Raw genomic sequence first — 461,373 nt, forward strand, 5'->3', positions numbered from 1 at the left:
GACAGTCTGTAGCAAATAAAATAAGATCACGGATTCCATAATTAGGGACAGATACGCCGTTCAGATTCTGATCTCCGTTCCATACACTTGCAAGGTAGTAGGTGTTGTTATTGTTATCTACAACAATATCCCTTATAGATTCATCAAATTGATAATTAAACCCCGGATCGGCAGAACCAGATTGTCCACCAGCCTGTTTTGCCCATTGCCACTGGTAAGTCTGGCTAAAAGATAATACCGGCAGCACAAGAAGCAATCCCCACAGTTTGTTTTTTAATTGTATCATATAAATTCATTTAATTTTCACATACTATAAAAAAACAGTGCTCTCCGAAGAGAACACTGATTTATGAGTTACTAATTTTTAATTAGTTTTCCTTGTAATGATGTGTCTCCCGTCTGTACGATAACGATATAAACACCTTGCAGCCAGCTGGAAACTTCTACGTCTACCTCACCGGAAGCCGCTTTCACTTCTTTACGGAATTTGACATTGCCCATGGCATCAAAAACTGTAATCTGTTTTGCAAGTAATTTTTCATTACCCGTATTATACGAGATTTTCACTTTTTCCTTCGCAGGATTTGGTGTCATTTTCAGAGAAGAAACTGCTGTAGCGGTAACGCTTCTTGATGCACTTCTCATACCCATCCAGTCCGGATCTACCGCTTTGGTACTAAACTTACAAGTTTCATTATAGAATAAAACCTCGTCCGTACCCTGGAAGTTTGGATTCGGATAGAACGCCAATGGATTAGCATTCATATCATATACTCCTCCAGCCGGAATGGTAATAATAGAAGGAATATAAACTCCGTATCCATTAACACTTGTAACATTAAGACTTATAGGCTGCCCTCCTGTGTTGTAAATAGCACCATAAACGGCGTAGTGATCTCCAACCCACTTCATTCCTTTAATCTCTCCTTTAATCTTACAATCTGTTTCGTATCCGCATTCTTTACCAGGATAGTAATTCATAGTTCCGGATGTATACTGACATCCTAAATGATCAACCTGCAGTTGGTAGGTACCTGCATTTCCAATAGCTAATGGGAAGATGAAATCATTATTCCCACTCTGAATACTGTTTCCGAACAGCATCCAATCATGATGATCAAATACTCCTTTTGGTCCTATGATATAATTCTTTTCTCTAAGACATTCGTCATAGCATCCTGTAGGGAATACCCACATCAGGCTTTCAAGACTTAATGGTACTTCTACATAATTAGATACTTTACAACCGCTTGGAGCAGTATAAGTAACCTGGAATACTCCTCCTTCATTTACCGTAATAGTCTGACCAGACATTCCGTTACTCCAGTTATAATCTCCTGCAGACGGTCCTGATGCAGTTAACTGAATTCTATAAGGCTGGCAGCTCACCAAGCTATATGTAGCAGTAACACCTGATGGTGGGTTGCTTACTGTAAGGGTAAAGTTTTTAGAGCTTGTACATCCTGATGTACCCGGAGTTCTTACTTCCAGCGTATACACATAAGTACCTGCCGTTAATGATCCTGTACTTAAAGTAATCGGATAAGGAGCAGAGGCCCATGGTGTCACTACCGAACCTGCCTTTTTCCATTGGTACTCTAATGTATTATCTGTTACAAGACCAGTCAATACTGTAGAAGATCCTGCACAGATATTCGCTTTACCAGAAATATTTACATACGGAGCATTTTTAACTGTCACCGTTGCAGCTTTAGTACTCATGATGCTTGTTTTACAACCATCTGGCGATACCAATACCGGCCAGTAAGTTCCTGACTGAGTAGGTGTAAACGTCATTGAATTCGGTGCTCCCGGAACTTGCTGAGAACCATTCATCCAGATATACTGGCTGGCAGTTCCTACCGTACCATTAAATACAAGTGTAGGAACAGATCCTGCACAAGCAGTCACATTAATAGGTGAAATATTACCATTAATGAAGGCTTCTTTAACATTAACATTAATAATTGCCGAAGCATAAACACATTCATTAGGAGTGGTAATTTTCAATTGTATTGTTTTTGCACCACTCGTATTATAAGTAATAGTAGCAGCTGATGATCCTGAAGTTACATAAGATGTACCATCAAAATACCAGGTATATTTATAATTAGGGTTGTATCCCATTGCAGAGAATGTAATCGGCTCCCCTACACATAACCACGCAGGAACCAGGAAGCTGGTGTTCGGAACCGGATCCAATGTAATAGTCTTTGTAGTTGTACACGTTGGCTTACCTGGCGCAGACATTGTCATTGTGAAGGTATAAGTACCTGGCGCAAGGTTGTTATAAGTAGCCGTCTGCCCTGTTTGGGTTGGTAATCCCGGGCTGGTAAATGTATAGGTAATAGTAGATGGATTGATATCAAATATTGTAGAGTTGTTATATAGAGTCACATTATATCCATTACCACTACATACTGTACCAACGCTGAATTTAGGCTCGTAGTTCTTTCTTACTTCTACTGCTTTGCTGTACCAGCATGAACCATATCTTAAACGTACAAAAACAATATGTGCTCCTGCAAGAGTTGTCTGATATGTTGCTGTAGGCTGCCCCTGAGGGGAAGTTAAAGCAAGTACACTGTCTGATGACCATTCGATCTGATCAGGAGTTCCGCTATACGTTAAACCAGATGTAGAAATTGTATTACAGCCAGACCATGTAGCCGTAAAGTTGATCTGAGGATTTGCATTGCAACTTCCGCTGCTTGGGCAAAGCTGGCTCACATTAATGTTTTGTGAATAAACCACACAACCGTTAATATCTATAGCTCTTACTTTATAGGTTCCAAAAGCACCTGCACCCCCTATGGTATAAGAGTTGGTGGTAGCACCTGGTATCTGCGCATTGTTTTTGAACCACTGCCATGAAGTAATATTGGTAAGACCTGTAGAGCTATTAGCCGTAAGGGTATAAGGTGTCATTGTTGTAGGATCACATACCAGGATATTATATACCGGAGAAACCGTAATAATAGTTTCAGGATATATCGTAAAGACAGCACTTGCTGTAGGCTCATAATTACATCCGTTCGTTCCTTTATATTTCACAATAACAGTTTGGGAAACATTACTTCCTGAGTTATTTGTAATGTAATTGTTATTTGTGAAAGTGTAAATTCCTGATGCGTTGAAACCTCCAGGACCTGTAGAATAAACACTTCCGTTAGCAAATGTGAATGTTACTTCTGAAGCTGAAGTAATAGAACCTTGATTTACAGAGAATGTAAGATCAGAACCTAAACAGATTCCTCCAACATTTGTGAAGTTCACCACAGGAAGCGGCAATAATGATACCGGAATACTGATGACTTTTGTTACTCCACATTTTACAACTCTTAAGTTCAGCATGGTGCTGCTTGTTGAAGAAATTTCGTTGAAGTTTACCGTGATATTATTAGTACCCTGTCCTCCTACAACACTTCCAAAGTTTGCACTTCCGAATGTCCATTCCATAAAGTCAGGAACAATACCGTTCAGATTGGCTGTAAACGCCTGAGTACTGCTCGGGCAGAAAGGACCCGGATTAGGATTAATCGTAATTGTATTAAGATCCAGCGGCGCTACATTGAACGAAATTGGAGCCGAAAGACATCCTGCATTACTCATAGATTTATTCTGTGCAGACACCGCATACGATGAAGCACCTGTATTAAATATAACCGTTACAGAAGATCCTGCATTACTTCCCTGGATTGTTCCGTTCGTAACACTCCAAACTGGTACCATGCCTGCATCTACAGAGCTGATGGTATACACATAAGGTTTTCCAGGACATACTTTAGTCTCTCCTGAAATAGTTCCCGTAGGCGGCTGTGGAATTGGTAATACCTTAATAATTCTCGGATTACTTTCACAACCTCCTCCTTGCTTCACAGCAACAATAGTATAAGTACCTGCTGTTGTAAAAGGATAAGTAAATGGTCCGGATACCACTCCCGAAGTGACAGTAGATCCTCCTGTAGTTACTTTCCATATAACAGGTACATTAGGAGTAGCTGTAAATGTCTGGCTTGTTCCTGCGCAGATCTCATCTACACCACCACTTATGGTTACCGGCTGCTCTACTTCGATATCAATAGTAGCAATTCCTTCGCATGATAATAAAGTATTGAAGTAAGTAGCCTCAAGGTGATAAATTCCAGGCTGAGTTGCTGAGAAAACAATTTCATTTCTCTGTTGGGTATTGACCAACTGACCCGATCCAGGGCCTGATACATTCCAGTTAACTTTGGTTGTAGGCCATTGAGGAATAGAATAGGTATACTGCTTACCGGCACATACTTTCTCCTGTCCTTTCACTTTTGCATTCTTTAAAATCACAGGGATTTTAATAGTAGTCCATTCAGGACAAGCGCATTCAGACATATACATTACATATCCGAAACCATCCATAGGATCTACCTGATCCCAGACTACTTCAATTTCGTTACCGTTATTGTTTATAATGTTTCCACCAATAACTTTCCATTGTCCTTTGTTACATCCATCCTCTGCATTGTATTTCTCTGTACTTCCTTCGCATACTACAGAAGCACAGTTAATCTGTACAGGATAAGATTTCACTACCTTGATCTCTTTTTTATACCTGCTCTGGCATCCGCACTTATTGGTTACAGTAAGCTGGATGGTATAAGTACCAGGATTAGTATAGACGTGAGAAGGCTCAAAAGCGGTGGAAGTGGAAGTACTTCCATCCCCGAATTGCCAGAAATAATTGACAATATCTGATCCTCCGTTTTGTTCGGAAAGGTTATCAAAATACACTGTTGTATTGTTACATACGGTATAATCCAGATTCAGCAATTCAAATTTAGCAATAGGTCTGTTGATTTTTTCAATACAGATGGTCTGTGTTTCCACAGTTCCGTCGTTGTAAGTGATAACAGCCTGTAAAGAACCGTTACCGGCGGCACCCCACGTAACATACGCTAAGGTATTTCCGGCTCCGGAAATTGTAGCAGTTCCTCCGGAAACTGACCATTGTACGTTAGAAACGTTGGATCCCTGAACCAGATATTTTACAGGGTCTAGTGATTTCTCGCAGACGCGGAGACACTGGGCGGAATTGATGTAGGAACTTGCGATTCCGTTGTCAGGAACCTGACCTTCTTTTTCGCCGCGGAATTCCTGGCATCCGACCTCTTCGGTCCATGTAATTCGAGCTTGCGCTTGTAGTACCCAGGGTACCAAAAGCCAACATAGCAGGAGCCATCTGAAGACGTGCTGCCTACCAAAATAGGTGTTGTTTTTCATAGTTATTAAAAAAGTGTTATTAATTTTTTGTCAAATTAACAAAAAAATTAATACAAAAATCATTTAATAGTGAAAAAATAACATAATTTCACAACTGAAGACCAGTAATATAGATAAATACCTGCTTATATGTTATTTCACCCATATATTAGTTATCTAAAAAACTTCACTTTTCCCAGTAATTTAAAGCTTTAGACCCATTTTAAATAAATAAAATACCGCATATTAAACGTTGTTGAAAACCAAAAAAGCCATTATAAACACAAATTATGAATTTTATTAATAAAAAATGAATAATAAATTAAAAATAATAACAAGAAAAATTCATTAAAAAAAGAAAAAAAAATTAAGCGAAATCATCTTCTTTTTAAAACTTTTTTTATCTCCTGAATCTCTTTCCTTATCTGTTTTATGTAAATTGTTTCATTTCATGTAGAAATACCCTATAAACACTCATGAACGCCAGAAAAAGAGAATTACAGACAATACCAAAAATATTTTATCTTTGTTTCCTCAGGCATATCATAACTATTTTATTTGAAGACCTTCCCTATGAAAAACAACAGCTTTTTATCTTCTGCAAAAGGAATTTGCACCGTAGCTTTTTTAGCCTTAAATACATCTGTTTATGCTCAGAAAACAGTAGAGATTTCAACCATTTCAGAAAAAACACTCAATACCATTCTGGAAAAAAACAGAGCCTATTACACCCAGGGTAAAGTAGCAGATTACATACCTGAACTGGGAAAAATGGATGCTAAAGCCATTGCTTTTTCTTTGGTAGACAAAAACGGTAAAGTATTCAATACAGGCGATGTAAGTAAGAAATTTACCATGCAGAGCATTTCCAAAATCATATCATTAATGGTGGCTGTAAATGAAAAAGGAGAGGCCAATATTTTTGACAAAATGGGATATTTTGGTTCAGATAAGCCTTTCAACCATTTCTCAAACCTTGAAACTACAGGAAAACCGCTCAATCCAATGATGAATGCAGGAGCAATTCTTACCACTTCATTAATTTCCGGAGAAGGCGAAAAACCATTCCTTAAAATACTGGACATGGTAAGATATATCACCAAAAACCAGACAATAGATTATAACAAATCTGTTTACGAATCTGAAAAATCCACAGGACACCGCAATCGCGGAATGTTTTATATCATGAAAAACAGCGGGCTGATTTCAGGAAACGAAGACCAGCTGGACAACTATTTCAAACAATGCTCTATTGAACTTACTGCTGAAGACCTTGCCAAAATAGGATACTTCTTCGCTAACCAATGTGTAAGGTTCGATGGAGATTCTACTTACAAAAATGCTGACATAGCAAAACTGATAGAATCCCAAATGCTGACAGCCGGAATGTATGAGTTCAGTGGAGAATATTCCAGAATGGTAGGATTACCAAGCAAATCTGGTGTAGGAGGCGGAATTACCGTAAGCGTTCCGGGAAAAATGGGAATTGGGGTATTCAGCCCGTCTTTAGATCAGCATGGAAATTCATTGGCTGGATATCACATGATTTTAGACCTTGCCAAACAATATGGGTTAAGTATATTTTAAATTTTGTACATCATTAATTTATACATTATACCACCTTTTAACTGATATAACGCTTCCTTTTAAGGTTATTCATCAGAAAAAAAAACTTTAACGGTTAGCCTATTCAAAAACAGTAAGTAGATCAGATACTTACTGTTTTTTTTATGAATTTCGAAAAGATAATTTAATTATTTGTTAAAATCTATATCTGTTTATTTATCAAAAAGATAGACAAAGTTCATAAATAATTCAAATTAAATCACAGTATATTGATTAATTTTACATAAATTCGCTTATCCGTTTTATCAGATTGATAAAGACAATTTTCACATTTTCGAACCTTATTCGTGGTATATTATCTTTTTGTAATATACCCAAAAACAAATCTCCATTTTTTGAAATATTTTATTTTTTATTCCTATATTTGCTTAACATTTTTTTAACTATAACTATTTATAGTTAAAATTACTAAGATTGTATCGTCACGTTTCTAAGAATAAGAAAATAATAAATATACTTTAATAGCATTTGAACAATTGATATTTTATTATTAATAAATCATTATAAAATTTCAATTATGATTGAATATATATTATAATTTTATTATTTTTATTTCCTCATAACACAAAATCATTGGCAAAACCAGTGATATTGATGTTTTGTTATGAGATATCATTAACTATTCCTATACCGTAAATGCTATGAAAAACTTGACTAAAATCAGGCTAATGCCTTTTGAAAAGCCGGACATCACCCTTATACCAACCCATCTATTGACAAATAATAGATTGTTGAATAATTACCACAAAACGATTCAAATTGTTAACGATTTAACAAAAACCAATTTTATTATATCATAATAAAAAGCAACTGCCTTATAACCGAAAGGCAAAGCATTTTGCTATGAATCTCTTGCTATCATTCAATAATTATCACGCCATGAAAAACTTACCCATTATTGGATTGACGCCCTTTGAAAAACCAGACGTAACCCTTATTTCCAAACTGCATCAGGCGGGTGCATTTCCCGTTTTGAGTTTAGGAAATGAAATTACAACGGCACAGGAAGCGTTACATCAACTTGACCAGATAGACCTACCATCATATGGTATTTATTTTTCTAATGACAATTTCGCCTCTCTTCAAATCTCTGAAAAAGTAAGATTTGCGATCCTTCCGTTTGGAATGTCTAACCCCTCCACTCTGCCTGCAGTGTATCAGGTAAGCAGTTTGGAAGAAGCCAGACAAGCTGAACAGCTGGGAGCAGAAGGAATCATTATCAAAGGAAATGAAGCCGGCGGATTAGTAGGTTATGAATCCACGTTTGTGTTATTCCAGCGTGTGATCAAAGAAATACAGAGTATTCCGGTGTGGGTACAGGGAGGAATAGGTCTCCATACCGCAGCGGCATCAAAAGCATTGGGAGCAACAGGAATTGTACTGGACAGCCAATTGGCATTGTTCCCGGAAAGTTCAGTTCCTCAGGATCTGAAAGATGTATGCTCAAAACTGAATGGTACAGAAACTAAGGTAATCGCTAACCATCGTGTATTGGTAAGACCCAATTCCCCTGCCTTGCCTGAAAATACAACTGCGGAAGACCTTAAACAACATTTTACGGGGCTTGACCTTAGCACATGCTATATCCCTATGGGACAGGATATTTCATTAGCAACAGATCTGTATGAAGACTTCAGAACACTGAAAAAACTGATTTTCGGGTTCAAAGAAGCGATGCATGGCCATCTGAAACAGGCTAAAGCGCTAAAAGTAATTGATAAAAACAATTCTTTAGCACAAGAATTAGGTTTGAGCTATCCTATCGCTCAGGGTCCAATGACCCGTGTAAGTGATGTTCCTTCATTTGCCAATGCAGTAGCTGATGCCGGAGCTTTGCCCTTTGTTGCTTTATCTTTATTAAAAGGGGAACCTGCAAAATCTTTGGTAATGGAAACCAAGAAACTGGCTGGTGAAAAAACATGGGGTGTTGGTATTCTTGGATTTGCTCCGCAGGAATTAAGAGAAGAACAGACTTCATATATATTAGAAGCGAAACCTCCAGTAGTTTTGATTGCCGGAGGAAGACCCGCTCAGGCCAAAGTATTTGAAAAAGCCGGAATAAAATCATTCTTACACGTTCCTTCTCCCGCCCTACTGGATATTTTCCTGAAAGAAGGAGCTAAAAACTTCATTTTTGAAGGACGTGAGTGCGGAGGACACGTAGGCCCTCTTTCGAGTACTGTTCTTTGGGAAAAACAAATTGAACGTATCTTAAAAGAAGACCACCCAGAAAATATAAGTGTCTTTTTTGCAGGAGGAATTCACAATGCTTTTTCAACTGCATTTGTTTCCATCATGGCTGCGCCATTGGCTGCAAGAGGAGTGAAAATTGGAGTATTGATGGGTACTGCCTATCTGTATACGTATGAAGCTGTAGAAACCGGGGCTATTCAGGAAGAATTCCAAGCTCAGGCAATGCAGGCAAAAGATACCGTTTTATTGGAAACAGCTCCGGGCCATGAAACCCGTTGCTTAAATACAGCTTTTGCTCACCACTTCAATACCGAAAAAGCAAAACTCCTGGCTGCCGGAATGGATAAAAAACAAGTATGGGAACAGCTTGAAAAATTAAATGTTGGCCGTTTACGTATTGCGGCTAAAGGCATAGAACGCCAAGGTGATAAATTAGTCAACATTCCTAAAGATGATCAATTAGACTTAGGAATGTACATGATCGGACAGGTTGCTACGATGCATAACCGTGTGGTCTCATTAGCCGCTCTACATCAAAGTGTGGTAGACAATTATGAATATATTCAGAGCGCTGCATTATCAGAAGAACCTGTTTCTACAGAAAAGCCTTTGGATATTGCTATCGTAGGAATGGAATGTATCTTCCCGGGTGCTAAAAACCTAGATGAATACTGGAGAAATATCATTTTAGGAAAAGACAGTGTTACCGAAGTACCGGATGAAAGATGGAATAAAGACCTTTATTACAAACCGAATTCCAACGAATCGGATGTATCTCATTCCAAATGGGGAGGATTTATTCCAAAAATTGATTTCGATCCATTGGCATTTGGTATTCCGCCACAATCTCTTGCTGCTATTGAACCTACGCAATTGTTAACATTATTGGTTGCAAAACGTGCAATGGAAGATGCAGGATATGGCGAAAAACACATTAACAGAGAAAACATTTCTGTGATTATAGGCGCTGAAGGAGGTAACGACCTTGCTAACAGCTATAGTTTCAGAGGATATTATAAACAGGTTTTCGGAGAACTTCATGAGGAAGTCAAAGAAGCTTTCCCATATACTACTGAAGATTCTTTCCCAGGTATTCTTGCCAATGTAATCGCAGGTAGGATTACGAACAGATTAGATCTTGGTGGCAGAAACTTTACCGTAGATGCAGCTTGTGCTTCTTCTCTGGCAGCTATCGATCTTGCTTGCCAGGAACTTGTATTAGGAAAATCTGATATGGTTCTTGCTGGAGGAGCAGATTTACACAACGGAATTAATGATTACCTGATGTTCTCCAGCACGCATGCTCTATCCAGAAAAGGAAGATGCGCCACATTTGACGGTGATGCAGACGGTATTGCTCTTGGAGAAGGTATTGCGATCCTTGTTTTAAAAAGATATGAAGATGCAGTACGCGATGGTGACCGTATTTATTCAGTCATCAAAGGAGTTGGAGGATCCAGTGATGGAAAAGCGCTGGGATTAACCGCTCCTAGAAAAATAGGCCAGGTAAGAGCATTAGAACGCGCTTATTCCCAAGCTGGGATCAGTCCTGCTTCCGTAGGCCTTGTAGAAGCGCACGGTACGGGAACAGTAGTAGGTGACAAAACCGAACTTAGTGCACTTACTAACTTATTCAGCCGTTCGGGAGCTTTACCGGGTCAAACTCATTTAGGTTCTGTGAAAACACAGATTGGGCATACTAAATGTGCGGCAGGATTAGCAGGATTAATCAAAGCTTCGCTTGCAGTATATCACGGAGTAAAACCACCTACCCTTCATCTTCAGCAACCTAATGCGTATTATAATGCAGCAACCAGTCCATTTGCATTTCATGCAGAAAGTGGATTATGGGGTGAAAAGAACCGTTATGCAGGAATCAGTGCTTTCGGATTTGGAGGAACCAATTTCCATACCGTTATTGCGAACCATCCTAAGCAGGATAATTCAATTGCAATGCAGTCGTGGCCTTCAGAATTGTTTGTATTCCGTGGAGATACTTATGAAGAAGCTAAAGGACAATCAAGCCAGATTAAGGCATTATTAGAAATTAACGATGGTATTCCATTAAAAGATATTGCTTACAGTTTAAGCATCAGTTCAGAAAAGCCAATCCAGTTCAGTATTGTTGCCGACACCGCTGAAGACCTGATGATGAAGCTCGAACTGGTATTGCTAGGGATTGAGACAAAAGATACTTTTACGGTGAATAAAAAAGAAGGTAAAGTAGTCTTTACATTCCCGGGACAGGGCAGCCAGAGAATCAATATGGCTCGTGACTTATTCGTAGTTTTCCCTGCAATGCGTAAGATTATTGATGAGTATCCTGAACTTGAAAAAGTGGTTTTCCCATCTAAAACCTTTAATGAAGCTGATTTAAAGCAACAAAAAGAAACTATTAAAGATACCCGTTTAGCGCAACCTCTTTTAGGAATTGTTGATCTTGCATTGGCTAAATTCTTAGAATCATTAGGTATTATTCCTGATATGCTGGCTGGCCACAGCTATGGTGAAATACCGGCTTTATGCTTTGCAGGGGTATTTGGAGAAGATAAATTGGTTGACTTAAGTGTTAAGAGAGCTCAATCTATTTTAGATTCAGTAGAAGGCGGAGATCCCGGTTCAATGCTGGCAGCAAGTGCTACTCCGGAACGTTTACAGCCTATTATTGCTAAAGTGGAAGGATGTTATCCCGTGAACTTTAATACTCCTACTCAATGTGTGATTGCAGGAAGTACGGAAGCCATCAATAAGTTACTGGAAGTACTTAAACAAGAAGGTATTTCTGCTAAAAAACTGGAAGTAGCATGTGCATTCCACAGCCCATTATTGGCAAAATCCAAAGGTTTGTATGCTGAAGTATTGAAAGACGTTCCTTTCCAGGAAATGCAGATTCCTGTATGGTCTAATACTACAGCAGAAGTATATCCTTCAAATCCATCAGAAATAAAAGAAAGACTTACTGACCATCTGGTACAGCCTGTAAGATTTGTAGAACAGCTTCAGGCCATGTACAATGATGGTGCAAGAATCTTCATCGAAGTAGGACCAGGAAAAGTACTTACCGGATTGACCAAATCATGCCTGGAAAAAGACCAGCTGACCTTATATGTTGAAGACAACAGCCGTAATAAATTCAGTCACCTGCTTTGCATGCTGGCACAATATTTAGGTACAGGCAGAAGCTTTAAAATTGATAAACTTTTTGACGGCAGAAGTGTTATGATCATTGATCTTAACCAGCCTGAGCTTTACAAGAAAAGCCCTGCTATCTGGCGTGTTAACGGGCAAACAGCCCACCCAACAACTGGTAATCTGCCATCTAATGGTGCATTGCCACTTATAAACCCAATTCCCATGAACAACTTTACGAATAACCCACAGGCACCCGCAACGGAAGCTCAGTCTACTGCTGAACGCATGTTGCAGGAATATTTGAACAGCATGAAATTAATGATACAGGCACAGCGTGATGTGATGCTTTCCTTTATGGGACAGAATCCTCAGGCATTCCCTGCTCCTGTATACCATTCACCAGCACCAGCTGCTCTCCAACCTATATCTACGATTCCGGTTCAACCTGTTCATCAGGAACCCGTAGCTGTGGCTCCTGTAAAGCAAGCTCCTTCAAAAGATATCAGGTCTTTATTACTACAGGTGGTAAGCGATAAAACAGGATATCCTCAGGAAATGCTGGGCATGGAAATGGATCTTGAAGCTGATTTAAGTATTGATTCCATTAAAAGAGTAGAAATCATCGGAACACTTCGTAACGAATTGGGAACTCTGGGCAATGGAAACACCAGTGAAGATACCGTTATGGAACAATTAGCAGGAATCAAAACCTTAAGTGGTCTTGTTTCATGGCTTACTGAATTTTCAGGAGCTGAAACAATTGCTGCTTCAGAAAAAAACGGATCAGCCGTTGAATCTTCAGCTTCAAAACCACAAATTCAACCAGCATTCTCACTTGAAGATCTTCAGAATGCTATTTTGAATATTGTAAGTGAGAAAACAGGATATCCAAAAGAAATGTTAGGTCTTGATCTTGATCTGGAAGCGGATTTGAGTATAGATTCTATCAAACGTATGGAAATCATCAGCGACCTTAAAACCAAAATAGTTTTTGGGCAAAACCTTGAGCAGGCTGATGATGTCATGGAAAAACTGGCTGCTATTAAAACACTTCGCGGTCTGGCAAGCTGGATCAATGAAATGAATGGTGAAACCAATGAGACTGCTCATGAAGCAAAAGAAGCAAACACTTCAGAACCAGCTCAAAATGTACTTTCACGTCTTCGTTTTGACATTACTCCAACCGATGCTTCTTTAGTACAAAACACAGAAGTATTACAGGGAAAACGTTTTGCCATTACCCAAGATGACAACAAACAAACCTCGGCGATCAAAGAAGCTTTAGAAAAACATGGAGCCATTGTAGAACTGGTAGATACAGACAAAGATCTTTCAAATATTGATGGATTAATTATGCTGGACCTATTCTCATCAACCGATAAACCAAGCATTATTGATCATGTAGATCTAATCAAGAAACTGGATTTTGACAAAGCGAAATGGGTATATCTTATCTCTGACATTACGGCTCATCTTCAGGAAATCTCTGATGTAAGCGTATTACGCCACCACCAGGGATATCCGGGACTTTTCAAAAGTTTAGCCAGAGAATTTGATAATACAACTTGTAGATTAATCAGCCTGAGTACTCCTCAGGAAGTAGACCAGATTGCTGAAATTACTTTAAAAGAGATTCTTACCAACGATAAACCTGCTGAAGTTATTTATAAAAATGATCAGAGACACAAAGTAGACATCATTCCTTCTCCACTATCAACGAGCTTACATGAAGCGCACATCCAGCTAGATCAAAAATCTGTGGTACTGGTACTTGGAGGTGCACAGGGAATCACTGCTGAATTGGTAAAACATATGTCTCAGGCTTATCCTTGTACTTATATTCTGGTAGGAAGATCAGCGGATCCAAGAAATGATATTTCTGCAAAAGACTTTGAAGGAATGAAAACCAAAGAAGAAATCAGAGGCTTCCTGATTAAGTCCGGTCAATTCACTTCTCCTTCAGAAATAGAAAAAGAAACAACGAAGATTTTCAAAAACAATCAGATCCTGCGCACCATTCGCGATATGGAAAACCTTAGAAATACCATCGTCTATCAATCACTGGATCTTTGTGACGAAGAAGGATTAAGTAATCTGATCAGCAGTATCTATGAAAAATACAACCGTCTGGATGGAGTGATTCATGGAGCAGGTCTTTTAGAAGATAAATTATTCAAACAAAAGACAACAAGCTCTTTCGGACGTGTATTTGATACCAAAGTGAAACCACTTCGTGTATTAGCAGAACAGCTTCGTTCAGACTGCCAGTTTGTAGTATTATTCTCAAGCATCGCTTCCGTATACGGTAACAAAGGGCAGACAGATTATGCTGCGGCCAACAGCGTACTGGATGATTATGCAAATGCTTTAAACAAAAGATTAAAAGGAAAAGTAATCTCGATCAACTGGGGACCATGGAAAGGTGCCGGAATGGTCTCTTCCACTCTTGAATCGGAATACGAACGCAGAGGTATTTCTATGATCCCATTGGATGAAGGAAAAGAAATCTTCCTTAACGAGATCAAATACGGAACGGAAAGCCAGGTGCTGATCATGTCAGGAAATAATTGGTAAAACGCTGCATAAACTCAATATGAAACAAACAGATGTTGCTGTAATTGGTTTATCCTGTGTCTTTCCCGGGGCACAGGATGCCAACACTTTTTGGCAGAATATTGTCAATAAAGTCGATTCTACCGAGCCGGCTCCGGCTGATCGGATAGATCCGGTTCATTTCAGTGATGCGACAAGTCCCGTTGACCGTTTCTACTGTCAGCGCGGAGGGTTTATCCCTGATTATACTTTCGATCCTACTGCATTTGGTATTCTGCCATTGGCTGTTGAAGGAACGGAACCTGACCATTTGCTTACCCTTGATCTGGTACAGAAAGCGCTTGAAGATGCCGGAGTATTCCAAAAGAATATCTCTCTTGAAAAAGCGGGAATTATTATTGGTAAAGGAAATTATACTGGCCCGGGTGCTACCCGTGCTATTGAAATCGTGAGAACCGGAGAACAGATTTCTTCATTGTTACAGGAATTGCTGCCTCAGGTTTCTTCTGCAGATATTGAAAAAGTAAAACATGCTTTTCAACAGCGCAAAGGACGTTTTGCAGCCGATACTGCGATGGGATTAATTCCCAATCTTGTTGCCTCTCTTGTTGCCAACCGCTTCAATTTAGGAGGCGCTGCGTTCACTGTAGATGCCGCTTGTGCCTCTGCATTGATTGCTGTAGATCATGCCGTACAGGAACTTCAGAGAGGTCGTTCCGATATTATGATCGCAGGAGGTGTGCACACAGGACAGAATGCTGCTTTCTGGAGTATTTTTGCTCAGCTGGGAGCCATGTCACGCCAACAACAAATCAAACCGTTCAGTAGTGATGCTGATGGTCTGTTGATCGGTGAAGGTTGTGGTTTTGTAGTCTTAAAAAGACTGGAAGATGCCGTTCGTGATCAGGATAAAATCTATGCAGTGATCAAAGGTGTGGGCGTAAGCAGCGATGGTACCGGTACCAGCGTAATGAGTCCGTCCGTAAAAGGGCAGTTAAAAGCTTTAGAACAAGCCTGGATCAATGCTGATTTAGATAAAAATAAAGTGGGATATCTTGAAGCTCATGGCACAGGAACACCCCTTGGAGATAAAACAGAACTTCAGACCTTAGCCCAGTTCTTCGGAAAAGAAGAAACGGCTCCGGCTGCGGGTATCGGATCTGTAAAGTCCAATATCGGGCATGCTATGCCAGCAGCCGGAATTGCAGGATTAATTAAAACCTGTCTTGCCTTACATCATGATACTTTACCACCAACATTGTACTGTGAAAATCCAACAGCGGATATGCAGAACACAAGGTTTGAGCCTGTACAGGAAGCCAAAAACTGGTCAAAAACCGGACTGCCAAAAGTAGCTGCAGTGAATGCTTTCGGATTCGGAGGGATCAATGCTCACGTTGTTTTGGAAGGCTATAATATGCCGAAAAAAGACCATGTATTGATATTGGCAAGACCTACCCATGAAGACCTGCTTTCAGCATTACAAAATAATGAAACGACCATTGGTGAAGGAGACTTCAGAGTGGCGATCTTCGATCCTACTCCTGCAAGAGTAGAAAAAGCCATTAAAATTGTTTCCAAAAACCTTACCTGGAAAAACAAACAGGATATCTGGTATACCTCTACCCCATTATTAAAAGATGGCGGTAAAGTAGCCTTTGTGTTCCCTGGACTGGATGGTTTGGCAAAAGGTGAAGTGGAAACGGTAAGCCGTTATTTTGGACTTACAGCTCCTATTGAAACGGAAGGTGAAGGACTTTTAACCGATGCTTTAAACATTTTCAATAACTGTAGTATCCTCGATAATTCACTGAAAAAACTAGGAATTATACCGGATATGAATGCCGGACACAGTTTAGGAGAATGGCTGGCCGGTTACTCTTCAGAATTAGCAGAAGCCAACTCTGTAAAAGCCTTAATTGATGTACTGAATCCTGAAACTTTTGAATTAAAAGATTCCAAATTCATCGCTATAGGAGCCGGAATTGATGTGATAAAACCTTTTATTGCAGAAATTTCAAATCTCTATGTTTCCAATGACAACTGCCCTAATCAGGTGATTCTTTGCGGAAGCAACGCAGCTTTGGATGAATTGGTTCCTTTGTTAAAAGCAAAACAGATTTTCCATCAGGTGCTACCGTTCCAATCAGGATTCCACTCTCCTTTTATCGCTGATAAACTGGATGTGATCCTTGCGGGAATGGAAAAAGCACAGTTCCAGCAGACGAAAATACCATTGTGGTCTGCTACTACACTAGAACCTTATCCTTCAGATCAGGCAGCGATCAGAAAACTGAGTGCTGAGCATTTGGTAGAACCCGTTCGTTTCCGTGAGCTGACCGATAAATTATACGAAGAAGGTGCAAGAGTATTCATTCAGGTGGGTACCGGAGGATTGATCGGATTTATTGATGATACTTTAAAAGGAAAAGCATTCAGTACGATTGCTTCCAGCGTTCCAACCCGTTCTGCATTAGCGCAGTTACAACGTGTAGTCGCTTCACTATTCGTAGAAGGTAAAACAATTGCCCTTGACTTTTTAGAGATTCAGAATCATTCGAAAAGACCGTCAGGAAAAGGCATTAAACTGGAATTAGGTTCTCCTATTATCCGTAATTTTAAAGAAGTGAAAGCTTTGGCTCAGTCTTTTGACACGCCAAAACAATATACAGCAACAGCTTCGGCTATTGCCACAAAAAGCGGCCACCCGCTGGTACAGGCATTCCAGGATAACGTTGCCGATATGATCCGTATGCAGGAAGAAGTATTGACTTTATTCCAAAACCGTCCGGAAATCACAATCCAACGCTCTGCAGCTCCAATAACACATGTTGCTTCAAAAGCACCAAGAAGTACAACCTTCTCAAAAGACCTGTATGTAACTCTGGAAAGCCATCCTTATCTGATCGACCACAGTTTATTGAGACAGCCTAAAGGATGGGCTCATGTTGCAGATATGGAACCGGTGATTCCGATGACGATGATCTTCGAACAGCTTGCTGAAATTGCGGAAGCTGAAGTTCCGGAAACATTGGTGCATAAAATCATGAATGTAAGCGTATTCCAATGGATGAACGTTGCCAAACCTTTCGAAAAAACCGTAAAAGGAGAATGGCGCTCTCAAAACCACGCCTATCTTGATATTGAAAATTTTGCCAATGCAGAAGTAATTTTAAAATCAGCTTCTGTTCCAACCCCTGATTTCAATCTTTCCATCGGTAATCTTTTACCTATCGAAAGAACCCCTGAAGAAATCTATGACATGCACATGTTCCATGGAGATAAATACCAGGGAATTACTGAAGTTTCAGCCGTTGGAGACAAAGGAATTATCGGAAAAATAAAAGGAAATGGTGGTAAAGGTTCATTACTGGACAATGCAGGACAGTTATTCGGGCTTTGGCTGCAGCTTACTTTGGTGAAAGACCGTATTGCATTCCCTGTAAAAATCAGAGATATTGAATTCTTCGGAGATATGCATGATCAGGAAGGTATTTTTGAATGCACCTGTATGCTAACGGAGCTTAATGATGAATTTGCCATCGCCGATATCATCCTGAAAAGAGACGGAAAAGTTTGGTGCGCCATTACCGGCTGGCAGAACAGAAGACTGGAAATTGATGCCGCTTTATGGAATGTTTCCATGTCACCGCTGCACAACCGTCTTTCGGAAGAGATTGCTTCTGAAGTTTTCTTCTTCCACCAAGCCTACACCAGAGTTGCTTCATGGGATTTTATCCTGAAAAGATATTTCAACCAAACGGAAAAACAGCATCACCAGCAGTTATTACCCAACAAAAAGAAAAACTGGATGGTAAGCCGTGTAGCAGTGAAAGATGCCGTAAGAAATCTCCTTCGTCAGGAAAAAAACCATGCCTGCTTCCCGATCACGTTTGAAATCCGTTCCGATGAAGTAGGAAAGCCTTACCTCATCAGTGATTTTACAGAAGACATTCATATTTCTTTAGCTCACAAAGGAAAAGAAGCCGTAGGAATTGCGAGATATGGAAAATCTGTAGGAATTGATATGGAACTGATGGAAGAGCGCAGCTCAGGATTCTACGACATGGTATTTACCGACAAAGAATTAGCCTTATTAAAAGACAGAAACCAGGCAGAATGGACCACCCGTTTCTGGGTAGCCAAAGAAGCTTACGGAAAGTTCCTCGGAACAGGACTGAAAGGAAATCCTAAAGCCTTCGAAGTCGAACTTATAAAAGATGATCACCTGTGGATCAACAACATTGAAATCAAAACTATTAAACATAAAAATTATATTATCGGATGGACACTGTAAACGCAACATTAAAAATGAACCACGAAGAACTTTTTATTTTATTAAAAGGTTTTATTACTGAAGTGATAGGGGCTGAATTTGTAGAAGAGATGGATATTACTCCTGAAAGTTCATTCACCAAAGATCTTGAAATGGACAGCATTGAAATTGTCTCTTTCTCTGAAAAGATCAAGGCGCATTTTGGCGATCAGATCGACTTTACGGGTTGGTTATCATCTATGGATCTTGACCAGCTGATTAATCTTGACCTTAGTATGATCATCAATTATATCTACGAATGCCAATAATCACTGTCAATAACAGACAAGTTCATATACAGGAACTCAACAAAGGAGCCGAACAAACCGTGGTACTCATCCACGGTATGTTCAGTAACCTGTCCATTTATTATTTTAATATTGCCCCTGTGCTGGCAAAGCATTTCCATGTGGTGATGTACGATCTGAAGAGTCACGGTATGAGTGAACGCTTTTTGGACGGGTACGATCTTGACAACATGTCATCCGATTTAATAGGTTTAATAGATCACCTTCAACTGGAAAAAGTACACCTTGTCGGCTATAGTTTCGGAGGTCTTATTGCGTTGAAAACAGCTTTAGAATATCCTAACCGCGTCAATCAGCTCGTGGTGATGGAAGCTCCGGATCCTCAGGATGAAAAAGCCCGTACCATCATTGATGAATACAGCAAAGAATTTCTTGAGCACTACGTCGCCAACTTTACAGATACCACCAAAGTACAGATGGGTAAAAGACAAATGGAAAAGAATCATCGTATGTATGAATTTCTGTTTAATCAAACCACCATTAAAGCAGATATGATCAGGGAAAAACATTTTCTTGGTGAAGCTGACTTCAAAGGATTGGAAACTTCCACTTTATTGCTTTATGGCGCTGATTCCAACTGCAGACCTACCGGTGAGTGGCTTCAGTCTCAAATCAGCGGATCTGAACTTGAATTAATCCAGGGCGATCATAATATTCCTATCCAGGAACCTCAGCTCATCGCTGAAACAATCGCTCAATTTTTATCTAAAATTTTAACACAAAACCATGGCTAAATTTGCATTTATAGTTCCACCATTGACAGGACATGTCAACCCTACCTTAAGCATAGGTGCTACTCTACTGGAAAGAGGACATGAAGTAGCCTGGATCAGCCTTGACCCTGCGTTAGAGGCTAAACTTCCCGAGGGAGGAAAATTATTACTGATCCAGTACGATCAGACCGACGAAGAAAAAAAAGAAAGTGAACAATATCTCGATATTATTTCCAAAAAAGTAGTGTATGGCATAGACAGCGTTAAGTTCCTGTACGAAGAGGTTCTTATTCCGCTGAACAGACATTGCTATAACGGTATTGTTTCATTATTAAAAATAGAGCAGCCTGATTTGATTATCGGGGATCATCAGTTATTTGCAGCCCCTGTTGCCGCAAAGACTCTTGGAATACCTTATGCCACATCCGTTACCGCTCCGGCCGCCATTAAAATTATGAATGAGCTACCAAAAGTACACGAGTGGGAAGTAAATCAGATCCTAGATTTACAGAAAGAACTCGGTTTCCAGGAAGAACGCTCTCTGGCAACCTCTGACCTATTAACGCTTGTTCTTACTTCCAATTATTTCTTTGGGGAAATGGAAGATCTGCCTTCTCAATATAAGTTCACAGGTCCCGTTCTTACCGAAAGACGCGTTTCATGTGAGTTTGACTGGGAAAAGTTGAAAAGCAAAAATAACAAAAAGATCCTGGTAAGCATTGGTACGACCTTCGATCACGATCATAAAAAAGCCTTTTTCCAAAAGGTCGTTGATGCCTTTAAAGATGAAGACCTAACCGTTGTAGTGGTTTCCGATCCTCAGCTTTTCGAGCAGTGGCCGGATAACTTTATGGTGTATCAGCAGGTTCCTCAGCTGGATCTGTTACCTCATCTGGATGGTGTGGTTTGCCATGGCGGTCACAATACCGTATCCGAAACGCTATCCCACGGTATTCCTTTGGTAGTGATCCCGATTGCCTATGACCAGTCTCATGTTGCCGGACGTGTTGTACGTACAGAAGCAGGTGAACGTCTTAATTTTAACAGATTTAAAGGAAACCACCTGAGAGAAGCTGTACAGCAGATTCTGAATAATCCAGGCTACAAAGAAGCGGCTCAGAAAGTAGGACAATCTTTTGTGGAAGCTGGAGGTTCTGCTACAGCAGCCAACTTATTGGAGCAAGCGATATTGAAGGCTTCAAAACCTGAAAAACCATCAAAATTTTTATTCGTAGTTCCTCCGTTTTTCGGACACGTGAGTCCTACTTTAAGTGTGGGAGCAAGTTTAATTGCCCGTGGCCACGAAGTAAAATGGTTCGGAATTACCCCTTTAGACAACAAACATATTCCGGAAGGAGGTTCTTATTTCTATCCTGAAGAAGATCTTGTTCCTTACCAGGAGGAAATTGCCCGTATTTTAAAAAGACAGGATGACGGACCCGCATGCTCCGGACCTGAAGTGATGAAACTGGCTCTGGAAGAAACGTATGTTCCTTTTGCTAAAATGATGATGCCGGGATTAACCAGACTGACAGAAAGCTGGATGCCGGATGTTATTGTAAACGACTGTATCACTTTCGGAGGGGCTCTTTTCGCTCACAAACATAATATTCCTTGTGTAACAACAACACCTGTTCCACCGGATGTGATGGGAGATACGGAAAAAAGTGCTCCTAAAATCTGGGAATGGCAACAGAACTTAATCAAAGATCTTCAAAAAGAAGTAGGCATTCATGAAGAAGGAATTTACATCCATTCTCATAAACTGAATATGGTGTTTACTTCACAGGCTTTCGCTGGTTTTGAAACCGTTCCTTCCCATATGAAATTCGTAGGTCCGGTAAAAGGCCGCCCGAACGATGCTCCATTTGACTGGGATAAACTGAATGCATCTACCACTCCGAAGATATTTGTATCATTAGGAACACTGTTGGTAGACATCAGAAAAGCGTTCTTTGAAAAAATCATCGCTGCCTTTAAAGACCAGCCGATTACCGTAATTGCCGCTACTCCACCGGAAATCTTTGAAGAATGGCCGGATAACTTCATCGTGAACAGCTTCGTACCTCAATCTGCAGTGATGCAGCGAATGGATATGGTAATTTGCCACGGTGGTTTCAATACCGTTAATGACACTTTCCGCAACGGATTACCGATGTTGATCACTCCTATCGCCTATGATCATTTCCATATTGCAAAACTGATTGAGCAGGCAGGCTGTGGAATCAGTATCCGATACAAAAGACTTCGTGTAGATACTCTTCGTGAAACCGTTTTTGAACTGTTGGAAAATCCGAAATACAGAACTGCTGCCCAGGAAGTAAGAAACACATTTACCCTTGCCGGAGGTAATGATAAAGCGGTAGAACTGTTAGAAAACTTTGTACAGGAACATTCAACATTAGCTTCCGTATAGCCTATGAATCAACATATGAAAAGAAGATTGCTATTTGGTGAACGTATGTTATTAGGAGACGGTACAGAACCTTTTAACGCGGTCATTGCGTTCAGGCTGAGAGGCTCTTTTACCTTAAAAGAGATCCAGCAGGCTCTTGCTCAGATTCAAAATAAACATCCATGGCTGAGAGCACTGATCAGCCATGATGAAAAAAATATTCCATGGTATAATGTTCCTGAACAACCTATATCTATTCCCGTAAGAATATTGACCCGACAAGGGGAAGATCAGTGGCAGGAAGAATCCAGGAGAGAGTGGAACACCACCTTTAATTTTGAAAAATTACCCCTGATCCGGTTTGTCTGGATCAAAGGGGAAAACGTTTCGGACATGCTGTTTGCGTTCCATCATTGTCTTTGTGATGGTGGTTCTGCAATGGCTTTTTTAACAGAGTTTTTAGCAGTACTGGACAATCCAACTGCTGATATCGGAATTGAAACTCCCATCTTAGGAATTCAGGATGTAGTTCCTTCCAAAATTCTGAACAGCCGCAGACAGAAACTGAAAGCCAAGTTTATCGGAAGGCTTGCTGCTACAGCAATCAAATTGATCCCGGTAGGTAAAAAAGTCGTTGAAAGACAGAACGACTACTTCATCCACTGGAAACTGGATGAAACCGTGAGCAAACAGTTAATTGCTTACTGCAAATCTCAGGAAGTAACCGTAAACACATTTTTGAGTGCATCAGTATTACAGGCATTTAAAAAAGTAAGAGGTGAGAAATCCTTCAATAAAGTTTCCTGTCCGGTAGATATCAGACGTTTCGCTAAGCAGATCAAAGAAGACCATATCTTCGCTTTCGGGCTGATGATTGTGGTTTCTTCTGATGAAAAGCTAAGTTTTGAGGACAATCTAAGAGTAATGCAGAAATCTGTAGAACAAAAGACCTCCAAACTGAATCCTTACATCACTATGATGGTCATGGAGTCCGGGCATGATGCCTTGAAGAATTTTACCAAGCTTTTAAAGAACGGGAAATCTTCCAACGACTGTATGTTTTCCAATCTGGGACGTATTCAGATTCCTCATCAGTATAAAGAATTTAGTGTAGATACTATTTTCAGTCCGTCAGTAATCGGACCTTTAGGAAATACCACCACAATGGTAACCTCAACGTACCGTGGTGAAATGGATTTTTCATTCATGGGAAGCGAAGGATATTTACCTTACACAGATGCTCTGGCAGTCCGTGACGAAGTGATACAAATTATACATTCACAACTTAAACAAATGGCAGTATCATGATCAGAAGACCCTTAATGATGGTGGAAAGGATCATGTATGTAGATCCTGAAACGCCTTTAAACTGTGTTTATACCGCAAAAATCAAAGGAGAGATTCCGGAAGAGAATTTTAAAACAGCTTTAATCAAAATCCAGCAGAAACATCCGATGCTGAGAGCAGTCATTGATCGCAACAGCGGACGATATCCCCTTTTTGTGGGACAAAAGGATATTGAGCCTATTCCCCTTCGTATTGTAGAACGAAAAACAGACGAAGATTGGTTCAAAGAATCTGAAAAAGGATGGTTCCAGCTCTTTGAACATCCGAAAAAACCATTGGCTGAAGTGGTTTGGGTGAAAGGACAGGATACTTCCGAAATCCTTTGGGTCATGCCCCACTGTATTTCAGACGGAACAACCGGAGTGACTTTAATGCGCGAACTTTTGAGTTTGCTGGACAATCCCCATGCCCCGCTCATTCCTTATGTTGCTTTTGAATCTGTGGATGATTTTCTCCCTTCGGATTTTAATACAGGAATTAAAAAATACAAGGCCAGCCTTTATCTGCTTTTCGCCAGGATATTCTTTTCTATCCAGCGAAAAAGTAAAAAGAGAAACCTTGGAAAAAACTACGCCATTCACTGGAAAATGACTCCAGAAGATACCAGGTTTATTACTGAAAAATGTAAAGCCAACGGAATTTCTGTACATGCTTTGCTCTGTTCATCTGTGATGCAGGCCTTCCGTGATATTCAGGGGAATCGTGCTAAAGGAAAGGTGATCAGTCCGGTAGATGTGCGTCATTTTATTCCGGAAATTAAAGAAGATCATCTGTTTGCTTTTGCTCCAACGGTAGAACTTTCTGTGAAAAAAGGCAGCAAGGATGTGATGGGCAATGCCAAGCAGATCAAAAAAGACCTTACAGAGAAAATAAACAAAATGGAAGCCCGTGAACTCCTGTGGATGGGAGAACATATGCACCCTATTGTGGAACGTATGATCAGTATGCTGAAATCCAGCGAAGGCGGGCATGATATCACTCTATCCAATATGGGAAAAGTGAATATCCCGAATGATTATAAAAACTTCAAACTGGAAACCGTGATCAGTCCTACTGTGGCTTTTCCATGGTTGAACTCGAACACCTTAGTGACCAGTACGTACAACCAGCAAATGGACTTCACCTTCATGTCTAATGAAAACTTTCTTCCGAAAGAGGAAGCCAATCTGATAAAAGATAAAGCCATCGAGCTATTGACCACCTCTCTATGAAATTGAAAATAAAGCCGCCAAAGCCAAAACCCATCAAAAAAACTACCCTGAAACGCTTTCTCATCAAGCGTACGATTTACTATGTCCTCCCGAATGTATTTTTTAATTTCATTATTGCGTATGCCAGCTTCAAGGAGCTAGGCTACACCCATTTTTTCTCAGGAACCCAAAACCTGGCCCGCCTAACCCTCCCGATGGCTATTTTCCTTCCGGCAGTCCTTACCATTGATATCATCAAAAGAGTAACCGATGCCGCCAGCCAGGAAGCCATAGAGTTTACCGTAGACGAACAGCTGAATATTAAAAAATTAATGACCAAACTAAGCATCTTACACGGCGTGATCACCGGATCATTAGTACTCTCACTGCTCTTTATAGGCCAGTACAATTTCTCAAAAGATTATAAGCTGGATGCTACCGCAATGGCTATTGTTGTGGGTGTTTTAGCCGGGATTTTGTCTGTGATTTTTGTGTATCTGCCGGTGTGGAGATTGAGGAGGTGGATGTGTAGGAGAGTGAATACGGTTATTATGGAGTAGAAAATTTCTAAAAAATGATTTATAAATTTTTATATTGAAGAATAAAATTCTTTTTATTATCTTTAAAATTAGTTTATAATACTGATGGATTCGAAATTTTATTTCCTTCAGGATATTTATCCTGAACTTTTTAATTGTGCAAGATTAGCCGAAATTTTATATCATATAGATGCCAGTTCATCGATATCAAAATCTAGATTATTTTGTGAAAAACTAAGTAGCTTAATTGCTGGTTTTGAATCGGAAGACATCTCACTTTTAAACCAACATGAGGCAATACAATTTCTAAATCAACATGAGATTTTACCCGATACAATAGCTGATATTTTCCATACAGTTAGAAAATCTGGAAATAAAGCTTCTCATAGTGGCTCCAATACATCTGCTGAAGCACTATTTATTCTGAAGAAAATATTTACTTTGGGGAAATGGTTTTTTGAAACATATGACAATGATACCATTGAAGGCTTATATTATGAATTGCCTCCTAATAAATCAGAGTTAGAAATATCTTCTTTAACAGACAAAGTAGATGAATTGACAATTCAGTTAAAAAACTATGAATTGAAAATCCAGGCATTGAATTCTTCTGAAAGTGATAGAAAGAAAAGAAGGGAGAAAGCTCAATTTTATGCAGATAAAATTAATCTAAGCGAATATGATACAAGAATCCAACTTATAGACATTCAGTTGAGAGCTGCCGGCTGGGATTGTGACACAGAAAATATTAATTACAAGAATAAAAAAACGTTACCTGAAAAAGGAAAAAATAAAGCAATTGCGGAGTGGCCTTGTGGAACAAAATATGCAGACTATGCTTTATTTATTGGTACTGAACTATATGGTTTAGTTGAGGCTAAGAAATATAATACTGATATTTCTACCAATCTTCGACAGTCTAAGATATACTCAGAAAATATCCATCTACAAAATGAAATTGTTTTACTAGGTCAATGGGACACCTACAAAGTTCCGTTCTTATATTCTACAAACGGAAAAAAATATTTGGAACAACTGAAAACCAAAAGTGGAATTTGGTTTCAGGATATAAGAAAGTCCACCAATCGTCCATATGCATTAAAAGGTTGGTATTCACCAGAAGGTTTAAAAGAATTATACAATAGAGATTCTGAAGAAGCAAACGAAAAACTTTTAGAAAGCGACTATGAATATCTAACCTCCCCAAGTGGTCTAAATCTTCGTGATTATCAGATAGAAGCCATTCGATCTGTTGAAAATAAACTGATTGAATCTCCTTTTGATAAAAGGGCTTTACTTGTTATGGCTACAGGAACAGGGAAAACCAGAACTATTAATGGTTTAATTTATAGATTAATAAAAGCGAACAAATTTAAAAGAATTCTATTCTTAACAGATAGAAAGCTTCTTGCAACTCAGGCACGTGACAGTATTAAAGAAAATAAAGTTGAAGCTCAACAGTCTTTTGGAGGAATTTATCAATTTGATGACCTTGGAACAACTATTCCGGATTCTGAATCCCGTCTTCACTTTGCTACAGTTCAAAGTATGGTAAAAAGGCTATTTTATAATGAAGGAGAACCTTTAACAATAGACACTTATGACTGTATCATTGTTGATGAAGCACACCGTGGTTACCAATTGGATAAAGAAATGAATGAGGATGATTTTGGAATACGAAATGAAGATGACTATGTAGCACAATACCGCAAAGTTCTGGATTATTTTGATGCCTTTAAAATTGGAATGACTGCAACACCAGCCCTTCATACAACAGAAATTTTCGGAGAATCTGTTTATAATTATTCCTATCGTAACGCTGTAATAGATGGTAATCTGGTAGATCATGAACCTCCATTTAATATTAAAACTTATCTTAATACCGAAGGAATTACATGGGAAAAGGGAGAAAAACCTCAGGTATATGATGGTGAAACTGGAGAAATAACAGATTTAGATGAACTGGAAGATGAATTGAAGTTTGATGTAGAACATTTTAATAAACAGGTTCTTAATGATAATTTCAACAGAGCTGTAGTTCAGGAACTTGTTAAAAACTTAGATCCTGAAGGCAATGAAAAAACAATCATCTTCGCAGCAAGAGATAGTCATGCAGATACCATAATCAATATGCTGGGCGAAGAGTTTGAAAAAATTGGCGTTGATGTTCATGAAAAAGCTATTCAGAAAATTACGGGTAGTGTTTATGACAATGCACAACTAACCAGAGATTTTAAGAACGAAAGATATCCCAATATTGTTGTTACGGTAGACCTATTAACTACCGGAATTGATGTTCCTTCGATATGTAATGTTGTATTTATGCGTCGTGTACGTTCTCGTATATTGTACGAGCAAATGCTGGGAAGAGCAACACGTCTTTGTCGTGAAATAGGAAAAGAATCTTTTAAAATATTTGACGCAGTTCGATTATACGAGGCACTTAAAGACTATACTCAGATACAGACAGTAGGAAATCCTTCTTATAGTTTCCAACAGTTGGTAGAGGAAACTGAGAGAATTTCTGATGAGCAGCGTTTATATAAACAGGTTGAACAAATCATTGCAAAGCTGCAACGAAAGTCCAGAAACCTAACAGCTGAACAAAAAGAGCATATTTCTTATCATACAGATGGCAATACTATTGAAGGATTAATACAGTCTTTGAAGAATACAACCAGCTCTGAAATAAAAAATACAGTAGAGCAATTAAGCTCACTTTGGAATTATCTTGACACCAAAGTATACAAGAAATATTCTCAATTTGTTTCTACACACGAAGATTCTGTAATGGAAGTTACCCGTGGATATGGAAATGCAGATAAACCTGAAGATTATATAGAAGGATTCAAAAAATTCCTTCAGGAAAATAGCAATACTATTGCAGCAATCAATATCATTTGCAATAAACCTCAGGAGCTAGACCGTAAGTCATTAAAAGAATTAAAGTTACTTTTCGATGAAAAAGGTTTTAATGAAACTTCTCTGAATACCGCTTGGAAATCCACAAAAAATGTGGATATTGCGGCCGATATTATAGCTTATATCAGAACACTTTCTATGGGAATTGACTTAATAGCCCCTCAAGAACGTGTTCAGAAAGCAATTAGCAAGTTAAAATCAAAACATCAATGGACTGCTGTGCAATTAAGATGGATAGACCGTTTTGAAAAACAATTGATGGCAGAAACTATTCTTACAAAACAGGACTTAGACTTAAGACCTTTTGTAGATGAAGGAGGTTTTACAAGGTTAAATAAGATATTTAATAACGAATTAGAAGAATTGATAACAGAGCTGAATAATGAACTGTATTCAGCATAGAGATGTAAAATGAGCGCACAGGAAATAGCCAATAAACTTTGGAATTTATGTAATGTGTTGCGCGATGACGGCGTAACGTACCACCAATATCTTAATGAACTTACTTTTATCCTTTTCCTTAAATTATCTGAGGTAAAAGGATTTTCTGATCAGATCCCTGAAGAGTACAGATGGAGTAAATTTGTAGAGGAAACAGATAATGTAGAAGCTTTTAGATTATACCGTGATTTTTTAGCTAACGTAAGTAGTAAAACAGACAGTCCATCTATCAAAGATATCTATACTAATGCTTCTACTACGCTTACTAAGCCTGTAAACTTTAATACTTTGGTTCAGGCTATTGATAAGCTTGATTGGTATGAAGAATCTGACCGTGACGTGATGGGAGACATCTACGAAAGTCTATTGGAAAAAAATGCAGGAGAAAAGAAAAGTGGTGCAGGACAATATTTTACTCCACGTCCATTAATTAATGTAATGGTAAAACTAATGGCTCCGAAATTAGGCGAAAGATGGAATGATCCTGCCTGTGGAACCTTCGGTTTTATGATTTCTGCAGATCATTATTTGAAAGAAAAATACGATTACCGTTACGTTCTGTCTTCTGAAAAGATAAAATTTCAGGAAGAAGAAGCCTTTTCAGGAGTAGAACTTGTTGCTGATGCCCATCGTTTGGCTCTAATGAACGCTAGGTTGCACCAAATGGAGAGTAACATTCTTTTAGGTGATACATTAACCTATTTAGGTGAAAACCTAAAAGGTTTTAATGGCGTATTGGCAAACCCTCCGTTTGGCACAAAGAAAGGAGGTGAAAAACCTACCAGAACAGACTTAAAATATATATCCAGCAACAAACAGCTTAATTTCTTACAGCATATTTACAGAAGCCTTATTACTGATGGGACTGGACGTGCTGCGGTAGTATTACCAGATAATGTTCTGTTTGAAGATGGTGACGGACAACGCATCCGAAAAGATTTGATGGAAAAATGCAATCTGCATACTATTTTACGCTTACCAACAGGTATTTTCTATGCAGTAGGGGTAAAAACCAATGTACTTTTCTTTACAAGGGGTAAAAAAGAAGAAGGAAATACCCAAAATGTATGGTTCTATGATATGAGAACCAATATGCCGAACTTTGGAAAAAGAACACCTTTTACAGAAAAAGCATTTGAAGATTTTATCACAGCTTATACAGGAGGATTAACTGCTGAAAACGTAGTTAAAGAATATGAAGGAGCAATAGATGAAGAAAAAAGAAAACAGATAAAAGACGAACGTTGGCAATGCATTTCCCGTGAAGAAATTGCAAAGAAAAATGATTCTTTAGATTTAGGATTGATTGCTGATGAAAGCTTGACTAAATCATCTAATATAGGTGAGCCATTAGATATAGCCAATAATGCTTTAAAAGAACTTAATACAATTCAAAAAGAATTGGAAAACTTAATTAAAGAATTAGGTAATGAAAAATAACTTACCAAATAATTGGGTTGAAACAAAATTAAAAGATTTAGGAACTTATATAAACGGAAGAACTTTTAAAGCTGCTGAATGGAAAAATGAAGGTTTACCAATTATAAGAATTCAAAACTTAAATAATAATAAGGCAAGCTTTAATTATTCTAGTGGAAAATTTGATGAAAAATTTAAAGTTAAGAACGGAGATTTATTAATGGCGTGGTCTGCCTCTTTAGGAGTTTATTTCTGGAAAGGGGGAGATGCATGGTTAAATCAACATATTTTTAAAGTTGTTAATAATGATAAAATAATACTTAAGAACTTTTTATATTATTGTTTACTAATTTCGATCGAAGATTTTTATAGTAAAACTCATGGATCAGGTATAGTACATATTACAAAACCCACTTTTGAAAATCATCAAGTTCCTCTTCCTCCATTACCAGAACAAGAACGTATTGTAGCAAAATTAGATGCTTTATTTGCACAACATGAAGCAATGAAAAAAGCATTGGAGCGTATTCCTCAATTGCTTAAGGATTTTCGCCAGCAAGTTTTAACACAAGCTATAATGGGAAAATTAACATCTGATTGGAGGGAGGATAAAAATTTAGATGGTAAAATTTTGTTAAAAACAGTTCTAGATAAAAAACAAGAATTATCAGTAAAAATTAAGATAAGTAATTTAGAAGAATTTAATGTTTCTGAAAAATTATTCCCAGATACTTGGGCATTTGGAAATCCTGGAGAAATTGCTGATCCTGCTAAATATGCCCTTTCAATTGGACCATTTGGAAGTAATTTAAAAGTAGATGATTATCAAGATAATGGAGTTCCATTAGTTTTCGTTAGACATATTAAATCTGGAAATTTCAATGAATTATCTCCCAAATTTATTTCTTCAGAAAAAGCACTTGAATTAGATGCTCATTCTGTTGAAAGTTTAGATCTGCTGATTACTAAAATGGGAGAACCACCTGGTGATTGTGAAATTTATCCCGAAAATTTCCCCAAAGCAATAATTACTTCAGACTGTCTGAAATTTAGAGTTTGGAGTGAGTATTTTAATAGAATTTTTTATAAACATGTTATTAATTCAAGCTTTGTAAAAGAGCAATTAGGATTGATAACATTTGGTGTAGCCCAACAAAAAATAAGTTTAGAAAGATTTAGATCAATCAAACTACCAATTCCACCATTGGAAGAACAACAAGAAATCGTATCTATTATAGAATCTTTATTTAACAAAGTAGATATTATAGAAAAACGCTATAAGGCTTTAAAAGAAAAAATAGATAGTCTTCCACAAGCCATTCTACACAAAGCTTTCAAAGGAGAATTAGTTCCCCAGCTTCCAACGGATGGAGATGCAAAAGACTTGTTAAAAGAAATTCTAAAACTGAAAAAAGAAGTAAAGAAGAAATAAAAATATAAACAGGTTCAGCACGTGCTGAACCTTTTTGTATCTTAAATTATCCCTTCTCAATCAACCTCTCCAGTCTCCCCATCATCTCATCCTTCTCCTTCAGCATCCTTTCATAAAGAGCAATCTTTTCATCATACAACTCTACAATTTTATCTATTGGATTAAATGTACAATTATAGTTCATTGCAGAAGCTACAGAGTTATCTTTAAAATCGTGGAAAGTATTTGAAATTATATTGATAGCTTGTTCATCGTTAAAATTCTGAAACGCTTCCACCGGAATTTTCAATACTTCAGAAATTCTTTTCAGCAAAGGGTCTTCAATAATTTCTTTCTGTTCCAGCAGAGAAACTTTCTTCTGATTCCAGTCGTCCCCAAGGTCAAAAGCCAACGCTTCCTGCTTGACACCCAGCATTTCTCTGAATCGTTTTACATTGCGGCCCTGATGTATTTTGTGTTCCATACTCATCAACTTTTATGAAGTTTAAATATAGAAAAATTTTTATAAAAACTTCCTTTATCTCCCTAAAATTGATGAGCGGGTATCTCTTTCTCCATTTCCTTCATTATACCCTCTTTTTTTCTTCAAAAAATGATAAACCCGAAACCCTATTATCCAGTTTTCACAATGTGATGAACGCTTGCTGAAAAATTCACACTCTGTTGATTTTTGATCCATTATACTCATTATATTTGAGAGGTTCATCCATCCTCTTCCACCGACAATCAGTAAGGATTAATGTTGAAAGCAAATATACTTTTTCTTATAGCACGTGAAAACGTGCTTTTTTGTGGTTGGAGGTTTTGTATGCTTATGGTTGGAAATCGCAAAGGCGCAAGTTATTATCATAAGAATCTTCTTTAAGGCGCTAGGATTTTATCTCCGATAAAACAGTACACTGTTGATCATCTATGTATTAATCCTTGCTGAAAATCTCTGATTTTCTTGCGTCTTAAAAACATATTGAGATGAAAAATCTTTGCGTCATTGCGTTCAAAACAAGTACTGCAAATAATTTCTCCTGTAGATTCACATGAGATATAAAAAACACAAATCTTTTATACATCAGTATGCATAATCAGAGGGAGCAAAGAATGGAGGCTTCGCCTCTGATGAAGCAATGTGATGGTGAGAATATTTCTTACAATAGCATTTAAGTGCTTCTACCCACTTCACTAACCCTCTCGAGGGACTTGGTGAAGGGGTTAGAGAGGCTTTAGAACGGGGTAATGTCAGTAGAGAGCAGATCAGTATTGATTGTTTTTTGAAAATTACGGGTTCCCGTAGGCATCAGTAAAATAATTTTGGTATACTTGCTCTGTAAAATAATAAACCATGCCAGTACCGGATTTTCAAAGTATAATGTATCCATTTTTATCTTTATTACAGGATGATAAAGTATATTCTCTGGATAATATGGTGCAGCTTCTGACGCAGCATTTTAATTTAACAAAGGAAGAGCTTGCTCTTAAAGTTCCCAGCGGTCAACAAACATTATTCAGAAACCGTGTAGGATGGAGCAGAAGCTATTTACAAAAGGCAGGCTTAATTTCTTACCCTTCAAGAGCACATTATCAGATTACTTCTTTGGGAAAAGAAGCTTTAAAAATGGCAACAGCTCAGTATATCAATATTAATTTTTTAAAAAAATTTGATCCATTTAAAGAATGGGAAGCAAGCTATAAGAGTACTGGATCTTCATCAATAGAGACAACTCAAGTTTCAACAGTGGATGAAGATAGTGAAACTCCTGAGGTTATTATTGGTAAATCCATAAGCCAGATCAATTCCAGCCTGGAATATGAGTTATTAAATATCCTGCGAAACAAACCTGCAGACTATTTCGAACTTTTTGTTGTGAAGCTATTAGATAAGTTGGGTTACGGTGGAGAAGGAAAAGGGAATTTCGAAGTAGTCGGCCGTTCAGGAGATGGTGGAATTGACGGTATTCTTTATCAGGATCAGCTGGGATTTGAAAAAATATATGTTCAGGCCAAAAGATGGGGAACAAAAGTAGGTTCTCCTGAAATCCGAAATTTTATCGGAGCCATTGCAAACAAAGGATCCAATAAGGGAGTAATATTAACTGTTGGAGATTTTACTGCTGATGCAAAAAAAACAGCAAACGAGAACCCAAACTATAAAATTGTTTTAATTGATGGGAAAAGATTAGCTGAACTGGCCATTCAGAACAATATTGGAGTACAAATAAAAGATAAAATTGAAATTAAAGAAATAGATATTGATTTTTTTGAAGAAGATTAATCACTGAATTTTATTCTCGACAAAGCGACTGTCTCCAACAAGAGATAGTCCTTTTAATTTATCATATAAAAACTAAAAACAACTTATGAATGAACTGAATGTTTCGACAAAAAACCCTCATGCATTAATCAGTGAGATTATTGATAAGATCAACAATAATGATATCCGCTCATGGCTGTATAATGATACGGATGAAATTTTTTACCATAAAGGCCCCCAGTATATAGATCATATTTATTTTAAAGTAAAGGTAGATGACGCCAGAGGTATACTGAAGTTCATTTTGTATTCTGACGGAAATGAGTTTGCTGAATCAAGAGCCTTTCAACTTTTGGAAGGAATGCTGGGAAGACATTTTAGCGGAAAAATTCAAATTATGTAATGGATATGGATCATTTAAAAGTCTATTCCATTACTATAGATCAATTATTTAATGGTACTATTAAGGGATTTGAGGGATCTCAAAAAATTTTAATTCCTGAATACCAGAGACCTTACGTATGGAAACAAAAACAGATTATACAATTACTTTCTGATTTAAAAGCATTAGAAAAAGATCGTACTACAGATAAGCCACTATACTATCTGGGAAGTATAATCATTCATCAGACTGATGACGGACTGCAGATTATTGACGGACAGCAGAGAATAACAACCATGCTATTGCTACAGCAGTTTTTGAAAACCAATATTACAACAGTACATTATTCTAATCCTCTTAGCATCAATCAGATAAAATCAAATTATGAATTTCTGAAAGCTTTATTTGATGGAGATTACTTTGATTATCTTGACCTGATCGATGTTAAGGAAATCCTGCAATTTCAAAATATTAATGTAACACTTGTCATTACTAAAAGTGAAGATTTGGCTTATACGTTTTTTGAAACTCAAAATACGGGAGGAGTACGCCTTTCCGGTAGTGACATCATAAAAGCTCATCATCTGAGGGCTGTAGACAATCGCAAAATAGTTGCCTATCAGGCAAAGCGTTGGGAGGAAAATCAGAAACATGTTGAAGATATTATTGGTTATCTGGGTAAGCTAAGATATTGGGACAATAGATATTGGAGACAGTATCCCGGATACAGGATGTACACTGAAAAGAAGAATACAGTAATCAATGAGTTTTGCATTGATACAGAAAAGACGGATAAAGATATTTCATACCATTATCAAATAAGTGAAAACAGAAATGGAAATATTTATACTTCTACCCTAAGCAGATTTAAGCAGATCAGACAACCCTTAAATGATGGCAATAATACACTGGATTATATAAATGACTATTTAAAACTTTATACAGAACTGTTTATAGATCAAAATAATCATAGTATTCAGGAAAACTTTTATACCTTTTATAAAAATGTAGTTCATGGTGAAAATGGCACTATATTTTTAAAGGATCTCTTTGAAGCCTGTGTCATTGCGTATGTAAGTAAGTTTGGGTATGATCGGCTGTATGAAATTTCCCTGTGGGTGTACAGATCAATATTTTCGCTCAGGATTACACTTGACAGGAATGTAAGAGAGGATAGCGTATTTAAACTGGTAAGAGATACCCACCTTATTGATACAATTTTAGATATCTACACTCCTGAGGATTTGATTAAAAAATTTAAAAAAGATCGTTTTAAATTCAATAAGAATTATACGGAAAGTACTCATTCCAAATCCAAACATATAGAAACACTCAGAAGTTATTTTGGCGACTTCAAACAAGCTTCCGACTATCAGGAGAATTATGATTTTGATAAACAATTTGTATCACTAATTAAAGAAAAATTAAAATGAGTAAGAATAAATTTGGGACTGCAATTATAACTTTGAAGGATATCTTATCATATGAATTCTTAATTCCTACCTATCAGAGACCCTATGTTTGGGATGATGAGCAAATTAAAAGTCTGCTGGATGATTTTCATCTTTCATTTACAAATAATGCTCATGAAAACTACTATATAGGAACAATTATAACCAAGGAGGAAAATACCTCAAACAAGATTGAGCTCGTTGATGGACAGCAAAGATTTACTACCCTATGGCTAATTGCCTATTGTTTTAAAAGATTAAATGTTTCTACAAGATTAATTGATTTTTTAAAAGTGGAAGGTCAAATGAAACTTTCATTCGAAATTAGAAATGAAGTAGAAAAATATCTTAGTTATTTATTGGAAAATTCGTCTGAAAACATTGAAAATGTCTATCCTGAGGTAAACCGTCAGGAATTTGTAAAGCATATTGCAAAAGCTGTCTCAACCATTGAAAGCTATTTAAGGGTCATAAGCGATCAAGCTGGTTTTGGAGATTTTATTTTTGAAAACGTACATCTGGTAAAGAATAGTACCCCTGATCACGTAGACCTTAACAAAATTTTTACAACCATTAATAGTTCCGGAATACAATTAGAACAGACAGATATCATAAAATCAAAATTATTAAATCATTTAGGCAATGAAAAAGTAATCTACAGTAAATTGTGGGAGGTTTGCGAAAATATGTTTTCTTATTTTGAAAAAAACGTACGTGATTCTTTTGGTGGAGAAATTTCTAAATATTTGGATCTTACAAAGTGGGGTGAATTTCGCATGGAGACTTTTCATATACATGCAGAAAATAAAGAAGAACAGACCTCATCAAAAGGCTTTTCAATATCTGACATTATCAATAATAGAACTATTGGGTCAACCGTAGGTGAGGAAGCTGATGATACGGATAACCTGAAATCAGATGAAATTTACTGCAGGTCGGTAATTTCTTTTCCCCAACTGCTGATACATACTTACAGGATTCACCTGGCAAAAGAGCATAAAGCTGATTTTGAAGGAACCTTTCATGCCAATAGGATTATAGAAATTTTCGCCCCATTAATTAATGGTGAAAAAGAGGAAATTAAGCGCTTTCTGGAACTACTTTGGGATGTAAGACAGGTTTTTGATCTCCATATTATAAAATGGGTTACTGATTTGAGTACAAAACAGGAATCTCTGGAGCTCGTAAATTTTAATAAAAATTCAAATGATTATTATTCCAAAACCAATTATGCAGTTGATGAATTACATCAACTACAAAGTATGCTTTATTTTACAGGTGATTATCTAAGACAATATTGGTTAACTCCCTATCTGAATTATCTTCTGGAACATAAAACACAGTATGAAAAGGCTAAAGCTTTGTTACGGCTTGAAGAAATAGATAATCAATTATCCCTTACCAGGTACAAAAATAAAGATGCAAGCTTTGCACTACTTACTCAAGATATAGATTCTCAAATAGAGTACGAATTGTATTTATATGAATCAAATGGGGTGAGATTTCAGCATTATTGGTTTCAGAAATTAGAGTATATACTTTGGAAAAACTGGAAAAATCGCGAGGATGAAAAATTCAAAAGATATAGAATTTCATCAAAAAACTCTGTAGAACATTTAAATCCTCAAACTCCTAAACCGGGAGCATCAAAATTAAATGAAGAGTTATTAAACGCTTTTGGAAATCTGGTTCTTTTAAGTGTTACACAAAACTCGGAATACAGTAACAAGTATATACATGTTAAACAAGCTGAATTCAAATCTAAAAATAACTATGATACATTAAAATCTAAATTATTTTTTGATGAGCTCAATGATGATACTGACTCTGGAGCTCATATTACCTCTCACGGCGAACAAATGATTGAAGAAATTAAGAAGCATTATGATAAAACAGGTAAAATATAATCATATCTGATATACCTCTCATTTTAACTTTATGGTAATACATAAAAAAGAATTCAGTTTTTTGCTGAATTTTTTTCTATAGATTGTATTCTGATCTAGGGCATGTAAATCGCTTCATTTTGCACTCTATGCACATTAGTTCGGAAAAATCCCGATACAAATCTGTAGTACTATACTTTCTTATTAAAGTTAAAAGAGGCGGTCTCCTATGTTTGCAAATTCAAATGTAGGAGACGGTCTCTTTCTATTGAATTCTTTCACCATACCAAAAAAACAGCTTTGCAGGTCTGAACTCCTACGCCCTTCATAATACTTTAACACCCATTATGCCCATTCCCCAGATAAATTTTCGTTCTTTTGCAAAAAGTTTTAATTTTAAATAATCGCATGTCGAAGTTTGATGAAATCCGGTATTTCTATGATCATGAAGTAAATGAAAGATTAGCGGATGTTGCCCGTGATCCTATGATGAAAGCATTCATGAGCTTTACTTTTCCTGATACGGATGAGCAGGTATGGCTGGAACAGTTTAAAGAGGTTCATTCCATCAGTGATTTTCAGCATCAGTTTGTGGCTTACGCCGTTCGTCAGATCCTTGCGAAAAGTTCTGAGGGATTAACGACTTCAGGCTTTGATAAGTTGGATAAAAATACCTCTTATCTTTTCATTTCGAACCACAGAGATATTGTTTTAGACACTTCCCTGCTTAATCTTGTTTTGCTGGAAAGTGGTCTTATTATGACTGCTTCAGCGATTGGCGACAACCTTGTGCGTAAAAATTTCTTAAATGTTTTAGCTAAACTGAACCGTAATTTTTTAGTGCAGAGAGGTTTGTCTCTGCGTGATCAGCTTACCAGTTCACAAACGATGTCCGAATACATCAAAGAACAATTATTACAGGAAAACCGTTCTGTCTGGATAGCCCAGCGTGAAGGCCGTACCAAAAACGGAAATGATGCCACCCAGCAGGGTGTTTTGAAAATGCTTGCTATGGCAGCGGGAGATCAGGCTCTGACAGATTATTTTAAAACATTAAAAATTGTTCCTATTTCTATTTCCTACGAATACGATCCTACTGATTCTTTAAAAATGCCTCAGTTGCTGGCTCAGCATAGAGATGAGGAATATATTAAAGGTAAAAATGAAGATTTTACCACGATGCTTAGCGGAATATTAGGACAAAAGAAACGTATTCATCTGCATGCCGGTGACGTTATTGATACAGAACTGGATGAGATTGCAGCCTCTATTGATAACAAAAATAAACAGCTGCAGGCAATAGCTCAGGTGATTGATCGTTCCATCATCAGTAACTATAAGCTTTGGCCTACCAAATATATTGCTTACGATCTTCTTCACAATACTGACACCTACGCTTCCCAATATACAGAACAGGAAAAACAGTTATTCATTCGCAGACTTGAAATGCGTATTGATCCGTCTGATCCGGTTTCCAAAGAGTATTTCTTAGCCATGTATGCCAATCCTCTGGTGAATAAGCTGAAGTTCGAGAAAGAACTTGAAGGCTAATTCAGGATAAAATAAAAGAGACTCTCTTATAAATTAAATCATTTGGCTATGTCATTCTGACGAAGGAAGAATCTTATTAATGGGATTCTTCCTTCGTCAGAATGACTTTTGAGAAAGCTTCTAATGTTGTTATGCTATAAATCCGAAAGGTTTTTATTTAGACTGTGACATAGAATCTACCTCTATAATTGCATCTGCAAATGCTTTGGGAGCCTCCTGCGGCAAATTATGTCCAATACCGCCCTTTAGGGTGTGATGTGCATATTTGCCCGTATATTTAGACGCATAATTTTCCGGTGCAGGAAACGCAGCACCGTTGGCGTCACCTTCCAAAGTAACTGTTGGAACTGTAATAGACGGAGATTTTGCCAATTTGGCTTCAAGCACATCGTATTGTTTTTCTCCTTTAGCTAATCCTAAACGCCAGCGGTAATTGTGAATGACAATATCAACGTGATCAGGATTATTGAATGCTGCGGCTGAGCGTTCGTAGGTTTGGTCATCAAAAGCCCACTTTGGAGAAGCTGTTTTCCAGATTAATTTATTAAATGCTAAAGTATTGGCTTTATACCCCTTATACCCTCTTTCGGTGGAAAAATAATACTGGTACCACCATAAAAGTTCAGCATTGGGCGGCAGAGGCTTTTCGTTGGCCTTTGGACTTCCAATTAAGTATCCGCTTACTGCTACCAATCCGGTGCAACGCCTTGGCCACAGTGCTGCCATGATATCTGCCGTTCTGGCTCCCCAGTCAAAACCGCCAATGATGGCTTTATCTATTTTAAGCGCATCCATAAAAGCAATGATATCCAATGCCACAGCGCTCTGTTGACCGTTACGTTTTGTATTAGGTGATACGAAAGTAGTGGTTCCGTACCCTCTCAGATAAGGTACTAAAACGCGGTAGCCTTTTTCTGCAAGCATCCCTGAAGACTGCTCGAAACTATGAATATCATACGGCCAGCCATGAAGAAGGATTACCGGCTTCCCATTTTCGGGTCCTATTTCTGCATAACCTATATCCAATAACCCGGCTCTGATTTTTTTCGTATGCTGAAAAGCTGACCGGACCGCTGCATTTTCAAAGTCTTTTTCTCCAATGGTATTATTCTGTGCTTTTAGAGAAGATAATCCCATTCCCATAAAAATAACGAAGGAAATAACGGATAATAATTTTTTACAGAAGTTCAATGTAGTATTCATAATGGTGATGTTTTGTTTGGGTAAAATTATTTCAGAACAGAGACAGAAGTAAGAAGAAATGATTTGAACAGGCCATATTAAAAGGCGAATACTGATTTTCCGGCGCTAAACCGGACAGCATAATACAATGCATTAATCCATTTCTTTTTGAGAATTAAAATTGATCATCAATAGATACGAAAAGTAATTCATCATCCATCAGTTTTTCCAAAAGCATTATCTTCGTACCTGAAAAAATTTGACAAAATGAAAAAAATAATATTGCTGGCTTCTGTTGTTCTCGTTCTCAATTCCTGTGTGGTAAGAACGGCTACAAAAGTAGTATCGGGTGCAGTAAACCTGGGATATAAAGCCGTAAAAGGAACTGTAAATGGAATCAGCTGGGCAGTAAGCAAAGCCAAAGGAAAAATAGACGAAGACCGTCTGGATGGTACCTGGAAAGTAGTAGGGGTATACCGTGGTTCTTTTGAGGATTTTTCTAAAGATCAGAATCCGGACGGGTCATTTACTTCAGAGTGTACGGAAGGCTTTGATCAGATTGTTTTCAAGGCTAAAAAATCTAAATTCAAGCCGGTACACTGCAGTACACAGGATGAAGACTGGGTAAAATATTCTATGGAGTTTGGAAAAAATCCTTCCACGAAAGAAAAGGAAAATTATATAGAATACAATTCCAACAATTATATTTCTGTAATTGATGTGAATAATAAGACCATGGTACTGGAAGGAAATCTGATGCCTAAGCTGGCATTTTCCGGAGCTAAATTATATCTTCTTGAAAAGGTAAAATAAAAATATAACGGGAGAAGGTTATTTTAAAAACTGGTTGGCAATAAAATAACCTCCTCCTATTACCAATAATGGCAAAGCTATAGAAACCAGTATCAGAGGCCATGCAAAGATCCTGAAATAAGTATACAACGTTACGGAAGACGGATCAGCAGGATCATAAATAACGGTTTCTGTTTCTCCTACTGACCACGCTGAAGGATTGGTACCTTCCGGCAGTTCATATGTATATTCTATATTATTCCGGGTACGAAAGGTAAAAAGCGGACTGAATACTTCTCCGTCTGATTCAAACACCCGTAGTGAAGTGACGGTAGCTGTTGCTTTCTCAGCATTTTTTAAGAAAAAAAGAGTATTTTTGAGACTCAGCAATGCTGCCACAAACAGAATTACTCCTGCCCCCAGGATGATATAATATTGCCACATGGTTTTGTTTTTATTTCCGTTCATAATCTTTTACTCTGAAAACCGATATTTCAACTATCTTGCTTATTTTCAGATTAATACTTTAAATATACAAAGATTTACCACATCATTATTACAACCAGAAAAACCAATCTTTTATCTGCTTTCTATATCAACAATTTTCTTTCCTTCTTCGCCCAGATAATGAAGTACCAGTTTTTCATATACTTTGTAACCGTTGTCAATATTGGTAAAAATAACAATTCCTTTTCCGGATTCCGGTACTATTAAAGCAATACATCTGGTTCCCTGATCTGCTCCGCCATGAGATAGCGCATATTTCCCCTTTCCAAGATCATAGATTTCAAAACCTAGCCCGAAGTACTTATTTTCTTTAACTTTCACCTGCTTTTTAATCATTTCCTGAAAAACTTCCGGTTTAAGATTCTTTCCTTTCATCACACTCACCATAAAGTTTCCGTAATCTTCTACCGTAGTATGCAGATCATCGGCAGCATTGGCTGTTTTAATTTTTTCTATGGGATAAGCCTCTCCTTTTTCATTATATCCTGTTACAAATCTTGATTCATCCAGGTTCTCATTCCAGATATAATTGGTATTATTCATTTTGAGTGGTTTAAAAATCAATTCTGCAGCAAGTTCATCAAGCGTTTTTCCGAACTTTTTTTCCAGTGCTTTTCTTAAGTATTCAAAACCTTCCCCCGAGTATTGGTATTTGGTGCCGGGTTCAAACTGAAAGTTCAGTTTTTTGTCAGTATTCATCCATCTCCAGTTGGGAAAACCAGTTTGATGACTCAGAATAATTCTCGTAGTCAGTTTTTGATGTCTTGGGTCGCTGATGATGTCAGGATCTGTCCAGTAAGCATCTAAAGGTTCATCCAATTTCCATTTTCCCAAACTTACCAAACGCAGAGCAACCATTGCTGTAACGGGTTTGGTGAGTGATGCTACATTAAAGTAAGCATTAATTGGAGCTGAAACTCCTTTCTTAACATCTCCAAAAACTTTTACCTGCTGAAGTTTTCCTCCTTTAATAATTCCTAATCCCAGGGTTGGAATATTATTTTCTTTCAACCAGCTTAGCATCGACTGATCATTATCAAACATGGCTTCACTATCGGTGGTTTGCTTTGGATGATGATTAAAGCTTAATGAATTCTTAAGTTTCCACTCTGTATTTTCCAGCATCCAAAGGTGGGTAAACTTTGCTTCTCCAACTAATTTCTCTGCCTGATCTCCTGCTTTTTCATAAAAAAGATGATCTCCATTCTGAATGGCAGCGTATATCTTTCCATCCTTGTACATGGGATAAATCTCAGTACTTTTCTTCACCAGAACTCTTTTCAGCTGATAGGTTTCAGGAGATTTGCACAATCCATTTTTAAAATCGATGATGAATTTTTCTCTATCCTCAAAACCGCCTTTATCGTGATAAAATTCAAATTTGTCGCTTAGCATGCTTTCCATTTGTCTGATGTTGCAGGTATTATACCCTTTGGAAAAAAACAGACTGTCTTGTGAAATAATGGTTTTGTAAAGCGGATCTGTATTTTGCACTTGAGCTTGTATTATGCTAAAGAATAAAGTACAGAGAGGGAGAAAAATCTGAGTCAGCTTTGTCATTGTTTTTTTTGACAAAGATTATCTTTTCAATCGTTTTTTGATTAAAAATGAACCCGACAAAAACCCGACAAAGTGATGACAGGCTTTATATCATACTGAATTTCAGATAGAAATGCAATTTCTTATTTCTGTCTATTTCGGCAGCATTGCGAATAATAATAAACACATTGGAGAGAACAATCAGGAGCATAAGAATGAGCGTAAACGGCCTCCCAAGCTTTAAAAAGATACCAATAATAAAGATAATGGGTGCCATAACTGTCCAGATCATCTGAACGGAAATAATCTGTCTTACGAGATTATTCTTCTGTTTCATGGTAAACATCAACAGTAATGGAACGAGAATATTCAGCGGAGGTAAAAGGATAAATAATAAAGATGAAAGGTTAATGATTTTAATGTAAGCATAATTAACGGGAACTGAAACAGGCTCTTCTTCTAAGCTTTCTTCGACCTGATCTGTTTCTGGAATGAACTGAGGAATATCTTCCAGCAATGCACCCTCCTCTATTTCCAATGTCTGTGCCAGTGCTCTGCGCGTATGTCCTTTGGGCTCCGTTCCAGCTTCTATACGTTGAATAGTCCTTACAGAAATCTTTGATTTTTCTGATAGTTCTTCCTGCGTAAGATTTTTTTGTTCTCTTATGGCTTTTAGCTTGGACATAATAGTCGGTAAAATATTTTCTATTGATTCCTGATGACAAATGTATAGATCTTTTTCAACATGATAAAGAGCTTTCATCGGTTTTGAACCGGAAATAAAAATGAATTTTGAGGAAACAATTTCATGTTTCTTATATAAACAAAAGAAATGGATTAATCAATGATCAATCCATTATTAACAATTTGAATGATGTATTATAAAAACAAAGTATCCTAAACCTGAGGATCAACATACAGAATCAGATCCCCCGGAAGTGTAACACTTGTTAAAGGAGCAATAGTAGCTGCCGGCCAATTGAAAGAAGTGGACGCACTTCCGATATTGGCTCCTACCTGAGACATGCTAATATTAAATTTAAGCTGAGTAACAACTATTGGCACAACAATAGCAACAACAGCTGCCACACACGCACCTAAAGTACCAAAAGTTGCAATAATGAGTGCTCCTACAATCGCCCAACCTCCGGCACTCAATGCTGCAGAGCCACTTCCGGATGGAGCATCAACACCAAACGAGATAGTTTGCCCAGATAAGGTAGGCGTAAGGTAAATATGCCCGCTGACATTAATCCATATCAGACTGGAAAAAGCAGAAATTGGATAGCCCACCGCTCCGTAATCAGACTGTATTTGCCCACTGTTATTTACATAATTGTTCATACTCGTTAATTTAGGATCATATTCACCATCCAGATTTACGGAGGTATTGAGGCTTACGTTATAAGGTGTACTTGAGTTTCCCGTCACCGTAAATGAACTTGCAGCTGTATTCAGCTGTGTAGCCAGAACAGGCAGCAACATATTATTAAGGATACAACGATTAGAGATATAAAGTGCAGCGTTCTGATCAGAGGGTAATAAAGCCGGCCCTCCAGAAAAGTTAAGTGTACCTGGAGATCCTGTACTTGTATTGGCTACCATAGCCAGGATATTAGAGGAAGCATCCGAGGTGTTAGGCTGGGTAGCAAAATACACACTGCCTGTAGGCAATACAGCAGCCGGAACTCCCTCCATATTTACTGTTCCCAAATAATAAGAGCCTCCAGTATATAAATCTTGCAGGTAATATTGAATAACTCCATTGAGCAGAGCTACCCAACCTTGTGGAGGCTGTATACTTACCGTATAGGTAGCTAGCTGGCTGGCAAGATCCAAATACAGTCTTACAGCACTGGTACCATCCAGAGTAATGCTCACATATGACAGATTGGAAACAATAAGGAGAGTACTATCTGGCGGAATTGTATGCGATACACCGGATGAAGTAAGAGTCCCGCTTATAGGAACTTCTATTGAAGCCATAGAATTTGTTCCCGAACTTTGTGATGGATTAAGATTCGTAGTGGGTACCCCAAAAGATCCGTCAAACGTTATCCCAGATATTGTTGTATTTACATTACTGGGAAAAAGATTATCATTATAAGCGACTTCAATGAGTTCATTGAGCAATGTTTGTGTTGCTACCGCTACAAGATCCCATCCCTGGGTCATTACTGTTGCCATATCTTTATTTTTTTAATGTGGTTACTAATAATTCAGAAGCATTTCTAATCATTTGAATGATATCCTGTGGAATTCCCATATTGGCATTTTCCATAGCCTGAACGGGATTTTCTATATATTTCCGTCCATTATCTGGCGATTGCGAAATCCATTCGATAATTTTATTCTCGTATGGCATAAGGGCCATGTAAGCCTGCCGAACTTTTTCGTTAACCGCCGGATCCTGAGTGAATTCTGATCCAGCGAATGAAGAAAAGCCTTTATTGGCATGAAAGGTCACATCATAATATTTTCCATTTTCGGTAAATTGAAATGATGTTTCATTTAAAGTGTGTGTGTCCATGTGATTTGATTTTGAATGTTGCCTACTCTGAAAGGTTTTCGGCACTCCCTATTTATCTCAGTTATTTGATAGGAAACAGTTTAAAGAGTCTTTCGTACAGCACTCAGCAAAGTTCTTTTTCTGATTTCCTAAGTCAAAGTAACGAACAAAAACATCAGAATTTTACAGTATAAACAACCAAAAAAAACATTCCGTACAAATACTCCCTATATAGTGATTACACAATAAAATTTTATTCCGACAGAATAGAAAGCTAAAAAAAACTTGAAGATAATCGATAGAATACATCAGGCTGCAAATTTCCTATATTTGCGCAGAACAATAATAATACTCATAAATGATTCCATTTCACCAACTTATTTTTTTCATTCTGGCCGCACTTATTTTGGTCATCAGTCCCGGCCCTAATATGATTTATCTGATCTCAAAGTCTATAACACAGGGAAAAAAGTCTGGTTTTATCTCGTTAGCCGGAGTCGTGTGCGGATTTTTATTTCATATCATTATGGTTTCTTTTGGTCTTACGGCTGTTTTACTGGCGGTTCCAATTGCTTATACTGTTCTTAAAACACTGGGAACTGTTTATCTTCTCTATCTGGCTTACCAGGCTATAAAACCAAAGAGCAGAAATATTTTTGATGTTGATAAAAATGTTGCCCACGACAGCCCCAAAAAGCTTTTCACTATTGGTTTTCTAACAAACGTATTAAATCCGAAAGTGGCCGTTTTTTACCTGTCATTCTTTCCTCAGTTCATTAAGCCAGAGTATGGTTCTGTATTCGTGCAAAGCCTTGAACTCGGAGTTATTCAGGTACTGATCAGCTTCAGCATCAACTTTGTCATTGTGTTAACCGCTTCAAGAGTTGCCTTGTTCTTTTCCAATAATCCGGTCTGGATAAAAGTTCAGAAATGGTTTATGGCCAGTGTATTAACTTATTTAGCCATAAAAATGGCATTTTCAAAAGCAAAATAAATCCGGAACAGGTTTCTTTCTGTACCGGATTCTAATGTATATTCATATAAAACGTAATCTAAGGGGACCGTTATGATATGTTTCGTAAATTTGAGATTAATCTTTGGGCTGCGAAACCGTGAAAATACCTAATTTTACCATTGCGTATTTTCTCCTACCTTTCTTTTAATACAAACCGGATGCTGAAAGATGAAACAGACCATTCCAACCTATGATTTAAACGGTATTACCCATCACCAATTTCATGTAAAAAGGATGGATAAAAGAACTCAGGATGCTGAGGATATCCTTCTGGACAAAGGTATACACCGGGACAGTCATTATATTTTCACCTGTATGGAAAGTGGGCATGTGAGAATGATGGTCGATTTTAAAACCGTTGAAGCCAAAGATTCCGCTATTTTCTGTGTATTGCCCGGTCAGGTACATCAGGGACTTTTAATGAAAAACGTTTGCGGATGGTTTGTAGCGGTAAAAGCTGAACTTGTTCCGGATACTGTACGTTCTTTTTTTGATGAATCTCTGGGTGAAATACAGCCTTTGCCTATGGATAAAAAACTGGTCAAAAAGATGAGCACAACTGCCGGGATGCTTCATGACGCCTATACGAACGAAATGCTTTCCACTAAAGAAGGATTTCTGGTTGTTCTGTCATTGCTTAATGCCTTTTTGGGAATGTTTACTGTGATGTATTCTCAGAAAAGCATTTTACACGTTTCAGGAGAAAGCCGTGCTTTACAACTTTCAAGAGCATTCAGGATTTTGGTTCGAAAAGATTTTAAAACCATGAAAAGTCCATCCGAATATGCCGAAGCTTTAAACATTACAAGAGGCTATTTAACGGAAACTGTTCGGGAAGTAACAGGAAAACCCGCACAACACTGGATTCATCAGGAAATTTTAATAGAAGCCAAAAGATTACTGGTTTTTACCAATCTGAGTGTAAAAGAGGTGGCTTACGAACTTGGATACGGTGATCACACCTATTTCAGCCGTTTATTCTCCAAACTGGAAGACCAATCTCCTTCTGAATTCAGGAATCAACACCAATAGACATTCAACCACGAATAGTCCAATTAATTCCCCGAAACCGCTATCGGTATTTCCTGATTTTGCAACGTCCTTTGCAATAAAAATAATTTATGCCAAGCCTGCCAAAATGGATCAATGACACCGTAGAAAATGTTTGGTCCTCAAAATTTAAAGAATGTACCGTTAACCATATAGAAAAAATTACGGAAGAACTTTGCTGTATACGTTTTGAAACCGATTTACAGGATGTTTCCTATGAACCCGCCTATGCCATCGGAATAAGAATCAATGACAGGGATTTCAGGAATTATTCTCCTTTCAACTTCAACAGGGAAGCCGGAACTTTTGATGTTTTATTTCACCTTCATGATTTGTCTGCAGCCGGAAGTCAGTTTGTAACTCAATTAGCAAAGGGAGATTCCATTAAACTATTAATGCCGAGAGGAAAACAGTTCTTTGCTCCCGATGCCAGAATTCATTTTTCTGTGGGGGATGAAACATCGTTGGGAAGCTCACTTTCCATTAAAGAAGCGGTAGAGGAATCCGGCTCCACTTTCATTTGCCTTCATGAGTTAGAGGAATGTTCTGCACTGGAAAAACTTAATTTATACGGCTATCACAGTCCCAAAAACAATACCATGAGAATGATTGAAGCTTTAAATGATTTTTTGAGGGAAGAAAAAGAGACAATTTCAGATGATGAAGTTGTTTTTTATCTCACCGGAAACGGAGAAAGGATGTCATTAATCAGGAAATTCCTTAAAGCAAGAGGAGTTTCTCCCAAATGTATAAAATCGCAGGCCTATTGGATTGAAGGAAAAAAAGGGCTGTAAAGTAGCAAGACAACAGTATTTTTAATTGGTAATTATATACAATTTACATTAATCCTGCTATCTTATTATTATGACCCTGTCATTCTGAATGTAACGCAGTGAAATGAATAATCCAGGCTTTACATGAGATTCTTCCTTCGTCAGAATGACAATGGTGTAAAATTTTATGTATTCGCCTTTTACTTTAATAATGAAACTTTATCCGGTAATAAAAAACGTTATTACCGGATAAAATTATCATTATTCTTTACACTAATTTATTTCAGTTTCTTTCCTAATTCCTTTACTTTCCTCAGCCATTGAGCCCGCTGTTCATCTTTAGAATTCCGGATTACCCCGATATAAGTCAGCCTAACGGGTTTCACGCCACAATATTCCAGAATAGATTTTCTGAGCTGATTAACGCTGGGTCTTCCAAAAAACAAACGATAATACCAACCCGGCTGATCTAATGTGGTGATCATATGGGCTGTTTTTCCTTTCAAAAGTTTGTCCCACCAGACAGAATTTTCCCGGTATTTATAGGCCATTCCCGGTAAAAAAAGACGGTCTATGAATCCTTTCATTAATGCTGGAAATCCGCCCCACCAGACTGGATATACCCAAACAAGATGATCAGCCCACTGAATAATTGCCCAGGCTTTCGTCAAATCCGGTTCAAGCTCCATTCTTTTCTGATAGCCAAACTGTAAATTGGGATTGAAGTTTAAATCTCTTATCACGATTTCTTTTACCTCAGCTCCTGTTTCCATTGCTCCCAGCCTGTACGCCTCTGCAACACCAAAGTTGAAGGAATCTTTATTGGGATGCCCGTTGATAATAGCTATTTTTTTCATGATGTGACATTGATATTGATAGATTCATAGGCGTTAAGCTGCGCCATTAATGATAGGGGCTCATGCAGCTGATGGCTAAAATAGACCTGATTTTCATGAGGATTTCTCAAGAGTTCTTCGGTGTGCAATACGGCGGATAAAGCGGTGAGCTCTGCCTGCCCTTTCAAACTTTGAAGACTCAGCTTTTTTTGTCCGGAATGATCATCAATTACGATTTCAAAAACAGCCTGATCTCCGTTTCCACTTGATCCAAAAATCATTTTTCGTTCTTTTAAAGACAGAATATTGTAGATTCTGAGGTATTGAAATGATCCCAGCAGCCAGGTAATAAATTTTGAATTATAGGTCATCTTCACGCTCACATCGGAAATTCTTTCCACTTTGTTGAGAATGTACAAATCCGGGACATCAAAATTATAGGCACTCCTGTTTCCTATTCCATAAGAAAAATTAAAATCTTCAGCATCCAGGAAATGCCGGATAGAAACCGGTTTATCATTCTCATAATGTACAAAAGGAACGGCTACATTTTCTGCCATAAAGTGAGCAGAACTCTCCCCTGCCAGATCTTTCACAGAATAGTAGACAAAGAGTTTTACTTCATTAATATCTCCTGAATCCGAAAGGGTATTAACCAATCCGGGAACAATGCCGCCCATCCAGCCTGAACTGAAGACAATTCTGCTGTTTACATCTGATTTTCCGGCAATATCATAAGCTTTTACCAAAGCCGGAGTAGGTTTTGTAATATCCAGATAATCTATCTGATGATTAATTGCAAAGCGAAGTACGTAGTCTTCTCTGTCATTCACAGAAAGAATGATGAGATGTATTTTTTTCTCAAGAATGGCTTTAAAAGTGGAGGGATCTGTAACATCAATTTTTAAATCTTTATCTGATTTCCCTCCTTTTCTTCCTCCAATAAAAACAGTAAGATGAGGATTTCTTGATTTCAGGATACGGGAAATTGTTTTTCCTACCAATCCGTTTCCTCCGATAATTAAAATATTTTGCTCCATAATTTTTTTTGACAAAATTATAGTGCCTCCATTCCAATCTACAGGACAAATGTCTAAAAAGAAATTTCCTTTCTAATCCGGCTTAAATGCCTTTGGGTAATCCCCAGATAAGATGACAAATATTGCAGCGGAATTCTCTGAATATAATCCGGATAATTTTCAATAAGCGCAGCATATCTTTGAGTGGCAGTATCCCTTTGAAGCTGAAAAAACCTGTTTTCAAGTTCAAGATATTCCTGCTCAGCAATAATTTTTAAAAACTGAGTCCAGTTCAGAGCATCCTGAACGAGAACATCCATTTTTTCCTTTTTCAGAATCAGCAGTTCCACATCGGTGATTGCCTGGATACTTTCTTTACTGAGACATCCTGAAATAAATGATGAGTAAGCAGCAATCATGGTATTGGGAAACTTGAAACAATAGGTCATATCTTTCCCATCATCAGAAGTATAAAAAGATCTGAAAATTCCAGAATTGATAAATGCAACTTCTCTGCACCGCTCGCCTTCCTGTACGAAATAATCATTTTTATTCAGTTTTCTGATTTCGAAAAGCTGTAGAAACTCTTCAATTTCTTTTTCTGAAAACAGATTAAAGCTTCGAAAATAGTCTTGTATCATCATTTTTAAAAGTAAGGATATTCTAACGAGTTACGAAAATAGATAAAAAGATGGAAGCAATCTTTTTTATAAACGCAAAGTTTTCATTTTTGTGAGATTTTTATTTAAAGAAAGCAAAGACGGAATCAATTTCATTGATTCTTTTTAAGCAGTCGAATAAACATATAGCTTCATCAGTGACTTTGTCGATGCCTTAGCTCACTTAAAATAAGATGTTCTAATAGGTTCTTTGCGTTTTCAAATAAATCAATTTGGACATTTATTATCATAGCCTATCTGATGAATTTCAATTAACAACAAAAAAAATCATCTCAGGACGAGATGATCTACCGTTTTGAATTTACTTGAGTTATTTATGAAGATATGAATGATGTTTTGTTGTAACAAAGATAGATCAGCCCTGCTTTTTATGCATCAGTGGAATCCCTAGAATTTTATCCGTAAAAATACGGTTGTATAAAAAGAAAAGCCCTGAAGGAAATACCTTACAGGACTTTTGGTTTATCTAACAATATTCGGTTTACTATTTAAAGTTCAAGGTTTAAAGTTATGATTGTCATTCACTTTCACCTCTGAATCTTTATTAAAGCGGACTTACCAATTGGAGGAACCATTCTTTCACTTCTCCTTCCAAATGAGGAGCAAGCTTTTCTTCACAGGTTTTGTGGTAACCGTTCAGCCATGCGATTTCGCTTTCCGAAAGAATTTCTTTTACCACTGTATCTTTGAAGAATGGGCAGAACGTCAAGGTTTCAAATTCATAGAATGTTCCGTGGATTGTTTTTTCTGCTTCTTTTACGGCAATGAGGTTTTCATGACGAATTCCATAATGTCCTTCAAGATAGTATCCTGGTTCATTTGAACAAACCATTCCCGGAAGAAGTTCCTGAGGGTTCAGGTCTTTTCTGATGTTTTGTGGTCCTTCATGTACATTCATGAAACTTCCTACACCGTGTCCGGTTCCGTGGTTGAAATCTTTCCCTTCCATCCAAAGCGGAAGTCTTGCAATGGCATCAAGGTGTACTCCTTTTGTTCCTTTCGGGAACTTCACCATTGATAAACGGATTAATCCCTGTAATACCAGTGTTGAATTTCTTTTAAACTCATCAGAAGGAGTTCCTAAGGCAAAAGTTCTTGTAATATCTGTAGTTCCTTCAAGGTACTGACCTCCTGAATCTACCAGGATTGTTTCCTCGTTGGTTACTTCTTTGCTTCCCTCTTTTTTGGCAGAATAGTGCATGATAGCACCGTTATCTTTATATCCTACAATAGATCCGAAACTTTCTCCTACGAAGTTTTCACCTTCTGCACGGAAGCCTCTTAGTTTTTGTCCGATAGAATATTCGTTCATGGCTTCTTTTCCTGCATTATGCGTTAGCCAATAAAGAAATTTTACCATTGCTACTCCGTCTCTTACCATTACGGTTCTGAAGCCTTCCAGCTCAGCTTCATTTTTCTGTGCTTTCATCAGATTACCGGGAACAGGAGCTTTGATAAACTGGTTGTCTGCTTTTAATGTTTCAAAAATCTGCTGGTTGCTGTTTGGAGAAACAAGCACTTTTTCATTTTTGAAGGTCTTCAGGTAATTGTAGAATTCTTCGTAAGGCATCATTTTCACAAAGGAATCATCCATTTGCTTTCTTGCCGCTACTTCCATTTTCTCTAATCCTGTGAATACAACAGCATCATTTTTAGTAATGACAATGTATCCTAAGAATACAGGGTTACTTTCTACATCGCTTCCTCTCAGGTTCAGGGTCCATGCAACATCATCCAGACTTGATATGATGTGTACGGTAGCTTCCTGCTTTTCCATTTTCTGACGGATTGCAGCAATTTTATCAGATACAGATTTACCTGCTCTTTCTACCGGATGTACAAAAATAGGATTGGAAGACGGTGTACCTCTGTCTTTCCAGACTTCTTTTAAAAGCGGAAGGTCTACCAGAGAAATATTTTTAGCATTGAATCTTTGAGAAAGCAGTTCCCAGTTGGCATTAGAAGCTGCAACAGCACTTACTGCCACTTTACCGCCTGAAGGGATTTCAGAAATAATCCAGTCGATATAATGAGGAGTTCCTTCCATTCCATCCTTGAAAAGATCAATTCCGGAACCATCCAGCTCAATAGCGGCTTGGGTAAAGTATCTTCCGTCCGTCCAAAGTCCGGCTTTGTCTTTGGTAACTACCACAAAACCAGCAGAACCCAGAAAACCTGACAGCCATGCTCTCTCCTGCCATTCTTCAGGTAGGTATTCGCTCATATGAGGATCTGCAGAATATACTATAAATGCATCAACATTATTTTTCTGCATTTCTTCACGAAGCGCAGCTACTTTTTCCTTTGAAGTCATTCTTTTTATTTTTAACCACCGAAAGTTACAAAAAAATTGGTGTCTGAAGGCAAATATAACGGCTATTTTGCTTCATAATTTGCTATTTTCAAAGGGTCTTAAAAAAACGAAAGCATTAAACATATTTAACAAAACAAGCCATTTTATAGTAAAAAAAGCTACCACATTATCAAAATAATAATTTTTTGGAAGGATTATTGCTTCATTCTACTTCATGAAACAGCAAAACTACAATAACCACAGGAAATTTTATCCGCCCCATCATTTTATCTATCTTCCATTGCTCATTATATTGGAGATTTTAGGAATCTATAAAATCTGGGACGACCCCGGAAATCAACTGGTCTGGATCCTGTTTTCTGTTGTGATTTTTTTGCTTTTCTATCTGGCAATCATGACAAGACAGCATTATGCTCTGGGACTTCAGAACCGAATGGTTATTCTGGAATTCAAACAGCGCTATTTCGAGATTTTCAATAAAAGATCTGATGAAACTGCTGAGAAATTGGGGTTTGATCAGATAGCTGCTTTAAGATTTGCCTATGATGATGAATTCAAAGAGCTTCTCTACAAAGCACTTCATGAAAATATCTCAGGAGATGAAATTAAAAGGTCTATTAAAAAATGGAGAGCTGACCGCCTCAGAATATAAAACACCAATAAAAATACCTAACTATGAAAAAGTGGAGCCTTTACAGTATAACGATATTGAGTTTGCTTACATTAACAAGTTGTGAAGCAGTAGAAACAATTTTTAAAGCCGGGATGTGGTGGGGAATTATTGTAGTCTGTGTGATTGTAGGAATTCTTTTACTGATTTTTTCGAAGGGTAAAAACTCTTAACCATGCTTTATGGAGAAGAATACAGACCTGGAGATGATTTCTCACCTTAAGCCTTCAAAAATTGTTAAAATAATGAAGGATCCGGAAGCTTCTGCAAAGGCGGTACATCTTGTGTATACCACCGATGCAGAACCCACCGGAATTACCCGTAAAAAAACGGGAAAGAAGTATTCTTACTATAAAGACGGCGAAAAGGTAAAGAATAAGGAAGAAATTACAAGAATTAACAAACTGGTGATTCCGCCAGCATGGGAAAATGTATGGATTTGCGCTCTCGAAAATGGACATTTGCAGGCAACAGGTTTTGATGTAAAACAAAGAAAACAATACCGCTACCATCCACTCTGGACGGCTTTAAGAAATCATACAAAATTTTACAGAATGCTTCAGTTCGGGTACGCGTTACCGGAAATGCGGCTGCATATAGAACAGGATCTTGCATTAAGAAATTTCGAGAAGCGGAAAATTCTGGCCTTAATTGTAAGTCTTATGCAAAGAACCAACATCCGTATTGGTAATTCTATTTACGAAAAACTGTACGGTTCTTTTGGCTTAACGACTTTGAAGGATAAACATGTAAAAGTAAAAGGACAAAAAATAACATTCTCTTTTAAGGGTAAAAAGGGGGTTATGCATCATGTTGATCTTAGAAGCCAAAGGCTGGCCAGGCTGGTTCAGAAATGTAAGGATATTCCGGGGAAAGAGCTTTTCCAATATTTAGATGATGAAGGAAACAGACATTCTATAGATTCCGGAATGGTGAATGATTATATTAAAGAAATAAGCGGCGAAGATTTTACGGCCAAAGATTTCAGAACATGGTCCGGAACAGTAGGCGCTCTGATTGCTTTTAAAGAAATAGGGTATGCAGAAAATGATACCCAGAGTAAAAAGAAAATAAAAGAGGCTTTGGATATGGTGGCAGAGAATCTGGGAAATACCTCAGCTGTATGCAGAAAGTATTACGTTCATCCTCTGGTTATTAATCTTTACGAAAACAACACCATCAAAAAATACCTTGACGAGCTTGAAATCATTGAAGAAAATGACGGAAAAGCTGATCTTACAAAAGAAGAAAAGCTGGTTTTGAAAATGCTGGAAAACGAGAAGATGTAGGACGTTTGCATGTCAATGGTGAATATGCTTCGCAGTAAATTTTTATTCTGTACTTCATCAACTCATTGACGATTACTTGCGCAGCAAAAATTGACTATTGACATTACACAAATTCGATTCTTTATCTCATACTGAAATCCTGCTTTTGTTCAAAAACTGAGTTCTGTATTCCTTCGGGGTAATTCCTGCAATTTTTTTGAAAAGCTGGGTAAAATGCGACGCAGTATGAAAATTCAGTTCGTAGGCAATCTCTGCAATATCTTTACTGGAATGAAGTAATGCTTTGCTGTAATTGATATCTATCTCATTGATCCATTGTTTCGGTGATTTTTGGGTAACTCCTTTTACGCATTTATTCAGATAGCTTTCTGTTACGGACAGTTTATCGGCATAAAAAGCGACTCTTTTTTCCACCACATGGTATTTGAACAAAAGATCCCGGAACTGAAGAGACAGCTCCATAGGACGTGTCGCAGATTTGTGATGGGTATCAGAATCCGTACTCAGCATTTTGATTAAAATAAGATGAAGCATGGTTACCACCACATCATTGATATTCAGATTATTCAACCATAATTCCTGTTCCATGATCGGGAGAAGCTGGATAATGGTTCCATAGGTCAGACTATCAAGATTCAGGAAAGGAGTCATAAAAAAGATACTGCTTTTATGTTTCGGAAGTTCCTGTTCAGACAGAATGTTATTTTCATAGGCAAGAAAGAATCCTTCAATATCGTCTGATAATTCTACGGTTGCGGTAATTGTTCCTTGTTTGATAAAGATTACTCCTCCTTTTTCGGCATTATATTCTTTATTTTCAAGATACTGTCTGATATGCCCGTTGGTAACGAAAATAATAAAATTGAACGTGGTACGGTACGGAATCACCGGCATCAGAATACCTTTAAGATAGTTTTCTATCCGATACAGCTGTATATCAGCATTATTGGCTAATGTCTTATCCGTAATATTCGGAAGAAAAAGCTTTTTATATTGAAAATTGGATAGTACTTCCATATCCTTGTTATGATTATTTAAAGTTATACAAAATATTTTTAAAGCAGAGAAGGCAAAAGAGTGAAAGAATAGCCACGAAACCCGAATCCCGTACTTTATTCTCCAACCCTTATACTCCCAAACGCTCTCACCCTCTCACTCTCCCACTCTCTTACCCTCTTACTTAGAACTTATAATACACTCCTACTCTCACTCCAAAAGGGCTTCCTGGTGTATATGTAAGATCTGTAACAGGTTCTGCTTCTCCTTTCAGCTGAGTTTCCGTTGCAAACTGGGCTTCATTCCATTTTACATTGAAAAGGTTATTCAGCTGAACATTAGCTCCCCATTTCTGACGGTTATAGGAAAGCATAAGATCATTCACAAAATAGGCTTTCGTTCTGATGCTGTTATCTTCCACAGCTGGTCTTGCTCCCAGATATCTATATTGAAGTCCCAAAGAAAAACCATTCAGGAAATCCCAGTTTACAGATCCTGTGCTGGTCACAACCGGAGCCAAAGGAACATAATCCTGTCCTTTTTCTTCTTCGGTAAATCTTGCGTGGGAATAATTAATATCCGCATTCAGATAAAAGTTTTCCAGCGGCTGGAAACGAACTCCAAGATCCGCCCCAAAACGTCTTGATTTCCCGGAAGGCTCTACCACTGCATCATCTCCTACATACACAAATTCCTGCTGAAGATCCATATACCATAATGCCGGAGTAATGATCAAGGATTTGAACGGGTGTAATCTTACCCCGAGATCTGCACCTATAGAGTACGGAAGCGTATTTTCGTTTTTATTCGGAACGACTACTCTCAGGTCATTGGAATGGAAGCCCATCCCTGTTTTCAGGAACCACATTACATTGTCATTCTGAGCATAGGAGAAATTCAATTTTGGACTCAGTCTTGTTGCTTCTTTTGACTGTCCGGATGGCAGTTGTTCCACATCCAGCAGATTGTGCATATTAAAAATAAAATGATCCACTCTCAAAGCCGGATTGATTGTCCATTTTCCTGTTTTCCATATCAGACCTGAATAGGCATGAAGATTTGTTTCCGTTCCCGTTACATCAGACAGCCTGTCCAGCAGAAGATCTCTGTGATAAACGTGGTTAAGCTGTAGAGTATTGATATCATCGTTTCTTAAACCGATTCCTGAAGTCCAGTTTAAAGAGCTGTTGGCAAAGGAAAAAGTCTTTGTATATTTTACTTCGGCTCCATAAATATTCCGTCCGTCCGTCTGCTGAATTTCATCGCCATTCTCTTTATCTTTCAAATTAAAAGTAAAATCAGAATACAGATTGAAGTTGTACTTTGAATAAAAAGCCATGGCATCTATCTGCTCGGAAGGGGAAATAATATGTTTAAAATTCATCTGAAGATTGGTTCTGGATGTCTTCCCGCCTTCTGTAGGATCTATACTTCCCCATCTGCCAATGATTCCTTCATCTACGGCACGCTCCGGAATCTGTCCGGAAGCATTCCAGGAAGAATTGAATGTTGAAAACTGGATGTTGAAATAGTCTTTATCCGTCAACCATTGATTGTATTTCCCGAAGATATTGACTCTGTTAAAATTCTGCTTTACATCGAAAGGGCCGTCTGTATAGTTGTATTCTGCTGCTATATATGCATTTTTTCGTCCCAGATCATCATGCAGAATATTGAACATTCCTAAGACTCTTTTTGAATTGAACGAGCCACCTTCCAGCTTAATCATACTGTTTTTCAAACCATTGTAGGTCTGAAAATCCACATATCCTGCGGTGTCAAAGTCTCCACGATCCATATAATAAGCTCCTTTTCCGAAATCAATATTATTAACGGTTTCAGGAATTACAAAGTGTAGATCAGAATATCCCTGACCATGGGCGTGAGAAACGATGTTCACTGGCATTCCGTCTACATTTACGCTTACATCTGTGCCATGATCGGCATCAAATCCTCTTAAAAAAAGCTGCTCTGCCTTTCCGCCTCCGGCATGCTGTGCAATAAACAGCCCGGGAACTTTTCTCAATAAATCCTGCGCTGAATTTACCGGGAATTTGTTCAGATCAACCTTGGTAATGGCCGATAAAAAAGTGCTGTGATTGATAGCTACTTCAGAAATCTGAAAAGGCTTATGCTGTAAAAAAATAACTTTACTTTTATCTTCATCATTGATTACGACCCATTTTACCTCATCATATCCCTGACGGCTGATCACAAGGGTATCAGGAAGGGATTTTACAGGAACGGCAAATGTACCGTCTGTTCCTGTATGGGTATGGCTGTTTCCGTGGTCGTATTTCACCAAAACATCCGCAATGGGGAATTTGTCATCTGCATCTTTGATTAACAACTGTTTTTCTGTTTCCTGCGCCATCATTTTTCCACTGAATGCCATGACCAGAAATACAGCTGCTATTTTTGTTATTCTCATTTTTTGATTTAATTGTTTTTGATTTAATATGTATTTTGAATTTAGAAATTAGAGAGATGTCGATAGTGAATTTTACTTCGCAAGTGAATAGTCAATTATTGAGAAAGAGCTTTAAACAGTCTTGCACTCTCAAACTCTCCAACCCTCAGACTCTCCAACTCTCCAACTCTCCAACTCTCTAACCTCTTAGCTTTTCGCTTTAAGAAATGCCTTCTGAATTAAAAGCGTAATCCACGTTCCGGCTACAAATGGGAATGTAAATACTCCGCCTACCATATCCAGACAGTGATTGTCTATTAAAAGATCATCAATAGCAATGGTGATAAGAACCGCGATCAGCACCCACAATCCATCTGTTTTTTTGACTCCTGAAAAAACTATGGCTGAAAGCACGGCATTAAACCCAAATAATCCCATGTGGATTTCTTTGATAGGTTCTCCATTCAACTGTGATAATCCTGCACCCAGAATTGACGCAGCCAATCCATATAAAGCAGCTACCGGAGAACTGATGAAAACAGCCAGAAAGAAAATAACTCCTGAAAGAATTCCTCCCTGAAATATTACTTCCCCAAAACCATTGGTACAGGTAAGAAAGTCATCGTATTCTGAAGGAACCACTTCACTGCTCAACATCTCTGAAGGCGGAATGTGGGTAAAATGATGCAGTGCAAATACCAACACCCATGTAATCATGATAAAAGGAAAAGTAAACACCGGAATTTTTTTCCGGATAAAGAAATGCTGAATAACAGCTGCCAATGCTCCACCCAATACTATTAAAATCCAGATCAATATTGTAGTTTCGAAAAGGAACGACAACGCAACTCCTACAAGAGCTGCACTGAAACCATAAAGTCCGGCATTGATTTCAGATTTGTCATAATTAAGCTTCATTGCAGTAAAAGTTCCGGCTGCTGTTGAAAGCAATACTGCAACCCCGCACTGCCAGCTTCCCATAAAGATTCCTATAAGAAACAAAAAGCCTGTCCACCTGTTTTCCTGAAGCATGATCTGCCCGATTCCTTTTAAAACATTGTCTAAAAAAGGGAGTTTTTTGAAAAATTCTTCCATAGTTTTTTTAATTTATTAATAATGTAGAGTGATTTTAGAGGGTTATTGGTTCTTTTTTGTTGCTAGATGCTGGATGCGAGGTACGAGGATTAGGATACGAGATTGAAAATTCAGCATTTTTCAACTTCGATTCTTTCTTCAACGTTCCAATTCTCTTACCCTCAAACTCTCCCACTCTATCACTCGAATCCTGAATCCTGGAACTCGTTTACCATCCAAGAAAGACCATTCCAACTCCGCAAACGGTTACTACCGCTCCGCTTACCACTCCCATATATCTTTCCAGTTTTTCTGTATTGAATAGTGTTGAATACCCGTAACGCCCTAAGAGAACCATCCCGAGCATTGTTAAAACGGTTGTTATGGTGAATGAAGTTACCAGTACAGCGATTTCAGACATGGAATGTTTGACTCCTGAATAAAATAATAAAGGAATCAGAGGTTCACTTGGTCCCATTACGAAAATCATGAAAAGTACAAGCGGAGTTACTTTTATTCTTTTTTGAGGCATTACCACTTCACTGTGATTATGTTCATATACATACACATCATCACCCATTACATCAAAATGTTTATGCGGTTTGTTTCTGATAGCCTGAATGACACCGTATACCAAGTAAACTCCTCCAAAGATCAGCAATGCCCATCCTGAGAAATTTCCTCTGATATCCTGAAACCAGGAGATTTTATTCAGCTGCCATCCAAGGAAAACTCCGATAAAACCTAAGATCAGGGAACTGAACACATGTCCGAATCCGCAGACAACGGTTAAGATGGCTGTTTTCATTCCGCTCCATTTCTTAGATTTTGAAATAACAATGAAAGGCAGATAATGATCCGGCCCTGAGGCTGTATGTATAAAACTTATTGAAATGGCACTTAACAGAAGCGCCCAAACTGTACTATCCATTTTTTAATTTAATTTTTTTATGAGGCAGTCTCAAAAGTGTCATTCTGAAAGAAATGAAATGTAGTGAAGAATCTCATATATTTGGTTATCAATGAGATTATCCCTTCGTCAGAATGACAAAAGCCAGATTGTTTGACTTTGAGACAGCCTCTCTTTTACTCTAAAGACCAAAGGATTTCCTGAATATACAGGAAGAAGTTGTACATCTGTTCTCCTCCATGCCCTAAAGCCCTTACTACAAAACCATTATCTTCCATTGCGGAAACTCCTACTTCCATTTCTTCATGATGCTGCACAGCGGCCTCAACGATTTCTTCTATCAATCTGTTTTTATCTACATTTTCCTTTGTACTGTAGAAAATCAGGGTTCCCTGATGGGTATACTGCTCCAGGTTTCCAATGCTGCTGATCGGGATCATATCAGGCTGAATCAGAACGTTATCTTTCACTACAAGTTTATTATTGTGATAGATTTCCATGACATTCTGAAAGCGTTTCAGCTTAAAAACCTCTCCATAATGTTTTCTTCCACAGGTAATGATCTCACTGATGATAATCTGACTGTTTTTCCCGATATGAATATTCGCTTTGCTCTTAAAGTTGGAATCTTCGTGGGGAACTATAGGGTGAGGAACATAGGCGAAAGAAGTTTCATCTTCCATAGAAACGTTCAGCTCCTGAAGTGCCTGGTCCTGCATGTTAAAAAGTCTCTGGTAGGATTGCGACTGCAGTTGAAGGGCAGCTCCTTTTTCAAGGGTAACATCCAAATGATAATGGTCTCCGTCCAGAATTCCCGGAGAGGAGCTCATCACCATCTGATAGAGCTTTTTGTCACTTTTCCGCTGTCCTACAGAAACTACCCTGAAAGGAAGCGAGACATAAAGATCTTTCACATAGGATTCTCCTCCCTTGAATCCTGCAATTATATTTAAACGACTATCCATTTATCTTACTAAGTTCGGTTCTTCAATTTCCTCTAAAAGAGCATATTTTTTGATCCAACCAATTACTTTATCCAGCCCTTCATCTGTTTTCAGGTTTGTGAATACGAAAGGGTTTCCTTTTCTCATTCTTCTGGCATCATTTTCCATCACTTCAAGGCTGGCTCCAACGTAAGGAGCAAGGTCAATTTTATTGATGATCAGTAAGTCTGATCTTGTAATACCGGGACCTCCTTTTCTAGGAATTTTTTCTCCTTCTGCCACATCGATAATGAAAATGGTAACGTCTGCAAGGTCGGGACTGAATGTCGCGGAAAGATTATCCCCTCCACTTTCGATAAGAACCAATTCAATTTCAGGGAAACGTGCTGCCAGCTCATCCACTGCTTCTAGGTTCATACTTGCATCTTCACGGATTGCTGTGTGAGGGCATCCTCCTGTTTCTACTCCGATAATTCTGTCGTGGGGAAGAAGGCTGTTTTTTGCCATAAATTCAGCGTCTTCTTTAGTATAAATATCATTCGTGATTACTCCAAGATCATAAGTCCCGAATAATTTTCTGCTTAAACGTTCCAATAATGCAGTTTTCCCTGAACCTACAGGTCCTGCTACTCCTACTTTTATATACTTTCTATTTTCCATTTTTTTTAATTTTTAATTGATTTTTTAAACGCGATGGGCCTTGTTTTTTATTAACTGAGAATAATGTAAGGGATGCAAAGGCATTTCATTCGGCTAATAAGCATTCATATTCATTGAGTCTTACGCTTCTTTACTTCCTTAGCTTTTCCAATCTTCTTTTATCATTTTGCCTTTCCTCCCTTTTGTCTTTTATTTTTATTTTTTATGACATATAAAGTCTTGAATACAGTCTTTCATGCTGCATACATCTGATATCAAAGGCAGTATTACAAAGTCCCACCATATCCCTATCCAACTCCATGGTTTCCCAAACTGTTTTTTCCATTACGGGATAGAGTGAAAATAGAATATCCTGCCCGTCCAGCTGTCCAAGGGGAACCAGTTTTACTGCATTCGTTATCATTCCGGCAACGGAAGTATAATAGAATCCTAAAAGTGCTTCGTACAAAGGAATTTTCATTAAATAAGCATACACTCCGAATACGATACAATAGTGGGAATTGGCTTCTTTATTCTGAACTGCTTTTTCAAAAGCTTCCATAAAAGGAAAATGGTCTCTTCTCTTGAAAATCTTAATCAGTCTGAGTCCCAGTTTCTGGCTGGCCTGCCGGATTTCTTTCGGGCATTTTATAGCATTACACTCATTATCAAGAAATATCAATGCCTCTAAATCTCCTTTTTCTGCTGCTTTATAAGCCAGTTTTACAAAAGCTCCGTCATTGAATTTAAGGTTGTACTGAAGCATATTCTGTACAAATTCCTTTGCGGTTGCCAGATTATGTACAATTCTTTCCTGAACGTAAGTTTCAAGTCCGTTGGAATGGGTATATCCCCCGATGGGAAGTGTAGGATCTGCAAGATGAAGCAGTCCTGACAGAAAGTTTATATTCATATTATTCATCTTTCGGGGCAGCCATTTTTAAGATTTTCGTAAAGATTGTTGATCCCAGACTTCCATGTCCATGAGGTTCAACATTAGATTTAAGAAGATTCAGCAGTTTTACAGATTGTTTTTCCGGTTTGAAACCGCTTGCTTCCAGCCATCTGAACATAGGCATTTCAAAAGGAAGCAATACTTTATCATTCTGAATAAAAAGCGGAATATGCTTGTTTCCAATCTCATAACACACAGTACCCATTTCCAACAGTGAAGAAGGTGACATTACGATAGCTTCTGTTTCCAGAACATTTACCGCAATTATTTTTTCTGCATCTTCAAAAAGAATGTCTCCTTCACGCAAACGCTGCCCTTCTCTGAGAAATTTGATGGCAACATCGGTTCCCTGTCTGGTTTTTTTGCGCTGGATTCTTTTGGTGGTTTCAAACCATTCCAGATCAAGATAGTCTATGGTTTTCTCCGAAGGATTTTCAGCGAGGTTGCCTATGATTTGATTAATTATCATTTTTAGATTTTTTTCTGAAGTCTAAGTTTTTGGAGATACCTACCCCGAAAGTGGAACCACTGATTCCTGCTACATAGCTTTTTGTCCAGCCTTCTTCTTTTGTTTTCGTCTGAAGCATGGATAGTTCTGCAAATTTGAATTTCAGTGCCCAGCCACCTCCTAACAATATCCCGATCAAAGGATAGGCACGGAGACGAAATCCGTTAAAATTCTGCATAGCGTCTGCTGCTGTTGAAAGCTGTTGCCCCCAAACATAATGAGCATCCACCTGGCCGATCAATACAAAGTATTTCCCAAGCATTACTGAAGGGCTATACCAAACTCCCGCTTCATTTTGTTTGTAGACTACATTATGATCAACCGTATTCTGAGAGTAGGCATAGTTGACTCCGACAAGATCATTATTATTGATAAAGTAGCCCACTCCAAGCGGTGCGCTGGAAACGGTACTGCTGCTGCTTGAAGGGGTTGTGATTTTAGAATAGTCTAATGAACCGTAGACCATAAACTGTCCTTTTGGCCCGTCTTCATCGCTTTTAATTCTGTGCCCGCCCAGAAATTGAGCATTCAGATTCCCTGAAAGTATGGACACACCGGCTATGATAAGAGAAAAAGCTGTTTTATTTAAATATTTCATTGTAAGCTTGATTCTATAATTGTGGTAAATTGTACTAGATAAACTTTGATTAAACCTTATAGGTTTTTGAAACCTATAAGGTTGGTATCCATTATTGTTTAAGTTTATCTTAGAACAAGTAATAAAGCTGTGTTAAAGGCAGTGTTTCCGCTGGTTCACAAGTGATGTATTCACCATCTACTGTTACTTTGTAATTTTCAGGATTCACTTCAATTAAAGGAGTCTTATCATTGTGGATAAGGTCTTTTTTGGAAATATTTCTACAGTTTTTCACCGGAAGAATCATTTTTTCCAGTTTGTAGGAAGCAATTGTTCCATTGTCAATAGAAATCTGAGAAACAAAATTGGCGCAAGTACCAAACTTTGCTTTTCCGTGAGCTCCGAACATATTTCTGTAAATAACCGGCTGAGGCGTTGGAATAGATGCGTTAGGATCTCCCATTTTAGCTGCAATTACGAATCCTCCTTTTACAATCATTTCTGGTTTTACACCAAATAATGCAGGTTTCCAGATCACTAAGTCGGCTAATTTTCCTTCTTCAATAGATCCTACATATTCTGAAATACCGTGTGCAATAGCTGGGTTAATGGTATATTTCGCTACATATCTTTTCGCACGGTAGTTATCGTTACCATGGCCTTTATCTTCAACAAGATCACCTCTCTGTTCTTTCATTTTACTTGCCGTCTGCCATGTTCTGGTGATTACTTCACCTGGTCTTCCCATCGCCTGAGAGTCTGAACTCATGATGCTGAAAACTCCCATATCATGAAGAATATCTTCTGCTGCAATGGTTTCAGGACGGATACGGGAATCTGCGAACGCTACATCCTCAGGAATGTTTTTGCTCAAGTGGTGGCAAACCATCAGCATATCTAAGTGCTCATCAATTGTATTGACCGTGTAAGGACGCGTAGGATTGGTAGAAGCCGGCAATACGTTTGGATACATTGCTGCTTTAATAATATCCGGTGCGTGACCTCCACCTGCTCCTTCTGTGTGGAAAGTGTGGATTACTCTTCCGTTGATGGCTCTCATGGTATCTTCAAGGAATCCTCCTTCATTCAAGGTATCGGTGTGGATCGCTACCTGAACGTCATATTTATCCGCAACCTTTAGTGCAGCATCAATGGTTGCCGGAGCTGCTCCCCAATCTTCGTGAATCTTTACTCCCAAAGCACCTGCTTCTACCTGCTCTTCAATAGGTTCTTCTGCCGAACAGTTTCCTTTCCCGAAGAAGCCAAGGTTCATTGGATATTCTTCTGCTGCTTCAAGCATTTTCTGCATATTGAAGCTTCCCGGAGTAACCGTTGTAGCATTGGTTCCGTCATTAGGGCCTGTCCCCCCACCGATCATTGTTGTAATTCCGCTGTAAAGCGATGTTTCGATTTGTTGAGGGCAGATATAATGGATATGGGTATCAATACCTCCGGCTGTTACGATATATCCTTTTCCTCCGTGAACTTCGGTTGAAGCCCCGATGATCATATTAGGACTTACACCGTCCATTGTATCTGGATTCCCTGCTTTTCCGATTCCTACAATCTTCCCGTCTTTGATTCCGATGTCTCCTTTTACAATTCCCCAGTGATCAATGATTACGGCTCCGGTAATGCAAAGATCTAAAACACCTTCATCCCTTTTAGCAGTAACATTTTGTCCCATACCATCACGTACTGTTTTTCCTCCTCCGAAAACAGCTTCGTCTCCGTAATGAGTGAAATCTTTTTCGATTTCAATAATAATTTCGGTATCTCCCAGTCTGATTTTGTCTCCAGCTGTAGGACCTAATATATTGGCGTATTGTTTTCTGTCTACGTGTAAGCTCATCTTAGTGATTTTTAAAGTTTAACTCTTCAACTTTTGCAAGGCTTGCTTTTTTTTGATCTTCAGAATCTACCTGTCCATCAACAAGATTATTAAAGCCCATTGCTTTTTTGGCTCCTCCTATTTCTACCAATTCCACTTCTTTTTCTTCCCCCGGTTCGAAACGCACTGCAGTACTTGCTACAATATTCAGTCTCTTTCCGAAAGCTTTCTCACGATCAAAGCTCATGGCTTTATTCACTTCGAAAAAATGAAAGTGCGAACCTACCTGAATAGGACGGTCTCCTGTGTTTGTTACTCTTATTTTTACAGTTTCTCTGCCTTCATTGCAGACAATTGTACCTTCTTTTACAAAAATTTCTCCTGGTATCATGATCAGTAGGTATTAACGGATTGGATTGTGTACGGTTACCAACTTCGTCCCATCCGGAAAAGTTGCTTCTATTTGAACATCGTGGATCATGTCTGCCACGCCAGGCATCACATCCTCTTTAGTAAGAAGATTAGCACCTTCCTGCATCAGTTCGGCTACTTTCTTCCCGTCCCTTGCGCCTTCAAGCAAGAAATGGCTGATGAGTGCTATTGATTCAGGGTAGTTTAATTTAAGGCCTCTTGCCTTTCTTTTCAGCGCGAGTTCGCCTGCCAGAAATAGCATAAGCTTTTCCGTTTCTCTCGGTGTTAAATGCATAATATTTTTATTTAAAATTGGACAAACAGTATCCGGTTCGCCTCTCCATAAAGGCAAAATAGATATGTTCAAAAATGTAAAATGGGAAATGATGCTTACAGATCTGTATTAACGTTAATACAAACCATGAGGGATCATTAAAATTAAAAAAAGAATTAGCAGCCAGCTATCTGCAGGCAATGATACAAAATATATCTTGGCGCTGTAATATAAGTACGGTTTTGAATGGCCGCAACCTGTGTATTGTAAGTATAGCCTGCAAAGAAATACTGTAACCACTGCTGTGCAAGAATGGAGTAATCAAATTTCACTTTCTCCCAGTCGTTGGAATCCTGTACGTCCTGTACATCTGAAAAACTGTACATTTCAGGCTGAGTCTGCTGATCAGATTTCTGCTGAAGAAGATGAATTTTTGAAAGGATATCAGAATATGGTTGAGCTTTCCCTTTATGTGCAAAAAGACATGCACACAATGCTGAGAAAAATATCACAAAAGAGAAAAATAGGACTCTTTTTTTCATACCTGTTAATAATGATGTAAAAGTAGAACAATCTTATCCCTTCCGCTATCAAAAAAATTATTTAAAATGTTCAAAATCGCAACAAATGTGAATTTATACAATTTTAACATTCCACTACAAATACCTTATTTACAGCGGTTAATAGCTATTTTTAAACTATGACAATTCTTTTATTGTCCTAATTCCTATAATGACAGTAAATGGTAGTATTTTTTTCTCAACCCTAAAAAACAGAACAAATAGATTAATATTTCGTAAAATTTATAGTCAAAAAAAACTTATATCCTATTATTTCATTTGTTTTAAGGTTTATTTTACAAAAACATCGTGTATTTTTTCTTTCTTTATAATTATTGTAAATTTGTATACACATCTTATTAAATTTAATAAAATAATAAAACGTAATATGTCAAAAGCAATTTCGCAAGTACCATTAGCGGTAAACGAGCCGGTAAATTCATACGAACCGGGATCTCCGGAAGTAAAAAGCCTTATCGATACATATAAAAAAATGTGGGCTGAAAAGGTGGAAATTCCAATGATCATCAACGGAAAAGAAGTAAAAACGGATACAAAAGTTCAGCTTCAGTCTCCACAGGATCATGCTCATGATTTCGGATTCTATTACCAGGGTGGTATGCAGCATGTGGATGACGCTATCAACGCGGCATTGGCAGCTAAAAAAGAATGGAATGAACTAGGCTGGGAACAACGCGCAGCAATTTTCTTAAAGGCAGCTGATCTTTTAGCAGGTCCTTACAGAGATGTGATCAACGCTGCAACCATGATCGGACAGTCTAAGAATGTACACCAGGCTGAGATTGATGCAGCTTGTGAGTTCATCGACTTCTTAAGATTCAATGTAGAGTTCATGACAGAAATGTATTCTGAGCAGCCAGTTTCTGACAACGGAATCTGGAACCGTGTTGAGTACAGACCATTAGAAGGATTCTGCTTTGCAGTAACTCCATTCAACTTTACGGCTATTTCCGGTAACCTTCCAACTTGTATGGCAATGCTAGGTAACGTAGTGGTTTGGAAACCGTCTGACAAGCAGGTATATTCTGCAAAAGTAATCATGGATGTATTAACAGAAGCGGGTCTTCCTGCCGGGGTTATCAACATGATCTTTACAGATGGTAAAGAAACTGCGGAAAAAGTATTGGCTCACCGTGATTTCGCTGGTCTTCACTTTACAGGTTCTACAAAAGTATTCCAGGGAATGTGGAAAATGATCGGTGATAATATTCACAATTACAGAACATACCCAAGAATTGTTGGAGAAACAGGTGGTAAAGACTTTGTTATTGCTCACCCGTCTGCTAACGTAGAAGCTGTAGCGACTGCATTGGTAAGAGGCGCTTTCGAATATCAGGGACAAAAATGTTCTGCTGCTTCAAGAGCTTATGTACCAAAATCTCTTTGGGCTGATGTAAAAAAAGTAATGGAAGCTCAGATGAGTACAATCAAAGTGGGTTCTCCCGAAGATACTTCTAACTTCGTAAACGCTGTAATCGACAAAAATTCTTTTGAAAAATGTAAAGGATACATTGACAGAGCTAACGCTTCAGGTGAAGCTACTGTAGCAATCGGTGGAAAAGTGGATGATTCTAAAGGATGGTTCGTACACCCAACAGTAATTGAAACTACAAATCCTCAATACGAAAGCATGGTAGAAGAGATCTTCGGTCCAATCCTTTCTGTATTTGTGTATGAAGACCAAGACTGGAAAGAGACTCTTAAATTAGTAGATTCTTCTTCTCCTTATTCATTGACTGGTTCTGTATTCTCACAAGACCGTTACGCCATCAACGAAGCTTATAAAGCTTTAGAAAATGCATCCGGTAACTTCTATATCAATGATAAACCAACTGGTGCCGTAGTAGGTCAGCAGCCTTTCGGTGGTGGTAGAGCTTCAGGAACCAACGATAAAGCAGGTTCTAAAATGAATCTTCTAAGATGGACGTCTGTAAGAAGCGTAAAAGAAACGTTTGTTTCTCCAAAGAACTACAAATATCCATACCTAGGGTAATTAATAAGTAATAGGCAATGAGTAATTGTTGTCTGTTCTATGAATACAGCCTCGGAATTTCGGTTTCGGGGCTTTTTTAGGGTAATGAGTTCGGGGTACGAGATGCAGCATGCCGGGGTTGGGTTCAAGATTCAAAGTTTAAGGTTACTTGTAGCCAGAAATTACACTTTTACTCCAATACTCCAATACTCTAATACTCTAATACTCTCTAACATTTATCCCCCTACATACTAATCCCTAAAACCTGCTACCTAACATCTTTTAACAAACTTTACCGATATTTTACAACTCTGTCTACCTTATTAGGAATAATTGTTGATTTTTTTATTGATATAACACCCCCAAAATAGAATAGTATGAAAAAGTTATTGCTAGCAACCGTTGGAATAGGAATATTTGCGGTGAGCTGTGGAACCAAAGAATCGACAATGTCTACAAGTAGCCGGGACTCAGCAACGGTAGAGAACACACAGAAAAGTGCATTACCTGCCACTACTGATACAATGACTACTAAAATGACGAATCCTGACAGTATCAAGATGAAAAAGGATTCTATGGTAACAACTCCTGTCAAATAGTAATTTATAAACATTCAATCTAAAAAAGGAAATCTGCAGATGAAAGCTCTGCAGATTTTTTTGAATAATGTGGAATATATTTCGATTGATGGCCGAAACAAGGCCAGTAGATGATATTTTATATTTAAAGTAGCCCAAACCCACTCCACTCCTATTGAATTCAGATATTTAAGGAATATCTTTTATCTTTTATCTTATAAATCCTTATATTTGATTAAAACCAAACATTAAAATTGACTATTATGAAAAAATTATGGATAGGAGCCGTTCTTGGACTTCTTTTTCTTGGAAGCTGTGCTCAAAACAAAGAAAAAAGAGAAGAGTATAAAGATGCTCACGACAAAGATTCATTAAGAAACAGAATGGGAGATTCTGCTGTAGCCAACTCCATCCCTTCTCCCGCAGCCACTGATACTTCAAAAGTAAAAACAGACAGTACGAAAGTTAAATAAAATCACAAATCCACAGACTTCTGTGGATTTGCACTTAAAAAAACTTGACTGAAAAAAAACCGGGCAATCAACCCCGATTATGGGATGTTATACATATTCTGACAGAATATTCTTTTAAAGATAAAAATGGGAACAACAGTTATTTCAATAATGAAATAGATCTGCGTTTTATATGCTAATTTTCATGGCTTGTTTTTTCAGCTTAGGAATTGGATATTCTTACGGTGTAGCTTATTTTGAAGAAAGAATAATCCTTCAAAAAAATAAAAGAGATAAGCTGTAGTACGATGGTGTTTCTTTCCCTAAAACTGGCGCAAATATAGGACAGCAAAGACTTTCTTTAAAATAATAGGATGTTCATTTTCGTGAAAATGGCAAGATAGAATTCAAAATATCCTCTCTTTTTAATCATTTTCGGGAAAATGAACATTTTTATCTGATTGGTTTTCAGCATCAAGATATTTAATATAGGCTGACGGAGAATAGTCGGTAACCGCCTTAAAGACTGCAGCAAACTTGCTGTGAGAAGAAAAGCCGCACTCATCGGCAAGAATACTTATTTTATACTGCCTGTACTTTTCATCATTAATCAGTTTATCTACAATATAATTGATTCTTAAACGGTTAATGTATGTTTTAAAATCTGCACTTTTATGCTGATTAATTACATAAGACAGATATTTTGTATTGGTATTCAGCTCTCCTGCAAGAAAAGACAGGGACATTCCTTTATTGTTATAAAGATTACCTTTTTCAAAATCTTCAAGCAGTTCAAGTAATTTTAGTTCCGTTTCCGAGGTCATCAGAGAATCATTTCTCCGGCGGTCTGCTTCAGAGTCTTTTTCGTCAATTTCTTCCACAGATATATTGGAGAATTCAGCATTGTCAAATCCTTTCACAGGATAAGGTGTCCTGCTTCTGATCATATTTAACTGAGCTCTTATGATATTTCTAAATCTGGAACGTTGCTTTTTTTGTTTGAATCTAAAGAAAACCAACAATCCAACTAATGAAGTAAACAAAATAATAATTGTGGTATTCTTTATCAGGTTCATATGACTGTCTTTTTTACCGGACTTCCCTTTTGAACCATCTAAACCCTTTCCTGCAAAACTTTGGTTACGGGCCGCAATGCTGTCGTAAGTGCGAACATATTTCACAGCATATAAAGAGGCTTTATAGTTATCTCCGGTTCCCTCGTAATAATCATTGATATTGGAATATACGGCTTTCTTCAGCCTAAGACTTCGGGATGTATCGGCTATTTTTTCTGCTTTTTTGAGGTATAATTCGGCATCTTTCCAGTTTTTCTGTTTCAGGCGGATTCCTCCCAGCCCGTTGTAGATCAGTCCCAATGTACAGCTTGTGCCATTAAGCAATCTTTCTGCTTTTTTATAATAATTTTCAGAAGCATTATAATCATTAAGTTTAAAATAAACATCTCCCAAAACCTGATAAGAAGCAGCAGACGTTTTATTTTCACCGCTGGTATTTATTTTTTCAAAATATTTCAGGGAAGATTCAATGTATCGTATTGCATTGGAATAATTCCCCAGCTCCATTTCATAGAAAGCCATTTCCTGGTTCAAAAGCCCTGCCGCTTCATTACTTTTTTGAAAATCGGAAATCCTGCCGGAAGCTTCCAGCCCTTTTACAATGTATTTTTTGGATCTTTCATATAACCCTACCTGTCTATATTGTCTCGCAAGTAATCTTGTTACCACAGCCATCCATTCCGGATCATTAATCTGGTTGATCACCGAGTGGGCATTTTCGCTGTAACAAATTGCTTTTTTCAGTTCACCGGCATGATGATAAAGCTCAGAGGAAAGGACAAGACATTTTATCTTTTCGGAAGGCTGCTGTGCATTCATATAAAGAGAATCTGCTGTTTTGATTGCTTTGGGCAAATCTTTATAAGCAGTAACGGAAGAAGTCTTTTCACAGATCAGATCAAAGCTGTTTTTTTTCTGTGCAGATATGGGGACTGCTGTTATCAGCAAAAACAAAAGTTTCAGTAGATTATTAGACATGGAAAAATAAATTATTATTTTTATTCTATAATAATTCATCATTATTTTCACTGGGTGTCTTTTTGTTTTTTACAAAACTAGTGATATTTTATTTTTTATTAAAATATTATATTGAAATTTAACTATTTAACTAAAAATAGTCATTTACGTTAATTTTAATAATTACACCAAAACAATACATGATTATCTTTCACATCACCCTATTTCTGTTTTAAAACTAATGTTACGGTATAATTATTTTCAATATGAACGGCTCATGTGCCATCATATTTATTACATTTGCAGGGAATAAAAAGTTTTTATGAAAAAAATAGCCATACTTTCCACAATCTTTATAGGGGCCCTTGCCTGGGCACAGGGAATTAAGTTTGAAGACGGCAACTTTGCCTCTATCCTTGCTAAAGCAAAAAAAGAAAAAAAACTTGTCTTTATAGATGCATATGCTTCATGGTGCGGACCTTGTAAACTGATGGTAAAAAATATTTTCCCGCTTCAGTCAGTAGGAGATTATTATAATTCTCACTTCATCAACGCTAAAATTGACATGGAAAAAGGAGAAGGAATAGAGCTTGCTAAAAAATATAATGTAAAAGCATTCCCAACTTACCTTTTCATTGATGGGAATGGTGAAGCAGTACACAGAACACTGGGATATGTGGAAGAAAAAGACTTCATCCAGTTTGCAAAAGATGCTGAAGATCCTAACAAAAGAGTGACTTCTTTGAAAGAGCAGTTTGAAAAAGGAGAAAAAGATCCTGAGTTTTTAAAGAATCTTGCCGGGCTTACCATGTACAATGATGCTGATTTTGCTGGTAAGGTGATGAACCGTTATTTTCAGCAAAAGCCTACTTTAGATCAGGAAGATGTTCAGATGCTTCTTTCAGGAGTACAAACTACAGACAGCCCTTTGTATAAGATTTTTCAGGATAAAAAAGCTGATATCGTTAAATTCTTTCCTGAGGATAAGTACGAAAAATTCGACAAGAATATAAAGCTGAACACTGTTTCTAAAAAGGCATATAATCCGGATACTAAAAAATGGGATGATGCTTATTTCATGGCCGAAGCTCAGAAGTTTCTGACTAAGGAAGAAGCTGACAAGGTCTTAAAAAGAATGAAAGCCAACAGAGCTTTAAAGAATAAAGATATTCCTGAGTATGAAAAACTAGCTCTTGATCTTTACAAAGATTATTCTGCTGCAGGTTCTGAAGAACTGAATTCTCTTGCGTGGAATTTCTTTGAAAATGTAAGCAATAAAACTTCTCTGGAAAAAGCAATTGCATGGGCACAGGAATCTGTAAAAAAAGATCAGAATTTTGCCAATACAGATACTTTAGCCAATCTTTATAATAAAGTAGGCGATAAGAAAAATGCAAAAATGTGGGCGGAAAAGTCTATTGAACTGGCAAAAAGCACAGGACAGGATTCTTCTGACACAGAAAAATTATTGAAGAGTCTTTAATAGATACTATAAAAAAATTAGATCCCGCAGAACAGAAGTTCTGCGGGATTTTTAATTGTATGATTGAATTAACCCCTTAAAATTTTTTTGAATTTTCGCTACCTTCTCCATTGGAGGGGAACTCTCACGTATTCAATGTATTTCAATAAGCTATTAACCTTATTGTCTTTTCACTCATTAATATTCAAAAAGAACGCTTCCCCATGTAAATCCGCTTCCGAAAGCTGAAAGAAGTACAAGGTCTCCTCTCTTTATCTTACCTTGCTCAATTGCTTCACTTAAAGCAATTGGAATAGACGCAGCTGTGGTATTTCCGTATTTCTGAATATTATTGAAGACTTTTTCGTTCGGTAATCCGAATTTTTCCTGTACAAACTGAGCAATTCTAAGGTTCGCCTGATGTGGAATGAACATATCAAGGTCTTCAATTGTTTTTCCAGCTTTGTTCAGAGCTTCCATCATGGTTTCCGGGAATCTTGTTACCGCGTGTTTGAATACGAAGTTTCCATTCATGATAGGATAAACTTCTTTATTGGTAACATTCTCCGGTTCTTTTCTCATTCTGTCACTCCATCCGAATTTTGAACCCGGAAACTGAGTACAAAGCTCATCTGCATATTTTCCTTCAGAATGCATATTCATCGCTAAAATATCACCTGCATTTTCATCTTCTGTTGCAGAAAGGACTACAGCTCCTGCTCCATCCCCAAAGATTACAGAAACCCCTCTTCCTTCATCAGAAAAATCCAATCCAAAAGAATGAACCTCCGCTCCTACAACAAGAATATTTTTATAAGTACCTGATTTAATAAATGCATTTGCCACACTCATAGAATATACAAATCCTGAACACTGATTTCTCACGTCCAATGCTCCAATTGTATCACACCCCAACATATCCTGAAGCAAAACACCACAACCAGGAAAATAATAATCCGGCGATAAAGTTGCGAAAACAATATAATCGATATCTTTTGAGGTAAGACCAGCATTCTGAATCGCTTTTTCTGCAGCTTTAAAACCTAAATAAGCACTGGTTTCCTGAGAGTCATTTCTATTTTTTCTGTGTCTTCTTTCCTTGATACCTGTCCTTTCTGTGATCCATTCGTCATTGGTCGTCATTAGTTTTGATAAATCGTCATTTGTAACGACGTTATCTGGAACATAAAATCCTACCCCTTTTATGGTACTTTTAATCATATAGTTTTTTAATTTTGGCAAAGATAAAACTTATTTAGTCACTCCTTAAAATACATTTAAAACATTGGATATTAGTATTCTAAATATTGATTCATTTGTTTTTTCTTGCAGGTTTTTGTATTTTAGAGCTTTAAAACCTTGCAAATATGTTGGGAAAAAATCCAGAAAAACTGCCAGAATTATTTCGCCCGATGTTGGTGGATTTTATTGATGAGAAGCACGAACTTGTATTGCTTTCAGAAAAAATTGATTGGAATTATTTCGAGAAAGAATTTTCTCCATTGTATTCTAAAGTAGGCAATCCAAGTCATCCGATTCGGTTTATGGTGGGCTGCCTTCTTTTGAAGCACCTGTACAATTTGGGCGATGAAACCCTTGCCTCAGCGTGGATTATGAATCCTTACATGCAGTATTTTTGCGGAAGAGTTTTCTTTGAACATGAATTCCCGTGTGACCCAAGTAATTTTGTGCATTTCCGAAAAAGAATTGGCGAAAACGGTATTGAAAAAATCTTTGCCTACAGTGTAAGGATGCATGATGCAAAGGTCAATACTTCACATTTTGTTTTGTCAGATACCACGGTTCAAGAGAATAACACTACTTTTCCTACGGATGCGAAATTGTGTAAAAAAGTAATTGATTATTGCAACAAAATAGCCGAAAAAGAAGGCCTAAAGCAGAGACAGCGCTACACGAAAGTCAGCAAACGACTGGTTCGCAACACCTACAACGGCAAACATCCTAAGCGAGCTAAAATGGCAAGAAAGTCACAAAGACAATTAAAAACCATCGCCATGAGGCTGATACGAGAACTGGAACGCAATTTTACGGCAGAACAGAAAGAGTTTTACAAAAATACACTGACACTTTACGCCAAAGCGGTTACTCAAAAAAGAAACGATACCGATAAAATTTACAGCATTCACAAACCATTTACCCGATGTATTGCGAAAGGAAAAGCTCATAAACAGTATGAATTTGGAAATAAGGTGGGCTTGATAACGACCTCGGGCAAAGGCAAAAAAATCATTCTTGGGATTAAGGCATTTTTACAAACACCATACGATGGTCACACCATTGAGCCGCTTCTGGAGCAAATGGAAAACAGTGGTCAGCAACTTCCAAAAGAACTCGTTTACGATCGAGGTGGCAGAGGAAAATCGGAGATCAAAGGCGTAAAAATCTCTATTCCAAGCACTCCAAGAAAAACAGACACCGCTTATCAAAAACAAATAAAACGCAAGAAATTCAGAACTAGAGCAGCGATCGAACCTATCATCGGACACTTAAAGACGGATTTTAGGCTGGCTCAAAATTATTTCATGGGAGAAATGGGGCCACAAATCAATGCATTATTATCAGCAACCGCCTGGAATATGAAGAAAATGATGGAAATACTGAAAAAAGAATTGAGTTTATTTTTTTATCAAATACAAATTATCCTATTTTCTAATTCTATGTTTAAAAATAAATTAGAAAATAGCATTTCTTAAGGAATGACTATTTAATACATACTTTTTCAAAATATTAGTATTTTTACTTTATGCCAATTGATACGATATACAGAACCTCCCAGTGCGAATGGGTAGATGTAGAGGCTCCTACTGCGGAAGACCTGAAATTTCTTCATGAAAGATATGAAATCAATAATCTTCTTCTGGAAGATACCATGGATCCCAATCACCTTCCCAAATATGAAGAGGACGGAAATGTAAAGTTTTTTCTCCTTCGTGAAAGTACAGAACTGGAGAGAAAAAATCTCAATACCATTAGTGATATCAGTACCAAAATCGGAATTTTTCTGGTAGAGAATACCATTATTACCATCCACAGGATGAAAACAAGAAGTATTTCTGAAACTAAAAAGCAAATTTCATTGATTCAGGAGGATCTTATGCCGCAACAAATCATGCTGAAAATTGCAATATTGATCATGAAAAGTTTCGATGATGAATCTTTAAGCCTGTTCGAAACAATGGATAATATTGAAAACGAGATCTTTCTTAAAAACACGAATCACACGAACCAGATCCGACGTCTTTACAAGCTGAAAAGAAAATCAGGGCTGAACTCAAGGGTATTGGTAATTTCTACGGATGCCATTGATAAGTTTAAATTACTCAATCTTCAGGATTCAGAAATTGTGGATTTAAAAGATAAGCATAAAGATGTTGTTGCCGATTTTGATCATTTAAATATCCAGATCACCAACCTTATTTCCATGTTCCTGGCTCTTTCTGATCAAAAAGCCAATCAGGTAATGAAAGTTTTGGCAATTTATTCCATTTACTTCTTACCCATCACATTTATTGCCGGAGTTTACGGAATGAATTTCGATAATATGCCGGAGCTTCATCATAAGTATGGATATTTTATAACGCTTGGAGCTATGGCTACTGTTATGCTCAGTACGTTTATTTATGTGAGGCGCAAACAGTGGTAATTTTTTCCTTGAACGGAAAGTCGCAAAAATATAAATCGGTTTATTAATTTAGATTATTAGATTGCTTCACCGCGGTTCGCAATGACAAGACACCATTAAAACAAAATACCATGACTGCTGATAACCTTAACACAATTCTGGAAGATCCTTCTCTCTCACAGACATCCAGGGATAAGCTGCTTGCCTTGCACGAGAATATTTCGGCCAAAGAATTTTCTGATCTTCTGGATCAGAACGGGAATCAGTATATAGAGTTTGTACAGGAAGGTGGCGGCGTCTGGGGAAGTGCACTGGTGGGTTATCTTTACGGGCTTGAAATTTTTGGAATCCGTTTTCTGAAAGTAGCCGGAACAAGCGCCGGAGCAATTAATACAATGCTTATAGCAGCGTGTAAAACTAAAGAAGAAGCTAAAAGTGAATTGATTAAGGATATTCTTTTCAGCTGGGATTTTGCAGATTTCATGGATGGAAAAACGTATGTAAAAACGACGCTGCATGCGATGCTTAATAATAAAGATTTCTTCAAAATCAATACCATTATTGCTGGAATCCTGTTTATTATTCTGATCAGTATTCCGTTTTTGGTTAATCCCTCTACAATACTGAATGCCAAACTGATGTTTTTGATTCCTCTGATTCCGGCTGTTATTCTCTTTTTCTGTGTTCAAAAGTTATATGATAATTTCAGAAAGGAAAATAGCGGGCTTAATCCGGGAAATGCCTTTCAGAATACCATGCAAAATGCATTAGTGCGTTTTGGAATACAAACAGTTGCTAACCTCAACGAAAAATTTATTCAGAAGGAATATGGCCTCAACCTTAATTACCGCTACGGAAACGGACAGGAATATTATAATATGGCTTTGCAAAGCATTGAAAAAATCAAAACCAAAAACCAGGAACATATTGATTTAACCCGGTACAGAATTTTCTATGAAAGTGCCGTTAATAATGATTATTATAAAAACAATCCTTTCTACCTTTTAAAATCTGAATATGTGGTTATTACCACTGACATCAATGCTAAAATTAAGGTAGAACTTCCTACAATGGCCAACCTTTATTGGTCTGAGGAAGAACTGAAGCACATCAGCCCGGCCGAATTTGTAAGAGCATCTATGGCAGTTCCATTTTTCTTTGAGCCTTTTCAAAAGCAAATCAATAAGAATGATGATTCTGTAGAGTATGCCTGGAGATACTGGATGAATACAAAGCCTGAAGATATTAATCCTGCCGGTGTTTTCATTGATGGTGGCAGTATTTCCAATTTTCCGATTGATTTGTTTCATGCGGATGAAGTTTTTTATCCCAGAATGCCTCTTTTCGGAGTGCAGCTGACCAGTGATTCTGCCATTCTTTCGGAAAAAGGAAAAACCAGTCAGGAAATTCTTAAAAGCCCGTTCAGCTATGCCGGAAATATCATCAGTACTTTAAAAGGATTTAATGATAAAACATTTCTTACCAAACATACTTTTTACAAATTGTATAGTATACAGACCGTAAACTGCGGTACCAGCAGCTGGCTGAATTTCTTTATGAAAAAAGAAGAAAAGGAAGAACTTTTTAACAGAGGTTTTCAGGCGGCTCTTGATTTTCTCAACACCTTCAACTGGGAAAAGTACAAATACGAAAGAATGCTGCTTACCATGAAGGAGAAAAAAATACTGAAAGAAGAGGATACACCTACGGTGGGGTAAGGGTTTTATCTTTTAAATTAACCAATATTATATATTATAAATAAAACAATAGTATGAAATATATCTGCCAATGCTGTGGAGAAGAGAAAGAAGACTGGCCTGCGATAGCTTATAACGCTCCTTATTTTTATTACTGTCTATCAGAAGAGGAATTAAAGACTACTGAACTCACTTCAGACTTATGTATTGTAAAAGATACTGAAGATACCCATAGATTTATCCGCACCGTTCTTGTACAGGAGGTTACTGATGACTGCAGAGATCTGGAATATGGAATCTGGGTATCATTGAGTGAAAAAAACTTCAATGAATATGTTGAAAACTATGACAATAAAGAATTCGAAGCAGAATATTTCGGATGGCTTGCTACTTATCTTCCGGATTATGAGTTTGAGGAAAGTATTCCTACAACTGTAGTAGTAAATAATTCTATCGGACGGCCTTTTGTTTATCATCATGAAAGCTATGAGCATCCGTTTGTATATGACTTTCATAATGGAATAATAATGGAGGAAGCAGAGAAAAGAATTAACAGGGTTTTAAATAAAGAATAGATGAACTGGATTATCAGAAGTACAAAAAAGGTAAAATTCCATACCAATCTTCATGAGGTTTTGAAACCTGTTTGGAATGACCTTGCTTTTTATAAATGGATTCTGACAGATTTAGATTTTATATCTGATCAGCCGCTTCCTATCAATTTTGATGAAGATTATTTTGTTTTGGATCATCAGGAATTTGAACAGCTCTATAAAAGCAATACTCAGATCATTTGGGGAATCATTTCAGCTGTTCCAAATAATAGTGAACCAGATACTTCATCAGTCTCCAGATTATCTGCTGAAGATACAAGTGTTTGGGAACCTGATCATTTTTTAATTCAGGAAAGTATGTTAGAAATTATTTCTTTTGACAGCGGATATACTATTGTTAAATTTAAAGATCAAAGCCTTTCACATAAATTTAAAGAATATTTTCAGGAACAAGTAGTAGATCTGCAAAAGTTTAATGAAAAGTATATTGATCGGACATGAAGAAATTGATCTCAGAAAAATTTCATATCATTATTTTGATACTTACTTTAGGACTGATTATATTTTGGTTAATTAGTGCTAATTTAGGAATCAATGATATTCTCAAAAATCCTAAATATACAATTGGAGGAGCCATATCAGATTGGCATTATAAAAACAATAATGGTGTAGGAATAGATTACAAATATCATGTTAATGGCCATACCTACTCTAAAACAGCTAATGTCTCTTATCAGAAAGGAGATCAATTTCTTATTATTTTTGACTCTATAAAACCTGATAATTCAGCGATACTTGATATCTACTCTATTGAAAACTATCTTATTGACTTAAAAATTCCAGAAAAAGGTTGGAAATATCAGGATGTTCCCTTTAATATTGACAGTAATACAATAAAGAAATATGTACAGGACTGGAATGCAGAGCCTTTTGAATATATTCAAAAGTAAGTTGAACTCCTTATTAAATCAAGAGCTCAACTTACTCTTCATATTTCTATAAGTTATCCAAAAATTCCAGATACATTGGAACACTTCTGTTAATCCATTCATCAGAAGAATCTCTTTCAATTCCGTAATAAACGAAAGGTTCTTTGTAATCTGCTTTTATATAATCGAAAGTCAGTTCATAAGGTCTGAAAAGTTCGTTCATAGTGTATTTATATACTCCGGATGCTGTATAGGCTTCTTCATCTATACCTGCTGTAACGGCCAGTGACATTTTCTTTCCTGCCAGCTTGAAACCACTGTTGCTTCCATACGCCCAGCCATACAAAACCACCTCATCCAGCCATTGTTTTAAAAGTGGCGGACTGCTGAACCAGTAAAAAGGAAACTGGAATACAATTCTGTCATAAGATTCCATTAACTTTTGCTCTTGAGCCACATTGATTTTTCCATCAGGATAAGCTTCATACAATTGATGAACAGTATATTTTTCAGGGTGTTTTTTTAATTCGTCAATCCATTTTTTATTGATCACAGATTTTTCAATATCTGGGTGTGTTACAATTACTAAGGTCTTCATTATGTTTAAATTTCTATTACAAAATTACAACACGTAACTTACATTTCGTACATTAGCAACCTATTGTATGGTACTATAAAAAATGTAAGTAATGACTAAAATAAAGGAAACCTCAACCAATTTCGCCAATAAAAAAGCGCTTGCTGATGAATGTCCGGAAATTTATGCTTCTAACACCATCGGGGGACAATGGGCATTGGCAATATGCTGTTATCTGATCAACGGGAAAATGAGATTCGGGGAACTTAGAAAGAAGCTTCAGAACATTACAGAACGTATGCTTACCCTTCAGCTTCGCAGACTGGAAGAAGATAAAATCATTACCAGAACTGTATATGCAGAAGTTCCGCCAAGGGTAGAATATGAGCTTACAGAAATTGGTTACAAACTGAAACCTATTATTCTTGAGTTTGAAAAATGGGGAAATGAGCATAAAGAGCTGATGAAAAATAACAATATATATAATATTTAAAATTTAAAAAATTCTACATTGTATTATTTTGTGTAAAAATAATTATCTTTAAATACACAAACCAATACTATGAAAAACCTAACCTCTTTACTATTGTTCCCTGTATTTATCTTCTTAGGAATAAGCATACATGCACAAAAAATTTCTGATGGCCAGACTGTTGATGTAAACGGGATGGCTGTTACTTTTAATATTCTCAATAAAGAAAGTATAGAATCCGGCGGAAAATCCTATGACCGCTATAAAGTGTCTGCATCCGTAAAAAATAATTCAGATAAAGCATACAACATCAGATTGGCTGCTTTTCCTCAAATTGTAAGCAATATAGGCCTTGTAGAACTGGACTGCATTAATGCAACCGGAGCCAGACTGACTTCTAAAAAGATAGAATTAAAAATGAAGGCACAAATGGTGAATGTTACCTATTCTGCTTACGATAAATCCGGGAAATTCATTACCAGTACCATTCCTGTAACCGGTAGTTATTATTTTGATCCGGGGGATACAATTACTGATAATGCTATTTTCATTGTTCCACAAGGTGAAAAACCGGATGTTTCGATAAGAAGCATGAAATAAAATAGCATCACTTTATACAATTTCTTTGTTCTGAGGCTTTCTGACAGAGTAATGAGTATAAAAAGCTGAGATTCCTATCTTTAGATTTATTTCAGATAAAAATCTAAAGGTAGGAATCAAGACTTATTAATTGAAGAATAATCCTTATTCTATTTCCCCTCAACCTTTTGCCACAAAGGTTTTTGAGCCAATACCTTGGAGTGAATCGGGCAGGTTTCATGATGAGCGCCTTTCAGATATCCTGTACTCATAAGAAATTCATTGACAATTTCTCCACCTGTGAATTTGAATGTTTTTTTGAATAGCTTCATCCATTCCTGCAAAGTCATTGGGTGATGATATTCCAGCCACTGTTCAAAGGATCCAAATTCCTTTTGGAGTTCAATGATTGTTTTTGCATTTTCTATTGCAGCATTCACCTTTAATTTATTCCTGATAATTCCCGGATCACTCAATAATCTCTCGCGGTCTTCTTCCGTATAAGCTGCTATTTTCTGAATATCAAAATGATCATATGCCTTTCTGAAGCTGTCTTCCTTTTTCAGAACTGTTTCCCAGCTCAGTCCTGCTTGGTTGATTTCAAGAATAAGTCTCCCAAACAATTCATTATCATCATGAATGGGAAATCCATAATAATTGTCATGATAATTTTTGTGCAGTTCTTTTCTGCTTTCAGGCTGCATTCCTTCTATTGCTAAACAATAACTCATTTCAATATTTTTCTGTTTTTATGTAAGACTTTCGATGGGTAAAGATAAATCAGAACTGTGACAACTGTCCGTCAGTAGTGATTTTTAATTTTTTAAATTTAATCATAATGTTCAGAAGTGAATACCAGTCAGGTAAATTTCATAAATAATAGTAGAAATATTGGCTCACCTTTTAACTTCTATCAGGAAATAAAGTGTAGTTTTGTAGTAATGCCTAATTCAAGAGCCCATATGAAAACCTATAAAGCCATCATTACGATGCTTATATTGGTATTTTCGTTGTCTCCGTGTTCTGTAAAAAGAAATGTTCTTGATATTTTTGACATTCAGTACATCAGTGGTCTGAATAAGGTGAAAATAACCTCTTCCCTATCCTTCAGTTGTGATGCTGCATCAGCTTCTTCAGGAATTTCGGTATCAAAAAATAAAGTTCAGAGCCTATACAAAGATTCTTTTTACAATTTTTATTCAACTATCGAAAACCCTTTTGAAGAGAAGATTTTCCTCAACAAGTATTCAGGGCATTCTACAGGGAACAGCCCTCCGAAATATATTTTATTTAAAAGGCTGAAGCTTAATCTGGTTTAAAAATTTTTAAGCCTCATTAAAAATCAGTTTTTTACAATATAATATTAATTTCAATGAAAAATATCAAAAACAGCCCGTCTTCGGATATGGCTGGATTATATACTTTATCCCTCCGGATGGTTATCGGATGGACTTACTTTTCAGCATTCTGGCGCCGGCTTATCCTCGAAAACAAGCTTATTCCCGATGAACAGGGTTATATCGGAGAAAAATTCAATCATTTTTTACCCAATGCCCTTGGTATAAAGCCTATTATTGAATATCTGGTTACCCATCCTGATGCATTACAACAATCCATGATGGCTTTCACCATTATTGAAGCCTTTGTTGGGGTATTCATTATTTTCGGATTATTTACCCGTTTGATGAGTATCGGAATTTTAAGTCTTGCTCTCGGAATTTTATTGGGTTCCGGCTGGCTGGGAACAACCTGTCTGGATGAATGGCAGATAGGGGTTTTAGGGGTTTCAGGCGGATTTGTGCTTTTTCTTACGGGAAGCAGCTTTTATTCAATAGATTATTATTTCATGAAAAATAATAAAAGTTTCACGCAAAAAAGATGGTTTCAGTGGTTGGGTTCCGGAAGTTTTCCTATTTCAAAACCAAAGATTTTTGTACTGGCAGGTTCATTGATCATATTTGGATTAACGCTTTTTACCAATCAATATTTTCATGGAGGAGTATGGGGAACGCTGCATAATAAATCCGTAAAACCAAAACTGGAGATTTCAATAATTTCTCATGATAATTCGGATCTAAAATTTCAAGTGTACAGAACAGAAGGTGCTGATGTGTACGGATCTTTCCTAATAGGAATCCATATTCTGGACAAAAACGGAAAGATTTTGAAGGAATTTGATTATAAAGAACTCGCCGGAATTCCAAAAGAAAATATACACAATCATTATGTTGCTAAAGTAAAACCTGGGAAACACAGTTTAATAATTCCGCTGGGAGCAAAAGCTGATGTCACTCTTGACATTGATAATATGTTTCAAATAAGTGAAATTTATACACTAAAACTGATTGATGTAAGTGGTATTGAATGGATAGAGAGAATTGAATAAAATATTTTGCTGATGTACGCAAAAGTGCGGAAAGTTTTGTATGAATGTATTATAAGGCACAAAGATTTTATCTCCGATAAAATTGAATAGCGCTGATATTTTTGATAAGGTTTTCGTTAACGTGTGTGAGATTTTATGTTTTGGCTGAAGCCGGTGGGAAGATATTGCTCTTTTGTGAATGGGCTAAAGCCCATTTTATTTATACAAATACAAAAAAGCGGACTAAAGTCTAGTCATGGTCGGAAGAAATTTCCGACCATTTTTTATGTTTTAAGTTTTGAAGACTTTTGCAGGATCCCCCCCCGCAAATATTATTAAAATTGCGGTAATCATATCCCGAAGTTCCATAGCGATGCGTCTTTTAGCTGTTTTATATCCTAAATTGTTTACTTTTTTGTAAATCAAGAGCAGCATAGAAGCAATCATTGTCATGTAGAGCATTACTTCAATTCCGTTTTTATTGAGCGAAACAAGATGGCTTAAATTCAACTCTTGTTTCATAAATCTGAAGAATACCTCAATATCCCATCTTTTACGGTAATAATCCGATATTTCTTTGGCAGAAAGTTCAAATTCGTTGGTTATGAACCAAAATTCTTTAGCTGTTTTTTCATTTTTGATAACGATCAACCGAAAATATGTTTCTACTTTTTCTTCACGATGATGAATATTTCCCCGTTTGTTTTGGATGGGTTTTCCGGTGTAAAGCTTCACTTTGCTGTCTTTAATAACTCCCCAATCATCCCATTTTATTGGGGGTTCTGTTTTAATAAAAGATTCAATCTCTTCATATTTCCTGTTTTCTTTGGAACGGATAATAAATTTCAGAAGCTTTTCTTCAAAATCTTTCATCGTTCTTGTAGACTGGATCCCTCTGTCTATGATATAAATATTATCATGATGATCTTCTTTTTTCACCTGGTTCAGAACAGCCTGGGCAAGAGCATTATCTTCTGTTGAGTATTTTTGCCCCGTAAAAACATCTACCGCTGATGGCAAAATTCCGTCAAATGAAAAACTGAATTTCACTAATTTTTTTCCACTTTTCTGATCAATTCCTTCTTTAAGCTTGTTACATGTATCAGCTACAATGGTACTGTCAACTCTGATTAAGTTGTATTTTTCGATTTCTGTCTTGGAATAAAGTTCCGAAAATCTTTCGTACATCTGTTCGTAGATTTCTAGGAAATAATTGGAATCAATTTTTGAAAGCCTCTCAGAAATTGAACTCCTTCGAATCTTTTCCTCTTCCCCTAAGCCAAATAACGCTTTGAATCCACTGCTATTAAAAGTATCTTCGAGTGTTCTTTGACTTAATTTTTCATTATCAAATATGCAATACAAAAGCAGGTAGAATATTTTTCTTCCATGCAAAACTTTACTATAATAATCCACTTTTGTACTTGCGGAAAGGTGACTTAAAAGTGCTTCGGGAATAAATTCTAAAACATCTTTAAGTGATATTTTGTGATCTTTAAAAACTGACATAAACAATTGATTATCAGCAATAAAGATACAAAAAATGAAAAAATGAAACAATAAAACAAATTAAATAGTTGATAATCAATTAATTACAATAATAATATTGAATATCTAAAAACAAAAAGTCGGAAGAAAAAATCTTCCGACCATGACTAGACTAAAGTCCGCTTTTACTGATATTTAAAATTTAGTGCATGGCTTCACTCAAATCTATTTTTTCTTTGCTCTTTCTTTCTTTTACGAGTAAGATAAACGGAATACATATCAGGAATATGATCCCAAGGTAAAGAAATACATCCATATAAGATAAAACAGTGGCCTGTTTCGTTACAGATAGGTCAAGCATTTTATAAGCGGCATTCATTGCGGCGTCAGGTGTCATTCCTTTTGCTACAAAACTGGCTTTAAGAGCTGCGAGCCTTTGTTGTACATCAAAGCTGTTTTCGTCCAGATGGGATATAAGATTATTCCTGTATTTCTGACCAGCGTTAGCAATAAAGGTTGTGATGGCTGCAATCCCGAAAGATCCTCCCAGCTGTCTCATCATCCCTGTAAAGGCTGCTCCCTGACCAATCTCCTGTCCCTTCAAAGTACTTAAAGATAAAGAAGTAATTGGAATAAACAGTAATCCTAAACCTGCTCCTCTCACGATAAGCATCCAGAAAAAGGCTTCTTTGCTGGTGTCTGGTGTCAGAATTTTATATCCCCAGAAGCTATACACAAAGAAGATGAAAAGTCCTAATGAAACCAGAATTTGCTGTTTTGCTCCTTTTGCCAATAGTCTTCCGATAATAGGCATCATGAAAGCTGTCGTTAACGCTGCCGGAATCATCAGTGCTCCGGATTGAAGCGCCGTCCATCCCAAGATACTCTGGGTATACAACGGAACGATGAATGTAGAGCCATAAAGTCCAAATCCAAGTACGAAAGACATCATGGTTCCAATTCTCAGGTTACTGTTTTTAAGCACCCTGAGCTCAACTATCGGGTATTTAAAGGTAAGTTCCCTCCAAAGGAATAATATAAATCCTAAAACAGCAGCTACTGTAAACGCTACAATCATTCCGCTGGCAAACCAGTCTTCTTCATGACCTCTTTCAAGAATGAACTGTAATGAACCTACTGTTACTGCCAGTAAACCAATTCCAACCCAGTCCACATCCGAGACTTTACGTTTTTCAGCATATTTCGGACTTCTTACAAACTGCAGTGTCATCAAGGTTGCTGCAATTCCAATCGGAATATTAATATAGAAAATATATGGCCAGCTGAAATTGTCAACGATATATCCTCCAAGAGGCGGACCTAATGTTGGACCAATAATTACTCCCAGACCATAAATAGCCTGAGCCATGCTTCTTTTTTCAATCGGATAAGATTCCGTAATGATCGTTTGTGAAGTTACCAATAAGGCTCCTCCACCGATTCCCTGCATCAATCTGAAGAATACGAGTTCCCAGATATTGGTCGCATTTCCACATAAAAATGAAAATATGGTAAATATAATGATGGATGCCGCAAAGTAATTTCTACGCCCAAACTGCTGGGAAAGCCAGCTCGTCATTGGTACTATAATTACGTTACCAATGGCATAAGCCGTAATTACCCAACCCACTTCTGAAAGTGTAGATCCAAGATTCCCCTTCATTTCATTCAAGGCAACATTTACAATCGTGGAGTCTACAATTTCAAGAAGGGCACAAAGGATAGCAGTAATCGTAATGATCACTCTACGCGCTCCATATTCTACTAATGAATCTTGCATAAGTTTTTTTCTATGTTAAAAGTCAATGGTGAATTTTGTTTCACAAGTGAATGATGAATTTTAAAGCTTCTCATTTTAATTGATAGCAAAGCTGATTCACTATTGACAACGAAGTTCATTGACTTTTAACAGTTTTAAATGTTATTTCAATGCAACTTCTGCCTTCACGTTCATTCCTGTTCTTAATCTTTTTGCAATATTTTTATCAAGATTTACAAAATCGATTTTTATAGGAAGTCTCTGAACTACTTTTACGAAGTTACCGCTGGCATTATCCGGAGGAAGAATAGAGAAAGTAGCTCCTGTAGCTGGAGAGAATGAACTTACTACTCCTTCAAATTCCTGATCAGGGAACGCATCAATCTCAATTTTCACTTTTTGTCCTTCTACCATTTTGTCTACCTGAGTTTCCTTAAAGTTAGCCACAACCCATTTCTGATCGTTTTTAACCAAAGCAAATAACTGTGCTCCTGCCTGTAGGTACTGACCTGCCTGTGTAGGTACTTTTCCTACGTAACCGTCTTCTGGCGCAAGGATTACGGTATATGATAAGTTCAATTTTGCATTTTCTACATCTACTTCTCTTTGTTTAGCTACAGATCCTGCAACACTGATTTGTTGTGAACTTGCAGCTGTTTGAGAAGATGCAATATGAGTTTGCTGAGCAATTTGGTTTCTCTGGTCAACTAAAACCTGTAGCTGTCTGTCTGCAGATTGTTTTGCAGCTAAAGCCTGCTCGTACTGCTGTTCTGTAATAGAATGGTCTTTTACAAGATTAGCATATCTTTTCAAATCCTGAGAAGTTTTCCAAACATTTACTTTTGCTGCTTCTATCTGAGCATTAGCCGTAACTACTGCTGCTTCTGAAGAACCGATATTTTTTGAAGTAGCCGTTGTAGTAGCTTCTGCATTAGAGATATTACTTTTAGCGGTAGATAATGCTGCCTGAGCCTGGTCAAGAGCCATTTTCTGATCTCTGTTATCCAAAATCACCAAAGTATCTCCTTTCTTTACAAACTGGTTGTCTTTTACTTTTACCTGAGCTACATATCCAGAGATTTTAGAAATTACAGGTGCCATATTGGAAGCAATCTGAGCATCGTCTGTCTCTTCATGATATTGTCCGTAAGTAAAGGCTCTGTAACCGTAGATACCTCCTCCGATTACTACTGCCGCTAAAATGATAGGAAAAACTAAACTTTTTTTCTTTTTAGGTTCAGCTGCCTGTGTATTATTATTTTCCATTTTGGTTTCGATCTGATTATTTAATTGTTAAAGTTCCTGTTGTCTGTAATAGTTTTCTGTATGCCAGTGCAGCATCTGCCTTAGCATTGATCACGCCTACGTTTGCAGCAATCTGAGCTGCATCTGCATCCAATAATTCTGTCATGGTTGCAAGACCGTTATCGTATTTATTTTTTGTAATTCTGTAATTTTCATTTGCCTGCTCAGCAGATTTTTCGAAAACAGCAATTCTCTTTTTTGAATAGTCTGTGTTCTGGTATTCTCTGTTTACATCAAGCTTAATATTGTCATTCAATAACTCATCGGTTGCTGCAAGCTGTTTTTCTCTTGCCTGAGATTGTCTCAATGAAGAATTTTCTTTCCACAGGTTAGATAAATTATAAGAAACTCCGATTCCTACATTAATAGCATTGTATACTGTAAGAAATTTAGGAATATCTGCCGCTACATACCCTCCTGTAAATGCAATGGAAGGAAGATTTTCTGCTTTCGCAGCTTTTGATCCCAGTTCCGCTGCTTTTCTCTGCTGAGCCAAAGCCTGTAAATCCTTACGGTTTTCTCTGGCTTCAGAAACATAAAAGTCAACAGGCTTTACATCTGATCCTTCTTCAATATAGTTTTCATCTACTGTAAGTTCTGTAGTTTCAGGAAGTCCTAGTAATAAATCCATATTGATGTTCGCAATATTGTAGTTATTCTTAGCTTCCAACAATTGAAGTTCAATATTTGAAGTCTGAAGGTTTGCTTTTAATCTGTCATTTCTTGCAATCAAACCATTGTTTTCCATTTTAAGGAAAGTTTCATCTCTTTTTTGAGATGCAGTAAGATTTTCTTCAAAAACCTTAATAGACTGATTTGCTTTGAATAAGTTATTATAAGCCTGAGCCACATTATAAGCAATGGCAATTTTGTCATTTTCAGTGCTCAGCTTAGAAGCTTCTACCAGATATTTAGCCGATTGAATTCCGTATTTTATTCTTCCGCCGCTATAGATGGGAACACTAAGATTGGCTGAACCATACACCACCTGATGTACTTCCGGAGCTCCTCCGCCGCCTGAAAGACCTGGAAGTTTGATATCAACATTCGGTTTTATCGGAAGGTACATATAGCTTCCGGATACTTTTAATTCCGGTAACTGTCTGTTTTTCGCTTCCAAAAGATCAGCTGTAGCCTCTTCGATCTTGGCTGCATCGATCTTGAGATTCTTGCTGTTCTGGATTCCCAGCTGCACAGCTTCGTCAAGAGAAAGTGTTTTTTTCTCCTGAGCATTTGCATTTGCTATTCCTACGAATAGTGATAATGCAATCACTGAGTTATTTATTCTCTTCATAACCTAAAAGGTCTTTTAGTAAATATTTAATGTGTTTATTAAGTTCTGTATAATATCTTTCATCAAAAGCTTCCTCATCCTCTGTTTCTTTCAGGAATTCTTTATACATTTCTTTCGCATTGAATGCATAAAATAGAGTTCCGCTTACCGTGGAATGAAGCAGATAAATAGGTGGATTTTTGGTGAAAATTCCATTTTTAAGACCGCTTTCCAGTATTTGAGAATACATAGAAAGAAATCCCATTTTTATTTGCTTCAAAAATTCTACAATCTGAGGATTTTGGGTATGCAGCTGCTCTCTCTGCATAATCCTGTAAAAGCATTTTTGAGTTCTGATCTTGTTAGAAAACTGATCAATTACTTTTTCAATTTTCTCCCATTCATTGAGGTCGGTTCTTCCCAAAAGGTCTTTTGAAAAAAACTGACCTTCATTCATTCTGTATTCCACTAATTTCTCATAAAGTTTTTCCTTAGAGCCAAAGTAATATGAGATCATAGAGATATTTACATTCGCTTCTTTTGCAATTTCACGGGTGGAAGTTCCTTCGAATCCCTTTTCCGCAAAAAGCTGCTCGGCTGCGAACAATATATTTTCTTCTTTTGAAATCATGTTAGTGTTCATTTTTCAGGGCGCAAATGTACATAAGTTTTGATTCAAATCAAACGATTGATTGATTTTTTAATATAGATTTAATTTATCGTAAAGAAAAGACGTTTTCTATAATAGATGCTGAAACCGCAGGAAAGGCCATTTTTACTATAATAAACCTTAACAAAGGTTCATATTCATTTAATATTTGGGGAAAACTTCTAAACCAAAATATTGGTTTTATATCAATTTAAAATTAAGGCATACGTAAAAAAAGAGTAAAAGTGAACACAATATGATAACCTTCTGACGATAAAAAAGAAAAACTCCGGTTGTAACCGGAGCTTTATTTTATGTGCTTTTGTGAATATATCTTGATAGTTTTATTCCCAAATCTGTCCAGACAATTTTAGGATTTCCGTTTCGGGTAAGGTGAAGATCTGCTGTATTGATTTCTTCTAAAATACTTTCAATATTAGCTCCACTGATAAATCTGGAAAATCCAGTCCAATTGAATCCGTTGGCATCTATTTTTTTATATACCAGATTCTCGGACTGATAATTCTGAAGAAGTGCCAGCCTGAAAATTTCAGAACAGTAGTTCAGGAAGTTTTTCTGCTTTTCCCTGTTCCAGCCTGCAATTTCTCTTGCCCATACAATAATACTTCTGAGGTATTCCGGTTTCTTTTTTACCATAAATGCATCCCTCACCCACTGTACAAAAAGCTTTTCGAATTCATTGCTTTTGTCTCCGGAATTCAACAGTTTTATAGCATCGTTAAGATCTCCCTGCGCTTCATGAACGATTTCTTTCACTTTCTCTTCTGAAACGGAAAAGTGCTTTTTGAGATGATTCTCAATATCTTCATCATTAATTCTCGGGATCTCCACAATCTGCGCTCTGGAAAGAATGGTAGGAAGAATATCATTGGTACTTTCTGCCGTAAGAAGAATAATGGTCTTGGCAGGTGGCTCTTCTAAAAATTTCAAAAATTTGTTGGAGGCCGCAATATTCATTTTGTCTGCTCTCCAGACAATCAGAATTTTGGTTCCACCTTCATAACTTTTTAAAGAAAATTTCTGGTTTTGATCGTCAATTTCATCAGCAGAAATAAACAATTGTTTATTTTCTGACTCTAAAAAAGCAGTCCAGTCATCATAGCTCGCATAAGGAGAAGCCATTATCATTTCTCTAAACTCATCAAATTTATTCTTGCTTAAAGAGTTTTTATTATCTGTAAAAACGGGGAAGCTGAAATGCAGATCCAGGTGATTGAGATGTTCTACTTTCGCTGCAGCATGTTCGTTTTCCCGTCTGAGAATCTCTTTGGCATATGCCAAAACCATAGGAAGTGTTCCGTATCCCTCTTTTCCTACAAAAAGTTGGGCATGGCTCACTCTGTTTTCGGCAATGCTTTCTCTAAGAAGTTTTTTCAGATTTGTCTGTCCGGCGATGTTCTCCCAATTCATGTTTCAAAGATAAAAAATCTTATTTCATTTCATAAAATTAAGTAGGCTTAAAATGGATAAAAATATAGATCTTACATTTTGAATGTTGTTTAAACTTATATAAATAGAATATATATTAAACCCTTAAGAGGGAGTTAAGAAATAAAGTGTAGTTAAGATAAATCATTCTGATTTTTAAGCTTAAAGCAAAGCTTATCTTAAAACCTTCATACAATCTTAATGGTTCAAAATAAAAGTTTAAAAACAAATCCATACCTGCCATATTATAGGAAACATCAATAATAGAATTAGAATAAAATCTAAAATTAAATTGCGCAAAATTTAATTTTATACAATAAATTTACCCCGTGAAAATTTTCGTAAATTCATTACCGTTTCACACCAATTTCAAATATTAAATCGTAAACCAATGGATAAAGACCTGGAACAAAAAATCAAGGGCATCTTTCAACAGCAGAAAGCCTTTTTCAAAACCAATCAGACAAAAGATATTGAATTCCGAAAAGCGCAGTTAAGAAAATTCCGTGAAGTTTTTTTACAGCATACGGATGCACTTTGTGAAGCATTAGCTACTGATTTGGGCAAAAGCAGAAAAGAGGCGGAATATGTAGAAATTCAAATTGTGATCAGCGAGCTTGATGATATGCTGGAAAATATTGATGAATGGGCAAAACCAACGCCCGTTCCTTCGAAACCCCATCCGTCAGGAGCTGAAGTTGAAAGTAAAATAACGTATCAGCCTTACGGGGTTACTTATATTATAGGCCCTTTCAACTATCCTGTGCAGCTGACATTCAGTCCGCTTATCGGAGCTTTGATCTCTGGAAATACAGCTATTATCAAACCTTCTGAAAATACTCCACACGTTGCTCAGGTTCTTGAAGATATTGTAAAAGAATCTTTTGATGAATCTTATGTATCCGTTATTCAGGGAGCAATTGAAGAGAATACCCTATTATTAAGCCTGCCTTTTGATTATATTTTCTTCACGGGAAGCCCGAATGTTGGGAAAATTGTGATGAAAGCAGCCGCAGAACAGTTAATTCCTGTTACACTGGAACTTGGAGGAAAATCTCCAACCATTGTTCACAAAGATGCTGACCTGGATAAAGCGGTGGCAAGAATTTCTTACGGAAAATGGATCAACTGCGGACAAACCTGTGTGGCTCCGGACTATATTTATATTCACGAATCTGTAAAAGATGCGTTTATTGAAAAGTTCAAAGCTAATCTGGATACTGCTTACGAAGGAAACTCCCTGGGAAAAATCGGAAAAATTGTAAGTCAGAATCAGATCAAACATCTTGCAGGTTACCTGGAAGCAGCACCGGACAAAGTGATCTACGGTGGTAATTATGATCTTGAAACGCGTCATTTTGAAGCTACTGTAATGGATCATATTACCTGGGATGATCAGGTGATGCAGCAGGAGATCTTCGGGCCTATCCTTCCCATTATGACCTATAATGATATTGAAGAAGCTTTGGAAGAGATCAACAGCCGCCCAAAACCTTTGGCACTCTATGTATTTTCAGAAGATCAGAAGTTTGCAGATTATGTTTTAGACCATACTACAAGCGGAGATGCTGAGATCAATAGTGCTATTATTCACGTAGGCTCACATTATTTACCTTTTGGAGGTGTAGGAACTTCCGGAATGGGAAAATATCATGGGAAATTCAGCTTTGAATGTTTCAGTCACAGCCGTTCTGTTCTTCAGGTAAAATAATTTTAACAATATACTTGATATCAATTAAGACTGTTCATCATAGAACAGTCTTTTTTCGTAAAATAGAATTGATATTTTTATGGGTAAAAATTTGCATTTTTCTTGGAAAGAAAAGCCCTTAACAAACTTTAACCACATATAATTTTTACAATTCATTAATATTTAAGATATTTGCGCATTATTTTAAAAATAAAGAATGAAAAAAATCTTTGTAGTATCATTCATATCAGTTGGATATTTTCTTAATGCACAGAGTTTAAGTAACTCTCCATATGCAGCTTATGGAATTGGGGATGTGAAATATGATAATACGATCGAGACTACTTCTATGGGAGGTATATCCACCGCTTTTATTAGTGATTTTACCAGTAGTTTCAATTTTGCCAACCCAGCAAATAACGCCAATTTTGAACTTACGAGTATCAGGCTGGAAGCTACCAATGAAAACAATTATTTCAAATCGAATTATAACGATATGAAATCTACAAAGCATTCTACGTATCTTTCCAGTATTTCATTAGCTTTTCCGTTATCTTCCAAAGTAAAAATGGGAATCTCTTATCAGCCATACAGCTCTAAAAGCTACGATATCGTAACAGAACAGCTTGCTGATGATAAAACTCCTCTTTATAGAAATAACTTTAAGGGAAGTGGAACGTTGAACACTGCTCAGGTAGCACTTTCTTATAAAATTAACCAGGAACTTTCTGTGGGGGCAAGAGCTAACCTTTATTTTGGAGATCTTAGTGACCTTAACGAATTCCGTGCTTATAATGCTGCCACCGGTACTTACAATAATGAGTATGTAAACGGTTATCAGACTAAGAACAGAGTAAGAAACTTTAATTTTACGCTTGGTACAAGCTACCAGACTTTAAATACACGTACTGATAAGAAATTCACAGTAGGAGCTACAGCTACTTTTGGTAACACAAGTAACATGACTACTGAGTACATCAACAGTACATACAGATATTCTGACGCTCAGGAAACCACTAAGGTGGACGGATCAGAAACCATCATAGATCAGCAGCAGACAAAATCTAAAAATCTTCTTCCGTTCCAGGCATCCGTAGGGGTTGGATATGGAAGTGAAAACCACTGGTTCTTCTCAGGACAGGTGGATTATAAAAAAGGAGAAGACATCTCTTATTTTGGTAAAACTTTCGATTTCCAGGATACTTACAGAATTTCTGCAGGTGGATGGTACCTTCCTAACTATAACAACTTCAGAAATTATTTCTCAAGGGTAATCTACAGATACGGAGCTTTCTATGAAAGAGGAAACCTTAAGCTGGAAGGAACAAGCATCAATAAGTTCGGTATTTCTGCCGGTGTAATGCTTCCGTTCAAAAACAGCAGTATCACCAGAATGAGCGGTCTTGAAATAGGACTGGAAGTTGGAAAAAGAGGAACGCTTCAAAACAACCTGATCAACCAGAACTTTGTTAATCTGAAAATCGGCTTTAATTTTGCTGATAAGTGGTTCAGAAAGACTCTTTATAACTAGAATGAATTTTTCAGAAAAAATATCATATAAAAATATAGCATGCCTTTTTAGTTGTGCTATATTTTTTATATTGACATCCTGTGAAGAGGATCTTACCAAAAGAAATGGCAGCCAAAGCAAGAATTTCCCTTCACAAATCATCAACAACGCTAATATTATACAGCGCGACTCCGGCTTTGTTACTTTAAAAGCCAAAGCCCCCATTATTGAAAAGTACGAGCTTATTGACAGCCCATATGTGGTAGCCAGAAAAGGAATTGACATTGAGTTTTTTGATAAAAAGAAACCCAAAGTTCCCGGAAGCATTACCGCTAAATATGCCCGCATTTTTGAATATAAAAAATTCTATGAAGCCAAAGGTGATGTAAGAATTAAAACCAATGAAGGGCAGAGATTTGCTATGCAGAGTATTTACTGGGATCAAAAAAAGAACAGAATTTATACTAAAGATACGGTATATGTCACCATGGAAGATGGCTCTACATTGGTAGGTGCTAATGGAATGACAGCAAAAGACGATTTTTCAGAATATACCTTTTATAACAACTCAGGAGATTTCAGTTCGAAAAGAATTTCTGAGAATAAAAAATAATTCCTAGAATAATGAAAGCTCTGGCGATTGGATTGATGTCCGGAACAAGTCTGGACGGTTTAGATATTTGTCTTGCTGAATTTGAAAAGCAGGATAAATGGGTCTTTCAAATCCTGAAAGCAGAAACCCTACCCTATTCAAAAGACTGGGAAAACAAACTTAGAAACTCTATTCATCTTTCTGCTGAAGATTTACTGGCATTACATTCTGAATATGGTTTTTATCTGGGTCAGCAGATTAGAAAATTCGTTGATCAGCATCAGCTTGAAAATATCAGCCTGGTTGCATCTCATGGCCATACGGTTTTTCATCAGCCAAATAAAAAATTCACCCTTCAGATTGGTGATGGCAGAGCGATTAAACTGGAAACAGGATTACCTATTATCTATGATTTCAGAAGTCAGGACGTCCTGATGAACGGAAATGGAGCTCCACTGGTTCCGATAGGTGATGAATTGCTTTTCTCGAACTACAGTGCTTGTTTGAATCTTGGTGGATTTTCCAATATTTCCTTACAGTCAGGCGGAAAAAGAATTGCTTTTGATATTGCTCCGGTGAATATTGTTTTAAATTATTTAGCCCAAAAACTCGATAAAAACTTCGATGAAAATGGAGAACTGGCTGAAAAAGGAAAAATCAATGAAACGTTGCTGAGCAAACTCAATGCACTGGATTTCTATCATCAGCCACATCCAAAATCCTTAGGAATAGAATGGTGTAATGAATATATTTTTCCAGCCCTTGAAAATATACAAACACTGGATGCTCTTGCTACTTTTACAGAACATACAGCCCAACAGATTGCCAATGTGATCAATCAGTATACTATAAAGGATATTCTTGTTACCGGAGGAGGTGCTTACAACTCTTTTTTAATTGAAAAAATAAGATCAAAGACAACAGCCGAGGTCATTATCCCTGAAAAAAAGATTATTGATTATAAGGAAGCGCTAATCTTCGCTTTTATGGGTGTTCTCAGAATGAATAATGAGATGAATGTACTGTCTTCTGCAACGGGAAGTACCAATGATCATTCTTCCGGAGTCATAGCATAAAAACAACTCATAAAAATAAAAGACCTTCAAAATTGAAGGTCTTCTTTGTTATTTATAAGCTTCGATTTTATCGGTAAGCGTATTGATAAAATTCTGTAACGGCTTTTCTACCATCATTTTGATGAACGGATTGAATTTCCCTTCAAATAACATCTGAACTTCAGTCTGGTTATCATTAATTGGGTTTAAAGTTGCCGTTAATGAGAAATCTAAACTAGAGCTTGCAGATTTTAAAACCGCTTTCTGGTCATCCACTTCGTCTATTTTTAATGCGATTTCCGGCATTCCCTGTAACCCGAATTTAAATCCGTTATCTCTGGTTTCAAATTTCTGAAGACCATCTGGCATAAAATCCTTATAATTCTCAGGAGATTTTAGCAGCTCGCTAAGTTCTTTAGATGATTTATTGACAATAATCTTTCGTCCTTCTAAATTCATTTCTTATTTTTTATAATTAAATTCTTAACTCTTACAAATGTATAAAGTTTTTGTACATAAATACTTCAAACGGATACCCAATATTTTATTTACTACATAATTTTCTGATCATACAATATCAAACATAGAAAACGCTGAAGTAATTTTCCATCCGGAAAAGAAGATGAAAAGCAGCACATATCCGTTTATCACTATAACAAAATTATAAAAAAAATCTACAAGGTCCCCCACCAATAAAGAATGCTTTTAGAATAATATCTTAAAGTCTGAATTCTTTTAACAAAAGTTTATAAAATATTTCATGATAGTCCTATTTAAAATATAATAAAGAGATCTCCCATCAGTAAATTGACCTTCCGGTTACGGGAGTAATACATAAAATAAGCCTCCGTTTAATGGTAGGTTTTACGACAATTTTATATATTTGTGGGTGATTGTAATCAAAAATAGTAGAAAAGTCATTTTTTTATTGTTTCAAAAAGCAACAAATCACTGATAATCAATGCTAAAACCTCAATATAAGATGTATAAAGTTTTTGTGAACGAAAAAAAGCTGTTAGTCTCTAAACATCCTGAAAATCTTGAAAAAGAGCTTAGGTATGAAAGCTTCACGACTTTAGAAATAGCATTGGATCTTCTGGAAAATACTTCTGTGCAGGAACTTAATGTATATGGAGACAATCTGGATGAAATCTGGCAGGAATTTCAAAAACTTTTCAGAATTATAGAAGCGGCAGGAGGACTGGTGAATAATCCTGAAGGTAAAATTCTTTTTATCAAAAGACTCGGCAAATGGGATCTCCCGAAAGGCAAGATGGAAAAAGGAGAATCCAGAGAAGAATCTGCTGTAAGAGAAATAGAAGAAGAAACGGGTCTTAGTGATGTTGAGCTCGTAAAATTCATCAATACCACTTATCATATCTATATTGAAAGAAACGGTGAGAAAATTTTAAAATGCACCCATTGGTTTGAAATGAATTTTGACGGTGAAGATACCTCTAAACCGCAAATAGAAGAAGGCATTACGGAAGTAGCCTGGAAAACAACCTTAGAAATTGAAAATGAAGTTTTTCCGAGTACTTTCAAAAATATAAAACTGATCGTAAAAGAATTCTGGGAAATAAAAAAACTGGGATCCTAAAAGTTGGAAGAATAAAGAAAGGAGGCTGGAAGTTAACATTGAAGAACTTCCAGCCTTTTTTTTATTACACAAAGTCGATCAGCTTCTCCAGAGCTATTCCTCTGGATCCTTTCAACAATATGTTTTCAGATTGAATTTTATTCTGTTTTAAATATTCTGTTAATTCTGCTGTATTTTCAAAAGCAAGGTCTGAAGAATTAACTGCTTTAAAATGTTTCCCAACCGTAATAACCTCATTGAAATGAAGATCCTGAGCCAATTTTAAGATATTCTGATGCTCTTTTTCACTTTCATCACCCAATTCCAGCATATCCCCGATAATAATGGTTTTACTGCCTTCAAAACTGATAAAATTGTTTAACGATGCTGTCATAGAACTTGGGTTGGCATTATACGTATCCAAAACCAGAGTTCTACCCTCTTTTTTCACAACCTGAGATCTCATATTGGTAGGCGTATACTGCTCCAGAGCATGTTTTATTTTTTCAAAACTGATCCCAAAATGAAGTCCTAAGCTGGCTGCAGCACATAGATTCGTGAAGTTATATTCTCCTGTGAGTTTTGTAACTGCTTTTACTCCCTGATACGTCAATCCTACAAAATGTTCTTCTGAAAAAGGTTCAAAATTATAATCTGATGTATCTTTTCCAAAAGTAATCTTCGGTGTATAATTTTCAGTTTTTTCAATCTGAATAGGATCATTTTCGTTAACAATAATAGTTCTATTATTATTTTTAAGGTAAGCATATAGCTCAGATTTCCCTTTAATCACCCCTTCAAAACCTCCGAAGCCTTCTAAATGAGCTTTCCCAAAATTGGTAATATATCCAAAATCCGGCTGAGAAATGGTACACAGAAATTCGATTTCTTTCTGATGGTTAGCTCCCATTTCAATCACAGCTATTTCGTGTTCCGGTTTGATGGAAAGGATTGTTAAAGGAACTCCGATATGATTATTCAGGTTCCCGAATGTGTACTGTACATTAAATTTTTCTGAAAGAACAGCATGAATCAGCTCTTTTGTAGTGGTCTTCCCATTACTTCCTGTAAGCCCTATAAAGGGAATCGTAAGCTTGCTTCTGTGATAGAGAGACAGCTTCTGCAGAAACTCAAGGGTAGACGGAACATAGAAGATATTTTTATCTCTGTTTTCAAATTCCGGAAGTTCAACAATTACGGCTAAAGCTCCATCATCAATGGCTTTTTCCGCTAAAGTAGCTGCATTGAAATTTTCACCGGAAAAGGCAAAGAAAATATCATTCTCTGCAATTTTTCTGCTGTCGATGGTCACTTTTGCGGCCTGCAGAAATAAAGGATAAAACTGTTCTATATTCATGTGGAAATATATATATTTTTTTAAGAAGTCCCATGCAATCGCCAAATCCATACAAGTGTTTTAGACTTTTTAGCCAAAGCAATTTCATGAGTCAAAAATAAAAAACCTTCCGAAAGTCCGGAAGGTTTTTTATAAGTATTTTTTGATAAATATTATCTTCTAGTTCTACTCTTATCGCTGGTTCTGGCATCCTGTGCAACACGGAATCCTACCCATCCATAAGCTCTGTTTTGATTTTTATATCTTCTTTGTCCCGGATCCAGCCAATATGCTGTATCCTGCCAAGAACCTCCTTTCACTACTCTAACCTCGTTAGAAATTCCTGAAGTTCTGTCTTTGGTATCTTTCTGTAATTTTACTCTACCGGTTCCATCTACAACAAAACTCGTTCTAGGAGCGTTATACATATCGAACCCTGAAGCAGAATCAGAAGCTCTGTAATATTCTAAAGAAGACTGTCTGTCACCATCTCTGTAGTTTCTGTAGTCTGCAATAGTTTGTCTTTCAAATTGTCCAGGAAGACCTTTATACACTAATCTTCCGTCAGCCAAAGTATCATATTTGATAGTACCTTCATCAATCATTTTGTAAGTACCGTCTCCGTTTCTTACGATTGCCTGAGGCATATTTCCTCTGTAGTAGTTGAAATCGTTGTAATCTTCGTCAATGATTGGTCTGTAAACGTCAGCCGTCCATTCAGAAACGTTTCCGTACATACCATAGATTCCTAAATCATTAGATGGGTATTGTCTTACATCAGAAGTCTGAGCAGATCCGTCATTCTTCCATCCTGCAATACCGGAATAGTCACCTTTACCCATTTTGAAGTTTTCAAGGAACATTCCTCTATCTCTTCCTTTAGTACCTCTTAATCTTTCGATTTCTGGTTTTTTACCTAAGTATTGGTTGTATTCTCTATTTTTAGCCATACCAAGAGCTGCATATTCCCATTCTACTTCTGTAGGAAGTCTGAACTTCTGTACCATTGCAGAATTCGGAGCTCTGTTAGCGGCAAGCAATCTCTGGTTTGTGGTTTTCATACCAGTTTTTTGCTGCATTCTTTTTTCATTAATATATCCTTGCATTTCCGGATCATTCGATTTGAATTTATCCATATTGAATGCTGTTCCACCCTGGTTGTTGGATTCGTTGATATATAAATCTTTAGCAATAATACCAGCCTGCATTAAAGCTTTTTCATTCGCTCTATCTGAAAGCCATTCGCAGTATCTGTTTGCCTGAGTCCAGGAAACACCTACAACTGGGTAGTAATCGAATTCCGGAGAACGCAGATACGTTTCGTTATAATCGTTTCTTGCTAATTTGTTGTCCCATAATAAGGTATCCGGTAAAGCACCGTTATAGATCTCCTTAAAACTAGGATCACTTGGAGGAAATACATACTTCAACCATGTAAGGTATTCACGGTATTCGTAGTTAGTAATTTCTGTTTCCCCGATAAAGAATGAACTTACCTGCATTCTGCGAGGTGTGTTATTCCAATCGTGCATAACATCATCTTTCACTAATCCCATTGTAAAAGTTCCACCTTCTACATATACCATTCCAGGCCACCCCTTCTGCTTTTGTTGCTTTCCTGCAAAAAACCAACCTTGTTTTTCGTTTGGTTTCCAACCCGTTTTACTGACAAATTTTTTGGTACCGCCACCTTTGCTGGTTCCTGATCCGCCACAGCTGGTTAATGCAAGTGTAGAACTTAATGCTATTAATGAAAACAACTTTAGTTTTTTCATAGTCGATATAAATATTTTCAAAGTACAAAGAAAAAATAAATTATTCAATAAATCAAGTAAACATTTGATTTTTTTGAAAAACGTTAACAAATTAATTTTATTGTATCACAATTTAATTCTAAAATTTTCATTTATTTTGTAATTTAGCAATTTCAATAGTAAACATGAGACGAAAAATTACGCTTTTATCTTTAATCGCTTTTGCATCAACACTTTACGCCCAAAGAAACACCATAGAATGGAATGGTTCTAAAATACAGGATTTTGGTGACACAAAATTAAATCTTCCCAATTTTAAAAATGAGGGTTTTTCTTTCAGCCAAAATAATGTTTTTATAACAACCAAGCAAAAAATCGGAGAAAAGCAGCTGAAAATTACAGACCTTGTCTGGGAAAACGTTTCCAATCAGGATTTATTTGAACTGGATAAAGGCAGACTTCCAGATTATGACGTGGCAGATGTTTCCTATTATAATTTGGATGGAGAGACCTACGCCGGAATTAATATTGCTTTATTTAAAAATGTAAAAGGCCGTGTTCAGAGATTATCTTCGTTTAATGTTACAGAAGCAGCTGCATTTGTAAATACTACAGGAGCTGTTAATAAAATAGGAACTACCGTAAACCCGCTATCAAGTGGAAACTTCTACAAAATAAAAGTAGATAAATCCGGAGTATTCAAAATTACCTCACAGTTTTTAAAAGATAATGGAATTAATCCAGCTTCTGTAAACCCTAAAAATTTCAGGATTTATGGAAACGGAGGACTTATGCTTCCTGAGTTCAATCAGGATGCGAGATATGGCGCTTTGCAGGAAAACTCTATCCAGGTAGTAGGTGAAGACGATGGTGTTTGGAATGACAATGACTATGCTCTTTTCTATGCCCAGGGGCCGGATGGATACAATCTTTATGATACTTCCAACGGAAATGGTTTCAAGAGAAAGGATACCCGGTTCAGCGAAAGAAGCAATAATGTCAAAAATATATATGAAGATTTTTCTTACTATTATATTAACTTTGATAAAGGTGCAGGAAAAAGAATTCCCACCGTTGACGCAACTCTTCCCGCCCAGCTGATTACAAGATATGATAATTACCAGGTTATCAACAAAGATCAGAAAAACCTGCTAAAGGTAGGAAGAACATGGGTAGAGGAAACCCCTTTCATTAATGAAAAAACAATAACATTTACTACCAATTCACCTATACAGGCTAATGATGTTATACGATACAGAACCCAGGTGGTGGGTTATAATGCCCAACAGAATACGATTGGTTTTAAAATCAATAATTTAACTCCGAATCCATTACAGACCATCCCTACAGATACTTCAGGCTATCAATATATTTATTATCCTGTAACCTTTGCCGGAAGCCTTACCAATCTTACCGGGAATCAGTTTACAATAGTTTTGAATCCTGATATTTCTACGAACCCTAACGGAACTTTCTATTTTGATTATCTGGAAATTCAGTATAAAGAGAATCTTGCTTTCAATGGTTCACAGATGAACTTCAGGGATTATTCTATCGTGAGCGGAAGTAATACAGACTACGGTTTCAGTATTAGTAATGCTGGTAATATAGAACAGGTATGGGATGTAACAGATATTACCAATGTAAACAGGAGAGTGAATAAGGCCGGAGCAGGCTCATTCAACTTTGCTTATACCGCTGCTGATCTTAATTTCAACAATGAATTTGTGGCTTTCCGTGCGGATGCAGCCTATAGTCCACAGTATGTGGGAAGAATTTCTAATCAGAATCTTTCTGCTATTCAGGCTGTAGATTACCTAATCCTTACTGTACCGGAAATGATGGGTCAGGCACAGAGAATTGCCAATTACCATCAGACCAATCATAATTATAAGGTAGAGATTGTAGACATTAACAAGATCTATGAAGAATATGGAAGCGGAAGTAAAGACCTTACTGCCATAAGAGATTTTGTAAGCAAGCTGAATACTCCTCTGGGGAGACTTCAGTATGTTTTTATTCTGGGAGACGCTTCATATGATTATAAAAACAGGGTTCCGAACAATACAAACGTTGTTGCCAGCTACCAGAGTGAGCAGTCTTCAGATTATGTATCATCATTTGTAACGGATGATTATATTGTAATGACAAAGCCTCAAACCACATTATTAATTGAAAACAATCTTCCTGATCTTCCGGTGGGGAGAATCCCGGCGGCAAATGTAAGCGAAGCCGGAGATATGATCAATAAAACATTGGCTTATTATAATTCTCTTCAGGGACAATCGACCCCGTTTGGAGACTGGCGTATGCGACTTGACTTTGTGGTGGATGATAATAATGAAGGAGGAAGCCCTTTCCACAATGTAATAAACGCTTCTCTTGCCAGTATCTTTGAACAGTCCGGTTCGACTGATCTTAAAGAATATAATGTTAAAAAATTATACATGGATGCCTTCCCTTCTCAGAGTACATCGGGAGGACGAAGATACCCACAGGTAAACCAGGCTATTTCTAATGCAATAGGAAACAGCTTGTACCTGTTTTATTTCGGGCATGGAGGAATCAACGGTTGGGCACAGGAAAGAGTATTAACGAGTACTGAGGTTCAGAATGCCAATAACTTCTCTAATGTGTACAGCAGATTCCCATTCGTATCTACTATTACATGTGAATTCACGCTGTGGGATGAACCGTCAACCAACTCTGTAGGAGAACAGTTTTTAAAAATGAAACAAGGAGGTGCGTCCACAATGATTACCTCCAGCCGTGCCATTGGAGTAGATTACGGACGTGACTTTAGCAATACATTTACTCAAAATATATTTAAGCTAACTAATGATGATTTTAATTCTTTAGGAAATGCTCATTTAATTGCGAAAAAACAAAAGGGTCCCAATAATAATCACTTAAAGGTAAACTTTCTGGGTGACCCAGCTATGAAACTGAGCAGACCTCAAAGACTTTTGATCATTGATGGTATTGAAACTCCGGTTCCAGGTCTGATAAGAGGATTGGATTTTGTTAAAGTAAAAGGACATATCAATAATCCGAACGGAACGCTGAACAATACCTTCAACGGAAAAGTAAGCATTAATATTTTTGACAAGAGATTAAATAAAAAAACATTAAATAACAATGGTACTCTGGCTCCTGTATTAGATTATACAGAAGAAGGAAGTGCTATTGTAAAAGCTGCAGGAACTGCCGTAAACGGAGTATTTACTGCTGAATTCTATGTTCCTAAAGACATCAACTATGCTGTGGGCCAAGGGAGAATTTTAACCTATGCAGACAACAAAGCCTCAGATGTTTTTAATAATCAGACGGTACAGGTAGGTGACATCAATCCAAACGGAATTAATGATAACCAGCCTCCAAAAGTAAAGCTATACATGAATAATACCAACTTTGCAGATGGTGGAATCACCAACCAGAATCCTATGCTTCTTGCCTGTCTTACCGATGACACAGGAATCAACTCTACCGGATCTGGAGTAGGTCATGATATTACAGTATATCTGGACGGGCAGATTATCAACACTGTTGTGTTGAATGATTTCTATGCTCCGGGAGAAGGAAACGGATGTTTAAACCCTAGTCTTGCCGACTATCAAAAAGGGAATGTAACCTATCCTTTCAGAAATCTGGCAGTGGGTCAGCACCAATTATCATTTAAAGTTTGGGACATAAACAATAATTCTACATCTGCTACGTTAAACTTTGAAGTTAAAGATGAATCTGACCAACATTTGACAATTAACCGTCCGCTGAACTGGCCAAATCCATTTACAAACAAAACTTATATTCAGTTTGAACACAATTGTGATGATATTCTGGATGTGAACGTACAAATTTACACCATAACCGGAAGATTGGTAAGAACTTTATCTCAGCCGGTGGTAGCAGAACCTTTCCTACAGGGCTTTAGAACCCCTCGCCAGGCAATAGAATGGGACGGAAGAGATGATTTTGGTGCTACAGTAGCAAAAGGTACGTATATTTTTAAGATATTTGCAAAAAGTCAAAATCAAGAAAAATGCAAAGGAAGTGCTACAGCTGTAGAAAAAATGGTACTTTTGAAATAATTAAATAATACATAGACAATAATATTAATAAAAAACTGATAATATATAAAAGACAACATATGAATTTAACTACTAAACTGCTTTTAGGATTTGGTTTGAGTGCTGGTTTTTTAGGCTATTCGCAAGATTTAGGTAAAGTAAACCCAGTTCTTACCGGAGCTCCTTTCCTAAGAATTGCACCTGATGCAAGATCGGGAGGTATGGGAGACCAAGGGGTGGTAACCTCTCCGGATGCATTTTCACAGTTCTGGAATGCGGCTAAATATCCTTTCAGCAGGACAAGTTCTTCCGTAGGTCTTAACTATACGCCTTACATGGGAAAACTTACCAATGATGTATTCTTATTATATGCTTCGTTTCATAAGTTTTTGGGGCAGGAAGAAAGATCTACAATCTCTGCAAGTATCTATTATTTCAATATGGGACAGGTAGACCTGACTCAGCTGGTAGGTACAGAAATTGCATCAATGGGTACATCAAAACCAAACGAATTCTCTATTGACGTTGCTTACGCATTGAAGCTATCTGATTCATTCTCTGGTGCTGTTACCGGTAGATTCATCCGTTCAGACTTAGCCGGAGGATTCAACACAGATACTACACTTAAAGCTGCAAACAGCTTCGCAGTAGACGTTTCAGGATACTATACCTCTCCAAGATTCTCCAGTATTGGTGGATATGACGGTAAAATTAACGCAGGTTTGGCTATTCAGAACCTAGGTCCGAAACTGGATTATACAGGAAATGAAGAATCAAGATCTTATCTTCCGACTATGGCAAGATTAGGGGTTGGATATGACATGTACCTGGATGATATGAACAGAGTAGGAATTTCTGTAGAAGGTTCAAAACTTTTGGTTCCGGGATCTGAATATGCAGGAATAGACCCCAATACAAGACAGCCTATTTATCAGATTCCTAATGTAGGACCTATGGCTGGTATCGGGAAATCTTTCAAAAACAAAAACAGTATCATGTACAGTGGTGCTTTAGAATATTCATATGATAATGCTTTTTCTGTAAGAGGAGGTTACTTCCATGAAAGTGAAGAGCAGGGTGCAAGACAGTTTGCAACTGCCGGTGTAGGATTAAAATACCGTTCTTTCGGACTGGATCTTTCTTACCTGATCAATATGTCTAAAATCAACAGCGCATTGGATAACACTCTTCGTTTCGGTCTTACCTGGAACATTGGAGAAGAAACATCCAACAACGATCGTTAATAAAAGCAACAGTTATATAAAAAAGCCTCATCATTGTATGAGGCTTTTTTTTGTGAATCGTCAATCGTCAATCCGCTGCGCTCGTCAATTTTTGAAACCTCGTAGAATTCACTTTTCACTTTGTGAAGCAAAAATTCACTATTGACTTTTGAATTGTCAATGATCAATCGTCAATCCGCTACGATTTTCAATTTTGAAACCTCATAGAATTCACTTTTCACTTTGTGAAGCAAAAATTCACTATTGACTTTTGAAGCGTCAATGGTCAATTCGCTGCGATTGTCAATTTGATTTGCTTGATAATATATTTAGGGGACTAAAAAATATAATATTAAGTTTACAAAAGTCTCTTTTTTATGTCGATTTTCTTAAATTCAATAGCTATTTTTGTAATATGAACTATTCGGCGGAACTAAAAAAATTTGTAACCAGTCAGTATGTATATTCTGCCATCAGAATTACATTAGCTACTGTTCTGCCTTGTTTAGCCCTCGCCCACTTTGGAATTCTGAAAGAATATTTCCTTTTTCCATTGGGAACCAGCTTTGTAGCCCTTACAGATCAGCCTGGTCCTTTTATCAGAAGAAGAAATGCCCTTACTTTTGCCATCTGCTGTTTTGTTTTTGTAGCGCTCATTGCAAGCCTTGTCATGAATTTCAAAGTATTGGTTCTGGCAGAGATTATTGTCTTTGGAATGTTTTTCTCCCTCATTGGTGTTTATGGTCAGAGATTAGCAGCAGTAGGCTCATTATCGCTTGTTGTGCTCGCCATCTTTATTGACGGTCACCTTACGGGAAGCAATATATTTAAAAGTTTACTGATTTTTGCTTGTGGCTGTATATGGTTTCTGCTGATATTTCTTATTGTAACCACCATTCGTCCTTATAAACTGGCAAGTCAGATGATTGGAGAAAATTATCTTCAGTTGGCTGAATTTCTAAAGATCAAAGCCAGTTATTATCAAAAAAATCCGGACTTTAATAAGCTGACCACTCAGGTTATTGCGAAACAGATTGAAATAAAAAACCTTCAGGAAGATACCAGAGAAACGGTTTTTAAGACAAGAACCATCGTTAATGAATCTACAACAACCAGCCGCTTATTGATGCTGATGTTTTTGAATTCCATGGACCTTCATGAAAAGCTGATGACCTCCGAAAGTGATTATCAAAAATTGCAGCAAAGCTTTGAAGACAGCATGATCCTGGTGAATATTCATGATTATCTGAACCTTTTGGCGGAAGAGATCACCAATATCGGAATTGCCCTTCAAAGCGGAACCAGAGCAAAACCTATGGCCAATCTGGATGTGGAATTAAAGAACTTAAATTACAATTATTTCGAGCTCAGAAATAAACAGCTTTCTTCTGATAACCTGGAAAATTTCATGATTTTACGTCAGATTCTGATGCGTATCTATGAAATTACCAAAGAAATCAACGAAATCTATAAAGTATTTTCCCAAAATATAAAACTGGCGAAGAGTTTATCCACAGGATTAGACCTTAGAAAGTTTATGCCGAATGAACCTAAACTGAATGCCAAGGTTCTGAGAAATAATATTTCATTAACCTCCTCTCATTTTCGCCATGCCATAAGAATTACAACCGCTTTGCTTTTGGGGTACGTTTTTTCTATGTTTGATTTTCTGGGACTGGGACACACGTATTGGATATTAATTACCATTACAGCCATTTTAAAACCTGCCTACTCTATCACAAAACAGAGAAACCTTCTTCGTCTCTACGGAACTATTGCAGGGGCAAGTATTGCTTATGGTATTCTGTATTTTATACACATTAACGGGATTTTATTCGCTATTTTGCTGGTCAGTATGATTATGTGTTTCAGTTTTCTGAAAGGACGGTATTTCTGGGCAGTATTATTTATGACGATCTATGTTTTCCTGAGTTTTAATTTTTTAAATCCAGGGAAAGTCAATATCATTTTTAAAGACAGAATCTTTGACACCGCTATTGCAGGAATTATTGCTTTTGCCGTATCTTATATTGTACTGCCTGTTTGGGAACACACTCAAAATCTGGATCTGATGAAAAAGTCTGCTGCAGACAACCTCATCTACTTTCAGAGTGTAATTTCTAAATTTCTTCAGGGAAATTTTGACCTTGAAGATTATAAAGTAAAACGAAAAAATGCAATCATTTCTTTAGCCAACCTTTCGGATAATTTCCAGAGAATGATTTCTGATCCTAAAAACCAACAGAAAAAACTGGAAGTTGTACACCAGTTTGTGGCAACCTCACATCTTATTACGGCATATACCGCATCTTTATCTCAATATTCAAAAAGTAATGAGCAGTATCCTGAGATAGATGCTGAAAGCTGGAGCAGAAAAATTGAGGCAGAAATGCAGCAGACCTCTACCCTTCTCAACGGAAATGGCATCAATGAAACCTTGAAAATGGAAAGCCGTCTTGAGCCGGAAGATTCTTCCATTGAAGATATGCTTCTGAAAAGAAAAACCGAAATTGAGGAAAACGACATCGTAGACAGGAGAGATCCTGATAAAATATCCCACTTAACGGAGCTTAAAAACATCCATGATATTCTGGAACTTATCTATGATGTAGCTAAAGAACAACGAAAAGTGATCGAAAAATACAAAAACGAAACAGATCCTACTCCTCCACAATCGTAAAGCAGTAATCATCGAAAAATTCCACTCTGGCTTTGAATTCATCAGAGAATTCATCGTCATATACACGACAGCTTATTTTATGAAGGTGCTTAAGCTCAAAAGGCTTTACTTCATAATTCTTCTTTAAAGACCAGTATTTAGAGTGATGAATTTTGTACATACTTTCCTTTACGCTCCATATAATTGTATAGAAAGTATCTGCTCTGTCTTCAGGAATAAATCCACGCTCATTTTCATAAGTAAATTTGTCAATTACCCTTAAAATCTTAGGATTGAACTTTTCTACGTCAATCCCTATTTTATTTTTAGAAATGGCAATAGCAGCAAAGGGAAAAGAATGCGTAATAGAAATTTCCGCATCATTGGGAGAAAGAAAAGGTTCTCTTTCTTTGTATAAAATTTTAGAATCCGGCTTCAATCCCTTCAGGAGCTTACGAACCATCAGGACTTCCAATAATTTTTTAGGATGATAATCTTTTACCTTTTCAGCATTTTCTGGTTCCAGAAGTTGGTTGATATCAAGTTCTTCACTTTCATCGTACTTCCAAACCAGAATTGTGGCATTATCATCTGAAAAATCTCTGTAGAGGGGCATTCTTTTTTTATTGGACAAAAGTACTAAAAAGAAACCATTTCCAAAAAGCAGGAAGATGGGAGCTGGAGGATGGAAGTTACGATTCGTTATAAGAATAAATTACAGATTAATGTAAAAAAATTGTTCCTAAAAAACTAATTTTTGTTTTCTTAATCTTTACAAACTTCCAGCATCCTTCTTCCAGCTCCCAGCCTATCTATTTAGACTGATGGTTCACATCGTTTCTGTGCTCTACAATTTCCAGATTGGCATCTACAAAATAAGCGCTCCCGAATCCGTTCACATAAGATCCTTTTACAGGCTGCAATGCAATTAAAATAAAGTCTCCCATCCCGGAAATTACATCCACAACTTTTCCGTGAACTTCTTTAAGCTGTGCAACAACATTATTCCATGTCTCAGAATCTCTTTCGATTTGAGAAGGTGCAGCTTCTAACGTTAAACGTTCACGGGCATAGATCTGTTTGGTTGCTGATTCATCTTCAATGAACATGATGGATGTTTTTCTTCCGTCTGCAAGGTTTTTAGTATGTTTTGCCATAAAAGACACCAGAATATAAAACGTATGGTCTACCTGCACGAAAGGTGCATAGCTTGGATTAGGAAATCCATCTGCATCCACAGTAGCCAGAATTACACTTTTTGAAGCGTTAATCAATTCCTGTACTTTAGGAGCAATGGGTTTAGCAGTCTTTTCTGTATAAGTATGATTCATAATATATTTTTTTACGAGTTAAAATTAATTATTTATATTAAGACTAAATAACATCAATTCATGTTTAATCTCATAAAACCGAACTTGATCTGCCGTTTTTATATCTTAATTATTAATCGTAATTTTGCGTTTCGTTATCAATTGAATTTAAAAACTATTCATTACATATGAGTACTACAACACAATACGTTCCTTATAAAGTTAAGGATATCTCCCTTGCAGAATGGGGTAGAAAAGAAATTACTCTTGCAGAGGCAGAAATGCCAGGTTTGATGTCTATCCGTGAAGAGTACGGACCGTCTCAGCCACTGAAAGGAGCAAGAATCGCCGGATGTCTTCACATGACGATCCAAACGGCTGTGCTTATCGAGACATTGGTAGCTTTAGGAGCTGAAGTTACCTGGTCATCTTGTAATATTTTCTCTACACAAGACCACGCTGCTGCGGCTATTGCTGCTGCGGGAATTCCGGTTTATGCTTGGAAAGGTTTAAATGAAGAGGAATTTGACTGGTGTATTGAGCAGACTTTATTTTTTGGTGAAGACAGAAAGCCACTAAACATGATTTTGGATGATGGTGGAGATTTGACAAACATGGTTTTTGACAAATACCCTGAATTCACAAAAGATATCAAAGGGCTTTCTGAAGAAACTACTACAGGAGTACACAGACTGTACGAAAGAATGAAGAACGGAACTTTAGTAATGCCGGCAATCAACGTAAATGATTCAGTAACTAAGTCTAAGTTCGATAACAAATACGGATGTAAAGAATCTGCTGTAGATGCAGTAAGAAGAGCTACAGACGTAATGTTAGCCGGAAAAAGAGTGGTAGTTTGCGGATACGGAGACGTAGGTAAAGGGACTGCTGCTTCATTCAGAGGAGCTGGTTCTATCGTTACGGTTACGGAAATTGACCCAATCTGTGCACTTCAGGCTGCTATGGACGGTTATGAAGTAAAAAGATTAGATACTGTGGTAGATAATGCTGATATCATCATTACTACAACAGGTAACTTCAATATCGTTAGAGGTGAGCATTTCCTTAAAATGAAAGATAAAGCTATCGTTTGTAACATTGGTCACTTCGATAATGAAATCGATATGGCTTGGTTAAATAAAAACTATGGCCAGACTAAATCTGAAGTGAAGCCTCAGGTTGATATCTATACTATTGAAGGGAAAGAAGTCATCATCCTTGCAGAAGGAAGATTGGTAAACCTTGGATGTGCTACAGGTCACCCAAGTTTTGTAATGTCTAATTCTTTCTCTAACCAGACTTTGGCTCAGATCGAGTTATGGAACAACTCTGCTGCTTACAAAAACGAAGTATATATGCTTCCTAAGCACTTAGATGAGAAAGTAGCTGCTTTACACCTTAAGAAATTAAGCGTAGAGCTTGAAACGCTTTCTCATGAGCAGGCAGAATATATCGGAGTAGATGTAAAAGGGCCATTCAAGCCTGAATACTACAGATACTAAGAGGTAAATAAAATATGATAAAATCCTACTATTTCTAAGATAGTGGGATTTTTTATGCAGCGCTATAAAGCAATTTCTTATTTTTGCCAGCTAAAATAATAACATGAAACAATTCTTATTAGTAGGACTGATGAGCAGTGTAGTATTCTTCAACAGCTGCAGCAGCAATGATGATAATGAGGGAACTAATAATCCTTCTGAACAACCTCAGCTCTTACTGAGTAAAGTCACAACGGTTTATTACGATGACCCGGCTAATCCTCAAACGACTGTTTCCAGTTTAAGTTATAATGCTCAGAGACAATTAATCAAAACGATTTCAGAAGGCAGAACCTCAACTTTCGAATATGATAATGCCGGAAAACCTGTAAAAACCATTTACTATAAGCCGGACGGTACATTAGATTATTATTCTTCCTATACTTATAACGGAGATCAGTTAGCCAATGTTAAAGCAATCTACACTAACTCAAATTACAACAGAACGGTTACCTTTAACTATAATACAAACGGGCAGGTGATTTCTTCTACTCTTTGCCAGACTCCAGACTGTTCAAGCCCAGGTATTGATACTTATACCTATAATGGTAATAATATTTCATCTGAAACGTCAACATTTGGAGGAGCTATAACTTACAGCAATAAAAGTGATTTTTCTTATGATGATAAACTCAATCCTTATACCAACATCAATAAGTATCTGAAAATTATGATGGGAAGAGCATATACATTAAGTAAAAATAATTATCTCGTAGAAAAGATAAGCTTTAAAAATAACGGCGTATGGCAGCAAAGCCAGACTGTAAGCTACACTATACAATACAACAGTTCCGGATTACCGGTTCAGGTTGTAGGAAAAGAAGCTGATGGAAGTCTCTCTGTTCAATATAATTACGAATATATTACCCAATAAAAATAAGCTCTCCTGTTTTGGGGAGTTTTTTATGGGAAGTGAGATACGGGGTGCGGGATGTGAGTTATAATGTTTTAGAGGTTCATATTGTAATTATTCAATAGGAATGGGTATTATCCTGAGCATAGTCGAACAAAGCTCGTTTTACAATACAACAAAATCAAATGGCATCAGCCAAAACTTAATTCTCATCCATACACTTATTCAGTATTTTTCCCATATTTTCCCTGTACTGGGGCTGTATTTACAAAAAATGAATATCTTAGCTCCCTTAAATAAAACATTAATCTATGAAAAAACAAAAAGTATCGAATGCATTCATAGCTGCATCATGGGTAGCATTGGGAGCTGGAATGATCGGTTTCATCGTGGGTCTTGCAAGAGCAGAAATGCTGCTGAATGAAAAAGGATATTATTTCACTATTCTTCTTTACGGTTTATTTGCCGTTGTTTCTCTACAGAAAGCAGTACGAGACAGGTTAGAGAACATTCAGGTAACAGATATTTATTACGGGATCTGCTGGTTTGCTACATTATCATCTATTGTATTACTGGCTATCGGACTTTGGAATGCAACTATTCTTCCAAGTGAAAAAGGTTTTTATGCTTTTGCATTTTTACTCGCTCTCTTTGGAGCCATTGCTGTTCAGAAAAATACCCGGGACAATATGATTCAGGAATAATACTAAACTCTCCAAAACGGAGAGTTTTTTTTGATCAAAATAAACAATACTCAAAACAACAACGAATAATATTAATTATATTTTAAAATTTGATTATATTTATATAATAAAATAGAGATTTAATTAAAAATATAAATAAACTCCTATTTTAACTTAAAAACTAATACCACACACTATAATCATGATTTTAAAAAAGGTCCAAATTCTTATTTTTTTTCTGACAGTAATCATTGTGAATGCTCAGGATGAGTTTATCACTATCTGGAAGCCCGCATCTACTGTAATTCCCACATTAACCATAGATGCTCCGTATCAGGCTACCCCTCAGCAAATATGGTTTCCCGGAATTGGTGATAATTATGACATATATTGGGAAGAAATAGGCTATCCACAGCACAATGGCTCCCTTACCAATGTTACTTCCACGAAGCAGGTTCTCATAGATTTTGGAACATCCCTTTCAGATGGAACTGATGCCAGATACAGAGTAAAAGTTACTAACGGAAGCGGTGCTTTCAGACAGATAAAATTTGGAAATCCTCAGCTATTCGCAGCGCCTGAACAGATTATTCCTATCTGGCAGGTCAACGGAAGTGCAGATAAATTATTAGAAATAGAGCAATGGGGCAATATTTCATGGGCTTCAATGAACAGTGCCTTCAGCCTATGCAGATTGATGGGGCTTACGGCAACAGATACTCCGAAACTTAATAATGTGGAGGATGCTTCTTTCATGTTCTACGGTACAACCACCTTTACGGGTGCCAGCTCTATGCAAAACTGGGATACTTCGAAAATCAGGAATTTCAGTTTTATGTTTTCGCTTTTATTTGATGTTACACCAGCTACACTGACGGATCAGTTTAATCCACCTTATTTCGATACCTGGAATATGTCATCAGCTACGAACCTCAGCTATATGTTTGGAAACAGAACTCATTTTAACCAGACTCTCAACAGCTGGGATGTTTCAAAGGTAACAGATATGAGCTGGATGTTTGGCCAGTGCGCAAGCTTTAATCAGCGTCTGGACAACTGGGATACTTCGAACCTTGAAGACATGCACTTTATGTTTCATATGATCCCTGTTTTCAATCAGCAGCTCAACTGGAATACGTCTAAGGTTATAAATATGGCTCATATTTTTCATGGCTGTTCTGCCTTTAACCAACCTTTAAACTGGGATATGACTAAAGCAAAGAAAATAGATCAAATCCTTAATGGTGCTTCAAGTTTTAATCAACCTTTAGGAAATTGGAACTTAGCTTCTGTTGTTGATGGTAATGGTGCAATAACTTTATCAGGTCTTAATTGCGAAAATTATAGCAAAACACTTCAGGGATGGGCAGACAACCCCAATACAGCCAACAACATTTCATTAGGTTCTGTAACAGGATTAAAATATGCTTCAAACGCATCAGATAAAAGAGATATTCTGATCAATAAAGGCTGGTTCATCAATGGGGATACAGTAGGAAACTGCTTGTTGTCTTCATCAGATTTAAAGCTGAATAAAAAACTTTCGCTCTACCCAAATCCAGCTGTGGATAATATTCACATTGAAGGATTAAATGATATTAAAAGTTATAAAATTTATGATGCAGCGGGAAGACTTGTAAAGGAAGGAAATCCTAATAACGATGTGATTAACGTAAGCTCTTTACCCAAAGGAAATTACATTTTACAACTGATTTTGAAAGATACTATCTTATCTTCAAAATTCATTAAGAAATAAAACAAAGAAGCCTCGCTGAAAAGTGAGGCTTTTATTTTGAGTGTTAAATTAAACTATTGATCGAAATGATTAGGGTGATGCGCTTTGATGTCATCTACAGTTCCCAACACTTTATCCTTTAAGGAATCCTGATATTTCTGAAGTTTTGCAGCTATTTCTTCATTCCCGCTTCCTAAAATTTTTGCGGCTAAAATCCCTGCATTCAAGGCTCCGTTCAAAGCTACGGTAGCCACAGGAATTCCACCAGGCATCTGAAGAATAGATAAAACAGAATCCCATCCATCTATAGAATTACTGGACAAAATAGGAACTCCAATTACCGGAAGCGTTGTACAGCTTGCCACCATTCCCGGAAGATGGGCTGCTCCACCTGCTCCTGCTACAATTACCTTCAATCCTCTTTCCTGAGCTGTTTTTGCATAATCGAACATTCTTTCCGGTGTTCTATGCGCTGAAACTACAGTTAATTCGTAAGGGATATCAAGGCTTTTAAGAAAATTTGCAGCCTGTTCCATGATCGGCAGATCACTCTGACTGCCCATAATAATTCCTACCATCTTCAATTTTTATTAGATGTTCAAAGATAAAAAATAAAATGCAAAGCTGGAAGTTAGAGAAAGGAAGCTGGAAGTTCTTTTAAATACATTAAATATCTAAATCAACCATATAACTAGCAACTATACAACCTGTAACTAGCAACTATACAACCTGTAACTATACAACCTGTAACTATACAGCCACCACCCTTTCCTCCCTCAATCTGTATCATCAAAAATTAGAACAACTGTACCCATCAGAATTATTTTAAAACTTCTACATTTGTTTGTTACACTACTTATTTACGTTGAAAGATTATAAACTTATTTTTGCTGTTCTCACTGTTGCCATGGTCTGGGGAACTACTTTTTTGGCCATTCGTGTTGCTGTAGAAACTATTCCTGCATGGTTTGTAGCCGGAATCCGGCAGTTTCTGGCTTCTGTTATTATGCTTGCTGTTCTTCTATCGAGAAATGAATTCAAATGGATTGGCTGGAAAAGTTTAGGATACCAGGTCATTTTTGCTTCCCTAATGTTGGTAGTGGCTAATGGTATGACGACTGTAGCTGAAGAAACAGTTTCCAGCAGTCTGGCTTCACTCATCAGTGCATGCTCCCCTATTCTTGTGTTTCTGGGAAGTGTGGCTATAGGGCTGCAAAAATTTAGTTTGCGGGCACTCACCGGTGTTTTGCTTTGTTTCGGCGGAATTCTTTTTATTTTCTGGGACGGACTTAAAGATCTTGCCAACCCAGACTATAGAATGGGTATGATTTTCCTGTTCTGCGCCATCTCAGGCTGGGCTTCCGGAACTATTTTCACCAAGAAATTAAATATCCAGAGCGGAAATATCACTTTGAATCTGTTCTATCAGTTCCTTTTTGCAGGGGTTGTTCAGGTTATTCTTGCATTCCTGTTCTCGGAAAATTATAACTTCGGAAACTGGACTGTTAAAAGTATTTCAGCGATGATATATCTGGCTGTATTTGGCTCTGTAGCTGCTTTTTTCGCTTTCCATTATGCCCTAACGAAAATTTCTCCGGTTCAGGTTTCTATCCTTGCGTACATCAATACCATTATTGCCATATTTCTAGGCTGGCTAATAATGGATGAGAAAGTGACATCTAAATTCATCCTTGCTGCTGTAATGATTATTTGTGGGGTTTTTATTATCAATTACAAACCGGAGATGTTCAAAAGACAAAAGGTTGAATAATGACCTTTAATTTTATTTTTTGAAACATTAAGATTGTATTAAGGTGTTGAGAGTATTAAGATAAGCTTCGCCTTAAGCTTAAAAATCAGAATGATTTATCTTAACTATACTTTATTTCTTAACCCCTCCTTAATGGTTATATGTATTAATTTTTTTGATAAATTTAAATAGTATGATTATCCTTTAAACTATAAAATCTGTGCTCATCTGTGATATCTGTGGGCAAAAAAAACATTAATAATTTTTAAAAAAATTACTGATCGCTATTATAAATTCCATTCACTTTTAACCATTTTAAAAACAGATCTGTCCACTCTCCGGTATTAGTTCCTTTTTTACCCATTCCCCAACCATGACCACCTGATTGAAACAAATGCAGCTCGGCAGGAATTTTATGATCTTTCAATGCCTGATACATCAGAATACTATTTTCTACAGGAGAAATAGGGTCGTCTTCAGACTGAGCCAGAAAAGTAACCGGAGTCTGGGCATTCACCTGCTTTTCAACAGATAACTTAGCCTGATCCTTCTCATCAGAATCCTTTCCTAATAAAGATTTAAATGAATGAGTCGTATTATTGGGAGGCAGCATAGACACTACCGGATAGATCATTGCTGTAAAATTAGGTTGGGCAGAAATCAAATCAATATCATCCTGAGGTTTATAATAAGCTGTATTAAAAGTTGATGAAATATATCCCGCAAGATGTCCGCCAGCAGAAAATCCGAGTACCCCTATTTTATTAGGATCTATTTTGTATTTTCCGGCAGCCTTCCTGATAATCCGTAGAGCACGCTGAGCATCCTGAAAAGGAACTGATCTTGTTGCCCAGCCTTCTTCCGGCAGTCTGTATTGAAGTTCAAAAGCTGTAATTCCCAAAGATTTCAGCCATTCGCTGGCAGGATATCCTTCTGACCCGGATTCAATATGAGCATACCCTCCGCCGCTAATGACTAAAACAGCAATTCCGTTGGGATTTTCCGGCTGATGAATAATAAGTTTGGGTATACTGACATGGGTGACTGAACCTTTGGCAGAAACAATGTTTTCACCTCCAGGTCCGGGACCATCTGGAATTTTCGTCCAAAGATTAATGGAAGGTAATTGAGCTTGAAAGGAAAGACTGTTTTGAGCTGAAATCAAGCTTCCAAAAAATAAAAAAGAGAAAAAAATAGTTTTCATTCCGTTCAATTTTACTATAAAAATAATATCAATAATCTTACCTAATCTATCCGGCTGTTTTTTAACTTATTAAATATAATCAAAATCAGATTCGCTTCTGTAGGGTTTTGTATTTGCTTCATTTTCCTTATATTGTATACTCCAACCGATACAATATGCTGAAAAACACATTTTTTTTATTTCTGACCGCTTCTTTCCTTCTTGTAAGCTGTGATTACAAAGAGAAAGAAAAGAACCTGACAGACAGGGAAAAACAATTACTGGAGAAAGAGAAGGTATTCGCGAAGAAAGAATCCGAATATCAGTCGCTTCTGAAAATGAGGGACAGTATTTTTGCCAAAAAAGATTCTGTGATAATTGCCGCTGCGTGGCCAACAGAAATTTCTGGTCCATGGAATGGTAAAGTAATCTGTACAGAATCCAACTGCAGTGAATATGCGGTAGGCGACCAACGTACTGATGTCTGGGAATTCGACAACGATTCTACCCAGCCCATTACCAAAATTATCAACAACAATAATCTGGTACGGCTGTATACGGGCAAGTTTGAAAATAATGAAATCAGACTCTCTTTCAAAACCGATTCTACTGCCAAAAAGAATGTAGAAATGAGCGTTCTTCTTAATGATATTTCGGACAACAAGATCAAAGGAACAAGAACCATCACTTCTGATGGCTGTACCGCCAAGTTCTCTGTTGAATTAGTACGTTCCACAAAATAAACACTTATGATTTTACTGAGTATACACAACCTGAGTCTTCCTATAGAAGATCCGGTACTGAAGTTCCTGTTGGTACTGGTCATCATCCTTGCAGCACCATTGCTTCTTAATAAAATTAAAGTTCCACACCTTTTGGGACTTATCATCGCCGGAGCCATTATTGGTCCTAACGGATTCAATGTTTTATCCAGAGACAGCAGTATTGTTGTGACGGGAACCACCGGACTACTTTACATCATGTTTCTGGCCGGACTGGAGATTGATATGGGAGATTTTAAAAAGAACAAATGGAAAAGTCTCACCTTTGGTATTTATACCTTTACCGTCCCTTTTGTACTGGGATATCTGGGAGGATATTATCTTCTCCATTTCTCAATGCTGACTTCCATTCTGTTTGCCAGTCTTTTTTCATCCCACACCCTTATTGCCTATCCGTTGGTGAGTAAGTTGGGAATCGCAAAAAACAAAGCTGTTAATATCACCGTTGGAGGTACCATGATCACAGATATACTTGCGTTATTGGTACTTGCCGTGATTGTGGGGATGTCTCAGGGAGACGTTGGGACAGAATTTTGGGTTAAATTATCGGTCTCTTTTGTGGTTTTTGCTTTGATTGTACTCATTGTATTCCCTATTATAGGCCGTTGGTTTTTCAAAAGAGTGGATGATAAAATATCACAGTATATTTTTGTACTGGTTATGATTTATCTGGCGGCTATGCTGGCTGAACTGGCAGGTGTAGAAGCAATTATCGGGGCATTCTTTGCCGGATTGGCTTTAAACAGACTTATTCCTCACACCTCTTCTTTAATGAACAGAGTTGAGTTTGTAGGAAATGCCATATTTATTCCCTTTTTCCTGATCAGTGTGGGAATGCTAATTGATTTTAAAGTATTTTTCAAAAGCTGGGAAACCTTAGAAGTCGCCGGAATTATGTTGGTAGCGTCTATCGGGGGGAAATATCTTTCTGCGGTGGCTACTCAAAAAACCTTCAGGCTGACCAAAGAAGAAGGAAAACTGATTTTTGGATTAAGCTCTGCTTCAGCAGCGGCAACACTGGCTTCAGTAATGGTAGGATATAACATCATTCTTTCTGAAACTGAAACCGGAGAACCGGTAAGATTATTGAATGAACATGTTCTGAACGGAAGTATTTTACTGATCCTTATTTCGTGTACCATCTCCTCTTTCATTTCTATGGCAAGTGCTCAGAAAATTGCTGAAAGTGACAATGAAGATACCGTTTCAGGAAATACCCATGAGGAAGAAAATATTCTACTGGCCATCAACCATGAGGCCACTGTGGAGAGAATGGTGAATTTGGGAATTCTGATTAAAGCCCATTCCAATACGGAAGATCTTTTTGCCCTGAATGTCATCAATGAAGATAAAAATGAATCTTCGGTGAAGAATGCTGAGAAACTTCTTCATCAGGCAACAGATGCGGCGGCGGCGGCGGATGTTAAATTACAGTCCTTAAAAAGATATGACAATGATGTCATCAACGGGGTAAATAATGTGATTAAAGAACAGAAAATTACAGACCTTATCATAGGATTGGAAGGTGAAAAAGGATTCTCCCCTTCTTTTGTCTATAATCTTTACAACGGCTATCTTCAGAATGATGATGTGAATGTACTGGTTTATCACGCAGCTCAACCTCTTTCCACGATTAAAAAATATGCAGTGATGATTCCCGAAAATGCCCATCAGGAAGCCGGATTCTTCCATGCATTGCTGAGAGTCTGGAATATTGCCAGAAATTCCGGTGCTACAGTTGTTTTTTATGCTCCGGAAAACATTCTTGACATTCTTCAGAAAATCATTAAAAAAGCCAATATAGAAGCCGAATTCATTATTATGAACACCTGGCAGGACGGCGAAAGAACCGCTGCCCAGCTGAAAGATGATGAAGCCTTGATTATTCTGATGGCAAAACGCGGTATGAAATCTTATATTCCAAGAATGAGACTGATTCCTGAGCTTCTGAACAGAAACCTGAACGACAACAACTATCTTCTCATTTTCCCTTTCTCAGAATACGATAAAAACAGTCCGGAAATACGTTCTGTAGGAAATCACGGAGATTTTGTGGAGATTGGAAATGTGATACAGAAGATTTTTAAGTAAAAGGCTGGGAGCTTGAAGAGGGATGATAGTGGTTATACAAATAATTCCTTTTGGTTTGCAGGACGACATAAAAAAGGAGCTGTTTTAATATTAAACAGCTCCTTTTTATTTTAAATCGAATATTACTCAGCAATCACTCTTATCATTCCTTTCACCTGTACAAGTTTTTCCATAAGCTCTTCTCTGGAGTCTGCAAGGACATTGATATGTCCCATTTTCCTTCCAGGTTTGGTTTCTGTTTTTCCGTATAAGTGGATGTAAGTTTTTGTAAGCTGAAGAACGTCTTCCATTCCTTCATAGACTACTTTACCGGTATATCCTTCTGCTCCTACCAGATTCAGCATTCCGCTGTAAGTAATAGCATCGGTATCTGCTAAAGGTAAGTTTTTTACCACACGGTACATCTGCTCAAACTGCGAATTGGTGTTTCCTTCCTGGCTCTGGTGTCCTGAATTGTGAAGTCTTGGAGCTGTTTCATTTACCCATATTTTTCCTTCTTTATCAAGGAACAATTCAATGGCAAATAATCCCGGTGAGTTTACTGCAGCTAAGAATTTTTCCGTGATAGAATCAATCTGGTTCTGAACATCTTCCGTCAGAAGAACCGGACATACATTGAAATCTAAAAGATTCAGCTTTGGATCAGCCACCATTTCCGTTACCGGGAAAATATTGGTTTCGCCTTTTTCGTTTCTTGCTACAATAACGGAAAGTTCTTTTTCAATATCTACCATACTTTCAATAACAGAGGGTTCTGTCCATAAGTGTTGATAGTCTTCTTCCGTTTTGATTACCTGCACTCCTTTTCCGTCATATCCTCCGGTATTCATTTTCTGAACAAATGGTAATGGCATAATGATCTTTTCATCACTGTTCCATACCACCTGAAATTCAGGACTTGGAATATCGTGAGCTTTATAAAATTCTTTCTGAAGGATTTTTTGCTGGATTGTTTTGATGATATTGGCATTAGGGACCACTTTTATTCCCTGTTTTTCAAGCTCTGCCAGTGCATCAGCATTTACGTGTTCTATTTCAATGGTTACTACATCTTTGTCTTTTCCGAAGTTCAAAACCGTTTCGTAGTCATTAAAATTTCCCTGTGTAAAATACGAGATATTATGACACGGTGCATCAGAAGCCGGATCCAGAGTATAAAACTCATCATCATACTTCAGTGCACTTTGTATCAGCATTCTTCCCAGCTGTCCGCCTCCCAGAATTCCTATTTTCATTTTTTATTTTTATTAGATTTATTCTTATTGAATTTTATCAATTTTTAAATAACCAAGTCCCATTGGGTTCTCCTGATTTTTTTCATCAGATTTATGAAGAATGATAGAATATTTTTCTTTCATATAAGTTGGAAGAATATCACTTACATTGAAAATATCATCAATATCTACTCCATGCTTATCATCAATATGGCTTACAGCACCTTCAAAGCCCATAGTTTGGTAAAATTCGGTAGCCTTTGCTCTTTTTACAATCTCTCCCATAGACTCTCCTACCATCAGATGCTGCTCATGAAATTCTTCGAAGAAACCAGGCTTGTAACCTCCTAAATTGAGGAAAAACAATTGGTTTTCTGGAGATTTTTCTCCTTTTTCTACAATCTCCACCTTATATCCGTCTGCAAATCTCACTTCCTGATGACAATCTAAGTGAATTTTTCCTTCTGCTTCTTTCCAAAACTCTTTCATATCCGGAATCAGATCTTTCAGATTCTCCGCAATTCCGAAAAAAACATCGTGCTGTTCAATATTTCTTCCTTTGGGAGTTGCCCCCAGGATGACATAAAATAATTTCAATTCATTTTTCATGCATGCAAAAATACGTTAAATTTATCTTTTTCAAATGTTTGGCAGACTACTACAATAATTTTATATTTGTAGTATTATTTGTAGTATGTCAGAAATCATCATACTCTTCCTTGGCGCAATTTCCGCTGGTCTTTTAGGTTCATTGACGGGTTTAGGAGGGGGAGTTATCATCATTCCTTTATTAACGCTAGGTTTTGGCGTTCCAATGCATTATGCTATCGGTGCTTCACTTATTTCTGTGATCGGGACCTCTTCCGGTGCGGCTGTAGCTTTCGTAAAAGAAGGTTTTACCAATATGAGAATCGGGATGTTTCTCGAAATAGCCACCACGGCAGGAGCTATTGTAGGAGCCTTAGTGTCTGGCATGCTTAACCCCAATACGATCGGAATTATTTTCGCCAGTATTCTTCTTTTAACGGTTATTTTAAATCTTAAAGGAAAACCGGATCATCAGGAGCCTTTGGTGAAAGGAAGTCTGGAAGAGAAACTGAAATTGTACGGAACTTTCCCGGATAAAGGGATTTTAAAAAGCTATTCAGCAAGAAATACAGTTCCGGGATTTTTGATGATGATGTTTGCAGGAGCCATGTCTGGTCTTTTAGGGATTGGTTCCGGAGCATTGAAGGTATTGGCAATGGACAATATGATGAAACTGCCTTTCAAAGTATCTACAACTACCAGTAACTTTATGATTGGAGTAACGGCTGTTGCCAGTGCCCTGATCTATTTCCAGAGAGGAGAAATTATTCCGGTCATTGTAGCTCCGGTATTAATAGGAGTAGTAATCGGAAGTTTTATCGGTTCAAAAACGCTGATGGTATCAAAGACCAAAAAATTAAAAGTATTTTTTGCCATTGTGATTACCATTCTTTCCATTTATATGATGTATAACGGTATCAACAAAAGCTTCAGATAATGAAAAAGAATTTTACAGATGTAGATCTGAACCGTTCCGTAGGAAATCTTCTGAGACTGGGTGTTATTCTTTCTGTAGCAACATCTCTGATCGGTTTTGTGAAGCTATTTTTTGAAGGTTTTAAAATGCCGGAAAAATATACCAGCCTTGTGGTAGGTACTTCTTCTGAAAAGGTTTGGGGACATTTCTGGACTTCTCTGTGCAAAGGAGAAGGGACAGCTATTATTCAGATGGGTATCCTTTTGCTAATCTTCACGCCCTTGATGAGGATTGTTTTTGCTTTAATAGGCTATTTAAAAGAAAAAGACTACGTGTATGTAGTCATTTCTTCTATTGTTTTAGCAATTATGGCAGTGAGTTTCTTTGCAGGCTATGCCCACTAATTTATTTTTACATTTCATAAAACTCTAACGGCAGGTGATCGGGATCCTGGGTAAAGAAAAATTCTTTTCCAGTGAATTCGTCTATCCGGATTTCTTCACAGATAAGCCCCTTTCCTACCAGTTCATTTCGTTTTTCTTTAACGTTCTCTACCGAGAAAGCTAAATGTCTTAAACCACATGCTTCGGGACGTGACGGACGCTGTGGAGGATCTGGGAAAGAGAACAGTTCTATTATATAATGCTCCCCGATTGCCAGATCAAGCTTGTAAGATTGTCTTTCTTCGCGGTATACTTCACGAATGATATTCAGATTTAGAATTTCTGTATAAAATTTCTTTGAAACAGCATAATCTGAACAGATGATTGCAATATGATGGATTTTCATTTTTTATTTTAAACTACTTTTAAATTTGACTTTGTTATTGTATTTCTTTACAATTATCTTTTCTTCTTGTATCAATAATATATTGGATTTTCCATTCGTTATTTTGCTTTACCAGTTGAAAACTATTTGCCCCACAATGGGATAGCTTCCCCTTCAAATAAAAAGAATAAGGGGTAAACACGCTTGCAAGGTTTCCATCTGTATGAACGGCTTCTACTATAATCCTTTCATCCAAATCCCCTTTTGGAAATTTTGAAACCGAAGCTACGAATTCCTGTATACTGTCGCTTTTTACAGTACCGTCTTTAGTGATGGTCTGAAGAACAGCATTTTCGGTAAAGGCTGATTTTACCAGCTCAGAATCTGCATTTTTCATGCCAAGGAACAGGTTACGGATAGGTTTTTCAATATCTTTATTCTGCTGACCGAAAGCTGAAATACTGATCAGAACAAGAAATACAATTATTTTATTCATAGTATAGATTTAGATAATTAAAAATAGATAAAATAAAATTTAAATTGATTAACAAATTTTAAAATTCATTTTCCTTAAATTGTGGTCAAAATTATTTCAGAGCTTTTTATATGTGGATTATTTACCTGACTTTGGCCATACTTCTTCTGGTCATGACAATACTACCAAAAATACAGCATTCACACTGGATATTCCGGGTTCCGGAATTTGCTAAAATACAGGTTACTTATCTTATCTTTTTCACCTTCTTGTTAGGTTTTTTTACTGATTCTAAAGAATATTTATGGTACTACCAGAGTGTTCTGCTGGTCTTGTTTGTTCATCATAGTCATACTCTTATCAAGTACACCCGCTTATACCCCGTAAAGAAGCACAGACAACGTCATAAATCTTCTGATAAACTGCATTTTATTTCAGCTAACGTCTATCAGTTCAATAAAGAACACGAAAAATTCATTGGACTTGTTAAAAAGTATAATCCTGATTTTTTCATGACTATGGAAAGCAATGGCGACTGGGAAAAAGCAATGAGACCTTTAGAAAAAGAATATGGTTATCAGCATAAGGTAACTCTTGAAAACACCTACGGCATGCATTTCTATTCCAGAATTGAAATCAAAGAAGCAAAGACTCATTATTTCGTAGCTGATGATATTCCAAGTATTGAGGTACATATGAAAACAGCTGATGGTTTTTCTTTTGTTTTCTTTGGAGTTCACCCGCCGCCGCCAAGTCCTACAGAAGAAGAAACATCAAAGGAAAGGGATGGTGATCTTCTAAGCACAGCCAAATGTGTAAAAGACATCAAAAAACCTGTTATTGTAGTGGGAGATTTCAATAATGTTGCATGGTCAAGATCATCTGTGCTTTTCAGAAAAACAAGCCATCTGATAGATCCGAGAATCGGACATTCTTTTGTTTCCACCTTTCATGCGAAATACCGTCTTTTAAGGTTTCCTATCGATCTGATGTTTCACAGTGAAGATATTTTTATTAAACAGTTGAAGACATTGGAAAATTTTGGTTCAGACCACCTCCCGGTATATTGTGAGTTTTTCATAGATCATCACAATGATGAACAGGAAGAGCTTATAGAAACAGCAACTGCTGAAGAAAAAGCAGAGGCTGAAATCATGATAGAGGAAGGAAAGAAAGAAGATGGCGAACGGGAAACTGTTGTTACTGAGGATTAAAAAAGTGGGCTAAAGCCCACTCCTATTGAATATTTATTCTTATTTAAAATCTCATTATATCCTTCACTACTCCATTCTTTTGAGTGTGCTGTAATAATTCAGCTTCAATAAAGGCTTTGATCTGTTCTTCCGACCCATTATTTGGAAACAGAAGGTGAACATTGGCTCCGGCATCCAGCGTAAAGAATAAAGGAAGACCGGTTTCTCTTCTGAAATCCCATATTTTATTGATGACTTCCAAAGTACCTGTTTTCATCAGGATAAAAGCAGGATCACTCATCATCATCATTGCATGTAATGTAAGGGCTTCATGCTCTACAAGCTTAATAAAACGTTCCATATCTCCGTTTTTCAGGATTTCTTTCATCGGAACAAAGTTTTCCCTTGCTTCCTGAAACCTTCTTTCTGCATAAGGATTGGTATTCATCAAGCCATGTCCTACGGTTGAAGAAACACTTTTCTGGCCTTCATGAATTAACAGAACCCAGTCATTAAAGTTTTTGAAAACTTCATGAATTTCAGCATCCGGATATTGTACCCCGAATAGATCTGAACTCTCTTCTACCTCATCCGTTTTTCCCCACACTACAAGTCCATTGTATAAACTTCGGCATGCACTTCCGCTTCCTAATCTTGCTAAAAATGAAGCTTTTCTCAAAGATTCTTCTTCAGATGTCTTTTCAGTAAATGAAGCATCCAATGCCATCAGACATTTTGCAATGGCTCCAAATCCTGAAGCTGAGCTTGCTATCCCGGAACTGTGTGGAAATGTATTTTCTGTTCTGATGATATATTTTCCTTTTAAAATCCAGGGAAGGTATTTTTCTATATTTTTGAAATATTTTTCAATTTTTTCGGCAAATTTCACTTCTTCGTTTCCAGACAGGAAAGTTTGTACTGAAAAAGTATCATTTGCTGTAAATTCCATTGAAGTATTGGTTTTACAATGGTTTAAAGTATAGCTGATGCTAGGGTTGGCAGGAATCTGATTATCATATTTTCCCCAATATTTAATCAGGGCAATATTAGACGGGCAGCTTTCTGAAACCGTTTGTGTATGAATATTGAAATTTTCTTTTCCTATAAAATCTTGTGTCGTCATAGTTTAATTTAAGTGTACCGCTTAGTACATTTTTTCTATAATATCTGCATATTTTTTAATCACTACATTTCTTTTGACTTTCAATGTAGGAGTAATTTCTCCGGTATTGATATCAAATTCTGCCGGCATTAGGGTGAATTTCTTCACTTTTTCATAGTCTGAAAGGTGATCCTGCAATTCTTTAATTTTCTCTTTATAAAAGTTGATTACCTTTTCATTTTTTACAGCATCTTCCAAATTGGTAAAAGGAATATTATTTTTCCTGATATAATCCTGTAAAAATTCAAAATTGGGAACAATCAATGCTGAAACAAACTGTCTTGCTTCAGCAATCAGCATAATCTGCTGGATAAAGTTATTATTCGTCAGGAGGTTTTCGATTTGTTGAGGAGCGATGTATTTTCCGTTGGAAGTTTTCATCAGATCTTTGATCCTGTCTGTAATGATCAGGTTTCCTTTATCGTCAAACTTTCCTGCATCACCGGTTTTGAACCATCCGTCTTCTGTAAATACGTTCTGGGTTTCTTCAGGTTTATTGTAATATCCTTTCATGATACCGTTTCCTCTCGCCTGGATCTCATCATTTTCTCCGATACGCATTTCTACTCCCGGAAGCGGTTTTCCGCTGGTTCCATGTTCAAAATGAGTCAAAGGAAAAAGAGTCAATGTGGCTGTAGTTTCTGTTAATCCATAACCAACGGTTACGTGAATTCCTACTGATTCAAAAAAGCGAGTAACTTCCGGAGACAATGACGCTCCACCACAAGGTAAAAACCAAAGTCTGCCACCCATTTTATCTTTAATTTTACTGAAAACCAGCATATCTGCAACAGTTTCCTTGAATTTTAATCCAAAAGGAATCGGCTTTTCATTTCTTCTTAATTCTGAAGTTTCCCATCCGGTTTTAAGTGCCCAGTCAAAGATTTTTTTCTTTAATGATGAACCTTCTTCCGCTTTCTCCAAAACTCCGGCATAGACCTTCTGGAAAAATCTTGGTACAGCACACATGGCTGTAGGCTTTACTTCTTCCAGTGCTTTGGCTACGTTTTTCGGATCTTCCAGGAAATAAACACGGGCACCTCCATAAAGACTCAATAAACTCCAGCTTCTTTCAAAGACATGGCTTAATGGTAAGAATGCCAATGAAAGTTCTTCTTCAAAATTTTTAAACTTAAAAAATTCAAAATGAGAGTCGAATGCTTTGATGAAATTTCCATGAGTAAGCATTACTCCTTTTGGGGTTCCGGTGGTTCCGGAAGTATAAATTAATGTTGCGGTATCATCATTTTCTTTCTTACAGATCTCCAGCTTCGGTGAAGCTTTTGCAATAAAATCTTCAAGATAAAAACTGTTGAATTCTTTTTTGATCCACACTGCTTTTTTGGAAACAATAATCGTTTTCAGGTTGTTTTCTTCTTTATGTAAAAACTCAAGACAGGCGTCATACTGCATCTGATTTCCTACCAAAACAACTTTAGCTCCAGAATCGTTAATGATATGTTCTGCCTGCTCAGCATTATTGGTTGAATAAATAGGTACCGTAATAGCACCAATAGCCATTGAAGCCAGATCCATGATCATCCATTCTGATGAATTGTCTGAATAAATAGCGACTTTGTCATTCTCCTGAACTCCGGATTCTTTTAAAGCATTGGCTGTTTTAAAAATAATTTCACTGAATTTTTTCCAGCTCAGCTCTTTCCAACCTGCATCTTTCTTTTTAAACCCGATTGCCCCTTTTATAGGATGCTTTTCTACATTTTTAAGGATAATTGCCTCTGCAAGATTCATTTCTTCAGCTTTTTGTCGTTAATATAATTATTCAGATGAAAGTCTATACTTTCTTTTACGGGAATAAACTGATAATTCAGCTTTTCTTTGACTTTGTGATTGGAAATGGTGTTGAAGGAAGAAATGGCCTCAATATTTGATTTAGTGACCATTTTCAGTTTAGGGATCAGCCATCCGAAAAGGGTGTTGGCTATTCTTCCGATATTTAATACAGATTGTGAAAGAATTCTGGCATCTTTAAGCCCGAGGCGGATTCTGACCTGTTTTGCAAGATCAGCATATCTGTTATTTTCAGCGACAATGATAAAACGTTCTCCGAAAAGATTATTATCCATTAATCCTATGGCAGTATTGGCAACATCTCTTACATCAACATAAGCGGAACCTCCCGAAAAGGTAAAACTATTGTCTTCAAAGGTAGAGAAAAGTTCACCGCTGCTTTGAGTCCAGTTTCCGCTTCCCACAATCATTCCAGGATTGATAATAATAGTATTGAGACCTTCTGCTGAGGCTCTCCATACTTCCATTTCGGATAAATGTTTGGAAATAGCATAGGCAGAATGTTCCAGTTTCGGATTAAAATCAGATTCTTCATCCAGCTCTCCTTTTTCATTATAACTATCAAGAACAGCAACAGAGCTTACATGGAGAAACTTTTTAACGTCTGATCCTTCACAGGCAAATAAAAGATTCTCTGTACCTTTGATGTTGGTACGGTACATTTCTTTTTCATCTTTCGGATGAAAGCTTACTTTTGCAGCACAATGATATACCTCATCTACACCTATCAGTGCAGTTTGCAAAGAATCGAGGTCATCAAAATCTACGTTTACCCATTCAATTTTATTAAAAAAATCGTCAGGATTCTCCGTATAAAAGCTGTATGAATGCTTTACTTCGCTTATATTGCTGCCCGGTCTTTTGGAAGCACGTACATGTTTACCCCTTTTAAGAAGTTCCAGTACAATTATTCTTCCCAGAATTCCGGTAGCACCCGTTACAAAAATCATTAATTATTTTCTTGATTGCTGACTAAAATATAACAATATTTTCTATCCGGCAATTTTCAGGTTCCTGTAAAAATTTCCCTGAAAAACCGCTTTTGCAAATTTGCGATTTTTAAAGCATAATTCAGCTTAATTTAACCAATATTATCATTCTGAAAACAATAAACCTGGAAATTTTAACCACAATAGATGTTCAAAATTAAAAGTCCTGAAAGGATTTACAACTTTCAGGACTTTTATGCTTAAAAAGCATATTATTTTTAAGCCATTACCTCATTATTTCTTCTTGGTGCTTTGTCGCAGAGAACGTCTGCAATGCTTTTGGAAATAAGGTTTCCTTCTGTAAGATTATCCAGCCAGAAAAACTCTCCTGCGGCATTGATCTCGATGAAATAATATTCGTCTTCGGGAGAAACAATCATGTCTATCGCTCCGTAATCTACGTTGTAAACATCCAGAAGTTCAAGCAGTTTTGCTTCTACATCTGCCGGAAGTTCTGTTCTGTTCCATTTATCTAAGAGATTAACTCCGTCTTTTCTCCAGTCTATTTTAGCGTCTTCAGACTGTTGAGAGTCTATTTCGAATGCATAAACATCTCTTCCCACAATAGTAATACGAAGTTCTTTTTTCTTTTGAATCATTTGCTGAAACTGCATCGGGCAGTACAATAATGAATCCAGCTCTTCCAGCTTATCTTCACTCACTACGTTGGTATACACTACATTTTCCACACCGTCTTCATAGATGGCAAAACCGGTTTGCATTTTGGCTACTACATTTTGGTGTTTCAGGATAAATTTTCTGGCTTCATCCGGATTGTTTGTAAGACAGGTTGCCGGAATGGTCAATCCTAATTTATCTGCAATTTTCAGTTGTTCTTCCTTACTGTCCAGTCTTCTGTAAACACTCGGTTTTCCCAAAGAATAGGCATCTACAGACTCAAAAAAGCCGAAAAGGGTATTGCGAATTTCACCCATTGCAGCTCCGTAAAATTTGGAATCCATTTCTTCCCTGAGTCCGCTTCCTATATTGTAAGCTCTTCTGTACCAGATGGCAGAAATATCATCCAAACGGTGTTTTGCGTCTGGAGTTTCAAGGTAACTTATCCATTCCCCATCCTGGAAAATAGTGGACAGCTTGTTTTGTAAAGGATAAATATCAACATCAAAACGAATGACTTCGCATCCATTTTGTCCAATGTATTCTGTTACTTTTTCAATAGAAAAATTATCTGCGGTATGGGTAATAATTAAAATTTTATTCATGGAAATTAATTCTTTTGATAAGATTATCGGCAATTCTTTCTGCGATGGGGAAACCAAGTTCTTTCTGCAGCATTCCCCATTCCCCTTGTGGATTTACTTCAAGGAAATAATAGTGTCCATCTTTTCCTTTGATCACATCAATGGCTCCTGTATACAATCCCATTTCTTTCATCATAGAAGTGAGATTGGTTTTAATAGAATCCGGAAGTTCATAGGCAGACCAGAAATACCCTTCACGGGCTATTCTCCAATCTGCATTTTCACTGTTATTGATCTTTCCTGTAAAGAATTCGCCGTCTACATAAACAATTCTCAGTTCATATTCTTTGTCAATATAAGGCTGGAAGATCATCGGACAATACGCAATATCAGACAGGTGTTCCAAGGATTCTTCTTCAATAATGGTAGAGGAAATCATGTTTTCACCTGACATTGTTTTTGCCGTTACTCCGTGCAGCTTTGCAATAGCTTTTCCCTGGCAGTATTGATAGAAAAATGTTTTTATTTTCTCTTCATCGTTGGAAAAAATGGTTTTTGGGATGATTAAGTTATTTCTTTGTGCAATTTTCAGCTGAAATATCTTGTTTCCGTCAACTTTTTTTTCATTTTCATAGGGGTTGATCCAAGGAATATCTTCCAAAGCTGTCAGCAGGTTGTATCGGAGACTTCCATATTCTTTCATAAAGATTTTTTCATAGTCCTGATCCAGCTCTTCGGGAGCACTAATTCTCCAGGCTTTCCGATGCCATACTCCATTGATGTTCTCAGAATGTATGGTATTTCCGTATTCATCTGTCAATTCAAATGAATCTTCATAAATGCTGATTTTCTGAAAATGATTCAGGCGGTCAGAATTCAGTCTGAAATAAGGAATATTTTGGGAAGCCAGGTATTCGAAAAAGAGATCAATATTATAAAAATCCTGTGAATGGGTGATGCAGAGAATCATTTGCCGGTTGTATTAAAAAGGGAAACTTAAACTTTAAGTTTCCCCTATTATTTTTAAAATATTCTACTGTTTTTTATAGTGGAACAAAGATTGTATCATCATCACCGTCAGATGGATATTTCATGGTATGCATTAAATCATCTTTTGGAGAAGTTACCGTGTCTACGGCTGGCTTTGTTATCATGTCTCTTTCTGGAATTGAAATGATATCTGTTCCTCCTTTTACTGTTTCAGGATCCTTCACCTGTTTTTCTAAGAATGACGCGAAAAACGGCTTCTTCTTTGAGTTATTACTTTTCATAATGTTTTAGTTTTGGTTTGATATAATTAAGCCTAAGCTTTATTTTCTTATACATCTAAAACATCCTCATCACCGTCTGAAGGATATTTCATGGTTACATTGTCATTATTAGGCTTTGTAACACTATCTTCAAGCGCTGTAGTAGTGATATGATCCTTTACTACTGAAGTAATCTGATCTGCAAGTACAGAAGTAATACCTCCTCCTTTTACTGTTTCAGGGTCTTTAACCTGTTTTTCCAGGAATGACGCAAAAAATGGCTTCTTTTTTGAATTTTTGTTTTCCATAAGTTAATATTTTTATTGTTTTGACAATTCCAAAGTACAAAAATTTCAACTCATGGAGAAATAATATTAAGTTTTAATAAAAATTTAACATAATATCAAAAATAAAAGGATAAAATTAACCCAATCCAAGAAAGCCCTTAACAACATTTGCAAAATCAACCGGATTTTCAGCCTGCACCCAATGACCTGCATTTTTTACCGTTATCACCTTAGCTTTGGGAAACTGCTGTTTGATTCCAAATTCATCCTGTGGCAGGATATAATTAGATCTGTCTCCTGCTATAAACAGGGTTTCTCCATCAAAAACACCGAATTTTATTGCATTGGAAACAAATTCAGTATACTTTTCAGATAATGTTTTAAGATTGAATCTCCAGCCCAGCTTTTTATTATCATCCCAATACAGGTTCTTCGTTAAAAACTGTATCGTGGATTTTTCAGGAATGTATTGGTTCAAAACAGCTTCCACCTCATTTCTTGAAGATACCGTATTGAAATCTACTGTTTCCAACGCTTTGATAATCCCTTGGTGATGCGGCGGATAAGCTTTTGGAGAAATATCCACAACAATCAGTTTTTCAACACGTTCAGGGTATTTTACAGCAAACTGCATCACTGCTTTTCCTCCCAATGAATGCCCCAGTACGTGGGCTTTCTGAATGCCATAGTGATCCATATAGCGTGCAATATCATCTGCCAGATCATCGTGTGACATGCTGTCAGAATGAAAGCTTCGTCCGTGATTTCTAAGGTCAATCAGATGTACCGGAAGATATTCTCCCAGATCCTTTCCGAAACTTCCCCAGTTGTCAAGCATTCCGAATAATCCGTGAAATACAAGTAGCGGCGTATTCGTTAAGTTTTCGCCAAATATTTTTGAATTTAAAATTTCCATTTTTCTTAGAAGTTTAGATATGAGAAACCAGAAGTTAAAAACTAAAAACGAAGCTTTACTAACTTCTAATCTTTAGCTTCTGGTTTCTTATTATTACCATTTCGCCAGTCTCTTCAAATAAGCCTGAACTGTATTTTCCAATCCCATATAAAGCGCTTCAGAAACCAAAGCGTGCCCAATAGACACTTCCAACAGATTTGGAATGATATCTGAAAAGTATTTCAGGTTTTCTAAACTTAAGTCGTGCCCAGCATTGATGCCCAATCCAAAATTGGTGGCCTCAACAGCAGTGTCGTAATAAGGTTTTATAGCCTGTTCTTTATTTGTAAGATAATTTTTCGCGTAAGCTTCCGTATAAAGCTCAATTCTGTCGGCTCCTGTTTTAGCAGCATATTCTACAAGCTCCGGCAAAGGATCAAGAAAAATGGAAGTACGGATGCCTTCTTTTTTGAATTCCGCAATGATCTCTGTAAGGAAATCCAAGTGTTTTTTTGTATCCCAGCCAGCATTGGAAGTAATAGCATCATCAGCGTCCGGTACCAGAGTCACCTGCTCGGGCTTTACTTCTAAAACCATATCGATAAAGCTTTGGTGAGGGTTTCCTTCAATGTTAAACTCAGTCGTAACCAACGGCTTCAGATCATAGACATCTTTCCTTGTGATATGCCTTTCATCAGGTCTTGGATGGATGGTAATCCCCTGTCCTCCGAATTCCTGAATTTTTACAGCAGCTTCTGTAACACTTGGGGTTTCACCTCCTCTTGCATTTCTTAACGTCGCAATTTTATTAATGTTTACGCTTAGTTTTGTCATTGTTATTTTAGATGTTAGATATGAAATGTAAGAAGCTGGAAGCTCAAGGCTGGGAGTAAATCCAGATTTTGTACTTCTATTGGTCTTCCACATTTATGATCATTTAAAAGTTTAATTTAAAATTTGTTTAAAGATGCTGAAACTTCCAGCTTTTCTACACTTTAATACTTACCTGCATTACCTGAAGCTCAAATTCTTTTGAAGCCACCAGCAAATGGTCAAAAATATCTGCCTGAATCTGTTCAAAACGTTCCCATTTGGAGTCATTGGCAAAACAGTACACTTCCAAAGGCAGCCCTTGTGGAGTGATATCCAGCTGACGAACCATTCTTGTTCCGTTTTTATCGATGTCCGGATCATTTTCAATATACTTTTGAGCATAATATCTGAATACACCAATATTGGTAAGCTGTCTGCCATTCACAATTTTATCATTATGTTCCAGGCTTTCTTTTTCCTTTTTGATCTCTGATGTTCTTTCTTCAAGATAATCTGAAATCAGATTGATTTCCTTCAAACGTTCAACGTCTTCATCCGTCAGAAATTTAAAAGAATTGATATTGAAATAAATTGATTTTTTAATTCTTCTGGTATTCGATTCAGACATCACTTGCATGTTCTTGATCTCCGTTGTCATGAGGTCATAAGTAGGAATAGTAGAAACCGTTTTGTCAAAATTGGTGATTTTTGTCGTTAAAAGGTTAATTTCCGTAATATTTCCTTCGATGCTGTATTTAGGAATGCTTACCCAGTCTCCTACTTTTAAATTCTTAGAGGTTGCAACGTGAAGCCCTGTTACAAATCCTAAAATCGTATCTCTGAAAACAAGTACCAGAACCGCTGTAATAGCTCCTAAACTTCCTACAATTGTGGTTCCTTTGATCCCGAAAATCACACAAAGTCCTACTACAGTAAAGATAAAGAGTCCCAAAATCTTTACCGTTTCTGAAATGGCATTCAGTGCCATAATTTTGTAGAAATCCTGCTTGATGCTGAAATAGTTTCTGAAAGCCGTCAGTGACCTGTACAACATACCAGCCAACATCAATACCAATCCCAAATTGATACATCGTATAATAAATATAGTGGTTTTCGGCAGTGCATTTTCCGGAAATATAGACCCCTGGATCCCTGCTACAGCAATTAAAGCTGCAAAATGAGCTACAGAATTGGTGATTTTGGCCTGATAAATAGATTTTAAGATGGGAAACTTCTGTTCGTTATGAAATAGTCTGAAAACTGAATTGATAATGAATTTAAAAATAAAATCAGTAATAAAAAACAGAACAAGAAGTAGGGTTAGTTTTACAATAATATGGAAAACCCAATCCAGCCCGGAAGGTGAAATCTGGGTAATATAAATGTAAAGCTGCTCGCTCAGCTCCTGTATAAAGTTTTTAGTTTCTTGTAACTGGTCATTCATTACAGCAAATTTATGAAATTAAGAATCATCATTTCATTATTCACAATCAATTTTCATCCCAAAAAGTATTCATAGGAAGATATTTTATAAAAATACATTATGAATCATACAATGGGGTCATGTATAGGAAATTCCAGCAGCGGAAATATCGGTAAAGCAGGACTTATTCTGAAATACGTAATTCTAAATTGGTAATAAAATTTTATAACTCAGTTCTCAAAGTGGCTTATTATAAGGTCACTTTTTTTATATTGCAGGTATATTTTTAAAAAGAATGGATACAACGGTTATTAATATTTTCTGTCTTATTCTCCTGTTTGTCGGAATACTGGGAACCTTTCTTCCTGTTTTACCGGGACTTTTGCTGAGTATATGCGGACTTCTGCTCTATAAATTCGGGACGGATGCGGATCTTCCTATGATCTATATCTGGGCTTTCGGGATTCTTACAGCAGCTTCTATAGTGTTAAGCTATGTTATCCCTGCAAAAACCAACAGAAAATATGGTGGAACACGCTGGGGAAGTATTGGTTCTGTAATAGGAACTATTGTGGGAATATTTATACCGATTCCCTTAGGCTTTCTTGTGGGGATGTTTGCAGGAGTATTTATCGGTGAGTTGCTTCATGACAGTAAAGACATGAACAAAGCTTTACAATCTACCAAAGGAGCTTTAATTGGGTTTATTTATGGAACCGGATTTAGCTTTGTGGTAGGAGTGGCAATGTTTTTGGTAGTACTTCTTAATATGTTCAATGTCATTTAATTAAATATAAGAAACTATGTTCCATAAAGCTATCATACTCAGTCTGGGAATACTTACCTTAACAGGATGCGAGGCCCAAAAGAAATCTAAGGCAGCTACAAAAGCTGCTCAAGTACAAACCAATCCGAAAGCTATGAATTCTAATAATCAGAAAGACAGCATTCTGTACCTTAGTGAAGGTGAGAATAAGTTTTTGAAAGAATATCAGATGAATATAACTTTCAAAGGGGTTTCTGAAGACAGCCGTTGTCCGGAAGGGGTTAACTGTATCTGGGCCGGAGCTGCTCTTGCTCAGGTAGAAGTAATGGGTACTGCTACCCGACCTGCTATTTTGAATCTTGCCAGCATAGATTATCCGGGAAGAAATTACCGACAGTCGGCAGAGTTCAACGGATATATTATTACCTTACAGGATGTAGCTCCCTATCCTAAACAACAGGAAGGAACAAAAGCGTTAGCAGGAAAATATAAAATCGGAATTACGATAAAAAGAGCAGATTCTACCACGAAATAGGCTTCTTCCCTTTGGAAATAAGATACTCGTTAATTTTTGAAAAAGGCTTACTTCCAAAAAAACCTCTGTAAACAGAAAATGGTGAAGGGTGTGCCGATTTCAGAATAAAATGCTTAGCCGGATCTATGAGTTCGGCTTTTTTTTGTGCAAAAGCGCCCCACAATACAAAAACTACATTCTCTTTTTTGTCTGAAATTTCCTTAATGATAAAGTTGGTGAACTGTTCCCAGCCCAGATCTTTATGAGAATTTGGAGAATGGGCACGAACCGTTAGAGTTGCATTCAGTAGCAGAACCCCCTGTCTTCCCCAGTCATCAAGCTCTTTGGAAGTTCTTTCAACTCCAAGATCATCTTTTAGTTCAATAAAAATATTTTTAAGGGATGGCGGCGCGGTAACCTGTTCGGAAACTGAAAAACACAAACCGTTGGCCTGATAATCATTATGATAAGGATCCTGCCCAATAATAACCACTTCCACATCATCAAAAGCAGTAAGCTCCAATGCTCTGAAAATCTGATTTTTCGGAGGAAAAACTTTTGTTGTGGCATATTCATTTTTCACTTTCTCCCAAAGGGTTGTAAAGTATTCTGTGCTCTTTATAGGTGCTAAAACTTCTGTCCAGGTCATACTGCAAAAATAGTAATATTAAAATAAGCAAGGTTATTTTTAAAAATAGAAAATCAGGAAAAACTTTTTATCATTTTCAGGAAAATCTTTTCAGGCTAAAAATAATATTATCCGGAAATCCTTCATCCTTTTCTCCTTCCAACAAAATAAAATCATGTTTCAGGAGAATTCCTTTTGAATTTTCATTGAATTTATTGGTGATGGCTATAATTTCATCCAAATGCATTTCATTAAAACCAAAATCTAAAACGGCTTTCAATGCTTCAGACATAATTCCCTGTCTGTGGTATTCCGGTAATAATTCATAACCGACTTCTGCAGTTTTTCTGTCATTAGAAAAATTCCAGAGACAAATTGTTCCGATAAGATTCGGCTGATCTTTTAAAGAAATCCCCAAATAAATGGTTTGGTTGTTTTTAGTTCTTTCTTTAATGGTCAAGATAAACTGGAGCGCGTCATAATTATTTTTCGGTGAGTTCCTTATAACAAACTGATTGATTACTTCATTGCTTCGAATGCGTAAAATATCCTCAACGTGGCTTTCGTTGATGTCTCTCAGTAATAATCTTTTGGTTTCCAGTTTCATATCTCAAATGTAATAAAAGAATATCATAATTTATATCAACGCAAAGGTTATTATATTCTGTTACTCATTTTGAGTAACTTTAATAATCATCAATTTCAAAGGTAATTTATTCTGTAAATCTCTCAGATATACGTAATAATCAAAATTCTCACTAAATTTGCACTGTGTATATAGATAAAGAAGATTTAGACGAATTAGAGTTTCCGCAATTGCTCGCGGAAATCTCCCCATTTGCGTATTCTCCCAAAACAAGAGAAAAAATTCTTCAACTTCGTCCCATGGAAATTGACGAGGCGGAACTTTCATTAAAAAAAACGTCAGAATATCTGTCCAGTTTTGAAAGTTCAAATGCGATTCCGTTTGATGAATATGAAGATATTGAAAGTGAGCTGAAATTGATGCTGATTGAGAATTACCGTCTGGAAAATGCAGCTTTCATCAGAATAAAAACCATCACGGAACAGATCGGAAAACTTCAGAAGTTCTTCCCTACCATGCCGGAAACATTTCCTACTTTATTAGAAGAGGTTTCTGTGCTGGAATTCAGAAAAGAGATCATTGATAAGGTAGAGAAGGTTTTTAACCGTTTTGGTGAAGTAAAAAGTGAAGCTTCCCCTGCTTTGAAAGGCATAAGAACTGAAATTCAGCATGCTAAAAAAGCGATTCAGGAAAATTTCAACCGTGCGCTTACCACGTATGGACAAAGTGACTTTTTGGATGACATCCGGGAAACCATTATTGATGACCAAAGAGTTCTGGCAGTAAAGTCAGGATTTAAAAAGAGGGTCGCAGGAAGAACATTAGGAATTTCTAAAACAGGTTCTATCACTTATATTCAGCCGGACAGCGTTGTAAAGCATTATTTCAAGCTTCGTGAAAATGAAGAGGAAGAGAAGAAAGAAATTGATAAAGTTCTCCGTAAACTTACTGCAGAACTGGCGGAATTTCAACCACAGCTATGGAGATACCAGGTTTATATTTTTGACCTTGATCTTACGAGAGCTAAAGCAAAATTTGGTGAACTGACCAACGGAATTCTTCCGAAAATCAACCATCATAAAACATTAAGATTAAAAGATGCTTATCATCCTCTGTTATGGTTAAGAAATAAGATTGAAAACAAAATCATCCATCCACAGACGCTAACTCTAACGGATCATAACAGAATTATCTGTATTTCCGGTCCGAATGCCGGTGGAAAATCAATTACCCTGAAAACAGTAGGATTATTACAGCTGATGATTCAGAGTGGTATTCTTGTTCCGGTTCATCCGAAATCTGAAATGTTTTTCTTCGAGAAAATCATGACTGATATTGGTGATAACCAATCTATTGAAAACCATTTGTCCACTTATTCATCGAGGTTAAAGAAAATGTCAGGAATCATCCGTGAGGCTGATGCCAATACGCTTTTATTAATTGATGAATTTGGTACAGGTTCTGATCCTGAGCTTGGAGGTGCCCTGGCAGAAAGTTTCATGGAGTTTTTCTATGATAAAAAGAGTTTTGCCATTATCACAACTCACTATACCAACATTAAACTGGTGATAGAACAGCTTCCAAACGCACAGAATGCAGCCATGCTCTTCAATGAAGAAACATTGGAACCGATGTATAAACTGGAAGTAGGACAGGCAGGAAGCTCATTCACTTTTGAGGTTGCGGAAAAGAATAAAATCCCAAGATTCATCATTCATTCTGCCAAGAAAAAGGTGGAACACGATATCGTTAATCTTGATAAAACGATTGTAAAACTGCAACAGGAAAAGTTTGAAGTAGAAAAACTAAAATCTGATCTTGCTGAAAGAAAGGAATCTGTAGAAGACAAACGTGATAACCTTCAGAAACTGAATGACCAGCTTCAGCAGAAATTATTCAATTTCCAGAAACTGTATGAGGAAGAACACCGTAAACTTCAGTTCGGAAACAAGATTGAAGCATTTATAGACAGCTATACCAAAGGGAAATCCAGAAAGGATGTTGTAAAAGACTTTGTAAAGCTTCTTGAACAGGAGAAATTCAGAAAATTAGGAAGTGATAAAGATGAAACGAAACGTCTGCAGGTTGTGAAGAGAAAAATTACTCAACAGCTGAAAAAGGAAGAAGTAATTGAAAAAATTGCTGAAACCAATGAAAGACTGGAAGAACAACGTAAAACCGACCGTGCCGTCTGGATGAAAATCGGGCAGCGTGTTCGTATTACCGGAAGTACCAGTGTGGGAACCATTGAAAAAATTTCACGCAACAAAGTGATCGTCAATTACGGAACTTTCAAAACCACAATTGATGCAGATGAACTAGAAAGAATTTAATTCATCAGCAATTACATTAACGCAAATAGTAAGAGAGAGCACTTTTGGTGCTCTCTCTTTTTTATTTTAATTTCTTCATGGAATCTGTATTTTTTTCTTTCATATAAACGTTTTTAATATATTTGAAGGTAGATATAATATTGTACAGGCATATTAATTCTTAATATTTTGAACATGGCGAGAAACTTTACTATTCTTTGGATTTTTTATAAAAAGATACTGATTCCCGCCTTGCTGTTCTCATTGCTTATTTCTTTTCTGCTTCCCTTCAGCCTTGAAACATTTGGTTTAAGTTTTCTTTTAATTGCACCTGTCCTTCATTACTTTATTTATGAATTAAGATTTAAAAGTGAATATTATTTTTATGCTCATTCAGGTTTTTCAAGAACTTTTCTTTGGACAGGAACCCTATTATTAAGTCTCGCTGTAAAAATTATAACATTATTCTTATTATGAGTAAACTGCATGTTGATAGTGTAACAAAATCTTTTAATGAAAGAAAAATCCTGCAGGATATTTATATAGGATGTGAAACAGGACAAATCATGGGATTACTTGGCAGAAATGGAAGCGGAAAATCAACGCTGCTAAAAATTATCTTTGGAGTGGAACATGGCGATACTCAGTTTATAAAATATGACAATAAAATTCTGAAAAGCATATCCGATAGAAAAAACAGAATTTCCTATTTGCCACAGGATCTTTTTTTACCAAAATATATAAAAATCAAAAATCTGATTCCTCTTTTTTGTAATCAGAAAAATACTGAGCTGCTCTTTACTTCAGAATTCATACAGCCTTTCCTTGATCAAAAACCTAAAACCCTCTCCAAAGGTGAACAGAGAATTATTGAAACGCTTATGGTCATTTATTCTGAAGCAGACTTTATTTTATTGGACGAGCCATTTCACAGTCTTTCTCCAAAAGTTACTGAAGAATTAAAGAAAAATATCCGCCAGCAATCTTCTTATAAAGGATTTATTATTTCTGATCATAACTTTAAGGATGTTTTGGATATTTCTGATTATATCTATCTGCTTTCTGGCGGTCATCTGAAACAAATACAAGATTTAAGTGAACTGCAGCGCTATAATTATCTTCCGAAAAGCATTTAATTTATATATTTGAAGGATTAAAAAATTTTCATGATGACTTTCATAAACAAAGCATTCTATTTATCTGCTTTCAGTATTTTATCTATCGCTTTTGTAAAAGGGCAGAATAAAGTTCCTTTCGGAGTTGTAAAGGCTGAAGAAGGATATGCCAATGTACGCGTTCATAAGGACAATTACAGAAAAATTGTAGATAAGATCCGTATGCGTAAAGGTGATGTTTTTGTTTATGTAAAGCCTGCTCCCGGAGAAACGGAATGGATCTGGATTAAATATCCGGAAAAGCAGGATGATGACAAACCTTTTGTACGTTATGAAACGCTGGACAAAGAAGGAATGGTGAATAAAGAGCGTATTGCTTATATTGACCAGCTTCCGGCTTATACGCCTTCCAAGTCCAAAAATGGAAAATCACTTATTTTCACAGATAATTCTGATCCCAAAGTTCCTACTGCCCAAAGAAGCAAAGTAGTGATTGACATCTATCCTTCCAACGCCGGATACCGTAAAAAGGAAAAAGATGCAGAGGGAAAACTTCTTACCATTGATAAAGTAAAACCGTGGGGAATTGGAAATGACCTTCCCGAAGGAATGACTGAGATTAAATCTATCAGGGTACAGCAGCCAGGAAGAGGATCTGTTTTCGTAAGAGAAGCCATCAAAAATATGTTCCAGCCTACCATGGATTTTGAGAATGTAGGTGTAACCTCCCTGGACAACGATAATATCTTTCTTTATATGATCAACGGTTCAGGAGAAAACAGATATACTACCCTTTGGACTATCAAGAAAGGAAGAGTAATCAGCCAGATTATTTACCATAATCCGGAATAAATTCATTATTTTTGCCACCGAAAAGTTTTAACGCTTATTCATCATAGAAATTGGTTCTGCATCACTGCAGATTAAAAGGGAACCGTGTGAAAATCACGGACTGTCGCGCAACTGTAAGTAACTGTAATCTTTATCAAAGATCCACTGTGCGAGGCATGGGAAGGAGATAAAAGATGTTACAAGTCAGGAGACCTGCCTATTTCTTAAACAAGTAACTTTCGCGATCTGAAGTTGTATTGATCTGATGAATTATCTCAGGAATTCTCTTGATTCCTGTTATTGTTCTGTTGCTCCAATATCTATTTTCATTTCGCTTTAATTAATAATGATATATGACTACAGAAGAAAGAATTGAAGCATCCGAAACCAGAATCTTTAAAGCGGTTTTCCCTAACACAACCAATCATTATGATACCCTTTTCGGTGGTACGGCTATGCAGCTGATGGACGAAGTAGCTTTCATTACTGCTACCCGATTTGCAAGAAAAAGAGTGGTAACGGTAAGCAGTGACAAAATAGATTTCAAAAAACCTATTCCTGCCGGAACAATTGTTGAGCTGATCGGGAAAGTTTCCTACGTGGGAAAGACCAGTATGAAGGTAAACGTTGAGATCTACACAGAACAGATGTATTCCTATGAAAGAGAAAAAGCCATTGTAGGTGATTTTACTTTTGTGGCGATTGACGAATTCAAGAAACCAATCCAAATACTATAAATAATGTTTCGGGCGGCCTTTGGCCGCCCGAAACATATTATATATTCATTAAAGTGATTTGATCACTTTTTCTGTTTCCAGACTTCTGTTCAGTAACACATCAAAAGCCTCTCCCATTTCATCTGATGCTCTGCCTATGGCATTTTCAAGCATATTTCGAATTTGTTTTTCTGTTACTCCGGCTTCCGTCCAGCTTTTCCCTGAAGTATGGGAGTTTAAGATAAACGGCATGATTCTGTCAATCCCACAGGCGAAAACAGCATCCGGTGTTTTCTCATCTTCAAATTCAAGCCATAGATTAAAAAATTCTGTACGCAAAGGTTCATCCAATATTCCAAAAATCTTTTGGGCAGATGCTTTTTCCCTTTCAAACTTTCCTACCATGGCCTGTTCATCAAAAATAAAAGTATCTCCGGCTTCAATCTCTACAAGATCATGAATGGAAAGCATTCTTATTACCCTTAATAAGTCTATATCTGCGCGGTTTTTAGCATACGGATAAAGAATCTGAGCCAGAATGATAATCTGCCATGAATGTTCTGCTGTATTTTCTCTTCGGGAATCATCTGCATTATAATTTCTTCGCTGTACATTTTTAAGCGCATCTACTGCCAGAATAAAATCTATCTCTTTCTGAATTTTCATCTTACTTCTTATTTCTGTTATATTGATCTGACGGATATACCTTTGTTCTGGTAATCCATTTATTATTTATCTTTTCTTTTGTAGTTACTTTTACGCGGCCCTCAACAGTCATATCTTCCTCTTTTTCAAAGACCTTATCAAGTCCTTTATTCGGAATTACAGCATATTCTGTAGTAAAAATATCACAGCAGCCGGATTTTCCATAGGTGATGAGGCGTTTACGTTGAGCATCCACATCAAAAATATCAAGACCGTTTGAACCCAGCTCTGTAAGCTCATCACTTTTCTCAAACCCCATTCTTGTTTTGTTGAAGACATATACATCATAAGATGCACCGCTATAGTTTCCCATATTCCCGTTTCTTATTGCCACGTCTTCTGTTCCGTCAAAATTAAAGTCATCTATAATCACTGCCCGCTGATCTTTTGAAAGAGGAATCAATTTCTTTGGAATCAGTTTTTGCCCTTGTTCAGCATACAAAACAAGATCATCAGAAACAAAAGTCTGTACTTTGCTGTTTTTGTTATCAAATAACTCCACCTTTCCTTTTCCTCCACATCTGTCATCATAACAGTTTTCTATCTGGAGGATAGCATCATAGCTCTTTGAGGCATTTTTAATCTCAAACTGATATTGTCCGAAACATGCAGGTCCAAGCAGAACAAAAGCCGGCAAATGCCTATACTTACTAAATATATTCATGGTAATAGTAAATGATTTAGGTGTGTTTTATTTCTAACAAAAATACGAATACTAAATTAATATATGATGAGTGATGAGCAATCAGTAATAGCTAACAGATAAGATCCTGCTTTCTTTTCATTTTCTCTAAAATTCATTGGAATTTTAAAGATTTTTCGTGCATTTTTTATCTATATTCATTTTTTACAAAAATTCAATTAAAAATTATTTAATTGATTATCAACTATTTAAATTATTTATTTCAAAAATTACACTACTTTGTATTGCATAATACCATTTTATTTACATATCTTTGTAATGTAAAATTAGAATAGGCTCAGCTAGCTAGGAGCATTTTTCTAAGAATATAACTAATTAACAAAACTTATCAAAGATGAATACCGAAAATACCAAAGCGCAAATGCGAAAAGGAATTCTGGAATTCTGTATTCTAAGTCTCATCAATAATCGAGAAATGTATGTTTCTGATCTTATTGACGAACTGAAAAAAGGAAAACTGGATGTAGTGGAAGGAACCCTCTACCCTCTTCTTACAAGACTTAAAAACGGAGAGTTTCTCTCTTACAGATGGGAAGAATCTACAGGAGGACCACCCAGAAAATATTATCAGATCACAGAAAAAGGAAAACTTTTTCTGGATGAACTTCTAAACACATGGAATGAACTGACAGCCTCAGTAAACCAAATCACCCAACAAAATTAAAAAACAAAGCTATGAACAAGACACTCTCAATAGGACTCGCAGGTTTTTCTTTTACCATAGAAGAACACGCATATATAAAGCTCAGCGATTACCTGAATGCTCTGAGAAGCTCTCTGGATGCTTCTGAGGCTGATGAAGTAATGCATGACATAGAAATAAGAATGGTGGAGATTTTCAAAGATTCTTTAGGAAAACGTGAAGTGATCAACGATACCGATGTAGAAAAGGTAATCGCACAGATCGGAAGCCCTGAAAAAATTGAAGAACAGGAAGAAGCTTATTTTTCTGAAAAAACATCAACAAGAAATAACAATTCAGGAACTAACTATACCGATAAAAAACAACTGTTCCGTGATCCGGAAAAACAAAAAGTAGCAGGGGTTTGCGCAGGTTTAGCTCAATATGTAGGAATGGATATTACTACCATGAGAGCAATCTGGCTGGGAATCTTCATATTAGGAATTTTCACAGCTGCTATCTCTTCTTCATTAATCGGTCTTTTATATGTAATCCTTTGGATCGTACTTCCAAAAGCTGAAACAGCGGCAGATTTCCTGAAAATGCAGGGAAAGCCTATGAACTTCGACAATCTTAAGAATGAGTCTAATAAATTGGTACAGTTTGCCAATGAATCTACTCAGAGGGTCGGAGAAATCTATAACGAAAACAAACCTTACATCAGCAACGCAAGCAGCGGAGTATGGAATATATTCAAGTATATTGTAGGAGGATTCTTCGTATTGATGGCGGTAGGAAGCATTATCGGAGTATTTGTTTTATTCGGTCTTTTCGGAATGGATACAGATTTCCCGGGAGCTAACGAGATCAGATTCTATATGGATGATCAGGGACTTGATAAAGTACTGGCTGCCATGATGGTCATCGGAAGCTTAATTCCGGCAATCCTTTTCAGCTTATTAAGCATTAAGATTTTCTCTCCAAAAACAAAACTGAGAAATATCGGATGGGTAATAGGAGGTTTATTCCTTCTTCTGATCGGATTGGGAACTTATTTCGGAATCAGCATGGCTAAGAAAGATATGATCTATAGAGGAAGCAAAGAAGATGTAGAAAATGTAGCCATCAACACTACTTCAGATACGGTGTATGTGGATGTAAAACAGATCAATATTCCTCAGAATTTCAAAGCTTACAACAATGATATTTATTCTGACAAAAGAACAGTGTTCGAAGAAGACTATATTTCTGTAGATGTAACCAGAAAGCCAGATATTAAAACCCCTTATCTCATCATTAAAAAAGAAGGAAAAGGATATAACTTCCCCATCCAGATGACAGTTCCTGTAGAAATTGTGAACAACAAAGTATTACTTCCCAACTACATCAAATATCCATACGAACACAGATTCAGAGACTATAGTTTAAACTATGAACTTGTAGTTCCGCAAAAAGCAGTTGTTTTATCCATGAATAAAGATCGTATCCATATGGATGGAGACCTGGACGGAGATGGTATCAATGATGAAGATCAGGACACAGACGAAGACCACAACGGTGTTAGAATTGAAAAAAATAAAATCACGGTAAACGGTTCAAGTATTGAATTTAACTCTGATGATAAAGACAGCATCATTGTAAACGGTAAAAAAGTTCCGAACAACCAGGCAAAGAAAGTAATTGATTCTGCAGTGTCCAACATCAAAAAATCTAATAAAGATATGGACATCAAAATCAAAGACGGGAAAAACGAAATTTCCATACAAACTAAATAATTAACTTCAGAGAGTGGTAGAAGGTGTGAGTGAAAGACAACCGTTTGAAATTCACACCCTTCTTCTCTCAGAAAAGTGAAAATAAAGCTTTATTTAGTTTCTTATGTGGAAAAAAAGTTTTAATTTCGTACAACTAAAATTTAATAACCAATCAACCAAAAACACATACTTGTCATGATACAATTTGCAATGGAATTCGTAATGAAAATCGTAGATTTAATTAGCGGTTTGTTTTAAGAGCGATAATATTTCAATATATTTGTAAAGTATAACCAAAGTTTGGTTATACTTTTTTGTTTTTAATCCAAGAAATCTATGAAAAAGCTGATAGGCAAAGCAATGCTAAAAATATTAGGTTGGAAAGTTGTTCTCCAGGGCGATGTCAACAACCTGAACAGGTGTATCCTTGTGGTAGCGCCACATACCCATAATATGGAATACATTTTAGGAAACTTCGCCTATTGGTCGCTGGAAAAACCTTTAAAAATCATCATTAAAGACGCTCACACCAAGGCATGGTACGGTGGTGTAGTAAAAGGACTTGGAGGTATTGGTATAGACAGAAGCCAGAAAAATGATCTGGTCAATTTTGTAGCCAACCAGTTTGCAAAAGAAGATTTTAGCCTTGTAATTACTCCGGAAGGTACCAGAAGCTGGGTTCCGAAATGGAGAAAAGGTTTCTACCACATGGCACTCGCTGCAAAAGTTCCTATTGTACTGGCAGCTGGGGATTTCAAAAGGAATATTGTGTATTTGGGCTATACAATCCCCTACGAAAGAATAGCTTCTGTTCCTTTTTCAGAAATCATGCAGGAAATTCAGGACTATTATGTAAAAAATGACATTGTTCCTAAAGTTCCTGAAAACTGGAATCCTAATATTATGGGTACTGAATAGAATTAGATGCTAGATGCTAGATGCTAGATGCTAGATGCTAGATGCTAGATGCTAGATGCTAGATGCAAAATTAATTATCAATTATAAAAAATGAAAGGTCAGACAAAAGAAGAAATATTAGCATTCATCAATAACTGGGGAGATGTAACGCTTGCCAAAACCCTTGAAATAAAATTCATAGATATTGATCTCGAAAATGAAACCCTTACCGCTACGATGCCGGTTCTTCCGAGAACTCATCAGCCGTTTGGGATTATGCACGGAGGAGCGAGCTGTGTTTTGGCTGAAACTTTAGGGTCAAGCCTGTCTAATATCTTTATTGATGGTGAAAAATATTACGGAGTGGGAACCAATATCAATTCGAACCACTTAAGAAGCAAAAAGGACGGAATTGTAACTGCTACCGCACGTTTTATCAGAAAAGGAAAAACAATGCATGTATCAGAAATTGAAATCCGTGATGAAAAAGGTGTTTTGATCAATCATACCACAATGACGAACAATATCATCAACAGATAACTTATCACAACATAAAAATAAGGAGCTTAAAGTAAATTTAGGCTCTTTTTATTTTGACATTTTTAAGACTAATAATACCTTTGTAGAAAGGAAAATTACCTCTGGAATTAATACTAATATTTAGCGATAATTTTTCAAAATCCCTTCTTAGCTCATGATTTATTTCAAACTCCCTTTCGACGAGAGATTACTGTCTGCAGATGAAAAAAATGCTAAAAATGCAGTTCACTTTATTTCTTATAACGGTTTAGATCAAATCAGCTTCAACGGAGATATTTTTGAAATAAATCCTGCTAAATTTGATCAAACTCTCATCACCAGTGACGTTCTGAAAGATGACACTACAAATTCTTCCGCGGAAACCAAAGAAGAATACTGCAGTACTTTACAGCAAGTAATTGAAGTCATTAAAGAAAACAGCTTACCAAAGCTTGTCTATTCAAGAAGGAAGATCTTTGCAGACTTTAATACTATCAATTATACAGAGAGTTTTAAGAACTTATGTACATCTTATCCCAATGCTTTCAGATATCTGTTTAATGATGGAGAAAATGCCTGGATGGGAGCTTTTTCCGAAGTTTTAGGAAAGTTTAATAAATCAACTCACGAGTTTGAAACCATGGCTCTTGCCGGAACTCTTCCCGTACCTGAAGCATGGTCTGAAAAAGAAATAGAAGAGCAGAAACCCGTAACCTCTTATATTCAGGATATTCTGAAAAATTACTCTGAAAATGTAGAACAATCGGAAACCTACGATCACATTTCAGGGAACATAAAACATTTACGAACAGATTTTAAAACAACTATTCAGCCAAGCGATCTGGACAGCATCATTCAGGATTTGCACCCTACTCCGGCTGTTTGTGGAATTCCAAAGGATTTCTGTAATGAGAGTATTCGTAAGTATGAGAAATTCCCCCGCGAATTCTATGCCGGTTATATTAAAGTAGAAACCGAAGAAAGCATTCTTTATTTTGTGAATCTACGTTGTGCAAGGCTTTATAAAGATTCTGTACATATTTTTGTGGGAGGCGGAATAACAGCTCAAAGCAATCCGGGCAAAGAATGGAGAGAAACAGAACTGAAATCTGAAGCGATATTGAAAAACTTGGCTATTTCTTAGATTATATTGTTTTTACATATTAATTTAATCACAGATTGCACAAATTTGCACGGATGTTTGCGTATATTTTTCTTTGCTGAGAACGCCCTTGCGAATGATTTTAAAGTCACTAATAATACCTTTGCGAACTTTGCACGATAATTATAAGTATGGCTAAAGCCAATTCCTATTGAATATGAAATCCAATAATGTTTTTAATAACGGCTCAAATTCATAATTCATAATTACTATCACCTAGCCCTTGCTACCAAAAACCTGCCACCTAAAAAAACAAAAACCTCCTTCAAAATGAAAGAGGCTTTATATCTATAAATGAAATATTCAATTTATTTCTTTAAACCGATTCTGCTCCAGGTATCCATTACAAAAAGCAGGATAAGACCTATTGCGGCAGCTCCCGCTGAGAATGCAAATCTAATGTTATCTTCATCTCCTAAAATATCTGTTGCCTGCCAGTTGATAGCATAAAGATTGATGGTGATGAATACAATAAACAGTACTAAAAATACTTTATAAAACTTCTTCATGACTCTTAAAAATTAATATAATTCTGCACTAATTGGGCAAAATTTGCAGTGAATAATTTAATTGAAATTGCCAAAAGGATGATTCCGAAAACTTTCTGAAGGATCATTAAAGTAGCATCCCCAATTTTCTTCTCCAGCCATTTCGCAGATTTCAGCACCAAATATACGAAAATTGTATTAAGAACAATTCCGAAGATAATATTAATATCATGAAATTCAGCTCTAAGAGACAGCGCAGTAGTTAGCGTTCCAGCTCCTGCTACCAGTGGAAATGCGATGGGTACAATGGATGCAGCCTTTGCTTCGGTTGTTTTATTAATTTCAATCCCTAAAATCATCTCCAGGGCTATGACAAAAATCACAAAAGCTCCGGCAATAGCGAAAGAATTTACGTCTACTCCAATAAGCTTAAGAATTTTATTTCCTACGAACAGGAACACAATCATAATAAGACCTGCAGTGATTGCCGCCTTTCCGGCTTCAATCTGTCCAAACTTCTGTTGAAGGCTTACGATAATAGGAACCGAGCCGATGATATCAATAACGGCGAAAAGAACCATGAAGCTGGTAACGATCTCTTTAATAGAGAAACCATCAAAAATTTCCATCTCTTTGTAATTAAAAATTTCGCAAAAATATGAAAATAAACTGATTATTTGCTAATTTGTGAATATAAATTAACAATTGTTTTCAAAAGTTCCTCAAGAGCGTCAGTAGATTTTACAGGATTGTATTTTTCCATCTGAACTTTCTGCTGCAGTTTGCTGTAGTCTTCTGCTACTGAAGATCCTTTGTGCTTTTCAAGAAAAGTCTTAAACTCCATAGGAGAGCCTTGGAAATACTGACTTCTCACTTCCTGATCCAATTCTTCAAAGGTCACAAAGAACTTTTCATACTCTCCGTTATCTTTAAGATTTTCCAGGTAACCGAAATAATCATTGATATCCGTTTTCATCAATTCCCGGATCTCTTTTTCGGTTTCAGCCACTGAACCTAAGGGTTTTGACGGTACGGTTTCCCTAACTAATGTACGTTTTTTTTGCCAATTTTTAAATAGTAAATAAGCAATAAATAAACTTAGCAGAATGGCAATATTAGTTAAAAGGATATTCCAGTGAAACTTACTTTTTTCTTTTACTTTGAATGAAGTCGTTTTTAAAACCGGAGTATTTACCGTTTCCAAAAGATTGTTGGTATACTCATTTACCTTTTCTACAGTAGAGCGGGCTTCCAGAATCTGATCATGAGAAAATGCATTCACAGCCAATGTTTTCTGGCCAAGATCTACATATTCTTTACTGGATGGATCAAAGAAAGCAAACTGTTCGGTTTTAATGGAGATGGCTCCTGATTTGTTTGGGATAATAACATAATTAGCCAAAATTTCCCCCTTCATTCCTGTGGTTCCCGGAGAAACTTTAGTTGTGATTTTCGGAGCAAAAACTTCGTAATCCGGAGATGCTGCAATTTTAGGAAGTTCCATATCCGGTAAATTCCCTTCACCCGAAACTTTTACTACAACATTCAGCGGTTTTTTGGCTTCCGGCTTTTCTTTGGATGCATTGTATACGTTTACATTGAAGTTTCCAACTGCATTTTTGAAACACTCCGGAGCTCCTTCCGGAAGCTTTCTTACATTGATTTTTACTTTGTTGGAAACAATCTTGGTTTTATTAGAATAAGAACTTACAGCAGCTGATACCCCCGGTACTTCCACATATCCCGCTTCATTAGGAAATACCATAAACATAGCCAATACCTGTGAAGGCATATTTCCGTATCCGGACGGATCTATCTCCGATTTTTCAAAATTGATAGGATGTACATTGATGTTATCCTGTTGAGGAAGATGAATATTTTTTACTTTTCTCAGGTTATCCATGTTTTTGGAATACACTCTGAGAACAGCAATAGTAGGCTGATCCTGATACACATCCCGGTCATCAATCTCCATATTCAGGTAGACATCATTGGATGTATTGGCAGCCAGCGACCTTTTGTCTACAATATCACGGATATTAACATCAAAAGGTTCTGTTTTGTAAATTTTATTATTGACGGTAACCAGAACTGATCCTATTTTTATTTTCCCTTTTTTCTTAGGTTCAAGGGCAATTCTGGAAACTTTTTGGGTAATTAAAGTATTGGTAGCGGGGTCAATTACCGTATTGGTAACAGATCCGCTTCCTATAATATTAAATTTTGAAAGATCCGGAAGCTGAAGACCAGTCTGCTGTACAAGGTCAGTTCCATTAAGTTCAAGAACAATGGTAAGGTTTACAATGTCTTTCCCTGCATACTCAGATTTATCAGCATCCAGAGTAAGATTTACCTGTCCGTAAGTAATTACGGATGCAAGGGTAAGCAATATGTAAATCAATTTGTGCTGCATCACCAATCTTTCTCGTTGCTTTCAGGCATCGAATAAGAATTTTTGTTTAAAATTCTTCTGGCGGTTTCTTTTTCTTTTTCGTTTATTTTATCTAAGATCGCATTTTCAAGATTCTTTGGCAATTTGCCTTCATTATTCTGATCTTGCTTAGGATTGTCACCTTGGTCACCTTTACCTTGGTTTTGTGGGCCACTCCCCTGATCCTGCTTTTCTTTGTCGCCTTTCTGATCATCCCCTTTGTTCTGATCATTTCCGCCACCACCTTTACCTGAGTTATTTTGCTGGTTTTTTTGTTGTTCTTTTTCTTTCTCTTTCAGCTTGGCAATCTCATAATTTTTTCTGGTTACCTCACTGTAGGGATCCTGTTTCAAAGCTTTTTTGTAATAATCTGCAGCCTTTTCCGGCTGATTCATCTGCATATAGGCATTCCCTAGATTATGAAGAGCGGCAGTTTTATCAGGAAGGGTTTGTGAGAGTTTTTCTGCTTTTTCAAACTCTGCCTTCGCTTCTTCATATTTTTTATTTTTATACAATGCATTCCCCATGTTATAGTGAGCGGTAAAATCTTTATCATTAGATTTTATCGCTTCCATAAACTTGGAGGAGGCTCCGTCATAATCTTTACCGTCAAATTTCTGATTGCCTTCGTGAACTAAATTTCTGTAGTTTTCCTGCCCAAACAAAATGCCTGAGAAGGATATGGCAACAATAAACGATAAAAATATGATTTTAGTATTCATTACTTGCAAAATTATTCCTTTATATGTTAAGAAACAGAGTTTTATTTGTTAAAATTCGGTTAAAGTACTTGTAGAATTTCTTCTATAAATAAGGGAAATCTATACATTAAAATCTTTCTTAGGATTAAAAATATAAATTAAAAAGAAAAACAGAAGAGATACTGCAAGAAAATATTGGTAATAATGATTAGCATTCTGAGATTTTACCGTGGTTTCAGCACCTGTAGATTTTTTATTGACAGCATCTACAATTCTGTCCGGAGCTTCGTTCAGATTATTTCCGTCAATATAAGCTCCGTCTGTAGATTCTGCCATTTTCTTTAAAGCTTCCGTCTGTCTCTTTGAAATTACCGTACCTCCGTTTGCATCCGTTTTATAACCCATCAGCTGTCCGAAAACATATTCCGGAACCGGAGCACCTTCGTCTGTCCCTACTCCTACGGAAGTAATGCTTATCCCTTCTTTATTGGCTAATCTGATGGCTGCATTCTCATTTCCTTCATTATCTTCACCATCACTCAGCAGAATCACTTTTCTGGATCCTTTGCTTACATTTTTAAATTTCTCAGCAGCAGCCTGCATTCCTTTCAGGAAGTCTGTCCCCTGAATCTGCATAGAATTGGTTTCAATACCGCTGATATAAGTTTCCGCAGAATTATAATCTGTAGTCAAAGGCATAATAGACATCGCCTGTCCGGCAAAGATGACGATACCTACTTTATCATTATTCATTTTCTTCATAGTCGCCAGCATCAGATTTTTGGCTTCTGTAAGACGGCTTGGATCAATATCTTCTGCATTCATAGAATTGGATACATCCAGCATGAAGATCACATTATTCAGCTTCTGAGTACTTTTTACTTCTTCGGAACCATTCAGAAGATCAATAATAGAGAATATCAGAAACAGTGTTCCCAATAAGTATAATGCAGGAAAAAATTTCGTAAATCCCGAACTCTTTTCGAATAAATTGTCATGAAACTGGCTGACTGCAAAAATTTCCCTCTTCTTCTTTCTCCATTTTAAAAAACGAATCAAAAAGGAAGCTAACAGCGGCAGAAGCAACAGCAAAAATAAATACCAATAATTTCCTAAAGACCAACTCATCAGCTTAAAATTTTATAAAAAACCCATCTCAACAATGCATCCAACACCAACATGCCCAATGCAATCCAAAGGAATATTTTGAAATATTCTTCATAATTGTAAAGTTTGGAAACCTTTACATCAGATTTTTCCAGTTGATTGATCTCATCATATACTTCTTCCAGACTGCTGTTGGAAGTCGCTCTGAAATACTTTCCTCCCGTAGTCTGTGCAATTTCTCTCAAAGTATTTTCATCAATAGTAACCTCCGTTTCGGTGAAGATCAAATCTCCAAAGATGTCCTGCGATGTCGGCATCAGTGCATAACCATTGGTACCGATTCCGATTGAATATACTTTTATATTATTATTTTTTGCCAGTTCAGCAGCAAGCTGCGGAGGAATAGCATTCTGAATATTGCTTACACCATCCGTCATCAGGATGACTACTTTACTTTTGGCTTTGCTTTTAATCAAATGATTCACTGCTACAGAAAGACCTTCTCCGATGGCTGTTCCAGGTTCAAGACCTGCCGAATTCAGGTTTTTAATTTCATCAATAACCACCTGATGGTCTGAGGTAACAGGAACTTTCGTAAAAGCTTCTGCAGCATATGCTACTACTCCTATCCTGTCATTTGGACGTTTCTGAACAAATTTTACGGCAATATCTTTCAAGGCTGTAATTCTGTCGGGAGTAAGATCTTTTGCCAGCATACTCAATGAAACGTCAATAGATAACATAATATCTACTCCTTTTGTATCATCTCTGTCCTGAGAAACGGTGAATGTTCTAGGTCTTGCCATAGCAATAATCAAAGCCGAAAGAATGATGTACTTTGAAATTTTCAATAAAAAAAGCACCCCCTGAATCCCCCCGCTATGATCCATATTTTTTATGGTAGGAACTTTTATCCCTTTTCTTTTGCGTCTCCCGGCATCTTTAATCAACAATGGGATAAACAGCAGAAAAAGCAATAAAAACCACGGATTGTAAAACTCAAAATTAAACATCCTTTCTTAAGTTTTCGAATTCTAAATCTTTGGATGATCTTTTCACAAAATCTCTGATATTGGCAAAATCTCTTTCCATTGTTTCCTGGTCGGGGAATGTTTTGGCAAATTTCACCAAATCTCCTCTAAGGAATACATCTTCTATTACTTTTTCGTTGTCCTGCGAAATGGTATTATTCTTTTTCATGACATCAATAAGATCATCCGTAAGAAGTACGTCTGCCGGAAGGCGGTATTGCTTTGTGATAAAAGTTCTGGAAATATCGATCAGTTCCACGTAAAATGAACGGAAGTTTCCACCTTCAATATATTTTTTCTTTTTAAGAGAATCCAGTTCTTTCAAAGTCTGATTGGTAGCCACTACAGGAGCATCCTTCGCTTTTCTGCCCCATTTTATGAACATAATAATGGCAATAATAAGTGCAATTGCGGCCAATGCTGCCAGAATATAAAACTTATAAAGCTCCCAATAATCTTTCGCCTCCAATTTCACCTGCTTATTATTCATAATATCATTAATCTGATCCGCTTTTTGAGCAGTATTAATGACATCTATTTCGTAAGGAATTGTTTTAAGAATTTTATCGCCCACTTTGAACTCCAGTTCCGGAATGGTAAATTTTCCTTCATCAAAAACTGCAAATTCTATCTTTCTCTCATAAGTATTGGCATTTTGTCCTATGCTGTCTTTGGTTTCTTCAAAATGAAATGGGAGCAGCTCATTTTTGGCAGCTGAAGTTACCTGCTGCTCATTAAGATTATCAATCTTGATGGTAAGACGGTTGATCTCTCCCAGAGCAATGGTTTTCTTTTCTACATTGGAGGATAATATCTGTGAAAAAGCATTCGCACAGATCAGAAAAGATAATATTAAAAGTATTTTTCTCAATGTTACAATAATAAAGGCAAACGCCTCATGTTTTTTTTAGTTACGGGCTGAACCCGATGTTATTTTTTCTGAAAGTAATTATACAATAATTTTGAATAATCTGAACCGGTATTGATATTCATGAAACTGGCAGAGCTGTTGGCAAAATCTTCTTCCAAAGCCCTCAGTTTTTGTTTTTGAGCTTCTGCAAAAGTATAGCGCCATCTTGCACTGGAAGTATTGGCCCATATTTCCTTTCCGGTTTCCACATCATATAAACGGGCATATCCTACATCAGGAATTTCATTGTCTTTTTCATCATAAATCCTCATTCCCAATAGCTGATGTTTCTTTGAGGCCACTCTCAGCATTTTGGAATCATATTCATCTTCAAAATCTGAAAACAGAAACACCAGAGATTTTCTTTTAAAAATCCCCATCATATATTCCATCGCTTTGTCTATTTTAGATTCTGCGGGAACATAATCTGCCGTCAGGATAGTACTGATGATAGAAAGAATATGTTTTCTTCCTTTCTGGGGAGGAATTACTTTGTATACTTTATCAGCAAATAGGATCAATCCTACTTTATCATTATTTCCGGCTGCTGAAAATCCTAAACTGGCAGCAATTTCGGCTACATATTCTCTTTTCAGCTGAACTTTTGTCCCATAATCCATGGAAGCGGAAATATCCACAAGAATCATCATTGTCAACTCCCTTTCTTCTTCCATTACTTTCACGAACGGCTCACGGAAACGTGCAGTTTTGTTCCAGTCGATTCTTCTGATTTCATCTCCAAACTGATACGGACGCACTTCCGAGAAAGTCATCCCCTGCCCTTTAAAGGCACTGTGATATTGCCCCATCAAAGCAGCCTCCGTCTTTTTTCTGGTACGGATTTCAATCTGCTTTACTTTTTTTACAATATCTTTTATCTGCATAGACAATTAAAGTTCAAGGTTTAAAATTCAAAGTTTAATATTATTAATCTTTTAACTCAATGGAAACATTCAACCATTCGTTATCAAACTTTGTATTGTATTTTTTATAAAAATTGATTGCCGGTTCGTTCCAGCTTAATACCTGGAAGACCATTCCGCTGTAATTCTGGATTTTACCATATTCCAGTGTGGCATCAAATAATTTTTTTCCTATTTGTTTTCCTCTTAGCTTTTCCGTTACTACAAGATCTTCAAGATACAATCTTCTTCCCTTCCATGTTGAATATCTGTCATAATATAATGATATTCCCACAATCTTGCCTTCATATTCTGCCACAAAGGCTCCCCAAACAGGTGAAACACCAAAGCCGTCCTGCGTAAAATCATCCAGTGTTACCGTTACTTCATGCAGTGCTTTTTCATATTCCGCTAATTCTCGGATTAAATCCAGCATGGAAGCACAATCCTTCTGAACTGCCTTTCTGATTATAACATCACTCATTACGGTGCCTGGATTTTTGCTAAAATTCTGTTGATGATCTCTTCTGTGGTCACTTCTTCCGCTTCAGCCTCAAAAGTTAAGCCCATTCTGTGTCTTAATACATCTTTTGCCAGTGCTTTTACATCTTCAGGAATCACAAAAGCTCTTCCTTTCAGGAATGCATAGGCTCTTGATGCGATCGCAAGGTTAATAGAAGCTCTTGGTGAAGCTCCGAAACTGATATAATTTTTAAGTTCAGAAAGACCATAATTTTCAGGATAACGTGTTGCGAAAACCATATCCAGAATATATTTTTCAATTTTCTCGTCCAGATAAATCTGGTTGATCAATTCTTTAGCATCTACAATGTCTTGAAGGGCAATCACAGGTTTCACTGTCGGCTGATGTGACGTTGAAACCATTCTCATCACCTGTCTTTCATCTTCGAAAGCCGGATAATCAATAGTACACTTCAGCATGAAACGGTCGCTTTGTGCTTCGGGCAGCAGGTAAGTTCCTTCCTGATCAATAGGGTTCTGCGTCGCCAACACCAAAAACGGTTTTGGAAGCTTCATTGTTTCATCACCAATTGTCACTTGTTTTTCCTGCATTACCTCTAAAAGAGCCGACTGTACTTTTGCTGGTGCACGGTTGATCTCATCCGCCAAAACAAAGTTGGCAAATACAGGTCCTTTTTTTATAGAGAAATCATTGTCTTTGATATTAAAAATCATGGTTCCCACTACATCCGCAGGAAGTAAATCCGGGGTAAACTGGATCCTTGAAAACTCACCATGAACAGCATCAGCCAGCGTTTTTATTGCGAGAGTTTTAGCCAATCCCGGCACTCCTTCCAAAAGAACGTGACCATTCCCAAGAAGTCCTACCAAAAGTCGGTCTATCATGTATTCCTGTCCAATAATAACTTTGTTGATTTCCTGTCTCAGAAGAGAAAATAAGTAGTTTTTTTCCTTTACTTTTTCCGTCAATTGGCGGATATCTTCAGCTTGATATATCTCTGACATAGCTTGATTTAAAATAAGTGGTAAATTTCTGATAAATACTTGCATTAATCAACACAATAAATGCTATTTTTGAGTTAAAGTTTGTTAAATATTCCAGTATTGATGCAAGGTCAAGAACTGCTGAAGTCTTAAAACTCAACAGGATTATCCTATTTTTTCATAAAAATATATAAATTTTGCTTTAATCACCCGCTCAAAAATTGTCATTTCCAGTTTATTAAACTATTTTTGGTGATTAAAAATTTCGCAAAATGAATTATCATTTTCAAGCGCACAGACAGGTAAGAAAGAACCTTTTAGACGTACTTCAGAACACCTCTCATGAAGATCTGATTCTGATTCCGGATGGTTTCAATAACAATATCTACTGGAATATTGCCCATACAGTTGCTACACAGCAGCTTCTGCATTATTACCTGAGTGGAAACCCTTTCCGTATTGATAAATACTGGATTGAAACCTATAAAAAAGGTACTTTACCCAACTTAAATGTTCAGAAATCTGAAGTAGAAGATCTTGAATTTTTACTGACAGAAACTTCTAAGATTTTAATGAAGGATTATGACAGTGATTTCTTTTCAGACTATACTCCATATACTACTAGTTTCGGAATGGATCTGAAAAGTATTCAGGATGCCATTATCTTCAACAACATGCACGAAAGTCTTCACTACGGGTATGTGCTGGCACAGAAAAGAGCAATTTTAGGGGAAAAAGGGAGATAGTGAATTTTGTTACGCAAGTCAATGGTCAAATGTGAATACACATCTGACAGATCGACTTACAAAGAAAATTCACATTTTACAACTCACTATTTAAAATAATAAGATGACAGATAAAAAAGACGATTTTATTTTCGGGCTGCGTCCCGTGATTGAAGCCATTGAAGCAGGAAAAACTATTGACAAGATCTTTGTGCAAAATGCACTTCAGGGTCCTATTTATGCTGAATTAAAAGCCATTTTAGCTAAAAATAAAATCCGTCCCAATTATGTTCCGGTTGAAAAACTAAACCGTTTTACAAGAAAAAACCACCAGGGTGTGGTTGCTTTTATCTCGGATGTACCGTTTCATAAAGTGGAGGATATTGTTCCGCAATTATTTGAACAGGGGAAAACTCCTTTTCTTTTGATTTTGGACAGACTTACTGACGTAAGAAACTTCGGAGCGATCTGCAGAACGGCAGAATGTGTAGGAATTGATGCCGTTATCATTCCGGAAAAAGGGGCAGCTCCTATCAACTCAGATGCTATAAAAACGTCTGCAGGAGGTATTTATAACATTAAAATATGTAAAGAAAACAACCTGGCACACACTGTAGACTTCCTTCAGCAAAGCGGAATTTCTGTATATGCTGCTAGCGAAAAAGCTCAGAAATTAATCTATGACGTGAACTTCACAGAACCATGCGCGATTGTAATGGGAAATGAAGAAACCGGAATTTCCAAGGAAGTTCTGCATCATGCTGACGAAAAAATAAAACTTCCTATTGAAGGAAAAACTCAATCTCTGAATGTTTCTGTAGCATGTGGGGCGATTTTGTATGAAGCGGTAAGACAGAAAATGGCCGTGATACCCAATCCTTAAAACCATGAAAATAAAAACACTTTTACCATTATTTTTTGCATCATTCCTATTGAATGCACAGACAAAAAATACCGCTACAGATAACCGTCTTGTTACAGAACTTGATAAGATGGTTCAGAAAGAAGCTCTTGCCTATATGCAAAGTCCTGCCCGTGTAGGAATTTCAATAGGTATTATTAAAGATGGTAAAAGCTATTTTTATAATTACGGAACCACTGAAATCGGAAAATCTGAACTTCCTACTTCCCAAAGTCTCTACGAGATTGCATCCATCACCAAAACATTTACAGGAACTCTTCTTGCACATGCTTTAGTAGACGGAAAAATTAAAATGGATGATGATATCCGGAAATATTTAATTGGAAATTATCCTAATCTTGAATTTGAAAAGCATCCAATAACAATTGGTAATCTTACCAATCATTCATCAGGATTGCCGCAGTTTTTACCGGATCAGTCTGAGACTTTTAAAAAACCGATGGATTCTGTTGCCATGGCACTGGCCGATTTTTATAAAAATTATTCAAAAAAGAAGTTTTATGAAGATCTTCATCAGGCTAAAATAGATTTTGTACCGGGAACACAATATAAATATTCCAATGTAGGAACACAGATTACGGGAGATATCCTTGAAAAAGTATATCATAAAAGCTACGGAGAACTGCTTTCAGAATATATCACAAAGCCTCTGAAAATGAATCATACCATTGTTGGTACGAATTCTGCACAGCTATTGGCTTGCTATAACGAAAAAGGTAAGGTAATGCCCAGGAATTTCACATCCATTTTTGCTCCGGCAGGCGGAATTGTGACCAATACAGAAGATTTGGTGAAATACATGCAGTACCATCTGAATGAAAGTGACAAGTATGTAAAAGCCTCACATACACCTCTTGTAAAGAGTGAAGGAGATGCAATTGGGCTGTACTGGAGAGTACATACCTATGAAGACGGCACCCAAACCGTTTATCATACAGGAGGTACATTTGGTTTTTCAAGCGTGCTTCAGATTTATCCTTCAAAAAATATGGGCGTTGTAGTATTGTCCAATGAATCGGATGGTGAGTCTCAGGGAAAACTGCAGGATATTGCCGATAGTATATTAAGAAATAGTAGTAAAAAATAAAGTTAAAAAAATCAAATGAAAAACATTGCAGCGCTTGCGCTTATATCATCAATAGCTCTTGTATCTTGTAAAAAAGAAACAGCAAAAATAACAAAAGTAGACCCTAAAACCGGAAAAACAGTAACGGTAGAAGTTCCTGCTGATTCTGTAGCGAAAGTAGCAGAAAATCCGGCAATCAAAGACTCTGCGGGTGTTATCACTCAAACTTTTAAGCTTGAAAAAGGAAAAACATACCCTCTTACAACTTATCAGAGAGATGTAAAAACAATGACTGATCCTCAGGGAAAATCAATCACGGCAACCAGCGAATCTACAGATGAAATGAATTTCGTAGTCAATGATATTAAAGGAAATGTATATGACATGACCCTTAATCTTGTTGCCAAAAGAAACTCTCAGTCTGCACAGGGTAAAACAGTGGTAGTAGACACAAAACTGGCTATTCCTAAAGAAGATGATCTTAAAATGATTTGGAATGTAAACAAAGCGCTTACCGGAAACAAACTTGCCATGAAAATGGATACAAAAGGTAACGTTATTTCTATTACAGGTTTTGATGCTGTTTACACAAAAGTTTCCAATGCAGTAGGCACACTTGTGAAAGATGCCAATCAGAAAGCTAGTGTTGTGGCAAGCCTTAAAGAATCATTCAACGAAAAAGTATTGAAAGATCAGTTCCATAAAAACCTGATGATTATTCCTAAAAAAGGAGTAAAAATTGGAGAAAAATGGTCAACTTCTGAAAATGCAGACCCAAGCGGAAGCGTAAAAGTAACTTCTAATTATGTAATGAAAAGCTTAGGAAACGGAGCAGCAGAAATTGCAGTAACCGGAGGTATTCCTAAAAAAACTGAAAAGAAAGCTCAGGGGCCTATCACCCATAGCCTGAGCAGTGAACTGGTTCAGAATGGAACCATTAAGTTTGACGAAAGCACAGGATGGATTACCAACCAGAATATTACTGTAAAAGCAACACAGATAGAAACCATTTCAGACGGAAAACAATCACAGTCTATGAAAAGCGTTTCCAATTCTTCTGTTATGGTAAACCCATCTGCTAAATAACTGAATTAAATGCATTCAGGGTTTAACATGTAAACCCTGAACTTTAAATTTTAACATTATGAAGTACATTCTTGAGTTAGTACTCTCTGCCATTATTATTTTCTTTGTCTGGAATATTCTGAAAAGAATCTTCTTCAAGACATTTTATAGTTACCGTTTTAATAACAACAATCAGAACAACGGGCAGCAGGACCTACACAACTCGAATAAGAATAACAAACAGAACCTCAACTGGGATGCAGAAACTGTAGACTATGAAGAGGTAAAAGAGAGTAAGGACAAAAGGTAAAAATTCCAAGAAATAAAAGATAATAACCAGCATGGCAAAAAATAAAAACTTAATTTATATTGCGGCTTCATTAGTAGTATTTATAGTTTTAGCATTTTTATATTCTACCCCTGTATTCACAGGAAAACAGCTTTTTCAGCATGATATTGTGCAATACAGAGGAGGAGCAAAAGAACTGCTCGACTATAGAGCCAGTACAGGAAATGAAACCTATTGGAGCGACTCTATGTTTGGCGGAATGCCGACTTATCAGATGGGAAGCCAGTTCAAAGGGGACATCATCAAAAAAATAGACAGCAATCTGAATTTCCTGCCAAGGCCGGTTAATTATCTCTTCCTGCTTTTTGCAGGTTTTTTCCTTTTGGGAATGGTCGTGGTAAGAAACTGGAAGTATGCACTCTTAGGAGCCACTTTCTTTGGACTTTCGACTTATTTTTATATTATTATTGCAGCTGGACATAATGGTAAAGTAAACACCATTGAATATTTTGCCCCGCTGCTGGCCGGAATTTTACTCGTTTATATCAGAAAACAATACATCTGGGGATTCATCGTCACTACCCTTTTCATGGGATTGCAGATTGCAGCCAATCACCCGCAGATGACGTATTATCTTTTCCTTGCATTAGGATTCTTATTCTTGTCTGAACTCATCAGAGCTATTCAGAAAAAGACACCAATGAAGCACTTCCTGATCTCATCAGGAATTATCGCGGCATCATGTATTATTGGAGTTGGAATGAATTCACAGAGAATCATGGCCAATTCTGAATATGTAAAAGAAACCGTTCGTGGAAAGCAGATTTTAGATAATGACAGCCATACTTCAGGAAAATCCGGAATGGATAAAGAAAGTATGCTGATGTGGAGCTACGGACAGCTTGAAACCTTAAACCTGTTCATTCCAAGATTAATGGGTGGAGGAAGCCAGGAACCGGAAGGAAAAGAAATGATGAGCAAAGTTCAGGAACTGGTTCAGGAAAATGTAGGTTCACAGGCGGAAATGGATAGGATTTCTAAAGGTTTTGGCGGAATGACCTATTGGGGAGACCAGCCGGGAACTTCGGGACCTGCTTACCAGGGAGCTATTGTTTGCTTCCTTGCAGTATTAGGCTTTTTCTTTGCATCGAAGAAATACCGTTACTGGATTTTGGGAGCTTCTATCCTGACTATTTTACTGGCTTGGGGAAGCAACTTTATGCCTTTATCCGACTTCTTTATTGATTATGTACCATTCTATAATAAATTCAGAGCACCATCTTCTATTTTAGTAGTTGTAGAGCTATTATTCCCTCTGATTGCTATTTTGGGATTATACAGATTCTTCACAGATGAGAAATTAACTGAGGAATACAAACAGAAAATTCTTCTGTATGTATCTGGTGGAACTTTAGGGCTTTTATTGATTCTTTTGGTTTTCGGAAAATCATTATTAGGATTTTCAACAGAAAACGAAAAGACTTATTTCCCTCCTTTCCTACTCGATTATCTTGTAGATGAAAGATATAAACTATTCAGAATAGATGCGATTAAAGCATTCATCTATGTAGCCATTACTGCAGCTGCATTGTTCCTGACTTTAAAGAAAAAGCTGAATCAGAATATTGCCTTGGTAATAATCGGAGTGGTAAGTTTATTTGATCTTTGGACGGTAAACAAACGTTATTTAAATGACGAAAACTATGTAGATAAAATCTTCGCAGAAAATCCTTTCCAGACAGAAAGTTCAGACCTGCTGGCTGAAAAAGTTCAGGGAAATCCGAATCTGGAATCTATTTTAGCCAATGTGAACATCAACAAAACATTGGAAACCATTGCTGAAAAAGACAAAACGCACTACAGAATTTACAACCAGACGCTGGGTGTAACAAGTGAAACGAATACTTCTTATTTTAAAGCTTCAATCGGTGGTTATCACGCTGTGAAATTAAGAAGATATGATGATGTTCTGAACGAATACATCAATAGTATAGACAGTGTAAAAACCCCTAATGTATTAAACTTATTAAATGCTAAATACCTTGTTTTCGGGGGTCCTGATCAGCCACAGGTAGTTCCAAATCCAAAAGCCAATGGTAACGCATGGTTTGTAAGCGACCTGAAGTTTGTAGATAGCCCTAATCAGGAAATTAAAGCTATCGGAACTATCGACAACAAAAAAACAGCAGTGATTGCTTCATCTGATAAATCGTATTTTGATGGTAAACCTGTTCAGGCAGATTCTACAGCATTTATCAATCTGACAAAATATCAGCCTAACGAACTTGAATTTAAATCCCAGTCGAAGACCCCTCAATTAGCGGTATTCTCTGAAGTGTATTATCCTCACGGATGGAAAGTGCTGGTAGATGAGAAAGAAGTTCCATACATTAAAGCAGATTATTTACTTCGTGCAGTGCATGTTCCGGCAGGAAATCACCACATCAGAATGGTTTTTGAACCTGAAGTGATTGAAAAAGGAAAATGGGTTTCTCTTCTTTCATTCGGGTTATTTATCCTATTGTCTGCATTTGGAATTTTCTGGATGAATAAGAACAAGAAAAAAGAGATTGCATAAATTAAACACACATTTTATGAAAAAAATACTATTGCTGATTATTACTGTTAATTTATTTAACTGCCAAAAGAAAGAGGTACAGTATACTTCTCCACCTCTACCTATGGAAGAGGTAACTTTAAATAATAATATAACTTCAAAACATGTCAATATCCCCAATACTAAAATATATTTTTTGCCTTTTGATAAAAACTATAATTTAAGTAATGGAGCTATGGTTTCTAAAGACAATAATTATTCTATTACTGTAACGGAGTCGGATGGCAATACAGTAAAAAATACTGTTGATGATTTTTCAAAAGAAGACTTTGAGGCAAAAGGAATAAAAGTATTTGATGATAAGTTTATTACGGTAAATGGAGTAAAATCTAAAATTATTTTTCTGCAGGGTCAGCCACAATTAAAAGGAGCAATTCTTTTTATTGATAATAAAACCGAAAAAGAAATGATTACTGCAATGTATGATGCCAATAATACTTTGCTGGAAAACAAAGTAAAAAATATGCTGCATACTATTGTTTATAATAAGGATGCGAAGGTAGATTATTTAGGCAATGCAACTTTCAAAATAGATCTTTCAAACACTAAGTTTAAGTTCCAAAAATACACCTCAAATTTTTATAATTTTACAGAAGATGGTAAAGATGTTGGAATATTAGAACCAACCATTTTAATTTCACAAATACCTAATATTGAAAATCCTAGCTTAAAAGGCTTTTTTGAAGAAGCAAAAAAATCATTACTCAAGTATGGTTTTAAAGATTTGGATGAAAAAAACATAATTGAAACAAAAGATTCATTCCAGGCAGAGGTTTATGGAAAATTTAAAGGAAAGCCGAGTGTATGCTATTATAAAATTATAAAAGATCCAAAAAAAGATTTCATATTGTTTTTAATGGCATCTTCTAAACAGAATTTAGATCAGGATTTACCACAATTCAAAAAAATAGCAACTACATTTTCATTTAAATAAATTGGAACAGAAGAAAATATTAATTATTACCTATTACTGGCCTCCTGCGGGAGGTCCTGGTGTTCAAAGATGGCTGAAGTTTGCAAAATATCTGCCAGATTTCGGCTGGAAACCTGTCATCTATACTCCCGAAAATCCAAGCTATCCATTGCTGGATGAAACGCTGATGAAAGATGTTCCTGAAAACATTGAAATAGTAAGAACCAAAATCTGGGAACCTTACCAACTAGCTGAAAAACTTAATAAAAGCAACAAGAAATTTAAGGCCGGACAATTTGATGTAGGAAAAAATCAAAGCTGGAAATCTAAACTTTCAATTTGGGTAAGAGGTAATTTTTTCATTCCAGATGCCAGAGTTTTTTGGGTAAAACCTTCCGTTACATTTTTGGAAAAATACCTGAAAGAAAATAACATACATACCATTGTAACTTCCGGTCCGCCCCACTCGCTCCATTTGATTGGTTTAGGATTAAAAAGCAAAATGCCGAACCTGAAATGGATTGCCGATTTCCGTGATCCATGGACAGAGATTTCCTATTACAAACACTTGAAATTAACCAAAAGTTCGGATAAAAAACACCGTCAGCTTGAAAGCGCTGTATTTAAAAATTCAGACATCACGCTGGCAACAAGCTATACCGATGCTGAAAACTTCAGAAAAGCAGGCGCTAATGCTGTTTGCATTACGAATGGATTTGATGAAAGTGATTCGGGCGAAAAAGCGAAAGGACAAAAGGGTGAAAATAAATTTATACTTAGTTATATCGGAGTTTTAGAGCAACTTAGAAATCCTGAAAATCTATGGAAAGCACTTGATGAACTGATCAAGGAAAACGCTGATTTTGCAGATGATTTTACATTGAAGTTTGTAGGAAGAATAGATGATAAAATTCTGAGTGCTATTGAAAATTCGAATTTAAAAAATCATATTTTGAATCTTGGATATCTGGCTCATGGTAAAGCGGTAGAAGAAATGGAAAATTCTGACATGCTTCTTATCACCAATTTCCCGAATGAATCTTCAAAGGGGATTATCCCCGGAAAAATCTTTGAGTATCTTGCATCAGGAAAACAAATTCTCTCCTTCGGGCCTGAGAAAGCTGATGTGGCAAAAATTCTTGAGGAAACACAGGCAGGAAAACACTTTAATTATCAGGATACAGAAACTGTTAAAAAGTTTATCCTTGAAAAGTTTGACCTTTGGAAGGCAGGAAGTCTTCTTGAAAACACTCAACATATCGAACAGTTTTCAAGAAAAAACCTTACCCATCAATTGACTGAGGTCTTGAAATAAGACTGGAAGTTAGAGGCTGAAGGTTTATTCACACTTCTAACTTCCAGTCTCTATATTGTCCACTGGTCATTCAAAACTGCAACCAGATAATATTTCCCCTGAAATTCTTCAAATACAAAACGAACCGTTTTCCAGTCCATGTTTCCGTACTTTTCGGTTCCTTTAATATAGTTTTCGGTGAAGTCGTCTTTAGGATAGATTTCCTTTAAATTATTCAGTGAATTACCTCCACCTATGAACTTATTCAGTGAATATTGTGATGTGGTAAAATCTTTAGAAAACACCCATTTACCCAGATAATCATTGATCGTCGCTTTATAAGGATCTCCGGAACCATCATGGGCACCCCATGTAAACAGTGTTTTGGTCGGCTGATATTTCTCAAAGTCTGTTTTAGAAAAATGCTTGTCTTCTTTTACATCCACAAAAGCATACATGGAAAAACGGACTCCTTTTTCAGGGTGAATTAAAGATGCAAAAGTGGTATAATCTTTATCTTTTAAAGCTTTTAAAACCTCATCATTGGCCTGTTTTAAAACAGCTTCTTTATTAATATTATTCTGAACGGCTCCAGCACTGTCAACTTTATGCTGTGCAATGGAATCAATTTGATTGGGAACAGTTTTGCCAGCCTCTTTTTTACAAGCTGTAGCAACACCGAGAACTAATACTGTACTCATAGCTAATAGGGGAAAAATTCTCTTTTTCATATGATAAAATTTGTGGTGGATAAAGAAAGTACCAAAACTGATGCCAACAGCTATAATTCATAAATGATGGTTGATAATTCATAAGTCATCTTTCATAATTTATAATTTCAGTTGTACCTTTGTTGTATGGAAATTTTGGACATTCTCATTATCGGAGCCGGGCCTATTGGTCTAAACTGTGCTATTGAAGCTCAAAAAAATAACCTTAGCCATTTAATCATTGAAAAAGGAACTATTGTTAACTCACTGTACAATTATCCTTTATACATGCGCTTTTTCTCTACAGCTGAAAAACTTGAAATTGATGAAATTCCTTTTATTTCTGCTGCTCCCAAGCCAGGAAGACAGGAAGCGTTGGAATACTATCAGGGAATTGCCCGACAGAAAAAGATCAACATCCATCTCTATGAAAAGGTGTTGAGTGTTTCCAAAAATGCTGAAGTATTTGAGATCAAAACGACCAAATCAACCTATTTTGCTAAGAATATTGTGATTGCAATCGGATTCTATGATATTCCTAATCTTATGAATATTCCAGGCGAAAATCTTCCGAAGGTCAAACATTATTATACCGAACCTTATCCTTATGCAAGGCAGAAAATAGTGGTTGTAGGATCAAGCAATTCTGCTGTAGATGCAGCACTGGAAACCTATAGAAAAGGAGCTGAAGTAACGATGATTGTCCGTCACTCCGAAATTTCAAAAAGTGTAAAATATTGGGTAAAACCGGATATTGAAAACAGAATTGCAGAAGGAAGTATTAAAGCTTATTTTAATGCAGAAATGATTGAAATAACAGAAAACACTGTGATTTTTAAAGATGAAAAAGGAAAAACTAATGAAATTGACAATGATTTTGTATTGGCAATGACAGGTTATCTTCCGGATTTTGATTTTCTTAAAAATTCAGGGATCGAGTTGAAGGGAGACTGCCTTAATCCTTTTTATAATCCCGAAACAATGGAAACCAATATTTCCAATCTTTATCTTGCAGGAGTGGTTTGTGGAGGAAAAGACACGCATCTCTGGTTCATTGAGAATTCGAGAATCCATGCGAATATGATTATCAATTCTATACTTTCCAAGTCTTAATTATAAAAAGCAATACATATTAAAAGCTTCGGGCAATTTCTACGAAATTGCCCGAAGCTTTTTTAAATTCATGAGTCAAAATCATGATATTTCTTATATTACATCTTCTTCCACTTTATTTTTATCCTTAAGCATCCATGGAATGATAAAGTAAAAACCTACGGCAATAGCCACTGCCAATACTCCTGTTCCAATCCACAATATACTGAAGCCTAACTTTTCAGCAATCAACGTTCCTATATAAGGCGTAACAATGAATGCTATTGAAAAAGAAATTCCATTCAATCCCATATAAGCACCTTTATTCTTCTCACCCGAACGTAATGCTGTGATGGTAGACATAAAGGGAAGCGTCCAGATTTCTCCTACACAAAGTAATGTCATAGACAACACAAGAGTAATGATACTGTAATCAAAAGCCAGCATGGCATAGGAAATTCCGCACAGAAAAGTCCCGAACAGCATGGTAAAAGCTAAAGTAAAATATTTTTCAGCAACCTGTACCAATCCCATTTCCAGCAGTACAATCAGAAAACCACTATATCCCAGGATATACCCGATATTCTGCTGGCTCAAATGCGCAGTATCCTTATAAAATATGGTCAATGTACTGAAAATCTGAAAGAAACATATGGCAAAGAACATACAGAACGCACAATAAATCAAAAAATTGCCGTCACGATACGGCGAACTTTCTTTTTTAACTACAATGGTTTCTTTTACCAATTTAGCTTTCTGCTTTGCTAATCTTGCACGGTCTTTAAAGAACCAGATATACATCAACCCTGCCAGCAAAGCAGCCAGTGCATTACTGAAAAACAGAAATTCATAAGAAATAGCAGAGAGAATTCCTCCCAATGCTGGTCCGATAGAAAATCCCAAATTAACGGCCATACGGTTTAAGGAAAAAGCTCTGGTAATATTTTCTGGCTTTGCGTATTTTGTGATCGCCACCGAGTTGGCAGGACGAAAAGTTTCGCTTACAATACTCTGGGCTAAAATAATCCCTGCCAACCCTGCTTCTGTTGTAAAAAGCGGAATCATACAGAATAAAGGCACACTGAGAAGCAGACTCAGGCTCTGTACCCTGTACTCTCCTATTTTATCTGTAATCATCCCACCCAGCCATGATCCGATGACCGAACCTATCCCGAAAAAGCTTAGCACAATTCCGGAATTTTCAATACTGAAATGCAAATGATTCGTCATATAAACTCCAAGAAACGGAAGTACCATAGAACCAGCCCTGTTGATGAGCATTACCAACGCCAGCATCCAACTCTCCTGCGAGAGTCCTTTGAAAGAACTCGTATATACGTTAATTAATCTCACAATAATATTTTGGGGAAATTTGAAAGTGCAAAATTAGATAAAAATAACCCAAAAGCCTTTATTTAAACCCTTTTTTTATCAATAAACTCCTTAAAGCTGCCCCCATTGACTTCATTTTGGAAGAAATGAATCTTTTTGGTATTTAAAGCCGTAGAACTTTTATAAAAATCGTAAATTGCAGTAATAACGATATTTTTTTAAGCTTAAAAACTTAAAAACACAATAAAAATTTAATCAATACGTAAGAATGGTAACCTACGAAAATTTACATGATACATTATCGTTTTACAGTATTGACTGCCGGCAATCTTATTACATTTCTTCAGGAAAACATATTTTCGAATTTCCAAAAGCTCCCTTTAGAATGGATTATTATGCATTATGCATTTGTACCTCAGGAGAAATAAATATTGAGATAGACCAACAGGAATACAAGGTAGATGCTCACAGTTTTCTTATGGCTGCGCCTTCTACCATTGTGAAGTTTGTAAAAACAAGTGATGATTTTAGGATGAAGTTACTGTTCTTCGACAAGAATTTTCTGATTAAAAATATTTCCAATCCGTTTATTATCGAGAAAATGAATCTTTTTTCCAAAGGTTCATACAGCATTGTAAAAACCTCGGCAAAGAATTCTTTGTTACTGCAAAATCTTCTGGATGATCTTGATAAAAAATCAAATAAGCAAGGTAAGTTTACGGATGAAATTATCCGCACTATTATTTTTCATATTCTGCTGGAAACCGCGGAAATTATGGAACAGCAAAATTTTGCAAATCCTAAGAAAGAAGAGGGTAAAAAAGATCTTTATCTGAAATTCAGTAAACTGATCAGAGAAAATATAACCCGGGAGCGAATGGTTCAGTTTTATGCAGATCAGCTTCATGTTTCCAATAAATATCTCATCGAAATTATTAAAAAAGCAAGCGGAAAAACACCTCATGAGGTCATTGATGAAGCCCTATTGAAAGAAGCTTATGTCATGCTTGGTAATCCTGATCTCACTATTTCGGAAGTTGCTTTTGAACTTCAGTTTAATTCCGCCTCGGCATTCGGCCGTTTTTTTAAAAAACATACTGCACTTTCTCCTTCAGAGTATAGAATGAAAGAAAATATTCAGTCATGAGAATTTGGGGATAATAATTCTGAACTTAGGGATATATATTGCTTTGTGAATAGAGGTACCTTTATACTGTTAATTAAAAACAATACAAAATGAGTACGATCAATTCAAAATTCGACAAAGTTTTAAATGCCTCTGACCAGTTCGGGAAAGTAAACCACGAACCGGATTCAAGTAAAGAAGTTCAGATTAACACTCCTGAAAAAACAATGCCTTTCTCCGATCAGATCGGAAACTATCAACGTAATAAAGGTATTCCTTTACAATCTTACGAAAACAGTAAAATCTATATTGTAGGAAGCGGAATTGCAGGAATGTCTGCCGCTTATTATTTCATCCGTGATGGCCGTGTTCCCGGCAAAAACATTATTTTCCTTGACCAATTAAATGTTGAAGGCGGATCTTTGGATGGCGCCGGTAATGCTAAAGACGGTTACATCATTCGTGGAGGAAGAGAAATGGATATGACTTATGAGAATTTATGGGATATGTTCCAGGATATTCCCGCTTTGGAACTGCCTGCACCATACAGTGTCTTGGATGAATACCGACTCATCAATGACAATGACCCGAATTATTCTAAAGCAAGACTGATTCACAATCAGGGACAGATCCAGGATTTCAGTAAATTCGGTCTTGAGAAAAAAGATCAGCTGGCGATTGTAAAACTTTTACTAAAGAAAAAAGAAGAGCTTGATGATCTTACAATTGAAGATTATTTTTCTCAATCTTTCCTCAACAGTAATTTCTGGTTCTTCTGGCGTTCTATGTTTGCTTTCGAAAACTGGCACAGCTTACTGGAACTGAAACTGTATATGCACAGGTTTCTCCACGCAATAGACGGAATGAAAGACTTCTCATGTCTGGTTTTCCCAAAATACAACCAATATGACACCTATGTAACTCCATTGAAAAACTTCCTGGTAGAAAAAGGGGTACAGATCCAGTTTAATACATTGGTAAAAGATCTTGACATCCATATCAATACGGAAGGAAAAACAGTAGAAGGAATTATCACTGAACAAAACGGAGAAGAAGTAAGAATTCCGATTGGTAAAGATGATTACGTTATTGTAACTACCGGATCAATGACGGAAAGCACCTTCTACGGAGACAACAATACCGTTCCTGAAGTCACGATTGACAATAGCAGTGCAGGACAAAGTGCAGGATGGAAACTGTGGAAAAATCTTGCTGCAAAATCTGAAGTATTCGGGAAACCGGAAAAATTCTGCAGCCACATTGAAAAATCTTCATGGGAATCTGCTACATTAACATGTCGCCCTTCTGCTTTCACAGAGAAACTGAAAGAACTATGTGTGAATGACCCTTATTCCGGAAGAACTGCTACAGGAGGTATTATTACCATTACAGACTCTAATTGGGTGATGAGCTTTACCTGCAACAGACAGCCACACTTCCCTACTCAGCCGGATGATATCCTTGTAGTATGGGTATATGCTTTACTGATGGATAAAGAAGGTAATTACATTAAAAAACCAATGCCTCAGTGTACCGGAAACGAAATTCTTGCTGAATTATGTTACCATCTTGGAATGACAGATCAACTGGATAACGTTATAGAAAATACCATTGTACGTACAGCATTCATGCCTTATATAACCTCTATGTTTATGCCAAGAGCAATGGGAGACCGTCCGAGAGTGGTTCCTGAAGGATGTAATAACTTAGGTCTTGTAGGACAGTTTGTAGAAACCAATAATGATGTCGTATTCACTATGGAAAGTTCTGTGAGAACGGCAAGAATAGCAGTTTACAATCTTTTGAATCTTAATAAGCAGGTTCCGGATATCAATCCATTACAATATGATATCAGACATTTATTAAAAGCGGCTCAGGCTCTTAATGATTATAAACCTTTCTTAGGAGAAGGAATTTTAAGAAAAATATTAAAAGGAACTTATTTTGAGCACATTCTGGTCAACCGCCCTGAAGAAAAAGAAGAACATGAATCTTTCTTAACCAGATTTCAGGAATGGATAAAGGGAGTAAAAGATTAAAAATATTAGATTACAAAAAGTTTTAAACTATTAAAATAAGAGCAGGTCTTGTATTAAGTCCTGCTTTTTGTTTATTAAATACCTTTAAATTGATTATGGTTTATATGTATCTGGTGACAAACGCAAAAGTGCAAGATTATTCCTTTCTGATAAAATTGAACACTGTTGATTTCTAAAGTTAAAAATATTGATTGATTAGATTGTATTGCACCTGCCGGAAATCTTCGATTTCCTTGCACCTTAAATATTCACAAAGTATAAACTTCTTAGTGCCTTTGCCTTTTCCAACAAAAAAAGCAGAACTTCAATGAAGTCCTGCTTTATGTATTATATATTCCCGAAAAATTATTCAGGTTTAAAAGAATCTTTTAACGTTACTGTACGGTTAAACACCAATGCATCGTCTGTAGAATCCTGATCTTTTGTAAAATACCCAATTCTCTGGAACTGTAATGGCTCACCAACTGCAACCTCCTTCAGGCTTGGCTCAGCAAATCCTTTTACTATTGCTATAGATTCAGGATTGATGAAGTTTAAGAAGTCTACATCTTTTTCCGCATCAGGCTGTTCTACTGTAAACAAGTGATTGTAAGTTCTCACTTCTACAGGAAGAGCATGTTTTGCAGATACCCAATGTAAAGTTCCTTTTACTTTTCTTAAACTTTCCTCTGTTCCGCTTCCGGATCTACTCTTCTCATCATACGTAGCGTAGATGGCAGTGATCTCACCATTTTCGTCCTTCTCTACTCTTTCAGCTTTAATGATATAAGCAGATTTCAAACGAACTTCACCGCCTAATTTAAGTCTGAAGAATTTATTGTTCGCTTCTTCTTTGAAGTCTTCACGTTCAATATAAAGCTCTCTTGAGAATGGAACTTCTCTTGTTCCTGCATTTTCCTGTTCAGGATTGTTCTCAGTCTCTAACCATTCTTCCTTGTCTTCAGGATAGTTTTCGATCACTAATTTTACAGGATCTACTACCGCCATTACACGCTTAGCTACCTTGTTCAGGTCTTCACGTACACAGAAATCAAGCAATTGAATTTCGATAAGGTTTTCTCTTTTCGCCACCCCTACTTTATCAATAAAGTTTCTGATAGAAGTTGGAGTATATCCTTTTCTTCTCATCCCTGAAATGGTAGGCATTCTAGGATCATCCCATCCGGTTACTACCCCTTCAGCTACCAGTCTCTGAAGCTTTCTTTTGGAAGTAATCATATAGGAAACATTCATCCTTGCAAATTCTCTCTGCTTGTTTTTTACCTTTCCATCTTCATAAACCTGATCCAAATACCAGTTGTACAAAGGTCTGTGGTTTTCAAACTCCAAAGAGCAAAGTGAATGCGAAATTTGTTCAATATAGTCGGATTCACCATGAGCCCAGTCGTACATTGGATAAATTTTCCAGGCTGTACCGGTTCTGTGGTGAGGCTTATTCAAAATTCTGTACATAACAGGGTCACGCATATTCATGTTGGGCGAAACCATGTCGATTTTTGCACGAAGAGACATTGAACCACTTTCAAATTCTCCGTTTTTCATCCTTTCGAATAAATCTAACGACTCTTCAACAGGACGGTTTCTGTATGGAGATTCAATTCCCGGTTCTGCAGGGTTCTTTCTTTGCTCAGTAATCACTTCAGACGGCTGCTCATCTACGTAAGCTTTTCCTTCTTTAATTAACTGAACTGCCCAATCATAAAGCTGCTGGAAGTAATCGGATGCGTACAACACTTTATCCCATTTGAAACCTAACCATTCAACATCTTTCATGATAGAATCTACGAATTCCTGCTCTTCTTTTTCAGGGTTCGTATCGTCAAAACGAAGGTTTACGGGAGCATTGTATTTTTCACCAAGACCGAAGTTGATGCAGATCGCTTTTGTGTGACCTACATGCAGATAACCATTCGGTTCAGGTGGAAAACGGAAACGGATCTGATCTCTTTTCAAACCGTTTGCCAGATCATCTTCAATAATTTGCTCAATAAAATTGAGTGATTTTTTTTCTTCTTCCATTAAAGTAGCTTTTATTTTTTAGCAAAAAAAGTTTCACAAAGTTACGGAAAAATAAGCGTTTGTAAAAGTGATAATTTAAAACCCTTATCCATTGTATTTCAGGAATTTTCACTAATTTCGATAAAGCTAAAACCATATAACCCAACATCAATCATGGCCGTTTATATCTTAAGTAACCGGAAAATTGTACGTCATAAAGGGGAGAGCCTGGACTCTTTTTCTAATGACGAATACTCTATTCCCAATTTCAGAATCGCCAAATGTGATTTTGATAATTATAAGGAACCGACTGCTCAGGCCAAAAAGAAAAAAGGCTACACCAACAGGAATATTGTAAATTATAAGCTTTTCTCCGAGCCGGAAAAACAGGGCTATGAAGAAGTTTTGGACGTTTTGTTGAGCGAAAAAGGGATTAAAAAATCCACTCTCACAGCCAATAATCTTGGCGGAACCCAAAAAATGTTTTATGAACTGTACAAAAATATGTCTTCCACAAAGGACAGAAGTGATGTACTTATATTTATCCACGGTTATCTGTATGATTTTGACGATGAATTAAAGGCTATTATTGATCTTAAGAAAATATTCATTGATAATCCGGCATCTCCTGTAGAACATATTTTATTTGTAAGCTGGCCGGCTTCAGGAAGTATGATTCCGTTGAGCTATTTTGATGATAAAGCTTCCAGTATCAATTCCGGTTCCTCTCTGATGAGAATGTTTTACTTCTATACTCAGTTTTTAAAAGATATTTTTTCCAACAGGGATCTGAAACCCTGCAACCAAAGAATTCATATCATGGCCCATTCTTTGGGAAACAGAGTACTTCAAAGCATGCTTTACAGTCTTAAAAAAGAGAATATTCTGCGTGTTATCGACCAGGTTTTACTGCTGAATGCGGATGTAAGCTATAAAGTATTTGAAGATTCTGAAGATTCATACAATAAACTACCATTATTAGCCAACCAAATTTCCATTTATCTGAACAGGCAGGATCTCATTCTGGGAGCTTCTCAGTTTACGAAAAATATCCTTACCCCAAGGCTTGGTAAAAATGGGCCAAGTAATATTGATCAATACAAAGATATTGTGTCTATCATCGACTGTACGTTTGTAAAAGATGATCTGCTGAACAGCTTTAAATATGAAGTTGGAAATCACTGGGGATATCTTTCCAGTTCACAGGTACAGAATGATATCTTTCAGAATTTATACGGAATAGACAGAAATTTAATTACCAACAGATCAAAAGATAACGAAAATATTTTCACAATTATTTCTTAACAAATAATTAAAATAATCCTTAAAAAATGAACTCTATGTTAAAATTAATTCACTTTTATAGTATGGCATAGAGATTGCCAATTCAATCTATAGGGAATTACAATTTTTTATTATGGAACAGATTAAAAAAAGGTTTTCTTATATTTTAAGCTATATAAAGAAGGCCATCTTCGTAAAAGATGTGATTTAACTGAATAAAAACTTTAAAACAAAAAACTATCCGACCCAACAACTACTTTATCCTTTAAACAGAACCGACCTATAATTATTATTCCTACAAATCAAATGCAGGAATATATTTTCGTGTTTATATACCGGAATCAATTCCTCCCATTCTAAATTAATACACTCTTACAAAAAGGCTTTATTCCAACCTGAATGATTTTTGACATAATGTAAAAATTTCACAATTAAGTTAAATAATTCCCAATACATTGTATAATTGAAAAAAAATTTCGACATTTACTTACCAATCAAATAAAATTAATAGCATGAAAAATCTAAAAAAAATCAAAAGAGGAGAATTAAAAACCATCAAAGGAGGAAGACCACCTCTTGGATGTAACAGCTGGAATCCAGTGGCTATGTGCTGCAGATCATGGGGACCAGATTACTGTGGCCAGACTACATGTCCGGATTCGCCACCACCATTATGCTAATTAACTTTTAAACATTATTTTTTGAACCAAAGCAGCTCATTTCTGAGTTCTAAATCAGATTCAAAATTATTGACAAATAAAGCTCCAGTGCCCAAACCTTGAGGCATTGGATTTTTTTTGGTAAATGTATACTGAGCAATAGCATTCAAACCGATATTACTTTCCAGCGCTGACGTAATCCACCAGTCAATATTTTGGTTTTCAGCCATGGAAATCCATTCATCCGAACCGGAAAAACCTCCTACCAAAGCAGGTTTCAAAATAATATACTGAGGATTTATTGTTTCTAAAAGCTGTTTCTTTTTTCAGGATTAATAATTCCGATCAGTTCTTCATCCAAAGCAATCGGAGTAGGTGTTTGGGCACATAATTCTGCCATATCACTCCAGTTTCCGGCTTTAATGGGTTGCTCAATGGAATGAATATTAAGATCCGCAAGCTGCTGCAACACAATAGCTGCTTCATCTTTACCAAACCCTCCATTAGCATCCACACGAAGTTCCAACTGATCTTTGGAAAATTTTTCTCTTAACTTTTGAAGAATTACATATTCGGATTTCCAATCGACCCCAATTTTTAATTTAATACAGTGAAATCCTTTTTCCAGTTTCTCCTGAATCTGTTCTTCCATATATCCTGCATCCCCCATCCATATCAGACCATTGATGGTAATGGCAGACTTTCCCTCAGTAAACTCACTTGGAAAATAAAGACTATCACCATATTTCAGATTCTGAACAGCCTGTTCATATCCGAACCAGATTGACGGAAATTCTTTCAGTTCTTCTTTCAAAAAAACGGAATCCTGATTGATATTTTCACAAAGCCATTTTAGTTTGTTTTCATAATCAGGCCTGTCGTCAAAACTGAGACCTCTGAAAATGGCACATTCCCCTACTCCTTTTTTTCCATTTTCATAAATGGTCAGAATATAGGTTTCCTTATCAAGCAAAACGCCGCGAGATGTTCCACTCGGGCGTTTGAATTGTAATAAATATTGTAAATATTGTGCTTCCATTTATTTCACGCTGTCGATACGCATAAATTCTTCAGCTTTTTCTACCATTTCAATACTTCCGCAGAAGAAAGGAATTCTCTGGTGAAGTTCCGTAGGTTCTATTTCAAGAATTCTCCTGAATCCATCGGTTGCTTTCGCTCCAGCCTGTTCTGCAAGGAAGGCCATAGGATTACATTCGTATAAAAGTCTTAATTTACCATTCGGAGCCTGTGAGTATGACGGATAAATATAAATTCCTCCTTTCAGCATGTTTCTGTGGAAATCTGCTACCAAAGAACCGATATATCTTGAAGTATAAGGACGATCTCCTTCTTCCATCTGGCAATATTTAAGATAATTTTTAACTCCCTGAGGGAATTTGATGTAATTCCCTTCGTTGATAGAATAGATTTTTCCTGTTTTTGGGAAAGTCATATTCGGGTGGGAAAGATAATACGTTCCTAAAGAAGGATCCAGTGTAAATCCGTTTACTCCGTTTCCTGTAGTATACACAATCATGGTAGAAGATCCATAAATAACATATCCAGCCGCAATCTGATTGATTCCTTTTTGTAAAAAGTCTTCCAACTGTACCGGAGTTCCTGGTTCGGTAACTCTTCTGTAGATTGAGAAAATAGTTCCTACAGAAACATTAACGTCAATGTTAGAAGATCCGTCCAAAGGATCGATCAGTACTACATATTTGCTTAAATGACCATTCTCACCGCATTTGATGTCGATAAAATCATCATTTTCTTCAGAAGCAATACCACAAACAACCTCTCTTTGAGACAAAGCCGTAATAAAAATTTCATTAGCAATAACGTCTAATTTCTGCTGCTCTTCTCCCTGAACGTTTTGGTTTCCGGCAGCGCCTGTAATATCTACAATCCCGGCTTTATTTACTTCTCTGTTTACCACTTTCGAAGCCAATCTTATTGCACTTAGAAGACGAGAGAATTCACCTGTAGAATACTGAAAATCGTCCTGCTTATCTATAAGAAATTCTCCTAAAGTCTGTAATGGTTGATTTGACATATTTTTCTTTTTACGTTTTGCCCAAATTTCGGAAAATTTATTGCATTAAGAAAATTTAATTAAAAAAGAGGTTATTAACTGTATTTCAACACGATACAAACCTAACATAGCGTAATACCTAGTCTTTGCAGAAAATTATGCCTCCAAATTTGTTACATCAGACGCATGAAAAATTCAGATTATTTCATTATTTGTTGATTTTAAGGAAATCTTAATTCTATCTCTGCGATAGGCTATTTCATATCTCGTTGTAAATTTATAATTTTGACGTCCGTAAAAAACTCATGTATTTTTTTATCTAACAATTTTATTTTTAACAATTTAATGAAAATTTTCAAGTTTGGTGGAGCATCTGTAAAAGATGCCGAAAGTGTGAAAAACGTGTCTATGGTTCTAAAAAGCCAGGGATTTGCCAAATGCTTGCTGGTAATTTCAGCAATGGGCAAAACGACGAATGAGTTGGAAAAAGTTGTAGAACTTTATTTCAAAAAGGATAACTATCAAACTGAGATTGAAAAGATAAAACGAAAACACATTGAGATTGCGGAAGGGCTTTTTCCTGAAAATCATGCGGTTTTTGCTGAAATCAATCTCTTTTTTGATGATATTGATTCTTTTTTAAGAAGAAATAAGTCTCCTAACTACAACTTTGTGTACGATCAGGTGGTAAGCTGTGGAGAAATGATTTCTACAAAAATTCTGAGCGAATATCTGAATGAAATTCAATTTACGAATCAGTGGCTGGATGCCAGAGATTATGTAAAAACGGATAATTCATACAGAGAAGGTACGGTAGACTGGGCAAGAACGGAAGAATTTATCTCTAATCTTAATCCAGAAATCTGCTATGTAACGCAGGGATTCATTGGTTCTGACGACAATAATTTTACGGTGACGTTAGGAAGAGAGGGCTCTGACTACTCTGCTGCTATTTTTGCTTACTGCTTAAATGCTGATGCGATGACCATCTGGAAAGATGTACCCGGAGTAATGACCGGAGATCCGAGAAAATTCAAGGATGTATCTCTTCTTTCTAATATTTCATACGAAGAAGCGATTGAAATGGCGTATTACGGAGCTAGCGTTATTCACCCGAAAACATTGCAGCCGCTACAACAAAAAAATATTCCTTTTTATGTAAAATCTTTCGTGGATCCTACTAAAGAAGGAACAAAAGTAGGTGCTTCCGACAAAAACCAACAGGAAGAATCTTATATTTTAAAAGAAAATCAGGATCTTTTGAAAATCTCAACAAGAGACTTCTCTTTTATTGCAGAAGATCATATGAGCTTAATTTTCGGATTTTTATCTAAATATAAGATCAAAGTTTCACTAATGCAGAATTCTGCGATCTCCCTGGCGCTGTGCCTTGAGGATAAGTTTAATCATATTGATGAGCTCAACGAAGAGCTTCAAAAAATTTTTAAAACCGAAGCGATTAAAAATGTATCTTTATTCACAGTAAGAAATGCGAAGATGGATCACATTGATAAATTTTACCATGAAAAGAATGTATTGTTAGAACAAATTTCTAAGAATACGCTTCAAATGGTAACACAATAATATTAATTGCGACTAAACACACATGAGTTTAATTTCGAAAAACGATCTGATCAAAGCTTCCGGCTTAAATAAAATTGGGTTTCTCAAGAACCCGGTAGCATCTGCTGTGATGAGCATTGCTAAAATAAATGAAGTAAATAGACTATACGACAAACTAAAAGACAAGGAAGGCAAAGACTTTTTCGACTCATTTGTGAGAGAAAGAAACCTAAGCTATGTAGCTTTTGAAGAGGATCTGGCAAAGATTCCGAAAACGGGACCGTTTATTCTGGTTTCCAATCACCCGCTCGGTGCTATTGACGGAATTCTTATGTGCAAGGTCTTATCAGAGGTTCGTCCGGATTTCAAGGTAATGGGGAATTTCCTTTTGGAAAAAATCAAACCTATGGAACCGTACGTAATCGCTGTAAATCCTTTTGAAAACAGAAAAGAAGCTTACAGCAGCTCTTCAGGAATGCGTGAAACACTCAAGCATTTACAAAACGGAGGCTGTGTAGGTATTTTTCCGGCAGGAGAAGTTTCCAACAAAAACAATCCTTACGGAGAAATTTTAGATAAGGAATGGGAAAAAACGGCACTTAAGCTGATCAGAATGGCTAAAGTGCCGGTAGTTCCTATGTATTTTCATGCAAAGAACAGCCGACTTTTTTATCAGGTGGCCAAACTTCACCCGAATTTGCAGACGCTGATGCTTCCTGCGGAAATGATGAATGACAGGGAAAAACCTATCAGAATCAGAATCGGACGCCCTATTACGGTGAAGGCAATGGATGAAATGGAGACGATTGAGGAATTGGGAGAGTTTCTTAAACGCAAGGTATATATGATGAAATCTTACTATGAAAAGAGAAAATCCCTTGCCCAAAGTATCAATCTTCAGAATTTATCTGTAAAATTTCCTTTACTGAAGGAAGAAAATATTGTTCAGAACATCATTGACGAAACTCCTGTGGAAGACATCATAAAAGATGTTGACAAGCTGAGAGGAACTGATAAAATGCTGTTCAGCAACGGAAATTATGAGATCTACTTCACGACTTACGAAGAAATTCCTTCTATCATGAGGGAAATCGGACGTCAGAGAGAGCTTACTTTCCGTGCGGTAGGTGAAGGAAGTAATCTTCCGTTTGACCTTGATGAATATGATAAACATTACCACCACCTGTTCCTTTGGGATAACGGTGAGAAAAAACTGGCTGGAGCCTACAGAATGGCACTGGGTAGAGAGGTAATGAAAAAATATGGCATCAAAGGCTTCTACACAAGCTCTTTATTTGAGTTTGAACAGGACATTCATCCTTTCTTCAAAAAGGTGATCGAAATGGGCCGTGCTTACATCTGTCAGGAATACCAACAGAAACCTCTTCCACTCTTCCTTTTATGGAGAGGAATTGTGCATGTATGCCTGAGAAATCCTGATCATAAATTCCTTATGGGTGGTGTGAGTATTTCCAACAAATTCTCGGAATTCTCAAAATCACTGATGATCGAATTTATGCGTTCCAATTATTTTGATTCCGCGGTAGCTCAATATATCACTCCAAGGAATGAATATAAGGTAAAGCTTCGTGACAGGGATAAAAACATTTTCTTTGAGGAAATGGAATCTGACCTTAACAAGCTGGATAAAATCATTGATGACCTTGAACCCGAATTAAGACTTCCTGTTCTGATCAAAAAATACATCAAGCAGAATGCTAAAGTAATCGCTTTCAATGTAGATCCAAATTTCAATGATGCGATTGACGGATTGATGTACATCCGAATCAGTGATCTTCCGGAAAACACGATTAAACCGGTATTGGAAGAGATGAGTGAACAGATCAGAAAAGAGCAGGAAAATAATCCGGCTGATAATCAGTAAGTTTTTAACTTTATTCAAAAAAAAGTACGATGGATACTTGCTTTGTATACTAAAACTTACTACTTTTGCATCACTTTAAAACAACGAAGTAAGTCAAACAAAAATATAATGGTTTCTTAGCTCAGTTGGTAGAGCAATGGATTGAAAATCCATGTGTCCCTGGTTCGATTCCTGGAGAAACCACTTTAAAACCTCTAATTCATTTTAGAGGTTTTTTTGTTTTTACATCTAGTACTTTCTTTTGTAATCTTTCTCTTATTTAACGCAAAGAAATAATTTTCTCATTCTAAAATTCAAGGTGCAAAGAAGAGCGACTCTGCCGCTGAATAAGCTTTATGATTATTCATTTGTTTAAAAAAATAAAAAAAATTAATCAAAATTCTGGGAATTAATTTTTTATTTGATAGCTATGACTTAATTTAGTAGAACAAATCACCTTACAAATAAATATTATGAGATTAAAATTATTAGCCGATACTTTTCTGGGTATCGCTGCATTGCTTGTTTTTCAATCATGTGCAGAAAACACTATGGCAGCTGAAGATACTGTTGCAGCACAGAAAAACACCTCAGCATTAAGAAAAGCTTCGGCTTTCAGTGTTCCGGTTGCGGGAAATTCTTTTTTAACGGTAAAACCTTCGGGAGCCAGCGAGGTCATCACCTCAAGTAATCTAGGTAACTGGACGAACTCCAATACTGTGATCAGCACTTATTTCAGGGTAAGCAGTACGGGAACGTTAAACATTGGATTAAAAGCTTCTGTTCCTTCGGGTACAAGTGTTGTAAAAGTAACGGTAGGCGGCACTTCTAAAAATGTTACTTTAACGGGTTCCGGATATAAGGACTATACTGTTGGAGATTTTACTATTTCCTCTCCGGGCTATGTAAAGGTCGATCTTCAGGGTGTCTCTAAAACCGGTGGCTATTTTGCTGATGTGACGAATGTAACTTTCAGTGGAGCCGCTTCTACAGGAACCAATGTTTACAGCAATGATCCTTCTTATTATTATTGGGCGCGTAGAGGGCCTTCCTGTCATCTTAATTATGTAATTCCAACAACCAGCAATGTGAGCTATTATTACAATGAAGTAACAGTTCCGGTGGGAGAAGATAAGATTGGCTCTTATTTTATGGCGAATGGCTTTAGTGCGGGCTATTTTGGAATGCAGGTGAACTCTGCTACGGAAAGAAGAATTTTATTCTCTGTATGGAGTCCATTTGAGACCGATGATCCGAATAATATTCCTCCTGATCACAAAATTATTCTGAACAGAGCCGGTACCGGGGTAACGATTGGAGAATTTGGCAATGAAGGTTCCGGCGGGCAAAGTTATTATAAATATAACTGGGTGGCAGGGCAAACCTATAAATTCTTATTAAAAGGCGAACCGGATGGCACCGGAAAAACAGATTTCACAGCATGGTTTCTCTCACCAGATGCTACAACATGGAAACTGATAGCCAGCTGGAAAAGACCTCAAACCAGTACTTATCTTAAAAGCTTCTACAGCTTTGTTGAGAATTTCAATCCTGAAAATGGATATCAGGGCAGAAAGGCAGAATTTAAAAACCAATGGATAAGAACTTCAGACGGCAACTGGTTTGCTGTTTCAGGGGCAAAATTCAGTGTGGATAATACTTATAATGCCCAACAAAGAATAGATGCAATGGGAGGAACAAGTGGTAATTCTTTCTTTTTGCAAAATGGAGGATTCTTTAATACGATTATTGCTCCCGGAACATCGTTTTCGGTTACTGCACCTACACAGGCTCCGAACATCAATTTTTCTACACTTCCATAAAATGACCACTTAAAATAATTAAGCCAGCGACTTCACATAAGAGCTGGCTTTTTTAATTTGTCTGCACTTCTTCTTTGAGCTGAGATCATTTAATTTTAAATCTCTAAAAAATAAAAAAATTAATTACCCCAAATCATTGATGAACAAAGCGTTGAAGCCAAAAACAGTCTATACCGGTAGATTTATTCAAAAAAATAAAGTAAAAAACTTGCGCGGTGTTATAAAATGTTATACTTTTGCATCACTTTAAAACAACGAAGTAATAAACGAAAACATAAATGGTTTCTTAGCTCAGTTGGTAGAGCAATGGATTGAAAATCCATGTGTCCCTGGTTCGATTCCTGGAGAAACCACTTTAAAACCTCTAATTTATTTTAGAGGTTTTTTTGTTGCTGTATTTTTGGAATTATTCTTAGGATTCTTAATTTAACGGATTATTGTCGCTTTAGTATTCCCCAATAGATTATCAGTTGACAATTGGTCATTTTCAATTTCGTTATTGAGAATGTTAGAAGTGTTTAAACTGAACTTTCCAACCGAACTACTGAAAATAAGCAGAATGAAGTACAATGTGTTATTGCCTATTGAAAGTCTTTGCGTGAAAATAAAGGAGTTCGCACAACATATCCATCAAAAAATTGATACGGAAAACGTGACATTTATTTTTTTGTGTTTTCTTTTGGCTGGTAATCGGGATGTCCAAGCTGCCAGAATGCAAAAGCAAAAATATCTCCTAAATTAGAATATCTTTGAGCAACAGGTACATTACCTCCATGTCCCCCTTCAAAATCTACTTTCAATAAGATAGGATTATTAGAAGCATCATCAGCCATTAGCTTGGCAGCAAATTTCACAGGTTCCCAAACGGTAACTCTCTGATCGTTTATTCCTCCTGTAATAAAAGTAGCAGGATATTCTATTCCTTTTTTAATATGATGGTAAGAATCCATTTCTAGCAATGCTTTAAATTCTTTTGGGTCCTTGATTGTGCCAAATTCTTTTGGCTGACCATTAGGTGTTGTCTCATCTCTAAGAGGATTCATTACACCTACTTCAGCGATAACAGCTTTAAAAAGGTCTGGTCTTTCAGTCATAGCCCTGCCCACTGTAATTCCTCCAGCACTAGCGCCCCAAATAGCAACTTTATCTTTTGAGGTGTATTTTTCCCTAATCAAATATTCTGTACAATCTATTAAATCCCTCCATGTATTGGGTTTTGTTTCTTTATATCCTCCCAAACGCCATTGTTCACCTTTTTCTCCTCCACCTCTGACATGAGCAATTGCCATTATTCCTCCCTGATTTGCCCATAACAAGTAACTCTTAGCAAAAATAGGAGCATCAGATATACCATACGAACCATATGCTTCCATTAATAGTGGAGACCTACCATTTCTAATTAAGTTTTTATTATATATTAAAGATAATGGAATTTCTATCCCATCTCTAGATTTTACGGTAATTTCTTCTACTATTATATCTTTGAATTCAGGGTATTCTGTAATAGGAACAAGATTTTCTGGTTTGAGAGTATTTGTTTTTATATCATATCTAAAACGTTGTTCATCATTTGCCCAACCAGAGCAGACTATCCAAATGTTGGATGAATTTTCTCCTTGGGATTGTAAACTAATATTTCCAGACGAATAAGGAAGTTTAATTGGAATATCTCTGCCATCCTTATATAAATATAATTTGGCTTCCACTCCATTTTTAGTCGTGGTATAATATATACCATCTTGTGTAATTCTGTAACTCTTGATGAATTCATCTTTTTTTTCAGGAACGAGGACGTTCGGATCTTTAAAATTTGGGTTGTTAATATTTGTTTTACACAACTTGTTAAAGGATGAATTGTAACTAGATAGGAAAACAACGTCATCTTTATATAATTCCAAATTTTTTGCTTTATCACCTATATCAGAGAGTAATTTCCAGTTTTTTTTGCCTTTTAATAAATCTTTTTTCTCAATAATAAAAGTTTTCCTGAAATAATCATAATCTACAATCATTCCTATGTAATATTGATCATCCTTTTCAAAATCTAAAATTATGGGAAATTGATCTTCAGCAATATTAAGATCAGGATTATTTCTACGAGAAAAAACATCGTTTATCTTTTTGGGATCTGTACCAATTTTATATAAAACTGACTGTGAATTTTTATAAAAATCCCGAGATTTAGAATTAGATGTAGGATAATAAAGATAGATGAACCCACTATTATCATCCAGCCATTTGATTCCTCCGGAGCTTACAGGGTCAACATTTGTAATAATTTCGGAACGAACTTTTTTTGTTTTTACATCCATAATAATCACTTCCGATAATTCATTACCTTTCTCAGCCATTGAAATTACAATTGTATTTCCATCCCAGCTTGGATTTATATAATTGATAATAAAGTCATGATTATTTTCATTCTTTTTATAATCACTAGGATCATAAAGTAATTTATCTTCACCTAGAAAACCATCCCTATAATATAATTTAGCTACTTTCTCGTTGCCATTTTTCTTCAAATAAAAGTATTTATCACTACTCGTAATTTTCAAATCAGATATAGAATACCCCTGTCTTTTATCAAACTCTATTCTCTTTTCTAAATAATAATTCCTATTAGGAATCAAGTCTAAAATAGAACTTGTATAATCCGTCTGAGACTTCATCCAATTAAGAGTTTTCGGATCATCTAAATTTTCCAGATTTCTATATTCGTCCACTACCTCCGTACCAAAATAATTGTCAGTAACAGGTTTAGATGGTGCCAAATTAATTTTTTGGGCATTCAGAAGAATTACACACAAAGTACTAATAATGATAAATATTAATTGCTTCATTATCATTTACATTTACAACTTGACTGATCTTTTGATAGAAAGAATAGATTCCTGAACTCTATAAGCCCAATTGTACTCATATTAATCTTAATCATTATAACTTTCAAATTTGAAAAATTTAATTGCATGTAACAAATTAAATATCTTTAGATTTAAAAAACTATATGTATAGATTTATAAATTTATAATCTTAAAAAGCTTACATATTAATATATAATGCAATTTTATATATTGAAATTAATAGTTTTGTATTGCACTTATATGAGAATGATGAAACATAAATATCTCTTTTTATTTTTTATAGTTAATAATGCATTTTTTGCTCAAAAGATACTTGAGAATGATTCTCTAAAAAAATATAGTTTCTTAGATCTTAAAGTTAAATTTGATGAGTATTACCATAGAGATAAAACCCGTGAATCTAAATTAATCGCTAAATATTTTCTTCAAAAGGCAAAAACTGAAAGAAATCAAAGTCAAATAGCAGAAGGGTATATGCTTATGCAGTTTGACGCAGGATTTACCGATGCCTTGAAGTATATTGATAGCGTAGGAATCTATTCTAAAAGTTTAGACAAAAAAATATACCCCGCAAAAATTTATTTACTACGTGGAAACTTATACTTTAAATTTGATTATTTAAAACAAGCACTTGATAGTTACATTTTGGCATTAAAATATGCAAAAGAAAATAAAAACGAAAGACAAATTGCTTTTACAGAGCTCAATATTGCTTTTTTACAAAACTATATTGGAAAATATAAAGAGGCAGCAAAAACTTTTAGACATTATTTGTATAATGGTAAGTCCTTATACAGTATTGAACGGAGCCAGATACAGCAGAATTTAGTGGATGCCTATATAGTTCTTAATGAGTTAGATTCTGCAAAAGCATTAATTCAAGAAGGAATTCAATTTTCTTTAAAAAGTAAAGATAAGTACAATTACTATAAATACTTATCTCAACAGGGCTATTATAATGTTAAAACGAAAAATTACACGAAAGCAGTCAGCGACTTGCAGCTTTGTAAAAAATACTTTTCAACAGATTCTAGTGATTTAAATACTAACTATACCTTATTTGTTTTGGGTAAAGCTTACGTAGGATTACATGAAAAGGACAAAGCAGTTCAAAATTTTATAAAGATAGATTCTAATATACAGAAAAGCAATAATACTTTTCCTGAACTTCGAGAAGTATATACCTATCTCATAGATTATTACAAAGAAAAGAACGATAAAGAAAAACAATTGTATTATATTGACCGTTTTTTAAAAGTAGACAAAAAACTTGATGAGCAGTTTCAATATTTGTCCACAGAACTGCCCAAGAAATATGATACCCCTACCCTTTTACAGGAAAAAGAAGATATCATCAACGATTTAAAAAACAGGAAAACAATTTTATATGCTTCAATTGGTATCTTATTATTAATTCTTTTCTTGATTCTTTATCTTTATTATAAAGCAAAGAAAACAGCAAAAGAACAACGAAAAATTGCCCAGGAACTGATTCATAGTATTGAAAAAAGAAATTCTGAATCTACTACAGATATTAAAAAAGAAATTCCTGAGCTGTCTCAAACTCCTGAACATGCTGAAACAGAAAATATAATAACTAAAACTGTTCCAGAAGAGGTTACTCTATTTATTCTAAATGAATTGGAAACTTTTGAAAATAAACAATTGTTTTTAAAAAATGGGATTACATTAGCCAGTCTGGCAAAAAATATAAAAACCAATACGTCTTATTTGTCTGAAACGATCAATAATCATAAAGGCAAGAATTTCACTTCCTATCTTAATGACCTGCGCATTGATTACGTCTTGGAACGGCTTGTAACCGATAAGAAATTCCGGTCTTATAAATTACCGGCTATTGCCGAAGAAATTGGTTATAATAATGTGCAGGCATTTGCGGCTGCATTTAAGAAAAAAACCGGAACTACCCCTTCAATTTACATTAAAGAAATCGAGACTCAACAATAATTTAATCAACTGATTTTCAATTGTTTTTAATTTTAGCAATTTATAAATTCATAATATGAATTTATAAATCCTGATACCTATTATTTTTTTATGCTCAACTCTTGCCTAAGTTTGTCTCAGGTAAAAACACAAGTATTTTCTTTTCGTAATGCGCAGTATGAAAAGTATAAATAGAGCTGATCAGCAAAAATCCCATGTCAGGGATTGTATGACAAAAACATTAATCATCTAAAAAAAATTAAAGCAGATGGAAAGACAAACAAAAAAATTAAGCTTAGATGCCTTTAAGGATATGGCAGAAAAAGTACAAACAGAAGAAGTAATGCAAAAAGTCGAAGGAGGCGATTTCAGTGAATGCCACGGTACTACAGGGCAAATTGCTAAAGCTATCATAGCCATAGGAAAAGAAATTTTCTTATAGAATGTAGAGTTTATAATTCAAGGAAGTGCAAAAGTTCTTCCTTGAATTTTTATATAATATCGATTACTATACAAAACTAATGGTTTATATTAAAAATTTATTTTATTTTTATTTTTCCCCCACCAAAGAAACTGTATCTTCCTTACCTCTTTGTTCAAAAATTATTAATATTTTCAGTTTTTTGCTATTACAATATTTATTTATATTACTAATTACGGGAATTAGAATTCTTTTACAAATCAAAGGCATTTTAGAACCTCTAAAATATGATGGAGAAATGAATACATTAACAAATTCCTTATTTCTTTCGGTGCTTTTAGGTCCTTTATTAGAGGAGATTGTTTTTAGATTATGGCTTATATATGATAAAATAAATATATCTATAAGTGTTGCATATATTTTATTATGGGTAAGTGCAAAAGTTTTTGGAGTGCATTGGTTCAGTAGTATTCCATATGTATTAATTTTCGTTTTAGTATTTATTTCAATTTTTACAGCATTATTTTTTCTTTTGAAAAGATATGAAAATCAGAAAATAATCAGTTTTTGGGAGAAGAATCAAAAATTATTTATTATCATATCCTGTATTTTTTTTGGTGCTATTCACATAGGAAACTATACGACAAATAATAATTCTATAATTTACTATTTTATAACTTTTGCTCCTCAAATTTTCTTCGGATTCATTCTATGCTATATAAGAATAAGGATGGGATTTGGAGCTAGTGTTGCCACACATTCTATAAACAATTTTATACCACTGATTCTTTCTAAAATAATATGAACAATCCATTACAACCAATATTGTTGCCTTTTCTAGAACAAGGATTGGAAACACAAAATCAAAATATTAAGCTTTTGCTTTACAAAAGAGATGTGAACATTTTTAATTCTTTAGATTTTGAAAGTGAAACAATTTATCAAGAACCTTTATTTTTCTCTTATTTTAATAGTAGTGACAGTAGTATTGTGCCATTAGAACAAATCTTGGCTGGATTTTCTAGTGAGAATAAATTTCGAGTGCAAACTGACAATTTTGGAAGATTCTATATACCGAATACAGGCTGGATCATTACTAATGAAAAAAATACTCGTTTGGTATTTCACAAGAAAGAAATGCTTTTAGAAAAAGAAGGCTTAGAGGTAGATTTTACTATAGAGCATCTTTCTTTAATAGAAAATACTTCTATAGAAGTACTAAAGTATCCTATTCCACTTTTGGAACAATGTTTTTTTAATGTTGATAAGAAATTAATAGAGGTAGAAATAGAGAAAATAACAGAAAAGCATTTAGTACATCTTACTAAAGCTTATCAACTCATTAAGAAGAATATACCAACGCAATTTCAATTAATTGAAAAATATGCTAATAAATGTATGGTTTTCAATGTAGACACCTATGAAAGAAACTCTTTTGCTACTCCGAAAGCGGTCGGCATAGGGTTCTATAATGCTTACCAAGAAAATTATGATGAAGTGTTTTTTGTAGATGATATTGCACATCAGACAGGTCATGTCATCTTTTATACTTTACTTTCCAACGTTGAAGATTTTTTCAAAGTTCCTAAAGAAACAGTTTTAGAAACTATTAAATTGCCTAACGGAACTTTTATAGAAAATAGAGATTTGTACGTATTATTCCATGCTTTTTACACTTATTATACGAGCTTTACTTGTCTAGATGCATGTCTAGATGCAGGAGATTTTGACAAAAGACAAGTTCATGAAGCCAAAGGAAGAATTGCGTTCTATATCAATAAATGTTACAATGATTTTGTTCTAATAGATAAAGAACCATTTGCAACAGAAGAAAATGCATTAAAATATTTTACTGAAAATGGTTTAAGTATATACAAAGAAATTAAAAACACATGGTTAGAAATGTCAAAAAAATGGTTTGATGAAGTTAAAGTCTATGATTTAAGCAATCAACCCTATAATTTTACCTATTCCAAGTTTATAGAGCTAAATCCATTAACATAATAAAAAAAACTTAATGAAGATAACAGTTTTATTTTGTCTTTTTATGTTTTCTTTATTTTCTTCCCAAGAAAAAGATGCAAGACAAATTTTACAACAGGAAATTATAAAAGAACATTTGGAAAATGGTGCATGGAAGTATATGCTTTTTTCTAAAGAATGGCAAGATAATATTGATGCTGGTCTGAAAAAAGACAGTACTATTGCTTACCTCTGGCAGCAAAAAGCAATGCCTCTGTTTAAGCAAAGAAAATATGAATTGGGAATGCCTCTTATTGATAAAGCAGTATATTATGATGAGGAAGCTTATCTACCATATCGAGCTTTTATCTTGTGTATTTTTGTCAAAAATTATTCTAAGGCTATAGATGATTTTAAAGAATGTGTAAAAAAGTATGGAAATCAATATGAAATGGATCACACTTATAACTTTTACATTGCCTTGTGTTATCTTCAGTTGAATCTATTTGATAAAGCAGAAAAATTACTCTCGGATGACATTAAGTCTACGGTTAATAAAAACGGTGAAGATTGGGTAAATCCAGTTACTTTATTTTATTACGGTATTGCGAAATATGAACAACAAAAATGGAAAGAAGCAATTGTAGAATTTGATAAGGCTCTAAAACTATATCCTAGATTTTCAGATGCTAAATTCTATAAAGCTATATGCTTAAAACATTTGAATGATACTATTAAAGCTAATATTCTTTTAGCTGAAGGTAAAAAAGATGCAGAAGAAGGTAATACAATTAGTGAAAGTAATGCTATTTATGAAAAATATCCTTATCAGGTAATATGGTGATAAAAAATAAGTTCCCTTTTTATAAACAACTAGACAGTAGGGATTGTGGACCTACTTGTTTACGAATGATTGCTAAATTTTATGGCAAAACATTTTCTAGAGAGTTTTTACGAGAAAAAGCCAGCATTACAACTACAGGTGTAACAATGGCAGGCATAGCAGAGGCTGCGGAGGCTATTGAATTGAGAGCTTTAGGTGTGCGAGTTTCAATGGAAAGCTTAGTTAATGAAGCACCGACTCCCTTTATTGTGCCCTGGAGACAAAAGCACTTTGTAGTTGTATACAAAACTGATGAAAATAAAATTTCTGTAGCAGATCCAGCTCAAGGTTTGCTAAGTTATTCTCATGAAGATTTTAGATTAGCCTGGACTAATGCAGCAGATGAAACTGGATTTTGTCTTTTATTAGAACCTAATACAAAATTCGATAGTCAGGAGGGCGAGAAAATACAAGCAAAAGGCTTTTCATTTTTATATCCTTACTTTAAACCTTATAAAAAACTGATTAATCAGCTATTTATCGGTTTGCTGGTGGCTACTGTTATTCAATTTATTTTACCTTTTCTAATGCAGACGGTTGTGGATGTTGGGGTAAATAACAAGGATATTCCATTTATATATTTGATTTTAGCATCACAATTCATTCTTATATCAACTCAAACCTTGGTCAGTATTTTTAGAGAATGGGTACTTATACATATAACAAGTAGATTTAATATCAAAATGATTTCTGATTTTTTGTATAAAATGCTTAAACTTCCAGTTAATTATTTTGATACTCGAAATGCAGGAGAACATTTACAAAGAATCAGTGATCATACTCGTGTCCAAAACTTTGTTTCTTCTTCCACGCTTAATATGCTGTTTTCGATAGTAACTTTTATTGTTTTCAATGGTATTTTAGCATATTATAGTCTTAAAATATTTTTAGTTTTCCTAGTTTCTGCCATTTTATATACAGGTTGGACTTTCTTTTTCTTAAAGAAAAGGGCAGAATTAGATTTTAAGCGTTTTGACCAAACTTCACAAAGCCAAAACAATCTATTGCAAATAATTAGTGGCATAAAAGAAATTAAACTAAATAATTCACAACGTAAAAATCGATGGAAATGGGAATTTACACAAATTACATTATTTAAAACTTCCTTAAGTTCTTTAAAGTTAGCACAATATCAAAGTGTTGGAGCAAGTACGATTAATGAATTTAAAAATATTTTCATCACTTTTCTTTCTGCAAAGGCGGTAATAGATGGAGATCTTACATTAGGGATGATGACTTCGATACAATATATAGTGGGACAACTCAATGTTCCACTTACTAACTCTATAACTTTCATCCAAAATTGGCAAGACGCTAAAATTAGTTTAGAAAGACTTTCTCAGGTACATACAAAGGAAGATGAAGATGTAGTATCTGAAAATAAGCTAAAGGAGTTGCCTAAAGATAAAAGCATTATTCTTCGAGACGTATCTTATAGATATGGAGGTAAATCTACACCATTTGTTTTAAAAAATATTAACTGTATAATTCCCGAAGGAAAAACTACAGCAATTGTAGGTGCTAGTGGAAGTGGCAAGACAACTTTAATGAAGCTTTTATTAAAGTTTTATGATGCTACACAAGGAAATATTGATATAGGTAGTGTTGATTTAGCGGGTATAAATAATGATTTTTGGAGAATGAATTGTGGAGCGGTAATGCAAGACACTTTTATGTTTAATGATACTATTGCCGGTAATATATCTGAATCCGAACAAAATGAAATTATTGATAGGGAAAAACTATATCATTCTGCTTTTGTTGCCAATATTGATGAGTTTATACAAACTTTACCCAATAAATACAATACTGAATTAGGAACATCTGGTGTTCGGCTAAGTGGTGGACAGGAACAAAGAATGATGATTGCAAGAGCTGTATATAAAAACCCGTCTTATGTTTTTTTTGATGAGGCAACATCTGCTTTAGATGCTAATAATGAAAAAGTAATTATGGAAAACCTCAATCAATTCATCAAAGGAAGAACATCAATTATAGTGGCTCATAGATTGAGTACCGTAAAAAATGCAGATCAGATTATTGTTCTTGAAAAAGGAGAAATTGTAGAACAAGGAAATCATGAAGATTTAGTTTCAATGCGTGGTAAATATTATGAATTAGTCAAAAACCAATTAGAATTAGGCAATTAATATGGACGAAATAAACGATGGTCTAAAAATTTATAGTGAGGAAGTCAGAGATATTTTGACAGATCCCCCAAAAACTATTTTGAAGTGGGGGAATACAATATTATTAAGTTTTATAATTATTTTACTTCTTATTTCTTGGTTTGTTAAGTTTCCAGATATTGTATCTTCTCAAATTATTATAACAACGGAGACTCCGCCTCAAAAATTAGTTGCTAAAAATTCAGGGAAAATAGATGCTATACTTGTAAGAGATAAAGAAGCTGTTTCAAAAAATACTCCTTTGGCCGTCCTTGAAAATTCTGCCAGTTATAAAGATGTTTTTTTATTAAAAAGTATTGTGGACACAATTAATTTAGATAAATCAAATTTCCCTTTTGAAAAATTAAAATCTTCACAGCTTGGAGATGTTGAAAGTGCATTTTCGTCATTTCAAAAAGAATACATTACTAATCAGCTCAATACTAATTTTAAACCTTATAGGGTAGAAAATAATGCACAAAGCTATGAGGCTATTCAACTCAAAGAAAGACTAAGTTTATTGGAATCTCAGAAAAGTATTAATGAATCTGAATTGAAATTAAAACATAGTGATCTTACCAGAAGTGAATTATTATATAAAGAAGGAGTGATTTCAATGCAAGAAATTGAGAAGCAAAGAGTTTTATTTCTTCAAGATCAAAAAAACTACAAAAATGTATTAAGTAATATATCACAATTACGATCATCCATAAACGAGCTTAATAAAAATAATAAAGTCACAATTATAAATGAAAGTAAGGAAAATATAAATTTAGAAAGAAATGTGCTTCAATCTTTTTATCAATTAAAAAAATCTATAAAAGATTGGGAATTAAACTATGTTCTTCGCTCAGCAATAAATGGTAGGGTTAACTTTTTACAATTATGGTCAGTTAATCAAAGTATTAATATTGGTGATAATGTATTTTCAATCATTCCTATTGGAGGTAATCAGTATATAGGAAAAGTAAAAGCTCCTGCACAAAATTTTGGAAAGGTTAAAGTAGGTCAAACTGTTAATATTAAATTAGCTAATTATCCCGATCAAGAATTTGGAATCTTAGAGGGTGTTATCGATAATATTTCTCTGACTCCTGACAAAGATGGTAATTTGCTACTTGATGTCTCTTTACCAAAAGGACTACAAACATCTTATAAAAAAAGAATTGCATTCCAGCAAGAAATGAACGGTCGTGCTGATATAATTACCGATGATTTACGTTTGCTGGAAAGGTTGCTTTATCAGTTTAGAAGTATATTCAAAAGATAATATAAGGTTTGCTAGTTGAGTCACTTCAATAAAAGAGCATTAGGTAAGAGGATGGCGGTTGAGCTCGAAGCCATGATAAGTCTGTATACATCTTTTGTTTATAGAAATCTAAACAGAGCATTGAAATGCTTAGATGAAATGACAGAAGGATTTGAACTATGAAAGAAGTTTTAAACTCTGCTTTGGAAGAACTTCTAATTTCTAAATATAATAATAGACCTTGAATAATATTAGTGTCAAGGTTCGATAATATTACTAACCCTAGCTCGGTTAGCTATATAAAAAAGATATAAAGCTTCATCAGCGATAAGTCTCTTCTCGTTAGTAACCCTACAAATAGGATGATAATTATACAACCTTTTAAACGCAATTAACTATTCAGCCAGTTCAGGCATTCAGCAATCTGCATTTTACTGATAAAAACTTCTGCATTCACTTCCGGTTCCGGAGAAAGCCTAAGTTCTACTTTCTGACTGGAATGTTTAATAATCTCAGAAACGGCTTTTTTATTAATGATAAACTTACGGTTTATTTTAAAGAAAATTTCAGGATTCAGCTTCTGAATAATATCTTTAATGGTATCATCATAAATATAGGTCTGATGGTCTTTTGTGGTCAGAAAAAGATATTTTCCTGAGGCGAAAAAGTAAGCCGTGTTATGCTCGTCTATAGATTTGAGTTTATTCCCTTCTCTTACCATAAAACGTTTCATCATCTCATCATCCGTCTGTCTTAATGAAGAGATGGATTTAAGAACCGGTTCGGGATCAAAATTGTTTCTTATGGAGATAAATTTCTGTAAAGCTTTATGTAAATCTTCTTCTTCAAAAGGTTTCAGAAGATAATCAATAGTGAAATGCCTGAAAACCCTCATGGCATATTCATCAAATGCAGTAATGAAAATAATTGGGGTGAAAAGTTCCACATGCTCGAAAATTTCCAGGCTCATTCCATCGCCAAGATGGATATCCATAAAAATAAGGTCTGCAGAATCTTTCTCAAAAAAATCGATTGCCTGTTTTTTGGAACGAAGAATAACAGTCTCTGTAACAGGGACAATGCTCTGTGTATCTAAAAGGTTTTTCAGATAATTCACAGCCAGCAGCTCATCTTCTATAATGGCAATTTTCATAACGGTGCAAAAGTACAAAAAAACCGCTAAAACAATTAAGTTCAAGCGGTTTCCTCTGTATTGAATTTGATATGAAGTTTTATAAATTAGGGTTATTCTTCTTCGCACTCATTGGATACTCAATGGTATATCGCGGATCATTCTGCTGAAGAATATACTCTTTGCCACTGATGGTGTGGCTTATTTTTTTCTGATTCGCTCTTCTCAGGTCGAACCATCTTTGTCCTTCCAAAGCAAATTCTCTGAATCTTTCATCCAGAATAAAGTTCATCAATGCTGTAGATTCCATTGAAGATACTGCATTTTGCACTGAAGTGTATCCGTCCGGAGTATATCTTTTTTTTAAGACTTTCAGAAGTGTTTCCTTAGCTTCAGCCAGTTTATTCAACTTTAGCAATGCTTCAGATTTTATAAAGTACTGCTCTGCTGTTCTGAAAGACACTTTGAATTCTAAACTTCCTCCTTTGGTGACTTTATACTTACTTCCATTCTTTTCAAAATACATGCCAAACCTTTTATCTGCGGTAGTATTGTATGAAGAAATCAGTTCAGGAGATGCAAAACATAAGTTTTTGATAGAATTATCCCACGTATTATCCAGGGCCATAATAGATTCCGGAGAAGCATAATGGTTAGGAACTGTATTTGTGGTATTCAGATTGCTCAAATCACTTTTTACTGCCAGCACCTGATCTGCATAATTTAAAGCTTTGTTCCAGTCTCCTTCGTATAGGGCTGTTCTTGCTTCAAAAGCAAACAATGCTGTTTTAGAGAATCTGTAATTAACTCCCAATGCCTGCTTTTGCTCAACCATCAATTCCTCTGCTTTTTTAAGATCTGCATGGATCTGATTGTATACTTCCTGTACGGATGATGGCTTCAATACCTGTTCAAGATCAATTTCTAGATTAATAGGAACTCCTCTATCTGTAGAAGCTGTAGCACTGTTGTACGGTTTTCCGTATAAATTCACCAAATCAAAATACAGGTAAGCACGAAGGGCATACGCTTCTGCTAAAATCTGATTCTTCTCCGGAGAATCCTGCATTGTTTTGCTTCCTTCATTGATAATCTGGTTCAGGTAGAAATTAACAGAATAAAACCTTAGCCAAGGAAATTCATTAGAAGTTGGGTCGTTATTTGAATCTTTCCACATTGCCATTTCACGATAAGAAACAAAATCTACTCCATTGTCATCAATATTCACCTCATCGGTACGAAGTGCTACCAGCGATTTGTGAACCGGATATTTTGAATAAGCAGATGTAAGTACCTGTCGATAATCTTCAGCGGTAACAGGAATAACTTTTCCTTCAGGCTGAATATCTAAAAACCTGTCACATCCTATATTGATAAGGCTAATTGCTGTAAGTGCTATGATTGTTGTAATTTTTCTCATTGTTCTCAAGTTTTAAAAAGAAACATTAAATCCTACGGTTACTGACTTGGTGATAGGCTGTGCATAAATATTACCATAGGTCTCCGGATCAAAGTACCCGCTATATCCGTTACTGAATACAAACAGATTACGTCCTTCAACACTCAGTCTCAAACTGGAAATCCCCATAGGATTTGTAAATTCTTTAGGCAGTGTATACCCTAAACGGATGCTGCTGATTCTTATATAGCTGATCTCTTTTGCCCATATATCAAGTAAACTATATGCATTGGAACTGTTTCCTGCAAACCATTTATTCGCCATCCATCCGTCCGGATTAGCGTCCATATCAGGACTTGTGATACCCGGAAGCGAACCTCCTGCCTGATAGATGTCTCTTGTGTAGTTTCTTCCTCTATCCAGATCCATACCCCGGTAAGAAGGTGTTCTCATTACGGTCTGCTTCAGATTGAATGTTGCAGAGATGGTAAGATCAAAATTACTTATCTTAAATGTGTTGATAATACCTCCAGTAAACTTCGGATCTCTGTCTCCTACATAAGTAAACAGGTTTCTTAGTTCAGCACTTGAAAGTTTTGTGTCTACAAGCTGCCCCGGAAGGAAATCCGCATATACGTCATATAACTTAAAGAATTCTGCTGCTGATATTTTTTGATCTCCTTTCCAGAATAATGGGTTTCCGTGTTCATCCATTCCGGCAGTTTTCAAAGCAAAAACAGCATTCACAGGCAGACCTTCTCTTGAAGGAAGGAACGAGTTATCACGAGGCTGCTCGCTCAATACTCTACTCTTGTTGTGTGCAAAGTTGATGGTAGTAGTCCATTTGAAATTATCATGATTAATGTTTCTGGTAGATAATGCCAATTCAAAACCTTTATTGGTCAAGCTTCCCCAGTTCATCATGGTATATTCAAACCCTGTCTCAAGAGGGGTTTCTCTCATGCTGATCATATCTGTTCCTTTTCTGCTGTAAACATCAGCAGTAAGGCTCACACGGTTATTGAACAATCCTAAATCAAGGCCAAGGTTCGTGTTGGTAGTTTTCTCCCATCTTAATTTATCGTTTGGAGGACTTATTACAGTAATAACTCCTTCTTTTACACCTGGAAGAATTGTTGCATCATTATATTCTCCAATAAAGAATGGTGAAGTATTTCTGTCGATATTCCCTTGAAGACCATAAGATGCTCTCAATCTAAGGTTAGATACGGCAGTAATATTTTTCATAAAGTTCTCCTTCGTTACCAGCCATGATCCTGAAACTGCCCAGATTGGAAGGTATTTATACTTTTTATTCACCCCAAACAGGTTGGTTCCGTCATATCTTACACTTCCGAAGAATGTATATTTCTGATCATAAGTATAAGATGCTGTAGCAAACATAGAAGCGTAAGCATTCTCTATTGGCGGGTTTTCACGATAAGTTTCATATTTTTTATCGGATGCGAAATCTGAATTCGGGAACACAATGGCCGTACCTCTTCTTGAAGTGGGATCATATCCAAAGGCTCTTGTGATGGTTGTATTATCCTCTGTTTTGCGGATTTCTGTTCCTGCCATCAAATCAATTTCGTGTTTTGAATTGATTTTCGTGCTGTATGCCGCCTGCAACTTCCAGTTGTATTGAAAGAAATCATTATCCCAGTTTTGCTTTACAGCACCTGCAGGTAAAAAGTAATTGTACTTACCGTCTTTATAGTAACGGGTACCTTCTCTCATTTTTCGGGTGGAATAAGTGTTCTGTCCTGCAAATTTCTCAGTTTTATTAGCATCATACTGAATACCTAACTGAGAGGTAAATCTTAAACTTTTTGAAGTTTTATATTCTAAATCTAAAATCGCTTTCAGAGAATTATTTTTTAGAGAATAGCTGGTATTTTCTCTTTCTTCAAGGAAGTTGAAAGGAACATATAAATCCTCAAAACCGTCTATATCTCTATCATAATTATAGCTTCCGTCCGCATTAAAAGGCTTCAGGTAAGGATTGGCGTTTCTTGAATAATTAATAGGATTGATTGAAGCATCAGCATCCGTTACAAAAGATGTACGTTCGCTTTGTGTTCCGAAAATAGAGATTCCTGCATTTAACTTATCGCTTAATTTATAATTGTTTTTTAAAGTCAGGTTATAACGTTTAAACCCTGTACCAATAGTTGTTCCTTCTTCATCATAGTATCCCAGGGAGAAATAGTAATCTGCGCGGTCACTACCTCCGGAAACACTTAATCCGTATTGTTTGTTGATGGCATTTCTGTACAACAGTTTGCCCCAGTCTGTATTGTTATTTCTTAAACCGTTAATTTGTTGGCGTGTGAATGAATTCAGCGCATCGAAACCTCCGTTTCTGAAAGCATCAAGCTGACTGTTCTGAGTCAGAATTCTCATCACTTCTCCTTTATCTGCCCGGTAAATAAGATCTGCACGCTTGGCAAGCATCAGTTCCAGGTCTACTTTTTCAGAAGCATTTAAAAGATTCAGTTTATCAAAATCAGGGCGTGATGTCACGAAGGTATCAGCTGAAAAGTTCAGTTTTAAACTTCCTTTCTTTCCTTTTTTAGTGGTAATGGAAATTACTCCGTTTGCTGCTCTTGCTCCATAAATAGCAGTTGCAGCGGCATCTTTAAGGATGGTAATATCTTCAATATCGTTAGGGTTAAGCCCTGCAATAGAGAAGTTCTGAAGCTGGTCAATATTGTCTTTATCAGTAAAATTAGGAACATCATTTCCTTCTAACGGAAGGCCATCGATTACCCATAGCGGATCCTGAGGACCGGAAAGAGAAGCTGTACCTCTGATTCTGATCTTCGCCGGACTACCGGGAGCACCGGTTTCGGGAGTTACTGCCACACCAGCAATCTGCCCTGCCAGCATTTGGTCTACACTGGCAACACCAGCCTGGCTGATGTTGTCCATTTTTACTGTAGAAACCGCTGAAGTCTGCTTACGCTTTTCAATTTTCTGGTAACCGGTGATGATTACTTCCTGAATTTTATTTTTATCTGTTACCTCAGAAGTTAATCTGATAGTATAGTTTGTCTGTCCTTCATTAAGCTGAATCACTCTGGATTCATATCCTGGATAACTTACCGATACGGTTTTTGTATCGGCTGGAATTTCTAGTATAAATTTCCCGTCCTTATCGGTTACTGTACCTACTGATACACTTTCGATAATTCCTTCTAATTCTGTTTTTGTAGAGACCGACTGTGTCTCAATTTTTATAGAAGCACCGGTAATGATATGAGAAGTATTTCCGTCTTCTATTTTTCCGGTGATGGTTTTCTTTTGCTGGGCCATTGCTATATTAGCAGCCAAAAGAGGTAAAAGTATTAGAGTTTTTTTCATTGCCGTTTATTTGTTTAAAGCCTCTTGAATACGAATGATTAAATCTGTGTAATGTGCTCTGGAAGCATCATCTCCTCTGTATCTTGTTCCGTTCAATAAGTCCAGAACCTTCTGAAGTTCTGCTCTCTTGTAAGTAGTGACCTCAGATACTCTCTTCATGGATGAATAATTGATATTCCTCAACCCATGATCCTCTTCATGGAAATTACAGATGGTCGGAATGTTCAGATTATCATCTGCTTTCAATCCTTTCACTGCTGTTTTTTCAAATAATTTGTTTACCGAAACAATCAGGGCATCCACATAATTTTTTTGAGTCATTTTTTCAAGCATAGTAAGGCTTCCTTTTTTGTTGAAAATGGCTGTTCTTATCTGATCAAATAAATTTTCAACGGTGTAGATTTCTTCTTTCGATCCTGAGACCTGGTGTTTCATCTCGTTTTCAAGTAACCTCAGCAATCTGTCATCCATCAAAAGGGAATAGATATTCGCATACTGCATTCCTCTTGCCAGGGTATACGGCGTCTGCTCGAATGGTCCTATTGGTGAATCTTTAACCGGATATGTTTTTTCTGTAATCGGATTAAAGAATAACCATTCCGGAAGGTTGATGGCATTTTTAACAAGATAATCAACGGCTCTTCTCTGAATTTCTGCAGGTACTGCTTCATACGCTTTCTTCTTATTACCAAAAACAGTATTATTCAGATAAATCCCTCCTACATTGGCCATCACATGGCCTGTATACAGATCCCACTGCCCGATAACTCCCAAATACAGTTTTCCGGCATCTGTGTATTTTTTACCATCTTCATATGTCCATTTCAGGAGATTATTGATGACAACTTTCAGGTTTTTCATTCCGTACTCGCTGGCTTTCATTGCATCATCCCCTAAATCTTCCGACTGCGAACGCGGATCAATGGTTTCCAGATAGCTCTGTTGCTCCCCATAGAAATACATCGGGTCATCTTCGTGCTTTTCAATTAAATTTTTCAGCGCTTTTTTCTCTACAAATTCATCCGGATACCAACGGTAGCCCCAGTCTATGGCATATTTATCGTAAAGACCAATTTTCGGAGTGATTGCTGTAACGCCATCTTCCGGCTGAGCTACATAATTGTAACGCGCATAATCCATAATGGAAGGTGCCGTACCACCCATTTTGTCTGTAAATTCTTTAGAACGAAGCGACTCTACAGGGAATGCAAAGGATGCTCCCATATTGTGCTTCAATCCAAAAGTGTGTCCTACTTCATGAGATGAAACAAAACGGATGGCTTCTCCCATATGTTCATCACTGAATTTATTCCCTCTTGCTTTTGGGTCGATAGGCCCTGTCTGAATTCTCATCCAGTCATGAAGAGAAGTCATTACATTATGCCACCAGATAATATCTGCTTCGATAATTTCTCCACTTCTCGGGTCTACCACAGAAGGTCCCATTGCATTTGACTTTGGCGACGCGGCGTAAGTAATCACAGAATATCTTACATCATCAATATCAAAATCTTCATCTTTTTCGTCCGGCATTTTCGCAATCACTGCATTTTTGAATCCTGCCTGCTCAAACGCCGCCTGCCAGTCATGTACTCCGGCAATGATTTTCTCACGCCATTGTTTTGGTGTTGCCGGGTCTATATAATAAACAATCGGCTTTTTTGGCTCTACCAGCTCACCTCTTAAGTATTTTTCTTTATCTTCATCTTTGGGCTCAAGATTCCATTTGGTAATGAAAAACTTTTCGTCCATTTTTTGCTGATTGTCATTAAACGACCAGTGTTTTTCGGAGAAAAATCCTACTCTTGAATCCGCTACTCTTGGTTTCATCGGTATTTTAGAAAGCAGAACCAGATTGGTCGTAACGCCTAATGTTACCGCAAGATCTACTCCGCCTTCATTGACAGAAGTAGACAATTGAGACTTCACCACAAGGTTTTTAGGAAATGTTTTTACTCCTTCTATATAAGAAAGGCTTGACTTCACAGACCCTCCTAATCCTACATTGCCCAAAACATCATTAAAGCTTTTCTGATTTCCATCAAAAACTTTGTTCACTTTAATGGCTACCGCTGTAGAGTCACTGTTTTGTGCTTCAATATCAAAAACTTCAATGACAGATTCTGAAAAGTTATCTTTCACCGATTTTGTAATGGCATCATTTTTTGGTGATGACACTTTAGGAACCACCGTTTTCACCCATACTTTTTTAGCTACAGGATCACGGTGAAAGGAGATGACTTTATTTTCATAGTTCATTCCTTTGTTCAAACCTGCCTCATTCACCTGCATTGGCACCTGAGAAAGTTTGTTAACCACCAAAAACTGACGTCCCATCAAACTGTCGGGAATTTCAAAATAAATATCCGTTTTTACCTGAATGGTATTAAAAAGTCCCTTTTTATAAGTTCCTTTCTTAATCAGGTCTTCAATTTTTTTTGTTTTCTTTGAGGAAGAGGTCTCTGTCTTATCCGTTTTTTCTTTGTTGACCTTTACCGTATCTTTATCTTTTTTCTGTGCTACTGCCATTGGTGAAGCCATAGCAAGACCGAGATACAGTGCGAGCCTGTAATTCTTCATTAAAATAGTCCGATTCATTCCAAATAGTAAATATCTTAGTTTCAGCCGCAAAGCTAGAGGTATCATGAATCATATAAATAATATTAGGGAGTGAATGGTGCTAATTCGGGAGTGAATGGATTTTTTATTTTCACTCCATTAATGGCAAAAAACATATGAAATATTCACCATCTACAGAAATATGAAGAAGATTATTCTTAAAATACCCATAAACCTGGTTCAAATAATCAATTCCGAATTTCTCTCCCTGTACCGGTTCCGTTTTAGGCTGCCAGGTATTCTTCACTGTAACGCCTTCCACATCTACCGTAATGATAATTTCCAAAGGTTGATCTATCGTTGCAATATTGTGTTTTACAGCATTTTCTGTAACGATCTGCAATGATAAATACGGAATTCTTTTTTCCAGACTTTCACGATCATTAATAATCATTTCAAACCTGATCTCTTCATCAAACCTGCTTTTCAGAAGTTCCATATATTGTTGTATAAATTTGATTTCCTGCGAAACCGGAACAATATTTTCTTTCGGAGGCACTATCAGATATCTGTAGATCTTGGAAAGATTCATAGTAAACTTCTGTGCATTCTCTTTATTGATCCCGATCAGCATGTAAAGGGAATTCAATGAATTGAAAAGGAAATGCGGATTGATATTATTTTTAAGCTGCTGAAGCTGATTGATCACTTCGGCTTTGTGCATCTTTTCGTTCTCTATCAGTAATAAATTCTTCTCAGTCTGTATTTTTTCTTTTTCCTGATACGCCAGATTAGTTGCCCTCTGGAATAATATAAAGACCGTTACAATAAGAAATAGCGCTGCCAGAAAAATATAAACAGTATAGGTTTTTATCTTGCTGATGTTTTCATCGATGATAAAATTCACGTGGTTTACTACTGTATATCCGTCAAAATTATCGGTCTTCAATGGTTTTATAAAACGTGTTACTTCTACTCCCAGATATTCTGATAAAGCTGTTCCTTTGGTATATCCCGCTTCAGTTTTGCTGGTCAGCGTATCATTAGGCTTAATATCCGTAATGTCAAAAATATTCTTTCCGATGTATTTTTTCTCAGGATGGGTAATGCAGATTCCTTCTTTGGTAAAGACATAAGCGTAGGTATTGGAGCTTTTGTCAACATTGATAAAGTATTGATGAAGATCATCCAGACTTACGGTAGAACCGTAGTATAATTTGTTTTTATCAGGCAGCATCATAGAATCATAGCTTATCCAGTACATACTGTCTTTTCGGGTAATCAAAAGGTCTTTAAAATGCCCCGGACCGCTATTTTTTATCGCAATAGATTTCTCCTTATTATCAGTCTTTTTAAAAATATCAGATAAAGGATTATTGCTGTCCGATTTTCCCGAAGTAGTATTTTCATAATAATACCAACTATAAGGAAGAAGATTTCTTTTTTTGTTTAAATCATTTAAAACTAAAGAATAGTCTTTGTAATTTTTTAAGCCATCTTTCTGAATCAGAGCACGAAGCAGATATTGATAATCTTCTATATTTCTGAATTCATGTTCTATGGATTCATATTTTCGGAAGAAAGTTTTCTTTGCAAAATCATCGGTATTTTTCCGGCTGTCTTCGGTGATCAGAAGACTCAAAACAGCAAATGCTGCCACAGCAATCAGACAGGCAGATAAAGCGGTAATATAAATGGACTTTTGGGATAAAGCGTGCTTAAAATTAACAATCAAATTCTCTAAATTATGGGATCCTCTACATATAAATTATTCGTTTGCAAAGATATAACAAAGATTCCAGGACTATAAAGTGAATTAAATTTAGATTTTATTTTTTTAAGAAAATCACCAGACAAGGTATATTTATGCATTAAAAATGGGATTCAAAACCTTATTAATTTCTTATTTTTCAGCAAAAAAACTAAAATTATAAAATCAAATTAAGTCTTAAAGTTAGTTAATATCACGATTCAGTCAACACATTCATCACGCTATATTTTGAAAATTAATTATCTTCGCCTACAAATCTTATTTTAAAATGAAGAAGATCATCTCTGGGATATCTATTTTTTGTACCATCATTATTTCAGCTCAGGAAGCTATACAGTTTCAGGATCTGACTTTCAAGGATATTATTGCTAAAGCCAAAAAGGAAAAGAAATTGGTTTTTATTGATGCTTATGCATCATGGTGCGGTCCCTGCAAAATGATGGAGAAAAATGTTTTTAACCAAAAATCGGTGAGTGATTATTACAATAGCAATTTCATTAATGCAAGATTTGACATGGAAAAAGGAGAAGGCAGAGACATTGCTTCAAAATTTGGAGTACGTTCCTATCCTACTTATCTTTTTCTGAACGGTGAAGGCGAACTTGTTTCCAGAAATACAGGATATATGGAAGAAAGCCTGTTTGTAGCCATGGCGCAGGACATTAATTCACCCGGAAATAAAAAAGGCTCCCTGAAAGATCGCTTTGCCAGTGGTGAAAAAGATCCGGAATTCCTGATAAACATTATGAAACTTAATGCTAATTCAGATTATGACTTTGCTAAAAAAGCTTCCGAAAGATATTTTCAGAATAAAAAGAAAACTGAAGAACTGACCAAAGATGAAATCGGATTTCTTCTCTATTTCGTAAAATCATCAGAAGATACCAATTATAATGTATTTGCATCCAGAAAAGCAGAAATCATTAAATATCTTCCGGAAGAAACTTATAATGAATTTGATGCTCAGCTGAAATTAGGAAAAATAGTAGAACAGTCTATTGATGATAAAAATAAAAGAATCAACGATGACTATTTCATGAAAACAGCTGAACCATTGGTAGGAAAAGAAGCGGCTCAAAAAAAACTGAATCAGACGAAGCTAAGCTACTACGAGCAAAACAGTAATTTTCCGGAGTACGAAAAGGCAGCTTTAGAATATTATAAAAATTCAGATACATTTGACCCTAATGAGCTTTTAAGAGCGGCATGGGTATTTGCAGATCATGTAAAAACCCCAGCTTCATTAAAGAAAGCAACAGAATGGGCAGAAAAGTCTGTCATGAGAAGCGAAACTTCAGAAAATACTTACATACTTGCCAAACTCTACTACCTTACAGGAAATAAAGAGATGGCAAAAAACTATGCTGAAATGTCTAAAAATATTGCAGCTCAGGGCAATAATGATTCTCAATTAGCAAATGAACTATTAAAGCAAATAAAATAACAATACATACCGGATGAAATATAAATTATTAGCAGCAGGCATTTTAGCTTTCCTGTCGGGAGGTACATTGAGTGCTCAGGAACAGGAACAAGGAGGACAGGATAAAAGTTTATACATAAAAGGCAATGCATTATTTGCTCCGATAGGAATTATAAATCTCGGAATAGAAAAACAGATAAGTCCCAAATATACTCTACAGGGAGATGTTTTCATTTCACCATGGAAGTCTTTTGCAGGACATGAATTACAGATGTATTCACTTTCTATTGAAGGAAGATATTATTTTAAGGAAGCCTTTAAAAATTGGTATATAGGAGCCAATATTGGTGTATCAGCTTATAATCTTCAAAAATGGAATTATTGGAATAATCATACAACTGGTCAAAAAGACGATGGAGAGATTGTTATGAATTCAAATCTTTATCAGAAAGGATATTCTCTAATGTTGGGTATTACAGCAGGATATCAATTCCAATTATCAGAAAGATGGAATCTTGATATTTACGGAACAGTTGGAACATCGCAAGGATTTTATAAAGGATATGATCGTACAACAGGAAGACGTTATGATAATGCTGAGAAATTTAACAAAAGTGGTGAAATCATTCCTTACAGAGGAGGTGTAATGATTTCTTATAAATTAAAATAATACAATGAAGCCATTCGGAAGAAATCATATTATTATTTCTGTGATCACTTTTGTGATTCTTTTTTTGATGAATTATATCGGCAACGATCTGCCTGATAAACTACAAAGAGCTTTAATGACTGCGTTTGCAGGTGTTGTGGGACTTACTGTCGGGCTCTTTATACTAAACAAGGGTAAAAATGATAAAAATCCACCCCAAAATTTTGATTAATTAATCTTCATATACCACATATCGGGTCCTGATCTTTTCGAAACTTTCCAGATCTTTTTTCCACGAAGCTTTAATTTCTGGAATTGACTTTCCGTCAATGATCTGTTTTCTGAATTCATCAGTTCCGGATAGGGTATCAAACCAAAGATTTTTCAGGAAGAAATCCTGCTGAGGGTTTTTATAATTCTGATAGGCCTTGATAACCCATTCAAGATTCAATTCTCTTAAATCATTAGGATAATTGGAAAGATTTTCACCATAACATAATTTCCCGTTCAGGAAAGGGTCTTTTGCACCATAGCTTGGTTTTGGCGTAAACTGATACGGCAAATTTTCTGTCCATGGGGAACCATAAATCTGAAATGGAAGATCTGTTCCTCGTCCTACAGAAACCTGAGTACCTTCAAAAAAGCACAGACTTGGGTATAAGTTGATGGCTTTATCATTCGGTAAGTTAGGAGAAGGTTTATCAAGTATCGGATAACGCTGTTTTTTGTGATAATTCTTCATTGGAATAAGTGTATATTTGGCCTGAACACCATTTTTCAGCCATTTCTCGCCATTCACCATTTTTCCATACTCACCTATTGTTAACCCGTACACTACAGGCACTTCATGCAATCCTACAAAGCTTGTCCATCTTTTTCTCAAAACAGGTCCATCAGTATATCCATCATGTGGATTGGGACGATCCAGTACCATTACCTCCACATTATTTTCAGCACCCGCTTCCATCAGGTAAGACAATGTGGAGATATAAGTGTAGAATCTCACTCCCACATCCTGAATGTCGAAAACAACAATATCAATTCCAGAAAGCTGTTCCGGTTTGGGTTTTTTATTATTGCCATACAGAGAAACAATAGGAATTCCAGTTTTTACATCTACTCCGTTTTTCACTTTTGCACCTGCATCGGCATCACCTCGAAAACCATGTTCCGGAGCAAAAATTGATTTGATTTTAATCCCGTTTTTCACCAGAAAATCCACCAAATAAGTTCTGTCACTCATCAAACCCGTCTGATTGGTTACCACTCCTATGGTTTTACCTTTTAACAATGGCAAATAGAGTTCAGGCTGGTCTGCCCCCGTTTTAAAATCCGATTGAACTTGAGTCTGAGAATAATATTGGTTGAATACTCCTAAAAAAATTAGGCAAATCAGAAGTAAATTTTTAATTTTGAAATCTAAATTCATAAGCTTGAAATTTCCTTTATATTTCTCTAGAAAAATAGCATTTTCCAAAGATAACAAAAATAACCTTTCAAGGGTTATCATCTTCATTGGCAGGCTTTCCGTAGCATTAGGAATTATTGTTTCCCTAATTACCGTAGCCACTGGTTTTGGTTCCAAAAAAGCTATCAAAGAGAGGCTGGCAGATTTCAGCGGACACATTACAGTGAGGTCTACACGATCAAATTCTTCATACAATACTTCCGTACTGGATAATCAGGGGCTGAATATTGCCAAAATAAAAGAACTTCCCGATGTAGAAAGCATCCAAAAATATGTGACGGTGACCGGAATTATGCGTAATGAGCACAATTTCGCAGGAATCATCTTTAAAGGAATCGGGAAAGATTTTGACAGTTTAAGATTCAAAAAATTCCTTATCGCGGGGACGACACCAAAAGTAACGGAAAAAGGGTTCAATAATGATATTGCTATTTCACAAAAAGTAGCCAAAGACCTTCATCTTAAGCTGAATGACAGTATTGTTACGGTATTTTTAAAAGCAGATCAAAAACCGCTTTACCGTAAATTCAGAGTGATTGGTATTTACAGAACAGATATTAAACTGATTGATGAACAGTTTGTTATAGGAGGAATCAACCATGCGAGAAAAATTCAGGATATGAAACCTGATGAAATTGGCGGAATTGACATCTTCCTGAAAGATGTAAATGACATCGACAAAGATTTTCCAGACATTGAAAAACTGATCGGATATAAAAACTACGCTGAAAAGGCGACTGAAAAATTTCCTCAGATCACGGACTGGATCAGTATTTTTGACACCAATATAGCCCTGATCATTATCATTATGCTGATTGTAGTAGTAATCAATATCATCATGGTTCTCCTGATCCTTATTATTGAAAGAACCAATTCTATTGGGCTTCTCAAAACATTGGGAGCAAGCAATTCACAGATAAGAGCCACTTTCATTAATTATACTTTGATTATTATGATTCCGGGACTTTTGTATGGAAATGCTATCGGGCTGGGACTTATTTTGATCCAGAAATTCTTTGGAGTGATCAAACTTAATCCGGAAAACTATTACGTGAGTACGGTTCCTGTAGACCTTAACCCAATTGCGATTATCTCTATTTCTGTAGGAATTCTTTTTATCTCAGGACTGGCTTTGATTATTCCAAGTTACCTGATCAGTAAGATTTCTCCAGTGAAGGCGATTAAATACAATTAACAGGATAATTGATAATTGATAATTGATAATTGAAAGTTATTAATTGTATATCAATTGATTTCAGTGTTATCCACAACTTATCCACACGTTATCCACAGTGCAGATAATTTTAAAAGCCTTATCTTTGCGCTGCTTATAAAACATTTATGAAATACGCAAAAAATATCCTTGAAACGATAGGTAACACACCGCTGGTAAAGCTTAACAAAGTATTAGGTGAAGATTTTCCGGCATTAGTATTAGCAAAAGTAGAGACCTTCAATCCCGGAAACTCCGTAAAGGACAGAATGGCTCTTAAAATGATAGAAGATGCCGAAAAAGACGGCAGATTAAAACCTGGAGGAACTATTATTGAAGGAACTTCCGGAAATACAGGAATGGGATTGGCATTAGCTGCCATCATCAAAGGGTACAAATGCATCTTTGTGACGAATTCAAAACAGTCTAAAGAAAAATGTGATATTCTTCGTGCTGTAGGTGCTGAAGTAATTGTTTGTCCTACGGACGTAAAACCTACCGATCCACGTTCTTATTATTCAGTTTCCAAAAGACTGGCTAAAGAAACAGAAAACGGATGGTATGTAAACCAATATGATAATTTATCCAACAGAGCAGCTCATTATGAATCTACCGCTCCGGAGATCTGGGAACAGACTGAAGGAAAACTGACTCATTTTGTAGTAGGAGCCGGAACAGGAGGTACCATCACAGGATGCGGAACGTTCTTTAAAGAAAAAAATGCTGACATCAAAGTAATCGGGGTTGATACTTACGGATCTATTCTGAAAGAATTCCATGAAACAGGTGAATTACATTATGATCATGCCTATACTTATATTACAGAAGGAATTGGAGAAGATATCATTCCTGAAAACTATGATATGTCTGTAATTGATCACTTTGAAAAAGTAACCGATAAAGACGGTGCCATCTACGCGAGAAAACTGGCTAAAGAAGAAGGAATTTTCTGCGGATATTCTGCCGGAAGTGCTATTGCATCTTTGATTCAGATGAAAGATCAGTTCACGAAAGATGATGTAATTGTTGTGTTACTTCACGACCACGGTTCAAGATATGTAGGAAAAATCTACAATGACGAGTGGATGAAGGAAATGGGCTGGCTGGAAGAAAGCAAATAAGCTAATTTGTAAATAATAAAAAAACGGAGCAAAATTATTTTGCTCCGTTTTTTGTTTTTATTGATCGATTTTCACTTTATCTTTTAGCGTATTCTTGAGAAAACTGTACTCTTTCTCACTCATTGCTTTTCTGGGAAACATATAACTGTATTTTCCTTCAAGAGAAATAAACTCGTTATTGCTGTCAGCATATTCAAAATCTTTCCATTCGCTGGTTTCTTTTTCACCATCAATATTGACTGTGAAAAAATTCTGGTCAAATCTGATTTCGTAAATTTCACATTTCTCTAAAACATTCAGATAATGATTTACCTGTTTTTTCCATCTTGATACTTTATTAACGCTAACGGATAAAAAAACGGCACAAAGCAAAAATATAAAACTCAGGAAGTATAAAACACCTGCATTCTCTTTACTCAGAAGATCTTTTAAAAGAAAAACGATAAAAACAATGACTGCTGCTGCAATGGTGGCAATCGTTTTACCTTTTGTAGTAGGTGAAAAAAGCAGACTTCCCTGATTACCACTAAAATAAATATCTTCAAAAATCTTTCTGTCTGGTTTTAGTGTAATCACCTTTTCTTCATTCATAATTATAGAGTTTGCTTTAAAAACCTACAAAACTAAACTAAATATCTTCATATTGATCACTTATTGCAGAAAGTTTGTTCATCAGTTCTCTGTTTCTGCGGTTCAGCGCATCCAGTTTTTTCAGCATATTATGAATCACTTCAAGGCCTGGCAGATTAATTTCAAGATCATAATGCCAATTTGCAAATTTTTCCAGATTGGGCAGGTCTTCATACATCAGGTAATGAATATTGTCTTCAATCTGAATATTCAGCAGCCCATAGTCAACAAGCTCATCAAAAAAAGTGATTTCTATATTATAGATTTTTACGAGTTCTTCCCGTGATATTCTTTCACTCATAGCTTAGGAATTTTTTAGTTGTTCAAAAAGTTCTTTCTGCTTTTCAGTAAGGTTGGTAGGCAGTTTCACTTCGTAGGTTACAAAAAGATCTCCGTGTTCGCCTTCTTTTTTATAGACAGGGAAACCTTTGCCTTTCAGCCTTACCGTCATTCCGGTTTGGGTTTCCGGTTTTACTTTAAGGTTTACACTTCCTTCCAGCGTGTTTACTTTCACTTCTCCTCCTAAAACGGCAGTGTACAGATCAACCACTACTTTGGTTTTCAGATCATCACCAATTCTTTCAAAATCCGGATCGGCCGGAATATTGAAGGTAATGTATAAATCTCCGCTTGGACCTCCGTTTGCTCCCGGATTTCCGTGTCCTTTCAATTTAATCTGCTGCCCGTCATATACTCCAGCCGGAATAGTAATTCTTACTTTCTTGCCATTGATTTCAAAAGTTTGCGGATGAGTTTTTGCGGCGTCTCTTAAGTTAAGATTCAGTTCGGCAGTGATATCCTGTCCTTTGAATTTTCCTGAAGCTCTTCCTCTAGAACTTTTACCAAATCCTCCGCCAGCTCCACCAAACATATTTTGGAAGAAATCTGAGAAGTCTTCCCCCTCACCAAAGTCTGCTCCGGAATAACCTCCGTTGTAGCTTTGCTGCTGATACTGTCTTTGCTGTTGCTGCTGGGCTTTTTCGTATTCTTCGCCATGCTTCCAGTTTTCTCCGTATTTGTCGTATTTTGACCTGTTTTCCGGGTTACTGAGCACTTCATTAGCTTCGTTCAGCTCTTTGAATTTCTTTTCCGCTTCTTTGTCTCCGGGATTCAGATCGGGATGATGTTTTCTTGCCTGTTTCCGGTAGGCTTTTTTAATATCATCCTGAGTTGCGCTTTTATCTACGCCTAAAATCTTATAATAATCTATATAAGCCATAGAAATGAGGTTTACCCAAATTTATGAATTTTAGGTCTGAAAATTGTATAACAGAATGTTAAAAATAAACCTATCTTTGATAAAAAGCACTACATGAAAGAGGTACTGAAAAACTACTCCGGAATCATATTTTTACTTTTGGGAATCACTATTGGAAGCATCATTGGAATTGTTGCGCCAGGTATTGTGGAATACATTAAGCCTTTGGGAGATATTTTTCTGAATCTTCTTTTTGTGAGTGTAGTTCCTTTGGTATTTTTTGCCGTTTCCAACTCTATTGCTTCTCTGGAGCAACAGTCTAAATTTGGAAGAATCATTCTTGTGATGGCACTTACCTTTTTATTTTTTATTCTCACTGCAGCAATTTTTACGATTTGTGCAGTATACCTTTTCCCGGTTTCAGGAGTTTCCGGAAGCTCGGAGATTATGAATGAAGCGGCTAATGAAGATAGCTGGGGCAACAGAATTGTAAGTTTCTTTACCGTAGGGGAATTTACGGAGCTTTTCTCAAGAAGAAATATGCTGGCACTTTTGGTATTTGCATTCCTAACAGGATTTGCTGCCAGAAAAACGGGTGAGCAGGGACAGCCTTTTAGGGTTTTCATTGCTTCAGGATATGAAGTGATGAAAGAATTGCTTTTGCTGGTGATGAAGCTTGCACCTATTGGTTTGGGTGCCTATTTTGCTTATCAGGTAGCGACTTTAGGACCACAGCTTTTTGGGTTTTATGCCAAGCCTTTAGGACTTTATTATATTGCCGGAATTATTTATTTTCTTGTGTTCTTTTCTATTTATGCTTTTATGGCCAATGGGCAGAAAGGAGTTAAAAGTTTCTGGACGAATGCGATCTACCCTACTTTAACTGCAATAAGTACCTGCAGCAGTTTCGCAACAATGCCAGCCAATTTACAGGCGGCTTCAAAAATAGGGATTCCGAATTCTATTGCCAATCTTGTAATTCCTATTGGAACTACTTTGCATAAAAACGGATCTTCTATGTCTTCTATTATTAAGATCTATGTAGCTTTTTTAATTATTGGAAGAGATTTTTTTGATCCTGCCAACCTGCTTTTAGCTTTGGGAATTACCGTTTTTGTGAGTATTGTAGCGGGTGGAATTCCTAACGGCGGATATATTGGTGAGATGCTGATGATCTCTGTTTACAAATTACCTCAGGAAGCCATTCCTGCAGTGATGATTATCGGAACTTTGGTAGATCCTCTGGCTACAGTTCTGAATGCTGTAGGAGATATCGTCGCCGCCATGTTTGTGAACCGGTTTGTGAAGGTCTGACCATAGTTTAACCATTTTTTCTCTTAACCATGAACTCATTTTTCAAAAGTATTGGCTTATATAACAATTTGAGTGTTGATCTCGATATCAACAGCACTGAGCTTATACAAAGATTGTGGAAAATAACCTACAAAACCAATAATACTTTCATATCCTGGGAAAAGGATTCTTCCATTCCTACACGGTTTGAATACCGGGGAATGATTGAATCAAACCATTTTAAGATACGAAGAAGAGCAAGACTCTTTGACATGAATAAAAACAACCCCATATTTCAAGGAACTATTTCCGATAAAAATGGAAAATCATCTGTTGCTATCGAATTTTTCCCATCATGGCTTCAGATTCTGAATTGGTTTTTCATTCTGTGCTTTTGCTCAATTCTAATTTTTGCCAATACAAGAGGAGACCAAAAGGATTTCATGTTCGTAGTAATTGCTGTAGCGATTACTGTGACTCAGTATTTCATTTTAAAAAGAGGGATTTCAAGAGGTAAATATGAATTTGAAAGAGAACTTATTTATATTACCCAAAAGCCTTAACTATTTAATCTTAAAATGCTATTCACTGCGTTTTACAGGTTCCAGATTTTCATATTCATCCGGAGTGAAAAGCCTGTAATGAACTTTAAAAGTTTTTCCTAAAGGGGTTTCTAATGAAAAGCCACCAGGTCCGAAACCATCAGTAACATCCAGGGTAAAATGTGAATATTTCCAGTATTCGAAAAGATCGCGGTCTATCCAGAACTCATATCCGTTAATGGTACCAATCATAGCATCATTCATTCTGGGAAAGAATCCTCCTTTTTCGAAGCATTGCGGCTGGGTTCCTTCACAACATCCGCCTGCCTGATAGAACATCAGAGGACCGTATTGGTCTTCCAGCTTGCGTATTACCTCAAGAGCCTGTTCTGTTGCGGAAAGTCTTGATATTTTTGTTTCCATTGTTTATTATTTTGGCTTAATACAAACCTTATATTGATAAAAAATCCCGGTAAAATAAATTCTAACCGGGATCCCACAACACATCATCAATTAATTTGAACCGGCAATATCTAAAACGATTCTGCCGTCAATTTGACCTTTTTTCATTTTATCAAAAACATCATTGATGTCTTCTAATTTTGCGGAAGTAACCGTAGCTTTTACCAATCCTTCATTGGCAAAATCCAATGCTTCCTGCAAATCTTTTCTTGTTCCTACAATAGAACCTCTCACGGTGATTCTTTTTAAAACTGTTTCAAAAATAGGAAGTTCGAAAGATCCGGGTGGAAGGCCATTCAGAGCAATCGTTCCCTTTCTTCTCAACACATCTATTCCCTGTTTAAAAGCAATAGGTGAAACGGCTGTAATTAATGCGCCGTGCATTCCCCCGACTTCTTTATGTAAATATTCTCCAGGATCTGTGTTTTTTGCATTCACTACAAGGTCTGCACCTAATTTTTTTGCAAGCTCAAGCTTATCATCTGCTACGTCAATGGCTGCTACATGCATTCCCATTGCTTTTGCATACTGAACGGCTACATGCCCCAGTCCTCCTATTCCTGAAATGGCAACCCATTCTCCGGGTTTTGTTTCTGTTTCCTTCAATCCTTTGTAAACCGTTACTCCGGCACATAATATGGGAGCAATTTCAAGGAAATTAACATCTGATTTTAAATGTCCCACGTATCTTGAGTCTGCAATAACATATTCCGCAAATCCGCCATCTACACTGTAACCTCCATTTTTCTGTGCTTCACAAAGGGTTTCCCACCCTGTGATACAATAATCACAGCATCCACAAGCACTGTACAACCATGGAACTCCTACAGCATCGCCTTCTTTTACAAAAGCTTCGGGGCCACAGGCTACCACAATTCCTACTCCTTCATGTCCGGGGATTAGAGGCATTTTGGGTTTTGCAGGCCAGTCGCCATCCACAGCATGTAAATCTGTATGACAAACTCCGCACGCCATTACTTTGACAAGGACTTCATATCTTCCAGGTTCTCTTACAGGTACTTCTTCTATTTTCAGGGGTTGACCGTAGCCCTGAACTACTGCCGCTTTCATTGTTTTTGGAATCATATCTTATTTTTTGGATTGAGTTATTTGGGTTATTAGTTTTTATCTCCACGTTTGAACAGATAATTTCTCTGCGTGAGGGATAGAAAGGGCGGCGAGGAACGAGCCGGTGCGAAATGCAATGAAGCACCGAAACGAAGTGCAGCCCTGCATAGCCCGACCGTTGCCCTGGATAAAGCCAAGGCAAGCGGGCACGTCCTAAATAATATTAAAAGAAACCTAACTTATTCTTGTTATAAGAAATCAGCATGTTTTTGGTTTGGCGGTAATGATCAAGCATCATTTTATGATTTTCTCTTCCGATTCCGGATTGTTTGTAACCTCCGAAAGGCGCTCCTGCAGGGTAAGAGTGATATTGGTTTACCCATACTCTTCCCGCTTCTATCTGACGGGGAATATTGTACAGTTGGTGTGCATCTCTTGTCCACACTCCTGCGCCAAGCCCATAGATGGTATCATTGGCAATCTTCACTGCGTCTTCTTCATCCTTGAAAGTGGTAAATGCCAGCACCGGACCGAAAATTTCTTCCTGGAAAATTCTCATCCTGTTGTTTCCTTTGAAAATAGTAGGCTGGATGTAATATCCTTCTTCCAGATCTTCTCCCAAATGGTTTACTTCTCCTCCTACAAGCACTTCTGCGCCTTCTTCTTTTCCAAGCTGAATATAGGAAAGGATTTTATCTTTCTGAATCTTTGAAGCCTGTGCTCCCATCATTACGGTTTTATCCAGCGGATTTCCCACTTTGATGGCTTTCACTCTTTCGATGACTCTTTCGATAAAGGCATCTGCAATACCTTCCTGAACAAGAAGTCTTGACGGGCATGTACAGATTTCTCCCTGATTAAGGGCAAAAAGCACTGCTCCTTCTATAGCTTTATCTAAAAACTCATCATCTGCATCCATTACAGAATTGAAGAATACGTTTGGCGACTTCCCTCCCAATTCCAGGGTTACAGGAATAATATTTTCTGTGGCATACTGCATTACGAGACGTCCTGTAGCGGTAGATCCGGTAAATGCTGCTTTTGCAACTTTCGGATTAGTCACCAATGCTCTTCCAAGCTCTGCTCCGAATCCATTGACAATATTAATAACTCCTGCTGGTAAAAGATCACCAATAAGCTCCATTAAAACCATAATGGAAACAGGGGTACTCTCTGCCGGTTTCAAAACGACACAGTTTCCTGCTGCTAATGCCGGAGCCAGTTTCCATACAGCCATCAGGATTGGAAAATTCCAAGGGATGATTTGTGCAATAACTCCAAGAGGTTCGTGAACAATCAGGGATACAGTATCTTTGTCCAGCTCGTTATGGGAGCCTTCATCTGCACGGATTACAGAAGCGAAGTATCTGAAATGATCAATTGCTAAAGGTAAATCTGCTGCTAATGTTTCTCTTACGGCCTTACCGTTGTCTATTGTTTCTACGGTAGCAAGATATTCCAGATTCTGTTCTATTCTGTCAGCAATTTTATTCAGGATGATACTTCTTTCTGTAGAGGAAGTATTTTTCCATGTCTGAAATGCTTTTTCTGCGGCATCTACAGCCAGTTCCAAATCTTCTTTGGAAGAATGGGCAACCTGAGTAAAGTTCTTCCCATCTACGGGCGAGACTACGTCAAAATACTGCCCTTTAACGGGTGGCGTGAATTTCCCGTCAATATAGTTATCATATCTGCTTTTGAACTCCGGACGCTGTAAAAGCGTAGTTGATCTTGGTTCTGTAATAGTGCTCATATTAGTATTGTTTTATTTTTCGATACTGCCAAATTACACTTAGAAGCCAAAAAGAGTATAGCACAATCCTATAAAAAAAGTGTAAAATAGTGCAAGGGTTCAATTTTAGTATTTTATTAACAGCAATGTACTCTCAAATTTTCTATATTTGAGTTACTTCCGATTCAAAAAAATTTAGAAATGAATAACAATAGTAAGATATTATTAAATACTCCTGAATTACATAAGGAAAACCAACTATTGAGTCTTGTTGAAAACCAGACGAAGTTCAATCTAAACAATTGTGAGTTCAGCATTTATGAGACCCATAAGGCGGCTTTTGATGTAAAACTTCATTTTGAGAACATTGCATTTACCGCCATGTTGAGAGGCAAGAAGCATATGAAACTGGATAAAAAGACCAATTATTTTGATTATTATCCGGGAGAAAGCATTCTGGTTGCGCCGGGAGAAACGATGGTAATTGATTTTCCTGAAGCGGATGAAACACCTACTCAATGTATTTCTTTAAGCCTTAATCCGGACTTTATTGAGGATTCTCTCAATTACCTCAACTATAATCTTCCTAAAGTGGATGAGACCTCACAATGGAATATTCAACTGGATGAATATTTTCTGTTTAATAATAAAGCGCTTGCTTCTGCTACCAACAATATCATGAGAATTGCCATGGATGATAATTCGCAAAAGGATATCATGGCAGATTTTGCATTGAAGGAGCTTCTGATCAGATTAATGCAGACTCAGGCCAGAAGCATGGTGGAAAAGAATATCGTTAAGAATAAATCCAGGATAGGCTTTGTAGTAGATTATATTAAAAGAAATCTGCACCAGAAATTGTCTATTGACAGCATTGCGAAGCTGGCGTATGTAAGCAAATCGAATTTCTTTAAAATGTTCAAAGATGAGCTGGGAACTTCACCTAATGATTTTATTCTGCAGGAAAGAATTAACAGAGCAAAAGAATTGCTTGCGAGCCAGATTAGCATCAAGGAAACTGCTTTTCAGACAGGGTTTTCAGATACTAATTATTTCTCAAGGGTATTTAAGCAGCTGGAGGGAGTAACGCCTAAAAGCTATCAGGACGGAACCTTTATCCGATAATACTATGTACAAAAAAAGAGCCCCGTTTCTGGGACTCTTCTTACGTAAAAAACAATAATTACAAAATTAGTAACCTTTGTTTTGTTCAATATTCGGGTTAGCCTGAATAGCAGTGATAGGAATTGGCCACTGCCACTTATCACTTCCTACAGGAAGGCTTTGTGCTACTGCAGGTGTACCTGTACCATCAAAAAGGTCTCCTTTACCTGATCTCTGAACTGCAAGTCCTAACCTCTTCAATGTATACCATCTGTCATTTTCAAAGGCAAGCTCCAGCCTTCTTTCTTTCAGGATAGCATCTAAAAGAGCCTGTCCTGTTTCTGTACCAGGAGTAAATGATGAATATCTTTCAGCTCTCAATTTATTTAATAGAACTAAAGCCTGTGCACTATTACCTGTTCTGTAATATGCTTCAGCTATATTCAATAATACTTCAGCAGATCTAAGATATTTAACCGGTACAATATTAGAAGGACCTCCATTACCAGAATATTTTGTAACGTGGTTGTATTTTTGTCCGCTATATGTACCCACAGTAAAGTAAGCTCCTTTTCTAACATCATTTGATGTATAAGCTGTATATAAATCGTAATCTACAACAAATTCTGATCTTAAAGCCGGAACTGATTGATTGTAAGCAACTCCTACTGTATTCTGTTCAGCTGGCGAATTCGATATCTGGAATAAAACTCCGTCAGTAATTCTGGATATACCTTCATTTTCTTTCCAGATTCTGGTAAAGTTATCCAATGTTGTGATACTTGGAGAAAGTCCTAATGCCAATTCACCATATTTGATGGTATTAGCATAGTCTCCTCTGTAAAGGTCTATTCTTGATAATAATCCATATATAGCAGCTTTGCTTAATCTTCCTTTATCAGCATCATTCTGAGTGATATTATCCGCAGCAAATAACAGATCTGCTATAATTTTATCATATACCTGATCAACAGTCAGATTTCTGGATGAAGTATTATTTAAAGGAGAATATGTTTCTGAATAATAAATTCCGATCATATTTTTAGCTCCGGCAGATTGAGTTGGGATTTGAGAATATGCTCTTACAATATCAAAATGAGCTATTGCTCTTAATGCTCTTGCCTCAGCTTCCAAGTTTGTTTTCTGTGTTCCAGATAATACTCCGTTATTGATATATTTCAAAACAAAGTTAGCTCTGCTGATTACAAGATAAGCTGCACTAAACAAACCTGTTGTCTGTGAGTTATCTGATGAGAATTCGAAGTTTGATGCAGCAAAATTGGAATTTCTTCCTGTAGTTGTACGAACCAGGTTATCCGTGGTAAGATCACCCATGATAAGTTGACTTCCTGTATCACCTGTATAATACCCAGCTCCTTTAAGAGCTGTATAGGCACCATCCATAGCCTGTCTGAAGGTCTCAGGTCTGGACATTGCCTGCTCCTGATCTTCATTGATTGATGAGATTTGATCTAAATTTCTGTCGCAAGACGTTAACGAAACAAAGGCAGTTAACGCAGCTAAACTTATTTTTATTATATTCTTTTTCATAAAGCTATTCGATATTAAAATTCTAATTGCAGCCCTACCAGGATTGTTCTTACAGCAGGGTAAGTATAAAGATTGTATGCTCCAGGAACAAATAATGCTGTTGAGTCAGCAGATCCTAAAGAAACTTCAGGCTCTCCGTGGAATTTAGTCACTGTAAATAAATTCTGCCCCTGCACATATGCTCTAAGTTTATTGATAGGTGATCCTTCTCCAAGGAACGCTTTATCAAATGTATATCCTAATGTAAGTGATCTTAATCTTAAATAATCTGATTTTTCAATCCACTGATCAGAATCACGCATACCATTTGAATCTACTTTTTGGAATACACCTGTATCACCAGGGTTCTGCCAAATTTGAGCAGCAGCCTGCGCCATGTTTCTACCTGCAACAGCCAACGTTGGATCAACAGCTGCTAAGTACATATTATTATAAGTATATCCCCCTAGCTTAAATGCGAAATCTGCACTGAAATCAAGTCCTTTATACTGAACTGTAGTACCAAATCCACCGAAGCTTTTTGGGAATGGAGATTTATCAGTAAGCGGAACTGCATTAGATGCGCTGTAAACATCAGTAATATTTCCTGCTTTATCATAGTATAAAGCCTTTCCGTTACTTGGATCCACTCCAGCAAATCTAACATTATAGAATACGTAAGGAGTTTCTCCTACTTTTAGATAAGTATCCCCTAAGTTTCTTTCAGTCTGGCCATCAGCTAGCCTGTCAAGAACAGACTTCTGGAAAGAGATGTTAGCATGTAGATTCCATTGGAAATCTTTTTGCTTGATCACATCTACACTAAGTTCAACTTCAAGGCCTTTCTGAGACATATCTCCTGCATTGATATATTGGTAGTATCCTCCTTCCTGTTTATCCAAAGGTACAAGCTGTACGAAGTCTTTTCTCTTATTTTGATATACTTCCACGGATCCACGAACTCTTCTGTTCCACATCGTAAAATCAACACCTAAGTTGGTAATCGCATTAGACTCCCATTTAAGATTGTTGTTACCAATAATATAATTACCTTTTGAAACTGTTCCTGGGTAAGAAGTACCATTAGTACCATATAAACCGTAGCTGATATTATTGACATTATAATAATCAGGTAAAGTACCATCATTACCTGTAGTACCATACGATCCTCTAAGCTTTAAATCATTAATAAAACCTCCTTTCATAAAGTCTTCCTTCGCGATATTCCATGCAGCACTTGCAGACCAGAAAATACCACTTTGGTTATTGGCACCGAATCTCGATGAAGCATCTCTTCTCAGGGATCCTGTTACCAGATATTTACCTTCATAGTCATAGTTGAGTATACCTGCTAAACTGAATAAGGTATTTCTTACCTTAACTCCGGTAAAAGTATTTCTGTCAGAAGGTGTTGTAATAGATGGAACATTTATTACCGGAGATTTCAATCCGTAAGCCCCCCCATTCATTGTTTCGTTATAGTTATCGTTATATTCGATAAATCCTAAGAAATCAAAGTTGTGACCTCCGTATGATTTTTTATAATTAATGGAGTTATTCCAAGTATAGTTAAACGTGTAGAACGAATTCTTGTTCAATGACCCTGTAGGAATTTTGTTGTTTAACGTTAAATCAAGGTTTGAACCTTTCTTCAACCACTGAGTTCCCATGTACCAATCGAAAAGTCCGTTAAAGTTTGTTTTAAACTTCAGACCATCAATAATTTTATATTCTGCGAATAAAGTTACCGGGATTCTTAACCTCTGATCATCCAGCCTGTAATTACGGATCTGCTCAACAACGTTAGAACCAGCCCTCATTGTTTGATTATAGCTACCATCAGCATTATAAACCGGCTCATATGGAGCATATTTATACATTGCTCCAAATGGGTTCTGCGTATTGTTTCTGTCCATAAAATTCTGAGTTTCCTGATACTGAACTCCAAGATTGATTCCAACGTTCAGTTTTTCACTCAGCTTATTCGTAAATCCGAAATTACCTGTATATCTTTTAAGTCCGTCGATATCTCTGATAATCCCGTTATCAGAATCATATCCTAAAGAGTAATAGAAAGTACTTTCTCTGGAACCTCCCTGTGCACTGAATAGGTAAGATTGGATGCTGGAAGGCTTCAAAAGATCTTTTTGCCAGTTATGATCATAGGCTGCAAGTCTGTCGATTTCCTGCTGAGTTCTTGGCTTAAATCCTAGATATCCCAATTGGTTCTGAAAATCCAGCAACTCTCTGGAATTCATCATGGTGTAGTTTTTATCTCTCAGTTTTTCACTGAAGCCAAATTTAGTTTCAAATGAATAATGAGTTTTTCCGGCTTTTCCGGCTTTAGTAGTTACTACAACTACTCCATTTGCTCCTCTTGCACCATATTGTGCTGTAGCAGCAGCATCTTTAAGAATTGAAATAGACTCTACGTCTGCAGGGTTAATGGCACTAAACTGTCTTGCATTCATATACATCCCATTTACTACATAAGTAGGTTCGGAAGAACCACCAACACCGGCAACCCCTCTTACCTGAATTGTAGCAGCAGCCCCTGGCTGCCCCGTAGTACTTTGTACAAATACCCCTGAAGCTCTACCCTGTAAAGAGTTTCCGATAGAGGTTGTAGGAGAGTTTCTTCTGATTTCATCACCACCAACAACAGCCTGAGCCTGGGTAATTTCATCTGCTTTTTTCTTCTGGTATCCAGTAACGATTACTTCATCGATCTTATTCTCCTTCAGAACAGAATCATTCTTAGATTTTTGTGCAAAAGCAGCTTGTCCTAAAAAAAACAAAGCTCCTGCACTTAATACATGTAACTTCACATTCATATTAACAGATTTTAATATATTCAAGCGACAAATATGTCGATAAATATCTACAACATCAATTCGCTAAACGCTGAAAGCAAGCTTCCAGAACGGAGTGATTCACATTGATCTTAAAAAAATGATGGAGAATTATTTTAAATGTATTTAAAAAATTAACAAAAAATAAGTCAATTTAAACATTAACGGAATTTTAATAAATTTTAAAATTAAAATCAATTTTCATTAATTTAAAATATTTAGTTAAATAAATAAACAATAAAAACAATTACAGCGAAAAATATAAAATAAACAAATGTTAAATTTTGAGGAAAATGAATAAAAAACGATCTTTTTTCTTAAACTTTATATAAAAAATACATCTTGAAAACGATACTACTCTTCTTTTAAGACAACCTTCACAAAATTAGAATGAAAAACCAGTCATCTACCATATCCTAAATCCGGTTAATTTTAATAAAATTTAAATGCTCATTTCAAGTAATTTTTCAGCTATTTTTTATTAAACTTAAAAAATAATTCAACCTTACTTATAATTTACATCTGCTTTGTATTCATAAAAAGTAAAGCATCTCAAAATATGAGATGCTTTATAGAGTAAACAAGAGTGATCTTATTTCTGATAACTGTAATACCTGGCTCCAATCAGGACCGGATTTTCAGATTCTACAGAGACAAGCCCAAAACCTTTATACTGATTGGTTACAGATTTCTTCAATTGCTTTCTGTGAAGTTTCTCATACGTGTCAAAGTCTACAGCAGTTCTTTGGTTCAGGGTTTCAAATAAATTCCATTTCTCCACTACTTTTCTCCAGTTTTCAGAAACTTTTCCGGCAAAAACTTTTGATTTTGAACCACTTCCATAGCCTACAAAACCTATTTCTTTTCCGGACAGGTCTTCATTTTCATTAAAAGAAGTTTGTAATGCAGAGAGAAAAGCCATAAAAATAGAAGCAGTGTACATGTTTCCTATCTCAGAAGAAGCTCTTTGTGTCTTTTCTATTTTATCACTGATTAGTTTCAGATAGTTTTCAGATTTGGCAACCGCCTTCTGCTCGTCTGCTGTTTCATAGGAAAGACCATTCTCCAGGCTGTAAATTTCTGTAAAAACCCTTTTCCCATGGAAAGCATACGGAAGATGAAAGATAATATACTTCCAGTTTTCATAAGGTTTTTCCTGCCCTGTTATTTCTTTATAATGTTGGTAAGCTTCTTTTATTCTATCCTGGTAGCATTGGTTAGAATATTGTCCGTCAAAAACAGGCTCATCCGTAAAAATTTCTATTTTTTCAGGATAATTCTCTGGTGCACCTTTCAAATCTTCTTTAAGGTAAGATCTTCTGGGTTTGAAAAAATCAAATACACTTTCTGAAGCAACGCCCCAGTTATTTTCTATTTCAAGAAGATTTGGTTTTGATGAAACCAAAAGTGCTACAGCGCCGCCTCCCTGTGTATATTCTCCCGAAGAAGCTAATTCATACTTCGCATAGTCGCTGGCAATTACTACTGCTTTTTTATCGGGATTCACCCTTACAAAGTCTAGAGCGTTATGCAAAGCATCCACCGCTCCTACACAGGCAAATGTCATATCTAGTACATCACAATTTTTGAAACTTCTTGTTCCAAACTCGTTTTCCAATGCTTTTTCCACCATCTGTACCGCATAAGAAGCTGTAGGTTTTGCAGCGTCCACAGCACTTTCTGTTCCCAGATATACTCTTGCTATTTCCTTAGGATTGATATCGTAATCTTTTATAAGCTTCAGTAATGCTTCTGCTGCAAAGGTGGCAGCGTCTTCGTGAACATCAGAAAGTCCCATTTTATGAAGACCTAAGCCCTTTTCCAATTTCGCCGGTTCTATTCCTCTTTTTTCTGCTAAATCCTTAATCTCCAAATATAAACCAGGCACATAATAGCCCGCTGCTTCAATTCCAAAACTCATAATTGTCTAAATTTTAAACGAATTTATGAAAGATAATGCAAAAAACACTGGTAAAAAGTGCTGATTTTTGTAACATCATTAAAAATCAATATATTTTAAAATTTAATATGCCAATTTAGGGTATATCATATTAAAAAGAAAGCCGACAGATTTGCCGGCTTTATCTCTTTATTTATAGTTTTCAATTGCTTTATTGAGGACATCAATCTGCTTATTGATACTTGCTGCATTTTGTGGATTCTGTTTCAACAGTTCCATTTTTTTGCTTAACCCGTCTTTCAGTATCTGAACCATCATCATTTTAGCCTGTGGATTGTCTCCCATCTGGTTTTTGGCATATCCTGCTATTTTTGTAATGCTTTCCGTTGCTTTCAGGTTATCGGAAGTCATAATCCAGTTGAAACCATCTTCTGCGGATTTTCCTAATTCCGGATTCTGGAATTTAATAAATGGATAGAAGGCAGCAAGAGGAGCTATATTTTCCATCTGAGACGTGATTTTATTTTTCACAATAATTGGAAGCAACTGTGCCTGAAGCTCATCTGAAGCTCCTTTCATATCAATTTTATCAGCCAAACCACTGGCTCTTGAAGGATCAATAGAAAGAATGGCTCCCATTGAACTTCCTCTCACAGCGTTGGAAACCGCATTCACTCCTTTTTCAAATAGCGGAAGATATTTTTTGTCTTTTGTTTTTCCCAGAGCACTGATAGCAGCAGCCTGAGTTAATGTTTTAGGATCGTTGGAAGCTATTTTCTCAACATCAGCGCCCAAAGCCTTCATTTGTTCAGGATTGGTAAGATCTATTAATTCCAAAGCTTTTATTCTTACTCTAAAGAAGGGATCTTTCAGTGCGGCAAGCAGCAATTTTACAGCAGCAGGGTTTTTTCCAACCTGATCTTTGATTCCGGCTAAAGCCAGATATCTGCTTTTAAATTCCTTAGAATTGGTAAACTGCAAAAGGTTCTGCTCCGGAGTTTTGGTATCTGTAATTTCTGCCAATAAAACACCATCTGCATTAATATTTACCAGATCCGGAGCCTTAGAAACGTCAAAACTGAATGTATTTTTAGCTTCGGCATTTACCCAGACATTGTATCTTTTTGGTTTTCCGTTGTCATACACATCTATAGCCAGAGGAAACTCAAATGGTTTTTCCTGGGTTTGATTAATGGTGACTGTTACCTGTTTTTTCACAGGTTCAAAGGTAAATGACGAGTTAATTTTTGGGTTCCCGCTTCCGAAATACCATTGATTAAAGAACCAGTTTAAGTCTTTCCCGGATACTTTTTCAAAAGAAAGTCTTAATTGGTGTGCTTCTGCATTCTGATATTCGTTGGTTTTCAAATAATCATTCATTCCTCCAAAGAAAGCATCATCTCCGAGATAGTTTCTCAGCATATTTAAAATTCCGCCTCCTTTCTGATAGGTTACCAGATCAAAAACATCTTCACGGGATTCATAATTGAACCTTACCAGATCTTTATTAAAATCCGATGGATTATGAATATACTGATTCACGTCTGTCATCAGGTGATAATCTGCCTGGTCTTTTCCGTATTTATATTCATTCCAAAGGTATTCGGAATAATTAGCAAAAGATTCATTAACGGTAAGATTGCTCCAGCTTTCTGCGGTCACCAGATCTCCAAACCAATGGTGAAAGAGCTCGTGAGCAATAGTATCTTCCCATGTATTTTCATCGATAAGCCTCCCCGGTTTCTGAAGGATATCACTTCCATGAAGAGTCGCAGTGGTATTTTCCATTGCCCCGCTTACGTAATCTCTTCCTGAGATCTGAGCATATTTTGCCCATGGATAATCGTAGTTCAGTTTTTTGGAGAAAAAGTCGATCATTTCCGGAGTATTTCCGTAAATCTGCTTAGCATAAGGTTCATATTCTTTTTCAATATAATAGTCAACCGGAATATTTTTCCACTTGTCTTTTACAATGGCATATTCTCCCACTCCCATAAAGAAAAGATAGGTAGAATGCCTTTTATCCATCACCCAATGATCGGTTCTGAGTCCGTTTGATTCTTTTTGTGATTCTTTCAGAAGACCATTGGAAAGGGTGACATATTTATCAGGAACTGTCATATAGATTTCCTGTGTGGTCTTTTGATTGGGTTTATCAATGGTAGGAAACCATGCGGAGGAAGATTCTGTTTCCCCCTGCGTCCAGATTTGCGTCGGCTTATCCGGGTCCGTTCCTTGAGCATTGATGAAATACAGTCCTTTTGCATCATTAATTGCCATACTGCCCTGCTGTTTCACTTCGTTCGGGCGGGATGTATATTTGATATAGACTGTATAATCCTGATTTTTCTGGTAGGTTTTATCCAGACTAATTTTCAGGATATCATTTTTATAGTCATATTTTAAAGGCGTTTTTTTACCGTTATTATCAAGCGCTACTTCATGAATCAGCATTCCTTTTGCATCAAGTGTCAGTTCATTGGTAGCATAAAAATAAGGTGAGGCAGTAAGCCATTCTTCCCCATTCATCTGTTCTTTCTGATAATCGAAATTTACTTTCAGCTTGGTGTGTTTAAGTTCTGTTACTTTGGTAGGTGTAGCTCTGTATACTTTTTCCCTTCCTGAAGTTTCAGTCTGTGCTGATACGTTTGCGGAAAATAAAATCCCGAGTATAGCAATTGACAAAATGGCCTTTCTCATTGGTCTACTTTATTATTTTTTAGAATTATTTTTTAATGATTATATCGAAAATATCATTCACTAAGGTTTCATAGTCACCTGTTTTAAGCTGCTCTTTGGTTTTGGCAAAGGCTTTTTTCAGTTCGCTTTCAGGGTTTTCATCATCTACTATTTCTACTGAAGCTACTCCTTTCAACTGAAGTATGACATTCTTTAGCACTTCTACATCTGCATTTTCTTCGATATTGATTTTTAAATACTTCATAATATATTTTTAAGCATTTGAAATATATGATATACAACTTCCCACGATTCCTTTTCGAAGGATTAATGAGCCGGAGTTGTTCTTTCAAATGTAAGAAACAATTACCAAAAGAAAGTGTGCTGAAGAATTTATCTCCGGATAATTTGTAATGAGAACTATTTTGTACGGATCATTTTTCCGTTTTTGTAAAGAAATGTTGCGCTGCAGTTTTTTTTATCAATGATATTATCTACGTGAATTTTCAGAGGATCAATACCATTCATCCTGCATAACTGAGGGCTTTCCCATCTTTTATAGAAAATAGGTTCTCTTAGGGTAAAATTAGGATTGGATTTAAGTTCATCAAAAACTCCATATTCCAGGCAGATTTCTCCTCTTTCAATATTATTTTCTTTGAGCGCCGTATTCAGTTTGCTGAACAGTTCGTTATTAAAATTTGCCGCATAAATCCATGAATCCTTCACACTGATATTGGTAATAACCAGAAAAAAGGTAATCACCGACAGAAATATACTGATTGTTTTCTGCTGTAATTTTAGTTTTACTGAAAGCCACATTACTCCTGAAATAATAAACAGGGTATAAAAAAGTCTTATCGCTCCCAAATTTCTGTTTTCAAATCCGAAAAGTGTAGGAATATAAGATGACAGGAAATAGATACTGAGCCCCAACATTACAGAAACCAGCGAAATAACAGTCAGTTTTCTTAAATCCTGGGCTTTGCTTTTAAAATCGTAGTTATTGAATAATTTATAAACCGCCAAAGGTAATAGTACTGATAAAATCATCCCAAGAACATCCATTTTTCTTAGATGCAGTATCCCTTTGTAAATCCCAACGAAAAAGTCATAAAAAAACATTTTCAGGGAAAGAATGATGACAAACAGTACTCTTTTGATATCTAAAACTTTACTAAGCTCATCTCTTTGATAAGAATGCACAAATACGGCAGGCTGAATGACTTTCCTGAAAACAACAATGGCTCCCAATGTAAAAATGGTAAATAAAAGCCGTTTTTTGTTTTCTTTAATGAGAAAAAGATTCAGAAGTACCAGAGGAAGAAAAATCTCATAACTCAGTACGGAAGCTATAAAGCAAACAGAACTTATTACAATATTTTTCCGTACGTAAACAAAATAAATGCTCAGGGAAAAGAAAATAGTGGCCAGGCTTGAATTGAGCATCATGGTTGAAAACTGAATACTTGTTCCTATTAAGGAAACAGAATACAGCAGGGTAAGTAAAGAGGCAAGTTCTCTGGAAAGAATCTTACTGGCAACCCAATAAATAACCATTAATGAAAGTGGAAAAAAAAGAAGCCCGAGAAAATAACCAGATTCATTATTCTTTGTTAAAAAGCATAATGTGGCTGTTACAAATCCTGATACCGGGCGGGCAGCCATTGTTTGGGAATCCAGATAAGTATGTAAAAAAGACAGATAAGAACCCGAAATGGTTTTTAACCCATAAACGCTGGCTAAATCATCTGTCAAAACTGCTCTTTCTTTAAAAACAGAGAGCACTATATACAAATGGTAAACAACTATCAGAATATTCAGTAATATCTGATAATTATTTCTTTTTTCTTTCATAAGTGTTTCAGTTACTTTGGTTATTTAACTCCGCCAAAAGTAATAGAAATATCAGAATAAAAAAAATATCGTAAAAAATATTAGATTGCTACAGGAGCTTTAATTCCCGGATGCGGATCATAGTTTTCTAATGTAAAGTCTTCAAAATTAAAATCGAAGATATCTTTAACGTCAGGATTCAGCTTCATGGTCGGAAGTGGTCTCGTTTCTCTTCCAAGCTGTCTGTTTACCTGCTCAAAGTGATTATTGTAAATATGAACATCTCCGAAGCTGTGTACATAATCTCCTACTTCCAGATCACAAACCTGTGCTACCATCATCAACAACAGAGCATAACTTGCAATATTGAAAGGCACCCCAAGGAAAACATCTGCACTTCTTTGGTATAGCTGTAAAGAAAGCTTACCGTCTGCTACATAAAACTGGAACAAAGCGTGGCAAGGAGCTAAAGCCATATTAGGAATTTCTGCAACATTCCATGCAGATACAATCAGTCTTCTGGAATCCGGGTTCTTTTTTATCTGGTCGATGACTTCTGTGATCTGATCTACAATTTTTCCGTCTGCGCCACTCCAGCTTCTCCACTGTGCTCCGTATACCGGTCCCAGATCTCCATTTTCATCTGCCCATTCGTCCCAGATGCTTACTCCGTTATCTTTAAGGTATTTAATATTGGTATCCCCTTTCAGGAACCAAAGTAATTCATAGATAATGGATTTCAAATGCACTTTTTTGGTAGTTACCAAAGGAAATCCTTTAGACAGATCATATCTCAGCTGATATCCGAACACACTTCTTGTTCCAGTGCCTGTTCTGTCGGTTTTATCAGTTCCGTTGTCTAAAATATGCTGTAAAAGATCCAGGTAGTTTTGCATTTTGAATGAGATTTTAAGTTCCAAATTTAGTAAAAACCAATAAAAAAAGCACTCATTTTTATGAATGCTTTTTATAGTAACGATGTCTATTTTCTATTAAACAACTGTATATCTGTGTTCTAACAGACATTAATTTTTACCATATATTTTCAATCGTCTGATGAATGGTATTCACTGTGAAAGTTTCTCCTGCTTTTTTACCATACATTATTTTTACCAAAGGTGATTCTGCCGAAACGGTCATTATTTTCTGATTCTCAAAAACAATTTCTCCCATAGAAACAGCAATATAAAACAATCCTTTATTGGTTTTCACCAATGCTCCGTTCTGCACTTTTTCTGAAGGATCTGATGTTATTTTCTGTAAAACAGCCTGCTGGTTCAATACTTCATTCAGCTGTCTCTGAAGATTATTGATTTCCTGCTGAAGCATTTCCCGGCCGGTTTCATATTTATCACCCATTGAGCTTTTCGTATCATTGTTGGAAGCTCGTGTTTCGGCGATAAGGTTTTCAAAATACTGGATTTTGCCGGCAGCTTTTGCTTTAATAATATTGATTATTTCCTGTTTGTTCATTGCATGATCGTTGTTTTTGGTGGGTGATAAGAACCACCCCGTCAAAATCATAGATTTTGACACCCCACCAGCGGAGGGGAATTGAGTACCTTTAAAGACTAATTAAGATTCTACTGTTTCAGCCAGAATTTCAAGGGCTTTATTGTTTATTTTTCAAATACGGCATAATCTGAAACTTTGAAGCTGAAGTCTTTTCCGTTGCTGAAATCTCTTTTCGTTTTATCAAAAATATTTCTGAATGTTCCTGATACGTGTTCGTCTTCAATGGAAAAGTTAACGGGCTCTTTAGACATGTTCAGTACTACCAATACCTCGTTTTTTCCATTTTTCCTTACATAGGCCAGGATTTTGTCATTTGCCGTTGTATTCAGCAAGTATGTAGTCACATTAGGATCTCCTCCTTTTAAGGCAGGGTTTGAAGTTTTTAAATCTAATAATGTTTTATAGAAACCTGCCAGCTGATAAGTATTGGTCCACTTGATGACATCTTTCTCGAAAAACTCCAGTCTTTTCATATTGGGAAGTTCCTGCCCGGAGTATAATAACGGTACACCATTCCATGTAGCGGAAAATACAGCCATTGGTTTGGTAATCACTCCGTATTTTTCATATTCTGTTCCATTCCATGAATTTTCGTCGTGGTTTGCAGTAAACCAAGCTCTCATAGAAGTATCTCCAATGTCAGAATATTGTCTCAGAAGATCTTTCAACTGCTGAAGAGGTTCATTTTTTTTGTAATAGTCAGCCGTTTTATGCATCCATTTCCATGAATAGCTTGCATCAAAAACTTTTCCGTACTCAGGAGTTTCTAATTCATCAAATTCTCCCAGCCAGAAAAGAGGTTTCACTTTTTCTACTTCAGGACGTGCCTGTTCCCAAAAGTCTACTTCTACCCATGAAGCAAGGTCACATCGGAAACCATCAATATTGGTTTCTTTTACCCAGAATTTCATCGCGTCAATCATTGCTTGGCGCATTTCCTGGTTTTTATAGTCGAGTTCAATAATATCGTCCATTCCCGAAGCGATATGAAATTTACCGTCCGGATCTTTCAGATAAAACTCAGGATGTTTTTTTGTCCATACATGATCCCAGCCTGTATGGTTGGCCACCCAGTCTATGATTACTTTGAATCCTAATCTGTGTGCTTCATTTACCATATCTTTAAAATCCTGCAAAGTCCCGAATTCAGGGTTAATGGAAGTATAATCTGCTGCTGCATAAGGACTCCCCATACTTCCTTTTTTATTCTGCTGGGCAATTGGAGTAATGGGCATAAACCAGAGTGTTTTTACTCCCATAGATTTCAGGCGGGGCATTTCTTTTGCAAATGCTTTGAAAGTTCCTTCCTGAGTATATTGTCTTACGTTTACTTCATAGATATTTGTGGTTTGTTTCCAATCTTTTGGCAGTTCTGTCATCTTCTTTGTATTTTTTTGAGTGGTACAGGAAACAATTCCCAGACCAATTACAGCTAATAAAATTAATTTTTTCATCAATCTATTTTTAACAAAAGTAAGGAATGTTTTTTGGGTGGAAAGGAGAAATAGCAAAATCAGCTTATTTGTAAATTACCTTTTTTAGTATTTCATTTTTCGTCATAAAAAAGCCCCGGATCAAAATCCAGGGCTGATATATTTTTGTTGACTATCTTTCGTCATCATTGTCATCTTCATCATCAAAGACATCGTCATTGTAGTCTTCTTCTTCCTCATCATCGAAGCTGTCATCATCTTCATCTGAAAAATTACCTCCTGCTCCAAAATCGTCATCAAAACCAAACTCATCATCTGCCAAAGGCATTGCTGATTTCTTTTTAGATCCTCCGGCACTTCCGTTTTTGCTAGGTGCTTTCAATGGAACGTTTCCAAATCTGTATACTGTGATAGGATAATTAACTCCTTTTGTTTCTTCAATTACTTCCACAAGCTCACAGAAGAATTCCCAAAGATCAAGAAGCCCATACTGGAACTGTGCTTTGTCTCCTACATTTGCAAAAGCTTCATCAATGTAAACATCTGACATAATCTCACCATCACCATCATCACTCATATCTTCTAATGGGACACTTTTTACGATTGTTCCGTCATCTTCTAACAGATTAAAAGTAGAAAGTTCATCTCCCTGCAGACTGAATGCACTTTTAATTCCTAAATGTAAGTTCCATAACGTTTGCTTTCCCTTAACTTCGACATCACGGAAAATATCCTCTTTCGCATCTAATATTACGCGGATTTTGTAAACCATATCAGTTTCTTAAATTACTTTTTTGCCTTTATAATTATGATAAATCTCTGTTGCAAATATATAATAAATGACATGTGACAAAAAAATATTTCAGGATTTTTTAAAATATTTTTTTTTCTTACATTTTGCAGGAATTATTTACTTTTTTCAAGCATAAAACTAAACTTTGTGCCTTCAAGGTACACGCTTTCTACGGTAATATTTTCGTTATGTGCTTCCAGTATGTGTTTTACGATAGCCAAACCAAGCCCGGAACCTCCTTCTCTTCGGCTTCTGCTGGTTTCTACACGGTAAAATCTTTCGAAGATTCTTGGAAGGATTTCAGATTTGATCCCCATTCCGTTGTCTATCACTTCTATCAGCACCTTATTTTTCAGGACGCTGGTTTTTACGATTACTTTTGCTTCCTGTCTGTTAGCATAATGAATTGCATTGGAAATAAGATTTATGAAAACCTGAGAAATCTTTTGTTTATCAGCCTCCACAAAGATCTGCGGATGAAGGGTCTGAATCTGTAATGTTGTATTTCGTTTTTCAGCTTCAAGATCAAGAAGGTCAAAAATTTCCTTGATCAAAAGGTTGACATCAAATTTTGAAACGGTAAGATTAATTTCTCCTGCTTCCAGCCTGTTGATCATATCCAGATCTTTCACAATGGCAATCAGTCTTTCTACTGATATATCAATTCTTTCCAGATATTTATCACGGATGGTAAGATTGTCTACCCCACCATCTCTTAGAGTTTCCACATATCCCTGGATAGAAAATAAAGGAGTTTTCAGCTCATGGGAAACATTTCCGATGTATTCTTTACGGTAGCTTTCCATCTCTTTCATCATATCAATTTCTGATACCTGCTGCTGATTGAGATCTGAAAATCTTTCTCCTAATTCTTTAATGGTTATATTTTCGTCGTGATTCTGTACTATTTCCTGCGGAAGAAATCCTGAAAGACCTTTTACCTGTTTTCTGCTGTAGTAATTGAAAAGGAGTTCCAGCACGACACAGTTAATCAGAAAGATCAGGACAATACAGATGAAAAGACCCGTTTTAAACAAAGGGGTCTCATAATAGATATCTTTCAGTGAGTCGAATACGACCACCAAAAGGAACATTACCAGTGTCAGCAGACAGGAGGCAACAAGGGTAAGTCTGTAAAATTTCAATTTTACAACGTTTTAATGATTCAACGTAAAGTTAAGATTTTTAGCGAATTAAACGATCAGTTTATACCCAATCCCTTTTAATGTCTGAATCGTATTGATTCCCAGCTTTTCTCTCAGCCTTCTGATGTGAACATCTATGGTTCTCTCCCCTACAATCACATCATTACCCCAAACTTTTTCCAGAATTTCTTCTCTCTTAAAAACCTTTTCAGTATTGGAAGCCAAAAGGTAAAGCAAATCAAATTCTTTTTTGGGAAGAAGAAATTGCTGTCCGCTTTTGGAAACTCTGAAGTTATCTTTGTCAATAACAAGGTCTCCGATTTCGATTAGTTTTGCATTGTCAGACACCTGAGAGGTAAGCTGTAATAATGCGTTTACTTTAGAGATAAGGATTTTCGGTTTGATCAGTTTTACGATATAATCATTGGCACCGGCCTGAAAACCTGCTAACTGAGAAAATTCTTCGCTTCTTGCAGAAAGGAACACAATAAGTGTTTTTTGAAGTTCTTTCACTTTACGAAGTTCCTGACAGGTTTCTATACCATCCTTTTCAGGCATCATGACATCTAATAAGATAAGATCCGGAACAATTTCCTTTGCTTTTTCTATCCCTTCGTTACCATTGGTAGCTGTATAGATATCATACCCCTCCTTTTCCAAATTGTAGGACAGAATCTCTAAAATGTCCAGTTCATCGTCTATTAAAAGAATTTTTTTGCTCATCTTCTAGTTTAAGAATTCCCACAAAATTAATTATTTCAATTGATTTCATCTATCTGCCAAATGTTAACTAATTATTAAAAAATTACATTTTAGCTTAAAATTACAAAATCAATAAAAAAATTAACAAATAAATACACACAAACCAAATATAAGGAATAATATTTAAAATTAAAACAAAAATTATAATTATATAAATAAAACATCGATAACTGTAAAATCCCTCCAATCGTTAATACAAACTTCACAATTAATTAAGATTATCCTAAAGTTTTCCTAAAAACTTAGCCTTTATTTTGCCCTTGAAAAAGAAGTAAAAGAAGTAAAATGAAAAAACAACTCCACAAGAGCATTGTGCTACTTGCCTTGTTTTCTGCTGGCTATGCTTTTGCACAAAGCCAGATTTTGGAAGGTAGGGTATTGGACGAGAAAGATAATACTCCTATAGAAGGGGTAAAAGTAAAAGTAAATGGCCAGGAGGTAACTACTGACATTTCCGGATACTACTCTATCAACCTTTCCCCTGGTGCCAATTACATTGTAACAGTAAGCTCCAATGGGTACAACAGAAAAGAGATCAGCGAGGTTATCATCAAAAATGAAGGTAATACTCATCTTGACATCGTTCTGGACAAGCCTTCTACGAAAGAAAAAGAAATTGAGGGAGTTGTCATAAAATCTAATGCAAGAAAAGAAACCATAGCCTCTACAATCGGTTTACAGAAAAACGCCGGTGTAGTTTCTCAGGTTATCGGTGTTGAAGCCATTAAAAGAAGTCCGGACAGAAACACAGGGGAAGTTCTGAAGAGAGTTTCCGGGGTGAGTTTATCTGAAGGAAAATATATCGTAGTAAGAGGTTTATCAGACCGTTACAATCAGGCGATGCTAAATGGTATTCAGTTATCCAGTACGGAGCCTGACAGAAAGACTTTCTCTTTTGACCTTTTCCCTGCTAACGTTATCGAAACTCTTGTTATCAACAAAACTTTCATTCCTGAATATACCGGAGAATGGGGAGGTGCTTTGATTCAGGTAAATACTAAGGATATTCCTAATAAGAATTTCTTCAACGTACAGGTAGGTGTAGGAGGAAATACCGCTACTATGGGACAGGAGTTCCGTATGCAGAAAGGCGGAAAATGGGATTTCTTAGGAATTGATGACGGTTACAGAAAACTACCTACCAATATGCCTGCAAAAAATGCTTTCAGTATTCTTACTGAAGCTCAGAAAACAGAGATTGGTAAAGGATATACAAAGAATTTGGGATATAACAGTATTGGTTATCCTGAAAATATCAGTTTACAGTTAGATGGTGGATTTAATACAAAAGTATTCGGAAAAGATTTAGGGGTAATTGCTGTTTTAAATTACTCTAACAACAAAAGAAGAACTGAGTCTACCAACCGTTTCTTTACCATTAACGACCAGCTTGCTGATACCAACTTCGATTATTATACAGAAAAATACAGCAATGATATTATTTTAGGAGGAATGTTGAACCTGGCTTTAAAGCTGAACAGCAACAATAAAATTTCCCTAAAGAATATCATCACCAACAATACAGTGAATCACATGTCCTTCAGAACAGGAAAGGACTTTGAGTTTGATCCTATCAACGGAACAAACATTATGGCAAGGGAGATTGGATTTAAAGAAACTACTTTCTACAACTCTACCCTTACCGGTAACCACAAAATTGATGTTCTTGGCGGCCTTACCGTAAACTGGTACGGAAGCTTCGGGATCCTTGATCAGTATATTCCTTTGCTGCAGCGTTTGCAGTATAACCAATATACAAACATGACAGGAAGCCCTTATTTAGCATTGATTTCTAATGGTCTTTCTCAAAAATCAGGAAGTGTATTCTACTCTACTTTAAGTGACTATCTATATAATGCAGGGGGGGATGTTTCCAAGACATTTACGATGTTTGGTCAAAAGCAAACCATCAAGGGAGGTTATTTATTCCAGGTAAAAGACAGAATATATAATTCCAGACCTTTCTCAGTAAGACTTGAAAACTTCAACCAGGGATTACTTTCCCAGCCTTTCGAAACTATTTTCAATCCTGAGAATTTCGGGGGTAATGGTGGATTTACATTTGATGAAATTGCAGGAAACCAGTACAGATATATTGCCAACACCATCCTTAACGCAGGATATTTACAGTTTGACAATAACTTTACACCATGGCTAAGAGCAGTTTGGGGATTAAGAGTTGAAAACTTTGACCAATTGGTGGGAAGCACAAAGAAAAGCGACGACCGTTTTGTGAACACACGTGTTACAGACTTCTTACCGGCTGTTAACTTGACATTCAAGGTAAATCCTAAAATGAATATCCGTGTTGCAGGTTCACAAACTGTAGTAAGACCTGAATTCAGAGAAGTTTCTCCTTTAGCATACTATGATTTTGATTTAGGAGCTACTGTAATCGGTAACAAGTCTATTGAAAGAACGAAAATCACGAGTGCCGACGTTCGTTGGGAATATTACCCAAGAAACGGAGAAATTATATCCGTAGCAGGTTTCTATAAAAACTTTAAAAAGCCTATCGAATTATACTTCAACCAGTCTGGGGTAGGAACCAGTAATACCTTCAACTACCTTAATGTAGATAAAGCTGATGCTTACGGGGTAGAATTGGAAGTAAGAAAAAAACTGGATTTTGTAAGTGCTCTTAAAAACTTTACCCTGGGTGGAAACGTAGCTTTAATTAAAAACAAAGTAACAGACGAAGCTACTAAGATTGACAGACCAATGCAGGGGCAGTCTCCATATACTGTGAACGTAAGTCTTCAGTATGATACTGAAAAATCGGGATGGTCTTCTACAGTTTTATTCAACATGATCGGAAGAAGAATCCTTTATGTAGGAAACGATCAGGTACCACCAATCTGGGAAGCACCAAGACCTCTTTTAGACTTCCAGCTTGCTAAAAAGATCTGGAGCAACAAAGGAGAGATCAAGCTGAATGTTTCAGATATCCTGAACCGTCGTGCTAAATTCTACCATGACCTGAACGACAACGGTAAGTATGATAACAAAGATGCTCTTGCTATCGAAAGACTTTCAGGAACTAATATCAGTTTAACACTGGGATACAATTTTTAATTCACTCAACAAAATAATCTAATAAATAATTTAATTCTTTATAACATGAAAAAGTTCGTTTTATATTCTTTAATGCTTGGCGCTCTAGTATCAACTACCGCATGTAGAAATATAGAAGAAGATGGACCTACCATTATTCAAAATGGAGGTAACGGAAACGGAGATTCTGAAAACCTTATTCTTTCAGGAAAGATCACTTCCAGCCTTACGCTTAAAGCCAATAAAATCTATAAGCTGAGAGGACTTGTATATGTAACTAACGGAGCTACTTTAACTATCGAGCCAGGTACAAAGATTGTAGGTGAAGCTGATAAAAACGGAGCTTTGATCATTACAAAAGGAAGTAAAATCATGGCAGAAGGTACTGCTGCCAATCCAATTATCTTCACTTCTGAAAAACCAAGTCCTAAAAGAGGAGACTGGGCAGGTGTAGTAATCTTAGGAAATGCTCCTACCAATGCTTCTTTCGGTGGAGCAAACGGAGTTGGAGAGATTGAAGGAGGTATCAACAACTCTGAAGGTCTTGGACTTTACGGTGGAAATAATGCTGCTGACAACAGTGGTGTATTAAAATATGTAAGAATAGAATATGCAGGATATGCATTCTTACCGGATAAAGAGATCAACGGTCTTACATTCGGGGGTGTAGGTAACGGAACTACAGTAGATTACGTAGAAGTTGCCTATGCTAATGATGACAGCTTTGAGTGGTTCGGAGGAACGGTAAACTGTTCTCACCTTATTTCTTATAAAGGTCTTGACGATGATTTCGATACTGACAATGGTTTCTCAGGAAATATTCAGTTTGGTATCGCAGTAAGAGATTCTCAGGTAGCAGACGTTTCGGGTTCTAACGCATTTGAATCTGACAATGATGCTAACGGTTCTACTTTGACACCTCAGACATCCGCTACGTTCTCTAACATGACGATTATCGGGCCAATCAACTCTGCGGCTCCTGGATCAATCAATGCATTATTCCAGAATGCATTACAGATCAGAAGAAACTCATCTATCTCTGTATTCAACTCTGTATTCACAGGATTCCCTGTAGGTTTATTCATTGATGCTACGAAAGGGGCTCCAACGGATAACAATATTGTAGGTAACAAATTATTCTTTGAAAACAACGTTTTAGCAGGAAACCAGACTCCTTTAAAATTCGGACCATCTACTTCTACTCCTACAACGTATACATTAAACGATCTTACAACTTGGTTTAATGCTAAAGGAAACACCATCCTTGCTTCTACAGCGGATGTAAAACTTGCCGGTGCATGGGCTCCTGCAGGAACTACCCCAAACTTTACTCCTAATGCTGGTTCTCCGTTATTAACTGGAGGAGCATTTACTAATCCTAAATTAGCAACTTGGTTCACACAGGTTACTTACAGAGGTGCAGTAAAAGATGCCAACGATACGTGGTATGCAGGATGGACTAACTTTAACTTATAACACATCATATAAGTACTTAGATTTAATTTCAAATAAAAGGCCTTCGGAAATTATTTTCCGAGGGCTTTTTTAATGGTAATTATTGAATATGGTAGTTATCTCCCAAAATTAATATTAAGCGTTGTTCACATTGTGAAAATTAAAAACTGTAGTTTGAACCGTTATTTCTTTTGTTCGACCACAGATTTTCGCAGATTATCACAGATTTTTTAATAGATTTTGGCTAAAGCCGGAGGAGTTTTCATCAGGTTTAACGGGCTCTCTTCGACTATGCTCAGGATAATAGCCCGTCCCTATTGAATATAAGAAATCATAAAATGGATATTACAGCATCACAAATTCTCAAATCACGTATCTCGAAACCCGAAACCTCATCATTCATCATTCATCATTCATCATTTATAATTCATAATTCAAAAAAAAGCCACCAGAAAAACATCCGATGGCGATTACAAAAAACAAGTGTATAAAAAAATATATACTTCACATTAATTTCTCCAGAATAAATTCCCGTCATTCATAAGGGCTTTTATTTCGGACATTCTGGAAACCGCTTCTGCGGAACATGCAGCGTCTGTCAAAACAATGGCAGCTTCATCACCGGCTTTTGGCCATTGCTGCTTTCCCTTTTCATCCAGAGGAAGAATACTTTGAGTAGCAAACTGCAAAGCTCTTGACAGCGCATATTCTGTAGCATAACCATACAGTTCTGCAATCAGATTGGCTTTTTGCAGCATATTTCCGGATCCGAATGTACTCCAGTAATCCTGTACATTATCGTTTCCTATCAAAACATTCACACCATATTTTTTCAGTGTTGGTATTGGCATCACCATTCCTTTAAAAGGGACGGAAGATGCAATTCCTACTTTTCCTGCTGCCAATCTTTCTGCAATCTGCTCAGTTTCTTTAGGTAAAAGATGTGCTAAAGCAAACGCATGGCTTACAAACGTTTTTCCCTGAAGTGCCGGATTTTCGATGGCTTTATCAATCAGATAATTGATGATTTTCATCCCGGACTCTCCTACTTCGTGCAGATGAATATCAATTCCTTTATTATGATCCAAGGCCAGCTGAACCGTGAAATCCATTACTTTCTCAATACTTCCGTCAATACTCAATGGATCCAATCCGCCTATGAAGCTCACACTTTTCAGCTGAGCGGCCTCTTTCATCAGGGGAGCAGATTCCGTATAATAAACTCCATGCTGCGGGAAGGCTACCAGTTCAGCTTTGAAAGAATCTTTTTTATTGTCAAGAGCCTGTTCAAGATGCTCCAGAGATTTCAATCCTGATGTAGGGTCAATATTAAAATGAGTCCTTGCAAAATGAGTTCCGTAATGCTGCTGCAGGCTGATTAGCTGTTCTGCCCTGCTCACGGAAGTTTTCAATAATTCCGGAATGATTTCCTGTTCATAAGCAATCATATCTTTCACCGTTCTTCTTTTCGGAGAAAGCGCCTGCCATGGAAGCCCGTATAATGTTTTATCCAGATGGATGTGCATATCCCTGAAAGCCGGAAGCATCAGATACCCTTTAGCATCTATTGCGTTGGAAGCAGAATCATTAGTTTTGATTGTTTTTATTTTTCCGTCTTCAATTTCAATACTGAAAAGATCAGTTTTTGTTCCGGTAACTTCTTCATTTTCGTATTCAAAACCTGTTTCCAGGCGGACATTTTTAAGGGAATATGTTCCTTTTGCAGTTAATTGATAGGGAAATTGCATGATTTTAAATTTAACAATACAAAATTAACCCAGCTTTAGAGTAAAACCGGTGTATCAATCATGTCTTGTTTTGTACAGATTATTCTTTGAATTGGGAAGGCGTCATCCCCGTCTGAGCTTTAAAGAATTTTGAAAAGCTGGCATGATCATAGAAACCGAGATCATACACAATATCTTTTACAGACATTTCGGAAACTTTTAAAAGCCTTTTGGCTTCCAGTAAAATACGATCCTGAATAAGTGATGAAGCCGAGGCATTGAGATTCTTTTTGCAGACAATATTCAGGTAATTGGCAGAAATATTCAGTTTATCCGCATAGAAAGAAACGGATCTTTCTGTTTTGAAATGTTCATCAATAAGATGCAGAAATTTTGAAATAATAGGATTCGAATTATAGATTTCAAAGTCTTTGAAAGCACCTTCCATCGATTTACTTACCAGCAACCCGATCAGTTCACTTCTTTTCTGAATCAGTTCCCAAAATATTTTTTCTCCGCTCAGTTCTTTTTTGATTTCCTGAAATTCATACAGGAAAGTTTCAAAAACGTCTTTGGAAAGATTGATCACCGGATGATTCTGGTAATAGGATGCAGAGAATCTTAACGAGGGCAAAAAACTTTCAAACCAATCTCTGCTGATCATCAGCTGATAGCCGATGGTTTCCTTTTCAATCACCCATTGATGTACCTGATCCGGAAAAACAAGATGAATCTGATAGTCTTTCACCTGATATTCTGTGAAATCTATGGTATGAGAGCCGGCTCCGTACTCAAAAAGGTTAATGATAAAAAAATCATGTTTGTGAGGATCATCAATAGAACGTGCGCCGGAAAGATCATTGAACAGCAGATTACAGCCGCTCAGCTGATTTTCACTAAATTCCTGAATTCCTAAAATGGGAAAATGATCCGTATGGCTGCTCACTCTGCCTGATTTTCTCCTAAAATTACTAAAATTTGTGAGAGAAAAAATTAAAATAACCACAAAAGGAACAAAAGTTTTATCTAAGCCACCCTATCTTCTGCTTCTATCTGCATTCTTTGGCTTTCTCTGAAAATTTTAATAAATTCTCTGGCTTTCCCCGTAAAACGTTTATACCCTTTGCGGTTACAAAAAAACACAACTAAAATATATAAATTTATTTATTGCTTTGTAGGTTGAATTAAAAAACAACGTTTCCATCATGTACTAATGATTCTACGTCTGAAATTCTCGATACTGCTTCTGCAGAGCAACTTGCGTTGATCAATACAAAATCTGCCTTATCTCCGGACTTCGGCCATTGCCTGATTCCTTTATCATCCAATGGCAGCACATTTCCTGTTGCCAGTTTTAAGCTTCTTGACAGTAAAAACTCTGTGGAATATCCATACAATTGCGCCATCAAATTGGCCTTCTGAAGCACACTTCCTGTTCCGAAAGTATTCCAGTGATCGACAATACTGTCATTTCCGGTAAGAACAGTTACATTATGTTTGTAAAGCGTTGGGATAGGCATAATCATTCTGCCGAAAGGGACTGTGGAGACAATTCCGATCTGTGCTTCACCCAATTTCTCAGCGATTTCTTCCTGTTTTGCTGCTTCTAATTTAGCCAGAACAAAACAGTGGCTTAAATAGGTTTTTCCTTTCAGAGAAGGATTTTCGTTTACTTTTTTAATCAGATATTCAACTGTTTTCAATCCGGAATCTCCGGTTTCGTGCAGGTGAATATCTATTCCTTTTTTATTATCAAGAGCAAGCTGAACGGTAAAATCTACTACTTTTTCGATGTTCCCATCAACGTTGAATGGATCTACTCCTCCAATAAAATCAATATCCATCTTTGCAGCTTCTTTCAGATAAGGCACAGAATCTGTATAAAACACTCCATGCTGTGGAAAAGCTACCAACTCAGCTCCAAAACCTTTTTTCTTATTTTCTAATGCTTTCTGTAGATTTTTTAATGACTGAAGTTTTGAAGTAGGTTCAATATTCACGTGGCTTCTTGCGAATGAAGTTCCTTTTGATTGCAGTAATTCGATTAGTTTTTCCGCCTTGAAAGTTGAATTTTTCAGCATCTCAGGAAGCATTTTCTGCTCCAGTTCTATCATTCCTTTGATCCCTCCGGTTCTTTTTCGGACAGCCTGCCACTGGTCTCCATAAAAGGTTTTATCAAGGTGAATGTGCATATCTTTAAAAGCAGGAAGCATTAGCAGACCTTTTGCATCTACAGCTTTAGCATTAGGTTGATTGGGCTCAATCTTTGTAATTTTTCCGTTTTCAATTTCTACATAAAACAGATCAGTTTTGGTAGAGTCTACTTCCCCATCCTTGTATTCAAAACCTGTTTCCAGACGAACATTTTTCAGGCTCATTTTTCCCTTTACCGAAGTATTATTTTGATCAAAGAAAGGTGATGCATTCATCATATTGGGTATTAAGGTGAGCCCCGCTACAGCCAAAGCCGAATTCCTGATAAAGTCTTTGCGGGAGATGTTATTGTCTGAGGTCTTCATTTCCAATCTATTTAATACAAAATTAAAAAGAAGTGTTCTGAATGAGGTGTATGGTTTATTACAAAATCTGTATGATTTATGCTTTGTGAATGATCAGTAAAAATAGTATGGCATAAAAAAACCGGATAAAAATCCGGTTTCATTATTATTTATTGGAATATTCAAATTTTCTTACTGCTTCCAGTGTCATATCAATTTCTTTATCCTTGATGGCATCACTGATGAAGTAAGTTTCATAGCCACTTGGTGGAAGATATACCCCGTTCTGAAGCATCTGGTGGAAGAAATTATTAAACAATGAATGATTCGCTTCCTGCGCCTCATCAAAGTTGGAAACGCTGCTGATATGGAAGAATACTGACATCATAGAACCTTTTCTGTTGATTCTGTGAGCAATTCCTTTTTCATTCAGAATTTTCCCGATTTCAAAATCTAATGTTTCTGTTGTCTTCTCTAATCTGCTAAAAAATTCCGGATCATTTTTAATAAGCTGAAGTGTTTTTAATCCGGCTCTCATGGCCAAAGGATTTCCACTTAATGTTCCAGCCTGGTAAACCCCACCTTTTGGTGCAAGATGATCCATAATTTCATTTCTTCCCGCGAAAGCTCCCACCGGAAGCCCTCCTCCAATTACTTTTCCGTAAGTCACTAAATCTGCTTTTACATTGAAAAGCTCCTGCGCTCCTCCGAAAGCTAATCTGAAACCAGTCATCACCTCATCAAAAATTAATAAAGCTCCATTTTCATCACAGATTTTTCTCAGCTTTTGCAAGAAATCATTTTCTGGTAATACACAGCCCATATTTCCCGCAACCGGCTCTATGATTACCGCTGCAATTTCTCCCTGATTGTGACGGAATAAATCTTCAACCTGTTCAAAATCATTATAACGGGCTAACAAAGTATCTTTAGCTGTTCCAGCTGTTACGCCCGGAGAATTTGGATTTCCGAATGTAGCTGCTCCACTTCCGGCTTTGATAAGAAATGAATCCGAATGTCCGTGATAACAGCCTTCAAATTTTACAATCTTATCTCTTCCTGTATATCCTCTTGCCAGTCTGATGGCACTCATACATGCTTCTGTTCCTGAAGAAACCATTCTGATCTGGTCAATATTCGGGACATTTTCAATGATAAATTTTGCAATTTCTGTTTCCAGTTCTGTAGGTGCACCGAAAGAGAATCCTTTCTCTGCCTGGATCTTCAGTTCTTCCAGTACTTCAGGATGTGTGTGTCCTAAGATAGCAGGCCCCCAAGAGTTGATATAATCGATGTAAGTATTGTCATCTGCATCGGTAAGGTAAGCCCCTTTTGCCGATTTCATAAAAACAGGCACTCCTCCTACAGATTTGAATGCTCTTACCGGAGAGTTTACGCCTCCCGGAATGTATTTGTAGGCTTCATCAAATAAAGCCGAACTTCTCTGATACTTCATATATGTTTAGTTGCTGCTGACAGCTGCGGGTTGGCAATAAACTGTCAACGGTAGACTCTCAACAAAAAATTAAATTAGTTTCGTGGTTTTTTGTCTATTAAATAAATAAGCTGTCCGGCAGAAGGCTGCTGTCCTTCATCCATTCTGTTTTTAGCATATAATTTATTTAATTTAATTCCGAATTTCTGTGCAATATCATGCATGTCTTCTCCGGATTCAGCTTTATAGATAGCTGTATTTCCTGTAGAATTTTTAGACTCAAGGAAAACGATATCATTTTTCTTTAATGTTTCATTTTCCAGCTCATTCCATTTCATCAGTCTGCTTTCGCTTACTTTGAATTTATTGGCAATGAATTTCACATCGGTATCTTCAGGAATGACGATATATTTCAGCCCGTCGTTAGGGTGACTTTTGATAAGAATAGAGTTAAGAATTTCTGCTTTCGTTTTGATTCTTTCTACTCTTTTTTGCTGTTGAGCATAAGAAGTCTGCTTGTAAGGAACTTCTACGGTAACCGGTTCTTTAGCTTTTCTGGTGACTTTTGAAGGTTCCAACTGTGCCATGAAAGTTCTGTCGTCTTTCAGATCCGGGTACATTTTAAGAACAGCGTACAATACTTCATTAGAATTGGTATTGTCGTATTCGTATAATTTATACTTCTCAATTTTGGTGATAAGAATGGAAGCATAGCGTGGATTGGTAGCATAACCTGCTTTTTTTAACCCGTACGCCCATGCTTTGTAATCTTTCATATCCAGATTGAAAAGATTTGTATAATATTTTCTGGTCGCTAAAAATATGGAGTGGTCTTCGTAAGACTGTTTTGGATCTTCATACACACGGAAGCACTCATTGGGTGCATCATCGGTATGTTTCATTGTTTTACCGGTCCAGTCTTCTTTACATTTTATACCGAAGTGGTTTTTACCTTCCAGTGCCAGTCTGCTCTGTCCTCCTCCGGTTTCCAGTAATCCCTGGGCAAGAGTAATAGAAGCCGGAATTTTATATTTTTCCATTTCTTCTACGGCATATTTAGCAAATTTCTGAATATACTGATCTTCGGTTGCCCAAGTCTGGGCAGAAAATTTTGATAAAACTAAAAGGCTTATGGATAGGAAAAGTCTTTTCATCTTATATTTTTTATTGTTTTAAAATGAAAGATGGAACACTAAGTGTTTCATGTTTTTCAATTTTACTTATATAATTAAATTTCTGTTCTGTTTTTCTAAAAGCAGATTAGCTCCCTCAATCCCCTGCAATCCGCCAGTGTGAAAGCACAAAATCCTGCTGTCTTCAGGAAAATAATCTTCTTCTATTAGTTCAAATACCTTCTGCATCATTTTTCCTGTATAAATCGGTTCTAAAGGAATACCATATTTCTCTTTGAAATCATTGATAAAACAGATGTTTTCATCATTTATTTTACCGTAACCTCCAAAACATGAATTTATTAGATTAAAATTCTGTCTTAAAGTTAATTCAAAAATTTTATTTTCCAGTGAAGCATCGTCAACCACCTTAAATCCTATAACTTTCTGATTATCTTCACAAAATTTGGAAATTCCTGCAACGGTTCCTCCGGTTCCAACTGCGGTGCAAAGATAGTCAAAATCTTTTGTTTGTTCGTTGAGCATCATTTTCACCCCTTCTACAGCTTCTTCATTAGTTCCTCCTTCAGGAACAATTAATGCTTCCGGAAATTCATGCTGAAGGAATTCTGTTAGTTTTTCTTTGTGGCGGTATTCTTCACGGGTGACAAATTTCAGGTTCATTCCCTTTCTTTTTGCAAAAAGCAAGGTCGGATTATCACGCCATTTATGCTGTAGCTCTTCTCCTCTGATGATCCCTAATGTTGGAATATCTGCCATATTCCCAACTGCTGAAACAGCGGCTATATGATTAGAAAAAGCTCCTCCAAAAGTAATAATATAAGGATTACCGGGATTCTTTTCCAGATAATGATTGATATTGTAAAAAAGCTTCCAGTATTTATTCCCTGAAATCAGCGGATGAATCTGGTCTTCCCTTTTAATGAACAGTTTTATATTTTTTTGAATAAGAATTTCCTGAATGGAAACAGGTTCTGTGGGAAGTTGTAATAGCATTTCAGTTTTGACGACTCAAGGTTTATTGTTTGCAAAAGTAGGAAAAGATTTAATGTTATGAGGGTTTTCTTTTTCTCCCACAGATGGCACAGATTTTCACAGATGATGCTTTTGATTTTTTTGTGATGCAGATTAAAATGTTTCTATTGAATATAAAAAGGCATCAAAATTCATAATCCGAAATCCATCTCAAATACCAAAATCATCATTCATCATTCATCATTCATCATTCATCATTCATCATTCATCATTCATCATTTATAATTTATAATTTATTAATGCTTCATTTCAAAGATATTTCCTGAAGCTCCAGAATTTTCTTTTTTTAAGGTAATTCAGGTTCTTTTCATTGGTGTAAGCTTCTTTTTCAAATGAGATTCTTCTGTAGGCCAGATAGCTGTCTTTAAGCTTGAAAAACCAGTAATAATATTCAATAACATAGAAAATATAGAAGAAAATAATGAGCATTTCCAGCTGCTGGCGTAAATGGATTTTTTCGTGATTGATCAATACATTATTTTCCTTATCTTCGGGTTTCCTAATGAAGATAAAGGGAAAAAGAGCAATGCCATTAATTTTTAATTTTTTTAAGGGCTTTTGGCATACAATTATCATACTAACAAATATAAAAAGTTTTTTGACTAGCATTTAACTTATGGCCCATTATGATATCAAAGAAGGTGAAGACTTCTACTATAATGAACAGGGGTACAAGGTTTTTACGGAAAAATTCCATCTAAAAAGGGGATATTGCTGTAAAAGTGGTTGCAGACACTGTCCTTACGGGTACGATAAAAAGACTGATACATTCATTAAAAGTGATAAAAAAAATAAATAAAATGAAAAAATATATTTTTATCTTGTTGGCATCTGCTACTTTAGGTTTAACTTCATGTAGCCCTTTTCAAGTGCGTTCAGATTACGCTGATACAGCCAACTTCAATTCTTTCAAAACATATAAAATAAGAATTGATGATCTAAAATTGAATGATATTGATAAAGACAGAGTGCTGAACGAACTGTCCAGACAGCTTCAAAGCAAAGGTCTTCAGTCGGGAGAAAATCCGGATCTGATTATCAACGTAAAAGCTAATCATAAAAAGGTTACTGATATCAACTCTTCTTCACCTTACGGAATGTGGGGATGGGGAGGCCCATTCGGATGGGGTGTTGGTATGAACAGAACCTGGACTACGAATTATAACGAAGGTGCTCTGATTGTAGATTTAATTGATGCAAAAACCAACAAATTGGTTTGGCAGGGTATCGGAAGTGGAATTTCTGTAGATTCTCCAAAAGCGAAGCAAAGACAAATTCCTGAAATTATGGCTGAGATCATGAAAAATTATCCGCCACAAAGAAAATAAGATGTAAGTCATCCATTATATGAGCCGGTACTTTTGTACTGGCTTTTTTTATGGGTTATTCGTTTTTCCTACAGATAACACGGATTTGCACAGATACTTTTTTTGATTTTTATGAATTAAATTTGGTTAAAGCCGGATGTTTGGAATTATAATTTATAAGGCGGGTTAAAGCCTACCCCTATTTAATATTGGAAAATATTGAGATTCAAAACCAAAACGCAAAAATTCGAAACTCGTATCTCACAAACCCGAATCCCGGAACCCCATCTCTACCACTTCTTACATGCAGTACATTTTAAAATTAACGATTCCGTAATTTTTTATTCACAAAAATGTGGTATTCTTGTTGAAACTTGTATTGATATGAAAAAAATCATCTTATTTTCTGTATTTGCAGGCCTTGCACATGCTCAGGCTCCTGCCGGATACTACAATTCTGCCAACGGGCTAAGTGGTGCAGCACTGAAAACTGCATTAAGCACTATCATCACCAACGGACATCAGGATAAGGGTTACAACGGTTTGTGGACAGGCTATAAAACAACGGATATTGATAAGGATTATGAAAATGACGGTTCCATCCTTGATATCTATTCTGAAAAACCTAATGGTACTGATCCTTACAAATATACTCCGGGGACTAACCAGTGTGGTACGTATTCTACGGAAGGGAATTGCTATAACAGAGAACACGTTGTTCCTCAAAGCCTTTTCAGTGAGGCTTCTCCAATGGTTGCAGATATTCATTTTATCAGAGCTACGGACGGAAAAGTAAACGGAATGAGAAGCAATTATCCTTATGGAAAGGTTGGAAGCGCTTCTTTTACTTCAATGAACGGATCAAAGCTTGGAACTTCTGCTTCTTCAGGATATTCTGGGACGGTTTTTGAGCCGATTGATGAGTTTAAAGGGGATGTTGCCCGTATGATTTTCTATTTTGTAACGCGCTATCAAAGCAAGCTTTCTTCTTTTTCTTCAGGAAATATGTTGGGAAGTTCTACCTTCCCTGGATTGCAGACATGGGAACTGAATGTTCTTCTGGCCTGGCACAATCAGGATCCGGTTTCTCAGGCTGAGATTAAGAGAAATAATGCGTCTTATGCTTATCAGGGAAACAGAAATCCGTTTATTGACAATCCTAATTATGTGAATCAAATCTGGGGTTCCCAACAGCCGGCAAGCGATACTCAGGCTCCAACTGCAGTAACAGGCCTGAATGTTTCAGGAAAAACTTCCAGCAGCATTTCTCTTGCATGGACTGCTTCTACAGATAATGTAGGCGTTACAGCGTACAATGTCTATATGAACGGTAGCCTGCAAACTACGGTTAGCTCAACTTCAGCAACCATTTCAGGTCTTACTCCTTCTACCGCTTACAGCTTTTATATTGTTGCAAAAGATGCGGCAGGAAATTCATCTTCGAATAGCTCTACTGTTTCCGGTACTACCAACTCGGGAACTACTACTCCGGCTACCAATTGTGTAAATGAAAATTTTGAAACGATTCCGGCTGCCAGCGCTTCTTATGCAAGCAGAACGTGGAGTAATAGCGGAATTTCATGGACGGCAACGGATGCAAGAACTGATCAGACTTTAAATAATAAAGCAATTACGGTAAGAAACGGTTCTTTAACTTCTGGCAGTTCTGCCAATGGTATCGGATCTTTGACGGTTACTACACAACTTAAATTTACAGGAAGTAATGACACTTTCGATGTAAAGGTAAACGGAACAAGCGTAGGAACAATTCCTTACAGCGCTTCAGCGGCAACTACCACCATCAATAATATCAATATTTCCGGAAATGTAACGGTAAGTCTTGTGAATAATTCAACCAGCAACAGAGTAGCTATTGATGATCTTTCGTGGACATGCTATTCCGGTTCTTCAGCAAGAATGGCTCAAAGTATGGCTCCAGAAACAGCGTCTAACAGTTTTAAAATCTCTCCAAATCCTATTACGAATCAGGAGATTTTTGTGAAAGGAGATCTTCAGAAGATAAAGAAAGCTGAGATTTATAATCTTCAGGGGAAAACTCTTCAGACGATAGATCAGCCTTTCAGAAATGGCAATTCTATTAAAACAAGAAATCTGGGTCAGGGAGTGTATATTTTGAAACTGGATCAGGTGACGATGCAGTTTATAGTGAAATAATTTGAACAATCATTTGATATAAAAAATGCCGGTCTTTTCAGACTGGCATTTTTATTTTTTTGCAGATTAGTGGTTATTTTTTAACGCAAAGGTTTTTATTTTTCTAAAGTTTTATTTTAGGGAGCAAAGTGGAATCAGCAAGCTGATTGGATTAAGCGAATGTTTTGTTTTTTTGTTTGTTTTTATCGTAATTCAACGAATTTTATCCAGATCGGGATATCCGGATCCTTTCAGAAGGTCTTTCCATTCTTTGTTTTTGAATACGAAGAGATTACAGCGGTATTCATCTGGTCTGTTATCTATTTTGGTTTCGCAGTAGTAATAGAGCATATTTTTGTTTCTCCAGATGGCTACTTCCTGTCTGAGTTTATTATGGGTCTGGATGATCTCATTATCTTTCACTTCTGATTCAAATCCTTCACGGATGGTATCAAAGCTAGGTTTTTGCAATGTTTTGTTCAGATTGTCCAGAAGTGCGGTTTTTTCTTCCTCTGTATAAATATCAAGCTGGTACATTCCCAATTCGTCTTCTTTTTCATTGGCAAGAGGACCTATTTCCTGATCTACTTTTCCGAAGTGTAAAATGACTTTATTGGTATTTTTATCATTTTTCCCTTCCAGATCTATTCCATTGAAGTGTAATAATTCTTTGGATGAAAAGGCCAGTTTTTCATTTCCGATCAGGGTAACTTCATTGGTACGTACGGCTTCTTTTGCTGTAGCTCCGGCAGATTTTAAAATTTCGTTGATATTTTCTCCTACCGTAATTTTAGCAAGATTAAAGGGTTCTGTCTGTGTACTCCCCTGTGTTTCAACAACAGATGCGGGCGCTTTATTTTTTTGATCACCGCATGAAACAAAAGTCAAACAGATTATTGGTAGTATATATTTCAATCTTTTCATAATGTTAGTGTTAGCATCAGGTTATCAATAATAGAACAGAAAAACAAGGATTCAAGTATACGGAAATGCTTTTTTATTTGTTTTGTTCTATTTTATCTCTGTTTATTTAATTCATATACTTATACCATGGAGAGGCAGGAGGCGCAGGATATTTTAATCCAAAAACTGCGTTATTATGATAGGCATCTTTGGTTACAGAAATGTATTTATTTCTTATTATCCCATCATTTTCAATAGAGATACTTAATATAGAATAGCTTTTCCCGTCATCCCAAAAGAAAGAAGCAGGATATGTAAAGGAATTTTTATCATTTTGATCCCATGACACTTTTTCCGGAGAAAGTTTTTTAAGCTTTTCAAAAATAGGTTTTGCCAGTTGGGCATCTACAGTTGCTTTATCTGTAATAGAAGCAGTAGGATTTCCATTCTTTTTTACTATTTTTTCTACAAATTCCAGCGAATATTTTTCGGCAGCATTGGTGTCTAGAGCTCCTACTTTTCCTTTGTATACTGTAATCCTTGTACCCATCGTATTATCTAATGGTATATTTCCGTAGGCTACTCCTTTGTTTTCATCAGCATAATATTGAATAATATCGGTTTTTGATTCATCTTTCAGAAATAAGTCTTTGTTTTCAAAATCATATTTTTCTGCATCATCGCCCAAGGAAACTGAAGACAGATCAAATGATTTATTTCCACAACAGATATTAATTAATACTGCAAAAATCAATACCAGCACTCTTGCTTTTTTCATCATGCTAAATGTTTTTTCAAAATTACTGATTTTCTTTTTCTTTAATTAGTTTAGACCAATCGGTAAACATTTTGGTAATGGTATTGGCATTGATCAAACTGAAAAAGAACATTCCGGCAAAGACTGTAAGCCAGCAATAGGCTAGTTTTACTCCATTTTTATCGGTAATAAAAAAAGTATAAATAGGGTGAGTGCTCCTACTATAAATGTAAAGAGCAAAGTATACATCAATACATGAATGATATACATGTTGAATTTAAGCTTTCTGAAAATCCATCCTATTACTGCCATCGGAATAAACAACAGAAGCGGCAGAAACATAGCTCCGAAAATGGTTACTTCCGGGTAATCCGCTATTTGATCTTCTAATCCGAAAAAGGTATTAAAACTGAACTCCGTCATACTGTTTTTCTGCGTTTGTAATTTCCAGTAACGTTTTGTCTTTATAGCCTAACATTTTTGCCAGTATCACATTGGGAAATTCATGAATTCCAATATTGTACAGGTTTACACTGTCATTGAAAAACTCTCTTCTGTCGGCTATTTTGTTCTCAAGATCAGAAATCCTTTTCTGCAATTCAAGGAAATTATTATTGGATTTGAGTTCCGGATAATTTTCTGAAACGGCAAAAAATGAGGAGAGTGCTTTTGAGGTTTCATTGGCAATCCCGGTTCTTTTATCGGCATCAGTACTGTTATTGTAAAAAGTTCTGAGTTCTGTAAGGCGGGTAAGAAGCTTTTCTTCGTAGTTCATAAAGTGCCTGGCAACGGTAACAAGATTGGGGATCTCATCTGTACGCTGTTTCAGCACTACATCAATATTGCCATAGGCTTTATCAACATTAAATTTAAGCATGACCAGCTTGTTATAAAGATTGATCAAAAAGCTGATGATAACCACTCCCAGCAGAATAAGTAATATGATTGCGACCGTCTGATTCATTATTGTGTAAGTATATAAATAATTATTAAAAGGATGATGGAACAGGTAAACATAAATGACCTCAGCAATGGCTGGTATTTATTCCAAACTGTGATTCCTGATGAGGAAGTAATCCCAAGGACTTTATAATGTTCATCTTTTCTCATGAAAGGTATTCCGTTTCTGGAATCGGCATAGCCTACCAACAACATCTTCTGACCATCTTTTAGAAGGGTTTCTTTGTACCTTTTACCGCTATGACTGCTTATATTGGTTTCTTCTAATAAAACCAGCTCTATTCCTTCCGGCTCTACTTCTATGGTTCCTGTATCATCTTTCATCTGAAAGATATTGCATTTTGTTTCCCGGTGAATGGTTCTGTAGCTTTCTTTACCGTCTGAATCCCTGTCAATATCCTCAATAGTATAATAATATCCTATGCAGGCTTCATTATTTACCGGTGAGAATAAAGGAGTTTTCATCACCAATGTTCCTTCAATTTCTGCCAGCCCTTTTGCTACAGAATGGATCTTCGAGGTGGGAAGTGATGACTGCAGGCGTAAAAAACGTTTGGCAGCATTCGGCTTCATTAATATGATAAAGATGAAGACAAAAAAAAGTAGAGGAAAAAAAACGATCGCTTTCTCTGCATAGCTGTCATAGTTATTGGAGATTTCAGAAGCATATTCATGCAGCGGCATTTTATCTTTGAAAATAATCCACAGAATAAAATAAATAAAGCCTGCTGCTATTATTCCTAAAATACTATATGCGATGTATGATCTTTCCTTTTTAACTCCCATTTATTCTGTTATAAAAACTGGTGGAAATACCTAGAGCTTATTTCCAGTGTTTTTTTCTTTTAAAGATTGCTATATAATCTCAAACTCATCTTTCCCTTCGGGAATATAAAATGTTATGGGCAGAACTAATTCTTCCTCACTTTCCGGATTTTCCAGACGTAATGCAGACATCATATCTGTACATTTTAGTGCGGCCAGCTTGCCGTATGCTGAATACTCTACCTGAATATCATCCGGAAGGCTCCGTGCTTTATATCCATTCTGCATATCGGAAATAATACCCTGCATCCTGGCTTCTGCCTGACTTTTGCTAAGATACATGGCTAAAGCGTTATTATTTTCTCTTTTTTGATATTGATCATTGAACGAACTGTAATTGCCTCCATTGATCAGCTTTATAATTTCGTTATACTTTTTGATCAGTTTTTCTTTAACGTCAAACTTGACGTCTTTAAGATTGATTCCTTTTTGCCATGCCTCCAGCTTATAAGGTACATCTGCCTCAAATGTACTTGCGTGTGCTATAAGAGGTATATTTTTATCCGGTTTCTTGGTAAAATATTCATCAAACTGTTTTACAAAAGCGTATTCTCCGGAGGCCATATCATAGAGATTCACTCTATATCTTATGTAAGAATCTTCGTGCAGCTCCTGATGTCCATCCATAGGTAGTCCTTTCACTTCAATTGTTTGTTTACCTCCTTCCAGAATAAGATGATTGATGGGAAAATCTGATCTTGTCTGTCCCTCAATACTCAATGAAATTAATTCCACATCATTAATTCTGATCTGAAAAGAACACATTACCGCACTAAAATCTATTTCGTAATAAGGTTTCATCTTTTATTTTTTAGGATAAGCAAGGGTAAAGCTGTCTAAGATAGAGAAAGTGCCGGCATCTGAAGAATTCTCCACTCTGGTCCCTTTTTTTACTACAATCAGTTTGGTATTGGTATATTTTGTATTGCTTTGGGTCAATTCCTGGGTTTGGGTTAAAAACAGCCATTTATTTTTAGCTGATGCATCCCAAAAATAAGCAACTCCTGTTTTATCCGTGGCTCTTTTTTCCGGATTACCGTATGTTTTAGTAAGATAATCGATCAGCTTTTTTCCTTCGTCTTCTTTAGCAAGATTCAGTATAAATCCCAGATATTGGTTGTTCTGATAAGAGTTTACAAATAGTGCCAGATTATTGTTGGAATAATCATACCCTTTAGGCACGGCGTATTCGGAAAATGATACTGTTCCCAGCTTATAATTGCTAATATTAGCCTGTTTATAAGATAATAATCCGTAATTGGCTTCTGTCTCCTTTTCTCCTTTCATGCTGTTATCCGGCAGTTTTTCATCAAATTTAAAGGATTCCAAATCGGTCTGTCCATTGCAGGACACGATAGCCAAAAAGCTAAATAATAAGATAAGATTTTTCATTGTATGAATATTAATCATTTTTAATCAACGGAATATTTGCGCTTATTCCAAATAAGGATTCTAATTCTTTTATGACATCAAAAGGAGGAATTACATTTTTAAAATCACCTTTGGCAATTTCATATTTTCCATTTCTGCTTTCCTCCACTTTATGTTTATTTTTCGCAATTTTAATAGCAAGGCCTACACTTATACTGACTACATATTGAGCATCAAGGCCGTCAAATCCGAGAACAGGACGGTAATATAAACCTTTTTCATCGTAGTTGATACCATGCCCGTAGGTTATGGAAGCGCTTCCGGATGCTGATGCTTCAAAATAAGCTTCTGCTTTGATGACTGCCAGTGAAACTTCTCCCTGAATTTTAACTCCTACTTTTAATTCCAGCTTAAGTTTACTCTTACTGGAGACTTTAAATTCAGAATCTTTGAGTTTTCCGGCAGTATTAAATTTAAATTCAGATTCCACTTCTATGGTGCTGGAAATAATAAGATCCATAAAGATATCTACAGATGCTTTGAAACCAACATTATCATTTCCTACATCTATTCCGGATTTCAGTTTCCCCTGAATTTCCTGATACAGTCTTGTGACTCCCGGCGCAGCTGTTCCTCCGCTTACCGCTCCTGAAATACCAAATACCAAGGCTCCCAGAAGGTCAACTGTCATTTCCAGACCAATCAGCGGATTTGCTTTCAAACCTATAGCTACATCTGTACCAAGAATGGCATTATTATCTTTAGGATGCTTTAAAAGCCAGTTACCAGACAACTCCATATTAGGAGGCTTCACGGCAAAACTTACCGGAATTCCTTTAGGAGAAATGGAACGTACTTTTCCTTTGGCCTGATTAAGAACTCCATCTGACAATGCTCCTATGGCAGCAAATGTATCATATATTTTTTTAAACTTGGTTTCGTATTGATATTTTAATTCCTTTTCCTGCTTATCATTATTCCATTTTGCCTTTAAACTAAAAGCCAGTGAAGCATCTTTCTGTTTCCATCTTTTTTCAGCGCCCATTTTGCCTGCTCTTTTCTGCAGTTCTTTATGCTCATGGGGATCCATATTCATCCATTTTACGCTGAGATCATTGGTAAGGTTTAATGTAAAACTCAATGTCCAATTGATATCCGGGTAGGCTTTTATTAATACTGTAGTTCTTTTCTCATTACTGTAGTATCTGCAGGTATGAACATGCAGATGAAACTGATTCGGGTTTGTTCCGGCCGGCCAGATATATTGTATAGGGAGAGCATTGAATTGAGATAAATCTGAATATACTCCATAAGTAAAGGAAGGTGTGGTAAATGTTTTTACCGTATCTCCTTTATCGATTGCCTGTCCTACATCTACAACCTGAATCTGTTTCTTATGCTTCCCTTTGCTGTCTCTGAAGCATTCATTGGTCTGAAAGCCTGTGACATCAATGATCAGGTTTTTCTTTGTAGAGACATCTGGTGCTGTTACTTCATAATGAATAGTTTGTGCATCATGGGCATTGAAAACAAATGAGATATCTACTCTACGGTTGTTTTCATAATCTTTCTCATTTTTGTACTTGATATTATCTCTTCCCATTTTATCATCGGTAGGATCTACTTCTCCTTTTCCTACGGAGATTATTCTTCTGGGATCTAATCCACCATCAGCAAAGAATTTTTTGACGACGTCTGCTCTTCTTTGGGAAAGTCCTTTGTTATAATTTTCTTTTCCTATCACGCAAGCATAGCCGCTGAGATTCATGGTGGCATCTTTATGCTCCAGAAGGAATTTGAGTACATTATTAAGAATAGCAACACCGTCTTTATCAATGACTGTGGAATCGAATTTATAAAAAATTGTTCTTTGAATGTATTCCTGTAAAGCCGCTGATTTTATGAGTTTAACACCGTTCCCATTGTCAAAGACTTTGACTGTTGTATTGCTGGCTTTTCCATCCTTTGTCTCATTTTCTGTGATTTTGATGACTTCAAACTTACAGGGTTCCAGCCTTACGGAGTTTACATCCGGCTTGTATACTTTGGTCGGAGTCTGGTTCTGGGCTCCGTTAGTATTAGTTGTAACAACTTTATTTTTTACGTTCAGATAGATGGCATGAAGATCATCGCCCAATTTATCTTTAATATATTGTTTGGAGGCTGTATCTTTTACTTTAACATAGAATTCTTCTACATTCTGAATATTGTCTACATAGGCCATCCAGGTAAAAGTGTTTTCTATTTTCAGATTGACTTCTCCGTCTATTACCTGTACATTGTTGTAGGTATGCACCAGTTTATCTGCTTTTGCTGTCTGCTGATTCCAAAGCTCAATACTGACTGTATTTCCGTTCAGCCCTTCTGTCATCAGGTTAAGGTGTACAATGTGTCCGTAGGAAATGTATTCGTTCTTTTTATTGTTTTTGATGCTTTTGCTGTTTTTTTGTGTAGACCACTTGCTGCTTACAATGATGGGATCACACCAGCCTTTTACAAATATTCCTGTATCACTTTTAGTATCTCTTACCCCAGAAAGACTGGCTTCAATATAAAACTGATAGCTTCCGCAGTACTGCTTTCCTATTAAAAATTTATATCCGGTAGCAGAGGTTATCTGATTGATGATAATTTTTTTGCTGCTGTTCTGCCTCATCCAGGTAAGAGGTTTCTTTTTCTCTGCATCTGTGGTATCCGGCAGCCATTCGCCCACGCCAAACTGCACCCATTGATCTGGTTTTATGGTAATCCTCTGCCCTAATACAGACATTTTAGGATAATACAATCCGCTTACAACTTTTATTTTTTTTACGCCTTTTGCCATTTTCTTGTCATTTAGATTGCACCATCCTGCCCTCCTCCTGAAGGTTGCTCGTTATACATTTCCTCTGAGTCCACCAACGGATTGATCTGCTTCTGAACGTCTTTATCTGCATTTTTAAAATTCTGCTGGCTGGCCTCTGCTCTCTGTCCGTGGTCTATAATTTCAATGCATGGAGTTCCGGCAACCGCACATACTGCTTTGCTGTCTTCTACAATGATGTATCCGCCATTACTAAGCTGTACTTTATCATAAAACTTCTGCCATTCTGTAACCATAATTTTGCAGGGTGGCGGCGGACCTCCCATTTTGGTACAGTTTCCGAATGTATTTTTTTCAAAGGTGGCTCCTCCTATTTCTTTCGTTGTGACGATGAGTTTTTTGGAACCGCTTTTATCATTGGCATATTCTTTTTGGTGTGTAAGTACTTTCAGCTTGTCCGGAGCCTGCCCGAACTGGCATTTGCACATAGCGCCCTGTACTACAATATGTTTTTCTGCCATATTAATTTTATCTTTAGTGAAATGGTTTTTTATTTTTCATCAATTCCTGATACTGATACTGAAATCTTTTTCTCTTCCTGCAGCATGATACTGCATTCCAGATAAAGTGACTCCGGAAGTGAGGTTTCTCCTTTCAGGTAGCTTATGATTCTGAAATTTCCTCCTTCATTCATCACAGGATCGTCTTCTATAATCAATGAAAAGGGTGATTTTCTTATAAAATCATCTGTATCTCTTTCTTCATATAGCTTTCCTGAACCTTCTATGGTAATTAAACCTGTTTCTTCTTTCAACGGATCTGTTTCCAGTATCAATTTATATCTGGGTTCTATTGCGTTATCCACTACTGGAAAACTTGTCGTTATCTCTGTTTTATATTCTTTTCCGAAACCCTGGTATATTCCAAAGAACAAAGCACGGATGAAGTAATCGTTTTTGATGTAAAGATTGATGGCTTCAGGTTCACTGATTACTTTTTCAATCTTTCCGCAGTATTCATCTACGGTTTCGCCTTCAAATTCTTTATATAATTCTTCTTTTACGACCGTCCATCTCTTTGGAAAAACCTCAGCATTTTCTATGGTTTCAAATTTCCCATGTTCATCTGTACTGATCTGTAAGGGATATAAAACCTTCGATGTTCTGTAAGCAAGCAGATCTGCAATTTCATTGACTTCTTCTTCGTTGATATAGAGGTTGGATGTTCTGTCTATCTCAAAAAACTGATATCCTTTCTCTGTTTTCAGCCAGCGGACTGATGTTTCATATTTTAATTCGTTTCGAACTTCTCCTTTTTCAATGGTAATGACTACGCTGTATTTTCGTAGCGCATTTTCCGGCTGAAGCGTAAGACTGTTTCCTTTTCCGAATTTTACTAAACTATTTTTATCCGCAACAGCTGTTCTGGGAACAAAAAGTTCTTTCTGCCCGTTAAGATTGATCAGGATCATATCCTTAACAGTACAGTGATTATTATGGAAGAGTTTTAATTCATCTTTATCCAGTCCATACAGCGAGGCTATACTTTTTAAAGTTTCATCTTTCTGAATGATGTGTTTGTTGAATTTCTGCATAAAATGTTCCTACTTCTTGTTTGATCTTTATTATTAAAGATTCAATTCTAATGTACCACCCTTTTTCTGTCTGACCTTGGATCCATTCCTATGGCATATCGATCTGCTGACCAATGGAGATATTTATTTCTTAAATCTCTGAGGTCTTTTTGTTCTTCCAATTCTTTTATATAATTCGGATTGCTTTTATCATTTTTATATTTTTTATCTAAATCGGCAACCCATTTAAAATCATAAGGCCTTCCATTTTTAAAAACATATTCCCTCAGCTTCTTTTCAACGCGAACCAATAAAACATCTTTAGAAAAGTCATAACTTTTCTTTATCTTCATCATCGAAAGCTGTTCACATTTTGCATCATTTGCTTTTTCTGTCATAAATGTGAGAGGGATATAACTGTAAGTATGTAATAATTCTCTAACTCCTTTTAATGCAAAGTATGCATTACCTCCAATGTAGGAGAGTTGATTTCTGTTATACCATCCTTCGGCAACAAGCCTGTCTTCAAGAGGTTTAAGATCCCTTTTATCGGTCCAGTCTGTTTCTATTTCTCTTACCCATTCTGTTTCGGATAAATAACTTCCCCCAATGTCTGAGTGCACTCCTGGAAAGGTTTTTTCTTCACCGTAAAACACAGGAACCTGCTTTTTCCCTCTCGCATCAGTATCATAAGCCACATTGGTAAGGTCAAAATTTTCTCTGTGTTCATCAGCTGCAATAAAGTGTACTATTTTTCTTGCAGAGGTTATATCATCAAGATGTAACTCTTCTATATCATTACTGAAGTTTGGCTTTACAGAAAAATTGGGATGATAAGATGATACGGTGTCATAAATTCCCAAAAAGCGAACGACGATCCGCTCAACGGTAATTCCTGCTTCTTTTAATTTTAATCCTAAATGTCCTCTTGGCGGTAATTCTTTAAGAGGAATTTCTTTGCCATCATCATCACTGTAAAAGGTAACGCTTACTCTTCGTTTTGTATAAGTTTTTTTATGAGCATCATATTTTCTCTTATTAATCTCATAGACAAAGTTACGGGCGGCAGCAGCTCCCCTACTAAATCCGTAAGCATCTAATGTCAGCACCTCAACAGTTGTTTTATTGCCCAGTTTTTCCTTTATTCTTTTAACGACCTCTTCACATCCTTTTCTCACTTTCCCGCGAATACCAGTATCACCGCTACCAAATGCAAAGCCTCCATTTTCATCTTCTTTACGGTTGTCAGTTCCTATTCCTTCAATATAAATTCCATAATCTTGATTACAAGCTTCTGACATGCGGGCTACATTACTCCAGCCATTATCATAACTGGTGTCTTTTTTTTCACTGAGTTGTCTTTTTGACCAGGTTTTTATCCCATTTTTTTTATAAATTTCGGTATTGTTTTCCCGTTCTTTTGTATTGACTTTATTATTAAGTGTACCATCAAAGAAAACTCCCAAAACAACATTTATAGAGTCATTTTCCACATATTCAGGTGTATAATTTCCAAAAACTACATTTGACATATGCTTCTATTTATCTTGTATTACATATTTATCCATCTGTTTTACCGGATATTTTTTCCCATTCTGTTCTATGTATACTTCTGCATTGTTTCCACTGCTTATATCAATAACAATATCTGTAGGAGCTTCTTTGTCTAATCCACCAAACGTTTTAAACATATCCGTTTTTTCAAAATCTAACGGAAGAAATGTACCATTAGAAATTTTACTGGTCTGTTTTATATATTCAGGATTACCTGTAAATACAATTTGTGAACTCTGTTTTTTTCCGTCTTTATTTTTCCATTGGAAATAAAAAAGATAAGGTACAGCCCTCTTTTTAGATGGTAAAGCAGCAGCAGGATTATCCTGTAGTGTACTTTCACGCTCTCCATTAGCCATATAAAAATTTCTTTTCTCAAGGGTACTTCCTGCCGGTAAAATAAGCTTAGGACTCCAGTTGAGTTTTTCTCTGAAAGTTTCATACAAATTGTGGTCCGGATATCCTTCTGCTTTTATTTTATTGGCCACAATAGTCTTTACAATTCCAGGATCATTGAGGATATCTTCTCTGTATTTTGGTTCAAATACATATTTAAATTTGTCATAAGCTTCTTCTTTGGTAATTTTAATTTCTTTCCCTTGAAAATTTCCTACTTCCACCTGATGTCCATTTCCATATAACCAAAGTATCAATTTTCCTTTTGGTCCCAAACCTATCACAAAGGTATCGTAGGTTCCTTTCTTTAGTGAATCAAAATAAGTCTGGCTAAATCCTTCATTAAATAATTGGGTAATTTTCTTAGTATCCAGCTCCCAGTGCCCTGCATAAAATTTATCTTCCACCAGAGAATACCAGGTAAATTCTAAAGTATGAGGAACTTTTACAAGGTTATCAGTTCCATCACCAGACTTACCAGGTTCTCCCCAACCTCCATCGGCAATTCCCCAGATATCGGAAAATGGGAATTGATAATCATCTGCTATAAGCTCTCCGTAATAAGCCTGCATTGGATATTCATTAGGAGCTGATAATGTTCCTGTCCATTTAAATTTTTCTTCCATTTTTTTATTTTGACAACTTACTAATGAGAAACTTCCTATGATGAAAAAAATCAGGATTTTTAATTTATTTATTCCCATGAGACATTATTTTTTTATTACTTGCTAAAACCAGATTATCTCTGTGAGCTTCCACATTGATTTTCTTTGCTATTTTCTCCACCTTTTTTCCTACACTAAGATGATAAGAATCTTTGACTGTGATGCGCAGATTAGTTGCTGTTTTTATGATGGCCATACTAGAAAAGTTTTGATTTTTCAGCACTGTTGAATTCTACAATTTTTCCACTTTGCATAGTCATATTTTCCAGTTCGCTGAACATGGAAATTTCTCCTGCTATTTCATTAGATGTTTCAGATTGTCTTTTGAATTCTTTTTCAATCATTTCTGTTCTGGTATCGGAGGTTTCCGTAATGTCGCCTGATGCTGTAAGTTTCATATCTTTTCCTGCTATGGAAACTATATTATCGTTGGCTGTGCTGGTAATGCTTGCGCCTGCACCTATCGAGATTTCTTTTCCTGCGGTGATATTGATATTGTCACCAGCATTTAAAGTAAAGTTTTTAGGGGCTTTCATGCTGATATTCCCCTGCCCGTCCATGAAATAGGTATTTCCGCTTGGATCAAGAATGGTTACACTTCCTTCTTCGTCATTCATTAAAATTCGGATTCCGCTTCTGGTCTGGATAGATTTCAGGTGATTGTTAACACCTCCTCCCAAGGCAATTCCTCCGTGGAACATCCCTCCCATTACGAAAGGTCTGTCCGGATGGCTGTGCACAAAATTCACCATCACCTGATCTCCCACTTCCGGAATGGCTACATAACCACGGTTTTGGGTGATCTGATCTGTTCCTCCGGCATCCGGGCTCATCATACGGATAAAATGGGTGGTATCATTGGTCTGCCAGTCGAATCTTACCTGTATTCTTCCCTGTCCTTCAGGATCTGTGTTGGAAATTACAGTGGCAGTCTGTGGTTCAGCCTTTGGAATGGTAAATTCAGGTTTTGGAAGAAATCCTGTATCTGCGGCTATTCCTACGAAGTTTCCGGTATAATGACCTATGGTGTCAAATTCATGTTCTGCTTCTGTAATCATGATTCTGGTGAAATAAGAAGTTTCATTAGAATCCTGTTTACGCATCTGTACATCTGCAATACAACCCGGATGCAGAAAAGGAACGGTTGTATTCCCTGAAACTGAAAAAACATTCACCGCTTCACTTCCGGAAGCACTTTTCTGAGAGTACTCTACGTCAAGATGGGTCGTAGCTTTGATGGGTGCCATCTTTAAAGCCGGTGTTTTATAAATAGTTTCGTTATGATTGTAAGCTGTTTTTGCCAGGTCACCCACATGTTTGATGGGTGTGGAACCTGAAGTCAGCTTTTCATTTTTATTGCTGTTATATCCGTAGAATTGAGGCTTTGTATGGACCGCTTTCAATTCAACTTTTATATCATTGGCGCTGCTTCCGTAGGTAAGAATAATAGGTTTGTTCTGAGCGGGAAGCTTTCCAAAGTGTAAGACTTCACCATCATAGAAAAACTGTTCACCATAAGCTTCTGCCATTCTCGCCAGATAATTATAATGGGTTTCATCGTACTGGCTGCTATAGATAATCTGAGAGAAGTTATTAGCATCTACTCTGACATCAAATCGGCTTTTATCAATTCCCTGTTTAATCACTTCTTCGGCAATAATGCCAACATTAACAGATTGAGCACCTCCAAAGCTCTGAATGTGCGGGGCTCCGTCAAGAAGAATGGTAGGACTGTACCCTGTGAGTACAATATTTCCTAAGCTCATGTGTTCCTGGCTGAATCCTACTCCGGTAATTACTCCTACGAAAGTTCTCTCCGGACTGTTGTCTATATCTTTATAAGAAATAACGGCTGTAAGTCTTTTTCCAAGAAATTTGTTGGCTTCTTCCAGAGAATGGGTCTGTCTGTCCCCCAAAGTATCGTGTGCCAGCGTTAATGTAAATTCGTGATGTCTTCTGGTACTTTGTTTAAGCTTGAAATGTTTATAATACTTTATAATTTTCCCTTCTATGACAAGAGAAAGTTTTACAAGACGGTTAATACCTGTATGATGACTTGCTGAAATACCATCTGCATTCTGCGTCGGACGAAAAGACGTCGATTGTGAGTTTCCAGGTGTATTTGACATATTATTTAGTGATTTGATTAGTTTTTCAAACGATTATTCAACAGGCCGGGAGTTTAAAAATAAACACAAGAGATCCTGCAGAATATAGTTTTAGGTAAAAAAAGACCGTCTTATGAGGGACAGTCTTTTATTTTTAATTGATGAAAGACTTAGCTCATTGGCCAAAGTCCGTCATAGAATGAATTTCCATATGTAATGCTTTCAGCACTTACTACAAAGCTGATCAGCATGTTATTGCTGTCTATGGCATCAAAGTCTACTTCATGCTGAATGACATATCCATTTTCCCACTTTAAAGAGATTAGTGTTCCTTCTTCGTGAGATTTATTAAACTGGATTTCTCCGTTTGTAGGTTTATATTTGCTGTTTAATAAGCTTTCTAAAACATCAGATTTTTCTGTTGCTTCTATTGTTACTTTAATCAATGCGTTAGACGGATCAGACGCTACACGTCCTGATACATCTGTAGATCTTGATACGCTGTAATTAAGCTTTAATAACTTCTGACCTTCACCTCCATTAAATTTTAAGATTCCTCTTGAATTTCCTGCCATATTCTTAATTCTTATATTTTAATCATTTACTAGTGTTTCCTGATATCGGATTTATATAACAAAGATAGACTTCATGTTCTAATGTAAAAAGTTTTTAGCCTACTCTTTCAGAAATTGTAGTAGTTCTACGACATTTTGTAAAATCCCGATTTGAAAATCAATTATAGAATTTTAAACTAATTTATTTTATTTTTTATTGAAAATTTTCTTTTTGAAATTTATTCAAACAGGACAACAAAAAACCAACACTTAACTTATTACCCATGTAAATCAATAATGTTTGTACATATACCCGATTACCATAATAATCAGATTAACGATAATCATTATCATTAAAATATTACCGTATTTTCTTTTTTTATCGATAAAACTAAGACCAAGAGTAAAAAAAAATAACAATAAGGTATACACAGCAGGATACATTTGAAAAGCTTCCGCAAACTTTCCTTCAAATACCAATACAATAGCACGCTGGGCACCACACCCAAGACATTCTACTCCCAGGAATTTCTTACTGGGACAGGTAAGCATGAAATCATTAATATCCATTTCTGAGTTTTATGAAGGTGTTTAAGAAGAGATTTTGGCTCTGGTATACTGATGTGGGAAAAAGCATTCTTCTTTCATCTCAAAAGATCCCTGAACAGCAATATATGGATTTCTTAAAATCTCTCTTGCCACAAAAATAAGGTCTGCATCTCCTTTCTGAAGGATTTCTTCAGCCTGTTCCACTTTGGTAATTAAACCTACTGCTCCGGTCTTCACTTCAGCTTCATTTCTTACCTGCGATGAAAAAGGAACCTGATAGCCATCAAAAACCGATATTTTCGCCCCATGAATATTTCCGCCGCTGGATACATCTACAAAGTCTACAGCATGTTCTTTTAAAATTTTTGCCAGCTCCACACTACTCTGAATATCCCAGCCACTCTCTGCATATTCGGTTCCTGAAATTCTTACGAAAAGGGCTGTATTTTCATCCAGTTCTTCGTTAACAGCATCTACAATTTCGATCAGAAACCTGATTCTGTTTTCAAAACTTCCTCCATATTCATCTGTTCTGATATTGGATAACGGCGACAAAAACTGATGGATCAGATATCCGTGCGCCCCATGAATTTCGATCACATCAAAACCAGCATCTACTGCTCTCCGGGCAGCTTTTTTGAAATTCTGCACCTGTTCTTTTACCTCATCTGTGGTAAGTGTATGGGGAATTCTTTCTGTTGGATGATAAGGAATAGGACTCGGTGCAACGGTTTCCCAGCCTTCTTCCAGAGAAATCTGCAGGTTATTCCATGTAGAACCTTTTCTTCCGGCATGCGCCAGCTGGATTCCTATTTTACTTTCTGAATTTTTATGAACAAACTCTACAATTCTTTGCAATTTCTCTGCCTGTTCATCATTCCAGATTCCCATGCAGTGATTGGTAATTCTTCCTTTGGGTTCTACTCCTGTAGCTTCTACGATTAATAATCCCGTACCACCTTGTGATCTGCTTCCGTAATGTACAAAATGGAAGTCGTTAGCTTCTCCGTTTTCACATGAATACATACACATGGGAGACATTACCCATCTGTTTTTTAATACTACATTTCTGAATTTTATTGGTGTGTATAACATTTTAGTATTTAAAAAATTGAACTTTTTATTGGAAGAATAAAATATTGCCCACTTCATTAAAAAGAACTAATTTTACCCCCCTTTTTTAGTCTACAATATATGAAAAAAGACATACAGATCAGTTACGAATATTTTAAAAACAGCAGTGAACTGAGCGATATAGAAAAACAATTATTTGAAAGAGCCAAAGAGGCTCGCGAGAATGCATATGCGCCTTATTCTCAGTTTTTGGTAGGATGTTCGGTATTATTGGAAAATGGAGAAATCTATTCCGGGAACAATCAGGAGAATGCAGCTTATCCTTCCGGACTTTGTGCAGAAAGAACAACTGTTTTTTGGGTAGCCGCCAATTTTCCAGATATGAAAATAAAAAAGATCTTTGTAGTAGGAGGTCCTAAAGAGTTTCATGAGAAAAATCCTCCGATTCCTCCTTGTGGAGCCTGCCGTCAGAGCTTGATTGAATACGAAACCAAGCAGAATGAAAATATCGACCTTTATTTTTCAAGCATGAATGAGGAGGTTGTAAAAGTGCATGCGGTGAAAGATCTGCTTCCCTTTTATTTTGATTCTACGTTTTTGTAATCGAACAGAAATAGCAAATTTGCGAAATTTTACCTTTGTTAAGGTTTAAGGGTAAAAGAGTGCTCAGCGTAAAAAAAGCTGTTTCAACACATGAAACAGCTTTTTTATTATTCTTCAGATTCTACAGCATCATCTTCGTCTTCGTATTGCTCAAGATAGTAACTGAAACTAAATTCTTCCACTTCTTCTTCCGCATCTTCCAGTGTTGTCAGCAGATCTTCAAAAATCTCAAGCTGATCTACCGTCATGTTGACGAATTCTAAATGGAGAGGCATTTCCAGTTCTCCGGTGATGGTATCAAAAAGAGCATCAAGATTGTCACCGAAATGCTCAGGAAGCTGAATTTTCTCCTTTAGCTGGGTGTAAAAATCTTCATAGTCACCTATGTCTGTAAAATCTATATATACTGTCTTCATATTGAACTAAATTTCCAGTTTTTATTAATTAAAAAAGTTTTGCATTTTTTGCAGAAATCCGTTTCTTCATTGGTAGGATTTTTACCTTCCGCATCTCTCATAAAACACATTTTTTCCGGGCAATGCGGCAGCCCTTGTGTATGTCCCAACTCATGAATGGCTATCTTGAAAAATTGCTCATCCTTATTTTCTTTGCTTAGTCTGAAATTTGAAGCCACACAAGCTTTCCCGGGTGTATACCCCAATCCCATAATTCCAAAGTCTTTTATCTTTCCTCGGGTAGCACTGATATCTTTAGTGGTAAGACCTATTGTAACAAAATCTCCCTTTGTTTCCTTACTTAAAAATTTAATGATAGAATCGGCTCTATACCGGTTTCTCTCTTTATAATACGCATTTTCAGGAAAATCTATGGCATCCAGAATTTTTACATTCGGGTACACATTTTTTATTCCTTCAGCTACTTTTGCTACAGTTTCTGGTTTAATATCTTTAAACGGCTGTATGAGTATTGTTATGGCTGGTTTTTCTTTCTTTTCCTTGACTACATCTTTCTTTTCCGAGCATGAGTATGTCAGAAGCAAAACAAGTAAAAGGTAAAGAAATCTACTATTTTTCAAAATTAATATTTATAACTATTTAAATGCAAATTATACATTAGTCATTGCGAGGAGCTCTGCGACGAAGCAATCTCAGAAAATATCCATAATATTCTCAATGTCATCTGCAAGATCTTTCCAATCAGGATTTATATTATTGATTAAATCCAGTTTCTTTTGTCTGAGCCTGCTTTTATCTGTTTTTCTCTAAATATAGCATCACCTATTTCCTGAAAGGATTCCCAATACACAAGTAAATACAAATTATATCTTGAGGTAAAACTTTGAGAATAATATGATTCTTTATGCTGTTGAACACGTTTAGGCAGATTTGAAGTAACTCCTGTATAAAGAGTTGTGCAATTCTTATTAGTCATGATATAGACAAAACCTGGTTTCACCTGCAATTATTTTTTTAGAGATTGCTTCGTCGCTTTCGCTCCTCGCAATGACTAGATGTTACTGTTTTTCAAAACTTTTATAATGATTTTTGGTAAGATATACGTCGCCATTCTGAGTGTAAATGATACGATCAGCATTTCTTCCGCCACAATGATAGTTTACATCTGCTTCAAAATATTTTTCTCCATCCGGCAGGCGCCCTTCCCTATTTCCAAATTTATCTCCACCAATAGCTTTTCCGGGAAGTATTTCACAAAGATTTCCTCTGGAAGGATCCCATCCCTGTTTTCTTGCTTCATTTTTAGTGATATAATACTCCGGAAGTTTATGATTTTGCTTCACATAACTGATCACCGTTTTTTCTTCCGTAAGCTGTTCTATAGAAACCTGAGCAGATGAATTTCCATCTGAAGAGGTACTGCCATAGCTCACTGTTTCAGTCTTTACAGAATCCGCATGATCTTTCTTATCCTCAATAAAGTTTCTGTAGACATACATTACACCCATCCCGAAAAGAAGTCCCAGACATATAAAAAATACCGATCTTATTTTACCGTTCATAGCTCGTATTTTATGGAATAATATTTTTTAAGCTCTCCACTCTTCAGGAATATCACAAACCGGAATTGGATCCATTTTATGTTTTGCTGCTTTATGCATTCTGTCAAAGATCAGAAACACTTCTTTATCTCTTCCTTCATAATCTTCGGCAGTTTTCGTCCCATATTCTTTCTGAATTTCTTCCAGTTCAGGATAAGTAGCACCAAGCTGCTGCTCATCTGTTCTGTCTACATCCCAAAGTCCATCCGTAGGAATTGCTTCCTGAATGCTTTTAATTAAATTAAGCCCTTTGGCAAGTTGATACACTTCAGTTTTATAAAGGTCTGCAATAGGAGAAACATCTACACCGCCATCTCCGTATTTTGTATAGAAACCAATCCCGAAATCTTCCACTTTATTTCCTGTTCCACAAACCAAAAGTCCGTTCAGCTGTCCGTAATAATATAGCGTAAGCATTCTCAAACGGGATCTTGTATTGGCAAAAGCTAGTTTTTCGTTAGGGTACAGATCATCTTTTACATCAAAAGTTTTATACAATTCCTCAAAAGCGGGTGTCAAATCTACCGACATGGTTTCTACGTTAGGGAATCTTGATTTAAGGTCGTTCATATGATCCTGTGCACGGTCTACCTGATCTGCTTTCTGGCGGATTGGCATTTCGATCAACAATGTTTTCAGCCCAGTCATTGCAGCCAGTGTAGAAACTACTCCGGAATCTACTCCTCCGGAAACCCCTATTACATAACCATTTACTCTTGCTTTTGTTGCATAATCTTTTAACCAGCTTACAATATGATCTATCACTTTTTGTGTCTGCATCGTTTATATTTTTTAGTCTATTCCAAATTCTTGAGGGTATTTCACTACTCCTTTTTTATCTTTTAATCCGTCTTTTACCAATTCTATTGCCATTCCGTTTTCTTCCGGAATATCAAATGGAAAAGAAATCCCAAAATTACTCGTTTTTTTGTAACCAAAGTGCGGATAATATTTTTCGTGCCCAATTAATATCACTGATTGATATCCCAGTCCTTTTGCGATATGATGTCACTTGCTTTCTTCTTGTCGTATTATGATCATTTCTTATATTTTTCACGCTTCAGTTCGTACCAGAAGCAAATTCCGTCCGGTTCTTCAAATTCTCCGGTTTTTTCGAATCCTAATTTTCTTAAAATATGATTGGAAGCATCATGTTCAGAATGAGCATAAGCATAGATAACTTCCGCATTCAGGTCATTAAAACCATAATCCAGAGAAGCTATTCCAGATTCTACGGCATATCCTTTTCCCCAAGCTTCCGGAAGGAAACGATATCCCAGTTCAAGTACATTTTTATAACCATTGGTTTCATGGGTCAGTAATTTTAATCCGCTCCATCCTATCAGAAGCCCGCTTTCTTTTTCCACAACACCCAATCTTCCCACTCCGTTTTCCTTATATTGCTTCTGAATCATATTTATAACATTTTTTGATTCATTGATATCCGTTAAAACGGGTACACCAATATATTTCATCACTTCAGGACTGGAATCCAAAAGAAAAATGCGTTCAAAATCTTCATCTTCAAGTTTTCTTAAAATCAGTCGTTCTGTTTCTATTTTCATACTCATTAGTTTTTATTCTCCAACTCCAAAAATGGTTACCTCCGTATTGGTTCCTTTCTTAATATCCGTTTCTTTTATTATATTTCCACTGATGTTCAGAGTTTGTAAGACAGGATTACAGGAAATATCAATTTTTTGAAGCTTGTTATGTTCCAAGTTCAGCTTTCTTAATTTTTTAAGCTGGGTTACATCAATTGTTTTTAACTGATTTAAAGATAATGTTAATTGTCCAATTTTTGGAATCCCCATCAGCGAAATGCTTTCCAACAAATTATTATCAAGATATAATGAAGTTAAATTTTTAAGATTTTCTGCTTTGAATGATGAAATTTTACATCCCGTACACGAAAACAATTCCAGCTGATCCAAATTGCTTACCATCATATTCGAAATTGTATTATCATCCAGAATAACCATTTTTACATTTTTAAAAAAGCGCAGGTCTTCTGTGGAAGTAATTCCTTTCTGAACGAGGAACAGATTGGTCACTATGCCTGCTTCCTGAGATTCAAGGGTTCCATTTTTATTGAGGTCAAAATTTTCGAGTACTGCTTTTTCAAAGCTTTTATCTTTAAATTCAAGCTTTTGTCCATAGAAAAAAGAAAATCCTGAAATAAGGAAAAGGGTGGTAAATATTTTAATTTTCATCATGAATTGTGTATTTAATCCTTATTTTTGTAAACTTAAATTCCATGTAAAAATAATGAAGATTTTTAGATATATAGCGCTTTCTTCTATTTTAGCTGCCGGACTTGTTTCCTGCAAAAAAGAATCTGAAAACCAATGGAAAGTAGAAGTAAAACAAACTGCCGAAAAGGTTAACGTTACAGATATTTCCAAAGAATTTTACAACCCGAATATTCCTTTGGATCAGTTTAAAGCTCAATTCCCATGGTTTCAGGGAAGTGTTTCTGATGCTGATTTCGGGAAAAGAAGAGCTGATGCTGAAGAGATAAAAATCTACAAGGAAGCTATTGGAAAAATAAATGAGGCAAAATTGCAAACGGAGCTTCAAAGTTTATTTTCACATATTAAATATTACTTTCCACAGTTTAAAAATCCAAAAGTATATTTGTTCTCATCTGCTTTACAGATGGTTCAGGATCCTATATTTTATGATGAAAAGGGCAATCTTTTATTTATAGATGTTACTGGTTTCATGGGAGACGGAAATGCCAATTATAAAGGATTGGAACTGTATTTCCAGAAGTCGATGAACCCACAGAATATTGTTCCGAAAGTATCCCAGCTTTTTGCGGAAAACATTGTAACGGAATCTCCTGACCACCAGAAATTCATTGATCAGATTATTCTGAACGGGAAGGTTATGATTCTTCAGGATGCTTTTCTTCCTGATACTCCTGATTATTTGAAAATGAATTATACTCAGAAGCAGTACGATTGGGCAAAGAGCAATGAAGCTAATATCTGGAATTATTTTGTAGAAAGCAATCTGATTTTCGGAGATGATCCAAGATTGGGAGAACGTTTTATTTCGCCGGGACCATTCTCAAAATTTTATACAGAAATTGACAATGAATCTTCGCCACGAATCGGAATTTTCACAGGATGGCAGATCTGTAAGGCATATCTGAAGGAAAAACCTGAAACGAAGTTAACAGAATTTCTGAAGATGGACGCTACCACAATTTTTAACCAGTCGGGTTACAAACCAAAGTTAAAATAATTCTATAAAATTAAATATTTAAATCCTTTAGCATAAGCTAAAGGATTTTTTTAAAGTAATATTTAAACATACATACTACTTTGCATTGCATGCTACCTTTTTATTACATAAATTTGCATTAAACAAATCACACAATGAAAAACATTATTGAAATTCGAAACTTAAATTATGGATTTTCACAGAAGAAGAAAATTCTAAAAAATCTCAGTATTTCGATACCGAAAGGCAGTATTTTTGGTTTTCTGGGAGCCAATGGAGCAGGAAAATCTACAACAATGAAGATGCTTATAGGAAGTATTCTGGACGAAAAGAAAAACATACAAATTTTCGGAGAAAATCTTTCAGTACTTTATCCGGAGGGGTTTAAAAGAATCGGAAGCCTTATCGACACTGCTACGTTTTATGATCATTTATCCGGCTGGGATAATCTGATGATCATCTCTCAATTAAGAAGTCTTCCAAAATCAGAATGTGAAAGAGTATTGCATCTTGTAGACCTGTGGGAAAGCAGAAATCTGAAAATGAAGAAATATTCCTTAGGAATGAAACAAAGACTTTCCATTGCGATGACTCTTTTGGGGAAACCTGAACTGTTGATTCTGGATGAACCCGTCAATGGTTTGGATCCTAATGGAATGATGGAAATCCGTGAATTATTGATAAAGCTTAATCGAGAAGAAGGAGTAACGATATTTATCTCAAGCCATTTGCTGCAGGAAATTGAAAAAATGATTACTCATCTTGCTATTATTTCGCATGGAGAAATAAAATTTACTGGAAGTATAAAAGAATTGAATGAACTGTACCGATACAGCCACATCAAAATTGGATTGAATGATGCCCAAAAGCATATAAGTGAAATCCCGGAGAATTATTCTCCGAAATTAATTGATGAGAATACAATAGAAGTTACTTCCAGATCAAAGGAGGATATTATTGACCTTGTGAGAAAGCTGGTTTTAAACCATGCTGAAATTTTTGAAATCAAAAGCGGTGCAGGTTTAGAAGAATGGTTTATGGAAATTACAAAAAATTAAATTACACACATGAAAAAATTAATCACTGCCATCAATATAGAATGGCTCAAAATAAAAGGTTTAGGACTCATTTACACGGCAATTATCTTAGGAGCTTTAATACCGCTCATCAATTTTATTCCGTCTTTTTTCAAACCGGATCCAATTACTAAAGACGCCCTTCAATATTCCATTTTTGAAGATGCGATTGGGGGAAGCCCTTTGAAATATTTTACATTTTTCATTTTGCTTCTATTCCTGATCATTGCAGCAAACAGAATTGCACAAACTGATCATAAAAATAACGGATGGCAACTGATGGAAACACAGCCTGTCAATAAATTTCAGCTTTATTTTTCGAAATATATTATTTTACTATCTCTTAGTTTTATTTGTATTTTCTCCTATTTTATTTTTAATATAATTTTATCGCTAACAGAGTATTATATGTATCCAAATCCTGCAAAATTATTAACTTTTGATGTGGTATGGATGCTCAAAACCTATACAAGAATTATCGCTGCTACTCTAGGAATTGCTGCATTACAGCTTTGTTTTTCTGTAGTTTTCCAGGGGTTTATCTGGTCATTTCTTATTGGTGCATTAGGATTGGGATCCAATATTTATTCAATAGTCGAAAAAAACAGTTTCTTCTTTAATCCGTACAGTTCATTATATACATTCTGGAATGCTCCGGAAATAAGGGATCTGAATCATTTTATTTCTCACTCAGAGTATATGAGTTTTTTCTGGATGGTTGTCTTCCTGGCTATTGGATATTTCTGGTATAGTAAAAAAGGGTTTAAAAATGCTTTCCTTAACAATAAAAAACAAATTGGTATTTCAACGGTTCTATTAATTGCAGGAACAGGTCTACTTTATTGTATACAAAAACCAAAACCTTATGTAAGCGGTGGGTCAGAAACTTCAATCACAGGAAAATTAGAAACAGATCTTAAAATTGATTCTGTGAAAATTGTTTCAAAGGAATTTCATAAAAAAATCGGATCTGCTGCAGTTAAAAACAATTCTTTCAGCTGGTCTACTACCCAAAACCTTCCTTTAGATGAATATATTCTCGAAATCGGTAATAAAAAACTTGAGGTTGTCATGGGCAATGGTGACTGGTTTGATTTTGATATTAAGTTAAATAGCACCAACATAGCATTTAATTTAAAGTCAAACAGAAAATCTGATCAGGTTTATAATAAGACTGAGAGTTCTTTCGGAATGGAATTTTGGTTTGCCCTGAAGAACCAGAATTTAAATAATAATCCGGAAAAATTTTATGAATTAGCCATGTCTGACTGGGAAGACAATAAAAGAATTTTAGATGACTATGCAGATGCCGAGAATAACGCACTTTCAGAAGATTATAAGGCATATAGAAAACAGCTAATGGCGGTTAAGTACCTGAATGAAATAAATAACTACAGAAAAATGACTTCGTGGTCTGATCCTAAATTTGCTGCCCCAAAAATATTTCTGAATGAACTGAATGAAAATATTTTGAAACCCACTCCGCTTTTGAGTAAAAATGATGATTATCTCCAATTTAAATTGGATCAGATGCTTACAGATGATGATCAGCGTTCTAATCCGGATAGTATTTTATTTGCTAAAATCAATTTGCTTCCTCAAGGAAAAACGAAAGATCAGTTATTATCAAAACATCTATCTAAAAGCATTGAAATACAATCAGACAGTGCAGTCAGAAGCAAGCTTTTTGCAGCTGAGATTAGCAAGATAAACGGTACTGATTATAAACAAAAGCTTTATTCAAAGCTTGAAGAGATCAATATTTCACAAAAAGGGGCACCGTTCCCAGATCTGAAACTTCTGCAGGATAATGGAAGTTTTCAAAATCTTTCAAGATATAAAGGAAAATATATTGTAGTAGATTTCTGGGCAAGTTGGTGTGGTCCTTGTAAAAAAATTCGTCCTGTATTTGAAACAAGAAGTTATCAATATAGAAATTATAAAAATATCCAGTTTATTTCAATCAGTCTGGATCAGGAAAAATCAAAATGGTTGAATTATCTCAAGACAAAGCCTTCAAATATTCCACAATACTGGCTTGAAAATGCGGAACAATTCATGAATAAATACAAAATACAATATATTCCGAGATTTATCATTATTGATCCTGAAGGTAAAATATTTAACTTTAATAGCCCATTTCCTGATGAAGATAATTTTGTAGAAGCTTTGGATAAGCTGAAGAAGTATTAACTTTGCACGAAATTAGAAAAAATAGAAAAATGAGAAAGACTCAGATTACGATAGATGTAGAGCTTGATGAAAATCACGTACCGGAAAACATCACATGGAACGCTCAGGATGGAGGTATTGAAAAACAAGATACTAAAGCAACGATGATTTCTGTTTGGGATGAAAAAACAAGAGAGGCTCTAAGGATAGACCTTTGGACCAAAGAAATGCCTGTAGACCAGATGAAAATGTTTATCCACCAGATTTTAATATCTTTAGGAAGCACGTACCAGAGAGCAACAGGTGAAGAGGATGTAGCACAATGGATGGAAGAAATTGCAGAAGAGTTTGCTGTGAAATCTGCCATTAAGTAAAAAAAATAAATATGCAATAAGCTTTAGGCAGCAAGCGGTAAGCTTTTTGCATTCAGCTAGAGCAAATTTTAATAAAAACAATTAGTATCAGGCAGTAATTTTATTGTTTAATGCTAAAAGTCTAAAATCAAAAAATTATGAATTTTAATACAAAAGTAATTCACGGAGGGCAGCACCATGAGTCTGCAACAGGTTCTGTAAATGTACCTGTATTTTTAACCTCTACATTTGCACAGAAAAGCCCGGGTGTACATTCCGGATATGAATATTCAAGAGCTGCCAACCCTACAAGACAGGCTTTGGAAGACTCTTTGGCAAGTATTGAAAACGGAGCGAGAGGTTTAGCTTTCGGTTCCGGTCTTGCAGCCATCGACTGTGTTTTGAAATTATTAAACCCAGGTGATGAAGTAATTGCTGTAGATGATCTTTATGGAGGAACTTACAGAATGTTCACAAGACTTTTCGAAAAATATCAGCTGAAATTTACTTTCGTGAATTTTGATGATGTTTCTAAAATTGCTGATGTAATTACTGATAAAACAAAACTGATCTGGGTAGAAACTCCTACTAACCCATTGATGAAATTGGTAGACATTAAAGCAGTTGTAGATATAGCGAAAGGAAAAGATATTTTAGTGGCAGTAGATAACACTTTTGCAACACCTTATATCCAGAGACCTATTGATTTAGGTGCTGACATTGTGATGCACTCTGCAACCAAATATTTAGGCGGACACTCTGATGTGATTGCCGGAGCGCTTATTGCTAAAGATGCTGAGCTGGGAGAAAAACTTCACTTCATTCAGTTTGCGAGTGGTGGTATTTTAGGACCTCACGACTCTTACCTTGTATTGAGAGGAATCAAAACATTAGCGTTAAGAATGCAGAGACACTCTGACAATGGTCTTGCAGTAGCAAAATATCTGGAAACTCATCCTGCTGTAGATAAAGTAATTTATCCAGGATTGGAATCTCATCCTCAGTATGAATTGGCAAAATCTCAGATGAAGGAAGCTGGAGGAATGGTTTCATTCACTTTTAAATCCGGAAAGAAAGAAGATGCTATTAAATTCTTAGAAAAAGTAAGAGTATTCACCCTTGCGGAATCTTTAGGAGGTGTAGAATCTCTGGCTAACCACCCTGCTCTGATGACACACGCTTCAATTCCTGCAGAAAAACGTGCTGAACTGGGAATCACCGATGACCTTGTTCGTTTAAGCGTAGGTATTGAGGATGCAGAAGATCTTATTGCAGATTTAGAGAAAGCTTTTTCTTAATAAACCATACAAAAAATGAGAAGGATTATTTAATCTTTCTCATTTTTTTATAATCATGAAATTACCTATGAAAAATACAAGAAAAGCAGTTATTTCCGACTTACCGCAATTGGCGGAATTATTTGATCAGTACAGGGTATTTTATCACAAAACATCAGATATTCCTGCTGCAGCCAATTTTCTTCAGGAAAGACTGGAAAATAAAGATTCTGAAATTTTTGTTGCAGAAGAAAATGGAATTCTGACAGGTTTCGTACAATTATATCCTATTTTTTCATCCACAAGAATGCAGCGCTACTGGCTGTTGAATGATCTTTACGTGAATGGAGACCATAGAGGAAAAGGCTATTCTAAAGAACTGATTGAACAATCTAAAGAACTCTGCCGTTCATCAAAAGCATGTGGTATTCTTCTAGAAACTGGAAAAAGCAATAATATCGGAAATCAGCTTTATCCAGCCTGCGGATTTGAGCTTTATAATTCTGTCAACTTCTACGAGTGGACCAATCATGAGCAATGAATAATAAATAATGAGTAATAAGCAATGAGTAATAAATTACTTACGCATTACACTCACTACCCGAAACTCGAAAACCCGCACCCAAAATCACCCCTAAAAACCAAAAATGATATGACCGAATTTCAAAAATATATCCAAAGATACTTAGATCAGATCCCATCAGGGGACTGGTTAAACGAATTAAAAATATCAGCTGATAAAACTATAGGAATTTATTCCAACCTTACAGAAGAACAGTCCAATTTCGCTTATGCAGAAGGAAAATGGACTTTAAAAGGACTTCTGCTCCACCTTTCAGATACGGAAAGAGTTTTCCAATACAGAATATTAGCTTTCGCCAGAGGAGAAAAAAATAATCTTCCCGGATTTGACGAAAACGAATATGCAGATCAGTCTTTTGCAAGCGAAAGAACACTGGATTCTCTTTTGGAAGAATATAAACTGGTGAGAAAATCTTCTCAAATTCTATTAGAAACGCTCCATCCTTCCGCTTTACAGAATAAAGGTACAGCCAACGGCCATGAAATTACGGTAGAAACCATCGGAAAGCTGATTGTAGGACACAATTACCACCACCTGAATATTATTGAGGAAAGGTATTTATCGAAATTGGGATGGATGTAGAAATTTGAAAAGAAGTTTAATTCCAACAAAATGAGGTCTCTAAAAAATTTAAGAATTACTGACATAACCTATAAAGCATGAAACTTATTTTAATTCATTTTTTCACGGATTATAATCTTTTATAAATTGAGCATTTACCTATTCATCATTTGCCCAAAATCCTTATATTTTCTACCTTTATCCCCTCTTTGAACTCATATACAATTATGGAACATATTATCGAAATATTAAAATCCGGCGGAACGATTCTTTATCCTACAGATACCATCTGGGGAATTGGTTGTGATGCGACCAATATAGAAGCTGTCAACAAAATTTTTGACATCAAAAAGCGCGAAAAAAATAAATCCATGATCATCCTTGTGGAATCTGAGAAAAGACTTCAGGATCTGGTAGATGTTCCTGAGATGGCCTGGGAAATTATTGATCTTAGCGAAAAACCGGTAACGATTGTTTATGAAAATCCAAGAGGCCTGCCTAAAGAACTTCTTGCGGAAGACGGAAGCATCGGAATCCGATTGGTAAAAAACGATTTCTGTAAAAAACTGATCACAAAACTGAACAAACCTCTGGTATCTACTTCTGCCAACTTCAGTGGTGAGAAAAGTCCTTTAAAATTCTCTGATATTTCTGAAGAGATGATCAGCCTTGTAGATTATGCTGTGGAAGAAGACAGAGAAAGGGTTTCAAAATATTCAGGTTCTTCTGTAATCAAAATTTGGAATGACAACAGAATAAAAGTGCTTCGGGAATAGAAATCCTGAACTTTTATGTTTATTTTTTAGAGTCTTGCCCGTTCATATCGGCAGGATTTCTTTTTTTTAGTTTTATCTTTGCAAACTCAACTCATAAATTATTTGCTATGAATCATCTGGAATTTGCTCAAATGTGGATTAATGCATGGAACTCTCATGATTTAGAGAATATACTCACCCATTATTCCGATGATATTGAGATCACAACTCCTATGATTGTTTTGGCTACAGGCGGTAAAGAAAGCTCTTTGCAAGGAAAAGAAGCCGTTCGTGAATACTGGAGAAAGGCGTTGAACAAATTTCCGGATCTTCATTTTGATCTTATTCATTCTACAGCAGGAGTAGATTCGGTAGCATTATTTTATAAGTCGATTATGGATAAACATGCTGTTGAAGTCATGTTTTTTAATGAAGAAGGAAAAATTAGTAAAATGTATGCCCATTATGATTAATGGATCGCATACGTAGAAATTGTCACTATTATTAACGATGAAAATTAATCTTAATCAAAATAAGAATTTAAAACTATTCAAAATCATTTCTGAAGCAGCAGAAAGGAATAACCAGTCCGTGTATATTGTGGGCGGTTATGTACGAGACCTTCTGATGAACAGAAAAGCGTCTACAGATATAGACTTTGTAACGGAACAAAGCGGTATTGAGCTTGCTCAAAATGTAGCTCAGGATATAGATCCAAAATTAAAGGTTTCTGTATTCAAAACATATGGAACAGCAATGATCAAGTATAAAGATCTTGAATTGGAGTTTGTGGGAGCAAGAAAGGAAAGCTATACTGAAAACAGCCGGAAGCCGGAAGTGGAAGGCGGAAGCCTGGAAGACGACCAGAAAAGAAGAGATTTCACCATCAATGCGATGGCTATTTCTTTAAATAAAAATAATTTCGGAGAACTGATCGACCCTTTTAATGGGATTGATGATCTTGAAAAAGAAATTTTAAGAACACCTTTGGAACCAGCCCAGACGTATTCTGATGATCCATTGAGAATGATGAGAGCGGTACGTTTTGCGTCCACTTTAAATTTTAAAATTGAAGAAGAATCTCTGAAAGCCATTCAGCAGGAAGCAGAAAGAATCAAAATTGTTTCTATGGAAAGAATCATGGTGGAATTCAATAAAATCATGCTTTCTGAAAAACCGTCTATCGGATTGAGACTGATGGAACAAACCGGGCTTATGAAACTGATCATTCCTGAACTGATTGAACTGAAAGGTGTGGAAGAAGTAGAGGGACAAACCCACAAGGATAACTTTTACCATACTTTAGAAGTTGTAGATAATATTTCTGTGAATACGGATAATCTTTGGCTTCGTTGGTCTGCCCTGCTTCACGATATTGGAAAAGCGCCTACAAAAAAGTTTGTGGAAGGCACAGGATGGACGTTCCACGGACATGAATTTTTAGGCTCAAAAATGGTAAAAACCCTTTTCCAGAGATTAAAACTGCCTTTGGGAAGTGACATGAAGTATGTGCAGAAAATGGTAAAGCTTTCCTCAAGACCTATTGCTTTGATTACTGATGATGCTTCGGATTCAGCATTAAGAAGACTGTTATTTGATGCCGGAGAAAATCTGGAAGATCTTTTTACACTTTGTAAGGCAGATATTACCACCAAAAACTCTAAAAAGCAGGAAAAATTCAAAAGAAACTTTGAATATGTAGCGGTAAAGATCAAAGAAGTAGAAGAAAAAGATCAGGTAAGAAACTTCCAGCCGCCTATTACCGGTGAGGAGATCATGGAAATGTTTAACCTTAAGCCAGGCCGTGAAATTGGTATTCTGAAAGAGAAAGTGAAAGAAGCCATCTTGGAAGGCGAGATTCCAAATGAGAAAGAAGAAGCCACAAAATTTGTGATTGCAGAAGCTGAGAAACTGGGACTAACCATCTGATTCAACAAATAAATAATACAAAATGCCGGCGGGATGTTCCATCCCGCCGGCATTTTTCTATATCCATCTATAAAAACAAAGCCGGCCGGCTTCAAAAGAAACCGACCGGAAAAAAACACAAATGATGAAAAAATAAAAAATTATATTTTAGACGTAATATATTACAGGTTCAGGAAAGTTCCGTTAGCACCAAGGCCTCCTGTTTTCAGCGTTACCATTTTGCTGCCTGTAGCTGCTGAATATATTATCATTTCACTTTCTGCTGTAAATTGCTTAACATCTGATGCAAAGATTCTTCCATCAATAACGTTAAACCCGTAAAGCGTAAAATAAGGCCCGCCGTCTGCAGCTGTTAACAATGGAGCTGTAGGAATTGCAGGCGTTGCTAAGCTTGTTGTATACACTTTATTTCCGGAGCTGAAGTAGATTTTATCGTTATCAATCTGAAGATTTGTAGCACTTGGAATTCCTGTAAGTGTAATTACCGGAGTCATTGCTCCTGTGCTTGAAATCTTATAGATATAAGAATCTGCAGCTGTAGAAGAAATAGTGTAAACGTTAGATTTGTATGAAATAGTATTTCCAATCTGACCGTTTGGAACCGTAATTTCAGTTTTGCTGTCGTTGGAAGTATTGATATAAGTAATCTTATTTCCAAAACCTGATGAAGCATTCTGTACGAAAACATTTCCTCCCGCTTCTACTGTTTTGTCAGAAACGTCAGTCATACTGATTTTGCTTACAAATGAGTAATCAGAAGCTTTATATTTCGTTACACTTTGAGTGTGTGCTGTGAAATTAGTGTTGGAAACGTAGATAAAGTCGTTCGCAAAAGTAATTCCTCTTGGATTATCAATCTGATCTGTAATTACTGCTAATTTTTTGAATGTATAACGGTCTACTACTACAATTTTGTTTGAGTTATTCAATACAAGATATGCCTTATTCCCGTTAAGTCCAATCGTTTGAAGAACATCTCCTAAGATCTCTTTATTATTGTTATATCCATATATATCATCCTGTTTCATGCTTAGATCTCTTGTCAGGAATGTTACTTTAGCTCCCTGGCTGTTGAAGTTACCTTCGTTAGAGATAAAATATCCATTCTGATAAGTGATTGGAGAGATTTCAACTTCTGTGGAATCATTTGTACATGAAGAAATGTTAAACAATAACACTACTGCAAATAATACAGTTAAAAGTTTAGTTATTTTCATATCTATTCAATTTTAATTTTTAAAAATTTATTGCGGCATATACACTATAGTTTCTTTTCGGTAAAGGATAGAAAGAAACTGTTTTATAGTAAGTATCCGTTACATTATTCACTTTAAACCCTAAGGTATATTTTTTTGCCAGCGTTGCAGAAACACCCATATTTAAAAGAAAATAGGGATCTATGGCATCTGATCTCTTTTCATCGCTTGTGATATAAGTAACCCCATTCACTAGCGCCTGGGCAAAAAACTTAAAGAAACCATATTCATAATCCAGATTGGCATTTCCTCTGTGCATGGGAACATAAGGTCTTTGCATCTTTGTTTCCTTATCAATAGATTTTGCATAATAATATCCTGCATTAGCACGGATTTTATGCTTACCCAGCTGTTTGCTGAAAGACAGCTGGGATTCCAGTCCGTAAGATTCGGATTTATTGACATTGTATGCCTGCCAGTAGCCTAAAGCAGTGGGAAGCCATACAATAAGATCCGTAATATTCATATAATAAGGAGACAAAGTAAGTTTAAAATCTCCTACTTTGAACTCATTTGCCATATCTACCTGAGTAGAAGTTTCCGGTCTAAGATCTTTATTTCCTCCCGGTTCATAATAAATATCATTGAAGGACGGAAATCTGAAGTTTTTAGATACGTTTACGCTCACATCATACCACTTTGCGGCACTCCATTTTCCGGAGAATGAGTACATCAACGGTGACTTTACATCTTCTACAAAATCTTTCTTGAATCCACCTTCGAAACGCAGATCTTTCGTAGCAAAATACCTCAATAATCCGGAAATAGATCCAACATTTCTGCTGACATCCGATATTCCGCTTTGGTAGCCCTCTCCTTTATTCAACTGAAATTCTCCAATGATATTAAAATTCCATTTTGAATTCAGGAAATAGTTGAAATCATTTTTAAAGATATAATTTTTCCCGGTTCCGCCACTTGATTTTGGCTGGTTTAAAGAACCGAAATACTGAAAATTCTCTTCCGTATAAGCTGCTTTAAGGGAATTACTGAACTTTGCTTTGTTCCAGTCCCAGGAAAGAAGGCTTCTTACACTTTGCGTTTTATATTTCGTTTTTGTTCCCGTTTCCTCATACACGGGATAATGCTGTGAAGAATCAAAAAACTGACTCTGCCACGAAATTTTATGATCGTTCGTTATTTTGTAGGATGCACCTACGTTGAATGTTGTATTGTAATAATTTCCGTTTCTGTTGATGTAATTCAGGTCGCTTACTTCATAATTATTTTCACTTACAGAATAATTTCCGGAAGCTTTAAAACTGAACTTATCATTGCTGTAAGAACCTTTTATAAAATTATTATAGGTATTAAAAGAAGCGACTTCTGAAAATAAAGAACCGTGGAATCCTTTATTAAAATCCAGCGTATTATTGAGGTGGATACTTCCCCCGATAGCCCCACTTCCGTAGATAACACTTCCTCCTCCGGCTTTTATTCCAATCTGGTCATACCCAAACAAGGCAATATTATTGATATCTCCCTGTCCTAAAAAATTGGAATTAATATTGATTCCATTCCATACAAAAGCAGTCTGCTGTGCGGTAGTACCTCTGAAAGATGGTGAAGAAACTGCACCACGTCCATTTTCTTTGATAAAAACCTGTGACTGAAATCTAAGGAGCTCCGAAAGATTGCTTGAGTTTTTCTCGGCATCTTCTGCCGAAATTGTTTTTACAGGATGAAAAAGCTTCACCCTATTCATCTGATTGTCGAAGACAAAAATAGTATCTATGGCTTTCTCTTGTCCAAAAAGAAAGGAGCCATAAGATGAAAAAAGCAGTACTAAAGATCTTTTTATATCCATACTTTTTTACTTTTCCTCCGAAAGCAATATGTTTTTTTAATTACAACTCTGGCAGGTCTCCTGACTTTCGCATTCTGCGCCTTCCCGTTCTTAAACAGTGGCTTTTTGCAGAAACTTTTGATGCGATTTACAGTTGCGGGGACAGTCCGGGGGTTACACCCGATTCCCTTTTCATTCCAAAATACTGGAAACCAAAATTTTTGCAAAGATAGTTTTTTATATGTATTTGCCAAAAAACCATCGTATGCTTAAAAAAACTATCTCTTTAATCAAATAAAAAAGAACAGCCGCTTTCAATATTGAAAACGGCCATTCATCCCACTACTTTACTATTTATATATGTTATTTTTTAATAAATTTATAGCTCTCCTGCTTCCCTCCTTTCAATGAGTATTGCAGAATATAATCTCCTTTTGGCAAGGATGAAACATCAATCTGCGCTTCCACAGTATTGAATGTTTTCACCCTTTGTCCAACCAAATTATAAATTTCAGCTTTCTCTATTTTTTCCGTTCCTTTAAAGTAAAGCATATCAGCTACCGGATTTGGATAAATACCTGTATTGTTTTTCTCTTTCACTGTATCATTCACTGACAAAAATGCTGTAATATCCAGATAAAAAGCAATCATCTGACCTGAAGCATTCGTCCCTGTGCCGGCAATTTTCTTTCCGTCCTGTGAAATGGACAAAGGAAGTCCCATGGTTACTCCATTGGTTGAAATTCCTAAGGACACAGCATAATCGTTCAGATTAATCCTTCCGGTGGATGAATTCCATATAAAACCTTCTCCCGACATAGGAGGTGCACCGAATGCTCTGTAATAGCCAATCACCGTTTTCCCGTCTGCTGAAATTCCCGTTGCTCCTCCTTTAAAGCTGAATGAAGCATTAGGGTGTGTTATGTAAGTAAGTCCGCCGATAGCATTCCACACATAAGGATTAGGATTTGCAGATCCAATGATGGTACTTCCGTCAGCAGAAATTCCGCCTGCTTCTCCTACATTGTTTCCGTTATTATCTGTAATAAAGCTTTCTACACCGTCCTGCCATTTTGCACCACTCCTGGTACCTGTCGGTTCATCCTGCCATCCTACAATTACTGTTCCTGCAGCATTGATTGCATTGGCTCTTGAACTACGTCCGGGAACCATACTTCCAAGATCTATCATTCCGTTTGCTTCATCCCATTTCACGGCATGTGCATTCGCTGCTGTGAGGTAGCCGAGACCTACAATTGTGCTTCCGTTGGTAGTCATTCCCCAGGTTGAGCTTACACTTCCATCCCATCCGGTGGGAACAAGTCCTCCCCTGTTTACCCAGGTAGAAGCAGCTACATCATAGGTTGATATTTCATTAAATCCCGTTGCGGCATTGGTTATAGAAGAAGATATTTTAGTTCCGTCATTGGAAACAATTGTTCTTCCGGCAGCCGGATATCCATTCGATATTGAACCTATCTGTACAAGCCCTCCGGCCGCATCCCATTTATAAACTCCTCCGGCACTTGTATGCATACTTACCACTCCATTATCCGAAACTGCTCCTACATTATAATTTCCTAAACCTATTACAGTAAGCTGAGCTTCCGCAAAACCAAAATTCAGGAAAAAACAAGCGGCCAATATTTTCATTGACATTCTGTAAAAATTTTTCATATTTTATTATATTTAGGCTTTCGAATTGGTGAAAACAATATTAATACAATATTCACCCTGTCAAAAGAAATTGACTTTCATAATTCGTGAATTTTAAAAGAATTTTATTTTTAAAACATTAATAACCAAACAGATATAAAATAATATTTTGAATATGGATTGTACCCGGATTATTCAAAAAAACACAAAAAACAAATTATTTACTCATCAATTATTTCAGAATAGCGGAAGAATTCTATCGTTTCTCTTCATTTTCTGCTCTCTTATTGCCAATGCGCAGTCCGGCCCGGACTTTGCAATTTTAGCCGATAAGGCTTTTCTTAAACTCTATCAGAATTCTGACGAATGCATTAGTTATACCCAGGGAATTCTCGTCAGTGATCAGGACGCCGAGCACAAAATGATGCTCCAGAATATCATTTCGCAGGCCTATGCTATGAAAGGTGATTATGTACAGTCTGTGAATATTTTTGCTCAACATGAAGATGCTGATCAGGAAACCGGACTTTCTTATTTCATGCAGGTTTTCAGTGATTATAATCTGGCGGATCAATATCAAAATTTAGGTTTGTACAATCAGTCTAAAAGAATTATCAGCCATCTTTTATCTGATCAGCGACTTCTTAAAAGCAGTGATCCGGCTTTGAGAATCACTACGGCAAAACTGTATCAGCTTCAGGGCCTGAACTCAGGAATTAACAGGGATTATCCTACCGCATTACAAAATCTTGATAAAAGCAATCAGTATTTGAGTGAGCTTAATGAGGAAAATGCCATTATAAAAATGGAAAACAGGATTTTCCGATCTTCTTATCTGCTGAAACAGAATAAACTTGTTGAATATAAAACACTTATAAACAGTGTTATTTCAGATCTTGAACATCAAAAAAGTAAACCTTTTCTGTTAGGATTGGCTTATGAAAACCTTTCCCAGTACTATTTTCTAGAACAGGATTATGCAACAGCCATTGAAAAACTGGAAACCGGACTTTCGTTGGTTGAAAACCTTCCTTTTAATAATTTAAAAATAAAAATTTACGAATCATTATCCCGAAATTACTACGCAGTCCATAATGATGCAAAATACCATCAGTACAATAAACTTCACAATGATTTAAAAGCAAAAACAGATTCAAATTCAAAAGAAGGCATACGATACCTTGTAAAGCTTGTTGAAACCAGTCAGAATAAGAATATAGAATTTCAGAAATTCATTCTTCAGAAGTCTTCCTTGTATCTGATCATTATTTTATTATTGATTGTAATAGGTCTGCTTACTTATTTTTTATTCATCAAAAGCAAAAATAAAGACTTAAAAAAGCAGTTTGACTTCTTTGAAAAACAGATCAGCCAGAAAGCTCAACCGGTTATTGTAAACAAGACACAAGCAATAACAAAAGATTCCGGTTCTACGAAAATATCAAGAGAAAAAGAGGATGAAATTCTCCAGAAGCTTGAGGAATTTGAAAAATCTGACGGCTATTTGAATAAGAACATGTCTTTATCTCTGCTTTCTTCCCAAATGGAAGTGAATACAAAATACCTTTCGGAAGTCATTAACAATAAGGAGAAAAATTTCAACGGGTATATTAATAAACTCAGGATTAATCATATTGTACAGCTATTAAGAAACGATGCTGCATTTCTTAATTATAAAGTGAGCTATCTCGCAGAGTATTCCGGTTTTTCATCGCACAGTGCTTTTACCACCGTTTTCAAATCTGTTACCGGAATGTCTCCTAACGTTTATATTCAGGAAATCAGTAAAACTAAAGTCTTATGAAATCATTTTTAAAAATACTTTATCTAACCCTATTTTGCTTTATCACTTTCGCGCAAGCACAAAAGACACCAGACAGTGTGTTAATAAAAAAAGCAAAGCTTGAAATTTATGACAATCCTGATAACGCCATTAAAATAGGAGAACAGCTGTTAAAAAATTCTCCTGACGTAAAGACGTCTATTAATCTTTATATGCTTCTTTCCACGGCTAATATTGCGAAAAGAAATTTTGAAGAATCTTTACAATATATTTTAAAAGCGAAAGAACTTTCCCAGAAAATCAATGATCCTAAAAGTCAGGCGGGTGTTCTTATTTCAGTGGCTATCCAGTATCAGCAAATGGAACTTTTCAGTAAATGTCTGGAAACACTGAATGAAGCTGATCTGTATATTGCAAAAATTCCGGAAAAGAACCCCGAAAAATATATTGAAACTGCGGCAAGCTATGCGATAAGAGGAATGGTTTATAAAAGCCAGTCTAATTCGGAAATTGCTTTGGAAAAGTTACTGATTTCGATACAGAATTATGAAAAAGTTCCGGTGAAAAAAACGACTTATTCCAATATGAGTGTGGTGTACTATAATATTGGCTATTGCTACCTGAATCTCAATCAAATTGATAAAGCACATGAAGCTTTTTCACAGTCTATCAATTATGCCCGAAAAAATTATGCTAAAAGTCTGGAAGCATTCGCCTTGAAAGGAATTTCTGAAATCCACAAACAAAGACATGAAAATCAGTCTGCCATTAATCTTTTATTAAAAGCTGAAAACCTTTGTAAAAACACAGGAGATATCATCCTGAATGAAGGACTTTACAAAGAACTAGCCGATAATTATCTTGCGATAGGACAACAGAATCTTTATCAGCAGTATAATAAAAAATACCTGGAAATGCGTTTCCAAAGAAAACAGAACGAGCTGAAATCCATTAACCGGGTAATCAACAATCACAATAAGGAAACGGCTTTAAAAAAGGAAAAACTGAAGTCTTATTATCACTACATTAAAATGGCTTCTGTTCTGCTGGGATGTATTTTTATAGTTATTCTTTTATATTTTATTATCAAAATCAGAAAACAGAATAAGAAGTTTCATCAGGAGATACAGCACATGATAAGAAACTCATAAGTTTTGAAAATAAAAAAACATTCCGGAATGGAATGTTTTTATATTGAATGTGTTTAAAAATTTCGAGAACCATTAAGAAGATTTTAGAAATAAAGTATAGTTAAGATTAATCATTCTGATTTTTAAGCTTAAAGCGGAGCTTGTCTTAATACTCTTAACGCCTTAATACAACCTTAATGGTTCCAAAAAATAAACATTTAAACAGATTTGTTCTATAATCATTAATTTATCTGCCAATAACTTCCGTAATCGGGTTTCCAACGTTTCCGCTTGGGAACTGGATTTTCAATAAAGAAGATACTGTAGGAGCAATATCTGTCATATGATATTCTTTGTTGCTTTCTCCCTGCTTTACTCCCCATCCCATAAAGATCAATGGAATGTGCGAATCATAAGAGTTCCAAACGCTGTGTGTAGTTCCTGTTTTAGAATATGGCGGAAGCATAGAGTCATGAGAAATTAACTGGATATCTCCACTTCTCTGTCTGTTGATCCCATTGATAATTCTCTGTTTAATCGGCTCCGGAATGCTTGACTCCTGCACTTTGTCTACAGAAACAGCATATAAAACCGTAGGATCTTTTTCAATTTCTTTTACGGCAAAGTTTCTTACATCATCCAGCTCAAGCTTGCTGTCTGCCAATACCTTTCTGTCGAAATAAACCTGATAGTTGTCAATAGCATTAACCAATTTATCGGCTCCAAATTTCTCTTTCAGTTTTTGGTTTAGATTCTTTTCTGCATCTTCACCGAAGAAACCTGTCGGGATTTTATGTTCTTTAAGGAATCCTACAGAATGTGCTCCACCATGGTCAGCAGAAAGGAAAACAGTGTACTCCCCTTTTCCAACTTTTGAATCCAGATAGTTGAAGAATTCTGCCAAATCCTGATCTAATCTGATATAAACATCTTCTACTTCAATAGAATTAGGCCCGAATTTATGTCCGGCATAATCTGTAGAGGCAAGATTGATCGCTAAGAAATCTGTGATATTATCTCCACCCAGTTTTTCACCTTCTACCGATGCTTCTGCAAGCTTCAACGTCAGTGTATTTCCAAAAGGTGTATAACGGATATTGTCTTTTTTAGCCTGATAATCTTTTGCTAAATTGCTGTAAGGGAATGTAGGTGTTTTTGCACTTCCCAGCAGTCCTTCCCACGAAGAATTATCCGGTGCACTTTCTGTATATTGATTGATCGGAAGTAAAGTATTCCAACCGTTGGCTACTAATTTTTCAGGAAGATTCTGAGAGTTGAATGATTTTACCCACTGAGGCAGATCATTCATATACCATGTACTGGTAATGAAATTTCCTGTGCTGTCATCAAACCAGAAAGCTCCGTTTGGCGTGTGCCCTGCCGGAAGAATAGAAGCACGGTCTTTTAAAGAAACCCCCACTACTTTTCCCTGGAAGTTGGTAGCCAGTCTCAATTCGTCAGTGACTGTAGTAGACCAAAGGTTTTTCGGAGAGTGGCTTCCGATTTTTGCATTGGTAGTTCCTACAGGCTGAACGCTCTCATCCGCTGTACAGTATACTCCTTTTCCTGTTTCTTTATCTGTCCAGTCGTTTCCTGCAATCCCGTGAATAGCAGGCACAGATCCTGTATAAATACATGTATGTCCCAAAGCCGTAATGGTAGGAACATAAGGAATATGTACATTATTTAAAGAATATCCTGTGTTCAAAAGCCTTTTGAAACCATCATTCCCATACTTACTATAAAAACGGTACAAATAGTCCCAACGCATCTGGTCTACTACCAGACCTACGACTAATTTGGGTCTTTCCAGTTGGGTATTTCTGTTCTTCTGTGCATTGATTGTAACTACGGACAATAAAGTAGCTGCCGCAATTGAAATGTTCCTAAGCATCCAAGTAAATTTTTATTGCCTACAAATTTAAGGGTTTTGAAAGTTTTGGAGTGTGAAATTTTATTTAAATTTGAACAAATCATTGATTTAATGCTTTGGAAAGAACTACTCATGTAATAACTGCAAAATCAATACAAGAACTTCCTAGTATTGATTCCCTCAGAAATATCCCGCGTCAAAAAACAATCAGAATAATTTTTGATCATCCTATCAGCCACATTAGAGAGGATTATGGCGAGCAATTAAAGAAAAACCTTCCTCATTTTCAAATTGGTATTCATTCAATGGAACCTAAAATTGAAATAAATAAACTGATCACCAAAGAAGAAATAATTGCCAATCAATTATTTTTTGTACAATGTGCAAAAGACTACAGAAAACTCGGAGAAGAACTGATACGTTTATTTATTAAAAAGAAAAAAATAATACTCAATGAAGATTTTCCATTTCTGGTTTTTAATTATTTAAAAGGTAGAAGTAGAAAAAGCCAGCATGGGAAAGTAGGGAATTGGGAGTATTTCCTTCATGGTTATCATTGTCACTTTCAAAATGTAATCACTAAACAGCAAATTGAGGTTCCTTTTATGTTTGGGATGGAGTTTGGAGACCTTGATCCTTACTTTTTTTCTCTTTATATTAAATCTACACCTGAGTACCAACCTCTTCCTGTTATTATTTATGAAAATTTTGCTGATGGAAAAAGAATATTAGATGTGATGCTTCAATTGGGACTATTGGAACGAATTAATTCAAACCTTGAAAATCATTCCGGACTTGTAATCAAAGACAGAAATAAAGTAGAAGTTAAAATATATAATCCTGATAAAGATTATGAAAAGCCTAAATTTCAATTCGGACTATTAAGACTTATTCAATTCTTTAACCTCTAAATTAATTTTTTTAAAAATATTCTAACTGTATACTAGAAAAAACAGTAAAAACATTAACACTATCGGTTAAAAATCTATTCAAAAATTCAGTAATCTTAAAATATATAATGTGGAAATAAGAAAACTACAAAAATTAACTTCTAACCCAAGTATAAAATGGGGACTTAACGGCTATACAACAGAAATCATATATTCTGTTTCTTCTATTGAATTGGGTGGTTCTTTTGAATTTATTTTAAGGGAAAAATCTTTGCTTTATACAAAAGTCTGGGAAACAACTTCTGAAGATATTGAAGAGCTCAATACCATTATTGAAAAGGAAAATTCTTTCGGAGCTTATGTGAATGAAGAACTTGCAGGCTGGATCATTTGCAAACACAGGACATGGAACAACAGCTTTTACATTGAAAATATCCTGATTGACGAAAAACACAGACGGGAGGGAATCGGTATTATGCTGATTAAAAGCGCCATTAAAGAAGCCCGAAGGCTCAACTGCAGAGTTATTGAACTCGAGACCCAAAACACCAACTATCCTGCTATACAGTTCTACAGAAGAATGGGTTTTAATATAACAGGACTGAATACAAGGCTTTATAATAATTCAGAGGAACTCGCTCTTTATATGACCTTAGATATGGATTAAATCTGGTATTATTTTACAATCTATTACTTTGCTCTAATTAAAACACTTGCAGGTGTGCTATTTTTTCTATACATTAGTAATCAGCAAATTAAAAAATATTACTATGAAAAACTTAAAAAAATTAAGGAGAAATCAGCTTGTCCTGATCAGCGGTGGTGATACTCCGTATGCAATCTGTGATATGGATGGAAATTGCCCACCAACAATAGGTTCTTACTATTGTAGTGATGGTACCTGTTACAGAGTTTCCGGAGGTGGCGGTGGCAACCCTGGATGTAATGAGCCCATGCGTCTTTGCCAGGAATGGGAAACCGGATGCGGATGCGTTTATATGTAAAATATTTTTGTTAGATAAAATTTTGTTGAGGGCGGTTTTTACCGCTCTTTTTTGTACTAAGCCTGAGCATTCATTATCTTGTATGTCATAATAAAAAATATCAAAGAATATCATTATGAAAACATTGATCTGGAAAGGAATATTTTATCAGTCTCTTGAATATTTCAGTTTACAATCAGATAATAAAAACTATACTGCAAAATCCAAAATAATAGGATGTCATAAAGCTAATATATATACTGTAGAATATAGAATCCTTATTGATAAAGACTGGTTTGTTCAGGATTTCTTGATCAAATGTGAGATTAATACAATTAAAAGAATCTTTTCAGGAAAAAGAAATCAGAACCAATGGGAAATCAATGGGGTTGTAAATTCTAAATTCAATAATTTCAAATTCATAGATATTTCTCTGACTCCATTTACCAATACACTACCAATCAACTACTTAAATATTTCAGAAAACAATTCTCAGAAAATTGACGTTTTATATATTGATGTTTTAAAACATCAAATCAGACCGGTTCAACAGCAATACACGCGAACAGCTGTTAATAAATATCTGTATGAAAATATTGAAAATGATTTTAAAGCTGAAATTTCAGTAGATGAAATGGGATTAGTTACCAGCTACCCAGAATTATTTGAGAAAATCGCTGAAAATTGAACTCATCAAAGAATCAATATAAATAATAATAAAATCAAAACCAATCACTTACCTTCATAGTACTGTAATAATCTTAAGAAGTCCCAAAGCAAAGAAAGATAATTTCTAATCTTGGTAATAAACAGCCCCTTACAACTGTTATTACTATATGAAAACAATCTCTCTCTTATTCTTTTTGTTCATTTCCCTGGCTGTCGTTTCAGCTCAGAATAATACTTCCGAAAGTTTCTTTGAAACCTCAGATCATGTAAAGATCAAATATAAAGTTGCCGGAAAAGGCGAAGCCTGCCTTTATATTCCCGGAGGTCCCGGACAGGGATATCCTTCTTTTGAGCTGCTGGGTGGAAACAGCCTGGAAAAAAGCATGCAGATGGTTTATATGGATCAACGGGGCTCCGGCAAATCCGGAACTGCTGAAAATTATCATCTTGACAAAATGATTCAGGATATTGAAGAACTGAGACAGCACCTCAAATTGAAAAAAATCTTCCTTTTAGCCCATTCTTTTGGCGGAATCATAGCGGCTAATTATGCTAAAAAATATCCTCAAAATACCAAAGGACTCATTCTTGCCAATGTCACGCTGCATTTCCTGAATGATGAATCTGTCAAAGAGCAAATTGAATATGGTAACAGCCTTTTACAGATAAAAAACAGAGAAGTCTCTAAAGACAGCCTTTCTTCTGAACTTTCAAAAGTCAGCAGTGCTTTAAGAAAGAAAAGAATCGGGTATAAATTCCTAACTGAAGATATCGAAACTATAAAAGAAATGGACAAAATTGATTCTCTTCATCCCCGTATCATTGATTTCGGAATGGCTGTCATCTCAAAACCTAAAGATTTCCCGGAATATTATGCCGATTATGCTCCGATGACAAAAGATATCAAAGTTCCTGTGCTTGTCATTACAGGAAAAAGGGATAAAGCAGTCGGAACTCAGCATTATAAAACCTTTCGGTTTCCTAATCAGAAAGTAGTTTCCATTGATGGCGGACACCTTTTGTATTATGAAAAAAATAAGGCCTTTGTGGATACTGTAAATCGTTTTGTGAATACAGCGAAGTGATTTGGTATTGAAAATTTTGGTTTTAGGGCTTCGGCGTGGCCTGCGGCCGCGCCGAAGCCCTAAAACCATTAAACTTAAACATGGTTTCCCGTAACGATCTCTGCTGGCGAGAGCGTCTAGCTCGTGTCCTCAAAACAATAAACTAAATTTGTATTGCTATAAAAAACAACCCCGGCTGTTTCAAAGAAACAGCCGGGGTTTATAATTCCTGCTTAAAGCGGATAGTTATTAAAATTTAAGATCTCCATTCACCTCTCTAACTGCATTAGCAGCTTCAGCGAATTTCAATTGCTCTTCAGCAGTCAATGTTACGTTTACAATTGATTCTACACCGTTTGCTCCGATGATAGCAGGAACACCTAGGCAGATATCATTTTGTCCGTATTCTCCTTCAAGCATTAAAGAACAAGGGATCATTTTCTTCTGGTCACATGCAATAGCCTGAACCATTACAGAAACTGCTGCACCTGGCGCATACCAAGCTGAAGTTCCTAATAATTTTGTAAGGGTAGCTCCTCCTACTTTAGTTTCTTCAATTACATATTTTTGTTGCTCATCGCTTAAGAATTCAGTTACAGGAACCCCATTTCTTGTCGCTTTGCTCAATAATGGAAGCATACCCGTATCACTGTGAGCAGCGATTACCATTCCGTCTACATCAGAAATTGGAGCTTCTAAAGCTTCAGCCAATCTGTATTTGAATCTTGCAGAGTCTAATGCACCACCCATTCCGATGATTTTGTGCTTAGGAAGACCTGAAGTTTTGTGAACAAGGTAAGCCATAGTATCCATTGGGTTAGAAACCACGATGATGATTACTTCCGGAGAATGTTTTACTAAGTTTTCAGTAACTTCTTTCACGATACCAGCATTGATACCGATCAATTCTTCTCTTGTCATTCCAGGTTTTCTAGGAATTCCTGAAGTGATTACTGCTACATGAGAACCTGCAGTTTTGCTGTAATCTCCTGTTGTACCCGTAATTTTTGTATCAAATCCGTTAAGAGATGCTGTCTGCATCAAATCCATTGCTTTCCCTTCAGCAAACCCTTCTTTAATGTCTACCAAAACTACTTCTGAACAGAAGTTCTTCATTGCGATGTATTCTGCACAGCTTGCTCCTACAGCGCCTGCACCTACTACAGTTACTTTCATATTGTTACTTTTTAAAAATTATTTTTTGTTAGTTAAGTTTAAATTTGAAACTCCCCAAATTTAACAATTCCTGAAAAATTGAGCAATTTTTCAGGAATTTAATTAGAATTAAAATAAATTAGTTGACGTTCAGTAAAAACGTATATAATTTTTTAGCGCCGGAAAGCACTTCATTGTAGTTTTCTTCCGTTACTTCTGTATCCAGAACTTCTTTGAAATTCTTCCACATAGAGCCTGTACTTTCCTGGTAACATCCGAAAAAGTTGAAGGTAACCTCATCAAACCCTTCCGTTTTAGAAAGTTGTTTTGCAATTACATTTCCACCAAGTGTAGAACCTTCAATCACATACATTGCTCCAAGTGCTTCATGTTCATTACTGAATTCGAGAGTATGAGAAACTTTCTGGTTTTCCAGAGAAAGACTTTTCAGATCTTTTTCAATGAGAGAAAGTTTTTTTCTCGCATCCAGCTGAAGCTTTTCCGCATATTTATCAGAAAGGTTACTGAAAATTTGATCTTCACTGTGAAGAAGCATCAGGTAATTGGTGTGAATTATCTTTTTATAATCCTCTAAAGTGAAAGTTTTATTAAAAATCTTTTCAGAATTAAAAAGTTTTTCTGCCGCATCGTGATAATCTGCCGTATTCTGTTTAAGATATTCTGATACCATACATAACGTTTTAAAAGTTTCTCAAATATAAGGCTTTTTGAACGTTAAAATAAAAGAAGTACCCTCTTCATTGCTTTCAAAATCCACATTTCCACCAATTCTTTTCATGATACGGTGTACAATAGACAATCCTATCCCATTCCCTTTAAATTGTTTGGCATTATCCATCCTGTTGAAAATTTTAAACATCTTATGCTTTTCTTCTTCGGGAATACCAATACCGTTGTCTGAGATCCTGTAAATAATAGTCTGCCCATCTTCCGTTCCTTCAATTTCCACTTTTGGATGATCTTTGTGAGAAGAATATTTTACGGCATTATTGATGATATTAAGAAATACCTGATGAAGCATGGTTTTATCTGCTAAAACATCCGGACATTCTTTAATAATAACTTCACTGTTTGAACTACCATAGGTCATCTTAGCATTTTCCGAAATTTTGTAGATTGTAGAAGCTGTTTTCAGGCTTTCAAGCTGAACTTCACTATGCTTGGCACGGCTAAGCTGTAATACATCCTGCATCATTTCAGCCATACTGTCAATTTCTTCGATGATCGTATTAATTTTCGTCTTGCTTTTTTCAGTATCTCCGGCAAGATTTCCAAGAAGCATCTGAGCATTCAGTTTCATAACTGTCAAAGGAGTTCCCAGATCATGGGAAATGGTATAAGAAAAACTATCCAGTTCTTCATTTACCTTCTTCAGCTCATCATTAAGACTTTTGATGGCATTATAGTTTTTGTGTGAGGTCTCTAAAATCAAATCCCGTACAGCATGCACCGCACTTATATTCCGGGAGTTCCATCTTGTGGAATACCCTTTAATATTTTCTGTAAAAATGTGGAAAGAAGTTCTGGGTGATATCATTTGTTTTTCCTCTCCGTTTTGAGAAAAAACAGTTACTTTTTTTTCAGGATTTCCTGCCCAGTCAATATGTTCATCAAACTCTTTACGAAACCAGATCAGCATTTCATTTTTATCCCTTTCTATGAAATAAATAATGACTCCGGCAGCATTTTTAGACAAATTCAGCTCCTCACCATAATCTTTAAGAAAGCTTCGGCTCACAAAAATACGGTCATTGGTATGGCCAAGTCCCCATTGCACAATTTTAGCAATGCTTTCCATATCCGGTGTACTTCCCGATGTGATAATGCTGTCATCCGAAACAACGGCCATTCCGTCTGCTTCCGGCAATCTTTGTATCTCTGTTTTACTTTCAATAAGCGAATCAAAAAGATGATGATGTTTTAAAAATTTAGTTTTTAACTCTGCTATTTTTTCATTCAGTTCCAGGCGATAATTCAGTTCTCGCTTGGATTTAAAAGAAGAATAGGCATTAGCAGCCAATGTTGTAAAAATCCCAGCCTGTACCCTGTCTTCAAGGTCAATATGCTTCGGTTCTACATTCTGGCATGTTACCAGCCCCCAAAGGTGATCATCAATGATAATGGAAACACTGAAACTGGAAGCTGCTCCTGAATTTTTAAGATACTGCCCATGAATAGGTGACATTCCTCTGGATGCCGAAAAAGTAAGGTCAATACTTTCAGCACTTTTGCTTAAAATAGGAACGGTATCAGCATAAACGTTGCTGAAAATTCTCTTTCGTTTTTTCAGATAAAGATCCCGGGCCTGCTTGGGAATATCGGATTCCGGATAATGAAGCCCCAGAAAGCTTTCCATGTTTTCATTTTTCTTTTCTGCAATTACTTTTCCGGAACCGTCCATCATGAATTTATAAACCATCATTCGGTCATAATTCACCACCTTTGTCAAGGTTTCCAGCAAATGATTCCAGAGCTCCTTCTCATTATCGATGATGTAAAAATTATCATATTTATTGGAAATTCTTTTGTCAGGATTGATCAATACTGCTTCAAATTCAAGGAAAATATAAGCTTCACTTTTGAAAACAGAAAAATGATACTCTTTTTCGTTGATAAAGATTTTGTCAAAATAGGTTTCGTTTTTACGTCTGGTAAACCTTTCCAGAGAAGTGTATATTTCTGAATTGATAATGCTCTGAAAGCTTTCCGGAAAGTCTGTAATCTTCCTTTCGAAAAGTTTTTCCGGACTTTCGATGGTAAATATATCCGAGATATTCCTACTAAAAAAAGTAATGGTATGGGACTCTGCGTCAATACCAATCAAATAACCAAAACTTTGTATAGAACCCGGAATATGGATAGGTTCTTCATGACATTCTACAAAATTCATATATCTCTTCAGTCTATTAATCAAATATAGCGTTTTTTTGAATGGTTTTCACTTTTGTGGTATGTAATTTCAAAGTCCACTCTACCAAGCATTCATGGAGGAATCCTACAAAAAGGGCATCAAAAATACATTAAACTATTCTTTATTTTTCTCCCTTTTTAATGCTATATCTCTAAATATACAAAAAAATTTCCAATAATGGAGTTATTCTATCTTTAACCATGATTCATAACATGGATTACACATTATTAATCTTAATAATTGTTTTATTTAAACAAATTTTGCTAAATTTATATCACCAAATAATGAATATGATCAAAATTCTTTGAATTATTCACAATAAATTCAATACAAAATTTAAATTCAAATAATACTATTATGAAAAAGTTCCCATTAATTTTATTTTCTATGATCCTTTCCGTAGGATTATGGAATCCGTCAGAAGCCTGTACAAGGGTGGTTTACAAAGGACCTCAAAATACCGTTATCACAGCCCGTTCCATGGACTGGCGAGACGAAATCCCTGCTAATTTATGGGTTTTACCTAAAGGAATAGAGCGCAACGGACTGGTAGGTGCCAAATCTGTAAAATGGACAGCCAAATACGGAAGTCTCATAAGCTCTTCCTGGGATATTGCTTCAGCCGACGGCATGAACGAAAAAGGATTGGTTGCCAACCTGCTTTGGCTAGGAGAATCACAATATCCAAAATTTGACGGAAAAGGAAGTAAAAAGGGAATTGCCATTTCATTATGGGCACAATATTATCTTGATAATTTTGCCACTGTAAAAGAAGCTGTAGAGTATTCACAAAAAGAACCCTTCGTGATTGTAAGTGATTATATTCCGGGGACAGAGAGATTTACAACCGTACATCTTTCTCTTTCTGACGCTTCAGGTGACAACGCTGTTTTCGAATACATCAACGGTAAACTGGTTATCCATCATGATCCTTCTTACACTGTAATGACCAACTCTCCTATTTTTGAAGAACAGCTTGCTCTTAACAATTACTGGAAAGGAATTCCGGGGACTGTTATGCTTCCGGGAACCAACCGCGCTGCAGACCGTTTTGTAAGAGCTTCTTATTACATCAATGCCATTCCACAGACGGCAGACACCCGTACCGCAGTAGCAAGTGTTTTCAGTGTGATCAGAAACTGTTCAGTACCTTACGGAATCACTTCTGCAACGGAACCTAATATTTCTTCTACAAGATGGCGTTCTGTTTCCGACCAGAAAAATCTGGTGTATTATTTTGAGACGGTTTTCACTCCAAATACTTTCTGGGTAGATCTTAAAGATTTCGACTTAAGTGCCAAGGGAAAAGTAATGAAACTGGATCTGAGCAATAATAATACTTACAACGGGAAAGCCAATGCCAATTTCAAAGAATCTGCACCGTTCACATTCTTAGGATTAAAATAGATATTTCACCACAAAGATGCTTACCTGAAGTAAATAATCTGCTCTGGCAGAGGAAAGGATTTAAGTATGTCAAATGATGATATCAAACCACTGTCATCAGGTAAAAACTTTATGGCAAAATAAAGTTCCACAATAAAAAAACAAAATAGATATGGCCTTTTTTTCGATTAAAAAGAAAAGCCTGATCCTGTGCATGCTGGCCTGCGGGTTATCAGCTTATGCACAAAATCAGGATTCTCTGAAGACCACACCTCCTCCACAGGAAGAAGAAAATGTAAAATATCCGCAGCTGCAGATCAAAGGCCTCTTTCAGGCGCGTTATCTGGTAGGGATGAGTAAAGATGTTGATGTAAACGGACTTCATCATGCCGATGGTTCCGGAACTGATAATAATTTCATGCTCAAATACATGAGGGTTCAGGTTCGGGCACAGATCAGTAAACGAACTGAAGTGGTTGTTTTGGCCAACCTCGCTGATTTTAAAAATGATCCCAAAAGCAGAGTTCTTGAAAATGCTTATCTGAAGTACACCTTCAATCCTAAATTAGCGATTACCGTAGGACAATTCAGACCTTGGTTTGGTATTGAAGAGACTTATCCAATTGACATTATTAAATCTTTAGACTGGTCCAATCAATACACAGAATTCGGAAAACTGGGCTGGACAAGCTTCCAGATCGGGATGTCTGCAACAGGACAGCTTCAGTTGGGAGAAATACCTTTTCAATATGCAGTTTCTATAGTTAATGGGAACGGAAAGAATCAAATCAATGACAACGATAACGGAAAACAATATTCTACCCGTCTTGTTTTTGGATTATCAAAAAAATATCACTTTAATATAGGTCTGAATGGAGGTACAGGAGAGGTTTTCAGCAAAAAAGTATACGCTTTGGGAGTAGATTTGAGTTCACTGATCGAATTTAATCCGAAATGGAGTCTTGACATGCAGCTGGAAGCTAAACAGGCAACCAACCACGTTCTCTACAATTCTATTGCCCCTGAATTAAGACCTGATAATCCCGATCAATACCTGATTCGCGGTGCTTATTTCCTTCCGAATTTAAGATACGAGATCAATCATAAAAACCTGAGTGCCTTCGAATTATCCTGCCGTTACGAATATCTTGATGCCAATTTCAGAATGGCTTCCAACCCAAGACAAACGATTACCCCAATGTTCGGCTTGGAGTTCCTGAAAAACTATGGTGCGAGAATTCAGCTGGGTGTACAGTTTGACCGCTACAAATATCAGGTTGAAAATACATCACAATACAATAACAATCTATTCATTGTACAGGTACAGAGTAGGTTTTAACGATTAAACAGTTAGTATCATGAAAGAAATTAATATCAAAAACATAGCGATCACATTTGTTGTTGCGTTAATCATATGGCTCATTCCGGCTCCGGAAGGTGTTGCAGAGAATGCCTGGCATCTGTTTGCCATCTTTGCAGCCACCATTTTAGGAATCATTCTAAAAGCTGCTCCAATGGGAACCATGTGTATGATGGCCATTGGTTTTACTGCCCTTACGCAGGTAGTTGCTCCTGGGGATGCAGGAAAATCTATTACCAAAGCACTTTCTGGTTTTGGAGACAAAGTAATCTGGCTGATCGGGATTTCATTCTTTATTGCCAGAGGATTTATCAAAACAGGATTAGGAAACCGTATTGCCTTTTTATTCATCAGAGTTTTTGGTAAAAGTTCATTAGGATTGGCTTACGGATTAGGACTTGCCGATGTTTGTCTGGCACCTGCTATTCCAAGTAATACTGCAAGAGGAGGTGGGATTATCTACCCGATCATGAAATCTATGGCCATAAGTTTTGATTCCGTTCCTGAAAAACCGGAAACCCATAGAAAATTAGGCTCATTCTTAACGTTGAACAGCTACTACATGAATCTCATCGCTTCTTCCATGTTCCTTACCGGAACTGCCAGTAACCCGATGTGTCAGAAATTTGCAGCCAACCTTGGTATTGATATTACCTGGATGTCATGGGCTGCGGCAGGTTTCATTCCTGGTGCAGTAGCCTTCTTTGTGGTTCCTTTAGTTCTGTACAAATTATATCCGCCTGAATTGAAAAAAACAGGGGATGCTCCGAAAATGGCCGCTCAGAAATTAAAAGAAATGGGACCTATCTCCAGAAACGAATGGCTGATGCTATTGGCATTCTTCATTCTATTAGCTCTTTGGATATTCGGTGGAGCGCTTTCTATTGATGCAACGACTACAGCCTTCATTGGGTTAACCTTATTGCTGTTAACTTCAGTATTAACCTGGGAAGATGTAAAAAGTGAAAAAGGAGCATGGGATACCATCGTTTGGTTCGCTGTACTGGTGATGATGGCAAGTTCTTTAAATGAATTGGGATTCATTGGCTGGTTCAGTGACCTTATTAAGGTGCAAATTGGAGGTTTGAGCTGGCAGGTAGCTTTCCCTGTTATCATTCTGGTTTACTTCTTCAGTCATTATATTTTCGCAAGTGCCACCGCTCACGTAGCAGCCATGTATGCTGCATTGCTTGGTGTAGGTGTTTCTTTGGGAATTCCACCTATGTTATTGGCGATGATGCTTGGTTTCATGGGTTCAATTTATGGAGTACTTACTCATTATGGGCACGGTCCGGCTCCTGTATTCTTCGGAAGTGGATATGTAGACCTGAAAGCCTGGTGGGTAAGAGGTCTTGAAATAGGAATCGTTCTGTTGATCATTTATATGGTTGTAGGAGGATTGTGGATGAAAGTCTTAGGATATTATTAATCAATAAATCAAAAATATGTTATCAACACTGTCAAGAAAAATGCTGATGTGCCTTACAGGACTCTTTTTGGGATTCTTCCTGTTGATTCATTTCCTTGGAAACCTTCAGCTTTTCCTACCACAAGAGCAGGCGCACCTGCAATTTAACGCGTATTCGCATTTTTTATCAGGAAATATCATTATTAAAATAGTTTCTTACGTTTTGTATGCCAGTATTATTCTGCATGCTGTAGACGGATTGATTATTACTTTAAAAAACAAAAAATCCGGAGGAGATTATAAGACCGACAGACGTGGAAGAGCCAGCAAATGGGCTTCCAGAAATATGGGAATTCTCGGAACATTAATTCTTATTTTCCTGGTGATCCATTTCCAGAACTTCTGGTATATCTACAAATTCGGAAATCCCCCTTTGGATGAAAACGGAAATAAAGATCTCTACATTCTGGTCGTGAATGTCTTTAAAGAATGGTGGTATGTTATCATTTATGTGTTATCAATGATCGCTCTGTGTTATCATCTTATTCATGGGATACACAGTGCTGTAAGAACCTTGGGACTTTACCATCCTAAGTTTGTAAAATGGTTTAAGACTGTTGGGATTGCTTATTCAATCATTATCTGTGTAGGTTTTGCATTGATGCCCATCTATGTATTTTTTACTTATCAATAAACAGAACGATCATGATTTTAGATTCAAAAATACCACAGGGCCCATTAGAACATAAATGGGAAAATTATAAAAAGAAAGCAAGACTCGTTAACCCTGCCAACCGTAAAAAGCTGGATGTAATTGTTGTAGGCACAGGATTAGCGGGAAGTTCTATTGCAGCTTCTCTGGGAGAAATGGGATATAATGTGAAATCATTCTGTTTCCAGGACAGCCCGAGAAGAGCCCACTCTGTGGCAGCACAGGGAGGTGTGAATGCTGCAAAAAACTATAAAAACGATGGCGATAGTGTCTACAGAATGTTTGTAGATACCTTGAAAGGAGGAGATTTCAGAGCCCGTGAAGCCAATGTATACCGAATGGCAGAATGTTCTCTGAACCTCATCGATCAGGCAGTAGCACAAGGTGTACCTTTTGGCCGTGAATATGGAGGATATCTGAACAACAGATCCTTCGGAGGAGTTCAGGTAAGCCGTACATTCTATGCCAGAGGACAAACGGGACAGCAGCTTCTTCTGGGCGCTTATCAGGCATTGATGAGACAGGTTGGAAAAGGCTCTGTACAATTGTTTTCGAGACATGAAATGCTGGATTTAGTTACTGTTGATGGAAAAGCTAGGGGAATCATCGTAAGGAATTTAGACACAGGAGATATTGAAAGACATGCAGCACACGCTGTAATATTGGCAACGGGAGGATACGGAAAGATCTATTATCTGTCTACTCTTGCCATGGGATGTAATGGCTCTGCAATCTGGAGAGCTCACAAAAAAGGAGCGTTGATGGCGTCCCCAAGCTGGATTCAGGTGCACCCTACTTCTCTTCCGCAATCCGGAGATTATCAGTCTAAGCTGACTTTAATGTCTGAATCATTACGTAATGACGGACGAATCTGGGTTCCGTTGAAAGAAGGTGAAAACAGACCACCCAATGATATTCCAGAAAATGAAAGGGATTATTATCTGGAAAGAAGGTATCCTGCTTTCGGGAACCTTGCTCCGAGGGATATTTCTTCCCGTGCAGCCAAGGAAAGAATTGATGCAGGATTCGGAATCGGACCGTTGAAAAATGCGGTTTATCTTGATTTTTCAAAAGCAATTCAAGAGCAGGGAAAAGGTAAGATTCAGGAAAAATATGGGAATTTATTTGACATGTATCTTAAAATTACAGGATACGATGCGTACAAAGAACCCATGATGATCTCCCCTTCCGCACACTTCTCCATGGGCGGACTTTGGGTAGATTATGAACTGATGACTACCGTTCCGGGATTGTTTGCTTTAGGTGAAGCTAATTTTGCCGATCACGGAGCGAACAGATTAGGAGCCAACTCACTTTTACAGGCTTCTGTAGACGGATATTTCATTGCTCCCTATACGATTGCCAATTATCTGGCGGATGAAATCCATACCGGAAAAATTTCACCGGATACTCCTGAATTTGAACAGGCAGAAAAAGCGGTTAAAGATCAAATTAATGACTTCGTCAATATCAAAGGAACCAAAACCGTTGATTATTTCCACAAAACATTAGGAAAACTCCTGTATGATTATTGCGGACTGGCCAGAAATGAAGAAGGATTGAAATATGCCATTCAGGAAATCCGAAAACTGAAACAGGAATTCTACAAAGACGTAAGAGTTTCCGGACAGGGAGATAAGATGAATACCGAACTGGAAAAAGCAGGCCGTGTAGCCGATTATTTTGAAATAGGTGAACTGATGTGCTATGATGCCTTAACTCGTAACGAGTCCTGCGGAGCCCATTTCAGAGAGGAATTCCAGACTCCGGACGGAGAAGCCATGAGAAATGATGCGGAATACCAATTTATCTCTGCATGGGCTTGGGCAGGTGAAAATACTGAACCTGAATTAATTAAGGAACCTTTAACCTTTGAAGAGATTCAGCCAACGGTAAGAAGTTACAAATAAAAAAACAGAAAATTATGGATTTACATCTTAAGATATGGAGACAGAAAGATAGAAAAAGTGAGGGGAAACTCGTTGGTTATGACCTGAAAGGATTGAATTCCCATATGTCTTTCTTAGAAATGCTGGATACGCTGAATGAAAAACTAATTATTGAGGGCGATGAGCCTGTAGAATTTGATCATGACTGCCGTGAAGGGATCTGCGGACAATGTGGGATGATGATTAACGGTATTGCCCATGGTCCATTGAAAAATACGACTACCTGCCAGCTTCATTTAAGGTCTTTTAAAGATGGTGAAACGATTCTGATAGAACCTTTCCGTTCCGAAGCTTTTCCGGTGAAAAAAGATTTGAAAGTAGACCGCTCTGCTTTTGACAGAATTATATCTTCAGGAGGTTTTGTGTCTGTCAATACAGGGCAGGCTCCTGATGCTACAGCCATTCCGGTAACCCATCAAACAGCTGAAGAAGCTTTTGATTCTGCCGCATGTATCGGATGTGGAGCCTGTGTTGCCACCTGTAAAAACGGAAGTGCAGCCTTATTTACGTCTGCAAAGATTACCCACATGGCACTTCTTCCCCAAGGAAAAGAAGAACGAAGCAAAAGAGTGCTGGATATGATTGCCCAAATGGATACGGAATTATTCGGGCACTGCTCCAATACGGAAGCCTGTGAAGTGGAATGTCCTCAGGGAATTTCTGTGCTGAATATCGCCAGAATGAATTTTGAATATAACAGAGCTTTGTTTTTCAGAAAGAAAAATTAGCCTGAGAAACAATAGTAATAAACAGAATGGCGAATTTGAAAATAATCAAATTCGCCATTTTTATTTCTTGGAGGTCAAAAATTCACATTCCTATGCATCCATCATCGCTACCACTCTCACCGGAGCAGCAGAACCACCCACAATTTTAAGCGGAAATACACAGATTTTAAATCCTGATGGGGGCAGCGCTCTCAGATTGGTTAGCTGTTCGATGTGCAAATATTCTTTTTCGATACCTACACGGTGACCTTCCCAAAAGAATTCGGGATCATTAAGTTCTTTGGCTTTCTGAGCCATATATTTCAGAGGAAGATCCCAGCCCCATTGGTCAATTCCCATTACTTTCACGCCCTGATCAATCAGCCATTCTGTAGCTTCTTTGCTCATTCCCGTTCCTTTTTCTACAAAATCTGATGTTCCCATCATCTTATCACGATCGGTTCTGATCAGTACAATATTTCCTTCCTGTATGGTAATTCCGTTTTTATCAAGATCTTTTTTAAGATCATCTACGGTGATGGCCACAAAATCTTCTTTATGGGTACAGTCGATCACAATTCCGTCTCCATAGCACCACTCCAATGGAATCTGATCTATTGTTTTGGCAGGTTTTCCCTCTACTATAGGACCATAATGCCATGGTGCATCTATATGAGTGGTGGCATGAAGCCCCATATTTTTAATGGTGTCATCTGCCCAGCCTATCCAGTTTTTAGGAAAAAGTCTTGACGGAAGTCTCAATGCCAGCCTAATCAACCAATGCGATTTCCTATGGGCTTTATGTTTGATTTTTACCCGCATGAACCATGGGTCTCCTACATTGTACTGAATCGGTTTTGTTAAATCGACAAGTATTGTTTTCATATGATTTAGCTAAGGAGACAAAGATAGTGAAAGGCAAAAATAATTTAGCATTTTCCACCTTTTTCATTTTCATTTTTCTGATTTAAATTCCTTTTGGAATAATAATTTTCTTTGGATTATTTTCGTCATACATAATCTCAACCTTTCCCTGCTTCGGTATGGAAGAAAGATTCAAAAGGCCGACAACTTTCTTATAAACGGTAATATGCTCAGTTCCTCTGAAATCTTTGAAGCTTACCTGAAACATAATCTGAGGCTGATCATTTACCATAAGGCCAGTCTGGCTTACACTGATGATATTAGCTTCCGCACTTCTTCCTGAAAAGAGAATCCGTTCTTCTTTCTTATTTTTAAAAAGCTTACTGATCAGCAATTGAAAAACCAATATATAAATCAGGGTCATCACTCCACTGAAAATAACCGGGTGCATGAAGGTCAGAAACCTCCAGCCAAAATCGAAGGATTCCCGCATGTAGAAATAATAATATAATCCAATCACATAAGCAATTAAGAATACAATGAATGCAATTCTTAAAATGATTCCAAAGGAATTAAAACCAACCTTCTGATCACTTAAAATAAAATAAGGTTCCTGTGATACTTTGGGATTCAGCAATACTTTCACCTTATTTCCCACAGCAAATCTTTTTTCCTGCGGTTTGGAATCGTGAAACATCATTTGATGTTCAATTAATGTATTTCTAAGATTAGGAAATGAAAGAACGATCTGAATGACATTCATATTGGTTTTCGGAATATATTTCAGCAGTTTATAATCAACGATTTTTCCTTCTCTCGGAATTCCGTTCCTCAGTATAGACTGGATGGTACTTTTCTCCTTAAAAGTTTTGATGAAAAGAATATTAATAAAGAAGGCAATCACATACATCCATATGAGCAAAGAAAAACCGAGATACCCATAGCTCACGGCTAATGAATTTCTCGGTTCTGTTGCGAGTTCCTCCCCCATCATATAAATGAAAATAGGAAAAGGAGCGCAGAAAAAAAAGAAAAAAGCTCCCCAGAAAATGATCATAAATTTCATAGCTGCTATTTTGTAATCAGTATAAAGTTATGATATTATTATGGAACGGGAGACCTCTTTTTACACTTCTTTTTCGAAATAAAGTCTGTAGTATTTTCCTTTATCATCTTCACCCATTTCTATTTTCTGTCGGTCTCCGTGGATGTAGATGTGGAAGTTTTTATCCAGTTTAATGATGCTTTTAAAGTGTCTCTGAGTCTTTTTTACTGCTGCTTCACTAATCGGGAATTCTTCAGCAATATTTACCTGCATGTCCTGTTCGTAATCAGTTTTGAAGTTGACAAAACTTTCAATCACATGTTCGTCACCCAATACTTCACTGGCAAATTCATCCAGCTTAAATTCTTCTTTTTCTTTGAAGAAATTGATAGACTTATTCAGGAAATCTGCCTGGTCAGCTTTGGAAACTTCAAATTCCTGAGGAAGCTGTTTTGTGATATAGTCTTTATAGACCATCAAAGCCTCCTGCGTGTGGAAATATTCATCATCACGCTGTTTTACTTTCAGGAAATCTTCGAACCAGTAGTACATATCTCCGTTTTTGTTGTTATCAACTACGGAAAGTACATATCCTGTTTCTTTATTGTTGTTGTAGATCAAAGCCGCTTTATCAATTTTAGATAAACCAATTCCCTGATCTTTTTCAATATCAAATGTTTCTTCGGAAGGATTGATTTTCAGGAAAGATTCTCTTTTCTCTGTTTTAAAGATCCCGATTTTATCCACTCTGTCAGGACGGTCACTTTCGTCTTCAAAAAGTACGATGAAAAGTTCTCCACTCTGAACTCTTGGGTTTTCTGCAGCTTCGAAAAGGTGTTTTGCAATATTCTCAGATTCCCAGATAAACTTAGCTTTATCATCGAAAATTTCGGATACAGCACTGTAAACTGGATTATTCACCAGATACGTATCACTATAAAAATGGAATGTTTCTTCTGATTTAAAGGAACCTAGAAAGTAGTCTTCAAGCATTTCTGCCATTCCTTCTTCCAGCTTCAATTCTTCCTGGGAAATCGTCAGGGAATCCCCGTTGATCTTATTTCCGACTCTGTGTACTATTATTTTTGAAAACATTTTTCTGAATATTTGGACTGCAAAGATATTCATTCTTATTCTTTCTGCGAAACTTAAAAAATGGCATTTTATACTACTCTCTTTTGACTATCCTCTGTCATTCTGAATGAAATGAAATGTAGTGAAGAATCTCATAGAATTGAATTTCAATAAGATTCTTCCTTCGTCAGAATGACAAAGACCAAATAATTTGGTCTTTGAAGGAGAGGAATTCTCAGTCGTTCACTGGTGATGACAGATAGCAGAGGCTTTTATCTTTTATTTTCAAATTGATAAAAATCTTATCATTTTGACATGTTTTTTTGTTTTAAAAACACTACAATAATTCAACAAAATACTGTATATCAATATTTTAAATAAATTTAATTTCCAACGGAATACCATTGGCATCATAATTTGAAAACATAGAAAATGGACTTAAAAACATTAAACAGAATAGACAAACTCAGAAGGTTAAAAAGCAAAGGGCCAGAGACTCCAAAGTGGCTGAAACCTTATCATATGCTCTTTTTCGCTTTTTTAACCATTTTCATTTTTGGTGCCATCATCAAATTGCTGGAAAACAATCACATCTAAAATATAATACTATGAATTATCTGCAAGCCGTAAAGGAAATCACAGACGTGGTTCCTGACTTTGAAAAGGAAGTAAAAGAAATTAAAATTCAAAACTCATACAGCATCATCCGGACTTTTACAGAGCGTATTAAAAATATGATCCGCCAGAATGACAGAAACCTGCTGTTCCGAAGTTTACATAAAATGGACAAAATTTACACTGACGGTGATACGGTATTAAAGAATGCTATTGAGACTACTTTTATCTATTCTCTGGACAATTGTACCGCTTTCTGCAGTGAGGAATACAGAAAAGCGATTTTCAGTCACATTTCTTCGAATCTACAGAAGGTGTATTCAAAACAAATTTACAGCCACGGTATATAACGGTTTTATTACATTATTGAGCCGTTTCATTACAAAGTGTTTAAATTAAACAAAAATTAAAATAACTCACAATCAATAGATTATGAAAAATAAAATAAGAAGAATTTCCGATTGGAAAACGTGGAAAACCACGACTAGCAGACACAATGCAGAGATATTACTCACTCACATTGCAGTGATCTTAGGTGTATTTATTTTTGCAGCCTGTTTATAAATTTTGGTATACATTTCGCTGCATTAAAAAGTGTTTGAAAAATTATTAATTATGATGAAAGAACAAATGCAAACTATTAATCAAAAATTAGCTGTTGAGTACTTAAAATTTTTCTATCCGCCACTTCGCAATGAAATCATACAGTTGTCTGTTCAGGACAATTTTGCAGGAATCATGCAGGCAACCGTAAATTATTTAAAGAACCTGTTACAGGAATCTAAAATCAGTATTATAGCCCATCATATTAAGCTGATGGACTGGCTTTACAGAAATGGGAATTCTTATGTAAGAGACATGATTGAAAACATGTTTGTAAGATCTTTCGAAAGCTTCAAAAAGCACGCAAAAATCCAACATTGGAAACTCCTTTACCAATATATGCCGGTAAGCTTCCAGATCATTTATAATGAGCAGCAGAAGCAGGATCAGATCTATTTTGGGAAATAAATTAAAGTAAAAAGGCGGAATGGCAAAACAAATTGTCCTTTCGCCTTTATTTTTTTCATTTTTCACTCTATGAAAAACAACTTCCACCCTATTTTATTTCACCAATACCTTTGAAACCACTATTTTTGCAAAAATGTACCCATGAAATATCCCTTTTATGCCCTGATGGCGGCATTGTCACTCATCTCCTGTGAAAACAATGACAATACCCATGATGACCCGAGACCGATTGATAAAGAAATGTATCAATTTGAATTTAAAAGCTACGCTGTAAAAAATACAGTTTTGTATAAGGGATCCAATGGAGAAAAATCTACACCGGATGAATCCTATCTCAATGACTACTGGAACCAGTACCAGCAACCTGCTTGGGAAAAAATAAGCCTTGATCTTACCAACAAAACCATCAGGCTGATTTCCGAAAATTCATCTACAGATTTCACTTATAGTTTCACCATCGTCAATGACTCCGTACTCATCAAAGAAAATAATACAAATAAACCGTCTTACATTGGTGATTTCAATAAAGGTACCTCATCATTTACGTTAAAAAGAACGTACAGATATATAAAAAGAGTTCCCAGAAATGATGAAGAAGGGCTGCTGATTACTAAAAGTGCACATTTTGGAACTACCCAATATGAAAATGTTTTTGGAAATATTTTTTCCAATCCTTCTCAAATGGTAAAATCAGGAGATCAGGTTTTATGGACTAATATTGAATACTACTATAAAAAGCTTTAATCAACAGATTATATAATACAAAAAATCCCCCCAATACGTTTATTGGAGGGATTTTTTATTTTTCATCTTATTTCTTAACAAATATCTTCTCGATGGTCTGTGCTTCTTCATTACTTAGCTTTGAGGCTTTTCCCAGCTTGGCAATGAAAGTAGTAACTTCTTCCGGAGTAGCTGGTGATCCCAGGTTTTCTCCTTTGGCATCAAAAGAATCTGCCAATACTTCTCCTTTTAGATTTAGAATCACCCAGAACGGAAGCCCTGCATTTCCACCTTTATATTTATTCATCAGCTCCTGTCCGCCAGGGTTTTCAAGGCTTTTTTTATCCCCTCTCTCCTGAACGTCTACATATGCTGTGACAAATCTTTTATCGAAAATGGGCTTAGCTTCAGCAAGGTCCATATTTTTTTCCATCATCTTACACCATTTGCACCATGAAGCATGAAATACCAGTAAAACATTTTTCTTACCTGCTTTAGCTTCTGTGAAAGCTTTATTTAATACAACATCTGCTTTTTCCTGTGCTGCTCCCAACTGAAACAACAAAAGGGAAACAATGACAATAATTTTAGAGTATTTCATTCTGAATTTTTATTTTAAATCTACACGAATTTAGGTATTTAATCGTTCAATTATTTTAGAGCCTGTTTAAATTTTCGTAGAAAATTTTGTTAAGAGGCTTTCAGAGGTTGGATATTTGAAAAAAAAAAATGAAATACCCAACCGATTTAACTGAAAACCAGTGGCAATATATAAAGAAAACGATGAACCTAAAAGAGAGAAAGAGAAAATATCCTCTTCTTTTGATTTGGAACTCCTTAATGTATTTGATAAAAACAGGTTGCCAGTGGCGTATGCTTCCTAAAGATTTCCCCAAATGGCAATTGGTTTATTACTATTATATCCGTTGGACGGAGTTGGGATATTTTGACTTAATTCTAGAAAAGCTACGAATGAAAGTTCGTATAAAAAAGGGTCAGCGAGCAGAAGCCTCCTTAGGAATAATGGATAGCCAAAGTGTACGCTGGGGCAATAATAGAGGTCTTCATGGCGTAGATGGAAATAAGAAAATAAAAGGAATAAAACGCCATGTGCTAGTAGATAAGAATGGATTTTTAATCGCAGTGATGGTTTGTGTAGCCAATATTCATGATAGTAAGGCTGGATTGCTTTTGCTTAGATTACTCAGGGAAGAGCTGATGAATTTCAAGTGTATTCTTGCTGATGCAGGCTATAGAGGAGATTTTCTAGATAAAGCTCATAGCCTTTATTCATACCTGGTAAAAGTGGTAAGTCGGGATAAAGAAAAACAAGCTAAAAAAGAGTTTAAACCCGTAAGTAAACGATGGGTAATAGAAAGAACTTTTGCTTGGTTTGATAATGACAGAAGGCTTTGTAGGAACTATGAACTACTGCATGAGTCTTCCGAAAATATGACCAAATTATCCGCTATAAAATTATTACTCAATAAAATTTAAACAGGCTCTTATTTAACTTTAAATATTTTGTAAATAATGAGATATAAATATTTTTACGTTTTCCTTCTTGTTCTCAGTTTTATAGGATATAATGCTCAGGTTTCTGATGCCGTAAAAAAGCTGGCAAAACCTTTAGAGAATATTTCTTATGCTGAATCATCTCATATCGGAGCTGGAGGAGATGAGAGCAAAATTTATAATCAATTTAAGAAAGTTGCCCAAGCTGCAAATAATGAAGAACTCTATTATTTTGCGATGAATGGCAGCAATGCACTAAAAATATATTCCGGAAAAGAATTGTTTAAACGAAACGATAAAAGATTTTTAGATATTTATACATTCTATTCCAACAACCCTTTAATCATGAAATATACTCTAGGGTGTGTTGGAAAAAATAAAAATATTGCAGAGTTTTTGAAAGATGAAGTATATTCTGCACCATTCTATATCTCGCTAAGGGATCAGTTATTAAAAAATGAAGACAAACAAGATGAAATAGTAAAAACCCAATTAGCACAAATTAAAGAAGAGGGCTATGGTAAACTTACGGAAGAAGATGTAGAGTCAGTAAAAAAACAGATAGAAGAAATAAATAAGAAAAAACAAAAACCACAGTAAGTTTTTACTGTGGTTCATCATAATTTAAAAAAAATAGAATTGGAGTTATTTTAAAGCTGTTTTGTTTGGTGATATTGGTCTGAAATCAATTAAAGTTTTTTTCTTTCTTATAAGATCCATCAGAGTTTGTACTGAAAAAGTGAGAATAATATACAGTACAATGAGTACTGATACATAGCCAATTTCATGCTGTCTGTATCCGAAAATTCCTTTTCCCCATGAGATCAGAATCCATTGGATCATGTACATTGAGGTCAAATTTTTACTGCAGTATTTAAGAACACGCATAAAGCCATTTTCTTTCACGTTGGCCGTAATAGTATTAATCAGCCATAAAAAGAACAACGTCCAGCCCGCAAAATAAATAACACCACCAGGCCCCATATGGTAAAAACCGTTATAATTATAGTCACCATACAGAAAAACCAATGGTGCCCCTATTGCAATGAACAAAAGTCCCACATACAGCATCTTTCTAAATATCTGTTTGGTATCGTAATTCAGTTCCTGAAACCATTTCCCGAAAAACATTCCGATAATAATAAAAGCCATCCATGGGAAAACAGGGAAATAGACATAGGCCGGATAATCTGTATTGAAAAGAAGATCCAGAATATAATTGATCACAGGATAATCCAGATTGAGTCCGCTCACTTCTCTGGATATCAGTGCAACGAATAAACCTATAGCCAACATGACATATTTATTTTTCACATATTCTCTGATAAACCCAACGAACAGTAAAGACATCCCAGCCAGCTGTAAAATATCTCCCAGCTGTACCAAATATACATACTGCTGTTCTATTGGAGCATGCCAGCCGTATTTTTGCATAAAATTATCGGGAGCAAAATTAAAAATCACAGGGATCATAAACTTCATGAAGTTCATAAATAGTCCTGCAAATACCAATAAAATGCCTCGCTTTAGGGCACTTTTAAGACTTTGATGACTGGAGGTCATGAAAGTAATTCCCATACAGATCAGGAAAATGGAAGTTCCTCTTCCGAGAAAAACAATAAAACTGCCGATGGCTGTTTCATATTGTGATTTTACATTGGCATACACCAATAAGGTATGGATAATGATCATTCCGATAACGCTTATACCTTTTATTAAATCCAGAGTGAGGATTCTTTTGTTTTGTTGTTCCATAGTTTTTTTAGTGAAAATGTGGATTAGATGGATAAAATTGTAATCATTAATTATTTTTAAAACTATATTTTTATTTATTCTAAATAAAAATCAAATATACGAATTAAAACCACTTCTCATAATTCATAAATTAATTTTCATAAAATATAAATACTTAAAGATTTATTCCAGCACTAATAGATAATTATGACAAAATATTTACACTTATTACAACCAATAAATGACTGTGGAATCTGACAAAAATGAAATGATTAATTTTTTATATAGCAAAACTCTCCCGACTGGAAGAGTTTTGCTATAACGATTATGATTTAGGTAATTCTGGGGGACGCATTTTGTATTTGTAACTGTTCAGGGTTTTCAAAAATGCTACGATATCAAAAACTTCGTCGTCTGTGAGATTCAGTTTTTCTACCATTCCTGATTTGTGTGGAAATTTAGGATCATTGATCTGATCTGCTTTTGGTGTTTCTCTGCCCATTCCTGCATTGTACATCATCACAATGTTGGCCAATTCAGGGAAAAGCCCGTTGTGCATATAAGGTTTATTCTCAGAAACCTCTCTCAGTGTAGGGGTTTTGAATTTTCCTACATCTTCATTTTTCTTAGTAACAATATACCTTCCCAGATCTTCGTATTTTCTTCCGTAATACGTCAGTCCAAGATTATGGAATTTCTGATCAGAGAAATAAGGAGTATTATGACAATTGATACAATTGGCTTTTGTCCGGAATAAATGAAGTCCGTTGATTTCAGAATCCGTTAAAGCATCTTTTTTCCCGGAAACGAATTTATCAAACTTTGATGGCGGACTGATCAGAGAGCGTTCAAAAGTTGCAACAGCTTTTGCAATTTTCTCTTCCGTCACTTCTCCATTCCCAAAAGCTTTTACAAAGAAAGGTTTATAATCTTTAATTTTTTTGATGTTTTTCGTTGCCATAGACATATGGAGATTCATCTCTACCGGATTTTCGATAGGCGCTTTCACCTGCTCTTCCAAAGTAGCTGAACGGCCGTCCCAGAAGAAAGTTTTGGCATATCCAATGTTCACCAGTGTAGGTGCATTTCTGGTTCCCGTCTGCCTGTCATGACCAAAAGAAACTCTGCTTCCGTCTGACCATCCTATTTCAGGGTTGTGGCAGTTAGCGCAGGAAATTTGTCCGCTTTTGGAAAGTCTTGGATCAAAGAATAACATTTTTCCCAATTCCATTTTGTCTTCGGAATAGGGATTATCTTCAGGAAAATTCATTTTAGCCAAGGGCCCTATATCCTGAAAACCTTCTTTAGCTTCATCAAATAAATGAGGAGCCGGCCATTTGCTCTGATCTCCGCTGCTGTACAATGTACGAAGTTCCTCCACGGTATATCCCGTAGGGTTGTTATGAGAGGTATAACTTAGTAAAGATATTATTCCGGCCAGTGCCAGAAAAGCAATATATCTGTCTTTCATTATTTTTAATAATAAACATTCAATCCTACCAGGGCAACATGATTAGCTCTGCCATTATAGTCTGCCTGATTTTTATAAGTACTGTTCATCAGCCATGTCTGAGAAAAACTTCCGAACAGCTCATACCTGATTTTATTTTGGTCAAAGATATAACTTGCATTAAAATTAAGACCAATTTTAGGCGTTGCATCATAGGCAAAGTCCTGCTGAGCGATCTTCGTGGCAAAGACATTCTCTTTCGTACTCTGATAAGGCTGATAATTGAATTCTTTTCACCTTTAAGAAATTAGTAACTAATTTAAAAAAGAGTCCTGTATTCACAGAACTCTTTTATCTTTATATTAATTTTAACACTTTTACAGTTTATAAACAGTACCTACAGGGTCATTTTCTATCCAACAATCCAAATATCTAGCTGTACCACCATCAAGATAGGGAAAGTTTACCAATGTAAAACGTATAATGTTAGTATTATCAACCATGTACAATCCAATTTCATCCTGATCCAATTCAAAATCAGTGGCATAACCACCGTTACATGCATCAATTGCACTGCCATCACCAATGTAAATCTCACTGTTAATCCAATAACTTCCACTCTTTTTAGCAGATTTATCTTTATCTTTTAAACTTGTATAAGTTAATACTCCATTTACATTAGAAATATAGCCTTTAGAAAGTGAAAATTTCTCTTTAAATTCAATATTTCTACCTGAAGTTTCGCTAACTAAAAATTTTCCATCTTTCTGAACAGCTTTTAGCTCAATATTTTTCTTTTGCTGGAACTTGTTGACTGTTATTGGATTTTCAACATCATCAGAAGTACATGAGTTGTTCATAATAAAAACCCCTGTGATAAAAATACTTTTTAATAAGCAAGTAATTGTCTTTTTCATGAATTTATTAATTTTGTTAAATATAATTTTTATGCTAAAAATGTCCTTATAATAAAAGTCGACCAATAAATTCATAGTAATTAATTGTTTAATAAACTTACTAATGACTTTCTTTCAAGGATGTAAAATATTAATATTAATATTAATATTAATTAAAAAGTGACCTCTTAGAAATGTATATTATTTAATAACCGATTCTATATTTACTTCTTTAATAAAATTAATAATCTAACAAAATCCAGCTCTCCGGCAGCCATTCTGCAATTTCTTCAATAACAGGAGTTGCTTCAGAAAAATATCCTGCTTCTATAGCAAACCACTGTCCAGTATCCCTTCCTGCGCCCCATATTCCATAACCCTGCCAAGTACCTCCGCTCATTTCATCAAGATTAACGATACCTGCACCAGGAATATCTCCACAATCATCATCCGCAGTTTTCCCAGTACTATCTGCCATGGTAGCCATACCACTACAAATACAATCTAAAGAATATACATAATAACCACCGTCTGTCTTCTTCTGTACAGTACCTTGTCTAGAAAAAACAATATTTTCTTCTTTTTGATTCTGTAGCTTTCTTAAATATACAATATAACCTCTTCTATTAAAATATTCAAAGCGAGAGTCATTCTTTATTGCATTAAAACCAAATTTTTCAGGATTTGCAAATAGAGTTTTATACAATTCATTTCTTTCTTTCTTAGTCATTTTATCATCTAAATTACCAATTCTCTCAGTCTTCATTTTTTGCTCAAGAAGGGTAAAACTTTCATCTTGGTAAATATTTTCATTACTACAGGAATCCAATGATAAAAATATTACCAGAAGAATTCCCAAATTCAAAATTCTTTTCATGTTTACATAATTTTAGTTTATTATTAAATACTTTTCTATATTATTTTAATTGCACACTATCAAGTGTTCTTAACATTATTATAAATCACAAATATAGGAAAAAATATATAACCATAATTAGTCTTAATAAAAATAATAAAATCAAAAAATTTTCTATTTCTTGGTCTTTTTTGAAAAATATATTAGGATAATTATTAAAAAACGAAGAGATCCTCTCAAAAGAGCACATTTTTTATGATCAAAACATCGAGTTTTTCAATTCTAAAAATAATTTATTTTTTTAGTTTTCCAGCAGTTTATTATTGAAAAGCAGTTTTTAATCCTGCCAAAGCCAGTTTTCTTAAATTATGTGCAATAGCAATCAAACCAGTTTCTATTTCGACCTTAATTTGACCTCTGAGAAAGAATCTTTTAAATCCTTTGTTATACTTGATTTAAGCAAAAACAGGCTCTACATCATGGCATCTCTGTTTTCTAAGCTTTATACCAAACTTTGCATTGAGAAGCTTATGTACTTTGTGCCGAAGCTTTGAAAGTTTTGGATTAGATTGTGAAGATATTATTGTCTGGAATTTCTGGTCTTTATCAAAATAATTATACTTGATATAAGCTTTGATTTTTTCTTTTAAGAAAGTGATAATTCTCTTCTGATCCATATTCCGCATCTGTTACTATTTCTTTTATGCAATTCCCCAAATAAAGAATGAAACAACAATGTAGATTATTGCTAACAGAGCTTTCTACGTGTACATTATAATGATTAGGTTTATAATTCTAAAAAAGATAAATAAAAACCACTTTCTATAGTTTGAATGTGGCTTTATTTAACCTGAATAATCAATACAATTCTGTTTAATGCCAATAAAATACTAGACTTTTTTATTGTAAAGATGTTGCTCAAAGCACTTTATTGTCTCATTTTTATCATTTATAGCAAATGGTTCTTGGATGATTAGCTATAAAATTAAACTGAATGGCATTTTCAATCTAAATCATATTAATAAAAAAACGACTCTTATAATAAAAGTCGTTTCTTGTTTTATTTTTCAGAAAAATTATTTTTTAAAATCTGCTTTTACATCTTTATAACCATCTGAAACTGCACCTGCTTCTTTTACAGCAACATTCTTAACACTTGTTGCACCTTTGGTAGCAGTTTGACCTACCCATTTTGTACCGTTTTTAACACCCGTTTTTGTAGCTTTTGCCCCTTTCCGAGTTTTATCTCCAACCCATTCTGCACCATTTTTCACTCCTTTTCCTGTTGCCTTTACTCCTCTCTGAATGGCATTGCCTACATTTTTGGCATCCTGTTTTACAGTTTCCTGAGCATTAATAGCTATTGCGAATAATCCAAAAGCTAGTAAGGCGAATAATTTCTTTTTCATATTGTCTTTTTTTAATTAACTTGGTGAGTATAGCATAAAATAAGCCAAATCTTTACCATCAAAAAAATTAATAAAAGCAGCTTATTACTTTGCTATCAATACCATATAAAATTTTTCAGCCTGAAGAAAACATAGCTTAAAATCATCAGCACATATATGATTCAAAGGGTGCATTCTGTAATTATAAGAGGATTAGGAATAAAAAAAACCAGCAAACAATGTTTGCTGGTTTTTTATTTATATTGAAATTAATCAATCATTATTTTACTTCTTCGAAGTCTGCATCCTGTACATCTTCAGCTCCGGCATTTCCACCTGCATTCTGAGCTCCTGCACCTGCATCAGCTCCCGGCTGTTGACCTGCTGCATATAATTCTTCAGAAGCTGCCATCCATGCTGCATCTAACGCTTCAGTTTTAGCTTTTACATCATCAGCATTTTTAGCTTCGAAAGCTGTTTTTAATTCTGCGTGAGCTGCTTCGATTGCTGCTTTTTTGTCAGCAGAAAGTTTCTCACCGAATTCTTTCAATTGCTTTTCAGTCTGGAAGATCAATCCGTCAGCTTTGTTGAAGATTTCAACTTCTTCTTTTCTCTTAGCATCTGCTGCAGAGTTTTCCTGAGCTTCTTTCTTCATTCTTTCGATTTCTTCGTCAGAAAGACCTGAAGAAGCCTGAATTTTGATAGACTGCTCTTTACCAGTTCCTTTATCTTTAGCAGATACACTTAGGATACCGTTTGCATCAATATCGAATGTTACTTCAATTTGAGGAACTCCTCTTGGTGCTGGCGGGATATCCTGAAGATCGAATCTACCGATTTCTTTGTTATCGTTGAACATAGATCTTTCACCCTGTCCTACTCTGATGCTTACAGCTGGCTGGTTGTCAGAAGCTGTAGAGAATACCTCAGATTTCTTAGTTGGGATCGTAGTATTCGCTTCAATTAATTTAGTGAAAACAGAACCCATTGTTTCGATACCTAAAGAAAGTGGAGTAACGTCAAGTAATAATACATCTTTTACATCACCTGTCAATACACCTCCCTGAATAGCTGCACCAATTGCTACAACCTCATCCGGGTTAACTCCTTTAGATGGTTTTTTACCGAAGAATTTTTCTACTTCCTCCTGAATGATCGGGATTCTTGTAGAACCACCTACCAAGATTACTTCGTCAATATCAGAAGTTGATAAACCAGCATCTTTTAAAGCTTTAGCAACAGGCTCCATAGATCTTCTTACAAGATCAGCAGATAATTGCTCGAATTTAGCTTTTGTTAAACTCTTTACTAAGTGTTTAGGACCTGTAGCAGTAGCTGTGATATATGGTAAGTTGATCTCAGTCTGAGGAGAAGAAGATAATTCAATTTTAGCTTTTTCAGCTGCCTCTTTCAATCTTTGAAGAGCAATGGCATCAGATTTTAAATCTACACCTTCTTCAGCTTTGAACTCATCTGCCATCCAGTTGATGATCACATCATCAAAGTCATCACCTCCTAAGTGTGTATCACCGTTTGTAGACAATACTTCGAATACACCATCTCCTAAGTCAAGGATAGAGATATCGAAAGTACCACCTCCAAGATCATATACTGCAATTTTCTGATCTTTATGGTTTTTATCAAGACCGTAAGCTAACGCTGCAGCTGTAGGTTCGTTGATAATTCTCTCTACTTTAAGACCTGCAATTTCTCCGGCTTCTTTAGTAGCTTGTCTTTGTGCATCATTGAAGTATGCAGGAACAGTAATTACCGCTCTTGTTACTTCCTGTCCAAGGTAATCTTCAGCAGTTTTCTTCATTTTCTGAAGAGTCATTGCAGAAATTTCCTGTGGAGTATATTCTCTATCATCAATTTTTACTTTTACTGTATCGTTTGGTCCAGCAACTACTTTATAGGGTACTCTTGTGATTTCAGAAGCATCATCTTTAAAGTGCGTTCCAATAAATCTTTTGATAGAATAAACAGTTTTTGTTGGATTCGTTACAGCCTGTCTTTTTGCAGGATCACCTACTTTTCTCTCGCCATCTTCCGTAAAAGCTACGATAGAAGGGGTAGTTCTTTTACCTTCAGCGTTAGGAATAACAACAGGGTCTTTACCCTCCATCACAGCAACACAAGAGTTGGTTGTTCCTAAGTCAATTCCAATTATTTTACTCATAATATTTTATATTTTTTCTATTTTTAATTTAATTTACACTCTCAATTTCTCAATATCTGTACCATTCGAAGAATTATGACAAAATGACACAATAAAAATAAAAACCTTGATAAATCGAGGTTTTGTATGATTTAATATGGAAATTTTTTCATGTAAATAGTACCGGAATGCCAAATATCAGCATCCATCTTGTTTTTAGAAGCCACTTGAATTTACACTATTCCCTTCTTTCTTTATATCCGATAAAAATTACCATCATTAACTAGATATATTTCTGTTTCTTAACTATTAAATTCATAAAACAAACTGAAAATCAATACAATTATTATCAACACAGCAACTTAATTCACCAATATTCAAAAATTAATCAAAGTTTAACCTAAGAAATAGAGGAAGAATCTTTACGAATCATTATTTTTGATAAAATATACACATTTAGAATGTCAATACACTTTAATCCAAGAGATATCACATGGCTTGCCTTTAATGAAAGAGTTTTGCAGGAAGCCATGGATGAAAAAGTTCCCTTACATTTAAGAATACGTTTTCTCGGAATTTTCTCCAACAATTTAGATGAATTTTTCAGAGTGCGTGTTGCCGGATTAAAGCGTGCCATGGATTTTAAGGAAAAAGTGATTGCTGAGTCTTTTTACCAACCGCCTTCCAAAATTCTTCAGCGTATCAACGAAATTGTGATGAGACAGCAGCTGAATTTTGATAAAACCTGGAAAAAAATCCAGACTGAAATGGCTGATCATAAGGTTTCCATTAAAAATTCCAAAAACCTGACCATAAAACAAAAGGAATTTGTTCGCCAATATTTCGATGAAGTGGTAGAATCTAATGTGATCCCGATTCTTCTCCACGAAAATACGCCGATGCCTTATATGAGAGATAAAAGTCTTTATCTGGGCGTTGCGATGAGAAAGAAAGACTGGCAGTATTCCAGCAATTATGCCATTATTGAAATCCCGTCCCGTTTTGTAGGAAGGTTTGTATTGCTGCCTACAGAAGATCCGGAAGAAAAAAATGTAATGCTTTTGGAGGATGTCATTACTTTCAACCTTCCGCATATATTTTCTTATTTCGGGTATGATGAATTCTCTGCCAATGCATTTAAAGTAACGAAAGATGCCGAACTGGATCTGGATAATGACATCAAAACCAACTTCGCTGAAAAAATAGAAAAAGGACTCAAAAACAGAAGAAAAGGAAAACCTACCCGTTTTGTTTTTGATAAAGATATGGATAAAGCTTTGCTGGAGCTTCTCATCAGAAAATTGAATTTAACCAAGAAAGACAGCATTATTCCCGGAGGAAAAATTCATAATTTCAAGCATTTCATGGATTTCCCTGATGTTTTTGAAAAATATGAACGTCCTGTGGAAAGAACGTCTTTTACACATCAGGCGTTTGAACATGGAGAAAGGGTGACGGATGTTATTTTAAAAGAAGACGTTCTTCTGACTTTCCCTTACCACAAGTATAATCCTGTGATTGATCTTCTTCGTGAAGCTGCTATGGATCCGGATGTAAAATCAATACAGATTACCGCTTACCGTCTGGCGAGCAGCTCAAAAATTATCAATGCCCTGATTTATGCGGCCAGAAATGGCAAAGAGGTGACTGTAATGCTGGAGCTTCAGGCGAGATTTGATGAAGAATCCAACCTGGAATGGAAAGACATGCTGGAACCGGAAGGGATTACCGTTCTTGTAGGAATTCCAAATAAAAAAGTACACGCCAAACTTTGTGTAATCAAAAAGAGAGCACATAATAAAACCATCCAGTACGGGTTTGTAAGCACCGGAAATTTCAACGAAAAAACAGCTAGAATATATGGTGACCATTTGCTGTTGACAGCCGATAGAGGTATCATGGCAGACATTAATAAAGTATTTAATGTGCTTAAAAAACCTAAAGATGATTTCATTCCGATTTTGAAAACTTGTAAAAATTTATTAGTTTGCCCTCAATTTATGCGTGAAAAGATTGTTCACCATATTGATAAAGAAATTGAAGAAGCCAAAGCCGGACGAGGAGCAGAGATCATTGTAAAGGTAAACTCTATGAGCGACAGACTGTTGATAGAAAAGCTGTATGATGCTGCCAAAGCCGGAGTGGTGATCAGATTAATCGTAAGAGGAATCTATTGTGCCGTTAACCAGAAGGATTTTAAAGAAAAAATAAAAGCCATCAGTATTGTAGACGAATATCTGGAACATGCCAGAGTAATGTATTTCTACAATAAAGGTTCTGAAGACATGTACATTTCTTCTGCTGACTGGATGACCAGAAACCTGGATTACAGGATTGAAGCAGCCGCTAAAATCACTGATAAAAACCTTAAGAAAGAATTAAAAGATATTCTTGATATTCAGCTTAGGGATAATGTAAAAGCCAGAATTCTGGATAAAAAACTGAGCAATGAATATATAAGAAATGATAAAAAAGAATGCCGATCACAAATAGAAACCTATAAATATTTAAAAGCTAAAACAAGCAAAAAATGAAGATAGCAGCGATAGACATAGGGAGTAATGCAGCCCGCCTTCTTATCAATGAAGTAAAGATTAACAACAGAAAGCCTGAATTCATCAAGCTGAACCTTCTCAGAATTCCCCTGAGACTGGGAATGGATGTTTTCACCATTGGAAAAATTGGCCCGGAAAGAGAAAAAATGGTAATTGACTCCATGAAAATCTTCAGTGACCTTATGAAAATATACAAAGTAGATCATTACAGAGCCTGTGCTACCAGCGCCATGCGTGATGCCTCCAACGGTAATGAAATTATTGATCTGGTAAAAGATACGTCAGGAATTGATATTGAAATTATTTCCGGTGACGAAGAAGCTACGCTGATCTATGAAAACCATGTAGCAGAAGGTCTCGACAAAGAATTTGCCTATTTATACATTGATGTTGGCGGAGGTTCTACCGAGCTTACTTTTTACGAAAACGGTAAAATGGTCTACGAAAAATCGTTCAATATCGGAACCATCCGTCTTCTCAATAATCTGGTTACAATGGATAACTGGAAAGAAATGAAGGATGAAATCAAGGAAAATATTGTCAGCAAAAAACCAATTGTAGCCATTGGATCAGGAGGAAACATCAACAAAGTATTCTCCATGAGCAAAACAAAAGACGGAAAACCCATGTCTCTGGCTCACCTGAAAAAGGTTTACAAAGAATTCAATGAACTTTCCGTGGAAGAAAGAATGACGAATTATAATTTGAGAGAAGACCGTGCGGACGTGCTGGTACATGCCCTGAGCATCTTTAATCATGTAATGTCATGGTCCGATATCAACAGGATATTTGTTCCTAAAATATCTGTAGCAGACGGATTGATTCATAATATTTACAGCCAGCTACAACATAAAAAATAACAACATCAACAATATTAAAAGCCAGCCATTTTTGAGCCGGCTTTTTCTTTGAGAAGCTGTTTCCCGCATTGTCATTGCGAGGAGCAACGCGACGAAGCAATCTCTATGTACTCTCATATTATTAAGTTTCGGCTAAAGCCAATAGATAAATAATTTATTTTCAGGAGGGTTAAAACACACCCTCATTAAATTTTAATACCATCTCTTTTACTTTTTAATAAAAATTTTTCGGAATTTTAAAGTAAAATCTTATCCTCATTCGTCATACAACTATCAATAGCAAATCAATGAACCCAATCAAAATAATTCTTACAGGAGCTACAGGGATGGTAGGCGAAGGTGTTTTAATGGAATGTCTTGAAAACCCGAATGTTTCCGAAATCCTGAGCGTAAGCAGAAAACCATCCGGAAAAACACATCCAAAGCTGAAAGAATATCTTATCTCTGACTTTTTATCCATCGATCTTCATGATGAAAAACTGAAAGGGTATGATGCCTGTTTTTTCTGTGCTGGAATCAGCAGCGTAGGGATGAATGAAGAAGATTACTCCAAAATCACTTACGATACAACCATTCACTTTGCGAAAGCTGTTTTGAACCAAAATCCGGACATGGTGTTCAGCTATATTTCAGGCGCAAGTACAGACAGTACAGAGAGTGGAAAACTGATGTGGGCAAGGGTAAAAGGCAAAACAGAAAATGATCTGAAAAAGATGAATTTCAAAGGTGCTTATAATTTCCGTCCCGGATTTATGAAACCAGTTGACGGTCAATTAAATGTAAAATGGTTTTTTAAACCTTTTATTTGGATTTTTCCTGTTTTTTTTCAGTCAAAATCATTAACTTTACACGAAGTGGGTAGAGCAATGATCAAAGTGACAGAAAACGGATACCCTACATCTACTTTAGAAATTAGAGATATTAAAAATTTAGCGATATGAGAGACATGTTAAAAAGAATTGTTCTGGTTATTTTTGTACTCTTGCTTGTGACTGCTGTTTCAGGATATTTTTATATGCAGAAGCATCCTCTGGAAGGAAATAAATCAGGAACAATTTTAAATTTCTCCGGAAAATCCGGGAAATAATTTCATTCTAAAGTTTCTCATTCAAGCATAATTTTCTCTTTTATCGGAAATAAACCTATTTTTTAAACATTTCTTAAAATTCCATTAAAATAGTTGCGAAACATAAAGTTCATTTTTGCATTTATCTAATTGAAGTAAAAAATGATCAACAACTACCTATTAAAAGGGTCTGTGATAGCCGCATTCTTTTTTCAGAGCGGTCTTTTCGGGCAGACACTGATTCATTACTGGAATTTTAACGATAATACTTCTGCAGCCACAGTTACCACCCCTTCATCTACATTGGTGAATGGTTCTCTTGCGGCTATAGCTGGAGGAACAAGCGTCATTGATTTTGCCGGTGGTACCGGACAGAATTTTAGTACTCAAAATTTGAACGCCAGAAACGGTGATGTACCGGGAACCCATTTAAGATTCAATAATCCGATTGGTGGGGCTTTACAGTTTAACCTTCCCACAACGGGGTATAATAACATTATTACGAAATTCACTACGAGAAGATCTGCGCAGGGAGCGGGAACTCAAACCTGGTCTTATTCTACCAACGGAACTACTTTTGTACCATTCCAGACTGTAAGTCCTCAGGATGCCGATCCACAGCTTGTTACACTGGATTTTTCTGCAATACAGGCAGTCAATAACAACCCTAACTTTAAAGTAAAGGTAGAATTTTCTGCTACAGGAGGCGGAACTGGGGGGAATAACCGTTTTGATAATTTTACGGTAGATGCAACGCCTCTGGGAAATGTTGATACTACTCCACCAACGGTTACTTACCTTCCTGGAAATAACACAAACAATGTTTCAACTACTGTAAATCCTACATTATCTTTTAATGAAAATGTGAGATTAGCCGATAATTCCGCGATCAACGATTCTAATGCACAAAACCTTATTGAATTCCGTCTTGGAAATGCTGCTGGTACTCCAATTCCCTTCACTACTACTTTCAGCAACAACATTATTACTTTAGTTCCATCTTCGCCATTGGCATTGGGGCAGACATATTATGTGTCCCTTAAACCGAATACGATAGAAGATTTCAGTGATAATGGAATTACTACAGTCACTTCCAGCACATTTACCACTGTCGGAACAACGATTTCTTTAGAAAAGAATTTTATAAAAGTGAATGAAAATGCAGGAAATCTTGCATTTAAAATCAATATCACCAATCCATCAACCTCTACGGTTAATCTTGTTGTAAAACCAGCGCCATTCAGTACAGCTGACAGCAATGATTTTACTTTAGCCAATCAGACGATCAATATTACTCCGTCTACAACGAGTTATACGGTCAATATTCCGATTATTGATGACACAGTGGCAGAACAGCAGGCTGAATATTTTGTTGTAAGCCTTGAAAATCCGGTTGGAGCTACTATTTCAGGAGACAATTCTGCAACTGTTTATATTGTAGATAATGATAAACCATCTCCAGTTCCTTCCAATCAGATTCAGCTGAATTATCTCCTGAGTTTTGATCCTTCAGGAAGTAATAACAGTTCTACAGAAATTGTAGTTCATGACCCATCCACACAACGTTTATTCACGATCAGCTCCATTACCGATGTTTTTGATATTATTGATTTCAGTAATCCCGCAATACCATCAGTGATAAAAACAGTAAATATGGCTTCTTATGGCGGAATCACAAGTATTGCTGTAAAAAATGGAATCATTGCAGCTGCATCTCCCAATACGGATCCTCAGCAAAACGGTTCTGTAATATTCTTTGATATTAATGGAAATTTTCTGAAACAAGTAACTGTAGGTGCCTTACCGGATATGGTAACTTTTTCTCCTGACGGGACAAAAGTGGTTACTGCCAACGAAGGAGAACCTAATGATGCTTATACGGTAGATCCTGAAGGAACTATCAGTATTATTGATATTTCCGGAGGTATCGGAAGTCTTACTCAAAGTAATGTAACAACTCTTAATTTCAATAGTTTTGATTCTCAGGCAGCAGCATTAATGGCTACAGGTTTAAGAAAAGTAAGAACAAACAACACACTTTCCCAGGATTTGGAACCTGAATATGTAACCATCAGCGCCGATAGTCAGAAAGCATGGGTAACGCTTCAGGAAAACAATGCTATTGCCGAGATTAATCTGGCTACTAAAACCATTACAGGAGTTTGGGGATTAGGTAAAAAAGACATGAGCCTTCCGGGGAACGGATTTGACGCTTCAGACAATAATGGAGAGATTTTGATTGCCAACTGGCCGGTAAAAGCCTATTATGTTCCGGATGCGGTACAAAATTATAAGGTAGGAAGCACCAATTATATTGTAACAGCTAATGAGGGTGACGAAAAAGATCTTTCAGGATTCAGTGAAAGAACTACTGTAGGAGCAAACACTTATATTTTAGATCCTGTGCTATTCCCTAATTCCAATATTTTAAAGGCTTCATATAACCTGGGAAGATTCAGGGTCTCTTCTGCTACAGGAAATACAGACGGAGATGCAGAGTTTGAAGAAATGGCGGCTTTAGGAGCCCGTTCTTTTTCCATTTTCAATGCAGATACCAAGCAGATTGTTTACGATAGCGGAGATCAGTTTGAACGATATATTACCAATTATCATCCGTTAATTTTCAACGCAGATAATGAGTCCAATGGCGCTAAAAACAGAAGCCGAGCCAAAGGTCCTGAACCAGAAGGAGTTGCTTTAGGAAAAATCAACGGACAGACTTATGCTTTCATCACATTGGAAAGAACAGGAGGAGTTATGGTCTATAACATTACAGATCCAAATAATCCTACTTTCACAGATTATAAACATTCCCGTTCTACATCAGCATACGGAGGTGATAACGGCCCTGAAGGAATCATCTACATCGCCCCTGAGAATACAACTACGAATAAAGGGTATGTGATTATTGCTAATGAAATCAGCGGAACCTTGTCCATGTATGAAGTAGCGATGCCGGCAACACTTGGAACAGGTGAAGTAAAAGCTGAACAGGCGACCTTCAATGTGTTCCCAAATCCTGTTAACAAAGGAAATACTCTTTATTTCAACAGAAAACAGGATTACGAATTGTATGATATGTCCGGAAAATTGATTGGGAAAGAAAAGAATGCTTTAACAATCAATACTTCTACCCTTTCTACAGGCGTTTATCTTGTAAAAACTTCGGAAGGACAGATCAAAAGAGTTATTGTAAAGTAAAATATACTATTTAGTTGATTGAAAAGGCTTCGGATTTTCCGGGGCTTTTTTGTTATCTGGAAATTTAAGATGATTTAACTTTTAAAATTCTTGAAAAAATCATTTTATCTCTATATTTACCTTCAACAAAAACCCAATTCACAATGAAAAATATTAAAATAGCTGGAATTTTAGCTATGCTCTTACTTGGAACAGGAACCGCTTTCGCACAATCCAGAAAAGTAGAATCTACAAAAGGGGTAGAAAAAACAGAAGGTAACAAAGTGGTACATGTAGAAGGTGTAGGTCATACGCTCAATTATGCGCTCAGCGGAGGAACAGTTGAGGTAGAAGGTGGTGATAACAAGCTAACGGTAAAAGGAAGTGCAAAAAAAATTACAGTTTCAGGAACAGGCAATAAAGTATACATTGATAAGGTAGACAAAATATCTCTGGAAGGCGGTGATAACACCGTGTACTATCGAACCTCCGGAACAAAATCCGGAAAGCCGGATGTTTCTATTACAGGAGTTGGAAATAAAGTTGTAAAACAGTAAAAATATTTTCCATATTAGGGATGATATCATTAGAAACCTCACAGGTTTTGAAAACCTGTGAGGTTTGGCTTTCTGCTTCATCTTTATTTTAAACAAAAAAAGACAGGCCTTTAAAAAAGCCTGTCTTTTAAAAATATCTCAGATATAATTTTACTCTACGTTGATTACCTTTTCGATTTCCGGAGCATGTTGTTTAATGGTATTTTCAACACCTAGCTTTAGCGTTGAAAAATTCAAAGAACAACCGGAACAGTTACCCAAAAGTTTCACAAACACCTGATTATCTTTCACATCAATAAGCTCAATATCACCTCCGTCTTTATTCAAAAACGGTCTGATGCTTTCCAGAGCTTCCATTACTCTTGTTACGGTATCTTCGTGTGTTATGTTTGTTTCCATATTTTTCAGTTCGATTCGGTTTTTTCAAATTTATTGAAAGTTATTATTATTTTGCTTTTGGAGAGCATCCTGCCATTGTTGAAATTTTCACTGCTTCAGTAGGCGGAAGATTTTTGTTTCTTTCCACTAAGCTTTCTACCATTTTTCTGGCAGTTTCTGTGTAGATCTCTGCAATTTTAGATCCTTCCTGAAGCGCAGCCGGTCTTCCTACGTCTCCTGCTTCTCTGATACTTTGGATCAACGGAATCTCTCCTAATACAGGAATTCCAAGATCTTCAGCTAAATATTGTGCTCCCTGGTTCCCAAAGATATAATATTTATTGTCAGGAAGTTCTTCCGGTGTAAAATACGCCATATTTTCGACTAATCCAAGAACCGGAATATTAATACTTTCCATCTGGAACATAGCAATCCCTTTTCTTACGTCTGCCAGTGCAACGTGCTGAGGTGTGCTTACAATCACCGCTCCTGTTACCGGAACTTCCTGAATAATAGACAAGTGAATATCACCTGTTCCCGGAGGAAGGTCTATTAATAAGAAATCCAGTTCTCCCCATGCAGCATCTCTGATCATCTGGTTTAATGCTTTTGAAGCCATAGGACCTCTCCACACTACTGCCTGATTAGCTCCTGAAAAATATCCTATTGAAAGCATTTTCACGCCATAATTCTCAACAGGTTTCATCAAGCTCTTGCCATTCACTTCTACAGAAATTGGCTTTTCACCTTCTGTATCAAACATGGTAGGAACTGAAGGTCCGTAGATATCAGCATCTAATAATCCTACTTTAAAGCCCATTTTTGCCAGTGTTACTGCCATATTTGCAGACACTGTAGATTTTCCTACTCCTCCTTTACCGGAAGCAATAGCGATAATATTTTGAATTCCCGGAATTTGTTTTCCTTTGATCTGACTTTGCTGAATTTCACTTGGCTCCGGAGAAACGATCTTAAGTTTTAAATGAACGTCTTCTCCAAACTCACTGGCAAAAGCCTGTTTCATGGCAGCCTCCAGTTTTTTCTTTTCGTGCATTGCAGGTGAATGAGCAGTCATGTCTATATAAACATCATTACCCATAATCTGAAAATTACTCACCAAGTCATCTACTTCTATTTCTTTAAGGAAATCCTGAACCTTTTCTTTCGTCAACATATAAATATAAATTGTTTACAAATTTACGCATTTTTTTGGTAATTTAGAATCAATAAAATCTATAATATCATGTGATAAATCAGATCGTTAAAAATTTCTCATTTCTGTTTTTTTATGCTGATATTACACTAATCCCGGAAAACAATTGATATGAAATCTATACCTTATCCTTCCAAATATGCACAGTCAAAAGGAATCTTTACCGTTGGAAAAACAAAGTTCAAATGGTATGATCTGGCATTAGATCCTGCAGAAATTTCTTCACAGGATATTCATGATGCTCAAAGATGCATTGAAAATGCAGAAGAAAACTTTCAGAATAAGGATGATCTGGGATTCGTTATTATGCACCGATGCGGAGAACAGTATCTTTTATTAGTATGCACCTGGCGAAGTGAAAATGAATTATGGGAAAGCGTTTACTATAATGGCTCCGGCAGGTTTGAAATATGGGACAGAAACAGAACCCACCTCCCGACTTACTGTGTATGGGAAATGGGCATCGTCTATCATGAATCCCAATTCTGGAAGAAATATCTGGGCTCCGGACGGGAAGAAAAAGACAAAGAGGAATATCTTAATGATTTCTTTGAGGGAGAAGTGTAAGTATTTTGCATTGAGATTCTTCCTTCGTTAGAATGACATGAAGCATAAAAATAATTTAAGCCCAAATTATCAGTTTGCTCTGTTTTTTTCATCAAACTTTACATTACGGTCCATTCCTTTTACTTTTTTATTACCGAAATTATAAGTTGCAGACACCATAAGCCTTCTGGCATCGTAATAATTATTATAAGAATGTGTTCCTGTGGTATAATAGATTTCTCCCTGGCTTTTCCCCTGCCTCAGGATATCTGAAACAAATATGTTCAGCTGAAGACTTTTTTCCATAAGGCTCAACTTAAGGCCTGAGGTAAGATTTCCCGCAAATTTCATATAGGAATTCCCGGAATTGGAAGGCAGTCGGAACCAGTAATTCAAGATCAGCTGTACTGTTTTACTTTGGTTGAGTGATATATTATTCTGAAAATCGAAATCATAGCTGTTTCCTTTTCTGGAAAGGGCATCCGTTGCAAAAACATCTGTGCTCATATAAGAATAATTGGCCGAATAATTAGCTTCCCATTTTTTGAAAAAAGTATCTGAATAATTAAGAGAAACTCCCATACTATTCTGATTATAATAATTTTCAAAAGTGCTCACCCTGTTTTCACCTTTCAGATTAGCCAACTGGCCAAATGCATCTACTGTTCTCTGAAAATACGCTGATGCCGATAATTTTCCTTTATAAATATAAGAAAATTCAAAATTATGATTGATAGACGGCTTTAGGAAAGGATTTCCGGTAAAATAAGAATTGATGTTGATATACCAGCGATATGGATTGATGGCACGGAACCCCGGTCTGTTGATTCTTTTGGAGTAATTCAGGTTGAAAGTATGATTTTCATTGCTTTTGTAAGTGATATAAGCTGTAGGAAAAAACTTTCCGTAAGAATTTTCGGTTTGCTGTCCGGAAGTTAAAGAATTTCCGTTCACTACAGAGTATTCGTAACGTAAGCCTGCTTTTGCGGACCATTTTTCATTGAAAGATTTTTCAAAACTGATATAAGCCGCATAGTTTTTTTCGTTATACTCAAACTCATTGCTTTTCAGCGGATCTGTAATATATTCTCCGTTCGTTAGGTTCTGATAAAAGATATTGGAATTATTATCAAAATTAGTGAACTTCACTCCTGTTTCTGTCTTTGCAAACGGATAAGGCAAGGTAAGATCCGCCTGTCCGGAATAAATTTTATAATCTACCATAGAAGGTGATTTTATAACAAACCGATCACCAGAAATTTCCGTAGTGGTAAAATCGATCGTTGTTTCCGGAGTATTGGAAAAATAGTTTCCTGTAATGCTCAGTTTATTGTCTTGTTTCCCGAATTTCAAATCATAGTATGCACTTGCGGTATGTTGCCTGCTTGTAGCTCTGTGCTCCGCATCGGTAAGAAGTGTATTCGTGTAATTACCATTCTGGAAATAGTTTGAAGTATTTGTAATATCCATATTGGAGTGCCCGAATCCAACATCATAGATAAACCCGATATTAGATTTTTTGCCTAGCTGATAATCCAGACTTACATTAGCCCCTAACCCATCATTGAAATCTCTTCTGTTATCATTACTTTTAAGGCCGTCTGCTCCTTCTATCCAATAATTTTCATAAGAATGTTTTTCATTTTTATTCTGTCTTAACTTTAATGAAGTACGCAGTTTTTCATTTTGATAATTCACCGTCACACTATTTGAATTTCCGATATAGGTCTGCTGCTGAAGGCTGGAGGTTAAGCTTCCGCTCCATCCAAGATTCTGATTTTTCTTTAAGACAATATTGATCAGGCCACTGTTTCCCTGTGCTTCGTATTTGGCGGGTGGTGAAGTAATGACTTCAATTTTTTCTATATTTTCGGATCTGAGGCTTTTCAGGTAAGTAACAAGCTCTGCATCTGATAAATTCAAAATTCTGTCATTAATCATTACCGCAACTCCACTTTTCCCAACAATGGAAACTCCTGTGTTATCATCTACTTTTACCAATGGAGTTGTCGCAAGCGCATCTGCTCCGTCCATTCCCTGTGAAGCCACAGAATTGTAAACATTAAAAATCAATCTGTCTGCTTTTCTTTCAATCAGTTTTTTTCTGGCAGTTAGCGTAACACTTTCTATCTGTTTTTCTTTTCTTTTTTCAAGAGAAAAATCCTGCTTCACTTCTCCGTTGATGAGAATATCTCTGTTGGAGATTTCTATACCATCCTGTAGAAGCTTAATATTGTAGTTTCCGTTTTCTGAAAGTTTCAAAGAGTAATTTCCATTTTCGTCTGAAATGACAGTCTGTTTTTTCTGATCTTTTACGGCAATCACCTCAACGTAGGGAACAGCATTTCCGGTTTGCGTGATTTTTCCTGTTATACTTTGAGCAAATGCAGCTGCCGGCAATAGCATGATTACAGCAAGTACTATCTTCTTCATGAATTATATCGTTTTTAATAAGACAAACCGTAAATGTCTTTTATTACATCTCTTTTCCTGTTTTTCAATATCTTCGCTTTTATAAAATTAGAACATGAAAAAAAGGCTGATTGCATTTTCTTTATTTATTACCCAGATCATTTCCGCGCAGAACTACTCCCAATATGTCAATCCATTTATAGGAACCGGAGGCCATGGCCATACTTTTCCGGGCGCAATTGTTCCGTTCGGGATGGTACAGCTTTCTCCGGATACAAGAATTGACGGCAGCTGGGACGGATGCAGTGGATATCATTATTCGGATTCCGTGATCTATGGCTTTTCTCATACCCATCTGAACGGTACAGGAGTTTCAGATTATGGGGATATCATGCTGATGCCCACCATGGGGACTCCAAGTCTGAATAGCAAAGATTATTCTTCAAAATTTTCGCATAAAAATGAAAAAGCAACAGCCGGATTTTATGCAGTCAAATTAGATAAAAATAATATTGATGTACGTTTGACGACCACCAAAAGAGTCGGCTATCATGAATACACATTCAATAATGCAGGGAATGCCAATATCATCTTAGACCTCAACCACAGGGATAAGCTTCTGGAAGGTGAAGTAAAGATTATTGATGATAAAACCATTGAAGTTTTCAGAAGAAGTGAAGCCTGGGCAACCAATCAATACATCTACGCCAGAATTGAGTTTTCAAAACCGATGAAAATTTCAAAAAAAGAAACTAATGGAAAACAGGAAAGCAACCTTTTTACCGGAACAAAGCTTGCCCTGGCATTCTCCACCAATGTTAAAAAAGGAGAAAAGATCAATGTAAAAGTTTCTATTTCTCCTACAGGTTATGAAGGAGCAGGAAAGAATATGCTCGCAGAAGGACAATCCAATGATTTTGAAGGTATAAAAAAACAGGCACAATCTGACTGGGATAAAGAGCTTTCAAAAATTGAAGTAAAATCTGAAGATAAAAATAAATTAGCCGTTTTTTACACCGCTTTGTATCATGTTTTCACTCAACCGAACATCAATATGGATGTTGACGGAAAATACAGAGGCAGGGACAACAAGCTGTATAACGCCAATGGCTTTGATTATTACACGGTATTCTCACTTTGGGATACCTTCAGAGGTGCTCATCCACTCATGACCTTAATCGACAGAAAAAGAACTGCCGATTTCGTCAATACTTTCGTCAAACAATACGAACAGGGAGGAAAACTTCCGGTTTGGGAACTGGCTTCCAACGAAACAGAATGTATGATCGGCTACCACTCAGTCTCGGTCATTGCAGATGCAATGGCGAAAGGAATTCAGGGATTTGACTATGAAAAGGCTTTTCAGGCGGCAAAAGGTTCTGCCATGCAGGATATTTTCGGACTGAACGCCTACAAACAGAATAATTATATCAGCATAGATGACGAACATGAAAGTGTTTCCAAAACTGTAGAATACGCTTATGATGACTGGTGTATTGCTCAAATGGCAAAAATTTTAGGCAAGAAAGACGATTATCAGTATTTCATGAAACGTTCTCAGAACTGGAAAAACCTTTACAATCCAAAAACAGGTTTTATGCAGCCAAGAAAAAACGGAAACTGGTATGAGCCTTTTGATCCGAGAGAAGTCAATAACAATTATACGGAAGGAAACTCATGGCATTATTCATATTCTGTACAGCAGGATATTCCTGGGCTTATCGCAGCGCATGGAGGAAAAGAAAAATTTGAACAATTCATTGATGCCATATTTACAGCTCCGGATAAAACAACAGGAAGAGAACAAGTGGATATCACAGGATTGATGGGACAATATGCTCAGGGAAATGAGCCAAGCCATCATATTGCTTATCTGTACAATTTTGTAGATAAGCCGGAAAAAACAGATGCGAAAATTAAATACATTCTGGATAATTTTTATAAAAATACCCCAGACGGCCTCATAGGAAACGAAGACTGCGGTCAGATGAGTGCATGGTATGTTCTAAGCTCTATGGGAATTTATTCTGTGACTCCGGGATTACCGGAATGGGAAACTACAACGCCTTATTTTGATGAAATTAAAATTCACCTTGAAGACGGTACCATAAGAACCATTACCAAAAATACAGGCAGAGCAGAACTTAAAAAACTAGGCTTCGAAAATGTGAAACCTGTCAAAGATTTTAAATATACCGAACAAACGGCTTCCCCGGTAATTTCAGCAGACAGAATATTTGATTTTTCCACCAAGGTTGAGATCACTCCACTGAATCCTAATGACAAAGTTTATTATATGACGATGGATGACAGTGACAGCAACAAAAGGAAAGCTTTTTCTACTTATAAAGGTCCGTTCGCCGTCACCAAAACCACTCAGGTAATGGCTTACGCTGAAAGAAACGGCGAGAAAAGTTCTGTAACCACCGCTAATTTTAACAGAAGACCTAATTATTGGGATATTAATATCATTTCAAAAGTGACTCCTCAATACAGTGCTACCGGAAAACTGGCTCTTATTGACGGAATCAGAGGGGATGTAAACTGGAGAAAAGGCGAATGGCACGGATATCAGGGGCAAAATTTTGAAGCTGTAATCGATCTTAAATCTCCTCAAAATATCAAATACTTATCTTCTACTTACCTTCAGGACAGCAGAGCATGGATTCTGATGCCCAAAAAAGTAGAATATTACGCTTCCATGAATGGAAAAGATTTTATCCTTCTGAAAACCGTTGACAATGATATTGATCCTAAAGATGAGAAAGTACAGATCAAAGATTTTTCTACAGAAATTCTTCCTACCGAAGCCAGATATATCAAAGTAAAAGCATACTTCTTCGGAAAACTTCCGGAATGGCACCAGGGAGCAGGCGGTGATGCTTATATTTTTATTGATGAGATTGGTATAAAATAAAACAATAACAACACGTATGAAAAAATTAACGTTATTACTCTTTTTACTTTTAAGCATCATAAAAGTTTCAGCTTGTAAATGTGTATATGAAACATTACCACAGAATTATCAAAGTGCTAACTTTGTAGGTGTTATCAAAATTCTGAAAGTATATGATGAAAACACCGAACAAAGAACCTATAAAGCAGATATTGAAATTGAAAAAATGTATAAAGGGACAATATTCAAAACAATAAATGTGAGAGGGCTAATTGGAAATTCTTATTCTGGAGCTTGTGAAGTTGATGTACTACCTAATGAAAGGTATCTGATCTTTTTAAATAAATACGATAACATCTCTTCCATTTCATCCTGTACTCCAAAATCAAAATTGGGAAATAGACCAACAAAAGCTGAAAAATTGTGGCTGAAAAATCAGGAAAAAGTCTTTACCTACTTAGATAATAATAAATTCAGGTTTATGGGCTTACAGTTTACCCGTTGCTATGATGAAAACCAAACTGAATATAAATCTGATTTATCAAAAATCAGTGGATTTAAACCTAAGCAGCCTTTTGCTATCTATAAAGTAAAAATAAATGACAGGTCAAAAATTCAGGAAATTACTCCTGTTACAACTTTTGGAAGTAAGGATAGTATAATCGAAAATATACTGAAAACAAAGATGAAAGTCTCCACGCCAACATCTTTCTGGGATCCTAATCCAAAAGAAGCCTTGCTCTTTCTCTCTTATAACGAAGAAAATATAAATGACCCATACGGTGAAGTCATATCTTGTGACTAAAAACTAGAATAATTCCTTCTCCCAAACCATAAAACGGACCCTTCGAAAATTCGAAGGGCCCATTTTTTATCAGTTCATTCTTTCGGACCACTGAAGGACTTCCGGAAGTTCTATATCAGAAAATTCTATGTGGATTACTCTTCTTTTCTTTCCATTCGTTGTCCGGTTGGATCCGTGAAGCGTTAAAGGTTTCATGATCATTATTCCGCCTTGCTCTACCTTACAGATTTCTTCTGTTTCTATAGTCCAGTCAATAGTTTCCGGTCTGTAAATGCCTTTTGCATGAGATTTTGGAACTACTTTCAGAGCTCCGTTGTTTTCATCGGTATCATCCAGATGGATTCTGATGGTATAGATGTTTTCTAAAATATTCAATGGAGGCTGTACTGCAAACTGATTCTGTTTGGTTGTCCATGGACCAAAATCAGCAAGTTCCAGTTTTTTATCTACAGAAATAGTCAGATCCTGATGATAGGCTACATACCAGTTGGAAGTTTCAGGCTTATCGAAATAAATACTTTTGACAACAAAATATTTCTCGCCAAAGATTTCTTTTATCACTTTTCTAATGTTTTCGTTAAACACCAGATCTTTGATTTCCGGAATTTCTTTTAAAAACTGTCTTATGGCAAAAAGGTCTTCAGACTTTCTGAAATTCTCTTTTGAGGTATCTATATTTTGCAGAGCAAAGTTGATATTTTCGAGTTCTTCCTGCGAAAACACATTATTAATAACAGCAAAGCCATATTCTTCAATATGGCTTTTATGATTTTCTAAGTTATGTAAACTCATAAATATTTAAATTTTGTCTAATGGTTCGGTCAGTTGTCCTTCCCATTTTGAAACAGCTGTAGTTGCCAGTGTATTTCCTAATACGTTCGTCATACTTCTACCCATATCACAGAAGTGGTCAATTGGTAAAATTAAAGCAATCCCTTCCGGCGGAATCCCGAACATTGAACAGGTTGCAACAATAATTACCAGAGAAGCTCTCGGAACCCCTGCAATTCCTTTTGAAGTAAGCATTAATACCAAAAGCATAGTGATCTGCTGTCCGATAGTCATTTCAATACCGTAGATTTGTGCAATGAAGATTGAGGCAAAGGTCATATACATCATACTTCCATCCAGGTTAAACGAGTATCCTAAAGGTAAAATAAAAGATACTACTCTGCTGTTACAACCGAATTTTTCAAGCTCTTCCACCAGTTTCGGGAATACAGCTTCTGAACTCGTTGTAGAGAAAGCGATTAGTAATGGTTCTTTAATTCTTTTTAATAAATCAAAAAGACGGTTTCCTAAAATGAAATACCCTACTAATAAAAGAACCAGCCAAAGAACTGCTATAGCAAAGAAGAAATCTCTTAAATAAATAGCATATACTTTAAAGATTTCAAAACCATTAGTTGCCACTACTGCTGCAATAGCTCCCAATACTCCTAATGGAGCAAACCACATAATATACCCTACCATTTTAAGGATGGCATGAGCAATGATATCAAAAAGCTTTACTACAGGTTTAGAATATTCCTCGCCCAAATTAGCAAGCGCAACTCCAAACATTACGGCAAATACAACAATCTGCAATACTTCATTGGTAGCAAAGGCCTCAAATAAACTTTTAGGAATCATATGCTTTACGAAGTCTTCCATAGAAAAACTTTTACTGTTCTTAAGAAGCTCATCAGCAGAGGAAACATCCTGAATCGGTAATTTGGTAACATGTCCCGGCTCAAGCCAGTTCACAAGGATTAATCCGATAAAAAGAGAAACAAGAGAAGCAGAAATAAACCAAAGCATTGCTTTTGTTCCTACCCTTCCAATCATCTTAATATCACTCATTTTGGCAATCCCCACTACCAAAGTTGTAAAAACCAAAGGCGCAATAATCATCTGTACCAATCTGATAAAGACTGTTCCCAACAGTTTTATGTTTTTGGAAAAGGGTTCTGCACTTTCCGGATAACTCACATGCACAACACCTCCAATCCCTACACCCACCACCAGGGCAATGATAATTGCTATAAAAAGTTTATTCTGTCCTTTCATATATAAGTTTCAATTTGCGCAAATATAATAGTTTTAGAATTGGCAGTATATTTTAAAAATGTTGATAAATTTCACATTATGTATGTCAAATTTTCAATAACTGAAAATTAAAACATTGATTTATAAAATATTGTAAAAAAAATTAAAAACATTTATTGAATTTTTATTCTTTTGGTACAAATTTTATTATTACATTTGAGTGTATAACAACATAAAAATAAATATACAATATGAAAAAAACTATTGCAATGGCTGCATTAGCTGTAGCTGTATCTTTCGGTGCTGTTTCTTGTAAAAAGAAAGTTTCTGATGCCGATCTTCAGACTCAGGCTACAACAGTGGTAACTTCTAATCCCAATGCTTCTGTGGAAGTAAAAGAAGGTGTAGCGCACTTAAGCGGAACTTTTGCAGATCAGCAGTCTAAGGATGCGATGATTGCAAAGCTAAAAGCAATCAGCGGAGTAAAAGATGTAATGGATATGTCTACAATAGCGGCTGCTCCTACTGCAGCACCTGTTGAAACAGCTTCAGCTGTAGATCCTGCTGTTCAGAAAAAAGTTCAGGATGCGGTGAAGGATTTCCCTTCTGTAAAAGTAGAAGTTGTAAACGGGCAGCTTACTCTTACAGGTAATGTTTCTGGTTTACAGGCTAGAAAAATCAAAGAATCTGTAGACGCTTTGAAAATCGGAAAGTATAACAACAACCTAATCGTAAAATAATTTAAGATGAGCGAATTACAAGATAAATATTCAAGCGTAGTTTCAGCGGCTCAGTCTGCAGGAATCTCAAATCTTCAGGTTCAGGAGCAGGACGGTATCCTTTATGTTTCCGGAAGCGCTTCCAATACTGCGGCTAAAGATGCTGTATGGAATGCTTTAGGAGCTATTGACTCTACTTATTCTGCATCAGATATCAATATTGATGTACAGGTTGCAGGTCTTGCTTCAGGAGCTTCTTTAACAGTTGCTACGGAAGATTCTAACCTGAATATCAGACAGGAGCCTTCTACTGAAGCTGCCGTTGTAGGTAAAGCTGCTAAAGGTTCTTCTGTAACTTTAATTGAACAGACTTCTGATGACTGGTGGAAAGTGAAAACTGATGACGGACAGGAAGGATATGCTTATTCAAGATATTTAAGAGCTTAATTTTTATTAAATAATAATAAATTTTCACAAAAAAAGCATAGAAACATCCCAGTTTTGGGATGTTTTTATATTTTTACCGCTCAAAAAAAAACTAATGAAGAAAACTCTGCTGCTATTGACTTTGATGTTCACTGTCATTATTCTGCACGCCCAAAAACTACACATTGACGGAAAAATTTCGGATCCTGAAAAAAAGCGATAGAAAATGCCACCGTTTATCTTTTGAAACAAAAAGATTCATCCATTATCAATTATACTGCTACTAATAAGGAAGGGAAATTCTCGCTGAAGATAGATGATTTAAAAGAACCTTCCATTCTTAAAATTGATGCTGATAAATTGTCTTCTTATTCAAAAAAATTTGAGAAAATAGATCAATCCCAGTCTTTGGGAGATATTCAGCTTGAGAAACAGAATATCGTCAACAATATTGATGAGGTAAAAATCAAAGCATCTCCAGTAAAAATTAAAAAAGATACTATTGAATTCAACGCAGCTTCAATAAAAGTACGTCCCGACAGTAAAATTGAGGAACTTCTGAAGCAGATCCCTGGGGTAGAGATTAATAATGATGGAAAAATTACGGTCAACGGAAAAGAAGTGGATCAGATTATGATCAACGGAAAGCCTTTCTTTGATAAAGATGGTAAAATTGCCCTTCAGAACTTACCGGCAGATATCATCAAAAATATTCAGTTTACTACCACTAAAACAAAGGAAGAAGAATTAAGCGGAAAAGCACCAAAATCTCAGAATACAACCATCAACTTTAATATTGACGAAAAGAAAAATAAAGGATTACTGACAAGACTTACGGTAGGCTACGGTTCAGACAAACGGTATGAAACAAGCGGATTAGCCAGTTATTTTAAAGGGGATACAAAAATTAGTCTTTTGGCTTCTTCCAATAATATCAATTCACAGGGGTTCTCACGGGATGAGGTTTTTGACAGCATGGGGAACGGCCGAAATGCCTGGATGATGCAGGGAGGATCTGTCTCTACGGTAGGAAATGTGACATATTACAACCAGGGAGGCGGAACAAAGGGAATCCAAAGGTCTACAACCATCGGCCTTAATTATAGTGATAAGTTTGGAAAAGATGCTGACCTGGATTCTTTCAGCCTTATGCATACTGACTCTAATACGGAATCCAGATCTAAAGTTTCAAGATCTACCCTTCTACCAGATTATACGCTTCAGACCAATTCTGAAAGCAATGGAGAAAATGAATCCAAACAATACAACGTTGATACTTCAGTCAAAATAAAGCTGGATTCTATGACAAGCATTTATCTTTCCCCAAGATTTTCTAAAAACAGCAGCTTTAGCTTTAATAATTCTAAATCTTCTTCTTTAAGAAATGGCAGCCTTCTAAATGAAAGTAATGCTTATTCAAGTAATGATTCGGAAAGCAATTCATTTAATCCTTACCTGTATTTTTCAAGAAAATTCAAGAAAAAAGGACGTTCCGTTTCAGCTAATATAACAAGCTCAATATCAGAATCTAAAAGAGATAATCTGAACCAGTCTCAGAATACCTTTTACCAGCAAAGCGGCATTACTGTTGACAACAGGGATCAGTTGGCCAAAAATAAAAATCAGAATAATACGTTTAATTTCAATGCAGGATATACGGAACCCATTTCCGATTCATCCAGCGTCAGTTTTGAAGTAAAATATGAAACAAGATCTGCCAGAGATTTAAGGAATGTAAATGATTTTGATAATACGACAGGTGATTACACCAAATACAACCAGCTTTTATCCAACAATATGAGACAGAGAATCAATCAAATTTCGCCTGAACTTACCTATCAGATCAACAAAAACAAGTTGAACTTCTGGGCTTCTGTAAAGCTTGATATTTCGGATATGAAAGTAAATTCTATCTTTAATGGGCAGCAGTATGACCTTCAGAAAAATTTTGCCCTGCCTGAATATAATGTAAACCTTTACTATCAGCTTGGCGAAGGAAAAAACCTGAGTATTTACAACTACGCCAACTTCACTATCCCAACCGCTGAGCAGCTTACACCATATAAGGATGAGTCTAATCCTTTGGCTACCTATCAGGGAAATCCTGATTTGAAAAATACATGGTCAAACAATCTTTCTCTTTATTTCAGCAATTATAACAAAGTAAAAGATCTCAGCTACTACATCAATATTGGTTTTACCTACAGGAACAATGATATCATTAATTTTACAAAATATGATAATGCAGGAAAGCAAATTGTAACCTACGATAACGTAAGTGGAAATAAAAGCATCAATGCAGGCGCAGGATTAAGCAAAATTCTGAAATGGAAAAACAATAAACTGACCATCAGCCCGAGATTCAATATGAATTATGCTTATAACAATGGTTTCATTGATGGGCAGGCTTTCACCAGCAATTCATATAATCTTAATCCGGGTATTAACCTGACGTATGAAATCAAGGATAAGATGACCATCAGGCCTTCTTACAGACTTGGATACAGTTTCTCCAACTATACCAATTATAATATCAACAGGGTAAATACAGCGAATCAGTCATTGAAACTTGAACTCACCAATTATCTATTTAAAGGCAACTTCGTATTGGGAAATGATTTTGAATACAATACCAACTCGAATATTGCTCCGGGCTTTAAAAAGGACTTTTATTTCTGGAATACCAGCCTTGGATATTCATTTTATAAAAAACAGTTTACAGCAAAAGTGAAAATCTATGATGTATTAAACCAAAATCAAAGTGTAAGAAGAACCATCACAGATTCTTACTTCGAAGACCGTGAAGACCTCATCCTGAAAAGATACATCATGTTCTCCATCAGTATGAAACTTAATAAATTTGCAGGTAAAAAGCGCAATAAAGCAACACCATACTTTTATATATATTTTTGATAATGGCCGGATTCTTCCGGCTATTTCTATGAATATCCCAAACTTCAATACCACTACAACTGAAGGTGCAAAATTCCCCTCCCTCGGAGGGGTGGCGAAAATTCAAAGAATTTTTGACGGGGTGGTTCCCCACGAAATATCATCACCCAATAAATACTAATAACAATAACCTTTTTAAAAGAAGATGTATGCATAAACTTGTTTTTATTTTTAAATTAGCGGTAAATTTTTTTTATGAAAATCCATATTTCAGTATTATGTATTCTTTTTTTCATTCTTGGTAAAGCGCAGAAGACGGAACAGAAAGACACTTTCGTTAAAGACAACTTCACCAAGAAAGAATTTTATATTCCCATGCGTGATGGAGTGAAGCTGTTCACTGCGGTGTATATCCCAAAAGATATATCTAACAAGAACAAATATCCGTTCCTGATGCAGAGAACCTGCTACAGTATTGCGCCCTACGGAGAGAATGAATATAAAACAAAGGTAGGTCCCAACATCTATCTTATGAAAGACAAGTATATTTTCGTGTATCAGGATGTGCGCGGAAGATATATGAGTGAAGGTACATTTACCAATATGACTCCGCAGGTAGAGCATAAAACCAAAAAAGATGTTGATGAAAGTACAGATACTTATGATACCATAGAATGGCTTTTGAAAAATATCAAGGATAATAATGGTAAAGCAGGTCAGTTCGGAACCTCTTATCCTGGATTTTATACTGCTGTAGGAACGTTGTCACAACATCCTGCTTTGGTAGCCTCTTCACCTCAGGCACCAATTTCTGATTTCTGGAATGATGATTTTCTTCACAACGGAAGATTTATGCTGGGATATTTCAGGACGTTCCCGGTTTTCGGAGTTCAGAAAACACAACCGGAAAAACAGGCATGGTATATGGATTCCTTCATCAAACAGACTTCTGAAGACGGATTAAAGTTCTACAGAGATATGGGCACTCTGAAAGATGGATATGAAAAATACTACAAAAATAATTTCTTCATGACGGAAATTATGAATCATCCCAATTACGATGAATTCTGGCAGAAAAGAGGTCTCCTTCCTCATCTGAAGAATATCAACCATGCAGTAATGACTGTTGGCGGATGGTTTGATGCAGAAGATCTTTCAGGACCTTTAAATATTTATAAAACCATTGAAAAAACAAGTCCTAAGGCTAAAAACACCATTGTAATGGGGCCTTTCTCTCATGGCGGCTGGTCTCAGGAGCAAGGGAAGCATTTCCACAGTGAAACCTATTTTGGGGACAGTATTGCAACCTATTATCAGAAAAATATTGAAACCAGATTCTTCAACCACTATCTGAAAGGCAACACAAAGGAAGATGCAGGACTTCCTGAAGCACTGATGTATGACACCGGAACTAAAGAATGGAAAGAGTTTGCTTCTTATCCCCCTAAAAATTCACAGAAAGTGAATTTCTATTTAGCTGATAAAACTTTAAAAAAATCATCCGGACAAGGCTATTCTGAATATTACAGTGATCCTAACAATCCTGTTTTAAGTTCAGATCATTTAAAAGATTTTAACGGTTTTACTCCAAAAAATTATATGTCGGAGGACCAGAGATTTGCTGTCGGAAGACCTGATGTATTAACTTTCACTACGGATGCACTGACTGACGACATTACATTTGCAGGAGAGATCATGGCTAAACTGAATATAGCATCCTCTTCTACAGATGCAGATTTTGCTGTAAAATTAATTGACGTTTACCCTGAAGATTTCAAACCTGCAGAAAAGAAAGATGGAGTGATCTATGGCAACTACCACCAGATGGTAAGAAGTGAGATAATGCCTGCAAGATTCAGAAATACAAAAGAAAAGGGAGAAGCCTTGGTTCCGAACCAGAAAACGGCTGTTAACTTCAGACTTCAGGATGTAGTTCACACATTCAAAAAAGGACATAAAATCCAGATTCAGATCAGCAGTACTTGGTTTCCGCTTTTCGCAATCAATCCGCAGAAGTTTATGGATAATCCGAATTATGCCAACAAGGAGGATTACACCAAAGCATTTATTAGAGTTTATGATGACAGCTCTATAGAAGCTGAAGTTTTAAAATAAATTGAAAAAGCTGTTCGTTTGAACAGCTTTTTGTTTTTGAGGATTTGAAGTATATTTTTAGGTTTTGGCTAAAGCCGGATGATTTCTTTATTCCTCAATGGTTCTAAAGGTCAGGTTTACTCTGGGAGTTTTCACTTTTGTGGTGGGAGGAAGTCTGTGAAGCCAGTTGTCTTGAGTAGTTCCTTTCATAATCAATAAGCTTCCGTTTTCCAGGAATACTTCTGCTTTCTCCTTAGTGGTTTTATGTTTAAATAAAAACTTTCTTTCTGCTCCAAAAGTTAGAGAAGCAATGGCTCCATACTTTTTCAGATCTGTTTCACCATCGCTGTGGTAAGCCATACCTTCGCTTCCGTCGTGGTATAGATTTAGAAGGCATGAATTGTAAGTTTCACCAGAAACTTCTTCACATTTTTTCTTCAGTTCCAATAATTCCGGAGTCCAGAATTTAGCATATTTTGTTCTTTTTGAATAGGTATATTCAAAAGCTTTTTCTCCAAACCAGGCTACTTTTCTTTTAGTCAAAATCAGTTTTCCAAAGATTAATGCCTCATCGTTTTCCCATGGAATCTGGTTCAGCAGATAATCATAGTAAAAATCTGATTTTTCTTTTGAAAAAACCTTTCCATAATAATGAACGGTCCCGTCGTTCGGAAGGATATTAAGGGGATAATCGGATATTTCTTCGAAGAGACTCATCATAACCTTCTAATTAAATGTTTTATTACTGTAAAAAGTACAATGTAAAATGTATTTATGACTTTTATTCAAACACAAATTACACCAATGTTTTTCACAAATTACACGAATTTTCACATCAATAGAAATGGACTTTAACCAAAACTGATCAGATATGTTTTATTTCAGGAGTAAATATGTGAACCTTCCCAGCCCACAATCAGCTGTTTTCTTTCACTTCCCCAGCGGTAGCCGCCAAGATGTCCTGTAGACTGAATCACACGGTGACATGGAATAAGAAATGCCACAGGATTACTTCCAATAGCTGTTCCGACTGCTCTGGATGCTTTAGGATTTCCAATTTTTTCAGCGAGATTGCCATATGTAGACAGCTTTCCCATCGGAATGGTCAACAGGCTTTCCCAAACTTTAAGCTGAAAATCGGTTCCTTTTAAGTGTAATTTTATCGTATTGAGTTTTGTCCAGTCTTTATCGAATATGGACAGTGCATTCTTTTGAAGGATGTCTTGCTGCTCAATAAAAGAAGCATTAGGGAACTTTTGTTTCAGTTCCCCAAATGCTTTTTCTTTATCGTCTTCAAAAGCCATATAGCAGATTCCTTTTTCTGTAGAAGCTACTAACAGATTCCCGAAAGGACTCTCAGAAAAACTGTAATGAATATTGAGGCTTTTTCCTCCGTTTTTATATTCTGCCGGAGACATTCCTTCAATCTTTACAAACAGATCATGAAGCCTGCTGGTACTTGAAAATCCTGTCTCATATGCAGCATCAAACAAACTTGCTTTTTCTTCCTTCAATAAATTTTTAGCATGTTCAAGACTGATGAACTGCAAAAACTTTTTCGGACTTGTTCCTGCCCAATCTGTAAAGATTTTCTGAAAATGGGCCGGACTCAAATGAATATTCTCTGCCACTTCCTCCAAACTTGGCTGAAGCCTGAAATTGCTCTGGATATACTCTATCGCCTTAGCAATTCTGTTATAATCTATCTGACTTTGTGTGGACATTTTATTATTATTTTACCTCACAAATTTCCTAAGAATATACGGCAGAAAAAATCCGATTCTTGCGGAATATTAGTTGTTGTTATAAATATCGTAGTAAGCAAGCATTTTGTAATATAGCTTAGCAGAAAGGAAAGCCGTTGGCTTAGCCATTGGAGAATCCATTAATTCTACAATGTCAAATGCTACTACATTACATTTTTCAAATACTTTTCTTAATAATTCCAACGTTGGATACCATTGTAATCCACCTGGCTCAGGCGTTCCTGTAGAAGGTGCAATAGAAGGATCAAAAGCATCTAAATCAATAGTGATATAAACATTTCCTGATACTTTCTCCAATACATCATTGATCCAGTTTTCGTTGTTTGCAATTTCGTGAGCAAAGAATACTCTTCCTTCCGGTAAATATTCCACTTCTTCTACATCCATAGAACGGATTCCCACCTGTACTAAATTATGCTTCTGATTGGCTTCAAAAACTGCACACGCATGGTTGGAAGTAGAACCGTGGAAATCTGGACGTAAATCTGTGTGAGCATCAAGCTGAAGAACCGTAAGGTTTTCAAATTTCTCTCCTACTGCACGGATAGAACCAATAGAAACAGAGTGCTCTCCACCAAAAAGAGTGAATAATTTACCATCATTGTTCAAAAGTTCTTTTGTTTTCTGATAAACGGCTTCCGTCATTGCTTCCGGAGTAGAATTCTCAGAAACTTCACCAGCTAAGTAAACTCCCTGTAGATAAGGTTCTGTTTGAGTTTCAATATCATAAAGCTCCATGTTTTCAGAAGCGTTTAAGAATAATTCCGGGCCTTTATCAGCTCCTTTACCCCATGTTGAAGTTCCATCGTAAGGAACGGTTACCAACATTACTTTCGAATTCTCTAACGTTGCGTTTTCCTCGGGAATTCCTGCGTATGTTCTCATGCTTTATTTAAAAATTTTAATGTTTTAAAATTGAAATATTGGCTACAAAGATACGAAGAGTTTACGAGTTGGAGCGTAAGAGTCTTAGAGAGTTTATGAGTTACAGACTCACCCCTTACTACCTATTATCTGCTACCTGCCACCTATTATCTATCACCTTCCCTTTTCACTCTCAACTCAAATGGTTATTTTTGTACAAAACTCATTATATGCCTTTAAAAGCTGTCCTTTTTGATATGGATGGGGTAATTGTAGATACAGAACCCTTGCATAGAAAAGCTTATTTCAAAACGTTTGATGAACTGGAAATTGCTGTTTCCGAAGATTTATACACTTCTTTCACCGGAGCTTCTACCAAAAGAGTTTCTGAAACATTGATTAAAGAATTTAATTTGAATCAGACTTATGAAGCCATTGCAGGGATCAAAAGATCTCATTTCAAAGATTATTTTTACAATGATGATGAATTTGATTTAATTCCGGGCGTAAGACAGCTGATTGAACATTATTATGAAAACGGAATAAAGCTTATTTTGGCTTCTTCTGCTACTATGGTAACGATTAATATGGTCTTTGAAAAATTCGGATTGGAGCAATATTTCAGCGGAAAGATCAGCGGTGCAGATTTAAAAGAATCAAAACCTCATCCTGAAGTTTTCTTACTGGCTGCCGAAATGTCGGGAGAACCTGTTGAAAACTGCATGGTGATTGAAGATTCTACCAACGGAATTCTGGCAGCTCACAGAGCCAAAATCTTCTGTGCTGCTTATAGAAGTCCACATTCTAAAAATCAGGATTACACGTTAGCGGATACTGTAATTTCTGATTATGAAGAATTGGAACTGGATAAGATTTCAAAATATTTTTAAATAAAAAGCTCTCAGAAAAATCTGAGAGCTTTTGTTTTGTATATACTTTGTCATCTGAACGAGGTGAAGACTTTTAACTTTACTTAATTCTTAATCAAAAACTTAATGGTTAAATTTTAAAACATTAAGTTTTATTTAGTGGTTAAGATTATTAAGGTTAGATTGCTTCGTCACATTCGTTCCTCGCAATGACTTTTATTTATAACCAAGAATTTTCAGGATGTCTTCCGGCTCCTGTTTTTCACGGAAAATTTCGTATTGCAATTCACCGTTTTCATCCTTTTGAATCAGAACGTGTCTCGGCTGAGGCATCAGGCAGTGGTGTACTCCGCCATAACCTCCGATGGTTTCCTGATAAGCTCCAGTGTGGAAGAATCCGATATACAAAGGTTTTGTATCACTGAAAACAGGCAAATAAATCGCGTTGGTATGCTGTTCCGAGTTATAATAATCGTCTGAATCACAAGTTAATCCTCCAAGAAAAACTCTTTCATAGGTATCTTCCCAACGGTTAAGCGGAAGCATGATAAAGTGTCTTGAGATTGCCCATGTATCAGGAAGAGTGGTCATGAAAGAAGAATCAATCATATTCCATTTTTCTCTGTCGTTCTGACGTTTCTGAGAAATGATTTTGTAAAGGTTCGCCCCACTTTCTCCTACAGTAAAGCTTCCGAACTCCGTATAGATATTAGGTTCTTCCACTCCTTCCTCTTCGCAGAATTTCTTGATCTGAGAAACGATTTCTTCTACCATATACTGATAGTCGTAATCAAAGTTTAAAGAAGTTTTGATTGGAAAACCTCCTCCAATGTTCAGAGAATCCACTTCAGGAGCAATTTTCTTCAAACGTGCATATACACGAAGACATTTGTACAATTCGTTCCAGTAGTATGAAGTATCTTTAATCCCGGTATTAATGAAGAAGTGAAGCATTTTCAGTCTTGCATTCGGGTGTTCAGCAATCTTCTGGCTGTAATAAGGAATAATATCTTTATATCCGATTCCTAATCTTGAGGTGTAGAATTCGAACTTAGGTTCTTCCTCTGATGCAATTCTGATTCCGATATTAAAGGTAGAATCGATGCTTTCCGTAAGCTTATCCAATTCTCTGTAGTTATCAAGAATCGGAGTAATATTTTCAAAACCGCTGTTGATCATATCTGAAATCTTTGCCAGATAATCATCGGTCTTAAAGCCATTACAGATGACTTCAATATTTTTATCTACTTTCTCTTTTTCATAAAGAGATTTTACAATATCCATATCATAAGCAGACGATGTTTCTATCGAAATATCATTCTTCAGGGCTTCTTCCAATACGAAATTGAAATGACTGGATTTTGTACAGTAACAGTAGGTATAATTCTTTTTATATTCAATTTTTTCAAAAGCTTCTTTAAACCAGCTTTTAGCTTTCTGAATATTTTGAGAAATTCTCGGCAAATAGCTAATCTTTAGCGGAGTGCCAAATTGCTCTACAACGTCCATCAATGGAACATCGTGAAACAACAAATTGTTCTCAGAAACATTAAATTCCTCTGTAGGGAAATACAATGTCTGATCAATAAGTTCCGAGTACTTTATTTTCATTTCTAAACAAGTGAATTAAGAAATGCAAAATTGCTAAAAAAGTTTCATTTTTAGGTGTTAAAATTATTATAATTTTAATTTAAAAGGCAATATTAAATCGTACAAAAATTTATCTCTGATAATCAATACGTAAACTTTTGAATATACTCGTTTCTTTTGGCATCTGAGATCCCCAATACCTGCTTAATATAAGCATCTGCAGACCCATATTTTTTATTGATCTCCTCAAAAGCGGCATCAAGATATCTTTTTTCTACCCAGCTTAGCTTTTCAAGTACCTTCAAATCCATCTTTGGATAGAGGAAATGCAGATTATTGGCAAGATGGAGTCTTTTCTGAACGAGGTCTTTTCTGTAATTATTAGATAAAAGATATTCATTATAAATAGTCTCCTTATCAAATTTCAGGATCGTAAGAATTAATGCCGTGGTAATTCCCGTTCTGTCTTTTCCTGCAGTACAGTGATAAAGAATCGGATCTTTGGATTCCAGAATTTCTGTAATAATCCTCTTTATTGTTTCCGGATTTTCTGTAACATATTCGCGGTAGAAGTCGATCATTCTTTTATCAGCATCTGAAGCATTTACTTTACCTTTAAGAACCAGTTTTTTGGCCTGAGCCAGCTGATCTCCCTCATCCTCAAACGCTGAATATTTTTTATAACTCATTTCTGAAGGTAACTGGTCCGGTTTTTCGGCAATTTCTTTTGAATTTCTAAGATCAATAATTTCTTTGATCCCCAGTTTTTCAAATTCGTCAAAAGATTTATTTTTAAGCTTATGAAGATGGGCACTTCGGTAGAACTTTCCTTCTTTTAAGGTTCTTCCCTCTACATTTTTGATATTTCCGACAGTTCGGAAATTCGTTACTTTTTTTATTTGAATTACTTTTTCAGTTTCATTTTTTCCATACTCGGGTGTTTCAAAATGCTGTGTTTTGCATGAGAAAAAACAACATAATGAAATGGTGAAAACTGATATTTTGATTAGTTTATTCAATATTTTTAATAAGTTTTGGCTAAAGCCAATTGATTTTATTGTTTTTGTTTAAAACGGGCTGTCTCAAAGTGTCATTCTGAACAAAATGAAATGTAGTGAAGAATCTCATATGTTTGGTTATCACTGAGATTCTTCCTTCGTCAGAATGACAAAAGCCAGATTGTTTGACTTTTGAGACAGTCTCTTCTATGGAAAGGATGATATTTTAATGTTTAGTAGATTGCCGGATATTCTATCTCCGCTATTCCTACAAATAATAAAACAGCTCCAGATTCATATTCCACGGTAATTTCATCATCAATGGCGAAATTCCGGGTTCCAATTCTGGAGGTAATACTTAGGTTTTCATTGGTCAAAGGCCAATTGAGTCCTTTTGTTGTAATATGATTTGCTGATGGAAACGGATAAAGAGAAATCATTCTGTTTTTTACTTCTTTCAGTGTAAAATGATTGGGAATAAAATAATATTCAGAAAACTCATCATAAAATGTAATGTTCATCTGCTCTTTAAATGCATACGCAACAGTAAGGTTTCCCAGAAAATGATCCTGTTCACCTCCGCTTCCTCCCAGAACATCAATGTCTGAAAATCCTCTTTCCTGAATAATTTCCAATGCTTTATGAAAATCTGTTTTTTCCTGATCCAGTGTAAGGATAAATTTTCCCTCATACATATCTTCATCTGATCCGGAGTGAGAATCAAAATCACCGGAAATAAAATCCAGCTTATCCAGAGGAAATCCCATTTTTTTTAAATAATGAAAAGCACCGTCTGTACAGGCAATTAAACCATAATTATCAGGATTGGGTAATGATTTTGGAGCATCTCCGTTAATGAAAAGTAATGCTTTATCTCTCATTCGGGTTCCAGTATTCTTCCGGTTCGTTATTCAGTTTTGAAATATATCTGGCCAATACAAAAAGATAATCTGAAAGCCTGTTTAAATATTTAATCAATTCGGGGCGCACTTCTTCTGATTCATTCAAAAATACCAATGAACGTTCTGCTCTTCTGCAGATGGTTCTTGCTGCGTGTAAAAAAGTAGCCGGTTTTCCTCCGCCAGGCAGAATAAAATACTGAAGCGGTTCCAGCTTTTCATCAAAGGCATCCATCCATTGTTCCAGCTCTTCAATTTCTGTTTCTGAAATAATGATCGGAAGACGTGATTTTCCGTTGGCAAGCATCAACTTATCCACTGGGGTTGCAGCTTCTGAACCTACGGTAAATAAATCGAACTGTATTTTCTTCAGTTGTCTCAACACTTCTTCATCTTCGATATGGCTTTTTGCAATCCCGATGAATGAATTCAACTCGTCTATATTTCCATAACTGTCTACTCTTGCGCTCGCTTTAGAAACCCTTGTTCCGCCGTACAATGCAGTCTGACCTTTATCTCCTGTTTTTGTATAAATTTTCATACTACTAAAATACCTTTTTTTGTACAATTTGAAAAGTAAAATGTAGTAATAACTTTCTGTTCTATCCGAAAAAAATACCTGACATTAATTCTTAATGTCAGGTAATATTTACATAGATAGTTTTTATATCTTTTAAAATTGCTTCCTATTTGTTACATATGATAAAGCAAATGCTCATTCCTTTTATTTACAGGTTAAAATGTATAATTAACATTCAGCTGAAAAACGGTCCCGTTAAATCCAAACTGATTGACCTCCCAAGGATATTTGAACCTTCCTCCAAGATCTGTTACTACATCTCCTTTGCTTTCTATTACATCCGGATAAACATTAAATAAATTATTTACGACTCCGGATACTTTAAGGTCTTTCGTGATTTTATATGTTACCACTAAGTCGGTAATTACTTTACCAGAAAATGTCTGATCTTTGGAAGGATCAGTGGCGTGCTGCCATGTAACAGAACCAAAGTAAGTATTATTAAAGTTAAAATTAAACTTTGAAATATCATACGAAAGACTAAGAATAGTTTTTGTTTTTGGTCTTGCTGTGGTAATTCTGGATTGTTCTTTTCTGTCAAAAAAGTTTTCTGAATACCCATTTTCAGCCAAAATAGGAGGAACAGCAATATTATCTACTATTTTTGTTTCATTATAATTGAATGCAGCAATAATTCCCAATCTTCCTTTGCCAATAGCAGAAGTATTATAATTAGCCACAAAATCTACCCCCTGAGTAACGGTATTTACAGCATTGGTAAAAAACTTCAAAGAGGTTATTTTATTATTATCTAATATTACTTCCACAGGGTTTGTTAGATCCGGACTCCCCGGAGCTCCGGTTTTGTATCCAATATCTCCTGAGAAAAGTACTCTGTCTTTAATTTTTATTCTATAATAATCTGCTGTAATCGTCAGGTTTTTAAAAGGTTTTACGGCAAATCCTCCAGTAATGTTAAAAGCTTTTTCAGCATTTAATTTTGGTACCCCAAGATCTGATCTTACAATTTGAGAGTCATTATTAAAAGTACCCTGATTAGCTACCGTATTCCCTGTAATTTTGGTTTGAACATTGGAATAATAAATCTGGTGTAATGAAGGTGCACGGAATCCTGTAGAAACAGATCCACGGAAAACCAATTTATCATCTAGCAGCTTATATCTTGCATTTCCTTTCCAGGAAACATTATTGCCGAAGTCACTGAAGTTTTCATACCTCACCGTTCCTCCAATTAACAGGTTTTTCGTAACATCCCATTCAGCATTCACATAAGCTCCGATATTCTGACGGTTTTTATTGACTTCATTTTGAGGCTGCAGCCCTGGAAATGATTCTGCACCAGTTCCTATATAAGAGGCTTCCTCTCCTGCTCTTGCTTTATAGTTTTCATTACGAACTTCAACACCAGCTCCTAACACAAACGTACCAAAACTTCGGTTGATGTCTATGTTTCCTATGATATTACTAAACTGATGCCCTCCTGCTCTAAAACGGGTTGGTGAATTGGCTCCCAAAGATGTATTAATGGTATTTGCTACAGCATAATCTACGGCATTAGAGCCAAAGGTCGCACTCCCGTCAAAATTCCATTTTCCAAACATGCCTTTCCATCCGGAGGTTAAATTATAATCATATACATCTGTTTTAAATTGCGGTTGAAATCCGTTATAGGGTTGTCCCTGTGGAGTTAATAAACCAAAATCTGAAGGTACCCAATAAGGTGTTCTATACAAGGCATAGCTGGTTCCATTTCTATACGTTGTTCCTCCAAAAGCATAAAACTTGCCCGTTTCACCTGTTGGCAATTCAAAATTGACAAACATATTGGCAACTTTCGTCTCAGGCTGTCCTATAATCATCCCTAAACCAGGATTAGCCTGCGTCCAGGCATTATCTACACCAAAAAGATCATCTTTTGTAACAGAACCTGCACGGTTAGTTCTATTTTGGGAAGAATAGCCCAATGTAAGGTTCAGGCTTCCGTTTTTTGCAACCCGGATTCCTGTATTAAAATCTGCTCCGATATTAAAGCCGTCTCCTTTTGAAGTAATCCCTGAAAAAAGGTTGACTGTGCTTTTTCCAACACTGTTTTTAAGAATAATATTGATTACCCCTGCAATAGCATCAGAACCATATTGTGCAGATGCCCCATCTCTCAATACCTCTACATTCTGTAATGCGGCAGATGGAATACTTTTCAGATCCGTACCTACCTCACCTTTTCCCGGTGTATCATTTACATAAATTAAAGCACTTTGATTTTTTCTTTTACCATTAACCAAAACTAAGGTTCTGGAAGGCCCCAGTCCTCTTAAATCTGCCGGATCAAAGTGAGCCGTTGCATCAGAAACAGTTTGCTGTGATGAATTAAAAGAGGGTACAGCATAAGTGAGGGCTTTATCAAAAGTAACCTGTCCTGTGGATTTTAATTGTACTGCTGAAATATTATCAATAGGATTTGCTGAGGTAATGATGGTTCTGGGCTTAGTTCTACCCGTAGTAACCACTACTTCATCAATATTGTTTTGTTTTACAGTTTCCTGAGCATATCCCATAGTGCCCGCTCCGCTTAATACTAATGCACAGATTTTTTTATTTAATAATTTCTTTTTCATACCAATTGATAATAATTCAATAAATCTAGTGAAAATATCAATATTAATCATAAAAATAAAACATATAATAACAATTTCTTTTGCTATTAACAAAAATTATATTATTTCATAAAAACAGAAAATTATTTATAAAACACAAAGCGATTTATTAATGATTCGAAAAAAAATTAATCAACAACATCCTATTCGTATAAAAAAAACAATTATTTAACATCAGAAATAAACATGATTTCATTTCTTAAAGGCAAGTAGTTTCCAGTAAATTGGGATCGCTTCTCTTATGGCACGCAATGACAGCGCACAAAAAATGGCCGGGAGAAACCGGCCATATCCAAATTATTTATTTACCTCTACGTATTGTATGATGGTCTGATTTTTTGGGTTGTAGATAATTGTACTACTGTTGGGAAATCTTTTCAGCTTATAATACTGAATGTTTTTATCGGATTTTATATCTTCCAGAATACTGGCATCAAAAGTATTATCAGGAAGGAATTTCGATAGAAAACTTATTTTATCTATGATATTCTGCCCATCAATCTTACGGGCAGTTTTATCAGATTTACTTTCATCGGAAGTTGGCTGGCCTTCCAGAAACGGGAGCAATACCGCAATATCTGCTTTATATTTAAAGATATATCCTTCAGATCTTCCCGGAATCTTAATTTTCTTCCCTTTTTCTTCAGAAACAATAGAAGCTCCGGTGCCACGGAAAACAGTATTAAACTTAACGTCTTCGGAATTAGTTAAAGAATTTATAGATTCATTGACTGTTTTCTTTACTGTTTCTTCTACAGCCTGCTCTGCTTTCTGCTGCACTGTTTCGGTTGTCTTTTGAACAGTCTGGTCAATTTTTTCCTCTATCTTATTGCATGATACTACTAAAAAAGCAGTGACAACAGGCAAAATATACTTCTTCATAATTCTATTAATTGCGATTTTTTTTAGTAATACACTACTCTTCTAACGCAAAAGTACAGCCAATATTTGATGATAAAAAAAATATTTTTTTAAGATCAAAAATCCTACTGACAAACTGTTGTCATAACCCTCTCTTACCTTTGTACCAACAACAAACAAAATAAATAACATTATGACAACTACAGCAACAGCCACTAAACAATTCATGACTTCTGAACAGCTATTAAACGACTGGCAGGGACACAGAAATTTGACAAGAAGAGTGATTGAATCTTTTCCTGAAAAAGAATTATTTGAGTTTTCAGTAGGCGGAATGAGACCGTTTGCAAAACTGGCAGTAGAACTAATCAGCATTGGCGGACCTGCTTTAAAAGGAATTGTAGAAGGAAATATGGAAGCGTACAGTGAAGAAGCATTCAACCCGAAAACTAAAGAAGAACTTTTAAAGAAATGGGATGAGGAAACAGAAGTAATCAATCACTATTTTAATCAGATTTCTGAAGAACGTTTTCAGGAGACTTTCAATTTATTCGGACAGTATGAATTTCCGGTATACCAGAACATTCTTTATTTTGTAGATAACGAAGTTCACCACCGTGGACAGGGATATGTTTATCTGAGAGCTTTAGGAATTGAACCTCCTTTCTTCTGGGAAAGATTCTAATAAAAACAAAAAGGTAAAATTGCAGAAAGGCGAAAACTATAAGAAAAACGATCATTACAATGTCATTGATGAATAATAGTTTTTCTTTAATCTAAACAACTCATATCATTTTTGCGACAAAACAAATTTAGCTTTTTTGTGATTTTGCCTTTAGCTTATTAACCATTTCATTTATTTGCCTCAATGAAGTCTTTAAACCTCAACAGCTGTCTTGTTGGGGTTTATTATTGATGTCTTTCAACCATTTTCACCAGCAACTCTTTCAAACGTATACGAAGACTTTCCGGTTCCAGAACAGTGGCATAGTCTGCAAAAGTGATGACCCATCGTGGGAATCCGTCATTGATCCATTCTGTTTCAAAAGTAAGTTCTACACCATTTTCTGTCTCTACTTCTTCTGTCAGCCCATAGTATTTTTTAGAATTTACCAGATGATTCATTATCTTTTTATCGACCAGAAGTTTGGCTTTGACTTTATTTGCATTTGATTTTTTACGGTAATCATTTACCTGTCCATATTCCTGAAGATAAGGATTCTGCGTTTTTGAAATTTCTAAAATCCTGTCGATCCGAAACTGCCTGAAATCTTTTCTCAATGTACAATATGCCATGATGTACCAGATATTAAATTCAAAAAACATACCGACTGTTTCAATGGTTCTGTTATCTACTCTCCCGTCTACAGTTTTATATCTTATATGGAGCTGGGTTTTCTCTGCGATACTTTCCAGAATAACAGGAATTACATTTTTAAGGGAATCTCCGGAATCTGTATGAAAACTGAAAACATCAATCTGCTTTTCAATATTCTGGATCAGATTCTTATCAGAATGCCTTAATACCGAGCGTACTTTTTCCATGGCCACCTGATAATGACTTCCCAAACTTTGATGAGAAAATTTCTGCATCAGCTTTTCAGCGGTGATGAAACTTAAAACTTCTTCTTTGGTAAACATAATGGGAGGAAGCTTATAACCATCCATTAAAGAATAGCCATTTCCTGCTTCTCCTACAATAGGAATTCCTGCATTTTCAAGGGTTTTCACATCACGGTAAATGGTTCTGATACTTACATCAAACTTTTCCGCCAGATCCTGAGCCCGCACAATAGGTTTAGATTGCAGCTGGGTAAGAATGGCCGTTACCCGATCGAGTTTTTTTAGATAGTGATCATTCATTGTATAACAAAGCTAAAACTCTTTTTTGAGGTTTGAATGATAAATTGTAAAGCTTTTTTAGTTTTCCTTATAAGTATTCACCAGTTTATCAAGATTCAGACTGCGTGCTGAGGCATCAAAAATCTCACGATAGGTTCCTTCTTTGTTGTACAGTTCATCATGGGTTCCATTTTCAACCACCCTTCCTTTTTTCATCACATAAATAACATCAGAATCCAGAATCTGTGACAGCGAGTGTGAAATGATGATCACGGTTCTTCCTTCTTTAATGGCATCCAGCGAGTTTTTAATCTGTTCGGTAGCAATAGCATCCAGACTGGCTGTAGGTTCATCCAAAAAGATGATGGGAGGATTTTTAAGAAACAGTCGTGCAATGGCAATTCTCTGCTGCTGCCCCCCGGAAAGCTGGGTAGCATCATGCTGGTATTTGTCTGGAAGATCCATAATCTGTTCATGCAGATACGCTTTTTTTGCGGCTTCTTCAATTTCTTCAAAGCTGGCATTCATATCTCCATAGCGTATATTGTCTTCTATACTTCCCTGAAAGATATGATTTCTCTGAAGTACAAGACCGAGATCACTTCTCAGAAAAGTATTGTCAAATTCATTGAGATTGACTCCGTCCAGAAGAATTTTCCCGGAATCCGGAAGATAGAATTTACATAAAAGATTAATAACTGTTGATTTTCCAGCTCCGCTTAATCCTACCAAAGCTGTCGTTTTTCCGTTTTCAATTTTCATGGAAACATCATGCAATGCTTTTGTACCATTGGGATATGTGAAATCAACATTTTTCAGTTCAAAAGTTCCTTTGATTTCTTTTTCTACAAAATTTCCGTTCGATTCTGTTTCATTATCTGCATTCAGAATATCGAAATACCCTTCAGCATAGATCATGGCATCGTTCATATCATCATAAATCCTGTGAAGCTGTCGAATAGGTGCAGAAACATTATTAAAAAGCATGATATGAAGCATAATTGCTCCAATAGTCATCTGCTGATCCAACACCAAATAAACGGTTAAAAGGATAATCAGAACGACTCCGAACTGCTCTATAAAAGTTTTTAATCCATCATAAATAAAGTTGGTTTTCCTTGTGATCATCTGGCTTTCCATCAACTCCATCTGAAGATCATATTGTTTTTTTCCTTCAAATTTTTCCCGGACAAAACTTTTAATCACCATAATGGAATTGATCAGGTTCAACAATCCGGATGTTTTTTTTCTCTTTGATTTCTAAGCTGGCGGCGGACTCCGTTCAGTTTCTTTGCCTGAAGCGAACTGATATAGAAGTAAATTGGAACAATAATCGTAGAAACAAGTCCTACATACACATTCTGCATATACATAATGATCAGCGCAATGATGGCATTGGAAAAAAGAGGCAAAATATCAATAAAGAAATTCTGAACCAGCTTTGTCAGACTTTCTATTCCGCGGTCTATCCTGATCTGTAATTTCCCGGACTCATGGTTTTCATCGTTGAAATAAGCAACTCTATAGGTCAGAATTTTATCAATCGCTGATTGCGCCAATACGGAACTTACATTAATCCTGATTTTTTCTCCATAAAATTTCTGTCCGAAGTTGATAAAAATATTTAGAAGTTCTTTTCCCAATAAAATAATAGAAATAATGATGAGAATATGAATTCCTTCTGACATCGGATGCGGAAGATGGGTAAGCTTGGTCACCTCATCCACGGTATATTTCAAAACAATTGGGTTTACCTGTGCTGCCAGAGCTCCCAGAAAAGTAAGAAATAAGGTACCATAAATCATGGGACGATAGGGTCTGATAAAAGGAACAAGCTGCTTATAGATTCCGAATAAAGTTACAGTTCTGTTAAAAGGTTTAGCCATAAATAGAAGTCATTTTAAATGAAAAACGTACCGCTTTCAAAAGAAAAAGGTACGTTTTATTATTATTTTCAGCAAGTAAATGCTTTATATTTTATCCTTCAAACAGATAAGTCGTAAGATAATGCAGTTCTTTTCTGCTGGCTTCTTTAGATTCTGCTTCTGCCTGTTCCAGAGAATATTGGGAATTAATTTCCTTTTTCTGGAAAACAAATGAATTGTTGGCATTTTTATCCACCACATCATTAAAAATATGCTCAATTTCAGAATTTGCTAGTGAAGCAAAACTGATATCTTCAAAACCATACATCAGTCTCAGATCATCAAACATTTTGAAATTTTCATCTACAAATCCCTGCAGCTGAGCTTTAGAATCAAAATTACCTGCCCAGATATTGTATGCGTATTTCTTCTTTTTAGGTTTATCCAAAATACTCTGATAGACGAAGTTTTCACCCAGATATGCTTCTCTTACCTGCGGATCATTCGCAAGATCTTCCGGAAGTCCTTCTTTCAGGATCTTTCCTTCAAACATAATATAGGTTTTATTGGTAATAGCAAGGGTTTGCTGTACGTTGTGGTCTGTAATCAGAATTCCGATGTTTTTGTCTACAAGGCTTCGTACAATTTTCTGAATATCTTCTACAGCAATCGGGTCTACTCCTGCAAAAGGTTCATCCAGAAGAATAAAGTTCGGGCTTGTAGCAAGACAACGGGCGATTTCAGTTCTACGTCTTTCTCCTCCGGAAAGAAGATCTCCTCTGTTTTTACGAACGTGCTGTAAAGAAAACTCTTCAATCAGTTCATCACATTTGATCTGCTGTTCACGCTTAGAAAGCTTAGTCAGCTGTAATACTCCCATGATGTTTTCCTCCACAGACAGTTTTCTGAAAACCGAAGCTTCCTGCGCCAGATATCCGATTCCCTTTTGGGCTCTTCGGTACATGGCATCTGTAGTAATTTCCTGTTTATCCAGAAAAATCTTTCCTGAAGTGGGCTTAACCAACCCTACAATCATATAAAACGATGTGGTTTTTCCTGCTCCGTTCGGACCCAGCAAACCAACAATTTCTCCCTGTTGAACCTGTACAGAAACGCCTTTTACAACTTTTTTAGGACCGTATTCCTTGATTAAGTTTTCTCCTCGTAAAATCATAGGGCAAATATATCAAAAATATAAACTTGTTTATGTTTATATAAACCTGTTTGTATTAAATATAAACTTGTCCATCTCTAAATCATTGTAACTTTTTATTATTTTAATCTACTCATAATAAAACATATCAATCATTTATAAATATTAAGAAATGGAAAATTACGGTTATACAAAAACAGAAAATGTACAAAACCAGCAAAGCAATGTTCCTTACCGTTCGGAAAAGAAAATCCCTGCGGCATTATTGGGAATTCTTGTAGGATGGCTGGCTTTAAATAAATTTTATCTGGGATATACAAAAGAAGGAATCATTCAGCTGGTTCTGAATGTTGTTACTTTAGGAGCTGCTTCCATCATTCCTTTCATTGAAGGTATTTTATATCTCTTTATGAGTGACAAGCAGTTTGATGATACTTATGTGTATGGAAAAAAGGGGTGGTTATAAAATCAATCATTCATACCCTTCATTAAAATAAAACAGGCCGTTCTCATTCGAACGGCCTGTTTCTTTTTATACTGGATACAATCACTCTGGTGGGCAAGCCAAATGGTTGATTGTACATGGATGCCAAACTCCTTTACACCATGTTCCACAATTAGGATCATCAATAATAATGTCTCCTCCTTTGATTTCCTTCAATTGATTTCTCTCAATCTTTTTAAGATTTTTCATAAATAAATTCTTTTGATGTTTTAATGATTTCGTTTCTCGAAATTAGTTTAAACCAAAAATAGCAGTTTTATCTATGTGAAAGTTTCTTATGAAGACTGTTAACCTAACATTAACGTTTATATCCGGATCAAAGATGCTATAGGCCTTATTTATTCAACAAGATAGCAGCTTCTTTCGCAAAATAGGTGAAGATCATGTCTGCTCCTGCTCTTTTGAAACATGTCAGACTTTCAATGATCGTTTTGTCATTATCCAGCCATCCGTTTTGAGCAGCCGCTTTTACCATGGCATATTCTCCACTTACGTTATAAACTGCAATCGGAAGATCAATAGCATCACGTACTTTGGAAACGATATCCAGATAAGGAAGACCCGGTTTAATCATGATCACATCTGCTCCTTCATGAATGTCTTTGAAAACTTCGTTCAATGCTTCGCGGGTATTGTGGAAGTCCATCTGGTAAGTCTTTTTATCTTTCGGAATTTCCAAATCATCTTTCGGAGCGCTGTCTAAGGCACTTCTGAAAGGTCCATAGAAAGAACTTGCATATTTGGCAGCATAGCTTACAATTCCTACATCAGTAAATCCGCTATCTTCCAATGCTTCACGAATGATCTGCACTCTTCCGTCCATCATATCACTTGGAGCCACAAGATCTGCTCCTGCTTCTGCATGAGATACTGACATTCTTGCCAGTGCATCATTGGTAGCATCATTGAGAACCTTTCCGTTTTCAATGATTCCATCGTGTCCGTAAATTGAATAGGGATCTAAAGCTACATCCGGCATCACAATCATTCCCGGAACGGCATCTTTGATTGCTTTGATGGTGTTCTGCATCAATCCGTCTTTGTTCCATGCTTCTTTTCCGGTATTGTCTTTCAGATGTTCTGACACTTTCATGTACAAATTGACGGCTTTTACTCCCAAAGAAAATAATTCCTTACATTCCTTCACTGTTAAATCTATGCTCCGCCTAAAAATTCCCGGCATAGACGGGATTGCCTCCTGCTTGTTTTCGCCCTCCATTACGAAGATCGGCATTACAAAATCATCAGTTGTAAGCACATTTTCTCTTACCAAACTTCTGATAGATTCGTTAATTCTAAGTCTTCTATTTCTTGAATGTATCATTTTGGAATACTTTTTGAATAAGTTTCTACAAATTTAGTATAAGTTCTACAAAAAACTATTGTATGAAATTGTAGAATTTATTACATTTGTTATATATATTCGAGAAATTATAAATTTGATGAAAAAACTTTTACTTTTATTTCTATTTGTAGGCACTTTTGTTGGGTTTTCCAACAATTTAAAAGCTCAGCTTAGAGAGCCGGGTTCCATCACTCAAAAGGCAGATGATGGTGTATTGCTTGCCTATCCAAATCCTGCAAAGGATTTCCTTATCGTTAAGGCAAAAGATCCATCTTTAAAGATCAAGAGTGTGACTTTTTATTCAATTTTGGGTATGCAGGTCGCTAATTATACAGTCAACATGAATTCCGGTGAGATCAATATTGAAAAATTGAAGCCCGGAAAATACATGATACGTTATATTTTAAGTGACAATACACAGAAAGTTACTCAAATCGTAAAACAATAAATTAAAATCCTGATAATCATCAGGATTTTTTCTTTTTACATTAATTCTGTTTTAATATTTCCGTAACTTTCGGGACTTTTTAATACTAACAGTAAAAAGAACAATTTAATGCTAAAAGCTGAATATATTAAAAAGACCTATAATGCCGGAAAAAAGGTCGCACTGGATGATTTCAGCATCCATGTTCCGAAAGGCAGTATTTACGGTCTTTTAGGTCCCAACGGAGCCGGAAAAACTTCTTTTATCCGGATCATCAATCAAATTACTCAAGCTGACTCAGGAGATATCTTCATCAATGGAGAAAAACTGAATCCCAGCCACATCAAAGACATCGGTTATATGCCCGAAGAAAGAGGATTGTACAAAAACATGAGTGTTGGTGACCAGATTTTATATTTCGGGGAACTGAAAGGAATGAGTAAAAGTGATGCTCTGAATGAAGCCAAAAAATGGTTTGAAAAGCTGCACATTGACCAATGGTGGAAGAAAAAGCTTTCTGAACTTTCTAAAGGAATGGCACAAAAAATTCAGTTTGTGGTAACAGTCCTTCACAGACCTAATCTTTTAATTCTTGATGAGCCTTTTTCCGGCTTTGACCCTGTAAATGCAAACTTAATTAAAGATCAGATCATTGACCTTAAAAATAACGGAACCACCATTATTCTTTCTACGCACAGAATGGAAAGCGTGGAGGAAATGTGTGATTATGTTGCGCTGATCAATAATTCTAAGAAAATTATTGACGGAAGGGTTTTTGATGTAAGGGAAAAATTCAAGAAAAATATTTTCGGGGTTACCCTTTCTGAGGTAAGCAATGATCAGTTTGACAATTTCAAAAGCAAGTATGATATTTTTAATTTATCGAATGAAAATAATCTTGTTTCTTTTGACCTGAAAAATGAGGAAAGCCAGAACAACGTTCTTCTTGATCTTGTACAGGTAGGAAAAGTGAGATCATTCGACGAAAGAATTCCCAGTATGAATGAAGTGTTTATTAATGCTGTAAGTAACCATTCTTAATTTTTATGAATAATATTTTTTTAATTACCAAGAGAGAGTTTCTTACGCAGGTTAAGAAAAAATCTTTCATCATATTGACTTTGCTGGCACCGATAATGATTATTGCTTTTGGAGCGGTAATCGGGCTGATGTTTAAAGCGAATGAGTCTCACAGTATCATAGAAGTGGTTGACAAAAGCGGATTATTTATCAATCAGCTGAAATCTAACGATAAATTAAATTATGTTTTTGTTTCTGCTGCAGATGAAAAATCTAAGATTAACAACTTAAAAGGAAATGAATCTCTGGATGGCATCTTGATTCTTCCTGAGCTGAAAAATCAAAATTTTGATTCACTTGAAAAGGAAACAAGATTAGTGATCAACAGTAAAATAGGATTTGACACAAAGCAGAAAATTGTTTCTGACATCAGCAATGTTGTTAAAAAAGAAAAAATAAAACAACTGGGCATTCAGGAGACCCAGCTCAATGATCTTGATAAAAGCTTCACCTTAAAAACCATTAATGTTACGGATAATAACAAAGAAGATTCTGATCTTTCCTTTGGAGTAAAATCCGGATTGAGTATGGTTTTGATGTATGTTACTTTTATGTTCATTATTATTTATGGAGTAAGGGTAATGAGAAGTGTGCTTGAAGAGAAGAACAACCGTGTTGTAGAGATTATTATTTCCTCTGTGAAACCTTTTGAACTGATGATGGGTAAGATTTTGGGAGTAACGATGGTTGCTTTGACACAGTTTATTATCTGGATCACCATGTCTGTAATAGGAGCACTGGTTTTAAATACCGGGTTCTCTCCTCTTCAGAAAAATATTCCCGGCGGAAATGAAGAAATTGCCAGCAAACTGGATATGGGACAGCTTGCGACCCAGATTTCTCATAGCTTACTGGAGCTGAATTTTCCTCTGATCATCTTTGTATTCATCGTTTTCTTCCTTTTAGGCTATATATTTTACAGTTCTATTTATGCAGCCATTGGTTCTGCAGTGGATAACGAAACGGAGACACAACAGTTCACTTTATTTGCAGTTTTACCATTAATGTTAGGAATGTACGGAAGTTTCACGTTGATGAACAATCCTGACGGGCCGTTAGGTTTTTGGTTGTCTATCATTCCATTTACCTCACCGGTTGCAATGATTGCCAGAATTCCGTTTGGGGTTCCTGCATGGCAGATTGCATTATCTATTGCATTATTGCTTGGAACCACCATTTTTATGATTTTCGTGGCTGGAAAAATCTACCGCGTAGGTATTTTGATGTACGGGAATAAAGCGACTATGAAAGAGCTTTGGAAGTGGATTAAAGGATAATTTAATAAAACATATCAACAAAAAAATCCCGGAAACTAAAGTTTCCGGGATTTTCTATTTTGAAATATTCTATTGGAATATATAGCTTAACGTAAGAGCCAATACCTGTTCTGATTTTTTCTTATCAGTCCCTTTTGTTTCTTTCTTAAGACCAGGGTAAGTATCTCCAAGACCTAAGTCATATTTTACAGCTACTTCAAGTTGTCTCTTGTAACTATATCCTATTCCCAATCCTATTCCCCAGTTAAAGCTTTTCGCTTTACCGTTTACACCTGCCGGCTGGCTAGGGTCTGTAACGTCCGGATCATAGTAAGGTCTGCCTACAGGAACATCTTTAACGTTTTGGTTTAGTAAAAAGTTAAATCTAGGTCCTAATAATCCAAAGAATTCTGATTCAGCTTCTGAAAAATATCCTTTGAAATAAAGAGGTACACTTAGGTAATTATTAGCATATAATGCATCATAACCACTCATACCCTTAGAGTCTTTATTTTTCCCTGTTTCTCCAGCACCGTAGTACTCTACTTCAGGTTGAATAAAGAACTGGTTTGTCTTTCCTACGGGGATTAAAGCCAAAGCTCCAGCCTGAAAAGTATATCTTGGGCCCGAAGGATTATGGGCATTGGATACTCTGGAGTAGTTTAAGCCGCCTGTAACACCAAATCTTGTGCTTCCCCATTGCACCTGTGCAAAAGATAAAGCAGAAAGAGTAAGTGCTGAGGCTAATAAAAGTTTTTTCATATGTTTTTGTTTTGTATTATCCTAGAATTTTTGCTACAGTAGCACCGATATCAGCTGGAGAATCTACTACGTTGATCCCGTTTTGTCTCATGATTTCCATTTTTGCCTGAGCTGTATCTTCAGCACCACCTACGATAGCACCTGCGTGACCCATTGTTCTTCCTTTTGGAGCGGTTTGTCCAGCGATGAACCCTACAACCGGTTTAGTAGATCCGCTTGCTTTGTACCATCTTGCAGCTTCAGCTTCAAGACCTCCACCAATTTCACCAATCATTACAACAGCTTCAGTTTCAGGATCATTGATAAATAGCTCTAATGCTTCTCTTGTAGTCGTTCCAATGATTGGGTCACCACCGATACCGATAGCAGTAGAAATACCGTAACCCGCTCTTACAACCTGGTCAGCAGCTTCGTAAGTAAGAGTACCTGATTTTGAAACGATACCTACTTTACCTTTTTTGAAAACGAAACCTGGCATAATACCAATTTTAGCTTCTTCAGAAGTAATGATTCCAGGGCAGTTTGGTCCGATTAATCTGCAGTCTCTGTCTGCGATATAAGATTTTACTTTTACCATATCAGCTACAGGAATACCTTCAGTAATACATACAATTACTTTGATTCCTGCTTCAGCAGCTTCCATGATAGCGTCTGCTGCGAATGCCGGTGGTACGAAAATGATACTTACGTTTGCTCCTGCTTTTTCAACAGCGTCAGCAACTGTATTAAATACCGGCTTTCCTAAGTGCTCGCTACCTCCTTTTCCTGGAGTAACACCACCTACTACATTGGTTCCGTATTCAATCATCTGACCAGCGTGGAAAGTTCCTTCGTTCCCTGTAAATCCTTGTACAATTACTTTAGAATCTTTGTTTACTAAAATTGACATTTTATTGTTGTTTTAATTTATTTATTTTCAGTTTATACGTCAGACAAAAATAATGATTATTTGTCGTTAAAAAAATTTTTAAATCTGATTTTATTCATCATATTTTTTCAATAGATCGATTAAATCCTGTTCCTTAAGTCTGTTATAATTAATATTTTCAATAAGTGGCTCAAGTTCGGGTTTTTCAACCATTAATTGTTTTAATTTCTTCCTGTTATTGACCAAAATATTCAAAGGTTGTCTTATATCTCCTTTGAACAAGACATCTGATACAAGGGTAGATCCATCATAGCCGTGGCGTCTATATGCTTTCACCCATTTTATTTTTTTACCGTCATACACAAGCTCCACCAAAGTTTTAGTTGATTCTAAAGGAAAATAAATGAAAATCCTTGGTTTACCTTTAAGATCTGTAAATTCTATTTTCTGAATTTCAGAAGGCTGGTACTTAATAGCTTTTCCATCTTCCAGAATCTTAACTTTTCTGTCGCTAATCGTTATCTCATCAATCTGATTACTATCAAAAAGATTTGTTATGAAAGGTATTTTAGCATCTACTATTCTGTTGTCGCTAAATGTAACCTTTGATTCAATCTGTGATTTCTGAGCGAAACTTATTGAATATATAAAAAGAAATAGAGCTAGTAAATTCTTCATCACAGTTTTCTCAGCTTTACTTCTTTTTTCAGATACGTTTTGAAATCTTCTGCAAACATCCCGATATAGGTTCCTTTTTCAAGGTCTCTGTTTACTCCTGTTTTTCCCAAAAGTACAGATCCTGCCTCTATTTTGTTCCCTGAAGCGATTCCTACCTGTCCCCATAATGTTACCTCATCTCCAATGATGCAGCATCCTGCAATACCTACCTGAGAAGCGATAAGACATTTTTTCCCGATAATGGTATCATGCCCAATCTGAATCTGGTTATCCAAAACAGAGCCTTCTCCAATGATGGTAGAATCTGTAACTCCTCTGTCAATGGTACATCCATTTCCGATCTCTACATTGTTTTCGATGATCACATTTCCTACCGAAATCAGACGGTCAAAGTTTCCGTTTACTTTTCTGTAATAAAATGCATCTCCTCCTAAAACGGTATTGGACTGGATAATGACATTATCTCCAATTTCTGTTCGGTCACCGATGACAACATTAGGGAAAATAAGGGTATTTTTTCCGATTTTCACGTTATTCCCAATCACGGCTGAAGAGTGAATTTTTGTGCCTTCTCCTATTTCAACATCGTGAAGTTCTTCTGTGAAATTGTATATTCTGGTAAAATGAGTATTGATTTTATTAAAGTCCCTAAAAGGATCATCAGAAACCAAAAGTGCTTTTCCTTCCGGGCACTCTACTTCTTTATCAATTAAAATAATAGTCGCTGCAGAGTTTAATGCTTTGTCGTAATATTTAGGATGGTTCACAAAAACAATATCACCTGGCTTTACCATGTGAATTTCATTGGTTCCCAATACTTCAAAATCTTCAGGACCTACAAATGTAGAGCCTATTAAATCTGCAATGGTTTTAAGCTTTTGCGGAGAATGGAATCTCATAACAATAGATTTTCTTATAAAACAAAATTCGGAGTGCTGCTGCAAACCGAATTTATGTAAATTTTATTTATTCTTTTACTCTTTCTAAGTAGCTACCGTCTTCAGTGCTTACTTTAATTCTGTCTCCCGGTTCAATGAACAAAGGAACCATTACTCTTGCTCCTGTTTCAACGATTGCGTTTTTAAGAGCGTTGGTTGCAGTGTTTCCTTTTACACCCGGATCAGCTTCAATAACATCAAGGTAAACAGACTGTGGAAGTTCAGCAGAAAGTGGCGTTTCATCAGCTTCTTTCAAAATGATGGTTACTTCTTCACCAGCTTTCATAAACTGAGCGTTTTCGATCATTTCTTTGTTGATGTATAATTGAGAGAAGTCATCATTATTCATGAAGTGGAATCCGTTCTCATCATCATAAAGATACTGGAACTTTCTTGTGATTACTTTTACTTCATCTATTTTGTGACCAGCAGAGAAAGTGTTATCAATTACTTTACCGTTAGTTACTGATTTTAATTTTGTTCTTACGAAAGCAGGTCCTTTTCCTGGTTTTACGTGAAGAAATTCGATTACTTTAAAAATATCATTGCTATATTCAATGCAAAGACCTTTTCTGATATCGTTACTTGTTGCCATTAATTTTGTAAATATTTATTTTCTTTTATTAAATTGTATTCCTTGCCCTTGCGGCATCATTCTGTTAAATGTATTATTATTGAACGTATTCACATTATTATTCAATCTGTTTACATTCATCTGAAGATCAGATTTATACTGATCGGTAGTTCCTAAAATAGAACTTCCGGTATTTTTCTGTTTCAGAATACCATTTAAGTTATTCTTTGCAATACTATCATTAGATACTTCAGAGAGTTTTCTTACTATGGTGAAAGGTTCTTCTTTTTTCGCAGTTTCAGACTTTTCTGTTTGTTGTGCAAACAAAAAAGAAGTTGCCGAAAGCGCTGTAAGTATAAGTAAACTTTTCATAGCCTGATAGTGTTTATTATTAAACTATTCTCTATCCTTTCCGGTTCCGTATCCTTTTACGATACCTCTTGGTGAGTTTTGAATAAACTGTAAGATTTCATCTCTTTCAGCCGTTGGAAGCATTTCTTTTTCAATATGAGAAATAGCTTGAGAAACGTTCATTTTCATCTGGAAGATCGCTCTGTAGATTTTCTGAATTTCAAAGATTTTCTCATTGGTAAATCCTCTTCTTCTTAAACCAACAGAATTGATCCCTGCATAAGACATAGGTTCTCTTGCTACTTTTACGTAAGGCGGAATATCTTTTCTTACCAAGGTTCCTCCGGAAATCATCACATGTTTCCCGATTTTACCAAATTGGTGTACTGCTGATAAACCTCCCATTACGGTATAATCTCCAATTTCCACGTGTCCTGCAATACCACAACCGTTTACAATGATAACGTGATCTCCGATAACGCAGTCATGGGCAATATGTGAAGTAGCCATAATAAGGCAGTGAGCTCCTATTTTGGTATATCCCAGGGCTTTTGTACCTCTGTTTACCGTAACACATTCTCTGATTGTTGTTTCGTCACCGATAATTACCTGGGTATCTTCACCATCAAATTTCAGATCCTGGGGAATTGCAGAGATTACTGTCCCGGGGAAAATCCTACAATTTTTCCCTATTCTTGCACCATCCATGATGGTTACGTTAGGACCAATCCATGTTCCTTCTCCAATTTCTACGTCCCCTGCAATAGTAGTGAAAGGTTCTACAATTACATTTTTGCTGATTTTCGCACGTTTATCTACGGCTGCTAATTGATGAATCATTTAATCAACTTTATTTTTTGCAACTTGAGCCATAAGCTCTGCTTCTACTGCTACTGCATCTCCTACATATCCATACCCCTGCATATGCACAATTCCTCTTCTGATAGGCTCTATCAATTCAATTTTGAATATAAGTGTATCTCCCGGAATTACTTTTCTCTTGAATTTCACCTTATCAATTTTGATGAAATAGGTAGAGTAATTTTCAGGATCCGGAACGCTTGCCAATACAAGAATACCTCCTGTCTGAGCCAATGCTTCCACCTGAAGAACTCCAGGCATTACAGGTTCTTTAGGGAAGTGTCCTACAAAGAAAGGTTCGTTCATAGTTACATTTTTCAAACCTACTACGTGAGAGTCTGAAAGTTCAAGAACTTTATCAATCAATAAGAACGGAGGTCTGTGAGGCATAAGCTTCATAATTCCGTTGATATCGAATACAGGTTCTTTTGTCAGATCAAAATCCGGAACGTTTTTCTTTTTTTGCAATTTCCACTGGCGGTTAAGTTTTTTCGCAAACTGAGTATTCACATAGTGTCCCGGTTTGTTGGCAATAACTTTACCTTTTATTTTTACCCCTGCCAAAGCAAGATCACCAATTACATCCAGTAATTTATGTCTCGCCGCTTCGTTAGGATAGTTTAAATTAAGATTATCAAGAATACCGTTTGGTCTGATAGATACATTATCTTTTCCAAAGGCTTTCTTTAATTTTTCTGTAGTTTCAGGCGTAAGATCTTTATCTACATATACAATGGCATTGGAAATATCTCCGCCTTTGATCAATCCGTGATCTAAAAGCATTTCCAATTCATGCAGGAAGCTGAATGTTCTTGCAGATGAGATCTCGTCTTTAAATTCTGAAATATTTTTAAGAGTAGCATTCTGAGTCCCTAAAACTTTAGTCCCAAAATCTACCATTGTTGTTACTTCGTAAGTATCTGAAGGAATGATTGTGATTTCCGAACCAGTAGCCGGATCACTGTATGTAAGCACTTCTTTTACCACAAGATATTCTCTTGCTACGCTCTGTTCTGCTACTCCAACGCTTTCGATAGCTTCCACAAAGTATTTTGAAGATCCATCCAAAATAGGAGGTTCAGAAGCATCCATTTCTAAAACTGCGTTGTCAATATCACAACCTACAAGGGCTGCTAAAAGGTGCTCGCAAGTGGTAATTTTTACTCCTAATTTTTCTAATGTAGTTCCTCTTTCTGTTGCTACAACATAATTTACATCTGCTTCTACCTGAGGATGTCCCTCTAAGTCTGTTCTTACAAATACAAAACCTGTATTTTCTTTAGCAGGTTTAATGGTAAGTTTTACTTCTTTACCAGTGTGAAGACCAATTCCAGAAAGAGTAACCTCTTGCTGAAGTGTTTTTTGCATATCACTCATTAGTATTATCTTTTGAGTTATTCTCAAGATTATTTATTCTGTTTACGATTCCAGGTAAATTCCTGAAATGAACATAGCTTCTCAAATAGTCATTGTAGCTGATTGCCGGTGAACCATACAATGTTTCTCTATCATTAACACTGGAATTCACACCGCTCTGAGCCTGAATTTTCACCTGATTTCCTATTTTGATATGTCCTACAACTCCTACCTGGCCGCCAATCTGGTTCCAGTCACCAATAGTGGTAGAACCTGCAATTCCGGCTTGTGCAGCAATTACGTTATTCCGTCCAATTTTTACATTGTGGGCAATCTGAATCAGGTTATCTATTTTAGTTCCTTTTCCTATAATGGTAGAACCTATTGTAGCTCTGTCTATACTACAGTTTGAACCAATTTCTACATCGTCTTCAATAATTACATTTCCAAGCTGTGGTATTTTTTTGAAACCTTCCGGTGTTGGCTGGAAACCAAAACCGTCACCTCCAATTACCGTATTGGAATGAATTACACAGTTATCCCCAATAATACAGTAGTCATAAATTCTGGCACCACTGTCTATTTTACAGTTTTTACCAATTTTCACTCCTTTTCCTATATATACATGCGGATAGATCTGTGACCCTTCCCCAATTTTTGCTTTCTCAGAGACATAGGTAAATGCTCCAATATAGGCTTTATCTCCTATAACAGCTGTATCGTGGATGGATGAACCATTTTCAATACCTTCTTTTCTCCCCTGCATTTCCTGATATAAATTCATCAGAATCTGAAAAGAAAGATAGGCATCTTTTACAACGATTAAAGTAGGGTTATAACTATTTTTATCCAGAAGTTGTTCCGAAACGATGATAACAGAGCATTGTGAGGTATCCAAAAAATGAGAAAATCTATCTTGTGCTATAAAAGAAAGATGTCCTGTTTCACCATTTTCAATTGGTGAAACCCCCGTAATAAGTGCATTCTCGTCACCTATTATTTTTCCGTCAATAAAACTTGCAATTTGCGAAGCTGTAAATTCCATATTCTGCAAAGATAAGAAATTCTAGAATTTGCAAACATTTTTTAATTTCAGATCGTAAATTTTAATATTATTTAAGAGTCCAGTCTGGAGATATCTCTTGGAAACATAAGAATATAACGGGTCGTCTTATTGACGATCAGCCCAGATAAAAGTTGATCTTCAGACTCATGAAGCCTTGTTCTTTTGCCATTTTTATGCAGTAAATAGATAGGCTGCTTCTCCGCATGATAAGGCAAAAGTTTTCGTTTTATTTCATGTACCAGTTCTTTTCCATTATTGATTCCAAAAAATTCATTGGTGTTTTTTATCTTTTCATCAATTATTTCCTGAGAAAACGGATGTGATGAAATAATGGTTTTAGGTAAATTTCTCTGAATTACACATTTACACCAATAAGACAACACAAAGTCATCCGAATTCTGCCATTCTTTCATCGCCTGAATCACATCATTGTCATCAAGTTTTGTAAATCTTTCTACATCTTCATCCGTTGCAGCACTCTTTTCGCGGTATAAAAAATATTTCAGATTATCGGTTGCAGGAAGCTCTGTTCCCTGTGAAATCAGATATTTTGCTCTTTCTAGGATTTTAACCAAAAGAAATTCTGCCAACGCTGATGTTTTATGATAATACACCTGCCAGTACATGAACATCCTGGCTGTCAGGAAGTTTTCAATGGAATAAATTCCTTTCGCATCAATCACCAGTTCACCTTCTTCACATACATTCATCATGGAAATAATTCTTTGGGTATTAATATTTCCTTCAGATACGCCTGTAAAAAAGCTGTCTCTTTTCAGATAATCCAAACGGTCTACATCCAGCTGTGAGGATATCAACTGATTGAAAAACTTTCTGTGGTATTTCCCCTGAAACATTTCTATGGCCATAGAAAGCTGACCATTAAACTCTTCATTCAGCTTGTTCATCAGCAACAAAGAAAGATTTTCATGATGCCAGTCATCCATCAGCATACTTTCCAAAGCATGAGAAAACGGACCATGACCAATATCATGCATCAGAATAGCCAGCATGGCTCCTTTTTCCTCTTCTTCAGAAATTTTCACTCCCTTCTGCTTCAATGTTTCCAAAGCCGTAAACATCAGGTGCATGGCTCCCAATGCATGATGGAATCTTGTATGGGTAGCTCCCGGAAAGATCAGGTTCAAAAGTCCTGTCTGCCCTATCCTTCTCAATCTCTGAAAGTAAGGATGTTCAATGATATCAAATAAAATTTCGTGGGGAATCTTGATAAATCCGTGAACGGGATCGTTGATGATTTTTAGCTTATTCTGCATTGAAACGTCAATATTAGCAACAAAGTTAGGCATTTTAAATTTGAGTTCCGATTAATTTCATGTTAAAAGAAAATAGGCCTAAACTAAGGATTTATTCCTTAAAAACGTTTGTGGCTGTTGTATTTTAAGCCTATCTTTGAGAGAGAAACGCGATCACTTTTAATGAGAAAATACGCTCTTTTCCTTTTATTATTTTTAAGTTTACATTTTTCCGCACAAACGATAACCGAGATCCAAAAATTGGAATCTTTATGCCGGGTTTGGGGATTTTTAAAGTATTACCACCCTCATGTAGCCAAAGGAAATCTGAACTGGGACAAGCAGCTTTTTCAAAAAATAGATGAACTTAAAAATATTAATGATAAACAGTCGCTGAATAATTTCTATTCTGAATGGATAGGCAGCCTTGGTGAAGTGCTCCCCTGCAAAGAATGTTCAATAAAGGATAATAAAATATATTTTCTTGAAAATTTTGACCTGAGCTGGATTGATAATTCTCAAATTTTCTCAAATGAGATATCTCAGAAACTTCACTATATAGAAAATAACCGGAATCTGGCAGAGAATCATTATTTCGGAAAAGGCGGAAGAAAAATATATTTCAGAAATGAAAAATCATATGGCTCGAAGTTCACTTCAAAAGCAGTCAGCTTACTGGAATTATTCAGATACTGGAATTACGTAGAATATTTTTTTCCTTATAAATATGAAACCGATCAAAACTGGAATGACGTTCTTACAGAAATGGTCCCAAAATTTCTTGTAATCGATAATGATGAAAATTATCATTTAGCATTAGCAGAACTCGTAGCCAAAACAGACGACTCTCATGCTTACCTTTCGTCAAAAGAAATTTATCTTAGTTTGTATGGCAGCCGAAAAGTTCCTGTAGAATATGCTTACGCAGAAGGAAAATTAGTGATTACAAAAATTAACCATACTAAACCCAAAAGCAAAATTCCTCTGCACCCGGGAGATGTTATTTATGATATTGAAGGAAAAACAATTCCACAAATGATCAATATTTTGGGAAAATATGTACCAGCCTCTAACTCTTGGGGCAAAGTCAGCAAAATAAAAGACAAGCTTCTCTTCAGCAAAAATGATTCTATTTCTGTAAAGATTGAAAGAGACGGACAGAATCTGGAAATAAAAACCCAAACATACTTTATTAAAGATATTATTTATGAAAAAATTCCAACTCCTAAAAAATGGAAATTTATGGATGATGAAAAGAAAATTGGATATGTTCATATGGGAATTATAGAAAAAGAGGATCTTAATGAGATGTATGGAGATCTAAAATCGGCAAAATCTATTATTTTTGATCTAAGAAATTACCCGAAACGAACCATCATTCCGTTAAGTTATTTCCTTCTCCCCAACCCTTCAGTCTATTATCAGTTTACTTTTGCAGATACCAGCTATCCGGGCAAATTTTACAGCAGAAAAAATGTTACCGGCACAAAAAATCCTGAATACTATAAAGGAAATGTAATCGTTCTAGTAGATGAGAACACCCAGAGTCAGGCAGAAACTACCACTATGATGTTTAAACAGCACCCGAAAGCTAAAGTTATCGGCAGCAATACTTCAGGTGCCAATGGAGATGTCATCATTTTTAAAATTGCTGATCTTGACACAAGATTTTCCGGTCTTGGAGCCTATTATCCGGATGGCAGAGAAACCCAAAGAATAGGAATCATTCCGAATATTCTTGTAAAACCTACTGTGGATGGGCTTAAAAACGAAAAAGACGAAGTTCTGGAAAAAGCTTTGGAATATATAAAAACCACAGAGTAAACAAAACGAAAATGTGAAATATCAAGTGATATTTTCATTTAACTAATATTTAACTTTTAATATTTCTATTTTGTGAGATTTTAAAAGGATTTGGTCAACATTTTGATAGAATAACCATGTAAAAAATAAATTATGTCAGAAAAGATATTATGGATAGATGATGAAATAGATTTACTTAAACCTCATATCGTATTTTTAGAAAAAAAGGGTTACCAGGTAACTCCTGTTAATAATGTGAATGAGGCTTTGGAACTTATGGATTCAGAGAAATTTGCTTTAACGTTAATTGATGAAAATATGCCCGGAATTTCCGGTTTGGAAGCTATTCCAATGATTAAGGAAAAAGACAATGCCTTAAAAATTGTAATGGTTACCAAAAGTGAAGAAGAGCATATTATGGAAGAGGCCATCGGGTCTCAGATTGCCGATTATATCTTAAAGCCTGTAAATCCTAATCAGATATTACTTTCCCTCAAAAAAAATCTTCAGGAAGATAACCTGGTAGAACAAAAAACAATTTTACAGTACCAACAGGAGTTCAGAAACCTTTCTATGGAACTTTCCTACCTGAGAACTTATCAGGAATGGGCAGAGTATTATAAAAAAATCCTTAGCTGGGAAATCAAATTTGATAAAGTGGCAGATAATGAATTTGCCGATCTTCTGCAGTCTCAGAAAGAAGAAGCCAATATTCAGTTTGCTAAGTTCATTGAGAAAAATTACGCAGACTGGCTTATTGATACAGATAAACCTCTAATGAGCCACACCCTTTTCAAAGAAAAAGTGAAGCCGGAAGTAGAAAAAGAAAAAGTTCTTTTGCTAATGGTGGACAATCTTCGTTATGATCAGTGGAAAGTGATTGAACCTTTGTTTACAAAATATTACAATAAAGTTTCGGAAGATTACTACTACAGTATCCTTCCTACCGCTACACAATATGCCAGAAACTCTTTCTTTGCCGGATTAATGCCGTCTGAAATTGAGAAACGTTTCCCGGATAAATGGTTTAATGATAATGAAGAAGGAAACAAAAATGAGTTTGAACGTGACTTTCTGGAAGATCAGATGAAAAGAATTGGCCTGGGGTCAAAATCTATGAAGTACCTTAAAGTTCTGAACGCCGATTTTGAAAGAAAGATCTATGATGACTTCAATCAGCATAAAAATAATGACCTATTGGTAATTGTATATAACTTCATCGATATCCTTTCTCATGCAAAGACAGATAACCATATAGTAGATCAGTTGATCCGTGATGATAAAACGTTCCGTTCTCTTACCTTCAACTGGTTTGAAAATTCATCTCTACTGAAGATCATTAAAACGGCTGCAGAAAACGGCTATAAATTGGTTATTACTACAGACCACGGAACGGTATATGTTAAAAAGCCGAGCAAAGTGGTCGGAGATAGAGAAACCTCTACAAATATCCGATACAAAACAGGTAAAAGTTTAACATATGATGACAGTGATGTATGGGCAATTACAAATCCGGAAAAACTTTTCCTTCCGAAAGGAAACTTAAGTTCGAAATATATTTTTGCTAAAAACAATATATTCCTGGCTTATCCTAAAAATTACAATCATTTTGTTAATTACTATAAAGAAACTTACCAGCATGGAGGAATTTCACTGGAAGAGTGTATTATTCCTATCAGCATTTTAGAACCCAAATAGTTTTTTTCATAGTTTATTTAATTTGGGGTTAAAATCGGAAAAAATCGAATGATTTTTTCCGATTTTTTCTTTAAGGCATTTATTTTGCATACGAAAAGACACACACATTAATAATATACATTTATGAAAAAACACATTTTTATTGCCGCAGCATCTGCCGCATTATTTTTAACTTCATGTAATAAAGAAAAAAAAGCAACAGATGCTACCACTACTTCAGTAGACAGTATTGCTGCTAAGCCATCTGATTCGGCAGCGGTTGCAGGAACTCAGGATGAAATTGTAAAAAGTACTTCGAAAGACAAAAGTGGAAAAACGCTGGAAATGACTTTCAACAATACTAAAAATACAGCTACAGTAGTATTCAACAATGAAACTATTGAATTGCAGGGACAAAAGCCTGCCTCAGGAATATGGTATAAGAATGATCATTATGAGCTGAGAGGAAAAGGTGAGGAAATAGAACTGACAAAAGACGGTAAAACAGTTTTCAAAAAATAAAATCACTTATTAAACATATAAAAAGTCGGCTTTGAAATTCAAAACCGACTTTTTTATTTCCGCTTTTTTCTTAGAGTTCATATCTTCGTAAAAAATAAATCATGTTTATTATTTCGCTTACTTATAAGAGTTCTATTGAAAAGGTAGAGCAGTTTATTCCTCAACACAATATTTTTCTTAATAAGCATTACGAATCAGGGCGGTTTATAGCTTCGGGAAGAAAAGAACCCAGAACGGGAGGTATCATCATAGCCAATGCAGAATCTAAAAACGAGATTGAGGAGATCATTTCTGAAGATCCTTTTTATATTCATCAGATTGCAGATTATGAGATCACAGAATTTATTCCTTCAAAGTACAATCAAAATTTTAAATTTTTTATAGAAGACTAATGAAATTAATCACTTATAATGTCAACGGAATCCGAGCTGCTTTTACTAAAGACTTTTTAGGCTGGCTAAAGGCTGCCGATCCTGATATCATCTGTATTCAGGAGAGCAAGGCCGGAAACGATCAGATAGACATCGAAAGCCTTGAAAAACTAGGATATCACAGTTATTGGCACTCAGCAGTAAGAAAGGGCTATAGCGGTGTCGGAATTGCCTCAAAAATCAAACCCAACCATATAGAGTATGGCTGTGGCATTGAAAGCTATGATAATGAAGGGAGAATCATCCGTGCAGATTTTGACGGATTCTCTGCTATTTCAGTATATGTTCCTTCTGCTTCCAATATTGAAAGACTGGATTTCAAAATGCAGTTCTGCCATGACTTTCTGGAGTATATCAAAAATTTAAAGAAAGAAATTCCCAATCTTATTATATCCGGTGATTTTAATATCTGTCATGAGGCAATCGATATCCACAATCCTATTGGTTTAAAAAACGTTTCAGGGTTCCTTCCTATGGAAAGAGAATGGATGACCAATTTTATGAATGAATGTGAACTGATAGACAGTTTTAGATTTTTCAATGGTGATCCTGATAATTATACGTGGTGGAGCTACAGGCAAAATTCAAGGGAAAGAAACAAAGGCTGGAGATTAGACTATAACTTCACTTCTTACAGCTTAAAAGATAAACTCAGAAGGGCTGCCATTTTAAAGGAAGCTGTACATTCTGACCATTGCCCCGCTTTATTGGAATTGGATGTGTAATATACAAGATATTGATGCATACAAAAAGCCAGCTGAATCAGCTGGCTTTTTTTAATTTAAATCATAAAATTAATCGACAATTTCATATTCGACCGGAATTGTACCATGATTGGTATCTCCGATCTCATCGAACGCAGCTTTAGACATGTCTAAAGATCTTGATGAATGGAAAGGCCCTCTGTCATTAATTCTCACTATTACCTCTTTACCATTCTTAAGGTTCGTCACCTTAACGTTTGTTCCAAATGGAAGCGTTCTGTTTGCTGCAGTAAACTTTGAGTTATCAAAGATTTCTCCGCTAGCGGTTTTTCTACCGTTAAATTTATCGTGGTAGTACGATGCATAACTTGTTTTTTTCGCATCTAAGGCATTACTCGTAAAAGAATAAACACCCAAGGTTGAAATCATCATTATGATTACGAGAATGAATCTTTTCATCATGTTGAACTTTTATTGGTTTTGACGGAGCAAATGTATCAGGAATCTTTATAAAACCCTATTCAATATGTTAAAAAAAGTTAATAAAATCATAACAAAACGTTAACTACCACTGCAATCCCCTATGAATAGAGCATTTAAATCACATTGTTAAAAAGTGTTAAAAAAATACTTAAAAAGTTAACATAATTAACTAATTTACGCATAATTTAAATTTCACAATTTTAAAAATGACTGAAAATCAATAATTTACAAAAATCATAAAGTTAAAATAAAACCTATAAATCTATTCATACTATTTAAAGTCTTAAAAACCGGATATTGAATAAACTTTCTTACAGAAGAGTTTTAGCTGTGTAAACTTAGAATCTTAAGCTGGTTTTTAACACCTTTATATTTTGTTAAAATTGATAAGCCATATATTATTCAACAAATATTTGATTTCAATTCTTTAAAAAAAATAAAATGATGATTGATAACCCGAAAAAATAAATGAACACAAGTCTCATTAAAAGCAAAAACCAATGATTTCTCATTGGTTTTATATGTAATTAAATAAATTGTTTTATTTTAAGTATTCTAAAACATAATCATAAGTTCCGTTAGGATATACTACAGACATACTTGGAGATCCTGTAACAGCAGCTCCTGTAGATGTATCATATGAATATAATTCTCTTGAATATACTGTATTAGACCCAGCTTTATAAATAGTAATTGCATACATAGCAGTCATTCCGGTTGGGGCAGGTATTGTAACTGATGTACTTGTACCACTTGCAGCAAAAGTTCCTTTTATACCATATACCTGTGCACTATTAATTTGTCTGTTTGTAATAGTTTCAGTAGTAAGAATGTTTTCTCTAGTACCAGCGTTTGCGATTGGTCTCCATACCCCACCTGTAGGGTTTGTTGTTTTATTATCATAATACCAAAACCCAGGGAAAATTGGTTCTGATAATGTTCCGCTAGCTGCAGTACCAGTAGATGCTGTATTGTAAACAATCATACCGTCAAACCTGTTTGGGTTATTACCGCTATTATATAATGTACCTTGATTAGCTAATGCCAATTGGGTGATATCAGCTCTAGGGAAAATAAATCCTTTACCTAAATTAGCAGCAGTAACGTTAGCAGTTGAAGAAGCATCTAAAAAAGCTGAAGAAGCTTGAATTGTATTATCTCCAAAAGTTTGATTACCTTTAATCTGTGCGCTCATGTAACTTCCTAAAACGGATAACATAACAGCAGCTATAGTAGACTTTATATTTTTCATCTTAAATTTAAATTTTAAATTATTGTGTTTATAATTATTGTCCTCCTAATCCATACCAGTTAGTACCGTCTGTAATAAACTCAGATCCAAACTGCTGCAAAGCAGATAATGATTTTGTTAAGTAATTAGTGTTCAAGTTAGTCAAATTGTGCTGAAGTCCGTCAATTGATATAAGAGTTAACTTCTTTCCAACCATAGCTGCAGTAGGAGTAGGCAATTGTATCTGTCCAGCTACACCACCTGAAAACAATACTACATTACCTAAATCACTTGGAAGAATTACCATGCTTGCAGAGCCTGCAACAGTTCTGTAAGTAGGAGGAGCTGCCGCTGTACTGCCAGCACCTACAGCAATCCATGTAGAGGATACAGAATCATAGTAGTAAAACCCTACAGCTGTAACATTAGCTGTTTTAGTTGTAGCTGTTCCGTCAATTGTAGTAACGAAAGCAAGTGCACCGTTTTGAGCAGCAGTATATGCCGCATCTTTTCCATACAATTGAGTTCTTGTCATACGAGGGACTAATAAGGCATCAGGTCTAGTGTTATCTGTAGTGTTTGCTACGACGTCTAGAGTTGCGGCAGGCGTGGTTGTGTTAATCCCCACTCGCCCTGTAGTCTGAGCCTTAGAAAAAGCCGAAAGGCCAACAAGCATAATTGCTGTTAATAAAATTTTTTTCATAAGTTTTTAAAGATTTTTAATTACATTTTTTTCATCAATACTTCCAAAAAGGAAATGCATCCCAACTTGTGAATACTATATTGAAACTAACACACTCAAATAACTATTATTTTAAATTTTAGTTTCATTTTAAATTAACTCATTGAAAGCATATTATTTAAAAATATTGCTTATTGCGCAAATTTAAGACATAATTTTCAAATTTTTATAATTAAAAAAAGAAAATTAAAAAATCTTAATTTAGCCAAATATTAACAATTTGATTATCAATTAAATAAAAAAAGACATCAGAGAAAATTCTATGTTAAAATTTATTAATATATTAATTTTATACGCTTTATTTCCAACTGATTAATAAGCATTTAGCTATACCAGTTCCCCATATAAGTCAAACTCTTCCGCTGAAGTAATTCTAACCTCTGCAAATTCACCTATAGAAATATAAGTATCTTCAGCAGAAACCAACACGGTATTGTCTACATCTGGCGAATCATACTCTGTTCTTCCGATAAAATAATTCCCTTCTTTACGGTCAAAAATACATTTGAATATTTTCCCTATTTTTTCCTGATTCTTTTCCCATGAAATCTGAGACTGCAGTTCCATAATTTCTTCTACTCTTGCCTCTTTTACTTCCTGTGGAATATTATCTTCCAAGACATGTGCTGTAGTATTTTCTTCGTGAGAATAGGTAAAGCATCCTAATCTGTCAAACTTCTGTTCTCTTACCCAGTCTTTAAGCTCCTGGAATCTTTCTTCTGTTTCACCAGGGTATCCAACGATAAGTGTTGTTCTGATAGCCATATCAGGCACTTTTTCTCTGAATTTTCCTAACAGAGCATCTGTTTTCTCATGGGTAGTGCCTCTCTTCATAGATTTCAACAAATCTGAATTGATGTGCTGAAGAGGAATATCTATATAGTTACAAACTTTAGGTTCTTCACGGATAATATCCAAAACATCTTCCGGGAAACCGCTTGGAAAAGCATAATGAAGACGAATCCATTCTACACCTTCTACTTTTACCAGTTCTTTTAAAAGGTCACCCAATGCTCTTTTTTTATAAAGATCAAGACCATAATACGTAAGATCCTGTGCAATAAGAATTAATTCTTTTGTTCCTTTTTTCGCTAGTTTCTGAGCTTCAGAAACTAATTTTTCGATTGGGGTTGAAATATGCCCTCCCCTCATCAATGGGATCGCACAAAAAGAACATGGTCTGTCACAACCTTCAGAAATTTTAAGGTATGCATAATGCTTTGGAGTAGTTGTAAGCCTTTCGCCTACCAATTCATGTTTATAATCTGCTCCAAGATGCTTTAGCAGCATAGGAAGATCTCTAGTCCCGAAATACTGATCTACATCCGGAATTTCTTTTACCAAATCCGGTTTGTATCTTTCTGACAAACATCCTGTAACGAACACTTTCTCAACCTCACCTCTATTTTTCGCCTCTACATAATCCAGAATGGTATTGATAGATTCTTCTTTAGCATTATCAATAAATCCGCAGGTATTGATGACAACAATGTCACCACGGTCTTCGTGAACCACTTCTTTTCCATTGGCTTTCAGCTGGCTCATTAACACTTCAGAATCGTATACATTCTTGGAACATCCAAGAGTGACTACATTGATTTTCTTCTTCCCTACAGATTTTGTACGCATCGTTTTGATTTTGAGTCTGCAAAGATACGAAATATTGAAGAGTTAGGAATTAAAAAATAAAAACCACTTTAGAAAAGTGGTTTTCAGGGATATACTTTAAAAGTTTTTTTCTTTAAACAAGGGGGCATTCTCATCTTTTTCAGAAAGAATGGCATCTTTCTCATCAAGTTTCCAGTCTATACCAAGATCCGGATCGTTGAATTTTACACTGCCTTCTGATTCTTTGTTATAAAAGTTGTCACATTTATAGGAAAACACAGCGTTAGTACTCAGTACAGAAAATCCGTGTCCAAAACCTCTCGGCACATACAGCTGTAATTTATTCTCAGCGGTAAGTTCTATTCCGAACCATTTTCCGAATGTAGGAGAATCTTCTCTAAGATCTACCGCAACATCCCATACGCTGCCTTCAAGACAGGATACCAGTTTTGCTTGTGCATGCTCGCCTTTCTGAAGGTGCAGACCTCTAAGTACTCCATAAGAAGATTTGGAAATATTATCCTGTACAAAGTGCCCGTTCATTCCTGTAAGTTCTTCGAATCTTTTTTCATTGTACTTTTCAAAAAAGTAACCTCTGTCATCTTCAAATACGGTAGGCTCTATGATGTAACAATCTTTAAGCGGGGTTTCTTTAATTTTCATAATAGTAATAAATTCTATTTCAATATGGTTTTCACTGTTTTAAACAAAATCCTGATATCATTTTTGAAAGACATGGTTTCAAAATAATCAAGATTCATTTTTACTTTATTCGGGAAAAGTATTTCATCATTATATGCTAGGGGATCCTTCTGGCTGTTCAGAAGTTCTTCTTCATCCCTGTATTTTATGCTTGCTTCACAGGTTAATCCTGGTTTCAGTTCCAGCACTTTTCTGTCTTCTCCTATAAGTTTATCATAATAGCCTTCAATATCAGGCCTGGGACCTACAAAACTCATTTCACCTTTTAAGATGTTAAACAATTGCGGAAGTTCATCAAACTTAAATTTCCTCAGAGCCCGACCTGTTCCGGAGCATGTTCTTCTATGTTCATGAATTGTTTTAAATTTAAAAATGGTAAAAGGTTTTCCGTACTGCCCTATCCGGGTCTGAAGAAAAATACCATTAGAAGAGGTGTCCAGACTTGCAATCACAAACAAAATGATCAGTATTGGCATAAGCGGCAATATAACTATTACTGCTAAAAAAAAATCAAAAATTACTTTCCAAAACTTATACTGATTCATTTAATTAATACTATTAAATTTCAAAGTAAGTATGGATTATTTTTGTTATTCTTTCTCTATCGTCATCTGACAAGTTAGAACCTGACGGAAGACATAATCCGTTATCAAACAATTTTTCGGAAATATTCCCTCCGTAGTAAGGAGCAGATTCAAAAACCGGCTGCAGATGCATTGGCTTCCATAATGGTCTTGATTCTATATTATCTTCCAAAAATGCAAGTCTTAAATCTTCTCTGTTTTTCCCTGTAATTTCCGGATCAATAAGTATTGCAGATAACCAGTGATTTGAATAAAAATCACTATTGGGTTCTGTAAATACGGTTACTCCTTCAATATTTTTAAAAATTTCAAGGTAGAAATCGTGCATTGCTCTGCGGGCAGCAACTCTGTCTTTAAGAACTTCCATCTGACCTCTCCCTATTCCGGCAACAATATTACTCATTCTGTAGTTGAATCCAATATGTGAATGCTGATAATGAGGAGCATTATCTCTTGCCTGAGTGGATAAGAAAACGATTTTATCTTTATCTTCTTTTGTATGGCATACTAATGCACCACCACCTGAAGTCGTAATAATTTTATTTCCGTTAAAGCTAAGTACCCCAAAACGTCCGAAAGTTCCGCAAGCCTGCCCTTTGTATGTAGAACCCAAAGCTTCTGCAGCATCTTCAATTAAATCTATTGCAAATTCTTTTGCAATAGCCATAATTTCGTCCATTTTTGCCGGCATTCCGTATAAATGAACGACAATGATAGCTTTTGGCTTTTTACCTTTTTGAATTCTGTCTTCAATAGCCTCTCTTAATGCTTTAGGGCACATGTTCCATGTATCATTTTCGCTGTCTACAAAAACAGGATTGGCACCGCAATACGCTATTGGATTGGCAGATGCCGAAAATGTCATGGACTGACAAATTACTTCATCTCCGTGCTGAACGCCAGCCTCAATTAAAGCAAGATGAAGAGCTGCTGTTCCTGCTGATAAAGCAGCAACCTTTACGTCTTTATTTAAGAATTTTTCTAAGTCTTCTTCAAAACCGTTAACGTTAGGGCCTAATGGAGCAATCCAATTTTCATCAAATGCTTCATTGATATATTTTTGTTCGTTACCTCCCATGTGTGGTGAGGATAACCAGATTTTTGAATTCATAATAGTTAATTAATATTCGTCGTATGAGATGGTTAATTCTGCAGAGGTCGGAACGGATTGGCAGCTTAAAATAAAACCGTCTTCAATTTCGTAGTCCATTAAAACATCTGTTTCTTTCATATTCACAGTTCCGGAAATCACTTTTCCAACACAACTGCTGCAATTTCCTTTTTTACAGGAATAGGGAACGTCTAAACCTTCGTCTAGTAAAGACTCAAGAAGGTTTTTCTTATGATCAACAGTTACATAATGAGACTCCTGATCAATAATTACTTCAACTTTTGTCTGCCCGGATTTTATTTCTTCAGAAATAATCTCTTCAATACCCACCTCATTCTCTAAGGAATAAAAAAGTTCACTTTTAATAATTTCCTTTGAAATTTCAACAGAAAGAAGATAATCATGAACAGTTTTAATTAATTCCTCAGGGCCGCATGTATAAAATTCTGAGAAACTTTTTACATCCCATTCCTGATGAAATTTGGTATCCAGAAAGTCATGATCAATACGCCCAAAGTAGTAATTATCATATTCTTTCTGACTAAATATGTAGATTACTTTTAAAGTCTCTTTAAATTGAGTCTCTAAAGATTTTAGCTGACTGTAAAAAATAGCGTCTTCAATTTTCCTATTGGCAAAAAGTAATGTAACCCTACTTAAAGGTTCATTATTAAGAATATTTTTAACAATTGAAATAATAGGAGTAATTCCACTTCCAGCTGCAACTAAAAAAACATTTTTGGAAGAATTTTCTGAAATATTATAAACAAATCTTCCTTCCGGCAAACTTACTTCAAGGTGATGACCTACTTCAACGGTATTCTTAATAAAGTTTGAAAACACTCCACCATCTATTGCTTTTACCACCACAGACAAAGAGTTTTCATCAGGGCTTGCACAAATTGAGTACGATCTTCTTATTTCTTCGTAGTCAATTTCAGATTTCAAAGTAATATATTGACCGGATTCAAAAACAAAAGAATCTTTAAGATCTTCTGTTACATCAAAAGTCAATAGAACAGCAGCATCAGTTAAAAATGACTTATCAGTTACTTTGAGTTTATGAAATACATTTCTCATGTGTGTCATTAAAATATTTTTTTTGCAGGATTTCCTACATAAGTTCCAGCTTCTTTAATATTTCTGAAAACTACACTTCCAGCTCCTATAATTGTATTATCTGCAATTTTTACTCCCGGATAGATTGTAGAGCCTGTTCCAATTAATACATTTTTCCCAATCTTACAATGTCCCCCTAAATCTACATTTGCCATAATATTCGTAAATTCATCAATAAAAACATCATGCCCAATCTGGCTTCCGCAATTGATAAATACTCCTTTTGAAACCTCTGCATCACATGATATCAGGACATTGGAAAAAAGAATTACTGATTGATCTACTTTTGTTCTGTCACCAATAATACAAGTGTGATGAACAAAGCCTTGTATTTTGGAATTATCAGTATTAGTAAAGATATTTCTTTTTACATCAGAATTGTTGATTGCCAATATAATACTTTCGTATTTATTTAAATCATTATCAGACAATGAATCAATTACTTTCAGATCAAGATTGAATTGGTGTAAAGCAGTCTGATTATCATCCACAAATCCTACAATATTAGGAACATTGCCATTAAATTTGCGAGAGTGGTTGATAAAGCTCAAAAGTTCTCTTCCAAAGCCTCCGGCTCCGATAATTACAGATTCTTTACTGTACTGAATATCCTCCATCGATTATTATATTTTGGCCCGTGATCCATTTTGAACCATCAGATATTAAAAATTTTATTGCAGGAACTACATCTTCGGTTTTTCCAATTCCAAGAGGGTGCATTTCTACAATCTCTTTTACATTATCTTCGCTCAATTGAGAGAATAGATTTTGTGTCATTGGAGTTTCTACTACACCTGGCAAGACTGCATTCACTCTTATTTTTCTCTTTGCAAATTCTAATGAAGCAGACTTTACTAAACCTACTACCGCAGATTTCGTTGAACAATATCCAATTTTGCCAGGCTGCCCCAATACTCCCATTACGGAAGACATGAAAACTACACTGGCTCCATCATTACTGTATTTTTTCTTTGTAAAATGTCTTAATAATTCAATTCCTGAAAATACATTCAGTTTATATATTCTTTCAATTTTTTCAGGATTGTACAATGTAAGCGGAACCGTTTCTTCCATTCCTGCACAATGTATAAGCGCATCGAATTTTTCGGAAAAATCTAAATTTTTAAATAAATTTTCAATTTCTGAAACTTCCGATAAATCTAATGGGCAGCAAATAACATTGTCTTTAACCTCATCCAAAAAATCCTGAATCTTTTCAAAGTTTCGTGCTACAGCCACCACTTTATGACCATCTTTCACAAGATCTTTCATGGTTTCAAAACCAATTCCTGAAGTAGCTCCGGTAAGAATAATATTCATTTAATCAATGTATTTTTTATAGTTTTTCTGGAATTCGCACACTCTGGCTTCTTCATCGCTTAATTCTCCTGTGAAAGGCGATTTCTTTACTCCAATCTGTACTTTTTCACAAATTGTTTTGTCTTCATCAAAAACCTTTCTATTGAAGCTTACCAATGACTGTTTATAGATGTTTTCTAAAGTAGGATTTGTTTTTTCATCTTCTTTCTTTGTCAGGAATACATAGCTGACAAACTTTGATGAATTACTGTCAATAGGAGTAATATAAGATAAATTAAAAGAAACGCCATATGTACTTGAGATCAATACATTTGGAAATACAACAAGGTGTTTATATCCTGAAATTTTATATTCACGGTTCTGATAAGGTGAATGAATTTTAGCATTTTTACCTTCATTTTCACCTGCCAAAAGCGTTGCATCCCAAACAGAGTGTTCTTTAATGAAAGTAAATTCCATCCCTCCGGCACCCAACTTTTTGAAAGTTTCTTCGTGAATAAGGTTAACGTGGTAACTTTCTAAAGTATTTTCCACTAAAATTTTCCAATTGGCATTAATAATCATGTCATTAACATCTACCAATTCTCCAAAATTATTACTCATTTTTTCAACTTCTTCGAAAAGATCTCCCATAAAATCTTTCAATTCTGAAGGATCATTGGAAAGGTTAACAAAAACAAGTTCTCCACAAAAGTCTACTTTATATTCTTTAAGCTTTAAGCATTCAAGTTCATCTTTTGTGAATTTAAATAAAGGTTTCTTCGGGATTCCAGCCGGAATTCCTTTATCATTGTATGCCCATCCATGATAAGGGCACATCAGTGGTCTGTTACCAGACTGCTCAACCTGAATAATTGAGTGTCTGTGTGAACAAATATTTTTAAATGCTTTTATCGTACCTCTGCAGTTTTGCACTACTACCGGAATTCCTCCAATGTCCTGCGTGATAAAATCATCCTCTTCTTTTAAAAAAGATTTAAAACCTATAAAGCACCAAGTCTGCTGAAACAGAAGTTCATGTTCTTTTTCTAAAACATCTTCTCTGTAATAATGTTCGGGAAGTATTAATGCTTTCATGTTTATATTTCTTTTAATGGTAAAATTTTTGTTTCTGATAAATTAATGATGCAGTTTCCCCAGGATAAACCAGATCCATAACCGCTACATAAAACTTTGGACTTGTTTTCAAGCGTATCCAAATTGGTAGTGATGAGTAGAGGAATGGTTACTCCGCTGGTATTTCCGAAACGCTCAATATTTACCGGAACTTTGTTATTATCTATTCCCAATATAGAACTTATCTGCTTAATGATAAATCTATTGGACTGATGAAAGAAGAAACCATCAATTTCTGATAGATTGACTGATGATTCTTCTTCAATTTTTTTAATACTGGGAGCAACTTCTCTTAATGTAAAATCAAAAACTTTTGCTCCATTCATATTAAGATACAGACCTGATTCGTTTTCAGAATCAAAACTATCTTTTGTGATGTTTTTTCTATAGCCTCCTTCAGGAATTATAATAGCTTCATGATGAGCTCCATCCGAAAAGAAATTGAAATATGATTGATCTGCACTACTGTTTTTGGAAACCAAAATAGCCGAGGCAGCATCGCCAAACAGCATATTGGTACTTTTATCAGTAGGTGATAAAATCTTTGATAAGGTTTCTCCAATGATCAGCAATACTTTCTCCCCTTCTTTTAATGTAGAAGCAATGGAAAAAGCAGTACTTAATCCCTGAACAAAACCTGCACAGCCTGCATTGATATCAAAACACAGAATTTCCTGCTGCAATCCTAATTTATCCTGTAAAATATTGGAAGTGAAAGGAATTTTGTAATCTGATGTCTGTGAAAGAAAGATAAGACTTTTGATCTTGCTTTTGTCAACCTGCTTTAGCAATTCTTCTGCAGCCGCAAATCCCAGATCCGATGCTGTAACACCTTTATCTGCCCATCTTCTTTCTTTGATACCAACTGTTTTTTCAAAAACTTTTATTTCTTTTTCTGTTAACAATGTTGAAAAAAAAGAATTTCCAACTGCTTTACTCGGAACACTGGAACTGATATACTCTATCGAAACATTATTAAACTCCTGAAACATAATTAATCAAATTTATCTTCTCCGATTCTTTCAACCAAAGAATTTACTGTTGTAATTTTAGCGATATCATCACCGTTTAGCAATACTCCAAAGTTATCTGATACGAAACCAATAAGGATCATAGCAGCCATAGAGTCCCATTCTTCTAATTGAGAAAGATCCGTTTCCGGAGTTAAATCAATTTCCAATTCTAATTCTTCCTGTAATTGTGATGTAAAATCTGCAATATTCATTTTATTATATGCTTAAAGTTTATTATTTATTTTAATTATTCCTCCTGACCAAGATAATCCTACTCCAAATCCTACAATTCCGAGGGTAAGCTCTTTGTCTTCCTCCAGGCTATCTGTATATCTCTTTAAGGCAATAGGAATGGTACATGATACGGTATTTCCCCCATCTGATAAATCATTATAGAAGTTTTCTTTTTCTATTTTGATTCTTTTTCTAAGGAACTCCAACATAAAGGAATTGGCTTGGTGGAAAACGAACTGATCAACCTCTCCTATTTCTATCCTATTCACTTCCATAATTTCTTTTACAAAATTGGGAATGGCTTTTGTGGTAAAATTGAATATCTCAGGACCATTCATATACAAATGATTATCTGTATATACATTATCTGTACCATACTCAATTTCTTCTGCACCGGGATCTAAAGGAAATCTACTACATCCGTTTTTGATAATCAATTTGTCATAACCGGAACCATCCGTACCGAATTTAAACTTTAATATATTATCTTCTTCAGTTCTGCTAATAAGTGTTGCAGCAGCAGCGTCTCCAAATATAGACCTGTTTGTTTTATCTTTAGGATGAATAAATTTTGAATAGGTTTCTGCAGTGACCAGTAAAACGTTTTCTACCTGACCTGAAGAAATAAGAGCATTGGCTAAATTTACTCCATAGGTAAAACCAGAACATCCTAAGTTAAAATCCAATGCACCTATATCTGTTCTCATGCCTAATTTGTCCTGAAGAATACAGGCCGTTGTTGGTAAAAAATACTCAGGGCTTTGTGTACAGTATAGTATGTAGTCTATTTTTTGTCTATCAAAACTTTCAAACAGCTTATTACATGCTTTTACAGCAAGATCTAAACCTGTTTCGTTTTCGCCTACAATATATCTTTTTTTAATCCCTACTTTTTCTTCAAATCGTTCAAAATCATAATCTGGAAAATCTTTTTTCAGATCTTCATTTGTGACTACAATTTCAGGAAATACATATTCTATTCTTTTTATTTGTGCTCCCATATTTATTTTGATCCTTTAAATTCTTCGGCTGTAGCATTATTTTCCTGGGTAATCCCTTCAGACTTAAAGACTTTTTTTATCGTTAATAAAATAATTTTTATATCTAAGCCCAAACTAATATTGTCTACATACCACACATCATATTCAAATTTTTTCTCCCAAGAGATAGAATTTCTTCCATTCACTTGTGCCCAGCCTGTGATTCCTGGTCTTACTTCATGTCTTCTCGATTGAAAACTGTTATACAAAGATAAGTATTTTGGTAAAAGAGGACGTGGTCCAATAAGTGACATATCTCCTTTTAAAACATTTATCAATTGAGGGATTTCATCTAATGAAGTTTTTCGTACGAATGAGCCTATTGCAGTAAGTCTATCTGCATCCGGTAAAAGATTTCCACTAGGGTCTTTTTTATCATTCATCGTTTTAAACTTAATAATGTTAAAAATTTTCCCGTTTTTCCCTGGTCTTTTCTGAAAGAAAAAGGGTTTTCCGTTATTAGCTAAGAATAATCCTATTGTTACAATGATAAAAACAGGACTCAGAATAAGAAATCCGAAAAAAGCAGTAACAAAATCTATTAATCTCTTTATGAAAATTTTATACATGAATTATCTATCTAAACTTTAATAAATTAAGTACAACAAAAATCAGCAATTTTTTTTGTCTCTCATTAACTGCGTATTATATTTTAAAATCATAAAATTTCTTTGAAAATAGTTTCCCAAAAAATTATTATAAATTTTATATTCTTCTGTATCCTTATCGATATATTGGATATAATTTTTGATATGGTTTTGGTAATACCCAGTCAAAACTTCTGATGATTTTTCTTTTATCGTATTGAAAGACAGCTTATTTAAGTGACCATGAACATTAGAATCATGAATTCTATAATGGATGTAGGAGTTTGAATCAATAACAACATCATAACGGTGAACCCTGGCAAGGAAATATACCAGCCAATCATGCGAAAATGCTTTCAAATTTACATTCGGTACTTTTTTAATAAATTTTTGCAGATTTAGTGCAAAATCTTTAGTGAAGACATATGTACATCCTGCACTGCCTCCTTCAAAAAGATAATCGTATTTTTTTTGTGGAAAATCTTTTTTCAATGTACTTAAGGAATTGTTAGATTCCTCCCATTTGGTAAGATTGGAACAATACAGCTGTGCATTTTCTTTCTTGAGTAAATCAACTGCCGATTTCATTTTTTCAGGTAACCAAATATCATCCTGATCACAAAATGCAACATAATCAAAATTCTCGCTAAAATCTAAATTCTCAATCATTTTCAGAAAATTCTTTGCCGCAGAACCTGTTCCCGGGATATTTTTGTTTATCCTGATATGGGGATAATTTTCGGAAATGATGTCAATCGTTTTATCTTTACTTCCATCATCACTTACTACAATATCAACTTCAACTCCATTTTGATTAAGAATGGAATTAATTTGATCTGTAATATACTTTTCTCCGTTATACGTTGCGAGAAGAATTTTAATTATTGACATACTGTTTATTTAATAATGATATTTCGTTTCAACTGATCCGTGCTATCTGAGTTATAATTTATAAAAAAACAAATGCAGATAAATGATGAAATTCATTATTATTATAAAATTGAAAATATTTTTTTTGTTTGTTTGATTCAAAATGGAGTAGAAAATAAATGGTAACATAAATACGTAGTATTTAGCATTTGCATAATTGGGTACCATGAATATAAAAAACAAAGTAGCAGTAATTACACCTGAAATAAATACAAATTTTTGAAAAGAACGCTTATCATCAATAGAAGGGATAGTCTTTTTAATAAATAATTTTACAATTACAATACCATAGAATATATAAACTGGTATAATTTTAACTCCTGATGGCGTTAAAAAAATACCTGTCATAAAGGTAATAATTGGACGCAAAAATATTGGGTATTTATTACGGAGTCCCAATTTTTCTTCCCCTTGTAACATTGCATTGGCTTTATCAGAAAGAAATCCTATATTGGATATATATGACAATGAGCTAATTCCCAAAACTAAAGCTCCCAATACGAGAGAGATACCTGCAATAATAATTTTGCGCTTATCCAGATAAGAAAAAACACATGTAATAATAGCAAAGGTAGCAATCACCGCAGAATTACCGACATCCAGAAGGGAGGTTAATAAAATCATAGCTACCACAATAGGCCATCTCCCCCAAAAAAGAAATATGGGTATTGTTAAGACCAATACAAATTGTTCTAAACCTAAAACCCCAACGTGAAATACAAATCCTAAAAACACCAGTACTAAGCACAATACATCCAATCTATAATTCCATTCTTCTATTGAGAATTTCATTCCTAAGCTGTTGACTATTTTGAATGTTGTTTCTCTGAAAATAACAGCAATTAAAAATGGCAGCATCGAAAAAATTGTGATGGCAATTCTTCCTAAACTTTGCATAACATCTTCAGTACATGTCTTGCTATCTATACTTGACCAGTAAGAAAACAATGTACTATTTGTATAGCATGATGAATAATATGTGAAAGTTCTTATTATAGATTCAAAGTAAAAATATGGTGTCCAAAAGGGTTGTGAATCTCCTCTTACTAATTCATATGCACGTGCTTCAAAATCTGGCTCATCACCAAATGGAAAAAAGTAAAGTCTACCTATTACTAAAAAAAGATAAAAAAGAAAACTGAACGTATTCCAAGCTTTGACACCAACATATTTATACTCCGGTTAATTTTTGATACAATTTTCTATATCTCTCAGCGTTTTTCTTGTAGTCAAATAAATCTTTTGCTACATTACTACGTTCTATTTCTTTACCATCGTTTATATATCTGTTGATATTTTCTACGCTAAGTTCTTCAAAGGTTTTTGGACTATAAGTAATCCCAAGATCATATTTATTTGTTAAAACGGACGCACCTCCACATTCTTTATTTACTATGACAGGAATACCCATAGCTGTAAATTCTACAGTTTTAGTTCCTAGAATACTGTAACCTACTGCATCTTCATAAGATGAAGTAGATTTGCGGTAAGGCAGCAAACCGAAACTTACATCAGAAAGTGCGGCTTTCAATTCATTAGTATTTTTTGTAGAAGTCAGCATAATTTCGTTTTCAGGAATTTCTGCAAAAACTTCTTTTATGGCTTCGTGCGATGATGTTGTAATGATTTTCAGCTTACAATTGGGTGTTTTCTTTCGTAATTCTGTATACAGCTCCAACAGGTCATTTGTAGTATGCCAAGTTGCCTGAGTTAAGGCACCAAGATAACAATAGACCACTTCATCCTTTGAACCACTTGAAGTAGAATTCAGGTTTTCGGTATCTACACTTAAATATATCTTTTCTATTGATTTAGCTCCTATTTCTTCATAAGATTGGGCCATTGTATCTGACACTACTATGGTAACATCAGATTCAGCTAAAAGCTGCTTCTCCATTTTTTTTAAAAATAAATAATTTTCATTGGGCTGGGTATATTTATTTTTAAGTGCATATTCCTCTGGAAAAAGACCTCTGGCATCAAATATGACTTTATAATTAAGATTATATTTTTTCTTTATTTTCAGGGCCAACCATGTTGCTCCATAGCCTCTGCAATGTATAATATCAGGTTTTATGGATCTTAGATGTTTAGAAAGGAATGATTCTGCTCCATGAAATAAAAATTTAAACAAAAACCTGTGCATATAGGCTACAGACTGTACAGCAAAAATAGGTGTACTTATGAAGTTTATTTTTCCTAATTTCTGTTTAACTTTTTGAATTTCCTCTTTATACTTTCCTTTTTCCCGAATATGTCCACTATGGATAACAGGTACACCGGAAATAAAATAAAAGCTGCCATTTTCTATTTCATCTGTATTAGCCACAAATTGTCCTAAGACCTGCGACCCAAAGACTCCATATGATCTTGGAGTTTCTCCCCAAGTCAAATAACATACTTTCATTTTAAAAGTTCTTTTATAATTATACTGCTTGCATCTCCTTTCCCATATAATGTATCCGAAAATACAATTTCCTTATTCTTGCTGGCATGATATGCTTCAAGGATTTTATTTTTATCGGTTCCTGTTAGTATGTTAGCTCCTATATCAACTAATTCCTCCCATTCTGTTTCATCTCTTAAGGTAACACATGGCTTGCTGAAAAAGTAAGCTTCTTTCTGAAGACCGCCGCTATCTGTCATTACAAGAGAACAATTCTTCAAAAGCCACACCATATCCAGGTAGCCTACCGGCTCAACAATTGTAATATTTTTTACAGGTATTCCAGATTCCTGGATAATTTTTTTTGTTCTCGGATGTAAAGGTAAAATTACTTTTGTTTCTTCAGCAATGGCATCCATAGATTCGATAATGTTTCTTAATCTATTGATATCGTTTGTATTTTCTGCTCTGTGAATTGTACTAAGCACAAAATTTCCGGAAACATCAAAATTGGGCTGGGTTGCTATTTCTTTATAAAACAAAGCTCCGTCCAGCATTACATCTCCACTTTTTATAATGCTGCAATTCGTATTTTGATAGTTTTCGGCATGCAAATTTTCAATGGCTTTGTCGGTAGGGCAAAACAAATAATTGCTAACTCTATCCGTTAATATTCTATTTACTTCTTCCGGCATTTTCATATTGAAACTTCTTAAACCAGCTTCAACGTGTGCAAGTTTGATGTTCAATTTTGATGCGACTATTGCTCCTGCTAAAGTAGAGTTTGTATCTCCATATACCATAATAACATCAGGGTTCTCTTTCAATACAATTTCTTCAATACGCTCGATCATTTGCCCTGTCATAGCTCCGTGAGTAGTTCCACCAATTCCAAGGAAGTAATTGGGTTTGGGAATATGCATTTGCTCAAAGAAGATATCAGACATATTAGTATCATAATGTTGTCCTGTATGTACTATTATTTCCTCAATTTCTGAATGTTTTTTTATTTCCCTGCTTACTGAACTTGCTTTTATAAATTGTGGACGTGCTCCAAGCACTGTTAATAATTTCATAGTTGTATTTTCTAATGTTATAGAAGACTTATTTAAAGTTTTGTGATATAAAATTTAAATATTAAATTTTAAATGCATCGATCAAATAACTTTTCAACGGAACACCGTTTACTTCATTTTTATTAGGTGGTTCATAACCTATTTTATCTTTTCTCCAAACGATATCTTTTGGAACAACATCATTCATTGCTTCTCTAAGTATGTATTTAGAGAATCCATTATTTACTTTACATGTAGACGGTAAAGTAAACACAAATTCTACTAATTCATGAGATAAAAACGGTAGCCTTACTTCTAAAGAGTGTGCCATAGAGTTTCTATCCGCATATCTTAATAATTCTTGCAAACCACCTCTGAATGTTGCATGATAAAGCATTTCATTTAATGATGTTGCACTGTATTTTCTTTTGAACTGTTCGTTTTTATATTGAGAATAAAGATCTTTTTTAGCATCTTTTTTAGTAAAGTTATCTATTCCAGATTTTATTCCCAATAATTTATCAATCTGAGCATCAGAAAGTTTTTCTTTCAGGAAACTCATTCTCAATCTCCTTGAAATGCTATTAATCTGATTGGAGGCATGTACCTGTTTATAGATCTCTAATTGCCTCTTATATTCTTTTTCGTTCTTTTTCTTTAATTCGATGAAAAAAGAATCAATTAATCCATGATACCCACAAAGGTATTCATCTGCTCCTTGACCGTCTAATAAAACAATAACATCATTATCTCTTGCCAGCTTCATTACTTCATACTGAGCGGCAATACTTAATGTTCCAAAAGGTTCTTCCTGATGATGAATAATTTCCTTAACATTGGCAACCATGCTTTCAATAGTCGGAAAACAGCTTATTCCTTTTGCATTTACACTGTTTAAAACTTTATCTATATAAACAGATTCATCTTTGATAAAATTGGGAAAGCGAGCGGAAAAAGTTTTTTGTTCAACATTATTGACTTTCATATGATTAATCATACAAACTGTTGAAGAGCTATCAAGACCTCCGGATAAACTTGTTCCTACAGCAACATCGGAACGAAGCCTTCTGCTGATAGAAGTTTCAAATAATCTGAAGAAAGTATCTTTAACCTCATTAAAATCTACTTTATCTAATTGATTTTTATAATCAATATCCCAATACTTTTGTTTTTTAATTATTTTTCCATTGGGATCTACAATCATATAGTGGCTTGGTTCAAGCAAAAATATATTTTTATAGAACGTTTCGGATAGATCGTTTGAATTATTAATATATCCGAAATGCCAATAGTTGAAAAGCATTCTATTGTTTGTTTCTCTTGGAACCCCCACACTCCAAAGAGCTTTCATTTCCGATCCAAAATAAAAATTATTATGACTTTGGTGGTAAAAGAATGGTTTTTCTCCAAATCTGTCTCTGGCACAGAACAAAACCTGTTCTTTTTTGTCCCAAAGAGCAAATGCGAACATCCCATCAAAGTCTTCAAGACATTTTTCTCTTTTATAATCGAAATTAGCCATCAATACTTCCGTATCGGAATCTGAAACAAAAGTATATCCTTTTGTCTTCAAAAATTCCCTGATTTCGATGTAATTATATATTTCTCCATTGAAAACAATGCTATATCTATCCAAATAATGCATTGGCTGGCTACCGGCATCAGTTAGATCTATAATGGATAATCTTCTATGTCCTAATCCGACTCCGTTATTATCATTTATCCATTGCCCCTCCCCATCTGGACCACGATGCTCAATGGCATCTGTCATTTTTTTTAATTGCTGGTAAGTTAAAATTTCTCTATTCTGACTTATAATTCCTGCGATTCCACACATGTGATTTGTTTTTTAATTTAGTATATGAATAAAAAATTAATTATAATTCTCTTATAATTTTAGCAGGTATCCCTCCTATTACAACGTTGTCTGGGAAAGATTTGGTCACAACACTATTTGCCCCAACGGTAACGTTATCTCCAAGCACTACACCTGCAGTAATAACAGCCCCTTGCCCTATCCAACAATTTTTACCAATCTTGATTGATTTTTTGATATAAATATCTCTATCAAAAAAATCATGATTTGCAGTATGTACTCCTACTCCATAAGACCATAATGTTCCGTCTCCAATCTCTAATGTTGTACCATCAAAAATCGAAAAATAGCAACCACCAGATGCTGCAAATGAGGCTAATATTTTTTTATCATTAGTATTAAAACGTAGATTTCTGGCACCAGATACCTTAGAGGTATAATGAACCGAAAATTTGGCAAAAATATTTAATAAAAAAAGTTTTTGAAAAATAAAATTGACAATCAGAAAATTAACGGGAACGGACTCATATTTTTTACTTTTAAATATTGAGTTTATTCTGCCTAAAATACTTTGTTTCATTGCTTTAAAAAATATAATATAAAAATTGCTATTAAAAGCCCTAAAAGCCATTTATCTTTAAATAAGAGCACATATTTCTTTAAATTATTCTCTAAATATAATGTAATTATAACCAGAAAAACTACGGAAATAAAAACAGCTCTTACAATACCTACGATTCCCCAAACATTATAAAAGAAATATATAAAGACAATATTTATAATTAAAGATATCAAAGAAGATATTGCAATATAATTGGTTTTGCCCTTTATTGACAATAATGTTCCATAAGTCGCATTTCTCCATATCAATATCAAGCAATAGCCCTCAAATACAGGAACTGCTGAAGCATATCTGGTACCAAATAACCCTAAAATAATTTGTTTAGAAAATAAAATGCAGGCAAACACCAATGGAAAAATAAAATACGATGCTTTTTTTACATCATGAAGCCACATATCAGTTGCCAGATCTATCTCATCATTTTCAACATGCTTAACTATCTTAGGATAACTAACACTTACTATAGACTTCGTGATTAATCCTGCAAAAGGAATTTCCAGTGCTCCTATGGAATAGATAGCAAATTCACTCAGCCCACCTATTTTGTTAATAATAACCTTATCTATATGCAAAGTAAACATTCCTAAATAAGTAGCTATAAATAATGGGAAACCATATCTAAGCATCATAGAAATATTTATTCTATTCATATTAATCTGTGGATAGATCTTCAGAATAACCAAGTAGGTAATTAGCTGTAAACCCAATGCCAGTAAGAAAGGCAGAAATATATTAAGTTGAAAATCAAAAAAATTATTGATTAAAAATATAAAAAGACTGGCGGCCAGCGTTATGCAGAAAACTACCATCGAGATTAATATAACATTAATTTTACCTATAGACAAGCAAACCTGTAAATAGACACCATTGGCTGAAAGTAAAAAATATAAAAGCGGAATTAAAAACCCAGCCTTTATGATAACATTTATCCCTAATAATTCACCGAATGTTTTTGAAACCTCATCAAAACTTAAAAAAGCAAAAATAACAGCACTTATTAATATAAAAATGAACATTACTGTTCCTAAAAGTTCTTTTATTTTATCGTGATGCTTAGCAATATTATACCTAAAACCCTCAATAAACCCAAAAGATAAAAGTGTAGCAGTAAATTGTACAAGTAATATAAGCTGCTTCCAGCCTCCTACCTGTTCTAAAGAATAAGTTCTTGCTACTATAACGTCTGCTAAAAAAATAGTAGACAAAAAAAGCATATTGGCAATTGAGTATAAAATTGCAGGCTTTTTTATCAGGTTTAATATTTTTTCAACCATTCTATTTGATCATTACATTTTCTCACAACAAAATTGTTGCTTGCTACTATTACGAGTTTTTCAGTTCGTAAATTCTTTCAATAATATCTACAACTTTTAATCCTTCCAGAGCATTTGTAGTAATTGTGTTTCTTCCTTTAATCACATCCACCACATTTTCAATAATGTAATGGTGATTAGCAGCAGAGCCTTTATATGCACCATAGTCATTGCCTGGGTTTGTAGGTGGTAATTCCGGCATTACATAATCTTTCACATTACAAACTTCCACTTTATCCATGTACTGTCCTCCTATTTTCACAGCACCATTTTCGGCAATGATAGTCATTGAACTTTCAAGGTTCTGATTCCAAACGGATGTAGAATAATTAATAGACCCCATTCCTCCATTCACAAAGTCAAAACTTACAAAACCTGAGTCTTCAAAATCTGTAAGATCTTTGTGGTTAAAGTCTGCAAACTTAGCCTGAATATTGGTAATATCACCAAATAGCCAATACATGATATCAATAAAATGCGAGAATTGGGTGAATAAAGTACCACCATCCAAGTCCAATTTTCCATGCCATGATTCCGGCTTATAATATCTGTCATCACGATTCCAATAACAGTTAAGCTGCACCATGAATATTTTACCAAGCTTTCCGCTTTCTACCATTTCCTTAACCCATGCAGAAGGAGGAGAATAACGGTTTTGCATTACTGCAAAAACCTGCTTATGTTTATGTAAGGCCTGAAAAATAAGCTTTTCGGCATGCTGCTTATTAAGTGCCATCGGTTTTTCAACCACTATATGTTTTCCTGCTGATATTGCCTTATAAGATTGTTCAAAATGAAAACCATTTGGCGAAGCAATATTGATAACGTCTACTTCAATCCCTGAATTAAGAAATGCATCTAATGACGTAAAAAACGGCACCTCATAATTCTCAATCCCTAAAGAGGATTTATCTTTTACATCAATTAAAGCTACCAATTCACATTCGGCGTTTCTTGACACCATTTCTGCATGTCTTTTTCCGATATGCCCACAGCCTACAACGGCAAATTTTATTTTTTCAGACATTCTATATTAAATTTTTGAAACTTGATTATTATCTAATTTATATTTTTCACCGCTTTCTTCACACACAGCAATTCCTTCTCCATCAAAATTCAGACGGTGTCCAAATTCACTCATCCACCCCATTTGTCGTGCAGGGTTTCCTACCACTAATGCGTAATCGGGAACTTCTTTAGTTACTACCGCTCCGGCACCAATAAAAGCAAATTTTCCGATGTTATGACCGCAGACTATCGTTGCGTTAGCCCCAATGGAAGCTCCGGTACCAACATGTGTTTTAAGATATTCATTTTTTCTGTTGACTGCACTTCTTGGATTAATAACATTTGTAAACACCATAGAAGGACCTAAGAAAACATCATCATCACAAGTTACGCCTTCATAGATAGAAACATTGTTCTGAACCTTTACATTTTTTCCTAAAACCACCCCTGGGGAAACAACTACATTTTGCCCAATATTACATTTTTCTCCCAAAACACAATTTGGCATAATGTGAGAAAAGTGCCAAATTTTTGTTCCGGCTCCTATATTACAGCCTTCATCAATAACTGCCGTTTCGTGTGCAAAAAAATCCGACATATTTTTTTCTTTTATAGTTGATAACTAGTTTTTATTAAAAAAGTTTCTGATTTCTGAGATAATAAAATCTGCTTCTTCCTGATTAAATTCTGTATGAACAGGGAGAGAAATCACTTCTGAACAAAGAAGTTCTGTAACAGGTAATGAAAAATCAGGTTCCACATACTGTTCAAAAGCTTCCTGCTTATATAACGGTAGAGGATAATAAATCATACTTGGAATATTCTTTTCGCCCAAATATTTCTGCAGCTCGTCTCTCCTCCCGTTCTTTACCCTTAATGTATACTGATGAAAAACATGAGTAGAATTTTTTGCTCTCTGCGGAATCTGAACTTCTGCAACAGATTGTAAATGCTCATCATAATATGCTGCCATCTTATTTCTGGCTGCAGAGTACTCATCAAGATGTTTTAATTTTACTTTTAAAACAGCAGCCTGTATGGTATCTAATCTGGAATTACATCCCAAAACTTTATGATAATATTTTTTTTGTTGACCATGATTGGCAATCATTCTTATTTTCATCGCCAGATCATCATCATTTGTCATTAAAGCTCCTCCATCACCATAGCAACCCAAATTTTTGGAAGGGAAAAAAGATGTACATCCTATATGACCTATAGTTCCGGTCTTTTTTACCGTTCCATCTGTAAAGGTAAAATCAGATCCTATTGCCTGAGCATTATCTTCAATAACAAAGAGATTATGCTTCTCAGCAAATTCAATAATCCTTTCCATATCGGCTCCTTGTCCATATAAATGTACAGGAACAATGGCTTTAGTATTTGGAGTAAGATACTTTTCAAGTTCTTCCAATTCAATATTGAAAGTATTTTCATCTACATCTACCATGATAGGCTTTAAACCTAAAAGGCCAATCACTTCAGCAGTTGCCACATAAGTAAAAGCCGGGCAAATTACTTCGTCCCCTGGTTTTAAATCCAGTGCCATCATCGCGATCTGCAAAGCATCTGTTCCGTTTGCACATGGGATGACGTGCTTTACATTCAAATATTTTTCAAAATCCTGTTGAAAGTCTTTCACTGCAGGGCCATTGATAAACGCAGTGTTATCAAGACAGTCCTGAATTCCTGCATTTACTTCATGCTTTATTTTTTCGTATTGACCTTTAAGGTCAACCATTTGAATTTTCATATGAAATTTATATTTTAGTCTTCGATGTTAGTTTTCAATTAACTCGCTTATCTTATTTCCAATAGATAGACAAGAGGTAGCTGCCGGTGATGGAGCATTTCTTACATGGATAATATTTCCATTTTTCACAATGTCAAAATCATCAATTAATCCTCCGTTTCTGTCACAAGCCTGTGCTCGAACTCCTGAACCTCCTGGTACAAGGTCAGATTCCTGAATTTCAGGCATAAGTTTTTGAAGTGCTTTGGTAAATGCAGCTTTTGATAATGAACGATGCACTTCTCCTAATCCTGTTTTACCATATTTGGCAACAATTTTTCTAAACCCAGGCCACATTAATGTCTGCATGGTTTCTTCCAGATTGAAATCAAAGAAGTTATATCCTTCTTTTTTGAAAGCCAGCACAGCATTGGGACCAGCTTCAATATTTCCGTCAATCATTCTCGTGAAATGAACTCCCAGAAATGGAAAATTAGGATCCGGAACAGGATAAATAAGATGTTTTACCAAGTGTTTCTTTTCATCCTTTATTTTATAGTATTCGCCTCGGAAAGGAATAATAATAACATCATTCTTCTCATTGGTCATTTTGGTAATCTTATCAGAATACAGCCCTGCACAGGAAATAAGTTTCTTTGTTTTGAATTCAGAAGTCTGAGTTTTAACAATAATTTCAGAATTATTATTAATAATATTTCTTACTTCATTATTGAATTTAACTTCTCCCCCCAATTCCTCAAAAAGCTCTTTGATTTTTTTGGCAACTCCCGGATAATCTATAATCCCTGTCTGTGGAACTTTAATTGCTCTTACGCCTTCACAGTGAGGTTCTATTTCACGAAATTCTTCCCTTGAAAGATATTTCAGATTTTGAAGTCCGTTTTCTACTCCTCTTTTGTAAATATTATCCAAAAGTGACAGTTCTTCCTGTGAAGTAGCAACAATAATTTTCCCACAAAGATCATAGCGGATCCCATGTTCTTTAGCAAAATTGATTACGGAATTATAACCTTCTATACAATTCTTTGCTTTTAGACTACCTGGTTTGTAGTATATACCACTATGAATCACTCCACTGTTATGTCCGGACTGATGTAGTGATACATCACCTTCCTTTTCTAAAACCAGGATTCTAGAGTCTGGTTTTTTAAGTTTTAATTGATATGCCGTAGCCAGTCCTACTAACCCAGCTCCAACAATTATGATATCATAGTTCATTTTAAATTTTTATAATCTAGCGTCAACCAAGTCTCTGTCTAAACAGGCTTTAGTATCAAAAACAACTGAATTCTCTTTTTTCAAAGTATTTAAATCCATTTCAAGGAATTCATTGTGAGAAACTGCTATAATCAAAGAATCATATTTCTTACCTTCAATAAGAGCATCCAAGATGTCTATTCCATATTCGTGTTTTACTTCTTCTTTGCTAGCCCAAGGGTCATAAATATCTACATTAACTCCATAATCTGAAAGTTCAGTGTAAATATCTACTACTTTTGTATTTCTTACATCGGGACAGTTTTCTTTAAATGTAACCCCTAAAATTAATGCTTGAGAATCTTTAATAATTCCACCTTTAGAAATCATAAGTTTAACCACCTTAGCCGCAATAAATTTTGCAATTGAATCATTTACACGGCGACCCGATAAAATCACATCCGGATGGTAACCTAATTGTTCTGCTTTATGAGCTAAATAATAAGGATCTACGGAAATACAGTGCCCTCCAACTAGTCCGGGTTTATATTTCAAGAAATTATATTTTGTACCGGCAGCTTCTAAAACATCGTTTGTATCAATTCCTATTCTGTCAAAAATCAATGCCAGTTCATTTACGAAAGAAATATTCACGTCACGTTGTGCATTTTCAATTGCTTTTGAAGCTTCAGCAACTTTAAGGCTTGACGCTTTATGAGTTCCTGCAGTAATAATTTTTTTATACAAAAGGTCTACTTCTTCAGCAATCTCTTCTGTAGAACCAGAAGTTACTTTTTTTACACTTGTAAGGGTATTCACTTTATCTCCAGGATTGATTCTTTCCGGAGAATATCCTACAAAAAAGTCTTCATTATATTTTAATCCTGAGTATTTTTCCAAAACCGGTACACATTCTTCTTCTGTACAGCCTGGAAAAACGGTAGATTCATAGATTACAATATCTCCTTTTTTAATAATTCCTCCCAACATTTTTGAAGCAGAGATCAATGGGTTAAGATCTGGAGCGTTGTATCTATCTATTGGTGTAGGAACTGTTACAATATAAATATTTGCCACAGCAATATCAGATAATTCACTTGTAGCTTTATATCCTGCTGTTCCGTTAGATTCATTATATTTTCTTAAACCGTCATTTAGTTTTTCTATGTTGGCCTCCAGTGTAATATCCTGTCCATCATTAAGCTGATTTACACGCTGTGCATTGATATCAAATCCTAATACAGGGTAATGAGCTGCAAACTCCAATGATAAAGGAAGTCCTACATAACCTTGCCCAATAACTGCTATTTTATATGCTTTCATCATTCGCTAAATTTATTTTTTATTTTTTGAAACCATGATTTCTCAACATGATTATTATATCCATAACCATATTTGTTACTGTATCCTAAATTTTCTCTGTTAACATCATTAAGAACAAAACCAACATTGTTTATTTTTTTCTGATCTATATTAATATTGGCAAATTGCATCAATGATTTCTCTGTGTATCTTGATCTGGACACATAGATGGTGACATCTGCAAGATCAGAAATAAGGAATGTGTCTGTTACAAGAAGTAATGGTGCCGTATCAAGGATGATATAGTCATATTTTCCTCTCAGCTCTTCCAGAAGTGTTTCATAACGTCCATTAGATAGTAATTCTGTTGGGTTAGGAGGAATCATTCCTGAATAAATAACATCCAAATGAGGGTTAAATGATGACACGTGAATAATATCCTCAAGTTTGGTATTATCAGAATAAAGAAATTCTGTAAGTCCTGTAAGCCCTTTTCTGGCAGGATTATATCTTTGCAGCTGAGGGTTTCTGATATCAGAACCAATGATAATAGCTTTTTTCTTAGGATTAGCAAGGGTAAGAGCCAAATTAACGGAAGTAAAAGTTTTGCCTTCTCCTTTCACCGTTGATGTAACAAATACCACTTTACCTTTTTTATCCTTAGGGAGCATAAAGTTCATATTGGTAATAAGAATTCTAAATGCTTCCGCCATTGGTGTAATATCATTCACTTTAACAATTTCAGAATCTCCTTTTTCAAGACTTGGTAATTCAGCAATTACAGGGGCATGAATAAGTTTTTCTAAATCATGTTTAGTTTTAATCTTATTATTAAATAGATTTTTCAAGTATATAACAATAATTGGAACCAATAATCCGACAACAAACGTTGCTAAAAGAATTAACATTTTCTTAGGAGCTACCGGCCCCTGTGATGAATATGCAGTATCTATTACTTTAGCTTTTGGCGCTGTAATAGACTGTGCAATAGCCGTCTCTTCTCTTTTCTGTAATAATAACAAATATAAATTCTCTTTTATCTGCTGCTGTCTTTCAATACCTCTAAATATTTTCTCGATGGATGGAAGTTTAGAAATTTTTTCAGAAACTTTATTTTGTTCTCCTAAATATTCTCCTCTTGCAAGCTCTAATCCAGTCTGATTTTTTTGTAAGCTTTGAACAATTGAGGTACGCAAAGAATTAATTTGTTTTGTAACATCTACAACCGCAGGGTTTTCTGGTGTAGCAGATTCTAACAATCTATTTCTCTGCAACACTAATTGATTATAATTTACGATTCCAGCTACAGCTTCTGAATTATTAAGCCCTACATTTGCAGGTAACACTTGATACTGACCTTGTTTAGAAACGAAATTCAGCAAAGAATTGGTAAGTTCTAATTGAGCATTTACATCTAACTGTTTCGCTCTGGCAGATGCCGAACTTTGTAGGTTAATTTTTGCTTCTGTTTCCAGATCTGTTAAGTTATTTTTAGCTTTAAAGTTCTCTTTTTCATTTTCCACCTGGCCAAGCTCTACAGAAAGCTTCTTTACTCTGTCTTCAATAAAATCCAGTGTTTTTTTAGATTCCTGATTTTTATCTGTAATCGCATCATTATTATACATTACAACTAATGTATTCAAAATATCCGCGGCTTTATTTGTCTCGGGGTAATTGATTTCAAGTCCTACAACAGTCGTTTCTTTGTTTACCACTCCAATACCGACTTGCTGTTGTAAGCTATTAACTTTTGCTTCAATCGGCGAAATAAACAGCTCTAAATCATTAGTATTTATATCTTTTATTTCATTGGGATTAAACTGCGCGTTTTTAACAATAATAATATTTGCAAAAGGCAGACTTATTGTTTTTCCGAAACCAGAAACAATACTTTTTTCTAACTCATCTGAAGTAATACTAATTTCATTTCCTTTTATAGAAACATTTAAGGGTTTACCCGGAAACTTTACAAGAGGTTTTTCGTTAATTACTTTTACAATTATGGGCGAAGTATTTTTATATAACTCTTTTTTAATAATTTTTCCTTTAGCAAAAATATCAACCTGAAGATTTTTAGTAATTACCACATCTCTCATTAGCCTTTTAGACTTGAGAATTTCAATCTCATTTTCGATACTATTGGTTTTCATTCCTCCAAAGCCTGATAAATCTTGTAAAACACCGGCATCATTACTTACAGTAGGAGCATTTTTCGTATCTTTAATTAAAATTGTAGTTTTTATATTGTATACAGGAGTTATAAATTTAAAAGCAATATAAGCAACCAATACAAATAAAAGAGCTGAAACTACAAACCATGGCCATCTTTTTATATATGGCCTTATAATCTCATTAATATTAAATTGATCTTCTGTTTGAGAAAATTGAGTAGGATCCTGATTGTTCATTAATTTATTTCTTGAATAGACTTATTACTACTGCGATTGCTGTAATACCAATTGAAATTGCTGTTAAGTAAATCCCTGTATTAGGGTTTTGTTTTGCCGCAATATTTCTTGCTTTATTAGATGCTACTACGATTGCATCTCCTTGTTTCAGATTATAGTATGGTGAATTGATGAGATTGGCATCCTGCAGATTCACCTTTCCATGGGTAATCTGTCCGTTTTCAGATCTTATAATTAATATATCATCTCTTTTTCCATACATAGTCAGGTCACCTGCTAATCCAAGAGCATTTAAGATAGTTGCCTGTCCATTGGATATAGTATAATCTCCTTGTCTGTTTACCTCCCCAAGTACTGTGACTTTAAAATTGGCAAGTCTTACATTTACGGTAGGATTTATAATATATCTTGTTAATTTTTCACGAATCTCGTTTTTAAAATCTACAAGTGACTTATTGGTTGTGTTTATCTGTCCTAAAATTGGAAAATCAATATTTCCATTGGCATCTACAATATAGGTAGGCCCTGAAATACTTGTAGCACCTTGCGAAGGAGTATTTCCCCCAGCACCTCCATTAGGCTGTATCACATCTGATGAGGAATAATTTTGATTGAATGGCTTTACCACATCCATATCTTTTGCAGTAATCAGAATAATAAGCTGATCACCTGTCTGTATTGTGTTTCCAGAATTTTTCACAGAAGCATCTATAGCCACCTGTTCTATATTCTGCATATAATTTAAATCATTTTGTGCGTTCTTATTCGTCTTACAAGAAACTAATAAAATACCTAATGATATCGCTAATATTTTCCCTTTCATATTTTAAAATTGTACAAATATACACTTATATTCCTCTTATTTATCTAAAGCTTCAAATATAGAATTATTGCTTTTAAATTCCGGAACTATAGTCTTAAGGATTCTTACTACCTCTACTTTATCCCTTCTTAAGGAGGCCTTTGTAATTTGTTTTGTAAGAGCATCTATCTCTTCAAATCCCATAGAAGGATCTCTAGATATCATAATTTTCTCATTATGAGTAGGAAGTGTTTTTGCATCATCACTTAGCAACTCTTCATATAGCTTTTCTCCCGGTCTTAATCCTGTATAAACGATCTTAATATCGAGATTAGGCTCAAATCCTGATAATTTTATCATTCTTCGTGCCAGATCAAGAATTTTCACAGGTTCTCCCATATCAAAAACAAAAATCTCCCCACCTTCTCCCATAGTGCCTGCCTGAAGAACCAATTCACAAGCTTCAGGAATTGTCATGAAATATCTCACAATATCCGGATGTGTGATGGTTACCGGACCTCCTGCTGCAATTTGTTTCTTAAAATGAGGAATTACCGATCCGTTTGACCCCAATACGTTTCCAAATCTTGTTGTAATAAATTTTGTCACATTGCCATCCACATTCTGCAGTGACTGTACAAAAAGTTCAGCAGCACGCTTTGAAGCACCCATTACGTTGGTAGGGTTTACAGCTTTATCTGTAGATACCATAACGAATCTGTTTACTTTATATTTGCTTGATAATCTTGCAACAATCTTTGATCCTAGAATATTAACAAAAATAGCTTCGTGAGGGTTTTCTTCGACCAATGGCACATGCTTATAAGCAGCCGCATGGTAAACCATTGAAAAATTATACATCTGGAACAAAGATTCCATCCTGTGCTGGTTAGAAACATCTCCTAAAACAAACTTGAAAGCAATGTGAGGATATTTTTCTCTCATTTCAAGTTCAATTTCGTAAAGCGGTGTTTCTGCCTGATCCAATACAACAATTAAAGAAGGATTGAAGTTAGCAACCTGTCTTACAATTTCGCTTCCTATAGATCCTGCCCCGCCAGTTACCAGTACTGTTTTCTCAAAATGCCTGCTTTTAACTTTTTCGTTTTGAATTTTAATAGGCTTTCTATTCAATAAATCCTCAATCTGAAGATTTCTGATAGATGCTCCAAAATCACTGTCTCTTAATTTCTGTACGGATGGAGCCTTAAAAATATTAAGGTCTTTCTCAAGAAATAAATTTACCCAAGAGTTCACTTCATCCCTTGCCATCATTTCTTTTACAATAAGGACACCGTCTATAATGAGATCTTCTTTTGTATTTTCTTCAATTTTTTTCTTTTCATAGATTGGCTTTCCCAGCAAAGATGCTCTTTTGGAATCCGTTCTCTGAGTTAAAAAACCAACCACTTGATATGGAAGACTTGGATTATCCAGAATCGCCCTTGCAATAGCAATGGATTGTTCGTCAATACCCAGTACCAAAATTCTTTTTTTCAGAGCACTTCTTCTGTACTCTCTTACAATGTGAAAAAACTCTTTCACATATAATCTAAAGAGAAACAATCCCATAAAGGAAATCACAAAATACAGGATCAGATAAGGTGTAAGTATAAATTTACTTCCGGTTGCCCAGAAATAAAATATATTGACAGTACCGATAGCCAGCATTGTGCAAAAACACGATATCAAAAGCTTAAATAGATCTATGAATGTCGAATGGCGGATAATCCCTGCATAGGTTTTGAATACATACATAAAAGCAGTATTGATCAAAATGATAAAAGCGAAAATCAAACTCTTATCTTCATGATAAATGAATTCCTGCTTGGTAATTTTTTCGATAATGTAAGTAGAAAGAAATAAAGATATAACCAGAATAATAATGTCTATTACAAGAATTATCCATCTAGGAAGATATCTTACGTCTGAGAGATTGACAACATTATCCCCTCCAAATATTGTTTTCCTAAGAGAATTGTACATTGTCTTTATTGGTGTTCATATTTAATTATAGTCTAATATCTAATCATCCAGTCAAAGATAATTCCGATACAATCATGCAAAAATAAATAAATTTATCTCAATATGTTGAAATCGAAAATAAATTTGATGTTACATTTATGAAATCTGGTGATTCCATTAAAATACAGCTAAACTCACAGACAAAAACCGTACCATAAAAACTCTTATAAAAGTGATATTTATCTATAAATTTTTCTTAATCTAGCTGTTTTATATTTAAAATAATTATTAAATACCTATATGTCAATCTTTTTCAATGAACTTTTTGTTTTATTTAAATATATCACGGTCTAGTTTTTTTAATTTGTTAAAATTCTAGTCAAAAATATCAATTATTTTCTCATATTCAAAACCTTTGGTCATTAAATATTTTATTGTCTTGGTTTTTTTTGATATTCTTTCAAGCCGGTTTGTTTGGAATAATAATCATCAAAAATTCGTCTGATAGTCTTTTCATAATCAGGCTCGTATATCTCATCAAAACAAGAATTGATCAACCTTTCAGAAATCTGTTTCTGCTTCAGATTCATTTTTATTTTGGTTCTGCCCCAGTGCTTAATGTAAAATTTACCTCTGATATAGCTTCTTGTAAACCTTTCTTCATTAAGATAATTTTCTTTCAGGAGATATAAAATAATTTCTTCTTTTGCTTCATCAATAAGCAGAAATTCTCTCATCTTCTGCTCTACTTCGGCATGACAACGGTCCTGATAAACACAATAGTTCACCAGTTTCTGTTTGATTTCCTCGAAGGTATATGATTTTTTGTCCATCTGAATAAAAAAAGAATGAGCAGTCTGCCCATTCTTTATATGATATTGGAATGCCTGTTAGTAATTAAACAAAGCTTTTCCTTCCATTAATTCGTTTACTTTCTTTCTTACGGATGAAAGAACTTCTTCATTTTTGATGTTGTCTACTACTTCAGAAATTAATCCTGCAATAGTATCCATATCATTTTCTTTCAATCCTCTTGTAGTAATAGCAGCCGTTCCCAGTCTGATACCAGATGTAGTAAATGGAGATTTGTCGTCAAAAGGAACCATGTTTTTGTTACAAGTAATATCAGCAAGCACTAATGCTTTTTCTGTTTCCTTACCATTTACTCCTTTGTTTCTAAGATCCACCAGCATTAAGTGATTGTCTGTCCCCCCACTTACGATATCAAATCCTCTGTCGATCATTGCTTTTGATAATGCCTGAGCATTAGATTTCACCTGTTTTGCATAATTTTCGAACTGTACATCCAAAGCTTCACCGAAAGCTACTGCTTTACCGGCAATCACATGTTCAAGTGGTCCTCCCTGAATACCTGGGAATACAGCTCCGTCTAATACCTGACTCATCATTTTGATTTCTCCTTTTGGTGTTTTGTGGCCATATGTATTTTCGAAATCTTTATCCATCATGATCATTCCTCCTCTTGGTCCTCTAAGGGTTTTGTGGGTAGTGGTAGTAACTACATGGCAGTGTTCGAATGGTGAATTTAATAATCCTTTTGCTACTAAACCAGCCGGGTGAGCAATATCTGCCCAAAGCGTTGCTCCTACTTCATCTGCCACCTCTCTGAATTTAGCATAATCTAAATCTCTTGAATAGGCTGAGAAACCTGCGATAAGCATTTTTGGTTTTTCTCTCAACGCTACTTCTCTCATTTGATCATAGTCGATAAGACCTGTTTCCTGCTGAACTCCGTAAGAAACTACGTTATATTGGATTCCAGAAAAATTCACTGCAGAACCGTGAGTAAGGTGTCCTCCCATGGAAAGATCCATTCCCATGATTTTATCACCTGGTTTCAAAACTGCAAGATAAATGGCAGCATTCGCCTGAGAACCGGAATGTGGCTGAACATTTACATAATCTACTCCGAAAAGTTCTTTTGCTCTGTTGATAGCCAATGTTTCAACCTCATCTACTACTTCACATCCTCCGTAATATCTTTTTCCGGGATATCCTTCAGCATATTTGTTTGTCAGTACACTTCCCATTGCTTTCATCACATTTTCAGAAACAAAATTTTCTGATGCGATAAGCTCTAATCCATGGGTTTGTCTTTGTCTTTCCTTTTCAATCAGGTCGAAAATAATATCCATTTTACTTTTAGTTTTTGAAATTTTCACCCCAAATGTACGGAATTTTCGTCGAGATTTATCTATTGAAAAAATGATTTTTAAACACTAAAAAATGAAAATACACCTGTTTTATTTCTCCGGAAAGCCTTTAAAATTCTTCATCCGTAAGTTCTTTATTCACCACGGCACCTGCAAAATTACCCTGTGCTATTGCATTGGCTACGGAACGCATCATGGTAACATTATCTCCACAGGCAAAAACTCCGGGAATGTTTGTTTTCTGCATCATGTCTACTTTAATAAATCCCTGTTCCGTAAGCTCACATCCCAAATCGTCCGATACATTTACATTCTGTTCAAAAGGTATTTTTGCATACAAAGCCTGCAATGGAATTTCCTTTCCATTTTTGAAAACTATTTTTTGAATAGAACCTCCTTCATGTTTTACTTCTTTAATTTCATCTTCGTTAAGAGTAATTTTATTCTGATTCAGTTTTTCAATCTGTTCTTTTGAAAGCGTGGCTTTTCCGTTGGTAAATAAGGTAAGGTTTTTAGTCAGATTAAAAATCAGTTTTGAGAGTTCGTAAGCCATGTCTCCGTTAGAAAGAATACCGGTTATTTGATCTTTCACCTCGTAGCCGTGACAGTATGGGCAATGTATAACTGAAATTCCCCAGCATTCTGCAAATCCGGGAATATCCGGCATGAGATCTTTTACTCCGGAAGCAAGAATTAATTTTTTTGTGTAGAACTTTTCTCCTGATGAAATTTCAACCTCAAAACCTTCATCTGCTTTGGAAGTTTTTACGGCTTTTCCATTATAAAATTGTACAGTTTCATATTTTTCTACATCTTCTTTGGCCAGCTTTGCAATTTCTGCGGGTGTTTTCCCATCGTGGGTAATGAAATTATGGGAATGTGGAGTCTGCCTGTTACAGGGTTTTCCGTTATCCATAATCAGAACATTTCTTAAAGATCTTCCCAAGGACATTCCTGCTGATAGACCCGAATAGCTTCCGCCTATTATAATGACATCAAAGTTTTGGTTTTCCATAGTTCAATTGATAGTTGATAGTTGATAGTTGATAGTTGATAGTTGATAGTTGATAGTTGATAGTTGATAGTTGATAGTTGATAGTTGATAGTTGATAGTTGATAGTGCAAAGTTACCATAAAATCAATTAACGCAATAAAGTTGCAATAATATTTATCTATTAACTTTATACTGACTACAAATCATCATTTCCAATTTTATTGAAAACTATTTCCAATCATTTTTAACTTCGATAATTTCGTCCTGAATTCTTTTATTGACATCTATTTTCGCTCCCTGTAAACTGAAAATTGCAGTTCCCTTTTCTCTTGCATATGGATTGGTAACAGAATCATATAATTTTGCAACTTCAAAAAAAGAACCGGATTCACTAAGCTCTTTCCCTGCTTCGGGAGCATCCTTTACCCTGATCACATTTTTATATTTTTTGCTCAGATCTATCCAATTAATATAGTCTGCATGAAATGACATTGCAGTAACCCCTGCCTTTGAATAGTAATTTATAGCGCCGGTCTGTCCGTAATTATCACACAGTACCATAGTATTTCCGGACTTTGACAACCGGGAATATTCTTTATCTACTTTTTGAGCCAGTTCTTTCCATCCCTGCATATCGGCAAAATCCTGTGGCAATGGATGATCTTTACCGTCTTCCCAGCGAAGCAGTCCCAATTTTTTGTACTGCTCCTGATGGGATTCTATATATTGAGGACTTTTATTCGGAAAGGCTACCTTATATAAAGGAAGAAATAAAAGTACAGGAATAACTATGCTGACCGGTTTCAAAAACCTCTTCCATCCTTTTTCAAATACATGACCGAGAAATACAGAACCAAAAGCAATATACACTGGATACAACCCTATTGCATAATAATCTTTTGCCTTGAAAAATAAAAAGAGGGTAATGGTTATTATATAACTCCAAAAGAGAAATCTGAATTTTTCAAAAGGTCTGTACAGCAATAGTGCACCCCATCCCACTATAATCACAAAAACAACACCTATGAAAAAGAGAATTTGAGATTTCATAAAATCAATTCTGTCTACATGTACAAGCTGTTTTTCGGAAAGCTCTTTCATGTGATGGATTACAGGGAACTGATTCTGATACTGCCAGAGGAGATTGGGAAAAATAATGATTAAAGCTAAAAGTGCAGCCCAATATACATGAGACTGCATAAAAATTTTCCTTTGCTCTGTTAATAATAATGCAGGTATAAGCCCCAATAAGGAAAAAGCAATATTGTATTTATTTAATATTCCTGTTCCGAAAATGACAGCTCCTATGTAAATCCATTTTACTTGTTGTGAATTAAAATATTTAATCAGACTATAATAAAGGAAAAGCCACAGGAAAATTTCCAGAGATGTTGGCTGAAAGAGCATATTTACCCGAAGCAGGACTGAAAATAATATACCTAAAGAGGCCAATATTTTAGCAAACAGACTTCCATTGAGTTCTTCAACAACTTTCCAGATCAGTACTATTGTCAAAGCTCCAAACAGCGCTGGAAAAAATTTAACCCAAAATATGGAATTTCCCAACATTTTGATCATCCAGGCCAGCCAGGAATTAACAGGAGGAACGGAGAGATATCCCCAGGCAAGATGATTAGCCTGATCAAGATGCAGGTATTCATCTCTGTGAAGTTCATATTCAGGGTTTATCAGAGAATATTGAAGGACAAACTTTGCAATGATCAAAAGAATCAGGATCCAATAGTCTTTTTTCATGGAAGGTATAGTTTGGAGTTTAAAAGTAAGACAGTCTAAATCTCATTTTTGTTACACTTACATTATTTCAAACCTGTTATCAATAATTTCATTTTTAATTTTCTGAATATTACCAGACCAATACTTAATTTCTTCAATTTTCTCAGGACATTCTTCTATAGGAGTCTTCTGACAGGCAGCTAAATATTCCTGATAAGTTTTCAAAATATCATTCAGATATGTTTCGTAGTCTTTAGGATTTTTAGGAATATATCCTATTCCATCACAGCCACAGCTATGAAAACATTTTCCTGTTTTAAAAAGACCTTCTATAATTTTCCATTCTTTGACTGCTGTTTTTTTGGGAGCCTTGAAATCTTTCCCAAGATCAGCCATCACACTGGTGCACTCAGGACATTTTATAGTCCTATTTTCAATTTCTGAAACAATTTTTTGTAATTCTTTTGTTTGCGCTTTTGTGAAAACATGTCCTATTTTGACAACTGTCTTTCCATTAGAACCATGGTATACCTTTTCTTTTTCTATCCTTTGTATAATATCATAGGCATCCGGCTGTTTAAATGATTTTCTGCATTTAAAACAAACATAATGTGATTTATAAGTTTTCACAGCGTACCTGCACATTTTTCATGAATTTATATGATTCAAATATAGGAATTTACTCTTTCAAAAGGTTTTAGTATAAAAAAAGAATCCCGGAGAAAAAAATTCCTCCAGGATTCACAGTTTAAAAGTGTATAGTGTAGTTTATTATTTTTTATCTGCTTTTTCTTTAAGCTCTTCTTTGTCTTTATCAGATGGGTTCCACACTTTAATTTCAGTGTCGTTTGTAATATTGGATCCCGGAAGTATTTCAACGTTGATTCCGTCACTTGCTCCCAGTTTCACATAAACTTTTTTGAATTTTCCATCTTTTTGTTTTGCTTCTACGAAAGGAACGTCTTTTCCTTGTTTCTTTTCATATTGAACCAAAGATTCATCCAACAATAATGCATTTTTCTTAGAACTTAAAACAATTTCACCGTTTGCAGAAAAACCTGCTCTAATATACTCATTATTAGGATTACTTACATTACCTTCTACCGGAAATTTAATAGTTCCTGCATTATCTTTCCCTTTAGGCGCGATCATGGTTAGTTTTCCGGGGAAAGTTTTGTTTTGTAATGCACCAATTACGATATTCATATCCATCCCTTCGCTTAGCTTTCCGGCTTGCGCTTCATCAATTTCACCTTTAAAGATCAGAACATTCAAATCTGCCACTGAACAAATGGTAGTTCCTGCGTTAAAGTTATTGGCTTCAATTACCTGACTTCCTGCTTTTACGGGAACTTCCAATACGGTACCTGAAGCTTTGGAACGGATTTCGGTAGTTGCCAAACCTTGTCCTTTAAGTTCAGGAGTTGCTCCGGTTTTGGCGATCTGTAATCTTTTTTGAGCGGTATTCAACTGTTGCTGAGCATTTTTCAAAGTCTGCTGCTGAGAATACAACTGCTGCTGAGAGTTCAAATATTCCTGTTTTGAAGCTACTCCCTGCTTGTACAGCTTATCCTGCATTTCAAACTGCTTCTGCATATTTCCTACATTCATCTGTGCATTGCTGATCTGGATCTGGGCATTCTGAACTTCCTGCTGAGCTGCGTTTACTTCAGAGATGCTCGGAACAATTTTTACAGTAGCAATCAGCTGCCCCACTTCTACTTTATCTCCTTCTTTTACTAAGATTTTATCTATAATCCCCGCAATATTGGGTTTGATTTCAATTTCTTCTTTTGGAACAATTTTTCCTGTAGCCATTACCTTATCATCCATATTCTGGACTGTAGGTTTACGGGTAAGGAAAGCCTCACTTTCTTTGGAGTTTGATTTGATAAGATAGCCAAGCCCTGAGAACAATGCCACTGCAAATAAAAGCCCCAACACTATATAAACGGCTTTTTTCCAGGTGAATTTCTTTTTCATATGTATAGTTTATTTTTTATTAAATAGATTGAATGATGTGAAAATTAATTATTCTGTTCTTAATGCTTCAATAGGTCTGATCTTTACGGCTCTCTGCGCAGGGATCATCCCGATTACCAGCCCTAAAATTACCATTACAGCCATCGCAGCAAATACATTCCCATAATTAACCGTCGGGTTATAGAAAGGAAATGAATCCTGCCCCTGGGTAACGGCATTCAGAATCATCAATACAAAAATTCCAAACATGAACCCCAGTAATCCCGAGGAGAGCGTGATTACAACACTTTCCAACAAAATCTGATTTCTTACCTCAGCTGGTTTCGCCCCTAATGCTCTTCTGATCCCAATTTCTTTGGTTCTTTCTTTTACTGTAATCAAAAGGATATTCGAAATGGCAATAACTCCTGCAAGGATGGTTAGTGTACCTACAATGATGGTTAACAACTGCATTCCCGTAAGGAAACCTGTCAGTTTTTTAAATTCTTTTCCTAGGTTGAAACTTCCAAATGCGTTGGTATCTTCCGGTGAAACCTTATTTTTTGTTTTCAACACCTGTTTTACATCTTCTTCTACGGAATTCACATTGGCATTAGGCTTACTTACGATAGCAAACATGTCAATCTGATCCCCAGCATTATACATTTTCGTGTATGTAGAAAGAGGAATAAAAGCTGTTTGGTCATTTTCAAATCCACCTCCTTTTTTCACCCGGAAAACTCCGATTACATTAAAGAACAGTCCTTTAATATTGACCGATTTTCCTATTGGGTTTTCTTTTTTCTTGGCATCAAAGAAGTTTTTATAAATTTCTTCTCCTATTACTACTACATTTTTATTTCCTGAAACATCGGCATCGTTGATGTAACGTCCGAAGATTAGTTTCTTTTCCGAAATTTTATTTCCTACAGAGTAATCTCCGGTAAGCGAATAGGTTCCGTTCTTTCCGTTTCTGGACATGGCTTCTCCGGGGGTTCCGGTGAAGCTTCCTCTTGCATTTTGAGGGGATATATAATCTATGGCGGTTACTTTTCTTTTCAGCATTTCCATATCAGTTAAGTTCAGATGAACGTCTCTTCCCTTAGGAAATCCTTCATACGGAATGGATGTCTTCTGTGCCCACAGAAAGATGGAATTGGTAGCAAATCCTGAAAATAATTTATCAAAACCATTTTCCATTCCTTTTGCTGCTCCAAGAAGGCTTACATACAAAAACATCCCCCATCCTACTCCAATCATGGTAAGAAATGTTCGGAGTTTATTATTCCTCAATGAATAATAAATTTCCTGCCAAGTATCTTTTTTAAATATGATATTCACCTTATTGAATTATTAGTTATAAATTATGAATTATGAGTTCTGCTAATTCGTTTATCTTTTTTCACCAATTACTCTGTTCTCAATGCTTCGATCGGTTTAATTCTTGAAGCTCTGTATGCAGGTACAAATCCTGCGATCAATCCTGAGAAAATCAAAGCAATGAATGCCATAATAATAGACCCCCATCCTACGCTTGGGCTTTTAATGAAAAACTCTTCAAGACTGTTCCCGATAAGATTTAATGTCAAAACACCTATGCCTACACCAACAAGCCCAGATACTACTGTAATGACAACACTTTCCTGAACAATCAGTCCTACAATTCCACTTGGCTTTGCTCCGATGGCTTTTCGTACCCCAATCTCTTTGGTTCTTTCTTTTACAATGTACACCATGATGTTACTGATCCCAATGATTCCCGCAAGCAATGTTCCCAGACCAATAAATCCTACAATGGCTGTAAGAACTGCCATAAATATAAAGGTATCATTCATGTTCTTCGCATTGTTCCAGACACGCACTCCGTTTTCATCATCAGGAGATACATTTTTTCTCGATTTCAATTTATCTTTCAGCTCATCCCCATATTTGATGGCCTGCTCCGGAGTCAGCTTATCACTGTATGAAATGTAAGCAATATTCACCGTATCTGAGCCTTTTTTCATCTGCTGCAAAGTCGTAATAGGTACTGTGATATGTCTTTCATCCCAGTCTCCGCCATCATCCGAAAAAACACCTATTATCTTAAATATAGACCCGTTAATGTCTAATTCTTTTCCTACAGGACTTCCGTTTTTAATCAAATCCCTCTGAACCATTCTTCCGATAACCGCCACATTTTGCTTTCCTTCTAAATCTCGGGGAGTGATATATCTGCCGTCAATCATCTTTCGGTTTTCAATAACCTGCTCTCCGGGTTCAGCTCCGTGAACCTGATAAATCCCGCTTTCTTTTCCATATTTTACCATTAAGCTGGCATTATATCTGGGGCTGGAAGCGCCTACATTCTTTTTATCTGCATTAATAAGGAAATCATAATCGCCGTTATTCAACGTAACCGTTCTGTCAGACTGCAGTCCTTTATAAGCTATTGTGGTTTTCCCTGTAACAATGGTAATCAGGTTTTTGGCATCGCCTGAGAATCCTTCGGAGAAAGCATTCTGAAGTCCTTTTCCAATTCCAAAAAGTACAATAAAAATAAACAGTCCCAAGGCTACTGTAAACCCTGAAAGTACCGTCCTGAGCACATTGCTCCGGATAGAACTGAATATTTCCTGCCAACGATCTAGGTCAAACATTTTTTATGGGTATTTAAAGATTGAAAAATTTAAAGATTAAAAACAAAATCAGTAAAATTTTCAAATTATCTTATTTTCAAATTATCAAATTCCTATAACACAATCTGCTTAATAAACTCATCACTTTCAATAATCCCGTCCTTCAGTATTACATTCCTTTTGGTTTGTGCAGCAACATCCGGTTCGTGGGTTACAACAATGATTGTTTTTCCCTCATTATTAATATCCTGAAGCAGTTTCATAATATCATGAGTGGTTTTGGAGTCCAATGCTCCGGTAGGCTCATCTGCCAGTACCACTTTTGGATTGGTAATCAAAGCTCTTGCAATAGCTACTCTCTGTTTCTGTCCTCCGGAAAGCTCACTGGGAAGGTGATTGGCCCATTGTGCAAGTCCTACTTTCTCCAGATATTCCATAGCTTTCAGATTTCGTTCTTTTCTCGGTACATTCTGATAGTACAGAGGAAGAGCTACATTTTCCAAAGCTGTTTTATAATTGATAAGGTTAAAAGACTGGAAAATAAATCCTAAAAATCTACTTCTGTATTCTGCAGCTTTTATTTCAGATAAATGTTCAATAGGAACACCATCCAATTCATAGGTTCCTGAATCTTTTTCATCCAGAATCCCAATAATATTAAGAAGCGTAGATTTTCCGGAACCGGAACTTCCCATAATAGAAACAAACTCCCCTTCAGAAATATTCAGATTAATTCCTTTGAGAACATGAAGCTTGCTTTTTCCTGTATCGTATGACTTATTTAAATCCTGAATTACTAACATTAAGTGATGTATGTTTTATACCCAATAAGTAGATGATATTTTCAAATTGTTACAAGAATAAAAATTTATTCAAATATTTTTTTGTTTAATATTTTAAACCTTTATTCATAGCACTTTACAAAATTTTGTTTAACCGTAACTTCGGTTTTCCATCTATTTACCCCCTAGATTGCGGTGTAGCCTATTATTCGAGCCTGTTTCATGTAAATGTGGAAAACTTTTCAGGCTAAAAGTCAGCCGATTAGTATTTACCTCTTTCAAAATCAGTTCTTTTTTTCGAACTTTGCTATTAGTTCTTTACAAGAAATATGGATTTGCGGAAGTGAATAACTTTAATTCACAACTCACAGAAAAACAAAAAGTTAAGTATTTCAGGAACGTTATCCACAGGGATCTAAATTATTTAATTATAAAGATATTTAATATGGGAATTTTTGATAAAAGAGTAAGTTATAAGCCATTTGAATACCCGGAGGTTCTTCAATTTGTAGAAGCCATCAACAAATCGTTCTGGGTACATTCCGAAGTGGACTTTACTGCAGATGTTCAGGATTTTCATTCGCAGTTGGAACCACATGAAAAGCATGCTGTGAAAAATGCGCTGTTAGCCATTGCACAGATCGAGGTGTCTGTAAAGACATTCTGGGGGAATTTATACAACCACCTACCAAAACCGGAATTCAATGGATTAGGATCTACTTTTGCAGAATGCGAGTTCCGTCATTCTGAAGCATATTCCCGTTTATTAGAGGTATTAGGATATAACGACGAATTCCTTAACGTGATCGAAATTCCTGCTGTAAAAGGAAGAATTGAGTTCTTAGGAAATGCTTTAAAACATGCTAATTCGGCTACTCCTAAAGAGTATGTTTCTGCTTTACTGTTATTCAGTATTTTAGTAGAAAATGTTTCTCTTTTCTCGCAGTTTGCCATCATCCTTTCTTTCACAAGATTCAAAGGATTCATGAAAAATGTTTCCAATATCATCGCATGGACTTCCGTAGATGAACAAATTCACGCCAATGCAGGAATCTACCTGATCAACAAAATCCGTGAAGAACAGCCTGACTTATTAACAGACAGCGATATTGAAGATATCTACACATTAGTAGACGAATCTATCGCGAGAGAAGGTGATATCCTTAGCTGGATCTTCGAATTGGGAGAAATCGACAATGTTTCTAAAGAAGATTTATTAAACTTCATGAAATACCGTGTAGATGACAGTCTGAAGAAAATCAACATGAAAACAAGATATAACATCACTCCGGAGCAATACAAACCAATGGTATGGTTCGAAGAGGAAGTTTTCGCCAATTCATTAGATGATTTCTTTGCAAAAAGACCTGTAGATTACACGAAGCACGATAAAAGTATTACGGCAAACGATTTGTTTTAATACGGAGGCGCGAGCGAAGCGAGCGTCAAAGCAGTCAGTATCAGGATTAATTCCTTTCTGATTCATAAGTGGAATTGCTGTTCATTAATAAAGCACAAGTACAAAAAATGATCAATGTAATAGTAACCTATACGGTAAACCCCGAATTTGTTCCAAACAATAAAACCAATATCCAAAAATTCCTGGAAGATTTTAAAAATTTAGATCCTTCCACCTTTGAATATAAAGTTTTTGTAAAGGAAGATGGTGTTACTTTTGTCCATTATTCAAACTACGTTAATGAAGAAGTTCAGCATGAAGTTTTGAATGTTCCGTCTTTTAAAGAATTTCAGAGATTAAGAGACGAAAGCGGGCTGAACGGTTCCCACAAAGTAGAAATTTTACAATCAATATTATAAAAAAACAAAATTCCGGAGTGATTCTCTCATTCCGGAATTCGAAAATATAACATCTATGGAAGAACAAAATTCAAATATATGGTGGCTCAATGAAGAGTCTGAGCAAATGCTGAACAGAGGATATCTGTTGAAAGGTGAAACGGTAGACGGAGCTATCGACAGAATTACCACTGCCGCTGCAAAAAGGTTATATAAACCAGAACTTCAACCGGCATTCAAAGAGATGATCACAAAAGGATGGATCAGTTTCTCTTCTCCTGTATGGGCTAATATGGGTACAGAGAGAGGTCTTCCTATCTCATGTTTCAACGCTCACATTCCGGACAGCATTGAGGGAATTACTCACAAAATGGGTGAAGTTATCATGCAGACCAAAATCGGAGGAGGTACTTCAGGATATTTCGGGGAATTGAGAAACAGAGGAACAGCGGTAACGGATAACGGAAAGTCTTCAGGAGCCGTTTCATTCATGAAGCTTTTTGATACAGCTATGGATGTTGTTTCTCAGGGAGGCGTAAGAAGAGGTGCTTTTGCTGCGTATTTAGATATTGACCACGGAGATATTGAAGAATTTTTATCCATTAAAGATATTGGTAGCCCTATTCAGAACCTGTTTACCGGAGTATGTGTACCGGATTACTGGATGCAGGACATGATTGACGGTGATATGGAAAAACGTAAAGTTTGGGCAAGAGTATTGGAAAGCCGTCAGCAAAAAGGTCTTCCGTATATTTTCTTCACAGATAATGTGAACAGAAACAAACCTCAGGTGTATAAAGATTTAGGAATGACGGTAAACGCAAGTAACCTTTGTTCTGAAATCATGCTTCCTTCTACAATGGAAGAGTCTTTCATCTGCTGTCTGTCTTCCATGAACTTAGAATTATACGATGAGTGGAAAGATACAGATGCCGTAAAATTAGCAGTATACTTCCTTGATGCTGTATTATCCGAGTTTATTGATAAAACTGAAGGTAACTACTACCTACAGGGAGCAAGAAACTTCGCTATGCGCCACAGAGCTCTGGGATTAGGTGTTTTAGGATATCATTCTTATTTACAGAAAAACATGATTCCGTTTGAAAGCTTTGAGGCAACTCAGTTCAACGCGAGAGCATTCAGACATATTAAAGAGCAGGCTGAGCAGGCTTCAAGAGAACTTGCCAATATCTATGGAGAACCGGAAGTATTGAAAGGATACGGATTAAGAAATACCACTACAATGGCTATTGCTCCTACTACTTCAAGTTCTGCCATCTTAGGGCAGACTTCTCCCGGAATTGAGCCTTTCTCTTCTAACTATTATAAAGCAGGTCTTGCCAAAGGAAACTTTATGCGTAAGAACAAATACCTGGCAAAACTATTAAAGGAAAAAGGGCTGGATAATGAAGAGACATGGAGAACGATTATGCTCAACCATGGATCCGTACAGCATTTGAACGAGCTTACTCCTGAAGAAAAGGCAGTATTCAAAACGTTCAAAGAAATTTCTCCAATGGAGATTATTTCTCAGGCTGCCCAAAGACAGCAATACATTGATCAGGCACAGTCTCTGAATCTTCAGATTCCTTCTACAATGCCTGTAAAAGATGTAAACTATCTTTATATTGAAGCTTGGAAAAAAGGAGTAAAAACACTTTACTACCAAAGAAGTTCATCTGTTTCAAAAGAAATGATGGTTAACTTCGTATCATGTTCAAGCTGTGAGGCATAGAATTCACAAATAATAAACTTCTCTATAGGAAACACGCTTTTTTAGCGTGTTTTTTTATTATAATTAAAATTTAACAAAAATTTAACATTTGGACTAAAAAAATCTATTTCCCGTTAATCATTCATTAATACTGAAAATAATACGCCTTCACTCCCTACACTGTGAATCAAGTCCCTATATCATTGACTTTTCATTATTATTGTGAAGTTATTTTATATACATTTGTTGAAAATAAACTAAATAAAATAGTTTTTTGATAAAAATAACCTTAACAATCAAACGTTTTATAATCAATTTAAGTTTATGATTTATTTAAATGAATAACCAAACGTTATTGTTAAAAAACACAAAACAAAGGAGAAAAATAAATAGAACACATATAATTCACAATAAAGTGAATATTAAATAAACACAAATCTTTCAAAATCACATTACTTATAACACAAATAAAAAGTAAATAGCTAATTGCTATTGACAAAAATTGCTATAAAATAAACACAAAAAAATTATTTCGAAATGAATAAAGTTATTGCCTTAATACTATTTCTATTTAGTATTACTTCATTTGCACAGGTAGGTATAAACACGTCAGCACCTGATCAGAGCTCAGTTTTAGATGTTACAAGCACTTCCAAAGGGGTACTTCTCCCGAGAATCAGTAATCCAGCCACTATTACCAATCCGGCTACAGGACTTGTTATTTTTGACACCAACAAAAAATGTATCAGCCAAAATGTAGGAACTCCTGCAACCCCAGATTGGGTATGCCTTTCTCCATATGTAGCTAAATTTTTCTACATGCCCAGCGTAGTTTTTGACACAACTACAACTTCAACGGGCCAAACGAAAGATCTGTACACTTTATATAAAAATCAGTTTTCGAATGTCCCGGCTAATGCAAGAAGTGCATCTGCTCCGGCTTCGATACCCTTTTTTCCTAATGCAACAGATTTATACTATTATGTAACAGGCTATGATACTTCTGTTTTTAAAATAAACAGCATAAGCAGCACAGGTGTATTGAATTATGATGTTTTATCAAATGCTACTTCAGCCTCTTTCATCAACATTGTATTTGTTGTAAAATAAGCAGCCATGAAAAAGAATATTAAAAGGCTGCCATGGATGAGCCTGATTTTTGTACTGCTTACCAACTTTATGTATGCGCAGACAGACAGTACTGAAGTGGCAAGTATATATGGGTTTTATTCCTATTCCAGTTCGCTGATGAATGCTTCTTCAGCCTCTGAACTTATGATACAGGGAAACGCTTCACATACTTCTACCGGTGTACAGCTTACTCCTGCAAGTTCAGGGCAGTTTGGTGGTCTATTTATCAATGGAAGAACTTTCACTTCCGTAAACGGGCTTCATGTTGAATTCGAATATGACATGAAAAACGGAACCCCCTTAAGTGGTACTTACGGAGACGGTTTATCTTTTTTCCTGTATGATGGAGCGGTGACAAGTCCTGCAATTGGAGCCCCGGGAGCAGGCCTTGGATATTCGTATAACAGGACACAGAATACCTACGCCAGCCAGAGAAAAGCAGGTTTATCATCCGCTTATCTGGGTATTGCTTTGGATGAGTTTGGAAATTTTAAATCAAAACGTTTTCAGGGTGAATCCAGGATAAACGGAATTGCCGGAGTAACATGGTCACAACCAACAAGCCATGTCACTTTAAGGGGAGCAAAAGGCGCTGCAATTAATACAACAGGATTAGGAGATGGCTTTACCGGATATCCTGTTCTGATTACAAGATCTACTTTAAGCAATACGGGAACTGTAGGCAGGGTATTACAAACTGACAGAAGCTATCTGACTACTTCCAACACTCTTTCTTCAGTATTTGATCTCAGAAACAATGCCGGAGAATTCAGAAAAGTATATCTTGACCTGATTCCCCATTTCATAAGCACTACCGCAACAGACGGATTTGATATAAAAGTGGATATTCAGACTGCACAAAGCGGAACACCTGTTAATATTATTAATTATTATCATTATAAAACCTCAGTACCTTATACTGAGAATGCTAATCCTCAGACGACTGATTTTAATACTTCAGATACGGAAGGAGCAGCAACTCCTCAAACTCTTGATGCAACGATTCCTACCTTTCTAAAGCTAGGTTTTGCGGCCTCTACAGGAGCTGCCTTTCAGCAACATATTATCCGAAATGTTAAATTAACACTTCCTTATTCGGCAGTAACAAATGATGATGCAGCTTCTACATGTAAGCTTCAAGCAGTTAATATCCCGGTTTTTAATAATGATATAGCCTACAAAGGCCCAATCAGCATTACGACTCCACCTACCGGAAGCAATACTAATATTGATTATTCAACATTCAGTTTTGCAAAAACCAGTGATACCGATCTTACGCTATACCGTAAAAAAGTAACTGCTGCTGGTACATGGACCTACAACAAATCAACAGGCATTGTCACTTTCAATCCTTCAAGCGGGTTTACAGGAACAGCTACAATGACTTATAGTGTAAAAGGAAAGACAGTAAAAGATTCAAATGGTAAAATTATTGAACCCTATGGTGATACTGCTTACCGGTCTGTTCCAGCCACTATTACTGTTAGTTTAAAAACTTCGGGTTGTATTTATCCTGTCATTTCAAACAGAATGATTACACAAGGAGTAAAATAAATTATGAAAAGATCTTCAAAACAATGAAGATCTTTTTAATGTTACATGCTGCAAAAAAGGTCCGGATTTTCTTTCCGGACCTTTGAAAAAGAATGATATGAAGTAAAATGTAAAAGCGTTATTAAAAATTATATCGAACTCCCAGCTGAGCCTGAAATCTTGATGCAAACTGATCAATAGTATATGGCAGTCCCGGAGTTTTGAAATTGTAAGTAGGATCTCCGGCAGACGGCTGTCCTGTTGCAATATTTCCAACCTTAGTTAATCCCACACTTGCAGTAGAATTGAAAGTATTAGGTACAAAATAGACCTTACCCCAGTCTTTGTTCAACAGGTTGGTAAAATTGATGATGCTCAAAGAGATTTGTATATTATTTTTAGATTTCTTACTCAGCTTGATTTCATCCATGATCCTGATATCCGCCTGGATATTCCATGGAGTAACATCTCCGTTTCTTTCCGTGAATTTACCTCGTCTGGATTTCAGATAATCGTTACTGTTGACAAAGTTTTCGTAGTCTGCAATCTGTTGCTGAGCAGTTACCACGACGTTTCCTGCAGCATCTTTTATAGGAACGATATATTTGGAAGCTTCTGCAGCATCTTTAAAGATATAAGCAAGCCCTGCAGCCTGTCCTGTGTTGGCAATTGTACTGTTTACAAATCCCCAAGAAAAAGGATTTCCGGACTGTGCATTGAAATACACGTTGGTGTATAACCTGTTCATATCTGAAATATTAAAGGCATATCCAAGGTTAGCGACCACTCTGTTTTTGATGGCGAAGTTGGAAGTAGTCAATTTCGGATCATTAGGTGTCAGAGATTGGTTCATCTGCCAGTTACTTTCCATGGAGTTTCTGATACCGTTGGTAATATCTTTAGCATCTCCGTAAGTATAAGCTACAAAGAAATTAAATCCGAAATCATACGATTTTGAAAGCTGTGCCGTCAGGTTATAACGGTATCCTTCTTTTGTATTGGATAAAAGATAGGCATTAGAGAAATTATTGTTGATATTGGTAGTATAGATCGGCATTTCATGATTTGTATCATAGCTGTAATACGTCACATTATCCGTCTTGTTCACCTGCTGGAATTTCAGATCATAAAGTACTTTTGTGTAGATTCCTTCTAAAGTTAATTTATATCCTGCTAAAGTATAATCAAAAGCTAATGAGCTTCTCCACACTCTTGGCATTTTAAAGTTGTTATCAACAAGGTCTACCTGTACTTTGGATGAGTTTTGCCATTTCGGGAAATTGGCGCTGTTCAATGGATCTCCGTTGGCAGCAAGCTGTGCTGGTGTTGGTGCATTATAATCATAGCTTCCAAAACCTACTCCATCATTATAATAAGCATATCCTAACCAGGCAAAAGGAATTCTTCCCACAAAAATACCCGATCCTCCTCTTAATACCATAGATCTGTTTTCTGTAAGATCAATGGTAAATCCAAGTCTTGGAGAGAACGTAGGTTTATTCAGATAGTTGTTGGTAAGCTGGCTTAAAGGAGTGTAACTGTAAGTATTTCCAGCATTCGGATCCTGAGGAGAGCTGGTTACCAATGGGCTCAACTGCGGTTTATTTGGTAAGTCTGTATAATCTATTCTTACTCCCGGTGAAAGTCTCACTCTTCCCCAGTTGATTTCATCCTGAAGATACATGGAAAGGAGATTTACCTTATACTGAGCATACGGATTATCAAAAAGAGTTTGTCTGCTATCTCCGTTAAAAGGGTACGTTCCTCTTATCCTTGCAGGTGTTCCATTATAAAAATCAGTCAGGTTTTTATAGGAAATCCTTCCGTTTAAAGCATTCACAAAACCATAATCAATATTGTAAAGTTCATTGTGGGTTCCTAATAAGAAGGTATGGTTTCCTGTTTTGTAGGTAAGGTTATCTGTAATTTCAAAGGTTTTTTGCTTCATATTAAAAACCGTTGCCTCCCTGTCGTTTCCAAGAAGAATAGTTCCTCCGTTGTAAGCAATTTCCACCTGCGGAAACATGGCGTTCCCGGAAGTAGGATCTCTGTAGTCATGAATGGAAGAATATCCCACCACCAAATTGTTGCTCCATTTATCATTAAAACGGCTTTTCAGCTCAAGTGTAGTAGTGGACGCTGTATTTTTCTGAACGAAATCCATGCTGGAAAATCTGAAGTTAGCTCCATCTCTCTCCAGGTTGGATGCCTGTGAAAATACTGTATTGTTTTTAATGGATAATGTATGTTTATCATTAATCTTCCAGTCTAACTTATTAAAAAGTTTAGAACTTTCGGAGAAGTTATTGTACTGGTTAAAGCTTCCTACATTGAATCCATACTTATTTCTTACAAAATCTGAAATCTGCTGAGCTACCTGTTCATTCACCAATGCTCCCGGATCGTTGGCATTATAAAATACAGGATCTGTTCTTTTAGTGTATTCCAGATTGGTAAACAGGAATACCTTATCTCTTACAATCGGCAATCCTACTCTTCCTCCATAGATAAAATCTTCAAAATCGCTAGGCATTTTAGAATTATCCCCTACTCTGTTTCTACCGGTAATGGATGCATTTCTTCCGTATGCATAGATGGATCCTGTAACATCATTACTTCCGCTTCGGGTCACTGCATTAATACTTCCCCCAAGGAAATTTCCTAATTTTACGTCATAAGGCGCAATATACACCTGCACATCCTGTATAGCATCCAGACTTATAGAATTGGAACGCGTGCTGCTTCCCGGCATTCCTGAAGTACCAGTCTGTCCCCCTAATGAAGGACTGAAACCGATAGCATCGTTATTGATAGAACCATCAATTGTTACGTTATTATAACGGAAATTGGTACCGTTGAAAGAGTTGTTAGCACTCTGGGGAACCAGTTTGGTAACATCCTGAATTCCGCGGTTGATATTGGGAAGACCGGAAATTTCAGCCTGGCTGATCCCTACTCCATATTTTGCGGTCGTCTTTTTGGAGGTAATTTTTACTTCATCAATTGTTTTTTCTTTGCTGCCTACTTCTACTACAGGCAAATCGTTATTTCCTAAAGAAAGCTGCAGATTAGGATTTTCATAGATAACCTGTGATCCGTCAGATATTTCAATTTTATAAGGTCCTCCCGGCTGAAGATTATCTAAACTGAACTGCCCTTTGCTGTTACTTTTCGTTTCAAAGGTACTGTTGGTAGGAATGTGTACTACCTTTACTGTAACTTCGGAAGAGATTCCCTTTAACCTTCCGAAAATCTTAGAGCTGGTTTCCTGTGAAAATGCAAACCCGAATGATAACAGAGCAAAAGCACAGATGATTTTTTTCTTCATATTTTATTCGCTATAAACTTGGTGTAAAATTAGATCTAGTAAAAATGAAGTATGGTAACATAGAATTAACATTACGTAACAGAATGTTTAATATTTCCTTAAAAAAAGCTTAATAGAAAGGGGGTCAAAATCTTAAAAAATTTTCTACACAAAACCTAAAAAACAATCTATTCTTCAAGTGTTTCAAAAGGTTTTCATTTCTTAAAATTTCATTATTAACAACTGTTTCCTCTTGAAATACTTTCCGTACAAATCATAGAATGCTCTGATATTTTTGGTTTATATTTGTGTTTATTGTTTAATGCCAAAACTACAGATATGAAATTCGGACAAGTAGAAGACCCTTCAAAAATAGATTTCACATTACCTAAAGACCATCCAAGAACTAAAGAAATATTGGCTCTTAATAAAAAAGGACTGGAAAACATTTCTATAGGATGTGCGAAATGGAACAAAACAGATCTTAAGGGATTTTATCCCAAAGGAACTAAAGATGAACTGACATATTATGCCACTCAGTTTAATTCTATCGAGCTGAATGCTACGTTCTACGGAATGCCTACGCCTGATCAGGTCACCACATGGAAGGAAAAGACTCCGGCGGATTTTAAATTCTTCCCCAAAATTACCAATACCGTTTCCCATTTCAGAAGACTGATTGATGTGACAGATCCGGTAACCCAATTTGCATCTTCCGTTATCAATTTTGATGAGAAACTGGGAATGGCTTTCTTACAGCTTCATGATAATTTTAAGCCTAAAGATTATGACAGGCTGGAAAAATTTGTAAAGGAATGGCCAAAAGAAGTTCCGCTGGCCATTGAGCTTAGAAATACGGAATGGTTTACTGATGAGGAAATTCTGAATACAACCTGTGAGCTTTTCGAGGCCCATAATATCACCAACATTATTGTAGATACTGCCGGAAGACGAGATATGCTGCATATGCGTCTTACAACTCCCAACGCATTCATCCGTTATGTGGGTGCAAATGCAGAAAGCGATTACGAAAGGCTGGATGACTGGTTGAAGCACCTTACCAAATGGAAGAAGGAAGGCCTTCAGAATCTTTATTTCTTCGTGCATCAGAATATTGAAAAGGCCTCTCCATTATTATCAGCTTATTTCATCAAGAAAGTGAATGAGGAATGGAAAACAGATATTCATATTCCACAAATGGCTACAGAGAGTACAGGGACACTTTTTTAAGTGATATTGTGTCAATTTAATAGAATAATTTCGATATCTCTTTTAAACTGTAGTTTCTTTCCCTTTCCTGAAGAAAAAATTCGTAAATTAGAGTATAATGTTTTTCATCAATCATTATACTTTAAAAAACATAAATCATGGAAAAGGAAATTTGTACTATCAGTATTGCCAATAACTGGCTTGGTGATGAATATATTTTTTATGACAATGATACCATAAAACGAGTATATGACAGCCACAGTATGAACCCCAATAAAACGGAGTGGGTTGCCCCAAAAAGTATTAATAAACACACTAAAGACAAACTTATCAGAGCCTGCCCTGAAGATTATAAAGAACAGGTCATGCATATTCTTGATTATCCTTAACAAAACAAAAAAGGGAATGAACTAAAAGTCTCATTCCCCTTTTTTATTTATTTTTTCGAAGAAGCAATACCAGATTCAGAAACAGCAGAAGGAAATCCAGTGTAATCCAAATGCCCAGTTTTGTATTTTCATAATTGTAAGCATCTACTTGCTTTTTGGCTGTCTCAGAAAGCTTCATGCTCTGATTGATGTAATTCTGAACTTCCACAATCTGATCAATATTTTTATTGGGTACAGAATGCTGGGAAAAATACACCAGGTTTTTCTTTCCGAGATATCCTACGATCCAGTATTCATCAGACTTATCCATTTTCAGATATTCTATTCTGTAATATTCCGGACGTATTTTCCCGATATGCTTGGGCTCAAGGGTTGTATTTTTGTCGGTCTTATTTACATTAATCATGTAAAAGTCTAATGTCTGAGGAAGTTTATTCACCACCTGCAATCCTACAGAATTATCTACAAATGCTACCGCACTTTTTTTGATAAACCAGTAAGTAAAAACAGATATTGAAAAGACCAGTGTTACAATACGAAACAGCTTTGCCCACTTCGCCATCCTTCCTGATTTTACTTTAAAGAAAACCAAAGAAAGAACAGAAGCCAGAAATATTATAAAAATAATGAGTGTCATATTTTACAAAGATACTTCTTATCTGTATTTTATCTCTATCTGGGATCAATTTTTTAATTTTCATCATCCGTATTAAGATAAGATTTCATTTATTTTTTTCTCCGGTGTACTGGTTAATCCACATTCCATTCTTTATAAAACTGGTCGAGGAAATTCAGCATATATTGGTGTCTTTCTTCGGCCATTTTTTTTCCTTTTGGGGTATTCATCATATCTTTCAGAAGCAATAGTTTCTCATAGAAATGATTAATGGTGGTACCATCAGATTTTTTATATTCTTCTTTAGACATTCCCAATTTGGGTTTTATATCCGGATGATACATGAGGTTATTCTTAAAACCTCCGAAATTGAATGTTCTGGCAATTCCAATAGCTCCTATGGCATCAATACGGTCTGCATCCTGCACAATCTGAAGTTCAATGGGTGGGTTTACGGGTGCCTGATCTCTGTTTTTGAACGAAATATTTTCGATTACAAATAAAACCTTCTGAATGGTTTCTTCGGAAACATTCTGTTCTTCAAGAAATGTTCTGGATATTTTAGGTGCAATGGTTTCATCTCCGTTATGGAATTTAGGATCTGCAATATCATGAAGAAGTGCAGACAGCTCTACTACTTCTTTGTCACAATCTTCTGTTTCTGCAATCTGAGCTGCCAGTTTCCAGACTCTTTCAATATGAAACCAGTCATGTCCGGCTTCTGCTCCTTCTAATTTTTCTTTTACAAACGCTACGGTATTGTCAATTGTACTTTTCATTGATCTATCAGTTCATTTAAAATAATATTCCAGAGTTTGCTGTTGTAACTTCTAAAAAAATTGATGTGTCCTATTTCTTTTTTATCAGATTCTGAAACATTTACTAATCTATACGTGGGCTTAAGATTAGGATAGGTATCATTTAATAAACTTAGTACTCCTTTTTCTGTAAGCCAGATATCATCTTCTGCCCGGATTACAAATACTCTTTGCGTCAGATTTTCAGAGAAATTCTCAATTTTTTCCAACAGCCTGTTGGTTGATTTCTTGTTTAAAATTAAGGTTCTCCAGTCATATGCGCAATTTTTTGGAAGACTTTCTCCCAATCCAAACCAATGTGCAGGAAAATATCCTAATAATGAAGTGGTTAATGGCTGGGCAATCCCAAAGCCCAAATAGGCTTCTACTTTCGTCATTCCTTTAAGGTTTCCTACAAAGGCATTTTGTGTTCCTACAAAAACAAATTCTTCAAATATTCCGGAGTCTTCATTCATTCCCAAAATCAATGCTCCTACAGAATGGCCTAAACAGTATTTTTTATAATCTTTAAAATGGGTTTTAATATATTGGGTTAAAGCTTTATAATCTTTTGATCCCCATAATCTCATGGAACCATGAAATCCTCTCATATTTTCCGGCTTGGAAAGACCTATCCCTCTGTAATCATAAGTAATTACCGTAAAGCCCTGTTCAGCAAAATAACTGGCAAAGGAAAAATAGACCTGTTGTTTTACTCCTGTTGCTGAGTTGATCAGCAGTAATTTCCCGTTCTCTTTTTTCGGTTTAAAGAGATGGACAGCAAGTGAAATATCGTCTTCTGTGGTCAGTATTAGTTTTTCCATAGTATCAAAAGAAAAAATCCACTATAAAAGTGGACATTTTACTTATATTTTTATGTTAAGTTTCAGACTTTTGATATGTCGTAAATAGCTTTAAGAAAAGAAATCCGAGATTCTCGGCAGTCCTGTCTGGGAGCCTTTGCCTCCGGAAACTCTTGATGAAACTTCATTTCCGAATTTCACACATTCTTCAATAGAATTTCCATGGCAAAGCGCAATGGCAAATCCTGATGTAAATGCATCTCCCATTCCCATTTTATGAACTTTTTCATCTTTGTCATTTCTGTAGTATTTCATTTCTGTACCATCAAAATAAATGGTGGAGTTAGTATCATCTCTTACAAAAACTTTATTGAAATATTTCTTAAGAACTTCTTCTCTTTTTTCTTCTCCGAAAATAATATAGAGTTCATTGCTCTTGGCTACAATAAAGTCTACCATTTCCAGGATATCTTCTCTGACTCTCATTGCAGGCGAAGCATATAATCCTACTTTTTTTCCGTACTGTTTTGCTTTTTTAACGGTATGCTCCACTACATCCATAGAAATTTCAAGCTGTATCAGCACAAGATCTGTGGTGTGAAAATATTTTTCCGCTTCATCTATATGAGGTTTGCTAAGATATTTATTGGCTGCCGGAACTACCACAATAGCTGCATTCCCATGAGAAGTCGTTACATAAGCTGTTCCTGTAGCGTCTTTATCCGTCTCATGAACAAAACCTACATTTACATTTTCACTTACCAGATTCCTCATAATCTGCTGCCCAAGAGGATCCATCCCCACACATCCTATAAAGTATACACTTGCACCCAGTCTGGCAGTACCAACCGCCTGATTAGCTCCTTTTCCTCCAAAATAGCTGTCTGATCTGACGGCTAGAACGGTTTCGTTGGGCATAGGAATTTTTTCGGTTTCAAGAACCAAATCTATAGAGGAGCTCCCTACAACAATAATTCGGGGTTGTTCTGATGAGAAATTCATTGTGTTTTGTATTAGCTTTAAAATTTATACCTGACAAAATTGTATTTCAAAAATAAATAATTTAAAATTAACTTATTTCGATAAATTCTGTAATTATTTTAACTGGTTTTTGATCTTTACTGTAAGCTATATAACTTGCATAAAACCCTTCGCCATATCCGGTTTCAAAAGCAAATATAGTCCCGGGATGATCTTTTGCGGGCTTCAGAAAAGCATATTGATCTATGGCTCCTTTTTCGTCAAAGAAATAATCATGGAAAAATTCTTCGTAGATTCCCATAAAGTCTCCTCCTTTATTTTGATATAATTTCTGTTCCAATTCGTTGAGACTGTTTTGGGTATCAACATCCATGAAACATCCCATCCCGCTTTCTACGGGATATCCGAAAACTTCTCCTTCCGCCAGTTCTTTTATATTCTGTCCTGCTGTAGTAGCCATTTTCCATTCTTTAATTTCAGAATTATCGAATATAATTTCGGCATAAGCTACACAGTTACTCTCCCTTTCTTTATGTAACATTACAGAAAAATCTCCTTTTGGAAATTCTGTGGTAAAAGGAAGCATATCATTAGTAATCAAAGGATCACAAGCAACAAGCTTTCCACTGGAAAGGTAAATCTTTCCAACTTCAAAACTTTCCAGCAACGGATTTTCTACAAAATCTTTTGAGAATAGTTTCTTTATGTTTTCTATATGTGTCATTGTAATTTATTCTTTTAAACCATCAGGCTGGATACCATTGTAAAAGTGTACCCAGCCTGAGATTTTGACAAAATTTATTGTCTATATTTTATAAACTTTTCAGTTTCTCTTCAAGGATCGCAATCTTATCCAAAGCATCTTTTTGTTTCTGACGCTCAACCTCTACGATTTCAGGTTTTGCATTGGCAACAAATTTTTCATTGGAAAGTTTCTTTTCTACGGAAACTAAAAATCCTTTTAAATATTTCACTTCTTCTTCGGTTTTAGCCTTTTCTTCTCCTAAATCTAAATTTTCACTTAAAGGAATAGAAACTTCAGTAGCTCCTACAAGGAAAGTAAAGCTTGGTTTATCTGTTTTCTGTCCGAAGTGGATTTCAGAAATATTGGCCAGTTTTCTTACGACAGCTTCATTGGCAAATTCAGAAGCGTTAGTATAAACCTCAGCGGCTTCTCTTGGGGAGATTCCTTTTGTCTGACGGTAGTTTCTAACTCCTGAAATTAGTTCTGCTGCCGTTTCGAAGTTTTTAATAATTGTTTCATCAAATGCTCCTGCTTCTTTCTGCTGAGCAATCACCAAAGCTTCATCAATACTTCTTTCTGAGATCGTCTGCCACAATTCTTCTGTTAAGAAAGGCATAAACGGGTGAAGAAGCTTCATTAATTCTTCAAAAAAATAAATGGTTTTGTCATAAACTTCTTTAGAAATTCCTTCTCCATAATTCGGCTTGATGGCTTCAAGATACCAACCGCAAAAATCATCCCAAATTAATTTATAGATCAAATGCAATGCATCAGAAATTCTGAATTTCTCGAATTGATCATTAATTTCAGCAATTGTTTTGTTCAATTTGTTTTCAAACCATTCAATAGCCTGGTTATCTGTAGCTACAGCTGGTTTATCTTCATGGTTCCACATATTGATCAGACGGAATGCATTCCAGATCTTCGTCATAAAGTTTCTTCCCTGAAGCATTAAATCTTCATCAAAAAGAAGATCGTTTCCAGCTGCAGAGCTCAATAGAATACCTACACGTACTCCATCTGCTCCGTATTTATCCATTAATTCAAGAGGATCCGGAGAGTTTCCAAGAGATTTAGACATCTTTCTTCTCTGCTTATCTCTTACAATCCCTGTAAAATAAACATTCTTGAACGGAACTTCTTTTCTGTATTCCAATCCGGCCATAATCATTCTGGCAACCCAGAAGAAAATAATATCCGGACCTGTAACCAGATCAGATGTTGGATAGTAATAGTTGATGTCTTTATTTTCAGGATCAAGCAATCCGTCAAATACAGACATTGGCCATAACCAAGATGAGAACCATGTATCTAATGCATCATCGTCCTGTCTAAGGTTTTCTATCGTCAGGCTTAAATTTTCTGTTTTCTGTTTTGCCAGCTCTAAAGCTTCTTCTTTAGTTTCTGCAACTACGAAATCATTTTCTCCTTCTCCATAGTAATATGCAGGAATCTGCTGCCCCCACCAAAGCTGACGGGAAATATTCCAGTCACGGATGTTTTCCATCCAGTGTTTGTAGGTATTTTTGAACTTTTCAGGATAAAATTTAACCTCATCATCCATTACTACGTCCAAAGCTGGTTTCGCAATTTCAGACATTTTAAGGAACCACTGTACTGAAACTTTCGGTTCAATAACAGCACCTGTTCTCTCAGAAGTTCCTACTTTATTTACATAATCTTCTGCTTTAAGCAAAAGATCTTTTTCTTCAAGTTCTTTAGCGATTTGTTTTCTTACGTCAAATCTGTTTTTCCCTGCATAATGTAAACCGTGCTCGTTAAGATTTCCATCATCATCCAGCGCATCAATCATTTTCAGCTGATGTTTCTGTCCGATTTCATAGTCATTGATATCGTGAGCAGGCGTAATTTTCAACGCTCCTGTTCCGAATTCAATATCTACATATTCATCTTCAATGATCGGAATTACTCTGTCAACAATCGGTACGATAACATTTTTACCTTTCAGGTGGGCATATCTTTCATCATTAGGATTGATACATACAGCAGTATCCCCAAAAATAGTTTCAGGACGTGTAGTCGCTACTGAAAGAAATTCTTCAGATCCTTCGATTTTATATTTAAGAAAATATAATTTTCCGTTTTGTTCTTTAAATATTACTTCTTCGTCAGAGATATTGGTTTTCGCTTCCGGATCCCAGTTCACCATTCTGTAGCCTCTGTAGATTAGTCCTTTATTATAAAGGTCTACGAAACTTTTGACAACCTGCTGTGAAAGCTTATCTTCCATGGTAAAACGGGTTCTGTCCCAATCACATGAACATCCCAGCTTTTTCAACTGCTCAAGAATGGTTCCTCCATATTTATTAGTCCAGTCCCATGCGTGCGTTAAAAATTCTTCACGGGTAATATCTGACTTATTGACTCCTTCAGACTTCAGTTTAGCAACAACTTTAGCTTCAGTAGCAATTGAAGCGTGATCTGTTCCCGGAATCCAACAAGCATTAAATCCGCGCATTCTTGCACGACGGACCAGAACATCTTGAAGGGTATTGTTCAGCATATGACCCATGTGTAGTATTCCCGTCACGTTTGGCGGAGGAATGACTATGGTATATGGTGGTTTGTCATTAGGTTCCGAATGGAAAAATTTGTTTTCCAACCAGTAACTGTACCATTTTTGTTCTGTTTCCTGTGGATTGTACTTTTCTGAAATCTGCATAAATTCTATTTCTTTGGCTTGCAATTTGCAAAAATAGTCTAAAGAAAAAAATTTTTAAGCATGAATTAAAATAATTTTTAACTTTGTTTCACAAAATTTATCTAACAAACATATTAACATTCAAGAATATGAAAAAACTAATTGCAGGAATTGCATTATTCGGGACATTTGCTCTGGCATCTGCACAAACTATTACATTTGATAAAACAACTTTCGATTACGGAACTATTAAGCCTAGCTCTGATGGCACAAGATTCTTTACCGTAACGAATTCTGGTGATAAGCCATTGATCCTTTCAAATGTAAAACCTTCTTGCGGATGTACAACTCCTGAGTTCAGCCAAGATCCAATTATGCCTGGGAAATCAGCTAAGATCAAGGTTGGATACAACACTGCTATTCCTGGTCCTTTCAACAAAATGATTGAGGTTTTCTCTAACGACCCTGCAAACAACAGAAGCGTAATCTACATTAAAGGTAACGTAGATGCTAACGCTCCTGAGCCAAAAGTATTGACTCCTGCTGAGCAGAAAGAAGCTGCTAAAGCTGAGAAAAAAGCTGCTAAACTTGCTAAAAAAGCTGTTGCGAAGTAATCTCTACTCAAAAAAATAAAAGAACCGTCTCCGTTGAGGCGGTTTTTTTATTACATTTATATTAGAATAGATGTTAGAGGCTAGAAGTTAGATATTAGATAATTTATGTCATAATTTGAAATGATAGCCAAAATCTTTTAATCTTTTAATCTTTTAATCTTTTAATCTTTTAATCTTTTAATCTTTTAATCTTTTAATCTTTTAATCTTAAAACATATGGACACCGATTTCTCAGATGATTTTAAAGTAAATGGAAAATTTTCAATAAAAAAAACGTCAACGTCTTATAAAGGGAAACTCACTAAAGAAGAAGGGGCAGAAATGCTGATTAAGGAGAAAGAAAAGCTTCGTGAGCTGCAGGAAAAACTGTATGCTGACGGAAGCAAGTCTCTTCTTGTTGTACTGCAGGCAATGGATGCTGCGGGAAAGGACAGTATGATAGAGCATGTTTTCGGAGGGGTAAATCCGCAGGGTTGTAATGTGACCAGCTTTAAGACACCAAGCTCCAAAGAATATTCTCATGATTTTTTATGGAGACATTATCTTGCGCTGCCACAAAAAGGAATGATTGGAATTTTCAACCGTTCTCATTATGAAAGTGTTTTGGTTTGCAAGGTGCATCCTGAATATAATTTAAGCGAAAAAACATGGTCATCGGTAAAAGATTTTGATGATAAATTCTGGGAAAACAGATATGAAAGCATCCGAAATTTTGAAAAACATCTTGCCCAGAACGGAACTACCATTGTAAAAATCTTTTTACATGTTTCTAGGGATGAGCAGAAAAAAAGACTTTTAGAAAGAATTGATGAACAGGAAAAAAACTGGAAATTCTCTGCGGGCGATCTTCCGGAAAGAGCTTTATTTGACCAATATATGGAGGCTTATGAAACCGCTATCAATGAAACTTCAAAAGATCACGCTCCATGGTATGTGCTTCCTGCTGACAACAAGTGGTTTGCAAGAGTAGCTGCTATTCAAATCATTATTGATACGCTGGAGAAAATGGATCCTAAATATCCTACTCTTTCCGATCAGGACAGACAAGACCTATTGGAATCAAAAAAACAATTGGAAAGCGAATAAATTAGATTGGAAAAATAAAGCTTGAAGAGTGAAGGCTTAAAATCATTACATATAAAAAACTTCACTCTTCAAGCCTCTGACTTCCAGCTTTTTTAAAAAATCACGAGAAAATCTATAAGCCGGATTCTGTACTTCCGAAAAAGTGCCTGTTATTTATCTACGTGGTACATTGCTGCAACACTTGAGCTGATTACCCCTCGGTTTTCAGGACGAGCCGCCCCTATTTCCATTGCTGAAAAGAACCGATATACTTACCATTGCACCGCAAAGAGTTTACCTGGTTTCACTACAGCCGAACTGTACCTGCTTTCTGTTGCACTTGTCCTACCCTCGCGGGTGACGGATGTTATCCGCTTTGCTACTCTATGGTGTCCGGACTTTCCTACCTCCCGTAAAACGGGAAATCAACAAGCCGATTTTCTCGCGGAGGCAAAGGTACGCAAATTTTGTGGTAAAAAGGTAAAGCAACGAAATGACTAAAGTATTTTAACTGATGTAAATTATCCCGAATTTATAAATTTTTGACGTTTACTTTTTAATGAAAGTATAATAAATCTTTTTCACTCATCTTAAATTTTACTTTTCTGCTTTTTATGAATTTGCATTATATTTTTCAGTAATTACCACTTTATTATTATCTTCGTGCCATTATATATCTATGGATTCCAGAGAAAAAGAATTTGCGCAGCTTATCAAAGATAATCAGGGACTGATTATTAAGGTATCGCGTCTTTACACCAATTCTCTGGAGGATGAAGAGGATCTTTTCCAGGAAATCGTGTTACAGCTCTGGAGAAGTTATGATTCTTTTAAAGGAAATTCCAAGATTTCAACCTGGATGTATCGTGTAGCGCTCAATACTGCCATTACTCTTTTTAGAAAAAAAAGCAAAAGCCTTCCTACCAATGAGCTGGACATCAATCACAGAGATTTTGTGGAAGATGATGATGAAAAACAGCAACAGGTATCACTTTTGTATACTGTAATCAAGACTCTTCCTAATGTGGAAAGAGCTATTGTCATGATGTATCTTGACGATCTGCCTTACAAGGACATTGCAGAAAACCTCGGAATTACTGAAGTTAATGCACGTGTAAAAATGAACAGATTAAAGAAAACCCTTAAAGAACAGATGGAAAAATATGCCTGAATTTGATCTAGATAGTTTTAAAAAAACCTGGCAGGAACAGCCTGTTCAGCCTAAATATGACAACAATGAGATTCTCCAGATGTTGAACAGAAAATCACGCAATTATGTGAAGTATATTTTCTGGATCAGTGTTTTAGAATTTCTTTTCTTTTCCGTATTTGGGTTATTCTACTTTTTTCAGGAAGAAGAATCTGAAAGTTTCCGTAAAATGCTCGAAAGATTAGGGGCACAAGAGGCTCCTGAAGTAGAAAACAACTTCGGTCATGTTTATCTGGCGATAAAAATTTTAAGCCTGCTGATCACAGCTTATTTTGTACTGAAATTCTATCAGAATTACCGGAAAATCAAAATTGAGGAAAATCTGAAGGGTCTGATTACCAGAATTATTAAATTCAAAACAACAGTGAATGCATTTATTCTGATCAGCATTGTATTGCTGGTAGTATTTACTTTTGTACTGACTGCATTCATATTTTATACTTTAAACTCTCAGAATATACAGCCAAGCGGCTCCAATCTTACCATCATCATCGCGGGAATTGTTGTCAGTACCTTGCTCGCTGTCTCTATGATCTGGTTTTATTACAGATTGGTATATGGTATCATTATCAGAAAGCTTGATAAAAATTTAAAACAGCTTAAAGAAATAGATTCTCAGGAAAGTTAATATTCATAGGCATAGTTCGGGATATAATTATTATTTTTAGCCCACCAAATCTTAAACTATGCCCTTATCTTATGTATATGGAACTTCTGATGTTCCATTATTAGGACAGACCATCGGAGCCAACCTTAAAAGGACTGTCGAAAAATACCCTCATCAGGAAGCACTAGTCTGTGTTCATCAGAATTACAGAGCTACTTACCAGGAATTTTATAATCAGACCACTGCCGTTGCGAAAGCTTTACTGCTTTTAGGAGCAAAAGCAGGAGACAGAATCGGAATATGGTCTTCTAATCGCTATGAATGGGTTCTTTTGCAATTTGCTACGGCGAGGATAGGAACCATTTTAGTGAATATCAATCCGGCCTACAGAACTCACGAATTGACATATGTTCTTAACCAATCCGAAATTCGTTTTATTTTTTCTTCTTTAAGTTTCAAATCCAGCAACTACAAAGAAATGGTGGAATACGCCAAAGAAGTGTGCCCAACTTTGGAGCATGAGATTTTCTTTGATGAAAACTGGGAAGAATTTGTGAACAATGGCCAGGATATTTCAGATGAAGTCCTTCACAGTTTTGAAGAGCATGTACAGTTTGATGATCCTGTTAATATTCAATATACTTCAGGAACTACAGGTTTCCCGAAAGGTGTTACCCTTTCTCATCATAATATTCTCAACAATGGTTATTTTATTGGTATCCGATTAAAATATACGGAAAAAGACCGTGTCTGTATACCTGTTCCTTTTTATCACTGCTTTGGAATGGTCATCGGAAATATGTGCTGTGTGGCTCATGGAGCGTGTATGGTAATTCCGAATGACAGTTTTGATCCGGATATCACTTTGAAAGCTGTTTCTGACGAAAAATGTACGTCTTTGTACGGTGTACCCACCATGTTTATTGCTGAACTGGCTGTAAAAGATTTTGATACGTATGATTTTTCAAGTTTAAGAACAGGCGTTATGGCTGGTTCAGTATGCCCTCCGGAGATTATGAAAAAGGTAGAAAGCCTTATGAACATTAAGGAAATGAGCATTTGCTACGGGATGACGGAAACTTCGCCGGTATCTACTCAAACTTTGATTGGAACCCCATTGGAGAAGCAGGTAAGTACTGTAGGAACTGTTCAGGATCATCTTGAAATAAAGATTATTGATGAAAATGGAAGAACTTTACAACGAGGAGAGCATGGGGAACTTTGTACAAGAGGCTACTCTGTTATGCTGAAATACTGGAACGATCCCGAAAACACAAAAAAAATACTGGATGATGCCCGCTGGATGCATACCGGAGATATGGCTGTAATGGACAAAGACGGCTATATTACCATTTCCGGGAGGATAAAAGACCTCATCATCCGTGGCGGAGAAAATATCTCACCGAAAGAAATTGAAGACTTTTTATATACCTATACCAACATTCTGGATGTTCAGATTATTGGAGTTCCGAGTGAAAGATTCGGGGAGGAAGTAATGGCGTGGGTGAAGGTAAGAAAAGGATTTACCATCACAGAAGAAGAGCTTCAGGAATACTGCAAAGGAAGAATTGCTCACTACAAAGTCCCAAAATACTGGAAATTTGTAGATGAATTCCCAATGACTATTTCAGGAAAGATAAGGAAAGTAGAGATGCGGGAGATTTCTATGAGAGAATTGGGGTTAGAGAATGTAAAACAAAGCTGAAGGTGAAAATCATAAAATAATGAAATGGTGAAAATGTTGAAATAATCCTACATTCTAAACTTTGGCCTGGATTAAAGTCTTTTCTACGGATAAATATTCTATCCCATTTTCCTTATCAGGTTATTAATATGAAATAAAATAATATATTTACAAAAAACTAAAAACATGAAAATTGTATCGGTACTAGGTGCTCTCTTACTTAGTATAAGTATGTATTCTCAAAAAATATCCGGAAAGGTTATCAATGAAAATAATGAGGTTGTTTCTTACTGCTCAGTAAGCCTGGAAAATATAAATACAAGTACAATTACAGATATCAATGGGAATTATTCTATAGATATCCCCGAAAATGCGAAAAAAAGTGATTATATCATCTTTGAATCCAATGGTTATGAAGATAAAAAACTAACCATAGAAGGAATAACTTCCAATGCCAATATTACATTAAACAAAAAGGCCAATGCTATTCAGGAAATCAGTATAATTGGAAAAAAAACAAAGAAAGATGTTTTGGGATATAAAAGCAGGCCAATGCTCACTTTCTCTAAAATGTTTGATCAGAATGTTCCCACCATTGAACAGGGACAAATATTCAATATTTATAAATGGACTAAACTTAACAGCTATAATTTTTACATTATTCCGAGCTCTAAATTCAAGGAAATTACTTTAAAGCTCAATGTATACTCTGTAAAGAATAATTTACCGGATGAATCTCTCCTACAGGAAAATATAATATTTAAAACCAATACTACAGGCTGGCAAACCATTGATCTGGGAAAATATAAACTTATTTATAATGATCTGGATCAGCTGGCGATTACCTTACAACTTGTTGAAAATGTACCTCAGGATAATGTAGATTTCGTTTTCGGAATCTCTGCAAAAAAAACATTGTCCAAGGACTTACTGTTCCGTTATCAAAGTCAGGGAAAATGGGAAGCCAGTGGAGGGAACTTTATCTCCAATATTGATATTAATTATATGAAGGATAAAAAGTAAGCATTTAGACAAATATTTCTGATTTCTTAGAGATAGCTAATCAGTTTAAATAAAAAAGGTGAATATGTCTATTCACCTTTTTTGTATTATCTGTTAAAGTTCTTTTCTTAATCTTGCGACAGGAATATTGAGCTGTTCACGATATTTTGCAATTGTTCTTCTGGCAATATTATACCCCTGTTCTTTCAGAATGACCACTAATGCATCATCAGTAAGCGGTTTCCTCTTATTTTCTTTACCAATAACTTCCTGAAGATGGGTTTTGATCTCTTTGGTAGACACTTCTTCTCCGTCATCATTCGTTAAGCTGTCAGAGAACAGATCCTTCAGATATACAATTCCATTCGGGGTATCTGCATACTTACTTTTTACCACCCTTGAAATGGTAGAGATATCAAATCCTGTAATATCTGCAATATCCTTCAGAATCATTGGTTTCAGCGACTTTTCGTCACCAGTAATAAAATAATCCTTCTGGAACTTTACAATAGCTGTAATGGTCTGTAATAATGTATTCTGACGCTGATTAATGGCATCAATATACCATTTTGCGGCATCCAGTTTTTGCTTGATAAATAATGCAGCCTGCTTATGTTCTGATGAATTCTTATCATGAGAATAAGTAGTCAGAATATCTTTATATTCTTCAGAAACTCTTAAGGTAGGCGCATTCTTACTGTTCAGCATAGGAATTACCTGTCCGTCTTTCACCTGAATCACAAAATCCGGAATAATTTCCTGATTGATCGTAATGGTTTGGGTATCAAAGTTCCCTCCTACTTTTGGAGACAGTTTTGAGATTTCATCCAGAGCATCTTTCAGATCATCTTCTTCAATATCATATTTCTGAATGATCTTGTTATAGTGCTTATTCGTTAAGGCTTCAAACTGATGTCTTAAGATATTGGCAGCCAAAGACACTGCTTTGTCTGAGCTTACTTTCTTTTCAATTTGTAATAGTAAACATTCCTGAAGTCCTCTTGCTCCTACACCGGACGGATCCAGTTTCTGAACATAATTCTCAAGAATATCCTCTACTCTTTCCTTCGTTGTATAAATCCCCTGTGAGAAAGCAAGATCATCCACAATAGATTTGATCTCTCTTCTCAGATAGCCGTCTGTATCTAAGTTTCCGATAAGATATTCTGCAATCTTAAGATCTTCTTCATTGATATTAACCAAATGAATCTGTTCTGTAAGATAGTCGTATAAAGATTGTCCCTCCGTTAGAAGGCTTTCGTTATCAAATTCCTCATCATCCGGAGAATAGTTGCTGGATGCGGTTTTATAGCTTGGTTCGTCGTCATAGATATATTCATTGACGTCGAAATCTGTTTCAATGCTTTCTGTACCCTCATCCTGATAAGCGTCTTCCAGAGAAGAATAATCATCCTCTTTAGAATCTTCTTTTGCAATTTCCAAAGCCGGATTTTCTTCTAACTCTCTCTCCAACTCCTCTTCAAATTCAAGAGTATGGAGCTGAATAAGCTTCATCAACTGGATCTGCTGAGGGGCCAGCTTCTGTCCTAATTTGAGTTGTAAGTGTTGTTTAAGCATATTCTTCTTTACGTTTTAACATAACATATTCTACGAATTTAATAAATTTATTTGATAAAATACACATTTAGCATGATTTTTGCATGACTTACTTTAATATAATAAACTATTAAATAATAAAAAAAGCCTTAACTTATGATTAAGGCTTTTTTTATTGTTCTAGAATTCAGCGCTTTTCGGTGTTCTAGGGAAAGGAATTACGTCCCTGATATTCGTCATTCCTGTTACGAAAAGAACCAGTCTTTCCAATCCTAAACCAAAGCCTGCATGCGGCACAGAACCGAATTTTCTGGTATCAAGGTACCACCAAAGTTCGTGCTCATCTACGTGCATATCTGCCATTTTTTGTTTTAAAACATCCAATCTTGCTTCTCTCTCTGACCCACCAATGATTTCACCGATACCAGGGAAAAGAACATCCATAGCAGCAACGGTTTTATTATCATCATTCAGTTTCATATAGAACGCTTTGATTTCTTTCGGATAGTCAAATAATACTACCGGGCTCTCAAAATGTTTTTCTACAAGATATCTTTCATGCTCAGACTGAAGGTCAGTTCCCCAACTCTCAACCGGGTAAGCAAATTTTCCTTTTTTGTTTTCTTTAGAGTTCAATAAGATTTCGATAGCTTCTGTATAGCTTACACGCTTGAAACGTTTAGCCACTACATTCTGAAGTTTTTCGATAAGACCTTCTTTTGCTCTTTCTTTTTCCGGTTTTGTTTTCTGCTCTTCTGCAAAACGGTTGTCTAAGAATTCAAGATCATCTTTACAATTATCCAATACATACTGGATTACATATTTTAAGAAATCTTCCGCAAGGTCGATGTTATCTTCAAGGTTGTTGAATGCCACTTCCGGTTCAATCATCCAGAACTCTGCAAGGTGTCTTGTAGTGTTAGAATTTTCAGCACGGAAAGTAGGTCCGAAAGTATAGATTCTTCCCAATCCCATTGCAGCAGTTTCTCCTTCAAGCTGTCCGGAAACGGTAAGGTTGGTTTTTTTACCGAAGAAATCCTGAGAGAAATCAATTTCCCCTTCTTCAGTTTTCGGCATATTGTTCAGGTCAAAGTTTGTTACTCCAAACATTTCACCTGCTCCTTCTGCATCCGCTCCTGTAATAACCGGAGTGTTAATATAGAAAAACTGGTTCTGGTTGAAGAACGAGTGAACTGCAAAACTTACCGCGTGGCGCACTCTGAACACTGCACCGAAAAGGTTTGTTCTGAATCTTAAGTGTGCCTGCTCACGAAGCTTTTCAAGGCTGTGTTTTTTAGGCTGAAGAATTGTACTCTGAAGTTCTTCTGTAAAGTTATCTCCTAAAACGATGATCTTTTTAGCAATAATTTCCACAGATTGTCCAGCTCCCTGGCTTTCTACCACCTCTCCTACTACTTTAAGGGAAGAAGCTGTACTGATATTCTTAAGGATCGCTTCATCAAAATTTTCGAAATCAACAACTATCTGCAAATTATTAATCGTAGAACCATCATTAAGCGCAATAAAGCGATTAGCACGGAAGGATCTTACCCATCCGTAAACGGTAATGTCATGATGTAATACTTTCTTGTAATCCTTTAGGACTTCTTTGATCGTTTGCTTTTTCATTTGTTGATGATAAATTTTTTATATAAAAATTAATGTCTGCAAAGTTACAAAAAAACAGCGCAACTTGATGATTGCGCTGTCTTTAAAAATCATTTAACAAGCATTTAAACTTTCAGTTCAGGAAATTCACCTTTTTTCTCCTTCTCGCTCTGCTGCATTTTCAGGTTACATTTCCACTCAATACTGTCCTGAACTTCAATAAAATCCGTATTGATCCGGAATGAACACTTTACACTATCACTTTTAAAAAGAATAAAATTTTATTTTACTCTGAGCTTTCATGGAATTAGTTTTACTGAAATGGTTATTAGTTTTTTAAGTGATACCTCAGTGCTACATTACCGGTCATACATCCATTTTTACACTATACTCTACTTTTAAACTTTTTGTGGCGGATTCACCACCGGATTTTGTTTTTAACTGCTTCTGATTTTTAAATGATCATTACTACACTTTTATACTTTTAAATTTCTGAACAATTATCTCATTATTTACATTTATTTTCTTGGTTATTCTTTCTGGCCTTTTTACTTATTAATTTTTATGTTCCAATTCCCAGCTTGATATTTTAATTTATCAACAGTTTGGAATTGATATCCTGTATTGTGCACATACAAAATAAATGGTTGTGTTTTTACCTGAAACAAAGATGCAGCAAGAAAAATAGTGACACAAGTGTATGGTTTATAGATTCATAAATTTATATACCTAAAATCATGAATTTATAAACATAAATAAAATGAAAATCAGCGAGTTAAAACTATTTTCCGGTCATATTTTCAATTTCTTTCAGATAAATAGAAAGAGGTGTTCCGGTTCTTTTTTTGAAGGCTAAAGTGAAAGCCTGTTCATTATTATATCCTAATTCTTCGGCAATAAAAGGAATTTTATAAGACCTGAATTTTCTGTCATTCGCCAGTCTGCTGATGGCATAATCAATACGGAGATCATTCAGATAGGTGGCAAAGTTTTTTCCTTTGTGGGTATTGATAATTTCCGACAGATATTTCGAGTTGGTTTTTATTTTTTTGGCAAGACTTCCCAGCGTAATTCCTCTGCTTAAGAACTGATCCTTGCTTTCAAAGGTCTCAAGTTCTGCTAAAATGGTTTGCGCAATATCTTCCGAAATTGTTTTGGTGATTCTCTCTTCAGAATTTCCTGCATTTTCTACAGGAAGAGGTTCAGAGAAGGATTCTTTTTCCGGTTCAGATTTATAGTCTCTATCAAATCTTCTTTCATTAGCAGACAGAATAAGATCCTGAGCAATCTTTTTATAGTTCTTTTCAGACTTTTTATATTTAAAATAAACATTAATGAATAGCAGGTGTGATATCAGCAAAAGACTTAGAACAATATAAAAAAGGCTTTTTCTTTTTGTAAGCTCGTTGGTAATATCTTCTTTTTCCTGCTGAAGTTCCGGCGTATCATATCTTCTCGGAAGCTCTCTGGAAATATATCTGAATTGGGTATACAGTACATTGTCCACTTTTAAAAACCGCTCTACGTAATATAATTGCTTCTCGGTATCGCTGTTTTCTTTATAATAATCAATCAGATAGGTGTATACATCCCGCAGTTCGGGATAAATATAGTTTGTTTTAAGAACCATAGAGTCTATCTTTCGGAAAAAATCTACAGCTTTCTCTTTTTGTTGAAGTCCAGCATAAGATTTTCCCAAATATAAAAGAGTATAATTCTGGCTTCTTGTATCACTATTATTGTTTGTAAAGAAATATTTTTCACATTCTAATAGGCCGTCAATGGCTTTCTGGTATTTTTTTGAATGCAGATTATAATATCCCAAAAGCCCAAGGTTCTCATAATAACGGTAAAAATCTTTATTTTTCCTGGATTCCTGTAAACCATCCTGTATCAGGATATAAGCAGAATCCATCTTATTGATTTCTATGTAAGCATCAGCCAGATTCAGTTTGAGCGTTCTTTTCTCATCCTCATTCATATAATCTGCATCATAAGCGTAGTGCCTTAGTACTTTAGCAGTTTCTTCGTGTTTTCCGATATAATTATTAAGATAGGCAATACTGATATGTGCCATGGCAATCTGCCTTTTATTTCCTTTTTCTTTGGCATATTTCAGTCCAAGGATATAATTATTCAATGCAGACTGGAGATTATTATTTCTAAAATAAAGATTTCCCCTTAACAGATAAATTCTGGCCGGATAAGTATTTTGTTTAGAATTTTGAGTGATATGCTGCAGGCTGTCAAAATCCTTTAATGCATCAGATAAATTCTCTTCGAAATGACGCATGACATATCCTTCAGCAATACGGGCCGTATTGTTTTCAGATTTTGCTTTTTTAAGATAATAATCTGCAATACTTTTACTGTTTCCTTCTCCCATACGGCTACTGTAGAATTCTTTTTCCAATTCTTCATAAGTCCTTTGTTCCGGGGTATTTTTTTCTTCATTATTGGCCTGTGCATGACAAAACACAACGCCAATAATCAAAAACAGTAGTAGACATTTTATTTTCATCATTCATCCTAGCTATAGTACAAAAATATTATTTTTCTTCAGTAGATACGCCACTTCTTTTACTTTTTTCCGTGAATAGGGAATAATTTTATGAAAATGAATAATAAAAGAGAGTACAGCGTGATCACTGTACTCTCTTCAACAACTATTTCCATTCTACTCTGCCTTCCATATAATATACTCGCCCTTTGTCCTCGTAAAGGAGATCATAGCCCTGAGAGGTCAGATAGAAATGACAGACCTTCATTTCATTATTTTTTTCTTTGAACTGAATAACGGCAGGACACATCTTAGCACGATCCATTTTCCTCACAATTAAGTCAAAGTTCTTCTGAATATTCTTTTTGCTGTACAGGGACAGCATACGGTCATCAATAAAACGAACATATTTCAAAGAGGAAAGTGGATAATTGATCAGCTTAAAGGGTTGTCCCGCCAGTTTTGCCGAATTCTCATTGAAAAAATTCGTAATCGAAAGGCTATCATTTGTAATTTTCTTCACCACACTTGATTCATATCTTTGTCCATCTGCAAATTCCATACTGTAGATGGCTTCCATTTTAATGGCAAAACCTTTACCTGATTTTCTTAAATCTTTAAGGTCTGTAAATTCTTTTCCTTTCTTGATGACGATTAAAACATTTCCCTCTCCAAAATCACATTCGTAATATTTTTTATAGTCAAAAGGTTCTTCTGCTGGGGTATTCACAGTATCATTGATGGTATTTTGTGAAAAAATACGGGCGGACAGCATCAATAAAAATAATATCAGTTTATAATTTTTCATGGTTGAATTATTTATTGGTTTAAAATCATTTAAAAGACAAGGTTAATTCCTATTCCGAAGCGAAATCCTTTAATGGGAAATGGTTTATAGATATTATATTCGAAGTTATACCCGAATTCTGCACAAAAGAAATGGTAAAAGTTGATTCCAGCTTTGGGCGACACCGCATAAGGCGAAACTCCAGCCCCGGCATATAAAGACGATATTTCTGCACCATCACTAAACGAAACCACTTTTCTGAAATAATCAAACTCCGGAATCACCAGCAGCCTTCTTTCATCCCACCAATTAAAGTGTCCTCTTAAACTGTAGTAATTCTTATCACCATCAGTCAGTTTTGTTCCTATGGACCAGAATGCCTTACTATCCATTGAAGTTCCTTCAATTCTGGTACTGAGAAGAAGAACCAGCCACTTTTTCTCTTTAATTTCTTCAAACTGAGCTTTCAGAAAGCCACAAAGAAACAGCGTAATAATTACAACAAGTTTTTTCATCACTTCTTATTTTCTTTTTTGTTTCTTAAAATTCCAGTTGATTAAAGGAAGTTTTCGTCTTCCGTTCTCATTCCATCCGCCAATTTGTATTCCTCTGAAATCATCACATTTATTATACAAACCGATCTGTATTCCTCTGCATTTATGCCCTATATTGGCTAATGGCGCTACAGAAAGCCCTTTCATTTCATGATGCAGATTAAAAAACGGAGAGAAAGACATACCATTGGTTACCGCATAGGTATTCATATTACTCGAAACATTGACCTCCAAACCATTAGTAACCGTGGGTTCCATATTGATGAGCGACAACTGAAGTCCGTTGATTTTATTCATCTTTTCCCGGGGAACAATAACATAATCATCGTTGCTGGGTAAACTTAAATTGAACAGCATTAACGGCGGCAGGAAAACACCCAGAAAATTGAATCCCATTCCCAAACCGTTTACTTTTTTAGGCTTAAAATGATCTTCTTCATCATAATATTTGAATAAAATTCCATTGACGTTTCGGACATTCTTTGAAGGTGAAGCAGCAATCAATCTCGGTTTCAAAGAATCTGCTTTTAAACTGTCTGATGCATATGCCAGACTGCCGAATAAAAGAACTGTTATTAATAAAATTCGTGTTTTCATAACTCTTATTTTAAAATTATAGTTCAAAATTATCTGCTGAAGACACAGTTCCGAATGTGAAAAAAAATTAAAAAAAACATCCTGTTTGCGAAAATCACAAAATGAGGGGTTGGAAGTGGGAAGAAGGAAGCTGGAAGTTACTTTGAGTGATCAATAGTAATAGTGATTATAAATTCAGTTACTTTTAAATTGTTATTGTTTCTTTCTCCCTGCAAGAATTCCCTTCTCCCAGCTTCAAACTTCCAGTCTACTAAACAGAAAATCGAAAACTCTTTCCACAAAAAATGCTACATTTGTGAAAATCACAAAACTATGCACCAGGAAGCTCTGCTTAAGGAAATCCGAAGAAAAATTGGTGAGAAATCTTTAAATGATGAGATCGCCAACATTCTTAATATCAGCTATGATGCGGCTCACAGAAGGACTTCTATGAAAGCCAAGTTCAGTTTTGAAGAAGCACTGGAGCTTGCCAAATATTATCAGATCTCTTTGGATCAGTTTCTCGGAACAGAAAATCAACTGGTAGTAAAGAGAACCCAGCCTGTAAAAACTACCGAAGATCTTTTAAACTATTTTGAGAACTCACTGAAGATTTTGAATGTTTTTCAGAATATCACCAATTCCAAAGTATTTTATTCCGCAAAAGACATCCCATTTTTTTATACCATTTCAGATTCCATTCTGTCCCGTTTCAAGTTTTATGTCTGGATGAATTTACTGAATCAGGATAAATTCTTAAGTCCGTTTCATGAATTTAATATGGAATACCATTCTGTAAAAAATGACCTGCTGAAAGATCTTTACGATAAACAAAACGTAACGGAAATATGGAATGACACCACGATTATGAGTGCTTTGAGACAAATTTCATTCTATTATGAAATGGGTTTATTAAAGAAAAATGAAGCGGATCTTATTCTGGAAAACTTAAAAAAATTACTGGAAGGCCTCGAGATCAAAACACTGGAAAAAACTAATTTTCAGATCTATGTGAATGATTTGGTTATTTTAAACAACGCTATTTTATTCAAAAATGAAGAACAGTGTTCTTTTTTTGTGCCTTTCAGCATGTTTGGATATATGATGACGAATGATAAAATCACGTGTGAAGATTCTCTGAGCTATTTTGAGCATCAGATCAAAAACTCCAGATCGCTGAATGAATCCGGAAACAGGGAAAGGAAAATGTTTTTTAATAAGATGTACGAACAGATTGACCGGTTAAAACAAAATTTATCATGAATACTCTTCGTAACGGCGAATATTTTGGAGACACCAATCAAATAGTCAATCTTGAAGGATTGACGATCACTGATACGGAGTATACGCATCCTTACGTAGACTGGCATTATCATGAAAATGCATATTTCACTTTTCTTCTTCAGGGCAATATGACGGAAGGAAACAAAAAAGAAGTCTATAGCTGCTCTGCTGGAACATTATTGTATCATCATTGGGAAGATCCACATTACAATATTAAACCTGATATTTTTACAAGAGGCTTTCATATCGAGCTCACTCAAAGCTGGTTTGACCGGTTTGATATTCAGAAAAATAAAGTAGAAGGAAGTTTTAATATAAAAGATCCTGCCCTGAAACTTCTGGTTTATCAGATGTTCAAGGAAACCAAAACGCATAACATTTCGTTTGAACTGTCCGTCAATCAGTTGTTATTACATCTTTTCAGCCAATTAACCCATCAAAAGCAAAATATGGAAAGAAAACCTTTGTGGGTAGGTCAGATCAATGAAATTTTACATGAAAGTTTTACAGAAAGTCTCAGTCTTACGGAACTTTCCAAAACACTGAACATCCATCCTATTCATCTCAGCAGGGATTTTCACAAGTATTTCCATTGCAATCTGGGCGAATACCTCAGAAAATTAAAACTCAACAAATCTCTTGAACTGCTCACTTTATCCAATTCTTTAACGGATATCGCTTTGGAATGCGGTTTTTCAGATCAAAGTCATTTTATCCGTTGTTTCAAAGAAAACATAGGAATTACGCCTCTGAAATACAGAAATCTCCTCAAAAATCATTAACCTTTTTCGAATACTATCGCCATTCACGATTTGGATACATCATTCCCCGATTTGGATACATTTCCCTTTTCGTAAGTTGCCATCTTTGTACCATCATTTAAACAAAAAATATTTAAAAATGGAAACAAAAAAAGTATGGTTCGTGACAGGAGCTTCAAAAGGCTTAGGATTCGAGTTGGTAAAAAAATTACTGTCCGAAGGATTTCAGGTTGCTGCTACAAGCCGTACCGTTGAATCCCTGATCTCCACAATCGGAGAAACTTCAGAAAACTTCCTTCCACTCAGCGTCAACATTACAGATAATAACGACATCAAATCTGCCATCGCAAAAACAGTTGACCATTTTGGACGAATTGATGTGGTGGTCAACAATGCAGGTTATGGGCAAATCGGAACGCTGGAAGAACTTACCGATGAAGAAGCAAGAGAAAATTATGCTGTGAACGTTTTCGGAACATTGAATGTGATCAGAAATGCCATGCCCTATCTTCGTGAGCAAAGATCAGGAAACATCTTCAATATTTCTTCTGTGGGCGGCTATTCTGCTAATTTTCCGGGCTGGGGAATCTATTGTTCTACAAAATTTGCTGTTGCCGGATTTACAGAAGCACTTGCTGAAGAAGTAAAAGATTTCGGAGTGCATGCTACTGTTGTTTATCCGGGATATTTCCGTACAGATTTTTTAACTAAAGATTCGGTAAAGACACCATCTAACCCTATTCAGGCTTATGAAGCAGCAAGAAATTCGGAACAGGCTCACCTTAATGAAATTAATGGAAATCAGCCTAATGATCCTGAAAAAGCAGCTGATGTGCTGATTCAGATCAGTAAAGAGAAAAATCCTCCAGTGCATTTGTTATTGGGTGTAGGAACCCTGGAATTTCTGAATAACAAAATTGATATTTTACAAAAAGACGCTGAGAAATGGGAAAGTCTTACTGTTTCTACTGCAATTTAATTTGATACTATCCTTCGACTCCGCTCAGGTTGGCACTAAACCATTCGTTTGAATCATTTGAACGTAAAATTTTAGAGCAAGTCTGCCTGATCAGAGTCGAAGACTTTTTGAATCAATATGTTATCCTTTTTGTAAAAATAACTAATTTAGCTCTTATGAAACAGCCTGTTCATTTTAACTCTATTTCAGATTTTCATGTTTTTTGTGGTCTTCCTAATCCTGAACATCCGTTGATCAGCGTGATAGACTACAGTAAAGTCCGTTATGTTGTAGACAATGAGGAACTGAAATGGATTCAGAATTTTTATTCAATTGGTTTGAAAAAGAATGTCACTCCAAAGTTCAATTACGGGCAGCAGCAGTATGATTTTGATTCAGGAGTGCTATGCTTTGTTTCACCACAGCAATATTTAAGTCTCGAAATCAATCCTGATGTTGAAGTAGAACCTACCGGATTTTTATTGCTGATTCACCCTGATTTTCTGTGGAATACTTCATTAACCCGAAAGATAAAATCCTATGATTTTTTCAGTTATCAGGTTAAAGAGGCACTTTTCCTTTCTGATAAAGAAGAGAAAATTCTTGTTGATATTTTTAAAAATATTGAACGTGAATATCAGACCAACACTGATAGATTCACGCAGGAGCTGATCATTGCCCAGATTGAACTATTACTGGTTTACTCTGACCGTTTTTATGAACGTCAGTTTTTTACCAGAAAGAAGTCTAGTCACGAATTGCTGTATAAATTTGAGGACATCCTTTCCCAATATTTTGAAAGTGGAAATCTTCTTGAAAAAGGTATTCCATCGGTAAAAACTATCGCCGAACAGATGAATATTTCTCCCAATTATCTGGGAACACTTTTACGGCTTCATACCCAGCAAAACACACAGCAGCATATTCAGAATAAACTCATTGATTCTGCCAAAGAACGTTTGAGCACCACGAGTTTATCTGTAAGCGAAATTGCTTATGAACTAGGATTCGAACATCCACAATCTTTCAGTAAACTCTTTAAACAGAAAACCAGTCAGTCTCCGGGAGAATTCAGAAAGCTATTTAATTAAACTCTGTAGAGATTAATAATACATTAGAAATGTTAATTTCATTCTATTTTGCCATAAGGAAGTTCATTATTTTTGCTTAAATACTTTTTAAAATGAAACCTATCCTATTATTGATCTTTATTTTCTCA

The 461,373-nt window shown here is 36.0% G+C and carries 405 protein-coding genes, 2 tRNA genes, 1 other RNA gene, 4 pseudogenes and 2 riboswitches (2 of these 414 only partly in view); of the genes and pseudogenes, 177 read left to right on the plus strand and 235 right to left on the minus strand.

Features of this window, described 5'->3' with window-relative positions; genetic code table 11:
- Positions 1-286, minus strand: partial view of a T9SS type A sorting domain-containing protein gene (locus tag CLU97_RS13795; RefSeq protein ID WP_121488442.1) — the beginning only. It extends 1,577 nt beyond the left edge of the window; the window shows 286 of its 1,863 coding nt (coding positions 1-286); it begins with the start codon at positions 284-286; its stop codon lies off the left edge, out of view.
- Between the two features lie 71 nt (positions 287-357).
- Positions 358-5,259, minus strand: coding sequence for a PKD domain-containing protein (locus tag CLU97_RS13800; protein ID WP_121488443.1), 4,902 nt, complete (start codon positions 5,257-5,259; stop codon positions 358-360).
- 552 nt (positions 5,260-5,811) lie between these two features.
- On the opposite strand from CLU97_RS13800, the gene glsA reads away from it, so the two are divergent.
- From glsA to CLU97_RS13860, 12 genes are all read left to right on the plus strand, one after another.
- Positions 5,812-6,825 (plus strand): glutaminase A, encoded by a 1,014-nt coding sequence (gene glsA / locus CLU97_RS13805; RefSeq protein ID WP_121488444.1) that lies wholly within the window; start codon positions 5,812-5,814, stop codon positions 6,823-6,825.
- 918 nt (positions 6,826-7,743) lie between these two features.
- Positions 7,744-14,763, plus strand: coding sequence for a type I polyketide synthase (locus tag CLU97_RS13810; RefSeq protein ID WP_121488445.1), 7,020 nt, complete (start codon positions 7,744-7,746; stop codon positions 14,761-14,763).
- Positions 14,764-14,782: 19 nt separating this feature from the next.
- Positions 14,783-19,039, plus strand: coding sequence for a type I polyketide synthase (locus CLU97_RS13815; protein WP_121488446.1), 4,257 nt, complete (start codon positions 14,783-14,785; stop codon positions 19,037-19,039).
- Positions 19,027-19,326, plus strand: a complete 300-nt coding sequence (locus tag CLU97_RS13820) for an acyl carrier protein (RefSeq protein WP_110366628.1) — start codon at positions 19,027-19,029, stop codon at positions 19,324-19,326. Before CLU97_RS13815 ends, CLU97_RS13820 begins: the two co-directional genes overlap by 13 nt.
- Complete coding sequence (locus CLU97_RS13825) at positions 19,317-20,099, plus strand: alpha/beta fold hydrolase (RefSeq protein WP_121488447.1); 783 nt, start codon at positions 19,317-19,319, stop codon at positions 20,097-20,099. Before CLU97_RS13820 ends, CLU97_RS13825 begins: the two co-directional genes overlap by 10 nt.
- Positions 20,092-22,494, plus strand: a complete 2,403-nt coding sequence (locus CLU97_RS13830; protein WP_121488448.1) for a glycosyltransferase — start codon at positions 20,092-20,094, stop codon at positions 22,492-22,494. Before CLU97_RS13825 ends, CLU97_RS13830 begins: the two co-directional genes overlap by 8 nt.
- Before the next feature lie 15 nt (positions 22,495-22,509).
- Entirely contained in the window at positions 22,510-23,781 is a 1,272-nt protein-coding gene (locus CLU97_RS13835) for a condensation domain-containing protein (RefSeq protein ID WP_228437713.1), read from the plus strand.
- The gene (locus CLU97_RS13840) at positions 23,778-25,031 is read left to right on the plus strand and encodes a phthiocerol/phthiodiolone dimycocerosyl transferase family protein (RefSeq protein WP_121488450.1); all 1,254 of its coding nucleotides are present in this window, start codon (positions 23,778-23,780) and stop codon (positions 25,029-25,031) included. Before CLU97_RS13835 ends, CLU97_RS13840 begins: the two co-directional genes overlap by 4 nt.
- Positions 25,028-25,570, plus strand: a complete 543-nt coding sequence (locus tag CLU97_RS13845) for a hypothetical protein (RefSeq protein ID WP_121488451.1) — start codon at positions 25,028-25,030, stop codon at positions 25,568-25,570. Before CLU97_RS13840 ends, CLU97_RS13845 begins: the two co-directional genes overlap by 4 nt.
- 84 nt (positions 25,571-25,654) lie before the next feature.
- The gene (hsdR, locus tag CLU97_RS13850) at positions 25,655-28,873 is read left to right on the plus strand and encodes a type I restriction-modification system endonuclease (RefSeq protein ID WP_121488452.1); all 3,219 of its coding nucleotides are present in this window, start codon (positions 25,655-25,657) and stop codon (positions 28,871-28,873) included.
- Positions 28,874-28,882: 9 nt separating this feature from the next.
- Positions 28,883-30,352, plus strand: a complete 1,470-nt coding sequence (locus tag CLU97_RS13855; RefSeq protein WP_121488453.1) for an N-6 DNA methylase — start codon at positions 28,883-28,885, stop codon at positions 30,350-30,352.
- A complete protein-coding gene (locus CLU97_RS13860; protein ID WP_121488454.1) occupies positions 30,342-31,763 on the plus strand; it encodes a restriction endonuclease subunit S in 1,422 nt (473 codons plus the stop codon). The genes CLU97_RS13855 and CLU97_RS13860 overlap by 11 nt, the downstream gene beginning before the upstream one ends.
- 46 nt (positions 31,764-31,809) lie before the next feature.
- On the opposite strand, the gene CLU97_RS13865 is transcribed toward CLU97_RS13860, so the two are convergent.
- Complete coding sequence (locus tag CLU97_RS13865) at positions 31,810-32,226, minus strand: helix-turn-helix domain-containing protein (protein WP_121489749.1); 417 nt, start codon at positions 32,224-32,226, stop codon at positions 31,810-31,812.
- Positions 32,227-32,980: 754 nt separating this feature from the next.
- Positions 32,981-33,136 (minus strand): hypothetical protein, encoded by a 156-nt coding sequence (locus CLU97_RS23715; RefSeq protein WP_183084573.1) that lies wholly within the window; start codon positions 33,134-33,136, stop codon positions 32,981-32,983.
- On the opposite strand from CLU97_RS23715, the gene CLU97_RS13870 reads away from it, so the two are divergent.
- The 5 genes from CLU97_RS13870 to CLU97_RS13890 all read left to right on the plus strand — a co-directional run bounded on the left by CLU97_RS13870 (position 33,127) and on the right by CLU97_RS13890 (position 39,278).
- Positions 33,127-34,029, plus strand: coding sequence for a restriction endonuclease (locus tag CLU97_RS13870; protein ID WP_183084574.1), 903 nt, complete (start codon positions 33,127-33,129; stop codon positions 34,027-34,029). The genes CLU97_RS23715 and CLU97_RS13870 overlap by 10 nt on opposite strands.
- 85 nt (positions 34,030-34,114) lie before the next feature.
- Complete coding sequence (locus tag CLU97_RS13875) at positions 34,115-34,411, plus strand: hypothetical protein (RefSeq protein WP_121488456.1); 297 nt, start codon at positions 34,115-34,117, stop codon at positions 34,409-34,411.
- Between the two features lie 5 nt (positions 34,412-34,416).
- Complete coding sequence (locus tag CLU97_RS13880; RefSeq protein ID WP_183084575.1) at positions 34,417-35,823, plus strand: DUF262 domain-containing protein; 1,407 nt, start codon at positions 34,417-34,419, stop codon at positions 35,821-35,823.
- A complete protein-coding gene (locus tag CLU97_RS13885; RefSeq protein WP_121488458.1) occupies positions 35,820-37,748 on the plus strand; it encodes a DUF262 domain-containing protein in 1,929 nt (642 codons plus the stop codon). The genes CLU97_RS13880 and CLU97_RS13885 overlap by 4 nt, the downstream gene beginning before the upstream one ends.
- A gap of 387 nt (positions 37,749-38,135) precedes the next feature.
- A complete protein-coding gene (locus CLU97_RS13890; RefSeq protein WP_121488459.1) occupies positions 38,136-39,278 on the plus strand; it encodes a 1-acyl-sn-glycerol-3-phosphate acyltransferase in 1,143 nt (380 codons plus the stop codon).
- 153 nt (positions 39,279-39,431) lie between these two features.
- Here the strand turns inward: CLU97_RS13890 and CLU97_RS13895 are convergent, their stop codons facing one another.
- On the minus strand, positions 39,432-40,481 hold the full coding sequence (locus CLU97_RS13895) for an alpha/beta fold hydrolase (protein ID WP_121488460.1): 1,050 nt from the start codon (positions 40,479-40,481) through the stop codon (positions 39,432-39,434).
- A 246-nt stretch (positions 40,482-40,727) separates the two neighbouring features.
- Here CLU97_RS13895 and CLU97_RS13900 point away from each other — a divergent pair, with 246 nt between their 5' ends.
- Positions 40,728-41,273 carry a hypothetical protein gene (locus CLU97_RS13900; protein WP_121488461.1) on the plus strand — a complete coding sequence of 182 codons (546 nt, stop codon included), beginning with the start codon at positions 40,728-40,730 and terminating at the stop codon, positions 41,271-41,273.
- 18 nt (positions 41,274-41,291) lie between these two features.
- Here CLU97_RS13900 and CLU97_RS13905 read toward each other — a convergent pair whose 3' ends face one another.
- The 5 genes from CLU97_RS13905 to CLU97_RS13925 all read right to left on the minus strand — a co-directional run bounded on the left by CLU97_RS13905 (position 41,292) and on the right by CLU97_RS13925 (position 45,828).
- Positions 41,292-41,720: a DUF3592 domain-containing protein gene (locus CLU97_RS13905; RefSeq protein ID WP_121488462.1), complete on the minus strand. Its 429-nt coding sequence runs from the start codon at positions 41,718-41,720 to the stop codon at positions 41,292-41,294.
- Positions 41,721-41,831: 111 nt separating this feature from the next.
- Positions 41,832-43,319 (minus strand): serine hydrolase, encoded by a 1,488-nt coding sequence (locus CLU97_RS13910; protein ID WP_121488463.1) that lies wholly within the window; start codon positions 43,317-43,319, stop codon positions 41,832-41,834.
- A gap of 85 nt (positions 43,320-43,404) precedes the next feature.
- Positions 43,405-43,983, minus strand: a complete 579-nt coding sequence (locus CLU97_RS13915) for a helix-turn-helix domain-containing protein (protein ID WP_121489750.1) — start codon at positions 43,981-43,983, stop codon at positions 43,405-43,407.
- A gap of 212 nt (positions 43,984-44,195) precedes the next feature.
- Complete coding sequence (locus CLU97_RS13920) at positions 44,196-45,485, minus strand: TULIP family P47-like protein (RefSeq protein WP_121488464.1); 1,290 nt, start codon at positions 45,483-45,485, stop codon at positions 44,196-44,198.
- Positions 45,486-45,489: 4 nt separating this feature from the next.
- Positions 45,490-45,828 (minus strand): hypothetical protein, encoded by a 339-nt coding sequence (locus CLU97_RS13925; protein ID WP_121488465.1) that lies wholly within the window; start codon positions 45,826-45,828, stop codon positions 45,490-45,492.
- A gap of 337 nt (positions 45,829-46,165) precedes the next feature.
- Between CLU97_RS13925 and CLU97_RS13930 the strand changes: the two genes are divergently transcribed.
- The 3 genes from CLU97_RS13930 to CLU97_RS13940 all read left to right on the plus strand — a co-directional run bounded on the left by CLU97_RS13930 (position 46,166) and on the right by CLU97_RS13940 (position 48,666).
- Complete coding sequence (locus CLU97_RS13930) at positions 46,166-46,801, plus strand: LysE family translocator (protein WP_121488466.1); 636 nt, start codon at positions 46,166-46,168, stop codon at positions 46,799-46,801.
- 189 nt (positions 46,802-46,990) lie between these two features.
- On the plus strand, positions 46,991-47,854 hold the full coding sequence (locus CLU97_RS13935) for a helix-turn-helix domain-containing protein (protein ID WP_121488467.1): 864 nt from the start codon (positions 46,991-46,993) through the stop codon (positions 47,852-47,854).
- Positions 47,855-47,943: 89 nt separating this feature from the next.
- Positions 47,944-48,666 carry a siderophore-interacting protein gene (locus tag CLU97_RS13940; protein ID WP_121488468.1) on the plus strand — a complete coding sequence of 241 codons (723 nt, stop codon included), beginning with the start codon at positions 47,944-47,946 and terminating at the stop codon, positions 48,664-48,666.
- A gap of 257 nt (positions 48,667-48,923) precedes the next feature.
- Here CLU97_RS13940 and CLU97_RS13945 read toward each other — a convergent pair whose 3' ends face one another.
- The 4 genes from CLU97_RS13945 to CLU97_RS13960 all read right to left on the minus strand — a co-directional run bounded on the left by CLU97_RS13945 (position 48,924) and on the right by CLU97_RS13960 (position 53,494).
- Positions 48,924-49,502 (minus strand): NAD(P)H-dependent oxidoreductase, encoded by a 579-nt coding sequence (locus CLU97_RS13945; protein WP_121488469.1) that lies wholly within the window; start codon positions 49,500-49,502, stop codon positions 48,924-48,926.
- Entirely contained in the window at positions 49,499-50,521 is a 1,023-nt protein-coding gene (locus tag CLU97_RS13950; RefSeq protein ID WP_121488470.1) for a saccharopine dehydrogenase, read from the minus strand. The genes CLU97_RS13945 and CLU97_RS13950 overlap by 4 nt, the downstream gene beginning before the upstream one ends.
- 53 nt (positions 50,522-50,574) lie before the next feature.
- On the minus strand, positions 50,575-51,141 hold the full coding sequence (locus tag CLU97_RS13955; RefSeq protein ID WP_121489751.1) for a Crp/Fnr family transcriptional regulator: 567 nt from the start codon (positions 51,139-51,141) through the stop codon (positions 50,575-50,577).
- Between the two features lie 583 nt (positions 51,142-51,724).
- Positions 51,725-53,494, minus strand: a complete 1,770-nt coding sequence (locus CLU97_RS13960) for an aminopeptidase P family protein (RefSeq protein ID WP_121488471.1) — start codon at positions 53,492-53,494, stop codon at positions 51,725-51,727.
- 214 nt (positions 53,495-53,708) lie between these two features.
- Between CLU97_RS13960 and CLU97_RS13965 the strand changes: the two genes are divergently transcribed.
- Genes CLU97_RS13965 through CLU97_RS13975 form a run of 3 tightly spaced genes read left to right on the plus strand, consistent with a single transcriptional unit; the run spans position 53,709 to position 55,453 of the window.
- Positions 53,709-54,146, plus strand: a complete 438-nt coding sequence (locus CLU97_RS13965; protein ID WP_121488472.1) for a DUF6526 family protein — start codon at positions 53,709-53,711, stop codon at positions 54,144-54,146.
- A 23-nt stretch (positions 54,147-54,169) separates the two neighbouring features.
- Positions 54,170-54,337 (plus strand): phosphatidate cytidylyltransferase, encoded by a 168-nt coding sequence (locus tag CLU97_RS13970; RefSeq protein WP_121488473.1) that lies wholly within the window; start codon positions 54,170-54,172, stop codon positions 54,335-54,337.
- A gap of 9 nt (positions 54,338-54,346) precedes the next feature.
- Complete coding sequence (locus tag CLU97_RS13975; RefSeq protein WP_121488474.1) at positions 54,347-55,453, plus strand: DNA topoisomerase IB; 1,107 nt, start codon at positions 54,347-54,349, stop codon at positions 55,451-55,453.
- A 126-nt stretch (positions 55,454-55,579) separates the two neighbouring features.
- Here CLU97_RS13975 and CLU97_RS13980 read toward each other — a convergent pair whose 3' ends face one another.
- The 13 genes from CLU97_RS13980 to CLU97_RS14040 form a co-directional block, all read right to left on the minus strand.
- On the minus strand, positions 55,580-56,470 hold the full coding sequence (locus CLU97_RS13980; RefSeq protein WP_121488475.1) for a helix-turn-helix domain-containing protein: 891 nt from the start codon (positions 56,468-56,470) through the stop codon (positions 55,580-55,582).
- Between the two features lie 163 nt (positions 56,471-56,633).
- Positions 56,634-58,880 (minus strand): TonB-dependent receptor, encoded by a 2,247-nt coding sequence (locus CLU97_RS13985; RefSeq protein ID WP_121488476.1) that lies wholly within the window; start codon positions 58,878-58,880, stop codon positions 56,634-56,636.
- A gap of 186 nt (positions 58,881-59,066) precedes the next feature.
- Positions 59,067-59,954 carry an urea transporter gene (locus tag CLU97_RS13990; protein WP_121488477.1) on the minus strand — a complete coding sequence of 296 codons (888 nt, stop codon included), beginning with the start codon at positions 59,952-59,954 and terminating at the stop codon, positions 59,067-59,069.
- A 208-nt stretch (positions 59,955-60,162) separates the two neighbouring features.
- On the minus strand, positions 60,163-60,864 hold the full coding sequence (locus tag CLU97_RS13995) for a hypothetical protein (RefSeq protein WP_121488478.1): 702 nt from the start codon (positions 60,862-60,864) through the stop codon (positions 60,163-60,165).
- Positions 60,865-61,019: 155 nt separating this feature from the next.
- Entirely contained in the window at positions 61,020-61,808 is a 789-nt protein-coding gene (locus CLU97_RS14000; protein ID WP_121488479.1) for an urease accessory protein UreD, read from the minus strand.
- Complete coding sequence (ureG, locus tag CLU97_RS14005; protein WP_047094673.1) at positions 61,809-62,447, minus strand: urease accessory protein UreG; 639 nt, start codon at positions 62,445-62,447, stop codon at positions 61,809-61,811.
- 202 nt (positions 62,448-62,649) lie between these two features.
- Entirely contained in the window at positions 62,650-63,339 is a 690-nt protein-coding gene (locus CLU97_RS14010) for an urease accessory protein UreF (protein ID WP_121489752.1), read from the minus strand.
- Between the two features lies 1 nt (position 63,340).
- Complete coding sequence (gene ureE, locus CLU97_RS14015) at positions 63,341-63,850, minus strand: urease accessory protein UreE (RefSeq protein ID WP_121488480.1); 510 nt, start codon at positions 63,848-63,850, stop codon at positions 63,341-63,343.
- Entirely contained in the window at positions 63,840-64,487 is a 648-nt protein-coding gene (locus tag CLU97_RS14020; protein ID WP_121488481.1) for a hypothetical protein, read from the minus strand. Before CLU97_RS14020 ends, ureE begins: the two co-directional genes overlap by 11 nt.
- Before the next feature lie 109 nt (positions 64,488-64,596).
- Positions 64,597-66,318 (minus strand): urease subunit alpha, encoded by a 1,722-nt coding sequence (ureC, locus tag CLU97_RS14025; protein ID WP_121488482.1) that lies wholly within the window; start codon positions 66,316-66,318, stop codon positions 64,597-64,599.
- Between the two features lies 1 nt (position 66,319).
- The gene (gene ureB, locus CLU97_RS14030) at positions 66,320-66,688 is read right to left on the minus strand and encodes an urease subunit beta (RefSeq protein ID WP_121488483.1); all 369 of its coding nucleotides are present in this window, start codon (positions 66,686-66,688) and stop codon (positions 66,320-66,322) included.
- Between the two features lie 12 nt (positions 66,689-66,700).
- Positions 66,701-67,003: an urease subunit gamma gene (gene ureA, locus CLU97_RS14035; protein ID WP_065398656.1), complete on the minus strand. Its 303-nt coding sequence runs from the start codon at positions 67,001-67,003 to the stop codon at positions 66,701-66,703.
- A gap of 155 nt (positions 67,004-67,158) precedes the next feature.
- The gene (locus CLU97_RS14040) at positions 67,159-67,524 is read right to left on the minus strand and encodes a hypothetical protein (protein WP_121488484.1); all 366 of its coding nucleotides are present in this window, start codon (positions 67,522-67,524) and stop codon (positions 67,159-67,161) included.
- Positions 67,525-67,930: 406 nt separating this feature from the next.
- On the opposite strand from CLU97_RS14040, the gene pruA reads away from it, so the two are divergent.
- The 3 genes from pruA (at position 67,931) to CLU97_RS14055 (ending at position 70,586) form a co-directional block, all read left to right on the plus strand.
- Positions 67,931-69,556 (plus strand): L-glutamate gamma-semialdehyde dehydrogenase, encoded by a 1,626-nt coding sequence (pruA, locus tag CLU97_RS14045; RefSeq protein WP_121488485.1) that lies wholly within the window; start codon positions 67,931-67,933, stop codon positions 69,554-69,556.
- 356 nt (positions 69,557-69,912) lie between these two features.
- Positions 69,913-70,134: a cytochrome C551 gene (locus CLU97_RS14050; RefSeq protein WP_121488486.1), complete on the plus strand. Its 222-nt coding sequence runs from the start codon at positions 69,913-69,915 to the stop codon at positions 70,132-70,134.
- Between the two features lie 242 nt (positions 70,135-70,376).
- Entirely contained in the window at positions 70,377-70,586 is a 210-nt protein-coding gene (locus tag CLU97_RS14055; RefSeq protein ID WP_121488487.1) for a hypothetical protein, read from the plus strand.
- Positions 70,587-70,990: 404 nt separating this feature from the next.
- Here CLU97_RS14055 and CLU97_RS14060 read toward each other — a convergent pair whose 3' ends face one another.
- Positions 70,991-72,619 (minus strand): AraC family transcriptional regulator, encoded by a 1,629-nt coding sequence (locus CLU97_RS14060; RefSeq protein WP_183084576.1) that lies wholly within the window; start codon positions 72,617-72,619, stop codon positions 70,991-70,993.
- 301 nt (positions 72,620-72,920) lie between these two features.
- On the opposite strand from CLU97_RS14060, the gene CLU97_RS14065 reads away from it, so the two are divergent.
- On the plus strand, positions 72,921-74,081 hold the full coding sequence (locus tag CLU97_RS14065; RefSeq protein WP_121488489.1) for a thioredoxin family protein: 1,161 nt from the start codon (positions 72,921-72,923) through the stop codon (positions 74,079-74,081).
- A 177-nt stretch (positions 74,082-74,258) separates the two neighbouring features.
- On the opposite strand, the gene CLU97_RS14070 is transcribed toward CLU97_RS14065, so the two are convergent.
- Positions 74,259-75,281, minus strand: a complete 1,023-nt coding sequence (locus CLU97_RS14070; RefSeq protein WP_121488490.1) for a 3-oxoacyl-ACP synthase III family protein — start codon at positions 75,279-75,281, stop codon at positions 74,259-74,261.
- Positions 75,282-75,427: 146 nt separating this feature from the next.
- On the opposite strand from CLU97_RS14070, the gene CLU97_RS14075 reads away from it, so the two are divergent.
- From CLU97_RS14075 to CLU97_RS14100, 6 genes are all read left to right on the plus strand, one after another.
- Positions 75,428-76,774 carry an IS5 family transposase gene (locus CLU97_RS14075; RefSeq protein ID WP_121486246.1) on the plus strand — a complete coding sequence of 449 codons (1,347 nt, stop codon included), beginning with the start codon at positions 75,428-75,430 and terminating at the stop codon, positions 76,772-76,774.
- Positions 76,775-76,824: 50 nt separating this feature from the next.
- Positions 76,825-77,724, plus strand: coding sequence for a CorA family divalent cation transporter (locus CLU97_RS14080; protein WP_121488491.1), 900 nt, complete (start codon positions 76,825-76,827; stop codon positions 77,722-77,724).
- A gap of 110 nt (positions 77,725-77,834) precedes the next feature.
- A complete protein-coding gene (locus CLU97_RS14085; protein ID WP_121488492.1) occupies positions 77,835-79,421 on the plus strand; it encodes a patatin-like phospholipase family protein in 1,587 nt (528 codons plus the stop codon).
- Positions 79,422-79,474: 53 nt separating this feature from the next.
- The gene (locus tag CLU97_RS14090) at positions 79,475-79,975 is read left to right on the plus strand and encodes a DUF2199 domain-containing protein (protein ID WP_121488493.1); all 501 of its coding nucleotides are present in this window, start codon (positions 79,475-79,477) and stop codon (positions 79,973-79,975) included.
- Positions 79,976-80,455 carry a hypothetical protein gene (locus CLU97_RS14095; RefSeq protein WP_121488494.1) on the plus strand — a complete coding sequence of 160 codons (480 nt, stop codon included), beginning with the start codon at positions 79,976-79,978 and terminating at the stop codon, positions 80,453-80,455.
- Positions 80,452-80,904, plus strand: coding sequence for a hypothetical protein (locus tag CLU97_RS14100; RefSeq protein ID WP_121488495.1), 453 nt, complete (start codon positions 80,452-80,454; stop codon positions 80,902-80,904). The genes CLU97_RS14095 and CLU97_RS14100 overlap by 4 nt, the downstream gene beginning before the upstream one ends.
- A gap of 46 nt (positions 80,905-80,950) precedes the next feature.
- On the opposite strand, the gene CLU97_RS14105 is transcribed toward CLU97_RS14100, so the two are convergent.
- Entirely contained in the window at positions 80,951-81,481 is a 531-nt protein-coding gene (locus tag CLU97_RS14105) for an NAD(P)H-dependent oxidoreductase (protein WP_121488496.1), read from the minus strand.
- 91 nt (positions 81,482-81,572) lie between these two features.
- On the opposite strand from CLU97_RS14105, the gene CLU97_RS14110 reads away from it, so the two are divergent.
- Together CLU97_RS14110 and CLU97_RS14115 are read left to right on the plus strand one after the other, a co-directional pair.
- The gene (locus CLU97_RS14110; protein WP_121488497.1) at positions 81,573-81,953 is read left to right on the plus strand and encodes a winged helix-turn-helix transcriptional regulator; all 381 of its coding nucleotides are present in this window, start codon (positions 81,573-81,575) and stop codon (positions 81,951-81,953) included.
- A 69-nt stretch (positions 81,954-82,022) separates the two neighbouring features.
- The gene (locus CLU97_RS14115) at positions 82,023-82,532 is read left to right on the plus strand and encodes a hypothetical protein (protein WP_121488498.1); all 510 of its coding nucleotides are present in this window, start codon (positions 82,023-82,025) and stop codon (positions 82,530-82,532) included.
- A gap of 149 nt (positions 82,533-82,681) precedes the next feature.
- On the opposite strand, the gene CLU97_RS14120 is transcribed toward CLU97_RS14115, so the two are convergent.
- Positions 82,682-83,242 (minus strand): DNA-3-methyladenine glycosylase I, encoded by a 561-nt coding sequence (locus CLU97_RS14120; protein ID WP_121488499.1) that lies wholly within the window; start codon positions 83,240-83,242, stop codon positions 82,682-82,684.
- Between the two features lie 231 nt (positions 83,243-83,473).
- On the opposite strand from CLU97_RS14120, the gene CLU97_RS14125 reads away from it, so the two are divergent.
- Both CLU97_RS14125 and CLU97_RS14130 read left to right on the plus strand, forming a co-directional pair.
- Positions 83,474-83,830 carry a hypothetical protein gene (locus tag CLU97_RS14125; protein WP_147436488.1) on the plus strand — a complete coding sequence of 119 codons (357 nt, stop codon included), beginning with the start codon at positions 83,474-83,476 and terminating at the stop codon, positions 83,828-83,830.
- Between the two features lie 53 nt (positions 83,831-83,883).
- Complete coding sequence (locus CLU97_RS14130; RefSeq protein ID WP_121488501.1) at positions 83,884-84,897, plus strand: TQO small subunit DoxD; 1,014 nt, start codon at positions 83,884-83,886, stop codon at positions 84,895-84,897.
- A 270-nt stretch (positions 84,898-85,167) separates the two neighbouring features.
- On the opposite strand, the gene CLU97_RS14135 is transcribed toward CLU97_RS14130, so the two are convergent.
- The 6 genes from CLU97_RS14135 to CLU97_RS14160 all read right to left on the minus strand — a co-directional run bounded on the left by CLU97_RS14135 (position 85,168) and on the right by CLU97_RS14160 (position 92,781).
- A complete protein-coding gene (locus CLU97_RS14135; RefSeq protein WP_121488502.1) occupies positions 85,168-86,385 on the minus strand; it encodes an IS4 family transposase in 1,218 nt (405 codons plus the stop codon).
- Positions 86,386-86,566: 181 nt separating this feature from the next.
- Complete coding sequence (locus CLU97_RS14140) at positions 86,567-88,144, minus strand: DHA2 family efflux MFS transporter permease subunit (protein WP_121488503.1); 1,578 nt, start codon at positions 88,142-88,144, stop codon at positions 86,567-86,569.
- 141 nt (positions 88,145-88,285) lie between these two features.
- Positions 88,286-89,389, minus strand: a complete 1,104-nt coding sequence (locus CLU97_RS14145; protein WP_121488504.1) for an HlyD family secretion protein — start codon at positions 89,387-89,389, stop codon at positions 88,286-88,288.
- Between the two features lie 16 nt (positions 89,390-89,405).
- Entirely contained in the window at positions 89,406-90,722 is a 1,317-nt protein-coding gene (locus tag CLU97_RS14150) for a TolC family protein (RefSeq protein ID WP_121488505.1), read from the minus strand.
- Positions 90,706-91,332, minus strand: a complete 627-nt coding sequence (locus CLU97_RS14155; protein ID WP_228437715.1) for a TetR/AcrR family transcriptional regulator — start codon at positions 91,330-91,332, stop codon at positions 90,706-90,708. Before CLU97_RS14155 ends, CLU97_RS14150 begins: the two co-directional genes overlap by 17 nt.
- 330 nt (positions 91,333-91,662) lie before the next feature.
- Positions 91,663-92,781, minus strand: coding sequence for an ATP-binding protein (locus CLU97_RS14160; RefSeq protein ID WP_121488507.1), 1,119 nt, complete (start codon positions 92,779-92,781; stop codon positions 91,663-91,665).
- A 409-nt stretch (positions 92,782-93,190) separates the two neighbouring features.
- On the opposite strand from CLU97_RS14160, the gene mdlD reads away from it, so the two are divergent.
- The 4 genes from mdlD to CLU97_RS14180 all read left to right on the plus strand — a co-directional run bounded on the left by mdlD (position 93,191) and on the right by CLU97_RS14180 (position 97,667).
- Positions 93,191-94,510 (plus strand): NAD(P)-dependent benzaldehyde dehydrogenase MdlD, encoded by a 1,320-nt coding sequence (gene mdlD / locus CLU97_RS14165; RefSeq protein WP_121488508.1) that lies wholly within the window; start codon positions 93,191-93,193, stop codon positions 94,508-94,510.
- Between the two features lie 196 nt (positions 94,511-94,706).
- Positions 94,707-96,020, plus strand: coding sequence for a hypothetical protein (locus tag CLU97_RS14170; RefSeq protein WP_121488509.1), 1,314 nt, complete (start codon positions 94,707-94,709; stop codon positions 96,018-96,020).
- Position 96,021: 1 nt separating this feature from the next.
- On the plus strand, positions 96,022-96,612 hold the full coding sequence (gene lptC / locus CLU97_RS14175) for an LPS export ABC transporter periplasmic protein LptC (protein WP_121488510.1): 591 nt from the start codon (positions 96,022-96,024) through the stop codon (positions 96,610-96,612).
- A gap of 11 nt (positions 96,613-96,623) precedes the next feature.
- Entirely contained in the window at positions 96,624-97,667 is a 1,044-nt protein-coding gene (locus CLU97_RS14180; RefSeq protein ID WP_121488511.1) for an anhydro-N-acetylmuramic acid kinase, read from the plus strand.
- 48 nt (positions 97,668-97,715) lie between these two features.
- On the opposite strand, the gene CLU97_RS14185 is transcribed toward CLU97_RS14180, so the two are convergent.
- A complete protein-coding gene (locus CLU97_RS14185) occupies positions 97,716-98,105 on the minus strand; it encodes an SRPBCC family protein (protein WP_121488512.1) in 390 nt (129 codons plus the stop codon).
- A 523-nt stretch (positions 98,106-98,628) separates the two neighbouring features.
- On the opposite strand from CLU97_RS14185, the gene CLU97_RS14190 reads away from it, so the two are divergent.
- A complete protein-coding gene (locus CLU97_RS14190; protein ID WP_121489753.1) occupies positions 98,629-99,246 on the plus strand; it encodes an NUDIX hydrolase in 618 nt (205 codons plus the stop codon).
- A 64-nt stretch (positions 99,247-99,310) separates the two neighbouring features.
- Here the strand turns inward: CLU97_RS14190 and CLU97_RS14195 are convergent, their stop codons facing one another.
- On the minus strand, positions 99,311-100,582 hold the full coding sequence (locus tag CLU97_RS14195; RefSeq protein ID WP_121489754.1) for a UDP-N-acetylmuramoyl-tripeptide--D-alanyl-D-alanine ligase: 1,272 nt from the start codon (positions 100,580-100,582) through the stop codon (positions 99,311-99,313).
- Between the two features lie 152 nt (positions 100,583-100,734).
- On the minus strand, positions 100,735-102,336 hold the full coding sequence (gldJ, locus tag CLU97_RS14200) for a gliding motility lipoprotein GldJ (protein ID WP_121488513.1): 1,602 nt from the start codon (positions 102,334-102,336) through the stop codon (positions 100,735-100,737).
- A gap of 164 nt (positions 102,337-102,500) precedes the next feature.
- Here gldJ and porU point away from each other — a divergent pair, with 164 nt between their 5' ends.
- The 3 genes from porU (at position 102,501) to CLU97_RS14215 (ending at position 110,285) form a co-directional block, all read left to right on the plus strand.
- Positions 102,501-106,403 carry a type IX secretion system sortase PorU gene (gene porU / locus CLU97_RS14205; RefSeq protein ID WP_121488514.1) on the plus strand — a complete coding sequence of 1,301 codons (3,903 nt, stop codon included), beginning with the start codon at positions 102,501-102,503 and terminating at the stop codon, positions 106,401-106,403.
- Positions 106,404-106,462: 59 nt separating this feature from the next.
- On the plus strand, positions 106,463-107,626 hold the full coding sequence (porV, locus tag CLU97_RS14210) for a type IX secretion system outer membrane channel protein PorV (RefSeq protein ID WP_121488515.1): 1,164 nt from the start codon (positions 106,463-106,465) through the stop codon (positions 107,624-107,626).
- 394 nt (positions 107,627-108,020) lie between these two features.
- A complete protein-coding gene (locus tag CLU97_RS14215; RefSeq protein ID WP_121488516.1) occupies positions 108,021-110,285 on the plus strand; it encodes an FUSC family protein in 2,265 nt (754 codons plus the stop codon).
- Here CLU97_RS14215 and CLU97_RS14220 read toward each other — a convergent pair.
- Both CLU97_RS14220 and CLU97_RS14225 read right to left on the minus strand, forming a co-directional pair.
- The gene (locus CLU97_RS14220; protein ID WP_121488517.1) at positions 110,266-110,880 is read right to left on the minus strand and encodes a 4'-phosphopantetheinyl transferase family protein; all 615 of its coding nucleotides are present in this window, start codon (positions 110,878-110,880) and stop codon (positions 110,266-110,268) included. The two genes, CLU97_RS14215 and CLU97_RS14220, sit on opposite strands and share 20 nt — an antisense overlap.
- 196 nt (positions 110,881-111,076) lie before the next feature.
- On the minus strand, positions 111,077-111,595 hold the full coding sequence (locus CLU97_RS14225) for a HugZ family protein (RefSeq protein WP_121488518.1): 519 nt from the start codon (positions 111,593-111,595) through the stop codon (positions 111,077-111,079).
- 167 nt (positions 111,596-111,762) lie between these two features.
- Between CLU97_RS14225 and ahcY the strand changes: the two genes are divergently transcribed.
- The 4 genes from ahcY (at position 111,763) to CLU97_RS14245 (ending at position 116,407) form a co-directional block, all read left to right on the plus strand.
- Entirely contained in the window at positions 111,763-113,076 is a 1,314-nt protein-coding gene (gene ahcY / locus CLU97_RS14230; RefSeq protein WP_121488519.1) for an adenosylhomocysteinase, read from the plus strand.
- A gap of 103 nt (positions 113,077-113,179) precedes the next feature.
- On the plus strand, positions 113,180-113,989 hold the full coding sequence (locus tag CLU97_RS14235) for a hypothetical protein (protein WP_121488520.1): 810 nt from the start codon (positions 113,180-113,182) through the stop codon (positions 113,987-113,989).
- Between the two features lie 290 nt (positions 113,990-114,279).
- Positions 114,280-114,672 (plus strand): inner membrane protein YiaA, encoded by a 393-nt coding sequence (gene yiaA, locus CLU97_RS14240; RefSeq protein ID WP_121488521.1) that lies wholly within the window; start codon positions 114,280-114,282, stop codon positions 114,670-114,672.
- A 181-nt stretch (positions 114,673-114,853) separates the two neighbouring features.
- On the plus strand, positions 114,854-116,407 hold the full coding sequence (locus CLU97_RS14245) for a BspA family leucine-rich repeat surface protein (RefSeq protein ID WP_121488522.1): 1,554 nt from the start codon (positions 114,854-114,856) through the stop codon (positions 116,405-116,407).
- A 53-nt stretch (positions 116,408-116,460) separates the two neighbouring features.
- Here the strand turns inward: CLU97_RS14245 and purE are convergent, their stop codons facing one another.
- On the minus strand, positions 116,461-116,964 hold the full coding sequence (gene purE / locus CLU97_RS14250) for a 5-(carboxyamino)imidazole ribonucleotide mutase (RefSeq protein ID WP_121488523.1): 504 nt from the start codon (positions 116,962-116,964) through the stop codon (positions 116,461-116,463).
- A gap of 287 nt (positions 116,965-117,251) precedes the next feature.
- On the opposite strand from purE, the gene CLU97_RS14255 reads away from it, so the two are divergent.
- Positions 117,252-118,157, plus strand: a complete 906-nt coding sequence (locus CLU97_RS14255) for a DMT family transporter (protein WP_121488524.1) — start codon at positions 117,252-117,254, stop codon at positions 118,155-118,157.
- Positions 118,158-118,410: 253 nt separating this feature from the next.
- Here CLU97_RS14255 and CLU97_RS14260 read toward each other — a convergent pair whose 3' ends face one another.
- Complete coding sequence (locus CLU97_RS14260) at positions 118,411-119,340, minus strand: alpha/beta hydrolase (RefSeq protein ID WP_121488525.1); 930 nt, start codon at positions 119,338-119,340, stop codon at positions 118,411-118,413.
- A gap of 155 nt (positions 119,341-119,495) precedes the next feature.
- Here CLU97_RS14260 and CLU97_RS14265 point away from each other — a divergent pair, with 155 nt between their 5' ends.
- Both CLU97_RS14265 and CLU97_RS14270 read left to right on the plus strand, forming a co-directional pair.
- Positions 119,496-120,062, plus strand: coding sequence for a hypothetical protein (locus tag CLU97_RS14265; protein ID WP_121488526.1), 567 nt, complete (start codon positions 119,496-119,498; stop codon positions 120,060-120,062).
- Between the two features lie 6 nt (positions 120,063-120,068).
- On the plus strand, positions 120,069-122,192 hold the full coding sequence (locus CLU97_RS14270; RefSeq protein ID WP_105703293.1) for a cation:proton antiporter: 2,124 nt from the start codon (positions 120,069-120,071) through the stop codon (positions 122,190-122,192).
- Between the two features lie 122 nt (positions 122,193-122,314).
- On the opposite strand, the gene CLU97_RS14275 is transcribed toward CLU97_RS14270, so the two are convergent.
- Together CLU97_RS14275 and CLU97_RS14280 are read right to left on the minus strand one after the other, a co-directional pair.
- Positions 122,315-123,427 (minus strand): 5-(carboxyamino)imidazole ribonucleotide synthase, encoded by a 1,113-nt coding sequence (locus CLU97_RS14275; RefSeq protein WP_121488527.1) that lies wholly within the window; start codon positions 123,425-123,427, stop codon positions 122,315-122,317.
- A gap of 24 nt (positions 123,428-123,451) precedes the next feature.
- Positions 123,452-124,015: a DUF1543 domain-containing protein gene (locus CLU97_RS14280; RefSeq protein WP_228437717.1), complete on the minus strand. Its 564-nt coding sequence runs from the start codon at positions 124,013-124,015 to the stop codon at positions 123,452-123,454.
- Between the two features lie 85 nt (positions 124,016-124,100).
- On the opposite strand from CLU97_RS14280, the gene CLU97_RS14285 reads away from it, so the two are divergent.
- Together CLU97_RS14285 and CLU97_RS14290 are read left to right on the plus strand one after the other, a co-directional pair.
- A complete protein-coding gene (locus tag CLU97_RS14285; protein WP_105703291.1) occupies positions 124,101-124,931 on the plus strand; it encodes a sulfite exporter TauE/SafE family protein in 831 nt (276 codons plus the stop codon).
- A complete protein-coding gene (locus CLU97_RS14290) occupies positions 124,931-125,314 on the plus strand; it encodes a DUF1634 domain-containing protein (RefSeq protein ID WP_121488528.1) in 384 nt (127 codons plus the stop codon). The genes CLU97_RS14285 and CLU97_RS14290 overlap by 1 nt, the downstream gene beginning before the upstream one ends.
- Positions 125,315-125,321: 7 nt before the next feature.
- On the opposite strand, the gene CLU97_RS14295 is transcribed toward CLU97_RS14290, so the two are convergent.
- Positions 125,322-125,699, minus strand: a complete 378-nt coding sequence (locus tag CLU97_RS14295; RefSeq protein ID WP_121488529.1) for a VOC family protein — start codon at positions 125,697-125,699, stop codon at positions 125,322-125,324.
- Positions 125,700-125,733: 34 nt separating this feature from the next.
- Positions 125,734-126,174, minus strand: coding sequence for a nuclear transport factor 2 family protein (locus tag CLU97_RS14300; RefSeq protein WP_121488530.1), 441 nt, complete (start codon positions 126,172-126,174; stop codon positions 125,734-125,736).
- A gap of 152 nt (positions 126,175-126,326) precedes the next feature.
- On the opposite strand from CLU97_RS14300, the gene CLU97_RS14305 reads away from it, so the two are divergent.
- Entirely contained in the window at positions 126,327-127,367 is a 1,041-nt protein-coding gene (locus CLU97_RS14305; RefSeq protein WP_228437719.1) for an endonuclease/exonuclease/phosphatase family protein, read from the plus strand.
- A 43-nt stretch (positions 127,368-127,410) separates the two neighbouring features.
- Here CLU97_RS14305 and CLU97_RS14310 read toward each other — a convergent pair whose 3' ends face one another.
- From CLU97_RS14310 to CLU97_RS14355, 10 genes are all read right to left on the minus strand, one after another.
- Positions 127,411-128,469 carry a diphosphomevalonate/mevalonate 3,5-bisphosphate decarboxylase family protein gene (locus CLU97_RS14310; protein WP_121488532.1) on the minus strand — a complete coding sequence of 353 codons (1,059 nt, stop codon included), beginning with the start codon at positions 128,467-128,469 and terminating at the stop codon, positions 127,411-127,413.
- 21 nt (positions 128,470-128,490) lie between these two features.
- On the minus strand, positions 128,491-130,260 hold the full coding sequence (locus CLU97_RS14315) for an AMP-dependent synthetase/ligase (RefSeq protein ID WP_121488533.1): 1,770 nt from the start codon (positions 130,258-130,260) through the stop codon (positions 128,491-128,493).
- A complete protein-coding gene (locus tag CLU97_RS14320) occupies positions 130,257-131,270 on the minus strand; it encodes an NAD-dependent epimerase/dehydratase family protein (protein WP_121488534.1) in 1,014 nt (337 codons plus the stop codon). Before CLU97_RS14320 ends, CLU97_RS14315 begins: the two co-directional genes overlap by 4 nt.
- Positions 131,271-131,527: 257 nt before the next feature.
- Complete coding sequence (locus CLU97_RS14325; protein WP_121488535.1) at positions 131,528-132,532, minus strand: MvdD family ATP-grasp ribosomal peptide maturase; 1,005 nt, start codon at positions 132,530-132,532, stop codon at positions 131,528-131,530.
- The gene (locus tag CLU97_RS14330; protein WP_121488536.1) at positions 132,525-133,481 is read right to left on the minus strand and encodes an MvdC/MvdD family ATP grasp protein; all 957 of its coding nucleotides are present in this window, start codon (positions 133,479-133,481) and stop codon (positions 132,525-132,527) included. Before CLU97_RS14330 ends, CLU97_RS14325 begins: the two co-directional genes overlap by 8 nt.
- Before the next feature lie 73 nt (positions 133,482-133,554).
- On the minus strand, positions 133,555-133,782 hold the full coding sequence (locus CLU97_RS14335) for a microviridin/marinostatin family tricyclic proteinase inhibitor (RefSeq protein WP_121488537.1): 228 nt from the start codon (positions 133,780-133,782) through the stop codon (positions 133,555-133,557).
- 47 nt (positions 133,783-133,829) lie between these two features.
- Positions 133,830-134,069: a microviridin/marinostatin family tricyclic proteinase inhibitor gene (locus CLU97_RS14340; protein ID WP_121488538.1), complete on the minus strand. Its 240-nt coding sequence runs from the start codon at positions 134,067-134,069 to the stop codon at positions 133,830-133,832.
- A 115-nt stretch (positions 134,070-134,184) separates the two neighbouring features.
- Positions 134,185-134,964: an alpha/beta fold hydrolase gene (locus tag CLU97_RS14345; protein ID WP_121488539.1), complete on the minus strand. Its 780-nt coding sequence runs from the start codon at positions 134,962-134,964 to the stop codon at positions 134,185-134,187.
- A 93-nt stretch (positions 134,965-135,057) separates the two neighbouring features.
- Positions 135,058-135,777, minus strand: coding sequence for a pyridoxine 5'-phosphate synthase (locus CLU97_RS14350; RefSeq protein WP_121489756.1), 720 nt, complete (start codon positions 135,775-135,777; stop codon positions 135,058-135,060).
- Positions 135,778-135,931: 154 nt separating this feature from the next.
- Complete coding sequence (locus CLU97_RS14355; protein ID WP_121488540.1) at positions 135,932-137,200, minus strand: mechanosensitive ion channel family protein; 1,269 nt, start codon at positions 137,198-137,200, stop codon at positions 135,932-135,934.
- 274 nt (positions 137,201-137,474) lie between these two features.
- Between CLU97_RS14355 and CLU97_RS14360 the strand changes: the two genes are divergently transcribed.
- Together CLU97_RS14360 and CLU97_RS14365 are read left to right on the plus strand one after the other, a co-directional pair.
- Positions 137,475-137,966: a DUF456 domain-containing protein gene (locus CLU97_RS14360; RefSeq protein WP_121488541.1), complete on the plus strand. Its 492-nt coding sequence runs from the start codon at positions 137,475-137,477 to the stop codon at positions 137,964-137,966.
- 16 nt (positions 137,967-137,982) lie between these two features.
- Positions 137,983-138,480: a hypothetical protein gene (locus tag CLU97_RS14365; RefSeq protein WP_121488542.1), complete on the plus strand. Its 498-nt coding sequence runs from the start codon at positions 137,983-137,985 to the stop codon at positions 138,478-138,480.
- Here CLU97_RS14365 and CLU97_RS14370 read toward each other — a convergent pair.
- Positions 138,467-139,108: a uracil-DNA glycosylase gene (locus CLU97_RS14370; RefSeq protein WP_121488543.1), complete on the minus strand. Its 642-nt coding sequence runs from the start codon at positions 139,106-139,108 to the stop codon at positions 138,467-138,469. The genes CLU97_RS14365 and CLU97_RS14370 overlap by 14 nt on opposite strands.
- 76 nt (positions 139,109-139,184) lie before the next feature.
- Positions 139,185-139,694, minus strand: coding sequence for a GNAT family N-acetyltransferase (locus tag CLU97_RS14375; RefSeq protein WP_121488544.1), 510 nt, complete (start codon positions 139,692-139,694; stop codon positions 139,185-139,187).
- Between the two features lie 164 nt (positions 139,695-139,858).
- On the opposite strand from CLU97_RS14375, the gene CLU97_RS14380 reads away from it, so the two are divergent.
- The 4 genes from CLU97_RS14380 to CLU97_RS14400 all read left to right on the plus strand — a co-directional run bounded on the left by CLU97_RS14380 (position 139,859) and on the right by CLU97_RS14400 (position 144,668).
- Positions 139,859-142,006, plus strand: a complete 2,148-nt coding sequence (locus tag CLU97_RS14380) for an endonuclease MutS2 (protein WP_121488545.1) — start codon at positions 139,859-139,861, stop codon at positions 142,004-142,006.
- Positions 142,007-142,458: 452 nt separating this feature from the next.
- On the plus strand, positions 142,459-143,121 hold the full coding sequence (locus CLU97_RS14390; protein WP_121488547.1) for an ATP-binding cassette domain-containing protein: 663 nt from the start codon (positions 142,459-142,461) through the stop codon (positions 143,119-143,121).
- Between the two features lie 30 nt (positions 143,122-143,151).
- On the plus strand, positions 143,152-143,952 hold the full coding sequence (locus CLU97_RS14395) for a hypothetical protein (protein ID WP_121488548.1): 801 nt from the start codon (positions 143,152-143,154) through the stop codon (positions 143,950-143,952).
- A gap of 34 nt (positions 143,953-143,986) precedes the next feature.
- A riboswitch (cobalamin riboswitch) is annotated at positions 143,987-144,167 on the plus strand.
- A gap of 117 nt (positions 144,168-144,284) precedes the next feature.
- Entirely contained in the window at positions 144,285-144,668 is a 384-nt protein-coding gene (locus tag CLU97_RS14400) for an acyl-CoA thioesterase (RefSeq protein ID WP_002977578.1), read from the plus strand.
- Between the two features lie 48 nt (positions 144,669-144,716).
- On the opposite strand, the gene CLU97_RS14405 is transcribed toward CLU97_RS14400, so the two are convergent.
- On the minus strand, positions 144,717-145,313 hold the full coding sequence (locus CLU97_RS14405; RefSeq protein WP_121488549.1) for an HD domain-containing protein: 597 nt from the start codon (positions 145,311-145,313) through the stop codon (positions 144,717-144,719).
- A gap of 1 nt (position 145,314) precedes the next feature.
- Positions 145,315-146,016, minus strand: coding sequence for an XAC2610-related protein (locus CLU97_RS14410; RefSeq protein ID WP_147436489.1), 702 nt, complete (start codon positions 146,014-146,016; stop codon positions 145,315-145,317).
- A gap of 373 nt (positions 146,017-146,389) precedes the next feature.
- Between CLU97_RS14410 and CLU97_RS14415 the strand changes: the two genes are divergently transcribed.
- From CLU97_RS14415 to CLU97_RS14435, 5 genes are all read left to right on the plus strand, one after another.
- Positions 146,390-146,719: a PadR family transcriptional regulator gene (locus CLU97_RS14415; protein ID WP_002977573.1), complete on the plus strand. Its 330-nt coding sequence runs from the start codon at positions 146,390-146,392 to the stop codon at positions 146,717-146,719.
- 11 nt (positions 146,720-146,730) lie between these two features.
- A complete protein-coding gene (locus CLU97_RS14420; RefSeq protein ID WP_121488551.1) occupies positions 146,731-148,452 on the plus strand; it encodes a PspC domain-containing protein in 1,722 nt (573 codons plus the stop codon).
- Positions 148,453-148,767: 315 nt separating this feature from the next.
- Positions 148,768-149,349 (plus strand): 1-acyl-sn-glycerol-3-phosphate acyltransferase, encoded by a 582-nt coding sequence (locus CLU97_RS14425; RefSeq protein ID WP_121488552.1) that lies wholly within the window; start codon positions 148,768-148,770, stop codon positions 149,347-149,349.
- Between the two features lie 90 nt (positions 149,350-149,439).
- Positions 149,440-149,868 carry a PaaI family thioesterase gene (locus CLU97_RS14430; RefSeq protein WP_047378514.1) on the plus strand — a complete coding sequence of 143 codons (429 nt, stop codon included), beginning with the start codon at positions 149,440-149,442 and terminating at the stop codon, positions 149,866-149,868.
- A 154-nt stretch (positions 149,869-150,022) separates the two neighbouring features.
- Positions 150,023-150,991, plus strand: a complete 969-nt coding sequence (locus tag CLU97_RS14435) for a chorismate-binding protein (protein WP_121488553.1) — start codon at positions 150,023-150,025, stop codon at positions 150,989-150,991.
- A 326-nt stretch (positions 150,992-151,317) separates the two neighbouring features.
- Here the strand turns inward: CLU97_RS14435 and CLU97_RS14440 are convergent, their stop codons facing one another.
- The 10 genes from CLU97_RS14440 to CLU97_RS14485 form a co-directional block, all read right to left on the minus strand.
- Positions 151,318-151,518, minus strand: coding sequence for a hypothetical protein (locus tag CLU97_RS14440; protein WP_121488554.1), 201 nt, complete (start codon positions 151,516-151,518; stop codon positions 151,318-151,320).
- A 5-nt stretch (positions 151,519-151,523) separates the two neighbouring features.
- Complete coding sequence (locus CLU97_RS14445; RefSeq protein ID WP_121488555.1) at positions 151,524-152,126, minus strand: MarC family protein; 603 nt, start codon at positions 152,124-152,126, stop codon at positions 151,524-151,526.
- 44 nt (positions 152,127-152,170) lie between these two features.
- Positions 152,171-153,910 (minus strand): BatD family protein, encoded by a 1,740-nt coding sequence (locus CLU97_RS14450; RefSeq protein WP_121488556.1) that lies wholly within the window; start codon positions 153,908-153,910, stop codon positions 152,171-152,173.
- Positions 153,910-154,650, minus strand: a complete 741-nt coding sequence (locus CLU97_RS14455) for a tetratricopeptide repeat protein (RefSeq protein WP_121488557.1) — start codon at positions 154,648-154,650, stop codon at positions 153,910-153,912. The genes CLU97_RS14450 and CLU97_RS14455 overlap by 1 nt, the downstream gene beginning before the upstream one ends.
- 99 nt (positions 154,651-154,749) lie before the next feature.
- Positions 154,750-155,757 carry a vWA domain-containing protein gene (locus tag CLU97_RS14460; RefSeq protein WP_121488558.1) on the minus strand — a complete coding sequence of 336 codons (1,008 nt, stop codon included), beginning with the start codon at positions 155,755-155,757 and terminating at the stop codon, positions 154,750-154,752.
- The gene (locus CLU97_RS14465) at positions 155,757-156,749 is read right to left on the minus strand and encodes a VWA domain-containing protein (RefSeq protein WP_121488559.1); all 993 of its coding nucleotides are present in this window, start codon (positions 156,747-156,749) and stop codon (positions 155,757-155,759) included. The genes CLU97_RS14460 and CLU97_RS14465 overlap by 1 nt, the downstream gene beginning before the upstream one ends.
- Positions 156,742-157,638, minus strand: a complete 897-nt coding sequence (locus tag CLU97_RS14470) for a BatD family protein (RefSeq protein WP_121488560.1) — start codon at positions 157,636-157,638, stop codon at positions 156,742-156,744. The genes CLU97_RS14465 and CLU97_RS14470 overlap by 8 nt, the downstream gene beginning before the upstream one ends.
- A gap of 59 nt (positions 157,639-157,697) precedes the next feature.
- Positions 157,698-158,561, minus strand: a complete 864-nt coding sequence (locus CLU97_RS14475) for a DUF58 domain-containing protein (protein ID WP_121488561.1) — start codon at positions 158,559-158,561, stop codon at positions 157,698-157,700.
- Positions 158,562-158,604: 43 nt separating this feature from the next.
- On the minus strand, positions 158,605-159,063 hold the full coding sequence (locus CLU97_RS14480) for a GNAT family N-acetyltransferase (protein WP_121488562.1): 459 nt from the start codon (positions 159,061-159,063) through the stop codon (positions 158,605-158,607).
- Positions 159,063-160,067 carry an AAA family ATPase gene (locus tag CLU97_RS14485; RefSeq protein ID WP_089690154.1) on the minus strand — a complete coding sequence of 335 codons (1,005 nt, stop codon included), beginning with the start codon at positions 160,065-160,067 and terminating at the stop codon, positions 159,063-159,065. The genes CLU97_RS14480 and CLU97_RS14485 overlap by 1 nt, the downstream gene beginning before the upstream one ends.
- A gap of 251 nt (positions 160,068-160,318) precedes the next feature.
- Here CLU97_RS14485 and CLU97_RS14490 point away from each other — a divergent pair, with 251 nt between their 5' ends.
- The 8 genes from CLU97_RS14490 to CLU97_RS14525 all read left to right on the plus strand — a co-directional run bounded on the left by CLU97_RS14490 (position 160,319) and on the right by CLU97_RS14525 (position 168,958).
- Complete coding sequence (locus CLU97_RS14490; protein WP_089690152.1) at positions 160,319-160,792, plus strand: DinB family protein; 474 nt, start codon at positions 160,319-160,321, stop codon at positions 160,790-160,792.
- Between the two features lie 103 nt (positions 160,793-160,895).
- Positions 160,896-161,654 (plus strand): 23S rRNA (guanosine(2251)-2'-O)-methyltransferase RlmB, encoded by a 759-nt coding sequence (gene rlmB / locus CLU97_RS14495; protein WP_121488563.1) that lies wholly within the window; start codon positions 160,896-160,898, stop codon positions 161,652-161,654.
- A 4-nt stretch (positions 161,655-161,658) separates the two neighbouring features.
- Positions 161,659-162,780: a serine hydrolase domain-containing protein gene (locus tag CLU97_RS14500; RefSeq protein ID WP_121488564.1), complete on the plus strand. Its 1,122-nt coding sequence runs from the start codon at positions 161,659-161,661 to the stop codon at positions 162,778-162,780.
- A 15-nt stretch (positions 162,781-162,795) separates the two neighbouring features.
- Positions 162,796-163,845: a DUF6263 family protein gene (locus tag CLU97_RS14505; RefSeq protein WP_121488565.1), complete on the plus strand. Its 1,050-nt coding sequence runs from the start codon at positions 162,796-162,798 to the stop codon at positions 163,843-163,845.
- Positions 163,846-163,903: 58 nt separating this feature from the next.
- Positions 163,904-164,134: a hypothetical protein gene (locus CLU97_RS14510; protein ID WP_121488566.1), complete on the plus strand. Its 231-nt coding sequence runs from the start codon at positions 163,904-163,906 to the stop codon at positions 164,132-164,134.
- Between the two features lie 31 nt (positions 164,135-164,165).
- Complete coding sequence (locus CLU97_RS14515) at positions 164,166-166,691, plus strand: YfhO family protein (RefSeq protein WP_121488567.1); 2,526 nt, start codon at positions 164,166-164,168, stop codon at positions 166,689-166,691.
- Positions 166,692-166,707: 16 nt separating this feature from the next.
- Positions 166,708-167,664, plus strand: a complete 957-nt coding sequence (locus CLU97_RS14520) for a hypothetical protein (protein ID WP_121488568.1) — start codon at positions 166,708-166,710, stop codon at positions 167,662-167,664.
- A gap of 1 nt (position 167,665) precedes the next feature.
- On the plus strand, positions 167,666-168,958 hold the full coding sequence (locus CLU97_RS14525; RefSeq protein ID WP_121488569.1) for a glycosyl transferase family 1: 1,293 nt from the start codon (positions 167,666-167,668) through the stop codon (positions 168,956-168,958).
- Between the two features lie 50 nt (positions 168,959-169,008).
- Here CLU97_RS14525 and CLU97_RS14530 read toward each other — a convergent pair whose 3' ends face one another.
- Positions 169,009-169,668 (minus strand): hypothetical protein, encoded by a 660-nt coding sequence (locus CLU97_RS14530; protein WP_121488570.1) that lies wholly within the window; start codon positions 169,666-169,668, stop codon positions 169,009-169,011.
- 126 nt (positions 169,669-169,794) lie between these two features.
- On the opposite strand from CLU97_RS14530, the gene CLU97_RS14535 reads away from it, so the two are divergent.
- Positions 169,795-170,760: a YpdA family putative bacillithiol disulfide reductase gene (locus tag CLU97_RS14535; protein ID WP_121488571.1), complete on the plus strand. Its 966-nt coding sequence runs from the start codon at positions 169,795-169,797 to the stop codon at positions 170,758-170,760.
- 93 nt (positions 170,761-170,853) lie between these two features.
- On the opposite strand, the gene CLU97_RS14540 is transcribed toward CLU97_RS14535, so the two are convergent.
- Positions 170,854-172,035, minus strand: coding sequence for an MFS transporter (locus CLU97_RS14540; protein ID WP_121488572.1), 1,182 nt, complete (start codon positions 172,033-172,035; stop codon positions 170,854-170,856).
- A gap of 304 nt (positions 172,036-172,339) precedes the next feature.
- Here CLU97_RS14540 and CLU97_RS14545 point away from each other — a divergent pair, with 304 nt between their 5' ends.
- Together CLU97_RS14545 and CLU97_RS14550 are read left to right on the plus strand one after the other, a co-directional pair.
- Complete coding sequence (locus CLU97_RS14545) at positions 172,340-173,218, plus strand: AraC family transcriptional regulator (protein WP_121488573.1); 879 nt, start codon at positions 172,340-172,342, stop codon at positions 173,216-173,218.
- An 89-nt stretch (positions 173,219-173,307) separates the two neighbouring features.
- A complete protein-coding gene (locus CLU97_RS14550) occupies positions 173,308-175,236 on the plus strand; it encodes an oleate hydratase (protein WP_121488574.1) in 1,929 nt (642 codons plus the stop codon).
- A gap of 345 nt (positions 175,237-175,581) precedes the next feature.
- On the opposite strand, the gene CLU97_RS14555 is transcribed toward CLU97_RS14550, so the two are convergent.
- The gene (locus CLU97_RS14555; RefSeq protein WP_121488575.1) at positions 175,582-177,255 is read right to left on the minus strand and encodes a glutamine--tRNA ligase/YqeY domain fusion protein; all 1,674 of its coding nucleotides are present in this window, start codon (positions 177,253-177,255) and stop codon (positions 175,582-175,584) included.
- Positions 177,256-177,408: 153 nt separating this feature from the next.
- Between CLU97_RS14555 and CLU97_RS14560 the strand changes: the two genes are divergently transcribed.
- On the plus strand, positions 177,409-178,539 hold the full coding sequence (locus CLU97_RS14560) for an alpha/beta hydrolase (protein WP_121488576.1): 1,131 nt from the start codon (positions 177,409-177,411) through the stop codon (positions 178,537-178,539).
- 491 nt (positions 178,540-179,030) lie between these two features.
- Complete coding sequence (locus tag CLU97_RS23720; protein ID WP_156118473.1) at positions 179,031-179,198, plus strand: bacteriocin-like protein; 168 nt, start codon at positions 179,031-179,033, stop codon at positions 179,196-179,198.
- A 14-nt stretch (positions 179,199-179,212) separates the two neighbouring features.
- Here the strand turns inward: CLU97_RS23720 and CLU97_RS14565 are convergent.
- Both CLU97_RS14565 and fbp read right to left on the minus strand, forming a co-directional pair.
- A pseudogene (locus CLU97_RS14565) lies at positions 179,213-180,216 on the minus strand (o-succinylbenzoate synthase).
- On the minus strand, positions 180,217-181,233 hold the full coding sequence (gene fbp, locus CLU97_RS14570; RefSeq protein ID WP_034695188.1) for a class 1 fructose-bisphosphatase: 1,017 nt from the start codon (positions 181,231-181,233) through the stop codon (positions 180,217-180,219).
- A gap of 324 nt (positions 181,234-181,557) precedes the next feature.
- On the opposite strand from fbp, the gene CLU97_RS14575 reads away from it, so the two are divergent.
- The 5 genes from CLU97_RS14575 to CLU97_RS14595 all read left to right on the plus strand — a co-directional run bounded on the left by CLU97_RS14575 (position 181,558) and on the right by CLU97_RS14595 (position 186,815).
- Positions 181,558-182,796 carry an aspartate kinase gene (locus CLU97_RS14575; RefSeq protein WP_121488577.1) on the plus strand — a complete coding sequence of 413 codons (1,239 nt, stop codon included), beginning with the start codon at positions 181,558-181,560 and terminating at the stop codon, positions 182,794-182,796.
- 22 nt (positions 182,797-182,818) lie between these two features.
- The gene (locus CLU97_RS14580) at positions 182,819-184,660 is read left to right on the plus strand and encodes a lysophospholipid acyltransferase family protein (protein ID WP_121488578.1); all 1,842 of its coding nucleotides are present in this window, start codon (positions 182,819-182,821) and stop codon (positions 184,658-184,660) included.
- A 110-nt stretch (positions 184,661-184,770) separates the two neighbouring features.
- Positions 184,771-184,843, plus strand: a tRNA-Phe gene (locus CLU97_RS14585).
- Positions 184,844-185,112: 269 nt separating this feature from the next.
- Positions 185,113-186,462, plus strand: a complete 1,350-nt coding sequence (locus tag CLU97_RS14590; RefSeq protein ID WP_121488579.1) for a DUF3472 domain-containing protein — start codon at positions 185,113-185,115, stop codon at positions 186,460-186,462.
- 280 nt (positions 186,463-186,742) lie between these two features.
- Positions 186,743-186,815, plus strand: a tRNA-Phe gene (locus CLU97_RS14595).
- Between the two features lie 306 nt (positions 186,816-187,121).
- Here CLU97_RS14595 and CLU97_RS14600 read toward each other — a convergent pair.
- Complete coding sequence (locus CLU97_RS14600) at positions 187,122-189,302, minus strand: prolyl oligopeptidase family serine peptidase (protein WP_121488580.1); 2,181 nt, start codon at positions 189,300-189,302, stop codon at positions 187,122-187,124.
- Positions 189,303-189,569: 267 nt separating this feature from the next.
- On the opposite strand from CLU97_RS14600, the gene CLU97_RS14605 reads away from it, so the two are divergent.
- The 7 genes from CLU97_RS14605 (at position 189,570) to CLU97_RS14630 (ending at position 197,974) form a co-directional block, all read left to right on the plus strand.
- Positions 189,570-191,291, plus strand: coding sequence for a helix-turn-helix transcriptional regulator (locus tag CLU97_RS14605; protein ID WP_183084577.1), 1,722 nt, complete (start codon positions 189,570-189,572; stop codon positions 191,289-191,291).
- Between the two features lie 247 nt (positions 191,292-191,538).
- Positions 191,539-191,712 carry a hypothetical protein gene (locus CLU97_RS23725; protein ID WP_183084578.1) on the plus strand — a complete coding sequence of 58 codons (174 nt, stop codon included), beginning with the start codon at positions 191,539-191,541 and terminating at the stop codon, positions 191,710-191,712.
- Between the two features lie 79 nt (positions 191,713-191,791).
- The gene (locus tag CLU97_RS14610) at positions 191,792-192,496 is read left to right on the plus strand and encodes a type II CAAX prenyl endopeptidase Rce1 family protein (protein ID WP_121488582.1); all 705 of its coding nucleotides are present in this window, start codon (positions 191,792-191,794) and stop codon (positions 192,494-192,496) included.
- Positions 192,493-193,695, plus strand: a complete 1,203-nt coding sequence (locus tag CLU97_RS14615) for a hypothetical protein (protein ID WP_121488583.1) — start codon at positions 192,493-192,495, stop codon at positions 193,693-193,695. The genes CLU97_RS14610 and CLU97_RS14615 overlap by 4 nt, the downstream gene beginning before the upstream one ends.
- A 13-nt stretch (positions 193,696-193,708) precedes the next feature.
- Positions 193,709-194,497 carry a tetratricopeptide repeat protein gene (locus CLU97_RS14620; protein WP_121488584.1) on the plus strand — a complete coding sequence of 263 codons (789 nt, stop codon included), beginning with the start codon at positions 193,709-193,711 and terminating at the stop codon, positions 194,495-194,497.
- Positions 194,491-196,686 carry a peptidase domain-containing ABC transporter gene (locus CLU97_RS14625; protein WP_121488585.1) on the plus strand — a complete coding sequence of 732 codons (2,196 nt, stop codon included), beginning with the start codon at positions 194,491-194,493 and terminating at the stop codon, positions 196,684-196,686. Before CLU97_RS14620 ends, CLU97_RS14625 begins: the two co-directional genes overlap by 7 nt.
- A gap of 1 nt (position 196,687) precedes the next feature.
- Positions 196,688-197,974, plus strand: a complete 1,287-nt coding sequence (locus CLU97_RS14630) for an HlyD family secretion protein (protein ID WP_121488586.1) — start codon at positions 196,688-196,690, stop codon at positions 197,972-197,974.
- Positions 197,975-198,344: 370 nt separating this feature from the next.
- Here the strand turns inward: CLU97_RS14630 and CLU97_RS14635 are convergent, their stop codons facing one another.
- The 5 genes from CLU97_RS14635 to CLU97_RS14655 all read right to left on the minus strand — a co-directional run bounded on the left by CLU97_RS14635 (position 198,345) and on the right by CLU97_RS14655 (position 208,144).
- Positions 198,345-199,106 (minus strand): LytR/AlgR family response regulator transcription factor, encoded by a 762-nt coding sequence (locus CLU97_RS14635; protein ID WP_121488587.1) that lies wholly within the window; start codon positions 199,104-199,106, stop codon positions 198,345-198,347.
- A 79-nt stretch (positions 199,107-199,185) separates the two neighbouring features.
- Complete coding sequence (locus CLU97_RS14640; RefSeq protein ID WP_121488588.1) at positions 199,186-200,505, minus strand: RagB/SusD family nutrient uptake outer membrane protein; 1,320 nt, start codon at positions 200,503-200,505, stop codon at positions 199,186-199,188.
- 12 nt (positions 200,506-200,517) lie between these two features.
- Positions 200,518-203,850 carry a SusC/RagA family TonB-linked outer membrane protein gene (locus tag CLU97_RS14645; RefSeq protein ID WP_121488589.1) on the minus strand — a complete coding sequence of 1,111 codons (3,333 nt, stop codon included), beginning with the start codon at positions 203,848-203,850 and terminating at the stop codon, positions 200,518-200,520.
- 6 nt (positions 203,851-203,856) lie between these two features.
- Complete coding sequence (locus CLU97_RS14650) at positions 203,857-206,430, minus strand: zinc-dependent metalloprotease (protein ID WP_228437721.1); 2,574 nt, start codon at positions 206,428-206,430, stop codon at positions 203,857-203,859.
- A gap of 130 nt (positions 206,431-206,560) precedes the next feature.
- Positions 206,561-208,144, minus strand: coding sequence for a histidine kinase (locus tag CLU97_RS14655; protein WP_121488591.1), 1,584 nt, complete (start codon positions 208,142-208,144; stop codon positions 206,561-206,563).
- A gap of 304 nt (positions 208,145-208,448) precedes the next feature.
- On the opposite strand from CLU97_RS14655, the gene CLU97_RS14660 reads away from it, so the two are divergent.
- Genes CLU97_RS14660 through CLU97_RS14670 form a run of 3 tightly spaced genes read left to right on the plus strand, consistent with a single transcriptional unit; the run spans position 208,449 to position 210,484 of the window.
- Entirely contained in the window at positions 208,449-209,624 is a 1,176-nt protein-coding gene (locus CLU97_RS14660) for a thioredoxin family protein (protein ID WP_121488592.1), read from the plus strand.
- A 13-nt stretch (positions 209,625-209,637) separates the two neighbouring features.
- Positions 209,638-210,273, plus strand: coding sequence for a DUF3575 domain-containing protein (locus CLU97_RS14665; RefSeq protein ID WP_121488593.1), 636 nt, complete (start codon positions 209,638-209,640; stop codon positions 210,271-210,273).
- Positions 210,274-210,277: 4 nt separating this feature from the next.
- Positions 210,278-210,484 (plus strand): hypothetical protein, encoded by a 207-nt coding sequence (locus CLU97_RS14670; RefSeq protein WP_105701723.1) that lies wholly within the window; start codon positions 210,278-210,280, stop codon positions 210,482-210,484.
- Here the strand turns inward: CLU97_RS14670 and CLU97_RS14675 are convergent, their stop codons facing one another.
- The gene (locus CLU97_RS14675) at positions 210,485-211,681 is read right to left on the minus strand and encodes an exo-beta-N-acetylmuramidase NamZ domain-containing protein (RefSeq protein WP_121489757.1); all 1,197 of its coding nucleotides are present in this window, start codon (positions 211,679-211,681) and stop codon (positions 210,485-210,487) included.
- A gap of 4 nt (positions 211,682-211,685) precedes the next feature.
- On the opposite strand from CLU97_RS14675, the gene CLU97_RS14680 reads away from it, so the two are divergent.
- A complete protein-coding gene (locus tag CLU97_RS14680) occupies positions 211,686-212,915 on the plus strand; it encodes an ABC transporter permease (RefSeq protein ID WP_121488594.1) in 1,230 nt (409 codons plus the stop codon).
- 146 nt (positions 212,916-213,061) lie between these two features.
- Positions 213,062-214,054, plus strand: coding sequence for a PLP-dependent cysteine synthase family protein (locus tag CLU97_RS14685; protein ID WP_121488595.1), 993 nt, complete (start codon positions 213,062-213,064; stop codon positions 214,052-214,054).
- Between the two features lie 57 nt (positions 214,055-214,111).
- On the opposite strand, the gene CLU97_RS14690 is transcribed toward CLU97_RS14685, so the two are convergent.
- From CLU97_RS14690 to CLU97_RS14700, 3 genes are read right to left on the minus strand one after another with little or no spacing between them, the layout of a single operon-like run.
- Positions 214,112-214,645 carry a YcxB family protein gene (locus tag CLU97_RS14690; protein ID WP_121488596.1) on the minus strand — a complete coding sequence of 178 codons (534 nt, stop codon included), beginning with the start codon at positions 214,643-214,645 and terminating at the stop codon, positions 214,112-214,114.
- A 37-nt stretch (positions 214,646-214,682) separates the two neighbouring features.
- Positions 214,683-214,985, minus strand: coding sequence for a chaperone modulator CbpM (locus tag CLU97_RS14695; RefSeq protein WP_121488597.1), 303 nt, complete (start codon positions 214,983-214,985; stop codon positions 214,683-214,685).
- Between the two features lie 3 nt (positions 214,986-214,988).
- Entirely contained in the window at positions 214,989-215,903 is a 915-nt protein-coding gene (locus CLU97_RS14700) for a DnaJ C-terminal domain-containing protein (protein ID WP_121488598.1), read from the minus strand.
- A 93-nt stretch (positions 215,904-215,996) separates the two neighbouring features.
- On the opposite strand from CLU97_RS14700, the gene CLU97_RS14705 reads away from it, so the two are divergent.
- Together CLU97_RS14705 and CLU97_RS14710 are read left to right on the plus strand one after the other, a co-directional pair.
- Positions 215,997-217,196, plus strand: coding sequence for a dicarboxylate/amino acid:cation symporter (locus tag CLU97_RS14705; protein ID WP_121488599.1), 1,200 nt, complete (start codon positions 215,997-215,999; stop codon positions 217,194-217,196).
- Positions 217,197-217,225: 29 nt separating this feature from the next.
- Entirely contained in the window at positions 217,226-217,738 is a 513-nt protein-coding gene (locus tag CLU97_RS14710; RefSeq protein WP_121488600.1) for a hypothetical protein, read from the plus strand.
- Between the two features lie 18 nt (positions 217,739-217,756).
- On the opposite strand, the gene CLU97_RS14715 is transcribed toward CLU97_RS14710, so the two are convergent.
- The 3 genes from CLU97_RS14715 to CLU97_RS14725 all read right to left on the minus strand — a co-directional run bounded on the left by CLU97_RS14715 (position 217,757) and on the right by CLU97_RS14725 (position 221,000).
- A complete protein-coding gene (locus CLU97_RS14715) occupies positions 217,757-218,140 on the minus strand; it encodes a DUF779 domain-containing protein (RefSeq protein WP_121488601.1) in 384 nt (127 codons plus the stop codon).
- Between the two features lie 90 nt (positions 218,141-218,230).
- Complete coding sequence (adhP, locus tag CLU97_RS14720; RefSeq protein WP_121488602.1) at positions 218,231-219,265, minus strand: alcohol dehydrogenase AdhP; 1,035 nt, start codon at positions 219,263-219,265, stop codon at positions 218,231-218,233.
- Between the two features lie 205 nt (positions 219,266-219,470).
- Positions 219,471-221,000 (minus strand): aldehyde dehydrogenase family protein, encoded by a 1,530-nt coding sequence (locus CLU97_RS14725; RefSeq protein WP_121488603.1) that lies wholly within the window; start codon positions 220,998-221,000, stop codon positions 219,471-219,473.
- A 180-nt stretch (positions 221,001-221,180) separates the two neighbouring features.
- On the opposite strand from CLU97_RS14725, the gene CLU97_RS14730 reads away from it, so the two are divergent.
- Positions 221,181-222,104, plus strand: a complete 924-nt coding sequence (locus CLU97_RS14730; protein WP_121488604.1) for a helix-turn-helix domain-containing protein — start codon at positions 221,181-221,183, stop codon at positions 222,102-222,104.
- Between the two features lie 66 nt (positions 222,105-222,170).
- Here the strand turns inward: CLU97_RS14730 and CLU97_RS14735 are convergent, their stop codons facing one another.
- The 12 genes from CLU97_RS14735 to CLU97_RS14790 form a co-directional block, all read right to left on the minus strand.
- Positions 222,171-223,634: a RagB/SusD family nutrient uptake outer membrane protein gene (locus CLU97_RS14735; RefSeq protein ID WP_121488605.1), complete on the minus strand. Its 1,464-nt coding sequence runs from the start codon at positions 223,632-223,634 to the stop codon at positions 222,171-222,173.
- A gap of 14 nt (positions 223,635-223,648) precedes the next feature.
- Positions 223,649-226,447 (minus strand): SusC/RagA family TonB-linked outer membrane protein, encoded by a 2,799-nt coding sequence (locus CLU97_RS14740; RefSeq protein WP_121488606.1) that lies wholly within the window; start codon positions 226,445-226,447, stop codon positions 223,649-223,651.
- Between the two features lie 610 nt (positions 226,448-227,057).
- Entirely contained in the window at positions 227,058-228,386 is a 1,329-nt protein-coding gene (locus CLU97_RS14745) for a hydroxymethylglutaryl-CoA synthase family protein (protein ID WP_121488607.1), read from the minus strand.
- A 168-nt stretch (positions 228,387-228,554) separates the two neighbouring features.
- Positions 228,555-231,065, minus strand: coding sequence for a M1 family metallopeptidase (locus CLU97_RS14750; protein WP_121488608.1), 2,511 nt, complete (start codon positions 231,063-231,065; stop codon positions 228,555-228,557).
- A 25-nt stretch (positions 231,066-231,090) separates the two neighbouring features.
- The gene (locus tag CLU97_RS14755) at positions 231,091-231,309 is read right to left on the minus strand and encodes a hypothetical protein (protein WP_121488609.1); all 219 of its coding nucleotides are present in this window, start codon (positions 231,307-231,309) and stop codon (positions 231,091-231,093) included.
- Positions 231,310-231,464: 155 nt separating this feature from the next.
- On the minus strand, positions 231,465-232,901 hold the full coding sequence (locus tag CLU97_RS14760) for a hypothetical protein (RefSeq protein ID WP_121488610.1): 1,437 nt from the start codon (positions 232,899-232,901) through the stop codon (positions 231,465-231,467).
- A gap of 80 nt (positions 232,902-232,981) precedes the next feature.
- A complete protein-coding gene (locus CLU97_RS14765; RefSeq protein WP_121488611.1) occupies positions 232,982-233,776 on the minus strand; it encodes a thymidylate synthase in 795 nt (264 codons plus the stop codon).
- Positions 233,777-233,912: 136 nt separating this feature from the next.
- Complete coding sequence (locus tag CLU97_RS14770) at positions 233,913-234,404, minus strand: GreA/GreB family elongation factor (RefSeq protein WP_228437723.1); 492 nt, start codon at positions 234,402-234,404, stop codon at positions 233,913-233,915.
- A 95-nt stretch (positions 234,405-234,499) separates the two neighbouring features.
- On the minus strand, positions 234,500-235,849 hold the full coding sequence (locus CLU97_RS14775) for an alpha-amylase family glycosyl hydrolase (protein ID WP_121488613.1): 1,350 nt from the start codon (positions 235,847-235,849) through the stop codon (positions 234,500-234,502).
- Positions 235,850-236,000: 151 nt separating this feature from the next.
- Positions 236,001-236,600 (minus strand): IS1096 element passenger TnpR family protein, encoded by a 600-nt coding sequence (locus tag CLU97_RS14780; RefSeq protein ID WP_121488614.1) that lies wholly within the window; start codon positions 236,598-236,600, stop codon positions 236,001-236,003.
- 134 nt (positions 236,601-236,734) lie between these two features.
- The gene (locus tag CLU97_RS14785) at positions 236,735-237,766 is read right to left on the minus strand and encodes a sensor histidine kinase (RefSeq protein WP_121488615.1); all 1,032 of its coding nucleotides are present in this window, start codon (positions 237,764-237,766) and stop codon (positions 236,735-236,737) included.
- Positions 237,767-237,814: 48 nt separating this feature from the next.
- Positions 237,815-238,489, minus strand: coding sequence for a response regulator (locus CLU97_RS14790; protein ID WP_002977493.1), 675 nt, complete (start codon positions 238,487-238,489; stop codon positions 237,815-237,817).
- A gap of 324 nt (positions 238,490-238,813) precedes the next feature.
- Between CLU97_RS14790 and CLU97_RS14795 the strand changes: the two genes are divergently transcribed.
- The gene (locus tag CLU97_RS14795; protein ID WP_121488616.1) at positions 238,814-241,603 is read left to right on the plus strand and encodes a TonB-dependent receptor domain-containing protein; all 2,790 of its coding nucleotides are present in this window, start codon (positions 238,814-238,816) and stop codon (positions 241,601-241,603) included.
- A gap of 45 nt (positions 241,604-241,648) precedes the next feature.
- Positions 241,649-243,058, plus strand: a complete 1,410-nt coding sequence (locus tag CLU97_RS14800; RefSeq protein WP_121488617.1) for a hypothetical protein — start codon at positions 241,649-241,651, stop codon at positions 243,056-243,058.
- A gap of 488 nt (positions 243,059-243,546) precedes the next feature.
- Here the strand turns inward: CLU97_RS14800 and CLU97_RS14805 are convergent, their stop codons facing one another.
- From CLU97_RS14805 to CLU97_RS14835, 7 genes are all read right to left on the minus strand, one after another.
- A complete protein-coding gene (locus CLU97_RS14805) occupies positions 243,547-244,785 on the minus strand; it encodes an amidohydrolase (protein ID WP_121488618.1) in 1,239 nt (412 codons plus the stop codon).
- A 79-nt stretch (positions 244,786-244,864) separates the two neighbouring features.
- Positions 244,865-245,710, minus strand: a complete 846-nt coding sequence (locus CLU97_RS14810; protein WP_121488619.1) for an AraC family transcriptional regulator — start codon at positions 245,708-245,710, stop codon at positions 244,865-244,867.
- A gap of 238 nt (positions 245,711-245,948) precedes the next feature.
- A complete protein-coding gene (locus CLU97_RS14815; protein ID WP_121488620.1) occupies positions 245,949-247,283 on the minus strand; it encodes an amidohydrolase in 1,335 nt (444 codons plus the stop codon).
- 145 nt (positions 247,284-247,428) lie between these two features.
- On the minus strand, positions 247,429-248,718 hold the full coding sequence (hemL, locus tag CLU97_RS14820; protein WP_121488621.1) for a glutamate-1-semialdehyde 2,1-aminomutase: 1,290 nt from the start codon (positions 248,716-248,718) through the stop codon (positions 247,429-247,431).
- A 74-nt stretch (positions 248,719-248,792) separates the two neighbouring features.
- The gene (locus CLU97_RS14825) at positions 248,793-249,851 is read right to left on the minus strand and encodes a glucosaminidase domain-containing protein (RefSeq protein WP_121488622.1); all 1,059 of its coding nucleotides are present in this window, start codon (positions 249,849-249,851) and stop codon (positions 248,793-248,795) included.
- 66 nt (positions 249,852-249,917) lie between these two features.
- Positions 249,918-250,826: a 1-aminocyclopropane-1-carboxylate deaminase/D-cysteine desulfhydrase gene (locus CLU97_RS14830; RefSeq protein ID WP_121488623.1), complete on the minus strand. Its 909-nt coding sequence runs from the start codon at positions 250,824-250,826 to the stop codon at positions 249,918-249,920.
- Positions 250,827-251,114: 288 nt separating this feature from the next.
- On the minus strand, positions 251,115-251,441 hold the full coding sequence (locus CLU97_RS14835; protein WP_121488624.1) for a hypothetical protein: 327 nt from the start codon (positions 251,439-251,441) through the stop codon (positions 251,115-251,117).
- Positions 251,442-251,481: 40 nt separating this feature from the next.
- Here CLU97_RS14835 and CLU97_RS14840 point away from each other — a divergent pair, with 40 nt between their 5' ends.
- From CLU97_RS14840 to CLU97_RS14850, 3 genes are all read left to right on the plus strand, one after another.
- Entirely contained in the window at positions 251,482-251,664 is a 183-nt protein-coding gene (locus CLU97_RS14840; protein ID WP_047434227.1) for a DUF5522 domain-containing protein, read from the plus strand.
- 1 nt (position 251,665) lies between these two features.
- Entirely contained in the window at positions 251,666-252,193 is a 528-nt protein-coding gene (locus tag CLU97_RS14845; protein WP_121488625.1) for a DUF4136 domain-containing protein, read from the plus strand.
- A 363-nt stretch (positions 252,194-252,556) separates the two neighbouring features.
- Positions 252,557-254,347: an endonuclease gene (locus tag CLU97_RS14850; RefSeq protein ID WP_121488626.1), complete on the plus strand. Its 1,791-nt coding sequence runs from the start codon at positions 252,557-252,559 to the stop codon at positions 254,345-254,347.
- A 192-nt stretch (positions 254,348-254,539) separates the two neighbouring features.
- Here CLU97_RS14850 and CLU97_RS14855 read toward each other — a convergent pair whose 3' ends face one another.
- The 17 genes from CLU97_RS14855 to namA all read right to left on the minus strand — a co-directional run bounded on the left by CLU97_RS14855 (position 254,540) and on the right by namA (position 270,439).
- Entirely contained in the window at positions 254,540-255,250 is a 711-nt protein-coding gene (locus CLU97_RS14855; RefSeq protein ID WP_147436490.1) for a hypothetical protein, read from the minus strand.
- 106 nt (positions 255,251-255,356) lie between these two features.
- Positions 255,357-256,010: a hypothetical protein gene (locus tag CLU97_RS14860; RefSeq protein WP_121488628.1), complete on the minus strand. Its 654-nt coding sequence runs from the start codon at positions 256,008-256,010 to the stop codon at positions 255,357-255,359.
- A 144-nt stretch (positions 256,011-256,154) separates the two neighbouring features.
- Positions 256,155-256,409, minus strand: coding sequence for a hypothetical protein (locus tag CLU97_RS14865; RefSeq protein WP_121488629.1), 255 nt, complete (start codon positions 256,407-256,409; stop codon positions 256,155-256,157).
- Positions 256,390-256,950 carry a LemA family protein gene (locus tag CLU97_RS14870; RefSeq protein ID WP_121488630.1) on the minus strand — a complete coding sequence of 187 codons (561 nt, stop codon included), beginning with the start codon at positions 256,948-256,950 and terminating at the stop codon, positions 256,390-256,392. The genes CLU97_RS14865 and CLU97_RS14870 overlap by 20 nt, the downstream gene beginning before the upstream one ends.
- On the minus strand, positions 256,950-257,732 hold the full coding sequence (locus CLU97_RS14875; protein ID WP_121488631.1) for a hypothetical protein: 783 nt from the start codon (positions 257,730-257,732) through the stop codon (positions 256,950-256,952). The genes CLU97_RS14870 and CLU97_RS14875 overlap by 1 nt, the downstream gene beginning before the upstream one ends.
- Positions 257,733-257,801: 69 nt before the next feature.
- On the minus strand, positions 257,802-258,572 hold the full coding sequence (locus CLU97_RS14880) for a hypothetical protein (RefSeq protein ID WP_121488632.1): 771 nt from the start codon (positions 258,570-258,572) through the stop codon (positions 257,802-257,804).
- A 3-nt stretch (positions 258,573-258,575) separates the two neighbouring features.
- A complete protein-coding gene (locus tag CLU97_RS14885; RefSeq protein ID WP_147436491.1) occupies positions 258,576-259,163 on the minus strand; it encodes a hypothetical protein in 588 nt (195 codons plus the stop codon).
- A 10-nt stretch (positions 259,164-259,173) separates the two neighbouring features.
- On the minus strand, positions 259,174-261,966 hold the full coding sequence (locus CLU97_RS14890; protein ID WP_121488634.1) for an OmpA family protein: 2,793 nt from the start codon (positions 261,964-261,966) through the stop codon (positions 259,174-259,176).
- Positions 261,967-261,977: 11 nt separating this feature from the next.
- Positions 261,978-262,466: a DUF4280 domain-containing protein gene (locus CLU97_RS14895; protein ID WP_121488635.1), complete on the minus strand. Its 489-nt coding sequence runs from the start codon at positions 262,464-262,466 to the stop codon at positions 261,978-261,980.
- A gap of 29 nt (positions 262,467-262,495) precedes the next feature.
- The gene (locus tag CLU97_RS14900) at positions 262,496-263,539 is read right to left on the minus strand and encodes a hypothetical protein (RefSeq protein WP_121488636.1); all 1,044 of its coding nucleotides are present in this window, start codon (positions 263,537-263,539) and stop codon (positions 262,496-262,498) included.
- Between the two features lie 47 nt (positions 263,540-263,586).
- Entirely contained in the window at positions 263,587-265,050 is a 1,464-nt protein-coding gene (locus CLU97_RS14905; RefSeq protein WP_121488637.1) for a T6SS phospholipase effector Tle1-like catalytic domain-containing protein, read from the minus strand.
- A 6-nt stretch (positions 265,051-265,056) separates the two neighbouring features.
- Positions 265,057-266,094, minus strand: a complete 1,038-nt coding sequence (locus CLU97_RS14910; protein WP_262690259.1) for a DUF2931 family protein — start codon at positions 266,092-266,094, stop codon at positions 265,057-265,059.
- A 64-nt stretch (positions 266,095-266,158) separates the two neighbouring features.
- Positions 266,159-266,329: a hypothetical protein gene (locus CLU97_RS23730; protein ID WP_183084580.1), complete on the minus strand. Its 171-nt coding sequence runs from the start codon at positions 266,327-266,329 to the stop codon at positions 266,159-266,161.
- Between the two features lies 1 nt (position 266,330).
- Positions 266,331-268,262, minus strand: a complete 1,932-nt coding sequence (locus CLU97_RS14915; protein ID WP_121488639.1) for a type VI secretion system Vgr family protein — start codon at positions 268,260-268,262, stop codon at positions 266,331-266,333.
- Positions 268,263-268,411: 149 nt separating this feature from the next.
- Positions 268,412-268,816 carry a type VI secretion system tube protein TssD gene (tssD, locus tag CLU97_RS14920; RefSeq protein WP_121488640.1) on the minus strand — a complete coding sequence of 135 codons (405 nt, stop codon included), beginning with the start codon at positions 268,814-268,816 and terminating at the stop codon, positions 268,412-268,414.
- Between the two features lie 270 nt (positions 268,817-269,086).
- Positions 269,087-269,365: a DUF2752 domain-containing protein gene (locus tag CLU97_RS14925; RefSeq protein WP_121488641.1), complete on the minus strand. Its 279-nt coding sequence runs from the start codon at positions 269,363-269,365 to the stop codon at positions 269,087-269,089.
- Between the two features lie 21 nt (positions 269,366-269,386).
- Complete coding sequence (gene namA, locus CLU97_RS14930; protein WP_121489758.1) at positions 269,387-270,439, minus strand: NADPH dehydrogenase NamA; 1,053 nt, start codon at positions 270,437-270,439, stop codon at positions 269,387-269,389.
- A 99-nt stretch (positions 270,440-270,538) separates the two neighbouring features.
- On the opposite strand from namA, the gene CLU97_RS14935 reads away from it, so the two are divergent.
- Positions 270,539-271,021, plus strand: coding sequence for a cytidine deaminase (locus CLU97_RS14935; protein WP_121488642.1), 483 nt, complete (start codon positions 270,539-270,541; stop codon positions 271,019-271,021).
- Between the two features lie 107 nt (positions 271,022-271,128).
- On the opposite strand, the gene CLU97_RS14940 is transcribed toward CLU97_RS14935, so the two are convergent.
- The 8 genes from CLU97_RS14940 to CLU97_RS14975 all read right to left on the minus strand — a co-directional run bounded on the left by CLU97_RS14940 (position 271,129) and on the right by CLU97_RS14975 (position 275,254).
- Positions 271,129-271,437, minus strand: a complete 309-nt coding sequence (locus CLU97_RS14940) for a barstar family protein (RefSeq protein WP_121488643.1) — start codon at positions 271,435-271,437, stop codon at positions 271,129-271,131.
- Positions 271,434-272,057, minus strand: coding sequence for a Zn-dependent protease (locus tag CLU97_RS14945; RefSeq protein ID WP_121488644.1), 624 nt, complete (start codon positions 272,055-272,057; stop codon positions 271,434-271,436). Before CLU97_RS14945 ends, CLU97_RS14940 begins: the two co-directional genes overlap by 4 nt.
- 140 nt (positions 272,058-272,197) lie before the next feature.
- Entirely contained in the window at positions 272,198-272,413 is a 216-nt protein-coding gene (locus tag CLU97_RS14950; RefSeq protein WP_317125987.1) for a GIY-YIG nuclease family protein, read from the minus strand.
- Positions 272,414-272,495: 82 nt separating this feature from the next.
- A complete protein-coding gene (locus CLU97_RS14955; RefSeq protein WP_183084581.1) occupies positions 272,496-272,999 on the minus strand; it encodes a ribonuclease domain-containing protein in 504 nt (167 codons plus the stop codon).
- Positions 273,000-273,026: 27 nt separating this feature from the next.
- Entirely contained in the window at positions 273,027-273,818 is a 792-nt protein-coding gene (nadE, locus tag CLU97_RS14960) for an NAD(+) synthase (RefSeq protein WP_121488646.1), read from the minus strand.
- A 12-nt stretch (positions 273,819-273,830) separates the two neighbouring features.
- The gene (locus CLU97_RS14965; protein WP_228437725.1) at positions 273,831-274,013 is read right to left on the minus strand and encodes a hypothetical protein; all 183 of its coding nucleotides are present in this window, start codon (positions 274,011-274,013) and stop codon (positions 273,831-273,833) included.
- Positions 274,014-274,075: 62 nt separating this feature from the next.
- Positions 274,076-274,603, minus strand: coding sequence for a GNAT family N-acetyltransferase (locus tag CLU97_RS14970; RefSeq protein WP_228437727.1), 528 nt, complete (start codon positions 274,601-274,603; stop codon positions 274,076-274,078).
- Between the two features lie 12 nt (positions 274,604-274,615).
- Positions 274,616-275,254, minus strand: coding sequence for a leucine-rich repeat domain-containing protein (locus CLU97_RS14975; RefSeq protein ID WP_121488648.1), 639 nt, complete (start codon positions 275,252-275,254; stop codon positions 274,616-274,618).
- Between the two features lie 52 nt (positions 275,255-275,306).
- Between CLU97_RS14975 and CLU97_RS14980 the strand changes: the two genes are divergently transcribed.
- The 10 genes from CLU97_RS14980 to CLU97_RS15025 all read left to right on the plus strand — a co-directional run bounded on the left by CLU97_RS14980 (position 275,307) and on the right by CLU97_RS15025 (position 284,975).
- Positions 275,307-276,290 (plus strand): gliding motility protein GldB, encoded by a 984-nt coding sequence (locus CLU97_RS14980; protein WP_183084582.1) that lies wholly within the window; start codon positions 275,307-275,309, stop codon positions 276,288-276,290.
- 134 nt (positions 276,291-276,424) lie between these two features.
- Positions 276,425-277,327, plus strand: a complete 903-nt coding sequence (locus tag CLU97_RS14985; RefSeq protein ID WP_121488650.1) for an ABC transporter ATP-binding protein — start codon at positions 276,425-276,427, stop codon at positions 277,325-277,327.
- A 9-nt stretch (positions 277,328-277,336) separates the two neighbouring features.
- Positions 277,337-279,538, plus strand: coding sequence for a thioredoxin-like domain-containing protein (locus tag CLU97_RS14990; protein WP_121488651.1), 2,202 nt, complete (start codon positions 277,337-277,339; stop codon positions 279,536-279,538).
- A 29-nt stretch (positions 279,539-279,567) separates the two neighbouring features.
- Positions 279,568-279,891, plus strand: coding sequence for a gliding motility protein GldC (gldC, locus tag CLU97_RS14995; protein WP_121488652.1), 324 nt, complete (start codon positions 279,568-279,570; stop codon positions 279,889-279,891).
- A gap of 137 nt (positions 279,892-280,028) precedes the next feature.
- A complete protein-coding gene (locus tag CLU97_RS15000) occupies positions 280,029-281,168 on the plus strand; it encodes a cystathionine gamma-synthase (protein ID WP_121488653.1) in 1,140 nt (379 codons plus the stop codon).
- Between the two features lie 67 nt (positions 281,169-281,235).
- Positions 281,236-281,688, plus strand: coding sequence for a GNAT family N-acetyltransferase (locus CLU97_RS15005; RefSeq protein ID WP_121489759.1), 453 nt, complete (start codon positions 281,236-281,238; stop codon positions 281,686-281,688).
- Between the two features lie 111 nt (positions 281,689-281,799).
- A complete protein-coding gene (locus tag CLU97_RS15010; protein WP_121488654.1) occupies positions 281,800-282,312 on the plus strand; it encodes a DinB family protein in 513 nt (170 codons plus the stop codon).
- A 206-nt stretch (positions 282,313-282,518) separates the two neighbouring features.
- Positions 282,519-283,067, plus strand: coding sequence for an L-threonylcarbamoyladenylate synthase (locus CLU97_RS15015; RefSeq protein WP_121488655.1), 549 nt, complete (start codon positions 282,519-282,521; stop codon positions 283,065-283,067).
- Between the two features lie 107 nt (positions 283,068-283,174).
- A complete protein-coding gene (locus CLU97_RS15020; protein ID WP_121488656.1) occupies positions 283,175-283,519 on the plus strand; it encodes a nuclear transport factor 2 family protein in 345 nt (114 codons plus the stop codon).
- A gap of 37 nt (positions 283,520-283,556) precedes the next feature.
- A complete protein-coding gene (locus tag CLU97_RS15025; protein ID WP_121488657.1) occupies positions 283,557-284,975 on the plus strand; it encodes a CCA tRNA nucleotidyltransferase in 1,419 nt (472 codons plus the stop codon).
- Between the two features lie 161 nt (positions 284,976-285,136).
- Here the strand turns inward: CLU97_RS15025 and CLU97_RS15030 are convergent, their stop codons facing one another.
- The 3 genes from CLU97_RS15030 to CLU97_RS15040 form a co-directional block, all read right to left on the minus strand.
- A complete protein-coding gene (locus tag CLU97_RS15030; protein WP_121488658.1) occupies positions 285,137-286,192 on the minus strand; it encodes a YncE family protein in 1,056 nt (351 codons plus the stop codon).
- Between the two features lie 19 nt (positions 286,193-286,211).
- Positions 286,212-288,038 carry a TonB-dependent receptor plug domain-containing protein gene (locus CLU97_RS15035; RefSeq protein WP_121488659.1) on the minus strand — a complete coding sequence of 609 codons (1,827 nt, stop codon included), beginning with the start codon at positions 288,036-288,038 and terminating at the stop codon, positions 286,212-286,214.
- A gap of 32 nt (positions 288,039-288,070) precedes the next feature.
- Positions 288,071-288,249, minus strand: a riboswitch (cobalamin riboswitch).
- A gap of 131 nt (positions 288,250-288,380) precedes the next feature.
- A complete protein-coding gene (locus CLU97_RS15040; protein WP_121488660.1) occupies positions 288,381-289,694 on the minus strand; it encodes a T9SS type A sorting domain-containing protein in 1,314 nt (437 codons plus the stop codon).
- A 154-nt stretch (positions 289,695-289,848) separates the two neighbouring features.
- Between CLU97_RS15040 and CLU97_RS15045 the strand changes: the two genes are divergently transcribed.
- Positions 289,849-291,477: a helix-turn-helix domain-containing protein gene (locus CLU97_RS15045; RefSeq protein ID WP_121488661.1), complete on the plus strand. Its 1,629-nt coding sequence runs from the start codon at positions 289,849-289,851 to the stop codon at positions 291,475-291,477.
- On the plus strand, positions 291,474-292,607 hold the full coding sequence (locus CLU97_RS15050; protein WP_121488662.1) for a tetratricopeptide repeat protein: 1,134 nt from the start codon (positions 291,474-291,476) through the stop codon (positions 292,605-292,607). The genes CLU97_RS15045 and CLU97_RS15050 overlap by 4 nt, the downstream gene beginning before the upstream one ends.
- Positions 292,608-292,833: 226 nt before the next feature.
- Here the strand turns inward: CLU97_RS15050 and pafA are convergent, their stop codons facing one another.
- Entirely contained in the window at positions 292,834-294,480 is a 1,647-nt protein-coding gene (pafA, locus tag CLU97_RS15055) for an alkaline phosphatase PafA (protein WP_121488663.1), read from the minus strand.
- A 95-nt stretch (positions 294,481-294,575) separates the two neighbouring features.
- Between pafA and CLU97_RS15060 the strand changes: the two genes are divergently transcribed.
- From CLU97_RS15060 to CLU97_RS15080, 5 genes are all read left to right on the plus strand, one after another.
- Positions 294,576-295,370: a DUF6896 domain-containing protein gene (locus CLU97_RS15060; protein WP_121488664.1), complete on the plus strand. Its 795-nt coding sequence runs from the start codon at positions 294,576-294,578 to the stop codon at positions 295,368-295,370.
- A gap of 109 nt (positions 295,371-295,479) precedes the next feature.
- Positions 295,480-296,016, plus strand: coding sequence for a GNAT family N-acetyltransferase (locus CLU97_RS15065; RefSeq protein ID WP_121488665.1), 537 nt, complete (start codon positions 295,480-295,482; stop codon positions 296,014-296,016).
- A gap of 103 nt (positions 296,017-296,119) precedes the next feature.
- A complete protein-coding gene (locus CLU97_RS15070) occupies positions 296,120-296,353 on the plus strand; it encodes a hypothetical protein (protein WP_121489760.1) in 234 nt (77 codons plus the stop codon).
- Positions 296,354-296,468: 115 nt separating this feature from the next.
- A complete protein-coding gene (locus tag CLU97_RS15075; RefSeq protein WP_121488666.1) occupies positions 296,469-297,020 on the plus strand; it encodes a putative glycolipid-binding domain-containing protein in 552 nt (183 codons plus the stop codon).
- A 148-nt stretch (positions 297,021-297,168) separates the two neighbouring features.
- Entirely contained in the window at positions 297,169-298,086 is a 918-nt protein-coding gene (locus CLU97_RS15080; RefSeq protein ID WP_121488667.1) for an alpha/beta fold hydrolase, read from the plus strand.
- Between the two features lie 228 nt (positions 298,087-298,314).
- Here CLU97_RS15080 and CLU97_RS15085 read toward each other — a convergent pair whose 3' ends face one another.
- From CLU97_RS15085 to CLU97_RS15095, 3 genes are all read right to left on the minus strand, one after another.
- The gene (locus tag CLU97_RS15085; RefSeq protein ID WP_034699354.1) at positions 298,315-299,241 is read right to left on the minus strand and encodes a malate dehydrogenase; all 927 of its coding nucleotides are present in this window, start codon (positions 299,239-299,241) and stop codon (positions 298,315-298,317) included.
- Between the two features lie 118 nt (positions 299,242-299,359).
- Positions 299,360-299,911, minus strand: a complete 552-nt coding sequence (locus CLU97_RS15090) for a biliverdin-producing heme oxygenase (RefSeq protein ID WP_121488668.1) — start codon at positions 299,909-299,911, stop codon at positions 299,360-299,362.
- A 21-nt stretch (positions 299,912-299,932) separates the two neighbouring features.
- Positions 299,933-302,131 (minus strand): ATP-binding protein, encoded by a 2,199-nt coding sequence (locus CLU97_RS15095; protein WP_121488669.1) that lies wholly within the window; start codon positions 302,129-302,131, stop codon positions 299,933-299,935.
- A gap of 378 nt (positions 302,132-302,509) precedes the next feature.
- Here CLU97_RS15095 and CLU97_RS15100 point away from each other — a divergent pair, with 378 nt between their 5' ends.
- From CLU97_RS15100 to CLU97_RS15125, 6 genes are all read left to right on the plus strand, one after another.
- Positions 302,510-303,559, plus strand: coding sequence for a linear amide C-N hydrolase (locus CLU97_RS15100; protein WP_121488670.1), 1,050 nt, complete (start codon positions 302,510-302,512; stop codon positions 303,557-303,559).
- Between the two features lie 151 nt (positions 303,560-303,710).
- The gene (locus tag CLU97_RS15105) at positions 303,711-304,877 is read left to right on the plus strand and encodes a porin (protein WP_121488671.1); all 1,167 of its coding nucleotides are present in this window, start codon (positions 303,711-303,713) and stop codon (positions 304,875-304,877) included.
- A 19-nt stretch (positions 304,878-304,896) separates the two neighbouring features.
- Positions 304,897-306,327, plus strand: a complete 1,431-nt coding sequence (locus CLU97_RS15110; protein WP_121488672.1) for an anion permease — start codon at positions 304,897-304,899, stop codon at positions 306,325-306,327.
- A gap of 16 nt (positions 306,328-306,343) precedes the next feature.
- Positions 306,344-307,000 carry a succinate dehydrogenase cytochrome b subunit gene (locus tag CLU97_RS15115; RefSeq protein ID WP_121488673.1) on the plus strand — a complete coding sequence of 219 codons (657 nt, stop codon included), beginning with the start codon at positions 306,344-306,346 and terminating at the stop codon, positions 306,998-307,000.
- Between the two features lie 11 nt (positions 307,001-307,011).
- Complete coding sequence (locus tag CLU97_RS15120; protein WP_121488674.1) at positions 307,012-308,928, plus strand: fumarate reductase/succinate dehydrogenase flavoprotein subunit; 1,917 nt, start codon at positions 307,012-307,014, stop codon at positions 308,926-308,928.
- A gap of 14 nt (positions 308,929-308,942) precedes the next feature.
- Positions 308,943-309,695, plus strand: coding sequence for a succinate dehydrogenase/fumarate reductase iron-sulfur subunit (locus CLU97_RS15125; RefSeq protein ID WP_121488675.1), 753 nt, complete (start codon positions 308,943-308,945; stop codon positions 309,693-309,695).
- A gap of 90 nt (positions 309,696-309,785) precedes the next feature.
- On the opposite strand, the gene CLU97_RS15130 is transcribed toward CLU97_RS15125, so the two are convergent.
- From CLU97_RS15130 to CLU97_RS15140, 3 genes are all read right to left on the minus strand, one after another.
- Positions 309,786-310,559 carry a cyclase family protein gene (locus CLU97_RS15130; RefSeq protein WP_121488676.1) on the minus strand — a complete coding sequence of 258 codons (774 nt, stop codon included), beginning with the start codon at positions 310,557-310,559 and terminating at the stop codon, positions 309,786-309,788.
- Between the two features lie 82 nt (positions 310,560-310,641).
- Positions 310,642-311,604: a hypothetical protein gene (locus tag CLU97_RS15135; protein ID WP_121488677.1), complete on the minus strand. Its 963-nt coding sequence runs from the start codon at positions 311,602-311,604 to the stop codon at positions 310,642-310,644.
- A 60-nt stretch (positions 311,605-311,664) separates the two neighbouring features.
- The gene (locus tag CLU97_RS15140) at positions 311,665-312,678 is read right to left on the minus strand and encodes a nucleoid-associated protein (RefSeq protein ID WP_121488678.1); all 1,014 of its coding nucleotides are present in this window, start codon (positions 312,676-312,678) and stop codon (positions 311,665-311,667) included.
- 411 nt (positions 312,679-313,089) lie between these two features.
- On the opposite strand from CLU97_RS15140, the gene CLU97_RS23735 reads away from it, so the two are divergent.
- From CLU97_RS23735 to CLU97_RS15155, 4 genes are all read left to right on the plus strand, one after another.
- The gene (locus tag CLU97_RS23735) at positions 313,090-313,254 is read left to right on the plus strand and encodes a hypothetical protein (RefSeq protein WP_183084583.1); all 165 of its coding nucleotides are present in this window, start codon (positions 313,090-313,092) and stop codon (positions 313,252-313,254) included.
- 11 nt (positions 313,255-313,265) lie between these two features.
- The gene (locus CLU97_RS15145; RefSeq protein ID WP_121488679.1) at positions 313,266-313,622 is read left to right on the plus strand and encodes a hypothetical protein; all 357 of its coding nucleotides are present in this window, start codon (positions 313,266-313,268) and stop codon (positions 313,620-313,622) included.
- 265 nt (positions 313,623-313,887) lie between these two features.
- A complete protein-coding gene (locus CLU97_RS15150) occupies positions 313,888-314,283 on the plus strand; it encodes a hypothetical protein (protein ID WP_105700954.1) in 396 nt (131 codons plus the stop codon).
- Positions 314,284-314,424: 141 nt separating this feature from the next.
- Positions 314,425-315,027 (plus strand): hypothetical protein, encoded by a 603-nt coding sequence (locus CLU97_RS15155; RefSeq protein WP_121488680.1) that lies wholly within the window; start codon positions 314,425-314,427, stop codon positions 315,025-315,027.
- Positions 315,028-315,094: 67 nt separating this feature from the next.
- On the opposite strand, the gene CLU97_RS15160 is transcribed toward CLU97_RS15155, so the two are convergent.
- The gene (locus CLU97_RS15160) at positions 315,095-315,607 is read right to left on the minus strand and encodes a thioredoxin family protein (RefSeq protein WP_121488681.1); all 513 of its coding nucleotides are present in this window, start codon (positions 315,605-315,607) and stop codon (positions 315,095-315,097) included.
- A gap of 128 nt (positions 315,608-315,735) precedes the next feature.
- On the opposite strand from CLU97_RS15160, the gene CLU97_RS15165 reads away from it, so the two are divergent.
- Both CLU97_RS15165 and CLU97_RS15170 read left to right on the plus strand, forming a co-directional pair.
- Positions 315,736-316,503: an IS5 family transposase gene (locus tag CLU97_RS15165; protein ID WP_121486240.1), complete on the plus strand. Its 768-nt coding sequence runs from the start codon at positions 315,736-315,738 to the stop codon at positions 316,501-316,503.
- A gap of 36 nt (positions 316,504-316,539) precedes the next feature.
- A complete protein-coding gene (locus tag CLU97_RS15170; RefSeq protein WP_121488682.1) occupies positions 316,540-317,121 on the plus strand; it encodes a hypothetical protein in 582 nt (193 codons plus the stop codon).
- Positions 317,122-317,166: 45 nt separating this feature from the next.
- On the opposite strand, the gene CLU97_RS15175 is transcribed toward CLU97_RS15170, so the two are convergent.
- From CLU97_RS15175 to dnaK, 8 genes are all read right to left on the minus strand, one after another.
- The gene (locus CLU97_RS15175) at positions 317,167-318,276 is read right to left on the minus strand and encodes a heparan-alpha-glucosaminide N-acetyltransferase domain-containing protein (RefSeq protein ID WP_121488683.1); all 1,110 of its coding nucleotides are present in this window, start codon (positions 318,274-318,276) and stop codon (positions 317,167-317,169) included.
- Between the two features lie 304 nt (positions 318,277-318,580).
- Positions 318,581-319,726: a cytochrome-c peroxidase gene (locus CLU97_RS15180; protein WP_121488684.1), complete on the minus strand. Its 1,146-nt coding sequence runs from the start codon at positions 319,724-319,726 to the stop codon at positions 318,581-318,583.
- A 356-nt stretch (positions 319,727-320,082) separates the two neighbouring features.
- Positions 320,083-320,622, minus strand: a complete 540-nt coding sequence (locus CLU97_RS15185) for a hypothetical protein (protein WP_147436492.1) — start codon at positions 320,620-320,622, stop codon at positions 320,083-320,085.
- 220 nt (positions 320,623-320,842) lie between these two features.
- Positions 320,843-321,478, minus strand: a complete 636-nt coding sequence (locus CLU97_RS15190) for a hypothetical protein (protein WP_121488686.1) — start codon at positions 321,476-321,478, stop codon at positions 320,843-320,845.
- 299 nt (positions 321,479-321,777) lie between these two features.
- Positions 321,778-321,912: a transposase gene (locus CLU97_RS24395; protein WP_410493427.1), complete on the minus strand. Its 135-nt coding sequence runs from the start codon at positions 321,910-321,912 to the stop codon at positions 321,778-321,780.
- Positions 321,913-322,134 carry a hypothetical protein gene (locus CLU97_RS24070; RefSeq protein WP_228437729.1) on the minus strand — a complete coding sequence of 74 codons (222 nt, stop codon included), beginning with the start codon at positions 322,132-322,134 and terminating at the stop codon, positions 321,913-321,915.
- Between the two features lie 399 nt (positions 322,135-322,533).
- On the minus strand, positions 322,534-322,866 hold the full coding sequence (locus CLU97_RS15200; protein WP_121488687.1) for a hypothetical protein: 333 nt from the start codon (positions 322,864-322,866) through the stop codon (positions 322,534-322,536).
- A gap of 259 nt (positions 322,867-323,125) precedes the next feature.
- Positions 323,126-325,024 carry a molecular chaperone DnaK gene (gene dnaK, locus CLU97_RS15205; RefSeq protein ID WP_121488688.1) on the minus strand — a complete coding sequence of 633 codons (1,899 nt, stop codon included), beginning with the start codon at positions 325,022-325,024 and terminating at the stop codon, positions 323,126-323,128.
- 440 nt (positions 325,025-325,464) lie between these two features.
- On the opposite strand from dnaK, the gene ppk1 reads away from it, so the two are divergent.
- The 6 genes from ppk1 (at position 325,465) to CLU97_RS15230 (ending at position 333,221) form a co-directional block, all read left to right on the plus strand.
- A complete protein-coding gene (ppk1, locus tag CLU97_RS15210) occupies positions 325,465-327,537 on the plus strand; it encodes a polyphosphate kinase 1 (RefSeq protein ID WP_121488689.1) in 2,073 nt (690 codons plus the stop codon).
- Entirely contained in the window at positions 327,534-328,418 is an 885-nt protein-coding gene (locus CLU97_RS15215; protein ID WP_121488690.1) for an exopolyphosphatase, read from the plus strand. Before ppk1 ends, CLU97_RS15215 begins: the two co-directional genes overlap by 4 nt.
- Before the next feature lie 287 nt (positions 328,419-328,705).
- Positions 328,706-329,359 (plus strand): NAD-dependent epimerase/dehydratase family protein, encoded by a 654-nt coding sequence (locus CLU97_RS15220; protein WP_121488691.1) that lies wholly within the window; start codon positions 328,706-328,708, stop codon positions 329,357-329,359.
- A complete protein-coding gene (locus CLU97_RS23740; protein ID WP_156106575.1) occupies positions 329,356-329,505 on the plus strand; it encodes a hypothetical protein in 150 nt (49 codons plus the stop codon). The genes CLU97_RS15220 and CLU97_RS23740 overlap by 4 nt, the downstream gene beginning before the upstream one ends.
- Before the next feature lie 141 nt (positions 329,506-329,646).
- The gene (locus tag CLU97_RS15225) at positions 329,647-332,685 is read left to right on the plus strand and encodes a choice-of-anchor I family protein (protein ID WP_121488692.1); all 3,039 of its coding nucleotides are present in this window, start codon (positions 329,647-329,649) and stop codon (positions 332,683-332,685) included.
- 143 nt (positions 332,686-332,828) lie between these two features.
- Positions 332,829-333,221 carry a DUF3060 domain-containing protein gene (locus CLU97_RS15230; protein ID WP_121488693.1) on the plus strand — a complete coding sequence of 131 codons (393 nt, stop codon included), beginning with the start codon at positions 332,829-332,831 and terminating at the stop codon, positions 333,219-333,221.
- 150 nt (positions 333,222-333,371) lie between these two features.
- Here CLU97_RS15230 and CLU97_RS15235 read toward each other — a convergent pair whose 3' ends face one another.
- Together CLU97_RS15235 and CLU97_RS15240 are read right to left on the minus strand one after the other, a co-directional pair.
- A complete protein-coding gene (locus CLU97_RS15235) occupies positions 333,372-333,620 on the minus strand; it encodes a NifU family protein (protein WP_002977212.1) in 249 nt (82 codons plus the stop codon).
- Between the two features lie 46 nt (positions 333,621-333,666).
- Positions 333,667-334,773 carry an Mrp/NBP35 family ATP-binding protein gene (locus tag CLU97_RS15240; protein WP_121488694.1) on the minus strand — a complete coding sequence of 369 codons (1,107 nt, stop codon included), beginning with the start codon at positions 334,771-334,773 and terminating at the stop codon, positions 333,667-333,669.
- Positions 334,774-334,923: 150 nt separating this feature from the next.
- Between CLU97_RS15240 and CLU97_RS15245 the strand changes: the two genes are divergently transcribed.
- Entirely contained in the window at positions 334,924-335,379 is a 456-nt protein-coding gene (locus tag CLU97_RS15245) for a hypothetical protein (protein ID WP_121488695.1), read from the plus strand.
- Between the two features lie 69 nt (positions 335,380-335,448).
- Here the strand turns inward: CLU97_RS15245 and CLU97_RS15250 are convergent, their stop codons facing one another.
- Complete coding sequence (locus CLU97_RS15250) at positions 335,449-337,791, minus strand: outer membrane beta-barrel family protein (protein ID WP_121488696.1); 2,343 nt, start codon at positions 337,789-337,791, stop codon at positions 335,449-335,451.
- A gap of 94 nt (positions 337,792-337,885) precedes the next feature.
- Between CLU97_RS15250 and CLU97_RS15255 the strand changes: the two genes are divergently transcribed.
- Both CLU97_RS15255 and CLU97_RS15260 read left to right on the plus strand, forming a co-directional pair.
- A complete protein-coding gene (locus CLU97_RS15255) occupies positions 337,886-340,687 on the plus strand; it encodes a GH92 family glycosyl hydrolase (protein WP_121488697.1) in 2,802 nt (933 codons plus the stop codon).
- A gap of 16 nt (positions 340,688-340,703) precedes the next feature.
- Positions 340,704-341,471, plus strand: a complete 768-nt coding sequence (locus tag CLU97_RS15260) for a hypothetical protein (RefSeq protein WP_121488698.1) — start codon at positions 340,704-340,706, stop codon at positions 341,469-341,471.
- A gap of 69 nt (positions 341,472-341,540) precedes the next feature.
- Here CLU97_RS15260 and CLU97_RS15265 read toward each other — a convergent pair whose 3' ends face one another.
- Positions 341,541-342,263, minus strand: coding sequence for a phytanoyl-CoA dioxygenase family protein (locus CLU97_RS15265; RefSeq protein WP_121488699.1), 723 nt, complete (start codon positions 342,261-342,263; stop codon positions 341,541-341,543).
- Between the two features lie 6 nt (positions 342,264-342,269).
- Positions 342,270-343,520, minus strand: coding sequence for a dicarboxylate/amino acid:cation symporter (locus CLU97_RS15270; protein ID WP_121488700.1), 1,251 nt, complete (start codon positions 343,518-343,520; stop codon positions 342,270-342,272).
- 230 nt (positions 343,521-343,750) lie between these two features.
- Between CLU97_RS15270 and CLU97_RS15275 the strand changes: the two genes are divergently transcribed.
- From CLU97_RS15275 to CLU97_RS15290, 4 genes are all read left to right on the plus strand, one after another.
- Positions 343,751-344,239 (plus strand): BON domain-containing protein, encoded by a 489-nt coding sequence (locus tag CLU97_RS15275; RefSeq protein ID WP_121488701.1) that lies wholly within the window; start codon positions 343,751-343,753, stop codon positions 344,237-344,239.
- Between the two features lie 6 nt (positions 344,240-344,245).
- Positions 344,246-344,665 carry an SH3 domain-containing protein gene (locus CLU97_RS15280; protein WP_121488702.1) on the plus strand — a complete coding sequence of 140 codons (420 nt, stop codon included), beginning with the start codon at positions 344,246-344,248 and terminating at the stop codon, positions 344,663-344,665.
- A gap of 222 nt (positions 344,666-344,887) precedes the next feature.
- Entirely contained in the window at positions 344,888-347,557 is a 2,670-nt protein-coding gene (locus tag CLU97_RS15285; RefSeq protein WP_228437731.1) for an outer membrane beta-barrel protein, read from the plus strand.
- Between the two features lie 234 nt (positions 347,558-347,791).
- Positions 347,792-349,651 carry a CocE/NonD family hydrolase gene (locus CLU97_RS15290; protein ID WP_121488703.1) on the plus strand — a complete coding sequence of 620 codons (1,860 nt, stop codon included), beginning with the start codon at positions 347,792-347,794 and terminating at the stop codon, positions 349,649-349,651.
- An 87-nt stretch (positions 349,652-349,738) separates the two neighbouring features.
- On the opposite strand, the gene CLU97_RS15295 is transcribed toward CLU97_RS15290, so the two are convergent.
- The 3 genes from CLU97_RS15295 to speB form a co-directional block, all read right to left on the minus strand.
- The gene (locus CLU97_RS15295; RefSeq protein WP_121489761.1) at positions 349,739-350,347 is read right to left on the minus strand and encodes an alpha-ketoglutarate-dependent dioxygenase AlkB family protein; all 609 of its coding nucleotides are present in this window, start codon (positions 350,345-350,347) and stop codon (positions 349,739-349,741) included.
- Between the two features lie 164 nt (positions 350,348-350,511).
- Positions 350,512-351,354, minus strand: coding sequence for a bifunctional helix-turn-helix domain-containing protein/methylated-DNA--[protein]-cysteine S-methyltransferase (locus CLU97_RS15300; RefSeq protein ID WP_121488704.1), 843 nt, complete (start codon positions 351,352-351,354; stop codon positions 350,512-350,514).
- A 69-nt stretch (positions 351,355-351,423) separates the two neighbouring features.
- Positions 351,424-352,281 carry an agmatinase gene (gene speB, locus CLU97_RS15305; RefSeq protein ID WP_121488705.1) on the minus strand — a complete coding sequence of 286 codons (858 nt, stop codon included), beginning with the start codon at positions 352,279-352,281 and terminating at the stop codon, positions 351,424-351,426.
- 209 nt (positions 352,282-352,490) lie between these two features.
- Here speB and CLU97_RS15310 point away from each other — a divergent pair, with 209 nt between their 5' ends.
- Complete coding sequence (locus CLU97_RS15310) at positions 352,491-353,150, plus strand: HAD family hydrolase (protein ID WP_121488706.1); 660 nt, start codon at positions 352,491-352,493, stop codon at positions 353,148-353,150.
- Positions 353,151-353,345: 195 nt separating this feature from the next.
- Here the strand turns inward: CLU97_RS15310 and CLU97_RS15315 are convergent, their stop codons facing one another.
- From CLU97_RS15315 to CLU97_RS15340, 6 genes are all read right to left on the minus strand, one after another.
- On the minus strand, positions 353,346-354,740 hold the full coding sequence (locus CLU97_RS15315) for an arginine decarboxylase (RefSeq protein ID WP_121488707.1): 1,395 nt from the start codon (positions 354,738-354,740) through the stop codon (positions 353,346-353,348).
- Between the two features lie 122 nt (positions 354,741-354,862).
- Positions 354,863-355,738 carry a tyrosine-protein phosphatase gene (locus tag CLU97_RS15320; protein ID WP_121488708.1) on the minus strand — a complete coding sequence of 292 codons (876 nt, stop codon included), beginning with the start codon at positions 355,736-355,738 and terminating at the stop codon, positions 354,863-354,865.
- Between the two features lie 212 nt (positions 355,739-355,950).
- The gene (locus CLU97_RS15325) at positions 355,951-356,598 is read right to left on the minus strand and encodes a thiamine diphosphokinase (RefSeq protein ID WP_121488709.1); all 648 of its coding nucleotides are present in this window, start codon (positions 356,596-356,598) and stop codon (positions 355,951-355,953) included.
- Positions 356,588-357,157: a cob(I)yrinic acid a,c-diamide adenosyltransferase gene (locus CLU97_RS15330; protein ID WP_041461407.1), complete on the minus strand. Its 570-nt coding sequence runs from the start codon at positions 357,155-357,157 to the stop codon at positions 356,588-356,590. The genes CLU97_RS15325 and CLU97_RS15330 overlap by 11 nt, the downstream gene beginning before the upstream one ends.
- Positions 357,158-357,351: 194 nt before the next feature.
- A complete protein-coding gene (locus CLU97_RS15335) occupies positions 357,352-359,772 on the minus strand; it encodes a TonB-dependent receptor plug domain-containing protein (protein ID WP_121488710.1) in 2,421 nt (806 codons plus the stop codon).
- A 336-nt stretch (positions 359,773-360,108) separates the two neighbouring features.
- Positions 360,109-360,693, minus strand: coding sequence for a hypothetical protein (locus CLU97_RS15340; protein WP_121488711.1), 585 nt, complete (start codon positions 360,691-360,693; stop codon positions 360,109-360,111).
- Between the two features lie 172 nt (positions 360,694-360,865).
- Here CLU97_RS15340 and CLU97_RS15345 point away from each other — a divergent pair, with 172 nt between their 5' ends.
- Positions 360,866-361,357, plus strand: a complete 492-nt coding sequence (locus CLU97_RS15345; RefSeq protein WP_089690008.1) for a DinB family protein — start codon at positions 360,866-360,868, stop codon at positions 361,355-361,357.
- 224 nt (positions 361,358-361,581) lie between these two features.
- Here CLU97_RS15345 and CLU97_RS15350 read toward each other — a convergent pair whose 3' ends face one another.
- The 3 genes and pseudogenes from CLU97_RS15350 to lptB form a co-directional block, all read right to left on the minus strand.
- Positions 361,582-362,535 (minus strand): helix-turn-helix transcriptional regulator, encoded by a 954-nt coding sequence (locus tag CLU97_RS15350; protein ID WP_121488712.1) that lies wholly within the window; start codon positions 362,533-362,535, stop codon positions 361,582-361,584.
- 57 nt (positions 362,536-362,592) lie between these two features.
- Positions 362,593-364,319, minus strand: a pseudogene (locus CLU97_RS15355) (ABC transporter ATP-binding protein).
- A gap of 508 nt (positions 364,320-364,827) precedes the next feature.
- Positions 364,828-365,553, minus strand: a pseudogene (gene lptB, locus CLU97_RS15360) (LPS export ABC transporter ATP-binding protein); the annotation flags it as partial.
- Between the two features lie 151 nt (positions 365,554-365,704).
- On the opposite strand from lptB, the gene CLU97_RS15365 reads away from it, so the two are divergent.
- Complete coding sequence (locus CLU97_RS15365; protein ID WP_047434469.1) at positions 365,705-365,998, plus strand: TM2 domain-containing protein; 294 nt, start codon at positions 365,705-365,707, stop codon at positions 365,996-365,998.
- Between the two features lie 81 nt (positions 365,999-366,079).
- Here CLU97_RS15365 and CLU97_RS24400 read toward each other — a convergent pair whose 3' ends face one another.
- Together CLU97_RS24400 and hemB are read right to left on the minus strand one after the other, a co-directional pair.
- On the minus strand, positions 366,080-366,226 hold the full coding sequence (locus CLU97_RS24400; protein WP_410493394.1) for a bacteriocin-like protein: 147 nt from the start codon (positions 366,224-366,226) through the stop codon (positions 366,080-366,082).
- Positions 366,227-366,371: 145 nt separating this feature from the next.
- Entirely contained in the window at positions 366,372-367,361 is a 990-nt protein-coding gene (gene hemB, locus CLU97_RS15370; protein ID WP_121488714.1) for a porphobilinogen synthase, read from the minus strand.
- Positions 367,362-367,479: 118 nt separating this feature from the next.
- Between hemB and CLU97_RS15375 the strand changes: the two genes are divergently transcribed.
- The 3 genes from CLU97_RS15375 (at position 367,480) to CLU97_RS15385 (ending at position 370,166) form a co-directional block, all read left to right on the plus strand.
- Positions 367,480-367,830 carry a T9SS type A sorting domain-containing protein gene (locus CLU97_RS15375; protein ID WP_121488715.1) on the plus strand — a complete coding sequence of 117 codons (351 nt, stop codon included), beginning with the start codon at positions 367,480-367,482 and terminating at the stop codon, positions 367,828-367,830.
- A 108-nt stretch (positions 367,831-367,938) separates the two neighbouring features.
- Positions 367,939-368,850, plus strand: a complete 912-nt coding sequence (locus CLU97_RS15380) for an ABC transporter ATP-binding protein (protein WP_121488716.1) — start codon at positions 367,939-367,941, stop codon at positions 368,848-368,850.
- 5 nt (positions 368,851-368,855) lie between these two features.
- Positions 368,856-370,166, plus strand: a complete 1,311-nt coding sequence (locus CLU97_RS15385; protein ID WP_121488717.1) for an ABC transporter permease — start codon at positions 368,856-368,858, stop codon at positions 370,164-370,166.
- 69 nt (positions 370,167-370,235) lie between these two features.
- Here CLU97_RS15385 and CLU97_RS15390 read toward each other — a convergent pair whose 3' ends face one another.
- The 10 genes from CLU97_RS15390 to CLU97_RS15435 all read right to left on the minus strand — a co-directional run bounded on the left by CLU97_RS15390 (position 370,236) and on the right by CLU97_RS15435 (position 378,876).
- A complete protein-coding gene (locus CLU97_RS15390; RefSeq protein WP_121488718.1) occupies positions 370,236-370,907 on the minus strand; it encodes a porin family protein in 672 nt (223 codons plus the stop codon).
- Between the two features lie 16 nt (positions 370,908-370,923).
- The gene (gene sucD, locus CLU97_RS15395; protein WP_121488719.1) at positions 370,924-371,796 is read right to left on the minus strand and encodes a succinate--CoA ligase subunit alpha; all 873 of its coding nucleotides are present in this window, start codon (positions 371,794-371,796) and stop codon (positions 370,924-370,926) included.
- A 90-nt stretch (positions 371,797-371,886) separates the two neighbouring features.
- Positions 371,887-372,453 (minus strand): hypothetical protein, encoded by a 567-nt coding sequence (locus tag CLU97_RS15400; RefSeq protein ID WP_121488720.1) that lies wholly within the window; start codon positions 372,451-372,453, stop codon positions 371,887-371,889.
- On the minus strand, positions 372,453-373,352 hold the full coding sequence (locus tag CLU97_RS15405; protein WP_121488721.1) for an LpxD N-terminal domain-containing protein: 900 nt from the start codon (positions 373,350-373,352) through the stop codon (positions 372,453-372,455). Before CLU97_RS15405 ends, CLU97_RS15400 begins: the two co-directional genes overlap by 1 nt.
- Before the next feature lie 67 nt (positions 373,353-373,419).
- Positions 373,420-373,986: an elongation factor P gene (gene efp, locus CLU97_RS15410; RefSeq protein WP_105701012.1), complete on the minus strand. Its 567-nt coding sequence runs from the start codon at positions 373,984-373,986 to the stop codon at positions 373,420-373,422.
- A 15-nt stretch (positions 373,987-374,001) separates the two neighbouring features.
- Positions 374,002-374,337, minus strand: coding sequence for a hypothetical protein (locus CLU97_RS15415; RefSeq protein WP_228437733.1), 336 nt, complete (start codon positions 374,335-374,337; stop codon positions 374,002-374,004).
- Between the two features lie 24 nt (positions 374,338-374,361).
- Positions 374,362-375,156: an acyl-ACP--UDP-N-acetylglucosamine O-acyltransferase gene (gene lpxA, locus CLU97_RS15420; protein WP_034699162.1), complete on the minus strand. Its 795-nt coding sequence runs from the start codon at positions 375,154-375,156 to the stop codon at positions 374,362-374,364.
- Positions 375,157-376,554: a bifunctional UDP-3-O-[3-hydroxymyristoyl] N-acetylglucosamine deacetylase/3-hydroxyacyl-ACP dehydratase gene (locus CLU97_RS15425; protein ID WP_089689994.1), complete on the minus strand. Its 1,398-nt coding sequence runs from the start codon at positions 376,552-376,554 to the stop codon at positions 375,157-375,159.
- A complete protein-coding gene (lpxD, locus tag CLU97_RS15430; protein ID WP_121488722.1) occupies positions 376,547-377,578 on the minus strand; it encodes a UDP-3-O-(3-hydroxymyristoyl)glucosamine N-acyltransferase in 1,032 nt (343 codons plus the stop codon). The genes CLU97_RS15425 and lpxD overlap by 8 nt, the downstream gene beginning before the upstream one ends.
- A 71-nt stretch (positions 377,579-377,649) precedes the next feature.
- Positions 377,650-378,876, minus strand: coding sequence for an HD domain-containing protein (locus CLU97_RS15435; RefSeq protein ID WP_121489763.1), 1,227 nt, complete (start codon positions 378,874-378,876; stop codon positions 377,650-377,652).
- Between the two features lie 240 nt (positions 378,877-379,116).
- Between CLU97_RS15435 and CLU97_RS15440 the strand changes: the two genes are divergently transcribed.
- From CLU97_RS15440 to CLU97_RS15460, 5 genes are all read left to right on the plus strand, one after another.
- Positions 379,117-380,679, plus strand: a complete 1,563-nt coding sequence (locus tag CLU97_RS15440; RefSeq protein WP_183084584.1) for a S41 family peptidase — start codon at positions 379,117-379,119, stop codon at positions 380,677-380,679.
- 132 nt (positions 380,680-380,811) lie between these two features.
- Positions 380,812-382,356 (plus strand): bifunctional response regulator/alkaline phosphatase family protein, encoded by a 1,545-nt coding sequence (locus tag CLU97_RS15445; RefSeq protein ID WP_121488724.1) that lies wholly within the window; start codon positions 380,812-380,814, stop codon positions 382,354-382,356.
- Positions 382,357-382,479: 123 nt separating this feature from the next.
- Positions 382,480-382,857, plus strand: coding sequence for an MliC family protein (locus CLU97_RS15450; protein WP_121488725.1), 378 nt, complete (start codon positions 382,480-382,482; stop codon positions 382,855-382,857).
- Positions 382,858-382,958: 101 nt separating this feature from the next.
- Complete coding sequence (locus CLU97_RS15455) at positions 382,959-383,249, plus strand: YciI family protein (RefSeq protein ID WP_121488726.1); 291 nt, start codon at positions 382,959-382,961, stop codon at positions 383,247-383,249.
- Positions 383,249-384,013 (plus strand): exodeoxyribonuclease III, encoded by a 765-nt coding sequence (locus tag CLU97_RS15460; protein WP_121488727.1) that lies wholly within the window; start codon positions 383,249-383,251, stop codon positions 384,011-384,013. Before CLU97_RS15455 ends, CLU97_RS15460 begins: the two co-directional genes overlap by 1 nt.
- A 69-nt stretch (positions 384,014-384,082) precedes the next feature.
- Here the strand turns inward: CLU97_RS15460 and CLU97_RS15465 are convergent, their stop codons facing one another.
- From CLU97_RS15465 to CLU97_RS15655, 39 genes and pseudogenes are all read right to left on the minus strand, one after another.
- Positions 384,083-384,454: a septal ring lytic transglycosylase RlpA family protein gene (locus CLU97_RS15465; RefSeq protein WP_089689987.1), complete on the minus strand. Its 372-nt coding sequence runs from the start codon at positions 384,452-384,454 to the stop codon at positions 384,083-384,085.
- 562 nt (positions 384,455-385,016) lie between these two features.
- The gene (locus tag CLU97_RS15470; protein WP_121488728.1) at positions 385,017-385,727 is read right to left on the minus strand and encodes a hypothetical protein; all 711 of its coding nucleotides are present in this window, start codon (positions 385,725-385,727) and stop codon (positions 385,017-385,019) included.
- A gap of 34 nt (positions 385,728-385,761) precedes the next feature.
- On the minus strand, positions 385,762-386,382 hold the full coding sequence (locus CLU97_RS15475; RefSeq protein ID WP_147436493.1) for a hypothetical protein: 621 nt from the start codon (positions 386,380-386,382) through the stop codon (positions 385,762-385,764).
- A gap of 393 nt (positions 386,383-386,775) precedes the next feature.
- Entirely contained in the window at positions 386,776-388,077 is a 1,302-nt protein-coding gene (gene rimO / locus CLU97_RS15480) for a 30S ribosomal protein S12 methylthiotransferase RimO (protein WP_121488730.1), read from the minus strand.
- Between the two features lie 96 nt (positions 388,078-388,173).
- Positions 388,174-388,719 (minus strand): dTDP-4-dehydrorhamnose 3,5-epimerase, encoded by a 546-nt coding sequence (gene rfbC / locus CLU97_RS15485; RefSeq protein WP_121488731.1) that lies wholly within the window; start codon positions 388,717-388,719, stop codon positions 388,174-388,176.
- A gap of 14 nt (positions 388,720-388,733) precedes the next feature.
- Positions 388,734-389,303, minus strand: coding sequence for a sugar transferase (locus CLU97_RS15490; protein ID WP_121488732.1), 570 nt, complete (start codon positions 389,301-389,303; stop codon positions 388,734-388,736).
- 13 nt (positions 389,304-389,316) lie between these two features.
- On the minus strand, positions 389,317-390,453 hold the full coding sequence (locus CLU97_RS15495; protein ID WP_121488733.1) for an aminotransferase class I/II-fold pyridoxal phosphate-dependent enzyme: 1,137 nt from the start codon (positions 390,451-390,453) through the stop codon (positions 389,317-389,319).
- Positions 390,454-390,462: 9 nt separating this feature from the next.
- A complete protein-coding gene (locus tag CLU97_RS15500; RefSeq protein WP_183084585.1) occupies positions 390,463-391,533 on the minus strand; it encodes a ferredoxin--NADP reductase in 1,071 nt (356 codons plus the stop codon).
- An 8-nt stretch (positions 391,534-391,541) separates the two neighbouring features.
- Positions 391,542-392,189, minus strand: coding sequence for an acetyltransferase (locus CLU97_RS15505; RefSeq protein WP_121488735.1), 648 nt, complete (start codon positions 392,187-392,189; stop codon positions 391,542-391,544).
- Positions 392,167-392,892, minus strand: coding sequence for an SDR family NAD(P)-dependent oxidoreductase (locus CLU97_RS15510; RefSeq protein ID WP_121488736.1), 726 nt, complete (start codon positions 392,890-392,892; stop codon positions 392,167-392,169). The genes CLU97_RS15505 and CLU97_RS15510 overlap by 23 nt, the downstream gene beginning before the upstream one ends.
- On the minus strand, positions 392,893-393,969 hold the full coding sequence (locus tag CLU97_RS15515; protein ID WP_121488737.1) for an aromatic ring-hydroxylating oxygenase subunit alpha: 1,077 nt from the start codon (positions 393,967-393,969) through the stop codon (positions 392,893-392,895).
- A gap of 2 nt (positions 393,970-393,971) precedes the next feature.
- A complete protein-coding gene (locus tag CLU97_RS15520) occupies positions 393,972-395,000 on the minus strand; it encodes a 3-oxoacyl-ACP synthase III family protein (RefSeq protein WP_121488738.1) in 1,029 nt (342 codons plus the stop codon).
- A gap of 2 nt (positions 395,001-395,002) precedes the next feature.
- Positions 395,003-395,233: an acyl carrier protein gene (locus CLU97_RS15525; RefSeq protein ID WP_089689975.1), complete on the minus strand. Its 231-nt coding sequence runs from the start codon at positions 395,231-395,233 to the stop codon at positions 395,003-395,005.
- 12 nt (positions 395,234-395,245) lie between these two features.
- A complete protein-coding gene (locus CLU97_RS15530) occupies positions 395,246-396,256 on the minus strand; it encodes a 3-oxoacyl-ACP synthase III family protein (RefSeq protein WP_121488739.1) in 1,011 nt (336 codons plus the stop codon).
- A gap of 2 nt (positions 396,257-396,258) precedes the next feature.
- Entirely contained in the window at positions 396,259-396,864 is a 606-nt protein-coding gene (locus CLU97_RS15535) for a sugar transferase (protein WP_121488740.1), read from the minus strand.
- Positions 396,865-396,906: 42 nt separating this feature from the next.
- Positions 396,907-397,773: a glycosyltransferase gene (locus CLU97_RS15540; protein ID WP_228437735.1), complete on the minus strand. Its 867-nt coding sequence runs from the start codon at positions 397,771-397,773 to the stop codon at positions 396,907-396,909.
- A gap of 51 nt (positions 397,774-397,824) precedes the next feature.
- Entirely contained in the window at positions 397,825-398,709 is an 885-nt protein-coding gene (locus CLU97_RS15545; protein WP_147436494.1) for a hypothetical protein, read from the minus strand.
- Between the two features lie 274 nt (positions 398,710-398,983).
- Positions 398,984-400,219: a glycosyltransferase family 4 protein gene (locus CLU97_RS15550; RefSeq protein WP_121488742.1), complete on the minus strand. Its 1,236-nt coding sequence runs from the start codon at positions 400,217-400,219 to the stop codon at positions 398,984-398,986.
- Positions 400,216-401,274: a non-hydrolyzing UDP-N-acetylglucosamine 2-epimerase gene (gene wecB / locus CLU97_RS15555; RefSeq protein WP_121488743.1), complete on the minus strand. Its 1,059-nt coding sequence runs from the start codon at positions 401,272-401,274 to the stop codon at positions 400,216-400,218. Before wecB ends, CLU97_RS15550 begins: the two co-directional genes overlap by 4 nt.
- A 61-nt stretch (positions 401,275-401,335) precedes the next feature.
- On the minus strand, positions 401,336-403,090 hold the full coding sequence (gene asnB / locus CLU97_RS15560; RefSeq protein WP_121488744.1) for an asparagine synthase (glutamine-hydrolyzing): 1,755 nt from the start codon (positions 403,088-403,090) through the stop codon (positions 401,336-401,338).
- A 40-nt stretch (positions 403,091-403,130) separates the two neighbouring features.
- The gene (locus CLU97_RS15565) at positions 403,131-403,649 is read right to left on the minus strand and encodes an acyltransferase (RefSeq protein ID WP_121489764.1); all 519 of its coding nucleotides are present in this window, start codon (positions 403,647-403,649) and stop codon (positions 403,131-403,133) included.
- Positions 403,646-404,965 (minus strand): lipopolysaccharide biosynthesis protein, encoded by a 1,320-nt coding sequence (locus CLU97_RS15570; protein WP_121488745.1) that lies wholly within the window; start codon positions 404,963-404,965, stop codon positions 403,646-403,648. The genes CLU97_RS15565 and CLU97_RS15570 overlap by 4 nt, the downstream gene beginning before the upstream one ends.
- A 49-nt stretch (positions 404,966-405,014) precedes the next feature.
- Positions 405,015-406,031, minus strand: a complete 1,017-nt coding sequence (locus tag CLU97_RS15575; RefSeq protein WP_121488746.1) for a Gfo/Idh/MocA family protein — start codon at positions 406,029-406,031, stop codon at positions 405,015-405,017.
- Between the two features lie 6 nt (positions 406,032-406,037).
- Positions 406,038-406,610, minus strand: coding sequence for an acyltransferase (locus CLU97_RS15580; protein ID WP_121488747.1), 573 nt, complete (start codon positions 406,608-406,610; stop codon positions 406,038-406,040).
- A 24-nt stretch (positions 406,611-406,634) separates the two neighbouring features.
- On the minus strand, positions 406,635-407,765 hold the full coding sequence (locus tag CLU97_RS15585; RefSeq protein WP_121488748.1) for a DegT/DnrJ/EryC1/StrS family aminotransferase: 1,131 nt from the start codon (positions 407,763-407,765) through the stop codon (positions 406,635-406,637).
- 27 nt (positions 407,766-407,792) lie between these two features.
- Complete coding sequence (lhgO, locus tag CLU97_RS15590; RefSeq protein WP_121488749.1) at positions 407,793-408,983, minus strand: L-2-hydroxyglutarate oxidase; 1,191 nt, start codon at positions 408,981-408,983, stop codon at positions 407,793-407,795.
- A 9-nt stretch (positions 408,984-408,992) separates the two neighbouring features.
- Positions 408,993-410,288, minus strand: a complete 1,296-nt coding sequence (locus CLU97_RS15595) for a nucleotide sugar dehydrogenase (RefSeq protein WP_121488750.1) — start codon at positions 410,286-410,288, stop codon at positions 408,993-408,995.
- Positions 410,285-412,672: a GumC family protein gene (locus CLU97_RS15600; RefSeq protein ID WP_121488751.1), complete on the minus strand. Its 2,388-nt coding sequence runs from the start codon at positions 412,670-412,672 to the stop codon at positions 410,285-410,287. The genes CLU97_RS15595 and CLU97_RS15600 overlap by 4 nt, the downstream gene beginning before the upstream one ends.
- Before the next feature lie 4 nt (positions 412,673-412,676).
- Positions 412,677-413,408, minus strand: coding sequence for a polysaccharide biosynthesis/export family protein (locus CLU97_RS15605; RefSeq protein ID WP_228437737.1), 732 nt, complete (start codon positions 413,406-413,408; stop codon positions 412,677-412,679).
- Positions 413,409-413,531: 123 nt separating this feature from the next.
- Positions 413,532-415,460, minus strand: coding sequence for a polysaccharide biosynthesis protein (locus CLU97_RS15610; protein WP_121488753.1), 1,929 nt, complete (start codon positions 415,458-415,460; stop codon positions 413,532-413,534).
- A gap of 354 nt (positions 415,461-415,814) precedes the next feature.
- A pseudogene (locus CLU97_RS15615) lies at positions 415,815-416,272 on the minus strand (regulatory protein RecX).
- 57 nt (positions 416,273-416,329) lie between these two features.
- On the minus strand, positions 416,330-417,595 hold the full coding sequence (gene glyA, locus CLU97_RS15620) for a serine hydroxymethyltransferase (protein ID WP_121488754.1): 1,266 nt from the start codon (positions 417,593-417,595) through the stop codon (positions 416,330-416,332).
- Between the two features lie 127 nt (positions 417,596-417,722).
- Positions 417,723-418,628 carry an NAD(P)/FAD-dependent oxidoreductase gene (locus CLU97_RS15625; protein WP_121488755.1) on the minus strand — a complete coding sequence of 302 codons (906 nt, stop codon included), beginning with the start codon at positions 418,626-418,628 and terminating at the stop codon, positions 417,723-417,725.
- Positions 418,629-418,835: 207 nt separating this feature from the next.
- Positions 418,836-420,362 (minus strand): glycosyltransferase family 39 protein, encoded by a 1,527-nt coding sequence (locus CLU97_RS15630; protein ID WP_121488756.1) that lies wholly within the window; start codon positions 420,360-420,362, stop codon positions 418,836-418,838.
- Positions 420,363-420,419: 57 nt separating this feature from the next.
- Positions 420,420-420,971, minus strand: coding sequence for a hypothetical protein (locus CLU97_RS15635; RefSeq protein ID WP_147436495.1), 552 nt, complete (start codon positions 420,969-420,971; stop codon positions 420,420-420,422).
- Positions 420,972-421,112: 141 nt separating this feature from the next.
- Positions 421,113-422,324, minus strand: a complete 1,212-nt coding sequence (locus CLU97_RS15640) for an efflux RND transporter periplasmic adaptor subunit (protein WP_183084586.1) — start codon at positions 422,322-422,324, stop codon at positions 421,113-421,115.
- 48 nt (positions 422,325-422,372) lie between these two features.
- Positions 422,373-423,644, minus strand: a complete 1,272-nt coding sequence (locus tag CLU97_RS15645) for an ABC transporter permease (protein ID WP_121488759.1) — start codon at positions 423,642-423,644, stop codon at positions 422,373-422,375.
- A 68-nt stretch (positions 423,645-423,712) separates the two neighbouring features.
- Positions 423,713-424,942 carry an ABC transporter permease gene (locus CLU97_RS15650; RefSeq protein WP_121488760.1) on the minus strand — a complete coding sequence of 410 codons (1,230 nt, stop codon included), beginning with the start codon at positions 424,940-424,942 and terminating at the stop codon, positions 423,713-423,715.
- A 92-nt stretch (positions 424,943-425,034) separates the two neighbouring features.
- A complete protein-coding gene (locus CLU97_RS15655) occupies positions 425,035-425,724 on the minus strand; it encodes an ABC transporter ATP-binding protein (RefSeq protein WP_121488761.1) in 690 nt (229 codons plus the stop codon).
- A 424-nt stretch (positions 425,725-426,148) separates the two neighbouring features.
- On the opposite strand from CLU97_RS15655, the gene CLU97_RS15660 reads away from it, so the two are divergent.
- The 5 genes from CLU97_RS15660 to CLU97_RS15680 all read left to right on the plus strand — a co-directional run bounded on the left by CLU97_RS15660 (position 426,149) and on the right by CLU97_RS15680 (position 431,899).
- Positions 426,149-427,123 carry a ribonucleotide-diphosphate reductase subunit beta gene (locus tag CLU97_RS15660; protein WP_047378790.1) on the plus strand — a complete coding sequence of 325 codons (975 nt, stop codon included), beginning with the start codon at positions 426,149-426,151 and terminating at the stop codon, positions 427,121-427,123.
- A 107-nt stretch (positions 427,124-427,230) separates the two neighbouring features.
- Entirely contained in the window at positions 427,231-427,521 is a 291-nt protein-coding gene (locus CLU97_RS15665; RefSeq protein ID WP_121488762.1) for a hypothetical protein, read from the plus strand.
- A gap of 55 nt (positions 427,522-427,576) precedes the next feature.
- Positions 427,577-429,235, plus strand: coding sequence for a ribonucleoside-diphosphate reductase subunit alpha (locus CLU97_RS15670; RefSeq protein ID WP_047378798.1), 1,659 nt, complete (start codon positions 427,577-427,579; stop codon positions 429,233-429,235).
- Positions 429,236-429,751: 516 nt separating this feature from the next.
- The gene (locus CLU97_RS15675) at positions 429,752-430,324 is read left to right on the plus strand and encodes a hypothetical protein (RefSeq protein ID WP_121488763.1); all 573 of its coding nucleotides are present in this window, start codon (positions 429,752-429,754) and stop codon (positions 430,322-430,324) included.
- Positions 430,325-430,330: 6 nt separating this feature from the next.
- On the plus strand, positions 430,331-431,899 hold the full coding sequence (locus tag CLU97_RS15680) for a hypothetical protein (RefSeq protein ID WP_121488764.1): 1,569 nt from the start codon (positions 430,331-430,333) through the stop codon (positions 431,897-431,899).
- Between the two features lie 121 nt (positions 431,900-432,020).
- On the opposite strand, the gene CLU97_RS15685 is transcribed toward CLU97_RS15680, so the two are convergent.
- Positions 432,021-435,206, minus strand: coding sequence for a TonB-dependent receptor (locus CLU97_RS15685; RefSeq protein ID WP_121488765.1), 3,186 nt, complete (start codon positions 435,204-435,206; stop codon positions 432,021-432,023).
- Between the two features lie 318 nt (positions 435,207-435,524).
- Here CLU97_RS15685 and CLU97_RS15690 point away from each other — a divergent pair, with 318 nt between their 5' ends.
- Complete coding sequence (locus tag CLU97_RS15690; protein ID WP_121489765.1) at positions 435,525-436,415, plus strand: DUF72 domain-containing protein; 891 nt, start codon at positions 435,525-435,527, stop codon at positions 436,413-436,415.
- 137 nt (positions 436,416-436,552) lie between these two features.
- Positions 436,553-436,783 (plus strand): hypothetical protein, encoded by a 231-nt coding sequence (locus CLU97_RS15695; protein ID WP_121488766.1) that lies wholly within the window; start codon positions 436,553-436,555, stop codon positions 436,781-436,783.
- A 43-nt stretch (positions 436,784-436,826) separates the two neighbouring features.
- On the opposite strand, the gene CLU97_RS15700 is transcribed toward CLU97_RS15695, so the two are convergent.
- The 6 genes from CLU97_RS15700 to CLU97_RS15725 form a co-directional block, all read right to left on the minus strand.
- Entirely contained in the window at positions 436,827-437,420 is a 594-nt protein-coding gene (locus tag CLU97_RS15700) for a hypothetical protein (RefSeq protein WP_121488767.1), read from the minus strand.
- Between the two features lie 113 nt (positions 437,421-437,533).
- Positions 437,534-438,178 (minus strand): HD domain-containing protein, encoded by a 645-nt coding sequence (locus tag CLU97_RS15705; RefSeq protein ID WP_121488768.1) that lies wholly within the window; start codon positions 438,176-438,178, stop codon positions 437,534-437,536.
- On the minus strand, positions 438,175-439,020 hold the full coding sequence (locus CLU97_RS15710; protein ID WP_121488769.1) for an alpha/beta fold hydrolase: 846 nt from the start codon (positions 439,018-439,020) through the stop codon (positions 438,175-438,177). Before CLU97_RS15710 ends, CLU97_RS15705 begins: the two co-directional genes overlap by 4 nt.
- Positions 439,021-439,110: 90 nt before the next feature.
- Positions 439,111-440,001 (minus strand): ribokinase, encoded by an 891-nt coding sequence (locus CLU97_RS15715; RefSeq protein WP_121488770.1) that lies wholly within the window; start codon positions 439,999-440,001, stop codon positions 439,111-439,113.
- A 67-nt stretch (positions 440,002-440,068) separates the two neighbouring features.
- The gene (locus CLU97_RS15720) at positions 440,069-440,704 is read right to left on the minus strand and encodes a DUF4241 domain-containing protein (RefSeq protein ID WP_121488771.1); all 636 of its coding nucleotides are present in this window, start codon (positions 440,702-440,704) and stop codon (positions 440,069-440,071) included.
- Between the two features lie 88 nt (positions 440,705-440,792).
- Entirely contained in the window at positions 440,793-443,408 is a 2,616-nt protein-coding gene (locus CLU97_RS15725; RefSeq protein WP_121488772.1) for a valine--tRNA ligase, read from the minus strand.
- Between the two features lie 128 nt (positions 443,409-443,536).
- On the opposite strand from CLU97_RS15725, the gene CLU97_RS15730 reads away from it, so the two are divergent.
- Both CLU97_RS15730 and CLU97_RS15735 read left to right on the plus strand, forming a co-directional pair.
- Positions 443,537-444,001: a DUF1573 domain-containing protein gene (locus tag CLU97_RS15730; RefSeq protein ID WP_121488773.1), complete on the plus strand. Its 465-nt coding sequence runs from the start codon at positions 443,537-443,539 to the stop codon at positions 443,999-444,001.
- Positions 444,002-444,217: 216 nt separating this feature from the next.
- Positions 444,218-445,087: a polyphosphate kinase 2 family protein gene (locus CLU97_RS15735; RefSeq protein ID WP_121488774.1), complete on the plus strand. Its 870-nt coding sequence runs from the start codon at positions 444,218-444,220 to the stop codon at positions 445,085-445,087.
- A gap of 99 nt (positions 445,088-445,186) precedes the next feature.
- Here CLU97_RS15735 and rnpB read toward each other — a convergent pair.
- An RNA gene (gene rnpB / locus CLU97_RS15740) (RNase P RNA component class A) lies at positions 445,187-445,511 on the minus strand.
- Positions 445,512-445,745: 234 nt separating this feature from the next.
- Here rnpB and CLU97_RS15745 point away from each other — a divergent pair.
- From CLU97_RS15745 to CLU97_RS15760, 4 genes are all read left to right on the plus strand, one after another.
- A complete protein-coding gene (locus tag CLU97_RS15745; protein WP_002976998.1) occupies positions 445,746-446,237 on the plus strand; it encodes an RNA polymerase sigma factor in 492 nt (163 codons plus the stop codon).
- Complete coding sequence (locus tag CLU97_RS15750) at positions 446,230-446,904, plus strand: beta-carotene 15,15'-monooxygenase (protein ID WP_121488775.1); 675 nt, start codon at positions 446,230-446,232, stop codon at positions 446,902-446,904. Before CLU97_RS15745 ends, CLU97_RS15750 begins: the two co-directional genes overlap by 8 nt.
- Positions 446,905-446,962: 58 nt before the next feature.
- Positions 446,963-448,588 carry an AMP-binding protein gene (locus CLU97_RS15755; protein WP_121488776.1) on the plus strand — a complete coding sequence of 542 codons (1,626 nt, stop codon included), beginning with the start codon at positions 446,963-446,965 and terminating at the stop codon, positions 448,586-448,588.
- Between the two features lie 165 nt (positions 448,589-448,753).
- On the plus strand, positions 448,754-449,590 hold the full coding sequence (locus CLU97_RS15760; RefSeq protein WP_121488777.1) for a carboxypeptidase-like regulatory domain-containing protein: 837 nt from the start codon (positions 448,754-448,756) through the stop codon (positions 449,588-449,590).
- A 93-nt stretch (positions 449,591-449,683) separates the two neighbouring features.
- Here the strand turns inward: CLU97_RS15760 and rpoN are convergent, their stop codons facing one another.
- The 6 genes from rpoN to CLU97_RS15790 form a co-directional block, all read right to left on the minus strand.
- Positions 449,684-451,147: an RNA polymerase factor sigma-54 gene (gene rpoN, locus CLU97_RS15765; protein WP_121488778.1), complete on the minus strand. Its 1,464-nt coding sequence runs from the start codon at positions 451,145-451,147 to the stop codon at positions 449,684-449,686.
- A gap of 159 nt (positions 451,148-451,306) precedes the next feature.
- On the minus strand, positions 451,307-452,755 hold the full coding sequence (gene asnS, locus CLU97_RS15770) for an asparagine--tRNA ligase (protein ID WP_121488779.1): 1,449 nt from the start codon (positions 452,753-452,755) through the stop codon (positions 451,307-451,309).
- Between the two features lie 760 nt (positions 452,756-453,515).
- Positions 453,516-455,258 carry a helix-turn-helix domain-containing protein gene (locus CLU97_RS15775; protein WP_121488780.1) on the minus strand — a complete coding sequence of 581 codons (1,743 nt, stop codon included), beginning with the start codon at positions 455,256-455,258 and terminating at the stop codon, positions 453,516-453,518.
- Between the two features lie 142 nt (positions 455,259-455,400).
- Positions 455,401-456,042: a hypothetical protein gene (locus CLU97_RS15780; RefSeq protein ID WP_121488781.1), complete on the minus strand. Its 642-nt coding sequence runs from the start codon at positions 456,040-456,042 to the stop codon at positions 455,401-455,403.
- A 29-nt stretch (positions 456,043-456,071) separates the two neighbouring features.
- A complete protein-coding gene (locus CLU97_RS15785) occupies positions 456,072-456,536 on the minus strand; it encodes a hypothetical protein (RefSeq protein WP_121488782.1) in 465 nt (154 codons plus the stop codon).
- A gap of 6 nt (positions 456,537-456,542) precedes the next feature.
- Positions 456,543-457,172 carry an LA_2272 family surface repeat-containing protein gene (locus CLU97_RS15790; RefSeq protein WP_121488783.1) on the minus strand — a complete coding sequence of 210 codons (630 nt, stop codon included), beginning with the start codon at positions 457,170-457,172 and terminating at the stop codon, positions 456,543-456,545.
- A 312-nt stretch (positions 457,173-457,484) separates the two neighbouring features.
- On the opposite strand from CLU97_RS15790, the gene CLU97_RS15795 reads away from it, so the two are divergent.
- From CLU97_RS15795 to CLU97_RS15815, 5 genes are all read left to right on the plus strand, one after another.
- The gene (locus CLU97_RS15795) at positions 457,485-458,414 is read left to right on the plus strand and encodes a helix-turn-helix domain-containing protein (protein WP_121488784.1); all 930 of its coding nucleotides are present in this window, start codon (positions 457,485-457,487) and stop codon (positions 458,412-458,414) included.
- On the plus strand, positions 458,411-459,217 hold the full coding sequence (locus tag CLU97_RS15800; protein WP_121488785.1) for a helix-turn-helix transcriptional regulator: 807 nt from the start codon (positions 458,411-458,413) through the stop codon (positions 459,215-459,217). Before CLU97_RS15795 ends, CLU97_RS15800 begins: the two co-directional genes overlap by 4 nt.
- A gap of 118 nt (positions 459,218-459,335) precedes the next feature.
- Positions 459,336-460,175: an SDR family NAD(P)-dependent oxidoreductase gene (locus CLU97_RS15805; protein ID WP_121488786.1), complete on the plus strand. Its 840-nt coding sequence runs from the start codon at positions 459,336-459,338 to the stop codon at positions 460,173-460,175.
- Between the two features lie 155 nt (positions 460,176-460,330).
- Positions 460,331-461,245: a helix-turn-helix domain-containing protein gene (locus tag CLU97_RS15810; RefSeq protein WP_121488787.1), complete on the plus strand. Its 915-nt coding sequence runs from the start codon at positions 460,331-460,333 to the stop codon at positions 461,243-461,245.
- Positions 461,246-461,337: 92 nt separating this feature from the next.
- On the plus strand, positions 461,338-461,373 hold the start of the coding sequence (locus CLU97_RS15815) for a serine hydrolase domain-containing protein (RefSeq protein ID WP_121488788.1). Its footprint extends 1,617 nt past the window's final position; only the first 36 of its 1,653 coding nucleotides appear in the window; it begins with the start codon at positions 461,338-461,340; the stop codon falls past the right edge of the window.

Origin of the sequence: Chryseobacterium sp. 7, assembly GCF_003663845.1 — a bacterium.
Taxonomy (GTDB): Bacteria; Bacteroidota; Bacteroidia; order Flavobacteriales; family Weeksellaceae; genus Chryseobacterium.

Coding starts and splice junctions, on each gene's coding strand:
- CLU97_RS13800 (WP_121488443.1), bottom strand. CDS start 5,259: ATGAAAAACAACACCTATTTTGGTAGGCAGCACGTCTTCAGATGGCTC.
- glsA (WP_121488444.1), top strand. CDS start 5,812: ATGAAAAACAACAGCTTTTTATCTTCTGCAAAAGGAATTTGCACCGTA.
- CLU97_RS13810 (WP_121488445.1), top strand. CDS start 7,744: ATGAAAAACTTACCCATTATTGGATTGACGCCCTTTGAAAAACCAGAC.
- CLU97_RS13815 (WP_121488446.1), top strand. CDS start 14,783: ATGAAACAAACAGATGTTGCTGTAATTGGTTTATCCTGTGTCTTTCCC.
- CLU97_RS13820 (WP_110366628.1), top strand. CDS start 19,027: ATGGACACTGTAAACGCAACATTAAAAATGAACCACGAAGAACTTTTT.
- CLU97_RS13825 (WP_121488447.1), top strand. CDS start 19,317: ATGCCAATAATCACTGTCAATAACAGACAAGTTCATATACAGGAACTC.
- CLU97_RS13830 (WP_121488448.1), top strand. CDS start 20,092: ATGGCTAAATTTGCATTTATAGTTCCACCATTGACAGGACATGTCAAC.
- CLU97_RS13835 (WP_228437713.1), top strand. CDS start 22,510: ATGAAAAGAAGATTGCTATTTGGTGAACGTATGTTATTAGGAGACGGT.
- CLU97_RS13840 (WP_121488450.1), top strand. CDS start 23,778: ATGATCAGAAGACCCTTAATGATGGTGGAAAGGATCATGTATGTAGAT.
- CLU97_RS13845 (WP_121488451.1), top strand. CDS start 25,028: ATGAAATTGAAAATAAAGCCGCCAAAGCCAAAACCCATCAAAAAAACT.
- hsdR (WP_121488452.1), top strand. CDS start 25,655: ATGGATTCGAAATTTTATTTCCTTCAGGATATTTATCCTGAACTTTTT.
- CLU97_RS13855 (WP_121488453.1), top strand. CDS start 28,883: ATGAGCGCACAGGAAATAGCCAATAAACTTTGGAATTTATGTAATGTG.
- CLU97_RS13860 (WP_121488454.1), top strand. CDS start 30,342: ATGAAAAATAACTTACCAAATAATTGGGTTGAAACAAAATTAAAAGAT.
- CLU97_RS13865 (WP_121489749.1), bottom strand. CDS start 32,226: ATGGAACACAAAATACATCAGGGCCGCAATGTAAAACGATTCAGAGAA.
- CLU97_RS13870 (WP_183084574.1), top strand. CDS start 33,127: ATGTATCCATTTTTATCTTTATTACAGGATGATAAAGTATATTCTCTG.
- CLU97_RS23715 (WP_183084573.1), bottom strand. CDS start 33,136: ATGGATACATTATACTTTGAAAATCCGGTACTGGCATGGTTTATTATT.
- CLU97_RS13875 (WP_121488456.1), top strand. CDS start 34,115: ATGAATGAACTGAATGTTTCGACAAAAAACCCTCATGCATTAATCAGT.
- CLU97_RS13880 (WP_183084575.1), top strand. CDS start 34,417: ATGGATCATTTAAAAGTCTATTCCATTACTATAGATCAATTATTTAAT.
- CLU97_RS13885 (WP_121488458.1), top strand. CDS start 35,820: ATGAGTAAGAATAAATTTGGGACTGCAATTATAACTTTGAAGGATATC.
- CLU97_RS13890 (WP_121488459.1), top strand. CDS start 38,136: ATGTCGAAGTTTGATGAAATCCGGTATTTCTATGATCATGAAGTAAAT.
- CLU97_RS13895 (WP_121488460.1), bottom strand. CDS start 40,481: ATGAATACTACATTGAACTTCTGTAAAAAATTATTATCCGTTATTTCC.
- CLU97_RS13900 (WP_121488461.1), top strand. CDS start 40,728: ATGAAAAAAATAATATTGCTGGCTTCTGTTGTTCTCGTTCTCAATTCC.
- CLU97_RS13905 (WP_121488462.1), bottom strand. CDS start 41,720: ATGAACGGAAATAAAAACAAAACCATGTGGCAATATTATATCATCCTG.
- CLU97_RS13910 (WP_121488463.1), bottom strand. CDS start 43,319: ATGACAAAGCTGACTCAGATTTTTCTCCCTCTCTGTACTTTATTCTTT.
- CLU97_RS13915 (WP_121489750.1), bottom strand. CDS start 43,983: ATGTCCAAGCTAAAAGCCATAAGAGAACAAAAAAATCTTACGCAGGAA.
- CLU97_RS13920 (WP_121488464.1), bottom strand. CDS start 45,485: ATGGCAACAGTAATGACCCAGGGATGGGATCTTGTAGCGGTAGCAACA.
- CLU97_RS13925 (WP_121488465.1), bottom strand. CDS start 45,828: ATGGACACACACACTTTAAATGAAACATCATTTCAATTTACCGAAAAT.
- CLU97_RS13930 (WP_121488466.1), top strand. CDS start 46,166: ATGATTCCATTTCACCAACTTATTTTTTTCATTCTGGCCGCACTTATT.
- CLU97_RS13935 (WP_121488467.1), top strand. CDS start 46,991: ATGAAACAGACCATTCCAACCTATGATTTAAACGGTATTACCCATCAC.
- CLU97_RS13940 (WP_121488468.1), top strand. CDS start 47,944: ATGCCAAGCCTGCCAAAATGGATCAATGACACCGTAGAAAATGTTTGG.
- CLU97_RS13945 (WP_121488469.1), bottom strand. CDS start 49,502: ATGAAAAAAATAGCTATTATCAACGGGCATCCCAATAAAGATTCCTTC.
- CLU97_RS13950 (WP_121488470.1), bottom strand. CDS start 50,521: ATGGAGCAAAATATTTTAATTATCGGAGGAAACGGATTGGTAGGAAAA.
- CLU97_RS13955 (WP_121489751.1), bottom strand. CDS start 51,141: ATGATACAAGACTATTTTCGAAGCTTTAATCTGTTTTCAGAAAAAGAA.
- CLU97_RS13960 (WP_121488471.1), bottom strand. CDS start 53,494: ATGACTTCAAAGGAAAAAGTAGCTGCGCTTCGTGAAGAAATGCAGAAA.
- CLU97_RS13965 (WP_121488472.1), top strand. CDS start 53,709: ATGAAACAGCAAAACTACAATAACCACAGGAAATTTTATCCGCCCCAT.
- CLU97_RS13970 (WP_121488473.1), top strand. CDS start 54,170: ATGAAAAAGTGGAGCCTTTACAGTATAACGATATTGAGTTTGCTTACA.
- CLU97_RS13975 (WP_121488474.1), top strand. CDS start 54,347: ATGGAGAAGAATACAGACCTGGAGATGATTTCTCACCTTAAGCCTTCA.
- CLU97_RS13980 (WP_121488475.1), bottom strand. CDS start 56,470: ATGGAAGTACTATCCAATTTTCAATATAAAAAGCTTTTTCTTCCGAAT.
- CLU97_RS13985 (WP_121488476.1), bottom strand. CDS start 58,880: ATGAGAATAACAAAAATAGCAGCTGTATTTCTGGTCATGGCATTCAGT.
- CLU97_RS13990 (WP_121488477.1), bottom strand. CDS start 59,954: ATGGAAGAATTTTTCAAAAAACTCCCTTTTTTAGACAATGTTTTAAAA.
- CLU97_RS13995 (WP_121488478.1), bottom strand. CDS start 60,864: ATGGATAGTACAGTTTGGGCGCTTCTGTTAAGTGCCATTTCAATAAGT.
- CLU97_RS14000 (WP_121488479.1), bottom strand. CDS start 61,808: ATGGATAGTCGTTTAAATATAATTGCAGGATTCAAGGGAGGAGAATCC.
- ureG (WP_047094673.1), bottom strand. CDS start 62,447: ATGGAAAATAGAAAGTATATAAAAGTAGGAGTAGCAGGACCTGTAGGT.
- CLU97_RS14010 (WP_121489752.1), bottom strand. CDS start 63,339: ATGAATATAAACTTTCTGTCAGGACTGCTTCATCTTGCAGATCCTACA.
- ureE (WP_121488480.1), bottom strand. CDS start 63,850: ATGATAATTAATCAAATCATAGGCAACCTCGCTGAAAATCCTTCGGAG.
- CLU97_RS14020 (WP_121488481.1), bottom strand. CDS start 64,487: ATGAAATATTTAAATAAAACAGCTTTTTCTCTTATCATAGCCGGTGTG.
- ureC (WP_121488482.1), bottom strand. CDS start 66,318: ATGAGCTTACACGTAGACAGAAAACAATACGCCAATATATTAGGTCCT.
- ureB (WP_121488483.1), bottom strand. CDS start 66,688: ATGATACCAGGAGAAATTTTTGTAAAAGAAGGTACAATTGTCTGCAAT.
- ureA (WP_065398656.1), bottom strand. CDS start 67,003: ATGCATTTAACACCGAGAGAAACGGAAAAGCTTATGCTATTTCTGGCA.
- CLU97_RS14040 (WP_121488484.1), bottom strand. CDS start 67,524: ATGAAAAAAAGAGTCCTATTTTTCTCTTTTGTGATATTTTTCTCAGCA.
- pruA (WP_121488485.1), top strand. CDS start 67,931: ATGTCAAAAGCAATTTCGCAAGTACCATTAGCGGTAAACGAGCCGGTA.
- CLU97_RS14050 (WP_121488486.1), top strand. CDS start 69,913: ATGAAAAAGTTATTGCTAGCAACCGTTGGAATAGGAATATTTGCGGTG.
- CLU97_RS14055 (WP_121488487.1), top strand. CDS start 70,377: ATGAAAAAATTATGGATAGGAGCCGTTCTTGGACTTCTTTTTCTTGGA.
- CLU97_RS14060 (WP_183084576.1), bottom strand. CDS start 72,619: ATGTCTAATAATCTACTGAAACTTTTGTTTTTGCTGATAACAGCAGTC.
- CLU97_RS14065 (WP_121488489.1), top strand. CDS start 72,921: ATGAAAAAAATAGCCATACTTTCCACAATCTTTATAGGGGCCCTTGCC.
- CLU97_RS14070 (WP_121488490.1), bottom strand. CDS start 75,281: ATGATTAAAAGTACCATAAAAGGGGTAGGATTTTATGTTCCAGATAAC.
- CLU97_RS14075 (WP_121486246.1), top strand. CDS start 75,428: ATGTTGGGAAAAAATCCAGAAAAACTGCCAGAATTATTTCGCCCGATG.
- CLU97_RS14080 (WP_121488491.1), top strand. CDS start 76,825: ATGCCAATTGATACGATATACAGAACCTCCCAGTGCGAATGGGTAGAT.
- CLU97_RS14085 (WP_121488492.1), top strand. CDS start 77,835: ATGACTGCTGATAACCTTAACACAATTCTGGAAGATCCTTCTCTCTCA.
- CLU97_RS14090 (WP_121488493.1), top strand. CDS start 79,475: ATGAAATATATCTGCCAATGCTGTGGAGAAGAGAAAGAAGACTGGCCT.
- CLU97_RS14095 (WP_121488494.1), top strand. CDS start 79,976: ATGAACTGGATTATCAGAAGTACAAAAAAGGTAAAATTCCATACCAAT.
- CLU97_RS14100 (WP_121488495.1), top strand. CDS start 80,452: ATGAAGAAATTGATCTCAGAAAAATTTCATATCATTATTTTGATACTT.
- CLU97_RS14105 (WP_121488496.1), bottom strand. CDS start 81,481: ATGAAGACCTTAGTAATTGTAACACACCCAGATATTGAAAAATCTGTG.
- CLU97_RS14110 (WP_121488497.1), top strand. CDS start 81,573: ATGACTAAAATAAAGGAAACCTCAACCAATTTCGCCAATAAAAAAGCG.
- CLU97_RS14115 (WP_121488498.1), top strand. CDS start 82,023: ATGAAAAACCTAACCTCTTTACTATTGTTCCCTGTATTTATCTTCTTA.
- CLU97_RS14120 (WP_121488499.1), bottom strand. CDS start 83,242: ATGAGTTATTGTTTAGCAATAGAAGGAATGCAGCCTGAAAGCAGAAAA.
- CLU97_RS14125 (WP_147436488.1), top strand. CDS start 83,474: ATGAAAACCTATAAAGCCATCATTACGATGCTTATATTGGTATTTTCG.
- CLU97_RS14130 (WP_121488501.1), top strand. CDS start 83,884: ATGAAAAATATCAAAAACAGCCCGTCTTCGGATATGGCTGGATTATAT.
- CLU97_RS14135 (WP_121488502.1), bottom strand. CDS start 86,385: ATGTCAGTTTTTAAAGATCACAAAATATCACTTAAAGATGTTTTAGAA.
- CLU97_RS14140 (WP_121488503.1), bottom strand. CDS start 88,144: ATGCAAGATTCATTAGTAGAATATGGAGCGCGTAGAGTGATCATTACG.
- CLU97_RS14145 (WP_121488504.1), bottom strand. CDS start 89,389: ATGGAAAATAATAATACACAGGCAGCTGAACCTAAAAAGAAAAAAAGT.
- CLU97_RS14150 (WP_121488505.1), bottom strand. CDS start 90,722: ATGAAGAGAATAAATAACTCAGTGATTGCATTATCACTATTCGTAGGA.
- CLU97_RS14155 (WP_228437715.1), bottom strand. CDS start 91,332: ATGATTTCAAAAGAAGAAAATATATTGTTCGCAGCCGAGCAGCTTTTT.
- CLU97_RS14160 (WP_121488507.1), bottom strand. CDS start 92,781: ATGAATTGGGAGAACATCGCCGGACAGACAAATCTGAAAAAACTTCTT.
- mdlD (WP_121488508.1), top strand. CDS start 93,191: ATGGATAAAGACCTGGAACAAAAAATCAAGGGCATCTTTCAACAGCAG.
- CLU97_RS14170 (WP_121488509.1), top strand. CDS start 94,707: ATGAAAAAAATCTTTGTAGTATCATTCATATCAGTTGGATATTTTCTT.
- lptC (WP_121488510.1), top strand. CDS start 96,022: ATGAATTTTTCAGAAAAAATATCATATAAAAATATAGCATGCCTTTTT.
- CLU97_RS14180 (WP_121488511.1), top strand. CDS start 96,624: ATGAAAGCTCTGGCGATTGGATTGATGTCCGGAACAAGTCTGGACGGT.
- CLU97_RS14185 (WP_121488512.1), bottom strand. CDS start 98,105: ATGAATTTAGAAGGACGAAAGATTATTGTCAATAAATCATCTAAAGAA.
- CLU97_RS14190 (WP_121489753.1), top strand. CDS start 98,629: ATGTATAAAGTTTTTGTGAACGAAAAAAAGCTGTTAGTCTCTAAACAT.
- CLU97_RS14195 (WP_121489754.1), bottom strand. CDS start 100,582: ATGAATATAGAACAGTTTTATCCTTTATTTCTGCAGGCCGCAAAAGTG.
- gldJ (WP_121488513.1), bottom strand. CDS start 102,336: ATGAAAAAACTAAAGTTGTTTTCATTAATAGCATTAAGTTCTACACTT.
- porU (WP_121488514.1), top strand. CDS start 102,501: ATGAGACGAAAAATTACGCTTTTATCTTTAATCGCTTTTGCATCAACA.
- porV (WP_121488515.1), top strand. CDS start 106,463: ATGAATTTAACTACTAAACTGCTTTTAGGATTTGGTTTGAGTGCTGGT.
- CLU97_RS14215 (WP_121488516.1), top strand. CDS start 108,021: ATGAACTATTCGGCGGAACTAAAAAAATTTGTAACCAGTCAGTATGTA.
- CLU97_RS14220 (WP_121488517.1), bottom strand. CDS start 110,880: ATGCCCCTCTACAGAGATTTTTCAGATGATAATGCCACAATTCTGGTT.
- CLU97_RS14225 (WP_121488518.1), bottom strand. CDS start 111,595: ATGAATCATACTTATACAGAAAAGACTGCTAAACCCATTGCTCCTAAA.
- ahcY (WP_121488519.1), top strand. CDS start 111,763: ATGAGTACTACAACACAATACGTTCCTTATAAAGTTAAGGATATCTCC.
- CLU97_RS14235 (WP_121488520.1), top strand. CDS start 113,180: ATGAAACAATTCTTATTAGTAGGACTGATGAGCAGTGTAGTATTCTTC.
- yiaA (WP_121488521.1), top strand. CDS start 114,280: ATGAAAAAACAAAAAGTATCGAATGCATTCATAGCTGCATCATGGGTA.
- CLU97_RS14245 (WP_121488522.1), top strand. CDS start 114,854: ATGATTTTAAAAAAGGTCCAAATTCTTATTTTTTTTCTGACAGTAATC.
- purE (WP_121488523.1), bottom strand. CDS start 116,964: ATGGTAGGAATTATTATGGGCAGTCAGAGTGATCTGCCGATCATGGAA.
- CLU97_RS14260 (WP_121488525.1), bottom strand. CDS start 119,340: ATGAAAACTATTTTTTTCTCTTTTTTATTTTTTGGAAGCTTGATTTCA.
- CLU97_RS14265 (WP_121488526.1), top strand. CDS start 119,496: ATGCTGAAAAACACATTTTTTTTATTTCTGACCGCTTCTTTCCTTCTT.
- CLU97_RS14270 (WP_105703293.1), top strand. CDS start 120,069: ATGATTTTACTGAGTATACACAACCTGAGTCTTCCTATAGAAGATCCG.
- CLU97_RS14275 (WP_121488527.1), bottom strand. CDS start 123,427: ATGAAAATAGGAATTCTGGGAGGCGGACAGCTGGGAAGAATGCTGATA.
- CLU97_RS14280 (WP_228437717.1), bottom strand. CDS start 124,015: ATGAAAAATGAATTGAAATTATTTTATGTCATCCTGGGGGCAACTCCC.
- CLU97_RS14285 (WP_105703291.1), top strand. CDS start 124,101: ATGTCAGAAATCATCATACTCTTCCTTGGCGCAATTTCCGCTGGTCTT.
- CLU97_RS14290 (WP_121488528.1), top strand. CDS start 124,931: ATGAAAAAGAATTTTACAGATGTAGATCTGAACCGTTCCGTAGGAAAT.
- CLU97_RS14295 (WP_121488529.1), bottom strand. CDS start 125,699: ATGAAAATCCATCATATTGCAATCATCTGTTCAGATTATGCTGTTTCA.
- CLU97_RS14300 (WP_121488530.1), bottom strand. CDS start 126,174: ATGAATAAAATAATTGTATTTCTTGTTCTGATCAGTATTTCAGCTTTC.
- CLU97_RS14305 (WP_228437719.1), top strand. CDS start 126,327: ATGACAATACTACCAAAAATACAGCATTCACACTGGATATTCCGGGTT.
- CLU97_RS14310 (WP_121488532.1), bottom strand. CDS start 128,469: ATGACGACACAAGATTTTATAGGAAAAGAAAATTTCAATATTCATACA.
- CLU97_RS14315 (WP_121488533.1), bottom strand. CDS start 130,260: ATGAATCTTGCAGAGGCAATTATCCTTAAAAATGTAGAAAAGCATCCT.
- CLU97_RS14320 (WP_121488534.1), bottom strand. CDS start 131,270: ATGATTTTTGTAACGGGTGCTACCGGAATTCTGGGAAGAATAATTGTA.
- CLU97_RS14325 (WP_121488535.1), bottom strand. CDS start 132,532: ATGAATAAAATTTTAATTATTACCCATACCGCAGATAATTTTTCTATT.
- CLU97_RS14330 (WP_121488536.1), bottom strand. CDS start 133,481: ATGATTCTCTGCATCACCCATTCACAGGATTTTTATAATATTGATCTC.
- CLU97_RS14335 (WP_121488537.1), bottom strand. CDS start 133,782: ATGAAAAGTAATAACTCAAAGAAGAAGCCGTTTTTCGCGTCATTCTTA.
- CLU97_RS14340 (WP_121488538.1), bottom strand. CDS start 134,069: ATGGAAAACAAAAATTCAAAAAAGAAGCCATTTTTTGCGTCATTCCTG.
- CLU97_RS14345 (WP_121488539.1), bottom strand. CDS start 134,964: ATGGAAATTTTAAATTCAAAAATATTTGGCGAAAACTTAACGAATACG.
- CLU97_RS14350 (WP_121489756.1), bottom strand. CDS start 135,777: ATGACAAAACTAAGCGTAAACATTAATAAAATTGCGACGTTAAGAAAT.
- CLU97_RS14355 (WP_121488540.1), bottom strand. CDS start 137,200: ATGAATGACCAGTTACAAGAAACTAAAAACTTTATACAGGAGCTGAGC.
- CLU97_RS14360 (WP_121488541.1), top strand. CDS start 137,475: ATGGATACAACGGTTATTAATATTTTCTGTCTTATTCTCCTGTTTGTC.
- CLU97_RS14365 (WP_121488542.1), top strand. CDS start 137,983: ATGTTCCATAAAGCTATCATACTCAGTCTGGGAATACTTACCTTAACA.
- CLU97_RS14370 (WP_121488543.1), bottom strand. CDS start 139,108: ATGACCTGGACAGAAGTTTTAGCACCTATAAAGAGCACAGAATACTTT.
- CLU97_RS14375 (WP_121488544.1), bottom strand. CDS start 139,694: ATGAAACTGGAAACCAAAAGATTATTACTGAGAGACATCAACGAAAGC.
- CLU97_RS14390 (WP_121488547.1), top strand. CDS start 142,459: ATGAGTAAACTGCATGTTGATAGTGTAACAAAATCTTTTAATGAAAGA.
- CLU97_RS14395 (WP_121488548.1), top strand. CDS start 143,152: ATGATGACTTTCATAAACAAAGCATTCTATTTATCTGCTTTCAGTATT.
- CLU97_RS14400 (WP_002977578.1), top strand. CDS start 144,285: ATGACTACAGAAGAAAGAATTGAAGCATCCGAAACCAGAATCTTTAAA.
- CLU97_RS14405 (WP_121488549.1), bottom strand. CDS start 145,313: ATGAAAATTCAGAAAGAGATAGATTTTATTCTGGCAGTAGATGCGCTT.
- CLU97_RS14410 (WP_147436489.1), bottom strand. CDS start 146,016: ATGAATATATTTAGTAAGTATAGGCATTTGCCGGCTTTTGTTCTGCTT.
- CLU97_RS14415 (WP_002977573.1), top strand. CDS start 146,390: ATGAATACCGAAAATACCAAAGCGCAAATGCGAAAAGGAATTCTGGAA.
- CLU97_RS14420 (WP_121488551.1), top strand. CDS start 146,731: ATGAACAAGACACTCTCAATAGGACTCGCAGGTTTTTCTTTTACCATA.
- CLU97_RS14425 (WP_121488552.1), top strand. CDS start 148,768: ATGAAAAAGCTGATAGGCAAAGCAATGCTAAAAATATTAGGTTGGAAA.
- CLU97_RS14430 (WP_047378514.1), top strand. CDS start 149,440: ATGAAAGGTCAGACAAAAGAAGAAATATTAGCATTCATCAATAACTGG.
- CLU97_RS14435 (WP_121488553.1), top strand. CDS start 150,023: ATGATTTATTTCAAACTCCCTTTCGACGAGAGATTACTGTCTGCAGAT.
- CLU97_RS14440 (WP_121488554.1), bottom strand. CDS start 151,518: ATGAAGAAGTTTTATAAAGTATTTTTAGTACTGTTTATTGTATTCATC.
- CLU97_RS14445 (WP_121488555.1), bottom strand. CDS start 152,126: ATGGAAATTTTTGATGGTTTCTCTATTAAAGAGATCGTTACCAGCTTC.
- CLU97_RS14450 (WP_121488556.1), bottom strand. CDS start 153,910: ATGCAGCACAAATTGATTTACATATTGCTTACCCTTGCATCCGTAATT.
- CLU97_RS14455 (WP_121488557.1), bottom strand. CDS start 154,650: ATGAATACTAAAATCATATTTTTATCGTTTATTGTTGCCATATCCTTC.
- CLU97_RS14460 (WP_121488558.1), bottom strand. CDS start 155,757: ATGAGTTGGTCTTTAGGAAATTATTGGTATTTATTTTTGCTGTTGCTT.
- CLU97_RS14465 (WP_121488559.1), bottom strand. CDS start 156,749: ATGTTTAATTTTGAGTTTTACAATCCGTGGTTTTTATTGCTTTTTCTG.
- CLU97_RS14475 (WP_121488561.1), bottom strand. CDS start 158,561: ATGCAGATAAAAGATATTGTAAAAAAAGTAAAGCAGATTGAAATCCGT.
- CLU97_RS14480 (WP_121488562.1), bottom strand. CDS start 159,063: ATGAGTGATGTTATAATCAGAAAGGCAGTTCAGAAGGATTGTGCTTCC.
- CLU97_RS14485 (WP_089690154.1), bottom strand. CDS start 160,067: ATGTCAGAGATATATCAAGCTGAAGATATCCGCCAATTGACGGAAAAA.
- CLU97_RS14490 (WP_089690152.1), top strand. CDS start 160,319: ATGAATTATCATTTTCAAGCGCACAGACAGGTAAGAAAGAACCTTTTA.
- rlmB (WP_121488563.1), top strand. CDS start 160,896: ATGACAGATAAAAAAGACGATTTTATTTTCGGGCTGCGTCCCGTGATT.
- CLU97_RS14500 (WP_121488564.1), top strand. CDS start 161,659: ATGAAAATAAAAACACTTTTACCATTATTTTTTGCATCATTCCTATTG.
- CLU97_RS14505 (WP_121488565.1), top strand. CDS start 162,796: ATGAAAAACATTGCAGCGCTTGCGCTTATATCATCAATAGCTCTTGTA.
- CLU97_RS14510 (WP_121488566.1), top strand. CDS start 163,904: ATGAAGTACATTCTTGAGTTAGTACTCTCTGCCATTATTATTTTCTTT.
- CLU97_RS14515 (WP_121488567.1), top strand. CDS start 164,166: ATGGCAAAAAATAAAAACTTAATTTATATTGCGGCTTCATTAGTAGTA.
- CLU97_RS14520 (WP_121488568.1), top strand. CDS start 166,708: ATGAAAAAAATACTATTGCTGATTATTACTGTTAATTTATTTAACTGC.
- CLU97_RS14530 (WP_121488570.1), bottom strand. CDS start 169,668: ATGAAAAAGAGAATTTTTCCCCTATTAGCTATGAGTACAGTATTAGTT.
- CLU97_RS14535 (WP_121488571.1), top strand. CDS start 169,795: ATGGAAATTTTGGACATTCTCATTATCGGAGCCGGGCCTATTGGTCTA.
- CLU97_RS14540 (WP_121488572.1), bottom strand. CDS start 172,035: ATGCTGGCGTTGGTAATGCTCATCAACAGGGCTGGTTCTATGGTACTT.
- CLU97_RS14545 (WP_121488573.1), top strand. CDS start 172,340: ATGGTAACCTACGAAAATTTACATGATACATTATCGTTTTACAGTATT.
- CLU97_RS14550 (WP_121488574.1), top strand. CDS start 173,308: ATGAGTACGATCAATTCAAAATTCGACAAAGTTTTAAATGCCTCTGAC.
- CLU97_RS14555 (WP_121488575.1), bottom strand. CDS start 177,255: ATGGAAGAAGAAAAAAAATCACTCAATTTTATTGAGCAAATTATTGAA.
- CLU97_RS14560 (WP_121488576.1), top strand. CDS start 177,409: ATGGCCGTTTATATCTTAAGTAACCGGAAAATTGTACGTCATAAAGGG.
- CLU97_RS23720 (WP_156118473.1), top strand. CDS start 179,031: ATGAAAAATCTAAAAAAAATCAAAAGAGGAGAATTAAAAACCATCAAA.
- fbp (WP_034695188.1), bottom strand. CDS start 181,233: ATGTCAAATCAACCATTACAGACTTTAGGAGAATTTCTTATAGATAAG.
- CLU97_RS14575 (WP_121488577.1), top strand. CDS start 181,558: ATGAAAATTTTCAAGTTTGGTGGAGCATCTGTAAAAGATGCCGAAAGT.
- CLU97_RS14580 (WP_121488578.1), top strand. CDS start 182,819: ATGAGTTTAATTTCGAAAAACGATCTGATCAAAGCTTCCGGCTTAAAT.
- CLU97_RS14590 (WP_121488579.1), top strand. CDS start 185,113: ATGAGATTAAAATTATTAGCCGATACTTTTCTGGGTATCGCTGCATTG.
- CLU97_RS14600 (WP_121488580.1), bottom strand. CDS start 189,302: ATGAAGCAATTAATATTTATCATTATTAGTACTTTGTGTGTAATTCTT.
- CLU97_RS14605 (WP_183084577.1), top strand. CDS start 189,570: ATGATGAAACATAAATATCTCTTTTTATTTTTTATAGTTAATAATGCA.
- CLU97_RS23725 (WP_183084578.1), top strand. CDS start 191,539: ATGGAAAGACAAACAAAAAAATTAAGCTTAGATGCCTTTAAGGATATG.
- CLU97_RS14610 (WP_121488582.1), top strand. CDS start 191,792: ATGGTTTATATTAAAAATTTATTTTATTTTTATTTTTCCCCCACCAAA.
- CLU97_RS14615 (WP_121488583.1), top strand. CDS start 192,493: ATGAACAATCCATTACAACCAATATTGTTGCCTTTTCTAGAACAAGGA.
- CLU97_RS14620 (WP_121488584.1), top strand. CDS start 193,709: ATGAAGATAACAGTTTTATTTTGTCTTTTTATGTTTTCTTTATTTTCT.
- CLU97_RS14625 (WP_121488585.1), top strand. CDS start 194,491: ATGGTGATAAAAAATAAGTTCCCTTTTTATAAACAACTAGACAGTAGG.
- CLU97_RS14630 (WP_121488586.1), top strand. CDS start 196,688: ATGGACGAAATAAACGATGGTCTAAAAATTTATAGTGAGGAAGTCAGA.
- CLU97_RS14635 (WP_121488587.1), bottom strand. CDS start 199,106: ATGAAAATTGCCATTATAGAAGATGAGCTGCTGGCTGTGAATTATCTG.
- CLU97_RS14640 (WP_121488588.1), bottom strand. CDS start 200,505: ATGAGAAAAATTACAACAATCATAGCACTTACAGCAATTAGCCTTATC.
- CLU97_RS14645 (WP_121488589.1), bottom strand. CDS start 203,850: ATGAAAAAAACTCTAATACTTTTACCTCTTTTGGCTGCTAATATAGCA.
- CLU97_RS14650 (WP_228437721.1), bottom strand. CDS start 206,430: ATGAAGAATTACAGGCTCGCACTGTATCTCGGTCTTGCTATGGCTTCA.
- CLU97_RS14660 (WP_121488592.1), top strand. CDS start 208,449: ATGAAGAAGATCATCTCTGGGATATCTATTTTTTGTACCATCATTATT.
- CLU97_RS14665 (WP_121488593.1), top strand. CDS start 209,638: ATGAAATATAAATTATTAGCAGCAGGCATTTTAGCTTTCCTGTCGGGA.
- CLU97_RS14670 (WP_105701723.1), top strand. CDS start 210,278: ATGAAGCCATTCGGAAGAAATCATATTATTATTTCTGTGATCACTTTT.
- CLU97_RS14675 (WP_121489757.1), bottom strand. CDS start 211,681: ATGAATTTAGATTTCAAAATTAAAAATTTACTTCTGATTTGCCTAATT.
- CLU97_RS14685 (WP_121488595.1), top strand. CDS start 213,062: ATGAAATACGCAAAAAATATCCTTGAAACGATAGGTAACACACCGCTG.
- CLU97_RS14690 (WP_121488596.1), bottom strand. CDS start 214,645: ATGAATGAAGAAAAGGTGATTACACTAAAACCAGACAGAAAGATTTTT.
- CLU97_RS14695 (WP_121488597.1), bottom strand. CDS start 214,985: ATGAGTGAAAGAATATCACGGGAAGAACTCGTAAAAATCTATAATATA.
- CLU97_RS14700 (WP_121488598.1), bottom strand. CDS start 215,903: ATGGCTTATATAGATTATTATAAGATTTTAGGCGTAGATAAAAGCGCA.
- CLU97_RS14705 (WP_121488599.1), top strand. CDS start 215,997: ATGAAAGAGGTACTGAAAAACTACTCCGGAATCATATTTTTACTTTTG.
- CLU97_RS14710 (WP_121488600.1), top strand. CDS start 217,226: ATGAACTCATTTTTCAAAAGTATTGGCTTATATAACAATTTGAGTGTT.
- CLU97_RS14715 (WP_121488601.1), bottom strand. CDS start 218,140: ATGGAAACAAAAATATCAAGACTTTCCGCAACAGAACAGGCTCTTGAG.
- adhP (WP_121488602.1), bottom strand. CDS start 219,265: ATGATTCCAAAAACAATGAAAGCGGCAGTAGTTCAGGGCTACGGTCAA.
- CLU97_RS14725 (WP_121488603.1), bottom strand. CDS start 221,000: ATGAGCACTATTACAGAACCAAGATCAACTACGCTTTTACAGCGTCCG.
- CLU97_RS14730 (WP_121488604.1), top strand. CDS start 221,181: ATGAATAACAATAGTAAGATATTATTAAATACTCCTGAATTACATAAG.
- CLU97_RS14735 (WP_121488605.1), bottom strand. CDS start 223,634: ATGAAAAAGAATATAATAAAAATAAGTTTAGCTGCGTTAACTGCCTTT.
- CLU97_RS14740 (WP_121488606.1), bottom strand. CDS start 226,447: ATGAATGTGAAGTTACATGTATTAAGTGCAGGAGCTTTGTTTTTTTTA.
- CLU97_RS14745 (WP_121488607.1), bottom strand. CDS start 228,386: ATGAGTTTTGGAATTGAAGCAGCGGGCTATTATGTGCCTGGTTTATAT.
- CLU97_RS14750 (WP_121488608.1), bottom strand. CDS start 231,065: ATGAGAAAGGCCATTTTGTCAATTGCTATACTCGGGATTTTATTTTCC.
- CLU97_RS14755 (WP_121488609.1), bottom strand. CDS start 231,309: ATGAAGTATTTAAAAATCAATATCGAAGAAAATGCAGATGTAGAAGTG.
- CLU97_RS14760 (WP_121488610.1), bottom strand. CDS start 232,901: ATGAAAGAAAAAAGAAATAATTATCAGATATTACTGAATATTCTGATA.
- CLU97_RS14765 (WP_121488611.1), bottom strand. CDS start 233,776: ATGCAAAACTACCTGGATCTTTTACAGCATATTTTAGACAACGGAACT.
- CLU97_RS14770 (WP_228437723.1), bottom strand. CDS start 234,404: ATGATTTTGACGGGGTGGTTCTTATCACCCACCAAAAACAACGATCAT.
- CLU97_RS14775 (WP_121488613.1), bottom strand. CDS start 235,849: ATGAAAAAATTAATTTTATTAGCTGTAATTGGTCTGGGAATTGTTTCC.
- CLU97_RS14780 (WP_121488614.1), bottom strand. CDS start 236,600: ATGGTTTACAAAATCCGCGTAATATTAGATGCGAAAGAGGATATTTTC.
- CLU97_RS14790 (WP_002977493.1), bottom strand. CDS start 238,489: ATGAGCAAAAAAATTCTTTTAATAGACGATGAACTGGACATTTTAGAG.
- CLU97_RS14795 (WP_121488616.1), top strand. CDS start 238,814: ATGAAAAAACAACTCCACAAGAGCATTGTGCTACTTGCCTTGTTTTCT.
- CLU97_RS14800 (WP_121488617.1), top strand. CDS start 241,649: ATGAAAAAGTTCGTTTTATATTCTTTAATGCTTGGCGCTCTAGTATCA.
- CLU97_RS14805 (WP_121488618.1), bottom strand. CDS start 244,785: ATGCAATTTCCCTATCAATTAACTGCAAAAGGAACATATTCCCTTAAA.
- CLU97_RS14815 (WP_121488620.1), bottom strand. CDS start 247,283: ATGAAGACCTCAGACAATAACATCTCCCGCAAAGACTTTATCAGGAAT.
- hemL (WP_121488621.1), bottom strand. CDS start 248,718: ATGAAGTATCAGAGAAGTTCGGCTTTATTTGATGAAGCCTACAAATAC.
- CLU97_RS14825 (WP_121488622.1), bottom strand. CDS start 249,851: ATGAAAAGACTTTTCCTATCCATAAGCCTTTTAGTTTTATCAAAATTT.
- CLU97_RS14830 (WP_121488623.1), bottom strand. CDS start 250,826: ATGCTATTACAACTTCCCACAGAACCTGTTTCCATTCAGGAAATTCTT.
- CLU97_RS14835 (WP_121488624.1), bottom strand. CDS start 251,441: ATGATAATTGTATGCCAAAAGCCCTTAAAAAAATTAAAAATTAATGGC.
- CLU97_RS14840 (WP_047434227.1), top strand. CDS start 251,482: ATGGCCCATTATGATATCAAAGAAGGTGAAGACTTCTACTATAATGAA.
- CLU97_RS14845 (WP_121488625.1), top strand. CDS start 251,666: ATGAAAAAATATATTTTTATCTTGTTGGCATCTGCTACTTTAGGTTTA.
- CLU97_RS14850 (WP_121488626.1), top strand. CDS start 252,557: ATGAAAAAAATCATCTTATTTTCTGTATTTGCAGGCCTTGCACATGCT.
- CLU97_RS14855 (WP_147436490.1), bottom strand. CDS start 255,250: ATGAAAAGATTGAAATATATACTACCAATAATCTGTTTGACTTTTGTT.
- CLU97_RS14860 (WP_121488628.1), bottom strand. CDS start 256,010: ATGATGAAAAAAGCAAGAGTGCTGGTATTGATTTTTGCAGTATTAATT.
- CLU97_RS14865 (WP_121488629.1), bottom strand. CDS start 256,409: ATGACGGAGTTCAGTTTTAATACCTTTTTCGGATTAGAAGATCAAATA.
- CLU97_RS14870 (WP_121488630.1), bottom strand. CDS start 256,950: ATGAATCAGACGGTCGCAATCATATTACTTATTCTGCTGGGAGTGGTT.
- CLU97_RS14875 (WP_121488631.1), bottom strand. CDS start 257,732: ATGGGAGTTAAAAAGGAAAGATCATACATCGCATATAGTATTTTAGGA.
- CLU97_RS14880 (WP_121488632.1), bottom strand. CDS start 258,572: ATGAAACCTTATTACGAAATAGATTTTAGTGCGGTAATGTGTTCTTTT.
- CLU97_RS14885 (WP_147436491.1), bottom strand. CDS start 259,163: ATGAAAAATCTTATCTTATTATTTAGCTTTTTGGCTATCGTGTCCTGC.
- CLU97_RS14890 (WP_121488634.1), bottom strand. CDS start 261,966: ATGGCAAAAGGCGTAAAAAAAATAAAAGTTGTAAGCGGATTGTATTAT.
- CLU97_RS14895 (WP_121488635.1), bottom strand. CDS start 262,466: ATGGCAGAAAAACATATTGTAGTACAGGGCGCTATGTGCAAATGCCAG.
- CLU97_RS14900 (WP_121488636.1), bottom strand. CDS start 263,539: ATGCAGAAATTCAACAAACACATCATTCAGAAAGATGAAACTTTAAAA.
- CLU97_RS14905 (WP_121488637.1), bottom strand. CDS start 265,050: ATGTCAAATGTAGTTTTTGGAAATTATACACCTGAATATGTGGAAAAT.
- CLU97_RS14910 (WP_262690259.1), bottom strand. CDS start 266,094: ATGGAAGAAAAATTTAAATGGACAGGAACATTATCAGCTCCTAATGAA.
- CLU97_RS23730 (WP_183084580.1), bottom strand. CDS start 266,329: ATGGCCATCATAAAAACAGCAACTAATCTGCGCATCACAGTCAAAGAT.
- CLU97_RS14915 (WP_121488639.1), bottom strand. CDS start 268,262: ATGTCAAATACACCTGGAAACTCACAATCGACGTCTTTTCGTCCGACG.
- tssD (WP_121488640.1), bottom strand. CDS start 268,816: ATGGCAGGAAATTCAAGAGGAATCTTAAAATTTAATGGAGGTGAAGGT.
- CLU97_RS14925 (WP_121488641.1), bottom strand. CDS start 269,365: ATGGATATTAATGATTTCATGCTTACCTGTCCCAGTAAGAAATTCCTG.
- namA (WP_121489758.1), bottom strand. CDS start 270,439: ATGTTATACACACCAATAAAATTCAGAAATGTAGTATTAAAAAACAGA.
- CLU97_RS14935 (WP_121488642.1), top strand. CDS start 270,539: ATGAAAAAAGACATACAGATCAGTTACGAATATTTTAAAAACAGCAGT.
- CLU97_RS14940 (WP_121488643.1), bottom strand. CDS start 271,437: ATGAAGACAGTATATATAGATTTTACAGACATAGGTGACTATGAAGAT.
- CLU97_RS14950 (WP_317125987.1), bottom strand. CDS start 272,413: ATGACTAATAAGAATTGCACAACTCTTTATACAGGAGTTACTTCAAAT.
- CLU97_RS14955 (WP_183084581.1), bottom strand. CDS start 272,999: ATGAACGGTAAAATAAGATCGGTATTTTTTATATGTCTGGGACTTCTT.
- nadE (WP_121488646.1), bottom strand. CDS start 273,818: ATGCAGACACAAAAAGTGATAGATCATATTGTAAGCTGGTTAAAAGAT.
- CLU97_RS14970 (WP_228437727.1), bottom strand. CDS start 274,603: ATGAAAATAGAAACAGAACGACTGATTTTAAGAAAACTTGAAGATGAA.
- CLU97_RS14975 (WP_121488648.1), bottom strand. CDS start 275,254: ATGATGAAAATTAAAATATTTACCACCCTTTTCCTTATTTCAGGATTT.
- CLU97_RS14980 (WP_183084582.1), top strand. CDS start 275,307: ATGAAGATTTTTAGATATATAGCGCTTTCTTCTATTTTAGCTGCCGGA.
- CLU97_RS14985 (WP_121488650.1), top strand. CDS start 276,425: ATGAAAAACATTATTGAAATTCGAAACTTAAATTATGGATTTTCACAG.
- CLU97_RS14990 (WP_121488651.1), top strand. CDS start 277,337: ATGAAAAAATTAATCACTGCCATCAATATAGAATGGCTCAAAATAAAA.
- gldC (WP_121488652.1), top strand. CDS start 279,568: ATGAGAAAGACTCAGATTACGATAGATGTAGAGCTTGATGAAAATCAC.
- CLU97_RS15000 (WP_121488653.1), top strand. CDS start 280,029: ATGAATTTTAATACAAAAGTAATTCACGGAGGGCAGCACCATGAGTCT.
- CLU97_RS15005 (WP_121489759.1), top strand. CDS start 281,236: ATGAAAAATACAAGAAAAGCAGTTATTTCCGACTTACCGCAATTGGCG.
- CLU97_RS15010 (WP_121488654.1), top strand. CDS start 281,800: ATGACCGAATTTCAAAAATATATCCAAAGATACTTAGATCAGATCCCA.
- CLU97_RS15015 (WP_121488655.1), top strand. CDS start 282,519: ATGGAACATATTATCGAAATATTAAAATCCGGCGGAACGATTCTTTAT.
- CLU97_RS15020 (WP_121488656.1), top strand. CDS start 283,175: ATGAATCATCTGGAATTTGCTCAAATGTGGATTAATGCATGGAACTCT.
- CLU97_RS15025 (WP_121488657.1), top strand. CDS start 283,557: ATGAAAATTAATCTTAATCAAAATAAGAATTTAAAACTATTCAAAATC.
- CLU97_RS15030 (WP_121488658.1), bottom strand. CDS start 286,192: ATGAAAATAACTAAACTTTTAACTGTATTATTTGCAGTAGTGTTATTG.
- CLU97_RS15035 (WP_121488659.1), bottom strand. CDS start 288,038: ATGGATATAAAAAGATCTTTAGTACTGCTTTTTTCATCTTATGGCTCC.
- CLU97_RS15040 (WP_121488660.1), bottom strand. CDS start 289,694: ATGAAAAATTTTTACAGAATGTCAATGAAAATATTGGCCGCTTGTTTT.
- CLU97_RS15045 (WP_121488661.1), top strand. CDS start 289,849: ATGGATTGTACCCGGATTATTCAAAAAAACACAAAAAACAAATTATTT.
- CLU97_RS15050 (WP_121488662.1), top strand. CDS start 291,474: ATGAAATCATTTTTAAAAATACTTTATCTAACCCTATTTTGCTTTATC.
- pafA (WP_121488663.1), bottom strand. CDS start 294,480: ATGCTTAGGAACATTTCAATTGCGGCAGCTACTTTATTGTCCGTAGTT.
- CLU97_RS15070 (WP_121489760.1), top strand. CDS start 296,120: ATGAAAAACTTAAAAAAATTAAGGAGAAATCAGCTTGTCCTGATCAGC.
- CLU97_RS15075 (WP_121488666.1), top strand. CDS start 296,469: ATGAAAACATTGATCTGGAAAGGAATATTTTATCAGTCTCTTGAATAT.
- CLU97_RS15080 (WP_121488667.1), top strand. CDS start 297,169: ATGAAAACAATCTCTCTCTTATTCTTTTTGTTCATTTCCCTGGCTGTC.
- CLU97_RS15085 (WP_034699354.1), bottom strand. CDS start 299,241: ATGAAAGTAACTGTAGTAGGTGCAGGCGCTGTAGGAGCAAGCTGTGCA.
- CLU97_RS15090 (WP_121488668.1), bottom strand. CDS start 299,911: ATGGTATCAGAATATCTTAAACAGAATACGGCAGATTATCACGATGCG.
- CLU97_RS15095 (WP_121488669.1), bottom strand. CDS start 302,131: ATGAATTTTGTAGAATGTCATGAAGAACCTATCCATATTCCGGGTTCT.
- CLU97_RS15100 (WP_121488670.1), top strand. CDS start 302,510: ATGAAAAAGTTCCCATTAATTTTATTTTCTATGATCCTTTCCGTAGGA.
- CLU97_RS15105 (WP_121488671.1), top strand. CDS start 303,711: ATGGCCTTTTTTTCGATTAAAAAGAAAAGCCTGATCCTGTGCATGCTG.
- CLU97_RS15110 (WP_121488672.1), top strand. CDS start 304,897: ATGAAAGAAATTAATATCAAAAACATAGCGATCACATTTGTTGTTGCG.
- CLU97_RS15115 (WP_121488673.1), top strand. CDS start 306,344: ATGTTATCAACACTGTCAAGAAAAATGCTGATGTGCCTTACAGGACTC.
- CLU97_RS15120 (WP_121488674.1), top strand. CDS start 307,012: ATGATTTTAGATTCAAAAATACCACAGGGCCCATTAGAACATAAATGG.
- CLU97_RS15125 (WP_121488675.1), top strand. CDS start 308,943: ATGGATTTACATCTTAAGATATGGAGACAGAAAGATAGAAAAAGTGAG.
- CLU97_RS15130 (WP_121488676.1), bottom strand. CDS start 310,559: ATGAAAACAATACTTGTCGATTTAACAAAACCGATTCAGTACAATGTA.
- CLU97_RS15135 (WP_121488677.1), bottom strand. CDS start 311,604: ATGAAATTTATGATCATTTTCTGGGGAGCTTTTTTCTTTTTTTTCTGC.
- CLU97_RS15140 (WP_121488678.1), bottom strand. CDS start 312,678: ATGTTTTCAAAAATAATAGTACACAGAGTCGGAAATAAGATCAACGGG.
- CLU97_RS23735 (WP_183084583.1), top strand. CDS start 313,090: ATGGACTTAAAAACATTAAACAGAATAGACAAACTCAGAAGGTTAAAA.
- CLU97_RS15145 (WP_121488679.1), top strand. CDS start 313,266: ATGAATTATCTGCAAGCCGTAAAGGAAATCACAGACGTGGTTCCTGAC.
- CLU97_RS15150 (WP_105700954.1), top strand. CDS start 313,888: ATGATGAAAGAACAAATGCAAACTATTAATCAAAAATTAGCTGTTGAG.
- CLU97_RS15155 (WP_121488680.1), top strand. CDS start 314,425: ATGAAATATCCCTTTTATGCCCTGATGGCGGCATTGTCACTCATCTCC.
- CLU97_RS15160 (WP_121488681.1), bottom strand. CDS start 315,607: ATGAAATACTCTAAAATTATTGTCATTGTTTCCCTTTTGTTGTTTCAG.
- CLU97_RS15165 (WP_121486240.1), top strand. CDS start 315,736: ATGAAATACCCAACCGATTTAACTGAAAACCAGTGGCAATATATAAAG.
- CLU97_RS15170 (WP_121488682.1), top strand. CDS start 316,540: ATGAGATATAAATATTTTTACGTTTTCCTTCTTGTTCTCAGTTTTATA.
- CLU97_RS15175 (WP_121488683.1), bottom strand. CDS start 318,276: ATGGAACAACAAAACAAAAGAATCCTCACTCTGGATTTAATAAAAGGT.
- CLU97_RS15180 (WP_121488684.1), bottom strand. CDS start 319,726: ATGAAAGACAGATATATTGCTTTTCTGGCACTGGCCGGAATAATATCT.
- CLU97_RS15185 (WP_147436492.1), bottom strand. CDS start 320,622: ATGAAAAAGACAATTACTTGCTTATTAAAAAGTATTTTTATCACAGGG.
- CLU97_RS15190 (WP_121488686.1), bottom strand. CDS start 321,478: ATGAAAAGAATTTTGAATTTGGGAATTCTTCTGGTAATATTTTTATCA.
- CLU97_RS24070 (WP_228437729.1), bottom strand. CDS start 322,134: ATGGATCAGAAGAGAATTATCACTTTCTTAAAAGAAAAAATCAAAGCT.
- CLU97_RS15200 (WP_121488687.1), bottom strand. CDS start 322,866: ATGAAAAAGAAATTATTCGCCTTACTAGCTTTTGGATTATTCGCAATA.
- dnaK (WP_121488688.1), bottom strand. CDS start 325,024: ATGAGTAAAATAATTGGAATTGACTTAGGAACAACCAACTCTTGTGTT.
- ppk1 (WP_121488689.1), top strand. CDS start 325,465: ATGTCAATACACTTTAATCCAAGAGATATCACATGGCTTGCCTTTAAT.
- CLU97_RS15215 (WP_121488690.1), top strand. CDS start 327,534: ATGAAGATAGCAGCGATAGACATAGGGAGTAATGCAGCCCGCCTTCTT.
- CLU97_RS15220 (WP_121488691.1), top strand. CDS start 328,706: ATGAACCCAATCAAAATAATTCTTACAGGAGCTACAGGGATGGTAGGC.
- CLU97_RS23740 (WP_156106575.1), top strand. CDS start 329,356: ATGAGAGACATGTTAAAAAGAATTGTTCTGGTTATTTTTGTACTCTTG.
- CLU97_RS15225 (WP_121488692.1), top strand. CDS start 329,647: ATGATCAACAACTACCTATTAAAAGGGTCTGTGATAGCCGCATTCTTT.
- CLU97_RS15230 (WP_121488693.1), top strand. CDS start 332,829: ATGAAAAATATTAAAATAGCTGGAATTTTAGCTATGCTCTTACTTGGA.
- CLU97_RS15235 (WP_002977212.1), bottom strand. CDS start 333,620: ATGGAAACAAACATAACACACGAAGATACCGTAACAAGAGTAATGGAA.
- CLU97_RS15240 (WP_121488694.1), bottom strand. CDS start 334,773: ATGTTGACGAAAGAAAAGGTTCAGGATTTCCTTAAAGAAATAGAAGTA.
- CLU97_RS15245 (WP_121488695.1), top strand. CDS start 334,924: ATGAAATCTATACCTTATCCTTCCAAATATGCACAGTCAAAAGGAATC.
- CLU97_RS15250 (WP_121488696.1), bottom strand. CDS start 337,791: ATGAAGAAGATAGTACTTGCTGTAATCATGCTATTGCCGGCAGCTGCA.
- CLU97_RS15255 (WP_121488697.1), top strand. CDS start 337,886: ATGAAAAAAAGGCTGATTGCATTTTCTTTATTTATTACCCAGATCATT.
- CLU97_RS15260 (WP_121488698.1), top strand. CDS start 340,704: ATGAAAAAATTAACGTTATTACTCTTTTTACTTTTAAGCATCATAAAA.
- CLU97_RS15265 (WP_121488699.1), bottom strand. CDS start 342,263: ATGAGTTTACATAACTTAGAAAATCATAAAAGCCATATTGAAGAATAT.
- CLU97_RS15270 (WP_121488700.1), bottom strand. CDS start 343,520: ATGAAAGGACAGAATAAACTTTTTATAGCAATTATCATTGCCCTGGTG.
- CLU97_RS15275 (WP_121488701.1), top strand. CDS start 343,751: ATGAAAAAAACTATTGCAATGGCTGCATTAGCTGTAGCTGTATCTTTC.
- CLU97_RS15280 (WP_121488702.1), top strand. CDS start 344,246: ATGAGCGAATTACAAGATAAATATTCAAGCGTAGTTTCAGCGGCTCAG.
- CLU97_RS15290 (WP_121488703.1), top strand. CDS start 347,792: ATGAAAATCCATATTTCAGTATTATGTATTCTTTTTTTCATTCTTGGT.
- CLU97_RS15295 (WP_121489761.1), bottom strand. CDS start 350,347: ATGAGTCTCTTCGAAGAAATATCCGATTATCCCCTTAATATCCTTCCG.
- CLU97_RS15300 (WP_121488704.1), bottom strand. CDS start 351,354: ATGTCCACACAAAGTCAGATAGATTATAACAGAATTGCTAAGGCGATA.
- speB (WP_121488705.1), bottom strand. CDS start 352,281: ATGAGAACATACGCAGGAATTCCCGAGGAAAACGCAACGTTAGAGAAT.
- CLU97_RS15310 (WP_121488706.1), top strand. CDS start 352,491: ATGCCTTTAAAAGCTGTCCTTTTTGATATGGATGGGGTAATTGTAGAT.
- CLU97_RS15315 (WP_121488707.1), bottom strand. CDS start 354,740: ATGAAAATAAAGTACTCGGAACTTATTGATCAGACATTGTATTTCCCT.
- CLU97_RS15325 (WP_121488709.1), bottom strand. CDS start 356,598: ATGAGAGATAAAGCATTACTTTTCATTAACGGAGATGCTCCAAAATCA.
- CLU97_RS15330 (WP_041461407.1), bottom strand. CDS start 357,157: ATGAAAATTTATACAAAAACAGGAGATAAAGGTCAGACTGCATTGTAC.
- CLU97_RS15335 (WP_121488710.1), bottom strand. CDS start 359,772: ATGAAAAAGAAATTATTAAATAAAAAAATCTGTGCATTAGTATTAAGC.
- CLU97_RS15340 (WP_121488711.1), bottom strand. CDS start 360,693: ATGAAGAAGTATATTTTGCCTGTTGTCACTGCTTTTTTAGTAGTATCA.
- CLU97_RS15345 (WP_089690008.1), top strand. CDS start 360,866: ATGACAACTACAGCAACAGCCACTAAACAATTCATGACTTCTGAACAG.
- CLU97_RS15350 (WP_121488712.1), bottom strand. CDS start 362,535: ATGAATGATCACTATCTAAAAAAACTCGATCGGGTAACGGCCATTCTT.
- CLU97_RS15365 (WP_047434469.1), top strand. CDS start 365,705: ATGGAAAATTACGGTTATACAAAAACAGAAAATGTACAAAACCAGCAA.
- CLU97_RS24400 (WP_410493394.1), bottom strand. CDS start 366,226: ATGAAAAATCTTAAAAAGATTGAGAGAAATCAATTGAAGGAAATCAAA.
- hemB (WP_121488714.1), bottom strand. CDS start 367,361: ATGATACATTCAAGAAATAGAAGACTTAGAATTAACGAATCTATCAGA.
- CLU97_RS15375 (WP_121488715.1), top strand. CDS start 367,480: ATGAAAAAACTTTTACTTTTATTTCTATTTGTAGGCACTTTTGTTGGG.
- CLU97_RS15380 (WP_121488716.1), top strand. CDS start 367,939: ATGCTAAAAGCTGAATATATTAAAAAGACCTATAATGCCGGAAAAAAG.
- CLU97_RS15385 (WP_121488717.1), top strand. CDS start 368,856: ATGAATAATATTTTTTTAATTACCAAGAGAGAGTTTCTTACGCAGGTT.
- CLU97_RS15390 (WP_121488718.1), bottom strand. CDS start 370,907: ATGAAAAAACTTTTATTAGCCTCAGCACTTACTCTTTCTGCTTTATCT.
- sucD (WP_121488719.1), bottom strand. CDS start 371,796: ATGTCAATTTTAGTAAACAAAGATTCTAAAGTAATTGTACAAGGATTT.
- CLU97_RS15400 (WP_121488720.1), bottom strand. CDS start 372,453: ATGAAGAATTTACTAGCTCTATTTCTTTTTATATATTCAATAAGTTTC.
- CLU97_RS15405 (WP_121488721.1), bottom strand. CDS start 373,352: ATGAGATTCCATTCTCCGCAAAAGCTTAAAACCATTGCAGATTTAATA.
- efp (WP_105701012.1), bottom strand. CDS start 373,986: ATGGCAACAAGTAACGATATCAGAAAAGGTCTTTGCATTGAATATAGC.
- CLU97_RS15415 (WP_228437733.1), bottom strand. CDS start 374,337: ATGAAAAGTTTACTTATACTTACAGCGCTTTCGGCAACTTCTTTTTTG.
- lpxA (WP_034699162.1), bottom strand. CDS start 375,156: ATGATTCATCAATTAGCAGCCGTAGATAAACGTGCGAAAATCAGCAAA.
- CLU97_RS15425 (WP_089689994.1), bottom strand. CDS start 376,554: ATGAGTGATATGCAAAAAACACTTCAGCAAGAGGTTACTCTTTCTGGA.
- lpxD (WP_121488722.1), bottom strand. CDS start 377,578: ATGGAATTTACAGCTTCGCAAATTGCAAGTTTTATTGACGGAAAAATA.
- CLU97_RS15435 (WP_121489763.1), bottom strand. CDS start 378,876: ATGCAGAATAAGCTAAAAATCATCAACGATCCCGTTCACGGATTTATC.
- CLU97_RS15445 (WP_121488724.1), top strand. CDS start 380,812: ATGTCAGAAAAGATATTATGGATAGATGATGAAATAGATTTACTTAAA.
- CLU97_RS15450 (WP_121488725.1), top strand. CDS start 382,480: ATGAAAAAACACATTTTTATTGCCGCAGCATCTGCCGCATTATTTTTA.
- CLU97_RS15455 (WP_121488726.1), top strand. CDS start 382,959: ATGTTTATTATTTCGCTTACTTATAAGAGTTCTATTGAAAAGGTAGAG.
- CLU97_RS15460 (WP_121488727.1), top strand. CDS start 383,249: ATGAAATTAATCACTTATAATGTCAACGGAATCCGAGCTGCTTTTACT.
- CLU97_RS15465 (WP_089689987.1), bottom strand. CDS start 384,454: ATGATGAAAAGATTCATTCTCGTAATCATAATGATGATTTCAACCTTG.
- CLU97_RS15470 (WP_121488728.1), bottom strand. CDS start 385,727: ATGAAAAATATAAAGTCTACTATAGCTGCTGTTATGTTATCCGTTTTA.
- CLU97_RS15475 (WP_147436493.1), bottom strand. CDS start 386,382: ATGCTTGTTGGCCTTTCGGCTTTTTCTAAGGCTCAGACTACAGGGCGA.
- rimO (WP_121488730.1), bottom strand. CDS start 388,077: ATGCGTACAAAATCTGTAGGGAAGAAGAAAATCAATGTAGTCACTCTT.
- rfbC (WP_121488731.1), bottom strand. CDS start 388,719: ATGAAAATTAAAGAAACCCCGCTTAAAGATTGTTACATCATAGAGCCT.
- CLU97_RS15490 (WP_121488732.1), bottom strand. CDS start 389,303: ATGAATCAGTATAAGTTTTGGAAAGTAATTTTTGATTTTTTTTTAGCA.
- CLU97_RS15495 (WP_121488733.1), bottom strand. CDS start 390,453: ATGAATTCAAAAATCTGGTTATCCTCACCACACATGGGAGGTAACGAA.
- CLU97_RS15500 (WP_183084585.1), bottom strand. CDS start 391,533: ATGAGAAATGTATTTCATAAACTCAAAGTAACTGATAAGTCATTTTTA.
- CLU97_RS15505 (WP_121488735.1), bottom strand. CDS start 392,189: ATGGAGGATATTCAGTACAGTAAAGAATCTGTAATTATCGGAGCCGGA.
- CLU97_RS15510 (WP_121488736.1), bottom strand. CDS start 392,892: ATGAATATTATTCTTACCGGAGCTACTTCAGGAATTGGTTTTGAAACC.
- CLU97_RS15515 (WP_121488737.1), bottom strand. CDS start 393,969: ATGAAAGCATTAATACTTCCCGAACATTATTACAGAGAAGATGTTTTA.
- CLU97_RS15520 (WP_121488738.1), bottom strand. CDS start 395,000: ATGTTTCAGGAGTTTAATAATGTTTCGATAGAGTATATCAGTTCCAGT.
- CLU97_RS15525 (WP_089689975.1), bottom strand. CDS start 395,233: ATGAATATTGCAGATTTTACATCACAATTACAGGAAGAATTAGAATTG.
- CLU97_RS15530 (WP_121488739.1), bottom strand. CDS start 396,256: ATGGGAGCACAAATAAAAAGAATAGAATATGTATTTCCTGAAATTGTA.
- CLU97_RS15535 (WP_121488740.1), bottom strand. CDS start 396,864: ATGTATAAAATTTTCATAAAGAGATTAATAGATTTTGTTACTGCTTTT.
- CLU97_RS15540 (WP_228437735.1), bottom strand. CDS start 397,773: ATGTCAATAATTAAAATTCTTCTCGCAACGTATAACGGAGAAAAGTAT.
- CLU97_RS15545 (WP_147436494.1), bottom strand. CDS start 398,709: ATGCAAAGTTTAGGAAGAATTGCCATCACAATTTTTTCGATGCTGCCA.
- CLU97_RS15550 (WP_121488742.1), bottom strand. CDS start 400,219: ATGAAAGTATGTTATTTGACTTGGGGAGAAACTCCAAGATCATATGGA.
- wecB (WP_121488743.1), bottom strand. CDS start 401,274: ATGAAATTATTAACAGTGCTTGGAGCACGTCCACAATTTATAAAAGCA.
- asnB (WP_121488744.1), bottom strand. CDS start 403,090: ATGTGTGGAATCGCAGGAATTATAAGTCAGAATAGAGAAATTTTAACT.
- CLU97_RS15565 (WP_121489764.1), bottom strand. CDS start 403,649: ATGAAACAAAGTATTTTAGGCAGAATAAACTCAATATTTAAAAGTAAA.
- CLU97_RS15570 (WP_121488745.1), bottom strand. CDS start 404,965: ATGGTTGAAAAAATATTAAACCTGATAAAAAAGCCTGCAATTTTATAC.
- CLU97_RS15575 (WP_121488746.1), bottom strand. CDS start 406,031: ATGTCTGAAAAAATAAAATTTGCCGTTGTAGGCTGTGGGCATATCGGA.
- CLU97_RS15580 (WP_121488747.1), bottom strand. CDS start 406,610: ATGTCGGATTTTTTTGCACACGAAACGGCAGTTATTGATGAAGGCTGT.
- CLU97_RS15585 (WP_121488748.1), bottom strand. CDS start 407,765: ATGAAAATTCAAATGGTTGACCTTAAAGGTCAATACGAAAAAATAAAG.
- lhgO (WP_121488749.1), bottom strand. CDS start 408,983: ATGAACTATGATATCATAATTGTTGGAGCTGGGTTAGTAGGACTGGCT.
- CLU97_RS15595 (WP_121488750.1), bottom strand. CDS start 410,288: ATGATGAAAGCATATAAAATAGCAGTTATTGGGCAAGGTTATGTAGGA.
- CLU97_RS15600 (WP_121488751.1), bottom strand. CDS start 412,672: ATGAACAATCAGGATCCTACTCAATTTTCTCAAACAGAAGATCAATTT.
- CLU97_RS15605 (WP_228437737.1), bottom strand. CDS start 413,408: ATGCAGAATATAGAACAGGTGGCTATAGATGCTTCTGTGAAAAATTCT.
- CLU97_RS15610 (WP_121488753.1), bottom strand. CDS start 415,460: ATGTACAATTCTCTTAGGAAAACAATATTTGGAGGGGATAATGTTGTC.
- glyA (WP_121488754.1), bottom strand. CDS start 417,595: ATGGATATTATTTTCGACCTGATTGAAAAGGAAAGACAAAGACAAACC.
- CLU97_RS15625 (WP_121488755.1), bottom strand. CDS start 418,628: ATGGAAAACCAAAACTTTGATGTCATTATAATAGGCGGAAGCTATTCG.
- CLU97_RS15630 (WP_121488756.1), bottom strand. CDS start 420,362: ATGAAAAAAGACTATTGGATCCTGATTCTTTTGATCATTGCAAAGTTT.
- CLU97_RS15640 (WP_183084586.1), bottom strand. CDS start 422,324: ATGAAAAAGAAATTCACCTGGAAAAAAGCCGTTTATATAGTGTTGGGG.
- CLU97_RS15650 (WP_121488760.1), bottom strand. CDS start 424,942: ATGTTTGACCTAGATCGTTGGCAGGAAATATTCAGTTCTATCCGGAGC.
- CLU97_RS15655 (WP_121488761.1), bottom strand. CDS start 425,724: ATGTTAGTAATTCAGGATTTAAATAAGTCATACGATACAGGAAAAAGC.
- CLU97_RS15660 (WP_047378790.1), top strand. CDS start 426,149: ATGGGAATTTTTGATAAAAGAGTAAGTTATAAGCCATTTGAATACCCG.
- CLU97_RS15665 (WP_121488762.1), top strand. CDS start 427,231: ATGATCAATGTAATAGTAACCTATACGGTAAACCCCGAATTTGTTCCA.
- CLU97_RS15670 (WP_047378798.1), top strand. CDS start 427,577: ATGGAAGAACAAAATTCAAATATATGGTGGCTCAATGAAGAGTCTGAG.
- CLU97_RS15675 (WP_121488763.1), top strand. CDS start 429,752: ATGAATAAAGTTATTGCCTTAATACTATTTCTATTTAGTATTACTTCA.
- CLU97_RS15680 (WP_121488764.1), top strand. CDS start 430,331: ATGAAAAAGAATATTAAAAGGCTGCCATGGATGAGCCTGATTTTTGTA.
- CLU97_RS15685 (WP_121488765.1), bottom strand. CDS start 435,206: ATGAAGAAAAAAATCATCTGTGCTTTTGCTCTGTTATCATTCGGGTTT.
- CLU97_RS15690 (WP_121489765.1), top strand. CDS start 435,525: ATGAAATTCGGACAAGTAGAAGACCCTTCAAAAATAGATTTCACATTA.
- CLU97_RS15695 (WP_121488766.1), top strand. CDS start 436,553: ATGGAAAAGGAAATTTGTACTATCAGTATTGCCAATAACTGGCTTGGT.
- CLU97_RS15700 (WP_121488767.1), bottom strand. CDS start 437,420: ATGACACTCATTATTTTTATAATATTTCTGGCTTCTGTTCTTTCTTTG.
- CLU97_RS15705 (WP_121488768.1), bottom strand. CDS start 438,178: ATGAAAAGTACAATTGACAATACCGTAGCGTTTGTAAAAGAAAAATTA.
- CLU97_RS15710 (WP_121488769.1), bottom strand. CDS start 439,020: ATGGAAAAACTAATACTGACCACAGAAGACGATATTTCACTTGCTGTC.
- CLU97_RS15715 (WP_121488770.1), bottom strand. CDS start 440,001: ATGAATTTCTCATCAGAACAACCCCGAATTATTGTTGTAGGGAGCTCC.
- CLU97_RS15720 (WP_121488771.1), bottom strand. CDS start 440,704: ATGACACATATAGAAAACATAAAGAAACTATTCTCAAAAGATTTTGTA.
- CLU97_RS15725 (WP_121488772.1), bottom strand. CDS start 443,408: ATGCAGATTTCAGAAAAGTACAATCCACAGGAAACAGAACAAAAATGG.
- CLU97_RS15730 (WP_121488773.1), top strand. CDS start 443,537: ATGAAAAAACTAATTGCAGGAATTGCATTATTCGGGACATTTGCTCTG.
- CLU97_RS15735 (WP_121488774.1), top strand. CDS start 444,218: ATGGACACCGATTTCTCAGATGATTTTAAAGTAAATGGAAAATTTTCA.
- CLU97_RS15745 (WP_002976998.1), top strand. CDS start 445,746: ATGGATTCCAGAGAAAAAGAATTTGCGCAGCTTATCAAAGATAATCAG.
- CLU97_RS15750 (WP_121488775.1), top strand. CDS start 446,230: ATGCCTGAATTTGATCTAGATAGTTTTAAAAAAACCTGGCAGGAACAG.
- CLU97_RS15755 (WP_121488776.1), top strand. CDS start 446,963: ATGCCCTTATCTTATGTATATGGAACTTCTGATGTTCCATTATTAGGA.
- CLU97_RS15760 (WP_121488777.1), top strand. CDS start 448,754: ATGAAAATTGTATCGGTACTAGGTGCTCTCTTACTTAGTATAAGTATG.
- rpoN (WP_121488778.1), bottom strand. CDS start 451,147: ATGCTTAAACAACACTTACAACTCAAATTAGGACAGAAGCTGGCCCCT.
- asnS (WP_121488779.1), bottom strand. CDS start 452,755: ATGAAAAAGCAAACGATCAAAGAAGTCCTAAAGGATTACAAGAAAGTA.
- CLU97_RS15775 (WP_121488780.1), bottom strand. CDS start 455,258: ATGATGAAAATAAAATGTCTACTACTGTTTTTGATTATTGGCGTTGTG.
- CLU97_RS15780 (WP_121488781.1), bottom strand. CDS start 456,042: ATGAAAAATTATAAACTGATATTATTTTTATTGATGCTGTCCGCCCGT.
- CLU97_RS15785 (WP_121488782.1), bottom strand. CDS start 456,536: ATGAAAAAACTTGTTGTAATTATTACGCTGTTTCTTTGTGGCTTTCTG.
- CLU97_RS15790 (WP_121488783.1), bottom strand. CDS start 457,172: ATGAAAACACGAATTTTATTAATAACAGTTCTTTTATTCGGCAGTCTG.
- CLU97_RS15795 (WP_121488784.1), top strand. CDS start 457,485: ATGCACCAGGAAGCTCTGCTTAAGGAAATCCGAAGAAAAATTGGTGAG.
- CLU97_RS15800 (WP_121488785.1), top strand. CDS start 458,411: ATGAATACTCTTCGTAACGGCGAATATTTTGGAGACACCAATCAAATA.
- CLU97_RS15805 (WP_121488786.1), top strand. CDS start 459,336: ATGGAAACAAAAAAAGTATGGTTCGTGACAGGAGCTTCAAAAGGCTTA.
- CLU97_RS15810 (WP_121488787.1), top strand. CDS start 460,331: ATGAAACAGCCTGTTCATTTTAACTCTATTTCAGATTTTCATGTTTTT.